This window comes from Klebsiella sp. GG_Kp175 (assembly GCF_040062325.1).
GTDB lineage: Bacteria > Pseudomonadota > Gammaproteobacteria > Enterobacterales > Enterobacteriaceae > Klebsiella > Klebsiella quasipneumoniae.
Genome location: NZ_JBEAFX010000003.1, coordinates 171,500 through 548,288 on the forward strand (window position 1 = coordinate 171,500; position 376,789 = coordinate 548,288).

Below are 376,789 nucleotides of genomic sequence, written 5' to 3' on the forward strand. Positions count from 1 at the left end.
GAAGATGCCGGTGGTGTCAGAGATGCCGGTCACCCCGATGCAGATCCCGGCGATAATCCAGCCGATGGTGCCGAACACGCGGACCACCGGAAAGGTTTTATCGACGTTAGCCAGGCTGTGGAAGGCGATATTGTTGGTCAGCGCCAGGGTCGGCATATAGCACAGCGTATAGCCGAACAGCAGGCCAATCAGCAGCGCGCCATTCTGCGCCACCAGCGCCTGGGGGACAAACCACAGGATCGCCGCCCCGGCCAGGTGCATCACCGCCATCACCTTCTGCGAGGCGAAAAAGCGATCCACCAGCATCCCTAGCACAAAGGGGGACAGGATGGAGGCGATCGGCCCGGCGGAGAACGCATCGCCGATCAGCAATGACATCTCATAGCGGGTCATCACCAGCCCCAGGGTCACCGACCAGCTGCCCCAGATAAAGAACTGCATAAACATCATTAACGACAGCCGCGGCACCAGAAAACGGTGGCTCACGCGGACACTTTCCCGACCTTCTGTTGTTGTGACCATGTTGCTCGCCCTCAGAAAAGTAATCGATTACAAAATCGCTCCAAACAAAAGTAATCGATTACAAAAAGAAGATCGCCAGGCAAATGCCCCACCTGCGAAGAGGATCACAATAAAAAGCCAGGCAGCCCCGCCGGACGGCGGGGCATCTCGCTTACGCCGGGCGGCGCAGCAGTTTGAAGGCGATAAACAGGAACAGGATCCACACCGGCAGCAGGATCGCCGACAGGCGCATCCCGTCGATAGTGCACATCAGCGCCAGAATCAGCCCAAGGAAAGCAATGCAGAAGTAGTTGCTGGCGGGCGCCAGCAGCGCTTTAAACTTCGATTCACGCCCTTTGCGGCGCTGGGCGGCGCGGAACTTCAGGTGCGCCATACAGATCATGATCCAGTTCAGCAGCAGCGTCGCCACCACCAGGGCCATCAGCAGTCCCAGCGCTTCATGCGGCAGCAGGTAGTTCAGCACCACCACCAGTGAGGTGATAATCCCCGAGAGCAGCAGAGAGTTCACCGGCACGCCGCGCTTGCTGACGCGGGCGAGGAACGTCGGCGCATTGCCCTGCACCGACAAGCCGAACAGCATCCGGCTGTTGGAGTACACGCCGCTGTTATACACCGACAGCGAGGCCACCAGAATGACGAAGTTCAGCGCGGAGGCCACCAGGTTGCTGTCGAGATGATGGAAAATCATCACGAACGGGCTACTGTCGGATTTGACCTCCACCCACGGGTAGAGCGCCAGCAGCACCACCAGCGAACCGATATAGAACAGCAGGATACGATAAACCACCTGGTTGACCGCTTTTGGAATGCTCTTTTCCGGGTTTTGCGCTTCAGCGGCGGTGATGCCGATAAGCTCCAGCCCGCCGAAGGAGAACATGATCACCGCCAGCGACAGGATAAGACCGTGCCAGCCGGTGGCGAGGAAGCCGCCGTGTTTCCACAGGTTGTCGAACCCGGCTTTGCTGCCGCCGTGGCCGCCAAACAGCATCCACAGGCCAAAGGCAATCATGCCGATAATCGCCAGCACTTTTATCAGCGCAAACCAGAACTCCGCTTCGCCATACAGGCGCACGTTGACGAGATTGACGGCGTTAATAATAAGGAAGAAGGCCGCCGCCCAGATCCAGGTCGGGACGTCGGGCAGCCAGTACTGCATGTAGATCCCGGCGGCGGTCAGCTCCGCCATTCCCACCAGCACGAACATCACCCAGTAGTTCCAGCCGGAAAGGAAGCCGGCGAACGGGCCCCAGTATTTGTAGGCAAAGTGGGCAAAGGAGCCGGATACCGGCTCTTCCACCACCATTTCGCCCAGCTGGCGCATGATCAGAAAAGCGACAATCCCGGCAACGGCGTAACCCAGTAATACCGCCGGACCGGCCATCTGGATAGCGGGACCAATGCCGAGAAACAGCCCGGTGCCAATCGCGCCGCCAAGGGCGATAAGTTGAATGTGTCGGTTCTGTAAACCGCGATGAAGCGTCGGGCCGCTCTCTTCTACGGCATCCGACGACGTTGACGCGTCTTTCACGTCGTTCCCCTGTGTGTTTTTGCGAAGGGGCACCTTTTATCACTAAGGGGGGATTGTCGCAAGTTGCGAGGGGCGAGCGTCAGCCGCCCGCCCCGCTTTTTTTAGCGTCAGAAGTCGTAGCTCATTGAGACGCGAACGGTACGCGGATCGCCTTCGAACAGGTAAGTACCGGTATCGTCAATGCCGGACCAGTACTTCTCGTTGGTCACGTTGGTCACCCCGACGCGCCAGGTCATTTCGTTCTGGTCGGCGTTCAGACGCATACGATAGCGCAGGCCTAAATCCAGGGTGGTGTAGCTATCCAGCTTTTTAGTGTTGGCCGCATCGGCATACTGCGGACCGCTATGATTCACACGCGCGGTCGCGGTCAAGCCTTCCACTGGCTTGATGTCATACTCGGCGCCGAGCACCGCGTAGAAGTTTGCCACCCCGATGGCATCTTTACCGTCGGTTGCGCCTTCAGCGGTTTTAGTCTGTTTTGCATCCAGCCAGACGGTACTGGCGTTAAGACGCAGTCCCAGCATCGGCTCGCCAAAGACGTTCATCTCTACGCCGCGGTTACGCTGCTCGCCGTCGAGGCCGTAATTGCCAGCGGTATCGGAAATGGCGTTCGGTTTTTTGATTTCAAACAGCGCCAGCGATCCGCCGATCGTACCGTAGTCGATCTTGACGCCCACTTCGTCCTGCTTCGAGTGCGCGATACCGGTGCTCTCACCGGCATTGGCCGCCGTCGTCGGCGCCACGGAACCCGGCTGCAGCGCTTCGGTATGGTTAGCATACAACGACAGCGACTCCCACGGTTTGTACACCAGGCCAAACGTCGGCATCCAGCGGCTTTGGGTATAACGCGAGGAAGTATCTTCCAGTCCGGTGGCGTTTCTGTAGTTGCGCACGACCACTTTCTGATGGCGAGCGGCGGCGGTAAAAAGCACTTTATCGTTAAAGAAGCCGAGGGTATCGCTCAGCAGCCAGCCCTGCGTACGACTGCGTGAGGTGACCAGCGGATCGTGGTAGTTACCGCCAAAATAGGCGTTATCCGGCATGGCCACATCGCGGTTGTCATAGATATTGGTGGTCGGATTCTTCGCCGACATCCGCCAGGCGGTGGCATCGGTATGCACCTGCGCCGCATAGCCGAGGTTCACCTTATGCGAAATCGCGCCGGTATTAAAATCGCCGCGAACCCCGCCCATGCCGCTTATCGCGTCGATGATGCGGTTAGTATCCAGGCGGCCAACCGTGGCATCGCCGTTTTTATTGAGCAGCTTCGGCGCGCTGTAGGTGCCAATTTCATGCGAATGCTGGCCGCCAAGGGCGCTGTATACCGTCCAGCTATCGGTCAGGTCATATTCTGCCTTCGCCATGCCGAATTCGCTTTCGATATCGCTATAGCCCCACTTCTGGCTGTAGTTTTTGCTGTTGTCCGGCAGCGCCGGGACGAAATCCACGCCGCTGATATTGACGCCCATCGTACCGCCGTGGAACGTTTTCTTCTGGTAGCCGAAATCCAGCGAGGAGCGGAAACGGTCGCCACGGTAATCAAGTCCCAGCGAAGCCAGCGTGGTACGGCGTTTATCGTTATCGATAGCGCCTTCACCCTCGCGATGCACCAGGTTGACCCGGGCGCCGAACTGGTTGTTGTCGCCGAAACGCCGCCCAAGGTCGAGGGTGCCGCCCACCTGAGAATCAGAGGTATAGTCGACGCCAACGCGCGCGGTCGGCAGATCTTCCGCCCGTTTCGGCTCAAGGTTAATCATCCCGCCGACGCCGCTGCTGGCCGCACCGTTAAGCAGGCTATTGGCCCCTTTAAAGATTTCAACGCGCTCCAGCATCTGGGTGTCCATCACCTGACGCGGCACCACGCCCGCCAGGCCGCCAATGGTCATATCGTCGCCATCGAGCTTAAACCCGCGGATTCGATAGGTCTCGGCGAAGTTGCCGTAGCCCTGTACGGCCTGCACGCCAGCGTCGTTACTGACGACATCGGCGATGGTTTTCGCCTGCTGATCCTGAATCAGTTTCGAGGTATAGCCGATAACGTTAAAAGGAACGTCCATCGCCTTTTGTTCGCCAAGCATCCCCAGACGACCGCCGTGAGCGATCTGCCCGTCGAGGAATGCCGGAACCACCAGGTCGCCGCCGGATTTAAAATCGCTGGTTTCGTTAGCCTCGACGATCAGAGTCTCTTCGCCAGGCTGCTTCGCGGCCACCGCCGCCTGGCTGGCGGCGCCGATGGCTAAGACCAGCAGCGTTTTACGCAGCGGGAAGGATGAATAGAGCGTGGTGTGCATAATTTGCCCCGTGGATGAGGATAAATGAATCAAAGGGCCCGTCGTCGGACCCGTTATTTTTATTGCGCGTTCAGGTCAATGCGTACGACGCTGTCCGGGCCTTTTGTGGAGTGGTCTTTATTGAAGGGCTGTTTGACGGTGACAAACAGCGTCTGACCATCGGCGGAGAGCAGCATACTGTTAGGATTGGCCGGTAACGCCCAGCTTTTCTTCAGCGTGTAGCGGCTGGCGTCAAGGCTGATGACCTTGCCGGATTCTCGCTGTGAAATATAAATTTCCTGGCGTTTCTTATTGAACTGCACCGCCAGCGAATCGCCGACGTCGAGCTGTTTAAGCAGCTTGCCGCTGTGGATATCCAGCACCAGCGTGGTTTTCGCTTTCGAGTTATCGGTCACGAACAGGCGGCCGGTGTCGCTATCTTCAGCCATATTAAGGAGCAGCGCTGGCTTGTCGCCCAGTGGCTTCCAGCGCTGTTCAATGCGCTGGTTATCTGGGTTGATCACCAGAATTTCACCGCTGCCGTTAGCGGCGTATACGCGCCCGGTTTGTGCGGAGTAGTGCAGTCCGGTCATCCATTTACCGGTATTTGTAATGCGTGTTTTCAGCTTCAGGGAGGTGGCATCAACCACCCAGATTTGCGCCGGGTCGGCGACCGCGCCAACGTAGAGAGTATTGTTCAGCAACAGCAGCTGACGCGCCCCATAAGGGCGTCCTTTTTCATTGCGCTCGCTGAACAGCAGGCGGTTTTTGACCTTGCCGGTAGCGGTATCGATAGCGCTGATGCCGCCGTCCAGCGAATTGCTGACATAAAGCGTTTTACCATCCGCAGAGAGCTGTAAAGCGAAGTTTTTCAGATCGGTATGCGTCAGGCCGATGGTGTTGAGGGTTTGCGGATCCAGTGTGTAAACCGCCCCACCCTGCACATGTTTAAAGCCTTCGGCGCTGGCGACGTACAGCGCATCACCCTGCGGGCTTAGCGCCATCTCGTACAGTCCTTCCGCTAGCTGGCGCTGCAGCGGTTGCGCCACGTTAGGGGCTGGAGAGTCGATAACCGATTGGGAAACGGCAGAGGAATGATGCGTCGCGCAGCCGCTTAACGCCGCGCTGATGGCCAGCATCAACGCCGGAAGTGTGTATTTCATTGGATCAACCCTATAAAAAATCAATGACCCGATGGACGCGCAGCGGCCGATATTGTGTGTTTCCAGCCTGCTGTCTTTACGTCACCCTACGCCTTCGCGACTCTTTGTGAACGACTCACTGGCGCAGCTCGAACCTTGCCTGACATGCAAACAAAAAAGAGAATGAGAACTATACGCATTATCTAATGTCAGGCAAGCCCTGGCGGGCAAAAAAGATAATCTGCTAATTTTTTTTACGGCAATGGCGGATAACGGGGGGAAGAAAGGATCCGCGAAGGGAAAAAGAGTCCCGGAAGCGAGGCAGTGCCCCCTCCCGGTTTCAGGGCCAGAAGGCGCAGGATGTGTCGCCCATCTGGCGCAAAACGACAAATGCCTGCGCTATTTCGCTGAGCGGCGGTTAATAGCGCACCATCACCGACTTCAGCTCCGTGTAGTCATCGATAAACGCGCTGCCGAATTCGCGCCCGATGCCCGAGCCCTTCATGCCGCCGAACGGTACCGCCGGGTCGAGGAAAGTATGCATATTGACCCACACGATGCCGGCCTCAATCGCCTCCGAGTAGCGTAGCGCCAGGCGAATGTTATCCGACCAGACGCTGGCCGCCAGGCCATACGGCGAGGCATTGATCCGCGCCAGCGCCTCGTCTTCACTGTGATAACCGATAAAACTGCACACCGGGCCGAAGGTCTCCTCGCGCATCAGGGTGCTCTCTTCGCTGCGCACTTTGACCGCCGTCGGCTGCAGGAAATAGCCCTCCCCCGGCAGGGCTTCGCCGCCGCAGACGATGGTATCGCCCTCGTCGCGCGCGGTCTGAATGAGCCGCAACACTTTGTCATACTGCTGGCGGTTGGCCAGCGGCCCCATCAGCGTGCGCTCATCCAGCGGCGATCCCGGCGCGAAGGCGCTGAGCTTATCTTTCAGCAGCGCCAGCACCGCATCCAGTTTACCCTGCGGCAGATAAAAGCGCTCCGCGGCGGCGCAAATCTGCCCCTGGTTCAGGTAGCCGGCTTCCAGAATGCCGTTGACCATCGCCTCCGGCGTCAGATCATCCAGGAACAGCGCGGCGTTTTTGCCCCCCAGCTCAAGGGTCACCCGTTTACCTGACGCACTGGCCGACCGCTGGACTTTCTCGCCAGTGGCCACCGAGCCGGTGAAGCTCACCTTGGCGCAGGCCGGATGGGTAATCAGCCGCTGAGCAATCTCGCCGCCGGCGCCGTTGACCACGTTAATCACCCCGTCCGGAATACCCACCGCTTTCGCCAGCTCCGCCACGCGCAGCAGCGTCAGCGGCGTATACTCGCTCGGCTTGAGAACAATGGTGCAGCCGCAGACCAGGGCCGCCGCCAGCTTCCAGACGGCAATCATGATAGAGAAGTTCCACGGCACGATGCCCACCACTACCCCCAGCGGCTGACGGCGAGTGAAGGCGGTATATTTCTCCCCGGCCATCGACGGCAGCGACACATTCAGGGTTTCGCCGGTGACTTTCCCCGCCCAGCCGGCGAAGTAGCGCAGGAAAGCGACCGATTGATCCAGCTCGAGCATGCGCGCCAGCGTGATGGTCTTGCCGGAGCAGAGACTTTCCAGCTGCGCCAGCGCTTCGCGATGCTCAGCCAGGGCATCCGCCAGCTTCAGCAGCAAGGTTCCGCGCGCCAGCGTCGGCATTTCGCGCCACTGATTAAACGCCTGGCGGGCACTCTCTACCGCGCGATCCGCCTGGTCGCTATCCGCCGCGGTGACCTCGGCGATCGCCCGCCCGGTGGCAGGGTTGATCACCGCAAACGGCGCGCCGCGGCCCGCCTCTCGCTCACCGGCGATAAACTGCCCGTGCGGCTGGCGTAAAAAGGCGGTCACTTCCGCCAGTAAGGTTATCTCGCTCATCGTCAGTACCCGTTTTTTCAGCAACGTTGGCCCATCACAGCACGGCTTCCCGCCGCCGCCTATCGTTCTAAAGAACGTCATTCTTCCGGACGATATTCAACGCCCGCGCGGCGTGCTGTGATGAGGCACTTGAGCGAGGCAAGACCACAGGGTAACGCGATGAACATCAAAATCGATGCGCTGAACTACTACGGCGCGACGAAGAAATACCACCTCCATTTTCCGGCGCTGCGGGAAGATATTGAAGCCGACGTGGTGATTATCGGCGGCGGCTTCTCCGGTATTAACACCGCCCTTGAGCTGGCGGAACAGGGCATCACCAACGTGGTGGTGCTGGAAGCGCGCCATCTCGGCTATGGCGGCACCGGGCGCAATGGCGGCCAGGTGATGGCCGGTATCGGTCACGACATCGAAGCGGTGAAAAAGCACGTCGGCAAAGAAGGGCTGGAAACGCTGTTTAAAATAGCCAACCTTGGCGCGGGCATCATTCGCGAACGCATCCGCAAATATAATATCGACGCCGATTTCGTCCCCGGCTATGGCTATCTCGCTTATAACCAGCGGCAACTGAAAACGCTGCGCCAGTGGGAGAAGGAGTTTAAGGCTGCCACCCCGGATGAAGAGATCGAGCTGTATACCGGGAAAGAGGTGCAGCAGGTGGTGGGCTCCGAGGTCTACTGCGGCGCGCTGAAACATATGGGCGGCGGCCAGATCCATTCGCTCAATATGCTCCTCGGCTCGGCGCAGGCCGCCCATTCGCTGGGAGTGAAGATCTTCGAATCCTCGCCGGTGGTGGAGGTGAATTACGGCAAACAGGTGCGGGTACGTACCGCGATGGGCAGCGTCAAAGCCGCCAAACTGCTGTGGGCCTGCGACAGCTTCCTCAACAATATGGAGCCGGAGATCTACAACAAAACGCTGGTCACCTACTCCTATCAGGTATCGACCGAGCCGCTCTCCGATGAACTGATCGAGCGCATCAGCCCGCTGCGCGGCGCCTTCAGCGATATTCGCCCGGTGATTAACTACTACCGCGTCACCCGGGAAAACCGCCTGCTGTTCGGCAGCGCCACCCGCTTTGTGGAGTATACGCCGAACGATTTCGCCGCCTGGAACCGCACCCTGCTGGCGGAGGTCTTCCCCTATTTGAAGGATGTGAAGATCGATTTCGCCTGGGGCGGGCCAATGGCCTGTAGCGCCAACCTGTTTCCACAGATCGGCACGCTACGCGATCACAACAACGTCTTTTACGTCCAGGGGTACTCCGGCTTCGGCGTCACCCCATCGCACATCGTGTGCAAAATCCTCGCCGAAGGGATCAACGGCGGTTCAAACCGCTATCGTCTGCTGAGCAGCATCCCCCACGCGACCATCCACGGCCGTGACAGCCTGCGCCTGCTGCTGGTCACCGCCGGAAAATTGATGCATCAAACCGCCGGTTTCTGGAAAGGCCGGAGTTAACCAGGAGAACGCTATGCACGCTTTTAAACTTAAACACCCGGTGCCCGACCTGCAGCCAATCGGCAGCGTCAGCCTGCTCGGCGCGACGCCGACCGCCGGCGACCCGCAGGTGGCCGGGGCGATGATCTACGGCGAGCCGCAGGATGCCTTTACCTGCGGACTGTTTTCGTCCACTGAAGGGAGCTTTACCATGACCTATCCGTTTACCGAACACGCCACCGTGCTGGAAGGCGAAGTGGAGTTGACCGTCGCCGGCGGTGAACCGCAGCGCTTTGCGCCAGGCGATAGCTGGTTTGTTAAACAGGGCACCGAAGTGGAGTGGAAAATCCTGACGCCGCGCTTTGTGAAGCACTACCTGGCGAACGTCGAGACGCGCTAACGCGCTGATACTGCCCGGCGGCGCAGGGGGGACCCGGAGGCGACGCATTGTGCCTTCTCCGGGCTACCAAATCGCACAGCGCTGTAGCCCCGGTAAGCGGCAGCGCCACCGGGGGTTTTGAGGCCGCCAACACCGGCAGTTTCAGTCAGCATGGTGAATAAATTAAAGGCAGGCCGCGCGGACCGTAGGCCGGGTAAGGCGCTAGCCGCCACCCGACAGAAACAGGCGCAACGTGGCAAGACGGATGGCCCCGGTTTTCGGGGTCATCTTGTTTATCCACCCTCACATTCATGGACTGCGTCACAGAATCATGCGCCACCCTCCACCTTCCGGACGATATTCGTTGAGCAGGATGCCCGCCTAAATTATGACTATCCGGGAGTGGCGCTGGCTATTCCCTGCCCTACCCCATTATTGTGCAGAGGTTGACTATGTTTAGTAACAGACTTGCCAGCCATCTTGAGCGCGGCGTCGTCGGCTTCCCGACCACCCTCGCCAGCTCCGTCGGGCTGATTATGGCCAGCCCGGTGATCCTGACGGTGACCAGCGGCTTCGGCATGGGCGGCGATACCTTCGCGCTGGCGGTGCTGCTGGCCTTTATTATGATGCAGGCGCAGGTCACCACCTTTGCCGAGGCGGCAACGCTCATTCCCACCACCGGTTCGGTGTACGACTATATCTCCTGCGGCATGGGCCGCTTTTTCGCTATCACCGGCGCGCTGTGCGCCTATCTGATCGTCCATATTTTCGCCGGGACGGCGGAGACGATCCTGGCGGGCATTATGGCGCTGGTGAACTTCGAATCGATCAACGCCCAGATGGCCGCTCACCAAAACACCTGGATGGTGGGCGTCGGCATGGTGGTGATTTTCGGCCTGCTGAACACCATCGGCGTGGAAATCTTCGGCAAGGTCGAAGTGGTGCTGACCTTCGGCATGTGGACCACGCTAACCATTTTCGGCCTGTGCGGCATTTTTATGGCGCCGGTGACTCATCTTTCCGGCTGGTTCGGCACGCCGCTGAACGTTAGCGATATCAACGGCCTGTTCGGCTATATCGGCATGGCGATGTTTATGTTCGTCGGTTGCGAACTGGTGACGCCGATGGCGCCGGAGATCAAACAGGCCCACCGCACCATACCGCGGGCGATGGCGCTGGGCCTGCTGGGGGTCGCCAGCTGCATGTTTATCTACGGTGCGGCGATCAACCGCCAGGTGGAGAATACCGTGCTCGACGCGGCCAACAACATCCATCTGCTGGATACGCCGATGGCGATCCCGGCCTTCGCCGAGCGGGTGATGGGCCACGCCGGCCAGTACTGGCTGGGGGTCGGGCTGCTGCTGGCGGGCTGCGCCACCATCAATACGCTGATGGCCGCCGTGCCGCGCATTATCTACGGTATGGCGCTGGACGGCGCGCTGCCCCGCTTTCTGACCTGGCTGCATCCGCGCTTTAAAACGCCGGTAATCGCCATCGCCATCGGGGTGGCGATCCCCTGCCTGCACGCCTGGTATCTGAACGGCGATCTGGACCGCATCGTGCCGCTGATCCTCGCCGCGGTCTGCGCCTGGGGCGTCGCCTATCTGCTGGTGACGCTGTCGGTGGTGATGCTGCGCATTCGCCGCCCGGACCTGCCGCGCGCCTACCGCTCGCCGTGGTTCCCACTGCCGCAGATTATCTCCAGCGTCGGCATTATCATCGCTATCGTCAATATCACCCCGCCGGGGATGGACAGTCGCCAGGTGCTGGTGCCGTTCGGCATTATGCTCGGCCTGACCGCCGCCTACGCCCTGTTCTGGACGGTGTGCGTGCAGCGCGTCAATCCGTTCAAGCCGCTGGTGGTGGAAGAGGTAGTGGAGCGCGCCATCAACAACTACGAAAAACAGACCCGCGGGGAGATGACGCCAGATGTCCTCCGTCCCCTGGTTTGAAACGCCGTTAATGAACGCGGTGCAGCGCGATCTGGCCGGCTGGCCCTGCGAAAAGCTGAGCGAGCGCAGCGCGCTGCTGCGCTTGAACAACGCCACCGCCGTGACCTTCAGCGTGCGTCAGAAGCGGCTGTTTATGGCCAGCATTCACAGCTGCGAGTTTGTCGTCGAGGGGCCGGTGACCCGGCCCGTACGCGGTAACATTCGCGCCCATCAATCCGGCTGGTGGAAACGCCAGCCGATCCGCTTTATCGGCGGCAAAGGCAGCGAGGCACTCGCCGGCTATCTCAACGGTTTTCCTAATCTCCAGCAGACCTTAAGCGAGCTGGACTACCGCCGCTTTTCGCTGACCTTTGACGGTCGCGGCTGGCGCTGCAGCATTGAACCCTGGGCCGCCAGCGAAGTGGTCTGTAAAATGCCGCCGCTGCGCCGTTATCTGCGGCTGGAAGCGCAGCAGCGGATGCTGCTGCTCAGCGTGCTGGCGATGACCGATCAGGCAGTAAGTCAGTGGATGCGCGGTGAAATCGTAGAAGAGAAAGCATTGACTTCCCCGCCATCACCGCGGGGAAGCTGAGGCGTTTTATAGCAGGCCAAACTGCTGCGCCAGCCGATCGAGAGCCTGCCTCTGGAACTGCGCAAACTCCGCCCGCGGCTGTTGTTGTTGAATAAATTCCCGCAGCGGATCCTGGACCTCGGTGCGGATGCCGCTCAGAGCCTCCATCACCGCCAGGCCGCAGAACGGCACGTAGGATTCGGCGTAGCCGCCTTCGTGCACCATCACCAGTTTCCCGCCGCACAGGCGATCCGCCGCCTGCTGGACCTGTTCAGTCATCGCCCGGAAGCTGTCGCTGTGCAGCTGCATGCGCGCCAGCGGATCCATGGCGTTGGCATCATAGCCGCAGGCGATGATAATCAGCTCCGGCTCAAAGCGCGCCAGCGCCGGAATAACGATGGTTTCCAGCGCATAGCGCCAGCTGTCATCCCCCGCGCCGGCCAGCAGCGGAATATTGATGTTGTAACCCTCCCCCGCCCCCACGCCGCGATCCTCCTCGCCAGAGTAGCCCGGCGGGAAGCAGCCGTCCTGATGCAAGGAGATAGTCAGCACGTCGTCGCGCTGCAGGTAGATGTGCTGGGTGCCGTTGCCGTGGTGAACGTCCCAGTCAATGATCGCCACCTTGCCGAGCCCGAGCAGCGCTTTCGCTCGCTCCACGGCAATGGGGATATTGGCAAGAAAACAGAAGCCCATCGACTGGTCCGGCAGGCAGTGGTGTCCGGGCGGACGCGACAGCGAATAGGCGTTATCCAGTTCCCCCTTCAGCACCGCTTCCACCGCCGCGCAGGCCAGCCCGGCGGAAAGACAGGCGATTTCATAACTGCCCGGCCCCAGCGGCGCCTCTTTGCCCAGCATGCCGCCGCCGTTATCGCTTATCGCCTTGAAGCGCTCCAGATAACTGTCGGGATGGATCCGCCGCAGGTCCGAAAGGCTCGCCGGCGCCGCGCTGCGCAGCGCCAGCTGCGGCGTCAGCCCGGAGACATCCATCAGGTTTTTCATCCGCCGTTTGGTCTCCGGCGATTCGGCATGACCGCCGCCGGCGGGTGGCTGTACCCACCCGCCCACCGGCAGCGTCACTGCGTGCAGCCCGGTACTGTGCCAGAAACAACGTTCATCAAAGAAGAAACCGGTTTTTCTTTTCACTCTATCCTCCCGTGGGCTAACCCTTCCCGGCGGCGGAAGCCGCCACAATTAAAATCAGTGACAGCAGCGCGCAGACACCTGCCGCCGCCAGCAGCGGGTCGGCGCTGGCGAAGTGTTGCAGTAAGGCCCCCGCGAGCGCCGGGCCGGCCGCCATGCCGCCGCCGATCACCAGATTGATGCTGTTCATCAGCCGACCGCTGTTATCGAGCCCGGCGACGCGGGCGAGAATAAAGGGCAGCACGAAGGTCCAGGTGAACTTAAACAGCAGCGCCGCGATGGCGTAGCGCGCCAGCAGCGGCTGGCCAACCAGCAGCCCGACGCTGACTATCAGCAGCCCATAGCCCAACCACACCGGTAAGCGATCGGCGCGCCGGGTGCCGCGCAGGGCCGCGCCGCCGGCGCCGATAATGCCGCAAACCGTCGCCGCCGCCAGCACCAGCCCCACCTGCGTCGGGCTCAGCCCCGCCGTGCTGCCGATGGTGCCGATAAAGGTCCACACTGCGCTGAGGCTGATATAGAAAGTGAGCACCGCCAGCACCGCCAGCGCCTGACGCCACAGCGCCGTCGACGGCTGCTGGCGGGAGGCAGAGAGCGGTTGAAAGCGCGGCGGGAAAGCGGACACCAGCGGCAGGCAGCAGAGCATGATGGCGGCGAGGATCAGATACACCACCTTCAGGCCAAAGGTCGCGAACAGGCCGGGCAGCGCCAGCAGGCCAAGCATCCCCAACAGCAGTTGCCCGAGCACCCAAAAGGCGTAGACCCGCGACGGGTTCGGCGTTCCCGCCGCGCAGCTGATGCACAGAATCATCAGCGTGCCGCCCGCCAGTGAGGCGATAAAGCGCGCCGCCAGCAGCGTCTCATACTGGGTGACCACCGCCGAGGCGAGGTTGGCGGTCAGAAACACCGCCCCGGCCATCAGGGCGACCCGCCGCCAGTCGAGGCGACTCATCCACCACCACGCCGGGAGCGTCGCCAGGCTCATCGCCCCCAGCTCCGCTGAGAACAGCCAGCCTACCTGCCCGGGTTTTAGCTGCCATTCGCTGGCCAGCTGCGCCGCCACCGCCGGCGCGGTCATCAGAATACCCGGCGCAATAGCGGCAAAAATCACAATCGCCGCCAGCAAACGCAGGGACACCACCAGCCCGGCGGGCCGGGAAAGCGCATTATCAGTGACAGGTGTACTCGACATCGTAGGGCGTGCTCCGGTCAAAAAAGCCTCCCCCCGGAGGATCCTCCAGGGAGTGATACCCACAGGCATCAGGAAAACGCCGTGTTGCCACGGCGCGCGCGGGATGTGAAAGTCAGATCACAGATGCAGCGTCCGCTGAGCAGCCGGCATCCAGGTTCGGGAAACCAGTTCGGTACGATTGACCACTTCGGTCTTGGCGAAGATATTGCGCAGGTGCGTTTTCACCGTCGAGAGCGAGATATCCAGCTGGCGGGCAATCAGCTTATTACTGGCCCCTTCGCGCACCATGCCGACGATTTCCCGCTCTTTGGCGGTCAGGATAGCGGGCAGGTCATCTTCTTCCTGCAGGCAGTCGCGGATCGCCAGCTCCACCAGCGGCAGCACCGCCTGGGCCCGATGACGCTCTTCGCTGGAGAAAGGCACGTCGCGCATCAGCGAGATACCAGCGATGATCCGCCGCTCGCGGCGGATAAAGATCTCGGTCATGTCACGCACGTTATTCGGCAACATAAATTCATGATAATAATGCCGGTTGCGATCGCAGAGCCGCGGCGTCATCGCCGCCACGGTGGTGTTCTGGTGGCTAAAGTGCGCCGGTAAATGCGGATCCAGCGGCTGGAAGTTTTCCAGATATTGTTGGTGCGTATTATCGGAAATATTATGCAATATATAGTTTTCGGGTTTTAACCGGTTATTTACTCGATAAAACACCGCTGAAGTCAGAGGAATTAACTGAGAAATAGTCTGTAAACAACGGGCTATTATCGCATCATTACGGCTGGCTTTTAACAAAGCAGACATGATAGGGCCTCCCCGTCGAGATGATGGTGCATGACACATGGATGACTACCGATAATTGAAGCATACATTTCACATTTAAGTAACACAATCATTAACATATTAACAATGTGATAGCCGTTACAAAATTTTCAGCAATGCATTGTTATATAAAGCATTTAAAAAACACACTCGCCATGCCTTACGATAGCGGCGTTAAAACATAAACAAAAAAGATTAATACCCGGCGTACCTGCCTCTGGTGATAAAAAACCCTATCCCGGACGCGTCTCTCTCATCCTTAAGAACGATGGATTTCTGTTTTTTTTCACTTATACCCTAACAGGATGCCATTAATTTTCGCCGCGGCTTAATCATGTGATTACGCCTGACCCGCTGTTGCCAAAATAATAGCAACAGCGCCGGTCATTAACCGAGGATAAGCCGATGCTGAATATCGCCGCCCTGCGCCAGCAGCAAATTCCGCTGGCCGCTGAGCCGCGCTCGCCGGTGCCGTTTCATATTCTGATGAAGCCGATTGGCCCCGCCTGCAATCTCGCCTGCCGCTACTGCTATTACCCCCAGGATGAAACGCCGGTCAACAAAATGGACGAGGCGCGGCTGGAGCAGTTTATCCGCCGCTACATCGCGGCCCAGCCCGTCGGCGCGCGGGAAATCAACTTTGTCTGGCAGGGCGGTGAGCCGCTGCTGGCCGGCCTGAGCTTTTACAAAAAAGCGCTCGCCCTGCAGGCGCGTTATGCCCCCGACGGCGTCACCATCAGCAACAGTCTGCAGACCAATGGCACGCTGATCAACGACGCCTGGTGCCGGCTGTTCCGCGAGCATCGCTTTATTATCGGCTTGAGCCTCGAAGGCAGCGAAGCGCTACAGGACCAGCATCGTCCGGATAAACGCGGCCGGGCCAGCTGGCCGGCGGCACTGCGCGGCATCGGCTTTCTCCACCAGCATCAGGTGGATTTTAACCTGCTGGTGGTGGTGCATAACGAGATGGCGGCCCACGCGGCGGCGATTTATGACCGGCTGGTCAGCCTCGGCGCGCGCTATCTACAGTTTCAGCCGCTGATGAGCGAAGGCGCAGCGTTGCGCGAGGGCTATCAGCTGAGTGCCGATAACTGGGGGCGTTTTATGGTCGGCATCTGGCGGCAGTGGCAGAAGCGCTGCGACAAGGGGCGGGTGTTCGTCATCAATATCGAGCAGGCGTGGGCGCAGTACTTCACTCACACCAGCGGCAGCTGCGTGCACAGCGCCCGCTGCGGCAGCAATCTGGTGATGGAGCCCGACGGAGAGCTCTACGCCTGCGACCATCTGATCAACGCCGAACATCGGCTGGGCCGCCTTGACGACATGACGCTGGCGCACGCGGTCGACGCCTCGGTGCAGCTGCCTTTCGGTCAGCAGAAAAGCCTGCGCCGCGAATGCCAGACCTGCGCGGTCAAAATGGTCTGCCAGGGCGGCTGCCCGGCGCATCTGAACGCCGCCGGCAACAACCGCCTCTGCGGCGGCTACTACCGCTTCTTTAGCGAAATTCTGGCGCCCGTGCGCCCCTTTTCCCGCGACCTTCAAGGGCTACAAGCCTGGCGGGCCGCGTTTGTCGGGGCCGCGCATCCGGCGTAGCCCATTGCTCTGAAAGTGATACCCGCAGAAACAGGAGAATCCGTTGTGAATAAAACAGCCATGGCCGCGGCGGCCAGTGTGATCCTCGCCGGTGGCGCGCACGCCGCCCAGCAAGAGCGTCCGAACGTCATCGTGATTATCGCCGATGATATGGGCTACTCTGACATCAGCCCCTTCGGCGGCGAAATCCCCACCCCCAACCTGCAGGCGATGGCCGAGCAGGGGATGCGCATGAGCCAGTATTACACCTCGCCGATGTCGGCCCCGGCGCGTTCGATGCTGCTCACCGGTAACAGCAACCAGCAGGCCGGGATGGGCGGTATGTGGTGGTACGACAGCACCATTGGCAAGGAGGGCTACGAGCTGCGGCTGACCGACCGCGTCACCACCATGGCCGAGCGTTTTAAAGACGCGGGCTATAACACCCTGATGGCCGGCAAGTGGCACCTCGGTTTTGTTCCCGGCGCCACGCCGAAGGACCGCGGCTTTAACCACGCCTTCGCCTTTATGGGCGGCGGCACCAGCCATTTTAACGACGCCGTCCCGCTCGGGACCGTTGAAGCCTTCCACACCTACTACACCCGCGACGGCGAGCGCGTCTCCCTACCGGATGATTTTTACTCCAGCGAAGCCTACGCCCGGCAGATGAACAGCTGGATTAAAGCGACGCCGAAGGAACAGCCGGTCTTCGCCTGGCTGGCCTTCACCGCCCCTCATGATCCCCTGCAGGCGCCGGACGAGTGGATTAAGCGCTTCAAAGGCCAGTATGAGCAGGGTTACGCCGAGGTCTATCGCCAGCGCATCGCCCGCCTGAAAGCGCTGGGAATTATCCATGACGATACCCCGCTGCCGCATCTGGAGCTGGATAAAGAGTGGGAGGCGCTAACGCCAGAGCAGCAGAAATATACGGCGAAAGTGATGCAGGTGTATGCGGCGATGATCGCCAATATGGACGCGCAAATCGGCACCCTGATGGAGACGCTGAAACAAACCGGGCGCGATAAAAATACCCTACTGGTCTTTTTAACCGATAACGGCGCCAACCCGGCGCAGGGTTTTTATTACGAATCTACCCCGGAATTCTGGAAGCAGTTCGATAACCGCTATGACAACATCGGCCGCAAAGGCTCGTTTGTCTCCTACGGCCCGCACTGGGCCAACGTCAGCAACGCTCCCTACGCCAACTACCATAAGACCACCAGCGCCCAGGGCGGGATTAACACCGATTTTATGATCGCCGGTCCCGGGATCACGCGCCACGGTCACATCGACGCCTCGACGATGGCGGTGTACGACGTAGCGCCGACCCTGTATGAATTCGCCGGTATCGATCCGAACAAATCGCTGGCGAAGAAGCCGGTGTTGCCGATGATCGGCGTCAGCTTTAAGCGCTATCTCACCGGCGAAGTACAGGCGCCGCCGCGCGGGAAATACGGCGTTGAGCTGCACCATCAGGCGGCGTGGGTCGATGGTGAATGGAAGCTGCGGCGGCTGGTGCCGCGGGGCCTCACCGCCGGTGACGCGCCGTGGCAGCTGTTTAATCTGCACGACGACCCGCTGGAGACCCATGACGTCGCGGCCCAACATCCCGATCGGGTCAAAGCGATGAGCGAGGCCTACGAGGCGTTCGCCAGACGCACCATGGTCACCAGGGCGCAGGGCAAGATGATCGATTACGTCGGTATTGACAGCAAAACTGGACGCTATCTGGCGGTCGATCCCGCCACCATGAAGCCGGTTCCGGCGCCGCAGGCGATCCCGGTGAGCGAGATCCATTAACCCCGCGGCTATCGTTCTTCCGGGCGATAGCCGGGAGCTGACGCGCTTTTTAAGGTAATCGGAAACCCCATTACAGGAGAGAGCGAATGGCGAGAGTCGTGGTGATCACCGGCGGCGGAACCGGAATTGGCGCCGCCTGCGCGCGGCTGATGCGCGCCGCGGGCGACCGCGTGTTTATTACCGGACGGCGCGAGGCGCCGCTGCAGGCTGTCGCCGATGAGACCGGCGCCACGGCGCTGATGGGCGATGCCGCCGACGGCGAGGTGTGGCGCCAGCGGCTGTTGCCGGCCATTCTCGACCAGAGCGGCGGTGTTGATGTCCTCATCTGCAGCGCCGGCGGGATGGGCAACAGCCCCGCCGCCGAGACCAGCGACCGCCAGTGGCGCGAGGCGCTGGACGGCAATCTCACCAGCGCCTTCGCCAGCGTTCGCGCCTGCCTGCCCTCGCTGATTACCCGCCGTGGCAACGTGCTGTTTGTCGCCTCCATCGCCTCGCTGGCCGCCGGTCCGCAGGCCTGCGGCTACGTCACCGCCAAACACGCCTTAATCGGCCTGATGCGCTCCGTCGCCCGCGATTACGGTCCCCAGGGGGTGCGCGCCAACGCCGTCTGCCCCGGCTGGGTCACCACGCCGATGGCGGATGAAGAGATGCTCCCGCTGATGCAGGCGGAAGGGCTATCGTTGACTGAGGCTTATCAGCGAGTCTGTCGCGACGTTCCGCTGCGCCGCCCCGCCAGCCCCGAGGAGATAGCCGAGGCTTGTCAGTTTCTCTGTTCGCCGCAGGCCGCCATCATCAGCGGCGCCACGCTGGTCGCCGACGGCGGCGCCAGTATCGTCGATGTTCCCACTCTGGCGTTTGCCTAACGCCCTACTCTGTTCAGGAGCCCCTATGACTTCAGAAGCCGTATTTATCCAGGTCGGCGCGCTGGCCGATGGTTTTGCGCCACACGGTAATTTACTCGCCACCGCCAGCCTGCCCGCAGGCGAGCGCTTTACCTTTTATGTCGCCGGAAGTGAGCCGCAGCAGCTGATCATCGAAGATGAGCAGACGCTAAGCTGGAACGGCAAGCGCGCCCCCTGGCGGGCGACCGCCCTGCGCCCGGATATTCTGTTTATCGACTTCCTTGACCCGGAGCGGGATAACGCCAGCGTCAGCGCGGTATGCAACCTGACGCAGCGCAACGCCACCCTGGTCTACGGCCAGCTGCCGGACGAAGCCGCCGCGCGGCTGGACGCTTTCAGCCGAGTGGAGCGAGGCCTGCCGCTGACCGCGGTAGAAACGCGCTTTGTCTTCGCCCGCCTGGATGCGCAGCCGGGGCCGCTGCCGGGCTTTACCGATGCGCTGGTCGGCATGCGCAATCAGTACACCTACAGCCCGACTGAGCGCTATGAGCACATCTATCTCAACGATAATTTTTACGCCTGGCAATGTCTGGACGGCGTGGAAAAGGGGCTGGCGGATGTCGATCGCTGCCACTATGTGCAGGTGGCTGAGGATCTCTATTTGTTCGTCTGGCGGGAGAAAATCATTCCCACGCTGGGGGTGATCCTGATCGATCTTCAGCAGATGCGCACCGACGGCAAGATCATGGGCTATCAGGGCAGCGACTTCGGCGCCCTCAGCAATTTCCCGGTCGGCGCCAGCGCGAAGATCCTCAACCTCACCCGCCATCAGGAATAAAGGGGCGCCGCCGGGCACGCTTTCAGGCCCCCTGCCCGTCATGTTGCCGGGTGGCGGCTGCGCCTTACCCGGCCTACGGGGTCCTCTCACAGGCTGATACATCGTAGGCCCGGCAAGCGCAGCGCCGCCGGGCGATGACAGCGGGTACGGAGCCGCTTTATGCCGGGTGGCGGCTGCGCCTGACCCGGCCTACAGGGTTCGTGCGACCTGTCCTTGATTTACCCACTTGCACGACTGAAACTGCCGGTGCTGACGGCCTCAAAATCGCTGAGACGTTCCCGGAAGGCCGGGGCAGCCCGCATGGATGCGGGCTGAGGGCCGTGTTTTGCAGGGACGCTGCCTCGGCCCGACCCGAAGCCTGCAGGGATAAGTCGAAGGGACCGCGCAGCGGCGATTTTGCTGGCCGGAGCCCGGGGGTACAGGGGGCGGCGGCGACTGGCCGCCCCCTGTGCGCTCCCTGCGCCATGAAAGACATAACGCAGAAGACATATCGGGAGCGCAATCTGTCCGGAAATCACATAGAAGTTGTAGCCCTGCCAGGCGCATTGCAAACAGGGAAATTGACGATTGTGCCGTTATTTCGCCGGGTGGCGGCTGCGCCTTACCCGGCCTACAGGTCCCTATCACAGGCTGATACATCGTAGGCCCGGCAAGCGCAGCGCCGCCGGGCGATGGCAGCGGGTACGGAGCCGCTTTATGCCGGGTGGCGGCTGCGCCTTACCCGGCCTACAGGTCCCTGTCACAAGCTGACACATCGTAGGCCCGGTAAGCGCTGCGCCACCGGGCGATGATAGCGGGTACGGAGCCGCTTTTATGACGGGTGGCGGCTGCGCCTTACCCGGCCTGCGGTCCGCGCCATTTGTCCACCCTCTCCCCGCCGGGAAGAGGGCGTGACTCAGGCGCTGGCGCTATCCAGCCGCGCCACCTGCTCCGCGCTCAGGCTCAGCGCCGCCGCGCGGGCAAAACTTTCCACCTGGGCCACGCTGGTGGCGCTGGCGATCGGCGCGGTCACCCCTTCGCGGCCGATCAGCCACGCGAGGGCCACTTCCGCCGGCTTCGCCCCCTGCTCATCCGCGACCGCCACCAGGGTATCGATAATCCGCATCCCGCGCGGATTCAGGTACTTACCAATCCCCCCTCCGCGCTGGCTCTGCGCCAGATCCGACGGCTGACGGTACTTACCGGTTAAGAATCCCGAGGCCAGGCTGTAGTAGGTCACCACCCCGATATCGCGGCTGACGCAGAGATCGCACAGCGCGCCTTCAAAGGCGGAGCGGTGATAGAGGTTATATTCCGGCTGCAGCACCTGCCAGGCAGGCAAGCCGCCCTTGCGCGCTACCTCCAGCGCCCCCGCCAGCTGCATTGCATCGAGGTTAGAGGCCCCCATCGCGCGAATTTTCCCCGCCTGTTGCAGGCTGTGGAAAGCCTCCAGCGTTTCCGCTACCGGGGTTTGCGGATCCGGCCAGTGGGAAAAATAGAGGTCGATATAGTCGGTATTGAGGCGGCGCAGGGAGTCGTCTACCGCCTGCTGGATCCAGGCTTTGCTGAGTCCCTTATGGCCGGGAAGGCCGAGATCGGAGCCGACTTTGGTGAAGATTTTGACCTTATCGCGCATGCCGGGACGCGCCTGCAGCCAGCGGCCAATAATGGTTTCGGATTCGCCGCCCTGGTTGCCCTCTGCCCAGCGGGAATAAACATCCGCCGTATCGATAGCGTCAAAGCCGTGGTCAACAAAAGCATCAAGAAGGGCAAAACTGGTTTTTTCATCAATGGTCCAGCCAAAGACGTTACCGCCAAACACTAACGGGGCGATGGAAAATCCGGTTTTGCCCAAGGGACGTGTCATCATGCCGAGTACTCCTTAGCTTATATTCTGCTTCCCTCAGGTAACCACAATGGTCAGGAGAGGAGGTCGATTGGATAATCAGAAAAGGAATCTTACGGCGGGCGATCCATGCCCGCGGGTACACTCAGACATTATGTCCCGGAATAAACATCAAAGCTAAAATATTTGCTGGCTAATTTTTTATAGGTGCCGTCGGCAAGGATCTTCGCAATCGCGCCGTTTATTTCCTGACGCAGCGCCTCATCGTCTTTACGTAAGCCGATAGCCGCCCCGGCGCCAAACAGCGTATCATCCTGCAGATGGCCGCCGACAAAGGCGAATTCCTTACCCTGCGGCTGCTGCAGGAAGCTGTAGTCGGCCATCATGCCGGAGAGTACCGCGCCGTCGATGCGCCCGGACTCCAGATCGCGCACCACGCTATCGGCCCCCTGGTAGGCCACAATGTTGATCCCCTGCGGACGCCAGTGCTGATTAACGTAAGTCTCCTGCGCCGAGCCCTGCTCGACGCCAATGGTTTTGCCCTTCAGCTGCTCCGGCGTATTGCCTTTCAGGGTATTTTTACGCGCCACGAGGAACACCGGCCCGTTATACAGCTTGTCGCTAAAGGCAATCTGCGCTTTACGCTTCTCGGTCATGTACATCCCGGAAAGGATGGCGTCGAATTTCCGCGCCTTCAGCGCCGGGATAATGCCGTCGAAATTGCTTTCCACCCACACGCATTTCGCCTGCAGCTGCTGGCAAATGGCGTTGCCTAAATCGATATCAAACCCCGCCAGCTTGCCCTGCGGATCCTTCCATTCAAACGGCGCGAAGGTCGGGTCGACGCCAAAGCGGATCGCCTTTCCCCCTTCGGCCAGCGCCGACGTCGACGCCATTAACGCCAGCCATAGCAGTAGTGATTTTTTCATTCCAGTTCTTCTCCAGAGGTTAACGGCAGTGCTTTTCCACCAGACGGGCGAACAGCGTCGCGCCGGTGGTGATAATGTCATCGTTGAAGTCGTAGCCGGGGTTATGCACCATGCAGCCGCCTTTCTCCCCCTTCTCGCCGTTGCCCAGCAGGAAGTAGCAGCCCGGACGTTCGCGCAGCATAAAAGCGAAATCCTCACTGGCGTTCATCGGCGAGACCGACTCCAGCACCCCTTCGCGGCCAAACACCTCCAGAGCCAGCGCTCGGGCGAAGTCAGTCTCTTCAGGGCTGTTGGTTAATACCGGGTAGGAGTCGTAAACCTCCACCGCGCTGCTGGCGCCATAGCTTTTAGCGGTAAATTCGCTGAGCTCGTGAATACGTTTGATCAGCAGGTCGCGGATTTCCGGCTTCATCGCCCGCACGCTGAGCTCCATCACCGCGCTCTCCGGAATGACGTTGGAGGCGATACCGGCCTGGAAGGTGCCGACGCTGACCACCGCCGTTTCGCCCGGCGGCACGTTGCGCGCCACGATGCTCTGCAGGGCCATCACCAGCGCCGCGCCGGCGACGATCGGGTCGACGGTGCGCTCCGGATGGGCGCCGTGGCCGCCGTAGCCGGTAAGGGTGATTTTGACGGTATCCGCCGAGGCCATAAAGTTGCCGGCGTAGAAGCCCAGCTTGCCCACCGGCAACCCCGGCATGTTGTGCAGACCGAAAATGCGTTCGCAGGGGAACTGCTCAAACAGGCCGTCTTTAATCATTAAATCGGCGCCGCCGATAGCCTCTTCCGCCGGCTGAAAAATCAGATGCACCGTGCCATTGAACTGACAGGCCGGCGAGGCGATGTATTTCGCCGCCGCCAGCAGAATGGTGGTATGGCCGTCATGACCGCAGGCGTGCATTTTCCCCGACACCGTACTGGCCCAGGGTAAACCGGTGGTTTCCTCGATCGGCAGTGCGTCCATATCGGCGCGCAGGCCGATGGTGCGCAGCGAATCGCCTTTGCTCAGGCTGCCGACCACCCCGGTCTTGCCGAGGCCGCGCGTCACCTGATAGCCCCACTCGGTCAGCTTGCTGGCGACCAGTTCGCTGGTATTAAACTCTTCCAGACTTAATTCCGGATTGGCATGTAAATAATGACGCAGAGAAATCATTTCCGCTTCCGTCGCTTTAATTTCTGGAATTACATAATCACTCATGCCGCTCTCCGGGAAATATCGTAAGGACTTAACACGGTATCGTGGTGAAAACTTTATGCAAGCAGGATTTCTAATATCGGAAATGACGGCATCTTATTTAATAATGCGTTCGCGGCAGTGTAAAAAGCATTCGAAACGGTGAAATTTAAAAATAAATGTTTATTTTATGGAGGATTAACCGTTATTTACCCTACTATTTCCGGCCGTATTCAGATTTAAATAAAAAGACTTCTATGAGATTACAGACGCTTTTCCTCGTCGCCATGACCGCGCTGGCGGGCTGCAGCGCGCAGGGGGATACCGCCAGCCAGCAGCGGGCCAGTATTCAGAAGATGCGCAACGAAACCCTCAATAAACTTTACACCGTGCAGCCCGAGGCCCGCAGCGATATTCAGCATGCGAAGGGTTATGCGGTCTTCGCCAACAACAGCAGCAAGATCCTGCTGTTCGGATTTGGCAGCGGCTACGGCGTGGTGCGGGATAAGGCCACCGGGAAGGACACCTATATGAAAATGGCCCAGGGCGGCGCCGGCCTGGGGATGGGGATTAAACAGCAACGCACGGTGCTGGTTTTCCATGATAAAGCGGCCCTGGAGACCTTTATCCGCCAGGGATATATGGTCGGCGCCGATGCGAACGCCGCGGCGAAATATGATGACAAAGGCATCGCGCCGATCGCCGCCTCCGCGAACGGCGTAGCGAAGGACACCTCCTCGCTGCCGTCAAAAGTGAACGTCTATGAAATCACCGACAAGGGGCTGGCCGCCCAGGCGATGGTCAATGGCTATAAATACTGGCCGGATGACGAACTGAACCCGTAGCCCCGGCGGTGATCCATCGCCGAGTCAGGTGTTCCCTGCCCGGCGTTGGGAGACGTGCATTTAGTGGCCGAGGGCGCCGCTCACCAGAATCGAGGTGATGATCCCGGTCGCCGCGGCGATCAGCACATAGTTACCGTCGATATAGGACCAGTGATGGCCCTCCGGCGGGGGCGGCAGGCCGCGGTCGCTCCAGTCACGGACGCGATACTCATCGCCACGGAACGGCGCCGGAGCCGGGTGGCCTTTGCGGAAATCGTTACCGCGCCAGGCGAAATGGTCCTGCTCATGCCGTGCCTGATCGCGCTTGTCATGCCCGTCACGATCCGGGCCACGCTGGTCATGGTCACCCTGACGATGCGCGTCAGGTCCGCCCTGCGGCGCATGCCCATGATGATCCGAACCGTTCTGCCACACCGTTGGCTGCCCCGGACGATGGCCGTCGTTTGGGCCATCGGCAAAGGCCTGGACGCTCAGCACAGTGGATAATATTACCGCCAGAGAAATCATCTTTTTCATCGTACACCTCCTGATTGAAGTTCTTTGTAACGGGAAAATGTGAAGAAAGAGTGAGTATCCGCTTAACCAGGACGATTCCTGGCATCTGGGGTTTCTGCTGTCGGGGAAGGCATTATGGGGGAGTACGAGCAATAAAAAAGGCCGCTCTCGCGACCTTTATTCAGACTGATATCAGGACTTACTCAGTCACTTTATTTTTTAACTCTTCAGCGCCGGTTTTGGTTTTATCCCAGCCCTTTTCTGCGCCGGATTTGGTGGCGTTCCAGCCTTTTTCGCTGACCTCTTTGGTCTTATCCCAACCTTTCTCAGTCCCTTCTTTGGTCTTGTTCCAGGTCTTCTGCGCGCCTTCGCTCACCTGGCTGCCGACGCTATCCTGTTTGCCTTCGGCCGCATGTTTCGCCTTCAGCTGCTGCTCTTCACCTTCGTGCTGGGCCTGATGCAGCTTCTCTTTGGCGGTGTTGGCGTTGGCATTGGCCGCCGCGACGGTATCATCTGTTGCATGTGTTGTCGCAGCAAAAACCGGAGCCGCAACCAGAATAGCCGATAACGCAATCATTGCTTTTTTCATAATATCCTCTCTCACGTGTCGTGTTATGAGTCGTATTCAGGATGGCACAACGAACCGGGGATGACATTAGGAATTAGCCTGAAAAACGTCTTCGACCTGCAACCATGGCAGAAAATGCTGCCGCTGCGCACCCTGTCGGCGTTGGCATAATTTCCATCATGTTTGTTACATTTCGTGAAATTTGCGCTTGATATACTTGCCGTTGACGTTTACTCGAGAATAATTCTCAGAATCATTATATTTATAAATTGGCAAACGGAACTCATTTTATGGCAAGAAAATCAGTAAGATCGCTGTTGCTTACTGCGCTGATCGCGACTCCCTTCCTCAGCTATGCGACCCAATATCCTCTGACGGTTACCGACCTTGACGGCCGGCAGGTCACCCTGGCTAAAGAGCCGCAGCGTATTATTTTGCAGGATGGCCGCGACATTATGACCCTCGCCCTGCTGGACCGGGACAATCCGTTTAAGCGGCTGGTGGCATGGAATAATCTGGCGAAAAAGCAGGACGTTGCCACCTGGCAGATGCTGAAAACGACGTGGCCGCAGTCGGCCACGATCCTTGACATGGGCTTCAGCGACAAGGGGAATGTCGATCTTGAAAGCGTCATCGCCCGCCAGCCGGATCTGATGATCGCCCAGCTGCGCGCCAGGCCAGCGCTGATGGAGAGCGGCGTCATCGACAAGCTCAGCGCCCTGCACGTTCCGGTGCTGTTTGTCGACTATGAGATCGACCCGGCGAAAGATACCGCTCCCAGCATCGACCTGCTGGGCAAAGTCCTCAACCGCGAGAGCCAGGCCAAAGCCTTTACCGATTACTATCGTCAGCAGCTGCAGTCGATTCGCCAGAAAACCGCGACCATCACGCCGAAGGCCAACGTCTTCGTGGAAGCGCTGGCCGGCAACAGCGACGCCTGCTGCTTTACTCACGGCCACAGCGGCTGGGGCGGGCTGGTGGAGGCGGTCGGGGCGAACAATATCGGTTCGCAGCTGCTGCCGGGCGCCTCCGGGTTCGTCTCGCTGGAGAAAATCATCAGCATGAAGCCCGACGCCTGGATAATGACCGGCTCGAAGCGCGGAAACAGCCAGGTGCTGCCCCTCGGCTATGAGGTTAAGCCGGAGGCGGTGAAAGCCCAGGCGCAGACGCTGCTGGCGCGACCGGGGGTCAGCCAGATCCCGGCGGTGCAGGAAAAGCGGGCCTATGGCGTCTATCACCACTTCTATAACCATCCGTGGAATATTGTCGGCATGGAATATCTGGCGAAAGATATCTATCCGCAGGCCTTCCGCGATCTCAACCCCGATGAGACTTACCATTATATCGTGCGTCACTTCACCGACCTGCCGGACCAGCCGTTCGTCTTTTCCTGGCAGCAGAGCGAGTAATCCGGCATGCGTTTAACCTCCGACTCCGTGCTCGACGAGCTGCCCGCCGGGACTTCTGGCGTGATGGATCATTATCGCCATATCGTGCGTCGCCGCCTGCTGCTGTTGCTGCTGCTGGCGCTGTTGATTGTCGCTTCACTGCTGTTCGATTTTATGCTCGGCCCTTCCGGACTGCCGCTGCAGAGCCTGTGGCAGACGTTAACCGATCCGGCCAGCGCCGATCCGGGCATTCGCGCCATCGTCTGGGATATCCGCCTACCCTATGCGGTGATGGCGATTATCGTCGGTCTGGCGCTGGGACTGGCTGGTGCCGAAATGCAGACCATCCTCAATAACCCGCTGGCCAGCCCGTTTACCCTGGGCGTCTCCTCGGCTGCGGCGTTTGGCGCCGCGCTGGCGATTGTGCTGGGTATTGGTCTGCCCGGTATTCCCGGCCAGTGGTTTATCTCGGCCAACGCCTTTATCTTCGCCCTGCTGGCGGCCCTGCTGCTGGATGGCATTACCCGCTGGACCCAGGTGGCTACCTCCGGCGTCATTCTGTTCGGCATCGCGCTGGTCTTTACCTTTAACGCCCTGGTCTCGATGCTGCAGTTCATCGCCAATGAAGACACTCTGCAGGGGCTGGTGTTCTGGACCATGGGCAGCATCGACCGCGCCTCCTGGAGCAAAGTCGCCATCCTGCTGGTCGCCCTGGCGCTGGTGATGCCCCTGTCGCTGCGCAGCGCGTGGGCGCTGACCGCCCTAAGGCTGGGCGAGGACCGGGCCATCAGCTTTGGCATTAACGTTCGCCGTCTGCGCCTGAGCACGCTGCTGCGGATCAGCATTCTGTCGGCGCTTTCGGTGGCCTTTGTCGGGCCAATCGGCTTTATCGGCCTGGTGGCGCCGCATATTGCGCGGATGCTCTTCGGCGAAGATCATCGCTTTTACCTGCCCGCCAGCGCGCTGATCGGCGCCCTGGTGCTCTCCCTGGCCTCCATCGCCTCGAAGAACCTGATACCGGGGGCCATTATTCCGGTGGGGATCGTCACTTCCCTGGTAGGGGTCCCGTTCTTTTTGAGCATTATTTTACGTCACCGGGGGCAAGTATGAGCGACCAGACGTTATCCGGGCTGTCGCTGTCTCACTTCAGCGCTGGCTACCCCAGACGCAAGGTGATCGAGAACCTGACGGTTCCCCATCTGCCGCGGGGGAAAATCACTGCGCTGCTGGGGCCAAACGGCAGCGGTAAATCGACGTTAATGCGAGCGATGGCGGGGCTGGGCCCCTGCCGCGGCGAGCTGCGCCTGGAGGGAGAAAATCTGCTGACGCAGCCGTTCTCACGTCGCGCAGAACAGGTGGTCTATCTTCCGCAGACGCTGCCCGCCGGCGTGCATCTGCATGTGCTGGAGTCGATTATCGTGGCCCAGCGCGCCGCCGGGGGTCGCCACAGCGCCCAGCAGCAGGAAGAGGTGATGGCGTTGCTGCGACAGCTGGGAATTGCCCACCTGGCGATGAGCTACCTCGATCAGCTCTCCGGCGGGCAAAAACAGTTGGTGGGTCTCGCCCAGTCGCTGATTCGCCAGCCGCGCCTGCTACTACTCGATGAACCGCTCAGCGCGCTTGACCTCAACTACCAGTTTCACGTGATGGATCTGGTGCGCCGGGAGACCCGGCGGCGCAACATCGTGACTCTGGTGGTGGTGCACGACATCAATATTGCCCTGCGTCACGCCGACCACGTGCTGATGCTCAAAGCGGGCCAGCTGCTTGGCGACGGCACCCCGGCCACGGTCATCACCCCTGAGACCCTGGCGGCCGTCTATGGCGTGCGCGGCCGTATTGAACCCTGTTCGCAGGGGGTGCGGCAGGTGATTATTGACGGGCTGGTGGACCGCGAGGCCTGACCGCGGCGCGGGGATGGTTGGTCCTCCCCGCGCCCGCCGGCTTAGTGATCGAGATAGATGTAGTTTTCCCAGCTCTTCATGCGGATCAGGATCTTCCTGATCAGCGACAGCTCTTTCAGGTGATCTGAGTAGACCGCCGCCTCGAGGGTAACACCCTGCGGCAGGGCGTATTCGGCAAAACGTGGATCGGTCACCTTTAGTACCACCAGCGCCCGGCCATGGGTATTGAGCGCGTCCGTAGTCAGCAGTTTGCCCTGGCCCTGAAACTGACTCTCGCCAATCGCCGGCAGCACATCGGCCACTTCCCCGCGGAAGACGGTGCCCGGGATGGCCGGAAACATCAGCTCCGCGGGCTCGCCTTTGTACAGACGCTGCAGGGCGTTCTGGCGAAATGCCGCGACATACTCCCGCGAGGCGTCGCCCTCCACCGGCACAAAGGTCATCAGCGGCAGCATTCCCAGCGCGGTGGACATGGTACCAGGGCGTAAGCCGACGGTGCTGACATAGCCGTCTTCCGGGGCGCGGACGACGGTGTTATCCAGCTGAAACTGCGCCTTCTGCAGCTGCGCCAGCAGGGAGGCCACGGTGGTATTTTTGCCCTTCACCACCGAGTCCAGCGCGTTACGCGCCTGAACCACTTTCGCCTGAGCCGCGCTGACGCTGGCTTCATCGGCTTTCCACGTCTGCAGACGGGTATCGACCATTTGATCGGAGAAGGCGCCCTGGGCATGCCCCTCCCGAAAGCGGGCATACTCCCGCCGCGACTGGTCGCGCTGAGCCACCGCTCTGCTCAGCTCGGCCTCCGCCTGGCTTAACGCGGCGTTGAGGGAGAGCGCATCCTGGCTGGCCGCTTTAATCTGCGCCTGCAGATCGTCCACCTTTGCCTGGAACGGCGTCGGGTCGAGAGTAAACAGCACATCGCCCTTATGCAGCCTCTGGTTAGGCCTCACCGGTACGCTCTGCACCCGACCGCGCACCTGCGACACAATCGGTACGGTGCGAAACACCTGATTGCCGACGTCGGTATAGGGGAAGTTGTAATTCATCCCGAAAATCACCGCGCCAATCAGGGCGATACCGCCGAGCACCGCCGTCGGCACGGTCCACTTATTGAGCGGGATGCGGAAGACTTTAAACACCACGATGCATAGCGCGGCGTAGGTCAGCAACATTAACGTTTCCATTATTTTGCCTCCTTCGCTTTCAGAAGGTCCACTTCGCGCTGCACCTGCTCCAGCCGCTGGACCACCGTTTCCAGACGCTGATGCAGCACCTGCTGGTCGTCGGCGATGCGGCGCATCCCCCATCCGCGATCTTCGCGCCACAGCGTCGCCCAGATCCACAACAAGGGCCACAGGGCATGCAGGGTAAATAAGCTGACCCAGCCGGCATAATGAATCGCATCCTGATGAGGATGGCGCCGCTCTTTGGCGATTTCATAAGGAATATCGTGAATAACAATCACGCCATAAAAAAGTATTAAGGCCACGGCGATCAGAATCGCCAGCGCCACATAGTCCAGGGTCATAAAATAACTCCAGAGTGCAAGGTTAAATAAATAAAACGGCCAGATTCAGGCGTAGCAGGGCCGGGAGAAAACGCGCGCTTAGCGCTTTCCCCGGGCGGATTTTAGCGACGTTATGTCGGGGAGCCGACGAATCTGAATCAGAATTTCTCAGGAATAGAGCGGTCGATGGAAATCAGTTTGCCTTTTTTCACCGTGATATATCCCCCCTCGCGCAGGGCGGCCAGCACCTGATAAACATAGCTGCGCGAGAGATTGGTCCGTTTAATAATAAATGCCGACAGACTTTCATGTTGCCCGCCATCGATTTCAGCGCGATATAAATAGCGCGACAGCATCGACTTAATAGTCTGAAAGCTAGTCTGGCTGCCGCGTTCATAGTGGGCATCAAGGGCAAATATACCCATATAGGCCAGGATCGTGGTCAGCTCTTGCATATAGCCCGGCGACGAATGAAAGAATATCCGTTCAAAATCGCTGGCGGATATTTTCGCCAGCTGGCATTCGCCCAGACACTGATAATAGAGCGCCACCGACGGACAATAATGTTCCAGCAACCCTAACGGCATATGCGCGATAACAATCCCGATCAGGTTCTGCTCGTCACCAAAGGCCAGCGTCATTTGCCCCTGCAGCAAAAAATAGAGATAGCCCGGCTGCGGCAGAAACGGCTGGTCTTTACTCAGGCTCAGGGTTTCACTGCAGGCGATCACCGCCGGCAGGTGCGTGGTCAGCGTCAGCTTCTGGTACCGATCGTAAATATCGCCAAAACTGGGGTTCATCGCGCTACGCACTCCTTCACCTTTTATCACCGCGGCGGGGCTAACCGCGGCCTGTGGAACTATACCTAAGCGGGTCAGGAAGGAAAAGTCCAGATCTGGAGTGGCGAAATATTCCGCCTGGCTCACATTTTTCACCCTCGCCCCGCCCTTTCGTCCGCCAATCGTTCCGCTTGCCGCCAGGCTGTGCTTTAATTAGCTAAAACGGTTTAACAAAGTTTAGCTAAGAGGAACTAGTCCTATGAATGGTAAAATCTGGGTACTCGGCGATGCGGTCGTCGATCTCCTGCCCGACGGAGAGGGCCGCCTGCTGCAATGCCCCGGCGGCGCGCCGGCCAACGTCGCGGTCGGCGTGGCGCGGCTCGGCGGCGATAGCGGGTTTATCGGCCGCGTCGGCGACGATCCCTTCGGCCGCTTTATGCGTCACACCCTGGCGCAGGAGAAGGTGGATGTGAACTATATGCGCCTCGATGCGGCGCAGCGCACCTCCACGGTGGTGGTCGATCTCGATCGCCACGGGGAGCGCACCTTTACCTTTATGGTCCGCCCGAGCGCCGACCTGTTTCTTGCGCCTGAGGATCTTCCGCCGTTTGCCGCCGGTCAGTGGCTGCACGTTTGCTCTATCGCTCTCAGCGCGGAGCCGAGCCGCAGCACGGCATTCGCGGCGATGGAGGCGATAAAGCGCGCCGGGGGCTATGTCAGCTTCGACCCCAATATCCGCAGCGACCTGTGGCAGGATCCGCAGGAACTGCGCGACTGTCTCGACCGGGCGCTGGCCCTCGCCGACGCCATAAAACTCTCGGAAGAGGAGCTGGCTTTTATCAGCGGCAGCGACGACATCGTCAGCGGCATCGCCCGGCTGAACGCCCGCTACCAGCCGACGCTGTTGCTGGTGACCCAGGGCAAAGCGGGGGTGCAGGCCGCGCTGCGCGGGCAGGTTAGCCACTTCCCTGCCCGCCCGGTGGTCGCCGTCGATACTACCGGCGCCGGCGATGCCTTTGTCGCCGGGCTGCTCGCCGGACTCGCCGCCCATGGTATCCCTGACAACCTCGCCGCCCTGGCTCCCGACCTCACGCTGGCGCAAACCTGCGGCGCGCTGGCCACCACCGCCAAAGGCGCCATGACCGCCCTGCCCTACAGGGACGATCTTCAGCGCTCGCTGTGATCCCGTTGGGCCGGCTAACGGCCCACTTTGCTGGCGACATCACAATTCTTAAACCGGTTTAGCAATTTTTATTTTCACCGCATTACCGACATGTTTACCATATTAACTAAACCGGTTTAGCAAACGTTAGCACACTCACTGATTTACCTTTGGATGTCACCAACATGTATAAAAAACGGAAGTTAGCCATTCTTATTGCTTTGCTAACCGGCGCCGCCGCCGCCCATGGGCAGACAGACCTGAACAGCATTGAAGCGCGTCTCGCCGCCCTGGAAAAACGTCTGCAGGATGCCGAGACTCGCGCCAGCACTGCCGAAAGCCGCGCCGCCTCGGCGGAGCAGAAAGTTCAGCAGCTAACCCAGCAGCAGCAACAAACCCAGGCCACCACCCAGCAGGTGGCCAAACGCACCACCCAACTGGAAGAAAAAGCCGAACGGCCCGGCGGCTTTGAGTTCCACGGCTACGCCCGCTCCGGGGTGATCATGAACGACTCCGCCGCCAGCACGAAATCCGGGGCCTATATGACCCCCGCCGGGGAAACCGGCGGCGCCATTGGTCGTCTGGGCAACCAGGCCGACACCTATGTGGAAATGAACCTCGAACATAAGCAGACCCTGGACAACGGGGCGACCACCCGGTTCAAAGTGATGGTGGCCGATGGGCAAACCACCTATAACGACTGGACGGCGAGCAGCAGCGACCTGAACGTGCGCCAGGCGTTCGTCGAGCTGGGCAACCTGCCGACCTTCGAGGGTCCGTTCAAAGGCTCGACCCTGTGGGCCGGGAAGCGCTTTGACCGCGACAACTTCGATATCCACTGGATTGACTCGGATGTGGTGTTCCTCGCCGGGACCGGCGGCGGGATCTACGACGTGAAGTGGAACGACAGCCTGCGCAGCAACTTCTCGTTATACGGCCGCAACTTTGGCGATATCGCCGACAGCAGCAACAGCGTGCAGAACTATATCGTCAGCATGAATAACTTTGCCGGCCCGGTGCAGATGATGGTCAGCGGGATGCGGGCGAAAGATAATGACGACCGCCAGGACGCGAACGGCAATCTGGTGAAAGGCGATGCCGCTAACACCGGGGTTCATGCCCTGCTGGGTCTGCACAATGAGAGCTTCTATGGCCTGCGCGACGGGACCAGCAAAACGGCCCTGCTGTACGGTCACGGCCTGGGCGCCGAGGTCAAAGGCATCGGCTCCGACGGCGCGCTGCGTCCGGGAGCCAACACCTGGCGTTTCGCCAGCTACGGCACCACCCCGCTGAGCGATCGCTGGTTTATTGCCCCGGCCGTGCTGGCGCAGAGCAGTAAAGATCGCTATGTCGATGGCGACAGCTATCAGTGGGCCACTCTCAACCTGCGTCTGATTCAGGAAGTGACGCAGAACTTCGCCCTCGCCTGGGAGGGCAGCTATCAGTACATGGATCTGCAGCCTGAAGGCTACAACGATCGCCATGCGGTCAATGGCAGCTTCTACAAGCTGACCTTCGCCCCGACCTTCAAGGTCGGCAGCATCGGCGACTTCTTCTCGCGCCCGGAGATCCGCTTCTATACATCGTGGATGGACTGGAGCAAAAAGCTGGATAACTACGCCAACGACGACGCGTTAGGCAGCAACGGGTTCAAATCGGGCGGCGAATGGTCGTTCGGTATGCAAATGGAGACCTGGTTCTGACGTGAACCCGGGCGACAGGGTAAGTAAAACATAAATATAAGGTTCGCGGTGCCAGCCATGGCCGGCGCCGCCCACGCCATATCATCATGCATTCAGAGGGTACTATGGATTTTGAACAGATTTCCCGCTCACTGCTTCCCCTGCTGGGCGGCAAGGAAAATATCGCCAGCGCCGCGCACTGCGCCACCCGGCTGCGGCTGGTGCTGGTCGACGACGCGCTCGCCGACCAGCAGGCGATTGGCAAAATCGACGGGGTGAAAGGCTGCTTTCGTAATGCCGGACAGATGCAGATCATCTTCGGCACCGGGGTGGTCAATAAAGTCTATGCTGCCTTTATCCAGGCGGCGGGCATCAGCGAATCGAGCAAATCCGAAGCCGCCGACCTGGCGGCGAAAAAGCTGAACCCGTTCCAGCGCATTGCCCGCCTGCTGTCCAACATCTTTGTGCCGATTATTCCCGCCATCGTCGCCTCCGGCCTGCTGATGGGCCTGCTGGGGATGGTGAAAACCTACGGCTGGGTCGACCCGGGCAACGCTATCTATATCATGCTGGATATGTGCAGCTCGGCGGCGTTTATTATTCTGCCGATCCTGATCGGCTTTACCGCCGCCCGCGAATTTGGCGGCAACCCTTATCTGGGCGCGACCCTCGGCGGGATCCTCACCCACCCGGCGTTGACCAACGCCTGGGGCGTCGCCGCCGGCTTCCACACCATGAATTTCTTCGGCATCGAAGTGGCGATGATCGGCTATCAGGGCACGGTCTTCCCGGTGCTGCTGGCGGTGTGGTTTATGAGCCTTGTCGAAAAACGGCTGCGCCGCGTTATTCCTGACGCGCTGGATCTGATCCTCACGCCGTTCCTGACGGTGATTATCTCTGGCTTTATCGCCCTGCTGCTGATCGGCCCGGCCGGCCGCGCGCTCGGCGACGGCATTTCGTTTATCCTCAGCACGCTTATCAGCCATGCCGGCTGGCTGGCGGGCCTGCTGTTCGGCGGCCTCTATTCGGTGATCGTCATTACCGGTATCCACCACAGCTTCCATGCCATTGAGGCGGGTCTGCTCGGCAATCCGTCGATCGGCGTCAACTTCCTGCTGCCTATCTGGGCGATGGCCAACGTCGCTCAGGGCGGCGCCTGCTTTGCCGTGTGGTTTAAAACCAAAGATGCCAAAATCAAAGCCATTACCTTGCCGTCGGCGTTTTCGGCGATGCTGGGGATCACCGAGGCGGCGATCTTCGGGATTAACCTGCGCTTTGTGAAACCGTTCATCGCCGCGCTGGTGGGCGGTGCCGCCGGCGGCGCCTGGGTGGTGTCGATGCACGTCTACATGACCGCGGTGGGCCTGACGGCGATCCCGGGAATGGCCATCGTGCAGGCCAGCTCGCTGCTGAACTACATTATCGGGATGGCGATCGCCTTCGCCGTGGCATTCGTACTCTCTCTGACGCTGAAATACAAAACGGACGCTGAATAATGTCATTACCGTCACGCCTGCCTGCGATCCTGCAGGCCGTTATGCAGGGCCAGCCGCAGGCGCTGGCCGACGACCATTACCCGCAATGGCATCTGGCGCCGGTCAGCGGACTGCTGAACGATCCCAACGGCTTTTGCCAGGTCGCCGGGCGTTATCACCTGTTTTATCAGTGGAACCCGCTCGCCTGCGACCACACCTATAAGTGCTGGGGACACTGGAGCTCAGCCGACCTGCTGCACTGGCGGCATGAACCTATCGCCCTGATGCCGGACGAAGAGTATGACCGCAACGGCTGCTACTCCGGCAGCGCGGTCGAGTTCGAGGGTACCCTGACCCTGTGCTACACCGGCAACGTGAAGTTCCCCGACGGCGGGCGCACCGCCTGGCAATGTCTGGCGACGGAAAATGCCGATGGCACCTTCAGCAAGCTGGGGCCGGTACTGCCGCTGCCGGAAGGCTATACCGGCCATGTACGCGACCCTAAGGTGTGGCGCCAGGACGGGCGCTGGTACATGGTCCTCGGGGCGCAGGATGTGCAACAGCGCGGCAAAGTGCTGCTGTTTACCGCCAGCGACCTGCGGGATTGGCGCCTGGTGGGCGAGATAGCCGGGCATGACGTTAACGGCCTGGCGAACGGTGGCTACATGTGGGAGTGCCCGGACCTGTTTCCGCTGGCGGACACCCACCTGCTGATCTGCTGCCCGCAGGGGCTGGCCCGCGAAGCTCAGCGTTTTCTCAATACCTATCCTGCGGTGTGGATGGCAGGCCGTTTCGACGCCGAACGCGGCGCCTTCGACCATGGCCCGCTGCACGAGCTGGACAGCGGCTTTGAGTTCTACGCGCCGCAGACCATGCTGGCCGAAGATGGCCGCCGCCTGCTGGTCGGCTGGATGGGCGTCCCGGACGGGGAAGAGATGCATCAGCCCACCCGCGCGCAGGGATGGATCCACCAGATGACCTGCGTGCGCGAACTGGCGTGGCAGTCGGGTGCCCTGTATCAGCGTCCGCTGCGCGAACTGACCGCCCTGCGCGGGGAAGCCCAGGGCTGGCGCGGGCAGACCCTGCCCCTCGCCCCGATGGAGCTGGCCTTTGACATCGCCCCCAACAGCACGCTGGGGCTGGATTTTGCCGGCGCCCTGCAGCTCACCGTCAACCGCGACGGCCTGCGCCTGTCGCGCCGCGGCCTGCAGACGGCGGAGATGCATCATCGCTACTGGCGCGGCGAGGCGCGGCGGCTGCAGATCTTTATCGACCGCTCCAGTGTGGAAATTTTCATCAACGATGGCGAAGGGGTAATGAGCAGCCGCTTCTTCCCGGGCTATCCGGGGCAGCTCATCTTCAGCGGTGCGACGCCGGTGGCATTCTGCCGCTGGCTGCTGCGGCCATGCATGGTAGAATAAGCGTTTTGCTTTCAGGCTCCCGAGTGCTGATGAAAACCAAACGCGTAACTATCAAAGATATCGCCGAACTGGCGGGCGTCTCCAAAGCGACCGCCAGCCTGGTACTCAACGGTCGTGGCAAAGAGCTGCGCGTGGCGCAGGAGACGCGCGAGCGCGTGCTGGCGATCGCCCGCGAGCAGCACTATCAGCCGAGCATTCACGCGCGCTCGCTGCGTGATAACCGCAGCCATACCATTGGCCTGGTGGTGCCGGAAATCACCAACTACGGGTTTGCCGTTTTCTCCCATGAGCTTGAGACGCTCTGCCGGGAAGCCGGCGTGCAGCTGCTTATCTCCTGCACCGACGAAAACCCCGGCCAGGAGAGCGTGGTGGTCAATAACATGATTGCCCGCCAGGTCGACGGCCTGATCGTCGCCTCGTGCATGCACAGCGATGCCGACTACCTGAAGCTCAGCGAACAGCTGCCGGTGGTGCTGTTTGACCGCTCCCCCAGCGACAGCGCCCTGCCGCTGGTGATGACTGACTCGGTCACCCCAACGGCCGAACTGATCTCCCGCATCGCCCCTCAGCATGCGGACGAGTTCTGGTTTCTCGGCGGCCAGCCGCGGCTATCGCCTTCGCGCGACCGGCTGGCGGGATTCACCCAAGGCCTGGCTCAGGCGGGGGTTACGCTGCGTCCCGAATGGGTGATCAACGGCAACTATCACCCCAGCTCCGGCTACGAGATGTTCGCCGCGCTCTGCGCGCGGCTGGGACGGCCGCCGAAGGCGCTGTTCACCGCGGCCTGCGGCCTGCTGGAAGGGGTCCTGCGCTATATGAGCCAGCACCATCTGCTGGACTCCAATATTCATCTCGCCAGCTTCGACGATCACTATCTGTACGATTCACTTTCCCTGCGCATTGATACCGTGCAGCAGGATAATCGCCAGCTGGCCTGGCACTGCTACGATCTGCTCAGCCAGCTGATCGACGGCCAGGCGCCGGAGCCGCTCCAGCGCTATCTGCCCGCTACCCTGCAGTTTCGCCATGCCTGACGGCGCCGGCGGCGATTAGCGTTTTCGCCGGGCGCGCGCCGCCTGCCTCAGCGTCAGCAGCACGCTGGCGAGCACCACGCCGAGGCCAATTGTTACCTGCCAGCGGTAAGCCATCAGCAGCGAGGGCAATCCGCCGTCCGGCGCCAGCATCACGAGATTCCAGCCCGCCAGGCCGGCATTGCCGTTCAGCGCCCGGCTTAACATCCGCTGATGCGGGGCGAAGGGCTGAATGGTCTGGTAATGGCTGCCGAACAGCGGCGGCTGCATCTCCCGCGGGAACTGTGCCTGCACCTGGGCCAGCACGCTGGCCGGCAGCGCATGCGATGCCGCCAGCAGATGCCCGTCGCCATTCACCAGCAGTAGCCGATAATGCCGCTGCCGGGCCAGGGTATGCAGATCGGCGCGCATCACCGCCAGCGGCCAGGTCGCTTCCCGCTGCGGAGCGGGGGTGTTCATCCGCTGTTCAAGGCGTTCCGCCACCCACCGCGCATCCTCCTCCAGCTGCCGGGTATGCATCTCACGGTAAACCTCTCTGGCCGGCAGGTTCACGCCCCGACTGAGGATCAGGATCGCCAGTCCCGCCAGCAGGCTGACGATAATGCCCCTTCTCCCCGGTCGCGAGAGCGGCGAGGATTTGATTAAGGATGGTGTATTCATACGACTCCAGAAACAGGGGGCAAGGCGTGGCCCCCTGGCGAATGGACAACAAAAGTCGCGAAACTGTACAGGATGCGCAGCGCGGGAAAAATAGACAGCCGGCGCCTGGCGGGACGTATTTTGTTTATTTCTGGACAGGGCTGGCGGCAACGACGCGCTTCGCCGTTGCCGCCAGTTGATAAGATTAGCGTTTTTTCCGGTTGCGGCGCATGTCGATGGTCACCGCCGCGACGATAATGATCCCTTTAATAATATCCTGCACGTAGGCATCGACGCCGACAAAGGTAAAGCCGCTCTTGATCAGGCCAAGGATCATCGCGCCAATCAGGGTGCCGGTAATGCGCCCCACCCCACCCATTAAGCTGCTGCCGCCGATCACCGCCGCGGCAATCGCGTCCAGCTCGTAGGACATCCCCATGCTCGACTGGCCACTGCTGACGCGCGCCGCCAGCACTACCCCAGCCAGCCCGGAGAGCGCCCCGGCGATGGTGTAGACGATCACCAGGTATTTATTCACGTTGATGCCGGACACTTTGGCCGAGGTCATGTTGCCGCCGATGGCATACACATATTTGCCATACCGGGTATGCTTCAGCGCAATGTGAAACACTGCGGCAATCACGAAGAAGATGATCACCGGCATCGCCCCCTGGCCTATCGCCGTAAAACTGTCGGAGAGGAAGCTTATCGGATTGCCCTGGGTGTAATACTGCGCCAGACCGCGCGCCGAGACCATCATCCCGAGGGTGGCGATAAATGGCGGGATGCCGGTTCGCGTCACCAGGAAACCGTTGGTCAGCCCGCACAGCAGGCCGACGCCGATCCCCGCGCAAATCGGGATCACCGCCGGCAGGTTGACCAGCGCCGGGAACATTGGCGACAGGCTGTCGGAGGTTTGCGCCAGGCTCGCCGCCACCACCGCCGCGAGGGCGATAACCGAGCCGGAGGAGAGGTCAATCCCGGTGGTGATGATCACCTGGGTGACGCCGACGGCGATGATGCCGATGATCGCCACCTGCAGCACAATCAGCACCAGGCGGTTGGTATTGAGCAGGAACGACTGGTCGCGAACATACCAGCCGGCGATTTCAAAGGTCAGGGCAATCACCAGCATCACCACAAAGATGCCGGTATCTTTCGGCATTTTATGCCGCAAATTAGCGAAGAAGGAGGAACCCTCGCTGGCCGGAGCCGCCGTTAATTTCATATTACTCATTCTCTGTGCCTCAATGGGATGCCAACGACAAAATGGTTTCCTGGTCGGCTTCGTCTTTTTCCAGGATGCCGGTGATACGGCCTTCATGCATCACCATGACCCGGTCACTCATGCCAAGGATTTCCGGCAGCTCAGAGGAGACCATAATGACCGCCACCCCCCGGTTCGCCAGTTCACTGATAAGATGATAAATTTCCGCCTTCGCCCCGACGTCGATGCCGCGGGTCGGCTCATCGAGAATTAAGATTTTCGGTTGCGCTAACAGCCAGCGCGCAATCAGAACTTTTTGCTGATTCCCCCCGCTGAGGTTATTAATAATTTGATCCATCGTCGGCGTTTTAATATTGAGCCGACGGATTTGCTCCATGCAGTCTTCGGCCATTTTCACGTGCTGGACAAAACCGCTCTTGCCGATATATTCCGGCATTTTGACGATACTCATATTTTCCAGCACCGACAGCACCAGAAACAGGCCCGACTTTTTACGGTCTTCGGTTAATAATGCCATTCCCTTTTCAATCGCCACGGAGGGGGAATCAATGGTCACCGGCGCCCCGTCGATCAGCACTTCGCCGCTGTCGAAGCGTTCCATGCCAAACAGGCTTTCCATCACCTCGCTGCGCCCGGCGCCCACCAGCCCGGCCACGCCAAGGATCTCGCCGCGACGCACGGTAAAGCTGACATCATGGAACACGCCCTGGCGCGTCAGATTGCGTACCGTCAGCACCTCTTCGCCGATGGTGTTATTAAATTTCGGGAACAGCTGGGTTAATTCGCGGCCCACCATCTGGGTAATCAGCGACTGGCGGGTAAATTCGGTGGTGTTTTTGCTCCCCACCCAGGTCCCATCGCGAAAGACGCTGATCTCATCGGTGATAGCGAAGATCTCATCCATTTTATGGCTGATATAGATGATCGCTTTGCCCTGAGCCCGCAGGTCGCGGATGATGGTGAACAGGTGAGCTACCTCGCCTTCGGTCAGCGCCGAAGTGGGCTCATCCATGATCACAATATCCGCGTTCCATGAGACCGCTTTGGCAATCTCCACCATCTGCTGGGCGGCGATGCTCAGGTCGCCCACCAGCCGGTCGGCGGTTAAGCGAATATTCAGCTTATCCAGCAGCGCCTGGGTCTGGCGGGTCAGCTGGCCGTGGTCGACAAAGCCGTACTTCATCGGCTCGCGCCCCAGCCAGATATTCTCCGCCACCGTCATATGCGGCACCAGATTCAGCTCCTGGTGGATCATCGATATCCCCGAGCGCAGCGCATCCATGGTGTCGGTAAACTCCACCGGCTCACCTTTCACGCGAATCGATCCTTTATCCGGGCGATAGATACCGATCAGGCACTTCATTAGCGTGGATTTACCGGCGCCGTTCTCGCCCATCAGGGCGTGCACCGTTCCCGGGCGCACGCGTAATGAGACATTGTCGAGCGCCTTCACGCCGGGGAAGAACTTACTGATACCTTCGGCTTCAAGGGCAAAAGCGTTCATACATCCACCTCCGTACCACAGGTTGGCCAGGATTATTTCTGATTACGATTGGTAAATTCAGCCATGTTCTCTTTGGTGATCAGCTGATACGGCACGTCGATGATTTTCTCGACTTTCTCACCGTTCGCCAGCTTGATGGCCGCGTCTACGGCGCCCTCGCCCTGGCCTTTCGCATCCTGGAAGATGGTGGCGATCATCTTGCCGCTCTTCAGCATCTGCAGCGCATCCGGGGTGCCATCCACGCCGGCGATGAGAATATGGTTCGGATTTTTACCCAGCGCCTGCAGGGCGCCGATCGCCATTTCATCGTTGTTGGAGGCGATGGCCTGGATATCCTCGCCGCTGGTCATCCAGTTGCTGACCACGTCCACGGCGTCATTGCGGGTGAATTTCGCGGTCTGCTTCTGCACGATTTTGATGTTCGGGTATTTGGCGACGACCTCTTCCACCCCTTTGGTGCGGTCGCGAGTAGATTCATTCGCCAGGTCGCCGAGCAGGATCGCCACATTGCCCTTGCCGTTCATCGCCTTCGCCAGCGCTTCCATCTGCAGACGGCCGGCGAGAATCGAGTCCGACCCCACATAGGCCATCTTGTCGGTCAGCTCCGCCTGCGGGCGACGGTTCACAAATACCAGCGGGATCCCGGCCTTGGTGGCCTGATCCATGATCGGTTTCACCGCATTGGTATCCACCGGGTTAACGATAATGGCGTCCACCCCCTGGCCGATAAAGTTCTGCACCTGCTGCAGCTGCTGGGAGACATCCCCTTTCGCGTCCTCGATCTGCGATTTCACCCCATCTTTTTTCATCTCTTTTTGCATCGAGGTACGCAGGATCGTCAGGAAGTTATCGTCAAACAGCGCCATCGAGACGCCAATGGAGACATCTTTTGCCATAACCACCGCAGGCAGCATGCAGGCTAACAAAGAGGCAACAATCGTTTTCTTAATATTCATAGTTGATCCTTGATTTTGTAGGTACGCCGGTGAATGAAACAAAATGAAAAATTAATTTCAGTCAGGTTGCGACAAATGTCTGTTGTAACGGCGACGGCGCTGCGGGGTTTTCCGCATTTCGTCGTGATCGGAATCACAAATAATGGCTGTTTTATCATCACTTTTTTGAAACATCAGTCCATTTATGCCACACCGTGAATTCCAGACCATTTATTTCATTAACAAGACATTTGAAACTTTTATAAGTAAATAACTGAAATGAAAATTTTAAAACTATGCAGTAACAGAATTTTGACAGACATCTAACATTGCTGCATAAATGAGCGAAAAATGAGAGGCAGACAACGCTTTAAAGCGATCGCCCCCGGCGGGGTTGGCATTTACCCGCCGGGGAAATCCGTGTTGTCAGGAAGGGAGGCGCCGCACGCCTTAGTCCACGTTCTCGGCGCTGTAGAGGATAAAGTCGACTTTCCCGTCGGCATAGGTTTGCGGCTGATAGCCGGACTCCAGATGGCGCAGCATCAGGTCGATCGCCAGCTGGGCGTGCTGGCGGGTGTTCTGATCGAGCGTTAACGCCAGGCTGCCCCGGGCCAGCTGCTGGCGGGTGGTATTGTAGCGCTCATGGGTGATCCAGCAGACGTCGCTTTCGCGGCGGTGGCGAGCCAGCGCCTCGGCAATCTGAGTATTGCCAAGCCCGGTGTTATAGATCCCGACAATATGCCGGCTGCGGCACAGAGCCTGCTCCAGCAGGCGGGTGATCTGCTCCCGCCGCTCCTCGCCCGCCAGCACCTCATTAAGCTGCAGGTGGGGAAAGCGCTGGCTCAGCACCTCGCGGAACCCCTGGATGCGCAGGCGATGCGCGCTGTAATCCTCCCGGCCGCTCACCATCAGCACCTCCCCGGGCCGCGGCGTCATTCTCCCCATCATTAATCCCGCGGTGCGGCCAGCCTGCAGCTGATTGATCCCGACGTGGCAGAGCCGGTCGGCGCCGGGCAGATCCGTCGCCAGGGTGATGACGGGAACGCCCGCTTCCCGGCAGCGGCGCAGCGCGTCATGCACCACAGGGTGGTCATTGCCGAAGACGATGATCCCCTGACGCTGCTGGCAGCTGCGCATAATGCGCCGGGCCAGGGTCGCCGGCTGCGACTCCGGGACAAAGGTGCGGTGCAGGGTCAGACGGCGATAGCCGAGGCTATCCGCGACGGCGGCGAAATCCTGCGCCAGCTGCGGAAAAAAGAACGAGTCATTGCTGCTGAGAAAGAGCTCAATTTGCCACGGAAAGCGGTGCTCCTCCGGCAGGATCCGCTTCAGCCCCGCCTCCCGCGCCGCCTGCAGCACTTTGCGCGTGGTCTGCGGCGATACGCCGCCGCGTTCGTTCAGCACCCGGTCCACAGTGGCCACGCCGACGCCAATCTGTCTGGCCAGCATCGCCAGTGACATGTTTTTCATCGCCCCTCTCTTCAATGATGGAAATACATCAAAACGGCAGTGTCAGTGAGTTTAGCAAACCGATTATGGTGGGCACCGTCCCTTCGCCATTCTGGAGAAAAATAATGAATTGCAAACGTTTTGCCCTGGTAGGCAGTGGTTTTATCGGTCAGGTTCATGCCGCCAGCCTCGCCCGTCATGACGGGAGCGAGTTGACGATGGTAGCCGATGTCGCGCCGGAGCGCGCCCAGGCGCTGGCCGCCCGCTATGGCGCCCGGGCGGTGACGGTGAGCGAGGCTCTCCGTAGCGACGCCATCGACGCTGTGCTGATCGCCAGCTCGACCCCGTCGCATGCCGAACTGCTGGAAGCCGCCGCCCGGGCGGGCAAGGCGGTCTATTGCGAAAAACCGATCGACCTCTCCCTGGCGCGCGCCCGCGAGGTGGTGGAGCGGGTGCTTCCCCTGAACGTGCCGGTCACCGTCGGCTTTAACCGGCGCTTCGACAGCAGCCATCAGCAGCTCCGCCGCCAGCTGGAGCAGGGCGCGATCGGTCGGGTGGAGCTGGTGCAGATGGTCTGCCGCGCCTCCAGCATGCCGCCGCTCGACTATCTGCGCAGCTCCGGCGGTCAGATGCGCGATCAGGCGATTCACTTCTTCGACCTTCTGCGCTTTCTCACCGGCGATGAAGTGCATACCGTGGCGGCGATGGGCGCGGCGCTGGCCCTGCCGGAAATCGCCGAATTTGGCGATGTTGACACCTCCATCCTGATGATGCAGATGCGCGGCGGCGCGCTGGCGCAGCTGGACAACACCCGCCGCACCGGCCACGGGTATGATGAACGGATCACCCTGCTGGGCGCAGAGGGCGCGCTGGAGTCCGGCAGCCAGTCGCCGGCGGGCCCTACCCTGTGGCGCGGCAATCAGCGCATTGAGCCAGGCCTGTGGCCGGACTGGTTCAGCCGGGTGCAAGGATCTTATTACCAGCATCTTGACGCCTTTATCCGCGCTCTGAATGGCGAAACCGTGGCCGACCTGCCCGGCCTGGTGGACGGCCTGCAGGCGCAGGCTATTGCCGAAGCGGCGGTTCAGTCTCTGCAGCGCGGCCAGTTTGTCGCCGTCGACGACTGTCGATGAGGGGTTGCGTGGCACCAGCTATCAGGCTCTGAACCTGCCTTTATGCCGGGCGGCGGCAACGCCTTGCCCGGCCTACATAACACAGGCATTAATCTGCTTTAATATCAAATGGTTGCATATATATCCCAGGCCCGCGCAAGCGCAGCGCCGCCGGGCAAGGACAGCCGGCACCGTGCGCGTCCCGCTGCCGGGCAATGGCGGACACGCTCGCGCTGCCTGCAAACCAAAGCCCGGCCGGCCCCTTAGCGTTCTTCGTTAAACACCGCGCCCACCTGGCGCCGCACCTCATCCATCACCTGCAGATTCTGCAGCACCCGACTGAGCGGCCGCAGCGGCGAGTCCTGCAGCCCCTGACCGACGCACCAGGCAAAATGCTCCGCCTGCCAGAACAGCTGGTCGTAGCGATTGCGCGGTTCTTCCCAGCGCAGCGCCTGCCCGCCCTGGCTGGCGGCGAGGGTGAACCCGCCGGGGGCGTAAAACTGACCGTCGATCGTCAGGGTCGCCTGGCGTCCGGCCACCACCGCCCCGCCCGGCGTGTTGCTGAACAACGTCGTGTTTAACAGCCCCTGCATCCCGTTCCGCCAGCTGAACAGCATCGACGTCTGACCGTTAAGCCCCTCTGCCGTCGCGCTGCCGCGGGCGACTATCTCCTGCGGCATGCCGCCCACCATTAGCGCAAACGAGGTCAGATAGCTGCCGAGATCCATCATCGGCCCGCCGGCAAGGTCGGCATTAAAGATGCGGTGGTCGGTAGTAAAATACTCGCCGTGATCGGCCAGCAGGGTATGCAGGTCGCCGAGCACCCCATCCTCCAGCAGCTGGCGGATCACATCATACTTCGGCGCGTAATCGCACCACATCGCCTCCAGCGCCAGTTTTCCCTGGCGGGCGGCTTCGGCCTGCAGTTCACGTCCTTCGCCAAGGTTGAGCGCGAAGGGCTTCTCAATCAGCACGTGTTTGCCCGCCTTCAGCGCCTGCATGCCGTCGGGAAAGTGATGGTTGTGCGGCGTCGCAATATACACCGCATCAATATCCGGACGCGCCAGCATCTCCGCCACATGGCCGTAAGCCTGGGGGATCCCCCATTCCGCGGCTACCCGGTCGGCCTTCGCCTGGCTGCGGGAGGCAACGGCCACCACCTGCTGCCGGCTCTGGGTTTTCAATGAGTGCACAAAACGCTCGGCGATCCAGCCTGGACCGATGATGCCCCAGCGCAGGGAGGGAATGCTCTGCGCCGCCGGGCGGCGCGGGGTCGGTAATTGTGAGGGAAACATAGCGGCTCCTTAATCCTTAACCACGTTAACCCAGCGACGGCTGACCATTGAGGCTTCAATCGCCGACAGCACGCGCTGATTCTGTAAACCAAATTCAAAGCTGGGATAGCAGTCGTCGTCCCCGCAAATCCCCTGCACCAGGTCATGTACTTCAATCACCTTGACGTCAAAATAGCCCAGCCCGCCGCCGCCAAAATCGAAGCCGAAGAAGCCGGCATAGGCCGGGATCTGGCTCCCGGCATACAGCGTTTTAAAGCCGCGGTCGTGTTTGTCATCGCGGAAGCGATAGACCTGCAGTTCGTTAAAGCGCTCCCCGTCCATATACAGCGTGCCTTCGGTGCCGGAGACCTCCCAGAACACGCCGAAGATGCGCCCGGCGGCGATGCGCGAGGCCTCAATCACCCCCGCGGCGCCGCTGTCGAAATTGACCAGACACTGAACCTGATCGTCATTTTCCACTTCCCGCCACTCGGCATCGGCCGCGACCCGGCTGGCATACCCGGCATCGGTCTGCGGTACCGGACGCTGGCGCAGACAGGTTTGCGCGCTGGCGGTCACTTCACGGATCCCGCCCATCAAAAACTGGGCGACGGACAGGGTATGGGCGCCGAGGTCGCCAAGCGCCCCGCTGCCGCCGAGGGTTTTCGAGCAGCGCCAGGACCAGGGCAGGTTCGGGTCGTTATAAAACCCCTGATCAAAGGTGCCGCGAAAGCGCACCGGTTCGCCAATATCGCCCCGGGCGATAATCTGCTTTGCCAGCAGCGCCGCCGGGGTTTTGATGTTGTTAAAGGCCACCATGGTCTTCACCCCCGCGCGCCGGGCCGCCTGCGCCATCTCCTGCGCCTGCTGCTCGTTAACCGCCAGCGGCTTCTCGCAATAGACATGTTTACCCGCCGCGATCGCAGCCATCGCCATCGTGTAGTGCAGATGGTTCGGCGAGGTAATATCCACCACGTCCACCAGCGGATCGTTCACCAGTTCGCGCCAGTCACCGTAAGCCTTCTCCGCCCCCAGCTTCACCGCATGACGTTCGGCCAGCGCCTGATCCTGATCCGCCAGCGCGTAAAGATAGGGGCGCTTCGGCAGATCGGGATAGAACATGGCCGCGCGACGGTAAGCGTCGGCGTGCGCCTGGCCCATAAAACCGGAGCCGATGAGACCAATATTTAACCGCGCGCTCATGATGCGTGCTCCTCTGATGATGAAGGGGACGAGAAATGGTGTGCCAGCCAGGCGAAGGCGCGGCGGGCGGTGGCCAACGGCGGCGCCATCGCCGGGTCCTGCTCGGCTTCGATAATCAGCCAGCCGCGGTAGTCGCTGTCGCGGGCAAAGTCGAGGATCGGCGCATAGTCGATGCAGCCGTCGCCAGGGATGGTAAACAGCCCCGCGCGCACCGCCTCGTTAAAGCTCAGGTTTTCGCGATACAGGCGCCCCAGCACCTGCGGACGGACGTCTTTCAGATGCAGATGGCGGATACGGTGACCATATTTTTCCAGCACGCGCGGGATATCGACCCCGGCGACGAAGGCGTGTCCGGTATCAAACGCCAGCCCGACGTTGTCATGGGTCTGTGACAGAAACCGCTCCAGCTCGTCGTCGTGCTCCACCAGCATCATCAGGTGATGGTGATAGGCCAGCCGCAGACCGTAGTCCCGCAGCAGCAGGTCGGCAAAGGTATTCAGCTTATGGCAATACGCCGTCAGACTGACGCGGCTTAACGGCGGTGAGAGCGAGATCGGCTCATCAAGCGGCGTTTCACCGGGCAGTTGCCCGCACTCGCCATAGACCATGACCCTGGCGCCGAGCTGCTGCAGGAGCTGCGCGTGGCCCCGCACCGCCTCCAGCTCCGCTTCCACGCTGCGGTCAGCCAGTAAGCCGCTGTACCAGCCGGACGCCAGCCGCAGGTCAGCCGCCGCCAGCAGAGGCCCCAGCGTCTCCGCCTGGCGGGGAAACTTGCGCCCTAACTCAATGCCCTGAAATCCCGCCTCCCGCGCCTCGCGCAGACAGGTGTCGAGAGGGATATCGCCGCCTAAATCCTCCAGCACATCGTTGGTCCAGCACAGGGGGCTAATGCCCCACTGCAGGTGCTCTGTCGCCATGTTTATCTCCTTTTCAGCCAGTCGTCTGGTGTGCCGTCACTATAAGCAGGCGACGACCAGCGATGAAAACGGAGAAATGATGGAAATCCATCATTGCCGCGGGCGGAATATCCGTTGTCGCCAGTAGCCCTGAAAAATTAATGGAAATAATGCTTGCCGCAGGCTTATTTTGCAGATAAAAATTACTGGCTTAATAACCCGTTCCAGAGGTTATCCCTTTCATTCGAAATATGATGATAGCAATATGAAAAAAACTCAATACCGCACCAGCGCGGGCTTTAGCCCTGCGCCCAGGCCTGGCCTGCTGTTATTTGCGTAAGTGACAAATAATCGCTTTTAAAACATCAATTACTTAACATTCTCTCTGCAATAATATGACAAGCAGCGGGAAGATACGGTGATAAATAAAATCAGGGTAATGATGTTTTTACAAATAAATAACCCTTCGCCTTTCTGCTCATTATTTGACAGGAATGGCTGCGGTTATATTTATTCTGACGCCCCCGGAGAATACACCAATGTGTATCAACCTTTATGACAATGCGCGCCGCTATCGCAATGAGAAACAATAAGATGAATAAGACCTGGCTTTTCACCACCCTCACCCTGGCGCTGGTCGCCGCCGCGCCGGCCCACGCCATTAGCGCGAAATACCGGGAGCAGCTTGAACGCTCCGGCTGTACGCAGATGACCGACGGGACCACCTGCGATATTCATAAAACCAAAGCCGAGAATGCCGCCGCCACGCAGCAGGCCAGCAGCGGCTTCGGCCCCTGGCTGGGCACCTGGTATGTTTATACTGAATATGGCGATAAAATTGATGAGATTACCGTCACCGCTAAAACGGTGAAAACTCATGGTCATCTGGTGGAGGACGCGAAAGCGGGCCAGGGTAAGCTGACTTTCCGGGTGAAAAACTCAACCTTTACTCTCAACGACGCCTTTAACGGCAACTGGACAAACGGCAGCCAGCGCGGCACGTTGCAAAAAATAGAGTAAACTCCCTGCTCCCCGGCGTGGGCACACCATGCCGATAGACTGCGGTGACCGGTTCGTCCGGCCAGGCAAGCAATGTGATGTGACTCATGCGGGGAGACCTCCCGGCGCGGGCCGGGAGGGAGTGCAACAGATTACTTCTGCGGACGCATGGCCGGGAAGAGGATTACGTCGCGGATGGTATGGCTGTTGGTAAACAGCATCACCATGCGGTCGATACCGATGCCCAGACCGGCGGTCGGCGGCAGGCCGTACTCCAGCGCGGTGACGTAGTCTTCGTCATAGAACATCGCTTCGTCATCGCCCGCCGCTTTGGCGTTGACCTGATCCTGGAAACGCTGCGCCTGATCTTCCGCATCGTTCAGCTCGCTGAAACCGTTACCGATTTCGCGGCCGCCGATGAAGAACTCGAAGCGGTCGGTGATTTCCGGGTTCACGTCGTTGCGGCGCGCCAGCGGGGAAACTTCCGCTGGATATTCAGTGATAAAGGTCGGCTGGATGAGGTGCGCTTCCGCCACTTCATCGAAGATTTCGGTGACGATGCGCCCCAGACCCCAGCTTTTCTCTACCTGAATGCCGAGAGATTCCGCCAGCGCTTTCGCCGCGTCGAAGTTATCCAGATCCGCCATGTTGGTTTCCGGACGGTGTTTCTTGATGGCTTCGCGCATGGTCAGTTTTTCAAACGGCTTGCCGAAGTCAAACACCTGGTCGCCATACGGCACCTCGGTTTTGCCCAGCACCGTCTGCGCCAGGGTGCGGAACAGCGACTCGGTCAGTTCGATCAGGTCTTTGTAGTCCGCGTACGCCATGTACAGTTCCATCATGGTGAACTCTGGGTTATGACGTACCGAGATCCCTTCGTTGCGGAAGTTACGGTTGATTTCAAACACGCGTTCGAAACCGCCGACCACCAGACGTTTCAGATACAGTTCCGGCGCGATGCGCAGGTACATATCGAGATCGAGCGCGTTGTGATGAGTGATAAACGGACGGGCGGACGCGCCGCCGGGGATCACCTGCATCATCGGGGTTTCCACTTCCATAAAGCCGCGGGCCACCATGAACTGACGCATGGTCGCGAGGATCTGCGAGCGGATGCGGAACGTATGGCGCGACTCTTCGTTAGCGATCAGATCCAGATAGCGCTGGCGATAGCGGACTTCCTGATCCTGCAGGCCGTGGAATTTATCCGGCAGCGGGCGCAGGGCTTTGGTCAGCAGGCGCAGCTCGGTGCAGTGGATGGAGAGTTCGCCGGTTTGCGTTTTGAACAGCTTGCCGCGGGCGGCGATGATGTCGCCGAGATCCCATTTCTTAAACTGTTCGTTGTAGACGCCTTCCGGCAGGTCATCGCGGGCCACGTACAGCTGGATACGGCCGCCGACGTCCTGGAGGGTGACGAAGGAGGCTTTGCCCATCACGCGGCGGGTCATCATCCGGCCGGCCACCGCAACTTCAACGTTCAGGGAAGCGAGTTCATCGTTATCCTTCGCATCGAATTCAGCGTGCAATTGGTCAGAGGTATGATCGCGACGGAAATCGTTGGGGAAAGCTACGCCCTGCTCACGCAGCGCAGCCAGTTTTTCGCGACGAGTTTTCAGTTCATTATTAAGGTCAATGGCCTCATCGGCACCTTGTGCTTGTTGTTCAGACATATGGGTTCCTCATAACCTTGCTTTCAAACTAGCTTCGATAAATTGAACCAGGTCACCCTTCCGCGCGGCCTGTCTCCGGCTTTACACCGAAGAACAAGAGTAACGAATCTGGCTTCACTTCAAGCTGATCTCACTCAGCTATGCCTTCACTAACGGTATTTTTTATCGTTGGCTTCCGCGCCTGCCAGAATATCCTCCTCCTGTTCACTACGCTGTGCAAGGAGCGGCTTTGCGCTCCGCTGTTGATGGGATACCCCCGGTCGCGCTGCGCTTACCGGGGCGATAAATCGCGCTGGCCGATAGCCCGCCGGGACGCGCATCAGGCGCCGCCGCCGGGAAGTTCGCCAGCCGCCGCGCGGCGTTTGCCGACGCTACAGGCTGCGGCAAAGGCGATAATTACCATCACCGCCACGCAGCCGAGGGTCCATTCCCCCATCTGCGAGAAGAAATGCTGATAGGCGGCAATCGCCGTATCGCTGATTTGCGATTCGGTGGTCTGCTGGGCGACCACGCCCGCCAGCCAGTTGGCCACCGCGCCGGTGGCCAGCATGTAGATCCCGGTCAACACCCCGGTGACGCCGGGCATGTTCAGGCGGGTGATTTGCGCCATCGCCACCGGGTCGATAAACAGTTCGGCAAAGCCCATCATCGCCAGCCCGGCGACCATCATGCCCATCGAGGCCTGACCGTCAGCGGCGCCGTGGCGGGCATTAAGCGCCAGCAGCATAAAGCCGCCGCCCATCAGCAGCAGGCCGAAAGCGAATTTCAACCAGACGCGCAGCACCGAACGTACGCTGCCTTCCGGGCGCATCAGCCACGCCAGTACCACGCCGGCCGCCATCACCGCCACCGCATTAACCGACTGGAACAGCGCCGTCGGCACCTCCCAGTTCAGCAGGCGGCGGTTAACAAAGTGGTCGATAAACAGGCTAATCGAGCTCCCGCCTTGCTGAGCCAGCACCCAGAACAGCGTCCCGGCAAGCATCAGCAGGACGATCTGCCATAGCGCGCGACGATGCTCGGGCGCTTTGATCATGATCCGCGCCACCATCTGGGCGGCAAACAAGCAGACGATCGCCAGCAGATAGCCGGACCAGTTGTTTTGCAGTAGCAGTGTGAAGAACACCGGCGCAAGGCACAGCATCACCAGCAGCCAACCCCAGGTCGGCAGCACGAATTTCACCGCCCGCAGCGCCGGTTTATCGACGCCGCGGGTATGCCGGAAATGGCGGCTGCCGCTTAAGAAAATCATCAGTCCGATGAACATACCGATTCCCGCCAGGGCGAAGCCGATATGCCAGCCGTACCACTGGGCCGCCAGCCCGCAGGCGATGGGCGCGGCGATGGAGCCGACATTGCCGGCGGCGTACAGCAGCGAAAAGCCGCCGTCGCGACGCGGATCGTCGTGGGCGTAGAGTTCGCCAAGCAGGCAGCTGATATTGGATTTGAACAGGCCATAGCCGCAGATAATGATCGCCAGCGCGACGTACAGGCTCCATGCGGAGGTCGACTCAACGCCCAGCACCACGTGGCCGAGAGTCATCAACAGCGCCCCGGCAATCACCGCCGTGCGGTTGCCGAGCAGGCGGTCGGCAAGCCAGCCGCCGAGAATAGGGGTAACGTAAACCAGAGATGCGTAAGCGCTGAACAGGCTGATGGCGTGGCTGTCGTCGAAGCCAAGCTGGTGGGTGAGGTAGAGGATGAGTAAGGCGCGCATGCCGTAAAAGCTGAAGTACTCCCAGATCTGGATCGCAACGATGTAGTAAATCGCGCGCGGCTGTGAGGGTGTTTTCATGTGTTCTCCTTGCAGCGTGAAAAAGGGAAGTGGCAAGCCACTTCCCTGGTGTGCGTCTATTACTTGTTATTCTCTTCTTTCAGCACTTTAACGGTGTAACGACCATCCGCCTGACGATAGGCGCCGTGGATATCGGTTTCGAAGCCCGGGTAGTGGGCGCCGATTTCGCACAGCATCTGCAGGAACTCCAGCACCGGACGGCTCTCTTCGGTGATCATTTCACCCGGCATCACCAGCGGCACTCCCGGAGGATACGGCAGGATCATGTTGGCGTTGACGCGGCCGACCATCTCTTCGAGGTACACTTCTTCCGTCTGACCGTGCAGCTCTTTCTGGAACGCGGCATACGGGGTCATCACCATCGATGGCAGCACTTCGAAGGCGCGGAACATCAGATCCGGCAGGTTGTGGTGCTCAATCAGTTTGTGAATGTTCTGCGCCAGGTCCTGAATACGCATGTTCTCATAGAATTCAGGATCTTCACGGTACAGCGACGGCAGCATGTTTTTCACCCGCAGGTTCAGGTCGAACGCGCGTTTGAAGTCGGTCAGCGCACGCAGCAGGCTCAGCGCTTTGGTTTTGTCGATACCGATGCTGAACAGGAACAGCAGGTTGTACGGACCGGTTTTCTCCACCACGATGCCGTGTTCGTCGAGATATTTCGCCACGATGCTTGCCGGAATACCGAAGTCATCCATGGTGCCGTCTTTCTTCATCCCCGGGGTCAGCAGCGTGACTTTGATCGGGTCGAGGTACATGTGTTCGTTATCGATGTTTTTGAAACCGTGCCATGCGCTGTCGGAGCGCAGCGGCCAGCATTCAGGGCCGTCGATATGTTCCGGCTGCCATACGTCGAAGAACCAGCCGTCAGACTCGCCTTTCAGACGTTTGATCTCTTTACGGAACTTGATGGAACGTTCGATAGAGCCGTCGATCAGGCGCTTACCGGCGTTGCCTTTCATCATCGCTGCCGCGGTTTCGGTGGACGCCACGATCCCGTAATGCGGAGAGGTGGTGGTGTGCATCATGTAGGCTTCGTTAAAGGTCTCTTCGTTAACGTCGCCTTTCACGTGGATCATCGACGCCTGAGAGAACGCCGCCAGCAGTTTGTGCGTGGACTGGGTTTCGTAAATCACTTTCCCTTCGACGCGGCCGCCGCTCATCCCGCATTTGCCTTCATAGATCGGCGAGAAGTTGGTGTAAGGCACCCACGCGGAGTCAAAGTGGATGGATTTCACATCCAGGGTTTTCTTGATGAAGTCAGTGTTGTACAGCAGACCATCGTAAGTCGAGTTGGTGATCACCGCATGTACCGGCCAGGTCGCGTTCGGCGTCTCTTTCACACGCTTGGCGATAGTCGCGTGCTGGAATTCGCTCTGCGGGATACCGCCGAGGATGCCGTAGGCGTTACGGGTCGGACGGAAGTAGATCGGCGTAATGTCGCTCATCATCATCAGGTGAGTCAGCGATTTGTGGCAGTTACGGTCAATCAACACGGTGCTGCCGGCCGGCGCGGAGTACATACCGACGATTTTGTTGGCGGTAGAGGTGCCGTTGGTCACCATATAGCTGCGTTCAGCGTTGAATACGCGAGCGATATACTCTTCCGCTTCTTTGTGCGGGCCGCTGTGGTCCAGCAGGGAACCCAGTTCAGAAACCGAAATCGAGATATCGGATTTCATGGTGTTGGAGCCAAAGAAATCGTAGAAGATGCTGCCTACCGGGCTTTTCTGGAAGGCGGTACCGCCCATGTGGCCCGGGGTACAGAAGGTGTATTTGCCTTCACGCACATATTTGAACAGCGCTTTGGTCAGCGGCGGCAGAATGGTGTCGATATATTCGTCAGTGTTCTGTTTGATTTTGTTCGCGATATCTTCCGCAGCGCCCAGCGCATATTCGAAGAAGCGAACCTGCATGCGCAGATCGTTCAGGCTAACGTCCAGCGTGGAGTAGGTGTTAGCGAACGCATACAGCGGCATGTACTCGTTCATTTTGCTGATTTCTTCGCACAGCTCGAGATTGTATTTATCCCAGTCGAAGATCACGCCGCACAGACGAGAGTTGTTTTCGATCAGTTTTAATAAGTCGTCACGGTCGTTCGGGTAGACAATGCGGAAGTCCAGGCGTTCGAGAGCACGATGCAGTTCACGGATGGGTTCTTCTTTGAAGTAAACCCCCATGTGATTCATGATTGCAATAACGTTCATAGTCAAATCTCCAGATGTAGAAAGCCCCTCCCGTCGCGCTATGACAGGTGATGGAAGGAGCCTCAGGAAAAAGGGTTACTGATTAGTGCGCGTTAGCGGGGCTGTTGCTATCCGATGTGTTGTTCTGGCGCTGGTGCATTTTGCGACCGTAGAACATCAGGATAATCAGGCTAACGATAAAGGTGCCGGCCAGTTCGAAGGAGCTTGCGCCCATCAGCGCGATGAAGCAGAACACGCAACCCAGTACCGAACAAATCAGGCTGACAAAGTTACGGATGTTGATGCCTTCAAAACGAATCAGGTCAACACAGGAGTAGAAGTAAGGCAGCATGGTCAGCAGTACCGCGATACCAGTCAGTTCGCCGAACAGGTCAGAGGCTTTACCACCGGCGGAGTTCATCAGGGTAATCAGTACCATCAGCGCGGTCATTTTCACCGCGGCCAGCAGCAGGCCTTTTTTCGGGATACCGTTGCTATCAACTTCGCCATACACTTTCGGGAAGTTACCGTCGTTGGCGGCGCGGACACCTGCCTGGCCAACCAGCATCATCCACGAGCCCAGAGAAGTCAGGCAGGCAAAGGCGGTGAAAGCGGATACCATCGGCGCAGCCCAGCCGCCGAGGATGGTGGAGGCGCTAATCGCGAACGGCGCACCAGACGCGGCCATCTGAGAAGCAGGATACATACCGGCGATAACCTGAGTCGCGGCGATATAGACGATACCGGCCATCGCAGTACCCAGCATGGTAGCCAGCGGTACGGTACGTTTCGGGTTTTTCACCATCCCGGTACTCACGGCGGCGGATTCTACGCCAACGAAGGCCCACAGGCAGAGCAGGATACTTTTAATGACCGCGTGGCTATCGGTGGTGCTGGAGGTGTTCCAGTTCGCCTGATAGGTAGCGACATCAAACCAGTGCCAGCCGACGACCGCGGTCATCACCACTGGAATAAGCACCAGCACCAGACCAATGGTGGTCAGACGGCTGACCCAGGTCCCGCCGAGCATATTAACGAAAGTAAAGATCCACACGATGGCAATACAGGCAATCCCTGCTGGCACCGGGTTATTTAAAATGGGGAAGAACGTAGACAGATAAGAAACCGCGGTAATCCCGATAGCCAGGTTACCAATCCAGTTTGCATGATAATAAAGCACACCGGTCTGGAAACCGAATGCCGGAGATATTTCTCCTGCGTAAGCAATTGGGCCACCCTGCTGCGGGTTTTTAGTGGCCAGTCGGGCATAAACATAAGCCAGAGACATCGCACCAATAATTGAAATTACCCAGCCCCAAATGGCAATACCACCGATGCTGGCCAGGTTCGCAGGTAATAATGCAATACCGCTCCCCATCATATTACCGGCGACGACACCGGTACAGGCAAATAGCCCGATCTTCTTGGCAGAACTCATGGTTGTTTTTCTCCTAAGTTTATTTGGGAGGTACAGATCATGATACAGAACCATTAATTGACCCGACCAACTGCCAACAAGATTACTGATTTGTACGAGATAAGTCCTAAAGATAAAGTGAAATAACAACAAACATCAGACAAATGATATTTTGACCTTTTTCGCTTAACATATAAACATGACAACAGGGTGTCAGAAAAAGATAAACATTGTTGTTTTACATGCACTTAAACCAGATGCGGTGTGTTGCCGAACTGTTATTTAAAGCCTCCTGAATGCTAAATACAAATAACAACATGAGGCTTCATGAGAAACATAAATTTAACCTCATCATGCCCAAAACCTTGCACACGATGAGGGTTTACTTATTCTGAAGAGAGGAAATTATCGAGATACGGAACCACCCGGTTGACCGACGTCTGGAAAACTCCGTTTTCAATCCAGTACAATGTGTCTCCCCCGGGGCGTAAATTAAACGCCGTAATGTAAGAATCCGCTGCCAGCCGGTTCTCACCTTTCATCTCATAGACTTTGCCTAACAGCACATAATTCAGCCACGACATCTCTAAATCGATCGCACTGTTAATCGCGGTATTCGCTTCATCGACTTTGCCCTTCCCCAGCAAATCCACCGCTTTTATTTGATAATAAATCGCCATGTCTTTAATACCTGGCATCTCCCCTACCCGTTCAACTTCGCTATAGAGGGCTGCCAGCTGTTTATCATCCAGCGGCTGTTGTGAATGGCGTAATACATCCACCAGCGTCTTTTCGGCATACGCGTAAATAAAATCAGGCGCCCGTTTAATCACATCATCCAGCAGGCTGCTGGCCTTGCTTAATGAGTCAACATCGCCCTTCATTAACAGCTGATGCGACTGGTAGAAATAGGTTAACGCCACGCTTTGCGACGGCTGATACTGCCTGAGCATCGCCTGCATCCGCGCCGGCCACGGCTGCGTCAGGGCATCCGACAGGCTGTTCATCAGATCGTTCTGGATGGTGAGCTGGTTGTCATTGGTCACAAAGTAGCGCTTATCGAGCATCGTCGAGCTGTCGGCATTATCCACCAACTGGACCGACATAAAGCACTGCTGCGCCCGGTAGTGGCGCTGATTGACGAACTCAATGGTTAGCGTTTTACCGGAACTGCTCGGCTCATTGATGTTGTAGTCCGTTTTGTCATGCACCATAAAGGTCGAGAAGGTGTTCAGCGAGGTGGTGATCAGGCTGGCCAGGCCGACCGCGTAGGAGTGCTGCGACGACCAGTTGGTGCAGGAGTTACCATTCACCAGGTGGATATCGATATCGCGCGGATTAAGCAACAGGCGCGCCTTGTTGACCGGCGGCCGCGATTCCATGCTCGACAGCGCCACCAGCGCCACGCAGGTGCCCAGCGCCAACAGGAACAGTCCCCACACCAGGGCAGTGGTGAGCCGTTTACGCACTGACGGCGCGCTGGCCACTGTCGGAGCGGGAGCTGGCACGGCGGGATCGGCGGCGGAGACGGGCGCATCGGGCGGCGCACCGGCAGCCGGCGGCGCGGTCGCGGCGACCGAAGGCGTAGGCGTCAGCGCCTCCATCTGTGGGGCGAGTTCCTCCCCTTCTTCGGTGCACCAGATCACCGGCACCGTGAGCTTATACCCCCGTTTGGGTACCGTCGCGATGTACTCAAGGCTAACGTCGTCGCCGTCTTTGAGCGACTTGCGCAGTTCAGAAATACTCTGCGTGACGACGTGGCTGGTCACAACATTCCGGGTCCAGACGTTTTCGATAAGCTCGTCCCGGCTAAGCACTTCCCCCGGATGGCGAGCGAAAAAGACCAGAAGGTCGATTAAACGCGGTTCAAGGGTAAGCTGGCGCCCCTTCCTGCTGATTTGGTTTACAGAGGGGGTTACCAGCCATTCACCGACGCGAACAACAGGTTGTAGCATACAAGAAAGCCCCAGACAAAAAGGGAAAGGCGCGATGATAACACATTTGTCCTACCTATTTTTGCCAGGGGTCACTCCCTCAGGCATTAGGTTGGAATTCGCCTTTTAGCGACAATAAAAAGCAATATTTCATTAACATCGTGATCATCAAATTCATATATAGCGATAAAAAACGTTTTCGCTTCCGCTTAGCCGGCGGAACGTGGGCAGCGGAAAAAAATAAGCCCGGAGGCGTAATGCGCTCCAGGCTCAGTCAATGGCGTGCCGTTATGGCACGCGGAAGAATCGATTATTTATACACTTCCGCTGTGGCTTCAAAGTTAGGACCATGCTCACGCGCAGCAGTAATCACGTAGTACTTTCCGCCTTTCTCATCGGCCAGCTTGGAGAGCTGATCGTGCAGATCGGAAGGTGAAGAGAACTGCCCACCTGACGGCCCCACCGAGATCGGTCCGACCTTGGTCAGTTTGAAGTGTTTAGCTTCTTCTTTGGTGATCAACTGCGCGGCGGACGCGCCAAACGCAACGGCGGAAAGGGCTAACGCGACTATCACTTTTTTCATCCTGCAATCTCCTTGGAATGGGCCTTAGATCAGGCTCTTTCAGTATAGACGGCGATTTAATAAGCGTGCTACCGGTGCGCTGATTTTTTGGCCGCAGCGTTCAGTAACGCGGCGGCACCCCTTCCGGGCGGGTCTTAAAGCGCCGGTGCAGCCACATATATTGTTCAGGCGCCATCAGGATGCACTGTTCGATAATCTGGTTCATCCACGCCGCGGTAACCTCGGCGCTGGCCAGCGGCGGCGTGCGCTCCGGCGTCAGGGAGATCAGCTCATATCCCATACCGTTAGGCTTGCGTCGCGGAACAAACGGCACAATCGTCGCCCCGGACATCTTCGCCAGCATCCAGGTGCCGGTGGTGGTCGCCGCCTGCTCGACAGCAAACAGCGGCGCAAAAACGCTGCTGGCCGGCCCGTAATCATGATCCGGCGCGTACCAGAGGATCTCTCCCTCTTTCAGCGCCCTGACCATGCCTTTCAGATTTTTTCGATCCAGCATGGTCTTGTTCGAGCGCAAGCGTCCCCAGGTCTGCAGCCAGTCAATCAGCGGGTTATCATTGGGCCGGTAGACGCCGATCCCCGGGGTAAACATGCCATACATTCGCGCCCCCATTTCGAGGGTCAGAAAATGGATACCGATCAGTAAGATGCCCTGCTTTTGTTCCAGAAGTTCGACCACCTCGTTTACGCCGCTGGTCTCGGTCCAGCGCGCCACCCGGTGCGTCGGCCAGAACCAGGCCATGCCGGTCTCCATCAGCCCCATGCCCAGCGATTCAAAGTTTTTCACCAGCAGAGCCTCACGCTCGGCGACGCTCATCGCGGGAAAGCAGAGTTCGAGATTACGTCTGGCAATCCGTGCGCGGCTTTTCATCACCCGCATTGCCAGCCGCCCGAGCGCAGTGCCCAGTCGGTAGATCACCGGATACGGTAATTGCACCAGCAGCCATAAGAGGCCAATTCCCAGCCATAACAGCCAGTAACGCGGGTGCAACAGCGCGCGGGAAAATTTGGGTAAATTTGACATAGTAATCCTGTTAATTCACTCAATAATAGCTGAGCAAAAACCGCGAAATAAAGTAGCGGATCCTGCCGGTTGTATTTTTCCAATTCGTGCGGTAACACTAAGACACAAAGCACGATATTATACGTTGTTCAATCACTAATTTCAGTCTTGTGATTGCGGCTACTCTATTATTAGCCACTTCGCGTAAAACTTCCTTTTTTATGCATAAAAAAATAAACCAGACCTCTACAGCGCGACTGGTTGCCCAAAAAACAAACAGCATATTTTCTCATCGCCTGTTGCATTGGCCCCGTGGTTGCTCTGCAGCACGGAGATAACGTGCTGCGCGGCGGGATGTTCAACGTCATTTGTGACGCCTTCATGCGGTTATTTGTGACTCGGGCAAAGGTTAAGCATCGACATTGCGGATCCTTTTCCCAGATATGCTACGTTTACAGCGCTCATTCGACGCAAGTGCCTTTGCCGACGTCGTCGCTTTCAGAAGCCATAGTGAGAAGGAACTATGACAATGAATTATCAATTAGTGAAGCAAGTCAGAGAAAATAACATATTAAGAAAAAGCTTCATTGACCTTGCCGTTAAGACTTTCGACCTGTCTTTTGAAGAGTGGTATCAGCAAGGTTACTGGACCGACGCCTATATCCCCTACGCCTTTGTCGAACGTAATAAAATTATCGCTAACGCCTCGGCCAACATCATCGATCTGCGCTGGCAGGGCGAGCCCCGGCGGTATATTCAGATTGGTACCGTGATGACCGAACCGGACCACCGCAATAAGGGATTAGCCGGCCAGCTTATCCACCATATTCTGCAGGACTGGCAGCAGGAGGCGGACGCCTTCTTTTTATTTGCCAATCCCACCACGGTGGATTTTTACCCCAAATTTGGTTTCACCCGCAGCGAAGAGCATCAATATATTATGCCGGTCGCTCCGCGCGCTGGTGATTTTCGCAAACTGGATATGGACAGCGCTGACGATGTCGCCCTGCTCCGCCATTACTATGAAAAATCCAACCCGTTCTCACCGCTGCGGGTGGAGCACAACTTTGGCCTGCTGATGTTTTATTGCTCAGCCTTTATGAAGCATTTCGTTTACTATTCGGCAAAAAATGAGGCAGTGGTTATCGCCATGCAAAACGGTCCGGTGCTGATCTGCTTTGACCTGTTCTGCGATGCGGGCAAAAGCCTGTCGACGCTGGTCAACGAGCTGGCCGATGACCATGTTTACCAGGCTATCCTCGGCTTTACCCCCAATGAAGACCGGCTCGGCGAGTACGAGAAGATTGAAGGAGAAGATATCCTCTTTGTCTATGACCAGAAGGAAAACTTGTTTAAAGACAGGAAGTTGATGTTTCCTTTACTGGCGCATGCCTGACGGCGCCGCGCCGTCAGGCCGATCAGTTATAGGTCACCACGAAGGTCGCGCTGGCGTTCGCCTCACCCGCTGTCACTGCGGGCCCGTTGACCGCTCGCCGCGTCGGGAGACGTAATCCCGATACTCCTCGCCAACGTAAATCTGCCGTGGCCGGTAGATGGTCAGCGGCGCCTGGTGCATCTCGTTCCAGTGCGCCACCCAGCCGACCGTCCGGCCGACCGCGGTGACCACCGCAAACATCGACGAAGGCAGATTCATCGCCTTGAGGATCACCGCGGTATAAAAATCCACGCTTGGCGACAGGCCATTGTCCACAAAGTAGGGATCGGTCAGCGCCACGTCCTCAAGGGCCATCGCTACCTGCAGCAGGCGGTCAGACATGCCTACCTCCGCCAGGACCCGATGGCTGGTTTCACGCAGGATATCGGCGCGCGGGTCACGGTGACGGTAGCGTGAGTTGCCAAAACCGAGGCGGCGAAATGCCTGCGGGTCGCGCTTTGCCTGACGCAGAAACGCCGGAACCTGATCGACGCTTTCAATCTCCTCCAGCATCCGCATGCTCGACTCATTGGCGCCGCCGTGCATCGGTCCCCATAATGATGCCAGCCCGGCGGCGACGCAGGCGAATAAGTTCGCCCCGGAGGAGCCCGCCGCGCGCACCGTGGTGGTGGAGGCGCACTGCCCATGATCGGCATGCAGGACCAGGATCTGGTTCATCGCCTGCTCGATAACCGGATTGAGGACGTACTTCTCGGCCGGGATAGCAAACAGCATCTGCAGGAAATTTCCGGCATAGGAGAGATCGTTGCGCGGATAGGCGGCGGGTTGTTCAATGGTGTACTTGTAGCTCATGGCGGCGATAGTGGGCATTTTCGACAGCAGCCGCGTGGCGGCCAGCGCCCGGTGCTGCGGATTTTCCACGTCCAGAACATCATGATAGAACGCCGCCAGCGCCCCCACCAGAGCACACATCAGCGCCATCGGGTGCGAATCGCGGCGAAAGCCGCTGCACATGCGGGCTATCTGCTCGTGCACCAGGGTATGGCGGGTGATGGTCTCGCGAAACGTTTGATAGCTGGCCTCATCCGGCGCGTCGCCCCGCAGCATGATGTACGCCACCTCGAGAAAATCGCACTGGCGAGCCAGCTGATCCACCGGATAGCCGCGGTGCAATAGCACGCTGTTTTCCGTATCGATCCACGAGATCGCCGACTGGCATCCGGCGGTGTTGGCGAAGCCGGGGTCGTAGCTGCAGAATCCGGAGTGATTCAGCTCGCGTATGTCGACTCCCACATGGCCCCGGGTTCCCGGCACCTGCGGCAGGGTGATGGGCGTCGGTTGCCCTGCAATAGAAAGCGTTAACGGTGTGGTGCTCATCCTGTCAGTTCCCCCAGCAGCTTATCAGCGACCTGAAGTCATTCTTCAGGCGGAAAGACCAACATAACCAATGTGATGCAGCTTATTCATTGATGTCATCACTATGACTCTGACAAAGAGGATATTTTGCTGGCCTTTCCGGGGAAACAGGCCATCTTTCCCCACCCCATCGTCGGATAGCGGCACAAATCGCCAAGGATAAAGGCGATCAGCGCTGTCAAAATTTACGCTGAGTACAGAAAGGATGAAGAGGAGCTACCATGAATTTTGTGCTGTCGATGACGCTTATCTGCATCGCCATCGCCTGGCTGATGATGAGCCTCCTGCCGGTCTAACCGCCCCACAGTGGCCTGGATAACGCCCCCCTTCCGCCGTGGTCTTCACCGCTGAGGTTTCACCAGAGCCAGACAAGAAGCACTGGTTGCATATCAGGCTGTTGCGTTTTTCCGCCCAGGGGTAGGCTAAAGGCCCACTGTTAAGGAGGTGATATGTCTGGACTGATCAACCCACATGCGGCCCCGGAAGAAGCAGCCTATGCGCTGCTGATTGAGCTGGTTCGCGCCCAGCGCGTGCCGCAATATGAAGGCGATATTTCCGGCCTGCTGGCGATATACGACGAAGCCGTTAAACACTTTAAAGAGAAAGAGCCCGAGCGTTAGGCATGGAGGTCGTTGTGCGGGGAAAGGGTGACGCCTGCGGGAGACGCGCAGGCGTTGGCTGGATAGCGGCTTGGGTCATCAGCTGCCGCGGTAGGTAGAGTATCCGTACTGACTGAGCAGCAGCGGGATATGCAGTTTTTGATTTTGCTTTGTGACATTGAAAATAACCGGAATCACCGGGAAGAACGTATTCATGTTTTGGCTTTTAAAATAGTCACCGGTTTTAAACGTCACTTTATAAACCCCCGGCTCCATATTCTCTGCCTGCGGATAGAGCGATTTAATCCGCCCATCGGCATCCGTTTTGCCGGTGGCGATATGCTGCCAGCTCTCCCCTTGCTGCTTATCCAGCTCAATCTGCACACCCGGCGAAGGGAGCCCGGTTTGCTGATTAAGAATGTGTACGCTGAGCGTGCCCTCTGGCGCCGCCAGCGCGCTGAAGCTGAGAAGGGAAATTACGGAGGCGATAACTAATTTCATAATCGTGACCTTTTGGGCAAGTGAAAGTGCCCTAACTATAGTCAGGGCGGCGGGGAAAAAAATTAAACTTTTTGTTATCAGATTGAGTTGATGGGTACTGTCCCCACACACAACACGCTGAACCGGTTTTGTCGTGAGAAGAGGGAGTGTCTGATGTGTGAGTAACCCCGTGCTCTTCGTAACAGGATACGTGGCACTTAATCCGTCAGAGAGGGAAAAGATTAGCTGGGGTCAAATATCAAAAGGTTAAATAATATATGCCGTGGCCTCTGCCGCCTCTAACAGAACAGTGCTTACTGCAAATGGCCTGCCGTATTCGAAATAATCATTTAATATTATTTAACCTACTATTCCAGTGTAAGTAATCACCTGGTTCAGATAATGATTAGTATCATTGATTCTCTTGTCGCCACGCCTTCACCATCTCCTTTGTTACCTCTTTCTTGTAGCAAATAGGTGAGTACCCACCAGCTTTGCTCCAGGCGCTGCGGCCACCGCACGAGCTGCCGTTCCGGGCGGTATTGAAGGGACAGGCACAGGTACCGGGATAGGATGCGACAGAGTCATCAATAATTCTTTGCCTGACCTGATCATCGCTTAAGGAATTCGATTTGGCGATGGAAATATCTGATGCAAAGACACACACAACAGCGAATACGGAGATGGTGACGAATTTGATGTTCATTTGGATCTTTCCAGGTCGAAGATGAACATCGAGGGTATGCTTTCAAAAAGTATTGAATATTGATCTTTAGCAACTGTCATTCGCGCCAGCTTAAAATGCGATACCTAGCCCCGGTAGCATAAATTAAAGTTATGAAGAGTATTAGCCTGTTTATTATTTGCCTGCAAACATTTATTGCATGCGGAAATATTTTTCAGAAAATGAAATTAATCAATAAGGCGACCAGATTACGGAAAATCGCTATCCAGGATAGTAACGTGTGAGACGCTAGCTCAAAGACAATGACGCCATTTTTGCCGCCAGCGACACAAAGACGACACAGAGAGGAAAATAGTCTGGATGAAGATTGGTATAACGTTTTGATTCAAAATGGCACGCCCTACAGGATTCGAACCTGTGACCTACGGCTTAGAAGGCCGTTGCTCTATCCAGCTGAGCTAAGGGCGCCCTGAGAAGCGAGTGCTTCGCGGAGTGAAACGCCTGGAATTATACGGTCCACGTCGGTTGAGTCAATCCATTTTGCCAGGAAACTGCGGGGCTTATACGACGCTGGCGAAATATCCTCCACCAACTGTACAAGAAGCATACCGCCGGGCCTAATGCGCGCGTAAATCGACTCAGTGGCCAGGCGCAACGCACCTATAACCATGTAATAACCAGGGTCATAACAGGCTAAATTAGCCTCAGACAGGATAAAACAGCAAACGAGGACTGACAGCGAGGCCGGCTTCTGACAAAATATCCTCATCCCCCTTTCGTAAAGATACAGATGGAATCCTCTCTCTGATGGCAGCAAAAATTATTGACGGTAAAACGATTGCGCAGCAGGTACGCTCTGAGGTTGCGGAAAAAGTGAAGGCTCGCGTTGCGGCCGGAAAACGCGCCCCTGGGCTGGCCGTCGTGCTGGTCGGCAGCAACCCGGCCTCGCAGATTTATGTCGGCAGCAAGCGCAAAGCATGTGAAGAAGTGGGCTTCGTCTCCCGCTCTTACGATCTCCCGGAAACCACCAGCGAAGCCGAGCTGCTGGAGCTTATCGACACCCTGAATGCCGATAAGACCATCGACGGTATTCTGGTTCAGCTGCCCCTGCCTGCAGGGATAGATAACGTCAAAGTTCTTGAGCGCATCGCGCCGGATAAAGACGTTGACGGCTTCCATCCTTACAACGTTGGCCGCCTGTGCCAGCGGGCGCCGCGCCTGCGTCCGTGCACCCCACGCGGTATCGTGACGCTGCTGGAACGCTACAATATCGACACCTACGGCCTGAATGCGGTGGTCATTGGCGCCTCCAATATCGTCGGCCGCCCAATGAGCATGGAGCTGCTGCTGGCCGGCTGCACCACCACCGTCACCCACCGCTTTACCAAAAACCTGCGCCATCATGTCGAAAACGCCGACCTGCTGATCGTCGCGGTGGGTAAACCGGGCTTTATTCCTGGCGAATGGATCAAAGAAGGGGCGATTGTGGTCGATGTCGGCATTAACCGTCTGGAAAGCGGCAAAGTGGTCGGCGACGTGGTGTATGAAGATGCCGCTGAACGCGCGTCCTACATCACCCCGGTTCCCGGCGGCGTTGGCCCGATGACCGTCGCCACTCTGATTCAGAACACGCTGCAGGCGTGCGAAGAGTACCACGACGTTGAGGAGGCCTGAGATGGCGACATTTTCCTTAGGAAAACACCCGCACGTTGAGCTGTGCGATCTGCTGAAACTCGAAGGCTGGAGCGAAAGCGGCGCCCAGGCGAAGATCGCCATCGCCGACGGGCTGGTAAAAGTCGACGGCGCGGTGGAAACTCGCAAACGCTGCAAAATCGTCGCCGGTCAGACAGTGAGCTTTGAAGGCCAGAGCGTCACCGTCACGGCCTGACAGCGAAAAGGAAAACGCCCGCTTAAGCGGGCGTTTTTTATGGCTTACTTCCGGCGCCAGGTGGTGCCCTGCGGGCCATCTTCCAGCACGATACCCATCTCGTTAAGACGATCGCGCGCCGCATCCGCCGCCGCCCAGTCTTTCGCTTTACGCGCGTCCAGACGCTGCTGGATAAGCGATTCAATTTCCGCCACTTCCGCGTCGTCAGCCTGCGCACCGCTCTGCAGGAAGGCGTCCGGCTCCTGCTCCAGCAGCCCCAGCACCGACGCAAGCTTACGCAGGTGGGCCGCCATGGCGTTCGCCGCGGCCGCGTCCTCGGTTTTCAGACGGTTCACTTCGCGAGCCATATCGAACAGCACCGAGTAGGCTTCCGGGGTGTTGAAGTCATCGTCCATCGCCTCGATAAAGCGTGCTTCGAAGGCTTCGCCGCCCGCCGCATCGACGGATTTGTCGGTACCGCGCAGCGCAGTATACAGACGCTCCAGCGCCGAACGCGCCTGCTTGAGGTTCTCTTCGCTATAGTTCAGCTGGCTGCGATAGTGGCCGGACATCAGGAAGTAGCGAATGGTCTCGGCATCGTAATACTTCAGCACGTCGCGGACGGTAAAGAAGTTGCCCAGCGATTTCGACATCTTCTCGCGGTCGACCATCACCATGCCGGAGTGCATCCAGTAGTTAACGTACTCGCCGTCATGGGCGCAGGTGGACTGAGCGATTTCGTTTTCGTGATGCGGGAACATCAGATCGGAACCGCCGCCGTGAATGTCAAAATGGTTGCCCAGCTGTTTGCAGTTCATCGCCGAGCACTCGATATGCCATCCCGGACGGCCTGCGCCCCACGGCGACGGCCAGCTTGGCTCGCCCTCTTTCGACATCTTCCACAGGACGAAGTCCATCGGATTACGCTTGACGTCAACCACGTCGACGCGCGCCCCCGCCTGCAGCTGATCGAGATCCTGACGCGACAGCAAACCGTAGTTCGGGTCTGTCGGCACATCGAACATTACGTCGCCGTTATCCGCCACATAGGCATGGCCTTTGGCGATCAGTTGCTCGGTAATCTCGATGATCTCCGCAATATGATGCGTCGCGCGCGGCTCGCTGTCGGGACGCAAAATATTCAGAGCGTCAAAATCCTTGTGCATTTCGGCGATCATCCGATCGACCAGCGCGACAAAGCTTTCGCCGTTTTCATTAGCGCGCTTAATGATTTTGTCGTCGATATCGGTGATATTGCGCACGTACTTCAGCTTATAGCCGAGAAAACGCAGATAACGCGCCACAACGTCAAAAGAGACGAAGGTACGCCCATGGCCGATGTGACAGAGATCGTAAACGGTAATACCACACACGTACATGCCGACTTCCCCGGCATGGATAGGTTTAAATTCCTCTTTCTGGCGCGTCAGTGTATTAAAAATTTTTAACATCGAAGATTCCGTGTAGACGTGTGTGGGTAATGAAGCCTCTATAATACCCATAATTCAGACAGGACGCAGCACACATTGCAAGGTGCATCGACCCCCGCGGTTATGCTATAACACCCCCCTATATCTCACCCGACACCGGGTGCTGGCACCACACTCATCGGAACAGGATGCAAAAATGGTTACTTTCCACACCAATCATGGCGATATCGTAATCAAAACGTTTGACGACAAAGCGCCGGAAACAGTTAAAAACTTCCTGGACTACTGCCGCGAAGGTTTCTACGACAACACCATTTTCCACCGTGTTATCAACGGCTTCATGATTCAGGGCGGCGGTTTTGAACCTGGCATGAAACAAAAAGCGACCAAATCTCCGATTCAGAACGAAGCGAACAACGGTCTGAAAAACACCCGCGGCACGCTGGCGATGGCCCGTACTCAGGCGCCGCACTCTGCCACCGCGCAGTTCTTCATCAACGTGGTTGACAACGACTTCCTGAACTTCTCCGGCGAAAGCCTGCAGGGCTGGGGCTACTGCGTCTTCGCGGAAGTGGTTGAAGGCATGGACGTGGTTGACAAAATCAAAGCGGTTGCCACCGGCCGCAGCGGCATGCACCAGGATGTGCCGAAAGACGATGTGATCATCAAAAGCGTCACCGTCAGCGAGTAATTCGTGGCGACACTTTTTATTGCAGATTTGCACCTGCAAACAGAAGAACCGGCGATCACCGCCGGTTTTCTGCGTTTTTTACAGGGGGAAGCCCGTCAGGCGGACGCCCTGTATATCCTTGGCGATCTGTTTGAGGCGTGGATCGGCGATGACGATCCCAACCCGTTGCATCAGCAAATCGCTACGGCAATCAAAGCCGTCGTCGACGCCGGCGTGCCCTGCTACTTCATTCACGGCAACCGCGATTTTCTCGTCGGCCAGCGCTTCGCCCGTCAGAGCGGGATGATCCTGCTCGCCGAAGAAGAGCGACTGGACCTCTATGGCCGTGACGTCTTGATTATGCATGGCGACACGCTGTGCACCGATGACCAAGGCTATCTGGCGTTTCGCGCGAAAGTCCACACCCCGTGGATCCAGCGTCTATTCCTGGCTCTGCCGCTGTTTGTCCGCCGCCGCATCGCCGCCCGCATGCGCGCCGACAGCAAAGCCGCCAACAGCAGCAAATCAATGGAAATTATGGATGTGAATCCACAGGCGGTGGTTAACGCCATGGAGCGGCATCACGTGCAGTGGCTGATCCACGGCCATACCCATCGCCCGGCGGTCCATGACCTGCAGGCCAACGGCCAGCCCGCATGGCGCGTGGTACTCGGCGCCTGGCACAGCGAAGGTTCGATGGTGAAGGTGACGCCGGACGACGTCGAACTGATCCATTTCCCGTTCTAATTCCTGCGCGAGCACAATTCTGAAATCCCCTCTTGCCTGGACGGAGGTATGCTCCTGCCGGCATTGCGCATGCTAGTCTTCCACAACATCACTCTCAAGGAACGAGCATGAGCAGGAAAAAGTGGAGCCAGCCGCTGATCTGGGGAATGATCATCGCGATCCTCAATCCGTTAGGGATAAGTTATATCGCCTTAATCGGCGTCGCTCTCGGCAACACGCTGACGTTTGTCTGGTGTGCGATGCTGGCGTGGGCTATTTATTTCTATGCCATTTATTTGCTCTGTACTCGCCCTCACGAGAGCCGACTGGTACAAATCTATTTACTGATGATGGGTACCCTGATGCTCCCCTGGGGGTTAGTACTGCTTATCACTTGTTGCATGAATGAGATCAAGGCCAATAAGCCGCGATCGTCGTCATCGCAGAGCGAGACAAAAGACGGCTAACCATGCACACGCAACCGTTTTCCTTGCCGGCAGTTCATGCTATTCTCTGTGGCCTCTAAAGCAGTGTGAAACACACCCACAGGAGTTTTAAGACGTATGTCTTCCCGCAATAATTCGGCGCGTATCGCCATCGTGATGGGGTCCAAAAGCGACTGGGCTACCATGCAATTTACCGCAGAAATTCTTGATGCCCTGAACGTTCCGTACCATGTCGAAGTGGTCTCCGCCCATCGCACGCCCGATAAGCTGTTCAGCTTCGCTGAAAGCGCCGAAAGCAATGGCTATCAGGTGATTATTGCTGGGGCAGGCGGCGCGGCGCATCTGCCGGGCATGATTGCGGCGAAAACCCTGGTGCCAGTGCTCGGCGTACCGGTTCAGAGCGCAGCCTTAAGCGGTGTCGACAGCCTTTACTCCATTGTTCAGATGCCGCGCGGTATTCCGGTCGGCACACTGGCCATCGGCAAAGCCGGCGCCGCGAACGCCGGTCTGCTTGCCGCGCAGATCCTCGCCCAGCATGATGCTGAACTCCACCAGCGCCTGAGCGCCTGGCGCCAGGCGCAAACCGATGAAGTGCTGGATAACCCGGACCCGCGGGGTGCGGCATGAAACAGGTATGCGTACTCGGCAACGGCCAGTTAGGCCGCATGCTGCGCCAGGCCGGCGAGCCGCTGGGTATCGCCGTCTGGCCGGTGGGTCTGGAAGCCGATCCGGAAGCGGTGCCATTCCAGCAGAGCGTCATCACGGCAGAAATTGAACGCTGGCCGGAAACCGCCCTCACCCGCGAGCTGGCCCGCCACCCGGCGTTCGTCAACCGCGACGTCTTCCCGATTATCGCCGATCGCCTGACGCAAAAGCAGCTGTTTGACAAGCTTGGTCTCGCCACTGCCCCGTGGCAGCTGCTGGCGGATAAAAGCGAGTGGCCGGCGGTGTTTGCCCGCCTTGGCGAACTGGCGATCGTTAAGCGTCGCGTTGGCGGTTACGACGGCCGCGGCCAGTGGCGTCTGCGGGAAAACGAGATCGATCAGCTACCGGCCGATAACTACGGCGAGTGCATCGTCGAGCAGGGGATTAACTTCTCCGGCGAAGTGTCGCTGGTGGGTGCCCGCGCCCATGACGGCAGCACCGTCTTCTACCCGCTGACCCGCAACCTGCATCAGGACGGTATTCTGCGCGCCAGCGTCGCCTTCCCACAGGCCAATGTCCGCCAGCAGGAGCAAGCGGAAAGCATGCTGACGGCGATCATGAACGAGCTGAACTACGTCGGCGTGATGGCGATGGAGTGCTTCGTCACTGCCGAGGGACTGCTGATCAACGAGCTGGCGCCGCGCGTGCACAACAGCGGCCACTGGACGCAAAATGGCGCCTCCATCAGCCAGTTTGAGCTGCATCTGCGAGCGATTACCGGCCTGCCGCTGCCGCCGCCAGTGGTTAACAGCCCGTCGGTAATGATCAACCTGATCGGCACCGATCTCAATTACGACTGGCTGAAGCTGCCGCTGGTCCACCTGCACTGGTACGATAAAGAGGTGCGCCCGGGTCGTAAAGTCGGCCACCTGAACCTGACCGACAGCGATACTGACCGTCTGAGCGCGACGCTGGAAGCGATCAAGCCGCTGCTGCCAGCGGAGTACACCAGCGGTCTGTTCTGGGCGCAATCGCAGCTCAGCTAAACTCTTCGTGCCGGGGATTTGATCTATCCCCTTCCCCGGCACACCTTGAGGCGCGTACAATCCCCCCCTTGCTATAAAGCCCATTTCTGTTTTGACTTCAGAGGATACCCCATGACCAATGGGACGGATTATCGCGCCATTCTCGCCAGCGATACGCCACTGATTGACGTACGCGCCCCGGTGGAGTTTAGCCAAAGCGCGATGCCGGCGGCGATCAACCTGCCGCTGATGAATGATGAAGAACGCGCCGCGGTCGGCACCTGCTATAAGCGCCAGGGGCCGGAAGCGGCGCTGGCGCTCGGCCATAAGCTGGTTCAGGGCGATCTGCGCGCCAGCCGGATCCGGTCATGGCTGGAAGCATGCGCCCGTTACCCGCACGGTTACCTGTGCTGCGCCCGCGGCGGCCAGCGCTCGCATATTGTCCAGCAGTGGCTGAAAGAAGCTGGCGTGGATTACCCCCTGATCGTCGGCGGCTATAAAGCGCTGCGCCAGGCGGCGATCCAGGCTACCGACGCGCTGGTACAGCGGCCGATCGTGCTGATTGGCGGCTGCACCGGCAACGGCAAAACCCAGCTGGTTTGCTCGCGACCGGACGGTATCGATTTGGAGGGCCATGCCCACCACCGCGGCTCTTCGTTTGGCCGCACGCTACAGCCGCAGCATCCGCAAGCCACCTTTGAAAACCACCTGGCGGTCAGCCTGCTCAAAAAAGCCGAACAGCAGACGCGCTGGGTGCTGGAAGATGAAGGCCATATGATCGGCGCCAACCATCTGCCGGAGTGCCTGCGCATCCGCATGGCGCAATCGCCGCTGGCGGTGGTGGAAGATCCGTTTGACGTTCGCCTCGAACGGCTGCGCGAGGAGTATTTCGATCGCATGTATCGCGACTTTATCGCCGCGTATGGCGAAGAGAAAGGCTGGCAGGCATACGGCGAGTATCTGCATCACGGCCTGTTTGCCATCCGCCGTCGCCTGGGGCTGCAGCGTTTTGCCCAGCTCACTGAACGCCTCGATGAGGCGCTGGCGCAGCAGCAGCGCACCGCCAGCACCGAGGCGCACTTCGCCTGGCTGGTGCCGCTACTGGAAGAATACTACGACCCGATGTATCGCTATCAGTTGGGGAAAAAAGCCGGGAAGATTATTTTTCGCGGCAGCTGGCAGGAGGTCGCCGCCTGGCTGGAGAAGTAATCGCATGCTCGATTGTCCCGGCTTGCGGCGTAAACGCCTTAGCCGGGCTACCGGTCGGCACGATTTGTAGCCCCGGTGAGCGCATCGCGACCGGGGAGATGTGACCGCTTAGAAGTCGTAGCGCAGACGCACCAGGTTCATATCGCCCAGGTTGTCGGTGCTGGAGGTAAACACGTGCTCGTAGTCAACGCGGAAACCATAATCCAGCTGGAAGCTAATCCCCAGACCGTTATCGATACGCTGGTAGTTGCGGCCATTCACGTACTGCAGGCGGTCGCCCATAAAGTACGGCTGAATAGATTTAACGGCATACTGATTGATCGGGAATTTATAGCCCGCAAAATATTCAATCCCCCAGGCGTCGCCGGCGAAGTAATTATGCACATCGGTTTTTTTGGTGGTGAGGAAGTTCTGATACCAGCCGCCGCCGAAGGAGAAGGTCCAGTTATCCGGGGTCCAGCTCAGCGCGGTACCGACGATGTTCTGGTCATAGGTTTTGCTGTCGGCGCTTGACGGGTCGCGCATTTCGGCGCGGGTGTAGTTCCATGCGGTCCCCCAGGTCAGATCCTTCATGATGTGGTAGTCCGCGCCAACAGAACCGCCGCCTTTACGTTTATAGCGCAGACCGTTACCCGGCAGGTATTCGCTGTCTTCGAACAGATAAGAGCCGTAAAGATCGACATCGCCAACGGTTTTCTTATATTTCAGCATATTACGTGAACGATAAGAACCATCGTAATCGCCGTTAATGCCGTTGCCCGGCGCCTGGCCGATCATGTCGTAGTCCCAGATATCGGTTTTCACCCCCACCACATCATAGTAAATACTGTTCTGCTGACCGTAGGTTAACGTCCCCCAGGTATCGCTTTTCAGGCCGGTATACAGCATGCGGCGGGTAGTATTGTTCGCCCCTTCCGCGTAGTGGTTATCCCAGTCGAACAGCGCCGGAATGTTCACCCCCAGTTCGTAGTAGCTGATCCAGCTAATATCATCGAACAGGTAGTAATCCGCCGCGAAGCGGAAACGAGTGCCGCCGTCGAAACCGTTACGCTTATAGGAGCCTTTATCGCCATCGCCGGTCATCATGTTGAATTGCGGACGAATACTCCCGCCGACGGTAAAGTTAAGCCGGCTTAACGGATCGCCCGCCTGCGGATCTTGTTTCAGCAGCGTGATCTCCGCGTGAGAAGCAAATGAAGTGAACACCAGTGTTGCGCCGATCGAGATCGCCAGCGCTTTTATTTTATGTGCCATAGTTTTTCCTTGATTAATAAGCAACCTTATATTTACCAGCTGAATATTAACCGCGAATCAGTACAGCGTGTTGTCGGTTTTTTAATGTTTTGTGCGCTTAAAAATCAACGAGTTATCAATTTGTGCGCTTAAAATAAAAGCGCCGCCAAAAACGGCGGCGCATCATCAAAATGCAATAATCTTACTGGCTAAACTGACGGAACAACGCTTTCCCTTTTAACAAACGCAGCCCCAGCCCGCCGCCGCACAGGGATAACAACACCGCCCCCGTCAGCGGCAGCATCACCCACAGCCGCCAGTCCGGCGTCCAGGGGAAATCAAAGACTTTCGTCTGCAGCATCGCCAGCGCCACTTCGGCGCCTATCGCCGCCACCAGGCCGGAGACCAGCCCCAGCAGGGCAAACTCCGCCCACAGCGTGGCGCGCAGCAGCGATTTTCCGGCCCCCAGCGTGCGCCAGACCACCAGCTCCTGATGCCGCTGGCGCATACCGACCTGGACCTGCGCCAGCAACAGCAGCACGCCGCAGGCCGTGACCAGGCCCACCATCACCTCCAGCGCCCGGCTGACCTGGGAGAGCACCTGGCCGACCTGACGCAGGATGGCGCCGATATCCAGCAGGCTGACTGTAGGAAACTCGCGGTTCAACTGGGTCAACATCGCGGGACCGTTATCCCAGCGGAAGCTGGTGAGCCAGCTCTGCGGCTGCCCGTCCAGCGCCCCGGAGGGGAAAATAAAGAAGAAGTTGGGCCGCAGGCTCTCCCAGTCAACTTTGCGCACGCTGCTCACCTTCGCGCTGAAGTCCTGAGTATCGCCGGTAAAGGTCACCGTATCGCCGATCTTCACCCCCAGCCGCTGCGCCAGCCCCTCCTCAATCGATACCTCGCCCGGCTTCGGCGGCCAGCTGCCGGCCACCAGCGGATTATGATCCGGACGCTGTTCGCTCCAGGTGAGATTAAGCTCGCGATTCAGCGCTTCGTCTTTGTTCCCGTCCGTGGAGTGGCCGTTGATCTGCGTCAGACGAGCCCGGACGATCGGATAAAATTCCGCCGCCCGCGTCTGATGTTCGGCGAGGAAGGTCTTCACCGGCATTATCTGCTCAGGGGCGATATTGATCAGGAAGTAGTTTGGGCTCTCCGGGGGCAGCTGCTGCTGCCAGCGGTCGAGCAGATCGCCGCGCAGCACCAGCAGCAGCGCCAGCAGCATAAACGACAGGGAAAACGCCGCCAGCTGGCTGAGGGTCGACCACGGCTGGCGCAGCAGGCGGTTCACCGCCAGACGCAGCGGCAAGGCGCTGAGCGTCAGGCGTTTGAGCAGCCACAGCAATCCCCAGCCCACCAGGCCGCACAGCAGCGCCAGCACCACCGCCCCGGCCAGCACCGACCACAGCAGGGGGCTGCCGCCCATCAGCCACGCCAGCAGGCCCACCACCACGGCGCTGACCGTCGGGATCCAGATTTTCAGCGGCCAGACGTTAGCCACCACGTCCTGGCGCAGCACCCGCAGCGGCAGGGTCGCCAGCAGCAGCCGATAGGGGCGCAGGCCCACCAGCAGGGAAATCACGCCGGTCGCGCCCACCGCCCACAGCCACGGCCAGCCGCTGGCCGGCGGGAGCGTGGCGGGCAGAACCGGTTTGAGCATCAGCAACAGCAGGCGCTCCAGCGCTAGCCCTGCTGCCCCGCCGGTTATCAGCGACAGCGTCAACAGCAGCAGCCATTGGCCGACAATCAGCTTGCGCAGCTGCGCCCGTCCGGCGCCCAGCGTCTTGAGTATGGCGACCAGATCGTAGCGGCTGCGGCAGTAGTGGCCCATCGCCACGGCCACCGCCGCGACGGCCAGCAGCAGCGTCAGCAGCGCGGATAACAACAGGAATTGCTGCGAGCGTTCGAGGGATTTGCCCAGCGCGCTGTCGTCCTGGTCAAGACCAATCCAGCGATGCTCCGGGCCGAGTTTCGGCAGCAGCCACTGCTCATAATTGGCCAGCTGTTCAGCGTCGCCGGCGAACTTATAGCGCCATGCGACGCGACTCCCGGGCTGCACGGCGCCGGTCTTTGCCACGTCGGCCATATTCATCATCAGCCGCGGCGCCATCTGGAAGGGGTTGAACCCCGCATCCGGCTCCTGAATCACTTCCCCGGCAATGCGCAGCGTGGCGTCGCCAACGTCAATCGTATCGCCGGTTTTCAGGTTCAGCAGCGCCATCAACCTTGGCGCCAGCAGCACGCTGCCCGCCTGGGGCTTCAGCCCCTGCGGCTGCGTCTCGAGAGTGCCATACAGCGGATAGCGGTCATCCACCGCCTTGACGTCCGCCAGCAGCGGCGTATCGCCCGCAAAGGTCATGGTGGCGAAGCTCAGCTGTTCGCTGACGCTCAGCCCTGACTGGCCCGCTTGCGCGATCCACTCAGCGGGCACCTCGCGCGAACTGCGCAGCGTGCGGTCGCCTGCCATAAACTCACGGCTTTGCTGGCTGAGGCCTTTCTCCATCCGATCGCTTATCGACCCCAGGGCCAGCACGCAGGCCACGGCGAGGCTTAACGCCAGCCAGACGATCAGCAGCGACGGCGAGCGCCATTCGCGCCAGAACCAGCGGGCGATCATGCTTCCTCCCGCAGCTGGCCATCCACCAGGCGCAGACGACGGTCGCAGCGCGCCGCCAGCAGCGGATCGTGAGTGACGAGGATCAGGGTGGTGCCGTGTTCGCGATTAAGCGAGAACAGCAGATCGGCAATTTTATCCCCGGTCTGGCGATCGAGGTTGCCGGTGGGCTCATCGGCGAACAGAATGGCCGGACGACCATTGAAGGCCCGGGCCAGCGCGACCCGCTGCTGTTCACCGCCGGAGAGCTGTGCCGGCAGGTGGTGCAGGCGTTTGCCAAGCCCCAGCTGCTCAAGCAGCGCGCGGGCATCGCCCCGGCTCTGGCTATCGCTGGCGCCACGCAGCAGCGCCGGCAGCTCGACGTTCTCCAGGGCGTTGAGCGTCGGGATCAGCATAAACGACTGAAAGACAAAACCGACGTGCTGCGCCCGCAGCGCCGCCCGCGCCTCCTCATCCATCCGATGCAGCGGTTTGCCCAGCATCGATACTTCCCCACTGCTGCCATCGTCCAGGCCGGCGAGGATCGCCAACAGGGTCGATTTACCGGAGCCCGACTCGCCGATCAGGGCGATGGTCTGCCGCGGTTTGACAACCAGCTCAACTCCGGTAAGGATGGAGAGCTGATGCTCCCCCTGACCGACGGACTTCTTAAGATGATGAACTTCAAGTATGTTTTCCGCTGGCATGTGCCTTTCCTGTTTTTGTTCCTGTTTACCTGCCGCGCGATGGCGGCGGATACGCTGCTGATCCTCGGCGACAGCCTGAGCGCTGGCTATCGGATGGCGGCCAACGCCGCGTGGCCTGCGCTGCTCAATGAGAAGTGGCAGGCGAAAACGCCAGTGGTGAACGCCAGCATCAGCGGCGATACCTCCCAGCAAGGGCTGGCCCGTCTGCCTGCGCTGCTTAAACAGCATCAGCCGCGCTGGGTGCTGGTTGAGCTCGGCGGCAATGACGGGCTACGCGGCTTTCCGCCGCAGCAGACCGAGCAGACGCTGCGCACCATTATTAAGGATATCAAAGCGGCCAACGCCGAGCCGCTGCTGATGCAAATTCACCTGCCGGCGAACTATGGCCGCCGCTATAATGAAGCCTTCGGCGCGATTTACCCGGCCCTGGCCAAAGAGTTCGCTATTCCTCTCCTGCCCTTTTTTATGGAGGAGGTGTATCTGAAACCCCAGTGGATGCAGGACGACGGCATTCACCCGAATCGCGACGCGCAGCCGTTTATCGCCGAGTGGATGGCGAACCGGCTGGCTCCCTTAGTTAATCATGACTCCTGAACGCCAGGGGTCGCTGACAGGTAAAGTTATGCAAAAAACGGTTTTAGTGACAGGCTGTTCCAGCGGAATTGGTCTGGAAAGCGCACTGGATTTAACCCGCCAGGGCTTTCGCGTGCTGGCGGCCTGCCGCAAGGCAGAGGACGTGGCGCGGATGCAGGAGCTGGGGCTAACCGGTATTTTGCTCGATCTGGACGACCCGCAGAGCGTGGAGCGCGCGGCGGCGGAGGTGCTTGCGCTGACCGATAATCGTCTCTACGGCCTGTTCAATAACGCCGGATACGGCGTCTATGGCCCGCTGAACACCATCAGTCGCCAGCAGATGGAACAGCAGTTTTCCGCTAACTTTTTCGGTGCCCATCAGCTCACCATGCTGCTGCTGCCAGCGATGACGCCGTACGGCGAAGGTCGCATCGTGATGACCTCGTCGGTGATGGGGCTTATCGCCAGCCCCGGCCGCGGCGCCTACGCCGCCAGTAAATACGCCCTCGAGGCATGGTCCGACGCGCTGCGCATGGAGCTGCGTCACAGCGGTATCAAGGTCAGCCTGATTGAGCCGGGCCCGATCCGCACCCGCTTTACCGATAACGTCAACCAGACGCAAAGCGACAAGCCCGTTGAAAACCCGGGCATCGCCGCCCGTTTTACCCTCGGGCCGGAGGCGGTAGTGGAAAAAGTGCGCCACGCTTTTATCAGCGATAAGCCGAAGCTGCGCTACCCGGTCACCCTGGTCACCCACGCGGTGGCGCTGCTTAAACGCCTGCTGCCAGCCCGCGCGATGGACAAAATTATCCACGGCTGAGTTGAAGCGCGGCATGCCGCCCCCATGTAAAACAGAAATCGACTAACGAGAAATGCCCATGTCCGAACAGAATATTGTCAACATTAGCGAAGCGAACCTGCAGCAGACGCTACAGCAGTCCATGAACGTCCCGGTGCTGTTTTACTTCTGGTCTGCCCGCAGCCAGCACTGCGAACAGCTGACCCCGGTTCTTGAGCGCCTGGCCGCTCAATACAACGGCCAGTTTACGCTGGCGAAGGTCGATTGCGACGCCGAGCAGATGCTCGCTTCACAGTTTGGTCTGCGCGCCATCCCTACGGTTTATCTGTTCCAGAACGGCCAACCAGTGGACGGTTTTGAAGGCCCGCAGCCGGAAGAAGCGATCCGCGCCCTGCTGGATAAAGTCCTGCCCCGCGAAGAGGAGCTGAAAGCGCAGCAGGCCCTGGCCCTGATGCAGGAAGAAAAATACGCCGATGCCCTGCCGCTGCTGAAGGAGGCCTGGCAGCTGTCGAATCAGGACAGCCAGATTGGCCTGCTGTTGGCGGAAACGCTGATTGCTCTGCACCGTTCCGATGAAGCGGAAAACGTACTGAAGACTATTCCGCTGCAGGATCAGGATACCCACTATCAGGGTCTGGTGGCGCAGATTGAGCTACTCAAACAGGCCGCCGACACGCCGGAAATCCAGCAGCTGCAGCAGCAGGTGGAACAGAATCCGGAGGACGCGCAGCTGGCCTCCCAGCTGGCGCTACAGCTGCATCAGGTCGGGCGTAACGAAGAAGCGCTGGCGCTGCTGTTCAGCCATCTGCAGAAGGATTTAGGCGCTGGCGACGGCCAGGCGCGCAAGATGCTGCAGGAGATCCTCGCCGCCCTCGGTACCGGCGATGCGCTGGCCGCCAAATACCGCCGTCAGCTCTATTCGCTGCTGTACTAATCCGTTGCCAGCCCCGGATAGCGCTGCGCTTATCCGGGCTACGCGAACGATGCGGAACCTAGCCTTAGTCGCCCGGGTGAGGCGTGAACGCCGCAACCCGGGATCGTTCACGGGCGCTTTTTCAGCTGCGTCACCACCAGCTGATGGCGGGCGTTGAAGAACTTCCGGTAGGTCAGATAGCCGGCGATAATCGTCGACAGACTGGCGGTCGACAGCAGCATAAAGGTCACCATGATCTGGTACTTAATCGCCTTTACCGGGTCAATACCGGCAAAAATTAGCCCCGACATCATCCCTGGCAAGCTCACCAGGCCGACCGTTTTCGCTGAATCGACGGTGGGTATCAATGACGCGCGAATGCTGTCGCGGATCAGCCGCGCCGAGGCCATTTTCGGCGTCGCGCCGAGGCTCAGCTTCTCCTGAATCTGCTGCTGCTCGCTGCTGAAGCGCTGGCCCATATTGTTGTAGCACAGTCCCACCGCTACCATGGCGTTCCCGGCCACCATCCCGGCAATCGGGATCACCTGCATCGGGACAAAGGCTATCGAGCCAGAGAACACCAGCACCGCCAGCGTCAGCCCGGCGCCGGTGGTGATGGCGATAAATGACGAGACAAAAGCCTTATCGATATACTTGCTGCGCTTTTTGGCATTCCACGCCGCGTTAAAGCAGATAAACAGCACCATCAACAGCGTCAGAACCGCATGATTGACGTTAAAGATATATTTCAATACATAGCCGACGATAATCAGCTGCACGATCGCCCGGCAGATGCTCCAGAGAATATCTTTTTCCAGCGCCAGCTTTTCCCGATAGCTCACCAGAATAGCGATCAGCACCAGTACCATCGACAGCGCCAGCGATTCGTTCGTAATGTTATGCCCGTTCATGCCGTACCTCCTGCATGTTTCCGCCGGCAGGCTGCAAGGTAATCACTTCATCGGCATGCGAAATTTCGTTGCGATCGTGGGTGACCCACAGAACAGCGACCTGCTTTTCCGTCGCATAGCCATGAATAATGTCATTCACATTCTGTTTATTACTGTCATCCAGCGCGCTGGTAATTTCGTCCAGCAGCAGCACGCGCGGCAGAAATTGTAAATTGCGGATCAGCGAGACGCGCTGCTTTTCCCCGCCGGATAGTTCATTAATCGATTTTTCCAGCATATTTTCGCCCAGACCAAAGCGCTGCAGGTCGGCCACCAGCGCCTGCGGATCCGGTTGTTTATTGCGGATCTGCCACGGAAAAATCAGGTTATCGTAAACCGAATCCCCGAACAGCGCCGGCGTCTGCGCACAGTAAGAGACCTGCTGGCGATACCTTTCCGGCGACAGCGTCGCGACATCGGCATTGTCGAAAAACAGGCGTCCGGAGGTCGGACTGAGCAGCGAGGCGATAATTTTCAGCAAGGTGCTTTTCCCGCAGCCGGAAGGCCCGGTAATCAACTTAAATTCCCCGGGTCTGAGCTCAAGATTGATATTGTGTAAAATAACTGCGTCGTCGGTCTTAAATCCCACACCCTCGAGACGCAAAAGCGCGTTATTTTCCTTCATGAGGCTTCCTGATTATTTTCTGAAACACCGCTAGTTTACCGCACTTTCCTTTCTCCCGGTGGTGGAGAAAGATATACTCAGTTTAAACACGCGCTATTTCTTTGTAGCGCTTCACCAGGCAACAAGACAGGAGGTTTTTGATGCTGATTTTTATTCCTATCCTTATTTTCGTCGCGCTGGTCATTGTGGCCGCGGCGGTGAAAATCGTCCCGCAGGGCTACCAGTGGACGGTGGAGCGCTTCGGGCGTTTTACCCAGACGCTGCAGCCGGGATTAAGCTTAGTCGTGCCGTTTATGGACCGCATCGGCCGCAAAGTGAACATGATGGAGCAGGTGCTCGACATCCCCTCACAGGAGGTTATCTCCAGAGATAACGCCAACGTCACCATCGACGCCGTTTGCTTTATTCAGGTGGTTGACGCGCCAAAGGCCGCCTACGAGGTCAGCAATCTTGAGCAGGCGATCGTCAACCTGACGATGACCAACATTCGTACCGTGCTCGGCTCGATGGAGCTGGACGAAATGCTCTCCCAGCGCGACAGCATTAACACCCGCCTGCTGCATATCGTTGACGACGCCACCAACCCGTGGGGGGTGAAAATCACCCGCGTCGAAATTCGCGACGTTCGCCCACCGGCGGAGCTTATCGCCTCGATGAACGCCCAGATGAAAGCCGAACGTACCAAACGCGCCTATATCCTTGAGGCCGAAGGGGTGCGTCAGGCGGAAATTCTGAAAGCGGAAGGGGAAAAGCAGTCGCAGATCCTCAAGGCGGAGGGCGAGCGGCAGTCCGCCTTCCTGCAGGCGGAGGCCCGCGAGCGTTCCGCTGAAGCGGAAGCCCGCGCCACCCAGATGGTCTCCTCGGCGATCGCCTCAGGCGATATTCAGGCGATCAACTACTTCGTGGCGCAGAAGTACACCGATGCGCTGCAGCAGATTGGCGCCGCCAACAACAGTAAAGTGGTGCTGATGCCGCTGGATGCCAGCAGCCTGATGGGATCGATCGCCGGGATAAGCGAGCTGATCAAAGAAGGCGCTGGCGATCGGAAAAAATCATGATCGACATGATCCTCGCCCACCCTCATCTGTTCTGGCTAAGCCTCGGCGGGCTGCTGCTGGCGGCCGAGATGCTGGGCGGCAGCGGATACCTGCTGTGGAGCGGCGTCGCCGGCGTGGTGACCGGCGCCCTGACCTGGCTCCTGCCGCTGAGCTGGGAATGGCAAGGCACGCTGTTTGCCGCCCTCACTCTGCTGGCGGCGTGGCTGTGGTCGAAGTGGCTGCGCAAGCGCGTCAAACTGCAGCGTCCTGCCGATGCTCAACTCAACCAGCGCGGGCAGCAGCTGATAGGCCGCCGTTTGACGCTGGATGCCCCGCTGGTAAACGGCCGCGGCCACGTGCGCGTGGGCGACAGCTCATGGCCGGTGATGGCTGACGAGGACCTCGCCCCAGGCAGTCAAGTCGAAGTGGTCGCCGTGGAAGGGATTACGCTACGGATCAGACCCGTCGTTCGTTAAGCCTGCGCCTTGCGATGACAGCAGCCGGAAAGATTATCGATAATCGGGCACTCCGCGCTGTCGTCGCCGGGGCAGGATTCAGCCAGCGCCAGCAGGTGCGCGCGCATATTTTGTAGCTCGCGAATGTGGTTCTCAATATCCGCCACTTTCTCCAGCGTGCGTTTTTTCACATCGGCGCTGTGGCGTGACGGGTCGTTGAATAACGCCACCAGCTCGCGGCACTCTTCCAGGTTAAACCCCACCTGCCGCGCCTGGCGCAGCAGCGTCAGCTCATCGAGATGCTGCTGACTGTAAGTGCGGTAGCCGTTTTCGCTGCGCAACGGCGGCGTCACCAGCCCCTTTTCTTCGTAAAAACGAATCGCTTTGCTGGTTAAGCCGGTTTTTTTCGCCACATCGCTGATATTCATTTTTTCTCCTTGACCTTCCCCTTGCTGGAAGGTTTAACCTTCTTAATACTCGATGAAAGAGTGGTTCTGGTCAATCGTTGACCGGAAAATTATTCAGGAGTTATTTATGTCTAACACTATCGACCTGACGCTGGATGGCCTCTCCTGCGGCCACTGCGTCAAACGCGTGAAAGAGAGTCTGGAGCAGCGTCCTGACGTTGAGCAAGCGGAAGTCACCCTCACTGAAGCCCATGTGACGGGCAGCGCCAGCGCACAAGCGCTGATTGAAACCGTTAAACAAGCCGGATACGGCGCGGAGCTCAGCCACCCAAAGGCTAAACCGCTGGCAGAATCATCAATCCCGTCGGAAGCACTGACAGCGGCCACTCCTGAGCTTCCGGCAGCCCATGACGAAGATGACAGTCAACAGCTGCTGATCAACGGCATGAGCTGCGCCAGCTGCGTCTCCCGGGTACAGAACGCGCTTGCCGCGGTGCCGGGCGTCTCACAGGCGCGGGTTAACCTGGCGGAACGCACGGCGCTGGTGATGGGCAGTGCGTCCGCCGCAGAATTAGTGCAGGCGGTGGAGAAAGCGGGCTACGGCGCGGAGGCGATCGAGGACGATCTGGAACGCCGCGAACGTCAGCAGGAAACCGCCATCGCCACCATGAAACGTTTTCGCTGGCAGGCGATTGTCGCCCTGCTGGTCGGCGTGCCGGTGATGGTCTGGGGCATGATCGGCGATAACATGATGGTCAGCGACGACAACCGTTCGCTGTGGCTGGTCATCGGCCTCGTCACCCTTGCGGTGATGGTCTTCGCCGGTGGGCACTTCTACCGCAGCGCGTGGAAAAGCCTGAAAAACGGCACCGCCACCATGGATACGCTGGTGGCCCTCGGTACCGGCGTCGCCTGGCTGTACTCGATGAGCGTCAACCTGTGGCCACAGTGGTTCCCGATGGAAGCCCGCCATCTCTATTACGAAGCCAGCGCAATGATTATCGGCCTGATTAACCTCGGCCATATGCTGGAGGCCCGCGCCCGCCAGCGCTCCTCAAAAGCGCTGGAAAAACTGCTCGACCTGACGCCGCCTTCAGCCCGCGTGGTGACCCCTGAGGGAGAAAAGGATCTGCCGCTCGCTGAAGTTCAGGCCGGCATGACGCTGCGCCTGACCACTGGCGATCGCGTTCCGGTTGACGGCGTGATAAGCCAGGGCGAAGCCTGGTTTGATGAAGCGATGCTCACCGGCGAACCGGTACCACAGCAAAAAGGCGATGGCGATGCCATTCACGCCGGCACCGTGGTGCAGGACGGCAGCGTGCTGTTCACCGCCAGCGCCGTCGGCAGCCAGACCACGCTGGCACGTATTATCCGCATGGTGCGCCAGGCGCAGAGCAGCAAGCCGGAGATCGGCCAGCTGGCGGATAAAATCTCCGCGGTGTTTGTCCCGGCGGTGGTCGCCATTGCGCTGATTAGCGCGGCGATCTGGTACTTCTTCGGCCCGGCGCCGCAGATCGTCTATACCCTGGTGATCGCCACCACGGTGCTGATTATCGCCTGTCCGTGCGCCTTAGGGCTGGCGACGCCAATGTCGATCATCTCCGGCGTTGGCCGGGCGGCGGAATACGGCGTACTGGTGCGCGACGCCGATGCGCTGCAGCGCGCCAGTGAACTCGACACCCTGGTGTTCGATAAAACCGGCACCCTGACCGAAGGTAAGCCGCAGGTGGTGGCGGTGAAAACTTTCGCTGGCGTTGATGAGATTACCGCGCTGCGTCTTGCCGCCGCGCTCGAGCAGGGCTCAAGCCATCCGCTGGCGCGAGCGATCCTCGATAAAGCCGGAGACAGCCCGTTGCCGGAAGTGAGCGGCTTCCGCACCCTGCGCGGCCTTGGCGTCAGCGGTGAGGCGGAAGGTCATCGCCTGCTGCTCGGCAACCAGGCGCTGCTCAACGAGCAGCATATCGCCACCAGCGATATAGAAAGCGAGATGATGGCGCAGGCCTCGCGCGGCGCTACGCCGGTGCTGCTGGCGGTGGATGGTCAGGCGGCCGCGCTGTTCGCCATCCGTGACCCGCTGCGCGAAGACAGCGTCGACGCCCTGGCGCGCCTGCATCGTCAGGGCTACCGCCTGGTGATGCTCACCGGGGATAACCCCACTACCGCGAATGCCATCGCCAAAGAAGCCGGCATTGATGAAGTGATTGCCGGCGTGCTGCCGGACGGTAAAGCCGACGCCATTAAGCGTCTGCAGAGCCAGGGGCACAAAGTGGCGATGGTTGGCGATGGGATTAACGATGCCCCCGCGCTGGCGCAGGCGGATGTCGGGATCGCCATGGGCGGCGGCAGCGATGTCGCTATTGAAACCGCGGCGATCACCCTGATGCGCCATAGTCTTCACGGCGTGGCCGATGCGCTGGCGATTTCGAAGGCGACCTTACGCAATATGAAGCAGAACCTGCTGGGGGCCTTTGTCTACAACTCGCTGGGCATCCCGATTGCCGCCGGGATCCTCTGGCCGCTGACCGGCACGCTGCTCAATCCGGTGGTCGCCGGCGCGGCGATGGCGCTATCGTCGATCACCGTGGTGAGTAACGCTAACCGCCTGTTGCGCTTTAAACCAAAAGAGTAAACGCTGCTGCAGGAAAGCGGACGCTGACAGGATCGGCGCCCGCTTTTTTTCCGGGACAAGAAAAGCCCGCCGGAAGGGTGACGTGTATCACCATATGCGCTAGCATGAATGCCTCACACTTCGGAGCGCGTATGGGCCTGTTAAACCGGATAAAAATGCTGTGGCGAGCCGCCGTCGGCTCGTCTTATTCCTGGCCTGCGATGGATATCGTCCTGCCCGGCGAACGCTATCTGCACCTCGTCGGCAGCATCCATATGGGCACCCGCGACATGGCGCCGCCGCCAGCGAAACTGCTGAAAAAAATACGCCAGGCCGATGCGTTAATCGTCGAGGCCGATATCAGCGGCAATGAAACCCCGTTTAGCAATCTCCCCGCTTATCCGCCGCTGGCGGAGCGCCTGAGCGACGCGCAGCTGAGCGAGCTACAAGCGCGAGCCGGCGAGCTGGGCCTGTCGGTCGAGCTGTTCGACAGCCAGCCGCTGTGGCAGGTGGCGATGGTTCTGCAGGCCACCCAGGCGCAGAAGCTGGGGCTGCGGCCGGATTACGGTATCGATTATCAGTTGCTGATGGCCGCCCGCGAGAGCAACATAGCGGTGATGGAGCTGGAAGGCGCCGACAGCCAGATCGCGCTGCTGCGCGACCTGCCCGATGGCGGAATGGCGCTGCTGGAAGATACGCTGACCCACTGGCGCACCAACGCCCGTTTACTGCAGGTCATGATCGGCTGGTGGCTGGAGCAACCGCCGTCGCGCGGTGCGGTATCGCTGCCGACGACCTTCAGCCAGTCTTTATATGATGTGCTGATGCATCAGCGCAATCTCGCCTGGCGCGAGACGCTGCTGGCCTTGCCGCCGGGGCGCTACGTGGTCGCCGTCGGCGCGCTGCATCTGTATGGCGAAGGGAATCTGCCGGATATGCTGACATAAAAAAATGGCCAATATTGCTATTGGCCCGTCAAAGAGGAATTTCATCATTATTATTATCCCGGGATTTGTATCCCGGATCGTCTGATTGTCGCTCAAAGTGACCATCACTGCCAACACTATTGCGCAAGATGGTACTATTTTTTAGACAACCTGCGGGCGTATTCTGACGTCACGCAAAACCGGTTGGTAAGAAGGATAGCTATGACTCCCGCCGTTAAATTACTCGAAAAAAACAAAATTCCCTTTCAGATCCACAGTTACGATCACGATCCCAATGAGACCAACTTCGGTGATGAAGTGGTGCGCAAGCTCGGCCTCAATGCCGATCAGGTTTACAAGACCCTGCTGGTCGCCGTTAATGGCGATATGAAGCATCTGGCGGTCGCCATCACCCCGGTCGCCGGGCAACTGGATTTGAAGAAAGTGGCGAAAGCGCTGGGCGCCAAGAAAGTCGACATGGCCGACCCGATGGTGGCGCAGCGTATCACCGGCTATCTGGTGGGCGGTATCAGTCCGCTGGGGCAGAAGAAGCGCCTGCCGACGGTGATTGACGCCCCGGCGCAGGAATTTGCCACTATCTATATTTCCGGCGGCAAACGCGGGCTGGATATTGAGCTGGCGGCCAGCGATCTGGCGCAGCTTCTGGATGCGAAGTTCGCCGATATCGCCCGCCGCGATTGATAACACTATCCCGGATAGCGGCGCACGCGCCTTATCCGGGCTCCCCAACTCATAGCCACGGTAAGCGTAGCGCCACCGTGGAAATAGCTCACCCGAAACCCAGGCTTACTGCCAGCTCACCTCGCCTTTCGGCTCATAGGCGGCGGCATCCAGCGGCGAGTTCTTCTCGATATACTCTTTTAGCACTTCGGCATCGATAAAGCCGGTATTCACATACCCGGGTTTATCGGCGATGTTCGGGTAACCATCGCCGCCGGTGGCGTTAAAGCTCAGCGTCGCCATCCGATAGGTCTTCGACGGATCCACCGGTTCGCCTTTGATTTTCAGATCGTTCAACTTGCCGTCTTTGGCCACAAAGCTGACGTTGGCAAACTGCGGATAGGCGCCGGAATCCGGCTTCATCTGCGCGACGGCGGTCAGGTAATCCACCACCTCCTTGCCGCTCATATCGACATAGGTCAGCACATTGCCAAACGGCTGGACCTTCATCACATCCTTGTAGGTGATATCGCCCGCCTCAATGGAGTCGCGGATCCCGCCGCCGCTCATCACCGCGAAATCCGCATTACTGCGCGCCATCTGCGCCGCCAGCAGCAGGTGGCCCATATTGGTCTGCACGAAACGCACTTTACTGCGATCGCCCTCCAGATGACCATTCACGCTGCCGATCTTGACCTGCAGTTGCGCCTTACCTTTGTTCTGGAACGGCGTCAGCAGCGACATCATCTGCGGGTTCTCCGCGATCTGCGGCGTATACAGCACCCGCTCGCTTTGGCCGTTATCGTAAGTCACTTTTTTCTTCAGGTTGACCGGGATCAGCTGATAGTGCACCAGCTTCATCTCGCCGTTGCGGAACTCAAAATCGGCGCGGCCGACGTATTTGCCCCACTCATGCGCCTGGACGATCCAGATGCCGTTCTGACGATCCGGGGCGCACGGCGTCCCTGGCACATAGTCGACCTGCTTTTTATTTTCCGACGCCATGCACACCGGATCCTGCGAGTGACCGCCGACGATCATCGCCAGCGAGCCCGCGGGTAAACTCCGCGCCATCTCGACATCCCCCGGCGCGTTAGAGCCGTGGTTGCCGTTGTCATAGTGGCCCATATGGGTGGTGGCCAGGATCACGTCCGGCTTTTCATTCTGCTGCAGCTCCTGGATCACCAGCTTCGCCTCTTCCGCCGGTTTGCGGAATTCGATATCGGTGAAATATTCTGGATTGCCAATCTTGGCCGTATCGTCAGTGGTTAAGCCAATCACCGCGATTTTTAACCCGCCGCGCTTAAACAGCGCCCAGGGTTTGAACAGCCGTTCGCCGGTGCTTTTCTGATAAATATTGGCCGACAGGAACGGGAACTTCGCCCACTTTTCCTGCTGGCGCAGCACGCTCAGCGGATTATCAAACTCGTGGTTCCCCACCGCCATCGCGTCGTAGCCGATCAGGTTCATGCCGCGAAAATCGGGCTCTGCATCCTGTAAATCAGACTCCGGCACCCCGGTATTGATATCCCCGCCGGACAGCAGCAGAACGCTACCGCCTTCAGCCGCCACCTCTTTACGAATACCGTCCACCAACGTTTTCTGCGCCGCCAGGCCATATTCGCCGTAGTCATTGCGCCAGAAATGGCCGTGGTGATCGTTGGTGTGCAGGATGGTAATTTTATAGGTTTTATCCTGCTCATAGGCCTGCGCGGACAGGCTGCCCAGCGATAACGCGGCGAATAACGCCAGCGCCACGCTGTGTTTTAAACAATGCATGCTTCACTCCCTGACTTAATCCCAAGTGCCGAAAGTATAGCGAGTTAGCCGCATTGACAAATATGTTTTCAGAATTGCGACTTCCTTCAAACCTTATCAGCAGGTATGTTAGTTGGATAATAATTCCACCTGCATCCTCTATACGCCTTCGCGTTGTATGGCAGTGCGTTAGCCCGTTCGTCATATTTCCCATGCAGTAGCCGGGAAAATCAGGGCAGTCGCATGGCGTACAAATAACGAAAGCTATATAAAAAAGTGACGTGAACCTATGGCAATCAATCAGACCGCTCAACCCGTGTCCGGCCCCGCTGCGCCGCCGCAAAAAGCGCGCACCTCGTTTGGCATCTTAGGCGCGATCAGCCTGTCCCATTTGCTTAACGATATGATCCAGTCGCTCATTCTCGCGATCTACCCGCTGCTGCAGGCCGAGTTCTCCCTTACCTTTGTGCAGATCGGGATGATCACCCTCACCTTCCAGCTCACCTCATCGCTGTTCCAGCCGGTGATTGGCTATATTACCGATAAACGATCGATGCCGTGGTCGCTGCCGGTGGGCATGTGCTTTACCCTCTGCGGTTTGATCCTCCTGGCGCTGGCCGGTAGCTTCGGTATGGTGCTGCTGGCCGCCGCGCTGGTGGGTACCGGCTCCTCGGTTTTCCATCCGGAATCGTCCCGCGTGGCGCGGATGGCCTCCGGCGGCCGTCACGGCCTGGCCCAGTCGCTGTTCCAGGTCGGCGGCAACTTCGGCAGTTCGCTTGGTCCACTGCTGGCGGCGGTGATCATCGCCCCGTATGGTAAAGGCAACGTCGCCTGGTTCGTACTGGCCGCCCTGCTGGCTATCGTCGTGCTGTCGCAAATCAGCCGCTGGTACGCCGCACAGCACCGGATGAATAAGGGCAAACCGAAGCCGGCGATCGTCAATCCGCTGCCGCGCAATAAGGTGATTCTGGCGGTAGGTATTCTGCTGATGCTGATTTTCTCGAAATATTTCTATATGGCGAGCATCAGCAGCTATTACACGTTTTATCTGATGCATAAGTTCGGCTTATCGGTGCAAAATGCCCAGCTGCATCTGTTTGCCTTCCTGTTCGCGGTGGCCGCCGGGACGGTGATTGGCGGGCCCGTTGGCGATAAGATTGGGCGAAAATATGTTATTTGGGGCTCTATCCTCGGTGTGGCGCCCTTCACCCTTGTTTTACCCTACGCCAGCCTTGAATGGACCGGGATTTTAACGGTGATCATTGGTTTTATCCTCGCCTCGGCCTTCTCCGCTATCCTGGTCTATGCCCAGGAGCTGCTGCCGGGACGTATCGGTATGGTTTCTGGTCTGTTTTTCGGCTTCGCCTTTGGCATGGGCGGCCTTGGCGCCGCGGTGCTGGGCCTGCTGGCGGACCATACCAGTATCGACCTGGTGTATAAAATCTGCGCCTTCCTGCCGCTGCTGGGATTCCTGACGATATTTCTTCCTGATAACCGGCAAAAAGCCTGATTATCCGGCGGCCAAAGTGTAACGTTGGCCGCCGTTACCCCTTGCACCATCGGCCTGATGCGCGCATTCCTCCCTCGATTTTCCCTTCTGTGCCTTTTCATCCCCTAATTGCATTTTTTTGCACAATTCAAGAATTATTCATAAACAAAGTGAACGTTTTTGTCATAAACTATTACGCGGACAGGGTAGCAAAATGGACCGATTCACCACTGGAAAGGAGACGGAATGCACCACGCAACACCGCTAATCACCACCATTGTCGGCGGCCTCGTGCTCGCCTTTATTCTCGGCATGATTGCCAATAAGCTACGTATTTCTCCTCTGGTGGGATATCTCTTAGCGGGCGTGCTGGCCGGACCTTTCACCCCTGGCTTTGTTGCTGACACCAAACTGGCTCCGGAACTGGCGGAACTCGGCGTGATCCTGCTGATGTTCGGCGTCGGGCTGCATTTTTCCCTCAAGGATCTGATGGCGGTAAAGTCGATCGCCATTCCCGGGGCCATCGCCCAGATAGCTGTGGCGACGCTGTTGGGTATGGCGCTCTCCGCCGCCCTTGGCTGGTCGCTGATGACCGGCATCGTCTTTGGCCTGTGTCTCTCTACCGCCAGTACCGTGGTGCTGCTGCGCGCCCTGGAGGAACGACAGCTGATTGACAGTCAGCGCGGGCAGATCGCCATCGGCTGGCTGATTGTGGAAGACCTGGTGATGGTCCTGACGCTGGTCCTGCTGCCGGCAGTGGCCGGTATGGCGGAGAAAGGCAACGTCGGCTTCGCTTCCCTCGCCCTCGACCTCGGGATCACCATTGGCAAAGTGGTGGCCTTTATCGCCATCATGATGCTGGTCGGCCGTCGGCTGGTGCCGTGGATCATGTCGCGCAGCGCGGCCACCGGCTCGCGCGAGCTGTTCACCCTGTCGGTGCTGGCCCTGGCGCTGGGCATCGCCTTCGGCGCCGTGGAGCTGTTTGATGTCTCCTTCGCCCTCGGCGCCTTCTTTGCCGGCATGGTGCTTAATGAATCCGAGCTGAGCCACCGCGCCGCCCATGACACCCTGCCGCTGCGCGACGCCTTTGCGGTGCTGTTCTTTGTCTCCGTCGGCATGCTGTTTGACCCAATGGTGCTGGTCCAGCAGCCGCTGGCGGTGCTGGCGACGCTGGCGATCATTATCTTTGGTAAATCCGCAGCCGCCTTTTTCCTCGTGCGTATGTTTGGCCACTCGCCGCGTACCGCACTGACGATTGCCGCCAGCCTGGCGCAGATTGGTGAATTTGCCTTTATTCTCGCCGGCCTGGGGATGGCGCTTAACCTGCTGCCGCAGGCCGGGCAAAACCTGGTGCTGGCCGGGGCGATCATCTCGATTATGCTCAACCCGGTGCTGTTTACCCTGCTGGAGAAATATCTCGATAAAACCGAAACCCTCGACGAGCAGACCCTGGAAGAGGTGCTGGAAGACGAGAAGCAGGTGCCGGTCGATATCTGCAACCACGCGCTGCTGGTCGGCTTCGGCCGCGTCGGCAGCCTGCTGGGCGAGAAGCTGATGGCCCAGGGGATCCCGCTGGTGGTGGTTGAAACCTCGCGCACCCGCGTGGATGAGCTACGCGAGCGCGGGATCAGCGCGGTGCTGGGCAATGCCGCCAATGAAGAGATCATGGAGCTGGCGCATCTCGACTGCGCTCGCTGGCTGCTGCTGACCATTCCCAACGGCTATGAGGCCGGCGAGATTGTCGCCTCCGCACGGGAAAAATGTCCGAATATCGAGATTATCGCCCGCGCCCATTACGATGATGAAGTGGATTACATTATCGACCGTGGGGCCAATCAGGTGGTGATGGGCGAGCGGGAAATTGCCCGCGCCATGCTGCAGCTTCTGGAAACGCCACCCGCCGGTGAAGTGGTCACTGGCTGATGTACAGCCCTCTCCCGTCGGGAGAGGGACTCGCTTATCGATCCCAGTACGCCTCTTCCAGGCTGTCCTCACGTTCCGGCAGGCCGCGGGTTAAACGCGGCGAGTGCTGGTTCAGCACCTGATAGCTCACGCGGTTGGCATATTTACACACCTGCGCCAGCGAGGAGTAGGTCAGCCATTTGCATTTGTGTTTGCTGGAGTTGGGTACGTTATTGCGATGGTAGTTATTGGCGGTGATGTCATGCAGCAGCGCCGCCAGCGCGCCGTCGCCTGCGCCGTTGGTGTTCATGATCTTCTCCGGGCCGCCCATATACGGCGCGATGTGCGAATAAATACGCAGCGGATTGACGCAGTCCTGGTGACGCATCGCGCGACTGAATTCAAACTGGTTAAATTCCGGGATCGCCCCCGGCAGCAGCGGATGCTGGGTTTTACGTTTCGCCTCTTCTTCGGTGAAGCCCGCCATATATAGCCCCGCCGGTCCGGCGGTGCACAGCACCAGGTCGACCCAGTCCAGCGCTTTGTCCGCCGCCGACAGCGGATCGGCAAAACCGGTCAGCGCTTCCCCTTCCTCTTCATTCATCGCCAGAATCGAGACATGATCCTGCAGGAACTGCTGCCACCACGCCGGGTTATCGGCAATCACGTATTTGGTACCAAGAGTTAACACCACCGGCACATCATGCTTTTTGGCATACTCGATGGCTTTCATCGTCGCGTCCGGCATCGGCTCGCCCGGCTTGCAGCGTACCAGGTAGGAGGTCAGCACCAGCGCCGAGGCGCCAGCGATCACCGCTTCCGGAATGCTTTCCGGGTGCAGCTTGTTCATATGACCCGGGCTAATGGCGAAGGTGCGCTCGCCGCTATCGCTGATCAGGGTGAAGCAGCGGCCAATGGCGCCGTCAACGCCCTGTAGATAGTTCAGATCGGTGCGGCTGGAGGTATTGCACAGGTAACGATAGGCATAGCCGCCGATTTCGATATTGCTGCACATGACGCCAAGCAGCACCGAGCGATCGTCCGCCAGCACCGAGTAGTTGTGCATGGTATTGCCGATCGTGCCGCCGGCAAACTGATGAGTAATAAGATTATTGCGCACCAGCTCCTGGTACAGCGCCTCGGCGACATCATCTTCAATCACCAGAGAGTGGCCCGCGCTCAGGCCGTAGCGCACGATAAACGCCTCATCCACTTTCGCTTCGATATCCACCAGCGTCTGGTCGATACCCACCACCCAGGAGACGCTGGATTCATTCTCCGGCTGAATTTGCTGCAGCAGCGGGTCGCGGGCGTTAACGGGAAAATAGTGTTTGGATTTGCGTTTACCGGGAAATTTCATAGTGGCGCTTAAATAACAGGGAACAAGCGGGAAATAGTAGCATATTCCCCGCCCTGCGCGCGATCAGCGATAAGGCGCCGTCAGGTTGACCATCATCTCAATATGCGCGGCGTCCGCGTTAAGCGCCGGAATGTATTCATATTGCTTGCCACCCGCTTCGAGGAAGATTTCCCGGTTCTGGACGGCGATCTCTTCCAGCGTTTCGAGACAGTCGGCGGCAAAGCCCGGGCACAGCACCTGAATATGCTTCGTCCCTTTCTCGCCGAGCATCTTCAGCGTCTCATCGGTGTACGGCGTCAGCCAGGGTTCCCGGCCAAAGCGCGACTGGAAGGTCATCATCACCCGCTCCGGTGGCAGCCCCAGCGCGGAGACCAGTTCCCGCGTGGTATCACGACAGCGCTGAGGATAATCATCTCCCTGGTTGGCATAGCGCTGCGGGATCCCATGATAGGAAAGCAGCAGCAGATCCGGTTCCCCATGAACGGCAAACGAGGCGCGCACGCTGGCCGCCAGAGCATGGATATAGTCCGGGTGCCCGGCGTAATCGCGAATAAACGAGATACCGGGAATGGCGCGTTTTTTCGCGAGGATCCGCGCCAGCTCATCCCAGACGGCAGCCACCGTCGAGCAGGAATATTGCGGATACAGCGGCAGCACCACGATGTGCCCCACCCCTTGCGCCAGTAAATCATCCACCGCGCTGGCCAGCGACGGCGTTCCATAGCTCATGCCCAGCGCCACCGGGGTATCCGGCAGTCTGGCGGCCAGCGCCTGCTGCTGGCGACGGCTGTATACCATCAGCGGCGACCCCTCTTCCATCCAGACGGACTGATAGAGTTTAGCCACGCGGGGAGAGCGAATCGGCAGTATGACGCCGCGCAGCAGCGGCCACCATAGCAGACGAGACGTATCCACCACCCGTTTGTCGCTGAGGAATTGTCGCAGATAACGCTTCACCGCACCGGGGGTGGGCGCATCGGGAGTGCCTAAATTGGCCAGCAAGATACCTGTTTTCGTCTGATGCATTACCGCCTCTTAACCATTTGAATCGCAGCCAATTGTAGCTGAAATGGCGCTAAACGGAACCAATCATAGCAAAAGGTAGGAATGAGAGGAGTTCTCATCCTGCCGCAGCAGGATGAGAAAAGGCTTTATCAGCCGAGGATTTTTTCTAGTTCGGCGCGCACGTCAGCCACCGCTTTGGTGCCGTCGACTTTGGCGTATTTGGTGTTGCCCGCCTGCGCTTCTTTGGTGTAGTAGCCGATCAGCGGCGCCGTCATCTGATGATATTCCACCAGACGCTTACGCACGGTCTCTTCCTGGTCGTCTTTACGGGTGGTCAGCTCTTCGCCGGTCACGTCGTCTTTGCCTTCCACCTTCGGCGGATTGAATTTGATGTGGTATACGCGACCGGATGCCGCGTGAACGCGACGGCCAACGATACGGTCGACAATCAGTTCGTCCGGCACGTCGAATTCCAGCACGTAATCAACGGTAATGCCCGCTTCTTTCATGGCGTCAGCCTGCGGAATAGTGCGCGGGAAACCGTCCAGCAGGAAGCCGTTACGGCAATCTTCCTGGGCGATACGCTCTTTAACCAGCGCGATAACCAGCTCATCGGTCACCAGCTTGCCGGCGTCCATGATGTCTTTCGCCTGCTTACCGAGCTCAGAGCCGGATTTTACCGCAGCGCGCAGCATATCGCCGGTGGAGATTTGCGGAATACCGTATTTCTCCATGATGAACTGAGCCTGAGTTCCTTTACCCGCGCCCGGAGCGCCAAGCAGAATAATACGCATTACGAAAATCCCCTCAAAAGTCGATTCAATTTTTCAAAAACGCTAAACCATACCACCAGAACGGCGATGGCTCAAGGAAGGCGGTGCGGCTGAAACGGTTAATGGTGAGATATTTTATGCAATCCAATGTGAAATGCCCCGTCTGAGCAAATCGCTCAGACGGGGCATTTATCCCGTTCCCGGCGTCGCGTCGCTCGGCCGGGCTACTCGTTCAGGTTCGCGTCAGGAAGCCAGCAGCTGGTTCATACGGCGGATAAACTGGTTCGGATCTTCCAGCGTGCCGCGCTCGGCCAGCAGCGCCTGATCCAGCAGCAGTTCCACCCATTCGCCGAACTGCGCGTCATCCTGGGTATCGGCTGCGCGTTTCACCAGCTGATGCGCCGGGTTCAGTTCGAAGATGTATTTCACTTCCGGCGCCGCCTGGCCCGCAGCCGCGAAAAGCTTCGCCATCTGGGTGCTCATCTCGTCGGCATCGGTGGTGACAATCGCCGGGGTATCGGTCAGACGATGGGTCAGACGCACCTCTTTGACCCGGTCGCCAAGCAGGTTTTTCACACGCTCAACGAACGGCTCCAGCGCTTTTTCGGCTTCTTTGGTGGACTCGTCCACTTCATCCGCCAGCTTGTCCAGCGACTCGTCGGCTTTAGCGACAGACTGGAACGCTTTGCCGTCGAACTCGGTCAGGTAGCTCATCATCCACTCGTCGATGCGATCGGAGAGCAGCAGCACTTCGATCCCTTTCTTACGCAGCAGCTCGAGGTGCGGGCTGCTCTTCGCCGCCGCATAGCTGTCGGCAGTGATGTAGTAGATCTTCTCCTGACCTTCTTTCATGCGCGAGACGTACTCTTCCAGCGGCACGGTCTGCGCGGAGGAGTCAGTATGGGTGGTCGCGAAGCGCAGCAGTTTGGCGATCGCCTCCTGGTTGCTCGGATCTTCCGCCGGCCCCTCTTTCAGCACCAGGCCGAACTGTTTCCAGAAGGTCTGATATTTTTCGGCGTCGTCTTTCGCCAGCTTATCCAGCATCTGCAGCGCGCGTTTGGTCAGCGCGGTGCGCAGGTTGCGGGTCACGCTGCTGTCCTGCAGAATTTCACGGGAGACGTTCAGCGGCAGATCGTTGGAGTCTATCAGGCCGCGTACGAAGCGCAGGTAGTTCGGCATAAACTGCTCGGCGTCGTCCATGATGAACACACGCTGGACGTACAGCTTCAGGCCGTGTTTATGATCGCGGTTCCACATATCCCACGGTGCCTGCGACGGGATATACAGCAGGCTGGTGTACTCCTGCTTACCTTCCACGCGGTTGTGGCTCCAGGTCAGCGGGTCGCTGTAGTCATGGGCAATGTGCTTGTAGAATTCTTTGTATTCGTCGTCGTTAACTTCAGACTTGCTGCGAGTCCACAGGGCCTGCGCCTTGTTGATTTTTTCCCAACTGATAACGGTTTCACCGTCTTTCTCTTCCCGTTTCTCAATCTCAACCGGCAGCGCGATATGGTCGGAATACTTGCTGATGATGGAGCGCACGCGCCAGTCGTTAAGGAAATCGTCCTCACCTTCGCGCAGATGCAGGGTGATTTCGGTCCCGCGATCGGCTTTGGTGATGTCGGCCACGGTATATTCCCCTTCGCCGGCGGATTCCCAGAACACGCCGTTCTCAGGTTTATCGCCTGCCGCACGGGTACGGACGGTCACTTTATCCGCCACGATGAAGGCCGAATAGAAGCCGACGCCGAACTGGCCAATCAGCTGGCTATCTTTTGCCTGGTCGGAACCCATCGATTCGAGGAACGCTTTGGTGCCGGATTTGGCGATGGTGCCGAGATGGTCGATAACCTCTTCCCGGTTCATACCGATACCGTTATCGGCAATGGTCAGGGTACGGTTGTCTTTATCAAACGAAACCCGCACGCGCAGCTCGCCGTCTCCCTCATACAAATCCGGCTGCGACAGCGCGCGGAAACGCAGCTTATCGGCCGCATCAGAGGCGTTGGAAATCAGCTCACGCAGAAAGATTTCTTTGTTGGAATAGAGGGAATGGATCATCAGGTGCAGAAGCTGTTTTACTTCTGACTGAAAACCACGAGTTTCTTGTCCTTTCATCTGATTCAACCTCAACAATGCCATTTTAAATGGGTAAAAAACCGTTGAGTGGGAGATGGGGACAGCGGGGAAATTTTTCAAGCGGAGGCGGCGATAGCCGCCTCCATTTGTTCAGAAAGTAATCTTGTGGCGACCGGCCAGCGAGTGGGACAGCGTGGTGCCGTCGACCATCTCCAGCTCGCCGCCCACCGGCACGCCGTGGGCGATTCGGCTGGCGTCGACGCCATACTGCGCGCACAGCTCCGCGATATAGTTGGCTGTCGCCTCGCCCTCAACGGTCGGGTTGGTGGCAAGGATCACCTCGGTGATCGACTCCGCCTCCAGCCGTTGCTCCAGGCGATCGAGCCCGATGTCATCAGGCCCGATGCCGTCGAGCGGCGACAGGTGCCCCATCAGCACGAAGTAGCGGCCGGAATACTGCCCGGTCTGCTCAATGGCGTAGATGTCCGCCGGACTCTCCACCACGCAGATCTGGCCGTTTTCCTGGCGACGCGGGTTGCTGCAGATATTGCACACCTCCTGCTCGGTGAAGGTGCGGCAATCGGCACAGTGGCCGATCTCCGACATCGCGCGCGTCAGCGCCTGCGCCAGACGCATCCCGCCGCTGCGATCGCGCTGCAGCAGGGTAAACGCCATGCGCTGCGCCGACTTCGGGCCGACGCCCGGCAGACAGCGCAGTGCTTCCATAAGCTGAGTTAACAGCGGGCTGGTTTGCATCAGAACGGCATCTTGAAGCCTGGCGGCAGCTGCATACCGGCAGAGACGGAAGCCATCTTCTCTTTCTGGGTCTCTTCGATACGGCGCGCAGCGTCGTTGAACGCGGCAGCCACCAGATCTTCCAGCATCTCTTTGTCATCTTCCAGCAGGCTTGGGTCGATCTCCACGCGGCGGCAGTTGTGCGCGCCGTTAATGGTCACTTTCACCAGACCCGCGCCGGATTCGCCGGTCACTTCCAGCTGAGCGATCTCTTCCTGCATCTTCTGCATTTTTTCTTGCATCTGCTGGGCCTGCTTCATCAGGTTACCCAGGCCGCCTTTTCCACCAAACATAGGCTTCTCTCTCAGTCAGTCATCATTAAAGGTACTGACTGCAAGTCAAACTTGCAGTCAAATGGGGCGGATACTCTCTTCATCCAGATCGGCGTCAAAGAAACGACGCAGGGTCTGAATGTTATTATCCGCAATAATCGCTTCGCGCGCCTGCGCGAGCTTCTCTTCATAAATAGCCTGCCGCCACTCCAGCGGCGTGCGCATCGCGGGATTATCGTCTTCCACGATGGTCAATTCAACGGGCGTACCGTACAACACCCCCAGCGCTTCAGCCAGCTTTTGCTGTGCGCCGGCGGAATTGAGGTGGCGCTGGCTGGAGCGCAGATGCAGACAGACGCGATTGCCCTCCTGCTCTTTCCACGCGTTGAGCGCCACCTGCTCGACCAGCTTCGGTACTGCCAACTGGCTCACTTCTGCCGCCCAGCTGTCGCGCTCGACCGCTTCAACGGCAAGCTTGGCCGCCAGCTCAGGCGTTTTTTCATGTTCCAGCGCTTTTTTCAGCGCTTTAGGCGTGGCGACTTCGACTTTGGTCTCTTCAACCACCGTCGTCGCCTTCCAGCGATAAGCCTCTTTCTTTGCCGGGGCCTGCTCCAGCGCCGCCGCGGCCGGACGAGCCTGGACGCGCTCGGTAATCGAACTCAGTCGCTCCAGCGCAGCGTTATTCACCGGCCGCGCGCGGGAAGCGGCTGCCGGTTCACTCTTTTTTGGGGTGGTTGCTCCCTGGCTGCGCTGCAGGTGACTGCGGGCCGCCAGCACCTGGCTGGTGGTCGGCGGCAAACTCTGCGGCGGCTGTGGCGGCGGCGCTGCGGGGGAAACCGGCTGGCGCGGCGCGGGCGCGGCGGCCTGCGCCGGCTGCACCTCGGGCTCCGGCAGCGGCTTACGCGGATGAAACGCCAGGGCGCGCAGCAGCGTCATTTCGACGCCCATCCGCCGGTCCGGGGCATAGGGTAGCTCTTTGCGGCCAATCAGCAGCGTTTGGTAGTAGAGCTGAACGTCGCCCGGCGGTACGGTGCGCGCCAGTTCGCGCATCCGCACTTCGACCGCAGCCATGTCGGCGCCCAGCGCCGAAGGGGACAGCTGAACCATGGCGATGCGGTGCAGCAGGCTCTGCATCTCCACCAGCAGCGCCTCCCATTCAACGCCGCGCGCGGCGGCGTCATTGACGCCCGCCATGACTCGCTCACCATCGGCAGCGACCAGGGCTTCAATCAACGACAGTGCCTGATCGTCATCGAGGGTGCCGAGCATGGTGCTCACCGACGCCGCCGTCAGTTGCCCTTCTCCACTCGCAATAGCCTGATCGGTCAGGCTTAAGGCATCGCGCAGGCTGCCGTCGGCGGCGCGCGACAACAGCTGCAGCGCGCGGGGCTCGAAGGCAATCTGCTCTTCGCCAAGAATATGCTCCAGCTGATGGCGGATCTGTTCAACGTCCAGCGCCTTCAGGTGGAACTGCAGGCAGCGGGATAAGATCGTCACCGGCAGCTTCTGCGGATCCGTCGTCGCCAGCAGGAATTTGACGTGCGCCGGCGGCTCCTCCAGCGTCTTTAATAACGCATTGAAGCTGTGGCGCGACAGCATATGAACTTCGTCGATGAGATAGACCTTGAAGCGGCCCCGGGCCGGCGCGTACTGGACGTTATCCAGCAGGTCGCGGGTATCTTCGACTTTGGTGCGTGAGGCGGCGTCAATCTCAATCAGATCGACAAAGCGCCCCTGTTCAATTTCCCGGCAGTTATCGCACACGCCGCAGGGGGTGGCGGTGATGCCGGTTTCACAGTTTAACCCTTTCGCCAGCAGGCGGGCGATGGAGGTCTTACCGACTCCGCGGGTACCGGAAAAGAGATAAGCGTGATGAATGCGCCCTAACGACAAGCCGTTCGCCAGTGCGGTCAGCACATGTTCCTGGCCGACGACGTCAGCAAAGGTTTGTGGGCGCCATTTACGGGCTAAGACCTGATAACTCATGGGCTGGCTCTGAAACGCTGGAAGGTGAAATCACGAAGGGGTCATGCTATCACAGCCCCGCCCGATCGGCGAGGCTATGTGGAGGGATTTGCTTAGTGGCCCGGGAACGGCACCAGACTGAAGCAGTGGATCCCCAGCTTCTCCAGGCGCTGTTCGCCGCCCAGATCGAAGAGATTGATAATGAAAGCGGCATCCTGCACTTCGCCGCCGAGACGGCGGATCAGTTTGACCGTCGCGTCGATGGTTCCGCCGGTCGCCAGCAGATCGTCCACCACCAGCACTTTGTCGCCCGGTTTGATGGCGTCAACGTGGATCTCCAGCTGATCGGTGCCGTACTCCAGCTCATAGCTCTCAGCGATGGTTTCACGCGGCAACTTACGCGGCTTGCGTACCGGAACAAAGCCCACGCCCAGCGCCAGCGCAACCGGTGCGCCGAAAAGGAAGCCACGCGCCTCAGTCCCTACCACTTTGGTAATTCCCGCGTCTTTGTAGCGCTCGGTCAGCAGTTCAATGCTGAGCGCGTAAGCTTTCGGGTCTTCCAGTAAACTGGTGACATCGCGGAAAAGAATGCCCGGTTTTGGATAATCCTCGATACTCTGGATGCTGTTCTTCAGATATTCAAGCTGCTGTGCAGTTGCGGTCATAAGTGTATGCCTGATTGAAACGGTGTTACCCACGGGCGTGCAAAAGGGGCCAAAGAAACATTTGTTTAACCTTTGACCAGGCTTACCCGCGCTCGAAAACGCCAGAATTTACTGGCTGTCAGCAACAATTGCAACAGGCATTATTGCGCATCAGTGCTTTTGTTGCTTTGCGTCAACCACCGGAATGCGCCACATAAAGATCAGCAGACAGGCCAGAATGACCAACAGCATGATGCGCACCCACGTAAGCTTAACCAGCCACAGCGAAATAGCAAAAGTCGCCACGATCATGGCAATGGCGCGCGGTTTGGCGCCGCGAGGCATGGCGCGGTACTGTTGCCAGTGGCGAAGATAGCCGCCGAACCATGAGCGATACAGCAGCCACTGGTGAAAGCGCGGCGATGAGCGGGCAAAGCACCAGGCAGCGAGCAGAATAAACGGCGTCGTCGGCAGCAACGGTAAGAAGACGCCCAGCGTACCCAGCGCTACCGCCAGCCAGCCGATAATGGTTAAAATAACAGGTGGCATAATGCGAATCGTTATCAAACAGATACGGCTACTGTAGCACAGTTGGCTGATGGAGAATGGAGGGGGTTGGTGAAAACAGCTCAACTTTTACAAACGCTGAACAATCAGCTCAGCGAGCTGGCCGCGCAGGTGGCGCCGCTGGCGGAGCACGCGACCCTCAGCCCGCGCTTTGACCGCCAGCTCTTCCACACCCGCAGCACGCTGATGCAGGCCTATCTGGCGGAAGCCCAACACAACTTTCACCAGCTCCGCCAGGCCGTCGAGCGCCAGCAGTTGCCGCAGGTAGCCTGGATCGCCGAGCGTCTGGCGGCGCAAATCGCTGCGCTGCGTCGCGAAACCGCCACCTGGTCGCTGCGCAGTTGGGACCATGCCTCGCCAACGCTGAGCCGCTGGCAGCGCCGTCGCCTACAGCATCAGGAGTATGAGCGCCGCCTGCTGGCGATGCGCGACCAACGCCAGCGCCAGCTGACGCAGGCTACCAGCCTCGACGAGCAGCAGCGGCTGGCCAGGGAAGTCGATGTCTACAGTGGACGGCTGGCGCGCTGCCGACAGGCGCTGGATAAGATTGAAAACGTACTGGCGCGGCTGACGCGCTAACAGGAGAGTCCGATGTCGCTGGAAAATGCCCCCGATGAGGTCAAACTGGCCGTCGATTTAATCATGTTGCTGGAATCACATCAGATCCCGGCGCAAACCGTGCTGGACGCGCTGGAAATTGTCAGGCGGGATTATGCAAACAAGTTAAAAAACGCGGAAAGCGCCTCGCAAACGCCGCAGAAGTAAGATGTTGCCCACGGCGGAGTGCTGGCAGAGTGGTCCTCTGCGCATGACGCCGATGGAGGCAATATTGATGGAAAAGGTCAGTCAAACCCCGCACGATGCGGTTTTTCGCCAGATGCTGATGAATCAGGCGGTGGCGAAGGATTTCCTGCAGCTGTATCTGCCCGCGCCGTTTCTGGCAATCTGCGAGCTGGATTCGCTGCAGCTGGTCTCCGGTAGCTTTGTTGAAGAGGACCTGCGCGCCAGCTATTCCGATATCCTTTACTCACTGCGCACCCGCCACGGACCGGGCTATGTTTACGCGCTGATTGAGCACCAGAGTACCCCGGACAAGCTGATGGCGTTTCGCCTGCTGCGCTACGCGCTGGCCGCCATGCAGCGTCATCTGGACGCTGGCCACGACACGCTGCCGCTGGTGGTGCCGATTCTGTTTTATCACGGCAAGGTCAGCCCCTGGCCCTGGCCCTGGCCCCGCAACTGGCAACAGCTATTCGCCGAACCGGCGCTGGCGAAGGCGCTCTATAGCGGTGATTTTCCGCTGGTGGACCTCACCGTTATGCCAGATAATCAGATAGTCCGTCATCGGCGGATGGCCATGCTGGAGCTGTTGCAAAAGCATATCCGCCATCGCGATCTGGCCGAGCTGCAGGTGCCGCTGATCGCGCTGATGACGCAAGGCTATCTGACAGAAGCGCAGTTGAATACGCTGCTGCGCTATATGTTGCAGGCGGGTACAACGGAACATCCGGGGGCGCTGATCCGCGCGCTGGCGGCGCAGTCGCCCAGGCATAAGGAGCTGATGATGACCATTGCCGAATGGCTGGAAGAGAAAGGCCGTAAACAGGGGCAGCAGGAGGGCGAGCAGGAAGGTCGAGAAGCCGCCACTCGCAGCATCGCCGCCAGAATGCTGGCGCGCGGCCTCGAACGACAAATCGTGCGGGAACTCACCGGGCTTAGCGACGAGGAGCTCGCCGCGCTGGCGCCCTGATGCAACAGGGGCGGCGTTGCGCCGCCCCTCTTCAGTTAAGACGCGACGGAGGGAGCTAAATCGTCGCCCTTTCCATCCCGCTTCACTTCCGTGACTTCATCACCCTTTTCATTTCGCAGATGGACTTCCAGCTGGTTAAAGGCAATGTTGATGTCATTCTCCCGGCACAGACGGTCGATGGCGCGGTTGAGCTCATCCACCGTGTAGCTGCGATCGCGCAGTTCACGGACATACAGACGTAGTTCATGATCCAGCGTACTGGGGCCGAAGGTGGTGAAGAAGACCGCCGGCGCTGGCTCCTGCATCACTTTCGGATGATCGTGCGCCACCTTCAGCAGCACCTCCTTCACCTTATCCAGGTCGGAACCATAGGCGACGCCGAGGCGGATTACCACGCGGGTCACGGTGTCGGAGAGCGACCAGTTGATCAAGCGCTCGGTAACGAACGCCTTGTTCGGGATGATCACCTCTTTGCGATCGAAGTCGGTAATGGTGGTGGCGCGAATACGGATTTTGCTTACCGTACCGGAGAAGGTGCCGATAGTCACCGTATCCCCAATGCGCACCGGACGTTCGAACAGAATAATCAGGCCGGAGACGAAGTTACCGAAGATCTCCTGCAGACCAAAACCCAAACCAACCGACAGCGCGGCCGCCAGCCATTGCAGTTTGTCCCAGGAGACGCCCAGCGATCCGAATACCGTCATCGCCCCAATGGCGATAATCGCATAGTTAAGAATGGTGGTGATGGCGTAGGAAGTCCCCTGGCGCATATTGAGCCGCGACAGGACCAGCACCTCCAGCAGCCCCGGCAGGTTGCGGATTAGCGCCCAGGCAACCATCGACGCCACAATGGCAAACAGCAGGCTGCCCATCGTCACGCTGCGCACCACGCTGGCCCCCGCCTCGGTGCCGTTGTAATGCCAGAGGGTGATGCTGTCGAGATAGGCGAAAACGGTGATCAAATCCGACCAAATCGCCCAGAACATGACCGCGAACAGCGCGATCATCACCAGCATGGTGATGCGCAACGTCTGCTGGTTAACCTGTTCGAGAGCGATAGTCGGCTCCTCCTGCGGCTCAGCGCCTTCCGCGCCCTCCTTCACCAGATGCTGACGGCGCGCCAGCGCCCGGCGCCAGGCGATACGCCGCGCCGCCACGCTCAGGCCACGCAGCACGGTCTGGTACAGCAGGTTCCAGATCATTACCAGATAAACCGTCTCGATCCAGCGTCCCGCCAGGCGCAGCGTGGTGTAGAAGTAGCCGGTCGCCGTCAGCACCATCAGGGCCACCGGAACGATAGACAGCACCGTGATCGTCAGCAGGCGCAGGCTGTGCGACTCTTTATCGCGCCAGCTTTCCCGGCACATCGGCCAGACCAGCACCGCGATCAGCAGTAAGTTGAAGAAAATCACCAGCTGCCCCAGCACATCGTCCATCAGGTTCAGCGGCGACAGCTCGGAAATCACCGACCAGAAATTCAGCGGCAGCAGCGCCAGGCTGACGCGGACAATCTGCCGCCGCCAGTGGCTGGTCAACTGCGCCGGCATATTAAAGTGGCTGACCGCCACGCCGTTCTTTTCCAGCACTTTCCAGCACAGGCCAAACACCAGCCAGAACATCGCCAGTTTTTTACTGTACGCCCACAGCAGTCCGCTGATATTTAACTGCATGGTGAGTAAGATCAGGCCAATCGCCAGAATCACCAGCACCACCGGTAAGGCGCGGATCAGGTCGATAAAGATCGCCTTCGGCGTATGCAGTTGGGTATCATTGCGTAGTTGGCCTACCTGAGAAGCCAGCTTCGCCTGATAATCCTTGAGCCACTGCAAACGCCAGCGGATCAGGCCGGCAATTAGCAGCAGCGGTAATCCGGCGAGGAAAGCGATAAATACCGCCGGCCACGCTTTTTCCCAGTTCACGGTGATTTTCATCGCCTTAAACTGACCTTTCAGCGCTTCCGGGAAGGCCTTAATCCACTCCCAGTCCATCGGTTTATTGCTGTTCACCCAGAAAATTTGCTGGGTCAGGATTTCTTTCAGGCTGCTGGAGACGCTCATCAGCTGCTGCTGGTTGATCTGCAGGTTGATGGCCATCATCAGCTGGTTCCCCAGCTGTTTATTGAACTGGTCAAGCAGCTCGCGACGCATGTCGATCACTTCCAGCAGCGCGGCGTGCACTTCATCGGTTACTTCAGCGCTGTGCCCCTCTTCCAGCTTAGCGACATAGGCATCGCTCTGGAACAGGGCGTCGCGCTGCTGGTTAACTTCAAACTGTTCAAGCCGCAGGTCGGCAATGCGATTAGTCATATCCTGCAGTTCATCCGCCGACGGCAGCGTCTGCTGCTGCTGATAAAGAATGCGCGACAGCAGGAGGCTGCCCTTGAGCACGGAAATTTGCTCTTTAATATCCCGCTCAGACTGCAGAGCGCGGTCGAGCCAGTTCTTTACCTGGATATTGCGCTGCACCAGCTGGTTGCCATTCTCCGTCGCCTGGATCAGCTTCTCGCTCAACTGGTGGTTAACATCCAGCTCCTGCTTGACCAGCGGGTTGGCCTGAATACGCGTGGTTTCATCCGGCGTGACCGCCTCCTGGGCGGTTTTCTCAGTCAGCGTCAGCCGCTTGCTGTTCACCGCCTCCTGCAGCAGCTGCAGCTGATGCTCCAGCCGGTTGCTCCAGGCGGTTACATAGTCACGCTGCTTCTGCAGGGTATCCTGCAGGATAGTGTTGCCTTCGAGGCTCTTACGCTGCTGCTCGATCTGCGCGTTGAGCAACGCCTGCTGGGCCTGCAGCAACACCTGCTGGGTCGGACGCAGAGTCTCATCGCCCACCGAGGTGCCATTCAGACGATTACGGATCTGCTGCAGCTGCTGGGAGGCGTTGTACATCGCATTTTGCACCCGTTCCGGCTGCGTTTGCAGGGAAACCAGCTGGCTGTTGTAGGTTGCCAGATCGTTTTGCGCATTCTGCAGATCGTCCAGCGTTTGGGTGACGCGTGATTCCAGCTGACGCAGGGAGAGCGTGCTCAGCGTCTTGCGCGTCGCGTCGTCGTTCGGGACATCGCTCAGGTTGTTAAGGTTATCCACCGCCTGGCGCAGCTTCGACGGGGCTTGCTCGACCTGCTGGCGGAGCTGCGTCGTCTCGCTCTTGATGCGATCGATTTTATCCAGCGTTTCCAGGGTCTGGGTCAAATCCTGCTGGACCAGTTTATCCTGCGGAGTCAGTTCCTTTTGCTTGTTTAATGTGTTGAGCTGACTCTGCACCTCCGCCCGGTCAGGGAGGTCTGCGGCGCGGCCCTGAACTGGACTGAAAAGGCCAATAAAACAGAGCAGCATAATGGTAAAGATGAACGTGGCGCGTTGCCTGGAGATCGTGTGCAGCATAGTTAATATGAATGAATGCAAATGCCGGAGAATACCGGGGGTCGTCGCAAGCGCGCAGAATAGCACTTCTCATCGCTGGCGAATAGCGGCGGACTGCGCTAAAAATTCACGCTCATCCGCACGCTTCGTTAAGCTGGCAGGCTCTCCGGGCCGCGAAGCGTGGGGCAGAATTGATACATCTCCAGCAGGATGGCGACGTAGTCACGCGCTTCCGCATGCAGGTCGAACGAGTCGGGAGCAAACAGCCAGTTCTCCATCAGGCCTGAAAGGTAGCTGCGCATTAAAATCGCCGCTCGCCGGGTGAGTAAATTGGCAGGCAACAGCTTCGCCGCGATACACTCTTTTAAGGTCTGCTCGATACGCTCGTAGCTCGCCAGGGAGAGCTGCCGCTGGGCCTGCTGCACTACGGTCATTTCTCCGACGAATTCACACTTATGGAAGATAATCTCCATCATCAACCGACGACGCTCTTCTGTCACTGTCGCTTCAAGAACATAGACTAATATCTCCCTGATAACTGAGAGTGGATCGTTGGGGAATTTTGCCCGATACTCAATTTCGAGATCGCTAATACTGGCGTCTGACAGCTCCCAAATTTCGTTGAATAAATCTGATTTATTCTTGAAATGCCAGTAGATAGCCCCCCTCGTTACACCCGCAGCTTTTGCAATTGTTGCCAACGAGGTAGATGATACGCCTTGCTGCGAAAACAGACGCAGAGCAACATCCAGAATCAGTTGCCGGGTTTCACGTGCCTGTTGTTTGGTTTTTCGTGCCATAGGTTAATGACTTTACAGAGGTTACGTTTACATACATTTGTGAATGTATGTACCATAGCACGACCATAATAGAAAGACTGTAGTGGGTTTGTGGTTGTTTGAGCCACTGAACATTTTGAAATTGGACACTCGAGGTTTACATATGAACAAAAACAGAGGGTTAACGCCTCTGGCGGTCGTTCTGATGCTCTCAGGCAGCTTAGCGCTAACAGGATGTGACGATAAACCGGCTCAACAAGGAGCCCAGCACATGCCGGAAGTCGGTATTGTGACGCTCAAATCCGCACCTCTACAAATAACCACCGAACTGCCAGGCCGAACCAGCGCCTATCGCATTGCGGAAGTTCGTCCTCAGGTCAGTGGCATTATTTTAAAACGTAACTTCGTGGAAGGTAGCGATATCCAGGCCGGCGTTTCCCTGTATCAGATCGATCCAGCCACCTATCAGGCCAGCTATGACAGCGCCAAAGGCGACCTGGCAAAAGCCCAGGCGGCGGCAAACATGGATCAACTGACGGTCAAGCGTTATCAGAAACTGTTAGGCACTAAATATATCAGTCAACAAGACTACGATACCGCCGTCGCGACGGCGCAGCAGAGCAATGCGGCCGTGGTCGCGGCGAAAGCAGCCGTTGAAACCGCGCGCATCAATCTGGCCTACACCAAAGTCACCTCGCCGATTAGCGGCCGCATTGGTAAATCCGCGGTGACCGAAGGGGCGCTGGTGCAAAATGGTCAAACAACCGCCCTGGCAACCGTTCAGCAGTTGGATCCGATCTATGTCGACGTCACCCAGTCGAGCAATGATTTCCTGCGCCTGAAACAGGAGCTGGCCGATGGCCGTCTGAAACAGGAAAACGGGAAAGCGAAAGTGGAGCTGGTGACTAACGACGGTCTTAAGTATCCGCAGGCCGGCACGCTGGAATTCTCGGATGTCACCGTCGATCAGACCACCGGCTCTATCACGCTGCGCGCTATTTTCCCTAACCCGGATCACACCCTGCTACCGGGGATGTTTGTCCGTGCCCGTCTGGAAGAAGGGGTTAACCCTGACGCCCTGCTGGTACCGCAACAGGGTGTCACCCGTACGCCGCGCGGCGATGCCAGCGTCATGGTAGTGGGTGAAGGCGATAAGGTCGAAGTCCGCCAGGTCACTGCTTCTCAAGCGATTGGCGATAAATGGCTGGTCACTGACGGTCTGAAATCCGGCGATCGCGTTATCGTCACCGGCCTGCAAAAAATCAAACCAGGCGTGCAGGTAAAAGCGCAGGAAGTAGCTTCTGATGATAAACAGCAAGCCGCAGGCAACGCGCCATCAGAACAAACCAAGTCTTAACTTAAACAGGAGCCGTTAAGACATGCCTAATTTCTTTATCGATCGCCCCATATTTGCATGGGTGATCGCCATCATCATCATGCTGGCTGGGGGATTATCGATCCTCAAATTGCCGGTGGCGCAATATCCGACGATTGCGCCGCCAGCAATTTCCATTACCGCCATGTACCCCGGTGCTGACGCCGAAACCGTGCAGAACACCGTGACTCAGGTTATCGAACAGAATATGAACGGTATCGATCACCTGATGTACATGTCCTCGAATGGCGACTCCACCGGTACGGCGACCATCACCCTGACCTTCGAATCCGGTACCGATCCGGACATCGCCCAGGTTCAGGTTCAGAACAAGCTGGCCCTGGCCACCCCTCTGCTGCCGCAAGAAGTACAGCAGCAAGGGATCAGCGTTGAGAAAGCGTCCAGCAGCTTCCTGATGGTTGTCGGCGTTATTAACACCAACGGCACCATGAACCAGGACGATATTTCGGACTACGTGGCGGCCAACATGAAGGACCCGATCAGCCGTACCAGCGGCGTCGGCGACGTTCAGCTTTTCGGTTCCCAGTACGCGATGCGTATCTGGATGGATCCGAATAAACTGAATAACTTCCAGCTCACGCCGGTGGACGTGATCAGCGCTCTGAAAGCGCAGAACGCCCAGGTAGCCGCTGGTCAGTTAGGCGGTACGCCGCCGGTGAAAGGCCAGCAGCTCAACGCGTCCATCGTCGCACAGACGCGTCTGACCAATACGGAAGAGTTTGGCAACATCCTGCTGAAGGTGAACCAGGATGGTTCCCAGGTTCGTCTGCGTGATGTCGCCAAAATTGAGCTGGGTGGCGAAAGCTATGACGTGGTGGCGAAGTATAACGGCCAGCCAGCGTCCGGTCTGGGTATTAAACTGGCTACCGGCGCGAACGCGCTGGATACCGCCAACGCGATCCGCGCTGAACTGGCGAAGATGGAGCCGTTTTTCCCGTCGGGGATGAAAATCGTTTACCCGTATGACACCACCCCGTTCGTGAAAATCTCTATTCACGAAGTGGTTAAAACGCTGGTGGAAGCGATCATCCTGGTCTTCCTGGTGATGTATCTGTTCCTGCAGAACTTCCGCGCCACGCTGATCCCGACCATCGCGGTGCCGGTGGTCCTGTTAGGGACCTTCGCGGTGCTGGCGGCGTTTGGCTTCTCGATAAACACCCTGACGATGTTCGGGATGGTGCTCGCCATCGGCCTGCTGGTGGATGACGCCATCGTGGTGGTCGAGAACGTCGAGCGCGTCATGGCCGAAGAAGGCCTGCCGCCGAAAGAAGCGACGCGTAAATCGATGGGGCAGATTCAGGGCGCGCTGGTAGGTATCGCCATGGTGCTGTCGGCGGTATTTATCCCGATGGCATTCTTCGGCGGTTCAACCGGCGCCATCTATCGCCAGTTCTCCATCACCATCGTTTCCGCGATGGCGCTATCGGTACTGGTCGCGCTGATCCTGACGCCGGCGCTGTGCGCCACGATGCTGAAGCCTATCCAGAAAGGCAGCCACGGCGCGACCACCGGTTTCTTCGGCTGGTTTAACCGCATGTTCGATAAGAGCACGCACCATTACACCGACAGCGTAGGCAACATTCTGCGCAGCACCGGTCGCTATCTGGTGCTGTATCTGATCATCGTGGTGGGCATGGCGTGGCTGTTCGTTCGTCTGCCGAGCTCGTTCCTGCCGGACGAAGACCAGGGGGTATTCCTGAGTATGGCCCAGCTGCCTGCCGGCGCCACCCAGGAGCGCACGCAGAAAGTGCTGGATGAGATGACGAATTACTATCTCACCAAAGAGAAGGACAACGTGGAATCCGTGTTTGCGGTTAACGGCTTCGGCTTCGCCGGCCGCGGCCAGAACACCGGTATCGCGTTCGTCTCGCTGAAAGACTGGAGCCAACGTCCGGGCGACGAAAACAAAGTTGAAGCGATCACCGGTCGGGCGATGGGCTACTTCTCGCAGATTAAAGACGCGATGGTCTTCGCCTTTAACCTGCCGGCTATCGTTGAACTGGGTACCGCGACCGGCTTTGACTTCCAGCTGATTGATCAGGGCGGCCTGGGACACGAAAAACTGACCCAGGCACGTAATCAGCTGTTTGGTATGGTGGCGCAGCATCCTGACGTGCTGACCGGCGTGCGTCCTAACGGTCTGGAAGATACACCGCAGTTCAAAGTCGATATCGATCAGGAAAAAGCCCAGGCGCTGGGCGTCTCCATCAGCGACATTAACACCACGCTGGGCGCTGCCTGGGGCGGAAGCTATGTCAACGACTTTATCGACCGCGGCCGCGTGAAGAAAGTGTACATCATGTCCGAAGCGAAATACCGTATGCTGCCGGAAGACATCGGCAAGTGGTATGTTCGCGGCAGTGATGGCCAGATGGTGCCATTCTCCGCCTTCTCCACCTCGCGTTGGGAATACGGTTCGCCGCGTCTGGAACGCTACAACGGTCTGCCATCGATGGAAATTCTTGGCCAGGCAGCGCCAGGCAAGAGTACCGGTGAGGCGATGAGCCTGATGGAAGAGCTGGCGGGTAAACTGCCGTCGGGTATCGGCTACGACTGGACCGGGATGTCTTATCAGGAGCGGCTGTCCGGTAACCAGGCCCCTGCCCTGTATGCCATCTCGCTGATTGTCGTCTTCCTGTGTCTGGCAGCGCTGTATGAGAGCTGGTCGATTCCGTTCTCGGTCATGCTGGTCGTACCGTTAGGTGTGGTCGGCGCGCTGTTAGCCGCCACCCTCCGCGGTTTAACCAATGACGTTTACTTCCAGGTTGGCCTGTTGACCACCATCGGCCTGTCGGCGAAGAACGCGATACTGATCGTTGAATTCGCCAAAGACCTGATGGAGAAAGAGGGCAAAGGGCTGATTGAGGCGACGCTTGAAGCGGTGCGTATGCGTCTGCGTCCGATCCTGATGACCTCTCTGGCGTTTATCCTTGGGGTTATGCCGCTGGTTATCAGCTCCGGTGCTGGCTCCGGTGCGCAGAACGCCGTCGGTACAGGCGTAATGGGCGGGATGGTGACCGCGACGATCCTGGCTATCTTCTTCGTGCCGGTGTTCTTTGTGGTGGTTCGTCGCCGCTTTAGTAAGAAAACGGAAGATATTGAGCACAGCCATCAGGTTGAGCATCATTAATCTGCACTACTGAACAAAGGGCCGCCACCGCGGCCCTTTTTTTGTTCATTACCGACAGGGCACATATTGCCATTGTTTATTTTTCGCGCTGCATTTAATATCTATTGATGTGTTGCAGACTATATCTATCGCGCTGTTTAGCCCTTAGGATCTTCTTACGCTCATTTACCAGGAATAATCCTAATATCATCATTCACGGCCGGCGGTTTCTGAACGCGACGACTGCCTGTCTTAAACCAATGATTGATAAGACATCTCTATTTTTCAGGCTGCGCGCCCGGGCCGCAGAAATTAATTCGTCTATTTTTAAGATAATTTCTCTCTGATAATTGTAATTTTTCGTAATAGCACGATGAAATCTCCTGGAGAGTGGATTATAGTTAAATCAGCAGGATTACTCAGTTAGTGTCAGGTCAGTTAGTCGTGTTCATCCCACAACGGTGTTTGTTAGTCGTCGTTTAAACCACTCAAAAGGGGATGCGTTATGGACGAATACTCGCCAAAAAGACATGATATCGCACAACTACGCTTTCTCTGCGAAACGCTGTATCATGACTGCCTTGCAAACCTGGAAGAGAGCAACCATGGCTGGGTCAACGACCCGACATCGGCTGTCAATCTCCAGTTAAATGAACTGATCGAGCACATTGCCACATTCGCCCTTAATTATAAAATTAAGTACGCTGAGGATAATAAGCTGATCGCTCAGGTTGACGAATATCTGGACGACACATTTACGTTGTTCAGTAACTACGGCATTAACTCTACGGATTTGCAAAAGTGGAAAAAATCCGGTAATCGGTTATTTCGTTGTTTTGTCAACGCCAGCCGGGAAAATCCGGCCAGTCTTTCGTGTTAGGATTATTACAATCAAAAGGTGGAATTATGTCTGATAAGCCATTAACTAAAACAGACTATTTGATGCGCTTACGTCGTTGCCAGACAATTGACACGCTGGAGCGCGTCATTGAAAAAAACAAATATGAACTTTCTGATAATGAGCTGGCGGTATTTTACTCAGCCGCCGATCATCGTCTGGCTGAACTGACTATGAATAAGCTGTACGATAAAATCCCGACGTCCGTCTGGAAATTTATCCGCTAATTAGTGCGCCCGACGCGGTCTGCTGACCGGATGGTAATTGCCAGCCTCAGCAGGACACCTTTGTGATAGTCATCACAGCATTCAGCCAACAGCAAACTTGTAACCGGTTTCTTTTTTATACTGTTGCGACCCTCTAACGTCAGGTATAAGGAAGACCAATGAGTGAAGAAAAACGCAAAATGATCGCCGGTGAGCTCTATTTATCTGGCGACCCAACGCTTCGCGCCGATCGCTTACGCGCCAGACAGCTGCTGCACCGTTATAATCATTCCGCCCCGAATGCCCAGGAAGAACGTCAGCATATTCTGGCCGAGCTGTTCGGTCGCGCTGGCGATGCGTATATCGAGCCAAGCTTCCGCTGCGACTACGGCTACAATATCTTTCTCGGCGCCGGTTTTTACGCCAATTTCGACTGTGTGATGCTGGACGTCTGCCCTATCCATATTGGCGATAACTGCATGCTGGCGCCGGGCGTCCATATCTATACCGCCACCCATCCGCTGGATGCTGAGGCCCGAAACAGCGGCCAGGAATATGGCAAACCGGTGACCATTGGCCACAATGTGTGGATTGGTGGTCGGGCGGTGATCAATCCCGGGGTGACCATTGGCGATAATGCGGTCATCGCCTCCGGAGCGGTGGTCACTAAAGACGTTCCCGCCAGTACCGTTGTCGGCGGCAACCCGGCGCAGATCATCAAGCGCCTTCCGCCGCCGAATGCGTAACTGTTATGCTTTTCTGTAACTGATCTGTTACTTTCTCCGCAGAATACTGCAACATAAAATAACCTTCAGGCTGAGCCTGCCGCACCTGATCCATCGGGCGCACGGGGCGGGCTTATTGCAGAATTCGGGGACCAAGATGACAGAAATACAACGCCTGCTGACTCACACCATTGACGAACTTAACGTGCAGGAAAAACGCGATAATCGCCCGCGTTTTAGCATCAGTTTTATCCGCAACCATCCGGGCCTGTTTGTTGCCATGTATGCTGCGTTTCTGGCGACGCTGGTGGTCATGATGCGCTCTGAAACGCTGGTGGATTCGGTCTGGTTGTTGGTGGTGCTGTTCATCCTGTTCAACGCTTTTTTCTTCTTTGACGTCTATCCACGCTATCGTTACGAAGATATCGATGTCCTCGACTTTCGCGTGTGTTACAACGGCGAATGGTACAACACCCGCTTTGTCCCCCGACAGCTGATCGACCGTATCCTGCAGTCGCCGGACGTCGATAGCGAGCAGAAGGCACAGCTTAAAAAAATGGTCGACACCAAAGGCGAGCTCTCCTTTTACGATGTCTTTACGCTGACCCGCGCCGGTACTGCGCAATAAGACGATTCAGCGTCCGCAGCGCCAGCGGATAGCGGGAAGCCGAAGTATTGCCATACCCCAGCACCAGCCCGCTCCGCCCCCGCCGCGGGTCGAGATAGAAATGACTTAGCGCAGCGGGCGCCAGCTGAAACTGACGCGCCTGCTGCGCAATCGTTCGATCGTCGATCCCCTCTATGGCCAACGTCAGATGGAGTCCCCCTTCCCCACCGAGGACTTCGCACGGCACGGTAATCTCTTGCGCCAGCGCCTCGCGCAGCTGTTGCTGACGTTTGCGGTACAGACGACGCATCGCTGCCAGATGACGCGCATAGTGTCCCTTCTCGATAAAGCTGGCCAGCGCACGCTGTTCAGCGCGGTGCCCGCCGCGCAGCAGCGCGCCAATGGCCTCCTGAGCGGCATCCGCCAGCGCGGACGGCATGACCATAAAACCGATACGCAGCGCCGGAAACAGGGTTTTGCTGAAGGTGCCGAGATAGACCACCGGGGCATCCGGGACCATCCCCAGCATCGCCGGGATCGGCTCTCCGCTGTGGCGAAACTCGCTGTCGTAGTCATCCTCCACAATCCACGCGCCGTGCCGATGGGCATACTCCACCAGCGCCAGACGCCGCGCGGCGCTCATGACGCTCCCAAGGGGATACTGATGAGAGGGAGAGGTGAAAATCAGCCGGGGTGGCTCTGCCACGCCGTTGTCGATACACATCCCTTCACCATCGACGGCCATCCCACAGACCCGCAGCCCCGCTCGCTGGAAACCACTCCTGGCACCCAGGTACCCCGGCTCTTCCAGCCACACGCTGTCGCCCGGGTTGGTCAACAGCGAGGCGCATAAGTTGACCCCTTCCAGCGCCCCCTCGGTGATGACGATCTGCCGGATATCGCACCGGATGCCCCGGGAGAGCGCCAGATGGCGGGCGATAGCCTCCCGCAGTTGGGGATCGCCCGCGGCCTCACCGTAGCCCAACAGCGTGCTGCCTTCGTCGCGCAATGCCTTATCCATTAACCGCCGCCACAGCGGCAGCGGGAAATAGTTCACCGCCGGCATGCCAGGCGTAAACGGCAGCGCCGGCGAGTCACGGCGCATAGCGGCTGGCAGCCCCTGCAGCCGCTCAGACAGCACAACGGGTGGCGCGATTACCTCCTGCCGACCGCTAGCGGCGAGCGGCACCACCTGCGTCCCCTGACGGCTTCGCGTCAGGTATCCCTCCAGCGTCAGCTGCTCCAGTGCGGCATTCACCGTATTACGCGACAGATGCAGTCGACCGGCAATCACGCGCGATCCTGGCAAACGGCAGCTGGCCGCCAGGGTTCCCTGCAGGATGGCATGGCGCAAAGTGTGGTAAAGGGCGCGCTGCAGGGTTTCGTCCGTTCGCTGCCGCATCCCCTGCGTCACCAACCCATAAAACGCATCGTCCGGTATATTCATGTCGCCTCCTCGTGGATCCATAAAAACATACTCTAATGGCACTTTTTATGGAACCAGCCAGCGCGTACGCTGCCTGTACATCCCCAATAAGGAAACCGCAATGTGTGAATACAATCAGTTTGGACAGGCGCTCGGCGCCGCGCTGCCCGACTGGCAACCCCGCCCCTGGCCGACCCGGCAGGTACTTCAGGGCAGCCGCTGTCGGCTCGAACCACTCACCCTCGCCCACGCCAGCGATCTGTTTGCTGCCCATCAGCTGGCGCCCGACGCCCGCAGCTGGACGTGGCTGCTGCGCGAACCGGAAACCAGCCTGGCTGAATTTAGCGCCTGGGTGGCGCAGGTTGCGACGCTGGCCGATCCGATCCATTTCGCCGTCGTTGACCAGCAGCGTGGAACGGCGGTCGGCTCGCTGGCGTTAATGCGCATCGATGCCACCCATGGCGTGGTCGAGGTGGGGCATGTCCATTTCTCTCCGCTGCTAAGCCGAACGGCTATGGCCACCGAAGCGCACTGGCTGTTGATGCAGTATGTGTTCGAGACGCTCGGCTACCGTCGCTATGAATGGAAATGCAATAGCCTCAATACGCCGTCAGGCCGTGCGGCAAGGCGACTGGGATTTCAGTACGAAGGACGTTTTCGTCAGGCGCTGGTGAGCAAAGGACACAACCGGGACACGGACTGGTTTTCAGTGATTGATGGCGAATGGCCGCAGCTGGATAGCGCCATGCGCCAATGGCTGGCCACCGACAATTTTACCGCCGACGGCCAGCAGCGCCGTCCCCTGGAAAGCTTCCGTTAACGACGTTTTTTGCGCCCCTGCACTGCTTTGAAGCGGGGGTTGCTCTTGCAGATCACGTACAGCCGCCCTTTGCGTTTGACCAGCTGGCAATCCGGGTGGCGCTGTTTGGCGCTGCGTAATGAGTTAACGACCTGCATCATGCCTTCCTTTTTGCATCAATGAAGCCGCCAAAGCGCTGGCGGAAACGGGCCGCGCTACCCTCGCTGGCGAACGTTTTTTGTTTGCCGGTGTAGTAGGGATGCGATTTCGAGGAGACGTCGATCGTCACATACGGATACGTCTCACCGTCGAGCTCAATCACGCGTTCGGTGCGGATGGTTGAGCCAACTTTAAAATATTCATTGGCGCTGGTGTCGTGAAACACCACCGTGCGATAGGGAGGATGGATATGGGCTTTCATGATGACCTCATCATTATGTTATAACATAACAATTAAGGTACGCCGTTCCACGACAAAGATCAACCATGGTCATATCAGGGGTAATAACAAAGAGGCGAGTTTCCTCGCCTTTGGCTTCAGGGCGCCAGACGATGGGCGATAGCGCGAAGTTGCTCCGCGATGGCCTGCAGATCTTTCCCCTGCTCGACTCTGGCGCCGCTGGAATGGCGAATCACCAGGCGCGCCGGCAGGATGGATGAGGTATGCGCCGCACCGCTGGTACTGGCGAGGATCCGCCGCACCGCCTCTTTCCCCTGCAGGTCGAGGTCCAGCGAGACCGTACTCAATGCCGGATAGAAAAAGGAGCTTTCGTAGGTATCGTCATAGCCAATCACCGACTTCTCTCCCGGCACCGCCACCTGATGCTGATGGAAGGCGCTGAGCACCCCCAGCGCCATCTGGTCATTGCCCACCAGCACGGCGCTGAAATTAGGCGTTTCCCGCAGCATCTGCAGCGCGCCGGCGTAGCCGCTCTGCGCATCCCAGTTGCCCCGCAGGACGGTTACCGGATTCAGACCGTAGCCATCCAGGGTCTCGAGCCAGCTTTTCAGCCGCAGTTTCGCCGATACGGAGCTGTCCGGGCCTGCCAGCAACGCAATCTCCCGATGCCCCATCTCATAGAGATATTTGACGCTGGCCCGGGTGCCGTCCGCCGGGTTAAACGAAACGTTAAACACGGAGCTGTAGGGATCAACGTCGAGAAACAGGCAGACGATATCATCATTGTCAGCGGCGATTTTCTGCGCCTGTTCAGTCTCCAGCGGCACGTTGATAATGACCTTATCCACCCGCTGAGACTTCAGCTCATTGATGGAATCCTGGATGCTTTGGTTGACGCTCTCATCAATCATTGAAATCAGGACCTGGTAACCTTCCAGATTGGCATAGCGTTTTACCGCCGCCGCCACCTGAGAGGGGGCATGCCAGGCCAGCGAAATCGTCACCAGTCCGACCGTCTGGCTCTCCTTCCCCACCAGCTGCTGCGCCAGCCGGTTTGGCACATAGCGCAGAGCCTCTATCGATTTCTCCACCTTGCGGCGCGTCGCTTCGGATACATTGGCAGATTTGTTGAGTACCCTGGACACGGTCTGGTAAGAGACGCCCGCATGACGAGCGACGTCTTCCAGAGTAGCGCTTTTAGACTTCATGGTCCGGTTCCTTATGTTGTTATCCCATGATTGTAACAGGGGCCATTTGAAAAAACGCTCACCGCTACCTCTCATCGCAAAATTACACCACAAAAAGTATTACGTTCACAACCAGGTTAATTGTGAATCACCTCACTCATCACAACAAAAACCAGCGTTATTATTTGCACTTAGTCACACAATAATCATATCTCATTTGCCTGAAGTTACATTTAGGCATTTTATGACATCAGTTATGTGAACGTAATACAAAACAATAAGAGGATAGAGATGAATACGACACTGCGCGTCCTTTCCACAGCATTAGCCGCTGCGCTAATCGCCCCTTCCGCCTTTGCGGCTACCGCTGCGATCCCGACCGTTGATTTTCATGGCTATTTGCGTGCCGGGGTTGGGGTCTCCGGCGACGGTAGCGAAGCGGAATGGCAAAAGAACAAGCTGGGCCGGTTGGGTAACGAATCGGATACCTATGGCGAGCTGGAGCTAGGCTCCGAGGTCTACAAAAAAGATGATGTCAGTTTCTATCTCGACAGCATGGTCAGCATGGTCTCCGATGGCTCTAACGATAATGAAACCACGCTGAACGATGACGCGCAGTTCGGCTTACGTCAGCTGAACCTGCAGATCAAAGGGCTGATCCCGGGCGATCCGAATGCGGTGATCTGGGGCGGCAAACGTTACTACCAGCGTCACGACCTGCACATCATCGATACTAAATACTGGAACATTTCCGGCTCCGGGGCCGGGGTGGAAAACTACACCCTTGGCCCGGGCGCCGTCTCGCTGGCGTGGATCCGCGGCGATGCCAACGACGTTGACTATCGCGTCGATGGCGACAGCAACGTCAATATCAACTATATCGATTTACGCTACGCGGGATGGAAGCCGTGGTCCGGGTCGTGGACCGAATTCGGCATCGACTACGCCATGCCGAACACCACTAAAAAACAGGACAGCTACGGCGGACTGTACGATGCCGAAAATGGCGTGATGCTGACCGGTGAAATCAGTCAGGATATGCTGGGCGGCTATAACAAAACCGTGCTGCAGTATGCCAACAAAGGTCTGGCGCAGAACATGGTCTCCCAGGGCGGCGGCTGGTACGATATGTGGAACTACGTGAACGACGCCACCGGCTATCGCGTGATTAACACCGGTCTGATCCCCATTACCGAGAAATTCTCCATCAACCACGTTCTGACCTGGGGCTCGGCGGATGACATTACCGACTATACCGATAAAACGCGGATGCTGTCGCTGGTCGCCCGCGGGCAGTATCAGTTCACCGACTACGTGCGCCTGATTGGCGAAGTCGGCGGTTTCTATCAGAAAGACAGCTATAACAATGGCACCAGCTACAAACAGGCCGGTGAGAAATATACCATTGCGCTGGGCCTGGCGGACGGGCCGGACTTTATGTCACGCCCGGAATTACGTATTTTCGCGTCGTATCTGAATGATTCCGAAGATGGTAAACCGTTTGAAGACCAGACGGCGAATAATACCTGGAATTTCGGCGTACAGGTTGAAGCCTGGTGGTAATATCGCGCTGGTAAGACAAATACGTTATTGATATCTCCAACTGTAAGGTCATTAATTTCCCTCCGGTAATCATTATTGCCACTGCTGTCTTTGTCTTATTTTCGGGATAACCTGTTTTCAGGTTATCCCGTTTTATTTATTTCCGCGCGGCAAAATGGTCATCCAGCAATTGACGTAGCGCATCGGACTGCTTACCGAAAATAGCATGAACCTGCTGGCCAAGAATAATGACACCCAGCGCGCCCTGCTGCTGTAATGCGTCCGAGTCCACGGCTGCCAGATGACGAACCGTTACCCGCAGACGGGTAATACAGGCGTCCACTTGGGTAATATTCGCTTCACCGCCGAAGGCCTGAACCAACGCCTCGATTTGCTGTTTTTCCGCTTCGCTTAACGGCTGTGCCGGACGTGCAGGAGAGAAATAGTGCAGGAAAGATTTTAAACTCACCATCATAAACTCCAGGGTAATAGATACAAAAAAGCCTGCTCGGCAGAGCAGGCGTGGAGAAAAAAGGATTAGGCGTGGCGACGGAGAATACGGCAATCCCATGCTGACAGGGTCAGCGGGTCCGACACCGCCGCGTCGGTCAGGCAATCCCGATACCCTGACGGCAGGCTCAGGGTATGGCTTTGCGCGCTGTAGTTCTGCAGGAAGACAAACGTGCTCTCACCGTCGGTGCGCGCAGTAGCCACCACGCCGGGCGGTAAATCCGCCGCGATCGCCCGCGGTAGCGCCAGCTCCTTGCTCAGGGCGGCAAAGAAGTCGCGCTGGAAGGCCAAATCGTTGCGGGAGGCCACATGCCAGGCTTTACCTTTCCCGAAGCCGTTCACCGTCACCGCTGGCCTTCCGGCATAAAAATCATCCCGGTAGGTGGCCAGCGTCTGCGCGCTTTCGGTATGGATCAGTTCACAGAGATGGCGCACCTGATACGGGCCCTGCAGACCGCACTGATTCCCGGCCAGGCCCTGCACCAGATTAAACTCGCCGTCATTCAGGCAGTCGATCTCTTCCGCCCAGATGCCCAGCAGATTGCGCAGCGGGCCCGGGAAGCCGCCGAGATAGCAGAGATCGGATTCGTTGACGATGCCGGTCCAGTAAGTGGTCACCAGATGGCCGCCGCTGGCGACAAACGCCTCCGCCCGCGCGGCAAAGCCGTCGCGCACCATGTATAACATCGGGGCAATGACCAGCAGGTATGGCGTTAAATCAGCGTCGGCGTCAATCACATCGACGGCGATGCCCTGCTCCCAGAACGGACGGTAGTGCTCATTGACCGTCTTCTCATACTCCATCCCCAGATTGCGCGGTCCCTGGGCGTCATCAAGCGCCCAGCGGTTCTGCTGGTCGAAGATAATCGCCACTTTCGCCTCGGTGCGACAGCCCCGGACCTCCGGTAGCTTGCTCAGTATCTCACCGAGTTTGCTGACTTCACGGCCAATACGGGTATCGATGTGCCCGACATGGTCGACCACCGCGCCGTGAAATTTCTCAACCGAACCGCGACTTTTCCGCCACTGGAAATACTGCACCGAGTCGGCGCCATGCGCCACCGCCTGCAGCGAGGAGAGAATATGCATGCCCGGTTTCTTCAGTTTGCTGGTCGGTTGCCAGTTAGTCGCACCCGGCGTGGACTCCATCAGTACAAACGGCTGGCCGCCCTTCAGGCTGCGCATCATGTCGTGATACATCGCGGTGTAGCAGGCCAGCGCGGTTTCGTCTTTATCGCGGTGCCACATCGGATAGCTGTCCCACGAGATAAAGTCCAGCACCTCCGCCAGCTGCCAGTAGTCGTAATCGTAGAAATACTCCATAAAGTTGGTGGTCACCGGCAGGGCGGCATTCGCCGCCTTCAGCGGGGCGATTTCATGGCGGCAGAAATCGGTCACCTGAGCGGTGTTAAAGCGATGCCAGTCAAGGTTGAGACCGTGGATCGACGTTTCACCCTGCGGCGCAGGCGATTCAATCTGCGACCAGTCGGTATAGGTATGGCTCCAGAAGGTGCTCCACCAGGCCTGGTTGAGGTTCTCCAGGGTCTGGTACCGCGTCTTCAGCCAGTCGCGAAAGCGGGTCTGGCAGCGCTCGCAATGACATTCTCCGCCATATTCATTGGAAATATGCCAGCCCAGCACCGCCGGGTGCGCAGCATAGCGCTCCGCCAGCAGGCTATTAATTTTCAGGGTCTTCTCACGATAGATCGGCGATGACATACAGTGGTTGTGACGGCCGCCGTGCAGGGCCGGCACCCTATCGCGCCCCACCCGCAGAACCTGCGGATAGCGCTGGGACATCCACGCCGGACGCGCGCCGCTCGGGGTGGCCAGAAATACATGAATGCCGGCGGCATACAGTTTATCGAGAATAGTATCCAGCCAGGCGAAATCAAATACCCCTTCGCGCGGCTCAAGTTTCGCCCAGCTAAATATGCCCACCGACATCACATTGCATTTTGCCTGCTGCATCATGGCAATGTCTTTATCAATAATGTCGGGGTCATTCTCCCATTGTTCCGGATTATAATCCGCGCCATGCAGCAGCGTATTAACCTTTGGATGTAAAGGTGCAAATTTATTCATAATAAACTTCCTGAAAAGAACGACAAATAATTAATTAAATACTTTTACCGACGGCAATACTTTTCCCTGGCAGTCAAATAGCGCCTGATTTTCCCGCGCATTACCCTCTTTCCATTCGTCATGGATATATTTCATCCCCGCCGGGGTGGCCCAGGTATTTCCCGGCACGGCAATCCACGTCGGCTCCCAGTAAAAAATACCTTTGCCGCGCTGGTCAGGAACATCTATTACGGCCTGCATCAGATCGTGAATATAGCGATATTGCCCCTGCACGGTGGCGGGATAGCCTCCGTCCTTTTCCTCTTTGGCCTGAAAACTGTTTTCCGCGTTATCGCAGTTAGCCAGGGTATAGGCATAGGCCGCCTCGACGACAATGACATCTTTGTTATAGCGTTTGCTGATGTCATCCATATTGGCCTTCAGGGCGCTGATCGGCCCGTTCCAGTAGGTGTACATCGACAAACCAATCACGTCATAGGGCACATGACGTTTCTCTATTTCGTCAAACCACCAGCGGAAGGTATCGTTCTTGGTCCCTTCAGCCAGATGCAGCATGATTTTCACCTGCTCGCCATTGCGCAGATTCGCCTTCAGACCATCAATGGCCGCGTTCAGCAGCCCGGCCAGCCGGTCGAACTCGCCGCCCCCCTGCCCCCAGCTTTTCCCTTCCGGCCACAGCATACCGCCGTTGATCTCATTGCCGATCTGCACCATATCCGGCAGGACGCCCGCCTGCTTATAGCGGGCGATGGTATCCCGGGTATAGTCATGAATCGCCGTTTTCAGCTGCGGATAATCCATCTTTTCCCAGGCCTTCGGTTTGAACTGCTTGCCGGGATCGGTCCAAAAATCGCTGTAATGGAAGTCGAGCAGCAGCTTCATTCCCTGGGCTTTCGCCCGTTTCGCCAGCGCCAGGGTAGTGGCCAGATCGTTATTCCCGCCGCCATAGCCCTCGCCGCTTGCCGATTGCGGATCCACCCACAGGCGGAGGCGAACATAGTTGACGCCGTTCTCTTTCAGAATGGCGATCGGATCCTTACGCTGGTTATTCTGGTCGTAGAAAATTGCCCCGTGCTTTTCGGCATCCAGCAGCGTGGAGATATCCGCGCCTTTAATAAAGTCCGCCGGCATACCCTGAAAGGCGCGGGTTTCAAGCGCGTCCGCTGCCAGCGAAGGGAGGGAAAAACTGCATGCCAGACAAACCGCAAGCCATGCGGGTGTAAATCTTTTCATGTGCTTATCCTTTAGTACTGCCCGAGGTCAGGCCGGAGACGAAGTATTTTTGTAACGCCAGATAGAGGATCGCGACCGGCACGGCAATCAGTACCGCCCCCGCCGCGTAGGTGGTGTAGCTGGCCCCCATTTTTTGCGCCACCAGGTTATACAGACCGATAGGCAGCGTGTATTTATCCGGGGTACGCAGGATGGTGCTGGAGAGGATGAAATCCCCCAGCGGGCCGGTGAAGGAGAACAGCGCCACCACCGCGAGGATCGGCCTCGACAACGGCATGATGATCTCAATAAAGATGCGAAAGCTACTGGCGCCGTCCATGCGGGCGGACTCATCCAGATCTTTAGGGATCGCGTCGAGATACCCCTTCATCAGCCAGGTGTTCATCGGGATCATTCCCCCGACGTAGATCAGCACCAGCGCCAGATGGCTGTTTATCAGGCCAAGCAGTTGCGACAGCACAAAGATGGCAATCAGCGCGGAAAACTGCGGGATCATCTGCAGCAGCAGGAACAGCATCAACCCGTTCTGCCGCCCTTTAAAGCGGAAGCGGGAGAAGGCGTAAGCGGTAAAGCTGACGCTAATCAGGGTCAGCACCATGGTCAGAAAGCTGATTTTCATCGAGTTCCAGTACCAGGTGAGGTAATTCACATTGCCATTGAACAGATCGGAATAGTGCTGGAACGACAGGTTTTCCGGAATGATCGAGGTACTGAGCAGGCTATTGCCGGCGTTCAGCGACGCCCCGACGGTCCAGACCAGCGGGTAGATAATCACCACCGAGACCAGGATAACCACCAGCCAGGTGAGAGAGAGTCGGATCCACTTTTCGCGTTTAATACTGGGTGATTGAGCCATGTTGCTTCCCTTACGCCATGTCGTCATTTTTGAAGGATTTGGTGGCGCGGAACTGCCACAGCGCCAGGCCGACGACGAAGATCGACAGCAGGATAGTGATGGTCGCCGCGATGGCGTACTGCGACGAGGACATCGTCAGCTTATAGATCCACGACACCAGAATATCCGTCCCGCCGGCGTTAGATCCCGCCACCGCAGGGCCGCCGTTGTTAAACAGATAAATAATGTTGAAATTATTAAAGTTGAAGGTGTACTGGGTGATGATGATCGGCGCGATCGCGTACAGCACCAGCGGCAGGGTGATGGTGCGCAGGCGGGTAAAGGCGCTGGCGCCGTCCATCGTCGCCGCTTCATACAGATCGTCCGGGATCGCCTGCAGCACGCCGGTGGTCATGGCAAAGACAAACGGAAAGCCAAGCCAGGTCTGCATCATGATCAGCGCGGTTTTGGTCCAGAACGGGTCGGTTAGCCATGCCTTCGGGCTGATGCCGAAGAATGACAGGATCGCGTTGTTAATCACCCCGAAGGAGTCATTGAACATCCCGGCAAAGACGAGGATAGTGACAAACCCCGGCACCGCCCACGGCAAAATAAAGATGGTGCGGATCAGCGGCTTAAAGCGCAGATCTTTTTGGTTCACCAGAATCGCCAACAGCACGCCCACCGTACACTGCAGGGTGGTCGCCAGCAGCGTCCACACCACGGTCCACTGCAGCACATCCAGAAAGGTGGAGCGCCAGATGGAGAGGGTGAAAATATTGACGAAGTTTTTCAGCCCCACCCAGTCCACCAGCTTCGCCGGCGGCGTGTGGTACAGGTTGTAGTTGGTGAAGGCGATGGCGAAACCAAACAGAATGGGAAAGATCACCACAAAGACCAGCAGAATAAAGCCCGGGGTGATCATCAGGTACGGGAAGCCGTCGCTCAGCAGCATCTGGTACTGCTTACGCACGCTGTTCAGCGCGACCCCTTCATCGCGTTTTTTGCCGTTCAGCCACGCGTCCCGCAGCGAGAGAAAATAGATCAGCACGCCAAAAGCGACGATCAGCACGCTGATAATCCCCTCCGCTAACAGGAAGATAGAGTTATCCCGGGGCACCTCTTCACCCAGGGTATAGAGCCCCCACAGCCCCTCGCGCAGGAAATCGTAAAAAATACCCAAAAAGCTGCTCAGCAGCACCAGGAAGACCAGCCCCTTCAGCCACTGGCGATGATAAAACTGGCCGCAACCCGGCACGATTGCCAGCAACAGGCCGCACCACGCATGGCGCCCGGGCCCGCGCGCGTCGCTAAAATTTTCGCTGGAATGGATGCTCACACTCGACTCCTTCTACAAACGGGAGGTCCCCCTCCCGCTCGGTGACTTCACGTGACGGTAAATTACTGATTGCTGGCCTGCATCGCTTCAATCTGCATCTTGATCTGTTTCACCGCATTATCGAGCGCGGCCTGCGGCGCCTGCTTGCCGGTGAGGCTCAGTTCAAGCGCGGCATTGGCCGGCCCCCACACTTCCCCCATCTCCGGAATGCCCGGCATAGCCATCGCCCGAGCCGACTGAACGGCGACGGCGCTGGCCTTTTCGTCATTTTTAATCACCGGGTCGTCAATCATCGCCTTCAGCGGCGGGATTTCGCCGGTGGCGACATAGCGGGCTTTTACATACTGCGGCTGGTTGATGAACTCGATAAACTGTTGCGCCAGCGCCTTGTCTTTACTCCAGGTCGATACCACGTAGCCCTTAACGCCGAGGAAGGAGCTCATTGGCTTGCCGTCCGGCAGGGTCGGCAGCGGCACCACGCCATAGTTGATACCGGCGGCTTCATACGGCTGGAAGGCCCAGGGGCCGTTGATCACCGCCGCCGCTTTTTTCTCGGTAAACAGCGAATCAATGGCGTTCAGCCCGTTATCGCCGAGGATCCCTGCGGGGAAGGCCTTCTCGGCATAGAATTTTTTCAGGAAGGTCACAGCTTCCACGGCGCCGGGCGTATTGAGCCCCACCTGCTGCGGATTAAAACCGCCGCCGTCGTTCTTCGCGAAGATATAGCCGCCCATCGGGCCAATCGCCCCCCAGCTGTAGTAGATCTGATCAAACTTGGCCAGCAGGCCGTATTTGTTCTGCTCGCGCTGGGTCTTCGAGTAGTCCAGCCAGGCCTGCAGACTGTCCAGCGGCTTGTCGATCAGGTCCTTGTTGTAGATAAGCACCAGGGTTTCCACCGCTTTCGGGATCCCATACAGCGCGTTGTCCATGCGGAAGGCGTTGATAGAGGCTGGCGTAAAGGCATCCTGTTTCGCCTGCTCAACGTTGAGCGGCGAGAGAAGTCCCTGAACGACGGCGCCGCCGAGCTGGTCATTCGGGATCACCAGCACGTCCGGCCCAATGCCCGCCGGGCCATCGAGGCGCAGCTTTTCCAGCTGCTGGGCATAAGGCATCTCCTGCAGATTGACCTTCACGTTGTACTGCTTCTCAAAATCGCTGACCGCGGTTTTGATGCCAGTGGATTTTTTAATGTCTTCCCAAACGTTGAGCTGCCCGGCGGCATGCGCCTGCAGGCTGGTAAGTTGCCCCGCCGCGAGGGTGGTAAGGATCAGTGCAGCAAGCGTGTTCTTTTTCATTATCAACCTCATGTGAAGGTATAACAATTTAATGGTTTTTTATTTGACTTACGTCTGCCAGTTAGAAAAAAAATCATTTCAAACTGCCTTGTTACATAGAAAACAGACTCTGGTTCGCTTTTGTTATACGCTACGCTTTGATTGGGGATAAAACTACCATAAGCTGCCAGTTGTGTGATCATCCTTGCAGAAATGAAACGCCGCTGTATGGCGCAAAAACCGCGGAAGTTATAGTCAGGACATGATTTTAGCGCTGTTGAATATCGTCACGCTGATTTGTTACACGTAATACAAACACACTCAAATCAGCGACACGCCAACGGCAAACAACGGCTACTCACTTCGGGGAATGTGGATGTCCAATATACGACTGAGGAATGTCACCAAAAGGTTCGGCAGCACGGTGACGCTGCACCAGGTCAATCTCGATATTGAAGATGGCGAGTTTGCGGTCTTCGTCGGCCCTTCCGGCTGTGGAAAATCGACGCTGTTACGTATGATTGCCGGGCTGGAAGAGGTCAGTGACGGGGAAGTGCTGATTGGCGATGAGGTGATGAACGATGTGGTCCCCGCCCGCCGCGGCGTGGCGATGGTTTTTCAGTCCTATGCGCTCTATCCGCACATGACGGTGGCGGAGAATATGGGCTATGGGCTGAAAGTCAATAAAGTGCCGAAAGCGGAGATCCGTCGCCAGGTGGAAATGGTGGCCAAAACGCTGCAGCTCTCTCACCTGCTGGATCGTAAACCGAAGCAGCTCTCCGGCGGCCAGCGGCAGCGTGTGGCCATTGGCCGCGCTATCGTGCGTAATCCCCGGGTGTTTATGTTCGATGAGCCGCTTTCTAACCTCGATGCCGAGCTGCGCGTCGATATGCGCCTGCATATCGCCCGACTGCACCAGGAGCTGAAGACCACCATGGTGTATGTCACGCACGATCAGGTGGAGGCGATGACGCTCGCCGATAAAATCGTAGTCATGAACTACGGGAAGGTCGAACAAATGGGTTCGCCGATGGCGCTGTACTACAATCCGGTCAACAAGTTCGTCGCCGGTTTTATCGGCTCGCCAAAGATGAACTTTTTGCCGGCCACCGTCAGCGACTGGCAGGCAGAGCGCTTAACGGTCACCCTCGCCCAGGACCATCAGCTCACCCTGAACGTTGCCACCCAACCGCTGAAGCCCGACGCCGCGGTCACGCTGGGGATCCGGCCAGAGCACCTCACGCCGGAAGTCTCCACCGGTACCGTGGTGGAGTTTCAATGTGAAGTGGTGGAGCGTCTGGGCAACAATACCTACCTGTTCGGCCAGTGCTACGGTCACGATAAAGTCAAGGTTCTGCTGCCCGGCGACGTCCATTTCCGCCCGTGGCAGAAGATTAATCTGGCCTTCGATGACCGCTTCTGCATGGTGTTTGATGAGAACGATCTGCGCATCAGCGCCGATATCACGGCGCCGGACGCCCACTAAGCCAACATATTGCTGTCATCTGCGCAGCGTATGCTGCGACTGAATGCCGGAATACATCCTGCCCGGCATTCACACCCTCATTTTTATTCTGCTGCATCGGAATCATCCTTCTCTCCCGGCATCGCAGGTTATTGTGATGCCGGTTTTTTTGCCCACGCAGCGCGATTTCTCCCGCTGCGCCCGGTTTATCTTTCGCATATACTGATGACACCCGGCGAACGATAAGGATACAGGCATGAGGACCCGGCATCTGATGGCGCTGTTTACAGGAGTGCTGATACTGGCCATCATCCTGCCTATCTCGCTCAGCATCTGGCAGGCGGCGCGGCAGGCCAAAATGCAGTTCTATCGTGAGCTGGATGATTATTCCAACCGTATTGTCGTCCGCACGCTGCAGGTCGCCGATCAGGCCCGGGAAGCACTGCGGGAGGCCGACTCACACTCTGCCGCTTCCTGTAGCCCGGAGCATCTGCTCGCCCTCCGCCGGATCGCCTATACCCATCGCTACGTGCAGGAAGTGCTCTGGCTGGAAGATTCCGTACCGCAATGCTCCTCCCTGGAAGACCATAGCGTTGCGGTGACCTTCCCGCCACCGGATCACATTGCCCCCGACGGCTATCGCACCTGGCTGACCTCGATTAACGATCTTGGCCTTAATCACCAGATGACGGCCATGGCCAGCCGGCAGCATATGGTAATGATCGATCCCATCTCCTTCATTGATGTGGTGCCCGCCAGCGAGGAGAAGATCCATACCATGCTGTTTGGTTTGGACCATCTGAAAATGGTGATCAGCAGCCAGCCGCTGCCGGCGAAGGTCTGGCAACGGATTAAAGATCCGCACCTGAATATGCTGACCCTGGATAATACGGTCTACCGGATCCAGCGCATTCCCGAGCTGGGATCCGGCATTGTGACCTGGTCATCCACCCTGCCGCTACAGCAGCGTATTCGCCAGCAGCTGATCTTCTGGCTCCCTGTCGGCATCTTCACCAGCCTGCTTGCCACCTGGCTGCTGCTGCGCCTGCTGAGACACCTGCGTTCACCGCGCAACAGTATGCTGGACGCCCTCAATTCCCAGGCGATTCAGGTTTACTATCAGCCGATTATTTCATTGCAGGACGGAAAAATCGCCGGGGCCGAAGCGCTGGCGCGCTGGCAGCAACCCGACGGCACCTTTTTATCGCCGGATATCTTCATTCCCCTGGCCGAGCAAACCGGACTGATCACCCAGCTGACGGAAGATATCGTCAGGAAAATTTTTGCCGACCTGGGTCCCTGGCTGAGGCAGCGGCCGGAAGTGCATATCTCCATCAACCTGTCGGTGGATGACTTACGCTCTCCCACCCTACCCAAGCTATTACACGATCAGCTGCAGCACTGGGGGATCGCCGCGGAACAGATTATCCTTGAGATCACCGAGCGCGGGTTTGTTGACCCGGAGACCACCATGCCGGTGATCGCACACTACCGCGAGGCCGGGCACCGTATTTCGATTGACGATTTCGGTACCGGCTACTCCAGCCTGAGCTATCTGCAGAAGCTGGACGTCGACACGCTGAAAATCGATAAATCCTTTGTCGATACCCTCGAGTACCGGCCGCTGACGCCGCACATTATTGAAATGGCCAAGGCGCTCAATTTGGCCACCGTCGCCGAAGGGGTGGAAACCATAAGCCAGCGCGATTGGCTGAGACAGCATGGCGTTCAGTACGCCCAGGGGTGGCTGTACAGCAAAGCGCTGCCAAAAGAGTCGTTTATTCTGTGGGCGGAAGAGAACCTCCATGCGCATTAAGCGGCAGGCGGCCTGCGCAGAAGGTCAGCGGGCGCGGCCTCTTCGCCGCCCTCTGCCGGAGGCTACTTCAGATAGGATTTAATCACCTGCATCACCGTCTCCAGATCCGCCTCACGCTGCGTCTCGTCTGGCTCTTTCACCACATGGTCGGTGAGATGTCCCTGGATAACCTGCAGCATCATGCCATTGACCGCGCCGCGGATCGCCGCCAGCTGCTGTAGCACCTCAGCGCACTCATGCTCGCGATTAAGCATTTTCTCTAATGCGGTACTCTGCCCCTGAATTTTCTTCAGCCGGGTCAGTAACTTCTTTTTGTCTCTCACTGTGTGTGACATTACGCGATCCACCGTTTTTTTCTGTCCGGGATTACCGACCTGCGTGGTCAGCAACGCCTGCCAGCATACCATGATCCTTTTTATTAGCCGCTTTATCTACTGGGGGGTAGTATTTTACTACTGGGGGGGAGTAGGATAAACGCACTTTTGGCAAGGATCCCGATATGAACGATTTCACTTCCCTTTTGCAGCAGGGCAATGCCTGGCTGTTTATTCCCAGCGCAATACTGCTCGGCGCGCTGCACGGCCTCGAACCCGGGCACTCAAAAACAATGATGGCCGCCTTTATCGTGGCGGTGCGAGGAACCTTAAAACAGGCGGTACTGCTGGGGCTGGCGGCCACGGTTTCGCATACGGCGGTGGTCTGGCTGATCGCCATGGCCGGTCTGTGGTTTGGCCGCGGCTGGAACACCCAGACTTCTGAGCCCTGGTTTCAGCTGATTTCGGGGATTATCATTGTGCTGATTGCCTGCTGGATGCTCTGGCGCACCTGGCGCGAATCGCGTCCCCACTCCCACCATTATCATCAGCACGACCATGAACATGAACATGAACATGAACATGAACATCATCATGAACATTCACATGACCGCCATCATTCTCACGCCCCTGGCGCGCCGCTGGTGGCGGAGGAGTGGCAGGACGCGCATCAGCGGGCCCATGCCCAGGAGATCAACCGGCGCTTTGATGGCCGTCAGGTGACGACCGGGCAGATCGTGCTGTTTGGCCTGACCGGCGGGCTGATCCCCTGCCCGGCGTCCATTACCGTGCTGCTTATCTGTTTACAGCTGAAGAAATTCTCGCTGGGCGCCACGCTGGTGCTGGGCTTTAGCGTCGGTCTGGCGCTGACGCTGGTGGCTTCCGGGGCTATTGCCGCCCTGAGCATGAAACATGCCGCCCGCCGCTGGCCGTGGCTTAACGACCTCTCGCGCAAGGCGCCCTGGATCTCAGGTTTACTGATTATTGTGGTGGGGATCTACATGATGCTTCATGGCCTGAGCGGCCTGTAAGCGATGAAAGGCCCTCTCCGTGATGAAGAGGGCGATGGGTTAATTCAGGAGACTATTTCCCGGGGAGGGCTGACCGCGTTGCGGTTGACGGGCTGACTGAACCACGGCAGGCACAGCTGGATAAGCGGTCCAATCGACAGCGCGTAAATGACGGTTCCGACGCCAAACTTCCCCCCCAGCAGACAGCCAATCAGCAGCACGGAAAGCTCGATCGCCGTCCGGATACCGCGCAATGACCAGCCGGTGCGAGCGTGCAGGCCGGTCATCAGGCCATCGCGCGGACCCGGGCCAAACCCCGCGCCAATGTACATCCCGGTGGCGATCGCGTTCAGCACAATCGCCACCACCAGCAGCGCACTGCGCGCCACCAGCGATTCCAGCGGCGGCAGGACGGCCAGCGTGGCGTCCGCCGCCAGCCCCAGCACGATCACATTGCTCACCGTACCGAGCCCCGGCATCTGCCGGATAGGGATCCATAGCAGCAGCACCGCGGCGCCGGTCAGAATAATCACGGTCCCGAAACTGATCCCCAGCTGTTTAGCCACTCCAAGATGAAAGACGTCCCACGGATCGGCGCCGAGATTAGCATGCACGAAGAGCGCCGTGGACACGCCGTAGAGCACCAGACCGATATATAACTGCAGCAGGCGACGAAGCATATTTTTTCCTCAACATCATTGCGAATGCCCTCATCATCAGCAAAAATGGACTGATAATTAATGGCCAGTTTTGGAAAAGTGGATCGCTATGTCAGCCCGACGCTTTGGAACACAGTCCCTGGTACGCCTGCTCGGCAACTGGCAGGAGTCCAGTTCACGCACACCGCTATGGCGCCAGCTGGCGGAAGCGCTCCGCCTGCTGATCCTCGATGGCCGTCTGACGCTACAGACGCGCCTGCCCGGCGAGCGCGAGCTGGCGGCGGCCCTCAACGTCAGCCGGACGACCATCGCCAGCGCCCTCGGCCAGCTGCGGGAGGAGGGATTTCTCCAAAGCCGCCAGGGGAGCGGGTCGCGCATTGTTTTGCCGGAACGCCCTGCCGACCTGCCGCCGCCCTCTGCGACCCCCTCGACGATCAATCTCTCTACCGCCGCCCTCAGCGCCGGTCCGGAGGTCCATCAGGCCTTTCAGCATGCCATGACCCTGCTGCCGTCCTATCTCGCCCAGACCGGTTACGATCAGCAGGGGCTCCCGGTGCTACGGGAAGCGATTGCCCGGCGCTACAGCGAACGTGGCCTGCCGACGCGGCCCGATGAAGTGATGGTGGTCAACGGCGCGCTCAGCGCCTTCGCGCTAATCCTGCGTCTGTTCACCGGCCCCGGTGACCGGGTGGTCATTGATGCCCCGACCTATCCAATGGCCATCAGCGCCATTCAGGGCGCCTCCTGCCGGCCCATTGGGGTCGCACTCCCACAGCAGGGGTGGGACTGCGATGGATTCGCGGCGATCATTGCGCAGACCGCGCCGCGTCTGGCATGGCTGATGCCGGATTTTCACAACCCCACCGGGCGCTGTATGGATGCCCTCACCCGCCAGCGGGTCGCGGACATCGCGGCCAGGACGCGAACAACGCTGGTGATCGATGAGACCATGGTCGACCTCTGGTATAACGCCCCGCCCCCGCCGCCGCTGGCCTGCTTTAATCCCGACGCCGCGGTGATCACCATCGGTTCGGCCGGGAAAAGTTTCTGGGGGGGACTGCGCATCGGCTGGATCCGCGCCAGCACGCGAACAATCGCCTCGCTTATTCAGGCCCGCGACTCTCTGGACTTGGGTACGCCGCTGCTGGAGCAGCTGGCCTGCAGCTGGCTGCTGGCAAACGCCGCCACGCTGCTGCCGCCGCGACGGGAGATGCTGAAGGCGCGCCGGGACATGTGCGAAGAGCTGATGAAAGAGTATTTTCCCCGCTGGCGCTTTACGCCACCGGAAGGCGGGCTCTCTTTTTGGGTGGAACTCCCTGACATGCTAGCCACTTTGTTCTCTGCACGTGCGGAAAGCCAGGGGATCCATATCGGCACCGGCACGCGGTTTGGTCTGGAGGGCGCGTTCGATCGCTATTTACGTCTGCCGTTTACGCTGCCGGATGAAGCATTGCGCCAGGCCTTCTCCACGCTACAACCATTGTGGCACAGCCTTGCAGAACAGCGGGAAAGTACGCGTTTGCGGAAAATAATATAAGAAAATATCGACGGGCTGGCTTCAGCCCGTCAAAAGTCCGTCATCCATGAGGTATATGAGATGTTTTTATAAAATTGCCTGGGTATCCTGCCATCTGGTTATGGCAACCCGGTGACGGAAATAAGGCAATTTCATTAATGCTGGCGCGGAATAGGAAACCCTTTCAAGGAAATAATAAAGCCATCTTCATCTTTTTTAATTTTAGCGCCGGTGTCACACCAGTCGGAGGCAATGCGAAAGAACTCATCACTACCGATATTCCAGTTCAGGCGAACGTGTTTCACGTATCCTGAGCGCAACATATCGCAGGCTTCGCTATAGTTGCTGGCTGTAGAGAATTGTTGTTTCATTTTTTCTTCTTCAGAAGTTTTCTTAATGCTTTGATTTCTTTAGGGGTTAATGGCGTCGCTTCCTCTTCGGTATGCTGGCTGTCAATGTCCTCTTCCGTCACCCCCGCCTCATCTGCTGACGCCTCCAGCTGAAAAGCCAGCTGCAGCAGCTTTTCCGTTGCCGTACCCAGGTTCTCGTTATTCACTTCCGCATAATGACGCAACTTCTCTTTTAACTCAGCGTCAATTTTTACATTCAAAACCACTGTGGTCATAGCTACGCTTCCCGTGCAATAAAATCATCATAATTAATACACGAAGTTAACATGCTGATCCAGAGATATATTTTATAGCATGGATCTGGCAACAAATTCCCACCAATAAGATGCGCTTTATTTATGACACGCAAATGACATTAATATTTCAGTAGCATTTCAGATTTATGACAAGTAAATATTATGGAATAAGTAGAGGGTGTTTTAGCAACTAAAAATAATATGTGATCTGTATCAGAAATAAATTCTGGCCAGCAGAGAAGACCGCACAAATACAAGGGGAAAATTACGAAGGCCGAAATGGGTGGGGGCCCTGCCAGCTACATCCCGGCACACACGTCGTCTGCTCTGGCTGCTTCCTTCCGGACCTGACCTGGTAAACAGAGTAGCGTTGCGGGAGAACCAACAGAGCCCCCATTGAGAGCGTTGTTACCCAACGCGCTGGCGCATTATCCCTGCTGACCTGGTGAATTGCAAGCACGCCCCGACTGCCTGCTGGTTTATTGCGCAATAATGCGAATAAAACCAGTCACTCACGCTCAACCTGTGAGATTGCGAGCGCGCGCTCAGCACACAGTCGGGATATCCACCATACTTAGCCATCTTGCGTCCCCTTTTATCATCAGCACCTTGTCTCGACGGTAATCGAATGACTGACTCATCACCACAGACCATCACTCTGCCTTTACCCGCCATTGAAGGGATGACCATCGCCTTTCAGGGGGTGAATTATCTGCGCCCTGAAAAAATGCTCGACTTCGTGACCATCAGTCAGGCGCCGGTGCGGGCGGTCACGCCGCTGGCGCTGCTCTATTCCACCGTCGGCGTCCTGCGCCAGGTGGAACTGCGCAAGCTACCGGTCTACATCAGCGGTCGGGTGGTATACCCCATCTCGTCGCTGACCATGCCGGGCCTGCGCGCGAAGCTGATCATCAACGCGACCTCGCAGCGGTTAAAATTCCTTGAGAGCCTCATCGCCAGTTCACCTTCCGACAATGTCCATGGCATGCAGATCCTCGGCCTCGCTCTGACGTTCACCGTCGAACAGCCCGCCTGATCGGGCAGGCTGTACAGCCTGAAGATCAGCGCTTATGCTGGCGTTTTTCGGGTAACAGGACTGAATATGGATCCGCACGATACATTTCCCCAACGTGTCTGGCACATTGTGGCGTCGATACCGGAAGGGTATGTCACGACCTATGGCGATGTCGCCAGGCTGGCCGGTTCGCCGCGCGCGGCGCGCCAGGTGGGCGGTGTGCTGAAGCGTCTGCCGGAAGGGTCCACTCTGCCCTGGCATCGGGTGGTCAATCGCCATGGCGATATCTCCCTCACCGGCCCCGATCTGCAGCGGCAGCGTCAGGCGCTGTTGGCCGAAGGGGTGCAGGTCTCCGGCGGCGGCCATATCGATCTCCAGCGCTATCGCTGGGTTTACTGAAGACCAAAAAAAAGCCCCCATTCGGGGGCTTAGCGAGCTTACTGTGCGACAGGCACGGCGGTCTGCTGAACCGGAACCAGCGTCAGGTCGGCATGGGTGCCCCCCTGGTTGATCACCGTCTGCACGGTATCGGTAATGAACATCAGCTGGCCGTTAACCGTAATCGCTGCGCTCAACAGAATGCGGGCGTTCGGTTGAATATCTGCCGGGTTGTAAGGCAGTGCAAAGTTGAATGGCGCCTGCTTGCCTTCGGTACGCACCGCTTTTTGCGACAATACGCGGGCTGGCGCATCGGCCAGAGAAGCATCCGACAGGGTCACCGTCAGCACCGCATCCGGCGGCAAAGCGATTCTCTGGCGGATATTAATCGTCCCCGTGACGCTCGGCTGCTGCTGCGCCACGCTCAGCGTCGCAATACCGTAAGGGTCGGGTGCAGCCGCCTGCGTCGAAGAATTGTTCGAGTGGTGATTAGCACAGGCGGTCAGCGTCGCGGCGACGGCTAAGGCACTAAACATATAGGCAAATTTCATGATGTTCTCCTTATCATCCCTTAATACCCAGGAGGATGTTCCGCCGCTTCGCCGGCAGGAACTTTCGTGTCGTCAATAAGTGTGGCACAGATCGCAGATTTCTTCCTGTTGACCGGTTGTTATTCAGATTATTACACCCATCGGACCACTTGCGATTCCAGGTTATACTTTGCCACATTACGCGCGCGGCGCCGCCATTGTTAACTGAGGAAAAGTATGAGTCAGGCACTCTCTAACCTGCTGGCATTATTAGATTTGGAAAAAATTGAGGAAGGGTTGTTCCGTGGACAGAGCGAAGACCTGGGATTGCGCCAGGTTTTTGGCGGCCAGGTGGTGGGCCAGGCGCTGTATGCGGCAAAAGAGACCGTGCCCGTTGAACGTCTGGTGCATTCGTTTCACAGCTACTTTCTGCGCCCCGGCGACAGTCAAAAACCGATCGTCTACGATGTGGAGGTGCTGCGCGACGGCAACAGCTTTAGCGCCCGCCGGGTCGCCGCCATCCAGAACGGGAAGCCGATCTTCTATATGACCGCCTCCTTCCAGGCGCCAGAGCACGGCTATGAACATCAGAAAGCGATGCCGGCCGCCCCCTCCCCTGATGGGCTGCCTTCGGAAACCGACATTGCCCGCAAGCTGGCGCATCTCCTGCCGCCGCAGGTGAAAGACAAATTCCTCTGCGATAAGCCGCTGGAGATCCGCCCGGTGGAGTTTCATAACCCGATGAAAGGCCATATCGCCGAGCCGGTGCGTCAGGTGTGGCTGCGCGCCAACGGCGCCGTTCCCGACGATCTGCGCATTCATCAGTATCTGCTGGGCTATGCCTCGGACTTTAACTTCCTGCCGGTGGCGCTGCAGCCGCACGGCGTTGGTTTCCTTGAGCCCGGCATGCAGGTCGCCACTATCGATCACTCGATGTGGTTCCATCGGCCGTTTAATATCAATGAGTGGCTGCTGTACAGCGTCGAAAGCACCTCGGCCTCCAGCGCCCGCGGCTTCGTCCGCGGCGAGTTCTACACCCAGGATGGCACGCTGGTTGCCTCAACGGTGCAGGAAGGGGTGATGCGCAACCGCAACGCATAAAAAAAGCCTCCCCTACGGGAGGCTTTTTGCTACATGGAGAAGGGTTTTCTGTCAGGCGTTGTAAGCGTTTTCGCCATGGCTGTTGACGTCCAGCCCTTCGCGCTCCTGCTCTTCCGGCACGCGCAGCCCTACGGTCATATCCGCTACTTTGTAGCCGATAAAAGCGACGACGCCGGACCAGACCACGGTAATGCCGATACTTTCCAGTTGCACCAGCAGCTGATGGCCCATGGTGACGCCTTCCGCATAACCGACGCCGCCCAGAGAAGTCGCCGCGAAGATACCGGTCAGAATACAGCCGACGATGCCGCAGACGCCGTGAACGCCGAAGACGTCGCAAGGGTCATCCACACGCAGCCAGCGTTTCAGCGCAGTCACGCCCCAGATACCCGCCAGGCCAGAGGCGATACCGACGATCAGCGCGCCGCCGACACCGATATAACCACACGCCGGCGTAACGCCAACCAGACCGGCAATTGCCCCGGAGCAGGCGCCCAGCAGTGAAGGTTTGCCGCGCAGAGCCCATTCGCCAAAAGTCCACGCCAGGATAGCAGCGGCGGTCGCCACGACGGTGTTAACGAACGCCAGGGCCGCGATTTCATTCGCTGCGCTGGCAGACCCGGCGTTGAAACCGAACCAACCCACGTAGAGGATAGCGGTGCCGGTGAACACCATCGGCAGGTTATGCGGTTTGAACGCTTCTTTGCCGAAGCCCACGCGTTTGCCCATCATATACGCGCCCACCAGCCCGGCGACCGCGGCGTTGATGTGCACAACGGTGCCGCCGGCGAAATCCAGCGCGCCATGCGTCGCCAGCAGACCGCCGCCCCAGACCATATGCGCAATCGGCACGTAGGAGAGCGTCATCCACACCACCACGAAAATCAGCACGGCGGAGAAACGGATACGTTCAGCCAGCGCCCCGACGATCAGCCCGACGGTGATGCAGGCGAACGAGCCCTGGAAGGCGACGTGGATATACTGATAGAAGGTGCCCATCAGCGCTTTCAGTTCAATATTTTTCAGCATCACCCAGTCAAAGCTGCCGAAGAAGCTGCCGCCGGTGCCGAAGGCCAGGGTATAGCCATAAATGACCCACAGTACGCAGACCAGGCCAAAGGTGACAATCACCTGCGTCAGCATGGAAAGAACGTTCTTACCGCGGATCAGGCCGCCGTAAAACAGCGCAATCCCCGGGATAGTCATAAACAGAACCAGCGCGGTGCAAATCATCATAAACGCGTTATCGGCTTTGTCCGCTACCGCAGGCGCGGCCATCGCCAGCCCCGGAAGAAGGGCTAATGCCCCCAGACCCGATTTCATTGTTGCCATTTTCATTGTTTCGTTCCCCATCACTGTGTGGTCTGGAAATTACAGTGCCGCTTCGTCAGCTTCGCCGGTACGGATGCGAATGACGCGCTGCAATTCAGCGACAAAAATTTTGCCGTCGCCAATTTTTCCGGTATAAGCCGCTTTGCTGATGACATCGATAACTTCATCCAGCTGATCGTCGGCGATCGCCACATCAATCTTCACTTTTGGCAGAAAGTTGACGCTATACTCGGCGCCGCGGTAGAGCTCCGCATGTCCTTTCTGACGGCCAAATCCTTTGACTTCAGTGACCGTCAGGCCCTGAATGCCGATGGAAGACAAGGCTTCACGCACGTCTTCCAGTTTGAATGGTTTGATTACCACGGTAACCAGCTTCATAAGTCCCCTCCAGTCAGTATTCGGTAATGGCCGCAGCTAACACGATGGATATAAAGCAAGGGCTATGCCAGAAATGAAAAAAGGCCGCTTAGCGGCCCTTTGATGGCAAAAAACAGGCGAGAGGTCAGGCATTAGCCGGCGCAAAGGCATTTAACGGGCAAAAATGCACCACAGCGGTGCATTTGATGTAACGTTTTTGCACCACGACAGGCCGCCCAGCCTTCGCTGCCTGCTGGTGGTGCATCAGGCGCTGAGCGACTCTTCTCTGGCGCTGGCCGCCAGCTCTTCACCAGCCAGCTGTAGCTGATACATCTGCCAGTAGCGGCCTTTCGCCGCCAGCAGCTGCTGGTGGTTGCCCCGCTCGACGGCCTGACCACGATGCAGAACCAGAATGGTATCCGCCTCGACGATGGTCGACAGCCGATGGGCGATAACCACCAGGGTGGTATGCTGGCGAACCTTCGCCAGCGCCTGCTGGATCGCCTGCTCGGTACCGGAGTCGATGTTTGCTGTCGCCTCATCCAGAATCAGTACCTGCGGGGTCTCCACCAGCACGCGCGCCAGCGCCAGCAGTTGCTTCTGTCCGACGGAGAGATTATTGCCCTGCTCGCCCAGTTGGGTGTACAGGCCGTCGCTCATGCTGCGCGCCACCGCCGCCAGCTGCACCGCCTCCAGCGCTTCCCAGACCTGGGTTTCGCTGATGTCCCGGCCCAGCGCGACGTTGGCGTAGAAGGTATCCGCCAGCACCACCGGATCCTGTTGCACCATCGCGATGCCCCGACGCAACGCGCTGTGGCTGAGAGAAGCGAGCGGCCGGCCATCGATGCGGATCTCCCCGTGGGTTAACGGGTAATAGCCCATCATCAGACTGGCGAGGGTACTCTTCCCGCTGCCGGTATGCCCGACCAGCGCCACAAAGCTGCGGGAAGGGATATCCAGCGTGATATCCTGGAGGACCAGACGATCCCCGCGGTAGGCGAAGGAGAGATGGTCGATTTCCACCCGACCGCTGCTCAGCGGCGCGTCATCGGCGCCCCACGCCTGGCGCGGACGGTCCATCAGTTCGAAAACGCGTTCGCCGGCGACCACCGCCTGCTGCAGCATTGACTGCTGGGTGGTCAGCTCAATGAGCGGCTCGTTAAGGCGTCCGAGATAGCTGATAAACGCATACAGGACCCCGACCTCAATCGTGCCCGCCGCGCTAAAGCCGAACAGCATCAGCAGCCCGCACAGCACCAGCGAGGAAAAAAGACTCAGCAGCGGACGCAGCAGAAAACCGTCGAGGCGTAGCGTCTGCATCCGCGCCAGGTAGTGGGCGTAGCTGGCCTCACGCATCCGTTCGCCAAAACGCGCCTGCTGGCGGAACTGCTGGATGACCCCCATGCCGTTGATCACTTCGTTAAAGCCATCGTTGATGTCGGCAAGCCAGGCGCGTACCCGGCGCACGATCGGCGTGCTATAGCGCTGATAAATGATCATCACGATCAGCACCGCCGGGAAAATCGCGATCGCCACCAGCGCCATCCGCCAGTCGAGGCTAAACATCGCCACCAGCATCGCGCCGATCAGCGCCGCGCTACGCAGCACCGTCGCCACTACCGTCACGTACAGGTCGCGAATGACTTCCGTATCGTTGGTTACCCGGGAGATAAGCTGCCCGACCGGCTGAGTATCAAACTCGCTGAGCGGCTGATGCAGGGCGGCATCCATCACATCGCTGCGTAACTGCTGGACCACGCCAACCGCGGCGCGGTTAAACAGCAGCGACTGGCTATAGTGCAGTAACGCCGCCAGCAGCTGCAGACCGATATAGGCTGCCGCCAGGCCTGCCACCAGCTTCAGCGGCAGAGTATGTTTCGCCACCATATTGTCGATGAAATAACTGATAAGCAGCGGACCGCTCACCTCTGCCGCCGCCGCGATCCACATCATCGCCACCGCGATGGCCAGCGGCTTACGCCACGGTGAACCATAGGCCAGCAGGCGTTTAAGCGTCGGCCAGAGTTCGGTAAAGCTACGCATCCAGGACCTCCTCTTGCTCCTGGGGAACCTCGTCGAGCGCGGCCTCCAGCTGCTGATAGCGATACATGTCGCGATACCAGCCTGGCTGCACGGCCAGCGCCTCATGGCGGCCGCGCTGGGCAATATGTCCGTGCTGCAGCACCAGAATTTCACTGGCCTCGGTCAGCGCCGACAGCCGGTGGGCGCTGATGATCACCGTCCGGCCCTCTCCCCACTGGCGCAGGTTATGCAGGATCTGGTGTTCGGTGCGACCATCCACCGCCGATAAGGCATCATCCAGGATCAGAATTTCGGCCTCCAGCAGCAGGGCGCGGGCAATAGAGATACGCTGTTTCTGGCCGCCGGAGAGCATCACGCCGCGCTCGCCCACTTCGGTATCGTACCCCTGGGGCAGACGCAGAATGTCGTCATGCACGCTGGCCAGCCGCGCCACCCGCTCAATCTGTTCCGGCGTCGCGTCCGGTTTTCCCAGCGCGATATTATTGGCGACGGTATCGGAGAATAAAAACGGCGTCTGATTGACCACCGCCAGCCGTTCGCGCCAGCTGTCGAGCTGCAGACGCGGTAGCGGCAGATCGTGAAAGCGGATCTCGCCGCTGGTGACGTCAAAATGGCGCTGCAGCAGGGCCAGAATGGTGCTTTTGCCGGCGCCCGTCGGCCCGCAGATTCCCAACATTTGCCCCGGCTGAAGGGTAAAATTAACCTGTTCCAGTGAAGGTTTGCTCGCCTGCGGATAGATGAAATCGCGGATAGCGACCTGCAGGACGCCGCGGCCTGCTGGCACCGTCTCGGTCCCGTCGTCCACCGCCGGCGCCTCTTCGAGCAGGGTGCGGATACGACCATAGGCCGCGCTACCGCGCTCCACGATGTTAAACATCCACGCCAGCGCCAGCATCGGCCAGATCATCAGGCCAAGGTACATCACGAAGCTGGTCAGCTGCCCCAGCGTCAGGCTGCCGTGGATAACCATCCAGCTGCCGCCGCCGATGGCCAGCAGGTTCGCCGCCCCGATGGCGATATAGATGGTAGGGTCGAAGCGCGCGTCAATTCGCGCCACGCGCATATTTTTCGCTCCGGTATCGGCCGCATCGGCGGCAAACTGCGCCGACTGGCGATCCTCCAGCCCGAACGCCTTAATCATGCGGATGCTGGTCAGGCTCTCCTGCGTGCGATCGTTGAGGCTGGAAAAGGCCGCCTGGGCGACGCGAAAACGTTCGTGAAGGGCATCGCCGTTGCGTTTGATCGCCAGGGCCATCAGCGGCATCGGCAGCAGCGCCAGCAGGGTGAGCTGCCAGCTAATCTGCGTCGACATCACAATCAACACCGCACAGCCCATCACCAGGGAATCCACCAGGGTTAACACCCCTTCACCAGCGGCAAACACCACCCGGTCCACGTCATTGGTGGCGCGGGCGATAAGATCCCCGGTGCGATGGCGCAAATAGAACGCCGGATGCTGGCGGCTCAGCTGCCGGTAAAAGTCTTCCCGCAGTTCGACCGCCAGCTGATAAGAGGCGCCGAACAGCAGCACGCGCCATACATAGCGCAGCAGGTAGACCATCACCGCGATCAGCACCAGCGCGCCGATCCACATCCACACCTTCTCCGCGGTGTAATGTTGTTGCGTCACGCCGTCGACCACAATGCCCACCACCTTCGGCGGAACAAGCTGCAGGACGGCAATAATGGCCAGCAGGGCAATTGCGCCAAGATAGCGGCGCCACTCCCGGCGGAAATACCAGCTGAGTTGTGCAAATAATCGCAAGCAGTAAAATCCTGATTTGTTATGGGTTACGGCGCAATACCGTTATTCGACAGGCAAGGCGGTGGTGTATTTTATCTGTTCCATGGCAAAACTCGAAGTGACATCCGACAGCCCCGGCACGCTGTTCACCAACCGTTTATAAAAGTCGTCATAGCGCTTCATATCGGCCACCTGCACCCGCAGCAGATAGTCATACTCCCCCGCCATCCGCCAGAAGCCGAGCACTTCAGCCATCTGCGTCACTTCGCTCACAAAATGGCAATACCAGTCGCTGCTGTGATGCTGGGTCTTGATCAGGACAAACGCCGTCAGCCCCAGCCCCACCTTTTCCGCATCCAGTAAGGCGACGCGCCCGCGGAGAATACCCTCATCCTCGAGTCGTTTCAGGCGTTTCCAGCAAGGGGTCGTGGTCAGATTAACGGCATCGGCCAGCGCCTGCAAAGAGAGGGTGCAATCTTCCTGCAGCAGCGCCAGCAGCTTACGGTCAATTTTATCTAACATAAGGCCACCAGAGAGAATAATTTACTCCCGCAATTGTAATTGAAAGGTCAAATAGCAACAATTTTTCCCGCACAATCCGCTAAGCTGGGCACAAAATGACAAACAGGAATCCGAGATGAATAGCGCCTGGGTAAAACACGCCATTAGTGAAATTAACGCCGACTATCAGCGTTCCGCCGATACACACCTGATTCGCCTGGCGTTGCCTGGTTTTCCGGGGATCCCGATTTATCTGAAGGATGAAAGTACGCATCCGACCGGTAGCCTCAAACATCGTCTGGCGCGGTCGCTGTTTCTCTATGGCCTGTGCAACGGCTGGATCAAAGAAGGTACCACGATTATCGAATCGTCTTCGGGTTCGACTGCAGTTTCTGAGGCCTATTTCGCCCGCCTGCTGGGGCTGCCGTTTATCGCCGTGATGCCCTCCTGCACCGCCAGACGAAAAATCGAACAGATCGAGTTCTACGGCGGACGCTGCCATTTTGTGCAGAGCGCCTGCGAAATCTACGCAGCTTCCGAAACGCTGGCGCGTGAACTGAACGGCCACTATATGGATCAGTTTACCTTCGCCGAGCGAGCCACCGACTGGCGCGGCAATAACAATATCGCCGACAGTATTTTCCGCCAGATGAGCCATGAGCCGCACCCGCAGCCGTCGTGGATCGTGATGAGCGCCGGCACCGGCGGCACCTCGGCGACCATTGGCCGCTATATTCGCAGCCAGGGCTACGAGACGCAGCTGATGGTTGTCGACCCGCAAAATTCGGTGTTCCTCGATTACTGGCAGACCCGCGACGCCAGCCTGCGCAGCCCGATCGGCAGCAAAATTGAAGGCATCGGCCGCCCGCGCGTCGAGCCATCGTTTATTCCCGATGTTGTCGATGAGATGCTGCGCGTGCCGGATGCGGCGAGCGTGGCCACTGCTCTGTGGCTGGAAACTCAGCTTGGACGAAAAGTCGGCGCCTCGACCGGGACCAACATGTGGGGCGTGCTGCAGCTGGCCGCGCGGATGCGCGAGGAAGGACGCACGGGTTCCCTCGTCACCCTGCTGTGCGACAGCGGCGAGCGTTATCTGGAAAGCTATTACAACCCGCAGTGGGTGGCGGCCAACATCGGCGATATCGCCCCCTGGCAGGCGGAGATCACCCGGCTGGTCGGCAGAACATAAAAAAAGCCAGATAGAATGCTATCTGGCTTGCTGGAAGGGTCTCTCTATTCGGGGGAATAAGGAAGATCAGGATTATCCAGCCAATGCGTTAAAAAATGGGAGACCGCCTGATGCCGGCAGTCGCCAATAACCGGGAGATGCGGCAGCTCGGCTTTCAGCTGCGGCATCGCGTTGCCCATGATGAACCCCCGCCCAACGCTGCGAAGCATCTCGCGATCGTTCATCGCATCGCCGAAGGCCATGCACTCCTGTAGGGTGAGTCCCAGGTGCTGGCTCAGCCTCGCCAGCGCCGCGCCTTTATTGCAGCCAACCGGCAGCACTTCCAGACAGTCCATCGCCGAGAAGCAGAGAAACGCGCGCTGGCCCAGCGCCTCATTCAGTTGGATCCGCAGGCGGCGCAGATCGTCATGATCGCCGCAGAAGCAGATCTTGGTGACATGATGCGCCGACATACGTTTCGGATCGCACAGTTGATAGCGAAACCCGCTGAAGACATGCGCCTTCAGCAGCTCAGGTCTTGCCTGGCCGGTGAACCAACCGCCGTCATTAAACACGTGCATGCTGGCCCGGGTATCCCATCGACTATGCAGCACGTCTTCCGCTACCTCGGGATTGAGATCCTGACGGTACAGCTCCTCCCCTTCCAGCGAGTGGATGCGCGTCCCGTTGCCCGTGATCAGAAATGCGTCCAGGGAAAATTCACCCATCACATGGTGCATCTCCAGCGCATGGCGGCCGGTGGCGAACGTCAGAGTGATATCGCGTTCCCGCAGCCGTTTCAGCGCGGTGAGCGTCTTTTCTCCGAGACGATGGTCCGGCATCAGTAAGGTGCCGTCCATATCAAATGCTGCCAGTTTTGCCATGGTGTTTTCCCCGATGTGTGATGGGCTTCGCTTGTGTTGCAGTATCACCTGGGATATACGGAAGTAATAGTGAATAGATAATATAAATTGTTCCGGGTTTATTGCGGCCCGGTGGGCGACAGCGCTTATGAGACTCTTACACCGTTTAAACCAGTACCAGCGGCTGTGGCAGCCCTCTGCCGGGGCGCCGCAGCAGGTCACCGTCGGCGAGCTGGCGGAACGCTGTTTTTGCAGCGAACGCCACGTCCGTACCCTACTGCGTCAGGCGCAGGAAGCTGGATGGTTAAGCTGGCAGGCCAGCTCCGGGCGCGGCAAGCGCGGCTTGCTCTCTTTTTACAAAACGCCGGAACGTCTGCGCAATGAGATGATGGAGCAGGCGCTGCATAAAGGTCAGCAGCAAAACGCGCTGGAGCTGGCGCAGCTAGCCCCGGTGGAGCTGAAAGCCCTGCTCCACCCCTTTCTGGGCGGTCAATGGCAAAACAATACCCCGACGCTGCGTATTCCCTACTATCGCCCGCTGGAGCCGCTGCGTCCCGGCTTTCTGCCCGGACGCGCCGAGCAGCATCTGGCCGGGCAGATCTATGCCGGGCTGACGCGCTTCGACGAAGGTGACAATATGCCGATCGGCGATCTGGCGCACCACTGGCAGGTCTCCCCTGACGGCCTGCGCTGGCAGTTTTATATCCGCTCCACGCTGTGCTGGCACAACGGCGATGCGGTGGAAACCGCACAGCTGCGGCAGCGCTTACTGCTGCTGCTGGATCTGCCCGCCTTGCGGACTCTGTTCGCCAGCATCAGCCGCATCGATGTCACTCACGCCCAGTGCCTGACCATCACGCTGCATCGTCCTGACTACTGGCTGCCGTTCCGCCTCGCCAGCTATTGCAGCGTGCTGGCCCATCCTGACGATCCGGCCATCGGCTGCGGACCGTTCCGCCTGAAGCGGTTTAGTCCGGAACTCGTCCGTCTGGAGAACCATCCCCGCTACCACCTGCAGCATCCGCTGATCCAGGCGGTGGAGTACTGGATCACCCCCCAGCTCTTCGATCGCGATCTCGGGACCAGCTGCCGCCACCCGGTGCAGATCACTATTGGCGATCGCGAAGAGCTGCATAACCTGCGCCAGGTCAGCAACAGCATCAGTCTTGGCTTCTGCTATCTGACCCTGCGTCACAGCCCTCGGCTTAGCAAAGCGCAGGCCCAGCGGCTGGTATCGATAATTCACCGCTCGTCGTTGCTGGACACGCTGCCGCTCGACGAGGATCTGATTACGCCAAGCCATGAGGTGTTGCCGGGATGGTCCATCCCGCAGGGGCCGGAAAACAGCGCGGTGCCGCTGCCGGCCAGGCTCACGCTGCTCTACCATCTGCCGGTCGAACTCCACGCCATGGCCGAACAGCTGAGACAGCGGCTGGCTGTGCTCGGCTGCGAGCTGACGCTGCTGTTCCATGACGCCAAAAACTGGGAAGGCTGCCAACATCTGGGGCAGGCCGACCTGATGATGGGCGACCGCCTGATCGGCGAAGCGCCGGAGTATGCCCTGGAGCAGTGGCTGCGCTGCGATATGCTGTGGCCCAATTTGCTGACCGGGGCGCAATATGCCCATCTGCAGGCGACATTAGACGCGGTACAGGCGCAGCCGGAAGCCCGCAGCCGCAACGATGCGCTGCGCAACGTATTTAACAGCCTGATGGAAGACGCCATCATGACGCCGCTGTTTAAATACAACTATCGCATCAGCGCCCCGCCGGGACTCAATGGCTTGCGCCTCAACGCCCGCGGCTGGTTCGACTTCGCCAGCGCCTGGCTGCCGGCGTCGACGTGACAGAGCTGGTGGTGGCGGGCGTCTGGCGCTACCATATCGCCTTTACTCATTTAGTCAGGAATTGCCATGAAACGCGCCGTAGTTGTCTTCAGCGGAGGACAAGATTCAACCACCTGTCTGGTGCAGGCTCTGCAACAGTATGATGAAGTGCATTGCGTCACTTTTGATTATGGCCAACGCCACCGCGCGGAAATCGACGTTGCGCGCGAACTCGCCCTGAAACTTGGCGCCGTCGCGCATAAAGTGCTGGACGTTACCCTGCTCAATGAACTGGCGGTCAGCAGCCTGACCCGCGATAACATTCCGGTACCGGACTATCAGCCTGATGCCGAGGGCATTCCCAACACTTTTGTCCCGGGGCGCAATATTCTGTTTTTAACCCTGACGGCCATCTACGCCTATCAGGTAAAAGCCGAAGCTATCATCACCGGCGTGTGCGAGACCGACTTCTCCGGCTACCCGGACTGCCGCGATGAGTTTGTCAAAGCGCTGCACCACGCCGTCAGCCTTGGAATGGCGAAAGACATACGCTTTGAAACACCGCTGATGTGGCTGAACAAAGCCGAGACCTGGGCGCTGGCCGACTACTGGGGTCAGTTAGATCTGGTGCGCCGGGAAACCCTTACTTGCTACAACGGCATTAAGGGCGATGGCTGCGGCCAGTGCGCCGCCTGCAACCTGCGCGCTAACGGGCTTAACCAGTATCTGGCCGATAAAGTCGGGGTAATGGCGGTGATGAAGCAAAAAACCGGGCTGACACAGGCATAGCCTCCGCAGAGGTATCTTCCAAAAGCTTCAGTTCAACTTCCCCGGTAGCGCTACGCTTACCGGGGCAAGGGGTTCATCACCTTCCGTGGGTCGAGGTGCGCCACCGCCCGGCACGCACGCACGCGACGGTTGTCAGCGCAAGTTCATCTGGTCGAGTTTCTCACGCAGTTCCCCTTCCAGCGGCAGCGCCTTCTGGGTTTTCAAATCGATACAGACGAAGGTAATCAGCGCATCGGCCACCACCTCGCCGTTGGGGTTGAGAGTGACCACCTGGCTGAGCGTGCCGCTTTTGCCGTTGAGTTGCTCCAGTTTGCTGCTCACCGTCAGCACATCGCCCAGGACCGCCGGACGGCGGTAGTTAATATTAATATTCACCACCACGAAGGCGATGTTTTTCTCGGTCATCCACTGAAATGCCGGACTCTTTTCCAGACCATCCCAGCGGGCCTCCTCAAGGAACTCCAGGTAGCGTGCGTTATTCACATGCTGGTAGACGTCCAGATGATAGCCGCGAACTTTAATTTGTGTCTGCATAGCATCAATGCCTTTCTGTTATTGTTGTTTATGAGGTAAGAGGTCACACCACTTGATGCAACCTCTTTATCCTGGCAAAAAATCACCGCTGTGCAAGCGCTGGCAAAAAATTTACAGCGTCAGATGGGATAAATTCCGCTCCACCAGCGCGCTGCCCATCCCCGGGACCTGCTTCAGATCATCAAGGGTTTTGAACGGTCCGTACTCCTCACGGTAGCTGACAATCGCCTGGGCTTTTTTCAACCCCACGCCATTCAGAGCCTGCGCCAGCTGTTCGGCGCTGGCGTGGTTAATGCTGACTTTGGTCGCCCCGTTGTCGGCCTCGCCGGGCTCCGCTTTCGCCTTCGCCGAAGAGGACGCCTGGACATGCTCTTTGGTTACCGCCGCTTTGCCGCTGGTGGGGGCAGCCAGCGCGCCCTGTGCGCCTACCGCGAAAACCAGAACGCCCGCGGCCATCAGTGCTTTTATTCCATATTTCATGCTGATATCTCCTTGTGTTTAGACAGCAAGGCTACGATAGCGTCAGTGCGGATGGCCGACAAAAGGCAAATCACAGAAATGGAAAGGGCCGCGAAAGCGGCCCTTGAGGATTACATGGTGTTGCGTATTTTTGCGAAACGACGCGAAATTACTGCTGCTGGTCGATGCTGTCGCCCAGCTTAATTTTCGCCGCCTTGCGCAGGTTGCTCATCAGCGCTTCGAAAGCGATTTGGGCATTGTTCTGGGTAATCCCCTGAACCATAGCCTTCTTCTGCTCTTCCGGCATGCTGCCTGCTTTCACTTCATCGAGCGCCACCAGCACCACATCGCCTTGCATGTTGCTGCCAACGCCATAGACCGGTTTGCCCTGCTGCGGCAGCGGCAGAGTAAATGCCAGCTGGCTCAGCGGATCCTGGCCGGTACGGGAAAGCGTCTGCGGTGCGCCAAAGCTCAGGCCAGCCGCCTTCATCGCCTCATCGCCTTTGCCGTCTTTCAGCGCCGCCAGCAGCTTATCGGCATCCCGCTTCGCCTGCTGTTCCGCTTTATTGTGCTTAACGATATCGCTAACCTGCGCCTTCACTTCGGCCAGCGGTTTCACCGCCTCGGCTTTGTGCTCGCTGATACGCAGAACAAAGGCGCGATCGCCGTCAACGGTAATGATGTCGGAGTTGCTGCCCGGCGCGCCGTTCACACCGACCAGACCGCCGTTGAAGATAGCGTCAGCGACCGGTTTAAAGTTCAGCTCTTCCGGCAGGTTATCGCGGCCAAACCAGCCGGTTTCCACCACCTGCAGTCCGGCGACCTGCGCCGCGCCCGCCAGCGATTCATTATCGTTGCTGGCCGCATCGCTCACCTTCTGCTGCAGCGCATAGTAAGCATCCAGCGCTTTCTCCTGCTTCACTTTCGCCGCAATGTCATTGCGCACGTCAGCCAGCGGCTTGACCTGCGCCGGCTGGACGTCGTCCAGACGGGCCACCAGGAAGCCAACCGAGGATTTGATCACCCCGGAGAGCTGGCCTTTCTCTTTCAGGCCGGCGTCTTTCAGCTCAGGCACGGTAGAGGCATCTTCCATCCACCCCATATCGCCGCCGTTGCGGGCAGAGATAATATCGGTCGATTTTTCTTTTGCCAGCGTGGCGAAATCGGCGCCTTTTTGCAGCTCGGCCAGTACCGCTTTCGCATCAGCTTCAGTTTTAGTCTGAATCACGCTGTAGCGATTACGCTGCGGCTGAGTGAACTGATCTTTGTGCTGGTCATACCATGATTGAATTTCTTCGTCAGAGGCGTTTTCCTGCATGCTGGCGGCATCCATCTTGATGTAGCTCACGCGGAACTGCTCCGGCGCCATAAAACGGGCCTGATTCTGCTGCCAGAAAGCGTTGATTTCCTCATCGCTGGCGGTCTGTTTTTCCGCCAGGGCGTTGACGTTGATGGTCGCTTCGCGAACGACACGCTGCTGAGACACCAGCGCCGCCAGCTGATCGGACTCGCCGGGCAGCATGAAGTCGGTACCTGCAATGGCGTTAATCAGCTGCTGCGTGGTCAGCTGGTTACGCAGCGCCTGGGCGTACTGATCGGTGGTCATCCCCATCTGGGCGACAATACCGCTGAAGCGCTGGTTGTCGAACTTACCGTTCGTCTGGAACGCCTGGGTCTGGAAGATCGCCTGCTTCACCTGCTCATCGCTGATGCTGAGGCCCAGCTCGCGGGCATACTGATCCAGAAGCGACTCATCAATCAGGCGGTTCAGCACCTGCTGGCGCATGGTTTTCATGTAGTTTTCGTTCGCCGCCAGCTCGGAGAACTGGTCGCCAAGCTGCTGCTGCATACGGTTACGTTCGCTGGCGACGGCGTTTTCAAACTGCCCACGGCCAATCTCCTGGCCATTCACTTTTGCGGCATAGTTTTTGCCACCGCCAATCAGGTAACCACTCACCCCGGTCAAAATGAACGAGACGATAATGATACCGAAAATAATCTTGAGCACGACGCTGTTGGCGGCCGTGCGTAGGTTGTCCATCATGGTGTAACAACGCTCCGCTGTAGATGACTTTAGCTCGCGCAGCATAGCACGTGATGGCCGCCGCGCGTGAGGACGTATTTTGACAAGAAAACAGGGTGATTGTCAGCCCACAAGTGGCGATAAACACACATAAAGTGGTCTGAAAAGGCAATAAAAAAGGCACATCTCACGATGCGCCCTTGTACTTCGTCACATTCCCTGACGGGAAAGCCGATCAGTTCACCGCGTCTTTCAGCGCTTTACCAGCACGGAAGCCCGGCACTTTTGCGGCAGCGATAGTAATTTCTTTACCTGTTTGTGGGTTGCGACCAGTACGGGCGGCACGTTCTTTAACAGCAAAGGTACCGAAACCTACCAGCGCAACGTCATCCCCAGCCTGCAGAGATTCAGTAACAGAAGCGATTAAAGCATCTAACGCACGTCCAGCTGCAGCTTTAGAAATGTCCGCACCCGCAGCAATTTTGTCAATCAGTTGAGATTTATTCACTGTTCTCTTCCTCTCTTTATAATTTATATCGCACCAGAGTCCTTCATAGTGCGACCGCGCAGCAGTTATATCAGGACTGTCATGCCCTTACAACAGCAGTTGTCGATGACCCCCCTGCCAGCGATCTAAGTTAGCTACACAAAAAAAGGCTGGCAAGTCCGAAATGACTTACCAGCCCTATTTTTATTAGCGCAATTTGCGCAGAATCACTATTTCGCGGTCACAACCTGCATGCCAAACGGTTCGTTTTGCAGCGCAAGTGTCAGAACTTCCTCGATTCGTTTCACCGGATGGATATCCAAATCAGCGATAACGTTATCCGGAATTTCTTCAAGGTCGCGTTTGTTCTCATCAGGAATCAGAACAGTCTTAATACCGCCGCGATGCGCCGCCAGCAGTTTTTCCTTCAGACCGCCGATCGGCAGCACCTGTCCACGCAGCGTAATCTCCCCGGTCATCGCCACATCGGCGCGTACCGGGTTGCCGGTCAGGCAGGAGACCAGCGCCGTACACATGGCAATCCCCGCGCTCGGACCGTCCTTCGGCGTCGCCCCTTCCGGTACGTGGACGTGAATATCACGCTTCTCGTAGAAGTCGGCGTTAATGCCCAGCTTGTCCGCCCGCGAACGTACCACGGTCAGCGCAGCCTGAATCGACTCCTGCATCACCTCGCCCAGCGATCCGGTGTAGGTCAGTTTACCTTTGCCCGGTACGCAGGCGGTTTCGATGGTCAGCAGGTCGCCGCCCACTTCCGTCCACGCCAGACCGGTCACCTGACCGACGCGGTTCTCGCTATCGGCGCGGCCATAGTCGAAGCGCTGCACGCCGAGATAATCATGCAGATTCTCACCATTAATTTCGATGTGTTTCAGCGATTTATCCAGCAACAGCTGCTTAACGGCCTTACGGCACAGCTTGGAGATTTCACGCTCCAGGCTACGAACGCCCGCTTCACGGGTGTAGTAACGAATAATGCCGATAATGGCGCTGTCGTCGACGGTCAGTTCGCCTTTTTTCAGCGCGTTGCGTTCGATCTGCTTCGGCAGCAGGTGACGCTTGGCGATGTTCAGTTTTTCATCTTCGGTGTAACCCGAGAGGCGAATCACTTCCATACGGTCCAGCAGCGGCGCCGGAATGTTCATGGAGTTGGAAGTCGCCACGAACATCACGTCGCTGAGATCGTAATCCACTTCCAGATAGTGGTCGTTAAAGGCCACGTTCTGCTCCGGATCCAGCACCTCAAGCAACGCAGAAGCCGGGTCGCCGCGCATGTCGGAAGACATTTTGTCAATCTCATCCAGCAGGAACAGCGGGTTTTTTACCCCCACTTTCGCCATTTTCTGGATCAGTTTGCCCGGCATCGAGCCAATATAGGTTCGACGATGACCGCGAATTTCCGCTTCATCGCGCACGCCGCCCAGCGCCATGCGGACGTATTTCCGGCCGGTCGCTTTGGCGATAGATTGCCCCAGCGAGGTTTTACCTACCCCCGGCGGTCCCACCAGGCAGAGGATCGGCCCCTTGATTTTGTTCACCCGGCTCTGCACCGCGAGATACTCAAGGATGCGGTCCTTCACGCGCTCCAGACCATAGTGATCGGTATCGAGGATCTCCTGGGCCTGACGCAGGTCTTTCTTGACCTTACTGCGCGCATTCCACGGCACCTGCACCATCCAGTCGATGTAGCCACGCACGACGGTCGCTTCCGCAGACATCGGCGACATCATCTTCAGCTTCTGCAGTTCCGCTTCGGTTTTCTCTTTCGCCTCTTTCGGCATTTTCGCCGCGTCGATCTTGCGCTTCAGCGCTTCGTTTTCGTCCGGGGCGTCGTCCATCTCGCCGAGTTCTTTCTGAATCGCTTTCATTTGCTCATTCAGATAGTACTCGCGCTGGGATTTCTCCATCTGCTTTTTGACGCGGTTGCGAATGCGCTTCTCAACCTGCAGCAGATCGATTTCCGATTCCATCATCGCCATCAGATATTCCAGACGTTCGTTGACGTCGGACATCTCAAGCACGGACTGCTTGTCCGCCAGCTTCAGCGGCATATGCGCCGCGATGGTATCCGCCAGGCGCGCCGGATCGTCGATGCTGTTCAGCGACGTCAGCACTTCCGGTGGAATCTTCTTATTCAGCTTGATATAGCCTTCAAACTGGCTGATAGCGGTACGAACCAGCACTTCCTGCTCACGTTCGTCAATCGCCGGCGAGTCGAGATACTCCGCTTTCGCCGAGAAATGCTCGCCATTATCAGACAGCGCAGAAATGCGTGCACGCTGTAGCCCTTCGACCAGCACCTTCACGGTGCCGTCCGGCAGCTTCAGCATCTGCAAAATAGACGCCACGGTTCCAACGGTGAAAAGATCGTTTACACCCGGCTCATCCGTCGACGCTTCTTTCTGCGCAACCAGCATGATTTTTTTATCATGGTCCATGGCCGCTTCGAGGCAACGGATAGATTTTTCCCGCCCTACGAACAGGGGTATGACCATGTGCGGATAAACCACCACATCGCGCAACGGCAATACGGGGATTTCAATGCGTTCAGAACGCTCAGGATTCATAGAGCTCTCTCTTAGTTTAAAGTCCGCCAGGTAGCCGACGACGCCACACTTCACTGCATCGTCGTTAATATGTAATCCAGTATATGGGGATGTATTCCACACATTCAACGGCGGGAATGCAGGAAAAATAAAAGGGGAGATAAAATCCCCCCTTTTTGTTAACTGCTTGAGTGAAATGGCTAATTATTCGCCAGATGCCTGCTGCGCTTCCGGTTTGCCGTAGATCAGCAGCGGTTTGCTCTGACCGGCGATAACCGACTCATCAATGACCACTTTTTCGACATCTTCCATCGAAGGCAGATCATACATGGTGTCCAGCAGCGCCGCTTCCACAATGGAACGCAGGCCACGGGCGCCGGTTTTACGCGCCATCGCTTTCTTGGCGATGGCATCCAGCGCTTCGTCGCGGAATTCAAGCTCTGCGCCTTCAAGGCTAAACAGCGCCTGATACTGCTTGGTCAGGGCGTTTTTCGGCTCTTTCAGGATCTGGATCAGCGCTTCTTCGCTCAGCTCGTTCAGGGTCGCCACGACCGGCAGACGGCCGATGAATTCCGGAATCAAACCAAACTTGATCAGATCTTCCGGCTCGACCTGGGCCAGCAGCTCGCCTTCGCTCGCTTTGTCGGACTTCGCTTTAACCGTCGCGCCAAAACCAATGCCGGAGCCGGTTTCCACACGGTGGGAAATCACTTTGTCCAGACCGGCAAACGCGCCGCCGCAGATAAACAGGATCTTGGAAGTATCAACCTGCAGGAACTCCTGCTGCGGGTGTTTACGCCCGCCCTGCGGTGGAACGGCGGCGACGGTGCCTTCGATGAGCTTCAGCAGCGCCTGCTGCACGCCTTCGCCGGAGACATCGCGAGTAATCGACGGGTTATCGGACTTACGCGAAATTTTGTCGATTTCGTCGATATAGACGATGCCGCGCTGCGCTTTCTGCACGTCGTAATCGCACTTCTGCAGCAGTTTCTGAATGATATTTTCGACGTCCTCACCCACATAACCGGCTTCGGTCAGGGTGGTGGCGTCCGCCATGGTAAACGGCACATCCAGCAGGCGCGCCAGCGTTTCCGCCAGCAGCGTTTTACCGGAGCCGGTCGGCCCGATCAGCAGAATGTTACTTTTACCCAGCTCTACGCCATTGCTGGTATCGCCATTGCGCAGACGTTTGTAGTGGTTGTATACCGCGACCGCCAACACTTTTTTCGCCTGTTCCTGACCGATGACGTAGTCATCAAGGTGGTGGCGAATCTCGTGCGGCGTCGGCAGCGCGCTGCGCTCGCGGTGCGGCGCAACTTCTTTAATCTCTTCGCGAATGATGTCGTTACATAAATCAACGCATTCGTCGCAGATATACACGGATGGCCCGGCGATCAGCTTACGCACTTCATGCTGGCTTTTGCCGCAAAAAGAGCAATACAACAATTTGCCCGATCCATCTTTGCGTTTATCTGTCATGAGTCCAAACCTCTTTTTAAGTTCTTTGTGCCGCACACGACGACGCAAATGCCATTCTCAGGCGCAAGCCGCCATATAGCGTTGTGCCGCCCTTCATTAGTATATACACAAAATCCTTCGCGCTACATCGCGGCGGTAGCGAAGCGACCAGCCGCCTGCCTGCCCGGCAAGCGTCCGGAAAAATGCCAACCGCTCAGCAAACGTGGCGAGAAGGATGAAGCGTAAAGCGGCACCCTTACGCCCAGGGCATCAATTACGATGGGTCAAAATAGAGTCGACCAGTCCGTACTCCACGGCTTCCGCAGCAGACAGGAAGCGGTCACGCTCGGTGTCACGCTCAATCTGCTCAAGAGACTGGCCGGTATGATGCGCCATCAGCTCATTCATGCGTCCTTTCACCTTCAGGATTTCACGGGCGTGGATCTCAATATCCGTCGCCTGCCCCTGATAGCCGCCCAGCGGCTGGTGGATCATCACGCGGGAGTTCGGCAGGCAGAAACGCTTGCCCTTCGCCCCGGCGGTCAGCAGGAACGCGCCCATGGACGCGGCCTGGCCCATACAGATGGTGCTGACGTCCGGCTTGATGAACTGCATGGTGTCATAAATCGACATCCCAGCGGTGATCACCCCGCCCGGAGAGTTAATGTACAGGTAAATGTCTTTTTCCGGGTTTTCCGCTTCCAGAAACAGCATCTGCGCCACGATCAGATTTGCCATGTGGTCTTCGACCTGGCCGGTCAGAAAAATGACGCGTTCCTTAAGCAGACGGGAGTAGATATCAAAAGAACGTTCACCGCGTGAGGTCTGTTCAATGACCATCGGCACCAGGGCCATATGGGGTGCAAAGTTGTCTCGTTCGCCACTGTATGACATTTCCGTCTCCTGGAGTAATTTTAAAATACCTGCTGCACTGATTGTAACCTTACGGACGGATTATCAGCCACAGTTTCTATCCGCTGAACGCGTCACCGCCTCTTCAACACGCGTGCGATTGCGGATGCAGTTGCCTCCCCCGGTAATGGGGATGGCGTTGCCATATTTCAAGCATAACAAGCTTTTGCTGTAACGCTATCATGGTAAATGCGTTTTAGCACCGTGCCTGAGGCTATCATTAGCTAAAAAAAAACCCGCCGCCTTTCGGCAACGGGTTTTTGCCCGAACCTTGAACAATCGCGGCGAAATTACGCCTGCTGGTTCATCAGTTCGTTGAAGGAAGTGGCTTTTTCAGACACTTTGGCTTTCGCCAGCACGGCTTCAACAGCCTGCTCTTCCAGCGCCACGTTGCGCATGTTGTCCATCAGCTCTTTGTTCTTGCTGTAGAACTCAACCACTTCTGACGGATCTTCGTAAGCAGAAGCCATCTCTTCGATCAGGCCTTTCACGCGCTCTTCGTCAGCTTTCAGCTCGTTGGTGCGAATCACTTCGCCCAGCAGCAGGCCAACCACTACGCGGCGTTTAGCCTGCTCTTCGAACAGTTCGCGCGGCAGTTCCAGAGCCTGTTTCTCGTTGCCACCGAAACGCTGAGCAGCCTGGCGACGCAGCACGTCGATTTCGCTGTCGATCAGAGCTGCCGGAACGTCGATGTCGTTAGCTTTAACCAGACCTTCGATAGCCTGAGACTTCACGCGGTTACGCACAGCGCCTTTCAGCTCGCGTTCCATGTTTTTACGCACTTCAGCGCGCAGGCCAGCGACGGAACCATCTTCCACGCCGAAACGTTTGATGAATTCTTCGGTCAGCTCCGGCAGTTCACGTTCTTCAACTTTCTTCAGGTTGATAACGAACTTAGCCGCTTTACCTTTCAGGTTTTCTGCGTGGTATTCTTCCGGGAAGGTCACGTCGATGGTGAACTCGTCACCCGCTTTGTGGCCTTTGATACCGTCTTCGAAGCCCGGGATCATGCGACCCTGGCCCATCGCCAGTACGAAGTCAGAAGCTTTGCCGCCTTCGAACTCTTCACCATCTACGGAACCGGTGAAGTCGATGGTTACGCGATCTTCAGCGTCAACCGCGCCTTCTTTTTCTTTCCAGGTTGCCTGCTGCTTGCGCAGGGTTTCCAGCATGGTGTCAACGTCAGCGTCGGTCACTTCAACAACCGGTTTTTCTACTTCGATCGCTTCCAGACCCTGCAGTTCAACTTCCGGATACACTTCGAACTCTACCGCGTAGGTGAAGTCTTCACCCAGTTTGTATTCGCCCGGAACGTAGTTCGGCGCGCCGGCCGGATTGATTTTTTCTTTGATGATCGCGTCAACGAAATGACGGCTCATCAGGTCGCCCAGCACGTCCTGACGAACGGAAGCGCCATAGCGCTGAGCAACAACATTCATCGGCACTTTGCCTTTACGGAAGCCGTCAATGCGAACTTTTTTCGCTACGTTGACCAGCTCGCTTTTGACAGCATTCTCGATGCTGTCAGCGGCGATAGTAATCGTTACACGGCGCCCAAGGCCCTGAGTGGTTTCAACTGAAACTTGCATCTTGTTACCTCAAAAAAATCACAGTGCTCGGTCAACTCTGGAAGCGCGTGTAGGTGGCTTCGCAGAACCGGGATGCCCTCTTCAAATCAGAAACACATTCCCTGTCGTCAGAATCATCCCGAAGACATTCATATATAAGACGCGGCATTATAGCGGCATCACTTTTGTGAGTCGAGAACGGTTGTCGCCTGGTGCTGCGGCATTTTTCACATTTCCCGCTCAATTTTGTCCGCAAAAGCGCTGAGTTTGCGCATTTTCCAGGCAAAACAAAACGGCCCGTAGGCCGTTTTTGCTAAATCTGCAAGCAACATACTGGAAAAGCGCCAGCGGTTGCAAATGGGATTTCTAGGCGATGCTCCCCGCGCCGCGGCACGGCGGCGAGGCGAAAACCGTATCCTGTAGCGCTTCCCATTCTTTAATCGTGTAGGTGTGCAGCGCCAGGGCGTGCACCGTATTCGACAGCTCCTCGGTTAGCGTGCCGTAGATCATACGGTGGCGATTTAGGAAACGCTCGCCAGTGAAGCGATCGCTCACTAACACCACTTTAAAATGACTTTCAGAGCCCGCAGGGACGTTGTGACGATAACTTTCATCCACGACTTCGAGATACATCGGGTCGAACGCTGCTCTAAGTTTTGCTTCGATCTGTTCACGTATCATCATGAATTTTCTCCTCCGACAACGCTGAGATGCCGCCACTCCATTTAAATGTTAGCCGCTTTTACCGCTTCCATTAGGAGAAAACAACAAAAAATTAGCATTGTTCTGATATTTTCATTCAAAAGTATCACGTTTACTGGCTCTGGTCGCCAGATCCGCCGGGGAAAGAGCGATTAACCGTGGCGGGACGCTCAGAAAACCGCCAGGGCGATGGATTTACACGCGTTGCCACTTCCCCTTGCCGTTGGCAATGCTATGATGGCGGTAATTTTCCTTATAACAACACCATGCGTTGAGACCTGAACATGCTTAAGAAGATCCTTTTCCCGTTGGTCGCCATGTTTATGCTGGCAGGATGCGCCACGCCGCCGACCACCATTGAAGTATCGCCGAAAATCACGCTGCCGCAGCAGGATCCTAGCCTTATGGGCGTGACCGTCAGCATCAACGGCGCCGACCAGCGTCCGGACCAGGCGCTGGCGAAAGTGACGCGCGACAACCAACAGGTCACCCTTACCGCCTCCCGCGATCTGCGCTTCCTGCTGCAGGAAGTGCTGGAGAAACAAATGACCGCGCGCGGCTACATGATTGGCCCGAACGGCGCAGTCGATCTGCAGATCATCGTCAACAAACTCTACGCTGACGTCTCCCAGGGCAACGTGCGCTACAACATCGCCACCAAAGCCGATATCGCCATCATCGCCACCGCGGCAAACGGCACGAAGATGACCAAAAACTACCGCGCCAGCTACTCGGTAGAAGGTGCCTTCCAGGCCTCGAACAAAAACATCGCTGATGCCGTCAACAGCGTCCTGACTGATACCATCGCCGATATGGCGCAGGACACCAGCATCCACGATTTCATCAAGCAAAACGCGCGTTAATGCCCCCACGAACCCGGCCTCCGCCGGGTTCGTGCTTTATGCTATGTCCAGTCACTACTTACGCATTTTTCAGCAGCCTAAATCAGCGATTTTGCTGATCCTCGGCTTCGCCTCCGGTCTGCCGCTGGCCCTCACCTCCGGTACCCTGCAGGCCTGGATGACGGTGGAAAACATCGATCTGAAAACGATCGGTTTTTTCTCGCTTGTCGGCCAGGCCTATGTCTTTAAATTCCTCTGGTCCCCGCTGATGGACCGCTACACGCCGCCGTTTCTCGGGCGCCGTCGCGGCTGGTTGGTGACCACCCAGGTCCTGCTTCTGCTGGCCATCGCGGCGATGGGCTTTCTCGAACCTGCCTCCCAGCTGCGCTGGATGGCGGCGCTGGCGGTAGTGATCGCCTTCTGTTCGGCGTCGCAGGATATTGTTTTTGACGCCTGGAAAACCGACGTTCTGCCAGCGGAAGAGCGCGGCGCTGGCGCCGCGATCAGCGTGCTGGGCTATCGCCTCGGGATGCTGGTCTCCGGTGGTCTGGCCCTGTGGATCGCCGACCGCTATCTCGGCTGGCAGGGCATGTACTGGCTGATGGCGGCGCTGCTGGTGCCCTGCATCATCGCCACGCTGCTGGCGCCCGAGCCAAGCGACGTTATCCCGGTTCCCCGGTCGCTGGAGCAGGCGGTAGCTGAACCGCTGCGAGATTTTTTCGGCCGTAACAACGCCTGGCTGATTCTGCTGCTCATCGTTCTTTATAAGCTTGGCGATGCGTTTGCCATGAGTCTGACCACCACCTTTCTCATCCGCGGCGTCGGTTTTGACGCCGGCGAGGTGGGAATGGTGAACAAAACCTTAGGCCTGTTCGCCACCATTCTTGGCGCCCTGTACGGCGGCGTCCTGATGCAGCGATTGACGCTGTTCCGGGCGCTGCTGATCTTCGGTCTGCTGCAGGGGGTTTCCAACGCCGGCTACTGGCTGCTGTCGATTACCGATAAGCACCTCTATTCCATGGCGACCGCGGTATTCTTTGAAAATCTGTGCGGGGGAATGGGGACGGCGGCGTTTGTGGCGCTGCTGATGACGCTGTGCAACAAGTCGTTCTCCGCCACCCAGTTCGCGCTGCTCTCGGCGCTGTCCGCGGTTGGCCGCGTGTACGTCGGGCCGATTGCCGGCTGGTTTGTCGAGGCCCACGGCTGGTCCACTTTCTATCTCTTCTCCGTGGTCGCGGCGGTGCCGGGGATCGCGCTGCTGCTGCTGTGCCGACAAACGCTCGAGCATACCCAACGCACGGCAAGCTTTATGCCGCGTAGCGAATATCCGCAGGCCTATGCGCTGGCACTGGGGATCCTGACGCTGGGCTGCCTGCTGCTGGCGGTATGGCTGGGTCTGCTGATCCTCAACGCGCTGGATTATACGTCGTTCAGCTTCCTGTCCGGCCTGCTGGAAGTTGCCGCGCTGACCGCCGTTGGCGGTATTTTGTTCGGCGGCCTGCTCGACTACCTGGCGCTGCGTAAAACCCACCTGATTTAAGGACGCTGCATCATTATTAGCCGTTGTAATTACGAAACGTAATTATAACGGCTTATTAACGCTTTTATATTGCCCGCCGCGCTATTTGTTGTTTTGTGCGTTTTTGTTTTCTGGAAATTATTGACAGTTTTCATTCGATTCTTTAAATAATTTAACCGATTCAGCTACGCCGTTTTTATTTCACGTTTCCACAATGTCTTTTATTTGATAATTAAATGTTAAACAATTGTTCTAATTTTTGGGTGGTTATGCCCATTCGCCGCTAAGTACACCTTTTCTTATCCCTTTCGTTATCGATCCCACGAAAATCAGGCTTTGCAAGCGATTACGTAACACTACGTAACATATGTGACAAACCAAGCAGAAGCCGCTAACACAGAACTGACAGAGATCCAATCATGTTTACAGTAATGCAACCTTACCGTAAAATGCCCATACACTTTAAACGCCACCAGATCCCGTGGAATTGAGGTCGTTCAATGAGACTCAGGAAATACAATAAAAGTTTGGGATGGATGTCATTAATCGCAGGTACTGTATTACTCAGTGGTTGTGATTCTGCACTCCTTGACCCAAAAGGACAGATTGGACTGGAGCAACGCTCTTTGATTCTGACGGCCTTCGGCCTGATGATGATTGTCGTTATTCCCGCCGTCTTGATGGCAGTAGGATTTGCCTGGAAGTATCGCGCGAGCAATAAAGATGCGAAGTATAGCCCGAACTGGTCACACTCCAATAAAGTGGAAGCTGTGGTCTGGACGGTACCTATTCTGATCATCCTGTTCCTGGCCGTTCTGACCTGGAAAACCACTCACGCACTGGAGCCAAGCAAACCGCTTGTCCATGACGAGAAACCAATCACCATCGAAGTCGTATCGATGGACTGGAAATGGTTCTTTATCTATCCGGAACAGGGTATTGCTACCGTTAACGAAATCGCCTTCCCGGCGAACGTACCGGTACACTTCAAAGTGACCTCTAACTCGGTGATGAACTCGTTCTTTATTCCGCGCTTAGGCAGCCAGATCTACGCAATGGCCGGGATGCAGACTCAGCTGCACCTCATTGCTGACGAAGCTGGTACTTATGACGGTATCTCCGCTAGCTACAGTGGCCCGGGCTTCTCTGGTATGAAGTTCAAAGCGATTGCTACCCCGGATCGTGCAACTTTCGATCAGTGGGTTGAAAAAGCGAAACAGTCTCCGAACGCCATGGACTCTATGGCCGCGTTCGAGAAAGTGGCTGTGCCTAGCGAATACAACAAAGTGGAATACTTCTCTAACGTGAAACCGGATCTGTTCAAAGATGTTGTGAACAAATTCATGTCTCACGAGAGCATGAACATGTCCAAACCTGAAGGCGAGCATGCCGCTCACGACGGGATGGAAGGCATGGACATGAGCCACGCGGAAACCGCTCACTAAGGGGCCGAGGAAGAAAACGATGTTCGGAAAACTTACACTGGATGCAGTGCCCTACCACGAACCTATTATCGTGGTAACGGTGGCTGCGATTATCATTGGGGGACTGGCGCTTCTGGCAGCCATCACTTACTTCGGTAAGTGGTCCTACCTATGGAACGAGTGGCTGACTTCTGTCGACCACAAACGTCTCGGTATCATGTACGTTATCGTGGCAATCGTCATGCTGCTGCGTGGCTTTGCTGACGCCATCATGATGCGTAGCCAGCAGGTGCTGGCCTCGGCCGGGGAAGCAGGCTTCCTGCCGCCTCATCACTACGATCAGATCTTTACCGCCCACGGCGTTATCATGATCTTCTTCGTGGCGATGCCGTTCGTTATCGGTCTGATGAACCTGGTGGTTCCGCTTCAGCTCGGCGCACGCGACGTAGCCTTCCCGTTCCTCAACAACCTGAGCTTCTGGTTCACCGTTGTGGGCGTGATTCTGGTTAACCTGTCTCTGGGCGTCGGTGAGTTCGCGCAGACCGGTTGGCTGGCTTATCCGCCGCTGTCGGGAATTGAATACAGTCCTGGCGTAGGGGTCGACTACTGGATTTGGGCGCTGCAGCTCTCCGGTATCGGTACTACCCTGACCGGTATTAACTTCTTCGTGACCATTATCAAGATGCGCGCCCCGGGCATGACCATGTTCAAGATGCCGGTATTCTCCTGGGCATCTCTGTGCGCTAACATCCTGATTATCGCCTCTTTCCCAATTCTGACCGTCACCATCGCGCTGCTGACCCTGGATCGTTACCTGGGCACCCATTTCTTTACCAACGATATGGGTGGCAACATGATGATGTACATCAACCTGATTTGGGCCTGGGGTCACCCGGAAGTGTACATCCTGGTTCTGCCGGTGTTCGGGGTCTTCTCCGAAATCGCCGCGACCTTCTCGCGTAAGCGTCTGTTCGGTTACACCTCTCTGGTGTGGGCAACCGTCTGTATTACCGTTCTGTCGTTCATCGTTTGGCTGCACCACTTCTTCACCATGGGTGCTGGCGCGAACGTAAACGCCTTCTTCGGTATTACCACCATGATTATCGCGATCCCGACCGGGGTTAAGATCTTCAACTGGCTGTTCACCATGTATCAGGGCCGCATCGTCTTCAACTCGGCGATGATGTGGACTATCGGCTTTATCGTCACCTTCTCCGTCGGTGGGATGACCGGTGTGCTGCTGGCGGTACCGGGTGCGGACTTCGTTCTGCACAACAGCCTGTTCCTGATCGCGCACTTCCATAACGTTATCATCGGCGGTGTGGTGTTCGGTTGCTTCGCCGGTCTGACCTACTGGTGGCCGAAAGCCTTTGGCTTCACCCTGAACGAAACCTGGGGCAAACGCGCTTTCTGGTTCTGGATCATCGGCTTCTTCGTGGCGTTTATGCCGCTGTACGTGCTGGGCTTCATGGGGATGACCCGTCGTCTGAGCCAGCAGATCGATCCGCAGTTCCACCCGATGCTGGTTGTTGCAGCTTGCGGTGCGGCGCTGATCGCCTGCGGTATCCTGTGCCAGCTGATTCAGTTCTACGTCTCTATTCGCGACCGCGATCAGAACCGTGACCTGACCGGTGACCCATGGGGTGGCCGTACGCTGGAGTGGGCAACCTCTTCTCCACCGCCGTTCTACAACTTCGCTATCGTTCCTCAGGTTCACGAGCGTGACGCCTTCTGGGAAATGAAAGAGAAAGGTGAAGCGTACAAACAGCCTGCTCACTATGAAGAAATTCATATGCCGAAGAACAGCGGCGCCGGCATCGTCATTGCCGCCTTCGCTACGGTATTTGGTTTCGCCATGATCTGGCATATCTGGTGGATGGCGATCGCCAGCTTCATCGGCATCGTAGCGACCTGGATTATTAAGAGCTTTGACGAGGACGTGGATTACTACGTACCGGTTGCAGAAGTCGAAAAACTGGAAAAACAGCATTTCGATGAGATTAACAAAGCAGGGCTGAAAAATGGCAACTGATACTCTTGCGCATACTGCCCACGCGCATGAACACGGGCACCATGATACAGGACCGATGAAGGTATTCGGTTTCTGGATCTACCTGATGAGCGACTGCATTATCTTCGCTACGCTGTTTGCTACCTATGCCGTTCTGGTGAACGGCACGGCCGGCGGACCAACTGGCAAAGATATTTTCGAACTGCCGTTCGTTCTGGTTGAAACCGCACTGCTGCTGTTCAGCTCCATCACCTACGGCATGGCGGCTATCGCCATGTACAAAAACAACAAGAGCCAGGTGGTTTCCTGGCTGGCGTTGACCTGGTTGTTTGGCGCCGGATTTATCGGGATGGAAATCTATGAATTCCATCACCTGATCATGGAAGGCTTTGGTCCGGATCGTAGTGGCTTCCTGTCCGCGTTCTTCGCGCTGGTCGGCACCCACGGTCTGCACGTGACCTCCGGTCTTATCTGGATGGCGGTGCTGATGTTCCAGGTTTCACGTCGTGGCCTGACCAGCACTAACCGCACCCGTATCCTGTGCCTGAGCCTGTTCTGGCACTTCCTGGACGTGGTGTGGATCTGCGTGTTCTCGGTTGTCTATCTGATGGGGGCGATGTAATGAGTCATTCTACCGATCATAGCGGCGCTTCTCACGGCAGCGTGAAGAGCTACATGACAGGATTTATCCTGTCCATCATCCTGACGGTCATTCCGTTCGCCATGGTGATGAGTGGCTCCGCCTCGCATGCGGTTATCCTTGGCACCATTCTGGTGACCGCTGTGGTGCAGATCGTGGTACACCTCGTGTACTTCCTGCATATGAACAGCAAGTCCGATGAAGGCTGGAACCTGACCGCATTTATCTTCACCGTAATCATCATTGCGATCGTGGTTGTCGGCTCCATCTGGATTATGTGGAACCTGAACTACAACATGATGATGCACTAAGAGCGGCGAGTATGTTTAAGCAATACCTGCAAGTTACGAAACCAGGCATTATTTTTGGCAACCTGATCTCCGTGATCGGCGGTTTCCTGCTGGCCTCCAAAGGCCACATCGACTATCCGCTGTTCGTCTGGACGCTCCTTGGAGTATCCCTGGTGGTCGCCTCGGGTTGTGTATTCAACAACTACATCGACCGGGACATCGATCGTAAGATGGAACGGACGAAAAACCGGGTGCTGGTCAAAGGGCTGATCTCGCCAGAAGCTTCGCTGGTGTACGCCACCTTGCTGGGTATTGCTGGCTTTATGCTGCTGTGGTTCGGCGCAAATCCGCTGGCCTGCTGGCTGGGGGTGATGGGGTTCGTGGTTTATGTCGGCGTCTACAGCCTGTACATGAAACGCCACTCCGTCTATGGCACGCTGATTGGCTCACTCTCCGGCGCAGCGCCGCCGGTGATTGGCTACTGCGCAGTGACCGGTGATTTCGACAGCGGTGCGGCTATCCTGCTGGCTATCTTTAGCCTGTGGCAGATGCCTCACTCCTACGCCATCGCGATTTTCCGCTTCAAGGATTATCAGGCGGCGAATATTCCGGTGCTGCCGGTAGTGAAAGGTATATCGGTCGCCAAAAACCATATTACGCTGTACATCGTCGCCTTTGCCGTTGCGACCCTGATGCTCTCGCTGGGCGGCTATGCCGGGTACAAATACCTGGTCGTAGCGGCAGCGGTCAGCGTCTGGTGGCTGGGCATGGCGCTGCGCGGCTACAAAGTGGCAGATGATAAAGTCTGGGCGCGTAAGCTCTTCGTCTTTTCCATCGTCGCCATCACTGCGCTGTCCGTGATGATGTCCGTTGACTTTATGGTGCCGGATTCACATAGTCTGCTGGCTTATGTGAGATAATCACCCGCTCCAGTATGATATAAGGCCCCGTTTTTACGGGGCTTTTTCTTTTCTGTTTCACGTCTTTTTCCTTTCTCAATTCATACTTCCCTCCCCTCCCCCACACCGTTTTCGTAGCTACCCGCTAATAAATGAGGAAAAAATGAGCTTATACCAGCCCGACGTCGCTCGCCCCGTTCAGCTCTACGGTGCTACCTTTCGCCTCGGGCTTACGCCCGTTTTGGAAATATTCAATACAAGGAATTGCAATGAAAGAGTTAACACTGAACGAAATGGTCTACATCTCCGGCGGCTTTAACCTGTTCGGCGCGGCCAGCGGCTTCGCCAGCTTCGTCGCCAACTCGGGCATCGGTTTCACCTCCTTTGTCCTCACCTCTGGCAACGCATTCGCCTCGTTCGTCTGCGACAGCACAATGGCGTTTGGTTCCTTCCTGACCGGTCAGTCAAATTGGGAAACCTTTGTGACCGCCGGTAAGGATAACTGGGGAAGCTTCGTCAATACCGCCGGCAACAGCTGGAACACCTTTGTCGATAACGCCGCCAGCGACTGGAGCAGTTTCCTGAACAAAGCATCAGCCTAAGCGACATCTTGCCGAGGGCAGCGCATCGGCTGCCCTGTTTACCCCACCAGCATCGCTTGCGCGCTGTAGAGCAGATCGAGATGATCACGGCATAACGCTTCCAGCGAGGTCCGCGATTGATGGCTGGTCAGACTTAGCGCTCCCCACCAGGTTCCTTCCCTGTCGGTTAACGGTACCGCCAGCACCAGCATGCCAATCTCAAACTCCTGTTCAATAGTGGCGTATCCCTGACGCCGCACCTGAGCGATTTTCTCCATCAGCGGCGCGACGTCGGTCACCGTATAGGGCGTGCGTTGTTCCCGGGTAATGCGCTGCAGAACCGCTTCACACTCTGCTTCCGGCAGCGAAGCCAGCCATAATCGCCCCCCGGCGGTACAGAAGATGGGCACCCGCTCCCCTAGCCGAACCGACGTGGAGTTAAACGGCGTATGCCGGCTGCGGGCGATATAGACCAGCTCATCTTCATCCACCACCCCCACCGAGGCGTGCTCTTCGGTCCGGCTGGCGATGTATTCGACAATCGGTCGCACCATGCGTGGAAACTGCGCCGAATCAACATAGGCCTGGCCAAGCCGCAGGGTCTTCGGGGTAAGCCAGTAATAGCGCCCATCGGTTTGCAAATAACGATCATGCAGCAGCGTCAACAAAAAACGTCGTGCCGCGCTTTGTGTCAGACCGCTCATTTTCGCCGCCTGGGCAACAGTGAGCTTTGGGCAGTTTTTGGAAAAAAGCTGGATCAACGCCAACCCTTTTTGTAAACCGACGATCAGATCGCGTGGATGAATGGTGTTTTGCATATTCGCTCACATTTTTGCAACATCATTATCGATTTCCTGCGATTATCGCAGCGATGGTGCGATTAACAACCAACATGTCCGAATTCTGCGTTGTCGCTCCCAGCTTCCGCTGAAATACTTTCACAACATTCATTTAACAAATGAGGTTTGAAATGGTCAGTGGAACTACCCAGGTTGTCGCCGTGATTGGTCATCCGATCGCCCAGGTGAAATCACCGGATAACTTCAACCGCTACTTTGCCGAACAGCACATGGACAGCGTCATGATCCCGGTGGATATCGTCCCGGACGCGGTGGCCGCCTACCTCAACGCCCTGCGCGGCTGGCAGAACATGAGCGGCGTGCTGGTGACGGTACCGCATAAACAACGCGCCGCCGCGCTGGTCGACGAACTTACGCCGCGCGCTCGCCGACTCAACGCCATCAATGTGATCCGCAAGCTGGCGGATGGCCGGTTACAGGGCGATATGCTGGACGGCGTCGGATTTCAGCTTGCCGCCGAGGCACAGGGTTTTCAGCCGGCAGGTAAGCAGGCGCTGCTCTCCGGTTGCGGCGGCGTCGGCAGCGCCATCGCCTGGGGATTGTGCGAGGCGGGGATCCGCCAACTGGCGCTGCACGATCAAAACCCGGCCACCCGGCAACGCCTGCACGATCTTCTGACCGAGGCCTTTCCGGCGGTGCAACTGAGCACGCTGCCGGACAGCCTGCACGGTGTCGATCTGCTGATCAATGGCTCGCCGGCCGGCATGGCCGGGTTTGATGCACTGCCCCTACCCCAGGCGCTGCTGGAGACGCTCGACAGCGCCACCCACGTGGCCGACGTTGTCACCGCTCCGGTGATGACGCCGTTGCTCACCTTCGCCGCCGCCCGCGGCTGCCGGGTACAGACTGGGCCGGAAATGGCGCTGGCGCAGATGACGCTGATGGGCCAGTTTATCGGCGCCATCCCGTCGGCGCAGGGAGCGGCGGCATGAAAAGCTGGGATGTGATCGTCATCGGCAGTGGCGCCGCTGGCTTTGCCGCCGCGGTCACCGCCAGCTGCAAAGGGCTGTCGGTGCTGATGCTGGAGAAAGCCGGTCAGTTCGGCGGCACCTCGGCTATCTCCGGCGGCGCCGTGTGGCTGCACGATACCGACCAGGCGCGCGCCGAGGGCAAAAGCGGTAGCGCCGAAGCGATCAAAACCTATCTACGAACCATTATCGGCGAGGCCCACTACCGCGAAGATATCGCCGAGGCGTTTGTCCGCGCCGGGCGAGAGGCCCTCGCCTTTCTGGAGCGCGAGGGGGCGGTGAAATATAGCCTGCGCCCGCTCTCACCCGATTACTATCCGGATGAGCCCGGCGCCGTCGACGTCGGTCGGGCGCTGGAGGTGGTCGAGTATGACGGCCGTGAACTGGGGGACGCGTTTCGCGACCTGCGCTCGCCTCCGCCGGGGATGCTGCTGTTTGGCGGGATGATGGTCAACCGCGTCGACATTCAACATTTTCTCGATATGCGTCGCTCGCTGCGCTCCCTGGCCCATTGCACCCGGCTGCTGCTGCGCTACGCCCGCGACCGGGTGAAATATCCTCGCGGCACCCGCCTGGCGATGGGCAATGCGCTGATTGCCCGCATGGCGACCACGGCGCTGCGTAAAGGCATGAGCCTTCGGCTGAATGTCAATGTGCTGGCGCTGTGCGAATCGCAAGGCGCGGTCACCGGGGTAGAGATTGACTATCAGGGGCAAAAAGAGACGCTACACGCCCGCCGTGGGGTGGTGCTAGCCGCAGGCGGCTTTGCCGCTGGCGCGCTGGCGGCGCGCTATCGGCCTCACACCCGAGAGCACTTCACCATGTCGCCGCCAGCCAATGATGGCGCCGCTCTGCGTCTCGCGGCGGCACTTAACGCTCGCGAGGGAGCCGATCGCGCGTCCAACTTTTTCTGGGCGCCGGTATCGGTGCTGACCCGGGCCGACGGTAGCGAGGAGCGCTTCCCCCACCTGGTGACCGACCGGGCCAAGCCGGGCGTGATTGCCGTCAATCAGCGGGCGGTACGCTTCGTTAACGAGTCCAGCTCCTATCACCATTTTGCGAGCGCGATGCAGCGTGCAGCGGAGAATGCCCCCTGCTTTTTACTGTGCGACGCGCAGGCGATGAAGCGTTATGGCCTCGGGCTGGCGCGCCCGGCGCCGGTGAACAATGACGCCCTGATCGCCGCTGGCTATCTGCATAGAGCCGATACCCTGGCCGCGCTGGCGCAGCAGCTTGGGCTGGATGCCCACGCCCTGAGCGAGACGGTCGCCCGCTACAATCGTGACGCCGCGCAGGGTGTGGACCGTGAGTTTGCCAAAGGCGGCAACAGCTATAACCGGGCGATGGGCGATCCGGGCCGTCATCCTGACGCCTGCAACGCTCCCCTGCTCAGCGCGCCGTTCTATGCCATCAAACTCTATACCGGCGATCTGGGGACTTCTCGAGGTCTGGTCACCACCGCCGATGCCCAGGTCGTCAACGCTGAAGGCAACCCCATTGCGGGGCTGTACGCGGTGGGAAACGACATGGATTCGCTGATGGCCGGCACCTACCCGGGTCCCGGCATCACCCTTGGCCCGGGGCTGACGTTTGGCTACCTCGCCGCCTGCCATCTGGCGCAACCCGCCACCCACTAATCAGGAAAACATCATGATCTACGAAAAACGCACCTACACCATCAATCCGCTGAAAATGGCCGACTGGCTGGCGCTGTACCAAAGCGATGCCCTGGCGGTGCAAACTGACCATCTTGGCAAACTGATCGGCTTCTTTTTTACCGAGATCGGCGTGGTCAATCAGGTAGTGCACATCTGGGCTTACGAAAGCCTGGACGATCGTCTGGTACGCCGCGCACGGATGGCCCAGGACGAGCGCTGGCAGACCTTCTCGCGGAAAAACCGCGAACTGGCCGCCGTGGAGCGCCTCGAATCGGTGCTGATGCGCCCCACCGCTTTTTCACCATTGCAATAAGGAGTCCATCATGAGCGGGCCTGTGAAGGTGGATGTGCTGGTGGTCGGATCCGGCGCGGCGGGACTCTCTGCCGCGGTCACCGCGGCAGTGCACGGCGCCAGCGTCATGGTGGCGGAGAAAGCGTCAGTGCTCGGCGGGACCAGCGCCTGGTCCGGCGGCTGGCTGTGGATCCCCCGCAACCCGCTGGCGCGAGCGGAGGGCATCGACGAAGCGGCCGATGCCCCGCTGACCTATCTGCAGCATGAGATGGGGGGAGAAGCCGCCGACGTTCGCTTGCAGACCTTCCTGCATTACGGGCCGGAAATGGTGGATTTTTTTCATCAACGGACGGCGGTGAAGTTTCTGTCGGGCAGCACCATGCCGGACTTTCACGCGTCGCCGGGCGCGGCGAACGGTGGGCGGTCGGTCACCGCTCAGCCCTACGATGGCCGCCTGCTCGGCGACTGGCTCCACCGACTGCGCCCGCCGCTGGAGACCATCAGTCTTGCCGGGATGGGCATCGCCGGCGGCGCGGACATGGCGCATTTTTTCAACGCTACCCGCTCGCCGCGCTCTGCGCTGTATGCCGCCCGCCGCCTGCTGCGCCACGGCTGGCAGCGGCTGCGCGCCGGACGAGGGCTGCATCTGGTCAATGGCAATGCGCTGGTCGCCCGTCTGCTGCGATCCGCCCTCGACGCCGGGGTGCGTTTTCAGCTCAACGCCCCGGCGGTCAGACTGCTGCAGGGTCCGCAGGGAGTGTCCGGTGCAGTGCTGCGCAGCGACGGCGGGGAGATACTCGTCGAAGCGGGCGCCGTGGTGCTGGCCTGCGGCGGTTTTCCCCACGATCGGCAGCGCCTGGCGCAGGTGGTGCCTCATGCCGCGGAGGGTTACGGCCATTTCTCCGCCGCGCCGCCTGACAATCAGGGCGAGGGGATCCGCCTTGGCGAATCCGCCGGCGGCCAGTTCGATACCCGCCTGCGCCACCCGCTGGCCTGGGCGCCGGTGTCCCGCGTCACCCTCGCCAGCGGCCAGCAGCTGATGTTTCCCCATCTGGTGGAACGCGCCAAGCCCGGGGTGATCGCCGTCCTGCCTAACGGCAAACGCTTTGTTAACGAGGCCGACTCCTATCACGACTTTATCGCCGCCCTGCTGGCGGCGACGCCCGCGGGCGACACGCCGCAGGCCTGGCTGCTGGCCGATCGGCGCGCGCTGCGCCGCTATGGCCTGGGCCACGCCAGGCCCTTTCCATTCTCCCCTACCGCCTGGCTGCGTACCGGCTATCTGCGGCGAGGAAACACCCTTGCCGAGCTGGCGAAGCGGTGCGCCATCGATACCGATGCGCTGGCGGAAACCGTTGCACGCTTTAACCATTTTGCCAGCACCGGTGAAGACATCGATTTTCACCGCGGCGCATCGGCCTATAACCGCGCGCAGGGTGACCATCAGGTGACGCTCGGACCGCTGCGCGAAGGGCCGTTCTACGCGGTGCGCATTCTGCCCGGCTCGCTGGGCACCTTTAGCGGGTTACAAACCGACGAGCACGCTCGGGTGTTGGATGGGCAGCAGCAGCCGATACCGGGTCTGTTCGCCATCGGCAACGACATGTCGAGCGTGATGCGCGGCTATTACCCCAGCGGAGGGATCACCCTCGGGCCGGCTATGACCTTCGGCTACCTGGTGGGCAAAAATCTGGCGGCAAACACAATAAAAACAAAGCAATAAAAACCAGGGACGGCAACACCCCTGGCTAACTTCACCTGCAACTGTACCGGAGCCCTTTATGAACATGCGTACCCTATCGCTCGCCGCGCTGAGCCTGCTCGATGTCCCTCCCCCCGAACAGGTGCGGATAGCGGCCAGAACCGGTTTTACCCACGTGGGACTGCGGCTGCTGCCCGCCACACCCGCCGACCCGGACTACGACATGCTGGGCGATACCCCCGCCGTCCGCGCGACCCTGGTCGCGCTGATGGAAACCGGCATCCGCGTCTCGGACGTGGAGATCGTCCGCCTCAGCCCGGGGTTTACCCTCGACGATCGGCTGCAGCGCTTTATGGAGACCGCCGCGCGGCTTGGCGCCGGACAGGTGTTAGTCGCCGGGAATGACGACAACCTGCAGCGCAGCGCCGACAACCTGGCCACTCTCGCCGCAGCCGGTCGCTCATTTGGCCTGACCATGAACCTTGAGCCGATGCCCTGGACCCAGCTGCGCACGATCGCCGATGCGCAGGCGCTGATCGCCGCCAGCGGGCGGGAAGATATCGGCATCCTGGTGGACGCCCTTCATTTCTGGCGCGCGGGGGAATCGCTCGCCGCCCTCTCCAGCCTGCCCGCGCATCATCTGAACTATATGCAACTCTGCGATGGCGCGGCGCAGCGGCCGGAAAGCGAGCAGGAGCTCATCCGCCAGGCCCGCTCAGCGCGCAACGTGCCGGGGGAAGGCGGTCTGGATCTGCACGGTCTGATGGCGGCACTGCCGGCAACGCTACCGGTCTCCCTCGAAGTGCCGCTGGACGGTGAGCAGGGCGCCCTGCCGCCCCTCCAGCGGGCGCAATTACTGTTCAATGCCGCGCAGCCCTACCTGCGCTCCTGCGCATAAGGAATACGCTATGACACAGACTCAACGCCTGGATGTCAGAGAGTTAATTAACCGTAATCCTCTGAGCCGCTTTCAAAAGCAGATTATTTTTCTCGGCTTTTGCGTTATCGCTCTTGATGGGTTTGATATCGCGATCATGGGCTTTATCGCCCCGACGCTGAAGCTGGAGTGGGGGGTAAGCAACCACCAGTTGGGCCTGGTGATTAGCGCCGCGCTGATCGGCCTCGCGCTGGGCGCTATTTTCTCTGGCCCGCTCGCCGACTGGCTGGGACGCAAGAAGATCATCATCAACAGCGTCTTCTTCTTCGGCTTCTGGACCATCGCCACCGCCTTCTCGCACAACATTGAGCAGATGATGTTCTTCCGCTTTATGACCGGCCTCGGACTGGGCGCCGCGATGCCGAACATCGGGACGCTGGTGTCGGAATACGCTCCGGAACGCCAGCGCTCATTTATTATTACCGTCATCTTCTGCGGCTTCACCTTCGGCGCGGCGGCCGGAGGATTTACCGCGTCATGGCTGATCCCGCAGTTTGGCTGGCACTCGCTGATGGCGCTCGGCGGCATTCTGCCGCTGCTGTTTGCCCCCCTGCTTATCTGGCGGCTGCCGGAATCGGTTCGTTTTCTGGTGATCAAACAAGCGCCCGCGGCGCGCATTCGCGCCATCCTCAATCGTCTTTATCCCGGACAAATCAGCGACAACGTGACGTTTATCCTGCCGGCGCAGCCGGCGGCCGGGAATGCGATGCGCATTGTGCTCTCCCGCCAGTATGGCTTTGGCTCGCTGATGCTATGGCTGGTCTACTTTATGGGGCTGTTCCTCGTCTATATTCTCGGCAGCTGGCTGCCAACGCTGGTTAAGGAGGTCGGGCTTACCGTCAGCCAGGCGGCCGTCATGACGGCCATCTACCAGGCGGGAGGTACCCTCGGCTCGCTGTTTGCCGGCTGGCTGATGGACCGCATCAATCCCCATCGCGCGCTGGGGATGATCTACGCCGTCGGCGGCCTGTTTACCATGGCGATGGGCTACGCGGCGGGCAGCTTTGCCCTGCTCTGTATGCTGGCGTTTATCAGCGGCGCCTGCCTGAACGGCGCCAATACCGGCATGAACGCCCTCTCCGCCCGTTACTACCCCACGCAGGCGCGGGCGACGGGATCCAGCTGGATGCACGGCGTCGGGCGGATCGGCGCGATCCTCAGCGCCTTTGCTGGCGCTGAGATGATGGCGCTCAACCTGCCCTTCGAAAGCGTCTTTTTGATCCTCGGCATCCCGGCAGCCCTCACCGTCGCAGGCCTGGCGGCGAAGGGTATCTTTGCGGCCGGTAATCCTCCCGCCGCTTCGCCAGCCCCCGCATCTGTGCGCGGAGCGTAATGTCGTCGTCTTCCTCCGGTGCAATCTGCGGATTGCACCGCACGTTGAGGTTAAAAAGAAAATTTATTTCATCTTGCTCTGTAACGAAAAGCATTCCGCCACATTCCGGCCTGTACCCGTCGCCGTTGATTCCCCTCTCCTTTTCAACCCAGCGGAAAATAAACTTCTGCTTATTCGATCCCCTTCGCATATATGAAAAATAAATTCCACAATACAATTGAAACAGAACAAACATTTCCTTAAGTTTAGGTCAGTCTATCCGGATGCGCGTTGCCGCAGGCGTCGGCATTGAGCGCCTCAGAGTGCGAATGATTTCAAAAAGGAGAGCACCATGTTAAACGGTCTGAAACCCTTATCCCGTTCCCTGCGTTGGGGCATGATCGGCGGCGGGGGAACCAGCCAGATCGGCTACAGCCACCGCTGTGCGGCGCTGCGTGACAATGTTTACACCCTACTGGCCGGCGCGCTTGACGTCGATGCCGAGCGCGGGCGCGCGTTCGGTGAGCAACTGGGCATCGCGCCGGAGCGCTGCTACGCCGACTACCAGACCCTGTTTCGTGAAGAGGCGCAGCGCCCTGACGGGATCGAGGTCGTCTCGGTCACCACCCCGAATAATACCCATTTCGCCATCACCAAAGCGGCGCTGGAAGCGGGCCTCCACGTCATCTGTGAAAAGCCCCTCTGTTTTACCGCCGAAGAGGCGCGCGAACTGGTGGACCTGAGTAAAAAACAGAACAAAATCGTCGGCGTCACCTACGGCTATGCCGGCTATCAGATGATCCAGCAGGCGCGGCAGATGATTGCCGATGGGCTGCTCGGCGAGATCCGCATCGTCAATATGCAGTTCGCCCACGGCTTTCATAACCAGGCCGTCGAGCTGCAGGCAGAATCTACCCGCTGGCGCGTGACGCCGAAGTTCGCCGGGCCCAGCTATGTGCTGGGAGATTTGGCCACCCATCCGCTGTTTGTCGCCGAAACCATGGCGCCACAGCTCAATATCAAACGGCTGATGTGCTCCCGCCAGAGCTTTGTTCCCTCTCGCGCGCCGCTGGAAGATAACGCCTTTGTCCTGATGGAATATGACAACGGCGCGGTTGGCTCGATGTGGACCAGCGCGGTGAACAGCGGCGCCATGCACTCGCAAAAAGTACGCATCGTCGGCGAAAAAGCGAGTATCGAATGGTGGGATGAGCATCCTAACCAGCTCAGCTATGAGGTGCAGGGCGAGCCGGCGCGCATTCTGGAACGCGGGATGCCCTACCTGAGCGCAAACGCGCTGGCGGACGATCGCATCGGCGGCGGTCATCCGGAAGGGCTGTTTGAAGCCTGGGCCAACCTCTATCGCCGCTATGCGCAGGCGATTGACGCTACGGACCGTGACGATCGCGCCTTCCTGCAAGACTTCTGGTATCCGGACGTCGAAGCCGGTCTGCACGGCGTCTATTGGGTCGAGCAATGCGTCAAATCGGCTGATGCCGGCAGCCAGTGGGTTGACTTTACTTTACCTTAATTTTCCCCCTCGCCAGTGGAGTCCTCCTCCACTGGTTTATTGATTTTTACCAACTTGCCGCATCGCGCAACAGCCCCGTAATATCTGTTAAACAAACATTTATTTACGCTTCTTACCCCCCGCCGCTACACTAGGCGCAGTTTTTATATTGAGGTGGTAATGAACGATAACAAAATGACGCCAGGGGAACTGCGCGCGACCTGGGGTTTGGGGACGGTATTCTCCCTGCGCATGCTTGGCATGTTTATGGTCCTGCCGGTTCTGACCACGTATGGCATGGCATTGCAGGGCGCCAGTGAAGCGCTGATTGGCCTGGCGATCGGCATCTACGGTCTGGCGCAGGCGGTGTTCCAGATCCCCTTCGGACTGTTATCTGACCGTATTGGCCGTAAGCCGTTGATCGTCGGCGGCCTGCTTATTTTCGTGCTCGGCAGCGTCATCGCCGCGCTCACCGACTCCATCTGGGGCATCATTCTTGGCCGTGCCCTTCAGGGCTCCGGCGCCATCGCCGCCGCGGTCATGGCCCTGCTCTCCGATCTCACCCGCGAACAGAACCGCACTAAAGCGATGGCGTTTATTGGCGTCAGCTTCGGCGTCACTTTCGCTATCGCCATGGTGCTGGGGCCGATTATTACCCATCAGCTGGGTCTGCACGCCCTGTTCTGGATGATCGCCATCCTGGCGACCGTCGGCATTCTGCTCACCCTGTGGGTGGTTCCCAACAGCCAGAACCACGTGCTTAACCGCGAATCCGGGATGGTGAAGGGCTGCTTTAGCAAGGTGCTGGCGGAGCCGCGCCTGTTGAAGCTCAACTTTGGCATCATGTGCCTGCACATCATGCTGATGTCCACTTTTGTCGCGCTGCCCGGACAGCTGGAGGCCGCCGGCTTCCCGGCCGCCGAGCACTGGAAGATTTACCTGGTCACCATGGTTATCTCCTTCATCTCGGTGGTGCCGTTTATCATCTACGCCGAAGTGAAGCGTAAGATGAAGCGCGTCTTTTTGCTCTGCGTCGCCATCCTGCTGATTGCGGAGATTGTCCTCTGGGGCGCAGGAGGCTACTTCTGGGAACTGGTGGCGGGCGTTCAGCTCTTCTTCCTGGCGTTTAACCTGCTGGAAGCGCTGCTGCCGTCGTTGATTAGCAAAGAGTCGCCGGCGGGCTACAAAGGCACCGCGATGGGCGTCTACTCCACCAGCCAGTTCCTCGGGGTGGCGATTGGCGGCGCCCTTGGCGGTTGGGTCGATGGTTTCTTTGATTCGCAGACCGTGTTTCTGCTGGGCGCCCTGCTGGCGATGCTGTGGCTGCTGGTGGCCAGCACCATGAGCGAGCCGCCCTACGTCAGCAGCCTGCGGGTAGAGGTACCGGACGGCGTGGTGGTCGACAGCGCGCTGCAGGCGCGTCTGCTGAATGCCAGCGGGGTTCATCAGGCGCTGGTGGTGCCCGAGGAGCGTTCGGTGTATATCAAAATCGACAGCAAAGTCACCAACCGCTTCGAGATAGAGCAGCTCATCAAAGGGGTATAAAAAAGCGGGGAATTCCCCGCTTTTTGCTGTCTGTCGGCCGCCTTAGTCGCGGAAGTTTTTGAACTGGAACGGTTGTCCCAGATCGCCACCGCGCACCAGCGCCATCACCGACTGCAGATCGTCGCGGGACTTACCGGTCACGCGGATCTCTTCGCCCTGAATCTGGGCCTGCACTTTCAGCTTGCTGTCTTTGATCAGTTTAACGATCTTCTTCTGCACCGCGCTTTCAATGCCCTGCTTCAGCTTCGCTTCAACAAACCAGGTTTTACCGCTGTGTACGATATCTTCCGGCACGTCGAGGGAGGTGCCTTCAATGCCGCGCTTGAGCAGCTTGGCGCGCAGGATATCCAGCAGCTGGTTCACCTGGAAGTCAGACTCGCTCAGCACTTTAATGGTCTTGTTGGCGTCGTTTAATTCAAACGTGGCTTCAACGCCACGAAAATCAAAACGCGACTCGACTTCGCGGCTCGCGTTGTCTACCGCGTTACGGGCTTCCTGAAGATCAACTTCAGAGACAATATCGAAAGATGGCATCTTTTCCTCTCCTTCCGTTTCTTTTGCGTTGCATAATACCTGCAACGCGGCATAACTCAACTTGTTATCCCGGAAGCTTAGCTGATTACGCAACGCTCGCGCTATTTTCCCCATGCTGCCCGACGACGCCGAAACCCCCTTTCCGTGCGACGATGCGAAAAGCGACGAGATAGACTTTAGTCATCAGCGCCTGGGGTAGCGGCAGATGAGGAGGAACAATGAAAGTAACCGTACTGGGATGCGGTGCACTGGGACAACTATGGCTGACCGCGTTGTGCAAACAGGGACATGAAGTCCAGGGCTGGCTGCGCGTGCCGCAGCCATTCTGTAGCGTCAACGTCATTGAAACCGACGGCTCGGTGTTCAACGAGTCGCTGACGGCCAACGATCCCGATTTTCTTGCCAGCAGCGAGCTGCTGATTGTCACTTTAAAAGCCTGGCAGGTTTCAAACGCGGTGAAGCACCTGGCCGCGATCCTGCCGGACACCACGCCGATTGTGCTGGTGCATAACGGCATGGGCACCGTCGAGGAGCTGCGCGGCGTGAAACAGCCTTTACTGCTGGCCTCCACCACCCAGGCGGCGCGCCGCGACGGGAATGTCATCATCCACGTCGCCCAGGGCACCACGCATATCGGGCCGGCGAAAAGCTACGAACAGGACTACAGCTACCTCGCTGAAGTGCTGCAGAACGTGCTGCCGGATGTCGCCTGGCACAACAATATTTTCTCGGCCACCTGGCGCAAACTCGCGGTTAACTGCGTGATTAACCCCCTGACCGCGATAAAAGGGTGTAAAAATGGCGATCTGCGCGACTATCCGCAGGAAGTTGCGGCCATTTGTCGCGAGGTGGCGGCAGTGATGGAGCGCGAAGGTATTCATACCTCGGCGGAAAACCTGCTATTTTATGTCGAACAGGTGATTGAAAGTACGGCAGAAAATATCTCATCCATGCTGCAGGACGTTCGCGCCCAGCGGCACACGGAGATCGACTATATCACCGGTTTTCTGCTCAACCGCGCCCGCGCCCACGGCGTTGCCGTACCGGAAAACGCCCGCTTATTTGAACTGGTCAAGCGTAAGGAGAATGAATATGAGCGCGTCGGCACTGATTTGCCTCGCCCCTGGTAGCGAAGAGACCGAAGCGGTCACCACTATCGACCTGCTGGTCCGCGGCGGGGTGAAGGTGACCACCGCCAGCGTCGCCAGCGACGGCGGCCTGACCATCGTCTGCTCGCGCGGCGTCAAGCTGCTGGCGGATGCTCCTCTGGTCGAGGTGGCCGATGGCGATTTCGATATTATCGTCCTCCCGGGCGGCCTCAAGGGAGCGGAGTGCTTTCGCGACAGCCCGCTGTTGGTGGAAACCGTCCGCCAGTTTCATCTCTCTGGGCGCATTGTGGCCGCTATCTGCGCCGCTCCGGCGACCGTGCTGGTACCTCATCATCTGTTCCCGATCGGCAACATGACCGGTTTTCCAGCGCTGAAGGCGCAGATCCCCGCCGATCAGTGGCAGGATAAGCGGGTGGTCTGGGATCCGCGGGTGAATCTGTTAACCAGCCAGGGTCCAGGGACATCGATTGATTTCGCCCTGAAAATGATCGATCTGCTGGTGGGGCGCGAGAAAGCGTATGAGGTCGCCTCACAGTTGGTGATGGCCGCCGGCATCTATAATTACTACGAAGCCTGATAGCCGGTCCGCGCCGCGGACTGGCTCCCCCTTTTCCTGAGGAGTCGTAGCATGTCCCGTAGCGCAACCGATTCTCGCGATCTTGTTATCAGCCGCCTGCTCAGCGCGCCCGCCGCAGCCCTGTGGCGCGCGTGGGCCGACCCGGCATTACTCCGAACCTGGTGGTGCCCGAAGCCCTGGCAAACCGAGGTTCTGACCTTTGATTTACGCGCCGGCGGGGCCTTTCACACCGTGATGCACGGCCCTGACGGTGAACGCAGCGATAACCCCGGCTGTTTTCTTGAGGTTATCCCGCAACAAAAAATCGTCATGACCTCGATGCTGACGGCGGATTATCGCCCCGCCGTTTCCCCCTTCGCGATGACGGCCATCATCACTTTTGCCGATGAACAGGGCGGGTGTCGCTATACGGCCACAGTGCTGCATGCCGATGATGAAACCCGCGAGCAGCATGAGCAGATGGGATTTTTCGAGGGCTGGAATATTGTCATCGATCAACTCAATGACCTGGCGCTGACCCTGCGCTAATACACTCCCCATCCAATAGTAAAAAGGCCTTCCATCAGGGAAGGCCTTTTGCATCATAACAACCTGTTACGGGCGATAAACTTTCACGTTGCTGAAGCCCTGCTCGCGCAAATAAAGCGCCTGCAGACGGCTCATCACTCCGCGTTCGCACCACAGCAGCCAGGTTTTACTCTGATCGAGATCGCCAAACTTAGTGCTCAGCTTGTAGAACGGCAGAGAAACAACTTCAACCCCCTCGACCTTAAGCGGTTTGTCTTCCTGCTCGTCGATGGAGCGAATGTCGAGGATCGCGTCGTTGGCGCCAAAGCCGTTCACGGTTTCCACTTCCACCACCGTCTCTTCCGTCTGCTGGGCGATTTCGCGGATATCGATATTGCTCGCCTCTTCCACCACTTTATCGAGGATGCTGAAATCGAAGTGTTCTTCTTCCGCTTCAATCTTCGCCTTCACCGCCTTCACGGTCGGGCTCTTGGAGATCACGCCGCAGTACTCCGGCATCGTGCGGGCGAAATCTTCCGTACCGATCTCGCGGGCCAGGTCGATGATGTGCTCTTTATCATGCGAAATCAGCGGACGCAGGATCAGGGTATCGGAGACGTTGTCGATCAGGCGCAGGTTGGTGAGAGTCTGACTGGAGACCTGGCCCAGCGCTTCGCCGGTGACCAGCGCCTGCACGCCGTAGCGTTCCGCGACTTTTGACGCGGCGCGGACCATCATGCGCTTGAGCACCACGCCCATCTGGCCGTCATCCACTTTTTCAAGGATTTCGCCGACCACCGGCTCAAAGTTAATCGCCACAAAGCGAACGCGGTGAGAGCTGCCGAAGCGGTTCCACAGGTAATGCGCGACCTGGCGGACGCCAATCTCATGGGCGGCGCCGCCAAGGTTAAAGAAGCAGTAGTGCACGCGGCAGCCGCGGCGCATCAGCATGTAGCTGGAGACGCCGGAGTCAAAGCCGCCGGAAATCAGCGACAGCACATCTTCCTGCGTGCCAATCGGGAAGCCGCCGATACCTTCATAGCGGCCTTTCACCAGCAGCAGGCGATCATTTTCAATCTCAAGATTGACGGTAACGTCCGGGTCGGTCAGCTTCACGCGCGCCGTTTCAATATGCTGATTCAGGCCGCCGCCGACGTAGCGCTCCACCTCAATTGAGGTGAATTCATGTTTGCCGCGACGCTTCACCCGCACGCAGAAGGTTTTGCCTTCCAGCGCCTCGCGCCACAGCGGCAGCGTCTGCTCAAAAATATCGTGCAGCGAGGTGAACGGTACGTCTTCGACTTCCAGAATATGGTGGATGCCGGGAATACGGGTCAGCGCATCGCGAATAGCCGGGCGCTGATTTTCATCTTTCGCACGAACTTCGATATGATCCCAATGGCGAACGACGGCCAGCGTCTCGTCATAGTTTTTGAGAACGTTACGAATGTTCCCGGTTAAGATTTTAATGAAGCGCAACCGCACAGATTGGCTTTTGATGGTGATTTCCGGGAACAATTTAATGATAAACTTCATGGCGACAATAGTTCGTTGGCAAGCCCGACGGGGCTTTAAGCAAAAGTTGTAAAGCAGCGCACACCGGTGCCTGCATCCTGGGCGCGGAGTATATCACCATTGCGCGTTATTTGCTTACACGCGTGACTTCGTTACCATACCCGGTATTGCCGTCGCGAAATAACAAGAGTCTATATTCACTATGCCAAAGAAAAATGAGGCCCCGGCCAGCTTTGAAACTGCACTGGGCGAACTGGAGCAGATCGTAAACCGTCTGGAAAGCGGCGATTTGCCGTTAGAAGAAGCGCTCAGCGAATTTGAGCGCGGGGTCCAGCTGGCCCGCCAGGGGCAAAGCCAGCTGCAGCAGGCCGAACAGCGCGTGCAGATCCTGCTGGCGGATAGTGAAGATTCCCCGACCACGCCTTTTACGCCGGACGCTGAATAAATGGATTTCCCGCAACAATTGCAGGCCTGTGTGGAACAGGCTAACGAGGCGCTGCGCCGTTTTATCGCGCCGCAGCCCTTTCAGAACACTCCGCTGGTGGAAGCGATGCATTATGGCGCACTCTTAGGCGGTAAACGCCTGCGTCCCTTCCTTGTCTACGCTACCGGCGAGATGTTCGGCGTGAGCCGCACCACGCTGGATGCCCCTGCCGCCGCGGTCGAATGCATTCATGCTTATTCCCTGATGCATGATGATTTGCCGGCGATGGATGATGACGATCTGCGTCGCGGACTGCCGACCTGCCATATTAAATTTGGCGAAGCCAACGCAATTCTTGCGGGAGATGCCCTGCAAACGCTGGCGTTCTCTATACTCAGTGATGCGCCGATGACGGACGTCCCTGACCGGGATCGTCTGGCGATGGTTTCCGAACTGGCGCAGGCCAGCGGCGTGGCGGGCATGTGCGGCGGCCAGGCGCTGGATCTACAGGCGGAAGGACAGCAGGTGAATCTGCAGGCGCTGGAACGTATCCACCGCCACAAAACGGGCGCGCTAATCCGCGCCGCCGTCCGCATGGGGGCGCTGAGCGCCGGCGAGCGCGGGCGTGCCGCCCTGCCCGCGCTGGATCGCTATGCGGAAAATATCGGCCTGGCCTTCCAGGTCCAGGATGACATTCTCGACGTGGTAGGGGATACTGCGACCCTTGGCAAACGTCAGGGTGCCGACCAGCAATTGGGTAAAAGCACCTATCCCGCCCTCCTGGGTCTTGAGCAAGCCCGGAAGAAAGCGCACGACCTGATCGCTGATGCCCGCCGTTCGTTAGATGAACTGGCCGCACAATCTCTGGATACTTCGGCACTGGAAGCGCTCGCGAATTACATTATTCAGCGCGATAAATAAACAATAAATGAGTCTCTGATGAGTTTTGATATTGCCAAATACCCGACCCTGGCGCTGGTAGATTCCACCCAGGAGTTGCGCCTGTTGCCAAAAGAGAGCCTGCCGAAGCTGTGTGATGAGCTGCGGCGCTACCTGTTGGACAGCGTCAGCCGCTCCAGCGGTCACTTTGCCTCTGGCCTCGGCACGGTGGAACTGACCGTGGCGCTGCATTACGTCTATAACACGCCCTTCGATCGCCTGATCTGGGACGTCGGTCACCAGGCCTACCCGCATAAAATTCTGACCGGCCGCCGCGACAAAATCGGCACCATTCGCCAGAAAGGCGGCCTGCACCCCTTCCCGTGGCGCGGTGAAAGCGAGTACGACGTGCTGAGCGTCGGTCACTCCTCCACCTCCATTTCCGCTGGCATCGGGGTGGCTATCGCCGCCGCGAAAGAGGATAAACAGCGGCGCGCGGTGTGCGTGATTGGCGACGGGGCGATCACCGCCGGCATGGCGTTTGAGGCGATGAACCACGCCGGGGATATCAAACCCGACCTGCTGGTGGTGCTGAATGACAATGAAATGTCGATCTCCGAGAACGTCGGGGCGCTGAATAATCATCTGGCGCAGCTGCTCTCCGGTAAGCTCTACTCCACCCTGCGCGAAGGCGGCAAAAAGGTCTTTTCCGGCGTACCGCCGATTAAAGAGCTGCTTAAGCGGACCGAAGAGCATATCAAAGGCATGGTGGTGCCTGGGACGCTGTTTGAAGAGCTGGGCTTTAACTACATCGGCCCGGTGGATGGCCACGATGTGCTCGGTCTGGTCAGCACCCTGAAGAACATGCGCGACCTGAAGGGCCCGCAGTTCCTGCATATTATGACCAAAAAAGGCCGCGGCTATGAGCCCGCCGAGAAAGACCCGATCACTTTCCACGCGGTGCCAAAGTTCGACCATACCAGCGGCGTACTGCCCAAAAGCAGCGGCGGTCTCCCTTCCTATTCGAAAATCTTCGGCGACTGGCTTTGCGAAACGGCGGCCAAAGACAGCAAGCTGATGGCCATCACCCCGGCGATGCGCGAAGGTTCAGGGATGGTGGAATTTTCGAAGAAATTCCCCGATCAGTACTTTGATGTCGCCATCGCCGAGCAGCATGCAGTCACCTTCGCCGCCGGACTGGCGATTGGCGACTACAAACCAGTGGTGGCCATCTACTCCACCTTCCTGCAGCGAGCCTACGATCAGGTGATCCACGATGTGGCTATTCAGAAGCTGCCGGTGCTGTTTGCCATCGACCGCGCCGGGATTGTCGGCGCAGACGGCCAGACGCATCAGGGGGCGTTCGATCTCTCCTTCCTGCGCTGTATTCCGGATATGGTGGTGATGACGCCGAGCGATGAAAATGAATGCCGCCAGATGCTGTACACCGGCTACCACTACAGCGACGGACCCTGCGCGGTGCGCTATCCGCGCGGCAGCGGCACCGGCGCGACGCTGGAGCCGCTGGCATCGCTGCCGATCGGCAAAGGGGTAGTGAAACGCCAGGGCGAGAAGGTAGCGATCCTCAACTTCGGCACCCTGCTGCCGGAGGCCGCAGCGGTGGCGGACAAACTCAACGCCACCCTGGTGGACATGCGCTTTGTGAAGCCGCTGGATACCGCGCTGATCCTGCAGCTGGCAGGCGAGCACGACGTTCTGGTGACGCTGGAAGAGAACGCCATTATGGGCGGCGCCGGCAGCGGCGTGAATGAAGTGCTGATGGCCCATCGCCGGGCGGTACCGGTGCTCAATATTGGCCTGCCGGACGTCTTTATTCCGCAGGGCACTCAGGAAGAGATCCGCGCCGACCTCGGCCTCGATGCCGCCGGTATTGAAGCCAAAATCCTCGACTGGCTGGCATAATCGCCCCTCCCGCTCCTGCTATGCTTAAGGGATACCCTTGATGAATAGCAGGAGCGCACCATGCACTATATCCCCCTCGGCGATACTGCCTTACGTGTTTCCCGACTCTGCCTCGGCTGCATGACCTTCGGCGAGCCGGACCGCGGCAGACACGCCTGGACGCTTCCGGAAGAGAGCAGTCGCCCGCTCATCCAGCACGCCATTGAAGGCGGCATCAACTTCTTCGATACCGCAAACAGCTACTCCGACGGCAGTAGCGAAGAGATCGTCGGCCGCGCTCTGCGCGACTTTGCCCGCCGCGACGAGGTGGTTGTCGCCACCAAGGTCTATCACCAGGTCGGCGATCTGGCGGAAGGGCTTTCCCGGGAGCAGATCCTGCGCTCTATCGACGACAGCCTGCGCCGTCTCGGTATGGACTATGTCGACCTGTTGCAGATCCACCGCTGGGACTACAGCACCCCGATTGAAGAGACGCTCGAAGCGCTGGACGAGGTGGTGAAAGCCGGCAAAGCGCGCTATATCGGCGCCTCGTCCATGCATGCCCGGCAGTTTGCCCAGGCGCTGGCGCTTCAGCAGCAGAACGGCTGGGCGCGCTTCGTCACCATGCAGGATCACTACAACCTGATTTACCGGGAAGAAGAGAATGAGATGCTGCCCCTGTGCCAGCGTAACGGCGTGGCGGTGATCCCGTGGAGCCCGCTGGCGCGCGGCAGGCTGACCCGCCCATGGGGTGAGACCACCGCCCGGCTGGTCTCGGATGAGTTCGGCAAATCGCTTTACAGCACCAGCGAAGAGAATGACGCGCAGATCGCCGGGAATCTCGCGGACGTGGCGGAAGAGCTCGACGCCAGTCGCGCGCAGGTCGCCCTCGCCTGGCTGTTAAGCAAGCCCGGCGTCGCCGCGCCAATTATCGGTCCGTCGCGTCAGGAGCAGCTCGATGATCTGTTGCAGGCGGTGGATTTGACGCTCTCCCCGGAACAGATCGACAAACTGGAGGCGCCCTATCAGCCGCACCCGGTGGTGGGATTTAAGTGACGGGCGTGATTTCCCCGAAAGCATGGCGCTGCCGGGGAGAAGCGGTCAAAGCAGACCGATGGGCCAGTGATGGCCAATAACATACAGCACGCCGGCGGAGATCACGCCGGCGACGATATCGTCCACCATGATCCCCATTCCGCCGTGAATATTGCGGTCAAACCAGCGAATCGGCCACGGTTTCCACATATCGAAGATACGGAAAATGACGAAGCCGGCGGCCACCCACTGCCAGTCCAGGGTCGGCAGCGCCATCAGGGTGATCCACATCCCGACGAACTCGTCCCAGACGATGCTGCCGTGGTCATGGGTGCCCATATCTTTGGCCGTGCGATGGCACAGATAGACCCCGATACAGATGCTCATCATCACCACCAGCGAGTAGAGCTGCCAGGGGAGAAAAGTCATCAGATACCAGAACGGAATCGCCGCCAGCGAGCCCATCGTGCCCGGCACCACCGGGCTTAAGCCGCTGCCAAAGCCGGTCGCCAGCAGATGCCATGGATTACGCATACTCAGGCGGCTAAGCGCCTCGTCTCGACTACGCAAAGTGATCGTATCCCTTTAAATCAAGCGTGACCGGCTTACCGTCGCGGATAAACTGCAGACCTTCGCTCTCCGGCGCAATCTGTCCGATACAGGTAAAACGCGCGCCAAGATGGCCAAGGGCCACGTCCAGCGCCCCACGGTTCAGCTCCGGTACGGTAAAGCACAGCTCGTAATCTTCGCCACCGGCGAGCGCCCAGCGCAGCGCCTGCTCAGAATCAACCTGGCTTAGCATCGCGTCAGAGTACGGCATGGCATCAAGATCGATGCGCGCGCCGCAGCCGCTGGCTTTGAGAATATGACCCAGATCGGAGATCAGGCCGTCGGAGAGATCGATCGCCGACGTCGCCAGGTCGCGCAGCGCCTGGCCCTGCAGCACGCGGGGCATCGGACGCAGGTGACGGGCCAGCAAATAGTCGGCGTCAGTCGGCGTATCCACCGTCAGCCGGTTCTGCAACAGCGCCAGGCCGGCGGCGCTGTCCCCCGGGGTACCGGTGACATAGATCCAGTCTCCCGGCTTCGCACCTGAACGTTTCATGGCGCGCCCAGGCGGCACAAAGCCGTGGATACCCAGAGTCATGGCGAGCGGGCCACGGGTGGTGTCGCCGCCAATCAGCTGCATATCGTAGTAGTCAAGCTGGACAAACAGGCTGTCGCTGAAGGCTTCCAGCCAGGCTTCATCCACCTCCGGCAAGGTCAGCGCCAGGGTGAGCCACGCCGGCTCCGCGCCCATCGCTGCGAGGTCGCTCAGGTTCACCGCCAGGGCTTTATAGGCGAGGTCGGCCGGGTCGATATCGGGTAAGAAGTGATTGCCCGCCACCAGAGTGTCGGTGCTGATTGCCAGCGTTTTTTTCTCGGGAATATTCAGGAGAGCGCAGTCGTCGCCGATACCGGTCTCGACATCAAGACGAGCGCTTTTAACGCGATCAAAATAACGGGCAATCAGGGAGAATTCGCCACATGCCATACGTTATGCCTCAGCAAAATAATAAATAAGGCCGGGTTGCGAGACGACCCTCGCAAAACCCGGCCTGCAGTTTACTTCTTGTGGGGACGAATTACCGGAGCCGCTTTGTCCAGCACACCGTTGACGAACTTGTGGCTATCTTCAGCGCCGAAGGTTTTCGCCAGTTCGATAGCTTCATTGATGGCCACTTTATACGGTACGTCATCGCGTTTGGACAGCTCAAACAGCGCGATACGCAGCACCGCTTTTTCCACCTGACCCAGCTCTTCCAGCTGACGGGACAGGTAGGGCTTCATCAGGCCGTCGAGGTACGCGCTGTTAGTCGCCACTCCGGACAGCAGTTCGCGGAAATACAGAACATCAACATCTTTTACGTCCTGTTCCGCCAGGAACTGGTATTCGACATCAGCGATGTCGTTCTGGGACAACTGCCAGGAGTAGAGCGCCTGAACGGCACACTCACGGGCGCGGCGACGAGCAGCAGGTTTCACGGAATTCCCCTTACAAAAATCAGGCCTTGATGGCTTTCAATACGTTAATCATTTCCAGCGCGGTCAGCGCAGCTTCTGCGCCTTTGTTACCGGCTTTGGTGCCAGCGCGCTCAATGGCTTGTTCAATACTTTCAGTGGTCAGAACACCAAAGGCTACCGGGATTTCGCTGTCCTGAGCGACGTGCGCCAGGCCATTGCTGGCACCGCCTGCCACATATTCAAAGTGGGCGGTACCGCCGCGAATCACCGTACCCAGCGCGATCACCGCGTCATATTTACCGGTTTTCGCCAGTGCGCCAGCCGCCAGCGGCAGCTCATACGCGCCTGGAACCCAAACAACGGTGATGTTTTCATCTTTTACCTGACCAATGCGTTTCAGGGCGTCAATCGCACCTTCCAGCAGGCTGTCATTGATAAAGTTGTTGAAACGCGCAATGGTGATGGCGACGCGAGCGTCCGGGGTAGCAACGTTAGCTTCAATAATGTTCATACTCTTCCTTCGGGTTCATGTGCCCCGCAAGGGGGGCGGATTTTATCATATTATTCTGAGCGCTGCTTCCTAATAATCAGGAAAGCCTCACGCAGTGGTTAAATGCAGGCAGACATCCGGGCCAACCTGACGTATCTCATTGAATTTAAAATGGGGCGCCTGGCTCAGTTCTTCAAGCCCCGGCAGCGCGCATAATCCACGCGCCGCATTGCCTAACAGTTTAGGCGCAATATAGACGATAAGCTCGTCGACCAGCCCCGCCTGCAGCAGCGCCCCGGCAAGCGTGGCCCCCGCCTCCACCCAGACGCTGTTGATCTGCTGTTTGCCAAGCAGCATCATCAGCAGCACCAGATCGAGATGGCCGTTATGTTCCGGAACCAGCAGCGTGCGCACGCTGTCCGGCCACTGGCGCTCATCGGCGCCCAGGCGGGCAAACAGCGTTTCCCCCGCCTGCTGCACAATACGATGCTCAGGCGTGACGCGGTTCTGACTGTCGATCACGACGCGCAGCGGCTGGCGCAAATTCTCTTGGGGATACAGCGCCTGGGTATCGGCGCTCAGCTCCTGCCAGCGCACGGTCAGCGCCGGATCGTCCGCCAGTACGGTGGCGCTGCTGGTCAGAATGGCATGGCTCTGTGCGCGCAGACGCTGCACGTCGCGTCGCGCCTGCGGGGAGGTGATCCACTGGCTTTCGCCGCTGGCCATCGCCGTGCGGCCGTCCAGCGAAGCACCCAGCTTGAGCTGCACCCAGGGAAAACCGGTGCGCATCCGCTTCAGGAAGCCCTTGTTCAGCGCTTCCGCCTCGTTCATCATCAGCCCGTGGCTGACTTCAATACCGGCCTGCTGCAGACGGTACAAGCCGCGCCCCGCCACCTGCGGGTTCGGATCCTGCATCGCGGCGACCACGCGGCTGATGCCGGCGGCAATCAGCGCATCGCAGCACGGCGGCGTACGGCCGTGGTGGCTGCAGGGCTCAAGGGTGACATAGGCGGTGGCGCCTCGCGCCTGTTCCCCCGCCATCCGCAGGGCGTGCACTTCGGCGTGCGGCTCGCCGGCGCGATAGTGGAACCCTTCGCCGACGATCTCGCCGTCTTTTACAATGACACAGCCAACGTTAGGGTTAGGATGGGTGGTAAAGCGACCGCGGGCGGCGAGCTTAAGCGCACGCGCCATGTACATTTCGTCCTGCATGGCTTAGTCCTGTAAGCGGGCGATCTCTTCGCCGAATTCTTTGATATCTTCGAAGCTGCGATAGACCGACGCGAAGCGAATATAGGCGACTTTATCCAGTTTTTTCAGCTGTTCCATCACCAGATTGCCGATCATTTTGCTGGCCACTTCGCGCTCGCCGGTGCCGCGCAGATGGGTTTTGATATGGTTGACCGCCATTTCGACGTCATCGGCGCTGACCGGACGTTTCTCCAGCGCTTTCAGCATCCCACTGCGCAGCTTGTCTTCGTTGAAGGGTTCACGCACATCGTTACTCTTCACCACCCGGGGCATCACCAGCTCCGCCACTTCGAAGGTGGTAAAGCGCTCATTACAGACCAGACACTGCCGACGGCGACGCACGGAAGAGCCTTCCCCCACCAGACGAGAGTCAATCACTTTGGTATCCACGGCGAAACAGAAAGGGCAATGCATAGCGCGTCCTGACAGGTAGTTAAACTGAAGGGTAGTTTACCGCGAAGTGACCTGACTACAAAGAAAGAGCTTTTGAGACAAAGGATCTATGGGAGAGACAGGCGGTTTGGCTACCATTAAGCATCCTCTGCAAACGGAATCCTGACCATGACAAGACGTTACCTGAAACTCGCCATCGCGGGCAGCCTGTTTACCCTTACCGCCTGCGCCCAGCAAAGCGAAATCCGCCAGATGCACCAGAGCGTGAGCACCCTGAGCCAGGAGATGACCCAGCTCAATCAGCAAACGATCAAAATTACCCAGCAAAACGCGCTGAACGCGAAATCTACCCGCGGCGTCTATTTGCTGCCGGAGGCGAAAACCCCGGCGCGGCTGGAGAGCCAGATCGGCACCCTGCGCATGTCGGTGGCGAGCATTACGCCGGATGGCGACGGGTCACGCCTGACGTTACGTATTCAGGGCGAATCCAACGATCCGCTGCCGGCCTTTACCGCCACCGTCGCCTCCGGACAGATCACCGGCACTACCCACAGCTACCAGGAAGTAAATGTTCAGGATCAGTTGATCAGCGCCCCGGCCAGCATCCTCGCACCCAGCGATGTCAACATCCCGCTGCGCCTGAACGTGACGCCGGACAAAGTCGGTTTTATTCGCGTCCACGATATCCAGCCCGCCGCCGCACAGTAAGCCTTTGCGCCGGGCTTTCCCCTGCCCGGCGACATCCTGCCCCGTCATTCTTCTCCACTTACAACTTTTCACAAGAGTTCATTAGAAATCGTTCTGCATCGCGATTTTCAGTAGCATTTTGTCAAGAAATGCATAGAATCGTGAACGCAATCGATTACGCATGTTCTGGTTATGTGAAACAACACGTATTTTTGTGAGCAATGATTCCTATAATAGACCCCCACAGAAAGACGAAATATTTAGAAACGCTTCGGCACTTCTTTTAACGCCTTCAGGCTCAATTTAAACAGTGGCATTACTATGAAAAAAACATTACTGGCAGCGGGTGCGGTTGTGGCGCTCTCCACTTCTTTTACCGCGGGCGCGGCAGAAAACGACAAACCGCAGTATCTGTCTGACTGGTGGCACCAGAGTGTTAACGTGGTAGGGAGCTACCACACCCGTTTCGGACCGCAGATCCGTAACGATACCTATCTGGAATACGAAGCGTTCGCCAAAAAAGACTGGTTTGATTTTTACGGCTATATCGATGCTCCGGTGTTCTTCGGCGGCAATAGCACGGCAAAAGGTATCTGGAACAACGGTTCTCCGCTGTTTATGGAGATCGAACCGCGCTTCTCTATCGACAAGCTGACCAACACCGATCTGAGCTTCGGGCCGTTCAAAGAGTGGTATTTCGCGAACAACTATATCTACGATATGGGCCGCAATGATTCCCAGGAGCAGAGCACCTGGTATATGGGTCTGGGTACCGATATCGACACCGGCCTGCCGATGAGCCTGTCGTTGAACGTCTACGCCAAATACCAGTGGCAGAACTACGGCGCGTCCAATGAGAACGAGTGGGACGGCTACCGCTTCAAAGTGAAATACTTTGTGCCGCTGACCGACCTGTGGGGCGGTTCGCTGAGCTACATCGGCTTCACCAACTTCGACTGGGGTTCTGACCTCGGCGATGACAACTTCTACGATCTGAACGGGAAGCACGCGCGCACCAGCAACTCCATCGCCTCCAGCCACATCCTGGCGCTGAACTACGCGCACTGGCACTACTCGGTAGTGGCCCGTTACTTCCATAACGGCGGCCAGTGGGCTGACGATGCCAAGCTGAACTTCGGCGATGGCGATTTCAGCGTCCGCTCAACCGGCTGGGGTGGTTACTTCGTGGTTGGTTACAACTTCTAATTGCTGAAACGGCAAGACAGCGCCCGGGCCATCCGGGCGTTTTTATTTCTCCCACACGTCGCACCGAACCTTGCGCAGAAAATCATTTAACGAGCGGTCGGCGCACTCGCTGAATCGACGCTCGGTCGCCCTGACCGCCAGACAGCGGTCGAGGCGAAAGTTGCGATAATCATTGCGCAGCTCACACCAGGCTACCAGCAGCCAGCGCTCCCCCCAGAAAAACAGCCCCAGCGGCAGCACGTCGCGCTCGGTCACCCGACCGGACTCATCCTGATAGCGCAACGCCAGCACCTGCTGGCCGGAGACCGCCTGATGAATGATGTCAAAGAAGGTTTTGGCATAGCGATGGGCGCCGAGATCGGGGGCAAACAGGCGGGTCTGCTCCGCCTGGCGTCGGCGCGCCTCCGGCAGGATCGCCAGCATCTTCTCCTGTGCGGATTCCAGCGATTGCGACAGCGCCTCGCCGCCCCAGGTTTTCAGCAGCCGGATCGCGGCGATCAGCGCTTCGGATTCTTTGGTGGTCAGCATTAGCGGCGGCAGATCGTAGCCCGCCAGCAGCCGGTAGCCGCTACCCGCCTCCCCCTCCACCGGCACGCCGGAGAGGGAGAGATCGCGAATATCGCGATACACGGTGCGCTCCGACACGCCCAGCCGCTCCGCCAGCAGCGAGGCGGTGGTGAGCCGCCTGCCGCGCAGGGTCTGCACAATCTGAAATAAACGGTCGGCGCGTCGGGTCATGTTTCACTTCACAAAAAGTTCAGGTTAAGCCGGTTGATGCAGGCCGACGCGGTTGCCCTCGCTGTCAGTAAACAGCGCGATGGTGCCAATATTATTCGGCAGCGTCAGCGGCCCGAAAACACACGCCCCACCCGCCGAGGCGACGCGGTCGAGTGTGGCGGCAAGATGGTCTGTATGCAGGTAAATAATAGCGCCCTGCGCTGAAGGCGCGATACCCTCAAATTTGGCCAGCGCGCCGCCGGGGGCCGGGTCCTGATGCGGGAACACCGCCAGCTCGGCGCAGTCCATGGTTTCGCGACGCAGCGTCACCTGCATCACCGGCTCATAAAACGCGACGGCGCGATCCATATCGGCGACCGGAATTTCAAACCAGTTAATCACGTTATTCATACTTCCTCCTGCTCGTTATTGAGTTCAAAAGGAGTGTATGGGAGGGCTCCTGACAGCATACTGTCAGCAGGTTTTGTCGCGGGCAAAAAAAATCCCGGCCGCCTGGGCCGGGATTGCTTTATTTCAACTGAACCGTATTACGGCAGAATTGACGGCTGGTCCGCCCCTTCTTTTTCCACCTTCTGCTGCAGCAGATGCTCGCGCTTCATGCCCAGCTTCAACGCCAGCGCGGAGGCGACGTAGATAGAAGAAGCCGTACCGATGGAAACACCGATCAGCATGGTCAGCGAGAAGCCTTCCAGAATCGGGCCGCCGAACAGGAACAGCATCAGGATCACCATCAGGGTGGTCCCGGAGGTGATCAAGGTACGGTGCAGCGTCTGGGTCAACGACACGTTGAAGATCTCGTACGGCGTACCGCGGCGGATCTTACGGAAGTTTTCACGGATACGGTCCGATACCACGATACTGTCGTTCAGCGAGTAGCCGATAACCGACATCAACGAGGCCACAATGGTCAGGTCGATTTCGATATGGAACAGCGACAGCACGCCCATGGTGATCACCACGTCGTGCGCCAGGGCGATAACCACCCCCGCCGCCAGACGCCATTCGAAGCGGAAGCCGACGTAGATCAGGATACAGACCAGCGCGGCAATCAGCGCCAGGGCGCCGGTTTGCGCAAGGTCCGCACCGACGCTCGGGCCGACAAACTCAATGCGCTTCACCGCCGCGTTCTGGCTGGTCGATTCGTTAATCACCGTCACGACCTTACTGCCCAGCTCCTGGCTGCCGTTGGCGTCATGCACCGGCGGCATACGTACCATGATGTCGCGGCTGCTGCCAAAGTTCTGCACCTGCGGCTCTTCAAAGCCCGCTTTTTGCAGGGAATCGCGCATCTGGTCGAGATCGACCGGCTTCTCAAGGGTAATTTCGATCACCGTACCGCCGGTGAAATCGAGACCCCAGTTAAAGCCGCGGACGCCGATGATGGCGATCGACACAATCAGCAGAAAACCTGAAATGCCGAAGGCCCAGTAGTCCCAGCGCATAAAGTCCCAGACTTTACGGCCGTGGTTCAATTGTTCAACAGTATATTCCTGTGCCACAACGCACTCCTCAGATAGACAGCTTTTTAACGCGCTTGCCGCCGTACAGCAGGTTCACGATGGCACGGGTGCCGACGATAGCGGTAAACATTGAGGTCGCGATACCGATACCGGTAGTAATCGCAAACCCTTTAATGGCACCGGTACCGACCGCGTACAGGATGATCACTTTGATAAGCGTCGTCACGTTGGCGTCGAAGATCGAGCTGAACGCGCCGCGATAACCTTCGTCAATCGCCTGCTGAACGGTACGCCCGTTGCTCAACTCTTCTTTGATGCGCTCGTTGATCAGAACGTTAGCATCGACCGCCACCGCAAGGGTTAACACGATACCCGCGATGCCCGGCATGGTCAGCGTCGCCCCCGGGATGAGGGACATAATGCCGACAATCAGCACCAGGTTGGCAATCAGCGCCGAGGTCGCAATCAGACCGAACTTCTTATAGAAGAGGATCATGAACAGGATGGAGACCACCAGGCCGGCCAGACAGGCTTCCAGACCCTGCTTGATGTTCTGCATACCAAGGGTTGGGCCGATAGTCCGCTCTTCGACGATCTGAATCGGCGCAATCAACGCGCCGGCACGCAGCAGCAGCGACAGCTGGCGCGCTTCGTTCGGGTTGCTGATACCGGTAATACGGAAGCTGTTACCCAGACGCGACTGGATGTTGGCGATGTTAATCACCTCTTCCTCTTTCGCCAGGATAGCCCGACCGTTGGCGTCTTTCTTACCGCTGTCTTTATACTCCACGAACAGGGTCGCCATCGGCTTGCCGATATTGTCCTTGGTGAAGTTGGACATGATGTTACCGCCCGCGCTGTCCAGCGAGATGTTGACCTGCGGCTGGTTGTACTCATCCATGCTGGAGGTCGAGTCGGTGATATGGTCACCGGTCAGGATCACCCGCTTGTACAGCACCACCGGCTGGCCTTCACGCGTCTGCTTCACTTCCGAGTCGCCCGGTACGCGGCCAGAGGCGGCGGCGGACTGGTCAACGTTGGTATTGACCAGACGGAACTCGAGGGTCGCGGTCGCGCCAAGGATCTCCTTCGCCCGCGCGGTATCCTGGATACCCGGCAGCTCAACGACGATGCGGTCAGCGCCCTGACGCTGAACCAGCGGTTCGGCGACGCCCAGCTGGTTCACACGGTTACGCAGAATGTTAATGTTCTGCTGAACCGCGTACTCACGGGCTTCTTTCAGGCGCTCATCGGTCATCACCGCTTTCAGGCTGTTGTCACCCTGAGAGGAGATCACCAGATCGCGATGGCGAGGGCTGAGATAAGAGATAGCCTGGTCGCGCGCCGCGCTGTCGCGGAAGACGATGCTCAGACCGTAGTTGTCTTCCTTGCGCACGGTCGCGTAAGGAATGCCTTTGTCGCGCAGCTCGCTGCGCAGGCTGTCGATGTTCTGTTCCTGCAGTTTGCCTAACGCGGTGTCCATGTCGACTTCCATCAGGAAGTGCACGCCGCCGCGCAGATCAAGACCCAGCTTCATCGGTTCGGCATAGAGTGCCGCCAGCCAGCGTGGGGTTGCCGGAGCAAGGTTTAGCGCCACGACGTATTTGTCACCCAGCACGGTAAGCAGCGCTTCACGCGCGCGCAGCTGGGTATCAGTGGTGTCGAAGCGCGCAAGAATAGCGCCCTCTTCCAGTGCCACAGACTTCGCGGTAATTTTTTCTTCTTGTAAAGTTTTCTGGACCTGGATCAGCGTTTGCTCACTGGCGGCGACGCCGCGCGCGCCAGTGATTTGAACAGCCGGATCCTCACCATACAGGTTGGGAAGCGCATAGATCAGGCCGACGACAATGACGACGACCAGCATGACATACTTCCACAAAGGATAACGGTTTAACACGGCAGTTCCCTTTGGGAAAAGTTAGATTACAGCGCCTTCATGGTGCCTTTCGGCAGAACGGCAGCAACGAAGTCACGTTTGATAACCACTTCAGTGGTATCGTTCAGCGCGATAGCAATGTAGCCAGTTTCCGCTACTTTGGTCACGCGACCGACCAGACCGCCGTTGGTCAGCACTTCATCACCTTTGGCGATGGAGTTCATCAGGTTCTTATGTTCCTTGGTGCGCTTCTGCTGTGGACGCAGGATCATGAAGTAAAAAATCAGACCGAACACCACCAGCATCAGAATCAGAGACATCGGGCTGCCCTGCGCCGGTGCACCCGTTGCCGCTACCGCATCAGAAATAAAAAAGCTCATTGAAATTCCCTCATTATTAAAATTAATCAACGTTCAAAGGAGGCACGGTGCGCCCCTGACGTTGGTAAAAATCGGTCACGAAGCTCTCTAATTTACCCTCTTCGATAGCCTTGCGTAAACCAGCCATTAAACGCTGATAGTAGCGCAGGTTATGAATGGTATTGAGACGCGCGCCCAATATTTCGTTGCAACGGTCAAGGTGATGCAAGTAAGCGCGTGAATAATTGCGACATGTATAGCAATCACACTCGGCGTCCAGCGGCGCGGTATCGCTTTTGTGCTTCGCGTTGCGGATTTTCACCACGCCGTCGGTGACGAACAGGTGGCCGTTACGCGCGTTGCGCGTCGGCATGACGCAGTCGAACATATCGATACCGCGACGTACCCCTTCCACCAGATCTTCCGGCTTCCCGACGCCCATCAGGTATCGTGGTTTATCGGCCGGGATCTGCGGGCAGACGTGCTCCAGAATACGGTGCATGTCTTCCTTCGGCTCGCCGACCGCCAAACCGCCGACAGCGTAGCCATCAAAGCCAATCTCTACCAGACCTTTCACCGAGATATCACGTAAATCTTCGTAAACGCTGCCCTGAATGATGCCGAACAGCGCATTTTTATTGCCAAGGCTATCGAAACGGTCACGGCTGCGCTTCGCCCAGCGCAGAGACATCTCCATTGAGCGCTTGGCGTAATCCCAGTCCGCTGGATACGGCGTACATTCGTCGAAGATCATCACGATATCAGAGCCGAGATCGTACTGAATCTCCATGGATTTTTCCGGATCGAGGAAAATCGGATCGCCGTTGATCGGGTTGCGGAAATGCACGCCCTGCTCGGTGATCTTACGGATATCGCCAAGGCTGAACACCTGGAAGCCGCCGGAGTCGGTCAGGATCGGTCCTTTCCACTGCATAAAATCGTGCAGATCGCCGTGCAGCTTCATGATCTCCTGACCCGGGCGCAGCCACAGGTGGAAGGTGTTGCCGAGAATAATCTGCGCGCCGGTGGCTTCCACCTCTTCCGGCGTCATCCCTTTGACGGTGCCGTAGGTGCCAACGGGCATAAAGGCCGGTGTTTCCACCACGCCGCGCTCAAACACCAAGCGACCGCGGCGGGCGCGACCGTCGGTGGTATCCAGTTCAAATTTCATGCTTGCTCCTGCGTCAGAAAAACAGTCCGACGTTTTCATACTCGCCACGGAATGATTCCGTGGCTAAAAAAATGCGTCATGGCGTCCAAAAAGCCGGCGGGCCGGCCTCTTCAGGGACGCTCAGAAATAGCCTGCGGATTGTACGTGATAAACATCGCATCCCCGTAGCTAAAAAAGCGATATTTCTGCTCCACCGCTACCTTATAGGCGTTCATGGTGTGCTGATAACCCGCAAACGCCGACACCAACATAATCAGTGTGGATTCAGGGAGATGGAAGTTGGTTACCAGCGCATCGATCACCTGGTACTGATAACCCGGATAGATGAAAATCTGCGTATCGTCGAAGAACGGCGCAATCAGGGCGTCTTTCGCCGCCTGCGCCGCGCTCTCCAGCGAGCGTACCGAGGTGGTGCCCACCGCGATCACGCGATTGCCGCGCGCCTTCGCCGCCAGCACCGCATCGACTACCTCCTGCGGCACTTCCGCATATTCAGAGTGCATGGTGTGCTCTTCAATGCTGTCGACGCGCACCGGCTGGAAGGTACCCGCGCCCACGTGCAGGGTGACAAACGCCATCTCAACGCCTTTGGCGCGCAGTTTATCCAGCAGCGGTTCGTCGAAGTGCAGACCAGCGGTCGGGGCGGCTACCGCGCCCGGCCTGGTGCCGTAGACGGTTTGATAGAGCTCGCGGTCAGCGTCTTCATCCGGGCGGTCAATGTAGGGCGGCAGCGGCATATGGCCAATCCCGTTAAGGATCTCCAGCACCGGGCGCTCGTCGTTAAATTCCACTTCAAACAGCGCGCCGTGACGCGCCAGCATGGTGGCCTGAATGCTCTCGTCGTCGCCCAGCAGCAGCTCGGCGCCCGGCTTCGGCGCTTTCGAGGCGCGAATATGGGCGAGGATGCGCTTATCATCCAGCATCCGCTCCACCAGCACTTCGATCTTGCCGCCGCTGGCCTTACGACCGAACAAACGCGCCGGGATCACCCGGGTGTTGTTAAACACCAGCAGATCGCCAGGATTGAGCTTATCGAGGATGTCGGTGAAGGTGCCATGCGTCAGCGCGCCCGTCGGCCCGTCCAGGGAAAGTAAGCGGCAGCTGCTGCGCTCAGGCATCGGATAGTGGGCGATCAGAGATTCGGGTAGTTCAAAAGCAAAATCGGTAACGCGCATGACGGTAACTCAGACTGAATAAAGAGGCGGGTAGTCTAGTGCCGGGGCGTTCTGCCTGCAACCTTTACCCCTCCGGACGAATGACATAATCTATATTCCAAATCATTCCGAATGCCGCCATGCGGCAGCCGAATGCATCACCGGTGGCAGAGGGCCGCGCGCGGCCAGACAGCACGCCATTCGGGCACCGGGGCTGCCGTTCAGGGCGACGCGCAGCGCTACACCGCTCACTCTGCTCGCCATAAAGTATTTAAAGGATGTCGTCGCTATGAATTTTCTCGCCCACCTGCACCTGGCCCATCTCGCCGACAGTTCGCTGCCCGGCAATCTGATGGCCGACTTTGTGCGCGGCAACCCGCAGGGCGACTATCCGGCGGCGATCGTCGATGGCATCTATATGCATCGGCGAATTGACGTGCTGACTGACAACCTGGAGGAAGTCAAAGAGGCGCGGGAGTGGTTTCGCCCGCAGACCCGCCGCGTCGCCCCCATCACCCTCGACGTCATGTGGGATCATTTCCTGTCGCAGCACTGGGCGCAACTCTCCCCTGACCTGCCGCTGGACGAGTTCGTGCGCTACGCCGAGCGGCAGATCGTGCCGATCCTGCCCGACTCGCCGCCCCGCTTCGTCAATCTCAATCAATACCTCTGGTCGGAGCGCTGGCTGGAGCGCTACCAGGAGATGGATTTTATTCAGCGCGTGCTCAATGGCATGGCCAGCCGCCGCCCGCGTCTCGAGGCGCTGCGCGACTCCTGGCAGGATCTGGATACTCACTACGACCGGCTGGAGGGGCAGTTCTGGCGCTTTTATCCGCAGATGATGCGTCAGGCGAAAAACAAACAGCTGTAATCGCTGCGACATTGATAGGTAAAAGCTGGCTGAACGATTGTCAGCGCCTCTTTGTGTTATTGGCGGACAGGCTCTATACTTGCCCGCGTTGCGTTCCAAATAACCTTAGTAATTACAGGAGAATCAAATGGTTCTGGTCACTCGTCAAGCGCCGGATTTTACTGCAGCCGCTGTGCTGGGTAATGGTGAGATCGTTGAGAAATTCAATTTCAAACAGCACACCAACGGTAAACCTACCGTTCTGTTCTTCTGGCCGATGGACTTTACCTTCGTTTGCCCGTCTGAGCTGATCGCGTTCGACAAACGTTACGAAGAATTCCAGAAACGCGGCGTGGAAGTGGTTGGCGTTTCCTTCGACTCCGAGTTCGTGCACAACGCATGGCGTAATACTCCGGTAGACCAGGGCGGTATCGGCCCGGTTAAATACGCGATGGTTGCCGACATCAAACGTGAAATCCAGAAAGCTTACGGTATCGAGCATCCGGACGAAGGCGTGGCGCTGCGCGGCTCCTTCCTGATCGACGCCAACGGCGTGGTTCGCCACCAGGTGGTTAACGACCTGCCGCTGGGCCGTAACATCGACGAAATGCTGCGCATGGTTGACGCGCTGCAGTTCCACGAAGAGCACGGCGAAGTCTGCCCGGCGCAGTGGGAAAAAGGAAAAGAAGGTATGGCTGCCTCTCCGGAAGGCGTGGCAAAATACCTGACCGAAAACGTCTCCAGCCTGTAATCGGCACACGTTTTTATAAAAGGCCCGCTCAAGCGGGCCTTTTTTGTTAGCGGCGTCAAAATTTAAGAAAATGACCCGCTGATATTTGTGACCAGCAATACACTTCTGCTGAAAAATTTCGCTCTGCCTCTCATTTTTTCTCTGTCAAATTTCAGCGTTAAATCTCAACCACTTCATAACAGTCTGAAAAACAAATAAATTAATTATATGATTTTCAGCCAGCACTTTGCCGTCGATGTGATCGCCATCAATATTTAAAACCGCGGATGTGATCTCATCCATCATTTTTATCAATGTATTTGGTCATGATTTTACTCAGGAACAGGAATACGTTCAGGAGAAGAGAATGGATATTATTTTTGACCCGACGTTAATCGCCCTGAAGCAGAATATTTCCCATGCGGAGGAGGCCATCGAACTGGCGGGTTCATTACTCGCCAGGCGCCAGATTTGCAGCGCCGAATATGTCAACGAGATGCTGACAGTATACGAGGATTTTGGCGCCGCCATCGTGATAGATGACGGGATTGCCATGCCGCACGCCCGCCCGGAAAAAGGGGCATTGCAGACCGGATTTTCGCTTGTCACCACCGCCACACCAGTGACCTTCGGCCACGATGAGTTCGATCCGGTTACCGTCGTCATCGCGATCGCCGGCGCCGATGCTGACAGTCATATCAAAATGATCCAACTGATTGCCTCGCTGATCGAGTCAGATATCGTGACTTTTCTTCAGCAGGAAAATGACGTGAATTCAGTCTTACATTTCATCCAAAAACAAATGGAGTAGTCATTATGTTAGTTATCAGAACGGTTTGTGGTAACGGTATTGGCAGTTCATTGATGGCTGCGAATAATGTGAAGAAGATCTGTGAAGAATTAGGTATCAAAGCGGACGTCGCTTCGGTCGATTTTGCTAACGCCGTCGGGGAAAAAGCCGACCTTTACGTCACGATCAAAGAACTGGCAAATCAATTTCCGGCCCACTGTCATGTCGCCATTATTCGCAGCTACATCCATAAAGCAAAAATCGCCGAGGATATTACCGACGCGCTGATGAAAATTGCTGCGACTCACTCTTAATCAGCATAGAGGGAACGACCATGCAGGCTATTCTTAGTTTCTTAACGGAAATATTCAGTCAACCCGCTTTTTTAATGGGGCTTATCGCCTTCGTTGGCTTAGTGGCGCTGCGCTCCCCCGGCAACAAACTCCTTACCGGTACATTAAAGCCGATTTTAGGCTATTTGATGCTGAGCGCTGGCGCAGGCGTTATCGTTGCCAATCTCAACCCGCTGGGCGGTATTATCGAAGCTGGATTTAATATCCGCGGCGTTATTCCTAACAATGAAGCCATTGTCTCCGTCGCCCAGAAAATGCTGGGCGTGGAAACCATGAGTATTTTGCTGTTGGGCTTTATTTTCAACCTGATCATAGCCCGCTGCACCAAATATAAATATATCTTTCTCACCGGCCATCATTCGTTCTTTCTCGCCTGCCTGTTCTCCGCCGTCCTGCAGGCGGCGGAGTTCCAGGGCTGGATGTTGATCCTGATCGGCGGATTCCTGTTGGGCTCATGGTCAGCCATCTCCCCGGCCATTGGCCAGCGTTACACCAGGCAGGTGACCGAGGACGGCGGGATCGCCATGGGCCATTTCGGCTCCCTGGGCTACTACCTCTCGGCGTGGATCGCCAGCCGGACCGGCAATCCGGCAAACTCCTTCGCCGATACCGAAATCTCAGAAAAATGGGGTTTTCTGCGCGATACCACCGTCACCACCGGTATCGTGATGTTTGTTATCTACTTCATCTGCAGCGCTGTCGCCGGGTCAGCGTACCTGAGCACCATCACCGACCAGAATATGCTGATCTTCTCCGTGCTGACCGGTCTGCAGTTCGCCGTTGGCGTAGCCATTGTCTACAACGGCGTGCGGTTGATCCTCGGCGATCTGGTGCCGGCATTCCAGGGCATCAGCCAGAAACTGATCCCGGACTCCATCCCGGCCGTTGACTGCGCGGTGTTCTTCACCTTTAGCCCCACCGCGGTGGTGGTGGGATTCATCAGCTCCTTTGTGGGCGGTCTGGTCGGGATGCTCATGCTCGGCGGACTGGGCATGGCGCTGATTATTCCCGGCATGGTGCCGCACTTCTTCTGCGGCGGCACCTCCGGGGTCTTTGCCGACAAGCTGGGCGGTAAGCGCGGGTGTATCATCGCCGCTTTTATCGGCGGGATCTTCCTCGCCTTCCTGCCGGCGATGCTGCTGCCGGCGCTCGGCAACCTCGGGTTTGAAAACAGCACCTTCGCCGATTTCGACTTCGCAGTGTGGGGCATCATTATCGGTAACGCGTTCACCCAGTTTGGCCAGGTCACTATCTACCTGATTTGTCTGGCGCTGCTCGTCGCGCTGCTGGTGCCTTTCTGCTTCCGTCAGGTACGGGTAGTGGGCAACACGCTCAGCTATGAGGAGCTTACTGCCAAGCAGAAAAATGAATAAGCGAGGTCATTTTTCCCTGCGGGAAGGTCACGCTTCCCGCCGCTGACAAATAATCAGGAGTGGTTATGGCTATTTTGTCCATTGGATTTGCCTGTTTCGATCAGTTTTTCTTTCTCAATGAATGGCCCCAGGAGAATACCAAAAACTTTTGTCATGATTTTATAGAAAGCGGCGGCGGCCCGGCGGCCAATGCGGCCTGGCTGCTGGGATTATGGGGTGAGGAGGTCTATTACATCGGCCATCTGCATCAGGACCTTTACGGTCAGCGCATTATCGATGAGTTTGCCGAAGCGGGGGTGGATACCAGCCAGGTGGTTTTCTCCGATGACATGATCACCCCGCTGGCCTCGGTGCTGGTCAATCGCTTAACGGGTTCGCGGACGATTATTACCCGCAAGATGCAGACACCGCCTTCCCTGACCTACGATCAAAAGCTCAAACTGGACGACCTCGCCGAACGACTGATTGCCACCGAGGATCCGGTCACCATTTTAATTGACGGCCATGAGCCGGAAATCAGTGAATATTTAATTAAGAAACTGCCCAACGCCAGAGTCGTGATGGACGGCGGGTCACTGCGCGCCAGCAATATAAAACTCGCAGCCTGGACCGACTATTTTGTAGTGAGCGAACATTTTGCCCGCGATTATATGAGCTATCGCTCTTTGAGCACCGAAGCAGAAATTAAAGCGGCGCTGATTGAGCTGAATAAAATTTGCCGCGGTGAAGCATTTATTACCCTTGGCGAAAAAGGCTGCGCTTTTTTAAAAAGCGGTATGCTGCAGATCGTTCCTTCCTGGCTGTGCAATGCCGTTGATACCACCGGAGCCGGGGATGTATTTCACGGCGCCTTCACCTATGGCGTCCACTACTCATGGCACATAGATAATATTATTTTATTTGCCAGCCTGACCGCCGCCATTTCTATTGAGAAAAAAGGGGTACGGGAATCTATGCCGGACCTGGCGGTCGTCCACCACTCGTTAAATAGCTACGAGAGAAACTTAAAGCAATATTTTGAAGAATAACTGCATTTAATAAATATCAAGAGGTGAATATGTTAGTGTCGATGAAGGACATGCTTCAGCATGCCCTGCGGGACGGCTACGCCGTCGGTCAGTTCAACATTAATAATCTGGAATGGGTCGGCGCCGTATTAAGCACTGCCCAGCAGTGCCGCTCACCGGTTATTTTGGGCGTGTCCGGCGGCACGGTTAAGCATATGCTCGGGTTAAAATGTATTCATGACATCGTAGTTAACGCCATGGAGTATTTGCATATTGATGTTCCGGTGGCGCTGCATCTGGATCATGGCACCTCCCGGGAGGCCTGCGAAGCGGCGATCGCCGCCGGCTTCAGTTCCATTATGTTTGATGGCTCGCATCTGCCGTTCAGGGAAAACCTGGCCATTACTCGCCATCTGGTGACGCTGGCGCACAGCAAAGGTATCTCCGTGGAGGCCGAACTGGGGACTATCGCCGGCAGTGAAGACGGCATTGTCAATTCCGAAGTCATCTACGCCGATCCGCAGGAGTGCTACACCCTGGTGACAGAAACCCAGGTGGATTGCCTCGCCGCCGCGCTGGGCTCCACCCATGGCCTGTATAAAGGCAAAGCCCGACTGGGATTTACCGAGATGAAAGCCATTGCCGAGCGGGTGAAGGTTCCGCTGGTGCTGCATGGCGGCACCGGTATTGCCGATGAGGATATGCGCCGGGCGATTGCCTGCGGCACCGCCAAGATTAACGTTAATACCGAAAATATGTACGCCTGGTGCCAGCAGGTGAAGGCGATCTTTGCTGCCGATACCGGGCACGATGTGAACGATCCGCGGAAAGTGATCGCCCAGGGACTGCAGCCAGTACGCGAAATGATTGCCCGCCGCATGGCGCTTTTTGGCTCACAGCAGCGCTATTGATGCGTGAAAGGTGGCTGAGACCTCCGCCCCTTAGCAACCGGGGCGGAGGCGTCAGGCATCAGAAGGCAAAGCAGGAGCAACCCAGCACGCCCCAGAAGGCCTGCTCGTCGGAGACGGGAATCGACGATTTCCGCGCGATATCATGCTGATGGCCGTGGACACCGCAGCTACCGCAGCACTGGTGCATCTGGACTATGGCGCCAATTTTGGCCGCCGCTGGCGGAGCGGAACGGTAATGGCCCGGGACCTTCACCACCGGCGACCACTCCGGCAGCACCGGGATCGGCGGCGGCGCCAGCGGCGAGAAGTGACCGGCGGCGTACACCACTTTGCCATCAACCACCGTCAGCACCGACTCAATGCCTTTGATCTCCTCTTCCGCGACGCTGAAATAGTCCTTCGACAGCACCACCAGATCGGCAAGCTGACCGGCGGCCAGACGGCCCTTTTTACCCTGCTCGCTGGAGAACCAGGCGCTGCCCGCCGTCCACAGCTCCAGCGCGACATCGCGCGGCAGGCGGTTGTTGTCGTCATACATCGCCATCCCGCCAACGGTGCGCCCGGAGACCAGCCAGTACAGCGCGGTCCACGGATTATAGCTGGCGACGCGGGTGGCATCGGTCCCTAACCCTACCGGTACGTCCAGCTCCAGCATTTTCGCTACCGGCGGCGTATGTTTCACCGCCTCTTTGCCGTAGCGATCGACAAAATATTCGCCCTGGAAGGCCATCCGGTGCTGCACCGCAATGCCGCCCCCCAGCGCCTTCACCCGCTCAATGTTGCGCTCGGTAATGGTCTCGGCATGATCGAAGAACCAGTGCAGGCCATTAAACGGAATGTCACGGTTCACCTTCTCAAACACGTCCAGCATCCGGCTGATGGACTCGTCGTAGGTGGCATGCAGGCGGAACGGCCAGCGATGTTCAACCAGATGGCGCACCACCCGCTCCAGCTCATCTTCCATGCCTTGCGGCAAATCCGGCCGCGGCTGCAGGAAATCTTCAAAATCCGCCGCCGAAAACACCAGCATCTCGCCGGCGCCGTTGGCGCGATAGAAATCGGTTCCCTGCCCCGGCTTCAGCATATCGGTCCAGCGCTCGAAGTCCTCCAGCTCCTGCTTCGGTCGCTGGGTAAACAGGTTGTAGGCGATGCGCACGGTCATCTGATCTTTTGCGTGCAGCTGCTCGATAATTTCGTAATCTTCCGGGTAGTTCTGGAAACCGCCCCCGGCGTCGATGGCGCTGGTCAGCCCCAGTCGGTTCAGCTCGCGCATAAACTGACGGGTGGAGTTCACCTGCAGATCCAGCGGCAGCTTCGGCCCTTTGGCCAGGGTGGCGTAGAGGATCATGGCGTTTGGTTTGGCAATCAGCATCCCGGTCGGGTTGCCGTGGCTATCGCGGACGATCTCTCCGCCCACCGGATCCGGCGTCTCTTTGGTATACCCCACGGCTTTCAGCGCCGCGCGGTTCAGCAGTGCGCGATCGTAGAGATGTAGCACAAACACTGGCGTATCGGGCGCCGCGTCGTTTAGCTCTTCCAGGGTCGGCATCCGTCGTTCGGCGAACTGGAATTCGCTCCAGCCGCCGACCACCCGCACCCACTGCGGCGACGGTGTGCGATCCGCCTGATCCTTAAGCATTCGCAGGGCATCGGCCAGAGAGGGCACGCCCTCCCAGCGGAGCTCAAGGTTGTAGTTCAACCCTCCGCGGATCAGATGCAGGTGAGAATCGTTGAGGCCCGGGATCACCGTATGCCCTTTGAGATCGACGATCTGCGTTCCCTCGGCGGCAAAGCTCATGATCCGATCGTGGCTTCCGGTGGCAACAATTTTTCCGTCGGCGATGGCCACGGCTTCCGCCAGCGGATTCGCACGATCGAGGGTATGAATCTGGCCGTGGGTCAGAATCAGTGTGGCAGTTTGCGACATAACACACTCCTTGGGGAGGCTGACTCAGTTTTTCTTCAACCAGCCAGCAAACAGGCGGGTCACGATGGGCATCCAGAACCAGACCACCAGCGCAACCACGCAGGCATCATTGATCAGGTGCAGCAGCAGGCTCCCCTTAAGCGACGGCAACAGCATGCCGGTCACCGTCGGCACCAGGTTGGTGCTGGGGAAAATCACCAGCAGGGTGATCAGAAACTGTTTCCAGCGCCGCGGCTGGCGCACATTCGCCACCGGCGGGGTAAACCAGAAGGCCGGTTCGGTCCGCACCTCCGTCCGATCGCCCTCCGTCAGCAGCGGGGCAATTTCCGCCACCAGCTGACGACGGGTTTCCGACTGCGTCCAGGCATAGAGATGCTCCAGGGTGTCGAAGCGGATAATCACGCTCCACAGATTCTGCCCTGCGGCGGGCCGGATCACATTCGCCCCGAGATGGCCGGGAAACTCAGCCGCGATGGGCATGATTTTGCCGAGCCACTCTTCGTAGCGCTGGCCGTGTTGCGGATCGAGCAGATGGCTGATGACCAGGGTCACCGATTTTTGCTGCGCCATAAAGATTCCTTGCTTCAGGGGAATGGCAGGATGATTCTCGCCATTAGCCATAGATGACCATACACAACGTCATTCATGCTGCGTCGAGGCGGCAAGCCGGCACGTCCCGGGAGCTGACATAAGTCAGTGACCGGGGCGGGCAAACCCAGCTAACAAAGAGGCAGCCTGAAGGGTGAAGTGTATTTAAGCTTTACGCTCTGGCGCGCCATGCACCATGGTATAAGCGTAATCCACGCCCATCCCGTAGGCGCCGCTGTGTTCGCGCACCAGGTCCATCACCGCATCGTAAGTCGCTTTGCGCGACCAGTCGCGCTGGTACTCCAGCAGCACCTGCTGCCAGGTCACCGGCACCGCGCCCGCCTGCACCATCCGGTCAATGGAGCGCTCATGGGCGTCGACAGAGGTACCGCCGGAGGTATCGGTGACCACATACACTTCGTAGCCCGCCTCCAGGGCCATCAGCGCCGGAAACGTCAGGCAAACTTCGGTCCACAGAGCGGAGATCACCAGCTTTTTACGGCCGGTCGCTTTCACCGCCGCAACGAAGGCATCGTCTTCCCAGGAGTTCATTGAAGTACGCTCAATCGGCTTGACGTCAGGATGCACGGCCAATAATTCCGGCCAAATATAACCGCTGAAGCTTTTGGTCTCTACGGAAGTGTAAATCACCGGTACATTAAAAATTTTACCGGCTTTAGCCAGCGCCACGGTGTTATTTTTGAGGGTCTGGCGATCGATATTCGCCACGCCGAATGACATCTGTGGCTGATGATCAATAAAGATAAGGGCGGAATTAGTGGGATCGAGCAGTTCACGAATAGACATTAAATACCTTCTTAATCAATTAGTTAAAAAGATGACATGATGGTTAATGCGTCGTGTAGATCCTGACTGATAAAGCATGGTGAGTATAGCCAGTTATTTCTAACAAGTTATTAAAGTTTTTTTGTGGTTTATATTTTATCAGCGGTTAGTATTTACTCATGCCAGCGTTCATCAAAATTTTACGGCAAACTGTTCTGATTTATTCACTGGCATTGATTATTGCGCTTAGGTACAACAAGGGGAAATTAATGAATGGAAACTCCTGATGCGCGTAAACTTTGATGTTCTGATGATCCTTGATGCGCTGGACCGACACGGATCCTTCGCCACCGCCGCAGAGTCGCTGTATAAAACCCCCGCCGCTCTGAGCTATATGATCCAGAAGCTGGAGAGCGATCTGGAGATCGTCTTGTTGGATCGTTCCGGCCATCGGGCAAAATTTACTGATACCGGGCGGCTGATGCTGGAGAAGGGGCGACAGCTTTTAAGCGCCGCCAGAGATCTGGAAAAGCAGGCCCAGCAGCTGAGCGCGGGCTGGGAGCGAGAGCTGGCGATCGCCCTCGACGCCTCGTTTCCCTTTTCGGCCCTGCTGCCGCTGATCGCCGAGTTCTACGCGCAAAACCCGCAGACCCGGCTGAACTTCAGTCATCACACCCTCGCCGGTTCATGGGAAGAGCTGACCCACCATGGCGCGGATATTATCCTCGGCGCCATCAATGAGCCGCCCACCTCTGCCGAGTGGTCATGGCAAACCCTCGGCGCGCTGGATAACATTTTCGTGGTCGCCCCGGCCCACCCGCTGGCCGGAGCGGAAACGCCGCTCAGCAATAAGCAGCTCAGCCAGCACCGGGCGGTGGTGATCCGCGACAGCGCCCGCTATTGCCATCCGCTGAACAGCAATCTGCTTGATGAACAGCCGCAAATCGGCGTCGATGATTTCGCCAGCAAAGTCGAACTGCTGTGCGCCGGGCTGGGCTGCGGCTTTCTGCCGCGTCATATCGCCCGCCCGTGGCTGGAAAAAGGCTGTCTGGTGGAGAAAAGCGTCGCCGGCTGGCGGGAAAAAGATATCACCTACATGGCCTGGCGCAGCGGGAATGACGGACTGGCTCAGCGCTGGTGGCGGGAGGCGCTCCTCCGCGACGACCTGCTGAGCCAGCTCTATCGTTAACGACCGGACCAGACGCAGGCGGAGATAGCCGGGAGCGTCAGTACCCCGTCATGGAAGGCGCCGGCGCCCTCCTGCAGCGTCCAGGCTCCCACGTCCAACAGCGGCGAATCCTCGATAACCACTTCGCAGGCTTCGCCGCGGTTAATCGCCACCAGTACCCGCTGCTGTTTGTAGACGCGGACAAACACCACCACGTTATCCTCGGCGTAAATCACCTGGCAGCCGCCGTAGCGCAGCGCCTGGTGGGCTTTACGCAGTTTCGCCATTCGCTGATACAGCGCCAGCAGCTGGGTATCCTGCAGCGCCGGATCCCACGGGAACGGTTTGCGGCAGAACGGATCGTTATTGCCATCTACGCCCACCTCATCGCCGTAGTAGATACACGGTACCCCGGGCCAGCTGAACAGCCACACCACCGCCAGCGGCAGACGCGCTACGTCTTTGCCAAGGAGAGATTTAAAACGCGCCGTATCATGGCTGTCGAGCTGGTTGAACATCCGCAGCTGCTGCTGATGCGACAGCCCGGCGCGATAATTATCCATCCACGCCATACAGGTCTGGGCGTCTATCTTCTGCGGATCGTAAGAGATATCGGTATTGGCGAGGAATCCCCAGATCGGGAAGGTGAAGCCGCGGTAGTTCATTGCCGCATCTTCGGCATCCGCTTGCAGCCACTGGCGCGCGTCGCCAAAATGTTCGCCAAAGACAAAGGCTTCCGGCTGCGTTTGTTTCGCCGCCTGGGTGATGCCGGCGATATGCCGCAGGTTATTCCGCGCCCCGCCGCCTTCGCCCAGCATGTGCACCACGTCCAGACGCCAGCCGTCCATACTCCACGGCGCCTTCAGCCAGTGGCGTACGATGCTGTCCTCGCCGGCATAGATCTCGTTGACCAGGCTGGTCGACCGATAGTCGAGCTTCGGCAGACTGGCATAGCCCAGCCAGTTGTGCGCCTGCCCCTCCCCGGAGAAGGTAAACCAGTCGCGCCACGGGGAGTCCGGATGGTGGCCGGCGCCGCCGCTGCCCTGCTGGTGGCGATCGAACCAGGGATGGGAATCGCCGGTATGGTTGAACACGCCGTCGAGGATCATGCGCATCCCCGCCCGCTGGGTGTTGTGGCGCAAGCGGAGCAGCGCCGCGTCGCCGCCAAACTGCGGATCGACGCGCCGATAATCCTCGGTGTCGTATTTATGCACGCTGGGGGCGGCGAAGACCGGGTTCAGATACAGGGCGGTGACGCCGAGCTGCTTCAGGTAAGGCAGTTTTTCGCTGATGCCGTCGAGATCCCCGCCGTAGAACGTCGACCCGCCCGCCTCGCCGGTAAGCGGTTCGTCCCACGCCTTGCGCACAATCTCCCGTCCCGCCGCGTGATGGTAATAGACCGCATCCTGTTCGGCGTCACGCGCAGCGCTGCGGGCAAAGCGATCGGGGAAAATCTGGTAGAAAACCTGATCGGCCACCCACTGCGGGCCGGCGTCCGGCAGGTCGACGGCGAACTGCTCCAGCCTGGCCGGCGGGAAACGGCTGAAGCCCTGCGGCGTAAACCAGCGCTGATGGTCGGCCCACAGTAGCTTAAAGCTGTAGCGGCGGCGCGGCTGACCGCTGGCGAGATGGATTTCGCCGCGCCATGCCACTACACCCGGCCTCGGCGCCTGGCGGAGGCGCTGCATCGGCAGCGACAGCTCTTCGTTATCTTCTTCCGCGCGCAGCGTGATCCGCTGCGGCAGCGACTCACCGCTCAACCACAGGGTAATAAACAGTCGGTCCTGTTGCACCTTGATAAAGGGTGCAACCGGAAGGTGCCATGCCTTCAACATCGTGAATCCTCATTGTGCAGAATGGGCACACCTTGCCATAGCCGTCAGGCGCAGAACTCATCGTCACAGGATTTTTTGGGGGAGGATAACGGGGGAGGACGCGGGTCGGCAAGCCGCCCCGGTCGCGCGATGCTGACCGGGGCGATGTTGATTACTGTGCCTGCGCCAGGCGGCGCTCACGACGGATCTTAAAGACCCAGCCCAGCAGCAGCAGTGCAATCCACACCATACCGACGTACAGCGAGATGCGGGTGTCCGGATGATAGCCGATCAGGGCGATAATAAACGCCAGGAACAGCAGGCCGACAACCGTGGTTGCCACCCCGCCGGGAACTTTGAATTTCAGGGCTTTGACCTCCTCCGGCGACAGACGGCGGCGGAAGGCAATCTGCGACAGCAGGATCATAATCCACACCCACACGGTGGCGAAGGTGGCCAGCGAGGCGATCACCAGGAAGACGTTTTCCGGCATGATGTAATTGAGGTATACCGCAAACAGCAGCGCAATGGTCATCACCATCACCGTCACCCACGGAATACCGCGACGCGAGGTTTTGGCGAACACCTTCGGCGCGCTCCCCTGCTCGGCCATGCCGTGCAGCATACGGCCCACGCCGAACACGTCGGAGTTAATCGCCGACAGCGAGGCCGTCAGGACTACGAAGTTAAGAATGCTGGCCGCGAAGGTAATGCCCAGATGCTGGAAGGTCAGGACAAAGGGGCTGCCGTCGGTACCCACCTGGTTCCACGGATAGATAGACATAATGACAAACAGCGTGCCGACATAGAACACCAGAATGCGCATCGGCACCGAGTTGATAGCGCGTGGAATGGATTTCTCCGGATCTTTCGCCTCACCGGCGGTGATGCCGATGATTTCGATACCGCCGTAGGCGAACATCACCATCTGCAGCGACATCACCATTCCCAGCCAACCGTTGCTGAAGAAGCCGCCGTTGCTCCAGAGGTTATGAATGCCCGTCGGCTGGCCGCCGTTGCCGATCCCCCAGATAATGATGCCGAACCCGGCGAGGATCATAATGATGATGGTGGCCACTTTGAAGAACGAGAACCAGAACTCCAGCTCGCCAAACACCTTGACGCTCATCAGGTTGACGGCGCAGATGATGAGCACCACGCTGAGCACCCAGATCCAGTGCGGCACCGTCGGGAACCAGACGCCCATGTAGATACCGAAGGCGGTGACGTCGGCGATAGCGACGATCAGGATTTCAAAGCAGTAGGTCCAGCCGGTGATATAGCCCGCCAGTCCGCCGAGGTTTTCCTGAGCATAGCGGGAGAATGAGCTGGCGGAAGGGTTATGCACCGACATCTCACCGAGCGCGCGCATAATGATATATGCCGCGACGCCGCCGATAATGTAGGCCAACAGTACGCTGGGTCCGGCCATTTTAATCGCGTCGGCTGAACCGTAAAAAAGCCCGGTGCCGATGGCGGAACCCAGGGCCATAAAGCGGATGTGCCGGGTGCTTAGCCCGCGCTTAAGCTTGTTACTACTTTCCATCGTGTTTTTTCAATGCCGTTTAACACAAAAAATAAAAAACCACGGAACCCGAAGTCCCGTGGTTAAACGCTTGTCCTCAACGCCGGTTAGTGCGCGCTGGAGGTCACCTGACGTCCGGCGGCACGGTCCCAGATCACCGCGAGGATTGCCATCACGGCGGTCGGCATCAGCCAGGCCAGACCTTGCTCCGCCAGCGGCAGACGCGCGGTCCAGGCCGGCAGGATAGCGGCAAACGCCGATGACTTAATCCCGTCAATGATACCAAACATCAGACTGATAAACATGGCCGGCGCGATAACACGTGACGAATTATGCCACCAACTGCGGGTAAAGCTTAATACAACCAGTGCGATACACGGCGGATAGATAGCGGTCAACACCGGAATCGACACCTGAATCAGGTGGCTCAGACCAAGGTTGGAGACCGCCATCGAGAACAGGCCGAGGATGAAGACCAGCGTGCGATAGGAGAACGGCAGATACTGGGCAAAGAACTCAGCGCAGGCGCAGGTCAGACCCACCGCCGTCACCAGGCAGGCGATGAAGATCAGCGCTGCCAGCAGGAAGCTGCCCGCCCCGCCGAAGGTATGCTGCACGTAAGCGTGGAGGATTGCCGCGCCGTTAGCGGACTGGTCCACGAGGGTGGCGCTATCAGAGCCCAGACGGAACAGCGCCAGATACAGCAGGGTCAGACCGACGCCTGCCATCAGGCCCGCCCAGACGGTGTAGCGGGTCAACAAACGCGCTTCGCTGACGCCGCGGGAGCGTGCGGCATTGACAATCACGATCCCGAACACCATCGCGCCGAGGGTGTCCATGGTCAGGTAGCCGTTGACGAAGCCATTGGAGAATGGCGCGGTACGATACGCTTCCATCGCGTCGCTGATCGGGCCCGCCGGCCAGACAACCGCGGCGACCGCCAGCACAATCAGGGCGATAATTTTCAACGGCGCAAGGAAATTTCCCACCGTATCCAGCAGTTTGCCCGGATAGAGTGAGACCAGGATCACCAGCGCGAAGTAGATAACGCTGTAGATCAGCAGCGGCAGCGGGCCGTCGCCGGTCAGCGGCGCAATCCCGACCTCAAAAGAGACGGTCGCGGTGCGCGGGGTCGCGAACAGCGGTCCTACCGCGAGATAACACACCACCGCCAGCAGGATACCCGCCACTTTACCAATCGGGGTGCTCAGGCTTTCAACGCCGCCGCCGACTTTCGCCAGCGCCACCACCGTCAGAACCGGCAGACCCACCGCAGTGATCAGGAAGCCGATCGCCGCCGTCCAGACGTGCTCGCCCGCCTGTAAGCCAACCATCGGAGGGAAAATAATATTGCCTGCGCCAACGAACAACGCGAAGGTCATAAAGCCCAACGCTATGATGTCGCGAGATTTTAACTGATGGGTCATAAATTCATTACTGCCTGTGGATGTGGTGTTGTAAAAAAATGGAAAAATACCGCGCTACCCTCTCAGGGACGATACAGCGGCGATTGCCGGTAAACTCAGCGAGATATGCTCCCGAAGCGGCGTGGGAAAGAATTGTTTTTGGTATTACCACGCAAAAGCAGTCTGTCATCGACTGCGCAGGCGCAATTTAAACGCTTATAACGTTTTAAAGCAAGGCACGATCGCAAAAGCAGATGATTATGCTGGTTATCAGTTTCACACCAGAATCATTTACCATATTGATGGAAAACCCGTGGCTTATCATGCGAACAAAAAAGCAGCGCACGTTCATTAAATAGGCGAGGGTAAAATGACTGCCAATGAAAATGACCAGCCGAAGCTGGTCATTGGCAAGATAAGCTGACAGTGCGCCGCTCAGGTGTCGTTTCTGGCAATTAATCGTTCCGGGAGCAGGAAGCTAAAACGGGTTCCCTTGCCCACCGTACTTTCTATTTCCAGTCGGCTGTCATGATGGTTGACCGCGTGTTTGACAATCGCCAGCCCCAGGCCGCTGCCCCCCGTTTGCCGGGAGCGGGCTTTATCCACCCGATAGAAACGCTCGGTCAGACGGGGAATATGCTCCGGCGCAATGCCTGGCCCATTATCTTCGACGCTGAACAGCGCCCCCTGCGGCGTTCGCTGCCAGCTGACGCGAATTTCAGTGCCCGGCGGGGTGTGGTTCACCGCGTTATAAACCAGGTTAGAAATGGCGCTGCGCAGCTGCTCCTCGTTGCCCAGCACCTTGAGCTGCTCATCGACGGTAAAAAACAGCGTCTGCTTATCCTGGCTGAGGGTCTGCGCCTCGCGCTCCACCACCCGCAGCATCATCGGCACGTCGATGCGGTCATTCATCGCCAGCGCCGGCGCGGCTTCAATACGCGACAGCGTGAGCAGCTGCTTCACCAGCCCCTCCATACGCTGGGTTTGCTCACGCATGGTGTGCAGGGCCTTTTCACGGGTCGCCCCTTCCAGCACCTGCTCCTGCATCATCTCCAGATAGCCCTGCAGCACCGTCAGCGGGGTGCGCAGCTCATGGCTGACGTTAGCGAAGAAGTTACGCCGCGCCCCTTCCAGTTGATGCATCTGCGTCACGTCGCGCGCCACCATTAGCCACTGCTTGTCGCTGTAGGGCATCACGCGAATTTCCAGATGACGGGCATTATTCAGCACCAGATTGAGCGGTTTTGAAAAATCACGCTGTTTCAGGTAGGTGGCGAATTCAGGATAGCGCAGAAGGTTAAGAATGTTTTGCCCACTGTCGTCCGGCCAGCGCAGGTTTAAAATCTGCTGCGCCAGGCCATTACACCAGAAAATGGCTCCCTCCTCCGTGGTCAGGACCACCGCGTCCGGCAACGATTCCGCTCCACTGCGGAAGCGTTTAATCAGGCTTCCCAGCTCACGTCGACGCTTTTTATTACGCATCTGCATCTGGTGCAGACCATACAGCAGCGGCTCCCAGCTGCCGCGGCCGGGCGGAGGGGTCATGCTCCGGTCCACCCACAGCCACCACGACAGGCGCATCAAATTCCAGAAATGCCAGATCAGCAAACCGGTCACTGCCGCCAGTAAAAACCACGGCAAATGACCCACAAACGCCCCCAGAATCAGGGCCGGAATACACGCTAAAAAGAGCTCCAGCGCCAGCCTTTTCCATGACAGCCGTTCCAGCACGGGTCACACTCCTGTCAAAATTCAGAAACGGGCGGAGAAACGATACCCCGTGCCGCGAACCGTTTGCACCATCCGATCATGGCCACTGTGTTCCAGCGCTTTGCGCAGGCGACGAATATGGACGTCCACCGTGCGGTCTTCCACATAGACGTTGGTTCCCCAAACGTGGTTCAGCAGCTGCTCGCGGCTGTACACCCGCTCCGGATGGGTCATAAAGAAATGCAATAATTTAAATTCCGTTGGCCCCATGTCCAGCGGACTTTCGCCGGTCATCACCCGGTGCGATGAGGGATCGAGGCTCAGCCCCTGCATTTCAATCACCTCTTCCACCGCCATCGGCGAAATACGGCGCATCACCGCTTTGATTCTCGCCACCAGCTCCTTCGGTGAGAAAGGCTTGGTAATGTAGTCGTCCGCCCCGGTCTCCAGGCCGCGAACGCGATCCTCTTCTTCTCCGCGCGCGGTCAGCATCACCACCGGAATATCACGGGTCATCGCCTCGCGCTTGAGCAGCTTAATAAACTGCAGCCCCGAACCGCCCGGCAGCATCCAGTCAAGGAGAATCAAATCAGGCCAGGGTTCATTGAGTTGATTCACCGCGCTGTCATAATCTTCCGCTTCGACAGGCTGAAAGCCATTTTGCTCCAGAACAAAGCAGACCATTTCGCGGATTGGAGCTTCATCTTCAACGACCAGAATTCTTCTCGCCATTATTTACCCTGTGTTTTTTAGCCATCAGTATAGAAGTGCGGCGTCATTATGCGTCACTTTTGTGACAGATTTATGAAAAAAATGACCGTCTGATGATCGGGTATTTTGAAGCATGACGCGGACTTACCCCTCTCCGACAAATGGTATACTGCCGCTCATGCTTTTTTCGCTAGGGAAGATTTATGCGCATCCTTCACACCTCCGACTGGCACCTGGGCCAGAATTTTTACAGCAAAAGCCGTGCGGCCGAACATGACGCCTTCCTGAGCTGGCTGCTGGCCCGCGCGCAGGAGCATGAAGTCGACGCCATCATCGTGGCTGGCGATATTTTTGATACCGGATCGCCGCCGAGCTACGCTCGCGAACTGTATAACCGCTTTGTCGTCCAGTTGCAGCAGACCGGCTGTCGCCTGGTGGTGCTGGCGGGCAACCACGATTCGGTGGCGATGCTCAATGAATCCCGCGATATCCTCGCCTTTTTACACACCACCGTCGTGGCGAACGCCGGCTGCCCGCCCATTGAGCTGCCGCGGCGCGACGGCACCCCTGGGGCTATCTTCTGCCCGGTGCCGTTTTTACGCCCGCGCGAGCTGGTCATCAGCCAGGCCGGCCACTCCGGTCGGGAAAAACAGCAGCAGCTGCTGCACGCCATCAGCGACTATTATCAGGAACAGTATCAGCAGGCCTGCGCGCTGCGCGGCGATCGCCCGCTGCCCGTCATTGCCAGCGGCCATCTGACCACCGTCGGCGCCAGCAAAAGCGATGCCGTTCGCGACATTTATATCGGCACGCTGGATGCCTTCCCGGCGCAGCACTTCCCCCCTGCCGACTACATTGCGCTGGGCCATATTCACCGGGCGCAGGTGGTCGGCGGCTGCGAGCACATCCGCTACAGCGGCTCGCCGCTGCCGCTGAGCTTTGATGAAACCGGCAAAGCGAAATCGGTGCATCTGGTGAGCTTTAGCGATGGGCGACTCAGCGCCGTGGAAACCCTCGAGGTGCCCGTCACCCAGCCGCTGGCGGTCATCAAAGGCGATCTGGCCGCCATCACCGCCCAGCTGGAGCAGTGGCGCGGCGTTGAACAGGACCCGCCGGTGTGGCTGGATATCGAAATCACCACCGAGGAGTACCTGCACGATATTCAGCGTCAAATTCAGGCGCTGACGGAGGATCTGCCGGTGGAAGTATTGCTGGTGCGCCGCAGCCGCGAGCAGCGCGAGAAAATACTGCTCAACGCCCAGCGGGAGACCCTCAGCGAACTGAAGGTGGAAGAGGTGTTCGAGCGCCGGCTGGCGCTGACCGAGATTGACGATGAGAAGCGCGCCCGGCTGCACGAGCTGTTCGCCCATACGCTGCATACGCTCACCGCGGAGGACGAAAACGCATGAAAATCCTCAGTCTGCGTCTGAAAAACCTTAACTCCCTGAAAGGGGAATGGAAGATAGACTTTACCGCCGAGCCGTTCGCCAGCAACGGCCTGTTCGCCATTACCGGCGCCACCGGCGCCGGGAAAACCACCCTGCTCGACGCCATTTGCCTCGCGCTTTACCACGAAACGCCGCGCCTGAATAAAGTCTCCCAGTCGCAAAACGACCTGATGACCCGCGATACCGCCGAGTGTCTGGCGGAGGTGGAGTTTGAAGTGAAGGGCATCGCCTACCGCGCCTTCTGGAGCCAGAACCGGGCGCGTAACCAGCCGGATGGCAACCTGCAGGCGCCCCGCGTCGAGCTGGCGCGCTGCGCCGACGGCAAAATCCTCGCCGATAAGGTCTCGGATAAGCTGGAGCAAACCGCGACGCTCACCGGCCTCGACTATGGCCGCTTCACCCGCTCGATGCTGCTCTCCCAGGGACAATTTGCCGCCTTCCTGAACGCGAAGCCGAGCGATCGCGCGGAGCTGCTAGAGGAGCTGACCGGCACGGAAATCTACGGTCAGATTTCGGCGATGGTCTATGAGCAGCACAAAACCGCTCGCCATACGCTGGAGAAGTTCGAAGCCCAGGCGGCGGGCATCGTCCTGCTGACGGAGGCCCAGCAGCAGGCGCTGCAGGAAAGTTTGCAGGTGCTTACTGACGAAGAGAAAGCCCTGCTGGCGCAACAGCAAAACCAGCAGCAGCAGCTCCAGTGGCTAACGCGCCGCGACGAGCTGGCGCAGCAGCAGCAGCAGGCGGTCAGCGGCCAGGAGCAGGCCCGCCAGGCGCTGGCCGACGCCGCGCCGGCGCTGGCGAAGCTTGAGCTGGCGCAGCCCGCCGCCCAGCTGCGCCCCCTGTGGGAGCGCCAGCAGGAGCACGCGGCAGGCCTGGAGCAAACCCGCCAGCGAATCAATGAAGTAAATGCTCGCTTACTTGCCAGCACGGCGCTGCGCGCGCGCATCCGCCGCAGCGCCCTGCACGCCCAGCAGCAGCGGCAGGCTGAACTGACCGATCTGGCGCAGTGGCTGGCGGCCCATGAGCGATTCCGCTTGTGGGGCCAGGAGATTGCCGGCTGGCGGGCGCAATTTTCGCAGCTAACGCGGGATAAACAGCAGCTGACGACCCAGACCAGCCGCCTGGCCGCGCTGCGCCAGAAGCTGACCGCGCTGCCGTCCAGCCCTCTGTCGCTGAGCGCCGATGACGTTGCGGCGGCGATAGCGCAGCAAACCCAGTCGCGACCGCTTCGCCAGCGGCTGCTCTCCCTGCATGAACAGCATCAGCTGCTGCGCAAGCGTCTGCGCCAGAACGCCGAAAGCGTACAGCAGGCGCAGGCGGAGCAGGCAAAACTCAACGCTACCCTGGCGCAACGCCGGGCGCAGTACAAAGACAAAAACCAGCACTATCTCGACCTGAAAGCGCTCTGCCAGCGGGAAGAAACGATTAAAGATCTGGAAGATTACCGCGCCCGGCTTGAGGCGGGTAAGCCCTGCCCGCTGTGCGGCTCCTGTGAACATCCAGCGATTGAGCAATACGCTTCGCTAACAGTCACGGATAATCAGCGCCGCCGCGATGCGCTGGAAAAAGAGGTCGCCGCGCTAAAAGAAGAAGGTCTGCTGATCCTCGGGCAGGTCAACGCCCTGACGCAGCAGCTCCAGCGTGAGACCGAAGCGGCCGGGCGGCTCGCTGAGGAAGAGCAAGCGCTCACTAAAGCGTGGCAGGAAACCTGCGCCTCTCTGCAGGTCACGCGGGATATTGCGCAAGAGATAAACGACTGGATCCAGGAGCAGGAGCACTACGAGCAACAGCTCTACCAGCTCAGCCAGCGCCTGATGCTGCAGAGCCAGCTCAACGATCAGGAGGCGCTGGAGCGCCAGGCTCTGCAGCAGCTGACGGCCACGCGCCAGGGGCTGGAGAGCGCCCTGCAGGCCCTGACGCTGACCCTACCGGAAGAAGGGACAGAATCCGCCTGGCTGAACGCTCGCGAAAGCGAATTTGCCCAGTGGCAGGCGCAACAGACCCGGCATGGCGCCATTCTGGAGCAGATTGCCGCCCTGCAGCCGCTGCTCGAGACGCTGCCAGCCAGCGACGAGGCAGAGGCTGAAGCTGAAGCGGAACCGGCGATCCCCGACAACTGGCGCGCGATCCACGAAGAGTGCCTGGCGTTGCACAGCCAGCTTGTCGCCCAGCAGCAGCTGGAGACCGAAGAGAAGGCGCGCCTGGACCAGTCGCAGGCGCAATTTACCGCCGCCCTGGCCGCCAGCCGCTTTAACGATCGGCAGGCGTTCCTCGCCGCGCTGCTGGACGACGAGACCGCCCAGCGGCTAACGCAGTTAAAACAGACGCTGGAGCAGCAGCTTCAGCAGGCGACGGCGCTCTGCGAGCAGGCGACCCGGCAGCAGCAGGTGCACCTGGCGCTGCGTCCGCAAGGGACGGACGCGGACATCCCCGCCCTGCAAACTCAGCTGCACGACCTGGCCCAGCGGCTGCGGGACAACACCACCCGCCAGGGCGAGATCCGTCAGCAGCTCAGGCAGGACGCAGAGAGCCGTCAGCATCAGCAGGCGCTGGGGCGGCAGATTGCAGAGGCGGCGCAGCTGGCGGATGACTGGGGCTATCTCAACTCGCTGATCGGCTCCAGCACCGGCGATCGGTTCCGCAAATTCGCCCAGGGGCTGACGCTGGATAATCTGGTCTGGCTGGCAAACCAGCAGCTTAACCGCCTGCACGGGCGCTATCTGCTGCAGCGCAAAGCCAGCGAAGCGCTGGAGCTGGAGGTGGTCGATACCTGGCAGGCCGACGCCGTGCGCGACACCCGCACCCTCTCCGGCGGCGAAAGTTTCCTCGTCAGCCTGGCGCTGGCCCTGGCGCTGTCGGACCTGGTGAGCCATAAGACGCGGATTGACTCTCTGTTTCTTGATGAAGGCTTCGGCACCCTCGACAGCGAAACGCTGGACACGGCGCTGGACGCGCTGGATGCCCTCAACGCCAGCGGCAAGATTATCGGGGTGATCAGCCACGTGGAGGCGATGAAAGATCGCATTCCGGTGCAGATCAAAGTGAAGAAGATAAATGGCCTGGGCTACAGTCGGCTGGATAGAGCGTTTGCGGTGGAGTGAGGTCTGAGTCATTACGATGTTCCCTCACCCTAACCCTCTCCGGGGGGAGAGGGAACCGTCCGGCGCTGGTTTTCCGTTTCGTACGCTGTTGCGATTACCCCTCTCCCCGCAAGAGACCGGGGGTTCCTGCCACACCCCCAACCACCGACGCCGCCTTTCCCCCTCTCCCTCCGGAAGAGGGCCGGGGTGAGGGGGAGTGGTTCAGGTCCCCTGCAGCGGCCACAGCCATGCCGCGCCGCGTACTCCGCTGGAGTCGCCGTGCATCGCTTTACGGATCGGCGTTTCACACTCGCCGCCGAAGACCCACTGTTTCACCAGGTCCGGCACCGTCTGATACAGCCGCTCGACGTTGCTCATTCCGCCGCCCAGCACGATGATGTCCGGATCGAGGATGTTCACCACGTGGGCGAGCGATTTCGCCAGCCGCTGTTCATAGCGGCTCAGCGCCAGTTCGGCTTTTTCGTCACCTTCACCCACCAGGCGCATAATCTCGCTGCCGCTTAACCCCTTGCCGCTCAGCCGCTGATAGTCAGTGGCAAAGCCGGTGCCGGAGATAAAGGTTTCGATACACCCCTGTTTACCGCAGTAGCAAGGCACTTCCGCACGGTAGCGCAGCTCATCGTCGTTCATCCACGGCAATGGGTTATGTCCCCACTCGCCGGCGTTACCGTTGCCGCCGATATGCGCCCGCCCGTTGAGCGCTACGCCCGCGCCGCAGCCGGTGCCGATAATCACCGCGAACACCGTTTGCGCCCCCGCCGCCGCGCCGTCCACCGCTTCCGACACCGCCAGACAGTTGGCGTCGTTAGCCAGCCGGACTTCACGGTCAAGGCGCAGGCTGAGGTCCTTATCAAAGGGCTGGCCGTTGAGCCAGGTCGAGTTGGCGTTTTTCACTACCCCGGTATAGGGTGAAATCGAGCCCGGGATCCCCATCCCCACGGTGCCACGCTGTCCGGTCGCCTGCTCGGCCATCGCCACCAGGGTAGCGATAGTCTCGATGGTTTGCCGGTAATCCTCCCGCGGCGTGGGTAACCGATGGCGAAACAGCTGCTCTCCCTGGTCGCTCAGGGCTATCACTTCGGTTTTTGTACCACCTAAATCAATACCAATACGCACGCTCAGCTCCTCACCCCGATTAACAATGCAAGCATAGCGACAATTCGCTATCATGCCCGCCTGATTTAACGACAAAGCCGTGGAAATTATCATGCTGTGGTTCAAAAATTTAATGGTTTACCGTCTCAGCCGCGATATCGAATTGCGCGCCGAGGAGATGGAAAAACAGCTGGCCGAGCTGACATTTACTCCTTGTGGCAGCCAGGATATGGCGAAAACCGGTTGGGTATCGCCGATGGGATCGCACAGCGACGCGCTGACGCATACGGCGAACGGCCAGATCATTATCTGCGCGCGTAAAGAAGAAAAGATCCTGCCGTCGCCGGTGATCAAGCAGGCGCTGGAGGCGAAGATCCAGAAGCTCGAAGCCGATCAGGGGCGCAAGCTGAAGAAGACTGAGAAAGATTCCCTGAAAGATGAAGTGCTGCACTCGCTGCTGCCGCGCGCCTTCAGCCGCTTCAGCCAGACGATGATGTGGATCGACACCGTCAACGGCCTGATCATGGTGGACTGCGCCAGCGCGAAGAAAGCGGAAGATACCCTGGCCCTGCTGCGTAAAACCCTCGGCTCGCTGCCGGTGGTGCCGCTGACCCTGGAGAATCCGATCGAGCTGACGCTGACCGAGTGGGTCCGCTCCGGCACCGTAGCGCAGGGCTTCCAGCTGCTGGACGAAGCCGAGCTGAAAGCGATGCTGGAAGATGGCGGCGTGATCCGCGCCAAGAAGCAGGATCTGGTCAGCGACGAAATCGCTGTGCACATTGAGGCCGGGAAGGTCGTCACCAAGCTGGCGCTGGACTGGCAGCAGCGTATTCAGTTTGTGATCTGCGACGACGCGTCAATTAAGCGCCTCAAGTTCTGCGATGAATTACGCGACCAAAACGAAGATATCGATCGGGAAGATTTCGCCCAGCGCTTTGACGCCGACTTTATCTTAATGACCGGCGAACTGGCTGCCCTGATCCAAAGCCTGGTGGAAGGGCTCGGCGGCGAAGCGCAGCGCTAAGCGCCGCTTTCTTTCCTGCCTGGCAGGAAAGAAAAATACAACCCGGCGGCAAGCGCCGGGCGTTACGCTGACTTACAGATAGCGGCACAGATAGGAGGTTGGCTCAGCCACCTGCAGATGGAATTCGCTGTTGCCTGGCACATTGAAGGCTTCGCCGGCGGCGTAAACTTTCCACTCAGTCTCACCCGGCAGCAGGACATTCAGCGCCCCGCTGACCACCGTCATCTCTTCCGGCTGCGCCGTACCAAAGGTGTATTCCCCTTCCGCCATCACGCCAACGCTGGCGCGACCGGTACTGCTGCTGGTGAAGCCAATGGATTTCACTTTTCCGTCAAAGTATTCATTGCTTTGAAGCATAAACAAGCCCTTCTGATCGTCGTTGAAAGGCTCAATATAGGGGGCGCTCCTTGCCCCTGTCACGTGAAATTAACACATTAGACTAATAGTTCTGCCGCCAGTCGGGAAACCAGCACATTCGACAGCAAAACCGGGACATCAAGGGCTTTTTGTAACACATCGCGATGATGCTGATAGTAACCGAGACAGTCGAGGACCAGCACGTCGGCCCCCTGCTCCAGCAGCGCTTTACCGGCGGTTAACAGCTCACTGTCGCTACCGGTAAACGGGTTGGCCAACGCGTAGTACGGTGACTTCTCCAGTGAATGCCACTTTTGTCGCTGCATGGGCATGATCTCTTCCACCGGCACGATCACCCCGACCTGGTGCCCATCGACGATCGACGCCACCAGCGGCGGAATGATCCGCTGCGGCTCGAGGAGGATCGCGTGGTGGGTGGTAAAACCGGTCAGCTGTTCGGAGCTGAGCAGCAGGATCACATCAAAATGCTGTCGATCCAGCATGGCGATCACGCTGCGAACATCACGTTCAATTTTTTGTCGCGACACCATCACCAGCTGGTTATCGCTGAGCAAGGTCAACAGACCCTGTTCGCCGTCACCCACGGCGTACTCTGCCATCACGTCGTCACGCGTCATCTCGCCCAGCAGGCTGATGTGAGCGATCTGTTCTTCCCTGATATGTTCGGTCAGGAGCGGTAATACTCCCGCCAGCGGCACAACGCCGATGGTCAAAATTGCCATCGTTGCACTACTCATATCATGTACCTTTTCACTACCACTGCTTCAACACAGGCTTACCACACACAGCATTCGCCCCCCTGGTGAGTAAAAATCAACCGTCGAGAAGCGTAGCAGCTCCACGCCGCGGTTGAATGTAAAGATTACCGGGCAGCGGCGGCGTGCCTGAAAAATCCGTGTGTTAGAAATTCATTAGTACGACTGATAAATAAAAAATGTGAGATACGCCCGATATTGCCCGCAGGACAGGCAATCCGGGCTCAGGGGTTAAGACTTGTCGGGATCTTCATAACGCCGCTTGGCATCCACGGCTTCCTGCTCGGTAGGATGTTCGCTGATTAGCGAATCGGGCTCAGGATAGTCCGCGCGGAGTTGATACCAGGTCACCGTCTGACCCTGAGGACCTTTCTCTACCGCAACCACGCGCGCTTCTCTCGGATATGGGGGTCTGTTTGGCATAGTTCTTCCTTCTTCCGGTATCAGAACTATCAAGTATAGGCGCCCCTCGCCGCCTTAATGTAAGTAAATTCTTAACTTACCGGAGCTGCCGTCGCGCCGCACAGCATGGTCATAATTTGCTCCACCACCCGATCCGGGGAGGCTGTAGCATCGACAATATGATGGGCAGCATCACGGTATAACGCTTCACGCTGCGCCAGCACCTCGCCCACTTCCTCACGCACCGGTTTCCCGGTGAGCGTCGGCCGTTGTTCGGCTTTTGGGTAGGCTTCCAGACGGTCAATCAGCGCCGACACCGACGCCTGAAGATAAATCACCACGCCGTTCTCCCGCATAAACTGACGGTTACATTCCGCGAGGATGATGCCGCCGCCGGTGGCGATCACCGTATTCGGCAGGGTCACGGCCTTCAGCGACAGGGTCTCCAGCTCGCGAAAGCGCGCCCACCCTTCCGCCTGCACGATCTCCGCCACCGTCCGCTGCTCATGGGCCTGCAGCCGATGATCGGTATCGGAGAACTGAAAATGTCGCGCTCGCGCCAGCGCATGGCCGACGGTGGTTTTACCGCAGCCGCGTGGCCCGATGAGAAAGATTGGCTGTGTCATAACCGAAGACCCCCTGGTTCCGTCTGTCGTAAAAAAAGGAAAACGAAAGAACGTATTATCGCTGTCTGTTCCGCAACGTAGTCGTAAAGAAAACGTTACACAACTTCTTTACACCCCATCACCGCAGTGAGACAAAGGGCTCTTAATGTAAACTTATCATTGCATTTGGTGTTTAACCAGCTTTACTTTTCTGCCTGGCGTTATTTTTTATCCACTGCTGGCGTAAACGGTAACACATTTATGCATAGCTTTACGAAGCAACATATTTACAACATCGTGTTTCAGACGCACCCTGATGCCTATTCGACAGTGTGACAGAGGAATGTAACATGCAATCTGAAGAACAACGCCTTATTGATGGACTGTTTTCCCGGCTGAAAGAGGCTGAGGCGCACAGTGCATCGCGCGATGCCAGCGCCGAGGAGCGGATTGCCCAACACGTGAGCGCGCAGCCGGCGGCCCCCTACTATATGGCGCAAACCATCCTTATCCAGGAAGCCGCGATTAAACAGCTCAACGATCGCATCCAGGCGCTGGAGAGCCAGGTCAGCCAGCTGCAGGCGGCGAAGCCCAGCAGCGGCGGTTTCCTCTCCGGCCTGTTTGGCGGCGGCGGCTCGTCACGCGGTTCTGACCCGATCCCGGGCGCGGAGCAATACGGTCGCCCGCAGGCCAGCTCACAGCCGCAGTATGCCCCACAGCAGCAGCAGAGCTATGCCCCGCAGGCTGCCGCACGCGGCGGCGGCTTTATGGCGGGCGCGCTGCAAACGGCCGCAGGCGTAGCGGGCGGGGTGGTGCTGGGCAATATGCTGACCAGTATGTTCAGCGGCTCGCACCCGCAGGAGATTGTGAATATCATCGAAGAGAAGCCGCAGCCTGATGCTGACGCCCCCGCCGCACAGGAGACCGCCGCGGGTGACGATCCGTTCCGTCAGGGAGACGATCAGTTCCTTGCCGACAACACCTGGAACGACGACTTCGACGCCGGCTTTGGCGATGATGATATTGGCAGCGATGACGACAGTTGGGTTTAACCCTGCTGACGTTTAACCGCCAGCAACCACTTCTCCAGCTCGGCGGCAAACTGTTGCCGATCGCGCTGCGATAAACTATCCGGGCCGCCGGTCTGAACGCCGCTGGCCCGTAATGTCTCCATAAAATCCCGCATCGTCAACCGCTCGCGGATCGTCGCTTCGCTGTAGCGCTCTCCGCGCGGATTGAGCGCCGCCCCGCCCTTCGCCAGCACCTCCGCAGCCAGCGGAATATCGGCGGTGATCACTAAATCCCCCGCCGCGCACTGACGGACGATTTCGTTATCCGCCACGTCAAAACCCTGCTCAACCCGCAGGGTGCGGATGAAACGCGACGGCGGTACGCGCAGCGGCTGGTTCGCCACCAGCGTCAGCGGCGTCTGGGTCCGCTCTGCCGCGCGGAACAATATCTCTTTAATCACGTTCGGACACGCGTCTGCATCCACCCAAATGGCCATGCCAGCTCCTGTTACCTGCAATAAGTGTCGCCAATGTTACCTGCTTTTCTCCCCCATGAAAGCGCCAGGATGATAAGCTAATCAGATCGTAACGAAAAAAGCAGAGGGGAATGGTGATGGATAAGAAAATTGGCTTTATCGGCTGCGGCAATATGGGTAAGGCCATTCTGGGTGGACTGATCGCCAGCGGCCAGGTACAGCCGGGACAAATTTGGGTCTACACCCCGTCGCCGGACAAGGTTGCGGCTCTGCGCGACCAGTACGGCATCAACGCCGCCGATAGCGCCCAGGAAGTGGCGCAAATTGCCGATATCGTCTTCGGCGCGGTGAAGCCGGGGATCATGACCAAAGTGCTGGGCGATATCGCCTCCAGCCTGAATAAAGAGTCGCTGGTGGTCTCCATCGCCGCCGGCGTCACGCTTGACCAGCTGGCGCGCGCGCTCGGCCACGATCGCAAAATTATTCGCGCGATGCCCAATACCCCGTCGCTGGTTAACGCCGGCATGACCTCCGTTACGCCAAACGCGCTGGTGAGCAGCGAAGATGTGGCTGAAGTGTTGACCATTTTCCGCTGCTTTGGCCAGGCGGAGCAAATTGCCGAGCCGATGATCCATCCGGTGGTGGGTGTGAGCGGCTCCGCGCCGGCCTATGTCTTCATGTTTATCGAAGCGATGGCCGATGCCGCCGTCCTCGGCGGGATGCCGCGCGCCCAGGCCTACAAATTCGCCGCGCAGGCGGTGATGGGCTCTGCCAAAATGGTGCTGGAGAGCGGTGAGCATCCGGGAGCGCTGAAAGATATGGTCTGCTCTCCTGGCGGGACCACCATCGAAGCCGTGCGCGTGCTGGAAGAAAAAGGCTTCCGCTCCGCGGTGATCGAAGCCATCAGCCAGTGCATGGAAAAATCAGAGAAGCTGAGCCGCTCCTGAAGCTGAGCTGGCGGGCTGCAAGCCCTGAGAGGTCAAAGAACAAGGGAGCGCGTGCGCTCCCTTTTTTTCAGGCTTTCTTCAGGCAGCTACTCATGAAGGTACTGCGTTCATCGCCCTTCAGTGATTTTGCCGAAGCCGCTTTGTTGCAGTCGCTCATCTTCTGCTGTTGGGGCGTGAGGGGTTTTCCTTGCGAGGTCGTGGTCTCTTTTTTGAGGCACTGACTCATAAAGGTTTTGCGCTCCTCCCCTTTCAGCGTTTTGGCTGACGCTTGCTGATTGCAGTCCGTCATCCTTTGCTGCTGAGGAGTGGGCGTTTTTTCTGCCGCGCCAACCGCGCTGATAAAGATCAAGCCAAACAGTAGGGTCATCAGTAAGGTTATTTTCATCGCACCATCCTTCTGTGAGTGGATCGTTGTAAGTCTGGACGCAGATAGAAAAAAAACCAGCCGGTGACGCGATTTCGCCACCGGCAGCGACTTATTTCAGACTCAGGGCAGCTTTCATAGTTGAGAAGAGGTCGGTCTGATCGGTCAGGCCGACGACGTTAGCCGCATGCGGACCGTAGGCCGCAATGCGCAGCTGGGTGCCGGTGTGCTCCATCGACTCTTCCTCTGAGTTGCCGTAGCTCATGACCATCACTGCGCCATCGTGAGTATTCAGAGCCTGAGTCAGGCCCGGGGCTTTGCTATCCGCCGGGATGATCTGGCTGGCGTGCGCATGGTCGGCGGTGACGATCACCAGGGTATTGCCGTCTTTTTTGGCAAATTCCAGCGCCTTCTGCACCGCCTCGTCGAGATCAACCGTTTCGCCGATCTGGCCGCACGGATTCGCCGCATGATCCTGCTTATCGATGGAGGCACCTTCCACCTGCAGGAAGAAGCCTTTCTCGTGGCGGCTCAGCAGGTCAATCGCTTTCTCCGTCATCTGCGCCAGCGTCGGCACCGAGGCGTCGCGTTTCGGGTTTGGGGTACAGGTTACCGGCGGCTTATCGATATTACCGTGATAAGACGCCTTGGGCCCTTCCCAGCGTACCGGCATATTGCCGTCGGCGAAGAGTCCCAGCAGCGGTTTATCCTGGCTGGCTTCCGTCGCGGCGGCAAGAGAGGCCGCGTCGGTCACAATCTGGTAGCCGCGCGCTTCCGCCTGCTCACGCAGGGTTTTGCCCTGCCACTCGCCCGCCGTCGCCGTTTCGGCAAAAGTCTTCGCGCCGCCGCCCAGGGTGACATCCGGCCGGGCGTTCAGCAGCTGTTCGGTAATGGAGCCTTTGCCCCCTTTCTCCAGCGCATTGCTGGGGCATTTTTCGCTGGTAACCGTAGGGCCGTAGCATTTACGCGATGTCACATGCGCCACCAGCGCCGCGGGGGTAGCGTCCTGCAGCTCGGCGGTGGAAACGTTGCCGGTGGCCAGTCCCGCCGCTTTCGCCAGTTCGAGGATGGTCTGATGCGCGTTCTCATGAATATCGACGCCCAGCGCGCCGTTATAGGTCTTCACGCCGGTGGTCCAGGCGGTGGCGGAGGCCGCCGAGTCGGTGACGTAGTCCGGTTTACCGGTTTTTTTATCCAGCGAATAGTGCGTGTACTGCCCGGTTAACGGCAGGGCGTCAATGCCTTTAAAGAAACCGCCCGCCCCTTCCGCATAATTTCGCGCAGCGGTAATTTCAGAATCGCCCATCCCATCGCCAATCAGCAAGATAATGTTTTTGGCCGGCTTATTGATTATCGAGGCGCGCAGCGCTTCGGTTTGATCGCCCGTTAAACGACGCGCGCCGCCGGGAGTGGTGATATCTCCCTGGGCAGCGCGATTTTCCAGAACCGGCGCGGTCGTGGTTTCCGCATGAATAACCGGCGAGCCCAGCAGAGGCAGCAGGGCAATAAACAGGGCGCTTAATTTCACTTTTGTCATCTCCATGTAAAAAATACTTAAAAAAACAAAACGTGGGAGACTTTATAAAAGGGAGATGACAGAAAAATGACGGCATCCTTGTCGCGTCGCAAAGATTAGCTACGAGGATGCCGCAACAGCTTCTTTAGATATTGCTGCAGCAGGATGGCATCCTGGTCGTTGACCGGCGGACAAGGCGTCACCTGGTCTATCGCCTGCTCAATATCCTGAATCAATGCCTGCTGGGCATCATGCTCCATATGGCGCAATAATGCGGTAACCACGATCTCCAGCGCTTCAACCTGCACCGTCAGTTCCTTTGCTTCTTCTTCTTTTTGCGCCAGTTTAACCAGTAACTCAGCAATGAGATTCTTCATAGCACCAGTTCCTTATGCGAGGCCTGTTTTTCGATTGAGATGTCATACCTGATGACGGACCCCAGAATTACTTAAAATAAGAATCGTCGCAACACCCAATATACAGCGAAACGTTTTACCACAACAAAATACCACTATAAATAGTATTGTTTAATCACAACCGGGGCTGTTTATAACTAAATGACGTCGGAAATAATAAAATGGAATAGCGCTCACGCAATGGCGATAACAAAAAGTAATGGTAAATCGACCGACGTCGAATAACGCTGACGGTATTGCGTTAAATACCGTCAGCAGAGGTTCAGGCATTCGCCCGGCGGGTACGGCGCAGCATCCATGCCAGTTGCCAGAGGTTAATGAAAACGATAATGGCGGTAGCAATAAACACCCAGCGGAAGCCGGCCATCGCTGATACGGAAGCGCCAATTAGCGGCCCGGCGACGTTGCCCAGATACATAAACGACTGGTTATAGCCAAAGATGCGCCCGGTGACGCTGTCGCTGCTGTATTTCAGCAGCAGGGTCTGCACCGCCGGAAGCATCGCGCCATCGGCAAAGCCGAGCAGAAAACGCAGCGTACCTAATTGCAGAGGGGTGGTGACAAAGGACATGGCGAAGAACATCACCACCGCGCAGCAGAGCGTCGCCAGCAGGATCCGCGAGGTGCCGATGCGGTCGCCAAGCTTACCCAGCCGTGGCGCAGAGATCAGCGCCGACACCCCGGGTACCGCGGCGATCATCCCGGCCAGAAAAGCGATATTGTTGCTGTCCGGCGCCATCGACTTGATAAACAGCGCCAGAATCGGGCCGATTGAGCCGTTGCACAACTGGATCACCAGAGTGGTGAAAAAGAGGCTGATCACCAGCCCCGGATAGGGCAAGGAGGCAAAGACCTGTTTCCCGGTGAGACGATCGCTTTTGCTGACCTGCGGGCGAACGCCCTCTTTAATCAGAAACAGGGTCACCAGAAAACTGATGGTCAGCAGGATCGCCGTAATAAAAAAGACCATTCGCAGCCCGACGTGGTCCGCCAGGAAGCCGCCCAGCAGCGGCCCGCCGATCACGCCGCTGATTTGCGCCGTCGACAGGGTGCTCAGCGCCCAGCCGCTGCGCTCGCGCGGCACCTGGGAGGCCACCAGCGCCATGGCGTTAGGGATATAACCGGAGGTTAAGCCCATGATCGCCCGCAGGATAAACAGCTGCCAGACATTAGTGGCGAAGGCCTGCAGTAAAATGGCAATCGCCATTCCCAGCGAGGCGCGCAGCAGCATCAGCTTGCGGCCTTTGCGGTCCGCCAGGCTCCCCCACATCGGCGAGACGATCGCCGAGACGAGGAAGGTGACGCTGAAGGTCAGCCCCGACCACATCGACAGCGCTTCATGCGAGGTGACGCCCAGCTGGGAGACGTAGAGCGGTAAAAAGGGGAGAATTTGACTGATCGCCAGGCCGGTAAAAAAGCAACCAAACCAGACGGAGATAAGATTAACCTTCCAGGATTCCATAACTACGCGTATTCATTAATGATTTGCCAATTATTATCTAGCTTAGCAATTTCATTGTACTGGTGTACTACCATAGATGCGCTGGCGGTGAGTTTGGTGTTTTATGACTGCGCATGAGAGGCTGACGAAGCATTTTCTGGTCATTCAGGCTGCTCACAGGGCTTTATGCTCAAAAGCAGAAGCCCTGCCCGCGCATCCCAAAGTGAAAATGGTTGGCGTGCGCCGCGTTGTACTCCGGCCCCAGGGCGTTGCCGAAGTAAGGGCAGCTGTTGCTTAACAGCGCCGCCAGCCAGGGGTGAGAGCGATCGCTGCGCCAGCCCTGCAGGACGCTGATGCGTCTGCCGTCCGTCAGGCGGAAGCCGCTAACATCAAGGGCATCCGCCGTCGCGTGTTCACTACGCCGCGCCTGTTCCCGATGGTAGATATTGCGGCAGGCGAAGCTGCCGAGATGATCGATCTGGCGCAGATCGCTGGCCATCAGCTGACGGGTTAGCGGCTTCGCCTGCTGCTCGACGTACAGCGCGCTGCTGAGCGCCAGCGGGCAGCTGGCGAGGAAACTACTGCTCAACTGCACCGAGCCAAAATTAGCCACCCGCACCACATTACGCAGCGGGCAGGCGCCCTCGCTGTCGGCCACCGGCTGGCTGGCGATGAGCCGCCGGCGGTTGGCCTCCGCCAGCAGGGAGGCGCACTGGTCGGCCGTCAGGCTGCGCAGCTTGAACGACGTCAGCCAGCCCGGGGGATCGTCAAGGGCCAGCGGCGCCAGCGGATTCAGGTGTGGCGGCAGATAGCGATATCCCACAAGGCCCGCGCCGAGCAGCCCGGCCAGCACCAGCAGCGTCTTTCCTCTCACGCCCGCTCCCGTCAATTGATCAGGTAAATATTATGGCAGGCAGGCGGCGGTTTCACATGGTATGTTATGCCCTTTGATGTAATCTGGATGGAAGTTGAAATGGCAAAGATGAGGGTTGGGATCGTTTTTGGCGGTAAGTCGGCAGAGCATGAAGTGTCGCTGCAGTCAGCGAAGAATATCGTGGAAGCGATTGATAAATCACGCTTCGATGTGGTTCTGTTGGGGATTGATAAACAGGGGCTATGGCACATCAACGACGCCGGCAACTACCTGCTCAACGCTCAGGATCCTGCCCGCATCGCCCTGCGCCCTTCAACAGTGACCCTGGCGCAGATCCCGGGCCGCGAGGCGCAGCAACTGATTAACGCCGAAAGCGGCCAGCCGCTGGCGGCCATCGATGTAATTTTCCCCATCGTCCACGGCACGCTGGGCGAAGACGGTTCCCTGCAGGGGATGCTGCGCATGGCCAATCTGCCTTTCGTCGGATCCGATGTGCTGGGCTCTGCGGCCTGTATGGACAAAGATGTGACCAAACGCCTGCTGCGCGACGCCGGGCTCGCCGTCGCACCGTTTATCACCCTGACCCGCGCCAACCGCGCGCAGTTCAGCTTCGCCGATGTCGAAGCGAAGCTGGGCCTGCCGCTGTTCGTTAAGCCGGCCAACCAGGGATCGTCGGTTGGCGTCAGCAAAGTTAAAAACGAAGAGCAGTACCATCAGGCGGTGGCCCTGGCCTTTGAATTTGACCATAAAGTGGTGGTGGAGCAAGGTATTAAAGGGCGGGAAATTGAGTGTGCGGTGCTGGGTAACGACCATCCGCAAGCCAGCACCTGCGGTGAAATTGTCCTCAACAGCGAGTTTTACGCTTACGACACCAAGTATATCGACGACCAGGGCGCGAAGGTGGTGGTCCCGGCCGCTATCGCCCCGGAGATCAACGACAAGATCCGCGCTATCGCGGTGCAGGCTTACCAGACCCTGGGCTGCAGCGGCATGGCCCGCGTCGACGTCTTCCTCACCGCCGACAACGAGGTGGTGATCAACGAGATCAACACCCTGCCGGGCTTCACCAATATCAGTATGTATCCGAAGCTGTGGCAGGCCAGCGGCCTCGATTACACCAGTCTGATCACCCGCCTGATTGAGCTGGCGCTGGAGCGCCATGCCGCGGACCGGGCGCTGAAAACCTCCATGAACTAAAACGCGTTTTACCCCGCCTGGCAGCGGCGGCCTCAGGCCTCCTCTGCCGGGCGGCGGCGGATCACAAAGCCCGCAATCCAGAAGCTTATCACCCAGGTGACCAGACCGACGGCGTAGGATTGCCAGCCCTGCGTCTCAAACCCCAGCAGCCCCACCACGCCATTAAGAATAAAAATTAACCCCAGCGCCACCGCGTAGTAGTGCCAGTCGCGGCGAATTTTATCAGTGAGCTTCATGCGGCCTCCAACAGCAAAAAACGCATCTTCGCATAGCCGCCCGCGGCGGTCTGTAGCGATATGGAGAATGTTGCTGGATTGCGACGCCGGTCTCCCTTTTCCCTTCCTGTGGCGCGGTTAACACAACGGCGAAAACAGGATTATTCCTGGAGGGCAATTACCAGCAATCTGATACTGGCGACGGCGCCGCACTGCCAGAATACCTGCCATAGAGCTGGAGAAAAAACCAGCAGTACAGAGGTGGGAGGGCCTATGGCTGAATTCAGTTTTTCAAAATCGCTTTTGGGAAATAAAAAAAGAGGGGCGCTGACCGGCAGCCATGTCGCCTACGGGCTGTTCGTGCTGATCTGCTGCTGGGCCGGCGCGCAGATGCTCAGCATGCTGATCCACGCCCCGGGGGTGTTTGAGCGCCTGATGCAGGCCCAGGACGCCAGCCGTCCGCAGGTCGACATCAGTCTCGCCGTTGGCACCCTCTTTGGCCTGATCCCTTTCCTGGTCGGCTGCGCGTTCATCGGGCTGCTGGCGATCATTGTACGCTGGCGTCGGCGCCGTTAACGCCGCGCCATACAGCTTGCCCGCCGCTCATCGACCCGTTTCGCAAACCACGCCGTCGTCAGATTACGGGTGATTTTCGGACTCTCAAGCTGGATCCCCGGCAACATCTCCCGCGGCAGGGTTTTGCCCGCTTTTTTATCAGCGAGACGGAAAACCTGTTGATAGAGGTCGGTCTTCTCAAACGCCAGGCTGTCGCCCTTTTTCAGCTGGCTGTGGATCTCGCTGTCGCTCATCCCCAGCTGGCCCGCCAGGCGACGTACCGCCAGCTCGGTGCTGCCCGGCTCATCGCTGTCATAGCGGATAAGGTCGCCGTCGAGCGCCAGTTTCACCCCGCTGGCTTTCACCACCGCGTTCTGGAAGGCGGCGTTACGGCTGGCATACCAGCCGGCGTTAAAGTCGGCAAAACGGTACAACGGCACGCTGTAGCTGGCCGGGTAGTTCAGCAGATGATAGGTACCAAACCAGAGGCCGCCGCGCAGGCTGAAGACCTCCTGGCGCACCGTACCGTTCATTTTCCACGGGTAGCCGGAGGTATGCTGCTCAGCAAAGGCGATGCTGACCTGCATTGGGCCGCCGGTGTGCACCGGGTTCAGGGAGCCGAACAGCTTCTGCCCCATCGGCACCATCCCGATAAAGTCATCAAAAATAGCGCTCAGCTGCTTTTCCGTCTTCACGTTGTCCAGACGGTCGCTGTAGCTTTTGCCGTTTGGCGAGGTGATCTTCAGCGCGGTATGGACCAGAAACAGCGGAATGTGCATTTTTTCCGCCCGGCGGTCGATCTCCTGCCAGGCGATTTTATTCAGCCCCGGCACCACCGGATCGGACTGATAATTGGACTCCTGCTGCGCGACCGCCAGCACCGAGCAGACGTTCTCTTCCGTCGGCGCCAGCTTCTGGCTGTCAAAGGCGGTGGCGATGGCTTGCGCCCAGGCCTCCCGATCCTTGACGCTGGCGGGCATTTTCTGCCGCACCACCGACGCCACGTCAACGGGCTTCTCACCCTCTTTCAGCACCGGCGCCTGCTGGCTGGTACAGGCGCTGAGCACCACGGCCGCCAGCAGCGTCAATGAACCGGGTATAATGCGCGATAAACGTGCGGCCATCCTGCTTCCTTGTCTTGATTAACGTAATGTCGGGATCGCTTCCTGCAGCGGCTTGCCGTCCAGTTCGCGCTCAAAGCTGCGCAGACGTTTGTAGATGGACATCAGTTCCACCAGCGTCGTCCACGAGCTGATCAGGTACTGGAACGAACCGCGCACCTGGCCGAAAACGTTGGTAATTTGCGTCATCAGCCCGAGGGTAATCGTACCGGCAACGATCGACGGAAACAGCAGGAAAAGGCCGAAAACGTTATCCACCTGCAGATAGAGAATGCGGGCGATATTGAAGTACATATAGTGAAAATAGAGACGGAAATAGTTGCGACGCACCGCGCTGAACAGCTCGCGCACCGTCGGCGGCGTGGCGCGGGTTTCATCGTCCTCGCCGTAGACCAGCTCTTTACGATAGGCCGCTTCCACGCGCTGGTTTTTAAACTCCAGACCCGGCAGCTTAATCCCCACCACCGCCAGCAGGCCGGTCCCCATCAGCGACCAGACGATCGCGGCAATCACCAGGCCATACGGCAAGTGACCGACGATGGGCAGGTCAGGAACGTGTTCGGAGAGCGTCACCAGCACCGGCAGGAAGGCGATCAGGGTCATCACCGCGTTGATAAAGCTTACGCCCATATCTTCCAGGGTGGAGGCAAAGCGCATGGTATCTTCCTGCACACGCTGCGCGGCGCCTTCGATATGGCGCAGATGCTGCCAGTGGGCCATGTAGTGTTCGTTCATCGCCGTGCGCCAGCGGAAGACGTAGTGGCTGACGAAAAAGTTGTTCATCACGCCGATGATCACCGCGATGAGCGCGATGCCGAGAAAGATGCCGATCTCATGATAAAACTGGTTGATACTGACCTTATGCGGGGTGGCCAGCGCGCTCTGGATCAGATCATAGAACGGCGCATACCAGGCGTTGATCGCCACCCCCACTTCCACCAGAAACCAGGTGACGAAGATGATGAGCGACGTGCCGAGAATCGACCAGTACTGCCAGCGATGCGGGCAGTAGACAAACCAGAACAGCGCAAACACGCCGACGCAAAACAGATAGTAAGCGTAGAACACCAGATAGTTGAGCGACCAGAAGCGCGCCGCGCTGATCGCCACATCCTTCGATGCCCCGGTGACCCGCAGCAGCCAGTCGCCGCCGCCCGCCTGCCAAAAGATCACCGCCAGCAGCGACCAGATAAAGGCAGAAATAAAAAACGGCCCCGGTTTGGGGAAAAAAGATTTAAACATCATTGTCTCCTGCTAACTTCTTATCGTTCTGCTATTGCTGTATACGACGCATACGTCGGCCGCCGCGTGAAAGCGCTCTCGCGGGGAAGACGGATGATAAGACCGGATATCAACAGCTTAGTTCTGCTGCCAGGCGTGCAGAATTGTTTCTGTGGGTTTCACCTGTAAAGGATTGCCAGGAACGGTCAGCGTACGCCACACCTCATTGTAGTGGGCGATCAGCGTCGCGGCCTGCGCGGCGGGGCGGTTGGCGGTGGTGTGGGCATCTTCCGCGATAACAATGCCGTACCCGCGGCTGGCGCCGTTTTTAATGGTGGTGTCGAGGCAGTAGTCGGTGGCGCAACCGCAGATGACGAACTGCTGAATGTCGTGTTCCCGCAGCACCTGCTCCAGCGAGGTGTGGTAGAAGGCGTCGCAGGCGGTTTTGGTGACATACAGCGCGCCGGCCGGCTGTTCCAGCTCAGGGAGCAGGGCGAAGCCTTCGCTGCCGGCTTCGAGGCCGCCGGCCTCATCATGCTGAATAAAAATCACTTTATCCGCCGCGCGCACCAGACGATTAATTTGCGCGACGCAGCGCTCGCGCGCCAGACGCGGCGTGGCGAACACGCCGTTTTGCATATCCACGACCATCACTACCCGTTGAGCCGCCATTGTTTTCTCCCGCAAACCTTCAGCCAAACGGTCATCATACGCGCCGGCGAAAAAAGCCGGTATCCGAAAGCGTAAAAAAGTCTTTTTTACGCACCGTTACCTTTTTCCTGCAGGAATGTCGTGAATCCCGCTTTGTTCTGCGCCACTTCGTAGTATAAATACCCTCTTCTTTTTTATTTATTTAATGGATGATCTCCGTTGAAACGTAGTTTGCTCATTTTTGCTGCGCTGTGCGCGGCGTCGTGGACCTCGGCGCAGGCCGCACAGCCTACCGTTGACCCGGTTTTCGCCTCGGATGTGGTCGATCGTTACGCCAATCATATCTACTACGGCAGCGGCGCCACCGGCATGGCGCTGGTGGTGATCGATGGCAATCAGCGTGTGTTTCGCAGCTTTGGCGAAACCCGCCCGGGGAATAATCAACACCCGCAGCTCGACTCGGTGATCCGTATCGCCTCCCTCAGCAAACTGATGACCAGCGAGATGCTGGTGAAGCTGCTCGACCAGGGGGTGGTGAAACTCAACGATCCGCTGAGCAAATACGCTCCGCCGGGCGCCCGAGTGCCTGACTGGCAGGGAAAACCAATCACTCTGGTGAATCTCGCGACCCATACCAGCGCCCTGCCGCGCGAGCAGCCTGGCGGCGCCGCTCATCGTCCGGTGTTTGTCTGGCCAACCCGCCAGCAGCGCTGGAACTGGCTCTCAACCGCCACCCTGAAGACCGCGCCGGGCTCACAGGCAGCCTACTCCAATCTGGCCTTCGATTTACTGGCGGACGCGCTCTCCACCGCCGCCGGCAAACCTTATCCGCAGCTGTTTGAAGAGCAGATCACCCGGCCGCTGGGGATGAAGGACACTACTTTTACCCCATCGCCGGATCAGTGCCAGCGGCTGATGATCCCGGAGAAAGGCGCCAGCCCGTGTAACAACACTCTGGCGGCGATCGGCAGCGGCGGCGTCTACTCGACGCCGGGGGATATGATGCGCTGGATGCAGCAGTTCCTGTCATCCGATTTCTATACCCGCAGCCAGCAGGCCGACCGGATGCAGACGCTGATTTATCAGCGTAACCAGCTGACTCGGGTGATCGGTATGGACGTGCCTGGCCGCGCCGACGCGCTGGGGCTTGGCTGGGTGTATATGAAGCCGAAGAATGGCCATCCGGGGATTATTCAGAAAACCGGCGGCGGCGGCGGGTTTATCACCTATATGGCGATGAATCCGCAGGCTAACGTCGGCGCTTTTGTGGTGGTGACCCGCTCGCCGTTAACCCGTTTCAACAATATGAGCGATGGCATCAACGATCTGGTCAGCGAGCTGAGCGGCATGCAGCCCAACATGCAGACGGCCAGTCAGTAAGCCCGGGGGAGGTTTCGCCGATGCGACATAACGATCGTTTTGGCGAAACATCCTGATGCCATTTCAGTTACACTACCCTCTTTCATTTCACAAAATCAGGCAAACCATGACAGATTTAATCACTCGCCCCCGCCGCCTGCGTCAATCCGCTGCGCTGCGCGCCCTGTTTGAAGAGACAACACTGAGTTTGAACGACCTGGTGTTGCCGATCTTTGTTGAAGAAGAAATTGATGATTACAAAGCGATCGAGGCGATGCCCGGGGTGATGCGCATTCCGGAAAAATATCTGGCGCGCGAGATCGAACGCATCGCCAATGCCGGCATTCGCTCGGTGATGACCTTTGGTATTTCTCATCACACCGATGCCACCGGCAGCGATACCTGGAATGAAAATGGTCTGGTGGCGCGTATGTCGCGGATCTGTAAGTCCACGGTGCCGGAGATGATCGTCATGTCCGATACCTGCTTCTGCGAATACACCTCCCACGGCCACTGTGGCGTGCTGTGCGACCACGGGGTGGATAACGACGCGACCCTGGAAAACCTCGGCAAACAGGCCGTTGTCGCTGCCGCCGCCGGCGCGGATTTCATCGCCCCTTCCGCCGCGATGGATGGTCAGGTGCAGGCGATTCGCCGCTCGCTGGACGCCGCCGGCTTCACCAATACGGCGATCATGTCCTATTCGACCAAGTTCGCCTCTTCCTTCTACGGCCCGTTCCGCGAAGCGGCCGGTACCGCGCTGAAGGGCGATCGTAAAACCTATCAGATGAGCCCGATGAACCGCCGGGAAGCCATTCGCGAGTCGCTGCTCGATGAAGCCCAGGGCGCCGACTGCCTGATGGTGAAACCGGCGGGCGCCTACCTGGATATTCTGCGCGATATCCGCGAGCGCAGCGATCTGCCGCTCGGCGCGTACCAGGTCAGCGGGGAGTACGCGATGATCAAATTCGCCGCCCAGGCGGGCGCTATCGATGAAGAGAAAGTGGTTCTGGAAAGCCTCGGCGCTATCAAACGCGCGGGCGCCGATCTGATCTTCAGCTATTTCGCCCTCGACCTGGCCGAGAAAAACATCCTCCGTTAAGCCTCCCTCTCCCCGGTGGCGCTGACGCTTACCGGGGCTACCAAACCTCATCTCCGGTGCGCTGTATTTATCGCGACCACCACACCGTAGCCCGGATAAGGCGCTTGCGCCGCTATCCGGGGACAGGCGCTAAACAATATCTGTAGCTAAAATTTTGCACGCCGCTTTCCATCTTCTGCGCGTTCTTCTTGGCGTACCGGATTTCGCCTTCTAACGTGTTAAACCACATCATAAATACCGAATTCCAGGAGATCCTGTGGTGGCTTATCGACGTTATTACATTAAAGGGGGAACCTGGTTCTTCACCGTTAACCTTAAAGACCGTAGAAGCATGCACCTAACTGAAAACATAGAATTATTGCGCTACTCTGTCGCCGTAGTTAAACAACATCGCGCCTTTATTATTGATGCCTGGGTGGTGTTGCCTGAACATCTGCATTGCATCTGGACACTACCTCATAATGATGACGATTTTTCTTCACGCTGGAGAGATATCAAAGGCTGTTTTACCAGAACGTTAAAACGACACCCCCTCTGGCAACCTCGCTTTTGGGAGCATGCCATACGCGATGAAGATGATTACCGCCGACACGTTGATTACATCCATATCAATCCACTTAAGCATGGCTGGGTCACCCGAGTGATCGATTGGCCATTTTCAACCTTTCATCGCGATGTCCAGCGCGGGCTATATCCCCCAAATTGGGCTGGCGATAGCTTTGATCTTAGCTGCGGTGAACGCCGATAGCCTCTCCCCGGTGGCGCTGACGCTTACCGGGGCTACAAATCGGCGCCAACCGTAGCCCGGATGAGGCGTTAGCCGCTATCCGGGAAACCTCGCTTGCTGCGACCGAATCTTCACCCAACTGTAATCTGAACGACATCTCTACCTTCTACTGTCTGGGCAGGACGGAGGAGGAGCCACTATGTTTAGTCTCGACAACGTACTCGATGACCTGTGGCCTCAGGCGAGGCCCGCCCCCTGGCAAAAGAAACTGTTAAAAAAGCTATTTTATGAGGAAGAGTTTCAACAATTTGCCGACCGTCACCGCCACCTGAAGGGGCTTGATACGGTCGAACAGGTGCTGGAATACCTCAATATCCGCTGCGCCATCCCGGCGCACGATCTCGAACAAATCCCCGAATATGGCCCGCTGGTCATTATCGCCAACCACCCCACCGGCACCCTCGACGGCCTGGCGCTCCTGTATGCGGTATCCCGCGTGCGACGCGACGTCAAAGTGGTCACCAACCGCATGCTCACCCACCTTGAGCCCCTGAGCTCGCTGTTTATCCCGGTGGATAATATTCATGGCCGCACCGCTAAAACGGCGCTGCAGCAGATGGACCAGCAGCTACAGGCCGGTGGGGTACTGATTTTCTTCCCGGCGGGGGAAGTCTCTCGCCTTACCCGTCGCGGCATTCGCGATAAAAAATGGCACTCGGGCTTTATTAAGCTGGCGGCGAAATATCGCGCCCCGCTGCTGCCGGCGTGGATTCATGCCCACAACAGCGCCCTGTTTTACGCCAGCACCCTGGTCTCCGACAACCTGCCGCTGCTCCTGCTGATGCAGCAGATGTTTCGCCGGCGCAACAGCAGCCTGCCGGTGCGCATCGGCCAGCAGATCCCCTGGTCGAGCTGGTTCGATGCCCAGTCCAGCGCTCGCGAACTTACCGGCCGCTGCTATCAGCACCTTGAACAGCTGCGCAAAGGGCTGCCTGGGCAGTTCAAAACTGAAAGCGCCATCGCCCGCCCGGAAGATCGGGCGCGGCTCAAACGCGAACTGCACAAGGCCGAATGCCTGGGCCGCACCGCCGATGGCAAAGTGATTTACCTCTGGCAGCGCAACGGTCAGGAGGAGGCGCCGCTGCTGCGCGAGCTGGGACGCCTGCGGGAAATCGCCTTCCGCGCGGTTGGCGAAGGCAGCGGCAAACGGCGGGATATCGACGGGTATGATGACGACTATTTGCATCTGATCCTGTGGGATGAAGAAGACCTCGAGATCGTCGGCGCTTACCGCTTTATGCCGACGGCCATCCAGCTGGCAAAGCGCGGCCTGGAGGGGATCTACAGCTCCAGTCTGTTCCACTACGACGGGCGAATGGACGACATCCTGCAGCACGGCATTGAGCTGGGGCGCAGCTTTATCCAACCGCGCTACTGGGGTCGACGCGGGCTGGACTACCTGTGGTCCGGCATCGGCGCTTATCTGGCGCGCTACCCGCACTATCGCTATCTGTTTGGCCCGGTATCGATTTCTGGTGGGCTGCCGCCCGCCGCTCGCGATCTGCTGGTGGCGTTCTACCGGCTGTGGTTCCCGGCCACGCACCCGCTGGCGGAGTCCCGTCGCCCTTATCCGGCGTCGCTGCCCGATGTGCTGGCGCAGTTTGGCGGGGAGGATTACAACGACGACCTGGCCCGGCTGAAGTCCCTGCTCGGCAACCTCGGCTGCGCGATCCCGCCGCTGTATAAGCAGTACTCGGAAGTGTGCGAGCCGGGCGGCGTGCAGTTTATCGATTTCGGCAGCGATCCGGATTTCAATAACTGCGTGGATGGTCTGGTGCTGGTGGATTTGACCTATCTGAAAGCGAACCGCTATCAGCGCTATATTGGCGCGCATCTGGGTGCGCAAAAATCGGCATAAAAGCTTTTTCCCGGCTTGCGGCGCGTTGCGCCTTAGCCGGGCTATGGTTCACCGTTTCCGACGGTTCGGTAGCCCGGAAAAGGCGCGTCAGGCGCCGCCTCCGGTAAGCAGCGGGCAATGCAGTATCCGCCTTTCTCCGCGGCTCGCGGCTGATGCCTTAACCGGCTACAAGCCTTACCCCGCCCGGAAATACGGCTTATCGCCGAGGATCGTCGCCCGGTGCATAATGCGCCGCTGCGGCAGATAGTCGGCGTTGGCGTAATGCTGGGTTACCCGGTTATCCCAGATAGCGACATCGTTCGGCTGCCAGCGCCAGCGCACCTGAAACTCCGGTTTGGTGATATGGGCAAACAGGAAGCTCAGCAGCGCCGCGCTCTCTTTCTCGGTCACGTCGACAATCCGCGTGGTAAAGCCTTCATTAACGAACAGCGCCTGCTTGCCGGTCACCGGGTGGGTACGCACCACCGGGTGTAGCAGGGGCGGATGCTTCGCCACTGCCTCCTGCCAGCGCCGATGCTCGGCTTCGGTCTTGTTGTACTTATACTCCTGGAACGATTTACGGAAATCGTGTTCCGCATGCAGGCCGTTCAGCAGCTGCCGGAAGGGTTCTGACAGCGCTTCCCAGGCGGCAATGCCGCTGGTCCACAGAGTATCCCCGCCGGTCGCCGGCAGCTCTTTCGCCGCCAGAATGGCGCCGGCGGGCGGCGTGTCGATAAAGGTGACATCGGTATGCCAGTTGTCATTATCCGGCGGATTATCGTTGTGGGTATCGAGGACGATAATCTCTTCCACGCCAGGGGCGTGAGGGTAGACCGGATGAATATGCAGGTCGCCAAACCGCAGCGCCAGGTCGCGCTGTTGCGCCGGGTTGATATTCTGTTCGCGCAGGAATACCACCTGATGACGCAGCACCGCGTGATACAGCTGCTCAAACTGGTTGTCGCTCAGCGGACGGGTTAAATCCGCCCCGGTCACCAGCGCGCCAATATACGGCCCCAGCGGGGTAATGCTCAGACGTTCACTCATTGTACTTCTCCATGCCAGGGCGTCAGGCGGCGCTGCAGCGCGCGCAGCCCCAGTTCCAGTAAAAAGGCGATAATGGCAATGACTGCGATCCCCGCCAGCACCACATCGGTGGCGAGAAACTCGCCGGCGGACTGCACCATAAACCCTAACCCACGGGTGGCGGCGATCAGCTCAGCGGCCACCAGCGTTGACCAGCCCACCCCGAGACCAATGCGCAGCCCGGTGAGGATCTCCGGCAGCGCGCCGGGCAGGATCACCAGCCACAGCACCTGCGCCGGGCTGGCGCCCAGCGAACGGGCGGCGCGAATCCGCACCTGCTGCGCGCTTTTCACCCCCGCCAGCGCCGACATCGCTACCGGGGCAAAAATCGCCAGGTAGATCAGCAGGATCTTTGACGTTTCACCAATGCCAAACCAGATCACCATCAGCGGTAAGTAGGCCAGCGGCGGCACCGGACGATAAAGCTCGATCAGCGGATCGAGGATCCCGCGCACCGTTGAGTTGAGCCCCATGGCGATCCCCACCGGTACGCCGATCAGCACCGCCGCCAGCAGCGCGATAACGATCCGCGTCAGGCTCGCCGCCAGGTGCTGCCAGAGCGTCGCATCCATAAAGCCCTGCGGCCCGGCGATGGTGATAAGCTTCTGCAACACCTGTCCCGGCGGCGGCAGAAACAGCGGGCTAATCAGCTGCAGCGCCGCGACCGCCCACCAGACGGCCAGCAGCACCGCCAGGGTCGCCACGCTGAGGGTAAGCTGACGGGAGAGCGGCCAGCGCCATTTCAGCGTCGACTGACGCGGTTTGTCGTTCAGTACCACGCTCATGAGAAAGCCTCCCGTTGGTCAAACACCCGGCTCAGAATGTATTCCCGCTGTTCAATAAAGCGCGGGTCGGATTTGATACTGCGGCAGGATTCGCCCGCGACAAAGCGACGGCTGAAATCAAGCGGCAGCCGCTCCACCACCCGTCCCGGCCCCGGCGACAGCAGCACCAGCTCGGTGGCCATAAAGATGGCCTCTTCAATGTCATGAGTGATCAGCAGCACCTGTTTGCCGGTCTCATGCCACAGTTTCAGCAGCAATGTCTGCATCTGCTCGCGGGTAAAGGCGTCAAGCGCGCCGAAGGGCTCATCCAGCAGCAACAGCTGCGGATTCGCCGCCAGCGCCCGGGCGATGCCCACCCGCTGGCGTTGACCGCCGGACAGCTGCCAGATAAAGCGTTTTTCCGCCCCTTCGAGACCCACCTTCTTCAGCATCTGCGCCGCCGCTTGCCGGCGCTGCGCTTTATCCACGCCCGCCAGCTGCAGACCCAGCGCCACGTTATCCTGCACATTGCGCCACGGCAGCAGACCTTCATTCTGGAAGACCACGCCGCGCTCTGCGCCCGGCCCGGTCACCCGCTGACCTTCGAGAGTGATGCTGCCGTGCTGATAGGGCACGAATCCGGCAATCAGGTTCAGCAGGGTAGTTTTACCGCAGCCCGAGGGCCCCAGCACCACCAACAGCTCCCCACTCTCCAGCGTCAGGTTGATATCCGCCAGCGCCGGTTTACCGCCGTAGTCGGCGGAAAGATGCGAGATTTGCAGCATCGGCGCCTCCTTTACTTCACAAAGCGGTCAGTCACGTACTGACGATAATCGGTTCCCGCCGCAGGCACTTTGCCCTGCTCTTTCAGGAAGCGCGCGGTATCCACGATGGCCTGATTGACCGGCCCGTTCAGCGCCTGCGCCTGCTCAGCGGCGGTGAGATAGGTATTGCCCTTCACCAGCCCCGGGACATCGGCTTCCGGCACTCCGCTCAGGCGCGCCAGCTTGCTGATGTTGTCCGGCTGTTTCAGCCATGCCTCCGGGTTGGCGATGTAGGGCTGCTGGGCGTCGATGGCGCTTTTAGCGAACGCTTTGACAATCTCCGGATGCTGCTCGGCGAAGTCCTTACGGACCACCCAGACGTCGAGGGTCGGCGCGCCCCACTCCCCAACCTGCGCGGAATCGGTCAGCACCTTGCCCTCTTTTTCCAGTTCATTAACCGCTGGCGCCCAGACGTAAGCGCCATCGATATCCCCGCGCTGCCAGGCGGCGATAATCGCCGGCGGCTGCAGGTTAATAATCTGCACCTGGCCCGGCTTGATGCCCCAGTGTTTGAGCGCCGACAGCAGGCTATAGTGGGTGGTGGAGATAAACGGCACGGCGATGCGCTTGCCGATCAGATCTTCCGGTTTGGTGATGCTTTTCTTCACCACCAGCGCTTCGGAGTTGCCGAGCTTTGAGGCAAGCATGAACACTTCAATCGGCACCTGCTGGCTGGCGGCCACCGCCAGCGGGCTGGAGCCGATATTGCCGATCTGCACATCGCCGGAGGCCAAAGCGCGCACCACGCTGGCGCCGCTGTCAAATTTCCGCCAGTCGACGGTCGCCCCGCTGGTTTTGGCGAAGGTGTTGTCCGCCTGGGCGACTTTCGCCGGCTCAGCGGAGGTTTGATACGCCACGGTCACGTTGACCGCCTGCGCCTGGAAGGCGGCGACGGCCAGCGCCGCCAGAAGAGTAATTCGCGATGTGAATGCCATAATGTCTGCTTCCCCTGAGTTGTTATAGGTGCAGTATTTCCGGCATCAGGATGGAGATGAAGTAATTAAAAATTCTGGCTAATAGCGAATCGTTTTTAGAACAAAAGCGGGAAAGGATAGTTGATTTTGAGCGGTAGGTTGGTGGCAGATGGTTGGCGCCGGGTGGCGGCTGCGCCTTGCCCGCCCTACGGATCGCGCAAGGTGTAGGCCGGGTAAGCGCAGCGCCACCCGGCAAAAAACTCAGCGCTTCACGTTAAGCTCAGCAATATCCTTCGGCGTGGTGCGGCAGCAGCCGCCGATCAGCTTCGCCCCGGCCGCCAGCCACTGCGGCAGATAATCCGCCAGGCTGGCGCAGGCTTCGCCATGATGGTGCCAGGTCTTGCTCACCGCATCATAATGCTCGCCGGAGTTAGGATAGACCACCAGCGGCAGCGCCGTCAGGCTGTGCAAATGCGCCAGCGCCGCGGGCGTATTTTCCAGCGCGATACAGTTAATCCCCACCGCAACCACCTGCGGGTTATCCGCCAGGGCGGCCATCACCTCGCGTAGCGGCGTGCCGTCGCTGAGATGTTCGGCGTCGCGCAGCGTGAAGGAGTACCAGGCGCGAGCGCGGGGATACTCCTGCAGCAGGGCCGCCAGGGCCTGGATCTCGGCGAATGACGGCAGGGTTTCACAGGCCAGCAGGTCGGCGCCCGCATCCAGCAGCGCTTCGATGCGCGGGCGGTGGAAGGCCTGGAACTCTGCCGCGCTGCGCTGATAATCGCCGCGATACTCCGAGCCGTCGGCAAGAAACGCGCCATACGGCCCCACCGAACCGGCGACCAGCAGCGTGCCGGCCTGCGGGTTCTCGGCGAGGTACGCCTCGCGCGCTTTGCGCGCCAGCTCGACGCTTTTGCCGATCAGCGCCCGGGACTGCGCGTCATCCAGCCCGCGTGCGGCAAAACCCGCCGGGGTGGCCTGATAGCTGGCGGTGATCGCCACCTGCGCCCCGGCGCGAAAGTAGTCGAGATGCACATCGCGGATCAGCTGCGGGTTCTCCAGCAGCACTTTCGCCGACCACAGGCTGTCGGCCAGATCGCAGCCGCGGGCCTCCAGCTCGGTGGCCATAGCGCCGTCCAGCAGCACGAAAGGCTGGGCGGCAAGCAGGGCGGTAAACGGATTAGTCTGCGACATGTTGGGGCTCCTGAGTCATTTTCCGTGAACGAGTAAGATACCAGGCACCATAGCACAGGGCCACAAAGGGAATCCCGCACCACAGCGCAATTCTCTGGCTCGGGTCAAAAGCAAGGCCCACGCAGGCCACAAGGCACAGCACAAAGCCCAGAATCGGCACCACTGGATACCAGGGGGCGCGATATTGCAGGTCGCTCAGCGCCTTACCCTGCTGCAGATGGCGGCGGCGGAACATAAAGTGCGAGGCGCAGATGCTCAACCACACCGCCACCACCGCAAAACCGGAGATCGCCGACAGCGCCACAAACACCGTGTCGGGCGCCACCACGCTGGAGAACAGCGCCAGCACGCCGCCCAGCATACTCACCGACAGCGCGGTCACCGGCACGCCCCGTTTATTGACTTTGGCAAAGCAGGCCGGCAGCGTCTTCTCGTTCGACAGCGACCAGAGCATCCGCCCGGAAGCGTACAGGCCGGAGTTGGCCGCCGAGAGGATCGCCGTCAGGATCACGAAGTTGAAAATATCCGCCGCGTAAGGGATACCCACCTTTTCAAACACCAGCACGAAGGGGCTTTTCTCCACCCCCGCCTGCTGCATCGGGATCAGCGCCGCCAGCACAAATACGGTGCCGATAAAGAAAATAATCAGCCGGGCGATGGTGGTGCGGATGGCGACCGGAATAACCTTATGCGGGTTTTCCGTCTCCCCGGCGGCAATGCCGATAAGCTCCGTCCCGGAGAAGGCGAAGTTCACCGCCACCATGGTCATCAGGATCGGCAGGCCGCCGTGCGGGAACCAGCCTTCGGCGGTGATATTGCGCAGGCCCGGCGCCGGGGAGCCATCCTGCATCGGAATGATGCCGAAAATGGCCGCGCCGCCGAGAATAATAAACGCGATGATGGTGATCACTTTCACCAGCGAGAACCAGAACTCGCCTTCGGCGAAGAAGCGGGTCGAAATGATGTTAAGGCCGAAGATCACCGCGCAGAACACCACGCACCAGATCCAGACCGGCACCTGCGGGAACCAGTACTGCATACAGAAGCCGGCGGCGGTAAAGCTCGAACCCAGCGCCACCGTCCACGTCAGCCAGTAGAGCCACGCCACGGTATAGCCCGTCGCCGGGCCAAGGTAACGCGCCGCGTAAACGTGGAAAGCGCCGGTCTCCGGCATCGCTACCGACAGTTCGCCGAGGCACTGCATCACCAGCCAGACCACCAGGGCGCCAATCAGATACGCCAGCAGCGTCCCGGCCGCGCCGGTGGTGGAGATGATATAGCCGGTATTAAAGAACAGGCCGGTGCCAATCACGCCGCCGAGCGACAGCATGATCAGATGACGCGTTTTCATGGTGCGCTTCAGTTGCCCACCTTGTTGTTGTGTTGTGCTTTGCATTTTATTTTCTCACGCCAGCCCGCTTGCCCGGGACATGATGCGTATAAACGTATAGACATCTAAACATCCAAAAGAAGAAGTGTTATACCGTGCCGCCGCTGAAAAAGCAAAGCCGCTGCACCAGGTCGCGCGCCGACAACGTGCAGCCTGCCCCATTTTTGCGCAGCGCCGACGGGCGCTCCCCGAACTGGCGCCTCATCGCGACGGACAACGTTCTGGCACTCTCTTTGCAGCCTGTCGTTCAGAACCTTTCTATCTGGCGAGGCAACACGTATGACAGAGCACACCACCACCTTAAAAAGAACGCTCGGCAGTTTTCGTTTATGGGGGATCGCCGTCGGACTGGTGATATCCGGGGAGTACTTCGGCTGGAGCTACGGCTGGTCGCAGGCGGGCACGATGGGGTTTATGGTCGTCGCCCTCGCGGTCGCCGCCATGTACTGCGCCTTTATTTTCAGCTTTACCGAGCTGACCACCGCCATCCCGCACGCTGGCGGCCCTTTCGCCTATGCCTACCGCGCCTTCGGGCCCACCGGGGGCTTTATCGCCGGTTTTGCCACTCTGATTGAATTCGTCTTCGCCCCGCCGGCCATCGCCATGGCCATCGGCGCCTACCTCAACGTGCAGTTTCCGGCGCTGGATCCGAAATGGGTCGCCTGCGGCGCCTACGTGATCTTTATGGCGCTCAATATCCTCGGCGTCGGCATCGCCGCCACCTTCGAGCTGATCGTCACCCTGCTGGCCATCTTCGAGCTGCTGGTGTTTATGGGCGTAGTCGCCCCCGGCTTCTCCTGGAGCCATTTCACCACTAACGGCTGGGCGGGCGCGGAAAGCTTTAGCGGCCTGGCGCTGCCGGGGATGTTCGCCGCCATTCCGTTCGCTATCTGGTTCTTCCTCGCCATTGAGGGGGCTTCCATGGCCGCCGAAGAGGCCAAAGATCCGCAGCGCACCATTCCCCGCGCCCTGGGCGGCGGCATTCTGACGCTGACGGTGCTGGCGATTGGGGTGATGGTCTTCGCCGGCGGCGTCGGCGACTGGCGCGCGCTGTCCAATATTAACGATCCGCTGCCCCAGGCGATGAAGACGGTCGTGGGCAATGGCAGCGGCTGGCTGCATATGCTGGTGTGGCTGGGGCTGTTTGGCCTCGTCGCCTCCTTCCACGGCATCATTATGGGCTACTCGCGGCAGATCTACTCCCTCGCCCGCGCCGGCTATCTGCCCGCCGGTCTGGCCACCCTCAATCGCCGCACCCGCACTCCGCATCTGGCGATCCTCGCCGGCGGCGTGGTGGGCATCGCCGCGATTTTTTCCGACTCGCTGATCACCATCAGCGGCATGCCGCTAACCGCCTGCATCGTCACCATGTCGGTATTTGGGGCTATTGTTATGTATATCACTTCCATGGCGGCGCTGTTCAAACTGCGCCGTAGCGAGCCGAAGCTGATCCGTCCGTTCCGCGCGCCGCTCTACCCGCTGGCGCCGGCCTTTGCCCTCGGCATGGCGGTGCTCTGCCTGGTGGCGATGGTTTGGTATAACCTGCTGCTGGCGCTGATTTTCGCGGCGATGATGCTCGGCGGCTACCTGTGGTTCCGCAAAACCGCAGCGGCCCGTGAACGGGCGCCAGTGGATCCTCAACTGCGAACGGTCTCCTGAGGAGGCGGCATGTATAAAACCACGCTATCGGGCCAGGTATGGCGCTTTGATAGTCTGAAAACGCTGATGGCGAAAGCGTCGCCGGCCCGCTCCGGCGACGCCCTGGCGGGGGTTATCGCCCACTCAGCCGAAGAGCGGATGGCGGCGAAAATGACCCTCGCCGAGGTGCCGCTGACCGACATCCTCGACAATCCGCTTATCCCTTACGAGCAGGACGAAGTGACCCGCCTGATCATCGACACCCACGATGCGCAGGGCTTTGCCGCCCTGCGTCACCTGACGGTCGGCGATTTCCGCGACTGGCTGCTGGACGATGCCACCGATACCGCCACGCTGCAGCGGGTCGCCCGCGCTATCACCCCGGAGATGGCGGCGGCGGTAAGCAAGCTGATGCGTAATCAGGATCTGATCCTCGCCGCCAGCAAATGTCAGGTGGTGACGCGCTTTCGCAACACCATCGGCCTGCCCGGCCACCTCAGCGTGCGCCTGCAGCCCAACCATCCCACCGATGACCTGAAAGGCATTGCCGCCAGTATGCTCGACGGGCTGCTGTACGGCGCCGGGGACGCGGTGATCGGCATCAACCCGGCCAGCGACAGCTTACCGGTGCTGGCGCAGTTGAACGTGATGCTGGACGATATTATCCAGCGCTTCGCCATTCCCACCCAGTCCTGCATTTTGACCCACGTCACCAATACGCTGCAGCTGATTGAGCGCGGCGCGCCGGTGGATCTGGTGTTTCAGTCGGTGGCGGGAACCGAAGCGGCCAACAGCGGCTTCGGCATCAATCTTGCCATGCTGCAGGAGGCCCGCGAAGCGGCCCTCAGCCTCGGTCGCGGTACCCTCGGCAACAATGTGATGTATTTTGAGACCGGGCAGGGGAGCTGCCTGTCGGCCAACGCCCACCACGGCGTCGACCAACAGACCTGCGAGGCGCGGGCCTACGCCGTCGCCCGCCACTTTGAACCGCTGCTGGTCAATACGGTGGTCGGCTTTATCGGTCCGGAGTATCTCTACGACGGCAAGCAGATTATTCGCGCCGGGCTGGAAGATCACTTCTGCGGCAAGCTGATGGGCCTGCCGATCGGCTGCGACGTCTGCTATACCAACCACGCGGAAGCGGATCAGGATGATATGGACACCCTGCTGACCCTGCTGTGCGCCGCCGGGCTCACCTTCCTGATCGGCGTGCCCGGAGCGGACGATATCATGCTCAATTACCAGAGCACCTCGTTCCATGACGCGCTGTACGCCCGTCGTCTGCTGGGCTTAAAGCATGCCCCGGAGTTCGCCGACTGGCTGGCGAAGATGCAGATTATCGATCCGCACGGCGCGCTGCGGCTCACCGACGCCCGTCATCCACTGTTGTCCGTCCTGCCGCAAGGAGCCTCCGTATGAACCGTCCCGACGCCTGGAACCCGCTGCGTGAATTTACCGATGCGCGGATTGCCCTGGGGCGCAGCGGCGCCAGCCTGCCGACCCGCGAAGTCCTCAACTTTGGTCTGGCCCACGCCAGAGCGCGGGATGCTATTCATCAGCCGTTCGCCAGCCAGCAGCTGGTGGCGCCGCTGGCGGCGCTCGGCCTCGACGCTCTGACGGTGCACAGCGCCGCGCCGGACCGTCACACCTATCTGCGGCGTCCGGATCTCGGAAGGCAGCTTGCCGACGAAAGCCGCGCCGACCTCGCCGCCAGCGGCGTCCGCCCCGCCGACCTGCTGCTGGTGATCGGCGACGGCCTCTCTTCATGGGCGGTAGAGCGCCAGGCGGTGCCGTTGATCCGCGCCCTGCTGCCCTACCTGCAGACGCTGGGTATCGGCCTGGCGCCGGTGGTGCTGGCCCATCAGTCACGGGTGGCGCTGGGGGATGATATTGGCGAAACCCTGAAAGCCCGCGCGGTGGCGATCCTGATTGGCGAACGACCGGGTCTCTCCTCGCCGGACAGCCTCGGCGTCTACCTCACCTGGCAGCCGCATCGGCAGCGGCTGGAGTCGGAGCGCAACTGTATCTCCAATATTCGCCCGGAAGGACTGAGCCATGACGCCGCCGCCTTTAAACTGGCCTGGCTGCTGGAGCAGGCTTTTTTACGACGGCTTACCGGCGTGCGCCTGAAAGATGAAAGCGATAATCCGGCGCTGCATGGGAAAATAAAACCGTTGCCCCCTTTAAAATAATAAGTCACGTGAGCCGAAGAATAGATTGTTAATATTACCGGGCGCACCTGAATATTATATTCGGGTGCACGCTGAAATTTCCCGGCGGCGCTTCGCTTGCGCGGGCCGACGAAAACCGTTTAACCGGTATATTGCGTGTTTTCAGGCCGGGTAAGGCGCCTGTCGCCACCCGGCAAAATGCGTTCACCGTATCAAAAACCGTGTGGTCGCCAGCCTTATGCCCTTGCCTGCAGGTAATAAGAATATTGCATGAGTAAAAACGAAACGGACGTTGTAAGGTAATTCAGCGCATTAAAAATACCCGTCATACTTCAAGTTGCATGTGCGTTGGCTGCCAGTCACTTACTTCTGTAAGCGCCTGGGGACTCGCTCACTTGCCGCCTTCATGCGACTCGAATTATTTAGGGTATATATCTCGTTATCTATTCAACATAACAGCCAATAATTCGCCGGACACGCTGGCTAATTATTCCTCAATGTTATGCAGTCATTGATGGTTAAAGATAAATAATCGACCGACGGAGAAATACCCATGAAATCGTTTTCCGGGAAAGCGTCTTTAATGGCCACGCTGGTTGCCGCGCTGGTCGGCGCCAGCAGCGCGCAGGCAGCGGAAATTAAAATCGGGGTGGTATTACCCCTGAGCGGCGCCCTCAGCGGCTATGGCCAGCCGTCGCAGAAAGGTCTGGACATTATTCAGGCCATCACCCCGACGTTAAAAAATGGCGATACCATCAAGCTTATCGTTATCGATGATAAAAGCGATAAAGTCGAAGCGGCCAACGCCATGCAGCGGCTGGTCTCCAGCGATAAAGTGGATGCCGTGATCGGGGAAGTCACCTCCTCCAACACCCTGGCGATGACCAAAATCGCCGACGACAGCAAAACGCCGCTGGTCTCCTCCACCGCCACCAACGACCGGGTCACCCGCAACCATCCCTACGTCAGCCGGGTCTGCTTCTCGGACAGCTTCCAGGGGGTGGTCGGGGCCAATCTGGCCTCCCGCGATCTGAAAGCCAAAACCGCCGCCATCGTGTTTGACAGCAGCAACGATTACTCCGTCGGCCTGGCGAAAGCGTTCCGCACCCAGTTCCTGAAAAACGGCGGCACCATTCCCATCGAGGTCCAGGCCCCGGGCGGCAGCAAGGACTTTAAAGCCCAGCTGGCGAGCGTCAAGGCGAAGAATGTCGACATGATTTATATGCCGATCTACTACACCGAAGGGGCGCTGATTGCCGTGCAGTCTAAACAGCTGGGGCTCAACAAACCGGTGGTGGGCGGCGATGGTCTGGCCGCGGATCAGGTCTTCTTCGATGTCGGTAAAGACGCGGTCAACGGCTATATGACCACCGATTATTACTCGCCGAACGCCAAAGAGCAGACCCCGGCGGGGGAAACCTTCATCAAAGCCTGGGAAGCCAAATACCAGCAGCCGACCCATACCTGGGGCGCAATGGCGGCGGATGCCTATAACGTCATCGTCAACGCCATGAACCAGTGCAGCGATCCCCACGATCGGGTCTGCGTAAATGAAAAAATCCGCGCCACCAAAGATTTCCAGGGCGTGACCGGCACGCTGACCTTACAGAACGGCGATGCCATTCGCAGCGCGGTCATCAACGAAGTGAAAGATGGCAAGCTGGCGTTTCGTACCGTGGTTAACCCTTAAGTTGTGACGAGGCTACAAAATGGACGGCGCCATTTTTCTCCAGCAAGTGGTCAATGGAATGAGTCTTGGGGGCATGTACGCCCTGATTGCCATCGGTTATACGATGGTTTATGGCGTGCTGCGGCTGATCAACTTCGCCCATGCGGACGTGATGATGGTCGGCGCGTTTAGTACGCTGTTTTTATTTTCTTCGGTTGGGCTACCCTTCGGGGTAGCCGTTTTCCTGACCCTCGGGCTGTGCGGCCTGTTTGGTATGCTGATTGACCGGGTTGCCTATCGTCCGCTGCGTCAGGCCTCGAAAATCTCCATGCTGATCACCGCCATCGGCGTCAGCTTCTTCCTCGAAAACCTGTTTAACGTGCTGTTCGGCGGCAGCTCGCGCTTCTTCTCCGCCCCGGACTTTTTCAACCAGACCCGGGCCTTTGGCAGCGTCATCATTACCAACGTGGCGTGGATTGTGCCGCTGATCACCGTCCTGCTGCTGCTGGCGATCCTCTGGCTGCTGTACCGCACCCGCTATGGGATGGCGATCCGCGCGGTGGCCTTTGACGTCAACACCGTGCGCCTGATGGGTATTGACGCCAACCGGATCATCTCCCTGGTCTTCGCCCTCGGCAGTAGCCTCGCGGCGCTCGGCGGCGTGTTCTACTCCATCAGCTACCCGACGATCGATCCCCTGATGGGCGTGCTTATCGGCCTGAAGGCCTTTGCCGCCGCCGTGCTGGGCGGGATCGGCAGCGTCACCGGCGCGGTGCTGGGCGGCTTTATCCTCGGTTTTACCGAAGTGGTCGCGGTGGCGATCTTCCCCGAACTGGGCGGCTATAAAGATGCTTTCGCCTTCCTGTTCTTGATTCTGGTCCTCTTGTTCCGCCCGGTCGGCATTATGGGCGACGAACGTCTGGAAAGGAGCCGTTTCTGATGCTCAACGCGACGACGACCGCCGGGGCGCAGCTGCGCAACCTGGCCATTATTGTCATCTGTATCGCGCTGCTGGCCGGAATCAACGTGGTTTTCAATGACTACATTGTTCGCGTCATCAGCACCATTTTTATCTTTATGATCCTCGCGGTCAGCTACAACCTGATCAACGGCGTGACCGGCCAGCTGTCGCTGGAGCCGAACGGCTTCGTGGCGGTGGGCGCCTACGTCACCGCCCTGCTGATCCTCTCCAGCGACAGCAAGGTAGACATGTTTGAAATGGCCGCCCCCAGCCCGTGGATCCTCAGCCTGCACGCGGGTTTCCTCCCCGCCCTGCTGATAAGCGGCCTGTGCGCGGCGGCACTGGCGGTGTGCCTCGCCGTGCCGGTCTTCCGGGTGCGGGGCGACTACCTGGCCATCGTCACCCTCGGCTTCGGGTTTATCATCAAGATCCTCGCCATTAACAACCCGCAAATCACCAACGGCGCCATCGGGCTGAACGATATTCCGCAGCAGCCGCATCTCCTGTTCTGGTGCGGGCTGTTCGCCCTGCTGGCCACCGGCATGATCCTCCAGCTGGTGTGGTCGAAGTATGGCCGGATGATGAAAGCTATTCGCGACGATGAAGATGCGGCGATCGCCATGGGGGTCAACACCTTCCGCATTAAAACCTGCGCCTTCGCCACCAGCGCCTTCTTCGAAGGGATCGGCGGCGGTCTGCTGGCTTCCCTGCTGACCACCATTTCCCCGGGGCTGTTCGACTTTATGCTCACCTTCCAGCTGCTGATTATTATCGTCCTCGGCGGACTCGGCAGCACCACCGGCGCCCTGCTCGGCACCGTACTGGTGGTCGGCAGCGGCGAATGGCTGCGCTTCCTCGACCAGCCGCTGCAGTTCTTCGGTCACGATCTCGGCGCCTATCCGGGCCTGAGAATGGTGGTCTTCTCCCTGCTGCTGCTGATTATCATGCTCTTCGCCCGCGAAGGGCTGCTGGGGAAAAAAGAGATTTGGCAGACCGGAAGAAGGAGCGGCGGCTATGGCGGAAAATAAAATCATCCTGCAGGTGCAGGACGTCACCATGCAGTTTGGCGGCCTGCGGGCCATCGACAACGTCAGCTTCCATGTTGACGAGGCGGAGATCTTTGGCCTTATCGGCCCGAACGGCGCGGGTAAGACCACCCTGTTTAACGTCATCACCGCCAACTATAAGCCCACCAGCGGCAGCGTCACCCTCGCGGGCGCCTCGCTGAAGGGGCTGAAGCCCAACCAGGTGGTGAACGCCGGGATCGCTCGCACCTTCCAGAATATCCGGCTGTTTAACTCTATGACGGTGCTGGAGAATGTGATGGTCGGGCTCGACCGGGCCAGCCGCTATTCGTTGCTGGAGGCGGCCCTGCACATTGGCCGCTACTTTCCGGCCGAGCGGGCGGCGAAGGCCAAAGCGATGGCCATTCTGGAGGATATCGGCATCGCCCACTTCGCCCATATGCAGGCCACGAACCTGAGCTATGGCAACCAGCGCAAAGTGGAGATCGCCCGCGCGCTGGCCACCGCGCCGAAGCTGCTGCTGCTCGATGAGCCGGCTGCCGGGATGAACCCAAAGGAGACCGAGGATCTGGCGGAGCTGATCTTCCGCATGCGCCATGACTATCAGCTCAGCGTCCTGTTAATCGAGCACGATATGCCCTTCGTCAACCGCCTGTGCGAACGGGTGATGGTCCTGGAGTATGGTAAGCCATTGTTCAGCGGCCTGATGGCCGAGGCGATCCAGCATCCGGACGTCATTTCCGCTTATCTGGGAGAAGCCAATTATGCTTAACGCCCGGGAACTGAAGGTTTTTTACGGCGTGATCCAGGGGCTGAAGGGCGTCGATATCGACGTCTATGACCGGGAGATCGTCACCCTGATCGGTAGCAATGGCGCCGGTAAAACCTCCACCCTCAATGGGATCGTCAACCTGGTGCGCTCCAGCGGGCGCGTCAGCTTCCTTAACGACGATATCTCGCGCAGCCAGACCCACCAGATCGTGCGCCGCGGGCTTGCGCTGGTGCCGGAGGGACGCCGGGTCTTTACCAACCTGACCATCGAAGAGAACCTGCGCATGGGCGCTTACAATAATCTCGCCGGCTACACCCGCCTGCGCGATCGCATGTACGCCCTCTTTCCACGGCTCAAGGAGCGGCGCCATCAGATGGCTGGCACCATGAGCGGCGGCGAGCAGCAGATGCTAGCCATCGCCCGGGCGCTGATGAGCGAGCCGGTGTTATTGATGCTGGATGAACCGAGCCTCGGACTGGCGCCGAAAATTGTCGGCGAGCTGTTCGGCATCATTAAGCAACTGCGCGAAGAGAATATGACGGTGCTGCTGGTGGAGCAGAATGCGACGGCCGCGCTGGCGATCGCCGATCGGGCGTATGTCCTGGAGAATGGCCGGATCACCTTGTCAGGCGCGGCGCGGGAGATGCTGACTAATCCGGAAATTAAGCGGATGTATCTGGGGGGATAGGCATGGTCAAAACTGCCTGGGCTGCGGCGGCGCCTCCTGCGAGGCCGCAACCTCAGGCAGTCTCTTGCTACACAAAGCACACCTCGTTCCAGTAGGCTTCTCGCGTCCTGCGTCGCTCAGTATGTCTTATCATGACGGAACCACCGGGTTTCCACGTTGCCAATGTCCACGCCGTAAAGGCTGGCCACCGGCAGGATCGCCTCCATGACGCGTTGGGTATCTTGCTGTCCGGCTTCACCGTTGGACAAAAAAGCCAGCCAGCCCGTTAACCGTTGCCACAATGCCACTTTCGTTTTCTCCTCTGTCGGGAAGCGTATCGCCTGGGTCTATTTCAACCACAGTTGGCCGGGCGCGGGAAATATTAATTCCGAATTTGCAATCCTGGCTGGCGCATATTACTCCCGGTCCTTTTCCCCTCACCCTAACCCTCTCCCTGAGGGAGAGGGAACCGTTCGGCGGTCGTTGTCGCACCGGGAAAACGCCAGCGGCGCATAAAGAATACCCACAGGTTTGTTAAGTTCTTTTTGGTTATAGATAAGAATTTTTTCTTCTTTGCCGCCGATGGGCAATTTATGGGAGCGTGATGTCCACAAAACAAAACAGGGATTCAGGGGAAAAACTATGCGCAACAAAACCACAAAAATCGCACTGGCGCTGGGTATGCTGCTGCTCGCCTCGCAGGCGCAGGCCGACCAGCTGGCTGACATCAAAGCCGCTGGCGTCGTGAAAGTCGCCACCTTTGACGCCAACCCGCCGTTCGGCTCCGTAGACGCCAAAACCCACCATATCGTCGGCTACGACGTCGACTTTGCCCAGGCGCTGGCGAAAGCGCTCGGCGTCAAACTCGAGCTGGTGGCCACTAACCCGGCCAACCGTATTCCGCTGCTGCAGTCCGGCAAAGCCGACCTGATCGTCGCCGACATTACCATCACCCCGGAGCGGGCCCAGGTTATTGATTTCTCAACGCCGTATTTCGTCACCGGCCAGCAGTTCCTCGTGCCGGCCGGTTCTCCGGATAAGCTTGATGAATACAGCAAAGCGCGCATCGGCGCGGTGAAAGGCACCACCGGCGAACAGGCCCTGCACCAGCGTTTCCCGCAGGCTCGCGTCCTCTCCTATGACGATATTCCGCTGGCCCTGACCGCCCTGCGCAACGGCAACGTCCAGGCCATCACCCAGGACAGCACTATCCTTGCCGGTCTGTTGGCGGAAGCGCCGGATAAAGCCAAGTTTAAAATTCTGCCCGATCTGCTCAGCAAAGAAGAGATTGGCGTGGGCGTGAAGAAAGGCGAACCGGCCCTGCTGAAGGCCGTCAACGATGAGCTGGTGAAGCTGGAGAAAACCGGCGAAGCCGCGAAAATTTACGATGTCTGGTTTGGCCCTGCCACTAAAACGCCGCAGCCGCGCGCCTTTACCATAGAAGCGAAATAATATGTTCTCGGGTTTATTCTCCCACTCCGCGGCCCCGGCCGCGGATTTTTCACGTCTGCAGCGCGCCAGCATAACGTTTCGTGAGGTAGCCAAGCGCTACGGCGATCATCAGGTGCTTAACGCTATCAACCTGCAGGTCGAGCCCGGCGAAGTGGTGGCGATCCTCGGTCCTTCCGGATCGGGAAAATCGACGCTGATCCGCTTGATCAACCAGCTCGAATCCTTAAGCGGCGGCGAGATCCTGATCGACGGTAAACCCACCAGCCGGCTGAGCGGCAGCGCCTTGCGCCAGCTGCGTAGCCGCGTCGGCTTTGTCTTCCAGCAGTTCAACCTTTACGCCCACCTGACGGCGCAGGAGAACATCACGCTGGCGCTGGAGCGCGTCCACGGCTGGGGAAAAAGCGCGGCTCAGGAGCGAGCGCTTGCGCTGCTGCGCCAGGTCGGGCTGGAGGAGAAAGCGCAGCAGATGCCGGCGCAGCTCTCCGGCGGCCAGCAGCAGCGGGTGGCCATCGCCCGCGCTCTGGCCTCCTCGCCGCAGATTATCCTGTTCGACGAGCCCACCTCGGCCCTCGACCCGGAGATGATCGGCGAAGTGCTGCAGGTGATGAAAAACCTCGCCCACAGTGGGATCACCATGCTGGTGGTGACCCACGAGATGCAGTTTGCCCGCGAAATTGCCGACCGGGTGGTGTTTATCGACGGCGGCGACATTCTCGAGGTCGCCCCGCCGGCTGAGTTTTTCGCCCATCCGCAGCATGCCCGCGCGCGGCGTTTTCTGCAGAAGGTGCTGGATCCGCTGCACCAGGAGAGCCTCGAGTGACGCCGATGCTTGACTGGCACGGCGTCCTGAGCGGACAGCCGTTGCAATGGATTATCTCTGGTTTTCTCACCACCGTCTGGGTCAGCGTCGCCGGGATCCTGCTCGCCACTGCGCTGGCGGTCCTGCTGCTGGCCCTGCGTCTCGGCGGCGGCCGCGTGGGGCGCGGGCTGGTGGCCGCGTGGGTCTCGCTGTTTCGCAATACTCCGCTGCTGGTCCAGCTGCTGTTCTGGTACTTTGCCGCCTGGAACCTGCTGCCGCTGGCGGTGAAGGACGTGGTAAACGACGAGCACGCCTGGTCCATTCTGCCGGGCAACGTCTGGTGGCTGACGCCGGAGTTCCTCTGCTCGATGTGGGGGCTGGGGGTCTTTACCTCCGCCTTTCTGGTGGAAGAGATCGCCTCCGGACTGCGCGCCGTCAGCCACGGGCAGCGGGAAGCCGCGCTGTCGCAGGGCTTTACCCCATGGCAGGAGCTGCGCTTTATCCTCCTGCCGCAGGGACTGGCCAACGCCTGGCAGCCGATTGTCGGCCAGTATCTCAACCTGATGAAACTCTCATCGCTGGCCAGCGGCATCGGCTTTGCGGAACTGACTTATCAGGTGCGGCAGATTGAGAGCTATAACGCGCACGCCCTGGAGGCGTTTGCCGTCGGCACCGCGCTGTATCTGGCGCTGGGGGTGGCGATGGGCGTGGCGCTAACGCGTCTCGGCCCGGGAAGAAAACTGCAACGGAGCGCCCAACATGAACGCTAATCTGGCGGTGATCGCCGATAACCTTGATTACCTGCTGTGGGGCCGGCTGGCGGAGGGCCAGCCCGGCGGCGTGGCCCTGACCCTGCTGATGGCCATCGGCGCCACCCTGCTGGCGCTGCCGGGAGGCATTGCGCTGGCGGGGCTGGCCTGGCGCTACGGCGGGCTGACGCGACGTCTGCTGTTCCTGTGGGCGGAAATTATCCGCGGCATCCCGCTGATATTTGTCATCTTCTGGCTGTGGTATCTGCTGCCGATGCTGACCGGCGGCGATCTGCCCGGCGCGGTGACCGTGACCCTGGCGCTGGCGTGGTTTACCGCCGCCTCGGTGATGCATTCGGTGCTGGCCGGGCTGCAGTCGCTGCCGAAAGGACAGTATGAGGCGGCGCTGACCCAGGGGTTCGCCCCCTGGCAAACGCTGCGCCTGGTGCTGCTCCCGCAGGCGCTGCGCAACGTTCAGCCGTCGCTGGTGGGGATCTTTATCGGCCTGCTGAAGGACACTTCGCTGGCGTTTATCGTCAACGTCCCGGAGCTGACCACCGTGGCCGGCCAGGTCAACAACCGGGTGCAAATCTATCCCCTGGCGATCTTCGTCTTCACCGGCGCGGTGTACTACCTGCTGTGCTGCGGTCTGAGCCTGCTGGCCAGCCGGCGCTTTACCCGCCGCGCGACCGCCGGATAAGGCTCACTCCGCGGGGCGGGGCTTCAGCGGACAGGTATCGCTGATCTTAATAAATTTGTCGTTATAGACCAGATAGTGGTTCCCCGGCTGGCGCAATGCCGGCTGGCGAACCACGTCCCCGGGACGCAGATACCACGCGTCGCCCTCCTCTTCGGTCGAATCGCACCCGGGTTTAATCAGCAGCTTAAACCAGGTATTGCCGGTGTTGCTCACCGTCCCGGCCGCCTTATCGAAAGACCATTTAAACTGTACCTGCCGCGGGCGCACCACCAGGATGGTATCCATCACCACCACTGGCTCCATGCTGACTTCGCCGCCGGTCGGGCTGCGCCTCGTCAGGTTACGGGTGGGAATTTCACGAAACGAGACCCGATAGTAGCGCTCGCGGTTATCCCGCGGCCCATGATAATAAAATTTGAAATATTCGCTCTCCCCGGCCTGCAGCGCCAGCTGGCGGGGGGCGAACAGCAGTTCGCCATCCACCGGCCGGGAGCGCACTTCGCTGCCGCCAGGGCGGTCGATGGCGCTGACAGTGATCCGGTACAGCCGCGCGCTTTTATTGTTATTGACCACCCGTTTGCTGGCGAAATCCGCTTCAGCCGGCAGGGAAAAGGTCAGATTGCCGACCGAGATCGCCTGCGCCAGCGGCGCCGCCAGCAGGCAGCTCAGCGTCAGCAGGGCCTTAGTTAATGTTGCGCCACGTCGCCTGGACATGAATCTCTCCTGAAGCGCTGACTTCGCCAAACCAGCCGTTATCGTCTACCGTCCGCAGCGAAATGGCGTTATCCATCGGAATCGAAAATTTCACCGTGGTCTTATCCATCTGCCCCACTTCGCCGGAGATATCGGTCCACGGCGTGGTCAGCCACAGCGCATCGGTCATATCCCGCCAGCTGTCATCGCACCCGGCGTCGTAGGTCTGGGTCGCGCCGCTGCGGGTGATAAAAGAGAGCGTCGCCGGGAACGGCACTTTCGCCGTACCGTCATCGGAGCTGAAGAGACAGTAGGAGCGCCCACCAATCACCTGCGCCGGTCCGGTCACTTTGATCAGCACTTCGTCGGCAGCCGTTTTACCGCTGGTGGTGACGATGTAGCCGAAATCGAGCGCCGGTTCACCGCTGCCGACATACCCCTCCCGCGACGGCGCCGAGGTATATTCGTCAGAGATAATGCTGATGCTGAAATCACGGGGCTTGATAATCAGCGTATTGGAGGTGGAAAACTCATACCAGCCTGACTCCGGCGAGGTGGTGTTCTGGAAGCGAAAGTTGAACAGATCCTTGGTATTGATATCGCTGATCCCGAGATTCACCATCTGCTTAAAGAAGTTGCTGGAGAAGAACACATAGATCGCATCTGAGCTCTTCATCTCGTTGAAGGTGTAGTAATAGGCGGTATTGCTCACCGGCTTCCATGAGCTGCCGTTGAGGCTGAACTGCATATCATACGCCCCGACGGCCGAGGCCAGCGACGAGTTGGCGATCGCCGGGAAAATATGGATCGACGTATTGCTTAACCCATTGGTCTGCAAGGTATAATTGACCATCTTACAGCTTAATCCTGAACGGCTGCCGATGGTCTGCGTCCGGCAGTCGGCGTTCCCTTCCCCAAGGGTTGGCACGCCATCGCTGTTGATAAACACCTCCGCCAGCGAGTGGGTGTTTATCAACCTCAGGTTCGCGGCTTTGGTGTGGGTGACGTTGCGCACATACCAGTTGCCGGAGGCCTGATCCTTACAGCGCGCGCCGCTGCTGGCGTCGTAGTTCACCGAGGTCTGGCAGGCATTGATGGTCATCGTGAAGCTGCCGCCGACCGGCATCTGTTGCAGATACTGATAAAACGCGTCCGACATCATACCGTGCATCCACTTCGCGCCGCCGCTGGTCACCGTCGCGCCATAGAACCCGCTGGCGTCAGTGGTCTGCGGCAGGATCAGGCTGGTGGCCATATCGCACCCGGCGTACCAGTTGATGCAGCGCAGGCCGGTTAAGGGGTGCGAAACCGGCGAGTTTTCCAGCCACATATCAAACTTCCAGTTGGCATTGAGCCCGGTGTTGTAGCCGTTATCGATATAGCCGAGACTCTGCTGATAGATGGTGCCGGAGCCGGTGTATTTTAAGCCGGTCCAGCGGTTGGCGCCGGTCATGCGCGGATCCAGCGCCCCGCCGGGAGTGACGAAAAAGTTGTCGTCGGAGTTGTTTTCCACAAACACAAACTCGCGCGCCGGCGCATCCGACCAGGTGGTCTTGGTCACCGCCGCCCTGAGCGCAGCCGCCGGCCAGAGCAGCGCGAGGATCGCCAGGGCGATTAATGGGTTAACTTTCATTCTCTTCTCCTGTCTGCTGCACCGCCGCCCACGACGAGAGGCCGCTGCAAACCACATCCCCCACCCACACGGCGCCGCGCGCCTGGCTGAGCTCCAGCGCCACTTCGCAGGTTTTATTGCCGCCGTAGCTGAAATCGATCGTGGGGTATTTCTTATCCACATCCATAACAAACTCGCCGTTTTCATCGGTGCGGGTACGGCCGATATGGTTGTTAATCCGCGCATTCGCCAGCAGCGTGCCGTCTTCCGCCCGAATACGACCGGAGACGGTGACCATCTGCTTCACCTCTGGCTCAATCACCGCCACGTTGCCGGGATAGAGAGTCAGATGACTCTTGCGCCCGCTGACGATGTCGTAACTGTCGAGCGAGTTTTTGCTGTTCTGCAGCTCCACCTCATAGCGGCCATAAGGGGAGAGCGGCAGATAGTTACGCTTACCGCTGAGCGGGAAGATCCGCCCGTTGACCCTGGCGCTGATTTGACCATCGTCCTCCAGCCCGGTGTTGAAGATCACCCCGGCGTTGCCGTCGGTTCGTCCGCTGGCGGCGATATTTTTGCCCTGCCAGCCGACGCTGCCGCTGGCGGTGAGGTTGGTGTTGACGTAGCCGTCCGCTGCGCTGTTGACGTTCAGCGTGCCGCTGGCGTAGCGGGCGTCGAACTGGGCATACGCCCCGCCGCTGAGGGTTTTGTCATCCCCGGTATCGCCGGAGATGGCCCGCGACAGATTGGCGCCGATGGTGCGAATGGTACCTTCATCAAACTGTTTACGCGCTGAGAGGTTAGCCATGGTGTAGCCGTTCTGATGGGTCATCCCGGCGCTGAACCAGTTGCCCAGCGGCAGCGACAGATCGAGGGCGATATATTTCCCGGTGTTGGCGCTGCTGTCGCCATTGTTATAGCGCTGGATCCCCGCCCGCAGGCCGAGCGAGCCAAAGGCGCCGCTGTAGACCGTCTGATAGTAATCCGCGGTGTAGTAATGGCTGTTGTAGCGGCGATCATCGTTGTAGCTCACGCTGAACGTTCCCAGCTTCGACCACAGCGCGTTCAGGTTGAGGGTGCCGCCGATCGCCCGGTTATCGGCATCGCTGCGCCGCAATTGATCGCCAATGCGGGTTCTCTCCTGGTTGACCCACACTGAACTAAAGCCCCCCGGCAACGTGGCGCTGATGCTGCCGACGCTGCTCCACGAGCTGTCGCTGGCCAGCATGTTTTGCAGGTTAACGTTGATCGCCTCGCCCAGCGGCAGCGTCAGGCGAGTTTCTCCCACCGCCTGGTTGTCGTAGCCATAGCCCGTTGCCGCCCAGCTCAGGGTGCTGAGCGACCCGGAGGCCGAGAGGCCCGCCAGCCAGCTCTCTTTCGCTGGCCGGGTCTTTTTTCCGCTCTCCGACCAGCGATCCATATGAAAACTGCCGCCCCATACCTGCCACGCCAGCGGCGCGCCGGCGCCGCGTCCCCGGCTGAACAGCTTATTGACCCGCTGGGTGCGTTTGCTGACCACCCGCCCGTTGACGATCACCTCCACTTCCACGTCGTAAATACCGTACGGCAGGCCGCGGGTATCCACTTCATGGTTGCCCATGGCGAAGTTCTGGACGCTCAGCAACCGGCCGTCGCGGGTGAGATGCACCTCGCCCGCCGCCGGTAAAAAGGCAATCACCGGCGTGGCGGACTGGCTGTTGTCGAAGACGGTGGAGCTGGCCTGGTTCCCCCAGGAAAGGCCGTAAATCTTGCCCGCCGAAATAGCGGTCATCGGTCCCAGAGACTGCAGGTTCCAGGTGTCAAGCATCCCGCCGGCAAAGCGGTGGCCGGCGAAATCGCGTTCATACATGGCTTTATATAATTCACTGTCCTGCTGACCACTGCCGATGCCGTACAGCGAGCCGTCGAGCACCACGTGATGCTCACGCAGCGCCGTGACGTTGTTCAGCGACAGGTAGCTGGAGGTGTTGCTTCCGCCGTTGCGCATCTGGTTGTTATAGACGCCGAGGTTATAGCTCAGGTTGCTGCTCAGGGCGTTGACGCTCGACTGGCCGATGTCTTCGCTGCGCGAGCGCAGCACAGTGCCCAGCGCCTCGCGCTTGACCACCAGCTGCAGCAGCAGCTGGCGCAGGCTGAGATCCAGCTGCGCGCTCTCGGTCAGAGTAATGGTGAGCGCCTCGCTGAACGGGGCGTTGGCGAGGCCGATCAGCTGCTGTCGGGTCTGTTCGCTGACGCTGGCGTTACCCTCATTGTCCTCCAGCCGGATCTGCCGAACGCGCAGCTGGCCGCCATCCAGCCAGATAAAGGCGCTGCCGATCCGCTGATCGTCCCGGGTGTCCTGGCTGCCGGCAAGATGAATATAAAGAGGAACGCTCATGCCGTCCTGCAGCGCCTGGCTGAAGGCCTGCGGAATAATCACCCCGCCAATCTGCTGCGCGCCTGGGGCCGCCGCACTGGCGTCGGGCTGAACGAACAAAAAAAACATGCCGAAGGCAAGCCGCGTTTTCAGTCCTGGGGAAATCCGTTGTAGAGGCATCGTCGTTATCCATCTGCACAGCTGTCTATTTCACGGGAACAAACTGCTCACCCTGCCAAAGCGCAACCCGTCCTTTTTTATCCGCCGTGTCCACGCGCGTAAAACGGCGTGATTTACCCGGCATCAGGTAGTAGTTCTCTTTGCACTCCTTACCGTCGGCGGCCTTCAGGCAGGGGCCGTAGGCGAGGATCCGCAGCGTCGCATTCCCGGTGTTGGTCAGGGAGCCGTTGGCATACTGAAAGCGGTAGTTCACCTGCCGGGGCGCCACCACCAGGATGGTGCCGATGCGAGCGGAAGCGGTGGCCACCGCGCTGCGGGTGGCGTTATCGCGCTGGGCATCGCTGAGCGCCTGGTCGAACCAGACAATGCGGTAGTAGCGCTCTTTGTTATCCGCCGGGCCTTTGTAGAAGAAGCGGATCACATCGCTGGCCTGGGCGGGTAGCAGCAGGCTGGCGGGAGTGAGCAGCACCTCATCCGGTTTATCCATCGGGATAACCTGTCCGTCGTCCAGTGGGGAAGAGAGCCGTTCGAGATGGATATTGATCAGGCGGCCGCTGTCGGTGCTGTTCTTGATCGTTTTGCTCAGCGTGCTGCTGCCGCTGTTCATAAACGATGAGATATCGCCGACATCCAGCGCCTGCGCCGGCGATACTCCGGCAAGCAGCAGCCCGAGGGCCAGAAGGTGCTTTTTCATAACAATTCCGTCCGTGAAAAAAGCAGGGGGAGCCCCCCTGCTGGCGCATCACAAGGATCAGCTGGTCCAGGTGGCGTCGAACTGTACGCTGACGTCGCCGCTCCAGATCCCTTCCGGCAGGGTGCTGTAATCGGTCACGGCGGTGGTGCCATCGGTGGTGCCGCTGATGATCGAGAAGGTGAAACCATCCTGCGCGGTGGTACGGCCGCTGGCGTTGTAGCCGTTAGCCAGCGCGCTGAGGTTGCCGCCCAGAACGTTGTTGGCGGTATCGATCATCACGGTATCACCGGTTTTTTCCACCGCTGCGCCGTTATAATCCACGCCCACGCTCAGCGTGGAGCCGGAGGTATCCAGCTGGGTTAAGGTGTTGGTGATAAGACGCGAGGTCAGCTTAAAGGCGGTCGCCGTTGCGTCACCCTCAATCGCCACGTCAAACAGACCTTTCTGCGAGTTAAAACCTTTCACGCCTTCGGCATACTGGAACGCCAGGCTGCCGAGCGGGGTGACCACCAGCTTGCTGGTGGTGTCTTTTTTGGCGGTCGCAGACCAGGTCGCTACAGCCTGAGCCGTTACGTCAGCAGCCTGCGCCACGCCCATACCGGTAAACGCCGTTACCAGAGCTATTGCCAGAACCTTTTTTTTCATCGCTTTTTCTTCCTGAGTTGAATTAAGGACATGATGTCCCGGTGAACCATTCAAAAATTAACTTGCCTGGGTGTTACTGAACTAATTTGTATATTTTGGAATACAGCTTGGCCTCGGCATTGCGCCGATGGGTATATACTGTCTTCACGCTACAATTTTCAATTCTGGCGATCGATTTCGGCTGCATGCCCTGGGCGGTCATGCGGATAATTTTCATTTCCCGGTCTGTAATTTTATCTTTCTTAATATCTTTACGGAGAAACCTGCCATTAATCACATAGGCCAGCTCTTTTCGAATATCGCGACTCAGGCCAACATATACCACGCCGCGAATATCGCTATTGTAATACCAGTAATTCGCTAAGGCTTCTGACTTCCTGGCCGCAATTAATACGACCTGTTTCCCCTTTACCGCGGATAGCCATTCGCTGTCGCGCCTGATAAACTCGTTTAACGAAGCCGTATTGAGATTGATAAACACGAAATCTTTTCTGATTTTCTCTAGCGACAGATAAATTAATTCGTCGATATCTACAATCAGTTCGGACAATCCTTTATAGAAGTAGGAGTCATCGGCAGACCAAATATACTTATCGGAACAGCTTTTATATTCCATATAGTTTTTAACCTCATAGTCCTTGAAGTAATCATTTTTAAAACGTCACTGCTTGCCAGGCCTATAAAGTTTACTGGCGTATTCGATTCCTTTAGTAAATCGCCATTAAATAAGACACGCATTACTTATCAATATTGAATAAGCGGGGTTAAACTATAATTATTTTCTGCTTGGCGTTGAATTTAAGTTTTTTCCTATGGAGTGTCAACATGCGGGAAGGCAATGAATTTCGCGCCCAGGTCAATATTTACAAAAACTGAAAATATCTCATTTTTGAGCGAAAGAAAAAGGTATTTATTTTCATAAGGTTATTAGCAATATAACCCTCAATTCTTAGCAGAATTTTATATTACCCAGGATCTTCACCCTATTATGTTAGGAATATTCTTAATGAAGGGCAGAATGCAGTTGTCAAATAAACCAAATTTATTCAAAAATAAAGAATATAAGTCTAAAAATCAGCAATAACCAGGATGATTCACCAATGCATAAGACTCATAAATAGATTAACATGTCGCACAAAATAGTTATATATATGTTAATTTTGCGGAATGATGAATGCTAAACAAAGGCAGAAGCATTATCTATTCGATTAAACAGACCTCATTAGCAAGATAAAACGAGTTTTGCCGATGGGTTCCTGCCGCACGGGGACGCCAGCCTCCGCGTTCCCGAAAGCATAGCCGCTTTTCGGCGCTTCGCCAGCGTACCGCGCACGGTGAACCGCTCACCGCCGCCCTTTCCCGCCTGTTCACGGTTTGTTCGCAATACCGTCATCGAAATTTCACATAAAGACCTATTAATAGTGGCCAGTTAATGACGAACCTGGACACTCTTATGAACAGCTCTCTTGCCGCGGTGGCCGAAACTGATTTCCAGCCGTTCACCGAACTCAATGCCGGCCGGCAGCGGAAGGTCTTAAGCGTGCGTAATCTGAGTAAAGCTTATCAAGCCCAGCACAAGGTGCTGGACGGCATCAGTTTTGATCTGCACGCTGGCGAAATGGTTGGCATCATAGGCCGCTCCGGCGCCGGTAAATCGACGCTCCTGCATGTCCTTAACGGCACCCACAGCGCCAGCGGCGGCGAAATTCTTAGTTACCCGGAAGTCGGTACCCCGCACGATGTCTCCCGGCTGAAAGGGCGCGCGCTCAATGCCTGGCGCAGCCACTGCGGGATGATTTTTCAGGACTTCTGCCTGGTGCCCCGTCTCGATGTGCTCACCAACGTCCTGCTGGGCCGCCTCAGCCAGACCTCAACCCTGAAATCGCTGTTTAAAATCTTTCCTGAAGCCGACCGGGCGCGCGCCATTGCGCTGCTCGAGTGGATGAACATGTTGCCGCACGCGCTGCAGCGGGCGGAGAACCTCTCCGGCGGGCAGATGCAGCGGGTGGCGATCTGCCGGGCGCTGATGCAGAACCCCGGCATCCTGCTGGCCGACGAGCCTGTCGCCTCGCTGGATCCGAAAAACACCCAGCGCATCATGGATGTACTGCGCGAGATTAGCGAGCAGGGCATCAGCGTGATGGTAAACCTGCATTCGGTAGAGCTGGTGAAGACCTACTGCACCCGGGTTATCGGCGTCGCCAGCGGCCAGCTTATTTTTGACGATCACCCCTCCCGGCTGACGCAGGATGTGCTGCAGCGGCTGTACGGCGATGAAGTTAGCCAATTGCATTAATTTCACTCACACGGGCAACATAATGAAAAAATCTATGACTGGCGCAGTTCGTTTATCCGCAATGGTCGCGGGCATGATGATGGCATGGCAGGCAGCGGCGGCGCAGCCGAAAGAGCTGAATCTGGGCATTCTCGGCGGCCAGAACGCCACCCAGCAAATCGGCGATAACCAGTGCGTGAAGGCCTTCCTCGATAAAGAGCTGAACGTGGACACCAAACTGCGCAACTCTTCCGACTATTCCGGAGTGATCCAGGGTCTGCTGGGAGGGAAAGTCGACGTGGTGCTGAGCATGTCTCCCTCCTCTTACGCCTCGGTTTATCTTAATAACCCCAAAGCGGTGGATATCGTTGGTATCGCCGTGGACGACAAAGATCAGTCTCGCGGCTACCACTCGGTGGTGATTGTCAAAGCTGACTCCCCGTATAAAACGCTGGACGATTTAAAAGGCAAAGCCTTCGGCTTCGCCGACCCGGACTCCACTTCCGGGTATCTGATCCCTAACCATGCGTTTAAAGAAAAATTTGGCGGTAACGCCGACAACAAATACAACAACACCTTCTCCAGCGTCACCTTCTCCGGTGGCCACGAGCAGGACATCCTCGGCGTGCTGAATGGCCAGTTCGCGGGCGCGGTCACCTGGGCCTCGATGGTGGGCGATTACAACACCGGCTACACCACCGGCGCGTTCAACCGCCTGATTCGCATGGATCATCCGGATCTGATGAAGCAGATCCGCATTATCTGGCAATCGCCGCTGATCCCGAACGGCCCGATCCTGGTGAGCAATGCGCTGCCAGCGGACTTTAAAGCGAAGGTCGTGGCGGCGGTGAAAAAACTGGATACTGAGGATCACGCCTGCTTTATCAAAGCGATGGGCGGTACTCAGCACATCGGCCCGGGCAGCGTGGCTGACTTCCAGCAGATTATTGATATGAAACGCGAGCTGGTGAGCGCGCGTTAATCCTGCCTCAACGCCGCCTGCTTGCCCCAGGGTAAGCGGCGGCGCTACGTTGAAGATCCCCGACGCATGAAGACGACCCACACCGAATTTGAACGCTATTACCAGCAGGTACGCTCGCGGCAAAAGCGCGATGCCGTCTGCTGGTCGCTGCTGCTGCTGGCGCTCTATTTTGCCGCCGGCAGCGCCGCGGAATTTAATCTGCTGACTATCTGGCACTCGCTCCCCCATTTCTTTGACTATATGGCAGAGACCATTCCGCCCCTGAGCGCCGGCAACCTGTTCGCCGACGTGCAGACCAAAGGCTCGCTGGCCTGGTGGGGCTATCGCCTGCCGATCCAGCTGCCGCTGATCTGGGAAACTCTGCAGCTGGCGCTGGCCTCAACCCTGGTGGCCGTCGCCATTGCCACGGTTTTCGCGTTTCTTGCCGCCAATAACGCCTGGTCCCCGGCGCCGGTGCGCTTTGCCATTCGCGTGCTGGTGGCGTTTTTGCGCACCATGCCCGAGCTGGCGTGGGCGGTGATCTTTGTGATGGCGTTCGGCATCGGCGCGATTCCGGGCTTTCTGGCGCTGATGCTGCATACCGTCGGCAGCCTGACCAAACTGTTCTACGAGGCGGTGGAAAGCGCGCAAAACAAACCGGTACGCGGCCTGGCGGCCTGCGGCGCATCCCCGCTGCAGAAAATTCGCTTCGCCCTGTGGCCTCAGGTGAAACCGCTGTTTCTCTCCTATGGCTTTATGCGGCTTGAAATCAACTTCCGCTCGTCGACCATTCTCGGGCTGGTGGGCGCGGGCGGCATCGGCCAGGAGCTGATGACCAACATCAAGCTCGACCGCTACGATCAGGTGAGCATCACCCTGCTGCTGATCATTCTGGTGGTGTCGGCGCTGGACATGCTGTCCGGTCGTCTGCGCCTGTGGGTACTGGAGGGTAAGAAATGAGCGTCTGGCACATGCAACCGGATCTCGCCGCCAGCCGGCGGCAGCATAAGCAGCTCTATCAGGTCCAGGGGCGCTACCTGCGCTACGTCGGACTGGTGGCGCTGGCCTGCCTGCTCTATTACGTCTGGTTTTTTCTGCAGTTCGGCATCAGCGGCGAACAGCTGACCACCGGCCTACAGCAGATTGGCCGCTATCTGGCGCGGATGTTCGTCTGGCACGACTTCTGGAACTGGCCGTTCGGCTATTACTTCACGCAAATCGGCATCACTCTGGCTATCGTCTTCGCCGGGACGCTCACCGCCACGGTGCTGGCGCTGCTGCTCTCCTTCTTCGCCGCCCGCAACATCATGCGCGGCGTGGTGCTGGGGACCCTCGCCCTGCTGATGCGCCGCCTGTTTGATGTGCTGCGCGGGATCGACATGGCTATCTGGGGGCTGATTTTCGTGCGCGCGGTAGGCCTCGGGCCGCTGGCCGGGGTGCTGGCGATCATCATGCAGGACACCGGCCTGCTGGGACGGCTGTACGCGGAAGGACACGAAGCGGTGGACCGCTCCCCCGGGCGCGGACTGACCGCCGTGGGCGCGAACGGCCTGCAAAAGCATCGCTTTGGCATTTTTACCCAGTCGTTCCCGACCTTCCTCGCATTGAGCCTGTATCAGATTGAATCCAACACCCGCTCCGCGGCGGTGCTGGGCTTCGTCGGCGCCGGCGGTATTGGGCTTATCTATGCCGAGAATATGCGCCTGTGGAACTGGGATGTGGTGATGTTTATCACCCTGCTGCTGGTGGCGGTGGTGATGATCATGGACACCCTCTCCGCCTGGCTGCGCCGTCGCTATATCGGCGGCGCCGTGGTGCCGCTGTATCAGGACGAACGCTAGCGCACCTTTGTGCCGGGTGGCGGCTACGCCTTACCCGGCCTGCGGGGTCCTCTCACTGGCTGACACATCGTAGGCCCGGTAAGCGCAGCGCCACCGGGCGATGACAGCGGGTACGGAGCTGCTTTTATGCCGGGTGGCGGCTGCGCCTTACCCGGCCTACGGCCCGAGCAATCAGTCATTAATTTACCCACTTGCGCGACTGAAACTGCCGGTGCTGGCCGGAGCCCGGGGGTACAGGGGGCGGCGGCGACTGGCCGCCCCCTGTGCGCTCCAGGCACCATGAGTGACATAGCGCAGAAAAAATATGGGGAGCGCAATCTGCCCGGAAAAAGCCCAGGAGTGGTAGCCCTGCTAAACGCAGGGCGAGCAGGGACATTTCCGGTTGCGCCGATATTCCGCCGGGTGGCGGCTGCGCCTTACCCGGCCTACTCGTCCGGCTCCGACTGTCTGTAGGCCCGGCAAGCGCAGCGCCACCGGGCGATGGCATCAGGCACGGAGCTGCTTTTATGCCGGGTGGCGGCTGTGCCTTACCCGGCCTGCAGGGCTTATCCGGTCTGGAACGACTGAACCCGAAGAAACATTTATCCGCTCCGCTATTCCAGCCGCCAGCTCAGCACCGGCCAGCCGTATCCGGCACCGGCCGCCTGCAGCTGCGGACAGGGATTAACCAGCCGCACGCGATCCGCATGCAGGCACAGCGGCAGATCGTTAATGGAATCGGTATAGAACGTCACCTCGCCGTCATACTGCGGATGCGCCTCGCGCCACTGCGCCAGACGCGCCACCTTCCCCTGCTGATAGCTGGGGATCCCGGCAATGACCCCGCTGTAGCCGCCGTCGACCATCGCCACGTCAATGCCCAGCGCCTGATCGATCTCCAGCGCGGCGGCCACCGCCTGCACCAGCAGGCTAACCGAGGCGGAGATAATCAGCATCTGCTCCCCCTTGGCCCGCAGACGACGAATGAGCTCCCACGCCTGCGGATAGACCCGGGGCAGGATCGCCTCGCGCACGCAGCGGGCCACCAGCGCATCAACGTCCGATTTCGGTATTCCGGCAAGCGGCGCCTGGATCAGGGCCACATAATCGGCGATATTCATCTCTCCCCGGTCATAATCCGCCATCAGCTGCGCCTCGCGGGCAAGATACCCCTTCTGCGTCGCCAGCCCTTCGCGAACCATAAACTGGCTCCAGACCGTACTGCTATCGCCCTGTATCAGGGTGTTATCGAGATCAAAAATCGTCAGCGTGTTGCCCATGGTACTTTCCCTTACTGGTCAAAATAAGCTGCCGGGAGCATGCGTAAAAAAGATGACAGGAAAATGAACCGGACGCCGCAGCGCCCGGCTCGTCGTCAGCCGGCGCGGACCTTGCCGGTGCGGAACACCAATACGATCCCGCCGACGATCGCCACCATACCGACCATCGCCGCCGCCGGCAGCCGGTTGCCCAGCAGCAGATAATCCAGCAGCGCCGTGATCGCCGGCACCAGATAAAAGAGGCTGGTGACATTGACGATATTTCCCGCGCTCAGCAGACGATACAGCAGCAGCTGGGCGACCACCGAAATCAGCAGCCCGAGAAACAGCACCGGAATAATCAACCCGACGTTAACGGTAAACCGGAAGCCGCTGACCGGGGCGATCAACAGGCACAGCCCCAGACTCACGGCATACTGCAGCGGCAGGACATCCGCCGGCGACTGACGGCTGCGCTTTTGCCACAGCGCGCCAAAAGTCATCAGCAGCAAAGCCGCCAGCGCAAACAGGATCCCCGCCATCGCCATGGGCGACGCCGCCAGGCTGCGCCATACCAGCAGCACCAGCCCCGCCAGGGCAAGCAGCAGCCCCAGCAGCCGCCGCCCCTGCAGGCGGCGCTCCACCACGCAAAGCGTGAGGATGGGCTGGATCCCCATGATGGTGGCGATAAGTCCCGGCGTCACGCCGTTGGCCATCGCCTCGAAGTAACAGACCGAATAGCCGCCAATCAGCATCAGGCCGGTGGCCGCGGTCTGCAAGCGGGTGCCCGGCGCGGGCAGCCAGCGCCGACGGACGATGGCCAGCGGCGCCAGCGCGACCAGGGCAATCAGAAAACGAAAGACCAGCAGCGCCATCGGCGAGGCGTTGTCCAGTCCCCAGCGGGTGAAAATGGCCGCACTGCCCCACAGCAGCACAAAAATGGCCGTTGTCGCCTGCGAGGCGAGCAGAGAATAGCGAACGTGCATAGCATGCTCCAGAACGTCAAACACAAGGTATCAAGCGTCATACCGGCAGGTAAGCGCCTGCAAAGACGGCGTTAAGCGCCGAAAACAACCCGGTCTGGAGGGGGAGGCGGTGGGCAGAGCGTGGCGAAGCGATGATGAGGCGCAGACGTCATCCACCCCGCGTCGAAAGCGGCGCCGGGCAAAGTCTCACCAGAGATGGCGTAATGCGTCATGGAATGCCTCGTGAAATGTTTAATCAGAATCCTGGCACAGGCCGTTCGGAAGTGACAACTGCCTTTTATGGGTGATCTCTCGGCTGGTTGTTTATTTTTAATCGTAAATAAACGTAAAGGCGGCCTCGGCTTATTCAGCCGTTCTTTTTAATCGGCTATAAAACAAAGCAGTCTGCTTGCTACTTCGAAAATAACGATATGAAGCCAAAACTGACGCATGCTCTCTTTTTAATTCCTTTTTTGTTGTTGGCAGGATGCTCCTCCTCACCGAAACAGGCAAAGAACACAAAATCTCATGCGGATATGACCATTGACGGCGGATCGGACGATCTGATCCCGGTGGTGGCGGCCCTGCATGATCAGATGCACACCTGGCAGGGAACCCCCTATGAATGGGGCGGTACTGAACAAAGCGGCGTCGACTGCTCGGGTTTCGTCTGGCGCACGTTGAAGGATCGCTTTAACCTGCCGATGGAGCGGATCACCACCCGCGAGCTACTGCACATGGGCGTGCGGGTCAATAAGCGGGATTTACGTCCCGGCGATCTGGTGTTCTTCCGCACCCGGGCCGGGATGCACGTTGGCTTTTACGATACCGATCATAATTTCCTTCACGCCTCGAGCAGCCAGGGCGTGATGCGTTCTTCGCTGGACAACCCTTACTGGGAGTCGGCGTTCTATCAGGCGCGTCGTCTGCCGAAGGAGTATAACGCGCAGATCACCATGAACAGCGACACCCTGCATCTGGCGAAGAATCGCCGCTAAAAAAAAAGCCGCAGCCTGGGCTGCGGCGGGTGGTTCTGCAGTTGATCAGAACTGGTAGGTCATGCCCAGCGCGACGATGTCGTCATCGTTGATGCCGAGTTTGTTATCGCTTTTCAGCTGGTTGATTTTGTAATCCACGAAGGCGTTCATGTTTTTGTTGAAGTAGTAGGTCAGGCCCACGTCAATGTAGTTAACCAGATCTTCGCTCCCCACCCCTTCGATATCCTTCCCTTTCGACAGCACATAGCCGAGGGACGGACGCAGACCGAAGTCGAACTGATACTGGGCCACCGCTTCAAAGTTCTGCGCTTTGTTGGCAAAACCGCCGCTGATCGGGGTCATTTTGCGGGTTTCAGAGTACATGGTCGCCAGGTAGATATTGTTGGCGTCATATTTCAGGCCGGTCGCCCAGGCTTCCGCTTTCGAACCCTGGCCGCGGGCCAGCAAGTTCTGATCGTTGGTACGGTCGGAGCTAGTGTAGGCTGCGCTGACGGCGAAGTCGCTGCCGCCGAAATCATAGCTTAACGAGGTGCCGACACCGTCGCCGTTCTGTTTCTTCGCTTCACGGCCTTCGTTTTTACCCTGGTACTGCAGGGTCAGATCCAGGCCATCCACCAGACCGAAGAAGTCGGTGTTGCGGTAGGTCGCCAGGCCGCTGGCGCGCTTGGTCATAAAGTTATCGGTCTGAGCGGATGAGTCGCCGCCGAATTCCGGGAACATATCGGTCCAGGCTTCCACGTCGTACAGGGCGCCAAGGTTACGGCCGTAGTCGAAAGAACCGTAGTTCTTCAGCTTCACGCCGGCGAACGCCAGACGAGTCTTCTGGCTGGAGTCGCTCTCGGTTTTGTTACCCGAGAATTCAGATTCCCAACGGCCATAGCCGGTCAGGTCTTCGTTAATCTGCGTTTCGCCTTTAATACCGAAACGCACGTAGGTCTGATCGCCATCCTTGCTGTCATAGTCGCTGAAGTAATGCATGGCTTTAATCTTGCCGTACACATCCAGCTTGTTCGCGTTCTTATTATAAACTTCCGCTGCCTGTGTCGCCGTTGAAGCCACAAAGCCCATCATCATTAATGCCAGAGTACTCTTTTTCATTATTCAGTCCTGGTGATTTATTTATACGCGCTATTCAATTGCGGGCGCTCGCCCATCAAAAACAGGAGGTTTTTTAACGCCGGGAGATTAAATATTTATGACAAGGTGGAACTTTTTATAAAAAAGCGTATTTAAATGTATCTGACATATTTTTGTCATACTCCCTCTCCAGAATGCCCGATCCCGCGCAATAAAATGGCGCGCCCGCCGCCCCGGGTGTTGGCAAGCGGGCCGACTCCTGCTACAACATCAGCTCGATATCGATATTCCTTTTGAACGGCAGAGAATCATGAGTGAAAGCCAGACGCTGGTGGTAAAACTGGGCACCAGTGTTTTAACAGGCGGGTCCCGTCGCCTGAACCGCGCCCATATCGTCGAGCTCGTGCGCCAGTGCGCACAGCTTCACGCCATGGGACACCGTATTGTCATCGTGACCTCCGGGGCCATTGCCGCCGGGCGCGAGCACCTTGGTTACCCGGAACTGCCCGCCACCATCGCCTCCAAGCAGCTGCTGGCGGCGGTGGGACAAAGCCGTCTGATCCAGCTGTGGGAACAGCTGTTTTCTATCTATGGCATTCACGTTGGCCAGATGCTGCTGACCCGCGCCGACATGGAAGACAGAGAACGGTTCCTCAACGCCCGCGACACCCTGCGCGCGCTGCTGGATAACAGCATCGTCCCGGTCATTAACGAAAATGACGCCGTCGCCACCGCGGAAATCAAAGTGGGCGATAACGACAATCTCTCCGCGCTGGCCGCGATCCTCGCCGGGGCGGATAAGCTGCTGCTGTTAACCGACCAGCCTGGCCTGTTCACCGCCGACCCGCGCAGCAACCCGCAGGCGGAGCTGATTAAAGACGTCTACGGCATCGACGACGCGCTGCGCGCCATCGCCGGCGACAGCGTCTCCGGTCTCGGCACCGGCGGCATGGGCACCAAGCTGCAGGCCGCGGACGTCGCCTGCCGCGCGGGGATTGATACTATTATCGCCGCCGGCAACCGCCCGGACGTCATCGGCCACGCGATGGAAGGTCTGCCGGTGGGCACCTGCTTCCACGCACTGGAGTCTCCGCTGGAGAACCGTAAGCGCTGGATCTTCGGCGCGCCGCCGGCCGGTGAACTGACCGTCGATGCGGGCGCGACCCAGGCGATCCTCGAACGAGGCAGCTCGCTGCTGCCAAAAGGCATCAAAATCGTCAGCGGCAACTTCTCCCGCGGCGAAGTGATCCGCATCCGCAATAGCGAAGGACGCGATATCGCACACGGCGTCAGCCGCTACAACAGCGACGCGCTGCGCCTTATCGCCGGCCAGCACTCGCAGCAAATCGATGCCATTCTGGGCTACGAATACGGCCCGGTGGCCGTCCACCGCGATGATATGATCATCCGTTAAGGAGCTGAAAATGCTGGAACAAATGGGCATTGCCGCCAAAGCGGCCTCCTGGCAGCTGGCGTTACTCTCCAGCCGGGAAAAGAACCAGGTACTGGAAAAGATCGCCGATTATCTGGAAGCGCAGACCGACGATATTCTGCGCGCCAACGCGGAAGATTTAGCGGAAGCTCGCGCCAATGGTCTGAGTGAAGCGATGCTCGATCGCCTCGCGCTGACCCCGGCGCGTCTGAGCGGCATCGCCAGCGATGTGCGCCAGGTGTGCAATCTGGCCGACCCGGTCGGCCAGGTGATCGACGGCGGGCTGCTGGACAGCGGTCTGCGTATTGAACGTCGCCGCGTCCCGCTGGGGGTGATTGGCGTGATTTATGAAGCGCGTCCCAACGTGACAGTCGACGTCGCCTCCCTGTGTCTGAAAACCGGCAACGCGGCGATCCTGCGCGGCGGGAAAGAGACCTGGCGCACCAACGCCGCCACGGTGAAGGTGATCCAGCAGGCGCTGCAGGAGTGCGGTCTGCCGGCCGCCGCGGTACAGGCTATCGAGAGCCCGGATCGCGCGCTGGTGGGGGAAATGCTGAAGATGGATAAATACATCGATATGCTGATCCCCCGCGGCGGCGCGGGCCTGCACAAGCTGTGCCGCGAGCAGTCAACGATCCCGGTGATCACCGGCGGGATTGGCGTGTGCCATATCTTCGTTGATGAAACCGCCGAGATCGCCCCTGCGCTGAAGATCATTGTCAACGCCAAGACCCAGCGGCCGAGCACCTGCAACACCGTGGAAACGCTGCTGGTACACCGCAACATCGCCGACACCTTCCTGCCGGCGTTAAGCAAGCAGATGGCCGAGAGCGGCGTCACCCTGCACGCCGCCCCCTCCGCCCTGCCCGCGCTGCAAAATGGCCCTGCAAAGGTCGAGCCGGTGAAAGCGGAGCAGTATGACGACGAGTATCTGTCGCTGGATCTGAACGTCAAAGTGGTGGCCGATATGGATGAGGCTATCGCCCATATCCGCGAACATGGCACCCAGCACTCCGACGCCATCCTGACCCGCACCCTGCGTAACGCCAACCGCTTTATCAATGAAGTGGACTCTTCTGCGGTCTACGTGAACGCCTCCACGCGCTTCACCGACGGCGGCCAGTTCGGCCTCGGCGCGGAAGTGGCGGTCAGCACTCAGAAGCTGCACGCCCGCGGCCCGATGGGGCTGGAAGCGTTAACCACCTATAAGTGGATTGGTTTCGGCGACGATACCATTCGTGCGTAAATGAGAACGGGCGATGCAAAAATAGGCAGTTGATTCCACTGACTATTGACGCATCGCCCGCTAAGTTCTAACCTTTTGCCTCGTGATTCACGCTCGTGAACACCTCTTGCAGGGCCGATATAGCTCAGTTGGTAGAGCAGCGCATTCGTAATGCGAAGGTCGTAGGTTCGACTCCTATTATCGGCACCATTTCAAACTCTTCTCAAGTCTACCGAAATCAACTCAAAGCCCTTATACTGCGGTTTCTAGCCCGTATCTTATCTCCTGTTATCAACTGTATTCAACCGAAATCAAGTTACAGTTGGGGGCATAAGTGGGGGCATTCTGTGTTCGGTCCAGGGAGATGCCCCCAATGAAGCTAAATGCGCGACAGGTAGATGCAGCTAAACCCAGAGAGAAAGCCTATAAGCTGGCAGATGGTGCTGGTTTGTATCTTGAGGTTGTTCCCTCTGGCTCCCGATACTGGCGGATGAAATATCGCTTCAATGGAAAAGAGAAGCGTATGGCTTTTGGGGTCTATCCGGCAGTGTCCCTTGCACAAGCGAGAGCACTGCGTGATGAAGCCAAGAAAAAACTGGCCGAGGGTATCGATCCATCGTTTGCCAAGAAAGAAGAAAAGCTGGTTCGGGATGTGCAGCTCAATAATACGTTTCAGGCAGTTGCGCTTGAATGGCACGGAACGAAGGTGAGCCGATGGTCAGAAGGTTATGCCTCCGACATTATCGAAGCTTTCAATAAAGATATTTTCCCCTATATAGGCCAGCAACCGGTGAATGAAATCAAACCGCTAGTTCTGCTGAATGTGCTACGTCGAATGGAAAGCCGTGGTGCGACAGAGAAGGCTAAGAAGGTTCGCCAGCGCTGCAGCGAAGTCTTTCGTTACGCCATCGTTACCGGCCGTGCGGAATACAATCCTGCGGCGGATCTAACCAGCGCGATGTCAGGGCATGAATCAAAGCATTATCCCTTCCTTACTGTTGAGGAGTTACCTGATTTCTTCAAAGCTCTCTCAGGCTATACAGGAAGTCCGCTGGTTGTTCTTGCCGCTCGTCTGCTGATCCTTACGGGAGTCCGTACTGGCGAGCTTCGAGGTGCTTTCTGGAGTGAGTTTGATCTTGAGAAAGCGGTGTGGGAAATTCCTGCCGAGCGAATGAAGATGAAACGGCCTCACCTTATCCCCCTCTCTACCCAAGCGCTGGAGATCGTACAGCAGCTCAAAGTGATGTCTGGGCAATATCCTCTGGTGTTTCCAGGAAGGAATGACCCCCGTAAAACGATGAGCGAAGCGAGTATAAATCAGGTGTTCAAGCGGATTGGATACACGGGGAAGGTAACGGGGCATGGTTTCCGTCACACGATGAGTACGATTTTGCACGAGGAAGGGTTCAATACGGCATGGATTGAAACCCAGCTTGCGCATGTCGATAAGAATGCGATTCGTGGGACGTACAACCATGCGTTGTATCTGGAAGGGCGGAGGGAGATGATGCAGTGGTATGCGGATTACATTGATAACATTGGTAAAATTAATCTAATCATAGCATCATAATTTCACCTACAAACTTAGCTACTTATTCGTTAGATAAAGTGAAAATACAAGCAGGTCTCCTTCAAAACGGAGGAGTTCCATACCAGAAAATTTCTTTTTTTGCTGAGTTTCATTTCTGCTTTCTGGAGAAAAATTACATTTACTTCTGAAGATCTGCTTAGTTATGTAAGTTCAAACGATAGATACAAACGCAGGCTATAACGCTCTGTGAGGGATTCAGAAAGTCGATTGAATGTAGTGCCAATGGGGCACGGTAAGATATGTGAGTTTTACCTTTAAACTGACCATGCTAATGGAGGCATAATGGCTCGTATCGCTTGTCTTGGATGGGGTTCCTTAATTTGGGAGCCAAGAGGTTTACCTGTTCAGGGGAAATGGTCTGAGGATGGCCCACTTATATCCGTTGAATTCGCCAGACAGTCGCTAGATGGACGGATTACGCTTGTGCTAGTCGAAACTGATCGATTAGTGCCTTCCCTGTGGGCGATAATGGAATCAGTGGATCTTACCTCTAGTATTGAGGCTTTACGTTGCCGTGAAGGTATCCCAATAAAAAATATTGAAAAGCATGTTTGCAGGTGGTCTGCTGGTCAGCCTTCTCCAAAACTGATCCCAGGATTGTCTGAATGGGCTGACACCAATAACGTGGACCATGTGGTATGGACCGGTCTCCCTCCAAAATTCAACGGTAAAGAAATCCTTCCAACAGCCGAAAAAATTGTGAAGTATTTAGAACAACTATCTGGAGAACAAAGAGATAGGGCGGAGCAATACATTCGTCGTGCACCGCGTCAGATCGACACCATGTATCGGCGTATTATTGAATCATCGCTCCAGTGGCATTCAACGGGCGGTGAATAGGTATCTGGTCAGACCTGTGTTGAGGGCTGACATTTTAGCATGTGTTTGAGCTGATTAAGAGGAGGCAGGCTAGGGTTTCGCGGGTGCGTATAAACAGAATAAGATACCTTAACTCAGACTCGAGGACGTCCGTCATAAATGTCAGCCCCAAAACTACTAATTGCGGTGGCAAGTATGCCGTAAATTACCCCACTGCAAACCAGTAATTGTTTACGAGGTTACTATCCCCCGTTTAATCTAATGTTTTGACAGCATTGTTACAGTAGTAATGGATTGCCGATCTTGTTTTAAGGTGAATGCCCAACAAAAGGAGCTGTTATGCTACCCGACCATTTAAAAGGTTTACATTTAAGGTCAGCAGGTTTGATAACCGTTGAAGGCCGGACCATAAATGTTTGGGAGTTCTCGCCCCCAACTGATCCGGCGATTCTTGACAGTTGGGCACTGCATTTTCGTCGGCAATACTGTACAGACCAGGAGCTTCCTGAGCTCTTGTGCGGGACAGGAATGACGATAGAACAGTATCTAAATGCACATATTTTCCCCGACAAAGTCAAGGCTCCCGGGCCATCAATTCGTTCTGGTGATTTCGCTGAATTTCTCATTTCCGACTACTTGGAGTTCACGCTCAATCTGTGGGTACCCCGAGGAAAATACGCTGACAAAGCCAGCAACAATGAGTCCGTCAAAGGCGTTGATATACTAGGCTTCCATCAGTTGGATATTGCTACTCCCAATCGAGGGGATGCCCTTTATGCCTTTGAAGTTAAAGCGTCTCTTTCAGGTGGTATATATGGTGGCCAGCTCCAAAATGCTGTTGACGATGGTTCTAACGATCAACACATAAGGCAAGCTTTCACGTTAAACGCCACTAAACGTAGGTACCTTCGTGAAGGAAAGACACTGGAAGTGAGCCGAATTGCACGGTTTCAGAATCCTGCAGATAACCCTTATACATATTACTCAGGTGCGGTTGCTGTTCTTTGCAACACAGCTTTCAATGAAGAAGAGCTTGCCAAGACACTGGCCAACACGCACTCAAATGAGGCAGCACTTTATCTGATGGTTGTGAGATCCGATCTTCAGATGAAACTGGTTCATGAACTTTACGAGAGGGCCTGCAAATGAAGGCTGGATTCAATAGCAAACGCCTCTTTGGCATAACACGCTCGAAAGGTAAGATGTACGAGTTTGGTCTGGATGAGTCTCTGCATCTCAGAATGCCTGAAGGTTCAGATCCTCTGCAGCTGTTTATTATGACCGTAGCAACCTTGGGCGACGTTACCGGGGTGCTGGCTGAGCTGTCACTGCCATTAGTTTCTCTTCCCCCTGAGCCGCAAGCGGAGCTGAATTTCTGCGCCAGCTTTTTTGACGCAGTTCTGGATTCAGGATTTGCACAAGGCCTCGAAAGCACAACATTACTATTAGCCTCTGCCGCCTATTATGTGGCTCGACGCCCGGGAAGTAGCTTAGTCCTTGCCCGTCGAATTGAACCTAAAGAAGAAGACAACAATGTTGAGCATTTGCTTCAATGGTTGCTCAAAGCGGACTGGAGGACTTACTGGCTTTTAGACGACAAACGTTATGGACCGCTGCTAACATCGTTTTCGCGTGCTGTTGCTAACCATTTTGCCGAAGGTACCCAGCTACAAGAGATTGATGTACTGATGAAACTCCTCAGGAATGAGGCTTATAAAATGGGCACTCCCGAGGAAGTGCTTTATGCAGATGTCGCCATATCGATTTGTCGTATGAGGCTTGCAGCATCTGCTTGGGTAACCCTCTCCCAATATTCAGGTTTATCAGTGGATCATTGGCGGCCGGTCATTCAGAGGGAACGCTTTCCTAAAGAACTCTGGCCTTCTCAGATTCTTTTAGGGGAAAGAGGGATATTCAGAGGTGACTCGGGCTTGATTCAGATGCCTACAAGTGCCGGGAAAACTAGGTCGATTGAGTTAGTTCTGCGCAGTGCATTCATGTCTGGGCGCACGAAGCTTGCGGTTGTGGTTGCACCCTTTCGGGCACTCTGCCATGAAATTGCCTTATCACTTCGGCAAGATTTGGCCGGCGATGACATTAAAGTCAATGAGCTGACGGATGCCTTGCAGATTGACTTCGTTGAACAAATTGCTGACCTTCTGGGAAGTGCCCCGCCCTCAACATCGAACGTATTAGTCCTCACACCCGAAAAGTTTCTCTATGTGCTGCGTCAGTCCTCTCAGGCTTTGAAACACATTGGTCTTGTCGTTTACGACGAGGGGCACCAGTTTGATACTGGCGTGAGAGGTATAACCTATGAATTGTTGCTCACCGAAATCAAGGGATTGCTGCCTGATACAGCGCAGACTCTACTTATTTCAGCTGTGATGCAAAATCCACAGGCCATTGCTAGCTGGCTGATGGGTGAGGATAAGGCACAGGTTATTGACGGCGCAACGCTATTACCTACGAGCCGGTCTGTTGCCTTTGCAAGCTGGACAGAGTCGCTTGGACAGTTAATGTTTTATGAAAATGGATATGACAAAGAGGACTACTTTGTTCCGAGAATAATCGAAGCGGCACAGCTATCGGGAATTAAAGCAGACAGCTCGATATTTCCGACCCGGACGAAATCGAGCGACGTATCGCTCTATTTGGGTCTACGCGTTATTAGTAAGGGATCCGTAGCTATTTTCTGTGGGACAAAGTTGATTGCAAATGGTATAGCAAAAAGGGCTGTCCAGATTGCGGATGCAGGATATAACACGTTATGGCCTTCAACCTACGCTAATCCTGAAGAAGTCATGGCACTGAAAACTATTATTGAGGGTAATTTCGGTAGCAATTCCTTTCTTTTAAAAGCTGCAAAGCTGGGTATATACACGCATCACAGTAATACACCTCAGGGTATACGCTTAGCACTAGAACATGGTATGCAGAAAGGACTGATTAACTTTATTGCATGCACATCTACGCTTGCTCAAGGTGTAAACTTGCCTATTCGCTATCTTATCGTGCAGGGAGTATATCAGGGGGTAGGACGTGTCAAAGTTCGCGACTTCCAGAATCTTATTGGGCGTGCCGGTCGTGCAGGGATGCATACTGAGGGGGTTGTAATCTTCGCTGATTCAACAGTTTGGGACAGAAGGAAAAATTGGCAGGAAGGATGGAAATTTCAAAGCGCTGTGGAGCTTCTCTCTCCTGACCGCGCTGAAGGCGTTACCAGTTCACTCCTTTTATTGTTAAAACCTTTTGCACTCCCCCGTAACCAAGAATTGCCCTTTGCTGGGGGCGATTTGCTGGATTTTATGGATAAGGAGGTTGAGTGGGAAGGCTGGGCTAATCTGGTGGCGGATTCAGACCCTCGCCTCAGTAAGTCGCAAAAAGATGCTCTAGTAAAAGCGCTGTTGAGCTCCTTGGCAGAACGGAAAAAGATGACGCATACACTTGAAAGCTATCTAATGGCAAACTGTGCTGCGATGGATGCAACCGCCTTTGAACAGAGGGCCGGGGAACTTGCACGCGAGACATTGGCGTACTCGCTTGCCTCTGCCGAAGAGGCTGAGAAACTTGAAGAATACTTCAGATTGGTTGCCAGACGTATTGAGTCGGTTGAGAGCTCACCCTTAAAGCAGGCATTCTTCGGCAAGACATTGCTGGGCGCAAAGCAGACTAAATTTATTGAAGTATGGTCAGGCGAACATAGAGCAATGCTGCTAGCGCTGGATTCCTCTAATGGATGGCTCAATGCCGTCTGGCCACTACTGACCGAGCTCTGCGACAATCGTTTTTTCCGTAGCGTCGAGCCTGCAGGTGCAGGGTTCGAGATCGCACTTTCGTGGATGTGCGGAATGAGTTACGGAGAAATCTTCAAGAAAGCATCTCAGATGCAGGTTAAAAAGAAAGCCGGTAAGCGTAAACAAAAAGTGAGTGACGACGATATTCTTAAGTTCTTGGAGAGCACACTGGCATTTGATTGTTCGCTCATTCTGGCAGCTCTTGCACAATTCCTTTTTAGTCCAGAGGAAATAATCGGAGAGCAAGGGGCATCGCTCGCTCATTTTCAGAAGAGCCTAAAAAATGGCCTCCCTGACGTGCTATCCATGAGTATATTTGAGGCGGGATTTGCTGACCGTTTTATTTCTCAAGCTATTCGCGACGCTCTCCTCCAGGATGGATATGGAGGCAGCTCATTTGATGAGGCTAGGCAAAATCATTTAAGCGTTATTGAGCAAGTTGTCAAAGGAACCCCTGCTTATTTCAATTACGTTTTAAGCTCATACTGATGTCTGGTGGACTCGTAGCACGGTGCATTATGCTGCATGGGTTCCACCACATGATGCGTACCATTTTGCATGAATAGAAATTTAACACTGTCTTGAGTGAGTTACAGCTTGCTCACGTCGATAAAAACTAATCCGCGAAACGTATAACACGCTAGCGTTTATGTGGGTTATATAGTGATATAGAGAACTCTTGTTTACTTTTAAAATACTAAGAGCTATATATTCTTGAGTCTAATTGTAGCAATCCTTTGCTACAATTAGATTATTCTTACATTTTAAGTAAGCGATTATATCTTAAGTTGAAGGCCTCTTTTCCACCTTCCATTATCTCACAAACATTAAGTCTGACATCAGTGTCACATAAACCACCTGCAGATAGTAATTGCACCTGACCGCCGTTAAAATGCATAACATTTATGTACTCAGCATCTCCATTTACAACTATGTTTGGGTTGTGGGTAATGATTATAATTTGTCTTCTTCTTTTATTGCTATGTATTTGAGATACTATTAACTTATTGATTAGAGCATTATCTAAATCATCTTCTGGTTGATCGACTACTATTGGATTATCTCCATGACTTAACAGGAATGCGAGAATTGCAGCGGCTTTCTGTCCCGCAGAACCTCTGTCAATTGAGGCGAACTTCCCTTTTTCAACATCTCTTGCATATTCTACCAGTAAACGGTCTTGTGGAAGCCAATTAATTATTCTTTCTAATATTTCTGGCTGCGACTTTATTTTTTCACATAACGATGTTTTAAATCTGCCATCGACTCTATGTATAGTTACATCTTCACTTGCTGCAATTTTGAATATAGTATCCTTTATTTCTGAGATATATTTTATCGTTTTTCTTAAATCTCCACCATCATTTATCACTTTATAAAGTAAACTATCTTCACGATCATCTTGATAAATGGATGAATTGAACCCATTGCTATAACCTAGAATAGAACGGAAATCATTTTCAATATTGTTTTTATCTCCAAATGGAATGATTGACATTTTAACATATTTATTATTCCCAATTACTGAACGGATGAATTTCTCTCGTTTTTTTTGTAGGCGTCTACGTAAGATGTAACTCAAGGAAATCGAACGATTAAAATCTGTTTTGTAAGACTCAAGTTTATTTTCTTCTTCTACGATTTCATCTAACTGTTTTTGTGTGTTATTTCTTTTTTCGATCCATTGTTCATATTCTTGAGGGTTCAGTTCATGCCCTTTGCTTTCGTAAGTTTGAACAACGTCCTTATACCGATCAATGATTTTTTTACTATTTTTTTTCCATTCAGAGTTATCGAGTGCTTGTACGGTTTGCTGTACAATGTTGTCAATCTTTTCTTTTGATGATTTGATATCAGATATGACTTTATCAATTTCAGCAGTGAAATTTTTATGAATTTCACTTACTTCATTTTCATTTTCTAACTCATGTCCTAAATTAGATAAATCAAGAGGGACTGTGTTAAAATCAATAATTGATTGTAATGCATTGCTCAAACTTTCTATTTGGAAACTATCTTCTATTTTTGTTTGTTTTTTTGATAGCGTTTGATAGTTATTAAAAACATCTTTATGCCCACCCTTTTCAAAGCTGGATATATCAGAGTTTAAGTCATCAATTTGAGCTTGAATAGAGGTTTTTTCAAGAGCGCTCAGCTCAATTTTCCTAATGCTTTTTGCTAAATTAATTGATGTAACTTGTTGGGAAGCTAATTTCTGTTTCCAGCTGGAAATATCTACTTGTGGTGTTCGATCAACTATGTTTAGTAAACTTTCAGGATTAGATGCTAAGGCATTGATTTGCTTTTGGCTATAAATGCTTATATTGAATCTTTCCTCTGGTTTGCCCGGAGCATCTTGCCACTCTTCATTTTCAAATTTCTTTATTTCAATGTCATTATTTTTTGTCCATATAACATTAAATAAATCATCACGCCTCTTTATTCCTACACTGATTTCGGTATCATCTCTAGTAACTCCATCAATAAAAGAATCTAGATCTCTTTTTATAGATTGTAAGCCGACTAACTCTTCAGATCTACCCATCGCAATTCGTAGTGATTCAACAAATGTTGATTTACCAGCGCCACGTCCACCAATTATAGCATTGAAGAGAGGGTGCAGTTTTATCTCAACAGGTTTTCCTGGGATAATTCCACAGTGGGTCATTTTTTTAATTGTTAGGTTGTTAATTGACAGGTTTGGTAGAGAATTAGGATCGTCAATTTCGTTACTTACGCAGAATTTATTATCGTATAAGGCAAGCCTTAAACCATCAATTGTTGGTTTTCCCATCTTGATCCAAGAGGTATTAGCTCCTAGTCTAGACTTTTCGTGAGCATCAGAACCTTTAACTCTACCTATATCTTGAAATGTCTTTTGTAGTTCTACATCTACGCTATCAAGGAAGTTTAAATCGACAAATTCTGCTGCAACAATTTTTTTTGCCCATGTACTTATTTCTGAGTTGTTGTTTTTTATTCCCTTTAATAGCCCTTTAGGACCATCAATATGCGCAGGAATAGCAATTCCATTTTCCTTGCTTATCAGCTCAATTACTTTATCAACAGATTCGGTAGCGCATGTTGACTCTGCATCTCCATGTCCTTCCGTAATCCCACACATGCCAAGCACACCATTAATTTTAGCTGTGCCACAAGAGGGGTCAAAAATTGATAATATATGAACCCTAGATTGCCCGGTGCTTACGGTTATTTCACATCCTGGGAATAAAATTAATGGGCGATATTCTTGATAGGATGTTTCAAGCGCTTTTAGCTCTTGCTTCAAGATATCAATCCATGCCCCACTAACATGGTCAGTTACTGCAACGCAGTCAACCTCTCTTTCCATCAGGGCAATGAGCCACTCTTTTGCTGTTTCTGCTGGCGCTTTGTAATCTGATGAGGCAGGAGTGTGTGTATGAAAATCAAATTTATACCAATAGCTTCCTACATTAGTGTACATATCAAAGTCCTACTAAGTTATTAAGCTGAAACGTTTTATTGTTTTAAAACATGATGTTAAATCATATTTCCTATTCACATTTTTTACTATTAAATTTTAAAAATTTTGAGTTTTGCTTTCATATATGAAAAAATGCATGTGATGTTGATCGTTTCATTTTTCCGCGTGATAATGAATGTTTCCGTCAGAGGAGAAATTCCTATGAAGCCCCTACAACTCTTCAAAAACCTCTCCGATGAAACCCGTCTAGGGATCGTACTGCTGCTCAGAGAGATGGGAGAGCTGTGCGTGTGCGATCTCTGTACAGCGCTGGATCAGTCGCAGCCCAAGATCTCCCGCCATCTGGCAATGCTCCGGGAAAGCGGTCTATTGCTGGATCGCAAGCAGGGGAAATGGGTTCATTATCGCTTATCCCCGCATATTCCATCCTGGGCTGCTCAGGTGATTGAGCAGGCCTGGTTAAGCCAACAGGACGACGTACAGGCCATCGCCCGTAAGCTGGCATCGGCAAACTGCTCTGGTAGCGGTAAGGCTGTTTGCATCTAAAAAATTTGCCTGAACATATATGTTTTTCCAAATGTGAGGTATTCAAAATGAAGACGTTAACGGTGTTTGACCCGGCAATGTGCTGCAGTACCGGCGTATGTGGCTCAGATGTCGATCAGGTTCTGGTTGATTTTTCTGCTGATGTGCAGTGGCTGAAAGGACGTGGTGTACAGGTTGAACGTTACAACCTGGCGCAGCAGCCCATGAGCTTTGTTCAGAATGAGAAAGCGAAAGCATTCCTCGAAGCATCTGGAGCAGAAGGTCTTCCGTTACTGCTATTGGACGGTGAAACGGTGATGGCAGGGCGATACCCAAAACGCGCTGAGCTGGCTCGCTGGTTCGGTATTCCGCTGGAGAAGGTAGGGTTAGCTCCCACCAGCTGCTGTGGTGGTAATACTTCCTGTTGCTGAATATGTCAGGAGGACATATGAAATTCTTACAGAATATCCCGCCTTACCTGTTTTTTACCGGTAAGGGAGGTGTAGGTAAAACTTCTATTTCCTGCGCGACGGCAATCCGCCTTGCTGAACAGGGTAAGCGGGTTTTGCTGGTCAGTACCGATCCGGCCTCCAATGTCGGTCAGGTATTCGATCAGGCTATCGGTAATACCATTCGCCCTGTGACGGCAGTTCCTGGGCTTTCTGCTCTGGAGATTGACCCGCAGGAAGCCGCCCAGCAATACCGCGCCAGAATCGTTGATCCTATCAAAGGTCTTCTGCCTGATGATGTTGTTAACAGTATCAGCGAGCAGCTTTCAGGAGCCTGTACGACTGAGATTGCGGCGTTTGATGAGTTCACCGGCTTATTGACAGACGCTTCCCTGCTGACCCGTTTCGATCACATCATTTTTGATACAGCGCCGACGGGCCACACGATTCGCCTTCTCCAGCTTCCCGGTGCCTGGAGTAGCTTCATTGAAAGTAATCCAGATGGTGCTTCCTGTCTTGGCCCAATGGCCGGGCTGGAAAAGCAGCGTGAGCAGTATGCTCATGCAGTAGAGGCGTTGTCCGATCCTGAACGTACCCGCCTGGTTCTGGTTGCACGACTGCAAAAATCTACGCTGCAGGAAGTCGCCCGCACCCATGAAGAACTCGCCGCAATTGGCCTGAAAAACCAATACCTGGTGATTAATGGTGTGCTGCCTAAAGCCGAAACTGAACATGACGCCCTGGCCGCTGCGATTTGGCAACGTGAGCAGGAGGCACTGGCAAATCTTCCTGCCGGTTTATCTGGGCTACCGACAGATACCCTATTACTACAGCCAGTCAATATGGTTGGTGTTTCAGCATTGAAGGGACTGCTGGATACCGGTTCTGAGGCATTACCGCTCCCGGTAACGAACATCCAGTACACGCCTGAAAATTTATCGCTCTCTGGCCTGGTCAATGATATCGCTCGCAGCGAACACGGCCTGATTATGCTGATGGGCAAAGGTGGCGTAGGGAAAACCACGATGGCTGCTGCCATCGCCGTAAGGCTGGCAGACATGGGATTTGACGTGCATCTCACGACCTCTGATCCTGCTGCGCACCTGAGTACAACGCTGAACGGCAGCCTCAAAAACCTTCAGGTCAGCCGCATCAACCCTCACGATGAAACCGAACGCTATCGCCAGCATGTTCTTGAGACGAAAGGAAGAGATCTGGACGAAGCAGGGAAACGGCTACTGGAAGAGGATTTGCGCTCTCCCTGTACTGAAGAAATTGCCGTGTTTCAGGCCTTTTCCAGGGTGATTCGTGAAGCGGGTAAACGGTTTGTTGTCATGGATACCGCCCCTACCGGACACACGCTGTTGCTGCTGGATGCGACTGGGGCTTACCACCGAGAGATTGCCAAGAAAATGGGGAGTAAAGGTCATTTTACTACCCCAATGATGCAGCTTCAGGACCCGGATAGAACCAAAGTTCTGCTGGTTACGCTTCCTGAAACCACACCGGTGCTGGAAGCGGCAAACCTGCAGGCTGACCTTGAAAGAGCGGGGATTCATCCGTGGGGCTGGATTATCAATAACAGCCTTTCCATTGCGGATACGCGTTCTCCGTTGCTTTGCCAGCGCGCCCAGCAGGAACTGCCTCAGATTGAGGCTGTTAAGAATCAGCACGCTACCCGTATAGCGCTCGTTCCGGTACTGGCGTCAGAGCCCGCCGGTATTGAAAAGCTCAGAGAGTTGATGAGTTAATTTTTTGGCATATACAGGGCGACAAAGTCGCCCTGTCAGGAGGTTTTATGTTACTGGCAGGCGCTATTTTTGTCCTGACCATTGTTTTGGTTATCTGGCAACCAAAGGGATTAGGGATCGGCTGGAGTGCAATGCTGGGCGCGGGACTGGCTCTGATATCTGGCGTTGTGCATGTGGGCGATATTCCGGTGGTGTGGAATATCGTCTGGAACGCGACGGCGACCTTTATTGCCGTGATTATTATCAGCCTGCTGCTTGATGAATCAGGCTTTTTCGAATGGGCGGCATTGCATGTTTCGCGCTGGGGTAACGGTCGTGGCCGTTTGCTCTTTACGTATATCGTCCTGCTAGGTGCAGCGGTGGCGGCATTGTTTGCCAACGATGGTGCGGCATTGATTCTTACTCCAATTGTCATCGCCATGCTACTGGCATTAGGGTTCAGCAAAGGCACGACACTGGCATTTGTCATGGCTGCCGGGTTTATTGCCGATACGGCCAGCCTGCCGCTTATCGTGTCGAACCTGGTGAATATCGTCTCGGCGGACTTCTTTGGTCTGGGATTCACCGAATATGCGTCGGTGATGGTGCCGGTGGATATTGCCGCTATTATCGCCACGCTGGTGATGCTGCATCTGTTCTTCCGCAAAGATATTCCACCGACTTACGACCTGGCTCTCCTTAAAGCACCGGCAAAGGCGATTAAAGATCTGGCAACCTTCAGAACCGGCTGGATAGTGTTGATCCTTCTTCTGGTTGGCTTTTTCGTCCTTGAGCCGTTGGGTATCCCGGTCAGCGCGATTGCTGCTGTAGGAGCTGTCATTCTGTTTGCGGTGGCGAAACGAGGCCATGCCATTAACACTGGCAAAGTGCTGCGCGGTGCGCCATGGCAGATCGTCATCTTCTCATTGGGGATGTATCTGGTGGTCTACGGTCTGCGCAACGCCGGGCTAACCGAATACCTTTCCGGTGTGCTGAACGTACTGGCGGATAAAGGACTCTGGGCTGCGACGCTGGGTACTGGCTTCCTGACGGCTTTCCTGTCTTCCATCATGAACAACATGCCTACCGTGCTGGTTGGCGCTCTTTCTATCGATGGAAGCACCGCAACAGGCGTTATCAAAGAAGCGATGATCTACGCCAACGTGATTGGCTGCGATCTGGGCCCGAAAATTACACCTATTGGTAGCCTGGCAACGCTGCTCTGGCTGCATGTCCTTTCACAGAAGAATATGACCATCACCTGGGGATACTATTTCCGCACCGGGATCGTCATGACTCTGCCTGTGCTGTTTGTAACGCTAGCCGCGCTGGCGCTACGTCTCTCTTTCACTTTGTAATGAGATACTGATATGAGCAACATCACCATTTATCACAACCCAGCCTGCGGCACGTCGCGTAATACGCTGGAGATGATCCGCAACAGCGGTAATGAACCGACAGTCATTCATTACCTTGAAAATCCACCGTCACGCGATGAGTTGGTCAAACTTATCGCAGATATGGGGATTACAGTACGGGCGCTGCTGCGTAAAAATGTCGAGCCTTATGAAGAACTGGGGCTTGCCGAAGACAAGTTTACTGACGAGCAGTTAATCGATTTTATGCTTCAGCATCCGATCCTGATTAACCGCCCGATTGTGGTAACACCGTTGGGAACGCGCCTTTGCCGCCCTTCCGAAGTGGTACTGGATATTCTTCCGGATGCGCAAAAAGGCGCATTTGCTAAGGAAGACGGCGAGAAAGTCGTTGATGAAACAGGTAAGCGATTGAAATAAACATAAAGGGGGCAGACGCCCCCTTATTCCTGCCTCAGAGCATAAGATCTGAATCTTCTGGCAGAGTACTATTTCCTTCACCAAGTTTCATTTGCAGCAAAACCGTGTCAAGCCAGCGGCCATGTTTGAAACCAATGTCCTTTAATGTACCTATTTCAGTAAATCCTGCGCGGATATGAAGCGCTACAGAAGCGACGTTAGCGCTGTCACCCACAACAGCAATCATCTGGCGATAGCCTTCGGACTCGGCCCATTTTAATGCATGATCGAGCAGTGCTTTTCCGACGCCCTGTCGCTGATAAGCCGAATCAATATATATCGAATTTTCGACCGTATACCGATAGGCATGGCGTTCACGGTAACGGGAAATATAACAGTAGCCGATGACCGTATCGCCATGCAGAGCGACATACCAAGGGAATCCCCGAGACTGAATGCTCCTCAGTCGGTTAAGCATTTCCTGCGTATCCGGAGGTTCGGTTTCGAAGCTACCTGTACCATGCAGAACATGGTGAGCATAGATATTGCGTATCGCGGTAATGTGCTGTTCTTCAGCTTTAATAATGTGCATCGAATTGCTCCAGTAATGGTGTTTTACAAACTACCGGAATTCGCGACAGCAGGTTAAGTACTTAAACTTATAACCTGTATAAGCAAAAGTTTGGCTGCAGTAAATGGGGCCGCAGCCCCATCTATTAGCCCGCCATTTCTGCCAGCAGAGCCGTACCCACAGGTTCTTCATTCTGCAGTGGCGTTAATGCAATACGCTTTGCATACTGCTCTATAACGTCATTTATCAATGACAGTTCGCGACTTGCTCGGGTTACGAGGAACGGTGAGGACGGTTTCGCAGCAGCCAGACTGCTATTAATTACCCATGCCCATGGCTCAATTTCAGCCCGACGCAAATCCTGCTGCAGGTTTGCTGCTTCCAGTACAGGTGTCGTTTCGGCAAGCGTCACGATAATCACCTTCGTCTTCTCCGGGTCCTGCAATTGCATCATTGGCGTCAACACATTGTCATGCGTTTGCCCCATCTGGCGCACCATTTCCCGGTGATAGGCTCCTGTTGCATCCAGTAGCAGAAGCGTGTGGCCTGTTGGTGCTGTGTCCATAATGACAAAATGATCGTCTGCCTCTTTGATGATCCGCGAGAATGCCTGGAAGACGGCGATCTCTTCAGTACATGGTGAGCGGAGATCTTCCTCCAGCACCGCCAGCCCTTCTGCATCTAACCCTTTCCCCTGATTTTCCAGAACAAAGCGACGATAGCGTTCTGTCTCTACTTTCGGGTCAATACGGCTGACCTGAAGGTTTGGTAGCGAGCCATCCAGCGTATAAGACAGATGTGCTGCCGGATCGGACGTCGTCAGATGGACTTTATGGCCGCGTTTTGCCAGAGATACCGCCACCGATGCCGCAACAGTCGTTTTGCCCACACCGCCTTTACCCATCGTCATTACCAGACCTTTACCTGTCAGGCTGAGTTCATCCACCAATGAGGCAAGTTTCGGTAAATCCAGAGTATTTAGCGTGGTAGTTGGGAGAGACATCGAGGCTTCGCTCTCTGTAAATAACTCACGCAAGGCTTCGAGACCGACCAGATTAAATGGCTTCAGAAACAGCTGCGAGCGGGGAAGGTTCGCCAGATTCTCTGGCATAGCAAGTAGTGCTTTTCCCTCCCGAGCCAAAATACTTTGCGCCAGCGGATCATTCTCACCCACAAATGGTGGCAAGACACCATTAATGGCAAGGTGTTGATGCTGCAAACCGATAGCAGACAGCTCATCATGCGTATGGGAAACCTCTTTTAGTGTCGAAACCTGGGCACGGGCAACCAGAACCAGACGCGTGAGTGCAGCATCAGAGAGAGCCTTAACCGCGTCTGAGTACTGGTGCTGTTGTTTCTCCAGCCCCACCAGCGGCCCGAGGTTAGCGGCGGCATCAGGGTTCGCTTCGAGATAACCGCTCCAGGCCCCCGGCAACTCAAGCATGCGGATAGTGTGACCGGTTGGCGCGGTATCAAATACGATATGGTCATACTTTTCCCGCAACTCATGGTTGGTAAGAAGACCAGTAAACTCATCAAATGCCGCGATTTCCGTAGTACAAGAACCGGAGAGTTGCTCTTCAATACTGCTGACTACATCGGCAGGCATCAGCCCGCGAACAGGGTCGAGCACTCGGTCACGATAGGCTTGTGCTGCAGCCATCGGGTCAACTTCCATCGCCGCAAGATTTTGGACGGTACTGATATCTGTTATTCGGTGGCCGATAGTCTGGCTAAATACCTGACCGACATTGGAAGCCGGATCGGTACTCACCAGAAGCGTTCTCTTACCCTGATCGGCCAGCCACACCGCAGTAGCACAAGCGAGGGATGTTTTACCCACGCCACCTTTACCGGTGAAGAAGATGAACGGGGGAATGTCTTTTAAAAATGGCATATTCATCAGCGATAGCTCCTCTGGAATTAAGGCATACGTGGAATGCAGCAGCAGCTTGGTTCCGCGCTGTCTTCACTCCAGTCCTGAGGAAGCTGAATACCGGCCCAACGGGCGATATCTTCACGAGTCGGCAGTTTGCCTGCCATTACCAGCTTGCCGTCAAGTAAGGTGACAGGAAGGGATTCCATCCCTGATGTGTTCAGGAACTCTTTGATGACAGGCGTATTCAGGAACTGCTGCGGATTCTTCGCGAGGCTGTAGCGCTGAATATCAACGCCATTTTTTTTCGCCCATTCGGCGCTGGCGTTCCATTTGACGGCTTCGTCACTGACCACAACGCTACTGGTTGCGCAGCAGCCTGCAGCTTCAAAGATCTCAATTTTTGACATGGACTGTTTACCTCTGTGTTTAGTCATTTGGCTTTACACTGAGGTAAACGAAGGTGGTGGGAAAAAGATGCGCGATTAATTCATTTTTTTGTGGCAGCAGACGGGAGACGTGTCATCCGCCTCAATCTGACAAAGTTCTGTCATCGTTTCTTTCAGGTGCTTCCTGGCCCGAAGCAGACGGGATTTAAACGCCGTAAGCGTGATTCCCAGTTCATCGGCCAGAGACTGCTGGGGACGCCGGTTAAGGTCGGACTCTTCAATCAACCACCGCTCATCTTCGGGTAAAGCCTGTAATGTTTCAGGCAGGCATATACCCAGCATTGAGATTGCATCAGGGGATGCGTCTGTTAATAGGGCATCTTCTTCCAGCTCAACAAACTCCCTGGTGGTGCGGTACTCATCAATCAGCAGATTCCTCGCCGCCCGATATAGCCAGGCTCGCGGATTCTCCATCTCGCAGAAACTGTCTGAATGAGCGCGGGCACGCAGGAATAGCTCTTGCAGAAGGTCGGCTGCTTTTTCGCTATCACCTGTCTTCGATGTCAGGAAGCGAGAGAGTTCGGCTTCATGTTGCCGCCAGAACACGCTCATGCAGTTGTTGAATGCCGTTATATCACTCATACCAGCCCTCAGATTTTGCTCTGATTAACCCGCCGGGAAAGTTCTTCTGCTGACTCTTTTCGTTCGCTGTAGCGATCAACGAGATAGGCTGAGTTACCTCGGGTCAGCAGAGTAAATTTCACCAGTTCTTCCATCACATCCACGATCCGGTCGTAATAAGACGACGGCTTCATGCGTCCATCTTCATCAAACTCCTGCCAGGCTTTTGCGACAGAGGACTGATTCGGGATGGTGATCATCCGCATCCAGCGGCCAAGAATGCGCATCTGGTTTACGGCATTGAAAGACTGAGAGCCACCGCAGACCTGCATTACGGCCAGCGTCTTACCCTGCGAAGGGCGAACTGCACCTTCTGATAACGGTATCCAATCAATCTGGGCCTTCATGATGCCGGTCATCGCACCATGGCGTTCAGGGGAACACCACACCATCCCTTCGGACCAACGAACCAGCTCGCGCAGTTCCATGACTTTAGGATGCGAGTCAGGTGCATCATCAGGAAGAGGCAAGCCAGAAGGATTGAAGATCCGCACGTCTGCGCCCATTGCGGTCAGTAACCTTGCCGCTTCTTCCGTTGCCAGTCGGCTATAGGAACGTTCGCGCACAGAGCCGTACAACATGAGGATACGTGGAGGATGGGGAACGGCAGGAACACCGAATCTTGCCTCTGTGATTGAGGTGTCGAACAAACCCGAATCAACATTCTTAAGATCACCTGTCATTTTAGTTCTCCGTCTTCTGGGGCATGGTGAGGCAGTCGTCAGTTCCTGAGCAGCATTCTTCGGTCAGGAAGGCAATCAGAGCCTCAAGGTTTTCATATCGAGCATGGCAAAAGAGCGTTCTGCCCTGACGTTCCTGTCGTATCAGAGAAACTGATATCAACGAGGAAAGATGATGGCTCAGCGTAGACGCTGGGATTTCGAGCCGCTTCTGCAGCTCGCCAACAGGTAAACCTTCATGCCCGGCTTTAACCAGCTCTCTATACAAGCTCAGGCGCGTAGGATGACCCAGCTCTTTCAGGGTTTCTGCTGCTTTCGAAAGCTCCATTTGCATCTCATTTCTATATCTCCGGAATTATGGAAATAATAACTTATTTTCCCAGGAAACCATAGTCAACATGCCTGAGAGCCAAACTGGAGAAACGACTTAATTTGCAACGGAGGTTCCAGTGGTCACGATGCTAAACCTGAGTTGAAGGGCTGTTCCACTGCTGGTATCGGCAGAGTTAGCCCTTTGGCAGTAGAGCGATGAGGCTGTACTTAACTGCTCAAGTGCTCTCAAACGCCAGCCACGCCGCTCGGCATCACTGCAACATCCAGCCAGGCTATCCCGGCAGACCCTTAGCCGGGTGATGTGTAAACGGTATTCCGCCACTTTTACCGCGATTGTGTTCTATGCTGTTTCATTTTTGATTTCTCTTGTTTGACAGGTATGAGAAATACCCGACAGGTAAGCTGTCGGGTATAAATGGAGTTGTGAATTGTTGATTCAGTAAAGGTCGGAACGTCAGGCTTCCAGGGGCAGGTTCAGTCACGACTGCGAGGACATTATTTATCGCCGTAATAACGGGGTTTGTACAGGATGGCCGAGCCAGTTGCGTAGCCGTAGGATCAGGGGCCTGGCTTACGTGGACGCCCTGCCGCTGAGCGTGGAGGAACGTCATTACAGCCGTATGCACACAAACCTTCTTTTTGTTCTTCCTTAGCCAGATAGCTCAGAACATGACGGATATTGTTAATGCTTTCCGGATCGTTATACCGAACAGGTATATTGATATTTACAGAATACTGCGGCCGATATTCACATCGGTGCGATACGCCGTCCCGGTGCGTTATTTCCTCCCAAAGTGTATTTGCTGTAAGGGCAAAGGGATAAGAGTGCTGTGTTTTTTGTCTGTCCAGCCAGAATACGACATGCGCATGGTATCTATGTCGTTCAGTCCATTCGACAACCCAGAAATAGCCCACCACACCTTTCTCTTTTGTCATTTTCTCCATTAGTACACGCAAGTCATGTTCAAGTGTTTGGTGATTTAAGTGTGAATACCTGGCACTTTTCTTTTTGTAGAAAAAATCCATGCGTAATGCCAAAAGGCATGAGTATCTGTTTATCATTTCATCGATGTGTGCATTGAGAACTGAAGCCAGGAACCAGTCTTCATTAAAATTTCTATCTGAATTTTTGAGCATGATTATTCCACTGCTGATGATGAGAGAGGTCAGTGCAAGCACTAAGTTAGTGATGTTTCATGCAAGACTTTTTTTAAGGCAATGCTGAGTTGATGCTTAAATTAATTATTGCTTTAAAGATGAGGTTGGTTGTTGCAATAGTATTTGCGAGGGTGTTTAAAAGAGACATTGACAGTAAGCGGTGAATATAAGAACAAATGAGAGTGAGTGTAATTATATTAAAAAACCTATATTAAATTACGTAGCCTTCCTGTATAAAACACCAGCATTAAAGGTTCTAACCTCGAGATGCTTGTATTCTATCCAGCATCCATTTTTCCACTTCGCTTTTTAGCCAGCGTGAACTGCGACCCAGCTTAATTGGTGCAGGGAACGCATTCTCTGAAATTAATCGGTAGAACCATTTGTCTGTCATGTTTGTATAGGCGGTGATGAACGTCATATCAACGAGCTGATCATTCAGTAAAGATGTGGTTGTCTGGGTGCTGGATGATATCGGATGAGTTTTGTTTGTCATGGAAAAGCTCCCGCAATTTAGTGTGAGTTCGGGAGGCGATGCGTGGTACCCAGTGGTACCTTGGATATTCACCTCACACCATGGTACTTAACAGTAAAAAAATACAGTTAATATCTTTTATGCTCAGTATGAGCCCCTTTTTTAGGATGTACTTAAGAGAGTCCTGTCGAGCCGCCTGCAAGCAAATTTTAGACTGTGTAAAGCTATGTTGATTTTCCAGAAGTACCTCTCAAGGTTGAGATTCACAGCTCTGCGCGTTTAGCGCATAGCAAGCTATGTCATAGCGCTAACGAGGCTTTCACCGCCATGATCGTTTTTTTCGCGCATGCTTAAAAAACGAAACTTAAAAATGAGAATGACAATCGACATCAGATTTATTGGTGTTAGATACCTTTAATTCTTAAATTCCAGGTCGGTATTCAAAAGGGAGTATTTCTTTCTTGCCTGACGCCCATAGCAATATATTATCTTTGATTTTGATTACATCCGTACTAAAGAAAGAGTTGTAAAACCCTACTAATTCAGAATAAGAATCCAAATCCAACTCAAGCATCATGAAGGTAATCATTACGGACCTGTACAAATAACCATTTTTATCAAATAAGTTTGATAAAAATGAATAAACCTTAGGGGTGCCATTTCTTGCTATGTTAAAAATAATATAAATTGCTATCAACTCTAACGTAAAGGATTCATTTTTATATTTTTTAGCGAGTTTTAACATCGAATCATTAACACCAATGACATTCAATCTTTTCAGTTCATTTAATAAGAGGCCAAATAATGGAGGAGCATCACCAGGGCTAAGATATGGTAGGTTATTACTATATTGGTGAGGGTGTAAAGGTGTCTCAATTGTTAATTGGAGTAATTTTAATGCCACAGACCGTTCATCCTCTAACGCAATTAAAGATTTGTACAGGCTGAGTGGTTTTTTTATGTTGGCAGTACCCCTGATGTTGCGGTTTTTTGCGAGTTGATTAATTACTTTGTTTTTTAAAGTAATAGGTATAATAATGTTTTGTTGGGATGAGGAATCTTCTGTCTTACCTGGGAACGGAAGTTTATAAAGTTGCAATTTTAAATTTCCTTCGCCGCCACCAAGATGATTTTTTGCATAAAGCGTGCTGTTTTTACAAAAATCAATCCAGGAGTAGATACTATACAGTTCCGTTACTTCATTTAATGAGACAGGGAGTTCTGACCCGATTCTTATACGGCGTACATAGCTTTCTGTGTTTCTCCAGGCCGGTGTTTTTCGTATTAATACAAGCTTCTCTCTGGCCTGTCTTATTAATCCAGCATCTTCAATTGAAGATATCTTTCTGACATATCCCCTCCTGCTATTGAATGCGCAATAGTAAATTCGCCCCTTCTTTAATCGTTTTATTTTACGAGGGATATATTTATTAATCTGATAAACAAGGTCTTTTTTCTTGCGTTCACTCAGCTCGCAGAAGCGCAAATAATGTTTTTTACAGAGCCTTTTACGTTTTGCTTCAGGTAATGGGGACACTAAACGCTTGCAGTTTTTTCGTACACATTTAGCCATTTCATATTCCCTCATTCCAGAAAAATTTAAACCTATATTACTCCTTTGAACAGACGGTTAACCATTTTTCGGCGCTATTTTTCCACAGGAGTAAATCATGCCTCAAATCCCCGATCCGCAGGATACCAGTGATGCGGTGCGTACCTGCCTCAATCTCTTACCCCGGCAGGCTACTGAACGTATTCTATTCCGTCTCCAGGAGGCGATTAACTATGAACCCGTGATAGGCATCATGGGCAAAAGTGGTGCGGGCAAGAGTTCATTATGCAACGCGCTTTTTCAGCAACCCGTTTGTCTGACCAGTGATTTGCTAGGCTGCACCCGCGAACCCCAGCGTCTGTTACTCACCGTTGGTGACCGCAGCATGACACTGGTGGATTTACCGGGTGTGGGTGAGACACCAGAATACGACGAGGAATATCTGGCGCTCTATAAGGCGTTGCTGGGAGAGCTGGATTTGATTATCTGGGTACTGCGTGCCGATGACCGTGCCCGGGCAACGGATATCACGGCATACAGGGCACTGATGGAAGCCGGTGCTGACCCTTCACGTTTCCTGTTTGTACTGACTCAGGCCGACCGTATTCCACCCCTAAGGGATGGTGAGCCTTGGCAGGCATCACCTTCTTCTGAGCAATGCTTTTCACTGGCTGCAGTCAGTGCGCAGGTTGCCGGTCAGTTGCCGTCCTCTTTCCCGGTCATGGCTGTCTCAGCACATACCGGCTATAACCTGCCCGCCCTAGTGGAGTTGATTGTGCATGCCTTGCCCGTACAGGCCAGCAGTGCCGTGTATTGCCAGCTGAAACCAGAGCATCAGACCCCGGGCACTGACGCCGCTGTACGGCAGCAGTTTGGTGAGGCAGCGGGTAAGGCTTTTGACTCTGTGATTAATCCTGACCACCTGCCTTCTGTCTGGACTGCTCTGTTAAGGAGTCTCCGACAAAAATTAGTGCAACTTGCCACGACATTATGGGACCGAGTATTTGGCTGAAATCTGCCGCTTTACCCCTCAATTACCACATTCAAAAAACAGTATATTGATCTGTAAAAACGATCGATAATAGAATATCGATCGTTTTTATCTATTAAAATATCGATGTATAAGCCCCTATTGATCGCTTTTACCTATCAAAGCAAAGGGATATTTCTTTCTCAAAAGTGTTCATGAGCACGACGCACAGGGACGTTGACATGATGGTCCGGATACAAAGGTGCATCAGGTTCTGTGTACCGCGTCCCCCGTTGCCGCTTCTGATTCATTAATAAGGTGACATATGAAAATTCAGACCGTGATTGCACTTGTTTTGTCAGCCGTTTCGGTTTCTGCTCAGGCGGGTAACTGGGCTGTGAAAAACGGCTGGTGTCAGACGCTGACCGATAATGGTCAGGCACTGGTGATGCTGAAAAACAATACCATTGGCATCTTTGGTCAGTTGCAGGGCTGCCCCAATGGCCCGCAGGAGCTGATGGGGAGTCGCATAAATGTAAACGGCAATCTGGTACCCACGTCTCAGTTGTGCAACCAGCAAACAGGATTTAAGGCTGTTGAGGTTGAAGGTGGGCAGGCACCTGCAGCCGCCAGAAAGGCAATTGCTTCGATTGCAGGTCAGGAAACATCGACCCTTCAGGTCTTTGGTGCGCAACTGACATTCACCCGCGGGGACATGATGACGGTCTGCCCGAAATACGTATCTGGCCTTGCTGCCAGTGCTGGTAGTCGAGCGACGGAGATTAACAAAGGCTCAGTCATGAAAGCGGCCAAAGAAGCGTACACGAAAGAGTATGACCGTGACACGGCTGAGGCCGCTGATTTTGGCAGCTACAAAGTGGAGGGAAATACTGTGGTTTATGAGGTCTACAATGCCGGGTATCGTACCTACGATAAGGTGGTGGTGACCGTTGGTGCTGATGGTAAGGCCACCAGTGCCAGGGTTGAATATATGGGGCAATAACGTCTTATCCGCCACGCCATTTTTAATGTTAAAGGCCATGTTCCTTCGGGAGCGTGGCCTTTTCTTTTTATACCGATAAACGCACAAAGGAGTGAATTATGCGATTAGCATCCCGCTTTGGTGCGGTGAACCTTGTTCGCCGTGACCGTCCCTTAACCCGTGATGAACTTGCTCACTATGTTCCCAGCGTGTTCAGTGAGGAAAAGCATGAATCGCGCAGCGAGCGCTATACCTGCATCCCGACCATCACTCTGTTGGATAACCTGCAGCGCGAAGGTTTTCAGCCGTTCTTTGCCTGCCAGACCCGTGTGCGTAACCCCGACAAGCGGGAACACACCAAACATATGCTACGTCTGCGCCGCGAAGGGCAGATTACCGGTAAACAGGTGCCGGAAATTATCCTGCTTAACAGCCATGACGGTTCTAGTTCCTACCAGATGCTGCCGGGACTGTTCCGAGCGGTCTGTCAGAACGGACTGATTTGCGGCGAGAGCTTTGGAGAGGTGCGAGTGCCCCATAAGGGCAACGTGGTGGAAAAGGTTGTCGAAGGGGCTTACGAGGTGCTTGGGGTGTTTGACAGGGTGGAGGAAAAACGCGACGCCATGCAGTCACTAATGCTTCCGCCACCAGCACAACAGGCATTGGCAAAAGCTGCACTGACATATCGCTTTGGCGAGGAGCATCAGCCCGTGACGGAATCACAGCTATTGGCCCCTCGTCGCTGGCAGGATGAGTCCGGAGATCTCTGGACAACTTATCAGCGTATTCAGGAGAACCTAATCAAAGGTGGTTTGAACGGTCACAATGCAAAAGGAGGACGCTCACATACACGTGCAATTAAAGGTATTGATGGTGATGTGAAGCTGAATCGAGCTCTGTGGGTGATGGCAGAAAATATGCTGCATCTCGCCTCATGAACGATATCTCCGTGTTTGTTTATAGCCCTGTAGCTGGTTGTTACGGGGCTTTTTCTTTTAAGGAGCCGCCATGTCCGAACTGATTTTACCTTCGGTCTTCCCGATGAATGAGCAACGTACCATCCGTCGTGCCCTGCGATTACTGGAGAAATATCAGCGGCAGCCCAGTGAGTCGTTCCTTGCCGCTAGTTTCGCGAAAAACTGGTTACAGCTCTATTTGGCAAAGCAGGAGCGCGAAGTCTTTGTTGTTATCTATCTCGATAATCAACATCGTCTGCTGGAGCATGAAACGCTCTTCCTCGGTACGATTAACCATACCGAAATTCATCCTCGCGAAATTGTGAAATCTGCACTGCGTCATAATGCAGCTGCGGTAATCATCTCCCATAACCACCCATCTGGCATTACCGATGCCAGTAAAGCTGACAGAGCCATTACGTCCAGGATTATAGAGGCTCTGGGGCTGGTCGATGTCCGGCTACTGGATCATTTCATCATTGGTGATGGTGAAGCGTTGTCGTTTGCTGAGCATGGATGGCTATAAGAAGAGGAAGGGCTAATGAAAATCATCAGTAAGCGTCAGGCGATGGCAATTTATCGTCTGCATCCTGAATCCCGATTGTTTCAATTCTGTACCGGGAAATATTGCTGGTCCGGGAGCGTCTGCCATTACTACGGTCGTGAAGTTCCGGATATCAAGGGTGTTCTGGCTGTCTTTGCCGAGCGACGCAAGGACCGGAACGGACCGTATGTCTCTCTGCGCAGCGTCACTCTCAATTAACCTTATTAAAGGAGCTTCAGATGTCGAGTAAGACACTCACAGTGAATGATGATACCGCTGAGCCCTGGTGGGGGCTGAATCGTAATGTCATTCCTTGTTTTGGTGCGCGTCTGGTCCAGGAAGGTAACCGCCTGCATTACCTGTCTGACCGCGCCAGCATAATAGGCCTATTCAATAAAGCGGATTTGCTCCGTCTTGACCAGGCATTTCCTGTTCTGCTGAAGCAGGCGGAGCTCATGCTTACCAGCGGCGAACTGAATCCCCGACACCAGCATTGCGTCACCCTCTATGCAAAGGGGCTGACCTGCGAAGCTGATACACTGGGTTCCTGTGGTCACGTCTATATCTCCATTTATCCTACTCAACGCTAATTAACTTTAGAACTCACTTTTACGAGAACAACTCATGAATACTTTACCTGCAATAAACCAGCGGGCTGTTCAGACATGCTTATCACCCGTGGTTGTCTGGCAAATGCTGCTTGCTCGACTACTTGAGCAGCACTATGGCCTGACCTTAAATGACACGCCGTTCAGCGATGAGGCTGTTCTTAAAAGACATATCGAAGCTGGTATCACGCTTGTCGATGCCGTTAATTTTCTGGTGGAGAAGTACGAATTGATCCGTATCGATCGCAGAGGATTTAGCTCACAGGGACAAGTGCCATATTTGACCGTGACAGATATCCTTCATGCCAGGAGAGAATGTGGATTAACGAACAGTTGTCCTTATCGGTAAGTAATATTGTTCTTAGCCGACCGCGGCAGTGAGGTGTACTTCAATAGCTGAGAAAATTTATACGGTCTGTGAAGATATTAGTGGGATTAGCGACTTGATGAAAGGCTCATCGAGTCGCATAAAAAACAAGATGGGGGCATAAATGGGGGCATTTATAAAGATGAAACAAGTAAAAGTGTATATTTATCAATTGTTTTATGTGGTGTGTTATGTTCCTATTATCGCACTATTCACTTCTATCTTATTGATTTAATTAATATTAAATTCATTCAGAGTGAAATCGCGTAGCCTCTACTACATAGAGGTCATACAGCCGATGGCTCAACGTGATAATCTGTATCGCCGTAGCAGCGGTATTTATGTTGTCCGTATTGCAGTTCCCGCCCGATACCGTCTCTACACGGGACAGCGTGAGATTCACGCTTCAACAGAAACAAACGACATCAGAAAAGCGAGAGCGATTGCCGCAGGTCTATTTGTAAGTATCCCGCATAATCGTGCCATTCATATTTAGAAATCATCCGGCAAAATCAATCTGCCAACGATGGAGATCGCTATGCGTAAAGCCCGTCTATCCATGGCTCATAGCACCGGAACGTAAGCGGCGATGAGCAATGCCGTCTTAATAATATTTCGTATCCAGCCCCCCCTGTTCAAACCGTTAATCCAGTAATTTCATCTCCAGCGCCCGGCTCATCGCTTGAGTGCGACTATTCACTTTAAGCTTCGCGTAGATGTTTTTGATATGCCATTTGACCGTCTCGGCAGAAATAGCGAGGGAGCGAGCGATTTCTTTGTTCATCTGACCTTCAGCGATCAGTTGTAATATCTGCAACTCTCGCTCGCTGAGTTCCCCATGAATATCGGGGCTTCCACTATTAAACGGTGTTCCATCTGCAGGCGCGCGCTTGCCGGCCCAGGGTTCATGGACTATCCCTTCCTCTGTACAAGCCGAAGAGGTTTCATTCATACCGGCAAGCAAAGGTTGCAAGGTATCGCCAGCCTCAAGAAAGAGGCCCTTGAGATGCTGTTGTTCAGCCAGCTGCACGACTGGCTGAAATGTCGTGCGCGCTGCCGCAGTTTTGCCGCTGCTCCACAAGGCTAATGACCAGAGCGTACGCAGACGCGCTGCGGTTAACCTGTCCCCCCGGCTTTCCTGATCGGAGACCATCTCAGCCAGTAGAATGCAGGCTTGCGGCGCCAGGCCTCTGGCGAGAAGAAGCCGGCTGCGGCTAAGGGATGCAGACATAACCATAGCGCGTTGGCAGGGATGTTCGGCATCCATTCTGAAGCTGGCGGACATTTGTTCAAGCTGTCGCTGCAGTTGCTCTGCGCCTGTGAAATTGCCGCTCTGCAGTCGCACCCTCACCTGCTCGGCTAACATCATGGCCTGGAGCCGTTGCCAGCCGCGAGACACCGCAAGACGCTGCGCATGCTCCAGCAATCGCTCGGCCTCATACGGCATATCGCCGTCCAGGGCCTGACGCGCGAGATAGGTATAGCAACGACTCAGCGCGTCGGGTGGACTGAATCGGTCGATGAATTCGAGCCGATCGGCTAACAGATGCTCGGGCGAGTCCCCCCTCTGACATTCATAGGCTATCTCCGCCAGCAGCGGCGCCAGCGTCGCGCCACTGGTCGACTGGGTACCGGTATAACATTCAGCCTGGCGTAACGTTTTCTCTGCGTACCACCCGGCTTTTCCCAGATCGCCCTGACAAAGATGGCACTGGGCAATGATAAACGCGCGATAAACCGAGACAAACAGATTATCTAAAGGACTTTCCGGAGAGGGCATATGCTGTTGAACCTCCAGCGCGTCGTGATAGCGCTGGTTAACAACATGGCAATAGCTGAGAATATTGCATATCAGACCATCAACCCAGGTGTCACCGCAGGGCACTTCGGCCAGCAACGGCTGAACAATAGCCAGACTCTCCGGGATGTTTTCCGCAAAGGCTTCGCAAATTGCCCGCACAACGCGCAATTTACACCAGGTGCTGCGAGTTAAATCCTCACGATGATGAAGTACCATCTGATCGAGGTTATCAAGCAGCTGCCTCGACTCATCAAAGTGGAAATAATGCGCCAGTGCCCAGGCCAGGTTAATTTGCAGGTCAATGCGCGAAGGATCGGTGCTGGGCGGTAAATGATGCATCCATGAGATCAGGGTATCGATATCCCCTTCTTCCGCCAGTGACTGAGCGCTTGCGCCATCCTGCACGGGGCTATGCACCGGCTTGCCTGCGCTGAGCGCATGGCGTACCGCCTCAGACCACAGCTTCTGTTCGACGAACCAATGACTGGCTAATTCATGTAGCTGTTTGCGATCAATAGCGTTGTTCTGCTGCAGCATAGTCCGAAGATTTTCCTGCAACAGAGGATGGTAGCGGAACCAGTAGCCTTGTTCGTCAAGGGCTGACAAAAAAAGGTTGTGTCGCTCAATCCATGCCAGCATCGCTTTACTATCATCACGTCCTGTCACTGCATTGCATAGTTCGGCATTTAACCGGCTGAGGAAGGACGTTTTCACCAGGAAATCGAGAACCTCTTCCGGCAGCGGGTCCAGTACCACCTCTTTCAGATAGCGAGCAATGGACCGTGTTCCTCCATGCATATTGCGCAACAGATGCTCGGGATCATGCTGTAATTCTGCCGACAATGAAGCGATCTTCATCCCTGCAATCCAGCCCTCTGTCACGGACTGTAGCCGCTGTGCATGGTGGTTGCTGAGGGGTAGCGCAACCGTGCGGCTAAAATAGTGTTTTGTTTCTTCGAGCGTGAATTGCAGGTCTCGATCATAGATCTCCACCAGTTGGTCCTGGGCCTGCAGCTGGCTCAGCGCAAGATTCGGGTGGAAACGGCTGCCAATGATCAGATGCAAGGCGGCAGGCGCATGCTTGATTAAATACCCCAGCGCTTCATAGACCCCACGATCGTTAATCACGTGGAAGTCGTCGATAATCAGGTACACGTCATGCGGGCAGTAGTGTAGCTGGTTAATGAGCCCGGCCAGCAGTTGCTCGGAGCTGGAGAGCTTCTGTTCTTCCATGTCACGCCAGAAATCGGCGTCCCAGTCAGCATAGAGTGGACGCAATGCTTGCAGCAGATAAGGAATAAACTGCCATACGTCATCATCATCCTCATCGAGGCTCAGCCAGGCGATACGTTCGCCCTGGGCGACCATCTGCTGATGCCATTGCGCCAACAGCGTGGTTTTGCCAAATCCAGCGCCGGCGCAGACGACGCCCAGCCGGCACTGCTGAACGGGACTGAGAAGCTGAAGCAGCCGGGGGCGCTCCAGCAATTGTATTGAGGAGCGAGGCGGGACGAATTTGGTCAGGATTAGCGGCAAGCCTCGCGTCAGCCGCAATGGCCCGGAGACCAGTGAGGGTGATTGGCGACCTTCTAAATCCAATGGCTTCATCCGTGGTGTCTACTCGCTTTGTTTTTTTCAATTGTACGCCAGCCCCCGGGATGACATGGGGCAGCCAAACTTTATTGCTACACAAAATTTAGAAAGTTTGACCTCAAGCATGAAAACCCCCACCTACCCCCCCCATGAAGGTGGCTTCGCACTCCCTTTAACCGCTCGTAGATTCATTGCATGGGTGTGGCCAGGGTTATCCGCCCTGTCTGTTGGCCCCGCCTGGGTGACCTTTATTGAGGAGAATTAAACGATGCTCAGCAAACAGGCGTTATTGCAGGCTTACCGCAAGATGCGGGAGATCAGAACATTTGAAGAGCGGTTGCATCAGGAAAATACCAGCGGTGATATTCCGGGCTTCATTCACCTTTACACCGGTGAGGAGGCCATCGCGGTGGGGGTCTGCGAAAATTTAACGAGCGCAGATTTTATTGGTTCAACACACCGTGGACATGGCCACTGTATTGCTAAAGGTTGCGACATTCACGGCATGATGGCCGAAATATTCGGTAAGGACAGCGGGTTATGTCGCGGCAAGGGCGGGTCGATGCACATTGCCGATCTGTCGAAAGGAATGCTGGGGGCGAACGCTATCGTTGGGGGAGCCCCTCCCCTGGCCATCGGCGCCGCGCTAACGGCAAAGACGCTAAAAACCGGCAACGTCGGTGTCTCTTTTACGGGCGATGGTGGTTCTAATCAGGGCCTGGTCTTTGAAGCCATCAATATGGCCGTCGTGCTCCAGCTTCCAGCCGTCTTTATTTTCGAGAATAACGGTTACGGCGAAGGGACCGGCCATGACTACGCCGTGGGTGGGCGTGATATCGCCCGGCGCGCCGCTGGCTTCGGCCTGCCGGCAGTGACCGTCGATGGCACCGATTTCTTTGCCGTTTATGAGGCAACCTCAGAGGCGGTCAAGCGTGCGCGAGAAGGCGGTGGCCCAAGCGTCATTGAGGCCAAAGCCTTCCGCTGGCATGGTCATTTTGAGGGCGATCCCGCGCTATACCGCGCGGAAGGTGAAGTGCAACGCCTGCGTGAACAACATGATCCGCTGAAGATTTTCACCGCTAAGGTCAAGCAACATATCACCAAGGAAGAACTGGCGGCGATTGACGAGGAAGTAGAAGCCCTGGTCAACGATGCCGTATTGAAGGCCCGCGCCGCTGCCTACCCGGCTCCGGAAGACCTGCTGACAGACGTGTACGTCTCATACTGAGGGTGATAACCATGACAATAAAAACCTATCGTGAAGCGGTCAAGGAAGCCCTGGCTCAGGAAATGGAACGCGATGAACGCGTGGTGCTCATCGGTGAAGACTTGCGTGGCGGTCATGGCGGAAATGCGCCCGAAGAGGCGAAAATAGAAGCCTTTGGCGGTGTGCTGGGTGTCACTAAAGGGCTGTGGACGCAGTTCGGCTCCGATCGGGTGATCGACACGCCCATTACCGAGTCGGCCATCATCGGTATGGCGGCCGGCGCCGCAGCGACGGGTCTGCGGCCGGTCGCGGAATTGATGTTCATGGATTTTTTTGGCGTGAGTCACGATGCGCTGTACAACCAGGCGGCTAAGTTCCGCTACATGTTTGGTGGCAAAGCCAGAGCTCCGCTGGTGATGCGAGGTATGATCGGCGCGGGGTTTTCCGCCGCGGCCCAGCATTCACAGTCACCCTATAATATCTTTGCCACCACCCCAGGGCTGAAGGTGGTGGTGCCCTCGACGCCTTATGACGTCAAGGGTCTGTTAATCCAGTCCATTCGCGACGACGACCCGGTGGTATTCTGCGAGCATAAAATGCTGTACGACCTCAAGGGCGAGGTACCGGACGAGAGCTATACCATCCCGCTAGGTGTAGCCAACTATACCCGCGAAGGAGAGGACGTCACCATCATTGCGCTGTCGGCAATGGTGCATAAAGCCAACCAGGTGGCGGACAAGCTGGCCAAAGAGGGGATCTCGGTCGAGGTGGTCGACCCGCGAACCATTTCGCCGCTGGATGAGGAAGGGATTCTGGAATCGGTGGCTTCCACGGGGCGGGTCGTGATTGTCGACGAATCCGCGGCACGCTTCGGTTTTGCTCATGATGTCGCGGCGCTGATTGCGTCCCAGGCATTCCATTTCCTCAAAGCGCCCGTTCTGCTGGTGACGCCGCCACACACGCCGGTCCCGTTCTCCCCTGCTCTCGAAAAACTCTGGATCCCTGGTGTAGAACGTATCGAAGCCGCCGTCCGTCAAGTGCTGGAGGATTAACCTATGAGCGAAATCAAGACGCTTGAAATGCCAAAGTGGGGGCTTTCCATGGAGGAAGGCTTGCTCGCTCGGTGGGCAATCCAGGAGGGTGACAGCTTCACCCCAGGGCAGGAAATCTGTGAGATTGAAACCAGTAAAATCGTCAATGTGCTGGAGGCACCCTTTGCCGGTACGTTACGTCGGATAATCGCCCGCGAGGGTGAGACGCTTCAGGTAGGCGCCGTGCTGGCCCTGGCGGCTGACGCGTCGGTCAGCGATGCTGAACTGGACAAATTTGCTGCCAGCCTGGCTTCGGCGAAACCCGCAGCCCCTGGCCCGGAGTCTGCCGCGCCGGGCGTAGCGGCACAGGCAGGCGCTAAGCCAGCTTCCATTGTTTCCCCGCCATCCAACAGCCCCGAGCCCCCTGTTGGGCAGACCGATATCCCCGTCAGTCTGCAAGGCGTGACCGATGTGACTCAGGTTAATGCCACGCCCCATGCGTTAAGACTGTCTGCCCGCTGGGGTGTCGACCTGAAAAAAGTCCGCGGCAGCGGGCGCGGGGAGCGTATCTCTGTTTCTGATCTGGAAAGCGCGATCGTGGCCGCCGGCGGTCGTCTGGCCTCTCCGACGCCCCCCGTTCGTCGCAGCAAAGCGCCCCGCTCGCATGCCGATGATAGCCAGGTATCGGCTACCCCGCTGGCGCGCCGTCTGGCCGGCAAACTGGGTATCAACTTACATGACTGCCGAAGCAGCGGTTCACGCGGTCGGGTGAGTCGCGATGATGTGCTGGCCGCGGCGTTGTTACTCGACGAGCAACCGCAGACCAGCCCTGTGCAGGAGAGTGCCCCGGCACCCTTTGAGAGCATCCCGATGTCCGGTATGCGGCGGGCTATCGCTTCTCGCCTGCAAACGTCCAAGCAACAGTCTCCCCATTTCCGTTTGAACGTCGATCTCGATCTGGAACGACTGTTAGCGTTACGTCAGGACATTAACCGCGAAGTACCCGGCGTCAAGATTTCGGTTAATGACCTGTTGGTGAAGGCCTGCGCCCTGGCTCTGGTGGCCGTGCCTGACGTCAACATCCAGTTTGATGAAGCGACACAAAGTATCCGCCGCTTTGCTGATGCCGACATTTCGGTGGCCGTTGCGCTGCCCGCCGGGCTAATTACCCCTATTGTTCGCTCGGCGAACCGGAAATCGATTAGCGACATATCGAACGAAATTCACTCGCTGGTGACCAGAGCCAAAGCGGGCACGCTGAAGCCGGAAGAGTTCCAGGGCGGGACCTTTAGCGTGTCAAATCTGGGAATGCTCGGCGTCCGGCAGTTTGACGCCATCATCAATCCACCGCAAAGCGCAATCCTCGCCATTGGCGCCGGCGAGCTCCGGGCGGTAGTACGCGACGGGCAAATCGTCGCGCGCCAGCAAATGACGGTATCGCTATCCTGCGATCACCGGGTCATCGATGGCGCGGCAGGTGCGGCTTTTCTCCGGGAACTCAAGCGACTGATTGAAACCCCGACCTTGATGTTTATCCAGGAGACGAGCTATGCACGATAAATACGATGTGCTGATCATCGGCGGTGGTCCTGGGGGATACGTTGCCGCCATCCGTGCCGGTCAGCTAGGGCTTCGTACCGCATTAGTGGAAAAACAGCATCTGGGCGGCATCTGCCTGAACTGGGGATGCATTCCAACCAAGGCGCTGCTGCATGGCGCTGAGGTTGCGCACACTATCACCCATGCCAGTCAGCTGGGCATCAGCGTGGGCGAGGTGAACGTCGATCTGCAAAAACTGGTGCAGTTTAGCCGTAACGTATCGCAACAGCTCACCGCAGGGGTTGCGTACCTGTTGAAGAAAAATGGCGTGCAGGTCATTGATGGCACCGCGCGGCTGCGCGGCAAGGGGCAAATAACGGTCGAGGATGCCCGCGGTGAAGCCCGCGATTACCGGGCCGATCACGTGATCCTGGCAACCGGCGCCCGGCCACGCGCATTACCAGGCATCACGCCAGATGGCGAATATATCTGGACCTATTTCGAGGCGCTGCGGCCTAAGCGATTGCCCAAGTCGCTCTTAATCATCGGTTCAGGGGCGATTGGCGTCGAGTTCGCCAGCCTTTATAACGATCTGGGCTGTAAAGTAACGCTGGTCGAGCTGGCTTCGCAGATTTTGCCAGTGGAAGATGCCGAGGTGTCTGCAGCAGTGCGTAAGTCATTCGAAAAACGCGGTATTCAGGTCCATACCCAGACCCTGGTGACGCAAGTACAGCTCACCGATACCGGGGTGCGCTGCACACTGAAAAACACCGGCGGCGAATATTCCCAGGATGTCGAACGTGTGCTGCTGGCGGTCGGCGTACAGCCGAATATTGAAGATCTGGGGCTGGAAACGCTGGGCGTTGAGTTAGACCGCGGTTTTATCAAGACGGACGCGGCTTGTCGCACTAACGTATTCGGGCTTTATGCCATCGGCGATGTAGCCGGCCCGCCGTGTCTGGCGCACAAGGCCAGCCACGAAGGCGTGATCTGCGTTGAGACACTGGCCGGTATCGAAGGCGCCCATCCGCTTGATCGCGACTATGTGCCCGGTTGCACTTATGCCCGGCCTCAGGTTGCCAGTCTGGGCCTGACGGAATCGACGGCTCTGGCCAGGGGACGGCCCGTCAGGATCGGTAAGTTCTCTTATCAGAGCAATGGTAAGGCGCTGGCCAGCGGCGAGACAGAGGGTTTTGTGAAGACGATTTTCGATGCTGAAACCGGCGAGTTGCTGGGCGCGCATATGGTTGGCGCACAGGTCACGGAACAGATCCAGGGCTTTGGCATCGCCCGTCACCTGGAGGCCACAGACGAAAGTCTCCTGTCGATGATCTTTGCGCATCCGACACTTTCCGAAGCGATGCATGAATCCATACTCGCGGCCTGCGACCAACCGTTGCATCAATAAAAAATAAGGGAGGCGATAGCTGAGCGATACGGAGTAAGTTCCCGTTATCCCTCCCGCACTCCCCGGCAGAAGATCCCCAACAACGGTTACGGCAGGATCTATTGATCTGAAACGCTAAGCGCCATGCGTAAATTCTGTATATTTAGTAGACAACCAAACGACAGGAGGGGCGATCTATGACACAGCACGAAAGTTTTTGCCAGGCCTGCGGAATGCCGATGTCCGCACCTGATGCGCAAGGGGCCAGCGATAAATATTGCGCGTATTGCAGCGACAGCGACGGTAATCTGAAATCCTGGGAAGAGGCCGTATCCGGTCTGGCGGCTTTTCTCGACTCCTGGCAAAAGGTGGGCGTAGCGGAATCACGGAAACGGGCAAAACGTTATCTGACGGCGATGCCTGCCTGGGCGCACAAAGCGGATGAGTAATTTGCCCGGGCGGCAGGATGAAATCAGTAGGGACAGATCGCCATGCCGACAACATTGCTATAGCGTTTTTGTACGCCATCCGGACAGGAATAAATGCGCGTTGTAGATGACGACCTGCAGGCATAGGCATGCATGGATGCGATCTTCATGCGGATGAAATAAACGCCTGGCGTTCTCACCCTTGACCGGATGCGTTATTGCCTGGTTTTTAAAGGTTCTGTTTCTGTATTTAACCCGGCACTTCTCATGGAATACAACATATTGATGTGATGAATCTCTCATTTCAACGATACCAACTGGACAATAAGTTATCGCGTGTGTTAGTTATTTAATCACGCAAGAGAACAGATTTAATTTAAAAAAGTTAAACCTTTCTCACTTTGCTAAAAAATTGCATTGATAATGCTTTGGAATCCCGAACCATTATCAAAAGGGTATGTGAACAGAAAGCCCTCAGAGACGCGAGTCTCTGAGGGCTTTTTTTTTGTTTTTTTATCTCAGGAGTAAATAAATGTCTAAAGAACGTCGTCTCGCAAGAATATTCGCAAAAGATGGTAAATCCGTGACCTTAGCGCTGGATGGCTACTATTTTTCCACGAAAACAAATGGTATTGATAATACGATAAATCAGCTCCCTGCTCTGGTGGAACACGGCCTGGATTGTGCGCTCGTCACGTACGGCATGTTGAAGAATTATCGGGAAGCATTAAACAGCGTTCCCGTTGTCTTACGCGTCGACAGCACGGTCAGTATCTTTGACAATACCGTTCCCGATACTACCCCCGTTTTTTCCGTCGAAGATGCGCTTAAAGTCGCTGCCGAGGGCGTGGTCTGCATGACCTTCCCCGGCGCCTTCAATGAAGAAAAAACCCACATTATGGCGATGCAACTCGCGCAGGCAGCGGATCGCTGGAACGTACCGCTGATTGTCGAATCGCTCCCGTATGGTTATCCCGTCACCAGCGATGATTCTAACAATCCGGCCATCATCGCTGCATCGGCCCGCGCAGCGGTGGAGCTGGGCGCGGACGTCATCAAAACGCGTTTTACCGGTTCACCAGAGGACCGACTGATCGTTGAAGCTGCTGGCGTGCCGGTGCTTGCCTTAGGAGGGCCAAAAACCGGCATCGACGGTTACTTCAAATTTGTTCAGCACTGTATGCAGATGGGTGCGAAAGGCGTGGCTGTAGGACGAAACATTACCCAGGATCCGCAGCCGGCGAAAGTGGTAGCAGGCCTGAATGCCATCATCCATGAAAACGCAACAGCGGAAGATGCATACAGCCTCTACATGGCTAAATAACATCGGAAATTAATATGATTTCAAATAACACCATCATCCCTTCCATCAGGAAGTATAAATACTTTGAGAAAGCATTATCCTGCCAGTCAGAATATGTACTGCTATCCGAAGCGAATATCGGCAATCTGCAGTCGCTGATTGGCAAATGCCATCAAAGCGGTAAGAAGGCCCTCGTTCACCTTGAATTACTGGGCGGCTTTAAACCGGATCAGGCGGGGATCAATCTGCTGAAAAATTATTACAAGGTTGATGGTGTTATTTCTTCCAATCTCTCCGCGCTACGCTACGCCAAAAAGGAGGGATTGCTGACCGTATATCGGGTTTTACTTATCGATTCGCGATCGCTTGATCAGTCGCTCGATATTGTTAAACACAGTCCACCGGACGCAATTGAAATCTTACCTGCTGAATATGCCTGCCAGTGTCTGGAGTTGATTAGCCGAAATTTGAAAGGCTTTGATGTGGTATTCATCGCCGGAGGCTTTGTTAAGCGCAAATACCTTGTAGATAAAATATTCCATGCCGGATTTAAAGGGATAACCACCAGCGAGCCCGGCTTATGGTAACCAATAAGGAGTCCACGCGAATGAAAGATGAATACGTCATGGGCATCGACAATGGTGGAACCGTCACCAAGGCAGCCATCTATGACCGTAAAGGACAGGTGCTCGCCATCGCCTCAAAATCCACGCAGATGCTGACACCCCGGGAATTCCACACAGAGCGCAGTATCGATGAGCTGTGGGCCGCTAATGTCGAAGTGATTAAAAAAGCGATTGCGCAATCAGGTATCGACGCCAGCCAGATAAAAGGAGTGGCCGTCACCGGTCATGGTAACGGTTTGTATCTGGTCGACGAAGAAGGTCACCCGGTGCGTAACGGCATTATATCCACCGATAGCCGGGCAAAAGAGTACGTTGAGAGATGGCAACGCTCGCCAGAATTCCTTACCGACATTTTGCCAAAAACAATGCAGTCCATCTGGGCCGGACAACCTGTCGCCCTGCTGGCATGGCTGAAGGAGTTCGAGCCCGAGACGCTGCAAAAAGCGCGTTATATTTTTATGGTCAAGGACCTGATCCGTTTTTACCTGACCGGAGAGGCTTTTCTTGAGCTGACCGATATCTCAGGGACCAACCTGATCAACGTACGTGACTGCCAGTATGACGATGAACTACTGGCATGGTGGGGACTTGATGAACTGCGGGACAAATTGCCCCCCATCAAACGCTCAACAGAATGCTGCGGAAAAATCACTGACGACGTGGCCCGTCTGACCGGTTTATGCGCAGGTACGCCGGTTTCTGGCGGGGTGTTTGATATCTCGGCCTCTTCCATTGCCTCGGGGATTAACAGTCTCGATAAGATGGCGATCGTCACCGGCACCTGGAGCATAAACGAATACGTTACCGACCACCCGGTTATTGATAAAGATCTGTTTATGACCTCCATTTATCCCATTGAAGGTAAATGGCTCATCACCGAGGCCAGCCCCACCTCCGCGAGCAACCTGGAGTGGTTTATTAACAACTTTATGGAGAGCGATCGGAAAACCTCCGCCGAACAAGGATCGTCGGTCTATGACCTGTGCAATAAGCTGGTTTCATCAACGGCGCCGGATGAAAGTCACCTGCTGTTCTTTCCGTTCGTGTTTGGCTCTAACACCATTCCCGACGCCTCGGCCGGCTTTATCGGTGTCAACAGCTTCCATAAAAAAGCCCATTTTCTGCGGGCGATTTATGAGGGCGTGGCCTTCAGCCATCTCTACCACACCGAGCGCTTACGTAATATTAACCCGAAACTAAGCCGCACTATTCGTATTGCTGGCGGCGTCACGAACTCCCCGGTCTGGCTGCAGATATTCGCCGATATCTTCCAGGCCACGCTGGAAATCGTTGACGTCAAAGAGCACGGAACCCTGGGTACCGCGATGACCGCCGCCGTTATGGTGGGCTGGTTTGCAGAGGTATTTGCGGCCTCAAACGACATGGTCCATGTCTCACGCACCGTCTCCCCTAATCCGGAAAACCACCGGGTCTACCAGACCAAATACCAGCTTTATAAAAACCTGTTATCAGAAATGCAGTCGCCGTGGAAAAGCTGCAGCAACTACATCGCGCACTAAGTGAGGAAAAAATGGATCTGAATTTAACGAATCGTACGGCCATCGTGACAGGCGGCGCAACCGGCCTGGGGAAAGAGTTTGTTCTTTCTCTCGCCAAAGAAGGCGTCAATATCTGCTTTACCTATATGCGTGAGGAAGAGCATCCCGAACGGCTGATCGAAACGATGAAGGCCAGCGCGAACGTAGAGATCATCGCGGTCAAAACCGATCTCTCTGACGAGCAGAGCCGGGAAAATCTGTTTGCCACCTGTATCGACAGACTGGGCAAAGCCGACATTCTGGTGAATAACGCCGGGATCTGGCTGAGCGGCTACGTCACCGAGATCAGCCCGCAGGACTGGGATCTGGTGATGAATGTCAATCTGAAAGCCATCTTCCATCTCAGCCAGCTGTTTGTAAATCACTGCCTGCAGCATGACCAGATGGGCAGCATTCTGAATATTACCTCGCAGGCCGCGTTCCACGGCTCCACGACGGGACATGCGCACTACGCGGCAAGTAAGGCCGGCCTGGTCGCCTTTGCTATCTCTCTGGCGCGGGAAGTCGCCAAACAAAAAATCAATGTGAACAATATCGCCGTCGGGATCATGGATACTGCGATGATCCGTAAGAACATTGAGCAAAACCCTGACTATTACGTCAGTCGTATTCCGGTGGGCCGCGTGGCCCAGCCGCAAGAAATTGCCGACATCGGAGTCTTCATGGTTTCTCCTAAGACCAGCTATATGACGGGAGCAACTCTGGACGTTACCGGCGGTATGTTGATGCGTTAATCTAGGGAGAATCATTATGAAATGTCTGGCAATTGCCGATCTGTTTATCAATGCAGCGATGATGGAATCAGGACTGAAAGCGCTCAGGGATAAGGGAATTGAAGTAGAAATACGCGAGTGGTCACATGACTCCGTTGAGAAACTTCAGGAAGATAATCTGCGGGTTGAACAGGAAGGAGCAGAAGCGGTGGCCTTACCGGAAGCGCTGCTTCAGGGAATGGATGATATTGACATCCTGATCACTCAGTTTGCCCCCGTCAATACTGCGGTGTTCGATAAACTACCAAAGCTGAAATATGTAGGCGTGCTCCGCGGTGGCGTGGAAAACGTGAATCTTCAGGTGGCGAACGCCCGGGGCGTTGAGGTGATAAACACACCGGGGCGTAACGCTCGCAGCGTCGCCGAATTCACGGTCGGCATGATCCTGGCGGAAATGCGCAATATCGCCCGTTCACACGATGCCCTGCGTGACAAATACTGGCGTAAAGACAGTCCGAACCATCAGGCGATCCCGGAGCTTGGCGGAAAAGTCGTGGGGCTGGTTGGCCTCGGTCATATTGCCCAACTGGTCGCGGGATTTCTCAGTGGCTTTGGCACGGAGATTATCTTTTACGATAAGTACGTTGCAGACCATGAACGTTATGAGAAAGTCGATTCTCTGGACGAACTGGTACAACGCGCCGACGTTATCTCGTTACATGCTCGCCTGACGCCGGAAACCGAAAATCTGATTAATGCACACCATTTCGCGCTAATGAAGCGCAGTGCCATCATTGTTAACACGGCACGCTCCGGGTTAATCAATGAAAAAGAGATGGTTGATGCGCTCAGATCCGGGCAAATCATGGGCGCCGCGCTTGATACCTTTGATGACGAGCCGCTCCCTGACGACAGTGCATTCTATACACTGAATAACGTGACCATTACGCCGCATATTGCCGGGAGTACCATTGACGCATTCAGTAATTCGCCCAAACTCTTCGCTGAGATCCTTTTAAAGAAACTCAGTTAAATACTAAAAGAACCATTAAAGGTATTAACAGGGCCCAATGGGCACGGGTTAACTCGTGCCCAATTCGCCCGCCTTTTAAGGAATCATTATGGATATTATCAACAGCATTATTAGTCTGGGGGCATCAGTAATGATGCCAGTAATATTCTTTATTATCGCGCTTTGCTTTGGCGTTAAAATCGGTACGGCATTTAAAGCAGGAATGCTGGTAGGCATTGGTTTTGAAGGGGTGGGGCTGGTGATTGGCCTGCTGCTGACAAATCTGGGCCCCGCATCGCAGGCGATGGTTGAGCGTATCGGCCTGCAGTTAACGGTCGTTGATACCGGTTGGCCTACCGCATCGACCATTGGCTGGGGTTCGCCGCTGATGCTGCCCGTCGTGGTGGGCTTTATCGTCATCAACCTGGCTATGCTTCTGTTGAAATTAACCAAAACGGTGAATATCGATATTTTTAACTACTGGATTTTCCTGATCATGGGGTCTGTGGTCTATGCCGGAACGGGAAATTACTGGCTTTCGGTCGGTATTACATTCGCTATTTTTGTGTTGACGCTATTGGCGGCAGATTTAACGGCTCCATATTTACAAAAAAACTATAATCTTAAAGGGATATCATTCCCACATCTTACCTGTATAGCTTACGTGCCGTTTGGCATTGCCTGTAATTACATCATTGATAAGATCCCGCTTATCAATAAAATCAATTTCGATCCGGAAAGTATTAATAAAAAATTCGGCGTTTTTGGCGAGCCTCTTACCCTGGGATTTGTGCTGGGACTGCTGTTGGCCTTCCTGGCGGGATATGACGTTTCTGCTGCCGTTTCACTGGCCATTAAGGTTTCAGCCGCCATGCTGCTGCTGCCTAAAATGATTGAAATTCTGGTGCAGGGATTGTTGATTGTCCGTGATGCCGCTGAAGCAAAACTGAAGGCTAAATTCCCGGGGCGCGATTTTTATATCGGGATGGATACGGCGTTACTGATCGGTGAACCTTCGGTACTGGCGACCGGTCTGCTGTTAATCCCTATGGCTGTGGTGCTGTCTATCATTCTGCCCGGCAACCGCGTACTGCCCTTTGTCGATCTGGCTTCATTAATGTTCCTGCTGGCAATGGTCACGCCGTTCTGTAAACGAAATATGTTCCGCATGTTCATAACCGGAACCCTGATCGTGACCTGCATCCTGTATGTCGGGACGGACATTTCGCAAGAATACACTCAGGCGGCGGTGAACTCGCATATTCCAGTGCCGGAAGGGATGGCCGAGATCACCAATATCGTCGGCGGCGCCACGACGCCTGTCGGCTGGCTGGCCGTCAAGTTTGGCGAGTTTTTTAGCGCCACACCTTAGTACAAGACCACACAAGTAAACAGAGGGCAAACTGCTGCCCTCTGTTTCTTCCTCTTATACTGTGTACTGAATAGCTGGCTCAGCTACGCCCCTGGTTTGAACATCTGACCAGCGCGTCCGCCCCCTGCGCGGCGAGGTGGTTCATTTCTTTTGTGCCCCCTCCTCTTTTCAACCCAACCTGCTATGCTCCTTCTTTCATTATTCTCTGGAGATCCCGATGTTGACCATCTGGGGCCGAAAAACCTCCTCTAACGTGCAGGCGCTGATGTGGTGTGTTGGCGAGCTTGGGTTGGACTATCTCCGGTTCGACGTGGGGCATCGCTATGGCGGTACCGACAGCGAGGCGTTTTATCAGCTCAATCCCAATCGTACGGTGCCAGTGCTGCAGGATGACGAAAATCCGCCGCTGTGGGAAACCGGCGCGATCCTTCGCTATTTAGCCAGTCGCTACGCCGACGACGCCTTCTGGCCGGGCGAACTGCTGGCTCGTACTGAGGTTGATCGCTGGGCCGAGTGGTCAAAGCAGAATATCGCCCTCGGCTTTACGGCGCCGGTGTTCTGGCGCGTGGTGCGCACGCCCGCCGCCGAGCGGGATCCGCAGGCCATCGCCGCGGCGGTGACGGCCCTGGAGCAAAAGCTGGCGATTGCCGAGGCACGTCTCGCCGGCAGTCGCTATCTGGTGGGCGATACCTTCACCCTGGCCGATATCCAGTTTGGTCATGTGCTGTACCGCTACTTTGCCATCGATATCACCCGTCGTCCCCTCCCCCACCTTGCGGCGTATTATGCACGGCTAACCGCACGGCCCGCCTTTCGCCAGCACGTCATGGTCAGCTACGACGAGCTGAAGGTCTGAAAATGGTCGGTAGCGCCTCCTGACGCTACCGACATACCGGTTAACGCGCCATCAGGACAAACACGCCCCAGCCGAGATATTCCCGGGTCCAGGTGACGTGGTGTAGCGGCGCAGTGGTCAACTGCTGGCGAACCTCCGGCGCGAAGTCATCGTGCGGATTGGCCTCCAGCCAGCGGCGCATCGTCAGCCATTTCGCCGCTTCATAACGATCCCAGCCCTCCTGGTCGGCCAGCACCATCTCCACCACGTCATAGCCCAGTTCGCCAAAGTGAGCGACCAGCGCCGGCAGCGTCAGGAAGTCATCGGGTGACTGCGCGCCGCAGGCAACCGCTTCTTCCGCCGTGGCGGGGCGTTTGCGCCACCATGGCTCGCCGATAAGCAGCATGCCGCCTGGGTTAAGACTCTGCTTCAGTAGCGCAATCGTGCCTGCCACTCCGCCGCCGATCCACGTTGCCCCCACGCAGGCGGCAATATCGCACGGCTGACTGGCGACATACCCGCTGGCATCCTGGTGTATGAAGGTCACCCGGTCGCTCACCCCGAGCGCTTCTGCCCGGGCGGCCGCCTGCTGACTGAATAGCAGACTCATGTCCACCCCGGTGCCGACGATCTGATGATCGCGCGCCCAGCTACAGAGCATCTCGCCGGAACCGCTGCCGAGGTCAAGAATGGTGGTGCCCGGCGCCATTCGCAGCGCCCGTCCCAGCGTGGCGTACTTTTCCGGGGTAAAAGGGTTATGAATACGGTGTTCGCTTTCACTGATAGTAAAAATGCGAGGGATATCGATCATGGGTGTTTCTCCTTGAGAGCCATACGCCCGGGCAGAGACCCTGCCCGGGTCGCTGTATCAGCGGTTGTCCGCCTGTGCGCGAACGTTATTCAAACCGGTGGTGTTGATCCGGTACGGCTGGCCATTCACCGACTTAATCAGCTTTTTGGTTTTGAGCTTTTTGAAGACCGCGAGGGTACAGTCGCTCAGCAACAGCCCTTCCCGGGTGTAGCATTCGACGGCGGTAATGCGGCCGGAGGTATCGCGGACGTGCGCAATACGGCCACCTTTGGCGAGTACGTGTAAGGTCCGTTGTTCCTGACGGGATAAATTCATACTGAAACCTGTTCATTATCATGTGCGAAAACATGCCTACACCCGCAGGTGTGTGCGTAAGGTTTAAGCGCAGCGATAATCAGTCCGGCCTGGGCAGGTCGGGAAGCTGATTATCTGATAATGACATTCTCCAGCATCGAAGCCTCGGTGAGCATTGAAAGGTATTTACCGGCTGAATATTAACACCTTCATCTGGTAAGGGTATTGTGCAGATTAAAAACTGTGACCGGTATTACGATTTCCCGTCAGCCTCCCCCCCATTTTTTGCGCTATCCGCCGCTCGCTCTGCTCCTCAACTTTCACCACCACCTTATCCCCCTCCCGCATTGTTAAATAATTGTTGTCAGATCACAAAATGGAAACAAAAAGGCCATTTCGTACGCATTTTATAAAAATGTAGATATTTTTAATTTATGGCTACGAAATGAACATCACCCTGACCTTACAGCGAGGAACGATCCTGATGAACGCCCTGACCGCAGTAAAACCGACACCCGCGCCGTTAGCCCAGCAATACCCTGGCTTTACCGTCTCCCCTTCCGCCCAGTCGCCGCGCCTGCTGGAGCTCACCTTTTCCGCGGACACCACCACCCAGTTTCTGCAGCAGGTCGAGCAGTGGCCGGTGCAGGCGCTGGAGTACAAATCTTTCTTACGCTTCCAGGTGGGCAAGATCCTCGACGATCTGTGCGGCAACCAGCTGCAGCCGCTGCTGATCAAAACATTGCTCGATCGCGCGGAAGGCGCGCTGCTGATCAACGGCGAAGGGATCGATAACGTCAGCCAGGCCGAAGAGATGGTCAAGCTGGCCACCGCCGTCGCCCACCTGATTGGCCGTTCCAACTTCGACGCCATGAGCGGCCAGTATTACGCCCGCTTCGTGGTAAAAAACGTCGATAATTCCGACAGCTACCTGCGCCAGCCGCACCGGGTGATGGAGCTACACAACGACGGTACCTACGTCGAAGAGCAAACCGACTACGTGCTGATGATGAAGATCGACGAGCAGAACATGCAGGGCGGCAATTCCCTGCTGCTGCATCTCGACGACTGGGAGCACCTCGACGAATTCTTCCGCGACCCGCTCGCCCGCCGCCCGATGCGCTGGGCCGCGCCGCCGAGCAAAAACGTCAGCAAAGATGTTTTCCACCCGGTGTTCGACGTCGACCAGTTGGGTCGCCCGGTGATGCGCTATATCGACCAGTTCGTCCAGCCGAAAGATTTCGAAGAGGGCACCTGGCTGAGCCGCCTCTCCGACGCGCTGGAGACCAGCAAAAACATTCTTTCTATACCGGTGCCGGTAGGCAAATTTCTGTTGATTAACAACCTGTTCTGGCTGCACGGCCGCGACCGCTTTACGCCGCACCCGGACCTGCGCCGCGAGCTGATGCGCCAGCGCGGCTACTTTGCGTATTCCACGAATCATTACCAGACTCATCAATAAGGGTTTTCAGGCGAAGGAATTGAGCGGATGTATGATTTCGTGATTATCGGCGGCGGCATCATCGGCATGTCGACCGCCATGCAGTTAATTGAGATTTACCCGGACGCCCGCATTGCGCTGCTGGAAAAAGAGTCCGGCCCGGCCTGCCATCAGACCGGCCACAACAGCGGCGTGATCCACGCCGGGGTGTATTACACCCCCGGCAGCCTCAAGGCGCAGTTTTGCCTCGCCGGCAACCGCGCTACCAAGGCCTTTTGCAAGCAGAACGGCATCCGCTATGACGTCTGCGGCAAGATGCTGGTCGCCACCTCGCCGCTGGAGATGGAGCGGATGCGCGCCCTGTGGGATCGCACCGCCGCCAACGGCCTGCAGCGGGAATGGCTGAGCGCCGGGGAGCTGCGCGAGCGCGAACCGAACATTACCGGGCTCGGCGGGATCTTCGTCCCTTCCAGCGGCATCGTCAGCTACCGCGACGTGGCGGCGGCGATGGCGAAGAACTTCGAATCGAAAGGCGGCGCCATCGTCTACAACGCCGAAGTCAGCGCCCTGAAAGAACACGCCAGCGGCGTGGTGATCCGAACCCGTCAGGGCGGTGAGTATGAGGCCTCGACGTTGATTACCTGCTCCGGGCTGATGGCCGATCGGCTGGTGAAAATGCTCGGCGTCGATCCCGGGTTTATCATCTGCCCGTTCCGCGGGGAGTATTTCCAGCTTGCCCCGCAGCACAATCAGATCGTCAACCATCTGATCTATCCGATCCCCGATCCGGCGATGCCGTTCCTCGGCGTCCACCTGACCCGCATGATCGACGGCAGCGTCACCGTCGGCCCCAACGCCGTGCTGGCCCTGAAGCGCGAAGGCTATCGCAAGCGTGATATCTCGCTGGCCGATACCCTGGAGATCCTCACCTCGCCCGGCATCCGCCGGGTGCTGCAAAACAACCTGCGCTCCGGACTGGGTGAAATGAAGAATTCGCTGTGCAGAAGCGGCTATCTGCGGCTGGTGCAGAAATACTGCCCGAGCCTGACGCTCAGCGATTTACGCCCGTGGCCGGCCGGCGTGCGGGCGCAGGCGGTGTCGCCGCAGGGCAAACTGATCGACGATTTTCTCTTTGTCACCACCGCGCGTTCCATTCACACCTGTAACGCGCCGTCGCCGGCGGCGACGTCGGCTATCCCGATCGGCGCGCATATCGTCAGCAAGGTGCAGACCCTGCTGGCCAGCCAGAGCAATCCCGGACGCACGCTGCGTGCGGCACGTAGCGTGGAGACACTACACGCCGCTTTTACCCGTTAACCCCCTGAAGACAGGAAGCGATTATGCAACTCAACGATATGACTCTGTTTCGCCAGCAGGCGCTGATTGATGGTCAGTGGCGCGATGCGCCCAACGGCGACGTGATTGCGGTGACCAACCCGGCCAACGGCGAGCAGCTCGGCAGCGTGCCGAAAATGGGCGCCGACGAAACCCGACAAGCGATCGAGGCCGCTAACCGCGCCCTTCCCGCCTGGCGTGCCCTCACCGCCAAAGAGCGGGCGAACATTCTGCGCCGCTGGTTCGATCTTATGATGGAGAATCAGGACGATCTCGCTCGTCTGATGACCCTCGAGCAGGGGAAACCGCTGGCGGAAGCCAAAGGTGAAATCAGCTACGCCGCCTCCTTTATTGAGTGGTTCGCCGAAGAAGGTAAGCGCATTTACGGCGACACCATTCCTGGCCACCAGGCCGACAAGCGCCTGCTGGTGATTAAGCAGCCCATCGGCGTTACCGCCGCCATCACCCCGTGGAACTTCCCGGCGGCGATGATCACCCGCAAAGCGGGCCCGGCGCTGGCTGCGGGCTGCACCATGGTCCTGAAACCGGCCAGCCAGACGCCGTTTTCTGCGCTGGCGCTGGCCGAACTGGCGAATCGCGCCGGGATCCCCGCCGGGGTGTTCAACGTGGTCACCGGCTCAGCCGGCGCGGTCGGCGGCGAACTGACCAGTAACCCGCTGGTGCGCAAGCTCTCCTTTACCGGCTCGACCGAGATTGGCCGCCAGCTGATGGAGCAGTGCGCGAAAGACATCAAAAAAGTCTCCCTGGAGCTGGGCGGCAACGCGCCGTTTATCGTCTTCGACGATGCCGACCTCGACAAAGCCGTCGAGGGGGCGCTGGCGTCGAAGTTCCGCAACGCCGGGCAGACCTGCGTTTGCGCCAACCGCCTGTACGTCCAGGACGGGGTATATGAACGTTTCGCCGAGAAGCTGCAGCAGGCGGTGGAAAAACTGCGCATTGGCGACGGCCTGCAGGACGGGGTCACCACCGGCCCGCTGATCGACGAGAAAGCCGTCGCCAAAGTTGAAGAACACATTGCCGACGCCATCGCCAAAGGCGCGAAGGTGGTCACCGGCGGCAAACCGCACGCCCTGGGCGGCAACTTCTTCCAGCCGACCATCCTGGTCAACGTTCCCGACAGCGCCAAAGTGGCGAAAGAGGAGACCTTCGGCCCGCTGGCCCCGCTGTTCCGCTTTAAAGATGAAGCCGACGTCATTGCCCAGGCCAACGATACCGAGTTCGGCCTCGCCGCCTATTTCTACGCCCGCGATCTGAGCCGCGTTTTCCGCGTCGGCGAAGCGCTGGAGTACGGCATCATCGGCATCAATACCGGCATTATCTCCACCGAAGTCGCCCCGTTCGGCGGCGTTAAGGCCTCCGGCCTCGGCCGCGAAGGGTCGAAGTACGGTATCGAAGACTACTTAGAAATCAAATACATGTGTATTGGCCTTTAACAGGAGTGTCGGATGAACAGCAATAAAGCATTAATGGCGCGTCGCAGCGACGCGGTCCCGCGCGGCGTCGGCCAGATCCATCCTATCTTCGCCGAGCGCGCGGAGAACTGCCGGGTGTGGGACGTCGAAGGGCGGGAATATCTCGATTTTGCCGGCGGTATCGCGGTGCTCAATACCGGCCACCTGCATCCGCAGATTGTCGCCGCCGTGGAGGACCAGCTGAAAAAGCTGTCCCATACCTGCTTCCAGGTGCTGGCCTACGAGCCCTACCTGGCGCTGTGCGAAAAGATGAACCAGAAGGTGCCAGGTGATTTCGCCAAGAAAACCCTGCTGGTCACCACCGGGTCGGAAGCGGTGGAGAACGCGGTGAAGATCGCCCGCGCGGCAACCGGGCGCAGCGGCGCTATCGCCTTCACCGGCGCCTATCACGGCCGTACCCACTACACCCTGTCGCTGACCGGTAAAGTGAATCCTTACTCCGCCGGTATGGGCTTAATGCCGGGCCACGTCTATCGCGCCCTATACCCGTGCGCGCTGCACGGCGTCAGCGATGACGAGGCGATCGCCAGCATCCATCGCATCTTCAAAAACGATGCCGCGCCGGAAGATATCGCCGCCATCATTATCGAGCCGGTGCAGGGTGAAGGCGGATTCTATGCCGCCTCCCCGGCCTTTATGCAGCGCCTGCGCGCCCTGTGCGACGAGCACGGCATTATGCTCATCGCCGATGAGGTTCAGAGCGGCGCGGGCCGCACCGGTACCCTGTTCGCCATGGAGCAGATGGGCGTCGCGGCGGATATCACCACCTTCGCCAAATCCATCGCCGGCGGTTTCCCGCTGGCGGGCGTCACCGGCCGCGCGGAAGTGATGGACGCCATCGCCCCCGGCGGACTGGGCGGCACCTACGCTGGCAACCCCATCGCCTGCGCCGCCGCCCTGGCGGTATTGCAGATTTTCGAGCAGGAAAACCTGCTGGAAAAAGCCAACCAGCTCGGCGATACCCTGCGCCAGGGCCTGCTGGCGATCGCTGAAAATCATCCGGAGATCGGCGATGTCCGCGGTCTGGGAGCGATGATCGCCATCGAGCTGTTTGAAGAAGGCGACCACAGCAGACCGAATGCAAGACTCACGGCGGATATCGTCGCCCGCGCGCGCGACAAAGGCCTGATCCTGCTCTCCTGCGGGCCGTACTACAACGTACTGCGCATCCTGGTGCCACTGACCATCGAAGAGGCGCAGATCGAGCAGGGGCTGAAGATCATCGCCGACTGCTTTACCGAGGCGAAACAGGCATAAAACAACAGATATGCGGACACGAAGTACGTTAGTAAGGGAATGAAGACGAGACCTGCAAAACAATAATTATACGCGTGCCCCGGCGCGGGAATGTCGGGGCGCTCTCCCAGGTGACACACTTCGAGAGGGTAAATGATGGGGCAACTGTCGCAATCACAGGATTTAGGGGCGGGACTGAAGTCGCGCCACGTCACAATGTTATCTATCGCCGGGGTGATCGGCGCGAGTTTATTTGTCGGATCCAGCGTCGCCATTGCCGAGGCGGGCCCGGCGGTGCTGCTGGCCTATCTGTTTGCCGGGCTGCTGGTGGTGATGATTATGCGTATGCTGGCCGAAATGGCGGTCGCCACGCCGGATACCGGCTCCTTTTCCACCTACGCCGATAAAGCCATCGGCCGCTGGGCGGGGTATACCATCGGCTGGCTGTACTGGTGGTTTTGGGTCCTGGTTATTCCGCTGGAAGCCAATATCGCGGCGATTATTTTGCATTCATGGGTGCCGGGCGTCCCGGTGTGGTTGTTCTCCCTGGTCATCACCCTCGCCCTCACCGGCAGTAACCTGCTGAGCGTCAAAAACTACGGCGAATTCGAGTTCTGGCTGGCGCTGTGCAAAGTGGTCGCTATTCTGGCGTTTATCGTACTTGGCGCGGTCGCCATTACCGGTTTTTATCCCTATGCCGAGGTGAGCGGCATTTCGCGTCTGTGGGATCACGGCGGCTTTATGCCCAACGGCTTCGGCGCGGTGCTCAGCGCGATGCTGATCACCATGTTCTCGTTTATGGGCGCGGAGATTGTCACCATTGCCGCCGCCGAATCAGATACTCCGGATAAACATATCGTGCGCGCCACCAACTCGGTGATCTGGCGTATCTCTATTTTTTATCTGTGCTCGATCTTTATCGTCGTCGCTCTCATCCCGTGGAATATGCCGGGGCTGAAGAGCATCGGCTCCTACCGCTCGGTGCTCGAGCTGCTGCATATTCCCTATGCCAAGCTGATTATGGACGGCGTGATCCTCCTGTCGGTCACCAGCTGTCTGAACTCGGCGCTGTATACCGCTTCGCGGATGCTCTACTCCCTGAGCCGCCGAGGTGATGCGCCGGCCATCATGGGGCGGACCAACCGCAGCAAAACGCCGTACGTGGCGGTGCTGCTCTCCACCGGCGCGGCATTCCTCACCGTGGTGGTGAACTACTACGCGCCTGCCAAGGTGTTTAAATTCCTCATCGACAGCTCCGGCGCCATCGCTCTGCTGGTCTATCTGGTGATCGCCGTTTCGCAACTGCGGATGCGTAAAATCCTTCAGGCGCAAGGTGGCGAAATCCGTCTCAGAATGTGGCTCTATCCGTACCTGACCTGGCTGGTGATCGCCTTTATCACCTTCGTGTTGGTGGTGATGCTGTTCCGTCCGGCGCAGCAGCTGGAGGTGATCTCTACCGGCCTGTTAGCATTGGGAATTATTTGTACGGTACCGATTATGTCGCGCTGGAAAAAGCTGGTATTGTGGCAAAAACTGCCGCTGCAAAATACGCGTTAACCCTCTTCCCGGCGCCCGCCGGGAAGAGTATTCAGGAGTAAGAACATGACCGCCATTTCCCAGGCGACGGCCATTGACGGGTACCGTTGGTTAAAAAACGACATCATCCGCGGGGTCTACCAACCCGATGAGAAGCTGCGGATGAGCCTGTTGACCTCGCGCTATGCCCTGGGGGTCGGTCCGCTGCGCGAGGCGCTTTCGCAGCTGGTGGCCGAGCGGCTGGTGACGGTGGTCAATCAGAAAGGCTATCGGGTAGCGCCCATGTCGGAACAGGAGCTTCTCGATATCTTCGACGCGCGCGCCAACATGGAAGCCATGCTGGTGCGCCTCGCCATTGAGCGCGGCGGCGATGAGTGGGAAGCCGAGCTGCTGGCCCGCGCCCATCTGCTCAACAAGCTGGAGTCGTGCGAAGCGAGTGAGCACTTACTCGATGAATGGGACCAGCGCCATCAGGCATTTCACACCGCCATCGTCGCCGGCTGCGGTTCGCAGTATCTGCTGCAGATGCGCGAACGGCTGTTCGACCTGGCGGCCCGCTACCGCTTCATCTGGCTGCGCACCACTGTGCTGTCGGTGGAGATGCTGGAAGATAAGCATGTCCAGCATCAGACTCTGGTGGACGCTATTCTGGCGCGCGACGCTGAACAGGCCAGCGCGCTGATGCGCGAGCACTTACTGACTCCGATCCCGATTATTCAGCAGGCGATGGCCGGCAAGCTGCAGCCGCAGGTAGTGTGAGTCAGGCGGTGGAGATTGCTACTCTGGCCGCAGCCAGGAAGGTTTCACTTTCTCAACCGACGTTCCTGGATTGCATAAACATTGGAATATGCCCCATAAATAGTGCAAAACAGTGCAATATCCATGGTTATTTTATTCATTGATAAATCTATATATTTTTAACTATCACGTCGACAACCTATAACATTTCATCTATAGTTACAGGAAGTTTATTCAAAATCATGTCAATAAATAATTTTTCTATATCTCAACTAAATATTAAGAAAACGTTATTTAATTGGCGATAAAATGAGCGAAAAATGACAGATAGCAAAATTAAAATTTATAGCACACGCTATAGCAACATAATGAAATTGCTGGATTTTTTCTCCGTTAACATCTTTATCTACGTCTATCTTATCGTTCTTAACCTTGTTCCTACCCCTTCTTCTATATTACTTGGGATTATTTATTCATTAATATTTATACGTACCAACGAGTATTTTCAGCTCTATTCTGGACAAATGAAAGGTAGATACTTGTCCATTCTCGTGAAGCTGTTTATAAGCGCGTGTCTGGGAGGCTTGCTATCTTTCCTATTGATCGTTATCGCTGAACAACTTGCCAGTCGCCCCCTGTCGATTCACCACCTGGTATTAGCCAAAACCATTGCACTGTGCTCGGTTGCTGTTTTCATCAGCATGTTTTTCATCCGTGTTGTGACCAGTCGCTATTTCTTTAAGAGCAAACGCAGGGTCGCCATTCTGGGCATAACGCCAGCAGGGCTGGCTATCCTGCAGGAATTGCATAAAGAATTCTCAGCTGAAGGTATCGACATTCGTTTCTATGAGGACCGGGCGGTGCAACGCGACAGCCGCCTTATCAATATTGATAAGGCGGGTAACTCACGAGATCTGCTGGCGCTGGCAAAAAAAGGTGAGGTAGATGAAGTTTACATTGCGCTGCCAATGGTGGCCCAACAGCGTATTCGCCAGTTTTTGAACGAATTTTCCGATACCACGGTGGATGTTTTTCTGGTGCCGGATCTTTTCTCGTACAGTGCACACATTTCCCAGTTACGCATGTTTGGCAACATTCAAACTATCAGTATTTTCACCTCACCGTTTGAAGGTGAAGGCGCGGTACTCAAGCGTATTGAAGATATTATTCTTGGTCTCTTTTTTACCTTGCTTAGCCTTCCGGTGATGCTGTTTGTGGCGATAGGTATTAAGCTCACTTCGCCAGGACCAGTGTTGTTTAAACAAAACCGCTACGGTCTCAACGGTAAACAGATCCAGGTGTGGAAATTTCGAACCATGCGGGTGATGGAGAACAGCACGGTGGTCACGCAAGCCACGCGTAACGATCCACGAATCACCAAATTCGGCGCTTTTTTGCGGAAAACCTCACTTGATGAACTGCCCCAGTTTATTAATGTCCTGCAAGGACGAATGTCTATTGTCGGCCCGCGTCCACATGCCGTCGCACATAACGAGCAGTATCGCGTACTCGTCGAGAACTACATGATTCGCCATAAAGTTAAGCCTGGCATTACCGGGCTGGCGCAAATTAATGGTTTTCGCGGCGAAACAGATACACTCGATAAAATGGAAAAACGTATCCAGTTTGATCTGCAATATATTCAGTCGTGGTCACTGTTACTGGATTTAAAAATCATCTTTCTGACTTTCTTCCGTGGCTTTGTGGGCAAAAATGCGTTCTAAAGGGGTGGCTCTAACGGTGTTGCTTTATATACCCTGGGTCCATGCCGACCTGCAGGGGAAAGCGCATACCGGTATTGCTGGTATCGATTTCGAGAGCCTGCTAGGCTATGACATCGGTTACAACGACAACGTGACCTGGCAGCGCTATGGCCAGAATAGAATAGGATCCAGCTACCAGAACATAAAGCCGATCGTTAAAGCCATTGGTGAACGCTATGAAGACCGCTATCTGCTGATGTACTCCGGCGATTACCGCAACTATGCCAACGATAGCGCGGATAATCGTAATAACCATTTTTTTATGTTCAATGGCAAATGGCGCTTCGGCAAAATGCATGGCCTCTCGCTGGATCTTGATGAGACGTTAGGCCACGAAGAACGCGGTCAGGATACGACCGAAGGCTTTTTGCCCGAGCAGTTTAAAGAGTTTGGTATCAAAAAACCTATCGGCACCCGTTTTTTCAACAGCGAGCTACGCTACAGCTATGGCGCCCCGGAGGGACGCGGTAAAGTGGAGGTCGCGTTACTGCGTAAGCAGTTGCGCTTTCGCGACCTTGATAGTATTAAAGCGGCCAGCGATGACTTTGATTACTACATGCACGACCAGGAATGGAATGAAAACAGCCTGGTGGCAGAGCTGTTCGATCAGAAAGCGAAAACGCTGCGCTACCGCTATAGCTTTATCACAAACCAGCGCCGTTACGAGCTCAACCCGCTAAAAGACAGCAATGAATATTATCTACTGTTTGGCATGAAAAACCGCCTGTCGGGAAAAACCGAGATCAATGGTAACGTTGCCTGGCTGTACAAAGACTTTATCCATAACCCGGACTCCCAGGGTTTCAACGGCCTGAACTGGGATATCACCGCCGACTGGAAACCGCTGGAGCAGATGAAATTTAACTTACACAGCTCGCAGCGCATTAAGGATCCGACCGACTCCGGGGGCTACATTCTGGTATCTAATTTTGGCGTTGACTATGAACATCACTGGCTGGTGGATCGATTCTCAACCCTGGTCGATTATTCATATATCACTGAAGACTATAAGCATCAGAGCAATAAACGCAAAGACCAGAGCAATCTTCTGTCGCTGACTTTTAACTACGATTTCCGTCCCTCGATTAACTTTAAGCTGAAGCTGCAGTGGAACACCATGCATTCAAATAAAGATACGGATACTTTTTATATTGGCCCTGACTACTCGCATGCGGTTGACCGCACCCTGGGCTACGACGATTCGGCCATTATTTTTATGACGCAGGTACAGATATGATCCTTTTCAATAAAAAACTGGCGATGCTTCCGCTGCTTGCACTACTGCTGGCTGGCTGCTCCACGCCGCCGCAGACGATCAAAACGCCACCGGATGCTGTCTATCTTCTCGACCAGGGCGATGAAATCAATATTGCCGTTTCCGGGGAGCAGGATCTGACCATGCGGGTAAAAATAGACAACAGCGGCAGCATTGATTACCCCTATATCGGATCGCTGCTGTTAAAAGGCAAAACGCCTGAACAGGTGAGCAATGAAATCGCCGATAAGCTGCGCGGCAATTATCTGCAGGCGCCGATGGTCACCGTGAGCATCGCTGAATACCGCAAGATTTATTTACTGGGGGAAGTGAAAAAACCCGACGGCTACGCCTGGGAGCCGGGCTTAACGGCGGAAAAGGCCATCGCCCTGGCGGGTGGTTTCACCGATCGCGCCGACCGTCATGATATTCGTATTCGACAGGCCCACGGCGGTAAGCTGTTGGAAAACGTCGCCGCCGACTCCTCCGTTCAGGCTGGAGACACTATCATTATTGGCATGAGTTTCTTCTGATATGGCAATTTCATTGGTCGAAAATGCAAAAAAGAAAGAGGGCTTTATCGACTTTGCGCCCTATTTCAACAAAATTAAGCACAAGCTGATCTGGTGCCTGGTAGTGGTTATTGTTGCCGCGGTGGCATCATTTATCCTGACGCGCTTTATGTCTTCAAGCTATACAGCGACTGCTACCGTGCTGTTTAAAGCGCAATCACAAGACATTTCTCCCCTTCCGCGGCTTGAAAACTACGACTCCACGCGCAGCGATTACTATGAAACCAAGTACGCGCTCATGGGTTCACGAGTAGTACTTGATGCCGCCGTGCGCAAATTAAAGCTGTATCAGGACGCGGAATTTAACGGCGGTGATAAGCTCGACGAAGCCACACGCATCCATAATGCCATTCAGGCGCTGGAAAGAGGCCTGACAATATCGGGGGTACGTACTACCCAACTGGTATCCGTGTCGATGGAAGCAAAATCGCCGCAAAAGGCTGCCGATATCGCTAACGGCGTTGCCCAGGCCTTTATCGATTACAGCCTACAACAGAAGCAAAACACCTTGCTTCAGGCCCAGGGCTGGAACGAAAAAATGATGGACGACCTTAAGCACAAAATGGATCAGCAAAAGGCGGACATCGACAACTTCCTTAAGCAGAATGGATTGCTGACGTTCCGCAGCATGGATGGCTATGAGACCGAGCGCATGGGAATCGTCATTAACCATCTTGCCGACGCCACCCAGCGTCGCCTGAAGGCTCAGACGGTGTGGGATAAAGTTCGTCGCGAGCAGGGTAAACCAGTAGAGCAGATTATCTCACTGCCGGAAATATCCGGGCACCCACAAATACAGGACTTACGGATTGCGCTTATTCAGACCCGGCGTAATCTTTCTGAAGCGGCTAAGCATTATGGGCCGCAACATCCAAAATATTTGCAGGCTCAAGCCCAGTTGCAGGCGGTCAACGTACAGCTAGGCCAGGTACTGGGGGAGCTTTTTAACGGCCTGCGCCAGCAGTATCAAATCGCTCTCGACGATGAGCAGCATTACCAGAAAATGCTTAACGACCAGAAGGCGAACTTTCAGGCACTTGGTGCTAAGCGCGACCAGTATAACACTATGACCACCGCGCTGAATAAAACTGAAGAGTTGTATAAATCCCTGTATCAGCGCGCCAACGAACAGAAATTATCAGAGAGTTTTTCAGTGCCGGATGAGGTCATTTATGACGCCGCGGTGCCGCCGGACCGCCCCTCAAAACCACAGCGTGGTTTGCTGATCGTGATGATCACCATGATGGCCCTCGCGCTGTATATCATGTACCTGATCGTCAGTACCGCCCTGGATAAATCAGTCAACAGCCTCAGCGAGCTGAAAGCGAAAACTGGGCTCAAAGCCAGTGGAGAATTCCCGCGTCTGACGCAACTGGAGAGTGTGAAGCAGGTTTCCCATAACGTCCTTTATGCCGACATGATCCACAGCCTGCGGCTGGCATTGCTTAATCAGCGCGACAAACCCGCTACCATTCTGGTGACCTCGGTGCAATCTCAGTCCGGCAGTTCGCTAATCTCAGAACTTCTCGCCTGGTCTGCCAGTAAATCGCGTAAAACGCTGCTGATTGATCTCGACTATCAAACTGCTCAGGGCCTGTCCGCGAAGTATCCGCAGCACAAAAAAGGCTTCAGCCAGCTGCTCAATAATTGTTGTACGCCAGAACAGGCAATCGTCAAGCTCGATGAGCAACTGGATTTTATGCCGCGCGGCGATCTTCAGGAATCATCGCTGCTGCTGCTGACCGCCCAGCGCTTGCCTGATCTACTGGCCAATCTGCATCAGAGTTACGATACGCTGATCATCGACACCCCGGCACTCAGCCAGGCACAGGATAGCTTGCTGCTGGCGGCGCAGAGCGATATCTGTCTGCTGGTAGTGAAAGCCGGCGAGCAGGCGGCACGCATCCGCGAAGCGGAGCATCGTCTGCAAGGTACAGGCGAGCTCCTGGTGGCGAGCGTACTCAACCAGGTTCAGGAAGAGCAGCTGGAAACGCAGGAAGGAAAGCGTCTGCTCGATCGCCAGATGCGCGAACTCATTTCCCCGAAATAGCGCCTATGAATCTGATTAAGAGTATTTCATCCATCGCCAGCTCATCAGTGCTTTCGCAGCTGATTGGCGCCTTTTCGGTCTGGCTTATCTCGCATCGTTATGGAATGGCGGAAGTCGGTCATTACGCGATGATCTATAGCAATGTGCTGATCGGCGCACAGGTCTGTACCTTTGCTTCGCAGCTATTGATTCCTCGCCAGGAGGATCATGAACTGGAGCAAAACGTGGTATTTTGCCTGCTGCAAAGCTTGCTGATGGCGATCCCGTGGGCGGTGATTACCGGGCTCATTTTTGACCTCAATATCGCCTTTCTCTATTTGCTCACCTTTGGCTATGCGCTGGTTCTGGTGGCGGAAAACCTTTCCCTGCGCGGCGGCAACTATCCTTTCCTCACCTTCCAGCGCATTGCGGTGTCGCTGGTGGTCGCCATCGCGCTGCTGGTGATGCCGAACCCTACGCTGTTTTATCTGGCGTGGATGGTCGGGATCCTGCTGCTGCTGGTCGCCTGCCTGGTTCGCCTGTTCAACTTTCGCAGCTTAACGTTGCACCACTTTTCACCTGCAGTGAATCTGCGTTTTTTACGCGAGCACTGGCAGCATATCAGCCGCGTCGGCAGCGCCGAGGTGCTGGCGATGGCCAGTAATAATCTGCCGACAATGCTGATTAACGTCTGGTTCTCGCCGCTGGTCGCCGGATACTTTTCGGTGGTCAGCCGTTTCTGCCTGTCGCCGGTGATGATTATCGGCAACGCTGTGCGTAACTCCATCTTCTCTAAATGGTCGATGGATTTCCGCAACCACACCTTTAACTATCCGGAATATAAAAAGGTTCGCCTGCTGCTGCTGGGCGCCGCCGCGGTATGCATCCTTGGCATCTGGATTTTCTATCCGCTGGTAATGCGCCTTGGCTTTAGTGAGGAGTGGCTGAATTCGATTCCCACCTCGCGCTACATGCTACCTTATCTGTTCGCTGCGCTGGCGGTCAGCCCGCTCACGGTGATCGAACTGATCTTTGGTTCCCGCCGCTATTTCCTGCGCATTCAGATTGAGCAGTTACTCATTATCGTCATCGCCTTTATCGCCTTGCCGTACTTTGGCGTCACTTATGAAATCGCCCTGTTGACGTTCTCGTTCCTGACCTTCGCGCGGTACTTATTCATTTTGCTAAAAATGAATCAGCGGGCGAAAACGCTTTCTTTACAGGAGCAGAAAATATGCAGCTAAACACCGGCCGCTATCTTGAAGCCTATGCCCTGCTGACGCTGGTGTTCTGCGGTACGGTCCAGTATTTCACCGGTATCTCGGCTGTGCTGTGGCTGCCATTTTTTCTGGTACTGGTGATGGCGGTACTGCTCCTGATGCAGAGCCGACAGCACCCCCTGGTCCTCACTGGACGTGAAAAGCTGATTCTGGCGCTATATCTCACCTTTATCCTTCTCGGACTGGTTTCAACGGTGCTGCAGTCAGGGATCGTGACCGCCATCGTCGGCTTTAAAAACGAGCTGGCGCTATCGCTGTTAATGTTCTGCATGCTGCTGGGCATGTTTAGCGAATCACAGCTGTACCGTTTGACCCGGCTTTTCTACTGGATTTACTACGTGCAGATCCCGGTCGCTATTTATCAGGTGATTTTCGTCGTGCCTAAACGAGTGGCGTTTCGCGGCGAAGATGAGAAGTGGGACTCGGTGGTCGGCACTTTTGGCGGTGATCCGATGGGCGGTGGCAACACCGCAGCGATGGGCATGTTCTGCCTGTTAATCATGCTGCTGAAAGTGTCGGAATTTAAGCACGGCATCTGTTCATTAAAATCGCTGGTGATTCACATCGCACTTGGGTTCTTCCTTTGCGTGGTCGGCGAAGTGAAATTCGTCATCCTGTTGTCACCGTTCCTGCTGGCTCTGCTGTGGATCCTGCCCGGCTACGTCAGCGGCGTGAGTAAAGTCAGCCTGCGATCGCTATTGATCATCGCCGCCGGCATGGCGCTGTTGATTTTTGTCGCTATCACCGTGCTGGCCTCAAACTACTCAGCGGCCTTCGGCGGCGACCCGACGAAAAGCGCGCTGTCGGTGTTTATCGATTCGCTAGGATACATTTTCGATACCAACTACATTATGCCAAGCGGCGAGCTGGGACGGTTCACCACCCTTTTCTTCTGGCTGCAGCATAACGAACTATTCGGCCCGGGCGGCATGCTGTTTGGTTACGGCCTTAACGCCACCAACAGCGGCAGCACCGTCTCGCCGGGCTATATCGGCGTCTGGTATCACCTGATCCTCGACTCCACCGCCCTAAGCATGCTGCTGTGGGAAGTGGGGATTATCGGCATCATTCTGTTCATTGGCACCATCGTCTCAATACTGGTCGCGATGCGGCCTAAAGAGACCTTTTCGCGCCACGATCTTAAGCTTGAGGATCTCCAGCTGCTTAGCTCAGCCCCGGCATTCTATGTCTTCGTCATTGGCTGCCTTCTCAGCCTGCCGTACAGCCAGATCCTGATGATCATTCCCATGCTACAGTTTTTATTATGGTTATCCCTTGGGGCGCTGATTGTCATCCACCGCGCTGTCCGTCTTAACTCCGGTACCCACTATGAATAAAACGCCATCCATTACCGTCAGCATCAAGACTCTGAACGAAGCGCAGGGCATCGAGAAAACGATCGATAGCGTGCGCAAACAGCTGCAACCGTATCCGCATCAAATTATCGTCGCCGACAGTTTATCAACGGATAACACCCGCGAACTGGCTATCGCGAAAGGCGCGATGGTGGTATGCCTGGATAACGCCGCCGACCGCTGCTGCGGTATCGGCCACCAACTGGGCTGGCTGTATAGTGAAGGCGATTATCTGCTGCTGCTGGATGGCGATATGGAGCTGGAACCGGGCTTTCTGGATACCGCGGTCGGATTTCTGGAGACACATCCCGAGTACGCGGGCGTCGCCGGCAGCGTCGAGATGGATGATGCCTCTAACTACGAGTTCAAATCGCGCAAGCAGCGCCTGCATCTGATCTATCCGCAAGGCGATACCGACCATCTGGGCGGCGGCGGCCTGTATCGCCGAGAAGCGATCGAGAAAATCGGCTACCTGACCAATCTCAACCTGCACGGCTACGAAGAAGCGGAGCTGGGAATTCGTTTGCAGGCGGCGGGTTACAAGCTGCATCGCCTGGCGGCGCCCTACTTCAGCCACGCCTCTTACACCATGCCGACCTTCAAAATGCTGGCCTACCGCTGGAAGAACGGTTTCCTGTGGGCTCCGGGCGAATTGCTGCGTAACTGCTGGGGGAAAGCCCATTTCCCGGCAGCGCTGCGGATTGTGCGTAATGAACTGATCTTCACTCTCTATCTTCTGGTTTTACTGGTCTGCCTGCTCACCTTTAACGGCATAGTCATCGCCATTGCTTTGCTGCCGCTGCTGGCGTTTATCGGCCTGAAGGCCATTAAAAATAAATCGCTGCGCGATGGCGTGCAGAGCGCCATTAACTTATCGCTATTTTCTGCGGGGCTGCTGCGCGGGGTGATGAATTCAGTGCGCGATCCGATGAAACGCCCGGCGGTGACCGTCTCGAATCCACAGCATATTGATACTGAAAATGAAAATTCTCTTCGTTAACAAATTCTTCTTTATCAAAGGCGGCGCGGAAACCGTTTATTTTCAGGAGCGCGACGCGATGCTGCAAGCCGGCTACCAGGTGGTCGACTTCAGTATGCAGCACGCAGAAAATAAACCGTCGCCGTGGGAGGAATTTTTCGTCCATAACGTCGATTATCACGACAGTCACGGCCTGATGAGCAAAATCAAAGCCGGAGTAGACTTTATTTATAATGCCGAGGCCTGCGCAAAGCTCAACACCCTATTGCTGCGAGAGCGGCCGGACATTGTGCATTTTCATAATATCTATCACCAGCTTACGCCTGCCGTTATCGGCGTGGCGAAACGTTTTGGCTGCAAAACGGTACTCACCGCCCACGATTACAAAATCGTCTGTCCTTCGTACACCATGCTGCGCGATGGTCATGTCTGTGAAGAGTGCCTTACCGGGTCGGTGATCAACGCTTTTCGTCACCGCTGCCAGCAGGGCGATACTTTCAAAAGTCTGCTGCTATCGTTGGAAGCCTACTGGCAGAAGTTCGCCAAAAATTACGCCATGCTCGACTGTATCATCGCCCCAAGCGAATTTATGCGCCAGACTCTGCTGCGTAAGCTGCCCGACGCCCGCATTGAAGTGATCGTCAACGGTATTGATGCCAATAGCACCGTGCCCGGCGAAACTGCGGGCGACTATTTTCTCTATATTGGCCGCCTGAGTCGGGAAAAAGGCGTGCCGACGCTGGCGCAGGCACAGCAGAAAATGCAGGAGACGATGCCGCTGAAGATTGTCGGCGACGGCCCATTGGGCAAAGATCTGCGCACGCGTTTCAGTGGGCCACAATTCCTCGGCTACATGAAACACGGTGAGGAGCTGAATAACCTCATACGTGGGGCCCGCGCGGTGGTCGTCCCCTCCGAATATTATGAAAACTGCTCTATGTCGGTGCTCGAAGCCATGGCTTTTGGTCGCCCGGTGATCGGCGGCAATATTGGCGGCATTCCGGAACAGATTCGTGACGGCGTCGACGGCTATCTGGTTGAACCCGGCAATAGCGACGCGCTGGCACAACTAATGGACAAACTGGCTGCAGACCCTGAGCTGGCTCGCAGAATGGGAATTAACGCCCGCCAGCGGCTGGAAGAAAAATATGATCTCGCCCGCCACATGCAGGTGCTGCAGGCGCTTTATCAGCAACTTGTCGGGGAGACAAAATGACTATCAAAGTAACGGTGTTAGGCACTCGCGGGATCCCTGATGTACAGGGGGGCGTCGAAACCCATTGCCAGAACTTATACCCGGAAATCTATCGCCAGGGCAGCACGGACATCTGCGTGATTGCCCGCTCGCCGTATGTGAATTACCGCCGCAGCGAATATCAGGGCGTCAAACTCAAAAGCCTGTGGGCGCCGAAAAGCCGTAAATTCGAGGCCATTATCCATTCTACGCTGGCGGCGTTCAGTACTTTATTTGATGGATCGAACGTGGTGCACGTTCACGCCGTCGGCCCCGGTCTGGTGGTGCCGTTGCTTCGCTTTCTGGGAAAACGCGTCGTTTTTACCCATCATGGTCCAGATTACGATCGACAGAAATGGGGCCGGATGGCCAAAGAGATGCTGCGCCTTGGCGAAAAATGGGCGGTGAAATACGCCAATGAAGTGATCGTTATTTCCGAAGTTATCAATAATCTGATTAAGCACAAGCACGGCCGACATAACGCCCATGTTATCTACAACGGCGTGCGCCAGGTCGAACTGCCGCCTGCTAAACGGCAGGCGGCGATCCTCGATAAGTACGGTCTAAAACCGGGCCAGTATATTGTTGCCGTCGCCCGTTTTGTCGAAGAGAAAGGGCTGCACGATCTCGTTGCCGCCTATGCCGCCGCCGGGTGTTCGGTACCGCTGGTACTGATTGGCGATGCCGACCACGCCGATGAATATAGCGAACGCCTGAAAAAGCAGGCTGCTGCGACGCCAAACGTCATCCTCACCGGCTTTATCAGCGGCGCGCCGCTGCATACGCTGTTCTCGCAGGCCGGGCTATTCGTGCTGCCCTCTTATCATGAAGGATTGCCAATCGCATTGCTGGAAGCCATGTCGTGGTCGCTGCCAGTGGTGGTGAGCGACATTCCGGCCAACCTTGAAATAGGCCTGCCGCCAGCGGACTACTTCCCCGTCGGCAGCGTTCCGGCATTGACGCAAAAACTGCAACACTGGGTGGCGGGACAAAAAGCGGACTACAGCCAGTTTATGCCGAAGTACCGCTGGCCGGAAATTGCGGCACAAACCGCGCAAGTCTATCAGCGCTTAACGTAAGCAGGGTACTCGTGCCGAAATCTACATCTGAACTGGTGGTTGAGCGCTTCTATGCTGCGCTTGACGAGGAGGTGGAAACCTCATTAACCGCGGAGCAAAAACGCGGAATCGAACAGGCGCTGGTTCGCGCCAATCTGGCATCGCGCCATCGAATCGATTTTCGCCATAGCTTTCCGTTCCTGCATCGCCGCTATTTCGTGGTGTTTCTTTTTGGTCGGGATCTGCGCAAAGTCTCGCGCGAGAGCACCCTGTTCGGGCGCATCTTCGCGACCCTGCTGATTACGCTTGGCGTGGTGTTTGGCCTGCTGTCGATCCTGCTGGCGCTCTATATGCTGAAATCAGCATTAGGCATTGATGTGTTTAAGAATTTCCACGTCGGTATCTGGACGTGGTTTGTTAGTCTTCATGACCACATGACAAAGTGAAATGAGTATGGCGATATCATCTCTGCGTAGAGCTCCCTGGATTCGCACTCTGCTACTGATCAGCGCTTTTTCGACAGTGTCCGTGAGTGCGCAACCCATGGTCATCACGCCGCCCCCCTTCGATGGCCTGTTGATCAATCCGGGCATCGGCGTCGCCAGCTTTCATAATGGCTATGGTGAAAAACCGACCCGAGCCGAGTACCCCGATACCGGTTTTGAGTACGATCGCTTCTACTGGAGCGAGCTTGAGCCACAGGAAGGGGTCTACAATTTCGATCTGATCGATAACGCCTTTAGCGTCGCCGCCAACCATCAGCCAGCAATGAACGTTGGTTTGAGGGTGATGGTGCTCGACGATCCGCAAACGGGATCGAAAATTCCCGACTGGCTGATCGCCAAAGGGATCAAAGGCCAGTGGGTAGCCGACGGCAAAACCTTCGTTCCGGATCTCAGCGATCCAACTTTTATCACCTATGCGCAGAGGCTGCTGAAAGCCCTTGGTCAGCGTTACGACGGCAATCCTGAGCTGGCCTTCATCGATATCGGTATCGTCGGATCCTGGGGCGAATGGCACAATTCCAACTTTAGCGATATTCCGCCGTTAATGGAGAAATACACGCCGGATCAGCTCAATCGCTATGTTGATATGCATTTCGATAGCTTCTCGAAAACGCCGAAAGTCATGCTGATTAGCGGTGGTGATTCGCTGGCATGGGCCAGCCGCCGTGGCGCCGGCTGGCGGGCGGACTGCTGGGGCGACTGGCATAACTTCTCCAGCGACTGGAGCCATATGCGCGATGATTATCCACAGCGCCTTGCCGCCGCCCAGGCTGAGTCACCGGGGTTTGTCGATAGCTGGAAACGCGCGCCGGTCAGCCTTGAGATCTGCGGTTACATGAGCGAATGGCAGAGCGTGCAGCACTACACTCGCGAAGAGGTCCAGGCCACCTTCGACTGGGCGCTGCAGCAGCACGCCAGCACTTTGAACCTGAAATCACGACCCATTCCGGCGGAATATCGCGACATTGTCGATAAAGCCTTGCTGCGAATCGGCTACCGTTTCCGGGTCAACAAGCTCGCCTTTGCGACGCCGATTAAGGCAGGTAATCCATTAACGATCAATGTCACCTGGCGTAATGATGGCGTCGCCCCTGCCTATCTGCTCTACCTGGTACAGTGGCGCGTGGTCAACGCTGCCGGCGCTACGGTTACCCAGTTAAAAACGCAGGATGATGTGCGCCGCTGGCTGCCGGGGGATATGCAAAGCACTGTCACTCTGACGCTACCCACCTCGCTGCCCGCCGGCGATTACGCGCTGCAGACAGCCATTACCGATGCTCAGGGCAAGCCGCGGCTCCTGCTGGCCAACCAAGGCAAAACCGCCGACGGCTGGTATCAACTGACCACCTTTTCCATTAAGTAAACGGAGAATTCATGTCTAATGCCATCAGTCAGGTACGCCGCGAGATCAAACATACCGGCAGTATGAAGGCGAAAATCGCGATTCTACTCTATCGCCTCGCGACGCTGTATCGCAGCCGAAATCCGTTTTACAAGCTTCTCGGCATTCCATTCGTTATTCTCAATAAACTGATTAACGAATGCCTGTTTTGCGTCGAGCTACCCTGGCAAACGCGGATTGGCTATGGGCTGAAGCTGTATCACCCGCACTGCATCGTCCTCAACCGAGGTACCGTAATCGGTGAAAACTGTATCCTGCGTCAGGGAGCCACCATTGGCAGCCTGACGGATAGCGAAGGCCGCGAGGGACCAAGCCCAGTGATTGGCAATAACGTCGAATTCGGCGCCCACGTGGTGGTCATCGGTCCGGTAACATTGGGTGATAATGTCAAAATTGGCGCGGGGACCGTGGTGACGAAAGATCTGGCCGCCGGTCAGGTAGTGGTCGGCCAGCCATTCAGGGTGTTGTCATCTCATCGCAAAATGCAAGAATGACGGTACGTCAACCGTAACAGCAACGTAACGTTCGGAGGAGTCATCCGCTTCCCGGGACAGGAAGCGGATACCAGAGTATAGCCTACGCCCGCAGACGAACCGGCTCGCTGAAATCGTCGGCCGGTTCCAGCTTCAGATTAAAGGTGGTCAGCAGCGCTGCCGCGCGCTCGTGAAATTCGCGCAGCGTTTTTTCCAGTCTGTCGCTCACTTCCGGGTCGTCAATGTCGACCGCCTGCCATGACCCTTCTTTATTGAACAGACCAAACTGGTAGCTATAGGTGAAACGTGACTCTTGTGCTTCCATTTCCATCCACCAGCCCCAGAATTCACGCTTCTCCGGCGCGGGCTTAACATTGACGCAAACTGCCAGGCAATCGAAAAAGAAACGGTTGTCATGGCACTGCTCTTCGCGAATGTAAGGCCCTAGCGCCGTGAATTTCTTGATCAACTTACTTTTCAGGTGTCCACTCGGTAACGTCATTGCGATCTCCTTTAGTGATGCAACTGTTTTACCAAACCAATAGAATTTAGCAATAAATTAACCAAATCTATGATTGATCCAGCGGGCGATCTGTCGCAATGCGTGATCAAAATTGCGATACACCGGGTTAAACGGGATCTCCAGCAGTTTGCCATCGGCAGATGACGAGGTGATTAACCGCGACTCCTCTTCAGGGCTGAACGGATCATCCTTCCAGAAGCCGGAGAGCATCGGCGTCGGGCAACGGCGCCCCAGCAGTCCCTGGGTTTTGAGCGAATAGCGATTGAGCTCCACGCGCAGCGCTTCATCGGATGCGTCATGCATGCCCAGCCGCGAGGCCAGCACGTCGAGGTACATCTCCGGCACGCGCCCCTGATGCAGGGGATCCACCAGCAGACCGTGGACCACCGGCCCCAGACAGGCTACGGCCTTCAGCCGCTGCGGCTCCAGGTAACCGAGACGCACCGCGATATTGGCGCCAAAGCGGAAGCCGAAGGCGGCGACCCGGGTATGGTCAATCCACGGCACATTTTCCAGATGGCGCAGCGCGTGCTGATGCAGCAGGCTGGTGTCCTGATTCAGCGTCCATTTTGATGAGAAGCCGATGGAGGGCATATCAATGGTCAGCATGGCAATGCCGAGCGGTGAGAAGTAGTTTTCATACAGGTTGTAATAATCGGTCTGCAGCGAGTCCAGCCCCCCGCACATCAGCACCGTCGGAAACGGCCCCTCGCCTTTCGGCATATGCAAAAAGCCGGTTATCGGCGAGCCGCCAGGGATAGTAAACTCCAGCTCGCGCAGGGCGCCAGGCAGTCGCTGGGCGGCCTCTTCATACGCCCGGTTGGCTAAAGCCTGCGCCTGTTCCGCCAGCTCATCGCCTTTGATATGCGGATAAGCGGCAATGCTGTACAGGTTCGAAGCATGCAGCCAGTGGCGGCCGCTCAGCAAAGGATCGGCTTCCTGCCCGGCCTTTTGCTGCCACTGCATGGCTTCTTTCGCCCACTCAAAAATCCAGTTGCCGCCGCGATAGCCGATAACGGTATCGAACAGCTCGGGATCGGTTCGTTCGGCCTCGCTCATCACAATGCGCGCTTGGACATCGAGGATCTCCTGCGGGGTTACGCCGCGCCAGATCCACATTAAGCGATTGATCAGACGGTACCAGTGATCGACGTGATTGCCGCTCAGCGCTGACTGCATCGCCTGGGGTTTTCCGGCAGAAAACCGGCGCACCAGCGTAGAGGTTTCGGGATGTTTGAAGCGAGGTTTAAACAGCGTTTCGCTAAGGTTAGCCTGTGACATGTGCAGTCTCCGTCGTAGTGCCACTACGGATATTGTAACCTGCTAAAGGATAAAAAAAACCACGCCCGGCAAGCCGGGCGTGGTAAATAGCACTGTCCTGAAGAATTAACGACCTGCGATAGGCGGTACAAACACCACGCCCATATCCCACGGCTGTTCAATCCAGGTATCCTGCGGAATATCAACCACGTAATCATCCACCAGCGGACGGCCTGCCGGTTTGGCGAAAATGGTGACAAAGTGCGCTTTGGGATACATTTCGCGGATCGCCACAGCGGTCCCGCCGGTATCCACCAGATCGTCGATAACGATAAAGCCTTCGCCATCGCCTTCCGCACGTTTCAGCACTTTCAGCTCGCGCTGGTTATCATGGTCGTAGCTGGAGATGCATACGGTATCAACATGACGAATGCCCAGTTCACGCGCCAGTAACGCTCCCGGTACCAGTCCACCGCGGCTAACGGCAATAATGCCTTTCCATTGCTCAACCGGCAGCAGACGGCTGGCCAGTTTGCGGGCGTGAATCTGCAACATGTCCCAGGTGACGACGTATTTTTCGCTCATGTGAAGTGTCCCAGCCTGTGTAATACGGCTTAAATAATGTTCGAGGGGGAAAATGGTTGCGCGAGATTATAGAGATCTGACGCACTAAAAACCAGTGTTAAGCGGTTTGCGCAACGCTTTTTGCGTTGTTTACACTACCTGCGGCGGTGGAAAGTGGTATTCTCAACCCCATCGCGCAAGCCCGGGCTTGTTGTGTATTTTAACGCTAACCCTCGTCCTGCAACCGCTGTATGCAGGAGTCTGTAAGGAGACTTACCGTGTCTGAACTGTCTCAACTATCCCCGCAGCCGCTTTGGGATATTTTTGCCAAGATTTGCTCCATCCCGCACCCGTCCTATCACGAAGAACAGCTCGCCGAGCACATTATGGGTTGGGCAAAAGAAAAAGGCTTACACGCGGAACGCGACCAGGTTGGCAACATTCTGATTCGTAAAGGCGCGACTGCCGGTATGGAAAACCGTAAGCCGGTAGCGCTGCAGGCGCACCTCGATATGGTGCCGCAGAAAAATAACGACACCGTCCACGACTTCGCCAAAGATCCGATTCAGCCGTACATTGACGGCGAATGGGTGAAAGCGCGCGGCACCACGCTGGGCGCGGACAACGGTATCGGGATGGCGTCCGCGCTGGCGGTACTGGCCGACGACAGCGTCGCTCACGGCCCGCTGGAAGTGCTGCTGACCATGACCGAAGAAGCCGGCATGGACGGTGCCTTCGGTCTGCAGGCCAACTGGCTGCAGGCCGATATCCTGATCAACACCGACTCCGAAGAAGAAGGCGAAATCTACATGGGTTGCGCCGGCGGGATCGATTTCACCTCTAACCTGGCGCTGACCCGCGAAGCGATTCCGGCCGGGTTCCAGAGCTTTAAAGTCACCTTAAAAGGGCTGAAAGGCGGCCACTCCGGCGGTGATATTCACCTTGGTCTGGGTAACGCCAACAAGCTGCTGTCGCGCTTCCTCGCCGGCCACGCCGATGAGCTGGATCTGCGTCTGGTCGATTTCAACGGCGGCACGTTGCGCAACGCCATCCCGCGTGAAGCTTACGCTACTGTCGCCGTCGCCGCGGATAAAGCCGATGCGCTGAAAGCGCTGGTGAATACTTACCAGGCGCTGCTGAAAAACGAGCTGGAGGCCAAAGAGAAGAACCTGGTGGTGCTCGTGGAAGCGGTCGATAACGACAAAGCGGCGCTGACTCAGGCTTCCCGCGACACTTTCATCCGTCTGCTGAACGCCACGCCGAACGGGGTTATCCGCAACTCTGACGTGGCGAAAGGCGTAGTGGAAACTTCGCTGAACGTCGGCGTCGTCACCATGACCGATGACAACGTACAGATCCACTGCCTGATCCGCTCGCTGATCGACAGCGGCAAAGACTACGTGGTCAGCATGCTGGATTCTCTGGGTAAACTGGCGGGGGCGAAAACCGAAGCCAAAGGCGCTTACCCGGGCTGGCAGCCGGACGCCAATTCGCCAGTGATGCACCTGGTGCGCGAGACCTATCAGCGTCTGTTCAACAAGACGCCGAACATCCAGATCATCCACGCCGGTCTGGAATGCGGCCTGTTCAAAAAACCGTATCCGGAAATGGACATGGTCTCCATCGGGCCGACCATTACCGGTCCGCACTCTCCGGATGAACAGGTACATATCGAAAGCGTCGGCCAGTACTGGACGCTGCTGACCGAGCTGCTGAAAGCCATTCCGGCTAAATAAGCACTACCACCGGCGGCAGTCCGCCGCCGGTTTTTCATCCGCCTCACCTTAGCGACCCGCGCTTTCCATCCGGTAGTTAATAAACCACTCTCCGCGCGCCGCCACCCGCTGCTCAGCCACCACCTTAAAACCATGAGCCGTAAAACAGGGCTTTGCGGTAATGCTGGCGTCCACCGTCAGGATTTGCGCAGGATACTGAGCGCAGAGCGCCTCGATAAGCGCGCCGCCGATACCCTGCCGGCCATGATCCGGCGAGACGAAGAGCAAATCGATATGCGTCCCGATGACGGTGATAAAGCCAACCAGTTGATGCTCTACTTCCGCCACCAGCCCGATTGAATCAGCCAGCTTTTGCCGCCAGCGCGTCTCATCCACCTGCGCCCAGGCCGCAATCTGCGCCGGGGTATAATCCCGGCTGGCCGTTTCCCGCACCGCGCGCAGAAAGATCTGGCAGAGCAGTGGTAAATCGCTGTCGTGGTAAGGGCGAATGTGCATGGTTAAATCCCTAATAAAAGCTGCCTTTCCAGCTGCGGATCGAGCAGCGTTACGTGGAGCCCAACCAGACGCACGCCACGTCCGCCACGGCGCTCATCCCAGGCCTTGTGCGCGGTGGCAATCAGATCCGCTTTGTTCAGCCGCGGCCAGACGTGCTCCTGGGTGGTCAGCTGGAAGTCATTGAATTTCAGTTTAATCCCCTGACGGGCGATCAGCAGGTCCGGTTTAACCTTCGCCAGCCGGCGCTCCAGCTCCGGGTAGAGGTTTTCGATTATCGCTTCGCACTCCGGCCATTCGTGAATATCTTCCGCCAGGGTGCGCTCCACGCCCACCGACTTGCGCTGGCGGTCGTTATGGATTTCCCGCTCATCAATCCCGTGGCTGCGCTCCCACAAAATACGGCCGAATTTACCGAAACGCTTAAGCAGCATGGCCAGATCGCTGTTCTGCACATCGCCACAGGTACGCAGGCCCATATTTTCCAGCTTCGCTGCCGATACCTTCCCGACGCCGGGTATTTTCGCCAGCGGCAGCGCCCGCACAAACTCAGCCACCTGATGGGGAGCGATAACGAACTGGCCGTTGGGTTTATTCATGTCAGAGGCGATTTTGGCAAGAAACTTTACCGGCGCGACCCCCGCCGAGGCGGTGAGGCGCAGCTCCCGTTCAATGGTTTCGCGGATCTCCTGGGCTATCAGGGTGGCCGACCCGTGACAATGCACGCTGTCGCTGACGTCAAGATAGGCTTCATCCAGCGACAGCGGCTCAATGCGCGAGGTGTAGCGGGAGAATATTTCGCGGATATGGTTCGAGGCTTCTTTGTAGGCATCGAAGCGGCCGGGAAGCAGTGTGAGATGCGGGCACAGCTTGAGCGCTGTCGCCGTCGGCATAGCGCTGCGCACGCCAAACTTGCGCGCAGGATAGTTCGCGGTACTAATCACGCCACGCTGTACCCGACTGCCGCCTATTGCGAGGGGGATATCGCGCAACGCCGGGTTGTCACGCATCTCCACCGCCGCAAAGAAACAGTCCATATCGACATGGATAATTTTACGCATCGTCAGACTCAACACTGTATACCCATACAGCATAGCAAAACTCGCTGCGAATTTGATGCTTTTTTTATTTCATCGGCTAAAAAAGCGGTCAAAACATAAAAATGCAATGAATTATGTTTATTTTCATAAAGTTAACCAATGAATCTGGAAGGTGTAATCATGAAGAAAATACTTACCGCACTTTGCCTGCTGGCCACCGCCGGCGCCTGGGCAGCCCCACAGCTGATTGCCCACCGCGGCGGCACCGGCGATGCGCCGGAAAATACCCTGCCAGCGATCAAGCTGGCGCTGGAGAATAACGCTGAGGCCATCTGGGTCACCGTGCAGTTAAGCCGCGACGGCGTGCCGGTGCTCTACCGGTCAAGCGATCTTTCCGCATTGACCAATAGCGAGGGCAAAGTTTCCAGTTTGACCGCCGCCGAGCTGGCGAAAGTCGATGCCGGCTGGAAATGGGGTGATGACAGCCACCCCTGGCGTGGCAAGCTGGCCACCATTCCCACGCTGCAAGCCGTTTTGCAGCAATGGCCGCACACGTTCTTCTACATCGACATTAAATCTCCGGATGCCGACCCGACCGTGATGGGCGAGCGCCTGCTTGCGGTGTTAAAAGCCACGCACAGCCTCAATCGCGTACGGGTCTATTCCACCGAAGACCGCTATATCGCCGCGCTGCCGCCGGCTATTCCCCGCTTCGTCACCCGTAGCGAAACCCGCACCAGGCTCGCCAGTATTTCGCTCAGCCATCAGTGCCAACCTGCCAGCCAGCGCAAAGGCGAACAGTGGTATGGGCTGGAGCTGAAGCGCAAGGTAGAGGTGGTGGAGAAATTCACCCTTGGAGAAGGGATCTCCCCGGCGACGCTCACCTGGGATAAAGAGGCGATGGATTGCTTCCGCTCGCAGGGCAAAGCGCACATTATCTTCTTCGGCATCAACAGTGCGGAAGATTACCGCACGGCGAAGGCGCTGGGCGCTGACGGCGTGATGGTTGATTCCCCGGCGCAGGCGAAAAGCTGGCAGTAAGAGCGCAAAGGGATAAAAAAGGCCGCGAAAGCGGCCTCACGTTGCTGGCATGTTGTTGCCGGGTGGCGGCTGCGCCTGACCCGGCCTACAAAACCGAAGCAGCAGGCCCGGCAAGCGCAGCGCCTCCGGGCCAAAATGGCCAAAGATTACAAAATACGCCGCTGCTGGCGCTGCGCCTCGCGGGCGAGACGTTTCTTACGCGCGTCGCAGGGCTCAGGACAGTCGCAGACTTTCTCCAGCCCCAGCGAGGAGATCCCCCCGCAGCTGCCCTGAATGCTCTTGCGCTTCACCAGGTAGCCCAGCGACATCCCGAGGATCACCAGCGCAAAAATCACAAAGGTTGCGACAAACACCGTCAGCATCGTCAGCCTCCAAAGTCGTCGAGCAGAATATTCTCGTCCTCGACGCCCAGATCCTTCAGCATCTTAATCACCGCGGCATTCATTACCGGCGGCCCGCACATGTAGAACTCGCAGTCTTCCGGCGCCGGGTGATCGCGCAGATAGTTCTCGTACAGAACGTTATGGATAAAGCCGGTATGCCCCGTCCAGTTATCTTCCGGCAGCGGATCGGAGAGCGCGACGTGGAAGGTAAAGTTCGGGTTATCCCGCGCCAGCTGTTCAAACTCATCATCGTAGAACATCTCGCGCAGCGAGCGCGCTCCGTACCAGAAGCTAATTTTGCGTGTGCTGTGCAGGCGCTTGAGCTGGTCGAAAATATGCGAACGCATCGGCGCCATCCCGGCGCCGCCGCCGATAAACACCATCTCGGCGTCGGTTTCTTTGGCAAAGAACTCGCCGAACGGCCCGGAAATCGTCACCTTATCGCCCGGCTTCAGCGACCAGATATAGGACGACATGATCCCCGGCGGGGCATCCGGCACCTTCGGCGGCGGCGTCGCAATGCGCACGTTGAGCATAATGATACCCTTCTCTTCCGGATAGTTAGCCATCGAGTAGGCGCGCAGGGTCGGCTCTTTCACCTCAGAGACGTAGCGGAACAGGTTGAACTTGTCCCAGTCCGAGCGGTATTCATCCGGAACATCGAAGTGAGCATAGGCCACTTTATGCGGCGGGCATTCGATCTGAATATAGCCCCCCGCGCGGAACGGCACCACCTCCCCCTCCGGGATCCGCAGCTTGAGCTCTTTAATGAAAGTGGCTTTGTTATCATTGGAGATAACTTCACACTCCCATTTTTTCACACCGAAGATTTCCTCCGGTAGCTCAATCTTCATGTTCTGCTTCACCGCGACCTGGCAAGCCAGACGGCAGCCGGCTTTTGCTTCACGTTTGGTAATATGCGAAAGCTCGGTCGGCAGGATATCGCCGCCGCCCTCTTTAATAGTCACCCGACACTGGCCGCAGGAGCCGCCGCCGCCGCAGGCGGAGGAGACAAAAATCCCGTTGCTCGACAGCGTGTTCAGCAGCTTATCCCCCGCCGGGGTGCGGATCTGCTTATCCGCTTCGTTATTGATCTCAATAACCACGTCGCCTGCGTTCACCAGCTTTGAGCGCGCTGCCAGGATAAGCCCCGATAGCACCAGCACAATCAGCGTGAACATCACGACGCCAAGAATAATTTCCATACTTATTCGCCCTTATAGCTGCACGCCGGAGAAGGACATAAAGCCCAGCGCCATCAACCCGGTGGTGATAAAGGTGATCCCTAACCCGCGCAAGCCGGCAGGCACGTTGGCGTACTTCATCTTTTCGCGGATCCCCGCCATCGCCACGATCGCCAGCATCCAGCCGATACCGGAGCCGAAGCCGTAGACGATGGATTCCGGGAAGTTGTAATCACGCTGCACCATGAACGACACACCGCCAAAAATCGCGCAGTTAACTGCAATCAGCGGCAGGAAGATCCCCAGCGCGTTGTATAGCGCCGGGAAGTACTTATCGAGGATCATCTCGAGGATCTGCACCAGCGCGGCGATCACCCCGATAAAGGTGATGAAGTTCAGGAAGCTGAGGTCCACCCCTTCCACCAGCGCGCCGTCGCGCAGCACCAGGTTATACACCAGGTTGTTGATCGGTACGGCAAGACCCAGCACCACCGTCACCGCAACGCCGAGGCCGAAGGCGGTGGAGACCTTTTTCGACACCGCGAGGAAGGTACACATCCCGAGGAAGAAGGCCAGCGCCATGTTCTCAACGAACACCGCGCGGACAAACAGGCTAATGTAATGAGCCATCATCGATTACTCCTTTTCCTGCTGTTCAGGCTTCCAGCTACGCAGGGCCCAGATCAGTAAACCGATAATGAAGAACGCGCTCGGCGCCAGCAGGAACAGGCCGTTCGGCTGATACCAGCCGCCGTTCTGCACCGTCTCCAGCACCGTGATACCGAACAGCTTGCCGCTGCCGATAAGCTCGCGCAGGAAGCCGACGATAATCAGGATCGCGCCATAGCCGAGACCATTGCCAATACCATCCATAAAGCTCGCCAGCGGTGGCGACTTCATGGCATAGGCTTCGGCGCGGCCCATCACGATACAGTTAGTGATGATAAGCCCGACGAACACCGACAGCTGCTTAGAGGTCTCATAGGCGAAAGCCCGCAGTAGCTGATCCACCACGATAACCAGCGAAGCGATGATCGCCATCTGCACGATGATACGTACGCTGTTGGGAATGTGGTGGCGGATCATCGAGATAAACATGCTGGAGAACGCCGTCACCAGGGTTACCGCAATGGTCATCACGAAGGCGGTTTCCAGTTTAGTGGTGACCGCCAGCGCGGAGCAGACGCCCAGCACCTGCAGGGCGATGGGGTTATTGGCGATGAGCGGGCCCACCAGCACGCGCTTCACCTCTTTCATATCGCTCTGTTCAGCCATTGTTCAGCCCTCCTTCACGCACCTTTTTCAGGAACGGACCAAAGCCCAGTTCACCCATCCAGAAATCAAAGCTGTGCTGTACGCCATTTGACGTCAGCGTGGCGCCCGATAAGCCATCAACCGCATGCAGGTCACCAGCGCGCGCGCCGCCTTTGACCACTCTCAGCGCCGGCATGCCGTTGTCATCCAGCACCTGCTTGCCGACAAACTGCTGGCGCCAGTTCGGGTTCTCCACTTCGCCGCCCAGCCCCGGGGTCTCCCCCTGGTCATAGTAGGTAATGCCTTTCACCGTGCGGCCATCGACGTCCAGCGCTACGAAGGCGTACATCATCGACCACAGGCCATTGCCATAAATGGGCAACACCACCTGCTCAATCTTCTGCTGCGCGTCACGCACCAGGTAGATTTCCGCCAGATTGCTGCGGCGTTTTATCCCGGCCGGATCCTGGCTGGCGTCCAGCGCCATACTCTGTTGCGGATCCTTCAGCGCCTGGGCCTGATTGAATTTTGCCGGGTCTTTCTCCAGCAACTCACCGGTCGCCAGATTCACCAGTCGCGGCGAAATGCGCGCCGCGAAGGTGTCCGCTACCGCATCCGCATCCATACCGGGCTGCATCAGGCCGGACACCGCCAGGATATTACGCTGCTTATCCAGCGCCCGTTGCGCCTGCTGGCGGGATTTCAGCCCGACGGCCGAGCCCGCTACTACAATGGAGCAGACCAGACAAAGCACCAGCACCACCAGCAGCGTTTTGCCGATGCTATCGTTACTTTTCTTCTCAGCCACGCGACTTCCTCCGCTTAATATTGGCCTGCACCACCAGGTAGTCGAACAGCGGTGCGAAGAGGTTGGCGAAGAGGATCGCCAGCATCATCCCTTCCGGATAAGCCGGGTTCACCACGCGGATCAGCACGCACATCACGCCGATCAGCACGCCGTAACTCCATTTCCCTTTATCAGTAAACGAGGCGGATACCGGGTCCGTCGCCATAAACATCATGCCGAAGGCAAAGCCGCCGAGCACCAGATGCCAGTACCATGGCATAGCGAACATCGGGTTGGTGTCGGAGCCGATAACGTTAAACAGGGTGGCGGTGGCGATCATGCCGATCATTACCCCGGCGACGATGCGCCAGGACGCGACGCGGCCAAAGAGAATGATCGCGCCGCCGATCAGGATCATCAGCGTTGAAACTTCGCCAATCGAGCCCGGAATATTGCCGAGGAAGGCGTCCATCCAGCTCACCGGGATGCCTGTAGCGACGTTAACCAGCGCTTCACCGCCGCCGCTGGCCCACTGGGAGAGCGGCGTCGCGCCGGAGAAACCGTCCGCCGCCGTCCACACCAGGTCGCCGGAGATCTGCGCCGGATAGGCGAAGAACAGGAACGCGCGCCCCGCCAGCGCCGGGTTGAGGAAGTTGCGCCCGGTGCCGCCGAAAATCTCCTTAGCGATCACCACCCCGAAGGAGATCCCCAGCGCCGCCTGCCATAGCGGCAGCGTGGGCGGGACGATCAGCGCAAACAGAATCGAGGTGACAAAGAAGCCTTCGTTGATCTCATGTTTGCGCACGATAGCGAACAGCACTTCCCAGAAGCCGCCGACGATAAAGACGGTGATATAGATAGGCAGGAAGAAGACCGCGCCTAAGGTCATCATGCTCAGCCAGCCGGCGTCGGCGCTGAAGCTCACCCCTAACCACTGGGCAACGCTATAGTGCCAGTTGTTGGCAATGACCTGCTGCAGCTGTTCGGCGCCGTAAAGCTTATGTAGCGCCGGAATGGTCTGTAGCCCGACGTTGTACATCCCCCAGAACATCGCCGGGAATACGGCAAACCACACGAGGATCATCATCCGCTTGAGGTCGATGGCGTCACGCACGTGCGCCGCGCCGCGGGTGACCTGGCCTGGAGTGTAGAAGATGGTCGCCGCCGCCTCATACAGCGGGTAATATTTTTCCAGCTTGCCGCCGTGCGTGAAATGCGGCTCAAGTTTTTCAATCAGATGCTTTAAGCCCATCTCTTATCCTTCCTGCTCAATCCGGGTTAATACGCTGCGCAGCGCCGGGCCATATTCATATTTCCCGGGGCAGACGTAGGTGCAGAGCGCCAGATCTTCTTCATCCAGCTCCAGACAGCCCAGCGCCTGAGCGCTGTCGGTGTCCCCGGCCAGCAGATCGCGCAGCAGTATAGTCGGCAGGATATCCAGCGGCATCACCCGTTCGTAGTTGCCGATCGGCACCATCGCCCGCTCGCCGCCGTGGGTATCGGTGGAGAAATGAAAGCGCTTGCGCTTGAAGAAATGGCCTAGCGTAGTGCGGGTAATCGAGAACTTCTCTTTGCCCGGCATCACCCAGCCAAACAGCTCTTTTTCCCGACCTTCGCGAACCACGCTCACCTGCAGATGGAAACGCCCGAGGAAGGCGTGGGGGCCGTGGGCGCGGGTACCGCTAAGTACCGAGCCGGAAATGACGCGGTTTTCCCCCTCCTCCAGCTCGCCCGCCAGCAGATCGTCCAGACTGGCGCCCAGCGTCGTTTTGACCAGCCGCGGCGACTTCACCTGCGGGCCGCCGAGCGCAATCACCCGCTCGCAGTTCAGCTCACCTTCAAGGAAAAGCTTACCAATGGCGATCGCGTCCTGATAATTGAGGTGCCAGACCTGCTTATTCAGGCTCACCGGCTCCAGAAAGTGAATATGCGTTCCCGGCAGCCCCGCCGGGTGCGGCCCGGTGAACTGGTTAAAACAGACCTGGCCGGCTGGATGACCGCCGAGCTTACCGCCGCTGGGCTGGCAGACGTGGACTTTCCCGTCGGTCAGACGCGTCAGCACGGTAAGGCCGGCGTCGAAAGCGGCCCGTTCGGCCAGAATAATCGGCTGCGGCTCCGCCGCCAGCGGATTGGTATCCATGGCGTTAACAAAGATAGCAGCCGGCACGCTGCCCGGGCGCGGCGTTTTACTGAATGGCCGGGTGCGCAGCGCCGTCCACAGGCCCGACGCCAACAGCTGCTGCTGCACGGTGTCGCGCGGCAGTTCAGCCAGCGCGTCCGCGGCGTAACGGGTAAACGCCACCGCGTCATTGCCCTCGATATCAATCACCACCGACTGCAACACGCGCCGTTCACCGCGGTGGATCGCGCTGACGACCCCGCTCGCCGGGGCGGTAAAGCAGACGCCGGGGATCTTTTTATCTTCGAACAGGATCTGACCTTTTTTGACCCGATCGCCTTCTTTGACCGCCATGGCGGGACGCATGCCGACGTACTCTTCTCCGAGTAGCGCGACGCGCTTCACCGCTGGCGCGGAAGAAATCTGCTGTAATGGCATGCCAGCTATGGGCAAATCCAGCCCTTTCGTGATTTTAATCATATCGTTAGCAGGTATCCGTAACCTCAACCCCGACGCAGGCCGGGGCCAGCTTATTGACAGAATGGTAGAGAAGAAAGGTCAAAACGGCGCCAGTAGCGCTCAGGACGGAAGAGAAGCATCCTTTCTTACTCTGGTGATGAACCGGCGCAAGTGTAACATTTCGTGAGCGGCGGCTGTAGCGCAAGGGGCGATAAGTGCTTCTAAAATGCGAGCTATTGCGCAAAGTTCTCACTGTGTTTTCGTCGGCGTCAGGGTATAAAGTGAGGCGGAATTGTAAACGCCGCCACGTCGCCCTTGCGAAAAAATGCCGTGATGCTAATGTGAGCGCTCTAAATCCAGAAAACTCTGATTTCGGGTCTCTCTTGCCGTCCTGGCAATGTGGCTATTTTGTTTTATCAAGGAACAAGCAGTATGCGCAAAATCGCATTATTTATTGCGATGCTTCTGCTGCCGTGCGTGTCATTTGCCGGGCTGCTCAGCAGCAACAGCCCGACGACGCCGGTTAGCAAAGAATATAAGCAGCAATTAATGGGTTCACCGGTTTACATTGAGATCTTTAAAGAAGAGCGCATGCTCGACCTTTACGTCAAAATGGGTGAGACCTACCAGCTCCTCGACAGCTATCGGATCTGCAACTACTCCGGTGGCCTGGGCCCGAAACAGCGCCAGGGCGATTTCAAGAGCCCGGAAGGGTTCTATAACGTCACCCGCAGCCAGCTCAAACCCGACAGTCGCTTCTATAAAGCGATTAATATCGGCTTCCCGAACGCCTACGATCGCGCCCATGGTTATGAAGGGAAATACCTGATGATCCACGGCGACTGCGTCTCTATCGGCTGCTACGCCATGACCGACAGCGGGATCGATGAGATCTTCCAGTTCGTGACCGGCGCCTTAGTCTTCGGTCAGCCAAGCGTGCAGGTGAGTATCTATCCGTTCCGCATGACCAACGCCAATATGGAACGCCACAAATACTCCTACTATGCGGATTTCTGGAAACAGCTGAAGCCTGGCTATGATTATTTCCAGCAGACCCACAAACCGCCGGTCGTATCAGTGACCGACGGCCGCTATGTGGTGAGCAAGCCGCTCAGCCACGAGGTTGTCCAGCCGCAGCTGGCCTCAAACTATACGCTCCCCGAGACAAAATAACGCCCACTCGCCTGGCATGATCTTATGCCAGGTCTCATTGGCCGTCAGCGGCTGCGTGGCGATAACCGTGACCACATCGTTGGGTGTGGTCTCGCGTTGAAAGTCGATCTCCACATCCTGGTCCAGCAGTTTTGCCACGCCGAACGGCGCCCGCCGGGTGATCCAGTGCAGGTTGGTCGAGCAGAACGCCATCACATAGCGTCCGTCCGATAGCAGCATGTTGAACACCCCTTTCTCACGCAGCTCCCCCGCCAGGGTGGCGATATACTTAAATACGCCCAGCATATTGCCCGGCGTACGCGGGTAGCGCTCGGTTAAGCGGTGCAGCAGCCAGCAGAAGGCCTTTTCACTGTCGGTTTCACCTACCGGGTGGAAATTGCCGGTTTTCAGCGATTTATAGCCTTTGAGCTGCCCGTTGTGCGCGTAGGTCCAGTTGCGCCCCCACAGCTCGCGGGTGAACGGATGCGTATTCTCCAGGGCCACCATCCCGCGGTTGGCCTGACGGATATGCGCGACGACGGAACAGGACTTAATCGGGTAATCCTGGACCAGTTTCGCGATCGGCGACTGAAAGCTCGGCTGCGGATCTTTGAATGTGCGACAGCCTTTGCCTTCATAGAAGGTGATGCCCCAGCCGTCTTTATGCGGCCCCGTCCCGCCTCCGCGCTGTACCAGCCCGGTAAAGCTAAAACAGATATCTGTTGGCACATTGGCGCTCATCCCGAGCAGTTCGCACATAGATCACCTCACCATCACAAATCACGACGGCGCCAAAGCGAGGCCGCCGTCAACAGTACACACTCACCTGCCTGTTAGCCTTTCGCCATCTCTTTTTCGATCAGCATAATCAGGATATGGATCACTTTGATGTGGATCTCCTGAATGCGGTCGGCGTAGCCAAAGTGCGGCACGCGAATTTCAACATCGGCGCTACCGGCCATTTTACCGCCGTCTTTACCGGTCAGGGTGATCACTTTCATCCCCTGCGCCCGGGCGGCTTCAATGGCCTTGATAACGTTGCCGGAGTTGCCGGAGGTGGAGATGCCAAGCAGCACATCGCCCGCGCGGCCGACGGATTCAACGTAGCGGGAGAATACATACTCATAGCCAAAATCATTGCTCACGCAGGAGAGATGGCTGACGTCGGAGATCGCAATGGCCGGATAACCCGGGCGGTTTTCGCGATAACGTCCGGTCAGCTCTTCCGCAAAATGCATCGCATCGCAATGGGAACCGCCGTTACCGCAGGACAGCACTTTACCACCCGCCTTAAAGCTATCCGCCAGCAGGACAGCGGCACGCTGGATAGCATGGATATTGGCTTCGTCCTGCAGAAAGTTAGCCAGCGTTTCCGCGGCTTCGTTCAGTTCGTTACGAATAAGATCCTGGTACATGAGGATAATCCTTCAGTATGAGTGGAATAACCCTGGCAGTGTACCGGATAGCCGCCGAAGCGAGAAGCAGCAGGCAGCGTTATCCCCCGCCCTTTTGATTTTATGTGCCGCTTTTGCATACAACAATGTGAGCAAGGTTGTAATTATTTTGTAAACACATTGCTAAATAAAAAAGCATGCACTACAACCAATACATCACAAGTGGTCAGACCTCCTACAAGCACAGGGAGCATTTCTCTATGATGATTTTGAGTATTGTTGCAACCGTTGTTTTACTCGGTGCGCTCTTCTATCACCGGGTCAGCCTGCTGCTCAGCAGCGTGATCTTGCTCGCCTGGACCGCAGCGCTCGGCGCGGCCGGTCTGTGGAATATCTGGCTGCTGCTGCCGCTGGCGATCATTCTGTTGCCGTTTAACTTTGCGCCTATGCGTAAATCCATGATTTCCGCACCGGCGTTTCGCGCTTTCCGCAAGGTGATGCCGCCGATGTCGCGTACTGAAAAAGAAGCCATCGACGCCGGGACCACCTGGTGGGAAGGGGATCTGTTTCGCGGCAACCCTGACTGGCACAAGCTGCATAACTATCCGCAGCCGCGTCTGACCGCCGAAGAGCAAGCCTTCCTCGACGGCCCGGTGGAAGAAGCCTGCCGGATGGCCAACGACTTCGCCATCACCCACGAAATGGCCGATCTGCCGCCGGAGCTGTGGGCGTATCTGAAAGAGCATCGCTTCTTCGCGATGATCATTAAGAAAGAGTATGGCGGGCTTGAATTCTCCGCTTATGCCCAGTCGCGGGTGCTGCAGAAGCTCTCTGGCGTCTCCGGCATTCTGGCGATCACCGTCGGCGTCCCGAACTCACTGGGGCCGGGCGAGCTGCTGCAGCATTACGGTACCGAAGAGCAGAAAAACCATTATCTGCCGCGTCTGGCGCGCGGGCAGGAGATCCCCTGCTTCGCTCTCACTAGCCCGGAAGCGGGCTCTGACGCCGGCGCCATCCCGGATACCGGCGTGGTCTGCATGGGTGACTGGCAGGGCCAGCAGGTGCTAGGTATGCGCCTGACATGGAACAAACGCTACATTACGCTGGCGCCTATCGCCACCGTGCTGGGACTGGCGTTTAAACTTTCTGACCCGGATCGTCTGCTGGGGGGAGAAGAAGAGCTGGGCATCACCTGCGCGCTGATCCCGACCTCCACCCCGGGCGTGGAAATTGGCCGTCGTCACTTCCCGCTTAACGTCCCGTTCCAGAACGGCCCAACCCGCGGCAAAGATATCTTCGTGCCGATCGATTACATCATTGGTGGGCCGGGGATGGCCGGTCAGGGCTGGCGCATGCTGGTTGAATGTCTGTCGGTGGGCCGCGGTATTACTCTGCCATCCAACTCCACCGGCGGCCTGAAATCGGTGGCTATGGCTACCGGGGCTTACGCCCATATTCGCCGCCAGTTCAAAATCTCGATCGGTAAAATGGAAGGGATTGAAGAGGCGCTGGCGCGCATTGCCGGTAATGCTTATGTAATGGACGCTGCGGCGTCGCTTATCACCTACGGCATTATGCTCGGCGAGAAACCGGCGGTGCTCTCCGCGATCGTGAAATATCACTGCACCCACCGCGGCCAGCGCTCCATTATCGACGCAATGGATATTACCGGCGGGAAAGGCATTATGCTGGGCGAAGGCAACTTCCTCGCCCGGGCCTATCAGGGCGCGCCTATCGCCATCACGGTGGAAGGGGCGAACATTCTGACCCGCAGCATGATGATCTTCGGTCAGGGTGCGATCCGCTGCCATCCATACGTGCTGGAGGAGATGGCTGCCGCGCAGAACAACGACCTGAACGCCTATGACAAGCTGCTGTTCAAACATATCGGCCACGTCGGTAGTAACAAAGTACGGAGTTTCTGGCTGGGCCTGACCGGCGGACGCACCAGCAGCGCGCCGACCCGTGACGCCACCCGTCGTTACTATCAGCAAATGAACCGTCTGAGTGCCAACCTCGCGCTGCTGTCAGACGTCTCGATGGCGGTACTGGGCGGCAGCCTCAAGCGTCGCGAACGTATCTCCGCGCGTCTGGGGGATGTGTTAAGCCAGCTGTATCTGGCCTCGGCGGTGCTGAAACGCTATGACGATGAAGGACGCAATGAAGCCGATCTGCCGCTGGTTCACTGGGGAGTGCAGGATGCGCTGCACCAGGCTGAACAGGCCATCGACGATCTGCTGAAAAACTTCCCCAACCGTCTGGTGGCTGGCGCAATGCGGCTGGTCATCTTCCCGACCGGGCGTCATCATCATGCGCCGTCGGATAAGCTGGACCATAAAGTCGCTAAAATTCTGCAGGTGCCCAGCGCCACCCGCTCCCGCATCGGTCGCGGTCAGTACCTGACGCCGAGCGAGCATAACCCGGTTGGTCTGCTGGAAGAGGCCCTGCAGGAAGTGATGGCGGCCGATCCTATCCACCAGCGGATCTGCAAAGAGTTGGGTAAAAACCTGCCGTTCACCCGTCTGGATGAGCTGGCACACAACGCGCTGGCCAAAGGATTAATAAATCAGGAAGAAGCCGCTATTCTGACCCGCGCAGAGCACAGTCGCTTGCGCAGCATTAACGTCGACGACTTTGCGCCAGAGGAGCTGGCGACAAAGCCGGTAAAGCTGCCGGAAAAAGTTCGCAACGTTGAAGCCGCATAATAAAATAATCACCACATCACACGCCGGGCGGGGAATTTTCCCCGCCTTTTTTTCGTCCCCCCCTCCTCCGTGGCTTCTGTCAGTAGCATTTTTTTAACAAAATATTCCGCTGACCGCCGCGAGGCTGATATGGTGTTACAGTTAACCTAACCCCCTCATGAGAATGGAGTTGACCATTGTGCCTGGCCTGAAAATTACGCTGTTGCAACAACCGCTGGTCTGGATGGACGGCCCTGCCAACCTGCGCCATTTTGATCGCCAACTGGAAGGGATTGTCGGGCGTGATATCATTGTTTTACCTGAGATGTTTACCACCGGCTTTGCGATGGAAGCGGCAAAACAGTCTTTACCCGAGGCCGAGGTGGTGGAGTGGATGCATGCCCGGGCCGCGCAAACCCAGGCGCTGATTGCCGGCAGCGCAGCGCTGCAAACCGAACACGGCGCTGTTAACCGCTTCCTGCTGGTCGAGCCCGACGGTACGGTGCACCATTATGATAAACGGCACCTGTTCCGTATGGCCGATGAACACCATCATTATGAGGCTGGTGACCGACGCGTGGTCTTTGAATGGCGCGGATGGCGTATCCTGCCGCTGGTCTGTTACGACCTGCGCTTTCCGGTATGGTCGCGTAATCTGAACGACTATGATTTGGCGCTGTATGTTGCCAACTGGCCGGCGCCGCGCTCCCTGCACTGGCAGTCGCTGCTGGTCGCCCGCGCGATTGAGAACCAGGCCTACGTCGCCGGCTGTAACCGGGTCGGCACCGACGGCAACGGTCATCATTACCGCGGTGATAGCCGGGTTATCAGTCCCCAGGGGGAGATTGTCGCCACCGCCGATCCGCATCAGGCCACTCGTCTTGACGCCGAACTGTCGCTGAGCGCCCTCCAGGAATATCGTGAAAAATTCCCCGCCTGGCGCGATGCCGATCCTTTTACTCTGGATTAATCCCCCTCCGCTTTCTTCCCCCCTTCTGCGGGAAAAGAAAGCGGAATTTCCTCTTGCAGCGCCCAACAGAATATTTACAGGGCGCCTTTCATTTCTGTTCTACACTCATTAAAAGACCCCACAACCAAACGGGCGGAGATCATTTTCAATTCACTTCTGCTTTGTAAATCATGAGTTTTCTATTGCCAGCTTGTTTTGTTGAACCCGGCTGAGCGTTGGCGTATGAATATTTAATGAGCGTAATGGAAAATGGATAATAATAATCTTCAGTTAATAGAAAAACGGCTGGTCACCCGCTTTCTCGATATGTTTATTCGGTTCGGTCTTATTCTGGCGCTGGCCTCATTCTGTTTTACCGTCTTTTCTCCCTTCGTCAATATGATGCTCTGGGCGTTGATTCTGGCCGTGGCGCTCTATCCTTTACATCAGTATTTTGCCAGACTGTTAGCGGGAAAACAGGGACTGGCGTCGGTGGCGCTGGTGCTGTTAGGTATTTTACTGATTGTTATCCCCACGGTGCTGATGATCACCTCGCTGGCGGAAAGCGCCAGCGCCATGATTGACAAGATGGGTAGCCAGAGCTTTACCATTCCCCCGCCCTCTTCACGAATTGCCTCTTTACCGATCGTTGGCGAGCGGCTTAGCGCCCTGTGGATGCGGGCTTCCGTGGATCTCCCGGGACTGCTCAGCAATTACCGTTCGCAAATCGGCGATATTGCCAAACAGTTTCTCAGTATTTTGGCCAGCATGGGCGGCGGACTGATTGGCTTTATTATTTCGTTTATCGTCTCGGGCATTATGATGGCCTGGGGCGCCGCGGGCGCCATCAGCGCCCAGCGTATTGCCATCCGTATTACCGATGAAAATAAAGGCGTGACCCTCACCCGCCTGTGTACCAGCACCATCCGCGCGGTCGCCCAGGGCGTCATCGGGGTGGCATTGATCCAGGCGCTGCTGGTGGGTGTGATCATGCTGATGGCCAGCATTCCCGCCGTCGGGATCTTCTTTATACTTGCCCTGATCCTCGGCATTGCCCAGGTGCCGGTGATCCTGGTGACGGCCCCGGCCATTGCGCTAATGTGGAGTCTCGGCACCCACAGTACCGGAATGGATATCTTCTACACCATCCTGCTGATCGTCGCCGGTATGGCCGATAACGTGCTCAAACCTCTGCTGCTGGGGCGCGGAGTCGACGCGCCAATGCCGGTAGTGCTGCTGGGCGCCCTCGGCGGAATGGCCTCTAACGGCATTCTCGGTATGTTTCTCGGCGCCACCCTGCTGGCCATCGGTTATCGGATCTTCATGACCTGGGTAAATGAAGGGCAACCCGCTCTGCCGCAGGATAAATAACCTCAAGGGAGCGTTACGCTCCCTTAATTCATTCCATAAACATTCGTACCGCGCACCAGACCAGCAGCAGCGCCAGCAGCAGATTTAACCCTCTTCCATGGCGTTCGAACACCGGCTGAAACAGATGACCGGCCAGCGCCCAGCAAAGATTGCCGGCAACGCCTATTACTGATAGCAACAGGCTTATCATCACCAGCCAGAATGGCTCGCGAGTCACCGGCAGAACAAAGGTCGACAGGGCCGTAATGCCGTACAGGATAATTTTTACATTCACAAACTGCAGCCCCAGGCTGGCCCAGAAGCTGACAGGCCGCTCCTCCTGCCCACCGCTGGCCGGGTCGCTGCGCGCAATGTGCCAGGCCAGCCACAGGATATACCCCGCGCCGACCCAGCGTAGCAGGGAGGTTATCCCCTCATCCAGGGTAACGAGAGTGAACGTCAGCCCGGCACAAATCAGCATGATGATCACAAACCCCAGGCTCATGCCGGCCAGAACCCGCATGCTCCGTCGAAAGCCGTGCGCGGTGACGCTGCTCAGCGCCAGAATATTATTCGGCCCGGGCGTCAGGGCGGTGATCAGGGTGTAAGTTAAAAAGGCGCTAATCAGGGTAGGTGTCACGTGTTTTCTCCTCTTGACTGGCAGACAGTACCCGAAGCTGATAATTTAAAAAAATGAATGTTTTTTCATTCTGAATTCGAGAATGTCGATATAAAGAGGAAATATGGATCTTCGACGCTTTATCACTTTCAAAACGGTTGTCGAAGAAGGATCCTTTCTGCGCGCCTCGCAGAAACTGTGCTGCACCCAGTCCACCGTAACCTTTCATATCCAGCAGCTTGAGCAGGAGCTTGCTATCCCGCTGTTTGAGAAAATTGGCCGGCGGATGTGTCTCACCGCCGCGGGTAAGAATGTCCTGCCGCACGTCTACGATCTGACCAAAGTGATGGCGTCGATTCGCCAGGCGGCGCGCCAGGACGATGAACCCAGCGGCGAACTTCGCGTCGCCACTGGTGAAACCCTGCTGGCGTACAAAATGCCGCCGGTGCTGCAGCGTTTTAAGCAACGCGCCCCGAAGGTCCGCCTGTCACTACAGTCGCTCAATTGCTACAGCATCCGTGATGCGCTGCTCGCTGACGAAGTCGACCTGGGGGTGTTTTACCGGGTTGGCAACGATGATGCACTCACCATGATGGAACTTGGCCCGCAGCCGCTGGCGCTGGTCGCGTCAGTCGATCAGGCGCCGGTCGACTTCCTGCGCCCGCGGCAGCATATCCCATTGAGCTTTATCATCAACGAGCCCCAGTGCGTGTTCCGGCAGATTTTTGAAAGTACCCTGCGCCAGCGCGGCATTACCATGGAGAACACCATCGAACTGTGGAGTATTGAAAGCATCAAACAGTGCGTGGCGGGCAATCTGGGGGTGAGCTTCCTGCCGCGCTTTGCGGTAGAGGAGGAACTCAAACGCGGGACGCTGGTCGAGCTGCCGTTCAGCGAGACGCCGCTGACGATCCATGCGCTCTGCGCCCATCACGCCGGGAAAGCAATCAGTCCTGCGATGCGGGTATTCATGCAGTGTATGCAGGAGGAACAAGAGGCGCGCTGAAATTCGGCGACGAAAACGACGAAAGCCTGAATCATTGCTGATTCAGGCTTTCTGAATAGTGGCGGAACGGACGGGACTCGAACCCGCGACCCCCTGCGTGACAGGCAGGTATTCTAACCGACTGAACTACCGCTCCGCGTTGTTGTTCCGTTGGGAACGAGGCGAATATTACGGATTCCCCTCTACCCCGTCAACGCTTTTTCTACCGTTTTGAATCGTTTGCTGCAAAAATCGCCCAACCGCCTACTTTTAATCCATTTTAGTGGTTATCAGGCACGCCACAGGCAGCTTCCGCCTTTCTTTTGTACCAGATCGAGGCGGGATTCATGGTTCACCAGTTCTTCATCAGAGGCATAAACTACCCGTAACTGGCTGGCGGCGCGGACGACGCGCTGAATGCCCATCTCTCCCGCCTGCTGCTGGCTTTCGCCTTCCATAGAGAACGCCATCGACGTCTGGCCGCCGGTCATCATCAAATAGACATCGGCAAGGATCTGGGCATCGAGTAATGCCCCGTGCAGCGTACGCTTGCTGTTATCTATTTCGTAGCGCGAACATAACGCATCCAGACTGTTGCGCTTGCCGGGGAACATTTTCCGCGCCAGTGCCAGACTGTCGGTGATTTTACAAAAGGTCTCGGTTTTTCCAATGCCGCGGTTCAGCTTACCGAACTCATAATCCATAAAGCCGATATCGAACGAGGCGTTATGGATCACCAGCTCCGCGCCGCGGATGTAATCCATAAATTCATCAGCCACATCGGCAAAGGTGGGTTTATCCAGCAGGAATTCATCGGCGATCCCGTGCACGCCGAACGCCTCCGGATCCACCAGCCGATCGGGCTTCAGATAGACGTGGAAATTGTTACCGGTCAGGCGGCGGTTGATCACCTCCACGGCGCCGATCTCAATGATCTTGTGTCCTTCGTAGTGCGCCCCGATCTGGTTCATACCGGTGGTTTCGGTATCGAGAACAATCTGGCGCGTAATTGCAGTGCTCATAGCGGTCATTTATGTCAGACTTATCGTTTACAAATCGATTTCAATTACAGGAAGTCTACCAGAGATGCTCAAACAGGTAGAAATTTTCACCGACGGCTCTTGCCTGGGAAATCCAGGACCCGGCGGTTACGGCGCCATCATGCGCTACCGCCAGCACGAAAAGACCTTCAGCGCCGGCTACCGTCTGACCACCAATAACCGCATGGAACTGATGGCGGCGATCGTCGCTCTCGAAGCGTTAAAAGAGCATTGCGAAGTGGTGCTCAGCACCGACAGCCAGTATGTCCGCCAGGGGATCACCCAGTGGATCCACAACTGGAAAAAGCGCGGCTGGAAAACGGCAGAGAAAAAACCGGTAAAGAATGTCGACCTCTGGCAGCGGCTGGACGCCGCGCTTGGCCAGCATAAGATCAAATGGGAGTGGGTGAAGGGCCACGCCGGCCATCCAGAAAACGAACGCTGCGACGAGCTGGCCCGCGCGGCGGCCTCCCATCCCACTCAGGACGACATCGGCTACCAGCCGGAGAGCTAATTCTGCCCCTTGCGCCACTGCCGGGTGGCGCCTACTGCTGGCCGCAGCTGGGTTTTCGCTTTCCCTGACTTCATCGGATTAAGGGTGAGCGGAATGGTCCGTTTGCGGGCGACAATCAATTGCAAACAGCCCAGCGCCGGCAGATGGGTGCTCAGCAGTTTGCCGCCATGCCGCGACCAGGGTAAAACCTGATAACGCCCATAATGCAGCACTTCAAAGTTGAGCAGCGACAGCCAGTCCAGCTGGCGCATCAGCGTAAACATACGGCTGTTGTACGGCGTGCCTTTACGCAGGACCGGCACCAGTTTACGCAACCCCATCAGGCTCACCGGATTAAACCCGGTCAGGATCATCCAGCCATCATCGATCAGGACGCGATCGGCCTCCCGCAGCAGGCGATGCGGATCGCTGCACCACGGCAGGGTATGCGCCAGCAGGCAGGCGTCGACGGACTTTTCGGCAAAGGGCAAATGCAGCGGGTCGGCCCGGACCTGCATTGGGTTTCCCGCCAGCGAGACATTCACCTGGTGCGAGATGGCGCAAGCTTCGGTATTGATTTCCGCGCTCAGATTGCCAATCTTAAGCAGATGAAAGCCATATAATTTAGCCAGCCATGGCTTCATCTGCTGTTCAAGCGTTTCGCGATAGTATTCGCCCCACGGCATACTGGACCAATGCTCAGGCGCTGTCACTGTATGAGGTATCCTTGCCGGCTTCATTGCCACCTTCCGCTACGCTTTAGAGGTAATTTATGAATCTTATCAGTATTCCCGCGTTTCAGGACAACTACATCTGGGTTCTCATTGAGAATCACGGCCGCTGCATCATCGTTGATCCGGGCGAGGCCGCGCCGGTTCTGGCGGCAATCGAGGAAAACCAGTGGCAGCCCGAGGCCATTTTACTGACCCATCACCATCAGGATCACGTCGGCGGCGTAAAACAATTACGTGAAAAATTCCCCTCTCTGGTGGTTTACGGGCCGGCAGAAACCCAGGATAAGGGGGTTACTCAGGTAGTAGACGATGGCGATCGGTTGTCAATTCTGGGTCACGATTTTTCCATTTTCTCCACGCCAGGTCACACATTAGGACATATCTGTTACTACAGCGAACCTTATCTGTTTTGCGGCGACACAATGTTCTCCGGCGGCTGCGGAAGGCTGTTCGAAGGCACCGCAGAGCAAATGTATCAATCATTTATGAAAATTAACGCCCTTCCTGCAGAAACCATTATATGTTGCGCACATGAATATACGTTAGCGAATATGAAGTTTGCGTTGAGTATCCTGCCTGATGATAGGGACATAAACGATTACTATCATAAAGTTAATGAGTTACGTGCAAAAAAACAAAAGACACTACCCGTAATTCTGAAAAACGAGCGGCGTATAAATTTATTTTTACGCGTAAATGATGTTGATTTAATTGATAAAATTAACAAAGAAACAAAATTGCAACACTCTGTGGCGCGATTTGCGTGGTTAAGGTCAAAGAAAGACGAATTCTGACATTTAATTCTTGTCATCGGCTAACTTCGCCGTTATCCTTGGTCGTCTTTTAAGCAACTATTGACACACACATGAAGGCACGAGCGATATTATTCGCCTCTGTCCTGCTGGTGGGGTGCCAGGCGTCTAAGCACGATGGCACCGTCGAACAGCGAGCACAGAGCCTTTCTGCGGCTGGTCAAGGGGAAGCAGGCAAGTTCACAAGTCAAGCGCGCTGGTTAGATGATGGAACCTTCTACGCGCAAGACCAGGATCTGTGGACTTCCATAGGCGACGAGCTAAAGATGGGAATACCGGATAACCCCCGGATTCGCGAGCAAAAACAGAAGTACTTAAGAAATAAGAGCTATCTCCACGATGTAACTTTACGGGCAGAGCCGTATATGTACTGGATAGCCGGGCAGGTTAAGAAACGTAACATGCCAATGGAACTGGTATTACTACCCATAGTGGAGAGCGCTTTTGACCCACACGCGACGTCTGGCGCCAATGCCGCAGGCATCTGGCAGATCATTCCGAGCACAGGGCGCAATTATGGTTTAAAACAGACCCGCAGTTACGATGCGCGTCGTGACGTTGTCGCATCGACAACCGCGGCGCTGGACATGATGCAACGTCTGAACAAAATGTTCGACGGCGACTGGTTGTTAACGGTCGCGGCATATAACAGCGGCGAAGGTCGGGTCCTGAAGGCAGTGAAAGCGAACCGTTCGCGTGGCAAACCCACCGATTTCTGGTCGCTGTCTCTGCCGCATGAAACGAAAGTCTACGTACCGAAAATGCTGGCATTGAGCGACATCCTCAAAAACAGCAAACGTTACGGCGTAAAGTTGCCTACGGCTGATGAAAGCCGTGCGCTGGCGCGCGTTCGCCTCGACAGTCCGGTTGAGATTTCTCAGCTCGCGGATATGGCCGGTATGCCGGTCAGCAAGCTGAAGACCTTCAACGCCGGCGTAAAGGGGTCAACGCTGGGCGCTAGCGGGCCAAAGTACGTCATGGTGCCGCAGAAGCACGCAGCCCAACTGCGTGAATCGCTGGCCTCTGGCGACATTGCCGCCGTACAGCCGACGCAGCTCGCGGATAATACGCCGCTGACCAGCCGAAGCTATAAGGTGCGTTCCGGCGACACCATTTCCGGGATTGCTTCCCGTCTCGGTGTGACGACCCGCGATCTGCAGCAGTGGAATAACCTGCGCGGCTCTGGGTTGAAGGTTGGACAGAACCTGGTTATCGGCGCCGGCAGCAGCGCGCAGCGTCTGGCGAATAACAGCGATAGCATCACCTATCGCGTTCGCAAAGGTGACTCGCTGTCGAGCATCGCCAAACGTCATGGCGTTAATATTCGCGACGTCATGCGCTGGAACAGCGATACCGACAATCTGCGGCCTGGCGATCAGCTAACCCTGTTTGTGAAAAACAGCGATCGACCAGAGTCCTGATACGTCAGGGTTCGATAAAAAGGCACCGACTTCCCCCGGTGCCTTTTTTGTTGTCCGTATTAAACCGCTTTATGCGCTTCAAACATGATGGTATCGCTGGTAAAGGAACCATCCTGCTGTAACTCAAAGTAGGCTTTCACCTCCGCCGAGGCGCTCTGCTGGTATAAACGAATCGCCTCCACCAGCGGCTCAGGGGTACGCATCCGCGCCACCCACGAACTGAATTCCAGCGGCAGGCGATCGGTCAACAGCCGATTAATCACCAGCCCCGCCTCCGTCGCCAGCGTCAGCCACTCGCCGCTGGAATAATTACGCACGTGCGAGGTATCGCGCAGGGCTTCCACGGTCTGCAACCAGACATCACGCACCGGATGACCCGGCGACATCACGTCCATCACGATCATCACCCCGCCCGGCTTGAGAACACGTTTCACCTCACGCAGCGCCTGGCCAACGTCATGCCAGTGGTGCGCGGAATAGCGGCTGATAACGATATCAAAGCTGGCATCAGCGAACGGCAGCGTTTCGGCATACCCCTGCTGGGTCACGATATTGCTAAAACCTTTTTCCTGTGCCGCGGCGGCAACGACCTCCAGCATCTGGCTCGATAAATCATAGGCGGTCACCTCGGCAACCTGTCCCGCCGCGGTAAAGCTGGCGTGCCCTGCCCCGCAGCCCATATCCAGCACTTTCGCCTGCGGAAAATCAGCCAGACGTTCCGCCAGCCGCTGCAGATCGCGACCAGAGGCGTGTACGGCGCTGGTCAGATAGGCGCTGGCCTGGGAGCTGAACTGCTTTTCAACGTTGTCATGGTGAGAGCGTGTTGTCATGTTGTCTTGTCCTTACGGTTTTTTGAGTAATAAAAGGCAGCACCATGCATGCGCAGGCCTGCCCCATGGCAGGCCTGACCAACCTTAAATTAATCAGGCTTGCCGGGACTGAATTCGACTAGTAGCGGGTTGTGGTCGGAGGCGCGGGTTACCAGCACGGAAGCATCGTGCACGCTTAACCCACGGTAGAACACAAAATCGAGCGGGCGACCAAACGCGCGGCGGCGCTGGTCGTCAGAGAAACGAACTTCACGCAGCGACATCTCGCGTGCAAAGCGGTACAGGGCGTTCATCCGCGGGCGGCTCCAGGCATTGAAGTCGCCGGCCATGATCACCGGCCCGCTGTGATGGGCAATCTGATCGCCAATCGGCAGCAGCTGTTTGCTGTAGACGTCGACGCCAAGGCTGAAATTGACGGCATGGATATTGACCACCATTAACAACCGCGCATCGGGCAGCGGATAGACAGTCACTAATGCTGATTTAGGCAGACGCAAAATAGGTTCACGCTCGCGCAATGGGCAGCAATAGATAGGATGAGCGGAAGCCAGCGTCATCACGCCGGAAGGATGCTGGGGCAGCACCAGCGCAGGCACCTGATCGGCGGCCAGATAGTTGGTGGTCGCGAACCTGACCAGCTCCGGCGTCGTCTGCGCCTCCTGTAACAGGACCAAATGCGCGTCTTTGCCAAAATTCTTAAGGACCGACTGCCACTCTGCTCGCTGCTGTTTGAAGATATTCCACACCAGCACGCGGATCTTCTCATCGCTGCTTAACGGCGTGCCGGCGGGATAAACCGGACTCACGCCCGCAAACGCCCCCGGAGGCAATATTCTCTCCGCAGGTTGTCCGGCGACATAGCGCATGGCGTAGGTGTTCTTTCGCAATTTGGGCATTAATCCTCGATAACAGAAACCAGCCCGACGACGACTGGTTCTTCTGTTATAGGGATTTTCCCATACACTTTCAATGCAATTTGCGAGAAACCCTTAGCCTTCGGGAGAAAGCGCTGCCGAACGGCGCGGCAATTTATCTAAACGCCCGCTCAGGACCACCAACAGCAAAGCGACCAGCACAATCACCGCGCCAATCCACGGCGTCTGCGCCAGACCATATCGTTCAACTGTCTGCCCACCGACGATGGACCCCAGCGCAATACCAATATTGAAGGCGGCAATATTGAGACCGGAAGCGACGTCGACGGCGCCAGGCGTATACTGTTCGGCTTTTTGCACCACATAGACCTGCAGACCCGGCACGTTGCCGAAGGCGAAAACGCCCATCACCAGCACCGTTGCCAGCGCGGCATAGTGAACGCTGGCGGTCAGCTGGAACACCAGCAGCAGCACAACCAGAGCGGCGAAGATAAACTTCAGCGCGGAGACGGCGCCATGCTTATCGGCCAGTTTGCCGCCCCATACGTTGCCGATAGCCACCGAGACGCCATAACCCAGCAGGATCCAGCTCACCGCTGAGGGGCTGAAGCCGGCCAGCTCCTGCATCATCGGCGCAAGGAAGGTAAAAGCGGTAAACACGCCGCCATAGCCCAGCGCGGTAATGGCATAGATCATCAGCAGGCGCGGATGGGTTAAGACTTTCAGCTGATCGCGCAGGCTGGCGCTGGCGCGGCCCGGAATATTATTCGGCACCAGAATCAGACTGCTGACAAGCGCAATTACACCCAGAATCGATACCGCGAGGAAGGTTTCACGCCAGCCGAAATGCTGGCCAATAAAGGTGCCAAAGGGAACGCCGGTCACCAGCGCGACCGTCAGGCCGCCGAACATAATGGCGATAGCCGAGGCTGCTTTCTCTTTTGCCACCAGGCTGGTGGCGATTGTCGAGCCGATAGAAAAGAACACGCCGTGCGCCAGGCCGGTCAGCAGGCGCGCCAGGATCAGCGTTTCATAGCCTGGAGCCTGCCAGGCCAGCACATTACCCGCCGTAAACAGGACCATCAACGCCAGCAGCAGCTGTTTACGCGGCATACGCCCGGTTAATGCCGTCAGCACCGGGGCGCCGATCGCCACGCCCAGCGCGTAGATAGAGACCAGCAGTCCCGCAGAAGGTAGAGAGATAGAAAGTTGTTGGGCAATCGTCGGGACCAGGCCGACAATCACGAATTCAGTGGTGCCAATTGCAAAGGCACCGATGGTTAAGGCAAATAGCGCCAGTGGCATAATTTACTCCGTAGCATCAGGATTAAGATGACACGTAGTATGAAGGGTTGTATAAATAACAAAAACTATCAAAGTATCAATAGAATTTTGCTACAGGTGCAATAATGAGAGCCACATCCGAGGAGATCGCCATCTTTGTGGCGGTAGTGGAAAGCGGGAGTTTCAGCCGGGCAGCCGAACAGCTGGGTCAGGCCAACTCTGCCGTCAGCCGGGCAGTCAAAAAGCTCGAATCAAAGCTTGGTGTCAGCCTGCTTAATCGGACCACCCGCCAGCTCAGTCTGACAGAGGAAGGCGAGCGCTATTTTCGGCGGATGCAGGTGGTATTGCAGGAGATGGCGGCGGCAGAAAATGACCTGCTGGAAACGCGCACGACGCCGCGGGGCTTGCTGCGGGTGGATGCCGCGACGCCGGTGATGCTGCATTTTCTCATGCCGCTGGTGAAGCCGTTTCGCGAGCGTTACCCGGAAATGACGCTGTCGCTCGTCTCTTCAGAGACGTTTATTAACCTGATTGAACGGAAAGTGGATGTAGCGATACGGGCCGGAACCTTAACGGATTCCAGCCTGCGCGCCCGACCGCTGTTCACCAGCTATCGTAAGATCGTCGCCTCGCCAGCGTATGTCTCGCGCTACGGTGTGCCGCAGCATCCGTCAGATCTGAAACAACATCAGTGTCTGGGCTTCACTGAACCCGTCTCTCTGAACACCTGGCCAGTCTCCTGTTGCGATGGTCAGTTGTTAGAGATTGAGGCGGCGGTGTCATCAAACAGTGGGGAAACCCTCAAACAACTGTGTCTGACCGGCAACGGTATTGCCTGTCTGTCGGATTATATGGTGGATAAAGAGATAGCCAGCGGGGAGTTTGTTGAACTACTGGCCGACAAACGCTTGCCGGTGGAGATGCCCTTCAGTGCGGTGTACTACAGCGACAGAGCCGTCAGTACACGTATCAGGGCGTTTATTGATTTTCTAAGCGAACACGTAAAACAGCTCCCGAAGGAGCTGTCGTAGTACTCTCTGATAGGCATGCCGGAAGCGGGAGATTAATCCCACTGCGGCGCCAGACCTTCCGGGCTCACCAGCCGATCGTTGCAATCCAGCGCAGCGATCGCCTGGCGATCTTCATCATCCAGCTGCAGATCCAACGCCCTCAGGTTGCTGGCCAGGTTCTCACGCTTCGTCGAGGACGGGATTACCGCGTACCCCTCGCCCATCGCCCATGCCAGGATAACCTGGGCCGGAGTCGCATTATGTTTCGCCGCGATACGGGCAATCACCTCATCTTTCAGCGCTTTACCGTAGGCCAGGGTCATGTAAGAGGTGATATGGATACCGTGCTCACGCGCCCAATCGACGACTTTACGGTTTTGCAGATACGGCGAGAGCTCAATCTGATTGGTAGCAATGTTTTCAGCGCCAACGGCGGCAATCGCGCGCTCCATCAGTGGAATAGTGAAGTTGGAGATACCGATCTGACGGGTCAGGCCGAGCGTCTTCGCTTCCATCAGAGCGGCCATAAACTCTTCAACAGCCACCGCATCGTTCGATGACGGCCAGTGGATCAGCGTCAGATCAACATAGTCAGTGCGCAGCTTCTGCAGGCTCTCTTGCAGGCTGGCGATGAGTTTGTCTTTGCTCAGGTTCTCGATCCAGATTTTGGTCGTGATGAACAACTCATCACGCGGCACGCCGCTCTCAGCGATAGCCTGACCCACCGCGGCTTCGTTGTCATAGATTTGCGCGGTGTCGATAGTACGATATCCCAGCTCCAGCGCGGTTTTTACGGATGCGATAACAACATCATCTTTCAGACGGAAGGTGCCAAGACCAAATGCAGGAATTGCCATGTTTTTCCTCGTTATTTGTTCATTTCGGTTAACGGATGAAATTATGGCGGATGGTGTGGAGGGGAAAAAGAGCGATTAATGCAGAGGATTTTTGCTGGTTTAGCAATAATCGGGAACAGATGAAACAAAAAAGCCCTGAGCAAATGCTCAGGGCTCTTATTAAGTGGCGGAACGGACGGGACTCGAACCCGCGACCCCCTGCGTGACAGGCAGGTATTCTAACCGACTGAACTACCGCTCCACCGAATTTTTTCGCTTTATGACCACCGGTTGTCACCCCGGCTTACTGCAATTTGATGCCTGGCAGTTCCCTACTCTCACATGGGGAGACCCCACACTACCATC

356 protein-coding genes, 4 tRNA genes, 1 other RNA gene, 4 pseudogenes and 1 other annotated feature (1 of these 366 only partly in view) are annotated in these 376,789 nt (G+C 57.2%); of the genes and pseudogenes, 183 read left to right on the forward strand and 182 right to left on the reverse strand.

What is annotated here, in order from left to right; genetic code table 11:
- From ABLU73_RS06795 to ABLU73_RS06815, 5 genes are all read right to left on the reverse strand, one after another.
- A protein-coding gene (locus tag ABLU73_RS06795) for an MFS transporter (protein ID WP_348850141.1) crosses the window boundary here: on the reverse strand, positions 1-486 show its start. Its footprint begins 642 nt before the window's first position; 486 of the gene's 1,128 nt are visible here — the first part of the coding sequence; its start codon is at positions 484-486; its stop codon lies off the left edge, out of view.
- Positions 487-673: 187 nt separating this feature from the next.
- A complete protein-coding gene (gene pheP / locus ABLU73_RS06800) occupies positions 674-2,050 on the reverse strand; it encodes a phenylalanine transporter (RefSeq protein ID WP_032455670.1) in 1,377 nt (458 codons plus the stop codon).
- A gap of 107 nt (positions 2,051-2,157) precedes the next feature.
- Positions 2,158-4,341 carry a TonB-dependent siderophore receptor gene (locus tag ABLU73_RS06805; RefSeq protein ID WP_264923972.1) on the reverse strand — a complete coding sequence of 728 codons (2,184 nt, stop codon included), beginning with the start codon at positions 4,339-4,341 and terminating at the stop codon, positions 2,158-2,160.
- 59 nt (positions 4,342-4,400) lie between these two features.
- A complete protein-coding gene (locus ABLU73_RS06810; protein WP_032425844.1) occupies positions 4,401-5,483 on the reverse strand; it encodes a YncE family protein in 1,083 nt (360 codons plus the stop codon).
- 397 nt (positions 5,484-5,880) lie between these two features.
- Positions 5,881-7,365, reverse strand: a complete 1,485-nt coding sequence (locus ABLU73_RS06815) for an aldehyde dehydrogenase family protein (protein WP_049004398.1) — start codon at positions 7,363-7,365, stop codon at positions 5,881-5,883.
- 159 nt (positions 7,366-7,524) lie between these two features.
- Between ABLU73_RS06815 and ABLU73_RS06820 the strand changes: the two genes are divergently transcribed.
- The 4 genes from ABLU73_RS06820 to ABLU73_RS06835 all read left to right on the forward strand — a co-directional run bounded on the left by ABLU73_RS06820 (position 7,525) and on the right by ABLU73_RS06835 (position 11,707).
- Positions 7,525-8,826 carry an FAD-binding oxidoreductase gene (locus tag ABLU73_RS06820; RefSeq protein ID WP_264923968.1) on the forward strand — a complete coding sequence of 434 codons (1,302 nt, stop codon included), beginning with the start codon at positions 7,525-7,527 and terminating at the stop codon, positions 8,824-8,826.
- A gap of 13 nt (positions 8,827-8,839) precedes the next feature.
- The gene (locus ABLU73_RS06825; protein ID WP_002892824.1) at positions 8,840-9,205 is read left to right on the forward strand and encodes a cupin domain-containing protein; all 366 of its coding nucleotides are present in this window, start codon (positions 8,840-8,842) and stop codon (positions 9,203-9,205) included.
- A 431-nt stretch (positions 9,206-9,636) separates the two neighbouring features.
- Positions 9,637-11,136, forward strand: a complete 1,500-nt coding sequence (locus tag ABLU73_RS06830) for an APC family permease (RefSeq protein ID WP_264923966.1) — start codon at positions 9,637-9,639, stop codon at positions 11,134-11,136.
- Entirely contained in the window at positions 11,114-11,707 is a 594-nt protein-coding gene (locus ABLU73_RS06835) for a DUF3156 family protein (protein WP_114507951.1), read from the forward strand. Before ABLU73_RS06830 ends, ABLU73_RS06835 begins: the two co-directional genes overlap by 23 nt.
- A gap of 6 nt (positions 11,708-11,713) precedes the next feature.
- Here ABLU73_RS06835 and ABLU73_RS06840 read toward each other — a convergent pair whose 3' ends face one another.
- The 3 genes from ABLU73_RS06840 to ABLU73_RS06850 all read right to left on the reverse strand — a co-directional run bounded on the left by ABLU73_RS06840 (position 11,714) and on the right by ABLU73_RS06850 (position 14,819).
- Positions 11,714-12,829, reverse strand: coding sequence for a class II histone deacetylase (locus ABLU73_RS06840; protein ID WP_048323248.1), 1,116 nt, complete (start codon positions 12,827-12,829; stop codon positions 11,714-11,716).
- Between the two features lie 16 nt (positions 12,830-12,845).
- On the reverse strand, positions 12,846-14,018 hold the full coding sequence (locus tag ABLU73_RS06845) for an MFS transporter (RefSeq protein WP_023319895.1): 1,173 nt from the start codon (positions 14,016-14,018) through the stop codon (positions 12,846-12,848).
- Positions 14,019-14,135: 117 nt separating this feature from the next.
- A complete protein-coding gene (locus ABLU73_RS06850; protein ID WP_004202446.1) occupies positions 14,136-14,819 on the reverse strand; it encodes a helix-turn-helix transcriptional regulator in 684 nt (227 codons plus the stop codon).
- 423 nt (positions 14,820-15,242) lie between these two features.
- Between ABLU73_RS06850 and ABLU73_RS06855 the strand changes: the two genes are divergently transcribed.
- The 4 genes from ABLU73_RS06855 to ABLU73_RS06870 all read left to right on the forward strand — a co-directional run bounded on the left by ABLU73_RS06855 (position 15,243) and on the right by ABLU73_RS06870 (position 19,889).
- A complete protein-coding gene (locus ABLU73_RS06855) occupies positions 15,243-16,430 on the forward strand; it encodes an anaerobic sulfatase maturase (RefSeq protein WP_017900833.1) in 1,188 nt (395 codons plus the stop codon).
- Positions 16,431-16,475: 45 nt separating this feature from the next.
- Positions 16,476-18,209, forward strand: coding sequence for an arylsulfatase (locus ABLU73_RS06860; RefSeq protein WP_094334197.1), 1,734 nt, complete (start codon positions 16,476-16,478; stop codon positions 18,207-18,209).
- An 86-nt stretch (positions 18,210-18,295) separates the two neighbouring features.
- Positions 18,296-19,072, forward strand: a complete 777-nt coding sequence (locus ABLU73_RS06865; protein WP_004202438.1) for an SDR family oxidoreductase — start codon at positions 18,296-18,298, stop codon at positions 19,070-19,072.
- A 25-nt stretch (positions 19,073-19,097) separates the two neighbouring features.
- On the forward strand, positions 19,098-19,889 hold the full coding sequence (locus ABLU73_RS06870; RefSeq protein WP_017901098.1) for a MoaF C-terminal domain-containing protein: 792 nt from the start codon (positions 19,098-19,100) through the stop codon (positions 19,887-19,889).
- Positions 19,890-20,784: 895 nt separating this feature from the next.
- Here ABLU73_RS06870 and ABLU73_RS06875 read toward each other — a convergent pair.
- The 3 genes from ABLU73_RS06875 to ABLU73_RS06885 form a co-directional block, all read right to left on the reverse strand.
- On the reverse strand, positions 20,785-21,738 hold the full coding sequence (locus ABLU73_RS06875; protein ID WP_008805510.1) for an aldo/keto reductase: 954 nt from the start codon (positions 21,736-21,738) through the stop codon (positions 20,785-20,787).
- 128 nt (positions 21,739-21,866) lie between these two features.
- Entirely contained in the window at positions 21,867-22,643 is a 777-nt protein-coding gene (locus tag ABLU73_RS06880) for an ABC transporter substrate-binding protein (RefSeq protein ID WP_004202434.1), read from the reverse strand.
- 19 nt (positions 22,644-22,662) lie between these two features.
- Positions 22,663-23,841 (reverse strand): M20 aminoacylase family protein, encoded by a 1,179-nt coding sequence (locus ABLU73_RS06885; RefSeq protein WP_264923960.1) that lies wholly within the window; start codon positions 23,839-23,841, stop codon positions 22,663-22,665.
- Between the two features lie 233 nt (positions 23,842-24,074).
- On the opposite strand from ABLU73_RS06885, the gene ABLU73_RS06890 reads away from it, so the two are divergent.
- On the forward strand, positions 24,075-24,662 hold the full coding sequence (locus tag ABLU73_RS06890) for a YSC84-related protein (protein ID WP_048294343.1): 588 nt from the start codon (positions 24,075-24,077) through the stop codon (positions 24,660-24,662).
- A 60-nt stretch (positions 24,663-24,722) separates the two neighbouring features.
- On the opposite strand, the gene ABLU73_RS06895 is transcribed toward ABLU73_RS06890, so the two are convergent.
- Entirely contained in the window at positions 24,723-25,178 is a 456-nt protein-coding gene (locus ABLU73_RS06895) for an RcnB family protein (RefSeq protein WP_048294342.1), read from the reverse strand.
- A gap of 178 nt (positions 25,179-25,356) precedes the next feature.
- Positions 25,357-25,746, reverse strand: coding sequence for a hypothetical protein (locus ABLU73_RS06900; RefSeq protein WP_002892699.1), 390 nt, complete (start codon positions 25,744-25,746; stop codon positions 25,357-25,359).
- 269 nt (positions 25,747-26,015) lie between these two features.
- On the opposite strand from ABLU73_RS06900, the gene ABLU73_RS06905 reads away from it, so the two are divergent.
- From ABLU73_RS06905 to ABLU73_RS06915, 3 genes are read left to right on the forward strand one after another with little or no spacing between them, the layout of a single operon-like run.
- Complete coding sequence (locus tag ABLU73_RS06905; RefSeq protein WP_032455661.1) at positions 26,016-27,134, forward strand: ABC transporter substrate-binding protein; 1,119 nt, start codon at positions 26,016-26,018, stop codon at positions 27,132-27,134.
- 60 nt (positions 27,135-27,194) lie between these two features.
- Positions 27,195-28,223 carry an iron ABC transporter permease gene (locus ABLU73_RS06910; RefSeq protein WP_074194124.1) on the forward strand — a complete coding sequence of 343 codons (1,029 nt, stop codon included), beginning with the start codon at positions 27,195-27,197 and terminating at the stop codon, positions 28,221-28,223.
- Entirely contained in the window at positions 28,220-29,017 is a 798-nt protein-coding gene (locus tag ABLU73_RS06915; protein WP_017898796.1) for an ABC transporter ATP-binding protein, read from the forward strand. The genes ABLU73_RS06910 and ABLU73_RS06915 overlap by 4 nt, the downstream gene beginning before the upstream one ends.
- A gap of 41 nt (positions 29,018-29,058) precedes the next feature.
- On the opposite strand, the gene ABLU73_RS06920 is transcribed toward ABLU73_RS06915, so the two are convergent.
- From ABLU73_RS06920 to ABLU73_RS06930, 3 genes are all read right to left on the reverse strand, one after another.
- Complete coding sequence (locus ABLU73_RS06920; protein ID WP_180241722.1) at positions 29,059-30,201, reverse strand: HlyD family secretion protein; 1,143 nt, start codon at positions 30,199-30,201, stop codon at positions 29,059-29,061.
- Positions 30,201-30,545, reverse strand: coding sequence for a DUF3302 domain-containing protein (locus ABLU73_RS06925; RefSeq protein ID WP_004202413.1), 345 nt, complete (start codon positions 30,543-30,545; stop codon positions 30,201-30,203). Before ABLU73_RS06925 ends, ABLU73_RS06920 begins: the two co-directional genes overlap by 1 nt.
- Positions 30,546-30,682: 137 nt before the next feature.
- Entirely contained in the window at positions 30,683-31,324 is a 642-nt protein-coding gene (locus ABLU73_RS06930; RefSeq protein WP_074440954.1) for a Crp/Fnr family transcriptional regulator, read from the reverse strand.
- A 238-nt stretch (positions 31,325-31,562) separates the two neighbouring features.
- Here ABLU73_RS06930 and ABLU73_RS06935 point away from each other — a divergent pair, with 238 nt between their 5' ends.
- The 5 genes from ABLU73_RS06935 to ABLU73_RS06955 all read left to right on the forward strand — a co-directional run bounded on the left by ABLU73_RS06935 (position 31,563) and on the right by ABLU73_RS06955 (position 38,077).
- Complete coding sequence (locus ABLU73_RS06935; RefSeq protein WP_017898799.1) at positions 31,563-32,486, forward strand: aminoimidazole riboside kinase; 924 nt, start codon at positions 31,563-31,565, stop codon at positions 32,484-32,486.
- 164 nt (positions 32,487-32,650) lie between these two features.
- On the forward strand, positions 32,651-34,168 hold the full coding sequence (locus tag ABLU73_RS06940) for a carbohydrate porin (RefSeq protein ID WP_004202408.1): 1,518 nt from the start codon (positions 32,651-32,653) through the stop codon (positions 34,166-34,168).
- 104 nt (positions 34,169-34,272) lie between these two features.
- Positions 34,273-35,643 carry a sucrose-specific PTS transporter subunit IIBC gene (locus ABLU73_RS06945; protein WP_004202407.1) on the forward strand — a complete coding sequence of 457 codons (1,371 nt, stop codon included), beginning with the start codon at positions 34,273-34,275 and terminating at the stop codon, positions 35,641-35,643.
- Positions 35,643-37,043: a sucrose-6-phosphate hydrolase gene (locus ABLU73_RS06950; RefSeq protein WP_049117075.1), complete on the forward strand. Its 1,401-nt coding sequence runs from the start codon at positions 35,643-35,645 to the stop codon at positions 37,041-37,043. The genes ABLU73_RS06945 and ABLU73_RS06950 overlap by 1 nt, the downstream gene beginning before the upstream one ends.
- Before the next feature lie 23 nt (positions 37,044-37,066).
- On the forward strand, positions 37,067-38,077 hold the full coding sequence (locus ABLU73_RS06955; RefSeq protein ID WP_017898803.1) for a LacI family DNA-binding transcriptional regulator: 1,011 nt from the start codon (positions 37,067-37,069) through the stop codon (positions 38,075-38,077).
- 53 nt (positions 38,078-38,130) lie between these two features.
- Here the strand turns inward: ABLU73_RS06955 and ABLU73_RS06960 are convergent.
- The 5 genes and pseudogenes from ABLU73_RS06960 to ABLU73_RS06980 all read right to left on the reverse strand — a co-directional run bounded on the left by ABLU73_RS06960 (position 38,131) and on the right by ABLU73_RS06980 (position 43,850).
- A pseudogene (locus ABLU73_RS06960) lies at positions 38,131-38,734 on the reverse strand (hypothetical protein).
- A gap of 184 nt (positions 38,735-38,918) precedes the next feature.
- Positions 38,919-39,941 carry an ABC transporter permease gene (locus tag ABLU73_RS06965; RefSeq protein ID WP_025999105.1) on the reverse strand — a complete coding sequence of 341 codons (1,023 nt, stop codon included), beginning with the start codon at positions 39,939-39,941 and terminating at the stop codon, positions 38,919-38,921.
- 19 nt (positions 39,942-39,960) lie between these two features.
- Entirely contained in the window at positions 39,961-41,445 is a 1,485-nt protein-coding gene (locus ABLU73_RS06970; RefSeq protein ID WP_004202401.1) for a sugar ABC transporter ATP-binding protein, read from the reverse strand.
- Between the two features lie 32 nt (positions 41,446-41,477).
- Complete coding sequence (locus ABLU73_RS06975; protein WP_002892597.1) at positions 41,478-42,401, reverse strand: sugar ABC transporter substrate-binding protein; 924 nt, start codon at positions 42,399-42,401, stop codon at positions 41,478-41,480.
- A 429-nt stretch (positions 42,402-42,830) separates the two neighbouring features.
- A complete protein-coding gene (locus ABLU73_RS06980; RefSeq protein ID WP_004202400.1) occupies positions 42,831-43,850 on the reverse strand; it encodes a LacI family DNA-binding transcriptional regulator in 1,020 nt (339 codons plus the stop codon).
- 104 nt (positions 43,851-43,954) lie between these two features.
- Between ABLU73_RS06980 and ABLU73_RS06985 the strand changes: the two genes are divergently transcribed.
- Complete coding sequence (locus tag ABLU73_RS06985; RefSeq protein ID WP_064178028.1) at positions 43,955-44,962, forward strand: Gfo/Idh/MocA family oxidoreductase; 1,008 nt, start codon at positions 43,955-43,957, stop codon at positions 44,960-44,962.
- Between the two features lie 242 nt (positions 44,963-45,204).
- Here the strand turns inward: ABLU73_RS06985 and ABLU73_RS06990 are convergent, their stop codons facing one another.
- The 3 genes from ABLU73_RS06990 to iolE are packed head-to-tail and all read right to left on the reverse strand — an operon-like array spanning position 45,205 to position 48,335.
- Complete coding sequence (locus tag ABLU73_RS06990) at positions 45,205-46,236, reverse strand: Gfo/Idh/MocA family oxidoreductase (protein ID WP_023319879.1); 1,032 nt, start codon at positions 46,234-46,236, stop codon at positions 45,205-45,207.
- A 9-nt stretch (positions 46,237-46,245) separates the two neighbouring features.
- A complete protein-coding gene (locus ABLU73_RS06995; RefSeq protein ID WP_004202397.1) occupies positions 46,246-47,418 on the reverse strand; it encodes a Gfo/Idh/MocA family oxidoreductase in 1,173 nt (390 codons plus the stop codon).
- On the reverse strand, positions 47,415-48,335 hold the full coding sequence (gene iolE / locus ABLU73_RS07000; protein WP_023319878.1) for a myo-inosose-2 dehydratase: 921 nt from the start codon (positions 48,333-48,335) through the stop codon (positions 47,415-47,417). Before iolE ends, ABLU73_RS06995 begins: the two co-directional genes overlap by 4 nt.
- 573 nt (positions 48,336-48,908) lie before the next feature.
- On the opposite strand from iolE, the gene ABLU73_RS07005 reads away from it, so the two are divergent.
- The gene (locus ABLU73_RS07005; RefSeq protein WP_264923948.1) at positions 48,909-49,334 is read left to right on the forward strand and encodes a hypothetical protein; all 426 of its coding nucleotides are present in this window, start codon (positions 48,909-48,911) and stop codon (positions 49,332-49,334) included.
- A 131-nt stretch (positions 49,335-49,465) separates the two neighbouring features.
- Here ABLU73_RS07005 and lysS read toward each other — a convergent pair whose 3' ends face one another.
- From lysS to ABLU73_RS07040, 7 genes are all read right to left on the reverse strand, one after another.
- Positions 49,466-50,983, reverse strand: coding sequence for a lysine--tRNA ligase (gene lysS / locus ABLU73_RS07010; RefSeq protein ID WP_004202393.1), 1,518 nt, complete (start codon positions 50,981-50,983; stop codon positions 49,466-49,468).
- 319 nt (positions 50,984-51,302) lie between these two features.
- Entirely contained in the window at positions 51,303-52,778 is a 1,476-nt protein-coding gene (dtpD, locus tag ABLU73_RS07015) for a dipeptide permease DtpD (protein ID WP_004202391.1), read from the reverse strand.
- A gap of 59 nt (positions 52,779-52,837) precedes the next feature.
- Complete coding sequence (gene cadA / locus ABLU73_RS07020) at positions 52,838-54,985, reverse strand: lysine decarboxylase CadA (protein ID WP_002892486.1); 2,148 nt, start codon at positions 54,983-54,985, stop codon at positions 52,838-52,840.
- An 82-nt stretch (positions 54,986-55,067) separates the two neighbouring features.
- The gene (cadB, locus tag ABLU73_RS07025; protein WP_004202389.1) at positions 55,068-56,402 is read right to left on the reverse strand and encodes a cadaverine/lysine antiporter; all 1,335 of its coding nucleotides are present in this window, start codon (positions 56,400-56,402) and stop codon (positions 55,068-55,070) included.
- Positions 56,403-56,767: 365 nt separating this feature from the next.
- Positions 56,768-58,336 carry a lysine decarboxylation/transport transcriptional activator CadC gene (gene cadC, locus ABLU73_RS07030; RefSeq protein ID WP_243813544.1) on the reverse strand — a complete coding sequence of 523 codons (1,569 nt, stop codon included), beginning with the start codon at positions 58,334-58,336 and terminating at the stop codon, positions 56,768-56,770.
- A 289-nt stretch (positions 58,337-58,625) separates the two neighbouring features.
- Complete coding sequence (locus tag ABLU73_RS07035) at positions 58,626-58,898, reverse strand: DUF1471 domain-containing protein (RefSeq protein WP_004202387.1); 273 nt, start codon at positions 58,896-58,898, stop codon at positions 58,626-58,628.
- A gap of 100 nt (positions 58,899-58,998) precedes the next feature.
- The gene (locus ABLU73_RS07040) at positions 58,999-59,919 is read right to left on the reverse strand and encodes a Kdo(2)-lipid IV(A) acyltransferase (protein ID WP_017898813.1); all 921 of its coding nucleotides are present in this window, start codon (positions 59,917-59,919) and stop codon (positions 58,999-59,001) included.
- A 508-nt stretch (positions 59,920-60,427) separates the two neighbouring features.
- Between ABLU73_RS07040 and ABLU73_RS07045 the strand changes: the two genes are divergently transcribed.
- Complete coding sequence (locus ABLU73_RS07045; RefSeq protein ID WP_004202384.1) at positions 60,428-61,294, forward strand: GNAT family N-acetyltransferase; 867 nt, start codon at positions 60,428-60,430, stop codon at positions 61,292-61,294.
- A 72-nt stretch (positions 61,295-61,366) separates the two neighbouring features.
- On the opposite strand, the gene ABLU73_RS07050 is transcribed toward ABLU73_RS07045, so the two are convergent.
- On the reverse strand, positions 61,367-62,671 hold the full coding sequence (locus ABLU73_RS07050) for a citrate synthase (protein WP_087771455.1): 1,305 nt from the start codon (positions 62,669-62,671) through the stop codon (positions 61,367-61,369).
- Positions 62,672-62,716: 45 nt separating this feature from the next.
- Positions 62,717-62,857, reverse strand: a complete 141-nt coding sequence (locus ABLU73_RS07055) for a hypothetical protein (protein WP_053087926.1) — start codon at positions 62,855-62,857, stop codon at positions 62,717-62,719.
- A 302-nt stretch (positions 62,858-63,159) separates the two neighbouring features.
- Here ABLU73_RS07055 and ABLU73_RS07060 point away from each other — a divergent pair, with 302 nt between their 5' ends.
- Positions 63,160-63,330, forward strand: a complete 171-nt coding sequence (locus ABLU73_RS07060) for a hypothetical protein (RefSeq protein ID WP_023319874.1) — start codon at positions 63,160-63,162, stop codon at positions 63,328-63,330.
- A 78-nt stretch (positions 63,331-63,408) separates the two neighbouring features.
- On the opposite strand, the gene uraH is transcribed toward ABLU73_RS07060, so the two are convergent.
- The 3 genes from uraH to ABLU73_RS07075 all read right to left on the reverse strand — a co-directional run bounded on the left by uraH (position 63,409) and on the right by ABLU73_RS07075 (position 64,942).
- A complete protein-coding gene (uraH, locus tag ABLU73_RS07065; protein ID WP_002892366.1) occupies positions 63,409-63,810 on the reverse strand; it encodes a hydroxyisourate hydrolase in 402 nt (133 codons plus the stop codon).
- Between the two features lie 391 nt (positions 63,811-64,201).
- Positions 64,202-64,495 (reverse strand): hypothetical protein, encoded by a 294-nt coding sequence (locus ABLU73_RS07070; protein WP_264923941.1) that lies wholly within the window; start codon positions 64,493-64,495, stop codon positions 64,202-64,204.
- A 370-nt stretch (positions 64,496-64,865) separates the two neighbouring features.
- Positions 64,866-64,942, reverse strand: a tRNA-Arg gene (locus ABLU73_RS07075).
- 339 nt (positions 64,943-65,281) lie between these two features.
- Here ABLU73_RS07075 and folD point away from each other — a divergent pair.
- Both folD and ybcJ read left to right on the forward strand, forming a co-directional pair.
- A complete protein-coding gene (gene folD, locus ABLU73_RS07080) occupies positions 65,282-66,148 on the forward strand; it encodes a bifunctional methylenetetrahydrofolate dehydrogenase/methenyltetrahydrofolate cyclohydrolase FolD (RefSeq protein WP_004143017.1) in 867 nt (288 codons plus the stop codon).
- Position 66,149: 1 nt separating this feature from the next.
- A complete protein-coding gene (gene ybcJ / locus ABLU73_RS07085; RefSeq protein ID WP_004143016.1) occupies positions 66,150-66,362 on the forward strand; it encodes a ribosome-associated protein YbcJ in 213 nt (70 codons plus the stop codon).
- A gap of 44 nt (positions 66,363-66,406) precedes the next feature.
- Here the strand turns inward: ybcJ and cysS are convergent, their stop codons facing one another.
- The gene (gene cysS, locus ABLU73_RS07090) at positions 66,407-67,792 is read right to left on the reverse strand and encodes a cysteine--tRNA ligase (protein ID WP_004204706.1); all 1,386 of its coding nucleotides are present in this window, start codon (positions 67,790-67,792) and stop codon (positions 66,407-66,409) included.
- 175 nt (positions 67,793-67,967) lie between these two features.
- Here cysS and ppiB point away from each other — a divergent pair, with 175 nt between their 5' ends.
- The 6 genes from ppiB to mnmH all read left to right on the forward strand — a co-directional run bounded on the left by ppiB (position 67,968) and on the right by mnmH (position 72,492).
- On the forward strand, positions 67,968-68,462 hold the full coding sequence (ppiB, locus tag ABLU73_RS07095; RefSeq protein ID WP_004151319.1) for a peptidylprolyl isomerase B: 495 nt from the start codon (positions 67,968-67,970) through the stop codon (positions 68,460-68,462).
- Positions 68,463-68,465: 3 nt separating this feature from the next.
- Positions 68,466-69,188 (forward strand): UDP-2,3-diacylglucosamine diphosphatase, encoded by a 723-nt coding sequence (lpxH, locus tag ABLU73_RS07100; protein ID WP_004204708.1) that lies wholly within the window; start codon positions 68,466-68,468, stop codon positions 69,186-69,188.
- A gap of 107 nt (positions 69,189-69,295) precedes the next feature.
- On the forward strand, positions 69,296-69,634 hold the full coding sequence (locus ABLU73_RS07105) for a hypothetical protein (RefSeq protein ID WP_049117071.1): 339 nt from the start codon (positions 69,296-69,298) through the stop codon (positions 69,632-69,634).
- Positions 69,635-69,730: 96 nt separating this feature from the next.
- Positions 69,731-70,240 carry a 5-(carboxyamino)imidazole ribonucleotide mutase gene (gene purE, locus ABLU73_RS07110; RefSeq protein WP_004204711.1) on the forward strand — a complete coding sequence of 170 codons (510 nt, stop codon included), beginning with the start codon at positions 69,731-69,733 and terminating at the stop codon, positions 70,238-70,240.
- Positions 70,237-71,304, forward strand: coding sequence for a 5-(carboxyamino)imidazole ribonucleotide synthase (purK, locus tag ABLU73_RS07115; RefSeq protein ID WP_004204712.1), 1,068 nt, complete (start codon positions 70,237-70,239; stop codon positions 71,302-71,304). The genes purE and purK overlap by 4 nt, the downstream gene beginning before the upstream one ends.
- A 111-nt stretch (positions 71,305-71,415) precedes the next feature.
- Entirely contained in the window at positions 71,416-72,492 is a 1,077-nt protein-coding gene (gene mnmH, locus ABLU73_RS07120) for a tRNA 2-selenouridine(34) synthase MnmH (RefSeq protein ID WP_064188059.1), read from the forward strand.
- A gap of 108 nt (positions 72,493-72,600) precedes the next feature.
- Here mnmH and ABLU73_RS07125 read toward each other — a convergent pair whose 3' ends face one another.
- Positions 72,601-73,746 carry a porin gene (locus ABLU73_RS07125; protein ID WP_017898882.1) on the reverse strand — a complete coding sequence of 382 codons (1,146 nt, stop codon included), beginning with the start codon at positions 73,744-73,746 and terminating at the stop codon, positions 72,601-72,603.
- 91 nt (positions 73,747-73,837) lie between these two features.
- Between ABLU73_RS07125 and ABLU73_RS07130 the strand changes: the two genes are divergently transcribed.
- The gene (locus ABLU73_RS07130) at positions 73,838-73,966 is read left to right on the forward strand and encodes a hypothetical protein (protein WP_032426074.1); all 129 of its coding nucleotides are present in this window, start codon (positions 73,838-73,840) and stop codon (positions 73,964-73,966) included.
- Here ABLU73_RS07130 and ybbP read toward each other — a convergent pair.
- Together ybbP and ybbA are read right to left on the reverse strand one after the other, a co-directional pair.
- A complete protein-coding gene (gene ybbP, locus ABLU73_RS07135; protein WP_264923935.1) occupies positions 73,928-76,342 on the reverse strand; it encodes a putative ABC transporter permease subunit YbbP in 2,415 nt (804 codons plus the stop codon). The genes ABLU73_RS07130 and ybbP overlap by 39 nt on opposite strands.
- Positions 76,339-77,025, reverse strand: a complete 687-nt coding sequence (gene ybbA, locus ABLU73_RS07140) for a putative ABC transporter ATP-binding protein YbbA (protein WP_004146399.1) — start codon at positions 77,023-77,025, stop codon at positions 76,339-76,341. Before ybbA ends, ybbP begins: the two co-directional genes overlap by 4 nt.
- Here ybbA and tesA point away from each other — a divergent pair.
- The 3 genes from tesA to ABLU73_RS07155 are packed head-to-tail and all read left to right on the forward strand — an operon-like array spanning position 76,996 to position 79,331.
- Positions 76,996-77,619: a multifunctional acyl-CoA thioesterase I/protease I/lysophospholipase L1 gene (gene tesA, locus ABLU73_RS07145; protein WP_025999119.1), complete on the forward strand. Its 624-nt coding sequence runs from the start codon at positions 76,996-76,998 to the stop codon at positions 77,617-77,619. The two genes, ybbA and tesA, sit on opposite strands and share 30 nt — an antisense overlap.
- Positions 77,609-78,418 carry an SDR family oxidoreductase gene (locus ABLU73_RS07150; protein WP_074422217.1) on the forward strand — a complete coding sequence of 270 codons (810 nt, stop codon included), beginning with the start codon at positions 77,609-77,611 and terminating at the stop codon, positions 78,416-78,418. Before tesA ends, ABLU73_RS07150 begins: the two co-directional genes overlap by 11 nt.
- A 58-nt stretch (positions 78,419-78,476) precedes the next feature.
- Positions 78,477-79,331 carry a co-chaperone YbbN gene (locus tag ABLU73_RS07155; protein ID WP_004204720.1) on the forward strand — a complete coding sequence of 285 codons (855 nt, stop codon included), beginning with the start codon at positions 78,477-78,479 and terminating at the stop codon, positions 79,329-79,331.
- A gap of 107 nt (positions 79,332-79,438) precedes the next feature.
- On the opposite strand, the gene fetB is transcribed toward ABLU73_RS07155, so the two are convergent.
- Both fetB and fetA read right to left on the reverse strand, forming a co-directional pair.
- Entirely contained in the window at positions 79,439-80,221 is a 783-nt protein-coding gene (gene fetB / locus ABLU73_RS07160; protein WP_004204721.1) for an iron export ABC transporter permease subunit FetB, read from the reverse strand.
- Positions 80,208-80,885: an iron ABC transporter ATP-binding protein FetA gene (gene fetA / locus ABLU73_RS07165; RefSeq protein WP_004204722.1), complete on the reverse strand. Its 678-nt coding sequence runs from the start codon at positions 80,883-80,885 to the stop codon at positions 80,208-80,210. Before fetA ends, fetB begins: the two co-directional genes overlap by 14 nt.
- Before the next feature lie 140 nt (positions 80,886-81,025).
- On the opposite strand from fetA, the gene ABLU73_RS07170 reads away from it, so the two are divergent.
- Positions 81,026-81,943, forward strand: coding sequence for an SPFH domain-containing protein (locus tag ABLU73_RS07170; protein WP_004204723.1), 918 nt, complete (start codon positions 81,026-81,028; stop codon positions 81,941-81,943).
- A complete protein-coding gene (locus ABLU73_RS07175) occupies positions 81,940-82,398 on the forward strand; it encodes an NfeD family protein (RefSeq protein ID WP_064178018.1) in 459 nt (152 codons plus the stop codon). Before ABLU73_RS07170 ends, ABLU73_RS07175 begins: the two co-directional genes overlap by 4 nt.
- Here the strand turns inward: ABLU73_RS07175 and cueR are convergent.
- Entirely contained in the window at positions 82,395-82,805 is a 411-nt protein-coding gene (cueR, locus tag ABLU73_RS07180; protein ID WP_002892208.1) for a Cu(I)-responsive transcriptional regulator, read from the reverse strand. The two genes, ABLU73_RS07175 and cueR, sit on opposite strands and share 4 nt — an antisense overlap.
- 106 nt (positions 82,806-82,911) lie before the next feature.
- Here cueR and copA point away from each other — a divergent pair, with 106 nt between their 5' ends.
- The 3 genes from copA (at position 82,912) to ybaK (ending at position 87,020) form a co-directional block, all read left to right on the forward strand.
- Complete coding sequence (copA, locus tag ABLU73_RS07185; protein ID WP_032455685.1) at positions 82,912-85,413, forward strand: copper-exporting P-type ATPase CopA; 2,502 nt, start codon at positions 82,912-82,914, stop codon at positions 85,411-85,413.
- A gap of 131 nt (positions 85,414-85,544) precedes the next feature.
- Positions 85,545-86,339, forward strand: a complete 795-nt coding sequence (locus tag ABLU73_RS07190; RefSeq protein ID WP_023319864.1) for a TraB/GumN family protein — start codon at positions 85,545-85,547, stop codon at positions 86,337-86,339.
- 201 nt (positions 86,340-86,540) lie between these two features.
- The gene (gene ybaK, locus ABLU73_RS07195) at positions 86,541-87,020 is read left to right on the forward strand and encodes a Cys-tRNA(Pro)/Cys-tRNA(Cys) deacylase YbaK (RefSeq protein ID WP_049093330.1); all 480 of its coding nucleotides are present in this window, start codon (positions 86,541-86,543) and stop codon (positions 87,018-87,020) included.
- 105 nt (positions 87,021-87,125) lie between these two features.
- On the opposite strand, the gene ushA is transcribed toward ybaK, so the two are convergent.
- Positions 87,126-88,778, reverse strand: a complete 1,653-nt coding sequence (ushA, locus tag ABLU73_RS07200; protein ID WP_004204729.1) for a bifunctional UDP-sugar hydrolase/5'-nucleotidase UshA — start codon at positions 88,776-88,778, stop codon at positions 87,126-87,128.
- 268 nt (positions 88,779-89,046) lie between these two features.
- Here ushA and ABLU73_RS07205 point away from each other — a divergent pair, with 268 nt between their 5' ends.
- Together ABLU73_RS07205 and ybaL are read left to right on the forward strand one after the other, a co-directional pair.
- On the forward strand, positions 89,047-90,267 hold the full coding sequence (locus ABLU73_RS07205) for an MFS transporter (protein WP_004204731.1): 1,221 nt from the start codon (positions 89,047-89,049) through the stop codon (positions 90,265-90,267).
- Between the two features lie 225 nt (positions 90,268-90,492).
- On the forward strand, positions 90,493-92,169 hold the full coding sequence (gene ybaL, locus ABLU73_RS07210; RefSeq protein ID WP_004204732.1) for a YbaL family putative K(+) efflux transporter: 1,677 nt from the start codon (positions 90,493-90,495) through the stop codon (positions 92,167-92,169).
- 34 nt (positions 92,170-92,203) lie between these two features.
- Here the strand turns inward: ybaL and ABLU73_RS07215 are convergent, their stop codons facing one another.
- From ABLU73_RS07215 to ABLU73_RS07255, 9 genes are all read right to left on the reverse strand, one after another.
- Positions 92,204-93,508, reverse strand: coding sequence for an inosine/guanosine kinase (locus ABLU73_RS07215; RefSeq protein WP_065878432.1), 1,305 nt, complete (start codon positions 93,506-93,508; stop codon positions 92,204-92,206).
- A 63-nt stretch (positions 93,509-93,571) separates the two neighbouring features.
- Positions 93,572-94,534 (reverse strand): ferrochelatase, encoded by a 963-nt coding sequence (hemH, locus tag ABLU73_RS07220; RefSeq protein ID WP_017898889.1) that lies wholly within the window; start codon positions 94,532-94,534, stop codon positions 93,572-93,574.
- 128 nt (positions 94,535-94,662) lie between these two features.
- On the reverse strand, positions 94,663-95,307 hold the full coding sequence (gene adk, locus ABLU73_RS07225; RefSeq protein ID WP_002892184.1) for an adenylate kinase: 645 nt from the start codon (positions 95,305-95,307) through the stop codon (positions 94,663-94,665).
- Positions 95,308-95,529: 222 nt separating this feature from the next.
- Positions 95,530-97,404, reverse strand: coding sequence for a molecular chaperone HtpG (gene htpG, locus ABLU73_RS07230; RefSeq protein ID WP_243813749.1), 1,875 nt, complete (start codon positions 97,402-97,404; stop codon positions 95,530-95,532).
- A gap of 111 nt (positions 97,405-97,515) precedes the next feature.
- Positions 97,516-98,121, reverse strand: a complete 606-nt coding sequence (gene recR, locus ABLU73_RS07235) for a recombination mediator RecR (protein WP_002892177.1) — start codon at positions 98,119-98,121, stop codon at positions 97,516-97,518.
- Entirely contained in the window at positions 98,121-98,453 is a 333-nt protein-coding gene (locus ABLU73_RS07240; protein WP_002892173.1) for a YbaB/EbfC family nucleoid-associated protein, read from the reverse strand. The genes recR and ABLU73_RS07240 overlap by 1 nt, the downstream gene beginning before the upstream one ends.
- Before the next feature lie 57 nt (positions 98,454-98,510).
- Positions 98,511-100,418, reverse strand: a complete 1,908-nt coding sequence (gene dnaX, locus ABLU73_RS07245) for a DNA polymerase III subunit gamma/tau (RefSeq protein WP_023319861.1) — start codon at positions 100,416-100,418, stop codon at positions 98,511-98,513.
- Positions 99,114-99,178: a sequence feature (DnaX frameshifting element), on the reverse strand. (Overlaps the previous gene by 65 nt.)
- Positions 100,419-100,510: 92 nt before the next feature.
- Positions 100,511-101,062 (reverse strand): adenine phosphoribosyltransferase, encoded by a 552-nt coding sequence (gene apt / locus ABLU73_RS07250; RefSeq protein WP_004204738.1) that lies wholly within the window; start codon positions 101,060-101,062, stop codon positions 100,511-100,513.
- 150 nt (positions 101,063-101,212) lie between these two features.
- A complete protein-coding gene (locus ABLU73_RS07255) occupies positions 101,213-101,590 on the reverse strand; it encodes a DUF454 family protein (protein WP_004204740.1) in 378 nt (125 codons plus the stop codon).
- Positions 101,591-101,659: 69 nt separating this feature from the next.
- Between ABLU73_RS07255 and priC the strand changes: the two genes are divergently transcribed.
- From priC to ABLU73_RS07270, 3 genes are all read left to right on the forward strand, one after another.
- Positions 101,660-102,187: a primosomal replication protein N'' gene (gene priC / locus ABLU73_RS07260; RefSeq protein WP_243813748.1), complete on the forward strand. Its 528-nt coding sequence runs from the start codon at positions 101,660-101,662 to the stop codon at positions 102,185-102,187.
- A 12-nt stretch (positions 102,188-102,199) separates the two neighbouring features.
- Complete coding sequence (gene rsmS, locus ABLU73_RS07265) at positions 102,200-102,373, forward strand: pleiotropic regulatory protein RsmS (RefSeq protein WP_004204742.1); 174 nt, start codon at positions 102,200-102,202, stop codon at positions 102,371-102,373.
- A 67-nt stretch (positions 102,374-102,440) separates the two neighbouring features.
- Positions 102,441-103,358 (forward strand): Rpn family recombination-promoting nuclease/putative transposase, encoded by a 918-nt coding sequence (locus ABLU73_RS07270; RefSeq protein ID WP_135682904.1) that lies wholly within the window; start codon positions 102,441-102,443, stop codon positions 103,356-103,358.
- 35 nt (positions 103,359-103,393) lie between these two features.
- On the opposite strand, the gene mscK is transcribed toward ABLU73_RS07270, so the two are convergent.
- Both mscK and acrR read right to left on the reverse strand, forming a co-directional pair.
- Complete coding sequence (mscK, locus tag ABLU73_RS07275; RefSeq protein WP_049003083.1) at positions 103,394-106,741, reverse strand: mechanosensitive channel MscK; 3,348 nt, start codon at positions 106,739-106,741, stop codon at positions 103,394-103,396.
- A 128-nt stretch (positions 106,742-106,869) separates the two neighbouring features.
- On the reverse strand, positions 106,870-107,520 hold the full coding sequence (gene acrR, locus ABLU73_RS07280; protein WP_004204746.1) for a multidrug efflux transporter transcriptional repressor AcrR: 651 nt from the start codon (positions 107,518-107,520) through the stop codon (positions 106,870-106,872).
- Between the two features lie 142 nt (positions 107,521-107,662).
- On the opposite strand from acrR, the gene acrA reads away from it, so the two are divergent.
- The 5 genes from acrA (at position 107,663) to maa (ending at position 113,854) form a co-directional block, all read left to right on the forward strand.
- Positions 107,663-108,856: a multidrug efflux RND transporter periplasmic adaptor subunit AcrA gene (gene acrA, locus ABLU73_RS07285; protein ID WP_004204747.1), complete on the forward strand. Its 1,194-nt coding sequence runs from the start codon at positions 107,663-107,665 to the stop codon at positions 108,854-108,856.
- Between the two features lie 22 nt (positions 108,857-108,878).
- Positions 108,879-112,025 (forward strand): multidrug efflux RND transporter permease subunit AcrB, encoded by a 3,147-nt coding sequence (gene acrB / locus ABLU73_RS07290; RefSeq protein WP_017898892.1) that lies wholly within the window; start codon positions 108,879-108,881, stop codon positions 112,023-112,025.
- 484 nt (positions 112,026-112,509) lie between these two features.
- Positions 112,510-112,884, forward strand: a complete 375-nt coding sequence (gene tomB / locus ABLU73_RS07295; protein ID WP_002892066.1) for an Hha toxicity modulator TomB — start codon at positions 112,510-112,512, stop codon at positions 112,882-112,884.
- Between the two features lie 26 nt (positions 112,885-112,910).
- Positions 112,911-113,129 carry an HHA domain-containing protein gene (locus ABLU73_RS07300; RefSeq protein WP_002892050.1) on the forward strand — a complete coding sequence of 73 codons (219 nt, stop codon included), beginning with the start codon at positions 112,911-112,913 and terminating at the stop codon, positions 113,127-113,129.
- A 158-nt stretch (positions 113,130-113,287) separates the two neighbouring features.
- On the forward strand, positions 113,288-113,854 hold the full coding sequence (gene maa / locus ABLU73_RS07305; protein ID WP_004204750.1) for a maltose O-acetyltransferase: 567 nt from the start codon (positions 113,288-113,290) through the stop codon (positions 113,852-113,854).
- Here the strand turns inward: maa and ABLU73_RS07310 are convergent.
- Entirely contained in the window at positions 113,826-113,948 is a 123-nt protein-coding gene (locus tag ABLU73_RS07310) for a hypothetical protein (protein WP_032426076.1), read from the reverse strand. The genes maa and ABLU73_RS07310 overlap by 29 nt on opposite strands.
- 42 nt (positions 113,949-113,990) lie before the next feature.
- On the opposite strand from ABLU73_RS07310, the gene ABLU73_RS07315 reads away from it, so the two are divergent.
- A complete protein-coding gene (locus tag ABLU73_RS07315; protein ID WP_049093338.1) occupies positions 113,991-114,461 on the forward strand; it encodes a YlaC family protein in 471 nt (156 codons plus the stop codon).
- Here ABLU73_RS07315 and ABLU73_RS07320 read toward each other — a convergent pair.
- Entirely contained in the window at positions 114,430-115,887 is a 1,458-nt protein-coding gene (locus tag ABLU73_RS07320) for a PLP-dependent aminotransferase family protein (RefSeq protein ID WP_264923912.1), read from the reverse strand. The genes ABLU73_RS07315 and ABLU73_RS07320 overlap by 32 nt on opposite strands.
- 100 nt (positions 115,888-115,987) lie before the next feature.
- Between ABLU73_RS07320 and ABLU73_RS07325 the strand changes: the two genes are divergently transcribed.
- Positions 115,988-116,686: a GNAT family protein gene (locus ABLU73_RS07325; protein WP_264923910.1), complete on the forward strand. Its 699-nt coding sequence runs from the start codon at positions 115,988-115,990 to the stop codon at positions 116,684-116,686.
- On the opposite strand, the gene ykgO is transcribed toward ABLU73_RS07325, so the two are convergent.
- The 3 genes from ykgO to ABLU73_RS07340 all read right to left on the reverse strand — a co-directional run bounded on the left by ykgO (position 116,683) and on the right by ABLU73_RS07340 (position 118,273).
- Positions 116,683-116,823 (reverse strand): type B 50S ribosomal protein L36, encoded by a 141-nt coding sequence (ykgO, locus tag ABLU73_RS07330; protein WP_002892018.1) that lies wholly within the window; start codon positions 116,821-116,823, stop codon positions 116,683-116,685. The two genes, ABLU73_RS07325 and ykgO, sit on opposite strands and share 4 nt — an antisense overlap.
- A complete protein-coding gene (locus ABLU73_RS07335) occupies positions 116,823-117,086 on the reverse strand; it encodes a type B 50S ribosomal protein L31 (RefSeq protein WP_004204754.1) in 264 nt (87 codons plus the stop codon). The genes ykgO and ABLU73_RS07335 overlap by 1 nt, the downstream gene beginning before the upstream one ends.
- A gap of 116 nt (positions 117,087-117,202) precedes the next feature.
- Positions 117,203-118,273, reverse strand: a complete 1,071-nt coding sequence (locus ABLU73_RS07340; RefSeq protein ID WP_264923908.1) for a LacI family DNA-binding transcriptional regulator — start codon at positions 118,271-118,273, stop codon at positions 117,203-117,205.
- A 270-nt stretch (positions 118,274-118,543) separates the two neighbouring features.
- Between ABLU73_RS07340 and ABLU73_RS07345 the strand changes: the two genes are divergently transcribed.
- Entirely contained in the window at positions 118,544-119,815 is a 1,272-nt protein-coding gene (locus ABLU73_RS07345) for a maltoporin (RefSeq protein ID WP_004204756.1), read from the forward strand.
- 136 nt (positions 119,816-119,951) lie between these two features.
- On the opposite strand, the gene ABLU73_RS07350 is transcribed toward ABLU73_RS07345, so the two are convergent.
- The 6 genes from ABLU73_RS07350 to ABLU73_RS07375 form a co-directional block, all read right to left on the reverse strand.
- Entirely contained in the window at positions 119,952-120,266 is a 315-nt protein-coding gene (locus tag ABLU73_RS07350; protein WP_004204757.1) for a glucose PTS transporter subunit EIIB, read from the reverse strand.
- A 65-nt stretch (positions 120,267-120,331) separates the two neighbouring features.
- Positions 120,332-122,389: a beta-galactosidase gene (locus ABLU73_RS07355; RefSeq protein ID WP_203558946.1), complete on the reverse strand. Its 2,058-nt coding sequence runs from the start codon at positions 122,387-122,389 to the stop codon at positions 120,332-120,334.
- Between the two features lie 30 nt (positions 122,390-122,419).
- The gene (locus ABLU73_RS07360; RefSeq protein WP_136084653.1) at positions 122,420-123,622 is read right to left on the reverse strand and encodes an arabinogalactan endo-beta-1,4-galactanase; all 1,203 of its coding nucleotides are present in this window, start codon (positions 123,620-123,622) and stop codon (positions 122,420-122,422) included.
- A gap of 4 nt (positions 123,623-123,626) precedes the next feature.
- On the reverse strand, positions 123,627-124,478 hold the full coding sequence (locus ABLU73_RS07365) for a sugar ABC transporter permease (RefSeq protein ID WP_101994140.1): 852 nt from the start codon (positions 124,476-124,478) through the stop codon (positions 123,627-123,629).
- Positions 124,479-124,488: 10 nt separating this feature from the next.
- Positions 124,489-125,796, reverse strand: a complete 1,308-nt coding sequence (locus ABLU73_RS07370; RefSeq protein WP_080841333.1) for a sugar ABC transporter permease — start codon at positions 125,794-125,796, stop codon at positions 124,489-124,491.
- Between the two features lie 62 nt (positions 125,797-125,858).
- Complete coding sequence (locus ABLU73_RS07375; protein ID WP_017898899.1) at positions 125,859-127,091, reverse strand: maltodextrin ABC transporter substrate-binding protein; 1,233 nt, start codon at positions 127,089-127,091, stop codon at positions 125,859-125,861.
- Between the two features lie 355 nt (positions 127,092-127,446).
- On the opposite strand from ABLU73_RS07375, the gene ugpC reads away from it, so the two are divergent.
- Both ugpC and ABLU73_RS07385 read left to right on the forward strand, forming a co-directional pair.
- Positions 127,447-128,556 carry a sn-glycerol-3-phosphate ABC transporter ATP-binding protein UgpC gene (gene ugpC, locus ABLU73_RS07380; protein ID WP_348850108.1) on the forward strand — a complete coding sequence of 370 codons (1,110 nt, stop codon included), beginning with the start codon at positions 127,447-127,449 and terminating at the stop codon, positions 128,554-128,556.
- Between the two features lie 235 nt (positions 128,557-128,791).
- Positions 128,792-130,351 (forward strand): EAL domain-containing protein, encoded by a 1,560-nt coding sequence (locus ABLU73_RS07385; protein WP_135698958.1) that lies wholly within the window; start codon positions 128,792-128,794, stop codon positions 130,349-130,351.
- 62 nt (positions 130,352-130,413) lie between these two features.
- On the opposite strand, the gene ABLU73_RS07390 is transcribed toward ABLU73_RS07385, so the two are convergent.
- Positions 130,414-130,686: a metal-sensing transcriptional repressor gene (locus ABLU73_RS07390; RefSeq protein ID WP_004204767.1), complete on the reverse strand. Its 273-nt coding sequence runs from the start codon at positions 130,684-130,686 to the stop codon at positions 130,414-130,416.
- 164 nt (positions 130,687-130,850) lie between these two features.
- Between ABLU73_RS07390 and ABLU73_RS07395 the strand changes: the two genes are divergently transcribed.
- Positions 130,851-131,696: a nickel/cobalt efflux protein RcnA gene (locus tag ABLU73_RS07395; RefSeq protein ID WP_053810702.1), complete on the forward strand. Its 846-nt coding sequence runs from the start codon at positions 130,851-130,853 to the stop codon at positions 131,694-131,696.
- Positions 131,697-131,740: 44 nt separating this feature from the next.
- Here the strand turns inward: ABLU73_RS07395 and ABLU73_RS07400 are convergent, their stop codons facing one another.
- A complete protein-coding gene (locus ABLU73_RS07400; RefSeq protein ID WP_017898903.1) occupies positions 131,741-132,355 on the reverse strand; it encodes a membrane protein in 615 nt (204 codons plus the stop codon).
- Between the two features lie 88 nt (positions 132,356-132,443).
- Between ABLU73_RS07400 and ABLU73_RS07405 the strand changes: the two genes are divergently transcribed.
- Positions 132,444-133,871: a PLP-dependent aminotransferase family protein gene (locus ABLU73_RS07405; RefSeq protein ID WP_053810703.1), complete on the forward strand. Its 1,428-nt coding sequence runs from the start codon at positions 132,444-132,446 to the stop codon at positions 133,869-133,871.
- A gap of 134 nt (positions 133,872-134,005) precedes the next feature.
- Here the strand turns inward: ABLU73_RS07405 and ABLU73_RS07410 are convergent, their stop codons facing one another.
- From ABLU73_RS07410 to ffs, 3 genes are all read right to left on the reverse strand, one after another.
- Positions 134,006-134,221, reverse strand: a complete 216-nt coding sequence (locus tag ABLU73_RS07410) for a hypothetical protein (RefSeq protein WP_004142688.1) — start codon at positions 134,219-134,221, stop codon at positions 134,006-134,008.
- On the reverse strand, positions 134,218-134,475 hold the full coding sequence (locus ABLU73_RS07415; RefSeq protein ID WP_004204776.1) for a hypothetical protein: 258 nt from the start codon (positions 134,473-134,475) through the stop codon (positions 134,218-134,220). The genes ABLU73_RS07410 and ABLU73_RS07415 overlap by 4 nt, the downstream gene beginning before the upstream one ends.
- A gap of 311 nt (positions 134,476-134,786) precedes the next feature.
- Positions 134,787-134,883, reverse strand: an RNA gene (gene ffs, locus ABLU73_RS07420) — signal recognition particle sRNA small type.
- A 241-nt stretch (positions 134,884-135,124) separates the two neighbouring features.
- Between ffs and ABLU73_RS07425 the strand changes: the two genes are divergently transcribed.
- A complete protein-coding gene (locus tag ABLU73_RS07425; RefSeq protein ID WP_017898905.1) occupies positions 135,125-135,532 on the forward strand; it encodes a hypothetical protein in 408 nt (135 codons plus the stop codon).
- Between the two features lie 66 nt (positions 135,533-135,598).
- Positions 135,599-135,910 (forward strand): MGMT family protein, encoded by a 312-nt coding sequence (locus ABLU73_RS07430; RefSeq protein ID WP_004204778.1) that lies wholly within the window; start codon positions 135,599-135,601, stop codon positions 135,908-135,910.
- A 38-nt stretch (positions 135,911-135,948) separates the two neighbouring features.
- Here the strand turns inward: ABLU73_RS07430 and ABLU73_RS07435 are convergent, their stop codons facing one another.
- Positions 135,949-136,440 (reverse strand): YbaY family lipoprotein, encoded by a 492-nt coding sequence (locus tag ABLU73_RS07435; RefSeq protein ID WP_002891903.1) that lies wholly within the window; start codon positions 136,438-136,440, stop codon positions 135,949-135,951.
- A 216-nt stretch (positions 136,441-136,656) separates the two neighbouring features.
- Here ABLU73_RS07435 and tesB point away from each other — a divergent pair, with 216 nt between their 5' ends.
- Complete coding sequence (gene tesB, locus ABLU73_RS07440) at positions 136,657-137,520, forward strand: acyl-CoA thioesterase II (protein WP_004204779.1); 864 nt, start codon at positions 136,657-136,659, stop codon at positions 137,518-137,520.
- A 51-nt stretch (positions 137,521-137,571) separates the two neighbouring features.
- Here the strand turns inward: tesB and amtB are convergent, their stop codons facing one another.
- The 5 genes from amtB to ABLU73_RS07465 form a co-directional block, all read right to left on the reverse strand.
- Positions 137,572-138,858 (reverse strand): ammonium transporter AmtB, encoded by a 1,287-nt coding sequence (amtB, locus tag ABLU73_RS07445; RefSeq protein ID WP_004204781.1) that lies wholly within the window; start codon positions 138,856-138,858, stop codon positions 137,572-137,574.
- Positions 138,859-138,891: 33 nt separating this feature from the next.
- Positions 138,892-139,230 carry a P-II family nitrogen regulator gene (gene glnK, locus ABLU73_RS07450; protein ID WP_002891893.1) on the reverse strand — a complete coding sequence of 113 codons (339 nt, stop codon included), beginning with the start codon at positions 139,228-139,230 and terminating at the stop codon, positions 138,892-138,894.
- A 243-nt stretch (positions 139,231-139,473) separates the two neighbouring features.
- Positions 139,474-141,252, reverse strand: a complete 1,779-nt coding sequence (locus ABLU73_RS07455; RefSeq protein WP_064187822.1) for a SmdB family multidrug efflux ABC transporter permease/ATP-binding protein — start codon at positions 141,250-141,252, stop codon at positions 139,474-139,476.
- Positions 141,245-143,017: a SmdA family multidrug ABC transporter permease/ATP-binding protein gene (locus ABLU73_RS07460; protein ID WP_004204785.1), complete on the reverse strand. Its 1,773-nt coding sequence runs from the start codon at positions 143,015-143,017 to the stop codon at positions 141,245-141,247. Before ABLU73_RS07460 ends, ABLU73_RS07455 begins: the two co-directional genes overlap by 8 nt.
- A 42-nt stretch (positions 143,018-143,059) precedes the next feature.
- Entirely contained in the window at positions 143,060-143,518 is a 459-nt protein-coding gene (locus ABLU73_RS07465) for an Lrp/AsnC family transcriptional regulator (RefSeq protein ID WP_004204786.1), read from the reverse strand.
- Positions 143,519-143,633: 115 nt separating this feature from the next.
- Here ABLU73_RS07465 and ABLU73_RS07470 point away from each other — a divergent pair, with 115 nt between their 5' ends.
- Positions 143,634-144,686: a PLP-dependent cysteine synthase family protein gene (locus ABLU73_RS07470; protein WP_264923893.1), complete on the forward strand. Its 1,053-nt coding sequence runs from the start codon at positions 143,634-143,636 to the stop codon at positions 144,684-144,686.
- 44 nt (positions 144,687-144,730) lie between these two features.
- On the opposite strand, the gene cof is transcribed toward ABLU73_RS07470, so the two are convergent.
- The gene (gene cof, locus ABLU73_RS07475) at positions 144,731-145,549 is read right to left on the reverse strand and encodes an HMP-PP phosphatase (protein WP_032455636.1); all 819 of its coding nucleotides are present in this window, start codon (positions 145,547-145,549) and stop codon (positions 144,731-144,733) included.
- Between the two features lie 127 nt (positions 145,550-145,676).
- On the opposite strand from cof, the gene ABLU73_RS07480 reads away from it, so the two are divergent.
- On the forward strand, positions 145,677-147,374 hold the full coding sequence (locus ABLU73_RS07480; RefSeq protein ID WP_348850110.1) for an SgrR family transcriptional regulator: 1,698 nt from the start codon (positions 145,677-145,679) through the stop codon (positions 147,372-147,374).
- A 66-nt stretch (positions 147,375-147,440) separates the two neighbouring features.
- Positions 147,441-148,142 (forward strand): 7-cyano-7-deazaguanine synthase QueC, encoded by a 702-nt coding sequence (queC, locus tag ABLU73_RS07485; RefSeq protein WP_032421067.1) that lies wholly within the window; start codon positions 147,441-147,443, stop codon positions 148,140-148,142.
- Between the two features lie 132 nt (positions 148,143-148,274).
- Here queC and ABLU73_RS07490 read toward each other — a convergent pair whose 3' ends face one another.
- From ABLU73_RS07490 to bolA, 9 genes are all read right to left on the reverse strand, one after another.
- Entirely contained in the window at positions 148,275-148,676 is a 402-nt protein-coding gene (locus ABLU73_RS07490) for a YbgC/FadM family acyl-CoA thioesterase (protein ID WP_017898911.1), read from the reverse strand.
- Positions 148,677-148,787: 111 nt separating this feature from the next.
- Entirely contained in the window at positions 148,788-149,156 is a 369-nt protein-coding gene (locus tag ABLU73_RS07495; protein ID WP_064794534.1) for a helix-hairpin-helix domain-containing protein, read from the reverse strand.
- A 148-nt stretch (positions 149,157-149,304) separates the two neighbouring features.
- Positions 149,305-151,179, reverse strand: coding sequence for a peptidylprolyl isomerase (gene ppiD / locus ABLU73_RS07500; protein ID WP_043521447.1), 1,875 nt, complete (start codon positions 151,177-151,179; stop codon positions 149,305-149,307).
- Between the two features lie 214 nt (positions 151,180-151,393).
- Positions 151,394-151,666, reverse strand: a complete 273-nt coding sequence (hupB, locus tag ABLU73_RS07505; RefSeq protein WP_002444653.1) for a nucleoid-associated protein HU-beta — start codon at positions 151,664-151,666, stop codon at positions 151,394-151,396.
- A gap of 209 nt (positions 151,667-151,875) precedes the next feature.
- Positions 151,876-154,230, reverse strand: a complete 2,355-nt coding sequence (lon, locus tag ABLU73_RS07510; RefSeq protein ID WP_004151336.1) for an endopeptidase La — start codon at positions 154,228-154,230, stop codon at positions 151,876-151,878.
- A gap of 183 nt (positions 154,231-154,413) precedes the next feature.
- Positions 154,414-155,688, reverse strand: coding sequence for an ATP-dependent protease ATP-binding subunit ClpX (gene clpX, locus ABLU73_RS07515; RefSeq protein WP_002891807.1), 1,275 nt, complete (start codon positions 155,686-155,688; stop codon positions 154,414-154,416).
- A gap of 249 nt (positions 155,689-155,937) precedes the next feature.
- Positions 155,938-156,561 carry an ATP-dependent Clp endopeptidase proteolytic subunit ClpP gene (gene clpP, locus ABLU73_RS07520; protein WP_002891804.1) on the reverse strand — a complete coding sequence of 208 codons (624 nt, stop codon included), beginning with the start codon at positions 156,559-156,561 and terminating at the stop codon, positions 155,938-155,940.
- 308 nt (positions 156,562-156,869) lie between these two features.
- Positions 156,870-158,168: a trigger factor gene (gene tig, locus ABLU73_RS07525; protein WP_004204798.1), complete on the reverse strand. Its 1,299-nt coding sequence runs from the start codon at positions 158,166-158,168 to the stop codon at positions 156,870-156,872.
- 345 nt (positions 158,169-158,513) lie between these two features.
- Positions 158,514-158,831: a transcriptional regulator BolA gene (gene bolA, locus ABLU73_RS07530; RefSeq protein WP_002891649.1), complete on the reverse strand. Its 318-nt coding sequence runs from the start codon at positions 158,829-158,831 to the stop codon at positions 158,514-158,516.
- Between the two features lie 302 nt (positions 158,832-159,133).
- Here bolA and ABLU73_RS07535 point away from each other — a divergent pair, with 302 nt between their 5' ends.
- The 8 genes from ABLU73_RS07535 (at position 159,134) to ABLU73_RS07570 (ending at position 167,076) form a co-directional block, all read left to right on the forward strand.
- Positions 159,134-159,712 carry a lipoprotein gene (locus ABLU73_RS07535; protein ID WP_004204800.1) on the forward strand — a complete coding sequence of 193 codons (579 nt, stop codon included), beginning with the start codon at positions 159,134-159,136 and terminating at the stop codon, positions 159,710-159,712.
- A 43-nt stretch (positions 159,713-159,755) separates the two neighbouring features.
- Entirely contained in the window at positions 159,756-161,231 is a 1,476-nt protein-coding gene (ampG, locus tag ABLU73_RS07540; protein WP_048294253.1) for a muropeptide MFS transporter AmpG, read from the forward strand.
- A 479-nt stretch (positions 161,232-161,710) separates the two neighbouring features.
- Positions 161,711-162,655, forward strand: coding sequence for a cytochrome o ubiquinol oxidase subunit II (gene cyoA, locus ABLU73_RS07545; RefSeq protein ID WP_004204802.1), 945 nt, complete (start codon positions 161,711-161,713; stop codon positions 162,653-162,655).
- A gap of 19 nt (positions 162,656-162,674) precedes the next feature.
- Positions 162,675-164,666 carry a cytochrome o ubiquinol oxidase subunit I gene (cyoB, locus tag ABLU73_RS07550; protein WP_004204804.1) on the forward strand — a complete coding sequence of 664 codons (1,992 nt, stop codon included), beginning with the start codon at positions 162,675-162,677 and terminating at the stop codon, positions 164,664-164,666.
- A complete protein-coding gene (locus ABLU73_RS07555; RefSeq protein WP_002891635.1) occupies positions 164,656-165,267 on the forward strand; it encodes a cytochrome o ubiquinol oxidase subunit III in 612 nt (203 codons plus the stop codon). The genes cyoB and ABLU73_RS07555 overlap by 11 nt, the downstream gene beginning before the upstream one ends.
- The gene (locus ABLU73_RS07560) at positions 165,267-165,596 is read left to right on the forward strand and encodes a cytochrome o ubiquinol oxidase subunit IV (protein ID WP_002891634.1); all 330 of its coding nucleotides are present in this window, start codon (positions 165,267-165,269) and stop codon (positions 165,594-165,596) included. Before ABLU73_RS07555 ends, ABLU73_RS07560 begins: the two co-directional genes overlap by 1 nt.
- 11 nt (positions 165,597-165,607) lie before the next feature.
- A complete protein-coding gene (gene cyoE, locus ABLU73_RS07565; RefSeq protein ID WP_002891629.1) occupies positions 165,608-166,495 on the forward strand; it encodes a heme o synthase in 888 nt (295 codons plus the stop codon).
- 248 nt (positions 166,496-166,743) lie between these two features.
- Positions 166,744-167,076: a hypothetical protein gene (locus tag ABLU73_RS07570; RefSeq protein WP_065803022.1), complete on the forward strand. Its 333-nt coding sequence runs from the start codon at positions 166,744-166,746 to the stop codon at positions 167,074-167,076.
- 38 nt (positions 167,077-167,114) lie between these two features.
- On the opposite strand, the gene ABLU73_RS07575 is transcribed toward ABLU73_RS07570, so the two are convergent.
- The gene (locus ABLU73_RS07575) at positions 167,115-167,873 is read right to left on the reverse strand and encodes an IclR family transcriptional regulator C-terminal domain-containing protein (protein ID WP_004204808.1); all 759 of its coding nucleotides are present in this window, start codon (positions 167,871-167,873) and stop codon (positions 167,115-167,117) included.
- Between the two features lie 152 nt (positions 167,874-168,025).
- Here ABLU73_RS07575 and ABLU73_RS07580 point away from each other — a divergent pair, with 152 nt between their 5' ends.
- The 8 genes from ABLU73_RS07580 to ABLU73_RS07615 all read left to right on the forward strand — a co-directional run bounded on the left by ABLU73_RS07580 (position 168,026) and on the right by ABLU73_RS07615 (position 177,839).
- Positions 168,026-168,847: a shikimate dehydrogenase gene (locus ABLU73_RS07580; protein ID WP_004204809.1), complete on the forward strand. Its 822-nt coding sequence runs from the start codon at positions 168,026-168,028 to the stop codon at positions 168,845-168,847.
- Entirely contained in the window at positions 168,844-170,520 is a 1,677-nt protein-coding gene (locus tag ABLU73_RS07585) for an FAD-dependent oxidoreductase (protein WP_032455634.1), read from the forward strand. Before ABLU73_RS07580 ends, ABLU73_RS07585 begins: the two co-directional genes overlap by 4 nt.
- Before the next feature lie 13 nt (positions 170,521-170,533).
- Positions 170,534-170,854 carry an NIPSNAP family protein gene (locus ABLU73_RS07590; protein ID WP_004204812.1) on the forward strand — a complete coding sequence of 107 codons (321 nt, stop codon included), beginning with the start codon at positions 170,534-170,536 and terminating at the stop codon, positions 170,852-170,854.
- Positions 170,855-170,864: 10 nt separating this feature from the next.
- Positions 170,865-172,556 (forward strand): FAD-dependent oxidoreductase, encoded by a 1,692-nt coding sequence (locus tag ABLU73_RS07595; RefSeq protein ID WP_064150598.1) that lies wholly within the window; start codon positions 170,865-170,867, stop codon positions 172,554-172,556.
- A 58-nt stretch (positions 172,557-172,614) separates the two neighbouring features.
- A complete protein-coding gene (locus ABLU73_RS07600) occupies positions 172,615-173,433 on the forward strand; it encodes a TIM barrel protein (RefSeq protein WP_017898922.1) in 819 nt (272 codons plus the stop codon).
- Positions 173,434-173,443: 10 nt separating this feature from the next.
- Positions 173,444-174,805 carry an aromatic acid/H+ symport family MFS transporter gene (locus ABLU73_RS07605; RefSeq protein ID WP_017898923.1) on the forward strand — a complete coding sequence of 454 codons (1,362 nt, stop codon included), beginning with the start codon at positions 173,444-173,446 and terminating at the stop codon, positions 174,803-174,805.
- Between the two features lie 331 nt (positions 174,806-175,136).
- Entirely contained in the window at positions 175,137-176,315 is a 1,179-nt protein-coding gene (locus ABLU73_RS07610; RefSeq protein ID WP_135730501.1) for a Gfo/Idh/MocA family oxidoreductase, read from the forward strand.
- 159 nt (positions 176,316-176,474) lie between these two features.
- Positions 176,475-177,839, forward strand: a complete 1,365-nt coding sequence (locus tag ABLU73_RS07615; RefSeq protein ID WP_004204817.1) for an MFS transporter — start codon at positions 176,475-176,477, stop codon at positions 177,837-177,839.
- A gap of 42 nt (positions 177,840-177,881) precedes the next feature.
- Here ABLU73_RS07615 and ABLU73_RS07620 read toward each other — a convergent pair whose 3' ends face one another.
- The gene (locus tag ABLU73_RS07620) at positions 177,882-178,373 is read right to left on the reverse strand and encodes a YajQ family cyclic di-GMP-binding protein (RefSeq protein ID WP_002891465.1); all 492 of its coding nucleotides are present in this window, start codon (positions 178,371-178,373) and stop codon (positions 177,882-177,884) included.
- Positions 178,374-178,591: 218 nt separating this feature from the next.
- On the opposite strand from ABLU73_RS07620, the gene panE reads away from it, so the two are divergent.
- Genes panE through ABLU73_RS07635 form a run of 3 tightly spaced genes read left to right on the forward strand, consistent with a single transcriptional unit; the run spans position 178,592 to position 180,587 of the window.
- Positions 178,592-179,503, forward strand: coding sequence for a 2-dehydropantoate 2-reductase (panE, locus tag ABLU73_RS07625; protein WP_057213653.1), 912 nt, complete (start codon positions 178,592-178,594; stop codon positions 179,501-179,503).
- Positions 179,466-180,059 (forward strand): protein deglycase YajL, encoded by a 594-nt coding sequence (gene yajL / locus ABLU73_RS07630; RefSeq protein WP_004204820.1) that lies wholly within the window; start codon positions 179,466-179,468, stop codon positions 180,057-180,059. Before panE ends, yajL begins: the two co-directional genes overlap by 38 nt.
- A gap of 51 nt (positions 180,060-180,110) precedes the next feature.
- On the forward strand, positions 180,111-180,587 hold the full coding sequence (locus tag ABLU73_RS07635; RefSeq protein WP_135730500.1) for an SRPBCC family protein: 477 nt from the start codon (positions 180,111-180,113) through the stop codon (positions 180,585-180,587).
- 66 nt (positions 180,588-180,653) lie between these two features.
- On the opposite strand, the gene thiI is transcribed toward ABLU73_RS07635, so the two are convergent.
- Positions 180,654-182,102: a tRNA uracil 4-sulfurtransferase ThiI gene (gene thiI / locus ABLU73_RS07640; RefSeq protein WP_004204823.1), complete on the reverse strand. Its 1,449-nt coding sequence runs from the start codon at positions 182,100-182,102 to the stop codon at positions 180,654-180,656.
- 181 nt (positions 182,103-182,283) lie between these two features.
- Here thiI and xseB point away from each other — a divergent pair, with 181 nt between their 5' ends.
- The 4 genes from xseB to ABLU73_RS07660 are packed head-to-tail and all read left to right on the forward strand — an operon-like array spanning position 182,284 to position 186,342.
- Positions 182,284-182,526: an exodeoxyribonuclease VII small subunit gene (xseB, locus tag ABLU73_RS07645; RefSeq protein WP_004204824.1), complete on the forward strand. Its 243-nt coding sequence runs from the start codon at positions 182,284-182,286 to the stop codon at positions 182,524-182,526.
- Positions 182,527-183,426: a (2E,6E)-farnesyl diphosphate synthase gene (gene ispA, locus ABLU73_RS07650; protein ID WP_004204826.1), complete on the forward strand. Its 900-nt coding sequence runs from the start codon at positions 182,527-182,529 to the stop codon at positions 183,424-183,426.
- Between the two features lie 18 nt (positions 183,427-183,444).
- A complete protein-coding gene (gene dxs / locus ABLU73_RS07655; RefSeq protein ID WP_004204827.1) occupies positions 183,445-185,307 on the forward strand; it encodes a 1-deoxy-D-xylulose-5-phosphate synthase in 1,863 nt (620 codons plus the stop codon).
- 60 nt (positions 185,308-185,367) lie between these two features.
- Positions 185,368-186,342, forward strand: a complete 975-nt coding sequence (locus tag ABLU73_RS07660; protein WP_048294247.1) for an aldo/keto reductase — start codon at positions 185,368-185,370, stop codon at positions 186,340-186,342.
- A gap of 45 nt (positions 186,343-186,387) precedes the next feature.
- On the opposite strand, the gene pgpA is transcribed toward ABLU73_RS07660, so the two are convergent.
- The 6 genes from pgpA to nrdR all read right to left on the reverse strand — a co-directional run bounded on the left by pgpA (position 186,388) and on the right by nrdR (position 190,480).
- Positions 186,388-186,891, reverse strand: coding sequence for a phosphatidylglycerophosphatase A (gene pgpA / locus ABLU73_RS07665; protein WP_004177266.1), 504 nt, complete (start codon positions 186,889-186,891; stop codon positions 186,388-186,390).
- On the reverse strand, positions 186,884-187,855 hold the full coding sequence (thiL, locus tag ABLU73_RS07670) for a thiamine-phosphate kinase (protein WP_023319837.1): 972 nt from the start codon (positions 187,853-187,855) through the stop codon (positions 186,884-186,886). Before thiL ends, pgpA begins: the two co-directional genes overlap by 8 nt.
- Before the next feature lie 71 nt (positions 187,856-187,926).
- Positions 187,927-188,346 (reverse strand): transcription antitermination factor NusB, encoded by a 420-nt coding sequence (nusB, locus tag ABLU73_RS07675; RefSeq protein WP_004204833.1) that lies wholly within the window; start codon positions 188,344-188,346, stop codon positions 187,927-187,929.
- A 19-nt stretch (positions 188,347-188,365) separates the two neighbouring features.
- The gene (gene ribE, locus ABLU73_RS07680; protein ID WP_001021161.1) at positions 188,366-188,836 is read right to left on the reverse strand and encodes a 6,7-dimethyl-8-ribityllumazine synthase; all 471 of its coding nucleotides are present in this window, start codon (positions 188,834-188,836) and stop codon (positions 188,366-188,368) included.
- Positions 188,837-188,923: 87 nt separating this feature from the next.
- Complete coding sequence (gene ribD / locus ABLU73_RS07685; RefSeq protein WP_004204834.1) at positions 188,924-190,027, reverse strand: bifunctional diaminohydroxyphosphoribosylaminopyrimidine deaminase/5-amino-6-(5-phosphoribosylamino)uracil reductase RibD; 1,104 nt, start codon at positions 190,025-190,027, stop codon at positions 188,924-188,926.
- 3 nt (positions 190,028-190,030) lie between these two features.
- A complete protein-coding gene (gene nrdR, locus ABLU73_RS07690) occupies positions 190,031-190,480 on the reverse strand; it encodes a transcriptional regulator NrdR (protein WP_002890417.1) in 450 nt (149 codons plus the stop codon).
- A gap of 147 nt (positions 190,481-190,627) precedes the next feature.
- Here nrdR and ABLU73_RS07695 point away from each other — a divergent pair, with 147 nt between their 5' ends.
- Together ABLU73_RS07695 and ABLU73_RS07700 are read left to right on the forward strand one after the other, a co-directional pair.
- Entirely contained in the window at positions 190,628-191,167 is a 540-nt protein-coding gene (locus ABLU73_RS07695) for a DUF3251 domain-containing protein (protein ID WP_004204835.1), read from the forward strand.
- A 300-nt stretch (positions 191,168-191,467) separates the two neighbouring features.
- Positions 191,468-192,352, forward strand: a complete 885-nt coding sequence (locus ABLU73_RS07700) for a nucleoside-specific channel-forming protein Tsx (protein WP_004204836.1) — start codon at positions 191,468-191,470, stop codon at positions 192,350-192,352.
- A gap of 42 nt (positions 192,353-192,394) precedes the next feature.
- Here ABLU73_RS07700 and ABLU73_RS07705 read toward each other — a convergent pair whose 3' ends face one another.
- From ABLU73_RS07705 to ABLU73_RS07740, 8 genes and pseudogenes are all read right to left on the reverse strand, one after another.
- Positions 192,395-193,090 carry a YafY family protein gene (locus tag ABLU73_RS07705; protein WP_348850113.1) on the reverse strand — a complete coding sequence of 232 codons (696 nt, stop codon included), beginning with the start codon at positions 193,088-193,090 and terminating at the stop codon, positions 192,395-192,397.
- 24 nt (positions 193,091-193,114) lie between these two features.
- Positions 193,115-193,480 carry a VOC family protein gene (locus ABLU73_RS07710; RefSeq protein WP_004204838.1) on the reverse strand — a complete coding sequence of 122 codons (366 nt, stop codon included), beginning with the start codon at positions 193,478-193,480 and terminating at the stop codon, positions 193,115-193,117.
- 137 nt (positions 193,481-193,617) lie between these two features.
- A complete protein-coding gene (gene secF, locus ABLU73_RS07715; RefSeq protein WP_004204839.1) occupies positions 193,618-194,589 on the reverse strand; it encodes a protein translocase subunit SecF in 972 nt (323 codons plus the stop codon).
- 10 nt (positions 194,590-194,599) lie between these two features.
- Entirely contained in the window at positions 194,600-196,447 is a 1,848-nt protein-coding gene (gene secD, locus ABLU73_RS07720; protein ID WP_004204840.1) for a protein translocase subunit SecD, read from the reverse strand.
- Positions 196,448-196,473: 26 nt separating this feature from the next.
- Positions 196,474-196,806 (reverse strand): preprotein translocase subunit YajC, encoded by a 333-nt coding sequence (gene yajC / locus ABLU73_RS07725; RefSeq protein WP_002890398.1) that lies wholly within the window; start codon positions 196,804-196,806, stop codon positions 196,474-196,476.
- A 22-nt stretch (positions 196,807-196,828) separates the two neighbouring features.
- Positions 196,829-197,956 (reverse strand): tRNA guanosine(34) transglycosylase Tgt, encoded by a 1,128-nt coding sequence (gene tgt / locus ABLU73_RS07730; RefSeq protein WP_002890395.1) that lies wholly within the window; start codon positions 197,954-197,956, stop codon positions 196,829-196,831.
- A 110-nt stretch (positions 197,957-198,066) separates the two neighbouring features.
- Positions 198,067-199,131: a tRNA preQ1(34) S-adenosylmethionine ribosyltransferase-isomerase QueA gene (gene queA / locus ABLU73_RS07735; RefSeq protein WP_004204841.1), complete on the reverse strand. Its 1,065-nt coding sequence runs from the start codon at positions 199,129-199,131 to the stop codon at positions 198,067-198,069.
- Positions 199,132-199,195: 64 nt separating this feature from the next.
- Positions 199,196-199,311, reverse strand: a pseudogene (locus ABLU73_RS07740) (hypothetical protein).
- 88 nt (positions 199,312-199,399) lie between these two features.
- On the opposite strand from ABLU73_RS07740, the gene acpH reads away from it, so the two are divergent.
- Both acpH and ABLU73_RS07750 read left to right on the forward strand, forming a co-directional pair.
- On the forward strand, positions 199,400-199,981 hold the full coding sequence (gene acpH, locus ABLU73_RS07745; RefSeq protein WP_114506130.1) for an ACP phosphodiesterase: 582 nt from the start codon (positions 199,400-199,402) through the stop codon (positions 199,979-199,981).
- Between the two features lie 127 nt (positions 199,982-200,108).
- Positions 200,109-200,711: a peroxiredoxin gene (locus ABLU73_RS07750; RefSeq protein ID WP_004178733.1), complete on the forward strand. Its 603-nt coding sequence runs from the start codon at positions 200,109-200,111 to the stop codon at positions 200,709-200,711.
- A gap of 144 nt (positions 200,712-200,855) precedes the next feature.
- Here ABLU73_RS07750 and ABLU73_RS07755 read toward each other — a convergent pair whose 3' ends face one another.
- Positions 200,856-201,002 carry a hypothetical protein gene (locus ABLU73_RS07755; RefSeq protein ID WP_032446996.1) on the reverse strand — a complete coding sequence of 49 codons (147 nt, stop codon included), beginning with the start codon at positions 201,000-201,002 and terminating at the stop codon, positions 200,856-200,858.
- A 55-nt stretch (positions 201,003-201,057) separates the two neighbouring features.
- Between ABLU73_RS07755 and ABLU73_RS07760 the strand changes: the two genes are divergently transcribed.
- From ABLU73_RS07760 to fba, 5 genes are all read left to right on the forward strand, one after another.
- Positions 201,058-201,501 carry a PTS sugar transporter subunit IIA gene (locus tag ABLU73_RS07760; RefSeq protein ID WP_004204845.1) on the forward strand — a complete coding sequence of 148 codons (444 nt, stop codon included), beginning with the start codon at positions 201,058-201,060 and terminating at the stop codon, positions 201,499-201,501.
- Between the two features lie 5 nt (positions 201,502-201,506).
- On the forward strand, positions 201,507-201,794 hold the full coding sequence (locus ABLU73_RS07765; protein ID WP_264923864.1) for a PTS sugar transporter subunit IIB: 288 nt from the start codon (positions 201,507-201,509) through the stop codon (positions 201,792-201,794).
- A gap of 20 nt (positions 201,795-201,814) precedes the next feature.
- Positions 201,815-203,206 (forward strand): PTS ascorbate transporter subunit IIC, encoded by a 1,392-nt coding sequence (locus tag ABLU73_RS07770; RefSeq protein ID WP_004204848.1) that lies wholly within the window; start codon positions 201,815-201,817, stop codon positions 203,204-203,206.
- Positions 203,207-203,271: 65 nt separating this feature from the next.
- On the forward strand, positions 203,272-204,234 hold the full coding sequence (locus ABLU73_RS07775) for a PfkB family carbohydrate kinase (RefSeq protein WP_264923862.1): 963 nt from the start codon (positions 203,272-203,274) through the stop codon (positions 204,232-204,234).
- Between the two features lie 35 nt (positions 204,235-204,269).
- The gene (gene fba / locus ABLU73_RS07780; RefSeq protein ID WP_074423857.1) at positions 204,270-205,124 is read left to right on the forward strand and encodes a class II fructose-1,6-bisphosphate aldolase; all 855 of its coding nucleotides are present in this window, start codon (positions 204,270-204,272) and stop codon (positions 205,122-205,124) included.
- Between the two features lie 58 nt (positions 205,125-205,182).
- Here fba and ABLU73_RS07785 read toward each other — a convergent pair whose 3' ends face one another.
- The 3 genes from ABLU73_RS07785 to ABLU73_RS07795 form a co-directional block, all read right to left on the reverse strand.
- Complete coding sequence (locus tag ABLU73_RS07785; protein WP_053810711.1) at positions 205,183-207,051, reverse strand: amidohydrolase; 1,869 nt, start codon at positions 207,049-207,051, stop codon at positions 205,183-205,185.
- A 24-nt stretch (positions 207,052-207,075) separates the two neighbouring features.
- Positions 207,076-207,621 (reverse strand): antibiotic biosynthesis monooxygenase, encoded by a 546-nt coding sequence (locus ABLU73_RS07790; RefSeq protein ID WP_004204853.1) that lies wholly within the window; start codon positions 207,619-207,621, stop codon positions 207,076-207,078.
- Between the two features lie 183 nt (positions 207,622-207,804).
- Entirely contained in the window at positions 207,805-208,446 is a 642-nt protein-coding gene (locus ABLU73_RS07795; RefSeq protein ID WP_002890357.1) for a hydrolase, read from the reverse strand.
- A gap of 265 nt (positions 208,447-208,711) precedes the next feature.
- Between ABLU73_RS07795 and ABLU73_RS07800 the strand changes: the two genes are divergently transcribed.
- Positions 208,712-209,614 carry a LysR substrate-binding domain-containing protein gene (locus ABLU73_RS07800; protein ID WP_004204855.1) on the forward strand — a complete coding sequence of 301 codons (903 nt, stop codon included), beginning with the start codon at positions 208,712-208,714 and terminating at the stop codon, positions 209,612-209,614.
- Here ABLU73_RS07800 and malZ read toward each other — a convergent pair.
- The 5 genes from malZ to phoB form a co-directional block, all read right to left on the reverse strand.
- Positions 209,611-211,428 (reverse strand): maltodextrin glucosidase, encoded by a 1,818-nt coding sequence (gene malZ, locus ABLU73_RS07805; protein ID WP_048294242.1) that lies wholly within the window; start codon positions 211,426-211,428, stop codon positions 209,611-209,613. The genes ABLU73_RS07800 and malZ overlap by 4 nt on opposite strands.
- Before the next feature lie 151 nt (positions 211,429-211,579).
- Positions 211,580-212,953: a proline-specific permease ProY gene (gene proY, locus ABLU73_RS07810; RefSeq protein WP_264923857.1), complete on the reverse strand. Its 1,374-nt coding sequence runs from the start codon at positions 212,951-212,953 to the stop codon at positions 211,580-211,582.
- An 86-nt stretch (positions 212,954-213,039) separates the two neighbouring features.
- On the reverse strand, positions 213,040-214,359 hold the full coding sequence (gene brnQ, locus ABLU73_RS07815; protein ID WP_004204859.1) for a branched-chain amino acid transporter carrier protein BrnQ: 1,320 nt from the start codon (positions 214,357-214,359) through the stop codon (positions 213,040-213,042).
- A gap of 414 nt (positions 214,360-214,773) precedes the next feature.
- Positions 214,774-216,069, reverse strand: a complete 1,296-nt coding sequence (gene phoR / locus ABLU73_RS07820; RefSeq protein WP_017898936.1) for a phosphate regulon sensor histidine kinase PhoR — start codon at positions 216,067-216,069, stop codon at positions 214,774-214,776.
- A 21-nt stretch (positions 216,070-216,090) separates the two neighbouring features.
- A complete protein-coding gene (gene phoB, locus ABLU73_RS07825; RefSeq protein WP_004204861.1) occupies positions 216,091-216,780 on the reverse strand; it encodes a phosphate response regulator transcription factor PhoB in 690 nt (229 codons plus the stop codon).
- A 182-nt stretch (positions 216,781-216,962) separates the two neighbouring features.
- On the opposite strand from phoB, the gene sbcD reads away from it, so the two are divergent.
- On the forward strand, positions 216,963-218,168 hold the full coding sequence (gene sbcD, locus ABLU73_RS07830) for an exonuclease subunit SbcD (protein WP_017898937.1): 1,206 nt from the start codon (positions 216,963-216,965) through the stop codon (positions 218,166-218,168).
- Positions 218,165-221,308 carry an exonuclease subunit SbcC gene (sbcC, locus tag ABLU73_RS07835; RefSeq protein WP_348850116.1) on the forward strand — a complete coding sequence of 1,048 codons (3,144 nt, stop codon included), beginning with the start codon at positions 218,165-218,167 and terminating at the stop codon, positions 221,306-221,308. The genes sbcD and sbcC overlap by 4 nt, the downstream gene beginning before the upstream one ends.
- A gap of 201 nt (positions 221,309-221,509) precedes the next feature.
- Here the strand turns inward: sbcC and mak are convergent, their stop codons facing one another.
- The gene (mak, locus tag ABLU73_RS07840) at positions 221,510-222,424 is read right to left on the reverse strand and encodes a fructokinase (RefSeq protein ID WP_043521460.1); all 915 of its coding nucleotides are present in this window, start codon (positions 222,422-222,424) and stop codon (positions 221,510-221,512) included.
- A gap of 91 nt (positions 222,425-222,515) precedes the next feature.
- Here mak and rdgC point away from each other — a divergent pair, with 91 nt between their 5' ends.
- On the forward strand, positions 222,516-223,427 hold the full coding sequence (rdgC, locus tag ABLU73_RS07845) for a recombination-associated protein RdgC (protein ID WP_002890285.1): 912 nt from the start codon (positions 222,516-222,518) through the stop codon (positions 223,425-223,427).
- 72 nt (positions 223,428-223,499) lie between these two features.
- On the opposite strand, the gene ppnP is transcribed toward rdgC, so the two are convergent.
- From ppnP to aroL, 4 genes are all read right to left on the reverse strand, one after another.
- Positions 223,500-223,784: a pyrimidine/purine nucleoside phosphorylase gene (gene ppnP, locus ABLU73_RS07850; protein WP_004204865.1), complete on the reverse strand. Its 285-nt coding sequence runs from the start codon at positions 223,782-223,784 to the stop codon at positions 223,500-223,502.
- A gap of 77 nt (positions 223,785-223,861) precedes the next feature.
- On the reverse strand, positions 223,862-224,542 hold the full coding sequence (locus ABLU73_RS07855; RefSeq protein ID WP_072096489.1) for an AroM family protein: 681 nt from the start codon (positions 224,540-224,542) through the stop codon (positions 223,862-223,864).
- 249 nt (positions 224,543-224,791) lie between these two features.
- Positions 224,792-224,983, reverse strand: coding sequence for a YaiA family protein (locus ABLU73_RS07860; RefSeq protein ID WP_002890278.1), 192 nt, complete (start codon positions 224,981-224,983; stop codon positions 224,792-224,794).
- A 71-nt stretch (positions 224,984-225,054) separates the two neighbouring features.
- Positions 225,055-225,588, reverse strand: a complete 534-nt coding sequence (aroL, locus tag ABLU73_RS07865; RefSeq protein ID WP_023319827.1) for a shikimate kinase AroL — start codon at positions 225,586-225,588, stop codon at positions 225,055-225,057.
- A 329-nt stretch (positions 225,589-225,917) separates the two neighbouring features.
- Here aroL and ABLU73_RS07870 point away from each other — a divergent pair, with 329 nt between their 5' ends.
- A complete protein-coding gene (locus ABLU73_RS07870; RefSeq protein WP_004204868.1) occupies positions 225,918-226,619 on the forward strand; it encodes a DUF2076 domain-containing protein in 702 nt (233 codons plus the stop codon).
- Here the strand turns inward: ABLU73_RS07870 and ABLU73_RS07875 are convergent.
- Positions 226,616-227,074 carry a YaiI/YqxD family protein gene (locus ABLU73_RS07875; protein WP_004204870.1) on the reverse strand — a complete coding sequence of 153 codons (459 nt, stop codon included), beginning with the start codon at positions 227,072-227,074 and terminating at the stop codon, positions 226,616-226,618. The genes ABLU73_RS07870 and ABLU73_RS07875 overlap by 4 nt on opposite strands.
- A gap of 116 nt (positions 227,075-227,190) precedes the next feature.
- Between ABLU73_RS07875 and proC the strand changes: the two genes are divergently transcribed.
- Complete coding sequence (gene proC / locus ABLU73_RS07880; RefSeq protein ID WP_004204871.1) at positions 227,191-228,000, forward strand: pyrroline-5-carboxylate reductase; 810 nt, start codon at positions 227,191-227,193, stop codon at positions 227,998-228,000.
- Positions 228,001-228,067: 67 nt separating this feature from the next.
- Here the strand turns inward: proC and ABLU73_RS07885 are convergent, their stop codons facing one another.
- The 5 genes from ABLU73_RS07885 to ABLU73_RS07905 all read right to left on the reverse strand — a co-directional run bounded on the left by ABLU73_RS07885 (position 228,068) and on the right by ABLU73_RS07905 (position 232,611).
- The gene (locus ABLU73_RS07885; RefSeq protein WP_004204873.1) at positions 228,068-228,385 is read right to left on the reverse strand and encodes a PsiF family protein; all 318 of its coding nucleotides are present in this window, start codon (positions 228,383-228,385) and stop codon (positions 228,068-228,070) included.
- 91 nt (positions 228,386-228,476) lie between these two features.
- Positions 228,477-229,907, reverse strand: coding sequence for an alkaline phosphatase (gene phoA / locus ABLU73_RS07890; RefSeq protein ID WP_025999123.1), 1,431 nt, complete (start codon positions 229,905-229,907; stop codon positions 228,477-228,479).
- 89 nt (positions 229,908-229,996) lie between these two features.
- Positions 229,997-230,257 (reverse strand): anti-adapter protein IraP, encoded by a 261-nt coding sequence (gene iraP / locus ABLU73_RS07895; protein ID WP_004204875.1) that lies wholly within the window; start codon positions 230,255-230,257, stop codon positions 229,997-229,999.
- Between the two features lie 301 nt (positions 230,258-230,558).
- A complete protein-coding gene (locus tag ABLU73_RS07900) occupies positions 230,559-231,758 on the reverse strand; it encodes a multidrug efflux MFS transporter (protein ID WP_004204877.1) in 1,200 nt (399 codons plus the stop codon).
- Positions 231,759-231,927: 169 nt separating this feature from the next.
- The gene (locus ABLU73_RS07905; RefSeq protein WP_017898943.1) at positions 231,928-232,611 is read right to left on the reverse strand and encodes an extensin family protein; all 684 of its coding nucleotides are present in this window, start codon (positions 232,609-232,611) and stop codon (positions 231,928-231,930) included.
- A 99-nt stretch (positions 232,612-232,710) separates the two neighbouring features.
- On the opposite strand from ABLU73_RS07905, the gene ddlA reads away from it, so the two are divergent.
- Positions 232,711-233,808 (forward strand): D-alanine--D-alanine ligase, encoded by a 1,098-nt coding sequence (gene ddlA / locus ABLU73_RS07910; protein WP_004204880.1) that lies wholly within the window; start codon positions 232,711-232,713, stop codon positions 233,806-233,808.
- Between the two features lie 32 nt (positions 233,809-233,840).
- On the opposite strand, the gene ABLU73_RS07915 is transcribed toward ddlA, so the two are convergent.
- Positions 233,841-234,044 carry a DUF2754 family protein gene (locus ABLU73_RS07915; RefSeq protein ID WP_004204881.1) on the reverse strand — a complete coding sequence of 68 codons (204 nt, stop codon included), beginning with the start codon at positions 234,042-234,044 and terminating at the stop codon, positions 233,841-233,843.
- A gap of 252 nt (positions 234,045-234,296) precedes the next feature.
- Between ABLU73_RS07915 and ABLU73_RS07920 the strand changes: the two genes are divergently transcribed.
- Positions 234,297-234,599: a YaiY family protein gene (locus tag ABLU73_RS07920; protein ID WP_017898944.1), complete on the forward strand. Its 303-nt coding sequence runs from the start codon at positions 234,297-234,299 to the stop codon at positions 234,597-234,599.
- Here ABLU73_RS07920 and ABLU73_RS07925 read toward each other — a convergent pair.
- From ABLU73_RS07925 to ABLU73_RS07935, 3 genes are all read right to left on the reverse strand, one after another.
- A complete protein-coding gene (locus ABLU73_RS07925; RefSeq protein ID WP_017898945.1) occupies positions 234,596-235,702 on the reverse strand; it encodes a DUF1615 domain-containing protein in 1,107 nt (368 codons plus the stop codon). The genes ABLU73_RS07920 and ABLU73_RS07925 overlap by 4 nt on opposite strands.
- Before the next feature lie 18 nt (positions 235,703-235,720).
- Complete coding sequence (gene sbmA / locus ABLU73_RS07930; RefSeq protein ID WP_004204884.1) at positions 235,721-236,941, reverse strand: peptide antibiotic transporter SbmA; 1,221 nt, start codon at positions 236,939-236,941, stop codon at positions 235,721-235,723.
- Between the two features lie 117 nt (positions 236,942-237,058).
- Positions 237,059-237,571, reverse strand: coding sequence for an isochorismatase family protein (locus tag ABLU73_RS07935; RefSeq protein ID WP_072096510.1), 513 nt, complete (start codon positions 237,569-237,571; stop codon positions 237,059-237,061).
- 219 nt (positions 237,572-237,790) lie between these two features.
- Between ABLU73_RS07935 and ampH the strand changes: the two genes are divergently transcribed.
- The 4 genes from ampH to ABLU73_RS07955 all read left to right on the forward strand — a co-directional run bounded on the left by ampH (position 237,791) and on the right by ABLU73_RS07955 (position 242,677).
- Positions 237,791-238,951 carry a D-alanyl-D-alanine-carboxypeptidase/endopeptidase AmpH gene (ampH, locus tag ABLU73_RS07940; RefSeq protein WP_004204886.1) on the forward strand — a complete coding sequence of 387 codons (1,161 nt, stop codon included), beginning with the start codon at positions 237,791-237,793 and terminating at the stop codon, positions 238,949-238,951.
- A gap of 106 nt (positions 238,952-239,057) precedes the next feature.
- Positions 239,058-240,032 carry a porphobilinogen synthase gene (gene hemB, locus ABLU73_RS07945; RefSeq protein ID WP_004204887.1) on the forward strand — a complete coding sequence of 325 codons (975 nt, stop codon included), beginning with the start codon at positions 239,058-239,060 and terminating at the stop codon, positions 240,030-240,032.
- A gap of 256 nt (positions 240,033-240,288) precedes the next feature.
- Positions 240,289-240,780, forward strand: a complete 492-nt coding sequence (locus ABLU73_RS07950; RefSeq protein ID WP_074384370.1) for a transposase — start codon at positions 240,289-240,291, stop codon at positions 240,778-240,780.
- A 178-nt stretch (positions 240,781-240,958) separates the two neighbouring features.
- A complete protein-coding gene (locus tag ABLU73_RS07955) occupies positions 240,959-242,677 on the forward strand; it encodes a GNAT family N-acyltransferase (protein ID WP_004204890.1) in 1,719 nt (572 codons plus the stop codon).
- Positions 242,678-242,851: 174 nt separating this feature from the next.
- Here ABLU73_RS07955 and tauD read toward each other — a convergent pair whose 3' ends face one another.
- From tauD to ABLU73_RS07990, 7 genes are all read right to left on the reverse strand, one after another.
- A complete protein-coding gene (gene tauD / locus ABLU73_RS07960; RefSeq protein ID WP_264923841.1) occupies positions 242,852-243,703 on the reverse strand; it encodes a taurine dioxygenase in 852 nt (283 codons plus the stop codon).
- Complete coding sequence (gene tauC / locus ABLU73_RS07965) at positions 243,700-244,527, reverse strand: taurine ABC transporter permease TauC (protein ID WP_264923839.1); 828 nt, start codon at positions 244,525-244,527, stop codon at positions 243,700-243,702. Before tauC ends, tauD begins: the two co-directional genes overlap by 4 nt.
- The gene (gene tauB / locus ABLU73_RS07970) at positions 244,524-245,291 is read right to left on the reverse strand and encodes a taurine ABC transporter ATP-binding subunit (RefSeq protein ID WP_004178719.1); all 768 of its coding nucleotides are present in this window, start codon (positions 245,289-245,291) and stop codon (positions 244,524-244,526) included. The genes tauC and tauB overlap by 4 nt, the downstream gene beginning before the upstream one ends.
- An 11-nt stretch (positions 245,292-245,302) precedes the next feature.
- A complete protein-coding gene (tauA, locus tag ABLU73_RS07975; protein WP_348850119.1) occupies positions 245,303-246,265 on the reverse strand; it encodes a taurine ABC transporter substrate-binding protein in 963 nt (320 codons plus the stop codon).
- A gap of 240 nt (positions 246,266-246,505) precedes the next feature.
- Positions 246,506-247,438, reverse strand: coding sequence for a homocysteine S-methyltransferase (gene mmuM / locus ABLU73_RS07980; protein WP_186921153.1), 933 nt, complete (start codon positions 247,436-247,438; stop codon positions 246,506-246,508).
- Positions 247,425-248,834 carry an S-methylmethionine permease gene (gene mmuP, locus ABLU73_RS07985; RefSeq protein WP_004204899.1) on the reverse strand — a complete coding sequence of 470 codons (1,410 nt, stop codon included), beginning with the start codon at positions 248,832-248,834 and terminating at the stop codon, positions 247,425-247,427. The genes mmuM and mmuP overlap by 14 nt, the downstream gene beginning before the upstream one ends.
- Positions 248,835-248,916: 82 nt before the next feature.
- Positions 248,917-249,045 (reverse strand): hypothetical protein, encoded by a 129-nt coding sequence (locus ABLU73_RS07990; RefSeq protein WP_161992934.1) that lies wholly within the window; start codon positions 249,043-249,045, stop codon positions 248,917-248,919.
- 62 nt (positions 249,046-249,107) lie between these two features.
- Here ABLU73_RS07990 and eat point away from each other — a divergent pair, with 62 nt between their 5' ends.
- The 3 genes from eat to eutC are packed head-to-tail and all read left to right on the forward strand — an operon-like array spanning position 249,108 to position 252,658.
- A complete protein-coding gene (gene eat, locus ABLU73_RS07995; protein ID WP_064177997.1) occupies positions 249,108-250,487 on the forward strand; it encodes an ethanolamine permease in 1,380 nt (459 codons plus the stop codon).
- Positions 250,488-250,496: 9 nt separating this feature from the next.
- Entirely contained in the window at positions 250,497-251,885 is a 1,389-nt protein-coding gene (locus tag ABLU73_RS08000) for an ethanolamine ammonia-lyase subunit EutB (RefSeq protein ID WP_004204902.1), read from the forward strand.
- Positions 251,882-252,658, forward strand: coding sequence for an ethanolamine ammonia-lyase subunit EutC (eutC, locus tag ABLU73_RS08005; RefSeq protein ID WP_004204903.1), 777 nt, complete (start codon positions 251,882-251,884; stop codon positions 252,656-252,658). Before ABLU73_RS08000 ends, eutC begins: the two co-directional genes overlap by 4 nt.
- A gap of 465 nt (positions 252,659-253,123) precedes the next feature.
- Here eutC and ABLU73_RS08010 read toward each other — a convergent pair.
- Positions 253,124-253,228: pseudogene (locus tag ABLU73_RS08010) on the reverse strand (hypothetical protein); the annotation flags it as partial.
- Between ABLU73_RS08010 and ABLU73_RS08015 the strand changes: the two are divergent.
- From ABLU73_RS08015 to ABLU73_RS08035, 5 genes are read left to right on the forward strand one after another with little or no spacing between them, the layout of a single operon-like run.
- Positions 253,221-254,327 (forward strand): ABC transporter substrate-binding protein, encoded by a 1,107-nt coding sequence (locus ABLU73_RS08015; RefSeq protein WP_004147267.1) that lies wholly within the window; start codon positions 253,221-253,223, stop codon positions 254,325-254,327. The pseudogene ABLU73_RS08010 and the gene ABLU73_RS08015 overlap by 8 nt on opposite strands.
- Positions 254,328-254,346: 19 nt before the next feature.
- Positions 254,347-255,246 carry a branched-chain amino acid ABC transporter permease gene (locus tag ABLU73_RS08020; RefSeq protein ID WP_002890128.1) on the forward strand — a complete coding sequence of 300 codons (900 nt, stop codon included), beginning with the start codon at positions 254,347-254,349 and terminating at the stop codon, positions 255,244-255,246.
- Positions 255,246-256,295, forward strand: a complete 1,050-nt coding sequence (locus ABLU73_RS08025) for a branched-chain amino acid ABC transporter permease (protein ID WP_002890127.1) — start codon at positions 255,246-255,248, stop codon at positions 256,293-256,295. Before ABLU73_RS08020 ends, ABLU73_RS08025 begins: the two co-directional genes overlap by 1 nt.
- Positions 256,282-257,064: an ABC transporter ATP-binding protein gene (locus ABLU73_RS08030; protein WP_017900983.1), complete on the forward strand. Its 783-nt coding sequence runs from the start codon at positions 256,282-256,284 to the stop codon at positions 257,062-257,064. Before ABLU73_RS08025 ends, ABLU73_RS08030 begins: the two co-directional genes overlap by 14 nt.
- Complete coding sequence (locus ABLU73_RS08035) at positions 257,057-257,752, forward strand: ABC transporter ATP-binding protein (protein WP_004204908.1); 696 nt, start codon at positions 257,057-257,059, stop codon at positions 257,750-257,752. Before ABLU73_RS08030 ends, ABLU73_RS08035 begins: the two co-directional genes overlap by 8 nt.
- Before the next feature lie 116 nt (positions 257,753-257,868).
- Here the strand turns inward: ABLU73_RS08035 and ABLU73_RS08040 are convergent, their stop codons facing one another.
- Positions 257,869-258,039: a hypothetical protein gene (locus tag ABLU73_RS08040; RefSeq protein WP_002890108.1), complete on the reverse strand. Its 171-nt coding sequence runs from the start codon at positions 258,037-258,039 to the stop codon at positions 257,869-257,871.
- Positions 258,040-258,373: 334 nt separating this feature from the next.
- On the opposite strand from ABLU73_RS08040, the gene ABLU73_RS08045 reads away from it, so the two are divergent.
- Genes ABLU73_RS08045 through ABLU73_RS08060 form a run of 4 tightly spaced genes read left to right on the forward strand, consistent with a single transcriptional unit; the run spans position 258,374 to position 261,431 of the window.
- Positions 258,374-259,183 (forward strand): ABC transporter substrate-binding protein, encoded by an 810-nt coding sequence (locus ABLU73_RS08045; protein WP_002890106.1) that lies wholly within the window; start codon positions 258,374-258,376, stop codon positions 259,181-259,183.
- Position 259,184: 1 nt separating this feature from the next.
- Entirely contained in the window at positions 259,185-260,003 is an 819-nt protein-coding gene (locus ABLU73_RS08050) for an amino acid ABC transporter ATP-binding protein (RefSeq protein ID WP_004204909.1), read from the forward strand.
- A complete protein-coding gene (locus tag ABLU73_RS08055; protein ID WP_017900980.1) occupies positions 260,000-260,752 on the forward strand; it encodes an amino acid ABC transporter permease in 753 nt (250 codons plus the stop codon). Before ABLU73_RS08050 ends, ABLU73_RS08055 begins: the two co-directional genes overlap by 4 nt.
- Positions 260,742-261,431 carry an amino acid ABC transporter permease gene (locus ABLU73_RS08060; RefSeq protein WP_004204913.1) on the forward strand — a complete coding sequence of 230 codons (690 nt, stop codon included), beginning with the start codon at positions 260,742-260,744 and terminating at the stop codon, positions 261,429-261,431. The genes ABLU73_RS08055 and ABLU73_RS08060 overlap by 11 nt, the downstream gene beginning before the upstream one ends.
- 3 nt (positions 261,432-261,434) lie before the next feature.
- Here the strand turns inward: ABLU73_RS08060 and ABLU73_RS08065 are convergent, their stop codons facing one another.
- The 6 genes from ABLU73_RS08065 to ABLU73_RS08090 form a co-directional block, all read right to left on the reverse strand.
- Positions 261,435-262,145, reverse strand: coding sequence for a fimbria/pilus periplasmic chaperone (locus ABLU73_RS08065; protein WP_017900978.1), 711 nt, complete (start codon positions 262,143-262,145; stop codon positions 261,435-261,437).
- Positions 262,114-263,757 carry a fimbrial adhesin EcpD gene (gene ecpD, locus ABLU73_RS08070; protein ID WP_004204915.1) on the reverse strand — a complete coding sequence of 548 codons (1,644 nt, stop codon included), beginning with the start codon at positions 263,755-263,757 and terminating at the stop codon, positions 262,114-262,116. The genes ABLU73_RS08065 and ecpD overlap by 32 nt, the downstream gene beginning before the upstream one ends.
- Complete coding sequence (locus ABLU73_RS08075) at positions 263,747-266,272, reverse strand: fimbrial biogenesis outer membrane usher protein (RefSeq protein ID WP_105177902.1); 2,526 nt, start codon at positions 266,270-266,272, stop codon at positions 263,747-263,749. Before ABLU73_RS08075 ends, ecpD begins: the two co-directional genes overlap by 11 nt.
- 25 nt (positions 266,273-266,297) lie before the next feature.
- Positions 266,298-266,966, reverse strand: coding sequence for a hypothetical protein (locus ABLU73_RS08080; RefSeq protein ID WP_017900976.1), 669 nt, complete (start codon positions 266,964-266,966; stop codon positions 266,298-266,300).
- 57 nt (positions 266,967-267,023) lie between these two features.
- A complete protein-coding gene (gene ecpA / locus ABLU73_RS08085; protein ID WP_004204919.1) occupies positions 267,024-267,611 on the reverse strand; it encodes a common pilus major fimbrillin subunit EcpA in 588 nt (195 codons plus the stop codon).
- A 73-nt stretch (positions 267,612-267,684) separates the two neighbouring features.
- Positions 267,685-268,227, reverse strand: coding sequence for a helix-turn-helix transcriptional regulator (locus tag ABLU73_RS08090; protein ID WP_004144585.1), 543 nt, complete (start codon positions 268,225-268,227; stop codon positions 267,685-267,687).
- Positions 268,228-269,064: 837 nt separating this feature from the next.
- Here ABLU73_RS08090 and phnC point away from each other — a divergent pair.
- The 4 genes from phnC (at position 269,065) to phnE (ABLU73_RS08110) (ending at position 272,688) form a co-directional block, all read left to right on the forward strand.
- On the forward strand, positions 269,065-269,907 hold the full coding sequence (gene phnC, locus ABLU73_RS08095) for a phosphonate ABC transporter ATP-binding protein (protein WP_004204921.1): 843 nt from the start codon (positions 269,065-269,067) through the stop codon (positions 269,905-269,907).
- 22 nt (positions 269,908-269,929) lie between these two features.
- A complete protein-coding gene (gene phnD, locus ABLU73_RS08100) occupies positions 269,930-270,868 on the forward strand; it encodes a phosphonate ABC transporter substrate-binding protein (protein WP_032426081.1) in 939 nt (312 codons plus the stop codon).
- Positions 270,869-270,934: 66 nt separating this feature from the next.
- The gene (gene phnE / locus ABLU73_RS08105) at positions 270,935-271,807 is read left to right on the forward strand and encodes a phosphonate ABC transporter, permease protein PhnE (RefSeq protein WP_002890001.1); all 873 of its coding nucleotides are present in this window, start codon (positions 270,935-270,937) and stop codon (positions 271,805-271,807) included.
- Positions 271,804-272,688 (forward strand): phosphonate ABC transporter, permease protein PhnE, encoded by an 885-nt coding sequence (phnE, locus tag ABLU73_RS08110; RefSeq protein WP_017900973.1) that lies wholly within the window; start codon positions 271,804-271,806, stop codon positions 272,686-272,688. The genes phnE (ABLU73_RS08105) and phnE (ABLU73_RS08110) overlap by 4 nt, the downstream gene beginning before the upstream one ends.
- Positions 272,689-273,281: 593 nt before the next feature.
- Here phnE (ABLU73_RS08110) and ABLU73_RS08115 read toward each other — a convergent pair.
- Together ABLU73_RS08115 and ABLU73_RS08120 are read right to left on the reverse strand one after the other, a co-directional pair.
- Positions 273,282-273,947: an HAD family hydrolase gene (locus ABLU73_RS08115; protein WP_214456121.1), complete on the reverse strand. Its 666-nt coding sequence runs from the start codon at positions 273,945-273,947 to the stop codon at positions 273,282-273,284.
- Positions 273,948-274,042: 95 nt separating this feature from the next.
- Complete coding sequence (locus ABLU73_RS08120) at positions 274,043-274,912, reverse strand: DMT family transporter (RefSeq protein ID WP_146411222.1); 870 nt, start codon at positions 274,910-274,912, stop codon at positions 274,043-274,045.
- A gap of 410 nt (positions 274,913-275,322) precedes the next feature.
- Between ABLU73_RS08120 and ABLU73_RS08125 the strand changes: the two genes are divergently transcribed.
- Positions 275,323-275,889 (forward strand): NlpC/P60 family protein, encoded by a 567-nt coding sequence (locus ABLU73_RS08125; protein WP_004222859.1) that lies wholly within the window; start codon positions 275,323-275,325, stop codon positions 275,887-275,889.
- A gap of 45 nt (positions 275,890-275,934) precedes the next feature.
- Here ABLU73_RS08125 and phoE read toward each other — a convergent pair whose 3' ends face one another.
- Positions 275,935-276,987 (reverse strand): phosphoporin PhoE, encoded by a 1,053-nt coding sequence (phoE, locus tag ABLU73_RS08130; RefSeq protein WP_004204700.1) that lies wholly within the window; start codon positions 276,985-276,987, stop codon positions 275,935-275,937.
- 289 nt (positions 276,988-277,276) lie between these two features.
- Here phoE and proB point away from each other — a divergent pair, with 289 nt between their 5' ends.
- The 7 genes from proB (at position 277,277) to ABLU73_RS08165 (ending at position 286,319) form a co-directional block, all read left to right on the forward strand.
- On the forward strand, positions 277,277-278,380 hold the full coding sequence (proB, locus tag ABLU73_RS08135; RefSeq protein WP_064794553.1) for a glutamate 5-kinase: 1,104 nt from the start codon (positions 277,277-277,279) through the stop codon (positions 278,378-278,380).
- Between the two features lie 10 nt (positions 278,381-278,390).
- Complete coding sequence (proA, locus tag ABLU73_RS08140; RefSeq protein ID WP_004147253.1) at positions 278,391-279,644, forward strand: glutamate-5-semialdehyde dehydrogenase; 1,254 nt, start codon at positions 278,391-278,393, stop codon at positions 279,642-279,644.
- A 113-nt stretch (positions 279,645-279,757) separates the two neighbouring features.
- A tRNA-Thr gene (locus ABLU73_RS08145) sits at positions 279,758-279,833 on the forward strand.
- A 163-nt stretch (positions 279,834-279,996) separates the two neighbouring features.
- A complete protein-coding gene (locus tag ABLU73_RS08150) occupies positions 279,997-281,193 on the forward strand; it encodes an integrase arm-type DNA-binding domain-containing protein (protein ID WP_032410151.1) in 1,197 nt (398 codons plus the stop codon).
- A 303-nt stretch (positions 281,194-281,496) separates the two neighbouring features.
- Positions 281,497-282,054, forward strand: coding sequence for a hypothetical protein (locus ABLU73_RS08155; protein WP_071994603.1), 558 nt, complete (start codon positions 281,497-281,499; stop codon positions 282,052-282,054).
- A 318-nt stretch (positions 282,055-282,372) separates the two neighbouring features.
- Positions 282,373-283,182 carry a hypothetical protein gene (locus ABLU73_RS08160; protein WP_032410149.1) on the forward strand — a complete coding sequence of 270 codons (810 nt, stop codon included), beginning with the start codon at positions 282,373-282,375 and terminating at the stop codon, positions 283,180-283,182.
- On the forward strand, positions 283,179-286,319 hold the full coding sequence (locus ABLU73_RS08165; RefSeq protein ID WP_117040066.1) for a DEAD/DEAH box helicase: 3,141 nt from the start codon (positions 283,179-283,181) through the stop codon (positions 286,317-286,319). The genes ABLU73_RS08160 and ABLU73_RS08165 overlap by 4 nt, the downstream gene beginning before the upstream one ends.
- Before the next feature lie 268 nt (positions 286,320-286,587).
- Here the strand turns inward: ABLU73_RS08165 and ABLU73_RS08170 are convergent, their stop codons facing one another.
- Positions 286,588-289,296, reverse strand: a complete 2,709-nt coding sequence (locus ABLU73_RS08170) for a TrlF family AAA-like ATPase (protein WP_117267776.1) — start codon at positions 289,294-289,296, stop codon at positions 286,588-286,590.
- 195 nt (positions 289,297-289,491) lie between these two features.
- Here ABLU73_RS08170 and arsR point away from each other — a divergent pair, with 195 nt between their 5' ends.
- The 5 genes from arsR to arsC are packed head-to-tail and all read left to right on the forward strand — an operon-like array spanning position 289,492 to position 293,796.
- Entirely contained in the window at positions 289,492-289,842 is a 351-nt protein-coding gene (arsR, locus tag ABLU73_RS08175) for an As(III)-sensing metalloregulatory transcriptional repressor ArsR (protein WP_032410803.1), read from the forward strand.
- Positions 289,843-289,889: 47 nt separating this feature from the next.
- Positions 289,890-290,252 carry an arsenite efflux transporter metallochaperone ArsD gene (gene arsD / locus ABLU73_RS08180; protein WP_000855179.1) on the forward strand — a complete coding sequence of 121 codons (363 nt, stop codon included), beginning with the start codon at positions 289,890-289,892 and terminating at the stop codon, positions 290,250-290,252.
- A 17-nt stretch (positions 290,253-290,269) separates the two neighbouring features.
- Entirely contained in the window at positions 290,270-292,021 is a 1,752-nt protein-coding gene (arsA, locus tag ABLU73_RS08185) for an arsenite efflux transporter ATPase subunit ArsA (RefSeq protein ID WP_032410144.1), read from the forward strand.
- A 47-nt stretch (positions 292,022-292,068) separates the two neighbouring features.
- Entirely contained in the window at positions 292,069-293,358 is a 1,290-nt protein-coding gene (gene arsB, locus ABLU73_RS08190) for an arsenite efflux transporter membrane subunit ArsB (RefSeq protein WP_023305191.1), read from the forward strand.
- A 12-nt stretch (positions 293,359-293,370) separates the two neighbouring features.
- Complete coding sequence (arsC, locus tag ABLU73_RS08195) at positions 293,371-293,796, forward strand: glutaredoxin-dependent arsenate reductase (protein WP_044599771.1); 426 nt, start codon at positions 293,371-293,373, stop codon at positions 293,794-293,796.
- A 34-nt stretch (positions 293,797-293,830) separates the two neighbouring features.
- On the opposite strand, the gene ABLU73_RS08200 is transcribed toward arsC, so the two are convergent.
- The 9 genes from ABLU73_RS08200 to ABLU73_RS08240 all read right to left on the reverse strand — a co-directional run bounded on the left by ABLU73_RS08200 (position 293,831) and on the right by ABLU73_RS08240 (position 301,511).
- Positions 293,831-294,367, reverse strand: a complete 537-nt coding sequence (locus ABLU73_RS08200; protein ID WP_032410141.1) for a GNAT family N-acetyltransferase — start codon at positions 294,365-294,367, stop codon at positions 293,831-293,833.
- Between the two features lie 124 nt (positions 294,368-294,491).
- Complete coding sequence (gene arsA / locus ABLU73_RS08205; protein ID WP_032410140.1) at positions 294,492-296,249, reverse strand: arsenical pump-driving ATPase; 1,758 nt, start codon at positions 296,247-296,249, stop codon at positions 294,492-294,494.
- 20 nt (positions 296,250-296,269) lie between these two features.
- Entirely contained in the window at positions 296,270-296,632 is a 363-nt protein-coding gene (locus ABLU73_RS08210) for an arsenic metallochaperone ArsD family protein (RefSeq protein ID WP_032410139.1), read from the reverse strand.
- 75 nt (positions 296,633-296,707) lie between these two features.
- On the reverse strand, positions 296,708-297,253 hold the full coding sequence (locus ABLU73_RS08215) for a sigma-70 family RNA polymerase sigma factor (RefSeq protein ID WP_032410137.1): 546 nt from the start codon (positions 297,251-297,253) through the stop codon (positions 296,708-296,710).
- 8 nt (positions 297,254-297,261) lie between these two features.
- On the reverse strand, positions 297,262-297,975 hold the full coding sequence (gene arsH / locus ABLU73_RS08220) for an arsenical resistance protein ArsH (RefSeq protein ID WP_032410135.1): 714 nt from the start codon (positions 297,973-297,975) through the stop codon (positions 297,262-297,264).
- A 1-nt stretch (position 297,976) separates the two neighbouring features.
- Positions 297,977-298,300, reverse strand: coding sequence for a metalloregulator ArsR/SmtB family transcription factor (locus ABLU73_RS08225; RefSeq protein ID WP_032410134.1), 324 nt, complete (start codon positions 298,298-298,300; stop codon positions 297,977-297,979).
- 563 nt (positions 298,301-298,863) lie between these two features.
- Positions 298,864-299,442 (reverse strand): inovirus-type Gp2 protein, encoded by a 579-nt coding sequence (locus ABLU73_RS08230; RefSeq protein ID WP_071994602.1) that lies wholly within the window; start codon positions 299,440-299,442, stop codon positions 298,864-298,866.
- A gap of 277 nt (positions 299,443-299,719) precedes the next feature.
- Positions 299,720-299,959, reverse strand: a complete 240-nt coding sequence (locus ABLU73_RS08235; RefSeq protein ID WP_004129359.1) for an AlpA family phage regulatory protein — start codon at positions 299,957-299,959, stop codon at positions 299,720-299,722.
- Between the two features lie 400 nt (positions 299,960-300,359).
- Positions 300,360-301,511, reverse strand: coding sequence for a hypothetical protein (locus tag ABLU73_RS08240; RefSeq protein ID WP_348850128.1), 1,152 nt, complete (start codon positions 301,509-301,511; stop codon positions 300,360-300,362).
- Positions 301,512-301,608: 97 nt separating this feature from the next.
- Between ABLU73_RS08240 and ABLU73_RS08245 the strand changes: the two genes are divergently transcribed.
- The 8 genes and pseudogenes from ABLU73_RS08245 to ABLU73_RS08280 form a co-directional block, all read left to right on the forward strand.
- The gene (locus ABLU73_RS08245; protein WP_348850130.1) at positions 301,609-302,502 is read left to right on the forward strand and encodes a GTPase; all 894 of its coding nucleotides are present in this window, start codon (positions 301,609-301,611) and stop codon (positions 302,500-302,502) included.
- Between the two features lie 283 nt (positions 302,503-302,785).
- Positions 302,786-303,463 (forward strand): hypothetical protein, encoded by a 678-nt coding sequence (locus ABLU73_RS08250; protein WP_032410130.1) that lies wholly within the window; start codon positions 302,786-302,788, stop codon positions 303,461-303,463.
- A 95-nt stretch (positions 303,464-303,558) separates the two neighbouring features.
- Complete coding sequence (locus tag ABLU73_RS08255; protein ID WP_162897387.1) at positions 303,559-304,380, forward strand: DUF932 domain-containing protein; 822 nt, start codon at positions 303,559-303,561, stop codon at positions 304,378-304,380.
- A 70-nt stretch (positions 304,381-304,450) separates the two neighbouring features.
- Positions 304,451-304,924 carry a DNA repair protein RadC gene (gene radC / locus ABLU73_RS08260; protein ID WP_032410128.1) on the forward strand — a complete coding sequence of 158 codons (474 nt, stop codon included), beginning with the start codon at positions 304,451-304,453 and terminating at the stop codon, positions 304,922-304,924.
- Between the two features lie 15 nt (positions 304,925-304,939).
- Complete coding sequence (locus tag ABLU73_RS08265; RefSeq protein WP_004129348.1) at positions 304,940-305,161, forward strand: DUF987 domain-containing protein; 222 nt, start codon at positions 304,940-304,942, stop codon at positions 305,159-305,161.
- Between the two features lie 20 nt (positions 305,162-305,181).
- Positions 305,182-305,532 (forward strand): type IV toxin-antitoxin system YeeU family antitoxin, encoded by a 351-nt coding sequence (locus ABLU73_RS08270; protein ID WP_332951673.1) that lies wholly within the window; start codon positions 305,182-305,184, stop codon positions 305,530-305,532.
- Between the two features lie 34 nt (positions 305,533-305,566).
- Positions 305,567-305,899: a TA system toxin CbtA family protein gene (locus tag ABLU73_RS08275; RefSeq protein ID WP_071994601.1), complete on the forward strand. Its 333-nt coding sequence runs from the start codon at positions 305,567-305,569 to the stop codon at positions 305,897-305,899.
- Positions 305,900-306,215: 316 nt separating this feature from the next.
- Positions 306,216-306,374 (forward strand): annotated as a pseudogene (locus tag ABLU73_RS08280) (DUF6538 domain-containing protein); the annotation flags it as partial.
- Positions 306,375-306,560: 186 nt separating this feature from the next.
- On the opposite strand, the gene ABLU73_RS08285 reads toward ABLU73_RS08280, so the two are convergent.
- Positions 306,561-309,326, reverse strand: a complete 2,766-nt coding sequence (locus ABLU73_RS08285) for a LuxR C-terminal-related transcriptional regulator (RefSeq protein WP_309297977.1) — start codon at positions 309,324-309,326, stop codon at positions 306,561-306,563.
- Between the two features lie 253 nt (positions 309,327-309,579).
- Between ABLU73_RS08285 and ABLU73_RS08290 the strand changes: the two genes are divergently transcribed.
- The 12 genes from ABLU73_RS08290 to ABLU73_RS08345 all read left to right on the forward strand — a co-directional run bounded on the left by ABLU73_RS08290 (position 309,580) and on the right by ABLU73_RS08345 (position 322,344).
- A complete protein-coding gene (locus ABLU73_RS08290; RefSeq protein ID WP_012737450.1) occupies positions 309,580-310,539 on the forward strand; it encodes a thiamine pyrophosphate-dependent dehydrogenase E1 component subunit alpha in 960 nt (319 codons plus the stop codon).
- A gap of 11 nt (positions 310,540-310,550) precedes the next feature.
- A complete protein-coding gene (locus ABLU73_RS08295; protein ID WP_004178692.1) occupies positions 310,551-311,570 on the forward strand; it encodes an alpha-ketoacid dehydrogenase subunit beta in 1,020 nt (339 codons plus the stop codon).
- 3 nt (positions 311,571-311,573) lie between these two features.
- Positions 311,574-313,109 (forward strand): 2-oxo acid dehydrogenase subunit E2, encoded by a 1,536-nt coding sequence (locus ABLU73_RS08300; protein ID WP_206339628.1) that lies wholly within the window; start codon positions 311,574-311,576, stop codon positions 313,107-313,109.
- Positions 313,099-314,496, forward strand: coding sequence for a dihydrolipoyl dehydrogenase (gene lpdA, locus ABLU73_RS08305; RefSeq protein WP_064150633.1), 1,398 nt, complete (start codon positions 313,099-313,101; stop codon positions 314,494-314,496). The genes ABLU73_RS08300 and lpdA overlap by 11 nt, the downstream gene beginning before the upstream one ends.
- A gap of 176 nt (positions 314,497-314,672) precedes the next feature.
- Positions 314,673-314,924 (forward strand): zinc ribbon domain-containing protein, encoded by a 252-nt coding sequence (locus ABLU73_RS08310; protein WP_004204679.1) that lies wholly within the window; start codon positions 314,673-314,675, stop codon positions 314,922-314,924.
- Between the two features lie 511 nt (positions 314,925-315,435).
- A complete protein-coding gene (locus tag ABLU73_RS08315) occupies positions 315,436-316,227 on the forward strand; it encodes a phospho-2-dehydro-3-deoxyheptonate aldolase (protein ID WP_032455606.1) in 792 nt (263 codons plus the stop codon).
- A 14-nt stretch (positions 316,228-316,241) separates the two neighbouring features.
- On the forward strand, positions 316,242-316,793 hold the full coding sequence (locus ABLU73_RS08320; protein WP_109546630.1) for a glycerol-3-phosphate responsive antiterminator: 552 nt from the start codon (positions 316,242-316,244) through the stop codon (positions 316,791-316,793).
- 20 nt (positions 316,794-316,813) lie between these two features.
- Positions 316,814-318,352, forward strand: coding sequence for an FGGY-family carbohydrate kinase (locus tag ABLU73_RS08325; RefSeq protein WP_180404982.1), 1,539 nt, complete (start codon positions 316,814-316,816; stop codon positions 318,350-318,352).
- An 11-nt stretch (positions 318,353-318,363) separates the two neighbouring features.
- Positions 318,364-319,125: an SDR family oxidoreductase gene (locus tag ABLU73_RS08330; protein WP_348850133.1), complete on the forward strand. Its 762-nt coding sequence runs from the start codon at positions 318,364-318,366 to the stop codon at positions 319,123-319,125.
- A gap of 16 nt (positions 319,126-319,141) precedes the next feature.
- A complete protein-coding gene (locus tag ABLU73_RS08335; RefSeq protein WP_062914650.1) occupies positions 319,142-320,137 on the forward strand; it encodes a 2-hydroxyacid dehydrogenase in 996 nt (331 codons plus the stop codon).
- An 88-nt stretch (positions 320,138-320,225) separates the two neighbouring features.
- On the forward strand, positions 320,226-321,488 hold the full coding sequence (locus ABLU73_RS08340; RefSeq protein WP_004204671.1) for a PTS transporter subunit IIC: 1,263 nt from the start codon (positions 320,226-320,228) through the stop codon (positions 321,486-321,488).
- 217 nt (positions 321,489-321,705) lie between these two features.
- On the forward strand, positions 321,706-322,344 hold the full coding sequence (locus tag ABLU73_RS08345; RefSeq protein ID WP_048323085.1) for a glutathione S-transferase family protein: 639 nt from the start codon (positions 321,706-321,708) through the stop codon (positions 322,342-322,344).
- 40 nt (positions 322,345-322,384) lie between these two features.
- Here ABLU73_RS08345 and ABLU73_RS08350 read toward each other — a convergent pair whose 3' ends face one another.
- Positions 322,385-323,134 carry a class I SAM-dependent methyltransferase gene (locus ABLU73_RS08350; protein WP_017901319.1) on the reverse strand — a complete coding sequence of 250 codons (750 nt, stop codon included), beginning with the start codon at positions 323,132-323,134 and terminating at the stop codon, positions 322,385-322,387.
- 57 nt (positions 323,135-323,191) lie between these two features.
- A complete protein-coding gene (locus ABLU73_RS08355; protein ID WP_002889848.1) occupies positions 323,192-323,449 on the reverse strand; it encodes a YjhX family toxin in 258 nt (85 codons plus the stop codon).
- Between the two features lie 463 nt (positions 323,450-323,912).
- Here ABLU73_RS08355 and glaH point away from each other — a divergent pair, with 463 nt between their 5' ends.
- From glaH to ABLU73_RS08445, 18 genes are all read left to right on the forward strand, one after another.
- Positions 323,913-324,890 carry a glutarate dioxygenase GlaH gene (glaH, locus tag ABLU73_RS08360; RefSeq protein WP_004204667.1) on the forward strand — a complete coding sequence of 326 codons (978 nt, stop codon included), beginning with the start codon at positions 323,913-323,915 and terminating at the stop codon, positions 324,888-324,890.
- 27 nt (positions 324,891-324,917) lie between these two features.
- Complete coding sequence (gene lhgO, locus ABLU73_RS08365) at positions 324,918-326,186, forward strand: L-2-hydroxyglutarate oxidase (RefSeq protein WP_243805418.1); 1,269 nt, start codon at positions 324,918-324,920, stop codon at positions 326,184-326,186.
- A 23-nt stretch (positions 326,187-326,209) separates the two neighbouring features.
- On the forward strand, positions 326,210-327,658 hold the full coding sequence (gene gabD, locus ABLU73_RS08370; RefSeq protein ID WP_043521477.1) for an NADP-dependent succinate-semialdehyde dehydrogenase: 1,449 nt from the start codon (positions 326,210-326,212) through the stop codon (positions 327,656-327,658).
- Positions 327,659-327,670: 12 nt separating this feature from the next.
- Positions 327,671-328,954, forward strand: coding sequence for a 4-aminobutyrate--2-oxoglutarate transaminase (gene gabT / locus ABLU73_RS08375; RefSeq protein WP_043521478.1), 1,284 nt, complete (start codon positions 327,671-327,673; stop codon positions 328,952-328,954).
- Between the two features lie 135 nt (positions 328,955-329,089).
- A complete protein-coding gene (gabP, locus tag ABLU73_RS08380; protein WP_004204661.1) occupies positions 329,090-330,490 on the forward strand; it encodes a GABA permease in 1,401 nt (466 codons plus the stop codon).
- A 45-nt stretch (positions 330,491-330,535) separates the two neighbouring features.
- Complete coding sequence (gene csiR, locus ABLU73_RS08385; RefSeq protein ID WP_004204660.1) at positions 330,536-331,228, forward strand: DNA-binding transcriptional regulator CsiR; 693 nt, start codon at positions 330,536-330,538, stop codon at positions 331,226-331,228.
- A 299-nt stretch (positions 331,229-331,527) separates the two neighbouring features.
- Positions 331,528-332,931, forward strand: coding sequence for an undecaprenyl-phosphate glucose phosphotransferase (locus tag ABLU73_RS08390; protein ID WP_325912457.1), 1,404 nt, complete (start codon positions 331,528-331,530; stop codon positions 332,929-332,931).
- The gene (locus tag ABLU73_RS08395; RefSeq protein WP_264924762.1) at positions 332,921-334,207 is read left to right on the forward strand and encodes an outer membrane beta-barrel protein; all 1,287 of its coding nucleotides are present in this window, start codon (positions 332,921-332,923) and stop codon (positions 334,205-334,207) included. The genes ABLU73_RS08390 and ABLU73_RS08395 overlap by 11 nt, the downstream gene beginning before the upstream one ends.
- Positions 334,204-334,758: a polysaccharide biosynthesis/export family protein gene (locus tag ABLU73_RS08400; RefSeq protein WP_004204655.1), complete on the forward strand. Its 555-nt coding sequence runs from the start codon at positions 334,204-334,206 to the stop codon at positions 334,756-334,758. The genes ABLU73_RS08395 and ABLU73_RS08400 overlap by 4 nt, the downstream gene beginning before the upstream one ends.
- Before the next feature lies 1 nt (position 334,759).
- Entirely contained in the window at positions 334,760-336,847 is a 2,088-nt protein-coding gene (locus ABLU73_RS08405) for a polysaccharide biosynthesis tyrosine autokinase (protein ID WP_004204653.1), read from the forward strand.
- Between the two features lie 5 nt (positions 336,848-336,852).
- Positions 336,853-338,070 (forward strand): hypothetical protein, encoded by a 1,218-nt coding sequence (locus ABLU73_RS08410; protein WP_004204652.1) that lies wholly within the window; start codon positions 336,853-336,855, stop codon positions 338,068-338,070.
- Positions 338,061-339,443, forward strand: a complete 1,383-nt coding sequence (locus ABLU73_RS08415) for a capsular biosynthesis protein (protein WP_264924764.1) — start codon at positions 338,061-338,063, stop codon at positions 339,441-339,443. The genes ABLU73_RS08410 and ABLU73_RS08415 overlap by 10 nt, the downstream gene beginning before the upstream one ends.
- Positions 339,436-340,461 carry a glycosyltransferase gene (locus ABLU73_RS08420; protein WP_048294206.1) on the forward strand — a complete coding sequence of 342 codons (1,026 nt, stop codon included), beginning with the start codon at positions 339,436-339,438 and terminating at the stop codon, positions 340,459-340,461. The genes ABLU73_RS08415 and ABLU73_RS08420 overlap by 8 nt, the downstream gene beginning before the upstream one ends.
- Positions 340,442-341,656, forward strand: coding sequence for a glycosyltransferase family 4 protein (locus tag ABLU73_RS08425; RefSeq protein ID WP_048294205.1), 1,215 nt, complete (start codon positions 340,442-340,444; stop codon positions 341,654-341,656). Before ABLU73_RS08420 ends, ABLU73_RS08425 begins: the two co-directional genes overlap by 20 nt.
- The gene (locus tag ABLU73_RS08430; protein ID WP_043521483.1) at positions 341,653-342,753 is read left to right on the forward strand and encodes a glycosyltransferase family 4 protein; all 1,101 of its coding nucleotides are present in this window, start codon (positions 341,653-341,655) and stop codon (positions 342,751-342,753) included. The genes ABLU73_RS08425 and ABLU73_RS08430 overlap by 4 nt, the downstream gene beginning before the upstream one ends.
- Positions 342,754-342,764: 11 nt before the next feature.
- Positions 342,765-343,178: a hypothetical protein gene (locus tag ABLU73_RS08435; protein ID WP_023319795.1), complete on the forward strand. Its 414-nt coding sequence runs from the start codon at positions 342,765-342,767 to the stop codon at positions 343,176-343,178.
- Positions 343,179-343,185: 7 nt separating this feature from the next.
- Entirely contained in the window at positions 343,186-344,601 is a 1,416-nt protein-coding gene (locus ABLU73_RS08440; protein ID WP_264924765.1) for a DUF4832 domain-containing protein, read from the forward strand.
- Between the two features lie 11 nt (positions 344,602-344,612).
- Complete coding sequence (locus tag ABLU73_RS08445) at positions 344,613-345,134, forward strand: serine acetyltransferase (protein ID WP_080935963.1); 522 nt, start codon at positions 344,613-344,615, stop codon at positions 345,132-345,134.
- Positions 345,135-345,216: 82 nt separating this feature from the next.
- Here the strand turns inward: ABLU73_RS08445 and crl are convergent, their stop codons facing one another.
- The 3 genes from crl to gpt all read right to left on the reverse strand — a co-directional run bounded on the left by crl (position 345,217) and on the right by gpt (position 347,481).
- Positions 345,217-345,615 carry a sigma factor-binding protein Crl gene (crl, locus tag ABLU73_RS08450; RefSeq protein WP_002889793.1) on the reverse strand — a complete coding sequence of 133 codons (399 nt, stop codon included), beginning with the start codon at positions 345,613-345,615 and terminating at the stop codon, positions 345,217-345,219.
- A gap of 57 nt (positions 345,616-345,672) precedes the next feature.
- Complete coding sequence (gene frsA / locus ABLU73_RS08455; protein WP_004204644.1) at positions 345,673-346,917, reverse strand: esterase FrsA; 1,245 nt, start codon at positions 346,915-346,917, stop codon at positions 345,673-345,675.
- A gap of 105 nt (positions 346,918-347,022) precedes the next feature.
- Positions 347,023-347,481 (reverse strand): xanthine phosphoribosyltransferase, encoded by a 459-nt coding sequence (gpt, locus tag ABLU73_RS08460; RefSeq protein WP_002889733.1) that lies wholly within the window; start codon positions 347,479-347,481, stop codon positions 347,023-347,025.
- A 257-nt stretch (positions 347,482-347,738) separates the two neighbouring features.
- Here gpt and pepD point away from each other — a divergent pair, with 257 nt between their 5' ends.
- Positions 347,739-349,196 (forward strand): cytosol nonspecific dipeptidase, encoded by a 1,458-nt coding sequence (pepD, locus tag ABLU73_RS08465; RefSeq protein WP_004204643.1) that lies wholly within the window; start codon positions 347,739-347,741, stop codon positions 349,194-349,196.
- A gap of 48 nt (positions 349,197-349,244) precedes the next feature.
- Here pepD and ABLU73_RS08470 read toward each other — a convergent pair whose 3' ends face one another.
- Both ABLU73_RS08470 and dinB read right to left on the reverse strand, forming a co-directional pair.
- Positions 349,245-349,691, reverse strand: coding sequence for a GNAT family N-acetyltransferase (locus tag ABLU73_RS08470; protein ID WP_032455593.1), 447 nt, complete (start codon positions 349,689-349,691; stop codon positions 349,245-349,247).
- A gap of 2 nt (positions 349,692-349,693) precedes the next feature.
- The gene (gene dinB / locus ABLU73_RS08475; RefSeq protein ID WP_004204641.1) at positions 349,694-350,749 is read right to left on the reverse strand and encodes a DNA polymerase IV; all 1,056 of its coding nucleotides are present in this window, start codon (positions 350,747-350,749) and stop codon (positions 349,694-349,696) included.
- Between the two features lie 159 nt (positions 350,750-350,908).
- Between dinB and ABLU73_RS08480 the strand changes: the two genes are divergently transcribed.
- Positions 350,909-351,769 (forward strand): glycerophosphodiester phosphodiesterase family protein, encoded by an 861-nt coding sequence (locus ABLU73_RS08480; RefSeq protein WP_064190134.1) that lies wholly within the window; start codon positions 350,909-350,911, stop codon positions 351,767-351,769.
- Between the two features lie 146 nt (positions 351,770-351,915).
- On the opposite strand, the gene nqrM is transcribed toward ABLU73_RS08480, so the two are convergent.
- Genes nqrM through ABLU73_RS08515 form a run of 7 tightly spaced genes read right to left on the reverse strand, consistent with a single transcriptional unit; the run spans position 351,916 to position 357,976 of the window.
- Positions 351,916-352,131: a (Na+)-NQR maturation NqrM gene (gene nqrM / locus ABLU73_RS08485; RefSeq protein ID WP_004204638.1), complete on the reverse strand. Its 216-nt coding sequence runs from the start codon at positions 352,129-352,131 to the stop codon at positions 351,916-351,918.
- A 2-nt stretch (positions 352,132-352,133) separates the two neighbouring features.
- On the reverse strand, positions 352,134-353,357 hold the full coding sequence (nqrF, locus tag ABLU73_RS08490; RefSeq protein ID WP_182948168.1) for an NADH:ubiquinone reductase (Na(+)-transporting) subunit F: 1,224 nt from the start codon (positions 353,355-353,357) through the stop codon (positions 352,134-352,136).
- A gap of 12 nt (positions 353,358-353,369) precedes the next feature.
- Positions 353,370-353,966 (reverse strand): NADH:ubiquinone reductase (Na(+)-transporting) subunit E, encoded by a 597-nt coding sequence (gene nqrE / locus ABLU73_RS08495; RefSeq protein WP_004177335.1) that lies wholly within the window; start codon positions 353,964-353,966, stop codon positions 353,370-353,372.
- A gap of 6 nt (positions 353,967-353,972) precedes the next feature.
- Positions 353,973-354,611 carry an NADH:ubiquinone reductase (Na(+)-transporting) subunit D gene (locus ABLU73_RS08500; RefSeq protein ID WP_002889716.1) on the reverse strand — a complete coding sequence of 213 codons (639 nt, stop codon included), beginning with the start codon at positions 354,609-354,611 and terminating at the stop codon, positions 353,973-353,975.
- Positions 354,604-355,398 carry a Na(+)-translocating NADH-quinone reductase subunit C gene (locus ABLU73_RS08505; protein ID WP_032453038.1) on the reverse strand — a complete coding sequence of 265 codons (795 nt, stop codon included), beginning with the start codon at positions 355,396-355,398 and terminating at the stop codon, positions 354,604-354,606. The genes ABLU73_RS08500 and ABLU73_RS08505 overlap by 8 nt, the downstream gene beginning before the upstream one ends.
- Positions 355,391-356,629, reverse strand: a complete 1,239-nt coding sequence (locus ABLU73_RS08510; protein WP_017901312.1) for an NADH:ubiquinone reductase (Na(+)-transporting) subunit B — start codon at positions 356,627-356,629, stop codon at positions 355,391-355,393. Before ABLU73_RS08510 ends, ABLU73_RS08505 begins: the two co-directional genes overlap by 8 nt.
- Positions 356,630-356,632: 3 nt before the next feature.
- Positions 356,633-357,976 (reverse strand): Na(+)-translocating NADH-quinone reductase subunit A, encoded by a 1,344-nt coding sequence (locus ABLU73_RS08515; RefSeq protein ID WP_004204633.1) that lies wholly within the window; start codon positions 357,974-357,976, stop codon positions 356,633-356,635.
- 411 nt (positions 357,977-358,387) lie between these two features.
- On the opposite strand from ABLU73_RS08515, the gene dpaA reads away from it, so the two are divergent.
- On the forward strand, positions 358,388-359,128 hold the full coding sequence (dpaA, locus tag ABLU73_RS08520) for a peptidoglycan meso-diaminopimelic acid protein amidase (RefSeq protein WP_264924766.1): 741 nt from the start codon (positions 358,388-358,390) through the stop codon (positions 359,126-359,128).
- Here the strand turns inward: dpaA and ABLU73_RS08525 are convergent.
- On the reverse strand, positions 359,099-359,866 hold the full coding sequence (locus ABLU73_RS08525; protein ID WP_004204630.1) for a class II glutamine amidotransferase: 768 nt from the start codon (positions 359,864-359,866) through the stop codon (positions 359,099-359,101). The genes dpaA and ABLU73_RS08525 overlap by 30 nt on opposite strands.
- Positions 359,867-359,940: 74 nt before the next feature.
- The gene (gene lpcA / locus ABLU73_RS08530) at positions 359,941-360,522 is read right to left on the reverse strand and encodes a D-sedoheptulose 7-phosphate isomerase (RefSeq protein WP_004145825.1); all 582 of its coding nucleotides are present in this window, start codon (positions 360,520-360,522) and stop codon (positions 359,941-359,943) included.
- 239 nt (positions 360,523-360,761) lie between these two features.
- On the opposite strand from lpcA, the gene fadE reads away from it, so the two are divergent.
- The 3 genes from fadE to ABLU73_RS08545 all read left to right on the forward strand — a co-directional run bounded on the left by fadE (position 360,762) and on the right by ABLU73_RS08545 (position 365,505).
- Positions 360,762-363,206, forward strand: coding sequence for an acyl-CoA dehydrogenase FadE (gene fadE, locus ABLU73_RS08535; RefSeq protein ID WP_264924767.1), 2,445 nt, complete (start codon positions 360,762-360,764; stop codon positions 363,204-363,206).
- A 178-nt stretch (positions 363,207-363,384) separates the two neighbouring features.
- A complete protein-coding gene (locus tag ABLU73_RS08540; RefSeq protein WP_087832618.1) occupies positions 363,385-364,155 on the forward strand; it encodes an amidohydrolase in 771 nt (256 codons plus the stop codon).
- A gap of 249 nt (positions 364,156-364,404) precedes the next feature.
- The gene (locus tag ABLU73_RS08545; RefSeq protein WP_048294202.1) at positions 364,405-365,505 is read left to right on the forward strand and encodes an AI-2E family transporter; all 1,101 of its coding nucleotides are present in this window, start codon (positions 364,405-364,407) and stop codon (positions 365,503-365,505) included.
- Positions 365,506-365,533: 28 nt separating this feature from the next.
- On the opposite strand, the gene eamB is transcribed toward ABLU73_RS08545, so the two are convergent.
- On the reverse strand, positions 365,534-366,124 hold the full coding sequence (gene eamB, locus ABLU73_RS08550) for a cysteine/O-acetylserine transporter (protein ID WP_004204623.1): 591 nt from the start codon (positions 366,122-366,124) through the stop codon (positions 365,534-365,536).
- Between the two features lie 103 nt (positions 366,125-366,227).
- On the opposite strand from eamB, the gene ABLU73_RS08555 reads away from it, so the two are divergent.
- Complete coding sequence (locus ABLU73_RS08555; protein ID WP_116397470.1) at positions 366,228-367,109, forward strand: LysR family transcriptional regulator; 882 nt, start codon at positions 366,228-366,230, stop codon at positions 367,107-367,109.
- 59 nt (positions 367,110-367,168) lie between these two features.
- Here the strand turns inward: ABLU73_RS08555 and ABLU73_RS08560 are convergent.
- Positions 367,169-367,245 (reverse strand) — tRNA-Asp (locus tag ABLU73_RS08560).
- 133 nt (positions 367,246-367,378) lie between these two features.
- Positions 367,379-368,110, reverse strand: a complete 732-nt coding sequence (dnaQ, locus tag ABLU73_RS08565; RefSeq protein WP_004204621.1) for a DNA polymerase III subunit epsilon — start codon at positions 368,108-368,110, stop codon at positions 367,379-367,381.
- A gap of 64 nt (positions 368,111-368,174) precedes the next feature.
- Here dnaQ and rnhA point away from each other — a divergent pair, with 64 nt between their 5' ends.
- On the forward strand, positions 368,175-368,642 hold the full coding sequence (gene rnhA / locus ABLU73_RS08570; RefSeq protein WP_004204620.1) for a ribonuclease HI: 468 nt from the start codon (positions 368,175-368,177) through the stop codon (positions 368,640-368,642).
- Here the strand turns inward: rnhA and ABLU73_RS08575 are convergent.
- A complete protein-coding gene (locus ABLU73_RS08575) occupies positions 368,639-369,361 on the reverse strand; it encodes a class I SAM-dependent methyltransferase (RefSeq protein ID WP_004204619.1) in 723 nt (240 codons plus the stop codon). The genes rnhA and ABLU73_RS08575 overlap by 4 nt on opposite strands.
- Positions 369,362-369,393: 32 nt before the next feature.
- On the opposite strand from ABLU73_RS08575, the gene gloB reads away from it, so the two are divergent.
- Together gloB and mltD are read left to right on the forward strand one after the other, a co-directional pair.
- Positions 369,394-370,149, forward strand: coding sequence for a hydroxyacylglutathione hydrolase (gloB, locus tag ABLU73_RS08580; protein WP_004204618.1), 756 nt, complete (start codon positions 369,394-369,396; stop codon positions 370,147-370,149).
- A gap of 71 nt (positions 370,150-370,220) precedes the next feature.
- Positions 370,221-371,588 carry a murein transglycosylase D gene (gene mltD / locus ABLU73_RS08585; protein ID WP_057213518.1) on the forward strand — a complete coding sequence of 456 codons (1,368 nt, stop codon included), beginning with the start codon at positions 370,221-370,223 and terminating at the stop codon, positions 371,586-371,588.
- 59 nt (positions 371,589-371,647) lie between these two features.
- Here mltD and ABLU73_RS08590 read toward each other — a convergent pair whose 3' ends face one another.
- The 3 genes from ABLU73_RS08590 to ABLU73_RS08600 all read right to left on the reverse strand — a co-directional run bounded on the left by ABLU73_RS08590 (position 371,648) and on the right by ABLU73_RS08600 (position 374,598).
- On the reverse strand, positions 371,648-372,418 hold the full coding sequence (locus ABLU73_RS08590) for a class I SAM-dependent methyltransferase (protein ID WP_017901307.1): 771 nt from the start codon (positions 372,416-372,418) through the stop codon (positions 371,648-371,650).
- 89 nt (positions 372,419-372,507) lie between these two features.
- Positions 372,508-373,305, reverse strand: coding sequence for an endonuclease/exonuclease/phosphatase family protein (locus ABLU73_RS08595; RefSeq protein WP_004204614.1), 798 nt, complete (start codon positions 373,303-373,305; stop codon positions 372,508-372,510).
- A 102-nt stretch (positions 373,306-373,407) separates the two neighbouring features.
- Entirely contained in the window at positions 373,408-374,598 is a 1,191-nt protein-coding gene (locus ABLU73_RS08600) for an MFS transporter (RefSeq protein ID WP_004204613.1), read from the reverse strand.
- Between the two features lie 104 nt (positions 374,599-374,702).
- Here ABLU73_RS08600 and yafC point away from each other — a divergent pair, with 104 nt between their 5' ends.
- A complete protein-coding gene (yafC, locus tag ABLU73_RS08605; RefSeq protein WP_004204612.1) occupies positions 374,703-375,608 on the forward strand; it encodes a DNA-binding transcriptional regulator YafC in 906 nt (301 codons plus the stop codon).
- Between the two features lie 32 nt (positions 375,609-375,640).
- On the opposite strand, the gene dkgB is transcribed toward yafC, so the two are convergent.
- Positions 375,641-376,444, reverse strand: coding sequence for a 2,5-didehydrogluconate reductase DkgB (gene dkgB / locus ABLU73_RS08610; RefSeq protein ID WP_264924768.1), 804 nt, complete (start codon positions 376,442-376,444; stop codon positions 375,641-375,643).
- Between the two features lie 164 nt (positions 376,445-376,608).
- Positions 376,609-376,685: transfer RNA gene (locus ABLU73_RS08615), tRNA-Asp, on the reverse strand.
- Positions 376,686-376,789: the final 104 nt, after the last annotated feature.

Bases quoted from the DNA above. Each gene is read 5' to 3' on its own strand.
- ABLU73_RS07535 (WP_004204800.1), top strand. From the start codon at position 159,134: ATGCTTAAGAAGATCCTTTTCCCGTTGGTCGCCATGTTTATGCTGGCA.
- ABLU73_RS06940 (WP_004202408.1), top strand. From the start codon at position 32,651: ATGTATAAAAAACGGAAGTTAGCCATTCTTATTGCTTTGCTAACCGGC.
- ABLU73_RS08015 (WP_004147267.1), top strand. From the start codon at position 253,221: ATGGCCACGCTGGTTGCCGCGCTGGTCGGCGCCAGCAGCGCGCAGGCA.
- tesB (WP_004204779.1), top strand. From the start codon at position 136,657: ATGAGTCAGGCACTCTCTAACCTGCTGGCATTATTAGATTTGGAAAAA.
- folD (WP_004143017.1), top strand. From the start codon at position 65,282: ATGGCAGCAAAAATTATTGACGGTAAAACGATTGCGCAGCAGGTACGC.
- ABLU73_RS06830 (WP_264923966.1), top strand. From the start codon at position 9,637: ATGTTTAGTAACAGACTTGCCAGCCATCTTGAGCGCGGCGTCGTCGGC.
- ABLU73_RS08310 (WP_004204679.1), top strand. From the start codon at position 314,673: ATGACACAGCACGAAAGTTTTTGCCAGGCCTGCGGAATGCCGATGTCC.
- ABLU73_RS08045 (WP_002890106.1), top strand. From the start codon at position 258,374: ATGCGCAACAAAACCACAAAAATCGCACTGGCGCTGGGTATGCTGCTG.
- rdgC (WP_002890285.1), top strand. From the start codon at position 222,516: ATGCTGTGGTTCAAAAATTTAATGGTTTACCGTCTCAGCCGCGATATC.
- ABLU73_RS07600 (WP_017898922.1), top strand. From the start codon at position 172,615: ATGAACATGCGTACCCTATCGCTCGCCGCGCTGAGCCTGCTCGATGTC.
- ABLU73_RS07920 (WP_017898944.1), top strand. From the start codon at position 234,297: ATGGCTGAATTCAGTTTTTCAAAATCGCTTTTGGGAAATAAAAAAAGA.
- ABLU73_RS08425 (WP_048294205.1), top strand. From the start codon at position 340,442: ATGAAAATTCTCTTCGTTAACAAATTCTTCTTTATCAAAGGCGGCGCG.
- ABLU73_RS08400 (WP_004204655.1), top strand. From the start codon at position 334,204: ATGATCCTTTTCAATAAAAAACTGGCGATGCTTCCGCTGCTTGCACTA.
- ABLU73_RS07415 (WP_004204776.1), bottom strand. From the start codon at position 134,475: ATGACCACAGTGGTTTTGAATGTAAAAATTGACGCTGAGTTAAAAGAG.
- acrR (WP_004204746.1), bottom strand. From the start codon at position 107,520: ATGGCACGAAAAACCAAACAACAGGCACGTGAAACCCGGCAACTGATT.
- ABLU73_RS07365 (WP_101994140.1), bottom strand. From the start codon at position 124,478: ATGGCTCAATCACCCAGTATTAAACGCGAAAAGTGGATCCGACTCTCT.
- ABLU73_RS08545 (WP_048294202.1), top strand. From the start codon at position 364,405: ATGGATAATAATAATCTTCAGTTAATAGAAAAACGGCTGGTCACCCGC.
- gabT (WP_043521478.1), top strand. From the start codon at position 327,671: ATGAACAGCAATAAAGCATTAATGGCGCGTCGCAGCGACGCGGTCCCG.
- phnE (WP_017900973.1), top strand. From the start codon at position 271,804: ATGAGCGTCTGGCACATGCAACCGGATCTCGCCGCCAGCCGGCGGCAG.
- ABLU73_RS08230 (WP_071994602.1), bottom strand. From the start codon at position 299,442: ATGCTCAAAAATTCAGATAGAAATTTTAATGAAGACTGGTTCCTGGCT.
- eutC (WP_004204903.1), top strand. From the start codon at position 251,882: ATGAACCGTCCCGACGCCTGGAACCCGCTGCGTGAATTTACCGATGCG.
- ABLU73_RS06890 (WP_048294343.1), top strand. From the start codon at position 24,075: ATGAGATTACAGACGCTTTTCCTCGTCGCCATGACCGCGCTGGCGGGC.
- ABLU73_RS07215 (WP_065878432.1), bottom strand. From the start codon at position 93,508: ATGAAATTTCCCGGTAAACGCAAATCCAAACACTATTTTCCCGTTAAC.
- ABLU73_RS07350 (WP_004204757.1), bottom strand. From the start codon at position 120,266: ATGGTGAGTTTAAAATCTTTCCTGCACTATTTCTCTCCTGCACGTCCG.
- tauA (WP_348850119.1), bottom strand. From the start codon at position 246,265: ATGGCATTCACATCGCGAATTACTCTTCTGGCGGCGCTGGCCGTCGCC.
- ABLU73_RS07430 (WP_004204778.1), top strand. From the start codon at position 135,599: ATGGATCCGCACGATACATTTCCCCAACGTGTCTGGCACATTGTGGCG.
- ABLU73_RS08440 (WP_264924765.1), top strand. From the start codon at position 343,186: ATGGCGATATCATCTCTGCGTAGAGCTCCCTGGATTCGCACTCTGCTA.
- ABLU73_RS06885 (WP_264923960.1), bottom strand. From the start codon at position 23,841: ATGAGTGATTATGTAATTCCAGAAATTAAAGCGACGGAAGCGGAAATG.
- ABLU73_RS08000 (WP_004204902.1), top strand. From the start codon at position 250,497: ATGTATAAAACCACGCTATCGGGCCAGGTATGGCGCTTTGATAGTCTG.
- purE (WP_004204711.1), top strand. From the start codon at position 69,731: ATGTCTTCCCGCAATAATTCGGCGCGTATCGCCATCGTGATGGGGTCC.
- thiL (WP_023319837.1), bottom strand. From the start codon at position 187,855: ATGGCATGTGGCGAATTCTCCCTGATTGCCCGTTATTTTGATCGCGTT.
- ABLU73_RS07660 (WP_048294247.1), top strand. From the start codon at position 185,368: ATGCACTATATCCCCCTCGGCGATACTGCCTTACGTGTTTCCCGACTC.
- mltD (WP_057213518.1), top strand. From the start codon at position 370,221: ATGAAGGCACGAGCGATATTATTCGCCTCTGTCCTGCTGGTGGGGTGC.
- ABLU73_RS07345 (WP_004204756.1), top strand. From the start codon at position 118,544: ATGAATACGACACTGCGCGTCCTTTCCACAGCATTAGCCGCTGCGCTA.
- ABLU73_RS07335 (WP_004204754.1), bottom strand. From the start codon at position 117,086: ATGAAAGCCCATATCCATCCTCCCTATCGCACGGTGGTGTTTCACGAC.
- ABLU73_RS08355 (WP_002889848.1), bottom strand. From the start codon at position 323,449: ATGAATTTATCCCGTCAGGAACAACGGACCTTACACGTACTCGCCAAA.
- ABLU73_RS06805 (WP_264923972.1), bottom strand. From the start codon at position 4,341: ATGCACACCACGCTCTATTCATCCTTCCCGCTGCGTAAAACGCTGCTG.
- ABLU73_RS07355 (WP_203558946.1), bottom strand. From the start codon at position 122,389: ATGAATAAATTTGCACCTTTACATCCAAAGGTTAATACGCTGCTGCAT.
- ABLU73_RS06970 (WP_004202401.1), bottom strand. From the start codon at position 41,445: ATGAACGCTTTTGCCCTTGAAGCCGAAGGTATCAGTAAGTTCTTCCCC.
- ABLU73_RS06895 (WP_048294342.1), bottom strand. From the start codon at position 25,178: ATGAAAAAGATGATTTCTCTGGCGGTAATATTATCCACTGTGCTGAGC.
- ABLU73_RS06835 (WP_114507951.1), top strand. From the start codon at position 11,114: ATGTCCTCCGTCCCCTGGTTTGAAACGCCGTTAATGAACGCGGTGCAG.
- ecpA (WP_004204919.1), bottom strand. From the start codon at position 267,611: ATGAAAAAAAAGGTTCTGGCAATAGCTCTGGTAACGGCGTTTACCGGT.
- ABLU73_RS08420 (WP_048294206.1), top strand. From the start codon at position 339,436: ATGAATAAAACGCCATCCATTACCGTCAGCATCAAGACTCTGAACGAA.
- ABLU73_RS07155 (WP_004204720.1), top strand. From the start codon at position 78,477: ATGTCCGAACAGAATATTGTCAACATTAGCGAAGCGAACCTGCAGCAG.
- ecpD (WP_004204915.1), bottom strand. From the start codon at position 263,757: ATGAAAGTTAACCCATTAATCGCCCTGGCGATCCTCGCGCTGCTCTGG.
- ABLU73_RS06900 (WP_002892699.1), bottom strand. From the start codon at position 25,746: ATGAAAAAAGCAATGATTGCGTTATCGGCTATTCTGGTTGCGGCTCCG.
- ABLU73_RS08065 (WP_017900978.1), bottom strand. From the start codon at position 262,145: ATGTCCAGGCGACGTGGCGCAACATTAACTAAGGCCCTGCTGACGCTG.
- ABLU73_RS07770 (WP_004204848.1), top strand. From the start codon at position 201,815: ATGCAGGCTATTCTTAGTTTCTTAACGGAAATATTCAGTCAACCCGCT.
- ABLU73_RS08395 (WP_264924762.1), top strand. From the start codon at position 332,921: ATGCGTTCTAAAGGGGTGGCTCTAACGGTGTTGCTTTATATACCCTGG.
- ABLU73_RS07040 (WP_017898813.1), bottom strand. From the start codon at position 59,919: ATGTCAAATTTACCCAAATTTTCCCGCGCGCTGTTGCACCCGCGTTAC.
- lhgO (WP_243805418.1), top strand. From the start codon at position 324,918: ATGTATGATTTCGTGATTATCGGCGGCGGCATCATCGGCATGTCGACC.
- ABLU73_RS07555 (WP_002891635.1), top strand. From the start codon at position 164,656: ATGGCAACTGATACTCTTGCGCATACTGCCCACGCGCATGAACACGGG.
- ABLU73_RS06855 (WP_017900833.1), top strand. From the start codon at position 15,243: ATGCTGAATATCGCCGCCCTGCGCCAGCAGCAAATTCCGCTGGCCGCT.
- ABLU73_RS08320 (WP_109546630.1), top strand. From the start codon at position 316,242: ATGATTTCAAATAACACCATCATCCCTTCCATCAGGAAGTATAAATAC.
- ABLU73_RS07560 (WP_002891634.1), top strand. From the start codon at position 165,267: ATGAGTCATTCTACCGATCATAGCGGCGCTTCTCACGGCAGCGTGAAG.
- ABLU73_RS06915 (WP_017898796.1), top strand. From the start codon at position 28,220: ATGAGCGACCAGACGTTATCCGGGCTGTCGCTGTCTCACTTCAGCGCT.
- ABLU73_RS08295 (WP_004178692.1), top strand. From the start codon at position 310,551: ATGACAATAAAAACCTATCGTGAAGCGGTCAAGGAAGCCCTGGCTCAG.
- panE (WP_057213653.1), top strand. From the start codon at position 178,592: ATGAAAGTAACCGTACTGGGATGCGGTGCACTGGGACAACTATGGCTG.
- hemB (WP_004204887.1), top strand. From the start codon at position 239,058: ATGACAGATTTAATCACTCGCCCCCGCCGCCTGCGTCAATCCGCTGCG.
- ABLU73_RS06920 (WP_180241722.1), bottom strand. From the start codon at position 30,201: ATGGAAACGTTAATGTTGCTGACCTACGCCGCGCTATGCATCGTGGTG.
- ABLU73_RS07885 (WP_004204873.1), bottom strand. From the start codon at position 228,385: ATGAAAATAACCTTACTGATGACCCTACTGTTTGGCTTGATCTTTATC.
- phnE (WP_002890001.1), top strand. From the start codon at position 270,935: ATGAAGACGACCCACACCGAATTTGAACGCTATTACCAGCAGGTACGC.
- ABLU73_RS07400 (WP_017898903.1), bottom strand. From the start codon at position 132,355: ATGCTTCGTCGCCTGCTGCAGTTATATATCGGTCTGGTGCTCTACGGC.
- csiR (WP_004204660.1), top strand. From the start codon at position 330,536: ATGACCGCCATTTCCCAGGCGACGGCCATTGACGGGTACCGTTGGTTA.
- ABLU73_RS07405 (WP_053810703.1), top strand. From the start codon at position 132,444: ATGTCAGCCCGACGCTTTGGAACACAGTCCCTGGTACGCCTGCTCGGC.
- cysS (WP_004204706.1), bottom strand. From the start codon at position 67,792: ATGTTAAAAATTTTTAATACACTGACGCGCCAGAAAGAGGAATTTAAA.
- ABLU73_RS07490 (WP_017898911.1), bottom strand. From the start codon at position 148,676: ATGCAGACACAAATTAAAGTTCGCGGCTATCATCTGGACGTCTACCAG.
- ABLU73_RS07390 (WP_004204767.1), bottom strand. From the start codon at position 130,686: ATGTCACACACAGTGAGAGACAAAAAGAAGTTACTGACCCGGCTGAAG.
- ABLU73_RS07775 (WP_264923862.1), top strand. From the start codon at position 203,272: ATGGCTATTTTGTCCATTGGATTTGCCTGTTTCGATCAGTTTTTCTTT.
- ABLU73_RS08335 (WP_062914650.1), top strand. From the start codon at position 319,142: ATGAAATGTCTGGCAATTGCCGATCTGTTTATCAATGCAGCGATGATG.
- nqrE (WP_004177335.1), bottom strand. From the start codon at position 353,966: ATGGCTCATTACATTAGCCTGTTTGTCCGCGCGGTGTTCGTTGAGAAC.
- ABLU73_RS07315 (WP_049093338.1), top strand. From the start codon at position 113,991: ATGACAGAAATACAACGCCTGCTGACTCACACCATTGACGAACTTAAC.
- ABLU73_RS06850 (WP_004202446.1), bottom strand. From the start codon at position 14,819: ATGTCTGCTTTGTTAAAAGCCAGCCGTAATGATGCGATAATAGCCCGT.
- dxs (WP_004204827.1), top strand. From the start codon at position 183,445: ATGAGTTTTGATATTGCCAAATACCCGACCCTGGCGCTGGTAGATTCC.
- ABLU73_RS06945 (WP_004202407.1), top strand. From the start codon at position 34,273: ATGGATTTTGAACAGATTTCCCGCTCACTGCTTCCCCTGCTGGGCGGC.
- iraP (WP_004204875.1), bottom strand. From the start codon at position 230,257: ATGAAGAATCTCATTGCTGAGTTACTGGTTAAACTGGCGCAAAAAGAA.
- ABLU73_RS07575 (WP_004204808.1), bottom strand. From the start codon at position 167,873: ATGCAAAACACCATTCATCCACGCGATCTGATCGTCGGTTTACAAAAA.
- mmuM (WP_186921153.1), bottom strand. From the start codon at position 247,438: ATGTCGCAGACTAATCCGTTTACCGCCCTGCTTGCCGCCCAGCCTTTC.
- ABLU73_RS08160 (WP_032410149.1), top strand. From the start codon at position 282,373: ATGCTACCCGACCATTTAAAAGGTTTACATTTAAGGTCAGCAGGTTTG.
- ABLU73_RS06870 (WP_017901098.1), top strand. From the start codon at position 19,098: ATGACTTCAGAAGCCGTATTTATCCAGGTCGGCGCGCTGGCCGATGGT.
- malZ (WP_048294242.1), bottom strand. From the start codon at position 211,428: ATGTTGAAGGCATGGCACCTTCCGGTTGCACCCTTTATCAAGGTGCAA.
- cyoA (WP_004204802.1), top strand. From the start codon at position 161,711: ATGAGACTCAGGAAATACAATAAAAGTTTGGGATGGATGTCATTAATC.
- ABLU73_RS06980 (WP_004202400.1), bottom strand. From the start codon at position 43,850: ATGAAAAACATGTCACTGGCGATGCTGGCCAGACAGATTGGCGTCGGC.
- ABLU73_RS07105 (WP_049117071.1), top strand. From the start codon at position 69,296: ATGAGCAGGAAAAAGTGGAGCCAGCCGCTGATCTGGGGAATGATCATC.
- mnmH (WP_064188059.1), top strand. From the start codon at position 71,416: ATGACCAATGGGACGGATTATCGCGCCATTCTCGCCAGCGATACGCCA.
- acrB (WP_017898892.1), top strand. From the start codon at position 108,879: ATGCCTAATTTCTTTATCGATCGCCCCATATTTGCATGGGTGATCGCC.
- ABLU73_RS07205 (WP_004204731.1), top strand. From the start codon at position 89,047: ATGGCAATCAATCAGACCGCTCAACCCGTGTCCGGCCCCGCTGCGCCG.
- ABLU73_RS08170 (WP_117267776.1), bottom strand. From the start codon at position 289,296: ATGTACACTAATGTAGGAAGCTATTGGTATAAATTTGATTTTCATACA.
- fadE (WP_264924767.1), top strand. From the start codon at position 360,762: ATGATGATTTTGAGTATTGTTGCAACCGTTGTTTTACTCGGTGCGCTC.
- bolA (WP_002891649.1), bottom strand. From the start codon at position 158,831: ATGATGATACGTGAACAGATCGAAGCAAAACTTAGAGCAGCGTTCGAC.
- maa (WP_004204750.1), top strand. From the start codon at position 113,288: ATGAGTGAAGAAAAACGCAAAATGATCGCCGGTGAGCTCTATTTATCT.
- ABLU73_RS07190 (WP_023319864.1), top strand. From the start codon at position 85,545: ATGGGCCTGTTAAACCGGATAAAAATGCTGTGGCGAGCCGCCGTCGGC.
- xseB (WP_004204824.1), top strand. From the start codon at position 182,284: ATGCCAAAGAAAAATGAGGCCCCGGCCAGCTTTGAAACTGCACTGGGC.
- ABLU73_RS08200 (WP_032410141.1), bottom strand. From the start codon at position 294,367: ATGCACATTATTAAAGCTGAAGAACAGCACATTACCGCGATACGCAAT.
- copA (WP_032455685.1), top strand. From the start codon at position 82,912: ATGTCTAACACTATCGACCTGACGCTGGATGGCCTCTCCTGCGGCCAC.
- ABLU73_RS06875 (WP_008805510.1), bottom strand. From the start codon at position 21,738: ATGATGACACGTCCCTTGGGCAAAACCGGATTTTCCATCGCCCCGTTA.
- ABLU73_RS07125 (WP_017898882.1), bottom strand. From the start codon at position 73,746: ATGGCACATAAAATAAAAGCGCTGGCGATCTCGATCGGCGCAACACTG.
- ABLU73_RS07050 (WP_087771455.1), bottom strand. From the start codon at position 62,671: ATGAGCACCACACCGTTAACGCTTTCTATTGCAGGGCAACCGACGCCC.
- mmuP (WP_004204899.1), bottom strand. From the start codon at position 248,834: ATGCAAAGCACAACACAACAACAAGGTGGGCAACTGAAGCGCACCATG.
- ABLU73_RS08415 (WP_264924764.1), top strand. From the start codon at position 338,061: ATGCAGCTAAACACCGGCCGCTATCTTGAAGCCTATGCCCTGCTGACG.
- ABLU73_RS08515 (WP_004204633.1), bottom strand. From the start codon at position 357,976: ATGATTAAAATCACGAAAGGGCTGGATTTGCCCATAGCTGGCATGCCA.
- ABLU73_RS07570 (WP_065803022.1), top strand. From the start codon at position 166,744: ATGAAAGAGTTAACACTGAACGAAATGGTCTACATCTCCGGCGGCTTT.
- ABLU73_RS07710 (WP_004204838.1), bottom strand. From the start codon at position 193,480: ATGAATAACGTGATTAACTGGTTTGAAATTCCGGTCGCCGATATGGAT.
- ABLU73_RS07425 (WP_017898905.1), top strand. From the start codon at position 135,125: ATGACTGACTCATCACCACAGACCATCACTCTGCCTTTACCCGCCATT.
- ABLU73_RS08600 (WP_004204613.1), bottom strand. From the start codon at position 374,598: ATGCCACTGGCGCTATTTGCCTTAACCATCGGTGCCTTTGCAATTGGC.
- ABLU73_RS08035 (WP_004204908.1), top strand. From the start codon at position 257,057: ATGCTTAACGCCCGGGAACTGAAGGTTTTTTACGGCGTGATCCAGGGG.
- ABLU73_RS07875 (WP_004204870.1), bottom strand. From the start codon at position 227,074: ATGGCCATTTGGGTGGATGCAGACGCGTGTCCGAACGTGATTAAAGAG.
- ABLU73_RS08555 (WP_116397470.1), top strand. From the start codon at position 366,228: ATGGATCTTCGACGCTTTATCACTTTCAAAACGGTTGTCGAAGAAGGA.
- ABLU73_RS07935 (WP_072096510.1), bottom strand. From the start codon at position 237,571: ATGGTCGTGGATATGCAAAACGGCGTGTTCGCCACGCCGCGTCTGGCG.
- eat (WP_064177997.1), top strand. From the start codon at position 249,108: ATGACAGAGCACACCACCACCTTAAAAAGAACGCTCGGCAGTTTTCGT.
- ybbA (WP_004146399.1), bottom strand. From the start codon at position 77,025: ATGCCAGCGGAAAACATACTTGAAGTTCATCATCTTAAGAAGTCCGTC.
- ABLU73_RS06990 (WP_023319879.1), bottom strand. From the start codon at position 46,236: ATGTTTCCCTCACAATTACCGACCCCGCGCCGCCCGGCGGCGCAGAGC.
- lysS (WP_004202393.1), bottom strand. From the start codon at position 50,983: ATGTCTGAACAACAAGCACAAGGTGCCGATGAGGCCATTGACCTTAAT.
- ampG (WP_048294253.1), top strand. From the start codon at position 159,756: ATGTCCAGTCACTACTTACGCATTTTTCAGCAGCCTAAATCAGCGATT.
- ABLU73_RS08345 (WP_048323085.1), top strand. From the start codon at position 321,706: ATGTTGACCATCTGGGGCCGAAAAACCTCCTCTAACGTGCAGGCGCTG.
- ABLU73_RS06865 (WP_004202438.1), top strand. From the start codon at position 18,296: ATGGCGAGAGTCGTGGTGATCACCGGCGGCGGAACCGGAATTGGCGCC.
- ABLU73_RS08470 (WP_032455593.1), bottom strand. From the start codon at position 349,691: ATGCACATTCGCCCTTACCACGACAGCGATTTACCACTGCTCTGCCAG.
- ABLU73_RS07435 (WP_002891903.1), bottom strand. From the start codon at position 136,440: ATGAAATTTGCCTATATGTTTAGTGCCTTAGCCGTCGCCGCGACGCTG.
- proA (WP_004147253.1), top strand. From the start codon at position 278,391: ATGCTGGAACAAATGGGCATTGCCGCCAAAGCGGCCTCCTGGCAGCTG.
- ABLU73_RS07470 (WP_264923893.1), top strand. From the start codon at position 143,634: ATGAATAGCGCCTGGGTAAAACACGCCATTAGTGAAATTAACGCCGAC.
- yajL (WP_004204820.1), top strand. From the start codon at position 179,466: ATGAGCGCGTCGGCACTGATTTGCCTCGCCCCTGGTAGCGAAGAGACC.
- dnaQ (WP_004204621.1), bottom strand. From the start codon at position 368,110: ATGAGCACTGCAATTACGCGCCAGATTGTTCTCGATACCGAAACCACC.
- ABLU73_RS08050 (WP_004204909.1), top strand. From the start codon at position 259,185: ATGTTCTCGGGTTTATTCTCCCACTCCGCGGCCCCGGCCGCGGATTTT.
- ABLU73_RS07495 (WP_064794534.1), bottom strand. From the start codon at position 149,156: ATGAAATATGGAATAAAAGCACTGATGGCCGCGGGCGTTCTGGTTTTC.
- ABLU73_RS06810 (WP_032425844.1), bottom strand. From the start codon at position 5,483: ATGAAATACACACTTCCGGCGTTGATGCTGGCCATCAGCGCGGCGTTA.
- ushA (WP_004204729.1), bottom strand. From the start codon at position 88,778: ATGCATTGTTTAAAACACAGCGTGGCGCTGGCGTTATTCGCCGCGTTA.
- arsD (WP_000855179.1), top strand. From the start codon at position 289,890: ATGAAGACGTTAACGGTGTTTGACCCGGCAATGTGCTGCAGTACCGGC.
- ribD (WP_004204834.1), bottom strand. From the start codon at position 190,027: ATGCAGGACGAAATGTACATGGCGCGTGCGCTTAAGCTCGCCGCCCGC.
- proC (WP_004204871.1), top strand. From the start codon at position 227,191: ATGGATAAGAAAATTGGCTTTATCGGCTGCGGCAATATGGGTAAGGCC.
- ABLU73_RS07790 (WP_004204853.1), bottom strand. From the start codon at position 207,621: ATGGCGCAGCAAAAATCGGTGACCCTGGTCATCAGCCATCTGCTCGAT.
- dtpD (WP_004202391.1), bottom strand. From the start codon at position 52,778: ATGAAAACACCCTCACAGCCGCGCGCGATTTACTACATCGTTGCGATC.
- ABLU73_RS07340 (WP_264923908.1), bottom strand. From the start codon at position 118,273: ATGAAGTCTAAAAGCGCTACTCTGGAAGACGTCGCTCGTCATGCGGGC.
- ABLU73_RS08285 (WP_309297977.1), bottom strand. From the start codon at position 309,326: ATGAAGCCATTGGATTTAGAAGGTCGCCAATCACCCTCACTGGTCTCC.
- arsA (WP_032410144.1), top strand. From the start codon at position 290,270: ATGAAATTCTTACAGAATATCCCGCCTTACCTGTTTTTTACCGGTAAG.
- dpaA (WP_264924766.1), top strand. From the start codon at position 358,388: ATGCGCAAAATCGCATTATTTATTGCGATGCTTCTGCTGCCGTGCGTG.
- fetA (WP_004204722.1), bottom strand. From the start codon at position 80,885: ATGAAGGAAAATAACGCGCTTTTGCGTCTCGAGGGTGTGGGATTTAAG.
- ABLU73_RS07585 (WP_032455634.1), top strand. From the start codon at position 168,844: ATGAAAAGCTGGGATGTGATCGTCATCGGCAGTGGCGCCGCTGGCTTT.
- ABLU73_RS07005 (WP_264923948.1), top strand. From the start codon at position 48,909: ATGAATAAGACCTGGCTTTTCACCACCCTCACCCTGGCGCTGGTCGCC.
- ABLU73_RS08575 (WP_004204619.1), bottom strand. From the start codon at position 369,361: ATGAAGCCGGCAAGGATACCTCATACAGTGACAGCGCCTGAGCATTGG.
- ABLU73_RS07300 (WP_002892050.1), top strand. From the start codon at position 112,911: ATGTCTGATAAGCCATTAACTAAAACAGACTATTTGATGCGCTTACGT.
- ABLU73_RS08165 (WP_117040066.1), top strand. From the start codon at position 283,179: ATGAAGGCTGGATTCAATAGCAAACGCCTCTTTGGCATAACACGCTCG.
- arsB (WP_023305191.1), top strand. From the start codon at position 292,069: ATGTTACTGGCAGGCGCTATTTTTGTCCTGACCATTGTTTTGGTTATC.
- ABLU73_RS06845 (WP_023319895.1), bottom strand. From the start codon at position 14,018: ATGTCGAGTACACCTGTCACTGATAATGCGCTTTCCCGGCCCGCCGGG.
- ybcJ (WP_004143016.1), top strand. From the start codon at position 66,150: ATGGCGACATTTTCCTTAGGAAAACACCCGCACGTTGAGCTGTGCGAT.
- yafC (WP_004204612.1), top strand. From the start codon at position 374,703: ATGAGAGCCACATCCGAGGAGATCGCCATCTTTGTGGCGGTAGTGGAA.
- ABLU73_RS08060 (WP_004204913.1), top strand. From the start codon at position 260,742: ATGAACGCTAATCTGGCGGTGATCGCCGATAACCTTGATTACCTGCTG.
- ABLU73_RS07925 (WP_017898945.1), bottom strand. From the start codon at position 235,702: ATGGCCGCACGTTTATCGCGCATTATACCCGGTTCATTGACGCTGCTG.
- ABLU73_RS07060 (WP_023319874.1), top strand. From the start codon at position 63,160: ATGTCTGGACTGATCAACCCACATGCGGCCCCGGAAGAAGCAGCCTAT.
- arsC (WP_044599771.1), top strand. From the start codon at position 293,371: ATGAGCAACATCACCATTTATCACAACCCAGCCTGCGGCACGTCGCGT.
- phnC (WP_004204921.1), top strand. From the start codon at position 269,065: ATGAACAGCTCTCTTGCCGCGGTGGCCGAAACTGATTTCCAGCCGTTC.
- ABLU73_RS07150 (WP_074422217.1), top strand. From the start codon at position 77,609: ATGACTCCTGAACGCCAGGGGTCGCTGACAGGTAAAGTTATGCAAAAA.
- ABLU73_RS08340 (WP_004204671.1), top strand. From the start codon at position 320,226: ATGGATATTATCAACAGCATTATTAGTCTGGGGGCATCAGTAATGATG.
- ABLU73_RS07855 (WP_072096489.1), bottom strand. From the start codon at position 224,542: ATGAGTAGTGCAACGATGGCAATTTTGACCATCGGCGTTGTGCCGCTG.
- ABLU73_RS08235 (WP_004129359.1), bottom strand. From the start codon at position 299,959: ATGACAAACAAAACTCATCCGATATCATCCAGCACCCAGACAACCACA.
- arsA (WP_032410140.1), bottom strand. From the start codon at position 296,249: ATGAATATGCCATTTTTAAAAGACATTCCCCCGTTCATCTTCTTCACC.
- ABLU73_RS08020 (WP_002890128.1), top strand. From the start codon at position 254,347: ATGGACGGCGCCATTTTTCTCCAGCAAGTGGTCAATGGAATGAGTCTT.
- ABLU73_RS07750 (WP_004178733.1), top strand. From the start codon at position 200,109: ATGGTTCTGGTCACTCGTCAAGCGCCGGATTTTACTGCAGCCGCTGTG.
- ppiD (WP_043521447.1), bottom strand. From the start codon at position 151,179: ATGATGGACAACCTACGCACGGCCGCCAACAGCGTCGTGCTCAAGATT.
- ABLU73_RS07765 (WP_264923864.1), top strand. From the start codon at position 201,507: ATGTTAGTTATCAGAACGGTTTGTGGTAACGGTATTGGCAGTTCATTG.
- ABLU73_RS07610 (WP_135730501.1), top strand. From the start codon at position 175,137: ATGTTAAACGGTCTGAAACCCTTATCCCGTTCCCTGCGTTGGGGCATG.
- ABLU73_RS07860 (WP_002890278.1), bottom strand. From the start codon at position 224,983: ATGCCAAACAGACCCCCATATCCGAGAGAAGCGCGCGTGGTTGCGGTA.
- ybbP (WP_264923935.1), bottom strand. From the start codon at position 76,342: ATGATCGCCCGCTGGTTCTGGCGCGAATGGCGCTCGCCGTCGCTGCTG.
- acrA (WP_004204747.1), top strand. From the start codon at position 107,663: ATGAACAAAAACAGAGGGTTAACGCCTCTGGCGGTCGTTCTGATGCTC.
- cadB (WP_004202389.1), bottom strand. From the start codon at position 56,402: ATGAGTTCTGCCAAGAAGATCGGGCTATTTGCCTGTACCGGTGTCGTC.
- iolE (WP_023319878.1), bottom strand. From the start codon at position 48,335: ATGGCGACAGAGCACCTGCAGTGGGGCATTAGCCCCCTGTGCTGGACC.
- ABLU73_RS07635 (WP_135730500.1), top strand. From the start codon at position 180,111: ATGTCCCGTAGCGCAACCGATTCTCGCGATCTTGTTATCAGCCGCCTG.
- clpX (WP_002891807.1), bottom strand. From the start codon at position 155,688: ATGACAGATAAACGCAAAGATGGATCGGGCAAATTGTTGTATTGCTCT.
- ABLU73_RS07915 (WP_004204881.1), bottom strand. From the start codon at position 234,044: ATGAAGCTCACTGATAAAATTCGCCGCGACTGGCACTACTACGCGGTG.
- frsA (WP_004204644.1), bottom strand. From the start codon at position 346,917: ATGTCACAGGCTAACCTTAGCGAAACGCTGTTTAAACCTCGCTTCAAA.
- nqrM (WP_004204638.1), bottom strand. From the start codon at position 352,131: ATGCTGACGGTGTTTGTCGCAACCTTTGTGATTTTTGCGCTGGTGATC.
- ABLU73_RS07480 (WP_348850110.1), top strand. From the start codon at position 145,677: ATGAGACTCTTACACCGTTTAAACCAGTACCAGCGGCTGTGGCAGCCC.
- glaH (WP_004204667.1), top strand. From the start codon at position 323,913: ATGAACGCCCTGACCGCAGTAAAACCGACACCCGCGCCGTTAGCCCAG.
- ABLU73_RS06975 (WP_002892597.1), bottom strand. From the start codon at position 42,401: ATGAATATTAAGAAAACGATTGTTGCCTCTTTGTTAGCCTGCATGCTG.
- ABLU73_RS07615 (WP_004204817.1), top strand. From the start codon at position 176,475: ATGAACGATAACAAAATGACGCCAGGGGAACTGCGCGCGACCTGGGGT.
- ABLU73_RS08315 (WP_032455606.1), top strand. From the start codon at position 315,436: ATGTCTAAAGAACGTCGTCTCGCAAGAATATTCGCAAAAGATGGTAAA.
- dinB (WP_004204641.1), bottom strand. From the start codon at position 350,749: ATGCGTAAAATTATCCATGTCGATATGGACTGTTTCTTTGCGGCGGTG.
- dnaX (WP_023319861.1), bottom strand. From the start codon at position 100,418: ATGAGTTATCAGGTCTTAGCCCGTAAATGGCGCCCACAAACCTTTGCT.
- ABLU73_RS07395 (WP_053810702.1), top strand. From the start codon at position 130,851: ATGAACGATTTCACTTCCCTTTTGCAGCAGGGCAATGCCTGGCTGTTT.
- ABLU73_RS08275 (WP_071994601.1), top strand. From the start codon at position 305,567: ATGAATACTTTACCTGCAATAAACCAGCGGGCTGTTCAGACATGCTTA.
- arsH (WP_032410135.1), bottom strand. From the start codon at position 297,975: ATGACAGGTGATCTTAAGAATGTTGATTCGGGTTTGTTCGACACCTCA.
- ABLU73_RS08155 (WP_071994603.1), top strand. From the start codon at position 281,497: ATGGCTCGTATCGCTTGTCTTGGATGGGGTTCCTTAATTTGGGAGCCA.
- thiI (WP_004204823.1), bottom strand. From the start codon at position 182,102: ATGAAGTTTATCATTAAATTGTTCCCGGAAATCACCATCAAAAGCCAA.
- phnD (WP_032426081.1), top strand. From the start codon at position 269,930: ATGAAAAAATCTATGACTGGCGCAGTTCGTTTATCCGCAATGGTCGCG.
- ABLU73_RS07595 (WP_064150598.1), top strand. From the start codon at position 170,865: ATGAGCGGGCCTGTGAAGGTGGATGTGCTGGTGGTCGGATCCGGCGCG.
- ABLU73_RS07455 (WP_064187822.1), bottom strand. From the start codon at position 141,252: ATGCGTAGCTTTACCGAACTCTGGCCGACGCTTAAACGCCTGCTGGCC.
- nqrF (WP_182948168.1), bottom strand. From the start codon at position 353,357: ATGGAAATTATTCTTGGCGTCGTGATGTTCACGCTGATTGTGCTGGTG.
- ABLU73_RS08350 (WP_017901319.1), bottom strand. From the start codon at position 323,134: ATGATCGATATCCCTCGCATTTTTACTATCAGTGAAAGCGAACACCGT.
- ABLU73_RS07465 (WP_004204786.1), bottom strand. From the start codon at position 143,518: ATGTTAGATAAAATTGACCGTAAGCTGCTGGCGCTGCTGCAGGAAGAT.
- uraH (WP_002892366.1), bottom strand. From the start codon at position 63,810: ATGAAATTAGTTATCGCCTCCGTAATTTCCCTTCTCAGCTTCAGCGCG.
- tomB (WP_002892066.1), top strand. From the start codon at position 112,510: ATGGACGAATACTCGCCAAAAAGACATGATATCGCACAACTACGCTTT.
- ABLU73_RS07620 (WP_002891465.1), bottom strand. From the start codon at position 178,373: ATGCCATCTTTCGATATTGTCTCTGAAGTTGATCTTCAGGAAGCCCGT.
- ABLU73_RS08480 (WP_064190134.1), top strand. From the start codon at position 350,909: ATGAAGAAAATACTTACCGCACTTTGCCTGCTGGCCACCGCCGGCGCC.
- ABLU73_RS08510 (WP_017901312.1), bottom strand. From the start codon at position 356,629: ATGGGCTTAAAGCATCTGATTGAAAAACTTGAGCCGCATTTCACGCAC.
- hemH (WP_017898889.1), bottom strand. From the start codon at position 94,534: ATGCATCAGACGAAAACAGGTATCTTGCTGGCCAATTTAGGCACTCCC.
- clpP (WP_002891804.1), bottom strand. From the start codon at position 156,561: ATGTCATACAGTGGCGAACGAGACAACTTTGCACCCCATATGGCCCTG.
- proB (WP_064794553.1), top strand. From the start codon at position 277,277: ATGAGTGAAAGCCAGACGCTGGTGGTAAAACTGGGCACCAGTGTTTTA.
- ABLU73_RS06950 (WP_049117075.1), top strand. From the start codon at position 35,643: ATGTCATTACCGTCACGCCTGCCTGCGATCCTGCAGGCCGTTATGCAG.
- ABLU73_RS07700 (WP_004204836.1), top strand. From the start codon at position 191,468: ATGAAAAAAACATTACTGGCAGCGGGTGCGGTTGTGGCGCTCTCCACT.
- radC (WP_032410128.1), top strand. From the start codon at position 304,451: ATGTCCGAACTGATTTTACCTTCGGTCTTCCCGATGAATGAGCAACGT.
- gabD (WP_043521477.1), top strand. From the start codon at position 326,210: ATGCAACTCAACGATATGACTCTGTTTCGCCAGCAGGCGCTGATTGAT.
- ABLU73_RS07170 (WP_004204723.1), top strand. From the start codon at position 81,026: ATGCTGATTTTTATTCCTATCCTTATTTTCGTCGCGCTGGTCATTGTG.
- ABLU73_RS07800 (WP_004204855.1), top strand. From the start codon at position 208,712: ATGCGCGTAAACTTTGATGTTCTGATGATCCTTGATGCGCTGGACCGA.
- cyoB (WP_004204804.1), top strand. From the start codon at position 162,675: ATGTTCGGAAAACTTACACTGGATGCAGTGCCCTACCACGAACCTATT.
- ABLU73_RS08270 (WP_332951673.1), top strand. From the start codon at position 305,182: ATGTCGAGTAAGACACTCACAGTGAATGATGATACCGCTGAGCCCTGG.
- cadC (WP_243813544.1), bottom strand. From the start codon at position 58,336: ATGCTACAACCTGTTGTTCGCGTCGGTGAATGGCTGGTAACCCCCTCT.
- ABLU73_RS07590 (WP_004204812.1), top strand. From the start codon at position 170,534: ATGATCTACGAAAAACGCACCTACACCATCAATCCGCTGAAAATGGCC.
- ABLU73_RS07760 (WP_004204845.1), top strand. From the start codon at position 201,058: ATGGATATTATTTTTGACCCGACGTTAATCGCCCTGAAGCAGAATATT.
- ABLU73_RS08240 (WP_348850128.1), bottom strand. From the start codon at position 301,511: ATGGCTAAATGTGTACGAAAAAACTGCAAGCGTTTAGTGTCCCCATTA.
- lon (WP_004151336.1), bottom strand. From the start codon at position 154,230: ATGAATCCTGAGCGTTCTGAACGCATTGAAATCCCCGTATTGCCGTTG.
- cyoE (WP_002891629.1), top strand. From the start codon at position 165,608: ATGTTTAAGCAATACCTGCAAGTTACGAAACCAGGCATTATTTTTGGC.
- ppiB (WP_004151319.1), top strand. From the start codon at position 67,968: ATGGTTACTTTCCACACCAATCATGGCGATATCGTAATCAAAACGTTT.
- cof (WP_032455636.1), bottom strand. From the start codon at position 145,549: ATGGCAAAACTGGCAGCATTTGATATGGACGGCACCTTACTGATGCCG.
- ABLU73_RS08405 (WP_004204653.1), top strand. From the start codon at position 334,760: ATGGCAATTTCATTGGTCGAAAATGCAAAAAAGAAAGAGGGCTTTATC.
- ABLU73_RS07175 (WP_064178018.1), top strand. From the start codon at position 81,940: ATGATCGACATGATCCTCGCCCACCCTCATCTGTTCTGGCTAAGCCTC.
- queC (WP_032421067.1), top strand. From the start codon at position 147,441: ATGAAACGCGCCGTAGTTGTCTTCAGCGGAGGACAAGATTCAACCACC.
- ABLU73_RS07695 (WP_004204835.1), top strand. From the start codon at position 190,628: ATGACAAGACGTTACCTGAAACTCGCCATCGCGGGCAGCCTGTTTACC.
- ABLU73_RS08525 (WP_004204630.1), bottom strand. From the start codon at position 359,866: ATGTGCGAACTGCTCGGGATGAGCGCCAATGTGCCAACAGATATCTGT.
- lpcA (WP_004145825.1), bottom strand. From the start codon at position 360,522: ATGTACCAGGATCTTATTCGTAACGAACTGAACGAAGCCGCGGAAACG.
- ddlA (WP_004204880.1), top strand. From the start codon at position 232,711: ATGGCAAAGATGAGGGTTGGGATCGTTTTTGGCGGTAAGTCGGCAGAG.
- tauB (WP_004178719.1), bottom strand. From the start codon at position 245,291: ATGCTGCAAATCTCGCATCTTTCCGCCGACTACGGCGGTAAACCGGCG.
- phoA (WP_025999123.1), bottom strand. From the start codon at position 229,907: ATGGAGATGACAAAAGTGAAATTAAGCGCCCTGTTTATTGCCCTGCTG.
- ABLU73_RS07325 (WP_264923910.1), top strand. From the start codon at position 115,988: ATGTGTGAATACAATCAGTTTGGACAGGCGCTCGGCGCCGCGCTGCCC.
- ABLU73_RS08445 (WP_080935963.1), top strand. From the start codon at position 344,613: ATGTCTAATGCCATCAGTCAGGTACGCCGCGAGATCAAACATACCGGC.
- apt (WP_004204738.1), bottom strand. From the start codon at position 101,062: ATGACCGCAACTGCACAGCAGCTTGAATATCTGAAGAACAGCATCCAG.
- ABLU73_RS07785 (WP_053810711.1), bottom strand. From the start codon at position 207,051: ATGTCGCAAACTGCCACACTGATTCTGACCCACGGCCAGATTCATACC.
- ABLU73_RS08500 (WP_002889716.1), bottom strand. From the start codon at position 354,611: ATGGCTGAACAGAGCGATATGAAAGAGGTGAAGCGCGTGCTGGTGGGC.
- ABLU73_RS07705 (WP_348850113.1), bottom strand. From the start codon at position 193,090: ATGACCCGACGCGCCGACCGTTTATTTCAGATTGTGCAGACCCTGCGC.
- ABLU73_RS07955 (WP_004204890.1), top strand. From the start codon at position 240,959: ATGTTTAGTCTCGACAACGTACTCGATGACCTGTGGCCTCAGGCGAGG.
- lpdA (WP_064150633.1), top strand. From the start codon at position 313,099: ATGCACGATAAATACGATGTGCTGATCATCGGCGGTGGTCCTGGGGGA.
- ABLU73_RS08080 (WP_017900976.1), bottom strand. From the start codon at position 266,966: ATGAAAAAGCACCTTCTGGCCCTCGGGCTGCTGCTTGCCGGAGTATCG.
- ABLU73_RS08250 (WP_032410130.1), top strand. From the start codon at position 302,786: ATGAAAATTCAGACCGTGATTGCACTTGTTTTGTCAGCCGTTTCGGTT.
- ABLU73_RS07375 (WP_017898899.1), bottom strand. From the start codon at position 127,091: ATGAAAAAGAACACGCTTGCTGCACTGATCCTTACCACCCTCGCGGCG.
- ABLU73_RS07045 (WP_004202384.1), top strand. From the start codon at position 60,428: ATGAATTATCAATTAGTGAAGCAAGTCAGAGAAAATAACATATTAAGA.
- ABLU73_RS06965 (WP_025999105.1), bottom strand. From the start codon at position 39,941: ATGAAATTAACGGCGGCTCCGGCCAGCGAGGGTTCCTCCTTCTTCGCT.
- ABLU73_RS07795 (WP_002890357.1), bottom strand. From the start codon at position 208,446: ATGTCTATTCGTGAACTGCTCGATCCCACTAATTCCGCCCTTATCTTT.
- purK (WP_004204712.1), top strand. From the start codon at position 70,237: ATGAAACAGGTATGCGTACTCGGCAACGGCCAGTTAGGCCGCATGCTG.
- cueR (WP_002892208.1), bottom strand. From the start codon at position 82,805: ATGAATATCAGCGATGTGGCGAAAAAAACCGGCTTAACCAGCAAAGCG.
- cadA (WP_002892486.1), bottom strand. From the start codon at position 54,985: ATGAACGTTATTGCAATCATGAATCACATGGGGGTTTACTTCAAAGAA.
- ABLU73_RS06985 (WP_064178028.1), top strand. From the start codon at position 43,955: ATGAATTGCAAACGTTTTGCCCTGGTAGGCAGTGGTTTTATCGGTCAG.
- tauC (WP_264923839.1), bottom strand. From the start codon at position 244,527: ATGAGCGTGGTACTGAACGACAAACCGCGTCAGTCGACGCTGAAATGG.
- ABLU73_RS06820 (WP_264923968.1), top strand. From the start codon at position 7,525: ATGAACATCAAAATCGATGCGCTGAACTACTACGGCGCGACGAAGAAA.
- gloB (WP_004204618.1), top strand. From the start codon at position 369,394: ATGAATCTTATCAGTATTCCCGCGTTTCAGGACAACTACATCTGGGTT.
- ispA (WP_004204826.1), top strand. From the start codon at position 182,527: ATGGATTTCCCGCAACAATTGCAGGCCTGTGTGGAACAGGCTAACGAG.
- ykgO (WP_002892018.1), bottom strand. From the start codon at position 116,823: ATGCAGGTCGTTAACTCATTACGCAGCGCCAAACAGCGCCACCCGGAT.
- tgt (WP_002890395.1), bottom strand. From the start codon at position 197,956: ATGAAATTTGAACTGGATACCACCGACGGTCGCGCCCGCCGCGGTCGC.
- glnK (WP_002891893.1), bottom strand. From the start codon at position 139,230: ATGAAGCTGGTTACCGTGGTAATCAAACCATTCAAACTGGAAGACGTG.
- ABLU73_RS07360 (WP_136084653.1), bottom strand. From the start codon at position 123,622: ATGAAAAGATTTACACCCGCATGGCTTGCGGTTTGTCTGGCATGCAGT.
- phoB (WP_004204861.1), bottom strand. From the start codon at position 216,780: ATGGCGAGAAGAATTCTGGTCGTTGAAGATGAAGCTCCAATCCGCGAA.
- ABLU73_RS07240 (WP_002892173.1), bottom strand. From the start codon at position 98,453: ATGTTTGGTGGAAAAGGCGGCCTGGGTAACCTGATGAAGCAGGCCCAG.
- adk (WP_002892184.1), bottom strand. From the start codon at position 95,307: ATGCGTATTATTCTGCTTGGCGCTCCGGGCGCGGGTAAAGGAACTCAG.
- tig (WP_004204798.1), bottom strand. From the start codon at position 158,168: ATGCAAGTTTCAGTTGAAACCACTCAGGGCCTTGGGCGCCGTGTAACG.
- gabP (WP_004204661.1), top strand. From the start codon at position 329,090: ATGGGGCAACTGTCGCAATCACAGGATTTAGGGGCGGGACTGAAGTCG.
- ABLU73_RS07410 (WP_004142688.1), bottom strand. From the start codon at position 134,221: ATGAAACAACAATTCTCTACAGCCAGCAACTATAGCGAAGCCTGCGAT.
- ABLU73_RS08410 (WP_004204652.1), top strand. From the start codon at position 336,853: ATGAATCTGATTAAGAGTATTTCATCCATCGCCAGCTCATCAGTGCTT.
- proY (WP_264923857.1), bottom strand. From the start codon at position 212,953: ATGGAAAGTAGTAACAAGCTTAAGCGCGGGCTAAGCACCCGGCACATC.
- ABLU73_RS08430 (WP_043521483.1), top strand. From the start codon at position 341,653: ATGACTATCAAAGTAACGGTGTTAGGCACTCGCGGGATCCCTGATGTA.
- aroL (WP_023319827.1), bottom strand. From the start codon at position 225,588: ATGACACAGCCAATCTTTCTCATCGGGCCACGCGGCTGCGGTAAAACC.
- acpH (WP_114506130.1), top strand. From the start codon at position 199,400: ATGAATTTTCTCGCCCACCTGCACCTGGCCCATCTCGCCGACAGTTCG.
- ribE (WP_001021161.1), bottom strand. From the start codon at position 188,836: ATGAACATTATTGAAGCTAACGTTGCTACCCCGGACGCTCGCGTCGCC.
- sbcD (WP_017898937.1), top strand. From the start codon at position 216,963: ATGCGCATCCTTCACACCTCCGACTGGCACCTGGGCCAGAATTTTTAC.
- recR (WP_002892177.1), bottom strand. From the start codon at position 98,121: ATGCAAACCAGCCCGCTGTTAACTCAGCTTATGGAAGCACTGCGCTGT.
- ABLU73_RS07385 (WP_135698958.1), top strand. From the start codon at position 128,792: ATGAGGACCCGGCATCTGATGGCGCTGTTTACAGGAGTGCTGATACTG.
- ABLU73_RS06815 (WP_049004398.1), bottom strand. From the start codon at position 7,365: ATGAGCGAGATAACCTTACTGGCGGAAGTGACCGCCTTTTTACGCCAG.
- htpG (WP_243813749.1), bottom strand. From the start codon at position 97,404: ATGAAAGGACAAGAAACTCGTGGTTTTCAGTCAGAAGTAAAACAGCTT.
- ybaK (WP_049093330.1), top strand. From the start codon at position 86,541: ATGACTCCCGCCGTTAAATTACTCGAAAAAAACAAAATTCCCTTTCAG.
- ABLU73_RS07070 (WP_264923941.1), bottom strand. From the start codon at position 64,495: ATGAACATCAAATTCGTCACCATCTCCGTATTCGCTGTTGTGTGTGTC.
- ABLU73_RS08115 (WP_214456121.1), bottom strand. From the start codon at position 273,947: ATGGGCAACACGCTGACGATTTTTGATCTCGATAACACCCTGATACAG.
- tauD (WP_264923841.1), bottom strand. From the start codon at position 243,703: ATGAGTGAACGTCTGAGCATTACCCCGCTGGGGCCGTATATTGGCGCG.
- ABLU73_RS08290 (WP_012737450.1), top strand. From the start codon at position 309,580: ATGCTCAGCAAACAGGCGTTATTGCAGGCTTACCGCAAGATGCGGGAG.
- rsmS (WP_004204742.1), top strand. From the start codon at position 102,200: ATGTCGCTGGAAAATGCCCCCGATGAGGTCAAACTGGCCGTCGATTTA.
- ABLU73_RS06825 (WP_002892824.1), top strand. From the start codon at position 8,840: ATGCACGCTTTTAAACTTAAACACCCGGTGCCCGACCTGCAGCCAATC.
- ybaL (WP_004204732.1), top strand. From the start codon at position 90,493: ATGCACCACGCAACACCGCTAATCACCACCATTGTCGGCGGCCTCGTG.
- dkgB (WP_264924768.1), bottom strand. From the start codon at position 376,444: ATGGCAATTCCTGCATTTGGTCTTGGCACCTTCCGTCTGAAAGATGAT.
- ABLU73_RS08245 (WP_348850130.1), top strand. From the start codon at position 301,609: ATGCCTCAAATCCCCGATCCGCAGGATACCAGTGATGCGGTGCGTACC.
- gpt (WP_002889733.1), bottom strand. From the start codon at position 347,481: ATGAGCGAAAAATACGTCGTCACCTGGGACATGTTGCAGATTCACGCC.
- ABLU73_RS06925 (WP_004202413.1), bottom strand. From the start codon at position 30,545: ATGACCCTGGACTATGTGGCGCTGGCGATTCTGATCGCCGTGGCCTTA.
- ABLU73_RS08025 (WP_002890127.1), top strand. From the start codon at position 255,246: ATGCTCAACGCGACGACGACCGCCGGGGCGCAGCTGCGCAACCTGGCC.
- brnQ (WP_004204859.1), bottom strand. From the start codon at position 214,359: ATGACCCATCAGTTAAAATCTCGCGACATCATAGCGTTGGGCTTTATG.
- ABLU73_RS08090 (WP_004144585.1), bottom strand. From the start codon at position 268,227: ATGGAATATAAAAGCTGTTCCGATAAGTATATTTGGTCTGCCGATGAC.
- rnhA (WP_004204620.1), top strand. From the start codon at position 368,175: ATGCTCAAACAGGTAGAAATTTTCACCGACGGCTCTTGCCTGGGAAAT.
- ABLU73_RS08390 (WP_325912457.1), top strand. From the start codon at position 331,528: ATGACAGATAGCAAAATTAAAATTTATAGCACACGCTATAGCAACATA.
- ABLU73_RS08075 (WP_105177902.1), bottom strand. From the start codon at position 266,272: ATGCCTCTACAACGGATTTCCCCAGGACTGAAAACGCGGCTTGCCTTC.
- ABLU73_RS08030 (WP_017900983.1), top strand. From the start codon at position 256,282: ATGGCGGAAAATAAAATCATCCTGCAGGTGCAGGACGTCACCATGCAG.
- mscK (WP_049003083.1), bottom strand. From the start codon at position 106,741: ATGCTGCACACGATCTCCAGGCAACGCGCCACGTTCATCTTTACCATT.
- ABLU73_RS06880 (WP_004202434.1), bottom strand. From the start codon at position 22,643: ATGAAAAAATCACTACTGCTATGGCTGGCGTTAATGGCGTCGACGTCG.
- ABLU73_RS07870 (WP_004204868.1), top strand. From the start codon at position 225,918: ATGCAATCTGAAGAACAACGCCTTATTGATGGACTGTTTTCCCGGCTG.
- ABLU73_RS06905 (WP_032455661.1), top strand. From the start codon at position 26,016: ATGGCAAGAAAATCAGTAAGATCGCTGTTGCTTACTGCGCTGATCGCG.
- ABLU73_RS07900 (WP_004204877.1), bottom strand. From the start codon at position 231,758: ATGGAATCCTGGAAGGTTAATCTTATCTCCGTCTGGTTTGGTTGCTTT.
- ABLU73_RS06930 (WP_074440954.1), bottom strand. From the start codon at position 31,324: ATGAACCCCAGTTTTGGCGATATTTACGATCGGTACCAGAAGCTGACG.
- ABLU73_RS08325 (WP_180404982.1), top strand. From the start codon at position 316,814: ATGAAAGATGAATACGTCATGGGCATCGACAATGGTGGAACCGTCACC.
- yajC (WP_002890398.1), bottom strand. From the start codon at position 196,806: ATGAGCTTTTTTATTTCTGATGCGGTAGCGGCAACGGGTGCACCGGCG.
- ABLU73_RS07580 (WP_004204809.1), top strand. From the start codon at position 168,026: ATGGTCAGTGGAACTACCCAGGTTGTCGCCGTGATTGGTCATCCGATC.
- ABLU73_RS07605 (WP_017898923.1), top strand. From the start codon at position 173,444: ATGACACAGACTCAACGCCTGGATGTCAGAGAGTTAATTAACCGTAAT.
- queA (WP_004204841.1), bottom strand. From the start codon at position 199,131: ATGCGCGTTACCGATTTTGCTTTTGAACTACCCGAATCTCTGATCGCC.
- ABLU73_RS06935 (WP_017898799.1), top strand. From the start codon at position 31,563: ATGAATGGTAAAATCTGGGTACTCGGCGATGCGGTCGTCGATCTCCTG.
- phoE (WP_004204700.1), bottom strand. From the start codon at position 276,987: ATGAAAAAGAGTACTCTGGCATTAATGATGATGGGCTTTGTGGCTTCA.
- ugpC (WP_348850108.1), top strand. From the start codon at position 127,447: ATGTCCAATATACGACTGAGGAATGTCACCAAAAGGTTCGGCAGCACG.
- ppnP (WP_004204865.1), bottom strand. From the start codon at position 223,784: ATGCTTCAAAGCAATGAATACTTTGACGGAAAAGTGAAATCCATTGGC.
- amtB (WP_004204781.1), bottom strand. From the start codon at position 138,858: ATGAAAATGGCAACAATGAAATCGGGTCTGGGGGCATTAGCCCTTCTT.
- ABLU73_RS08150 (WP_032410151.1), top strand. From the start codon at position 279,997: ATGAAGCTAAATGCGCGACAGGTAGATGCAGCTAAACCCAGAGAGAAA.
- crl (WP_002889793.1), bottom strand. From the start codon at position 345,615: ATGACGTTACCGAGTGGACACCTGAAAAGTAAGTTGATCAAGAAATTC.
- ABLU73_RS08120 (WP_146411222.1), bottom strand. From the start codon at position 274,912: ATGCACGTTCGCTATTCTCTGCTCGCCTCGCAGGCGACAACGGCCATT.
- ABLU73_RS08225 (WP_032410134.1), bottom strand. From the start codon at position 298,300: ATGGAGCTTTCGAAAGCAGCAGAAACCCTGAAAGAGCTGGGTCATCCT.
- sbcC (WP_348850116.1), top strand. From the start codon at position 218,165: ATGAAAATCCTCAGTCTGCGTCTGAAAAACCTTAACTCCCTGAAAGGG.
- nrdR (WP_002890417.1), bottom strand. From the start codon at position 190,480: ATGCATTGCCCTTTCTGTTTCGCCGTGGATACCAAAGTGATTGACTCT.
- ABLU73_RS06995 (WP_004202397.1), bottom strand. From the start codon at position 47,418: ATGAGCGCGCGGTTAAATATTGGTCTCATCGGCTCCGGTTTTATGGGC.
- fetB (WP_004204721.1), bottom strand. From the start codon at position 80,221: ATGAACGGGCATAACATTACGAACGAATCGCTGGCGCTGTCGATGGTA.
- ABLU73_RS08300 (WP_206339628.1), top strand. From the start codon at position 311,574: ATGAGCGAAATCAAGACGCTTGAAATGCCAAAGTGGGGGCTTTCCATG.
- ABLU73_RS08215 (WP_032410137.1), bottom strand. From the start codon at position 297,253: ATGAGTGATATAACGGCATTCAACAACTGCATGAGCGTGTTCTGGCGG.
- tesA (WP_025999119.1), top strand. From the start codon at position 76,996: ATGAACTTCAAGTATGTTTTCCGCTGGCATGTGCCTTTCCTGTTTTTG.
- ABLU73_RS08265 (WP_004129348.1), top strand. From the start codon at position 304,940: ATGAAAATCATCAGTAAGCGTCAGGCGATGGCAATTTATCGTCTGCAT.
- ABLU73_RS07310 (WP_032426076.1), bottom strand. From the start codon at position 113,948: ATGGATCAGGTGCGGCAGGCTCAGCCTGAAGGTTATTTTATGTTGCAG.
- ABLU73_RS07035 (WP_004202387.1), bottom strand. From the start codon at position 58,898: ATGAAAAAAGTGATAGTCGCGTTAGCCCTTTCCGCCGTTGCGTTTGGC.
- ABLU73_RS08330 (WP_348850133.1), top strand. From the start codon at position 318,364: ATGGATCTGAATTTAACGAATCGTACGGCCATCGTGACAGGCGGCGCA.
- ABLU73_RS08125 (WP_004222859.1), top strand. From the start codon at position 275,323: ATGAAGCCAAAACTGACGCATGCTCTCTTTTTAATTCCTTTTTTGTTG.
- ABLU73_RS07270 (WP_135682904.1), top strand. From the start codon at position 102,441: ATGGAAAAGGTCAGTCAAACCCCGCACGATGCGGTTTTTCGCCAGATG.
- ABLU73_RS07255 (WP_004204740.1), bottom strand. From the start codon at position 101,590: ATGCCACCTGTTATTTTAACCATTATCGGCTGGCTGGCGGTAGCGCTG.
- sbmA (WP_004204884.1), bottom strand. From the start codon at position 236,941: ATGTTTAAATCTTTTTTCCCCAAACCGGGGCCGTTTTTTATTTCTGCC.
- ABLU73_RS08210 (WP_032410139.1), bottom strand. From the start codon at position 296,632: ATGTCAAAAATTGAGATCTTTGAAGCTGCAGGCTGCTGCGCAACCAGT.
- ABLU73_RS08590 (WP_017901307.1), bottom strand. From the start codon at position 372,418: ATGACAACACGCTCTCACCATGACAACGTTGAAAAGCAGTTCAGCTCC.
- ABLU73_RS07320 (WP_264923912.1), bottom strand. From the start codon at position 115,887: ATGAATATACCGGACGATGCGTTTTATGGGTTGGTGACGCAGGGGATG.